488 protein-coding genes, 8 tRNA genes and 1 riboswitch (2 of these 497 running past the window's edge) are annotated in these 442361 nt (G+C 60.8%); of the genes, 193 read left to right on the top strand and 303 right to left on the bottom strand.

Going from position 1 to position 442361, the window contains the following annotated elements:
• From T8A63_RS07475 to T8A63_RS07465, 3 genes are all read right to left on the bottom strand, one after another.
• A protein-coding gene (locus tag T8A63_RS07475) for a hypothetical protein (protein WP_322345396.1) crosses the window boundary here: on the bottom strand, window positions 1-1763 show its 5' portion. Its footprint begins 376 nt before the window's first position; only the first 1763 of its 2139 coding nucleotides appear in the window; its start codon is at window positions 1761-1763; its stop codon lies beyond the left edge, outside the window.
• Between the two features lie 82 nt (window positions 1764-1845).
• Window positions 1846-2058: a hypothetical protein gene (locus T8A63_RS07470; protein WP_322345395.1), complete on the bottom strand. Its 213-nt coding sequence runs from the start codon at window positions 2056-2058 to the stop codon at window positions 1846-1848.
• Window positions 2058-3620, bottom strand: coding sequence for a hypothetical protein (locus tag T8A63_RS07465; RefSeq protein ID WP_322345394.1), 1563 nt, complete (start codon window positions 3618-3620; stop codon window positions 2058-2060). Before T8A63_RS07465 ends, T8A63_RS07470 begins: the two co-directional genes overlap by 1 nt.
• Window positions 3621-3670: 50 nt before the next feature.
• Here T8A63_RS07465 and T8A63_RS07460 point away from each other — a divergent pair, with 50 nt between their 5' ends.
• Complete coding sequence (locus T8A63_RS07460) at window positions 3671-5026, top strand: IS1380-like element IS1247 family transposase (RefSeq protein ID WP_006473457.1); 1356 nt, start codon at window positions 3671-3673, stop codon at window positions 5024-5026.
• Window positions 5027-5212: 186 nt separating this feature from the next.
• Here T8A63_RS07460 and T8A63_RS07455 read toward each other — a convergent pair whose 3' ends face one another.
• The 3 genes from T8A63_RS07455 to T8A63_RS07445 all read right to left on the bottom strand — a co-directional run bounded on the left by T8A63_RS07455 (window position 5213) and on the right by T8A63_RS07445 (window position 7639).
• Window positions 5213-6553, bottom strand: a complete 1341-nt coding sequence (locus T8A63_RS07455; RefSeq protein WP_322345393.1) for a hypothetical protein — start codon at window positions 6551-6553, stop codon at window positions 5213-5215.
• A complete protein-coding gene (locus T8A63_RS07450) occupies window positions 6550-6909 on the bottom strand; it encodes a hypothetical protein (protein ID WP_322345392.1) in 360 nt (119 codons plus the stop codon). The genes T8A63_RS07455 and T8A63_RS07450 overlap by 4 nt, the downstream gene beginning before the upstream one ends.
• Before the next feature lie 205 nt (window positions 6910-7114).
• Window positions 7115-7639, bottom strand: coding sequence for an HNH endonuclease (locus tag T8A63_RS07445; RefSeq protein WP_322345391.1), 525 nt, complete (start codon window positions 7637-7639; stop codon window positions 7115-7117).
• On the opposite strand from T8A63_RS07445, the gene T8A63_RS07440 reads away from it, so the two are divergent.
• Complete coding sequence (locus T8A63_RS07440) at window positions 7623-8714, top strand: IS630 family transposase (RefSeq protein ID WP_067931132.1); 1092 nt, start codon at window positions 7623-7625, stop codon at window positions 8712-8714. The two genes, T8A63_RS07445 and T8A63_RS07440, sit on opposite strands and share 17 nt — an antisense overlap.
• A gap of 331 nt (window positions 8715-9045) precedes the next feature.
• Here T8A63_RS07440 and T8A63_RS07435 read toward each other — a convergent pair whose 3' ends face one another.
• From T8A63_RS07435 to T8A63_RS22400, 7 genes are all read right to left on the bottom strand, one after another.
• Window positions 9046-9696, bottom strand: coding sequence for an HNH endonuclease signature motif containing protein (locus T8A63_RS07435; protein ID WP_322345390.1), 651 nt, complete (start codon window positions 9694-9696; stop codon window positions 9046-9048).
• Window positions 9693-9935 carry a hypothetical protein gene (locus tag T8A63_RS07430; RefSeq protein ID WP_322345389.1) on the bottom strand — a complete coding sequence of 81 codons (243 nt, stop codon included), beginning with the start codon at window positions 9933-9935 and terminating at the stop codon, window positions 9693-9695. The genes T8A63_RS07435 and T8A63_RS07430 overlap by 4 nt, the downstream gene beginning before the upstream one ends.
• A 183-nt stretch (window positions 9936-10118) precedes the next feature.
• Window positions 10119-10424, bottom strand: a complete 306-nt coding sequence (locus tag T8A63_RS07425; protein ID WP_322345388.1) for a hypothetical protein — start codon at window positions 10422-10424, stop codon at window positions 10119-10121.
• Window positions 10421-10660, bottom strand: coding sequence for a hypothetical protein (locus T8A63_RS07420; protein ID WP_322345387.1), 240 nt, complete (start codon window positions 10658-10660; stop codon window positions 10421-10423). Before T8A63_RS07420 ends, T8A63_RS07425 begins: the two co-directional genes overlap by 4 nt.
• Complete coding sequence (locus tag T8A63_RS07415; protein ID WP_322345386.1) at window positions 10657-11424, bottom strand: BRO family protein; 768 nt, start codon at window positions 11422-11424, stop codon at window positions 10657-10659. Before T8A63_RS07415 ends, T8A63_RS07420 begins: the two co-directional genes overlap by 4 nt.
• Entirely contained in the window at window positions 11424-11816 is a 393-nt protein-coding gene (locus T8A63_RS07410) for a hypothetical protein (RefSeq protein WP_322345385.1), read from the bottom strand. The genes T8A63_RS07415 and T8A63_RS07410 overlap by 1 nt, the downstream gene beginning before the upstream one ends.
• A gap of 79 nt (window positions 11817-11895) precedes the next feature.
• Window positions 11896-12072 carry an Arc family DNA-binding protein gene (locus T8A63_RS22400; protein ID WP_209218948.1) on the bottom strand — a complete coding sequence of 59 codons (177 nt, stop codon included), beginning with the start codon at window positions 12070-12072 and terminating at the stop codon, window positions 11896-11898.
• A gap of 96 nt (window positions 12073-12168) precedes the next feature.
• Between T8A63_RS22400 and T8A63_RS07405 the strand changes: the two genes are divergently transcribed.
• Together T8A63_RS07405 and T8A63_RS07400 are read left to right on the top strand one after the other, a co-directional pair.
• Complete coding sequence (locus tag T8A63_RS07405; protein WP_322345384.1) at window positions 12169-12591, top strand: Arc family DNA-binding protein; 423 nt, start codon at window positions 12169-12171, stop codon at window positions 12589-12591.
• Window positions 12592-12782: 191 nt separating this feature from the next.
• Complete coding sequence (locus tag T8A63_RS07400) at window positions 12783-13466, top strand: hypothetical protein (protein WP_322345383.1); 684 nt, start codon at window positions 12783-12785, stop codon at window positions 13464-13466.
• A gap of 129 nt (window positions 13467-13595) precedes the next feature.
• On the opposite strand, the gene T8A63_RS07395 is transcribed toward T8A63_RS07400, so the two are convergent.
• Window positions 13596-14600 (bottom strand): hypothetical protein, encoded by a 1005-nt coding sequence (locus T8A63_RS07395; protein ID WP_322345382.1) that lies wholly within the window; start codon window positions 14598-14600, stop codon window positions 13596-13598.
• A 132-nt stretch (window positions 14601-14732) separates the two neighbouring features.
• On the opposite strand from T8A63_RS07395, the gene T8A63_RS07390 reads away from it, so the two are divergent.
• The 3 genes from T8A63_RS07390 to T8A63_RS07380 all read left to right on the top strand — a co-directional run bounded on the left by T8A63_RS07390 (window position 14733) and on the right by T8A63_RS07380 (window position 16134).
• Window positions 14733-15125, top strand: coding sequence for a hypothetical protein (locus T8A63_RS07390; RefSeq protein WP_322345381.1), 393 nt, complete (start codon window positions 14733-14735; stop codon window positions 15123-15125).
• A 129-nt stretch (window positions 15126-15254) separates the two neighbouring features.
• The gene (locus T8A63_RS07385; protein ID WP_322345380.1) at window positions 15255-15725 is read left to right on the top strand and encodes a Panacea domain-containing protein; all 471 of its coding nucleotides are present in this window, start codon (window positions 15255-15257) and stop codon (window positions 15723-15725) included.
• Window positions 15718-16134: a hypothetical protein gene (locus tag T8A63_RS07380; protein WP_322345379.1), complete on the top strand. Its 417-nt coding sequence runs from the start codon at window positions 15718-15720 to the stop codon at window positions 16132-16134. Before T8A63_RS07385 ends, T8A63_RS07380 begins: the two co-directional genes overlap by 8 nt.
• Before the next feature lie 214 nt (window positions 16135-16348).
• On the opposite strand, the gene T8A63_RS07375 is transcribed toward T8A63_RS07380, so the two are convergent.
• From T8A63_RS07375 to T8A63_RS22395, 7 genes are all read right to left on the bottom strand, one after another.
• Window positions 16349-16618 carry a hypothetical protein gene (locus tag T8A63_RS07375; protein WP_322345378.1) on the bottom strand — a complete coding sequence of 90 codons (270 nt, stop codon included), beginning with the start codon at window positions 16616-16618 and terminating at the stop codon, window positions 16349-16351.
• Between the two features lie 224 nt (window positions 16619-16842).
• Window positions 16843-17340 carry a hypothetical protein gene (locus T8A63_RS07370; protein WP_322345377.1) on the bottom strand — a complete coding sequence of 166 codons (498 nt, stop codon included), beginning with the start codon at window positions 17338-17340 and terminating at the stop codon, window positions 16843-16845.
• A 182-nt stretch (window positions 17341-17522) separates the two neighbouring features.
• Window positions 17523-18278, bottom strand: a complete 756-nt coding sequence (locus T8A63_RS07365; RefSeq protein WP_322345376.1) for a hypothetical protein — start codon at window positions 18276-18278, stop codon at window positions 17523-17525.
• The gene (locus T8A63_RS07360; protein WP_322345375.1) at window positions 18278-18583 is read right to left on the bottom strand and encodes a hypothetical protein; all 306 of its coding nucleotides are present in this window, start codon (window positions 18581-18583) and stop codon (window positions 18278-18280) included. Before T8A63_RS07360 ends, T8A63_RS07365 begins: the two co-directional genes overlap by 1 nt.
• On the bottom strand, window positions 18580-19347 hold the full coding sequence (locus T8A63_RS07355; RefSeq protein WP_322345374.1) for a BRO family protein: 768 nt from the start codon (window positions 19345-19347) through the stop codon (window positions 18580-18582). The genes T8A63_RS07360 and T8A63_RS07355 overlap by 4 nt, the downstream gene beginning before the upstream one ends.
• On the bottom strand, window positions 19347-19739 hold the full coding sequence (locus T8A63_RS07350) for a hypothetical protein (RefSeq protein ID WP_322345373.1): 393 nt from the start codon (window positions 19737-19739) through the stop codon (window positions 19347-19349). The genes T8A63_RS07355 and T8A63_RS07350 overlap by 1 nt, the downstream gene beginning before the upstream one ends.
• A gap of 68 nt (window positions 19740-19807) precedes the next feature.
• Window positions 19808-19936 carry an Arc family DNA-binding protein gene (locus T8A63_RS22395; protein WP_416153245.1) on the bottom strand — a complete coding sequence of 43 codons (129 nt, stop codon included), beginning with the start codon at window positions 19934-19936 and terminating at the stop codon, window positions 19808-19810.
• 155 nt (window positions 19937-20091) lie between these two features.
• Between T8A63_RS22395 and T8A63_RS07345 the strand changes: the two genes are divergently transcribed.
• The gene (locus T8A63_RS07345; RefSeq protein ID WP_322345372.1) at window positions 20092-20481 is read left to right on the top strand and encodes an Arc family DNA-binding protein; all 390 of its coding nucleotides are present in this window, start codon (window positions 20092-20094) and stop codon (window positions 20479-20481) included.
• Window positions 20482-20803: 322 nt separating this feature from the next.
• On the opposite strand, the gene T8A63_RS07340 is transcribed toward T8A63_RS07345, so the two are convergent.
• The 41 genes from T8A63_RS07340 to T8A63_RS07140 form a co-directional block, all read right to left on the bottom strand.
• The gene (locus tag T8A63_RS07340; protein WP_322345371.1) at window positions 20804-22489 is read right to left on the bottom strand and encodes a hypothetical protein; all 1686 of its coding nucleotides are present in this window, start codon (window positions 22487-22489) and stop codon (window positions 20804-20806) included.
• Window positions 22489-24642 (bottom strand): hypothetical protein, encoded by a 2154-nt coding sequence (locus T8A63_RS07335; protein WP_322345370.1) that lies wholly within the window; start codon window positions 24640-24642, stop codon window positions 22489-22491. Before T8A63_RS07335 ends, T8A63_RS07340 begins: the two co-directional genes overlap by 1 nt.
• A 12-nt stretch (window positions 24643-24654) precedes the next feature.
• Window positions 24655-25218, bottom strand: coding sequence for a glycoside hydrolase family 73 protein (locus tag T8A63_RS07330; RefSeq protein WP_322345369.1), 564 nt, complete (start codon window positions 25216-25218; stop codon window positions 24655-24657).
• A gap of 329 nt (window positions 25219-25547) precedes the next feature.
• Window positions 25548-26507, bottom strand: coding sequence for a tail fiber domain-containing protein (locus T8A63_RS07325; protein WP_322345368.1), 960 nt, complete (start codon window positions 26505-26507; stop codon window positions 25548-25550).
• The gene (locus T8A63_RS07320) at window positions 26504-27001 is read right to left on the bottom strand and encodes a hypothetical protein (protein ID WP_322345367.1); all 498 of its coding nucleotides are present in this window, start codon (window positions 26999-27001) and stop codon (window positions 26504-26506) included. The genes T8A63_RS07325 and T8A63_RS07320 overlap by 4 nt, the downstream gene beginning before the upstream one ends.
• A 48-nt stretch (window positions 27002-27049) precedes the next feature.
• Window positions 27050-27454: a hypothetical protein gene (locus tag T8A63_RS07315; RefSeq protein ID WP_322345366.1), complete on the bottom strand. Its 405-nt coding sequence runs from the start codon at window positions 27452-27454 to the stop codon at window positions 27050-27052.
• Window positions 27455-27473: 19 nt separating this feature from the next.
• A complete protein-coding gene (locus T8A63_RS07310; protein WP_322345365.1) occupies window positions 27474-27887 on the bottom strand; it encodes a tail fiber assembly protein in 414 nt (137 codons plus the stop codon).
• Window positions 27884-29044: a hypothetical protein gene (locus T8A63_RS07305; RefSeq protein ID WP_322345364.1), complete on the bottom strand. Its 1161-nt coding sequence runs from the start codon at window positions 29042-29044 to the stop codon at window positions 27884-27886. The genes T8A63_RS07310 and T8A63_RS07305 overlap by 4 nt, the downstream gene beginning before the upstream one ends.
• Window positions 29044-31020, bottom strand: coding sequence for a hypothetical protein (locus T8A63_RS07300; protein WP_322345363.1), 1977 nt, complete (start codon window positions 31018-31020; stop codon window positions 29044-29046). Before T8A63_RS07300 ends, T8A63_RS07305 begins: the two co-directional genes overlap by 1 nt.
• A gap of 8 nt (window positions 31021-31028) precedes the next feature.
• The gene (locus tag T8A63_RS07295) at window positions 31029-31697 is read right to left on the bottom strand and encodes a hypothetical protein (protein WP_322345362.1); all 669 of its coding nucleotides are present in this window, start codon (window positions 31695-31697) and stop codon (window positions 31029-31031) included.
• Window positions 31698-31700: 3 nt separating this feature from the next.
• Window positions 31701-32396: a DUF6682 family protein gene (locus T8A63_RS07290; RefSeq protein ID WP_322345361.1), complete on the bottom strand. Its 696-nt coding sequence runs from the start codon at window positions 32394-32396 to the stop codon at window positions 31701-31703.
• 32 nt (window positions 32397-32428) lie between these two features.
• A complete protein-coding gene (locus T8A63_RS07285) occupies window positions 32429-32983 on the bottom strand; it encodes a hypothetical protein (protein WP_322345360.1) in 555 nt (184 codons plus the stop codon).
• 78 nt (window positions 32984-33061) lie between these two features.
• On the bottom strand, window positions 33062-33505 hold the full coding sequence (locus T8A63_RS07280; RefSeq protein ID WP_322345359.1) for a hypothetical protein: 444 nt from the start codon (window positions 33503-33505) through the stop codon (window positions 33062-33064).
• A gap of 63 nt (window positions 33506-33568) precedes the next feature.
• A complete protein-coding gene (locus tag T8A63_RS07275) occupies window positions 33569-34663 on the bottom strand; it encodes a N4-gp56 family major capsid protein (RefSeq protein WP_322345358.1) in 1095 nt (364 codons plus the stop codon).
• Window positions 34664-34756: 93 nt separating this feature from the next.
• Window positions 34757-34945, bottom strand: coding sequence for a hypothetical protein (locus tag T8A63_RS07270; RefSeq protein ID WP_209218164.1), 189 nt, complete (start codon window positions 34943-34945; stop codon window positions 34757-34759).
• A gap of 13 nt (window positions 34946-34958) precedes the next feature.
• Window positions 34959-35981, bottom strand: a complete 1023-nt coding sequence (locus T8A63_RS07265) for a hypothetical protein (protein ID WP_322345357.1) — start codon at window positions 35979-35981, stop codon at window positions 34959-34961.
• Between the two features lie 25 nt (window positions 35982-36006).
• Window positions 36007-36219, bottom strand: a complete 213-nt coding sequence (locus T8A63_RS07260; protein WP_322345356.1) for a hypothetical protein — start codon at window positions 36217-36219, stop codon at window positions 36007-36009.
• 1 nt (window position 36220) lies between these two features.
• The gene (locus tag T8A63_RS07255; protein WP_322345355.1) at window positions 36221-38701 is read right to left on the bottom strand and encodes a hypothetical protein; all 2481 of its coding nucleotides are present in this window, start codon (window positions 38699-38701) and stop codon (window positions 36221-36223) included.
• Between the two features lie 26 nt (window positions 38702-38727).
• Window positions 38728-39186, bottom strand: coding sequence for a hypothetical protein (locus tag T8A63_RS07250; protein WP_209218160.1), 459 nt, complete (start codon window positions 39184-39186; stop codon window positions 38728-38730).
• Window positions 39183-40595, bottom strand: coding sequence for a terminase large subunit domain-containing protein (locus T8A63_RS07245; RefSeq protein ID WP_322345354.1), 1413 nt, complete (start codon window positions 40593-40595; stop codon window positions 39183-39185). The genes T8A63_RS07250 and T8A63_RS07245 overlap by 4 nt, the downstream gene beginning before the upstream one ends.
• Window positions 40592-40951 (bottom strand): hypothetical protein, encoded by a 360-nt coding sequence (locus tag T8A63_RS07240; RefSeq protein WP_322345353.1) that lies wholly within the window; start codon window positions 40949-40951, stop codon window positions 40592-40594. Before T8A63_RS07240 ends, T8A63_RS07245 begins: the two co-directional genes overlap by 4 nt.
• Window positions 40938-41597, bottom strand: a complete 660-nt coding sequence (locus tag T8A63_RS07235; protein WP_322345352.1) for a GIY-YIG nuclease family protein — start codon at window positions 41595-41597, stop codon at window positions 40938-40940. Before T8A63_RS07235 ends, T8A63_RS07240 begins: the two co-directional genes overlap by 14 nt.
• 95 nt (window positions 41598-41692) lie before the next feature.
• On the bottom strand, window positions 41693-42085 hold the full coding sequence (locus T8A63_RS07230) for a hypothetical protein (RefSeq protein WP_322345351.1): 393 nt from the start codon (window positions 42083-42085) through the stop codon (window positions 41693-41695).
• A 207-nt stretch (window positions 42086-42292) separates the two neighbouring features.
• Window positions 42293-42367 (bottom strand) — tRNA-Met (locus T8A63_RS07225).
• 46 nt (window positions 42368-42413) lie between these two features.
• Entirely contained in the window at window positions 42414-42635 is a 222-nt protein-coding gene (locus T8A63_RS07220) for a hypothetical protein (protein ID WP_322345350.1), read from the bottom strand.
• Window positions 42632-42967, bottom strand: coding sequence for a hypothetical protein (locus T8A63_RS07215; RefSeq protein ID WP_322345349.1), 336 nt, complete (start codon window positions 42965-42967; stop codon window positions 42632-42634). The genes T8A63_RS07220 and T8A63_RS07215 overlap by 4 nt, the downstream gene beginning before the upstream one ends.
• Before the next feature lie 6 nt (window positions 42968-42973).
• Window positions 42974-43288: a hypothetical protein gene (locus T8A63_RS07210; RefSeq protein WP_322345348.1), complete on the bottom strand. Its 315-nt coding sequence runs from the start codon at window positions 43286-43288 to the stop codon at window positions 42974-42976.
• Window positions 43288-43635 carry a hypothetical protein gene (locus tag T8A63_RS07205; protein WP_322345347.1) on the bottom strand — a complete coding sequence of 116 codons (348 nt, stop codon included), beginning with the start codon at window positions 43633-43635 and terminating at the stop codon, window positions 43288-43290. The genes T8A63_RS07210 and T8A63_RS07205 overlap by 1 nt, the downstream gene beginning before the upstream one ends.
• Window positions 43632-43940 (bottom strand): helix-turn-helix domain-containing protein, encoded by a 309-nt coding sequence (locus T8A63_RS07200; RefSeq protein ID WP_322345346.1) that lies wholly within the window; start codon window positions 43938-43940, stop codon window positions 43632-43634. The genes T8A63_RS07205 and T8A63_RS07200 overlap by 4 nt, the downstream gene beginning before the upstream one ends.
• The gene (locus T8A63_RS07195; protein WP_322345345.1) at window positions 43937-44803 is read right to left on the bottom strand and encodes a DUF1376 domain-containing protein; all 867 of its coding nucleotides are present in this window, start codon (window positions 44801-44803) and stop codon (window positions 43937-43939) included. Before T8A63_RS07195 ends, T8A63_RS07200 begins: the two co-directional genes overlap by 4 nt.
• A complete protein-coding gene (locus T8A63_RS07190; protein WP_322345344.1) occupies window positions 44800-45162 on the bottom strand; it encodes a hypothetical protein in 363 nt (120 codons plus the stop codon). The genes T8A63_RS07195 and T8A63_RS07190 overlap by 4 nt, the downstream gene beginning before the upstream one ends.
• Window positions 45159-46844, bottom strand: a complete 1686-nt coding sequence (locus T8A63_RS07185; RefSeq protein WP_322345343.1) for a DEAD/DEAH box helicase — start codon at window positions 46842-46844, stop codon at window positions 45159-45161. Before T8A63_RS07185 ends, T8A63_RS07190 begins: the two co-directional genes overlap by 4 nt.
• A complete protein-coding gene (locus T8A63_RS07180) occupies window positions 46841-47206 on the bottom strand; it encodes a hypothetical protein (RefSeq protein ID WP_322345342.1) in 366 nt (121 codons plus the stop codon). Before T8A63_RS07180 ends, T8A63_RS07185 begins: the two co-directional genes overlap by 4 nt.
• On the bottom strand, window positions 47203-47910 hold the full coding sequence (locus tag T8A63_RS07175) for a hypothetical protein (RefSeq protein ID WP_322345341.1): 708 nt from the start codon (window positions 47908-47910) through the stop codon (window positions 47203-47205). The genes T8A63_RS07180 and T8A63_RS07175 overlap by 4 nt, the downstream gene beginning before the upstream one ends.
• A complete protein-coding gene (locus tag T8A63_RS07170) occupies window positions 47907-48302 on the bottom strand; it encodes a DUF1064 domain-containing protein (RefSeq protein ID WP_322345340.1) in 396 nt (131 codons plus the stop codon). The genes T8A63_RS07175 and T8A63_RS07170 overlap by 4 nt, the downstream gene beginning before the upstream one ends.
• Window positions 48299-48622 carry a hypothetical protein gene (locus T8A63_RS07165; RefSeq protein WP_209218141.1) on the bottom strand — a complete coding sequence of 108 codons (324 nt, stop codon included), beginning with the start codon at window positions 48620-48622 and terminating at the stop codon, window positions 48299-48301. The genes T8A63_RS07170 and T8A63_RS07165 overlap by 4 nt, the downstream gene beginning before the upstream one ends.
• A 2-nt stretch (window positions 48623-48624) precedes the next feature.
• Window positions 48625-48837, bottom strand: coding sequence for a hypothetical protein (locus T8A63_RS07160; RefSeq protein WP_322345339.1), 213 nt, complete (start codon window positions 48835-48837; stop codon window positions 48625-48627).
• Between the two features lie 3 nt (window positions 48838-48840).
• Window positions 48841-49041 (bottom strand): hypothetical protein, encoded by a 201-nt coding sequence (locus tag T8A63_RS07155; RefSeq protein WP_209218139.1) that lies wholly within the window; start codon window positions 49039-49041, stop codon window positions 48841-48843.
• Window positions 49038-49250, bottom strand: a complete 213-nt coding sequence (locus tag T8A63_RS07150; protein WP_209218138.1) for a hypothetical protein — start codon at window positions 49248-49250, stop codon at window positions 49038-49040. Before T8A63_RS07150 ends, T8A63_RS07155 begins: the two co-directional genes overlap by 4 nt.
• A complete protein-coding gene (locus T8A63_RS07145; protein ID WP_322345338.1) occupies window positions 49247-49486 on the bottom strand; it encodes a helix-turn-helix domain-containing protein in 240 nt (79 codons plus the stop codon). The genes T8A63_RS07150 and T8A63_RS07145 overlap by 4 nt, the downstream gene beginning before the upstream one ends.
• Window positions 49483-49755, bottom strand: coding sequence for a transposase family protein (locus tag T8A63_RS07140; protein ID WP_416153244.1), 273 nt, complete (start codon window positions 49753-49755; stop codon window positions 49483-49485). The genes T8A63_RS07145 and T8A63_RS07140 overlap by 4 nt, the downstream gene beginning before the upstream one ends.
• A gap of 17 nt (window positions 49756-49772) precedes the next feature.
• Here T8A63_RS07140 and T8A63_RS07135 point away from each other — a divergent pair, with 17 nt between their 5' ends.
• A complete protein-coding gene (locus T8A63_RS07135; protein ID WP_322345336.1) occupies window positions 49773-50096 on the top strand; it encodes a Rap1a/Tai family immunity protein in 324 nt (107 codons plus the stop codon).
• 11 nt (window positions 50097-50107) lie between these two features.
• On the opposite strand, the gene T8A63_RS07130 is transcribed toward T8A63_RS07135, so the two are convergent.
• Entirely contained in the window at window positions 50108-50314 is a 207-nt protein-coding gene (locus T8A63_RS07130) for a hypothetical protein (protein WP_322345335.1), read from the bottom strand.
• Between the two features lie 117 nt (window positions 50315-50431).
• Between T8A63_RS07130 and T8A63_RS07125 the strand changes: the two genes are divergently transcribed.
• The 19 genes from T8A63_RS07125 to T8A63_RS07035 all read left to right on the top strand — a co-directional run bounded on the left by T8A63_RS07125 (window position 50432) and on the right by T8A63_RS07035 (window position 59210).
• Window positions 50432-50761, top strand: a complete 330-nt coding sequence (locus tag T8A63_RS07125) for a helix-turn-helix transcriptional regulator (protein WP_322345334.1) — start codon at window positions 50432-50434, stop codon at window positions 50759-50761.
• A gap of 196 nt (window positions 50762-50957) precedes the next feature.
• A complete protein-coding gene (locus T8A63_RS07120; RefSeq protein ID WP_322345333.1) occupies window positions 50958-51143 on the top strand; it encodes a hypothetical protein in 186 nt (61 codons plus the stop codon).
• Window positions 51140-51469, top strand: a complete 330-nt coding sequence (locus T8A63_RS07115) for a hypothetical protein (protein WP_209218131.1) — start codon at window positions 51140-51142, stop codon at window positions 51467-51469. The genes T8A63_RS07120 and T8A63_RS07115 overlap by 4 nt, the downstream gene beginning before the upstream one ends.
• Window positions 51466-51699, top strand: a complete 234-nt coding sequence (locus tag T8A63_RS07110) for a hypothetical protein (RefSeq protein WP_322345332.1) — start codon at window positions 51466-51468, stop codon at window positions 51697-51699. The genes T8A63_RS07115 and T8A63_RS07110 overlap by 4 nt, the downstream gene beginning before the upstream one ends.
• Window positions 51699-51929 (top strand): hypothetical protein, encoded by a 231-nt coding sequence (locus T8A63_RS07105; RefSeq protein ID WP_322345331.1) that lies wholly within the window; start codon window positions 51699-51701, stop codon window positions 51927-51929. The genes T8A63_RS07110 and T8A63_RS07105 overlap by 1 nt, the downstream gene beginning before the upstream one ends.
• Window positions 51926-52480: an HNH endonuclease signature motif containing protein gene (locus tag T8A63_RS07100; RefSeq protein ID WP_322345330.1), complete on the top strand. Its 555-nt coding sequence runs from the start codon at window positions 51926-51928 to the stop codon at window positions 52478-52480. Before T8A63_RS07105 ends, T8A63_RS07100 begins: the two co-directional genes overlap by 4 nt.
• Window positions 52477-52872, top strand: coding sequence for a hypothetical protein (locus tag T8A63_RS07095; protein ID WP_322345329.1), 396 nt, complete (start codon window positions 52477-52479; stop codon window positions 52870-52872). Before T8A63_RS07100 ends, T8A63_RS07095 begins: the two co-directional genes overlap by 4 nt.
• Window positions 52865-53629 (top strand): hypothetical protein, encoded by a 765-nt coding sequence (locus T8A63_RS07090; RefSeq protein ID WP_322345328.1) that lies wholly within the window; start codon window positions 52865-52867, stop codon window positions 53627-53629. Before T8A63_RS07095 ends, T8A63_RS07090 begins: the two co-directional genes overlap by 8 nt.
• 1 nt (window position 53630) lies before the next feature.
• The gene (locus T8A63_RS07085; protein ID WP_322345327.1) at window positions 53631-54845 is read left to right on the top strand and encodes a recombinase RecT; all 1215 of its coding nucleotides are present in this window, start codon (window positions 53631-53633) and stop codon (window positions 54843-54845) included.
• 68 nt (window positions 54846-54913) lie between these two features.
• On the top strand, window positions 54914-55387 hold the full coding sequence (locus tag T8A63_RS07080; protein ID WP_322345326.1) for a hypothetical protein: 474 nt from the start codon (window positions 54914-54916) through the stop codon (window positions 55385-55387).
• Window positions 55384-55614, top strand: coding sequence for a hypothetical protein (locus T8A63_RS07075; protein ID WP_209218122.1), 231 nt, complete (start codon window positions 55384-55386; stop codon window positions 55612-55614). Before T8A63_RS07080 ends, T8A63_RS07075 begins: the two co-directional genes overlap by 4 nt.
• The gene (locus T8A63_RS07070; RefSeq protein ID WP_322345325.1) at window positions 55611-55988 is read left to right on the top strand and encodes an HNH endonuclease; all 378 of its coding nucleotides are present in this window, start codon (window positions 55611-55613) and stop codon (window positions 55986-55988) included. Before T8A63_RS07075 ends, T8A63_RS07070 begins: the two co-directional genes overlap by 4 nt.
• A gap of 160 nt (window positions 55989-56148) precedes the next feature.
• Window positions 56149-56343 (top strand): hypothetical protein, encoded by a 195-nt coding sequence (locus tag T8A63_RS07065; RefSeq protein ID WP_209218118.1) that lies wholly within the window; start codon window positions 56149-56151, stop codon window positions 56341-56343.
• The gene (locus tag T8A63_RS07060) at window positions 56340-56537 is read left to right on the top strand and encodes a hypothetical protein (RefSeq protein WP_322345324.1); all 198 of its coding nucleotides are present in this window, start codon (window positions 56340-56342) and stop codon (window positions 56535-56537) included. Before T8A63_RS07065 ends, T8A63_RS07060 begins: the two co-directional genes overlap by 4 nt.
• Window positions 56534-57016 carry a hypothetical protein gene (locus tag T8A63_RS07055; protein WP_322345323.1) on the top strand — a complete coding sequence of 161 codons (483 nt, stop codon included), beginning with the start codon at window positions 56534-56536 and terminating at the stop codon, window positions 57014-57016. The genes T8A63_RS07060 and T8A63_RS07055 overlap by 4 nt, the downstream gene beginning before the upstream one ends.
• Window positions 57009-57467: a hypothetical protein gene (locus T8A63_RS07050; protein WP_322345322.1), complete on the top strand. Its 459-nt coding sequence runs from the start codon at window positions 57009-57011 to the stop codon at window positions 57465-57467. The genes T8A63_RS07055 and T8A63_RS07050 overlap by 8 nt, the downstream gene beginning before the upstream one ends.
• Window positions 57464-57964 carry an HNH endonuclease gene (locus T8A63_RS07045; protein ID WP_322345321.1) on the top strand — a complete coding sequence of 167 codons (501 nt, stop codon included), beginning with the start codon at window positions 57464-57466 and terminating at the stop codon, window positions 57962-57964. The genes T8A63_RS07050 and T8A63_RS07045 overlap by 4 nt, the downstream gene beginning before the upstream one ends.
• On the top strand, window positions 57961-58170 hold the full coding sequence (locus T8A63_RS07040) for a helix-turn-helix domain-containing protein (protein WP_322345320.1): 210 nt from the start codon (window positions 57961-57963) through the stop codon (window positions 58168-58170). Before T8A63_RS07045 ends, T8A63_RS07040 begins: the two co-directional genes overlap by 4 nt.
• On the top strand, window positions 58167-59210 hold the full coding sequence (locus T8A63_RS07035) for a tyrosine-type recombinase/integrase (RefSeq protein ID WP_322345319.1): 1044 nt from the start codon (window positions 58167-58169) through the stop codon (window positions 59208-59210). The genes T8A63_RS07040 and T8A63_RS07035 overlap by 4 nt, the downstream gene beginning before the upstream one ends.
• A gap of 555 nt (window positions 59211-59765) precedes the next feature.
• Here the strand turns inward: T8A63_RS07035 and T8A63_RS07030 are convergent.
• Genes T8A63_RS07030 through T8A63_RS07020 form a run of 3 tightly spaced genes read right to left on the bottom strand, consistent with a single transcriptional unit; the run spans window position 59766 to window position 60559 of the window.
• Window positions 59766-59909: a hypothetical protein gene (locus tag T8A63_RS07030; protein WP_322345409.1), complete on the bottom strand. Its 144-nt coding sequence runs from the start codon at window positions 59907-59909 to the stop codon at window positions 59766-59768.
• A gap of 4 nt (window positions 59910-59913) precedes the next feature.
• Window positions 59914-60387, bottom strand: a complete 474-nt coding sequence (locus tag T8A63_RS07025; protein ID WP_322345408.1) for a hypothetical protein — start codon at window positions 60385-60387, stop codon at window positions 59914-59916.
• On the bottom strand, window positions 60380-60559 hold the full coding sequence (locus tag T8A63_RS07020) for a hypothetical protein (RefSeq protein WP_322345407.1): 180 nt from the start codon (window positions 60557-60559) through the stop codon (window positions 60380-60382). The genes T8A63_RS07025 and T8A63_RS07020 overlap by 8 nt, the downstream gene beginning before the upstream one ends.
• Window positions 60560-60670: 111 nt before the next feature.
• On the opposite strand from T8A63_RS07020, the gene T8A63_RS07015 reads away from it, so the two are divergent.
• The 4 genes from T8A63_RS07015 (at window position 60671) to T8A63_RS07000 (ending at window position 62305) form a co-directional block, all read left to right on the top strand.
• Complete coding sequence (locus tag T8A63_RS07015) at window positions 60671-60874, top strand: hypothetical protein (protein ID WP_322345406.1); 204 nt, start codon at window positions 60671-60673, stop codon at window positions 60872-60874.
• Window positions 60875-61213: 339 nt separating this feature from the next.
• Window positions 61214-61405 (top strand): hypothetical protein, encoded by a 192-nt coding sequence (locus T8A63_RS07010; protein ID WP_322345405.1) that lies wholly within the window; start codon window positions 61214-61216, stop codon window positions 61403-61405.
• A gap of 352 nt (window positions 61406-61757) precedes the next feature.
• The gene (locus T8A63_RS07005; RefSeq protein ID WP_322345404.1) at window positions 61758-62084 is read left to right on the top strand and encodes a hypothetical protein; all 327 of its coding nucleotides are present in this window, start codon (window positions 61758-61760) and stop codon (window positions 62082-62084) included.
• Between the two features lie 14 nt (window positions 62085-62098).
• Window positions 62099-62305, top strand: coding sequence for a hypothetical protein (locus T8A63_RS07000; protein WP_322345403.1), 207 nt, complete (start codon window positions 62099-62101; stop codon window positions 62303-62305).
• A 292-nt stretch (window positions 62306-62597) separates the two neighbouring features.
• Here T8A63_RS07000 and T8A63_RS06995 read toward each other — a convergent pair whose 3' ends face one another.
• The 9 genes from T8A63_RS06995 to T8A63_RS06955 form a co-directional block, all read right to left on the bottom strand.
• Entirely contained in the window at window positions 62598-62798 is a 201-nt protein-coding gene (locus T8A63_RS06995) for a hypothetical protein (protein WP_322345402.1), read from the bottom strand.
• Window positions 62799-62874: 76 nt separating this feature from the next.
• Window positions 62875-63045 carry a hypothetical protein gene (locus T8A63_RS06990; protein WP_322345401.1) on the bottom strand — a complete coding sequence of 57 codons (171 nt, stop codon included), beginning with the start codon at window positions 63043-63045 and terminating at the stop codon, window positions 62875-62877.
• Between the two features lie 4 nt (window positions 63046-63049).
• The gene (locus tag T8A63_RS06985) at window positions 63050-63391 is read right to left on the bottom strand and encodes a hypothetical protein (protein ID WP_322345400.1); all 342 of its coding nucleotides are present in this window, start codon (window positions 63389-63391) and stop codon (window positions 63050-63052) included.
• A gap of 64 nt (window positions 63392-63455) precedes the next feature.
• Window positions 63456-63989 (bottom strand): N-acetylmuramoyl-L-alanine amidase, encoded by a 534-nt coding sequence (locus tag T8A63_RS06980; protein ID WP_322345399.1) that lies wholly within the window; start codon window positions 63987-63989, stop codon window positions 63456-63458.
• A gap of 1 nt (window position 63990) precedes the next feature.
• A complete protein-coding gene (locus T8A63_RS06975) occupies window positions 63991-64398 on the bottom strand; it encodes a hypothetical protein (RefSeq protein WP_322345398.1) in 408 nt (135 codons plus the stop codon).
• Window positions 64399-64575: 177 nt separating this feature from the next.
• Entirely contained in the window at window positions 64576-64806 is a 231-nt protein-coding gene (locus tag T8A63_RS06970; protein ID WP_322345397.1) for a hypothetical protein, read from the bottom strand.
• A 221-nt stretch (window positions 64807-65027) separates the two neighbouring features.
• A complete protein-coding gene (locus T8A63_RS06965) occupies window positions 65028-67166 on the bottom strand; it encodes a hypothetical protein (RefSeq protein WP_322345396.1) in 2139 nt (712 codons plus the stop codon).
• 82 nt (window positions 67167-67248) lie between these two features.
• Window positions 67249-67461: a hypothetical protein gene (locus tag T8A63_RS06960; protein WP_322345395.1), complete on the bottom strand. Its 213-nt coding sequence runs from the start codon at window positions 67459-67461 to the stop codon at window positions 67249-67251.
• Window positions 67461-69023 (bottom strand): hypothetical protein, encoded by a 1563-nt coding sequence (locus T8A63_RS06955; protein WP_322345394.1) that lies wholly within the window; start codon window positions 69021-69023, stop codon window positions 67461-67463. The genes T8A63_RS06960 and T8A63_RS06955 overlap by 1 nt, the downstream gene beginning before the upstream one ends.
• Window positions 69024-69073: 50 nt before the next feature.
• Here T8A63_RS06955 and T8A63_RS06950 point away from each other — a divergent pair, with 50 nt between their 5' ends.
• Window positions 69074-70429 carry an IS1380-like element IS1247 family transposase gene (locus T8A63_RS06950; RefSeq protein WP_006473457.1) on the top strand — a complete coding sequence of 452 codons (1356 nt, stop codon included), beginning with the start codon at window positions 69074-69076 and terminating at the stop codon, window positions 70427-70429.
• Window positions 70430-70615: 186 nt separating this feature from the next.
• Here the strand turns inward: T8A63_RS06950 and T8A63_RS06945 are convergent, their stop codons facing one another.
• The 3 genes from T8A63_RS06945 to T8A63_RS06935 all read right to left on the bottom strand — a co-directional run bounded on the left by T8A63_RS06945 (window position 70616) and on the right by T8A63_RS06935 (window position 73042).
• Complete coding sequence (locus T8A63_RS06945) at window positions 70616-71956, bottom strand: hypothetical protein (RefSeq protein WP_322345393.1); 1341 nt, start codon at window positions 71954-71956, stop codon at window positions 70616-70618.
• The gene (locus T8A63_RS06940) at window positions 71953-72312 is read right to left on the bottom strand and encodes a hypothetical protein (RefSeq protein WP_322345392.1); all 360 of its coding nucleotides are present in this window, start codon (window positions 72310-72312) and stop codon (window positions 71953-71955) included. The genes T8A63_RS06945 and T8A63_RS06940 overlap by 4 nt, the downstream gene beginning before the upstream one ends.
• Before the next feature lie 205 nt (window positions 72313-72517).
• Window positions 72518-73042: an HNH endonuclease gene (locus T8A63_RS06935; RefSeq protein WP_322345391.1), complete on the bottom strand. Its 525-nt coding sequence runs from the start codon at window positions 73040-73042 to the stop codon at window positions 72518-72520.
• On the opposite strand from T8A63_RS06935, the gene T8A63_RS06930 reads away from it, so the two are divergent.
• A complete protein-coding gene (locus T8A63_RS06930) occupies window positions 73026-74117 on the top strand; it encodes an IS630 family transposase (protein WP_067931132.1) in 1092 nt (363 codons plus the stop codon). The genes T8A63_RS06935 and T8A63_RS06930 overlap by 17 nt on opposite strands.
• Window positions 74118-74448: 331 nt before the next feature.
• On the opposite strand, the gene T8A63_RS06925 is transcribed toward T8A63_RS06930, so the two are convergent.
• The 7 genes from T8A63_RS06925 to T8A63_RS22390 all read right to left on the bottom strand — a co-directional run bounded on the left by T8A63_RS06925 (window position 74449) and on the right by T8A63_RS22390 (window position 77475).
• On the bottom strand, window positions 74449-75099 hold the full coding sequence (locus tag T8A63_RS06925) for an HNH endonuclease signature motif containing protein (protein WP_322345390.1): 651 nt from the start codon (window positions 75097-75099) through the stop codon (window positions 74449-74451).
• Window positions 75096-75338, bottom strand: coding sequence for a hypothetical protein (locus tag T8A63_RS06920; protein ID WP_322345389.1), 243 nt, complete (start codon window positions 75336-75338; stop codon window positions 75096-75098). Before T8A63_RS06920 ends, T8A63_RS06925 begins: the two co-directional genes overlap by 4 nt.
• Window positions 75339-75521: 183 nt before the next feature.
• Window positions 75522-75827: a hypothetical protein gene (locus tag T8A63_RS06915; protein ID WP_322345388.1), complete on the bottom strand. Its 306-nt coding sequence runs from the start codon at window positions 75825-75827 to the stop codon at window positions 75522-75524.
• Window positions 75824-76063, bottom strand: a complete 240-nt coding sequence (locus T8A63_RS06910) for a hypothetical protein (protein WP_322345387.1) — start codon at window positions 76061-76063, stop codon at window positions 75824-75826. The genes T8A63_RS06915 and T8A63_RS06910 overlap by 4 nt, the downstream gene beginning before the upstream one ends.
• Window positions 76060-76827 carry a BRO family protein gene (locus tag T8A63_RS06905; protein WP_322345386.1) on the bottom strand — a complete coding sequence of 256 codons (768 nt, stop codon included), beginning with the start codon at window positions 76825-76827 and terminating at the stop codon, window positions 76060-76062. The genes T8A63_RS06910 and T8A63_RS06905 overlap by 4 nt, the downstream gene beginning before the upstream one ends.
• Window positions 76827-77219: a hypothetical protein gene (locus T8A63_RS06900; RefSeq protein ID WP_322345385.1), complete on the bottom strand. Its 393-nt coding sequence runs from the start codon at window positions 77217-77219 to the stop codon at window positions 76827-76829. Before T8A63_RS06900 ends, T8A63_RS06905 begins: the two co-directional genes overlap by 1 nt.
• Window positions 77220-77298: 79 nt before the next feature.
• Entirely contained in the window at window positions 77299-77475 is a 177-nt protein-coding gene (locus T8A63_RS22390) for an Arc family DNA-binding protein (RefSeq protein ID WP_209218948.1), read from the bottom strand.
• A gap of 96 nt (window positions 77476-77571) precedes the next feature.
• Here T8A63_RS22390 and T8A63_RS06895 point away from each other — a divergent pair, with 96 nt between their 5' ends.
• Window positions 77572-77994, top strand: a complete 423-nt coding sequence (locus T8A63_RS06895; RefSeq protein WP_322345384.1) for an Arc family DNA-binding protein — start codon at window positions 77572-77574, stop codon at window positions 77992-77994.
• A 191-nt stretch (window positions 77995-78185) separates the two neighbouring features.
• A complete protein-coding gene (locus T8A63_RS06890) occupies window positions 78186-78869 on the top strand; it encodes a hypothetical protein (protein WP_322345383.1) in 684 nt (227 codons plus the stop codon).
• A 129-nt stretch (window positions 78870-78998) separates the two neighbouring features.
• Here the strand turns inward: T8A63_RS06890 and T8A63_RS06885 are convergent, their stop codons facing one another.
• On the bottom strand, window positions 78999-80003 hold the full coding sequence (locus T8A63_RS06885; protein ID WP_322345382.1) for a hypothetical protein: 1005 nt from the start codon (window positions 80001-80003) through the stop codon (window positions 78999-79001).
• A gap of 132 nt (window positions 80004-80135) precedes the next feature.
• Here T8A63_RS06885 and T8A63_RS06880 point away from each other — a divergent pair, with 132 nt between their 5' ends.
• The 3 genes from T8A63_RS06880 (at window position 80136) to T8A63_RS06870 (ending at window position 81537) form a co-directional block, all read left to right on the top strand.
• Window positions 80136-80528: a hypothetical protein gene (locus T8A63_RS06880; RefSeq protein ID WP_322345381.1), complete on the top strand. Its 393-nt coding sequence runs from the start codon at window positions 80136-80138 to the stop codon at window positions 80526-80528.
• A gap of 129 nt (window positions 80529-80657) precedes the next feature.
• Entirely contained in the window at window positions 80658-81128 is a 471-nt protein-coding gene (locus tag T8A63_RS06875; protein WP_322345380.1) for a Panacea domain-containing protein, read from the top strand.
• A complete protein-coding gene (locus T8A63_RS06870; RefSeq protein ID WP_322345379.1) occupies window positions 81121-81537 on the top strand; it encodes a hypothetical protein in 417 nt (138 codons plus the stop codon). Before T8A63_RS06875 ends, T8A63_RS06870 begins: the two co-directional genes overlap by 8 nt.
• A 214-nt stretch (window positions 81538-81751) precedes the next feature.
• On the opposite strand, the gene T8A63_RS06865 is transcribed toward T8A63_RS06870, so the two are convergent.
• The 7 genes from T8A63_RS06865 to T8A63_RS22385 all read right to left on the bottom strand — a co-directional run bounded on the left by T8A63_RS06865 (window position 81752) and on the right by T8A63_RS22385 (window position 85339).
• Window positions 81752-82021, bottom strand: a complete 270-nt coding sequence (locus tag T8A63_RS06865) for a hypothetical protein (RefSeq protein WP_322345378.1) — start codon at window positions 82019-82021, stop codon at window positions 81752-81754.
• Between the two features lie 224 nt (window positions 82022-82245).
• Window positions 82246-82743 carry a hypothetical protein gene (locus T8A63_RS06860; protein ID WP_322345377.1) on the bottom strand — a complete coding sequence of 166 codons (498 nt, stop codon included), beginning with the start codon at window positions 82741-82743 and terminating at the stop codon, window positions 82246-82248.
• Between the two features lie 182 nt (window positions 82744-82925).
• A complete protein-coding gene (locus T8A63_RS06855; RefSeq protein WP_322345376.1) occupies window positions 82926-83681 on the bottom strand; it encodes a hypothetical protein in 756 nt (251 codons plus the stop codon).
• Window positions 83681-83986, bottom strand: coding sequence for a hypothetical protein (locus tag T8A63_RS06850; RefSeq protein ID WP_322345375.1), 306 nt, complete (start codon window positions 83984-83986; stop codon window positions 83681-83683). The genes T8A63_RS06855 and T8A63_RS06850 overlap by 1 nt, the downstream gene beginning before the upstream one ends.
• Window positions 83983-84750, bottom strand: coding sequence for a BRO family protein (locus tag T8A63_RS06845; RefSeq protein ID WP_322345374.1), 768 nt, complete (start codon window positions 84748-84750; stop codon window positions 83983-83985). Before T8A63_RS06845 ends, T8A63_RS06850 begins: the two co-directional genes overlap by 4 nt.
• Entirely contained in the window at window positions 84750-85142 is a 393-nt protein-coding gene (locus T8A63_RS06840) for a hypothetical protein (RefSeq protein ID WP_322345373.1), read from the bottom strand. The genes T8A63_RS06845 and T8A63_RS06840 overlap by 1 nt, the downstream gene beginning before the upstream one ends.
• 68 nt (window positions 85143-85210) lie before the next feature.
• Window positions 85211-85339, bottom strand: a complete 129-nt coding sequence (locus T8A63_RS22385; protein WP_416153245.1) for an Arc family DNA-binding protein — start codon at window positions 85337-85339, stop codon at window positions 85211-85213.
• 155 nt (window positions 85340-85494) lie between these two features.
• On the opposite strand from T8A63_RS22385, the gene T8A63_RS06835 reads away from it, so the two are divergent.
• The gene (locus tag T8A63_RS06835) at window positions 85495-85884 is read left to right on the top strand and encodes an Arc family DNA-binding protein (RefSeq protein ID WP_322345372.1); all 390 of its coding nucleotides are present in this window, start codon (window positions 85495-85497) and stop codon (window positions 85882-85884) included.
• Window positions 85885-86206: 322 nt separating this feature from the next.
• Here T8A63_RS06835 and T8A63_RS06830 read toward each other — a convergent pair whose 3' ends face one another.
• The 41 genes from T8A63_RS06830 to T8A63_RS06630 form a co-directional block, all read right to left on the bottom strand.
• Window positions 86207-87892 carry a hypothetical protein gene (locus tag T8A63_RS06830; RefSeq protein ID WP_322345371.1) on the bottom strand — a complete coding sequence of 562 codons (1686 nt, stop codon included), beginning with the start codon at window positions 87890-87892 and terminating at the stop codon, window positions 86207-86209.
• The gene (locus tag T8A63_RS06825; RefSeq protein ID WP_322345370.1) at window positions 87892-90045 is read right to left on the bottom strand and encodes a hypothetical protein; all 2154 of its coding nucleotides are present in this window, start codon (window positions 90043-90045) and stop codon (window positions 87892-87894) included. Before T8A63_RS06825 ends, T8A63_RS06830 begins: the two co-directional genes overlap by 1 nt.
• Window positions 90046-90057: 12 nt before the next feature.
• The gene (locus T8A63_RS06820; protein ID WP_322345369.1) at window positions 90058-90621 is read right to left on the bottom strand and encodes a glycoside hydrolase family 73 protein; all 564 of its coding nucleotides are present in this window, start codon (window positions 90619-90621) and stop codon (window positions 90058-90060) included.
• Window positions 90622-90950: 329 nt separating this feature from the next.
• A complete protein-coding gene (locus tag T8A63_RS06815) occupies window positions 90951-91910 on the bottom strand; it encodes a tail fiber domain-containing protein (RefSeq protein ID WP_322345368.1) in 960 nt (319 codons plus the stop codon).
• Window positions 91907-92404 (bottom strand): hypothetical protein, encoded by a 498-nt coding sequence (locus tag T8A63_RS06810; RefSeq protein ID WP_322345367.1) that lies wholly within the window; start codon window positions 92402-92404, stop codon window positions 91907-91909. Before T8A63_RS06810 ends, T8A63_RS06815 begins: the two co-directional genes overlap by 4 nt.
• A gap of 48 nt (window positions 92405-92452) precedes the next feature.
• Window positions 92453-92857, bottom strand: a complete 405-nt coding sequence (locus T8A63_RS06805) for a hypothetical protein (protein WP_322345366.1) — start codon at window positions 92855-92857, stop codon at window positions 92453-92455.
• Between the two features lie 19 nt (window positions 92858-92876).
• Window positions 92877-93290 carry a tail fiber assembly protein gene (locus T8A63_RS06800; protein WP_322345365.1) on the bottom strand — a complete coding sequence of 138 codons (414 nt, stop codon included), beginning with the start codon at window positions 93288-93290 and terminating at the stop codon, window positions 92877-92879.
• The gene (locus tag T8A63_RS06795; RefSeq protein ID WP_322345364.1) at window positions 93287-94447 is read right to left on the bottom strand and encodes a hypothetical protein; all 1161 of its coding nucleotides are present in this window, start codon (window positions 94445-94447) and stop codon (window positions 93287-93289) included. The genes T8A63_RS06800 and T8A63_RS06795 overlap by 4 nt, the downstream gene beginning before the upstream one ends.
• The gene (locus T8A63_RS06790; RefSeq protein ID WP_322345363.1) at window positions 94447-96423 is read right to left on the bottom strand and encodes a hypothetical protein; all 1977 of its coding nucleotides are present in this window, start codon (window positions 96421-96423) and stop codon (window positions 94447-94449) included. The genes T8A63_RS06795 and T8A63_RS06790 overlap by 1 nt, the downstream gene beginning before the upstream one ends.
• 8 nt (window positions 96424-96431) lie before the next feature.
• Entirely contained in the window at window positions 96432-97100 is a 669-nt protein-coding gene (locus T8A63_RS06785; RefSeq protein ID WP_322345362.1) for a hypothetical protein, read from the bottom strand.
• Between the two features lie 3 nt (window positions 97101-97103).
• The gene (locus T8A63_RS06780; protein WP_322345361.1) at window positions 97104-97799 is read right to left on the bottom strand and encodes a DUF6682 family protein; all 696 of its coding nucleotides are present in this window, start codon (window positions 97797-97799) and stop codon (window positions 97104-97106) included.
• Between the two features lie 32 nt (window positions 97800-97831).
• Complete coding sequence (locus T8A63_RS06775; RefSeq protein ID WP_322345360.1) at window positions 97832-98386, bottom strand: hypothetical protein; 555 nt, start codon at window positions 98384-98386, stop codon at window positions 97832-97834.
• A 78-nt stretch (window positions 98387-98464) separates the two neighbouring features.
• Entirely contained in the window at window positions 98465-98908 is a 444-nt protein-coding gene (locus T8A63_RS06770) for a hypothetical protein (RefSeq protein ID WP_322345359.1), read from the bottom strand.
• Window positions 98909-98971: 63 nt separating this feature from the next.
• Window positions 98972-100066 (bottom strand): N4-gp56 family major capsid protein, encoded by a 1095-nt coding sequence (locus T8A63_RS06765; protein WP_322345358.1) that lies wholly within the window; start codon window positions 100064-100066, stop codon window positions 98972-98974.
• A 93-nt stretch (window positions 100067-100159) separates the two neighbouring features.
• On the bottom strand, window positions 100160-100348 hold the full coding sequence (locus tag T8A63_RS06760) for a hypothetical protein (protein WP_209218164.1): 189 nt from the start codon (window positions 100346-100348) through the stop codon (window positions 100160-100162).
• Window positions 100349-100361: 13 nt separating this feature from the next.
• On the bottom strand, window positions 100362-101384 hold the full coding sequence (locus tag T8A63_RS06755; protein WP_322345357.1) for a hypothetical protein: 1023 nt from the start codon (window positions 101382-101384) through the stop codon (window positions 100362-100364).
• 25 nt (window positions 101385-101409) lie between these two features.
• Window positions 101410-101622, bottom strand: coding sequence for a hypothetical protein (locus tag T8A63_RS06750; RefSeq protein ID WP_322345356.1), 213 nt, complete (start codon window positions 101620-101622; stop codon window positions 101410-101412).
• Between the two features lies 1 nt (window position 101623).
• Window positions 101624-104104 carry a hypothetical protein gene (locus T8A63_RS06745; RefSeq protein WP_322345355.1) on the bottom strand — a complete coding sequence of 827 codons (2481 nt, stop codon included), beginning with the start codon at window positions 104102-104104 and terminating at the stop codon, window positions 101624-101626.
• A gap of 26 nt (window positions 104105-104130) precedes the next feature.
• A complete protein-coding gene (locus T8A63_RS06740; RefSeq protein ID WP_209218160.1) occupies window positions 104131-104589 on the bottom strand; it encodes a hypothetical protein in 459 nt (152 codons plus the stop codon).
• Window positions 104586-105998, bottom strand: coding sequence for a terminase large subunit domain-containing protein (locus tag T8A63_RS06735; RefSeq protein WP_322345354.1), 1413 nt, complete (start codon window positions 105996-105998; stop codon window positions 104586-104588). Before T8A63_RS06735 ends, T8A63_RS06740 begins: the two co-directional genes overlap by 4 nt.
• Window positions 105995-106354, bottom strand: a complete 360-nt coding sequence (locus T8A63_RS06730) for a hypothetical protein (protein ID WP_322345353.1) — start codon at window positions 106352-106354, stop codon at window positions 105995-105997. Before T8A63_RS06730 ends, T8A63_RS06735 begins: the two co-directional genes overlap by 4 nt.
• Complete coding sequence (locus T8A63_RS06725) at window positions 106341-107000, bottom strand: GIY-YIG nuclease family protein (protein WP_322345352.1); 660 nt, start codon at window positions 106998-107000, stop codon at window positions 106341-106343. The genes T8A63_RS06730 and T8A63_RS06725 overlap by 14 nt, the downstream gene beginning before the upstream one ends.
• Window positions 107001-107095: 95 nt before the next feature.
• The gene (locus T8A63_RS06720; protein WP_322345351.1) at window positions 107096-107488 is read right to left on the bottom strand and encodes a hypothetical protein; all 393 of its coding nucleotides are present in this window, start codon (window positions 107486-107488) and stop codon (window positions 107096-107098) included.
• A 207-nt stretch (window positions 107489-107695) separates the two neighbouring features.
• Window positions 107696-107770 (bottom strand) — tRNA-Met (locus T8A63_RS06715).
• A 46-nt stretch (window positions 107771-107816) separates the two neighbouring features.
• The gene (locus tag T8A63_RS06710) at window positions 107817-108038 is read right to left on the bottom strand and encodes a hypothetical protein (RefSeq protein ID WP_322345350.1); all 222 of its coding nucleotides are present in this window, start codon (window positions 108036-108038) and stop codon (window positions 107817-107819) included.
• Window positions 108035-108370: a hypothetical protein gene (locus T8A63_RS06705; RefSeq protein WP_322345349.1), complete on the bottom strand. Its 336-nt coding sequence runs from the start codon at window positions 108368-108370 to the stop codon at window positions 108035-108037. The genes T8A63_RS06710 and T8A63_RS06705 overlap by 4 nt, the downstream gene beginning before the upstream one ends.
• Before the next feature lie 6 nt (window positions 108371-108376).
• Window positions 108377-108691, bottom strand: coding sequence for a hypothetical protein (locus T8A63_RS06700; RefSeq protein WP_322345348.1), 315 nt, complete (start codon window positions 108689-108691; stop codon window positions 108377-108379).
• Window positions 108691-109038: a hypothetical protein gene (locus tag T8A63_RS06695; RefSeq protein WP_322345347.1), complete on the bottom strand. Its 348-nt coding sequence runs from the start codon at window positions 109036-109038 to the stop codon at window positions 108691-108693. Before T8A63_RS06695 ends, T8A63_RS06700 begins: the two co-directional genes overlap by 1 nt.
• Window positions 109035-109343 carry a helix-turn-helix domain-containing protein gene (locus T8A63_RS06690; protein WP_322345346.1) on the bottom strand — a complete coding sequence of 103 codons (309 nt, stop codon included), beginning with the start codon at window positions 109341-109343 and terminating at the stop codon, window positions 109035-109037. The genes T8A63_RS06695 and T8A63_RS06690 overlap by 4 nt, the downstream gene beginning before the upstream one ends.
• Window positions 109340-110206 carry a DUF1376 domain-containing protein gene (locus tag T8A63_RS06685; RefSeq protein WP_322345345.1) on the bottom strand — a complete coding sequence of 289 codons (867 nt, stop codon included), beginning with the start codon at window positions 110204-110206 and terminating at the stop codon, window positions 109340-109342. The genes T8A63_RS06690 and T8A63_RS06685 overlap by 4 nt, the downstream gene beginning before the upstream one ends.
• Complete coding sequence (locus T8A63_RS06680; protein WP_322345344.1) at window positions 110203-110565, bottom strand: hypothetical protein; 363 nt, start codon at window positions 110563-110565, stop codon at window positions 110203-110205. Before T8A63_RS06680 ends, T8A63_RS06685 begins: the two co-directional genes overlap by 4 nt.
• A complete protein-coding gene (locus T8A63_RS06675; RefSeq protein ID WP_322345343.1) occupies window positions 110562-112247 on the bottom strand; it encodes a DEAD/DEAH box helicase in 1686 nt (561 codons plus the stop codon). Before T8A63_RS06675 ends, T8A63_RS06680 begins: the two co-directional genes overlap by 4 nt.
• Window positions 112244-112609: a hypothetical protein gene (locus T8A63_RS06670; protein WP_322345342.1), complete on the bottom strand. Its 366-nt coding sequence runs from the start codon at window positions 112607-112609 to the stop codon at window positions 112244-112246. The genes T8A63_RS06675 and T8A63_RS06670 overlap by 4 nt, the downstream gene beginning before the upstream one ends.
• On the bottom strand, window positions 112606-113313 hold the full coding sequence (locus T8A63_RS06665; protein ID WP_322345341.1) for a hypothetical protein: 708 nt from the start codon (window positions 113311-113313) through the stop codon (window positions 112606-112608). The genes T8A63_RS06670 and T8A63_RS06665 overlap by 4 nt, the downstream gene beginning before the upstream one ends.
• Window positions 113310-113705 (bottom strand): DUF1064 domain-containing protein, encoded by a 396-nt coding sequence (locus T8A63_RS06660; protein WP_322345340.1) that lies wholly within the window; start codon window positions 113703-113705, stop codon window positions 113310-113312. Before T8A63_RS06660 ends, T8A63_RS06665 begins: the two co-directional genes overlap by 4 nt.
• The gene (locus tag T8A63_RS06655; RefSeq protein WP_209218141.1) at window positions 113702-114025 is read right to left on the bottom strand and encodes a hypothetical protein; all 324 of its coding nucleotides are present in this window, start codon (window positions 114023-114025) and stop codon (window positions 113702-113704) included. Before T8A63_RS06655 ends, T8A63_RS06660 begins: the two co-directional genes overlap by 4 nt.
• A gap of 2 nt (window positions 114026-114027) precedes the next feature.
• Window positions 114028-114240: a hypothetical protein gene (locus T8A63_RS06650; protein ID WP_322345339.1), complete on the bottom strand. Its 213-nt coding sequence runs from the start codon at window positions 114238-114240 to the stop codon at window positions 114028-114030.
• A 3-nt stretch (window positions 114241-114243) separates the two neighbouring features.
• The gene (locus T8A63_RS06645) at window positions 114244-114444 is read right to left on the bottom strand and encodes a hypothetical protein (RefSeq protein WP_209218139.1); all 201 of its coding nucleotides are present in this window, start codon (window positions 114442-114444) and stop codon (window positions 114244-114246) included.
• Window positions 114441-114653: a hypothetical protein gene (locus T8A63_RS06640; RefSeq protein ID WP_209218138.1), complete on the bottom strand. Its 213-nt coding sequence runs from the start codon at window positions 114651-114653 to the stop codon at window positions 114441-114443. The genes T8A63_RS06645 and T8A63_RS06640 overlap by 4 nt, the downstream gene beginning before the upstream one ends.
• Window positions 114650-114889 (bottom strand): helix-turn-helix domain-containing protein, encoded by a 240-nt coding sequence (locus T8A63_RS06635; protein WP_322345338.1) that lies wholly within the window; start codon window positions 114887-114889, stop codon window positions 114650-114652. Before T8A63_RS06635 ends, T8A63_RS06640 begins: the two co-directional genes overlap by 4 nt.
• Entirely contained in the window at window positions 114886-115158 is a 273-nt protein-coding gene (locus tag T8A63_RS06630; RefSeq protein ID WP_416153244.1) for a transposase family protein, read from the bottom strand. Before T8A63_RS06630 ends, T8A63_RS06635 begins: the two co-directional genes overlap by 4 nt.
• A 17-nt stretch (window positions 115159-115175) precedes the next feature.
• On the opposite strand from T8A63_RS06630, the gene T8A63_RS06625 reads away from it, so the two are divergent.
• A complete protein-coding gene (locus tag T8A63_RS06625; RefSeq protein WP_322345336.1) occupies window positions 115176-115499 on the top strand; it encodes a Rap1a/Tai family immunity protein in 324 nt (107 codons plus the stop codon).
• A gap of 11 nt (window positions 115500-115510) precedes the next feature.
• Here the strand turns inward: T8A63_RS06625 and T8A63_RS06620 are convergent, their stop codons facing one another.
• The gene (locus tag T8A63_RS06620) at window positions 115511-115717 is read right to left on the bottom strand and encodes a hypothetical protein (protein ID WP_322345335.1); all 207 of its coding nucleotides are present in this window, start codon (window positions 115715-115717) and stop codon (window positions 115511-115513) included.
• Between the two features lie 117 nt (window positions 115718-115834).
• Here T8A63_RS06620 and T8A63_RS06615 point away from each other — a divergent pair, with 117 nt between their 5' ends.
• From T8A63_RS06615 to T8A63_RS06525, 19 genes are all read left to right on the top strand, one after another.
• Entirely contained in the window at window positions 115835-116164 is a 330-nt protein-coding gene (locus tag T8A63_RS06615) for a helix-turn-helix transcriptional regulator (RefSeq protein ID WP_322345334.1), read from the top strand.
• Between the two features lie 196 nt (window positions 116165-116360).
• Window positions 116361-116546, top strand: coding sequence for a hypothetical protein (locus tag T8A63_RS06610; protein ID WP_322345333.1), 186 nt, complete (start codon window positions 116361-116363; stop codon window positions 116544-116546).
• Window positions 116543-116872: a hypothetical protein gene (locus T8A63_RS06605; RefSeq protein WP_209218131.1), complete on the top strand. Its 330-nt coding sequence runs from the start codon at window positions 116543-116545 to the stop codon at window positions 116870-116872. Before T8A63_RS06610 ends, T8A63_RS06605 begins: the two co-directional genes overlap by 4 nt.
• Window positions 116869-117102 carry a hypothetical protein gene (locus tag T8A63_RS06600; protein ID WP_322345332.1) on the top strand — a complete coding sequence of 78 codons (234 nt, stop codon included), beginning with the start codon at window positions 116869-116871 and terminating at the stop codon, window positions 117100-117102. Before T8A63_RS06605 ends, T8A63_RS06600 begins: the two co-directional genes overlap by 4 nt.
• The gene (locus T8A63_RS06595; protein WP_322345331.1) at window positions 117102-117332 is read left to right on the top strand and encodes a hypothetical protein; all 231 of its coding nucleotides are present in this window, start codon (window positions 117102-117104) and stop codon (window positions 117330-117332) included. The genes T8A63_RS06600 and T8A63_RS06595 overlap by 1 nt, the downstream gene beginning before the upstream one ends.
• A complete protein-coding gene (locus T8A63_RS06590; RefSeq protein WP_322345330.1) occupies window positions 117329-117883 on the top strand; it encodes an HNH endonuclease signature motif containing protein in 555 nt (184 codons plus the stop codon). The genes T8A63_RS06595 and T8A63_RS06590 overlap by 4 nt, the downstream gene beginning before the upstream one ends.
• Entirely contained in the window at window positions 117880-118275 is a 396-nt protein-coding gene (locus tag T8A63_RS06585; RefSeq protein ID WP_322345329.1) for a hypothetical protein, read from the top strand. The genes T8A63_RS06590 and T8A63_RS06585 overlap by 4 nt, the downstream gene beginning before the upstream one ends.
• On the top strand, window positions 118268-119032 hold the full coding sequence (locus T8A63_RS06580; RefSeq protein WP_322345328.1) for a hypothetical protein: 765 nt from the start codon (window positions 118268-118270) through the stop codon (window positions 119030-119032). Before T8A63_RS06585 ends, T8A63_RS06580 begins: the two co-directional genes overlap by 8 nt.
• Window position 119033: 1 nt before the next feature.
• On the top strand, window positions 119034-120248 hold the full coding sequence (locus T8A63_RS06575) for a recombinase RecT (RefSeq protein ID WP_322345327.1): 1215 nt from the start codon (window positions 119034-119036) through the stop codon (window positions 120246-120248).
• 68 nt (window positions 120249-120316) lie between these two features.
• Complete coding sequence (locus T8A63_RS06570; protein ID WP_322345326.1) at window positions 120317-120790, top strand: hypothetical protein; 474 nt, start codon at window positions 120317-120319, stop codon at window positions 120788-120790.
• Window positions 120787-121017 (top strand): hypothetical protein, encoded by a 231-nt coding sequence (locus tag T8A63_RS06565; protein ID WP_209218122.1) that lies wholly within the window; start codon window positions 120787-120789, stop codon window positions 121015-121017. The genes T8A63_RS06570 and T8A63_RS06565 overlap by 4 nt, the downstream gene beginning before the upstream one ends.
• Window positions 121014-121391 (top strand): HNH endonuclease, encoded by a 378-nt coding sequence (locus tag T8A63_RS06560; RefSeq protein ID WP_322345325.1) that lies wholly within the window; start codon window positions 121014-121016, stop codon window positions 121389-121391. Before T8A63_RS06565 ends, T8A63_RS06560 begins: the two co-directional genes overlap by 4 nt.
• A gap of 160 nt (window positions 121392-121551) precedes the next feature.
• Window positions 121552-121746, top strand: a complete 195-nt coding sequence (locus T8A63_RS06555) for a hypothetical protein (protein WP_209218118.1) — start codon at window positions 121552-121554, stop codon at window positions 121744-121746.
• Window positions 121743-121940 (top strand): hypothetical protein, encoded by a 198-nt coding sequence (locus T8A63_RS06550; protein ID WP_322345324.1) that lies wholly within the window; start codon window positions 121743-121745, stop codon window positions 121938-121940. The genes T8A63_RS06555 and T8A63_RS06550 overlap by 4 nt, the downstream gene beginning before the upstream one ends.
• A complete protein-coding gene (locus T8A63_RS06545) occupies window positions 121937-122419 on the top strand; it encodes a hypothetical protein (protein ID WP_322345323.1) in 483 nt (160 codons plus the stop codon). The genes T8A63_RS06550 and T8A63_RS06545 overlap by 4 nt, the downstream gene beginning before the upstream one ends.
• Window positions 122412-122870 (top strand): hypothetical protein, encoded by a 459-nt coding sequence (locus T8A63_RS06540; RefSeq protein WP_322345322.1) that lies wholly within the window; start codon window positions 122412-122414, stop codon window positions 122868-122870. The genes T8A63_RS06545 and T8A63_RS06540 overlap by 8 nt, the downstream gene beginning before the upstream one ends.
• Complete coding sequence (locus T8A63_RS06535) at window positions 122867-123367, top strand: HNH endonuclease (protein ID WP_322345321.1); 501 nt, start codon at window positions 122867-122869, stop codon at window positions 123365-123367. The genes T8A63_RS06540 and T8A63_RS06535 overlap by 4 nt, the downstream gene beginning before the upstream one ends.
• Window positions 123364-123573, top strand: a complete 210-nt coding sequence (locus tag T8A63_RS06530) for a helix-turn-helix domain-containing protein (RefSeq protein ID WP_322345320.1) — start codon at window positions 123364-123366, stop codon at window positions 123571-123573. Before T8A63_RS06535 ends, T8A63_RS06530 begins: the two co-directional genes overlap by 4 nt.
• Window positions 123570-124613, top strand: a complete 1044-nt coding sequence (locus T8A63_RS06525; RefSeq protein ID WP_322345319.1) for a tyrosine-type recombinase/integrase — start codon at window positions 123570-123572, stop codon at window positions 124611-124613. Before T8A63_RS06530 ends, T8A63_RS06525 begins: the two co-directional genes overlap by 4 nt.
• Window positions 124614-124716: 103 nt before the next feature.
• On the opposite strand, the gene T8A63_RS06520 is transcribed toward T8A63_RS06525, so the two are convergent.
• Window positions 124717-124800 (bottom strand) — tRNA-Leu (locus T8A63_RS06520).
• 127 nt (window positions 124801-124927) lie between these two features.
• Here T8A63_RS06520 and T8A63_RS06515 point away from each other — a divergent pair.
• The 4 genes from T8A63_RS06515 to T8A63_RS06500 all read left to right on the top strand — a co-directional run bounded on the left by T8A63_RS06515 (window position 124928) and on the right by T8A63_RS06500 (window position 128092).
• Complete coding sequence (locus tag T8A63_RS06515; protein ID WP_067941874.1) at window positions 124928-125506, top strand: YqaA family protein; 579 nt, start codon at window positions 124928-124930, stop codon at window positions 125504-125506.
• Window positions 125503-125970 (top strand): disulfide bond formation protein B, encoded by a 468-nt coding sequence (locus tag T8A63_RS06510; RefSeq protein WP_132444561.1) that lies wholly within the window; start codon window positions 125503-125505, stop codon window positions 125968-125970. Before T8A63_RS06515 ends, T8A63_RS06510 begins: the two co-directional genes overlap by 4 nt.
• Before the next feature lie 133 nt (window positions 125971-126103).
• Entirely contained in the window at window positions 126104-127027 is a 924-nt protein-coding gene (gene rocF, locus T8A63_RS06505) for an arginase (protein ID WP_067630351.1), read from the top strand.
• Between the two features lie 15 nt (window positions 127028-127042).
• Window positions 127043-128092: an ornithine cyclodeaminase gene (locus T8A63_RS06500; protein ID WP_269344919.1), complete on the top strand. Its 1050-nt coding sequence runs from the start codon at window positions 127043-127045 to the stop codon at window positions 128090-128092.
• 32 nt (window positions 128093-128124) lie between these two features.
• Here the strand turns inward: T8A63_RS06500 and T8A63_RS06495 are convergent, their stop codons facing one another.
• Window positions 128125-129291: an FAD-dependent monooxygenase gene (locus T8A63_RS06495; protein WP_322345318.1), complete on the bottom strand. Its 1167-nt coding sequence runs from the start codon at window positions 129289-129291 to the stop codon at window positions 128125-128127.
• A gap of 136 nt (window positions 129292-129427) precedes the next feature.
• Complete coding sequence (gene dksA / locus T8A63_RS06490) at window positions 129428-129850, bottom strand: RNA polymerase-binding protein DksA (protein ID WP_067941887.1); 423 nt, start codon at window positions 129848-129850, stop codon at window positions 129428-129430.
• A 168-nt stretch (window positions 129851-130018) separates the two neighbouring features.
• Here dksA and T8A63_RS06485 point away from each other — a divergent pair, with 168 nt between their 5' ends.
• The 6 genes from T8A63_RS06485 (at window position 130019) to T8A63_RS06460 (ending at window position 135088) form a co-directional block, all read left to right on the top strand.
• Window positions 130019-130858, top strand: coding sequence for a MoxR family ATPase (locus T8A63_RS06485; protein WP_322345317.1), 840 nt, complete (start codon window positions 130019-130021; stop codon window positions 130856-130858).
• A 208-nt stretch (window positions 130859-131066) separates the two neighbouring features.
• On the top strand, window positions 131067-132437 hold the full coding sequence (locus T8A63_RS06480; protein ID WP_322345316.1) for a DUF2927 domain-containing protein: 1371 nt from the start codon (window positions 131067-131069) through the stop codon (window positions 132435-132437).
• A 27-nt stretch (window positions 132438-132464) separates the two neighbouring features.
• Entirely contained in the window at window positions 132465-132635 is a 171-nt protein-coding gene (locus T8A63_RS06475) for an apolipoprotein acyltransferase (RefSeq protein WP_067630337.1), read from the top strand.
• Window positions 132635-133825 (top strand): VWA domain-containing protein, encoded by a 1191-nt coding sequence (locus T8A63_RS06470; protein WP_322345315.1) that lies wholly within the window; start codon window positions 132635-132637, stop codon window positions 133823-133825. The genes T8A63_RS06475 and T8A63_RS06470 overlap by 1 nt, the downstream gene beginning before the upstream one ends.
• A gap of 74 nt (window positions 133826-133899) precedes the next feature.
• Entirely contained in the window at window positions 133900-134331 is a 432-nt protein-coding gene (locus T8A63_RS06465; RefSeq protein WP_322345314.1) for an OsmC family protein, read from the top strand.
• A 73-nt stretch (window positions 134332-134404) separates the two neighbouring features.
• Window positions 134405-135088: a M48 family metalloprotease gene (locus tag T8A63_RS06460; RefSeq protein ID WP_322345313.1), complete on the top strand. Its 684-nt coding sequence runs from the start codon at window positions 134405-134407 to the stop codon at window positions 135086-135088.
• On the opposite strand, the gene T8A63_RS06455 is transcribed toward T8A63_RS06460, so the two are convergent.
• The 4 genes from T8A63_RS06455 to T8A63_RS06440 form a co-directional block, all read right to left on the bottom strand.
• The gene (locus tag T8A63_RS06455; protein ID WP_322345312.1) at window positions 135085-135636 is read right to left on the bottom strand and encodes an RSP_2648 family PIN domain-containing protein; all 552 of its coding nucleotides are present in this window, start codon (window positions 135634-135636) and stop codon (window positions 135085-135087) included. The two genes, T8A63_RS06460 and T8A63_RS06455, sit on opposite strands and share 4 nt — an antisense overlap.
• A complete protein-coding gene (locus T8A63_RS06450; protein WP_322345311.1) occupies window positions 135636-136862 on the bottom strand; it encodes an RSP_2647 family RNA methyltransferase in 1227 nt (408 codons plus the stop codon). The genes T8A63_RS06455 and T8A63_RS06450 overlap by 1 nt, the downstream gene beginning before the upstream one ends.
• A 62-nt stretch (window positions 136863-136924) precedes the next feature.
• The gene (locus T8A63_RS06445) at window positions 136925-137191 is read right to left on the bottom strand and encodes a hypothetical protein (protein WP_322345310.1); all 267 of its coding nucleotides are present in this window, start codon (window positions 137189-137191) and stop codon (window positions 136925-136927) included.
• A complete protein-coding gene (locus tag T8A63_RS06440; RefSeq protein WP_322345309.1) occupies window positions 137188-139989 on the bottom strand; it encodes a bifunctional [glutamine synthetase] adenylyltransferase/[glutamine synthetase]-adenylyl-L-tyrosine phosphorylase in 2802 nt (933 codons plus the stop codon). Before T8A63_RS06440 ends, T8A63_RS06445 begins: the two co-directional genes overlap by 4 nt.
• 115 nt (window positions 139990-140104) lie before the next feature.
• Between T8A63_RS06440 and T8A63_RS06435 the strand changes: the two genes are divergently transcribed.
• From T8A63_RS06435 to ilvN, 6 genes are all read left to right on the top strand, one after another.
• Window positions 140105-140587 carry a YbaK/EbsC family protein gene (locus T8A63_RS06435; protein ID WP_067630318.1) on the top strand — a complete coding sequence of 161 codons (483 nt, stop codon included), beginning with the start codon at window positions 140105-140107 and terminating at the stop codon, window positions 140585-140587.
• Between the two features lie 124 nt (window positions 140588-140711).
• Window positions 140712-141119 carry a DUF2852 domain-containing protein gene (locus T8A63_RS06430; protein WP_067630315.1) on the top strand — a complete coding sequence of 136 codons (408 nt, stop codon included), beginning with the start codon at window positions 140712-140714 and terminating at the stop codon, window positions 141117-141119.
• Window positions 141120-141177: 58 nt separating this feature from the next.
• Window positions 141178-141615 carry an RDD family protein gene (locus T8A63_RS06425; RefSeq protein ID WP_067942431.1) on the top strand — a complete coding sequence of 146 codons (438 nt, stop codon included), beginning with the start codon at window positions 141178-141180 and terminating at the stop codon, window positions 141613-141615.
• Window positions 141616-141687: 72 nt separating this feature from the next.
• Complete coding sequence (locus T8A63_RS06420) at window positions 141688-142506, top strand: arginyltransferase (protein WP_322345308.1); 819 nt, start codon at window positions 141688-141690, stop codon at window positions 142504-142506.
• 399 nt (window positions 142507-142905) lie between these two features.
• Window positions 142906-144660, top strand: a complete 1755-nt coding sequence (locus T8A63_RS06415; protein ID WP_322345307.1) for an acetolactate synthase 3 large subunit — start codon at window positions 142906-142908, stop codon at window positions 144658-144660.
• A 71-nt stretch (window positions 144661-144731) separates the two neighbouring features.
• On the top strand, window positions 144732-145292 hold the full coding sequence (gene ilvN / locus T8A63_RS06410) for an acetolactate synthase small subunit (RefSeq protein WP_067626213.1): 561 nt from the start codon (window positions 144732-144734) through the stop codon (window positions 145290-145292).
• Between the two features lie 12 nt (window positions 145293-145304).
• Here ilvN and T8A63_RS06405 read toward each other — a convergent pair whose 3' ends face one another.
• The gene (locus tag T8A63_RS06405) at window positions 145305-145661 is read right to left on the bottom strand and encodes a hypothetical protein (RefSeq protein ID WP_322345306.1); all 357 of its coding nucleotides are present in this window, start codon (window positions 145659-145661) and stop codon (window positions 145305-145307) included.
• Window positions 145662-145878: 217 nt separating this feature from the next.
• Between T8A63_RS06405 and T8A63_RS06400 the strand changes: the two genes are divergently transcribed.
• Window positions 145879-146676 (top strand): helix-turn-helix transcriptional regulator, encoded by a 798-nt coding sequence (locus tag T8A63_RS06400; RefSeq protein WP_322345305.1) that lies wholly within the window; start codon window positions 145879-145881, stop codon window positions 146674-146676.
• Window positions 146677-146682: 6 nt separating this feature from the next.
• Here T8A63_RS06400 and T8A63_RS06395 read toward each other — a convergent pair whose 3' ends face one another.
• The 5 genes from T8A63_RS06395 to T8A63_RS06375 form a co-directional block, all read right to left on the bottom strand.
• A complete protein-coding gene (locus T8A63_RS06395) occupies window positions 146683-148092 on the bottom strand; it encodes an amidase (RefSeq protein WP_322345304.1) in 1410 nt (469 codons plus the stop codon).
• Between the two features lie 50 nt (window positions 148093-148142).
• Window positions 148143-149267 (bottom strand): peptide chain release factor 2, encoded by a 1125-nt coding sequence (gene prfB / locus T8A63_RS06390; RefSeq protein WP_300051831.1) that lies wholly within the window; start codon window positions 149265-149267, stop codon window positions 148143-148145.
• A 120-nt stretch (window positions 149268-149387) separates the two neighbouring features.
• Window positions 149388-151952, bottom strand: a complete 2565-nt coding sequence (locus T8A63_RS06385) for a penicillin-binding protein 1A (RefSeq protein WP_322345303.1) — start codon at window positions 151950-151952, stop codon at window positions 149388-149390.
• A gap of 128 nt (window positions 151953-152080) precedes the next feature.
• A complete protein-coding gene (locus T8A63_RS06380; protein WP_300051834.1) occupies window positions 152081-153301 on the bottom strand; it encodes an N-acetylmuramoyl-L-alanine amidase in 1221 nt (406 codons plus the stop codon).
• 59 nt (window positions 153302-153360) lie between these two features.
• Window positions 153361-154503: a pyridoxal phosphate-dependent aminotransferase gene (locus T8A63_RS06375; protein WP_067626202.1), complete on the bottom strand. Its 1143-nt coding sequence runs from the start codon at window positions 154501-154503 to the stop codon at window positions 153361-153363.
• A 96-nt stretch (window positions 154504-154599) separates the two neighbouring features.
• Between T8A63_RS06375 and T8A63_RS06370 the strand changes: the two genes are divergently transcribed.
• The gene (locus T8A63_RS06370; RefSeq protein WP_067626227.1) at window positions 154600-155349 is read left to right on the top strand and encodes a DsbA family protein; all 750 of its coding nucleotides are present in this window, start codon (window positions 154600-154602) and stop codon (window positions 155347-155349) included.
• 2 nt (window positions 155350-155351) lie between these two features.
• A complete protein-coding gene (locus T8A63_RS06365; RefSeq protein WP_082849386.1) occupies window positions 155352-155870 on the top strand; it encodes a hypothetical protein in 519 nt (172 codons plus the stop codon).
• A gap of 129 nt (window positions 155871-155999) precedes the next feature.
• Here the strand turns inward: T8A63_RS06365 and ispG are convergent, their stop codons facing one another.
• The 3 genes from ispG to hemA form a co-directional block, all read right to left on the bottom strand.
• On the bottom strand, window positions 156000-157124 hold the full coding sequence (gene ispG / locus T8A63_RS06360) for a flavodoxin-dependent (E)-4-hydroxy-3-methylbut-2-enyl-diphosphate synthase (RefSeq protein WP_322345302.1): 1125 nt from the start codon (window positions 157122-157124) through the stop codon (window positions 156000-156002).
• Window positions 157125-157211: 87 nt separating this feature from the next.
• Window positions 157212-158501: a helix-turn-helix domain-containing protein gene (locus tag T8A63_RS06355; protein WP_067626198.1), complete on the bottom strand. Its 1290-nt coding sequence runs from the start codon at window positions 158499-158501 to the stop codon at window positions 157212-157214.
• Window positions 158502-158621: 120 nt separating this feature from the next.
• Window positions 158622-159845 carry a 5-aminolevulinate synthase gene (gene hemA / locus T8A63_RS06350; RefSeq protein ID WP_067626197.1) on the bottom strand — a complete coding sequence of 408 codons (1224 nt, stop codon included), beginning with the start codon at window positions 159843-159845 and terminating at the stop codon, window positions 158622-158624.
• A gap of 222 nt (window positions 159846-160067) precedes the next feature.
• Here hemA and T8A63_RS06345 point away from each other — a divergent pair, with 222 nt between their 5' ends.
• The gene (locus T8A63_RS06345; RefSeq protein WP_322345301.1) at window positions 160068-161144 is read left to right on the top strand and encodes a sensor histidine kinase; all 1077 of its coding nucleotides are present in this window, start codon (window positions 160068-160070) and stop codon (window positions 161142-161144) included.
• Window positions 161145-161225: 81 nt separating this feature from the next.
• On the top strand, window positions 161226-162596 hold the full coding sequence (locus T8A63_RS06340; protein WP_322345300.1) for a M20/M25/M40 family metallo-hydrolase: 1371 nt from the start codon (window positions 161226-161228) through the stop codon (window positions 162594-162596).
• Window positions 162597-162760: 164 nt separating this feature from the next.
• Here T8A63_RS06340 and T8A63_RS06335 read toward each other — a convergent pair.
• From T8A63_RS06335 to tgt, 9 genes are all read right to left on the bottom strand, one after another.
• Window positions 162761-162837 (bottom strand) — tRNA-Asp (locus T8A63_RS06335).
• A 149-nt stretch (window positions 162838-162986) separates the two neighbouring features.
• Window positions 162987-163063 (bottom strand) — tRNA-Asp (locus T8A63_RS06330).
• Window positions 163064-163527: 464 nt separating this feature from the next.
• Window positions 163528-163603, bottom strand: a tRNA-Val gene (locus tag T8A63_RS06325).
• Between the two features lie 41 nt (window positions 163604-163644).
• On the bottom strand, window positions 163645-164214 hold the full coding sequence (locus tag T8A63_RS06320) for a histidine phosphatase family protein (RefSeq protein WP_322345299.1): 570 nt from the start codon (window positions 164212-164214) through the stop codon (window positions 163645-163647).
• Complete coding sequence (locus tag T8A63_RS06315) at window positions 164211-164792, bottom strand: histidine phosphatase family protein (protein WP_322345298.1); 582 nt, start codon at window positions 164790-164792, stop codon at window positions 164211-164213. The genes T8A63_RS06320 and T8A63_RS06315 overlap by 4 nt, the downstream gene beginning before the upstream one ends.
• Window positions 164793-164950: 158 nt before the next feature.
• Window positions 164951-165025 (bottom strand) — tRNA-Val (locus T8A63_RS06310).
• Window positions 165026-165174: 149 nt separating this feature from the next.
• Window positions 165175-167586, bottom strand: coding sequence for an endopeptidase La (gene lon, locus T8A63_RS06305; RefSeq protein WP_322345297.1), 2412 nt, complete (start codon window positions 167584-167586; stop codon window positions 165175-165177).
• 244 nt (window positions 167587-167830) lie between these two features.
• Window positions 167831-168925, bottom strand: a complete 1095-nt coding sequence (locus tag T8A63_RS06300) for an alkene reductase (RefSeq protein WP_322345296.1) — start codon at window positions 168923-168925, stop codon at window positions 167831-167833.
• A 109-nt stretch (window positions 168926-169034) separates the two neighbouring features.
• Window positions 169035-170162, bottom strand: coding sequence for a tRNA guanosine(34) transglycosylase Tgt (gene tgt, locus T8A63_RS06295; protein WP_322345295.1), 1128 nt, complete (start codon window positions 170160-170162; stop codon window positions 169035-169037).
• Window positions 170163-170290: 128 nt separating this feature from the next.
• On the opposite strand from tgt, the gene T8A63_RS06290 reads away from it, so the two are divergent.
• From T8A63_RS06290 to tpiA, 10 genes are all read left to right on the top strand, one after another.
• Window positions 170291-171169, top strand: coding sequence for an SPFH domain-containing protein (locus T8A63_RS06290; RefSeq protein ID WP_132444573.1), 879 nt, complete (start codon window positions 170291-170293; stop codon window positions 171167-171169).
• Window positions 171169-171444 (top strand): NfeD family protein, encoded by a 276-nt coding sequence (locus T8A63_RS06285; protein ID WP_300051875.1) that lies wholly within the window; start codon window positions 171169-171171, stop codon window positions 171442-171444. The genes T8A63_RS06290 and T8A63_RS06285 overlap by 1 nt, the downstream gene beginning before the upstream one ends.
• 72 nt (window positions 171445-171516) lie before the next feature.
• A complete protein-coding gene (locus tag T8A63_RS06280) occupies window positions 171517-173208 on the top strand; it encodes a mechanosensitive ion channel family protein (RefSeq protein WP_300051878.1) in 1692 nt (563 codons plus the stop codon).
• 68 nt (window positions 173209-173276) lie between these two features.
• Entirely contained in the window at window positions 173277-174659 is a 1383-nt protein-coding gene (rimK, locus tag T8A63_RS06275; protein ID WP_322345294.1) for a 30S ribosomal protein S6--L-glutamate ligase, read from the top strand.
• A gap of 93 nt (window positions 174660-174752) precedes the next feature.
• Window positions 174753-175115 carry an SUF system Fe-S cluster assembly protein gene (locus tag T8A63_RS06270; protein ID WP_067626181.1) on the top strand — a complete coding sequence of 121 codons (363 nt, stop codon included), beginning with the start codon at window positions 174753-174755 and terminating at the stop codon, window positions 175113-175115.
• A gap of 188 nt (window positions 175116-175303) precedes the next feature.
• Window positions 175304-176515 carry a glycerophosphodiester phosphodiesterase family protein gene (locus tag T8A63_RS06265; protein ID WP_322345293.1) on the top strand — a complete coding sequence of 404 codons (1212 nt, stop codon included), beginning with the start codon at window positions 175304-175306 and terminating at the stop codon, window positions 176513-176515.
• 117 nt (window positions 176516-176632) lie between these two features.
• Window positions 176633-177235, top strand: coding sequence for a hypothetical protein (locus T8A63_RS06260; protein ID WP_322345292.1), 603 nt, complete (start codon window positions 176633-176635; stop codon window positions 177233-177235).
• A 128-nt stretch (window positions 177236-177363) separates the two neighbouring features.
• Window positions 177364-178077: a DUF3307 domain-containing protein gene (locus T8A63_RS06255; protein ID WP_067942002.1), complete on the top strand. Its 714-nt coding sequence runs from the start codon at window positions 177364-177366 to the stop codon at window positions 178075-178077.
• Between the two features lie 54 nt (window positions 178078-178131).
• Window positions 178132-178494: a HesB/IscA family protein gene (locus T8A63_RS06250; RefSeq protein ID WP_067265014.1), complete on the top strand. Its 363-nt coding sequence runs from the start codon at window positions 178132-178134 to the stop codon at window positions 178492-178494.
• Between the two features lie 85 nt (window positions 178495-178579).
• Window positions 178580-179329, top strand: a complete 750-nt coding sequence (gene tpiA / locus T8A63_RS06245; protein ID WP_132444533.1) for a triose-phosphate isomerase — start codon at window positions 178580-178582, stop codon at window positions 179327-179329.
• A 39-nt stretch (window positions 179330-179368) separates the two neighbouring features.
• Here tpiA and T8A63_RS06240 read toward each other — a convergent pair whose 3' ends face one another.
• On the bottom strand, window positions 179369-179830 hold the full coding sequence (locus T8A63_RS06240) for an Lrp/AsnC family transcriptional regulator (protein WP_067265010.1): 462 nt from the start codon (window positions 179828-179830) through the stop codon (window positions 179369-179371).
• A gap of 144 nt (window positions 179831-179974) precedes the next feature.
• Between T8A63_RS06240 and cysG the strand changes: the two genes are divergently transcribed.
• The 11 genes from cysG (at window position 179975) to T8A63_RS06185 (ending at window position 189463) form a co-directional block, all read left to right on the top strand.
• Window positions 179975-181369 (top strand): siroheme synthase CysG, encoded by a 1395-nt coding sequence (gene cysG, locus T8A63_RS06235; protein WP_322345291.1) that lies wholly within the window; start codon window positions 179975-179977, stop codon window positions 181367-181369.
• A 1-nt stretch (window position 181370) separates the two neighbouring features.
• Complete coding sequence (locus tag T8A63_RS06230) at window positions 181371-181667, top strand: DUF2849 domain-containing protein (protein ID WP_322345290.1); 297 nt, start codon at window positions 181371-181373, stop codon at window positions 181665-181667.
• Window positions 181667-183343: a nitrite/sulfite reductase gene (locus T8A63_RS06225; RefSeq protein WP_322345289.1), complete on the top strand. Its 1677-nt coding sequence runs from the start codon at window positions 181667-181669 to the stop codon at window positions 183341-183343. Before T8A63_RS06230 ends, T8A63_RS06225 begins: the two co-directional genes overlap by 1 nt.
• A complete protein-coding gene (locus T8A63_RS06220) occupies window positions 183333-184124 on the top strand; it encodes a phosphoadenylyl-sulfate reductase (protein ID WP_067626167.1) in 792 nt (263 codons plus the stop codon). Before T8A63_RS06225 ends, T8A63_RS06220 begins: the two co-directional genes overlap by 11 nt.
• Window positions 184121-184549 (top strand): DUF934 domain-containing protein, encoded by a 429-nt coding sequence (locus T8A63_RS06215; protein ID WP_067626165.1) that lies wholly within the window; start codon window positions 184121-184123, stop codon window positions 184547-184549. The genes T8A63_RS06220 and T8A63_RS06215 overlap by 4 nt, the downstream gene beginning before the upstream one ends.
• 68 nt (window positions 184550-184617) lie before the next feature.
• Entirely contained in the window at window positions 184618-185466 is an 849-nt protein-coding gene (locus T8A63_RS06210) for a ferredoxin--NADP reductase (protein WP_067626163.1), read from the top strand.
• 189 nt (window positions 185467-185655) lie between these two features.
• A complete protein-coding gene (locus T8A63_RS06205) occupies window positions 185656-185916 on the top strand; it encodes a pilus assembly protein PilZ (protein WP_067626161.1) in 261 nt (86 codons plus the stop codon).
• Between the two features lie 65 nt (window positions 185917-185981).
• Complete coding sequence (locus T8A63_RS06200; RefSeq protein ID WP_120351303.1) at window positions 185982-186635, top strand: SDR family NAD(P)-dependent oxidoreductase; 654 nt, start codon at window positions 185982-185984, stop codon at window positions 186633-186635.
• 72 nt (window positions 186636-186707) lie between these two features.
• Entirely contained in the window at window positions 186708-187493 is a 786-nt protein-coding gene (surE, locus tag T8A63_RS06195; protein WP_322345288.1) for a 5'/3'-nucleotidase SurE, read from the top strand.
• Complete coding sequence (locus tag T8A63_RS06190; RefSeq protein ID WP_007120302.1) at window positions 187490-188146, top strand: protein-L-isoaspartate(D-aspartate) O-methyltransferase; 657 nt, start codon at window positions 187490-187492, stop codon at window positions 188144-188146. The genes surE and T8A63_RS06190 overlap by 4 nt, the downstream gene beginning before the upstream one ends.
• A 60-nt stretch (window positions 188147-188206) precedes the next feature.
• A complete protein-coding gene (locus tag T8A63_RS06185) occupies window positions 188207-189463 on the top strand; it encodes a M23 family metallopeptidase (protein ID WP_067626154.1) in 1257 nt (418 codons plus the stop codon).
• 61 nt (window positions 189464-189524) lie between these two features.
• Here the strand turns inward: T8A63_RS06185 and T8A63_RS06180 are convergent, their stop codons facing one another.
• Genes T8A63_RS06180 through T8A63_RS06165 form a run of 4 tightly spaced genes read right to left on the bottom strand, consistent with a single transcriptional unit; the run spans window position 189525 to window position 192187 of the window.
• Complete coding sequence (locus T8A63_RS06180; RefSeq protein WP_322345287.1) at window positions 189525-190373, bottom strand: ATP-binding protein; 849 nt, start codon at window positions 190371-190373, stop codon at window positions 189525-189527.
• Entirely contained in the window at window positions 190370-191227 is an 858-nt protein-coding gene (gene tatC, locus T8A63_RS06175; protein ID WP_067626153.1) for a twin-arginine translocase subunit TatC, read from the bottom strand. Before tatC ends, T8A63_RS06180 begins: the two co-directional genes overlap by 4 nt.
• A gap of 5 nt (window positions 191228-191232) precedes the next feature.
• The gene (gene tatB / locus T8A63_RS06170; RefSeq protein ID WP_322345286.1) at window positions 191233-191913 is read right to left on the bottom strand and encodes a Sec-independent protein translocase protein TatB; all 681 of its coding nucleotides are present in this window, start codon (window positions 191911-191913) and stop codon (window positions 191233-191235) included.
• Between the two features lie 4 nt (window positions 191914-191917).
• Window positions 191918-192187 (bottom strand): twin-arginine translocase TatA/TatE family subunit, encoded by a 270-nt coding sequence (locus tag T8A63_RS06165; protein ID WP_067940504.1) that lies wholly within the window; start codon window positions 192185-192187, stop codon window positions 191918-191920.
• Window positions 192188-192370: 183 nt separating this feature from the next.
• On the opposite strand from T8A63_RS06165, the gene T8A63_RS06160 reads away from it, so the two are divergent.
• Entirely contained in the window at window positions 192371-193033 is a 663-nt protein-coding gene (locus tag T8A63_RS06160) for a helix-turn-helix transcriptional regulator (protein ID WP_322345285.1), read from the top strand.
• A gap of 64 nt (window positions 193034-193097) precedes the next feature.
• Here the strand turns inward: T8A63_RS06160 and T8A63_RS06155 are convergent, their stop codons facing one another.
• From T8A63_RS06155 to T8A63_RS06135, 5 genes are all read right to left on the bottom strand, one after another.
• Entirely contained in the window at window positions 193098-193454 is a 357-nt protein-coding gene (locus tag T8A63_RS06155) for a Lin0512 family protein (RefSeq protein ID WP_322345284.1), read from the bottom strand.
• On the bottom strand, window positions 193447-193797 hold the full coding sequence (locus T8A63_RS06150) for a Lin0512 family protein (protein ID WP_322345283.1): 351 nt from the start codon (window positions 193795-193797) through the stop codon (window positions 193447-193449). Before T8A63_RS06150 ends, T8A63_RS06155 begins: the two co-directional genes overlap by 8 nt.
• Complete coding sequence (locus T8A63_RS06145) at window positions 193794-194882, bottom strand: ABC transporter ATP-binding protein (protein WP_322345282.1); 1089 nt, start codon at window positions 194880-194882, stop codon at window positions 193794-193796. The genes T8A63_RS06150 and T8A63_RS06145 overlap by 4 nt, the downstream gene beginning before the upstream one ends.
• A gap of 42 nt (window positions 194883-194924) precedes the next feature.
• On the bottom strand, window positions 194925-196283 hold the full coding sequence (locus T8A63_RS06140; protein ID WP_322345281.1) for a sodium:proline symporter: 1359 nt from the start codon (window positions 196281-196283) through the stop codon (window positions 194925-194927).
• Window positions 196284-196425: 142 nt separating this feature from the next.
• Window positions 196426-197205 carry an SDR family oxidoreductase gene (locus T8A63_RS06135; protein ID WP_067941767.1) on the bottom strand — a complete coding sequence of 260 codons (780 nt, stop codon included), beginning with the start codon at window positions 197203-197205 and terminating at the stop codon, window positions 196426-196428.
• Between the two features lie 138 nt (window positions 197206-197343).
• Between T8A63_RS06135 and T8A63_RS06130 the strand changes: the two genes are divergently transcribed.
• Window positions 197344-198357: a Hint domain-containing protein gene (locus T8A63_RS06130; protein ID WP_322345280.1), complete on the top strand. Its 1014-nt coding sequence runs from the start codon at window positions 197344-197346 to the stop codon at window positions 198355-198357.
• Here the strand turns inward: T8A63_RS06130 and T8A63_RS06125 are convergent.
• The gene (locus tag T8A63_RS06125; protein ID WP_322345279.1) at window positions 198354-198737 is read right to left on the bottom strand and encodes a nuclear transport factor 2 family protein; all 384 of its coding nucleotides are present in this window, start codon (window positions 198735-198737) and stop codon (window positions 198354-198356) included. The genes T8A63_RS06130 and T8A63_RS06125 overlap by 4 nt on opposite strands.
• A 104-nt stretch (window positions 198738-198841) precedes the next feature.
• Here T8A63_RS06125 and T8A63_RS06120 point away from each other — a divergent pair, with 104 nt between their 5' ends.
• The 4 genes from T8A63_RS06120 to T8A63_RS06105 all read left to right on the top strand — a co-directional run bounded on the left by T8A63_RS06120 (window position 198842) and on the right by T8A63_RS06105 (window position 203970).
• Complete coding sequence (locus T8A63_RS06120) at window positions 198842-200461, top strand: peptide chain release factor 3 (protein ID WP_322345682.1); 1620 nt, start codon at window positions 198842-198844, stop codon at window positions 200459-200461.
• A gap of 78 nt (window positions 200462-200539) precedes the next feature.
• Entirely contained in the window at window positions 200540-201475 is a 936-nt protein-coding gene (locus T8A63_RS06115; RefSeq protein WP_322345278.1) for a glycosyltransferase family 2 protein, read from the top strand.
• Between the two features lie 149 nt (window positions 201476-201624).
• Window positions 201625-203208 carry a DEAD/DEAH box helicase gene (locus T8A63_RS06110; protein WP_322345277.1) on the top strand — a complete coding sequence of 528 codons (1584 nt, stop codon included), beginning with the start codon at window positions 201625-201627 and terminating at the stop codon, window positions 203206-203208.
• Between the two features lie 99 nt (window positions 203209-203307).
• On the top strand, window positions 203308-203970 hold the full coding sequence (locus T8A63_RS06105; protein ID WP_322345276.1) for a hypothetical protein: 663 nt from the start codon (window positions 203308-203310) through the stop codon (window positions 203968-203970).
• On the opposite strand, the gene T8A63_RS06100 is transcribed toward T8A63_RS06105, so the two are convergent.
• The 34 genes from T8A63_RS06100 to T8A63_RS05935 all read right to left on the bottom strand — a co-directional run bounded on the left by T8A63_RS06100 (window position 203954) and on the right by T8A63_RS05935 (window position 236224).
• A complete protein-coding gene (locus tag T8A63_RS06100) occupies window positions 203954-205621 on the bottom strand; it encodes a ribonuclease J (protein ID WP_322345275.1) in 1668 nt (555 codons plus the stop codon). The two genes, T8A63_RS06105 and T8A63_RS06100, sit on opposite strands and share 17 nt — an antisense overlap.
• 1 nt (window position 205622) lies before the next feature.
• Window positions 205623-206399 carry a type III pantothenate kinase gene (locus tag T8A63_RS06095; protein ID WP_322345274.1) on the bottom strand — a complete coding sequence of 259 codons (777 nt, stop codon included), beginning with the start codon at window positions 206397-206399 and terminating at the stop codon, window positions 205623-205625.
• A gap of 22 nt (window positions 206400-206421) precedes the next feature.
• A complete protein-coding gene (locus T8A63_RS06090; protein ID WP_067626622.1) occupies window positions 206422-207153 on the bottom strand; it encodes a biotin--[acetyl-CoA-carboxylase] ligase in 732 nt (243 codons plus the stop codon).
• Window positions 207154-207185: 32 nt separating this feature from the next.
• Window positions 207186-208631, bottom strand: a complete 1446-nt coding sequence (gene nuoN / locus T8A63_RS06085) for an NADH-quinone oxidoreductase subunit NuoN (protein ID WP_067626624.1) — start codon at window positions 208629-208631, stop codon at window positions 207186-207188.
• A gap of 14 nt (window positions 208632-208645) precedes the next feature.
• Entirely contained in the window at window positions 208646-210208 is a 1563-nt protein-coding gene (locus T8A63_RS06080; protein WP_322345273.1) for an NADH-quinone oxidoreductase subunit M, read from the bottom strand.
• A complete protein-coding gene (nuoL, locus tag T8A63_RS06075) occupies window positions 210208-212340 on the bottom strand; it encodes an NADH-quinone oxidoreductase subunit L (RefSeq protein WP_300051976.1) in 2133 nt (710 codons plus the stop codon). The genes T8A63_RS06080 and nuoL overlap by 1 nt, the downstream gene beginning before the upstream one ends.
• 4 nt (window positions 212341-212344) lie before the next feature.
• Window positions 212345-212650 (bottom strand): NADH-quinone oxidoreductase subunit NuoK, encoded by a 306-nt coding sequence (gene nuoK, locus T8A63_RS06070; protein ID WP_007119508.1) that lies wholly within the window; start codon window positions 212648-212650, stop codon window positions 212345-212347.
• 260 nt (window positions 212651-212910) lie between these two features.
• A complete protein-coding gene (locus T8A63_RS06065; protein WP_067630634.1) occupies window positions 212911-213513 on the bottom strand; it encodes an NADH-quinone oxidoreductase subunit J in 603 nt (200 codons plus the stop codon).
• Window positions 213510-213926 carry a carboxymuconolactone decarboxylase family protein gene (locus T8A63_RS06060; protein ID WP_093926559.1) on the bottom strand — a complete coding sequence of 139 codons (417 nt, stop codon included), beginning with the start codon at window positions 213924-213926 and terminating at the stop codon, window positions 213510-213512. Before T8A63_RS06060 ends, T8A63_RS06065 begins: the two co-directional genes overlap by 4 nt.
• Window positions 213923-214417, bottom strand: a complete 495-nt coding sequence (nuoI, locus tag T8A63_RS06055) for an NADH-quinone oxidoreductase subunit NuoI (RefSeq protein WP_269345070.1) — start codon at window positions 214415-214417, stop codon at window positions 213923-213925. Before nuoI ends, T8A63_RS06060 begins: the two co-directional genes overlap by 4 nt.
• 1 nt (window position 214418) lies before the next feature.
• On the bottom strand, window positions 214419-215459 hold the full coding sequence (gene nuoH, locus T8A63_RS06050) for an NADH-quinone oxidoreductase subunit NuoH (RefSeq protein WP_120351321.1): 1041 nt from the start codon (window positions 215457-215459) through the stop codon (window positions 214419-214421).
• A 6-nt stretch (window positions 215460-215465) separates the two neighbouring features.
• Window positions 215466-215837, bottom strand: a complete 372-nt coding sequence (locus tag T8A63_RS06045) for a hypothetical protein (RefSeq protein WP_007119502.1) — start codon at window positions 215835-215837, stop codon at window positions 215466-215468.
• Between the two features lie 8 nt (window positions 215838-215845).
• Window positions 215846-217861, bottom strand: a complete 2016-nt coding sequence (gene nuoG, locus T8A63_RS06040; protein WP_322345272.1) for an NADH-quinone oxidoreductase subunit NuoG — start codon at window positions 217859-217861, stop codon at window positions 215846-215848.
• Window positions 217862-217865: 4 nt separating this feature from the next.
• The gene (locus T8A63_RS06035) at window positions 217866-218276 is read right to left on the bottom strand and encodes a DUF5333 domain-containing protein (RefSeq protein WP_322345271.1); all 411 of its coding nucleotides are present in this window, start codon (window positions 218274-218276) and stop codon (window positions 217866-217868) included.
• 120 nt (window positions 218277-218396) lie between these two features.
• Window positions 218397-218723, bottom strand: a complete 327-nt coding sequence (locus T8A63_RS06030) for a hypothetical protein (RefSeq protein ID WP_067941788.1) — start codon at window positions 218721-218723, stop codon at window positions 218397-218399.
• A 139-nt stretch (window positions 218724-218862) separates the two neighbouring features.
• A complete protein-coding gene (nuoF, locus tag T8A63_RS06025) occupies window positions 218863-220158 on the bottom strand; it encodes an NADH-quinone oxidoreductase subunit NuoF (RefSeq protein ID WP_067941790.1) in 1296 nt (431 codons plus the stop codon).
• Between the two features lie 5 nt (window positions 220159-220163).
• Window positions 220164-220397 (bottom strand): DUF5337 domain-containing protein, encoded by a 234-nt coding sequence (locus tag T8A63_RS06020; RefSeq protein ID WP_067263425.1) that lies wholly within the window; start codon window positions 220395-220397, stop codon window positions 220164-220166.
• An 18-nt stretch (window positions 220398-220415) separates the two neighbouring features.
• Window positions 220416-221360 carry a hypothetical protein gene (locus tag T8A63_RS06015; RefSeq protein WP_322345270.1) on the bottom strand — a complete coding sequence of 315 codons (945 nt, stop codon included), beginning with the start codon at window positions 221358-221360 and terminating at the stop codon, window positions 220416-220418.
• A gap of 94 nt (window positions 221361-221454) precedes the next feature.
• Window positions 221455-222606: an NADH-quinone oxidoreductase subunit E gene (locus T8A63_RS06010; protein ID WP_322345269.1), complete on the bottom strand. Its 1152-nt coding sequence runs from the start codon at window positions 222604-222606 to the stop codon at window positions 221455-221457.
• Window positions 222607-222685: 79 nt separating this feature from the next.
• Window positions 222686-223930, bottom strand: a complete 1245-nt coding sequence (locus T8A63_RS06005) for an NADH-quinone oxidoreductase subunit D (RefSeq protein ID WP_300051993.1) — start codon at window positions 223928-223930, stop codon at window positions 222686-222688.
• The gene (locus T8A63_RS06000; protein WP_162931847.1) at window positions 223930-224103 is read right to left on the bottom strand and encodes a hypothetical protein; all 174 of its coding nucleotides are present in this window, start codon (window positions 224101-224103) and stop codon (window positions 223930-223932) included. The genes T8A63_RS06005 and T8A63_RS06000 overlap by 1 nt, the downstream gene beginning before the upstream one ends.
• A complete protein-coding gene (locus T8A63_RS05995; RefSeq protein WP_067625726.1) occupies window positions 224103-224732 on the bottom strand; it encodes an NADH-quinone oxidoreductase subunit C in 630 nt (209 codons plus the stop codon). Before T8A63_RS05995 ends, T8A63_RS06000 begins: the two co-directional genes overlap by 1 nt.
• A gap of 100 nt (window positions 224733-224832) precedes the next feature.
• The gene (locus tag T8A63_RS05990; RefSeq protein WP_236627345.1) at window positions 224833-225447 is read right to left on the bottom strand and encodes a NuoB/complex I 20 kDa subunit family protein; all 615 of its coding nucleotides are present in this window, start codon (window positions 225445-225447) and stop codon (window positions 224833-224835) included.
• A complete protein-coding gene (locus T8A63_RS05985; RefSeq protein ID WP_067263411.1) occupies window positions 225438-225803 on the bottom strand; it encodes an NADH-quinone oxidoreductase subunit A in 366 nt (121 codons plus the stop codon). Before T8A63_RS05985 ends, T8A63_RS05990 begins: the two co-directional genes overlap by 10 nt.
• Before the next feature lie 162 nt (window positions 225804-225965).
• On the bottom strand, window positions 225966-226748 hold the full coding sequence (locus tag T8A63_RS05980; protein ID WP_322345268.1) for a crotonase/enoyl-CoA hydratase family protein: 783 nt from the start codon (window positions 226746-226748) through the stop codon (window positions 225966-225968).
• A gap of 1 nt (window position 226749) precedes the next feature.
• Window positions 226750-227604, bottom strand: coding sequence for a hydroxymethylglutaryl-CoA lyase (locus T8A63_RS05975; protein ID WP_120351329.1), 855 nt, complete (start codon window positions 227602-227604; stop codon window positions 226750-226752).
• A gap of 31 nt (window positions 227605-227635) precedes the next feature.
• Window positions 227636-228304 (bottom strand): glutathione S-transferase family protein, encoded by a 669-nt coding sequence (locus T8A63_RS05970; RefSeq protein ID WP_132444510.1) that lies wholly within the window; start codon window positions 228302-228304, stop codon window positions 227636-227638.
• Window positions 228301-230241 (bottom strand): acetyl/propionyl/methylcrotonyl-CoA carboxylase subunit alpha, encoded by a 1941-nt coding sequence (locus T8A63_RS05965; protein ID WP_322345267.1) that lies wholly within the window; start codon window positions 230239-230241, stop codon window positions 228301-228303. The genes T8A63_RS05970 and T8A63_RS05965 overlap by 4 nt, the downstream gene beginning before the upstream one ends.
• A gap of 79 nt (window positions 230242-230320) precedes the next feature.
• Entirely contained in the window at window positions 230321-231925 is a 1605-nt protein-coding gene (locus tag T8A63_RS05960) for a carboxyl transferase domain-containing protein (protein WP_067625712.1), read from the bottom strand.
• Entirely contained in the window at window positions 231922-233424 is a 1503-nt protein-coding gene (locus T8A63_RS05955) for an AMP-binding protein (protein ID WP_322345266.1), read from the bottom strand. Before T8A63_RS05955 ends, T8A63_RS05960 begins: the two co-directional genes overlap by 4 nt.
• A 1-nt stretch (window position 233425) precedes the next feature.
• Window positions 233426-234142: a flavodoxin family protein gene (locus tag T8A63_RS05950; protein WP_322345265.1), complete on the bottom strand. Its 717-nt coding sequence runs from the start codon at window positions 234140-234142 to the stop codon at window positions 233426-233428.
• Window positions 234135-234536: a DUF1622 domain-containing protein gene (locus tag T8A63_RS05945; RefSeq protein WP_067625701.1), complete on the bottom strand. Its 402-nt coding sequence runs from the start codon at window positions 234534-234536 to the stop codon at window positions 234135-234137. The genes T8A63_RS05950 and T8A63_RS05945 overlap by 8 nt, the downstream gene beginning before the upstream one ends.
• Before the next feature lie 42 nt (window positions 234537-234578).
• Window positions 234579-235064, bottom strand: a complete 486-nt coding sequence (locus T8A63_RS05940; protein ID WP_067625694.1) for a lysozyme inhibitor LprI family protein — start codon at window positions 235062-235064, stop codon at window positions 234579-234581.
• Entirely contained in the window at window positions 235064-236224 is a 1161-nt protein-coding gene (locus T8A63_RS05935) for an isovaleryl-CoA dehydrogenase (RefSeq protein WP_067625692.1), read from the bottom strand. Before T8A63_RS05935 ends, T8A63_RS05940 begins: the two co-directional genes overlap by 1 nt.
• A 143-nt stretch (window positions 236225-236367) precedes the next feature.
• Here T8A63_RS05935 and T8A63_RS05930 point away from each other — a divergent pair, with 143 nt between their 5' ends.
• A complete protein-coding gene (locus tag T8A63_RS05930) occupies window positions 236368-236844 on the top strand; it encodes a pyridoxamine 5'-phosphate oxidase family protein (protein WP_322345264.1) in 477 nt (158 codons plus the stop codon).
• A 196-nt stretch (window positions 236845-237040) separates the two neighbouring features.
• Here the strand turns inward: T8A63_RS05930 and T8A63_RS05920 are convergent, their stop codons facing one another.
• Complete coding sequence (locus T8A63_RS05920; RefSeq protein WP_322345263.1) at window positions 237041-237715, bottom strand: HAD-IIIA family hydrolase; 675 nt, start codon at window positions 237713-237715, stop codon at window positions 237041-237043.
• Window positions 237716-237853: 138 nt separating this feature from the next.
• Here T8A63_RS05920 and glmU point away from each other — a divergent pair, with 138 nt between their 5' ends.
• From glmU to T8A63_RS05905, 3 genes are read left to right on the top strand one after another with little or no spacing between them, the layout of a single operon-like run.
• The gene (gene glmU, locus T8A63_RS05915) at window positions 237854-239206 is read left to right on the top strand and encodes a bifunctional UDP-N-acetylglucosamine diphosphorylase/glucosamine-1-phosphate N-acetyltransferase GlmU (protein WP_322345262.1); all 1353 of its coding nucleotides are present in this window, start codon (window positions 237854-237856) and stop codon (window positions 239204-239206) included.
• A 2-nt stretch (window positions 239207-239208) separates the two neighbouring features.
• Entirely contained in the window at window positions 239209-241029 is a 1821-nt protein-coding gene (gene glmS, locus T8A63_RS05910; protein WP_322345261.1) for a glutamine--fructose-6-phosphate transaminase (isomerizing), read from the top strand.
• A complete protein-coding gene (locus T8A63_RS05905; RefSeq protein WP_322345260.1) occupies window positions 241026-241724 on the top strand; it encodes a DNA alkylation repair protein in 699 nt (232 codons plus the stop codon). Before glmS ends, T8A63_RS05905 begins: the two co-directional genes overlap by 4 nt.
• Before the next feature lie 9 nt (window positions 241725-241733).
• Here T8A63_RS05905 and T8A63_RS05900 read toward each other — a convergent pair whose 3' ends face one another.
• The gene (locus T8A63_RS05900; RefSeq protein WP_322345259.1) at window positions 241734-242261 is read right to left on the bottom strand and encodes a hypothetical protein; all 528 of its coding nucleotides are present in this window, start codon (window positions 242259-242261) and stop codon (window positions 241734-241736) included.
• 85 nt (window positions 242262-242346) lie between these two features.
• Between T8A63_RS05900 and moaA the strand changes: the two genes are divergently transcribed.
• From moaA to T8A63_RS05885, 3 genes are read left to right on the top strand one after another with little or no spacing between them, the layout of a single operon-like run.
• Complete coding sequence (gene moaA / locus T8A63_RS05895) at window positions 242347-243354, top strand: GTP 3',8-cyclase MoaA (protein WP_322345258.1); 1008 nt, start codon at window positions 242347-242349, stop codon at window positions 243352-243354.
• 5 nt (window positions 243355-243359) lie between these two features.
• Window positions 243360-244655 carry a 3-deoxy-D-manno-octulosonic acid transferase gene (locus T8A63_RS05890; RefSeq protein ID WP_322345257.1) on the top strand — a complete coding sequence of 432 codons (1296 nt, stop codon included), beginning with the start codon at window positions 243360-243362 and terminating at the stop codon, window positions 244653-244655.
• Entirely contained in the window at window positions 244648-245691 is a 1044-nt protein-coding gene (locus tag T8A63_RS05885) for a glycosyltransferase family 4 protein (protein ID WP_322345256.1), read from the top strand. The genes T8A63_RS05890 and T8A63_RS05885 overlap by 8 nt, the downstream gene beginning before the upstream one ends.
• A 61-nt stretch (window positions 245692-245752) precedes the next feature.
• On the opposite strand, the gene T8A63_RS05880 is transcribed toward T8A63_RS05885, so the two are convergent.
• From T8A63_RS05880 to T8A63_RS05860, 5 genes are all read right to left on the bottom strand, one after another.
• Window positions 245753-246916 (bottom strand): M20 aminoacylase family protein, encoded by a 1164-nt coding sequence (locus tag T8A63_RS05880; protein ID WP_067625667.1) that lies wholly within the window; start codon window positions 246914-246916, stop codon window positions 245753-245755.
• A gap of 67 nt (window positions 246917-246983) precedes the next feature.
• A complete protein-coding gene (locus T8A63_RS05875) occupies window positions 246984-248150 on the bottom strand; it encodes a M20 aminoacylase family protein (protein ID WP_322345255.1) in 1167 nt (388 codons plus the stop codon).
• Window positions 248151-248176: 26 nt separating this feature from the next.
• Complete coding sequence (locus T8A63_RS05870; RefSeq protein ID WP_322345254.1) at window positions 248177-249523, bottom strand: FAD-dependent oxidoreductase; 1347 nt, start codon at window positions 249521-249523, stop codon at window positions 248177-248179.
• Window positions 249524-249619: 96 nt separating this feature from the next.
• On the bottom strand, window positions 249620-250783 hold the full coding sequence (gene argE, locus T8A63_RS05865; RefSeq protein ID WP_300052055.1) for an acetylornithine deacetylase: 1164 nt from the start codon (window positions 250781-250783) through the stop codon (window positions 249620-249622).
• A gap of 10 nt (window positions 250784-250793) precedes the next feature.
• Entirely contained in the window at window positions 250794-252626 is a 1833-nt protein-coding gene (locus T8A63_RS05860; protein ID WP_300052058.1) for an ABC transporter ATP-binding protein, read from the bottom strand.
• Window positions 252627-252942: 316 nt separating this feature from the next.
• Between T8A63_RS05860 and T8A63_RS05855 the strand changes: the two genes are divergently transcribed.
• From T8A63_RS05855 to T8A63_RS05840, 4 genes are all read left to right on the top strand, one after another.
• Entirely contained in the window at window positions 252943-254664 is a 1722-nt protein-coding gene (locus tag T8A63_RS05855; RefSeq protein ID WP_322345253.1) for a peptide ABC transporter substrate-binding protein, read from the top strand.
• 120 nt (window positions 254665-254784) lie between these two features.
• A complete protein-coding gene (locus T8A63_RS05850; RefSeq protein WP_067630270.1) occupies window positions 254785-255822 on the top strand; it encodes an ABC transporter permease in 1038 nt (345 codons plus the stop codon).
• On the top strand, window positions 255815-256813 hold the full coding sequence (locus T8A63_RS05845; protein WP_322345252.1) for an ABC transporter permease: 999 nt from the start codon (window positions 255815-255817) through the stop codon (window positions 256811-256813). Before T8A63_RS05850 ends, T8A63_RS05845 begins: the two co-directional genes overlap by 8 nt.
• Window positions 256814-257020: 207 nt before the next feature.
• Window positions 257021-258094 carry a YeeE/YedE family protein gene (locus T8A63_RS05840; RefSeq protein ID WP_067630273.1) on the top strand — a complete coding sequence of 358 codons (1074 nt, stop codon included), beginning with the start codon at window positions 257021-257023 and terminating at the stop codon, window positions 258092-258094.
• On the opposite strand, the gene T8A63_RS05835 is transcribed toward T8A63_RS05840, so the two are convergent.
• From T8A63_RS05835 to T8A63_RS05820, 4 genes are all read right to left on the bottom strand, one after another.
• Window positions 258030-259298, bottom strand: a complete 1269-nt coding sequence (locus T8A63_RS05835; RefSeq protein WP_322345251.1) for a DUF3422 domain-containing protein — start codon at window positions 259296-259298, stop codon at window positions 258030-258032. The genes T8A63_RS05840 and T8A63_RS05835 overlap by 65 nt on opposite strands.
• A 217-nt stretch (window positions 259299-259515) precedes the next feature.
• A complete protein-coding gene (locus T8A63_RS05830; RefSeq protein WP_322345250.1) occupies window positions 259516-260949 on the bottom strand; it encodes an NAD(P)(+) transhydrogenase (Re/Si-specific) subunit beta in 1434 nt (477 codons plus the stop codon).
• Window positions 260950-260962: 13 nt separating this feature from the next.
• A complete protein-coding gene (locus T8A63_RS05825; protein WP_067630280.1) occupies window positions 260963-262537 on the bottom strand; it encodes a Re/Si-specific NAD(P)(+) transhydrogenase subunit alpha in 1575 nt (524 codons plus the stop codon).
• A gap of 241 nt (window positions 262538-262778) precedes the next feature.
• Entirely contained in the window at window positions 262779-263495 is a 717-nt protein-coding gene (locus tag T8A63_RS05820) for a porin (RefSeq protein ID WP_067630283.1), read from the bottom strand.
• A gap of 233 nt (window positions 263496-263728) precedes the next feature.
• Between T8A63_RS05820 and T8A63_RS05815 the strand changes: the two genes are divergently transcribed.
• The gene (locus T8A63_RS05815; RefSeq protein ID WP_120351355.1) at window positions 263729-264481 is read left to right on the top strand and encodes an SDR family NAD(P)-dependent oxidoreductase; all 753 of its coding nucleotides are present in this window, start codon (window positions 263729-263731) and stop codon (window positions 264479-264481) included.
• Window positions 264482-264525: 44 nt separating this feature from the next.
• Window positions 264526-265110 (top strand): REP-associated tyrosine transposase, encoded by a 585-nt coding sequence (locus T8A63_RS05810; RefSeq protein WP_322345249.1) that lies wholly within the window; start codon window positions 264526-264528, stop codon window positions 265108-265110.
• 217 nt (window positions 265111-265327) lie between these two features.
• Here T8A63_RS05810 and T8A63_RS05805 read toward each other — a convergent pair whose 3' ends face one another.
• The 3 genes from T8A63_RS05805 to T8A63_RS05795 form a co-directional block, all read right to left on the bottom strand.
• A complete protein-coding gene (locus tag T8A63_RS05805) occupies window positions 265328-266110 on the bottom strand; it encodes a gamma-glutamyl-gamma-aminobutyrate hydrolase family protein (RefSeq protein ID WP_322345248.1) in 783 nt (260 codons plus the stop codon).
• A 52-nt stretch (window positions 266111-266162) separates the two neighbouring features.
• The gene (locus T8A63_RS05800) at window positions 266163-268328 is read right to left on the bottom strand and encodes a malate synthase G (RefSeq protein WP_322345247.1); all 2166 of its coding nucleotides are present in this window, start codon (window positions 268326-268328) and stop codon (window positions 266163-266165) included.
• Window positions 268329-268419: 91 nt separating this feature from the next.
• Entirely contained in the window at window positions 268420-268644 is a 225-nt protein-coding gene (locus tag T8A63_RS05795) for a hypothetical protein (RefSeq protein ID WP_259944974.1), read from the bottom strand.
• Between the two features lie 103 nt (window positions 268645-268747).
• Here T8A63_RS05795 and pepN point away from each other — a divergent pair, with 103 nt between their 5' ends.
• A complete protein-coding gene (pepN, locus tag T8A63_RS05790; RefSeq protein WP_322345246.1) occupies window positions 268748-271306 on the top strand; it encodes an aminopeptidase N in 2559 nt (852 codons plus the stop codon).
• Between the two features lie 22 nt (window positions 271307-271328).
• Window positions 271329-271760, top strand: coding sequence for a hypothetical protein (locus tag T8A63_RS05785; RefSeq protein WP_240791587.1), 432 nt, complete (start codon window positions 271329-271331; stop codon window positions 271758-271760).
• A gap of 1 nt (window position 271761) precedes the next feature.
• On the opposite strand, the gene T8A63_RS05780 is transcribed toward T8A63_RS05785, so the two are convergent.
• Window positions 271762-272502, bottom strand: coding sequence for a transglycosylase SLT domain-containing protein (locus tag T8A63_RS05780; protein WP_322345245.1), 741 nt, complete (start codon window positions 272500-272502; stop codon window positions 271762-271764).
• A 253-nt stretch (window positions 272503-272755) separates the two neighbouring features.
• Between T8A63_RS05780 and T8A63_RS05775 the strand changes: the two genes are divergently transcribed.
• From T8A63_RS05775 to T8A63_RS05760, 4 genes are all read left to right on the top strand, one after another.
• Window positions 272756-274030 (top strand): hypothetical protein, encoded by a 1275-nt coding sequence (locus tag T8A63_RS05775; RefSeq protein WP_322345244.1) that lies wholly within the window; start codon window positions 272756-272758, stop codon window positions 274028-274030.
• Between the two features lie 70 nt (window positions 274031-274100).
• A complete protein-coding gene (gene gatB / locus T8A63_RS05770) occupies window positions 274101-275615 on the top strand; it encodes an Asp-tRNA(Asn)/Glu-tRNA(Gln) amidotransferase subunit GatB (RefSeq protein ID WP_120351361.1) in 1515 nt (504 codons plus the stop codon).
• On the top strand, window positions 275612-276097 hold the full coding sequence (locus T8A63_RS05765; protein ID WP_067625484.1) for a thioesterase family protein: 486 nt from the start codon (window positions 275612-275614) through the stop codon (window positions 276095-276097). The genes gatB and T8A63_RS05765 overlap by 4 nt, the downstream gene beginning before the upstream one ends.
• Before the next feature lie 45 nt (window positions 276098-276142).
• Window positions 276143-276652, top strand: a complete 510-nt coding sequence (locus T8A63_RS05760; protein ID WP_067625487.1) for a DUF4177 domain-containing protein — start codon at window positions 276143-276145, stop codon at window positions 276650-276652.
• A 9-nt stretch (window positions 276653-276661) separates the two neighbouring features.
• On the opposite strand, the gene T8A63_RS05755 is transcribed toward T8A63_RS05760, so the two are convergent.
• Window positions 276662-276919, bottom strand: coding sequence for a BolA family protein (locus T8A63_RS05755; protein WP_067941362.1), 258 nt, complete (start codon window positions 276917-276919; stop codon window positions 276662-276664).
• Between the two features lie 77 nt (window positions 276920-276996).
• Here T8A63_RS05755 and T8A63_RS05750 point away from each other — a divergent pair, with 77 nt between their 5' ends.
• Together T8A63_RS05750 and cobS are read left to right on the top strand one after the other, a co-directional pair.
• Window positions 276997-277623 carry a J domain-containing protein gene (locus T8A63_RS05750; RefSeq protein WP_067625492.1) on the top strand — a complete coding sequence of 209 codons (627 nt, stop codon included), beginning with the start codon at window positions 276997-276999 and terminating at the stop codon, window positions 277621-277623.
• 130 nt (window positions 277624-277753) lie between these two features.
• The gene (gene cobS / locus T8A63_RS05745; protein WP_067625494.1) at window positions 277754-278740 is read left to right on the top strand and encodes a cobaltochelatase subunit CobS; all 987 of its coding nucleotides are present in this window, start codon (window positions 277754-277756) and stop codon (window positions 278738-278740) included.
• Between the two features lie 77 nt (window positions 278741-278817).
• On the opposite strand, the gene T8A63_RS05740 is transcribed toward cobS, so the two are convergent.
• Window positions 278818-279663, bottom strand: a complete 846-nt coding sequence (locus tag T8A63_RS05740; protein WP_322345243.1) for a PRC-barrel domain-containing protein — start codon at window positions 279661-279663, stop codon at window positions 278818-278820.
• 214 nt (window positions 279664-279877) lie between these two features.
• On the opposite strand from T8A63_RS05740, the gene cobT reads away from it, so the two are divergent.
• The 3 genes from cobT to T8A63_RS05725 are packed head-to-tail and all read left to right on the top strand — an operon-like array spanning window position 279878 to window position 283963.
• Window positions 279878-281752 carry a cobaltochelatase subunit CobT gene (cobT, locus tag T8A63_RS05735; protein ID WP_322345242.1) on the top strand — a complete coding sequence of 625 codons (1875 nt, stop codon included), beginning with the start codon at window positions 279878-279880 and terminating at the stop codon, window positions 281750-281752.
• A 42-nt stretch (window positions 281753-281794) separates the two neighbouring features.
• A complete protein-coding gene (locus T8A63_RS05730; protein WP_322345241.1) occupies window positions 281795-283585 on the top strand; it encodes an aminopeptidase P family protein in 1791 nt (596 codons plus the stop codon).
• Window positions 283586-283618: 33 nt separating this feature from the next.
• Complete coding sequence (locus T8A63_RS05725) at window positions 283619-283963, top strand: DUF427 domain-containing protein (RefSeq protein ID WP_259945013.1); 345 nt, start codon at window positions 283619-283621, stop codon at window positions 283961-283963.
• A gap of 7 nt (window positions 283964-283970) precedes the next feature.
• Here the strand turns inward: T8A63_RS05725 and T8A63_RS05720 are convergent, their stop codons facing one another.
• The 16 genes from T8A63_RS05720 to T8A63_RS05645 all read right to left on the bottom strand — a co-directional run bounded on the left by T8A63_RS05720 (window position 283971) and on the right by T8A63_RS05645 (window position 300876).
• On the bottom strand, window positions 283971-285656 hold the full coding sequence (locus T8A63_RS05720; protein ID WP_322345240.1) for a chloride channel protein: 1686 nt from the start codon (window positions 285654-285656) through the stop codon (window positions 283971-283973).
• A 62-nt stretch (window positions 285657-285718) separates the two neighbouring features.
• Window positions 285719-287389 (bottom strand): DNA repair protein RecN, encoded by a 1671-nt coding sequence (gene recN, locus T8A63_RS05715; RefSeq protein WP_322345239.1) that lies wholly within the window; start codon window positions 287387-287389, stop codon window positions 285719-285721.
• A 32-nt stretch (window positions 287390-287421) separates the two neighbouring features.
• Window positions 287422-288288, bottom strand: coding sequence for an outer membrane protein assembly factor BamD (locus T8A63_RS05710; RefSeq protein ID WP_120351369.1), 867 nt, complete (start codon window positions 288286-288288; stop codon window positions 287422-287424).
• A gap of 241 nt (window positions 288289-288529) precedes the next feature.
• Entirely contained in the window at window positions 288530-289453 is a 924-nt protein-coding gene (gene lpxC, locus T8A63_RS05705; protein ID WP_067626763.1) for a UDP-3-O-acyl-N-acetylglucosamine deacetylase, read from the bottom strand.
• 207 nt (window positions 289454-289660) lie between these two features.
• Window positions 289661-291262 (bottom strand): cell division protein FtsZ, encoded by a 1602-nt coding sequence (gene ftsZ / locus T8A63_RS05700; protein WP_067626765.1) that lies wholly within the window; start codon window positions 291260-291262, stop codon window positions 289661-289663.
• 173 nt (window positions 291263-291435) lie between these two features.
• Window positions 291436-292770: a cell division protein FtsA gene (gene ftsA, locus T8A63_RS05695; protein ID WP_067626767.1), complete on the bottom strand. Its 1335-nt coding sequence runs from the start codon at window positions 292768-292770 to the stop codon at window positions 291436-291438.
• A gap of 30 nt (window positions 292771-292800) precedes the next feature.
• Complete coding sequence (locus T8A63_RS05690) at window positions 292801-293682, bottom strand: cell division protein FtsQ/DivIB (RefSeq protein ID WP_322345238.1); 882 nt, start codon at window positions 293680-293682, stop codon at window positions 292801-292803.
• Window positions 293670-294551, bottom strand: a complete 882-nt coding sequence (locus tag T8A63_RS05685) for a D-alanine--D-alanine ligase (RefSeq protein WP_322345680.1) — start codon at window positions 294549-294551, stop codon at window positions 293670-293672. The genes T8A63_RS05690 and T8A63_RS05685 overlap by 13 nt, the downstream gene beginning before the upstream one ends.
• 126 nt (window positions 294552-294677) lie before the next feature.
• A complete protein-coding gene (gene murB, locus T8A63_RS05680; protein WP_416153235.1) occupies window positions 294678-295625 on the bottom strand; it encodes a UDP-N-acetylmuramate dehydrogenase in 948 nt (315 codons plus the stop codon).
• A gap of 39 nt (window positions 295626-295664) precedes the next feature.
• Window positions 295665-295964, bottom strand: coding sequence for a hypothetical protein (locus T8A63_RS05675; protein ID WP_067626773.1), 300 nt, complete (start codon window positions 295962-295964; stop codon window positions 295665-295667).
• A complete protein-coding gene (locus T8A63_RS05670) occupies window positions 295961-296227 on the bottom strand; it encodes a DUF2484 family protein (protein WP_067935497.1) in 267 nt (88 codons plus the stop codon). Before T8A63_RS05670 ends, T8A63_RS05675 begins: the two co-directional genes overlap by 4 nt.
• Complete coding sequence (locus T8A63_RS05665) at window positions 296224-296475, bottom strand: DUF2484 family protein (RefSeq protein ID WP_067935499.1); 252 nt, start codon at window positions 296473-296475, stop codon at window positions 296224-296226. Before T8A63_RS05665 ends, T8A63_RS05670 begins: the two co-directional genes overlap by 4 nt.
• Window positions 296472-297890, bottom strand: a complete 1419-nt coding sequence (gene murC, locus T8A63_RS05660; protein ID WP_322345237.1) for a UDP-N-acetylmuramate--L-alanine ligase — start codon at window positions 297888-297890, stop codon at window positions 296472-296474. The genes T8A63_RS05665 and murC overlap by 4 nt, the downstream gene beginning before the upstream one ends.
• Complete coding sequence (locus T8A63_RS05655; protein WP_322345236.1) at window positions 297887-299011, bottom strand: UDP-N-acetylglucosamine--N-acetylmuramyl-(pentapeptide) pyrophosphoryl-undecaprenol N-acetylglucosamine transferase; 1125 nt, start codon at window positions 299009-299011, stop codon at window positions 297887-297889. Before T8A63_RS05655 ends, murC begins: the two co-directional genes overlap by 4 nt.
• Window positions 299011-300177, bottom strand: coding sequence for a putative lipid II flippase FtsW (gene ftsW, locus T8A63_RS05650; protein ID WP_067626783.1), 1167 nt, complete (start codon window positions 300175-300177; stop codon window positions 299011-299013). Before ftsW ends, T8A63_RS05655 begins: the two co-directional genes overlap by 1 nt.
• Window positions 300178-300348: 171 nt before the next feature.
• The gene (locus T8A63_RS05645; RefSeq protein ID WP_067942066.1) at window positions 300349-300876 is read right to left on the bottom strand and encodes a peroxiredoxin-like family protein; all 528 of its coding nucleotides are present in this window, start codon (window positions 300874-300876) and stop codon (window positions 300349-300351) included.
• Between the two features lie 111 nt (window positions 300877-300987).
• On the opposite strand from T8A63_RS05645, the gene T8A63_RS05640 reads away from it, so the two are divergent.
• Complete coding sequence (locus tag T8A63_RS05640) at window positions 300988-302163, top strand: NAD(P)/FAD-dependent oxidoreductase (protein ID WP_322345235.1); 1176 nt, start codon at window positions 300988-300990, stop codon at window positions 302161-302163.
• Window positions 302164-302183: 20 nt separating this feature from the next.
• Here T8A63_RS05640 and T8A63_RS05635 read toward each other — a convergent pair whose 3' ends face one another.
• Complete coding sequence (locus tag T8A63_RS05635) at window positions 302184-303275, bottom strand: IS630 family transposase (protein WP_067931132.1); 1092 nt, start codon at window positions 303273-303275, stop codon at window positions 302184-302186.
• 69 nt (window positions 303276-303344) lie between these two features.
• On the bottom strand, window positions 303345-304745 hold the full coding sequence (gene murD, locus T8A63_RS05630) for a UDP-N-acetylmuramoyl-L-alanine--D-glutamate ligase (RefSeq protein ID WP_067626789.1): 1401 nt from the start codon (window positions 304743-304745) through the stop codon (window positions 303345-303347).
• 74 nt (window positions 304746-304819) lie between these two features.
• On the opposite strand from murD, the gene T8A63_RS05625 reads away from it, so the two are divergent.
• The gene (locus T8A63_RS05625) at window positions 304820-305746 is read left to right on the top strand and encodes a glutaminase (protein WP_322345234.1); all 927 of its coding nucleotides are present in this window, start codon (window positions 304820-304822) and stop codon (window positions 305744-305746) included.
• 4 nt (window positions 305747-305750) lie between these two features.
• On the opposite strand, the gene mraY is transcribed toward T8A63_RS05625, so the two are convergent.
• The 7 genes from mraY to mraZ are packed head-to-tail and all read right to left on the bottom strand — an operon-like array spanning window position 305751 to window position 313451.
• Window positions 305751-306833: a phospho-N-acetylmuramoyl-pentapeptide-transferase gene (gene mraY, locus T8A63_RS05620; protein ID WP_067626793.1), complete on the bottom strand. Its 1083-nt coding sequence runs from the start codon at window positions 306831-306833 to the stop codon at window positions 305751-305753.
• A gap of 40 nt (window positions 306834-306873) precedes the next feature.
• Complete coding sequence (locus T8A63_RS05615) at window positions 306874-308307, bottom strand: UDP-N-acetylmuramoyl-tripeptide--D-alanyl-D-alanine ligase (RefSeq protein ID WP_322345233.1); 1434 nt, start codon at window positions 308305-308307, stop codon at window positions 306874-306876.
• The gene (locus tag T8A63_RS05610) at window positions 308304-309785 is read right to left on the bottom strand and encodes a UDP-N-acetylmuramoyl-L-alanyl-D-glutamate--2,6-diaminopimelate ligase (RefSeq protein WP_322345232.1); all 1482 of its coding nucleotides are present in this window, start codon (window positions 309783-309785) and stop codon (window positions 308304-308306) included. Before T8A63_RS05610 ends, T8A63_RS05615 begins: the two co-directional genes overlap by 4 nt.
• A 12-nt stretch (window positions 309786-309797) precedes the next feature.
• The gene (locus tag T8A63_RS05605) at window positions 309798-311585 is read right to left on the bottom strand and encodes a penicillin-binding protein 2 (protein ID WP_322345231.1); all 1788 of its coding nucleotides are present in this window, start codon (window positions 311583-311585) and stop codon (window positions 309798-309800) included.
• Entirely contained in the window at window positions 311582-311968 is a 387-nt protein-coding gene (gene ftsL / locus T8A63_RS05600) for a cell division protein FtsL (protein WP_067626801.1), read from the bottom strand. The genes T8A63_RS05605 and ftsL overlap by 4 nt, the downstream gene beginning before the upstream one ends.
• A 3-nt stretch (window positions 311969-311971) precedes the next feature.
• Entirely contained in the window at window positions 311972-312955 is a 984-nt protein-coding gene (rsmH, locus tag T8A63_RS05595) for a 16S rRNA (cytosine(1402)-N(4))-methyltransferase RsmH (RefSeq protein WP_322345230.1), read from the bottom strand.
• Window positions 312956-312959: 4 nt separating this feature from the next.
• Window positions 312960-313451, bottom strand: coding sequence for a division/cell wall cluster transcriptional repressor MraZ (mraZ, locus tag T8A63_RS05590; protein WP_120351387.1), 492 nt, complete (start codon window positions 313449-313451; stop codon window positions 312960-312962).
• Between the two features lie 776 nt (window positions 313452-314227).
• Here mraZ and T8A63_RS05585 point away from each other — a divergent pair.
• The gene (locus T8A63_RS05585; RefSeq protein ID WP_322345229.1) at window positions 314228-314995 is read left to right on the top strand and encodes a hypothetical protein; all 768 of its coding nucleotides are present in this window, start codon (window positions 314228-314230) and stop codon (window positions 314993-314995) included.
• A 19-nt stretch (window positions 314996-315014) separates the two neighbouring features.
• Here T8A63_RS05585 and T8A63_RS05580 read toward each other — a convergent pair whose 3' ends face one another.
• Complete coding sequence (locus tag T8A63_RS05580; protein ID WP_067626811.1) at window positions 315015-316079, bottom strand: Mrp/NBP35 family ATP-binding protein; 1065 nt, start codon at window positions 316077-316079, stop codon at window positions 315015-315017.
• 602 nt (window positions 316080-316681) lie between these two features.
• On the opposite strand from T8A63_RS05580, the gene T8A63_RS05575 reads away from it, so the two are divergent.
• Entirely contained in the window at window positions 316682-316894 is a 213-nt protein-coding gene (locus tag T8A63_RS05575; protein ID WP_067262642.1) for a DUF1127 domain-containing protein, read from the top strand.
• Between the two features lie 245 nt (window positions 316895-317139).
• Here T8A63_RS05575 and T8A63_RS05570 read toward each other — a convergent pair whose 3' ends face one another.
• The gene (locus tag T8A63_RS05570) at window positions 317140-319557 is read right to left on the bottom strand and encodes an ATP-dependent helicase (RefSeq protein WP_322345228.1); all 2418 of its coding nucleotides are present in this window, start codon (window positions 319555-319557) and stop codon (window positions 317140-317142) included.
• 188 nt (window positions 319558-319745) lie between these two features.
• On the opposite strand from T8A63_RS05570, the gene T8A63_RS05565 reads away from it, so the two are divergent.
• The 5 genes from T8A63_RS05565 to T8A63_RS05545 all read left to right on the top strand — a co-directional run bounded on the left by T8A63_RS05565 (window position 319746) and on the right by T8A63_RS05545 (window position 326319).
• Entirely contained in the window at window positions 319746-320519 is a 774-nt protein-coding gene (locus tag T8A63_RS05565) for a hypothetical protein (protein WP_322345227.1), read from the top strand.
• Between the two features lie 122 nt (window positions 320520-320641).
• Entirely contained in the window at window positions 320642-321790 is a 1149-nt protein-coding gene (locus T8A63_RS05560) for an alpha-hydroxy acid oxidase (RefSeq protein ID WP_322345226.1), read from the top strand.
• A 101-nt stretch (window positions 321791-321891) separates the two neighbouring features.
• Window positions 321892-325332, top strand: a complete 3441-nt coding sequence (locus T8A63_RS05555) for a pyruvate carboxylase (RefSeq protein ID WP_322345225.1) — start codon at window positions 321892-321894, stop codon at window positions 325330-325332.
• A gap of 50 nt (window positions 325333-325382) precedes the next feature.
• Window positions 325383-325757 carry a VOC family protein gene (locus T8A63_RS05550; RefSeq protein WP_322345224.1) on the top strand — a complete coding sequence of 125 codons (375 nt, stop codon included), beginning with the start codon at window positions 325383-325385 and terminating at the stop codon, window positions 325755-325757.
• Between the two features lie 79 nt (window positions 325758-325836).
• A complete protein-coding gene (locus T8A63_RS05545) occupies window positions 325837-326319 on the top strand; it encodes a DUF2244 domain-containing protein (RefSeq protein ID WP_322345676.1) in 483 nt (160 codons plus the stop codon).
• Window positions 326320-326371: 52 nt separating this feature from the next.
• On the opposite strand, the gene T8A63_RS05540 is transcribed toward T8A63_RS05545, so the two are convergent.
• Window positions 326372-326830, bottom strand: coding sequence for a GatB/YqeY domain-containing protein (locus T8A63_RS05540; protein ID WP_067622724.1), 459 nt, complete (start codon window positions 326828-326830; stop codon window positions 326372-326374).
• A 194-nt stretch (window positions 326831-327024) separates the two neighbouring features.
• Here T8A63_RS05540 and carA point away from each other — a divergent pair, with 194 nt between their 5' ends.
• Together carA and T8A63_RS05530 are read left to right on the top strand one after the other, a co-directional pair.
• Complete coding sequence (gene carA, locus T8A63_RS05535; RefSeq protein ID WP_322345223.1) at window positions 327025-328185, top strand: glutamine-hydrolyzing carbamoyl-phosphate synthase small subunit; 1161 nt, start codon at window positions 327025-327027, stop codon at window positions 328183-328185.
• A gap of 93 nt (window positions 328186-328278) precedes the next feature.
• On the top strand, window positions 328279-330225 hold the full coding sequence (locus tag T8A63_RS05530; RefSeq protein ID WP_322345222.1) for a glycosyltransferase family 2 protein: 1947 nt from the start codon (window positions 328279-328281) through the stop codon (window positions 330223-330225).
• Here T8A63_RS05530 and T8A63_RS05525 read toward each other — a convergent pair.
• Window positions 330176-330829: a GntR family transcriptional regulator gene (locus T8A63_RS05525; protein WP_067622715.1), complete on the bottom strand. Its 654-nt coding sequence runs from the start codon at window positions 330827-330829 to the stop codon at window positions 330176-330178. The two genes, T8A63_RS05530 and T8A63_RS05525, sit on opposite strands and share 50 nt — an antisense overlap.
• A 101-nt stretch (window positions 330830-330930) precedes the next feature.
• Between T8A63_RS05525 and T8A63_RS05520 the strand changes: the two genes are divergently transcribed.
• Together T8A63_RS05520 and T8A63_RS05515 are read left to right on the top strand one after the other, a co-directional pair.
• Entirely contained in the window at window positions 330931-331578 is a 648-nt protein-coding gene (locus T8A63_RS05520) for a pyrimidine 5'-nucleotidase (RefSeq protein WP_322345673.1), read from the top strand.
• Window positions 331578-332777: a UbiH/UbiF family hydroxylase gene (locus tag T8A63_RS05515; RefSeq protein ID WP_322345221.1), complete on the top strand. Its 1200-nt coding sequence runs from the start codon at window positions 331578-331580 to the stop codon at window positions 332775-332777. The genes T8A63_RS05520 and T8A63_RS05515 overlap by 1 nt, the downstream gene beginning before the upstream one ends.
• Before the next feature lie 18 nt (window positions 332778-332795).
• Here the strand turns inward: T8A63_RS05515 and T8A63_RS05510 are convergent, their stop codons facing one another.
• The 3 genes from T8A63_RS05510 to T8A63_RS05500 all read right to left on the bottom strand — a co-directional run bounded on the left by T8A63_RS05510 (window position 332796) and on the right by T8A63_RS05500 (window position 334890).
• On the bottom strand, window positions 332796-333920 hold the full coding sequence (locus T8A63_RS05510) for an aminotransferase class V-fold PLP-dependent enzyme (RefSeq protein WP_067935641.1): 1125 nt from the start codon (window positions 333918-333920) through the stop codon (window positions 332796-332798).
• Between the two features lie 62 nt (window positions 333921-333982).
• Window positions 333983-334438, bottom strand: coding sequence for an Lrp/AsnC family transcriptional regulator (locus T8A63_RS05505; protein WP_067935639.1), 456 nt, complete (start codon window positions 334436-334438; stop codon window positions 333983-333985).
• Window positions 334435-334890: an Lrp/AsnC family transcriptional regulator gene (locus T8A63_RS05500; RefSeq protein ID WP_067935636.1), complete on the bottom strand. Its 456-nt coding sequence runs from the start codon at window positions 334888-334890 to the stop codon at window positions 334435-334437. The genes T8A63_RS05505 and T8A63_RS05500 overlap by 4 nt, the downstream gene beginning before the upstream one ends.
• A 134-nt stretch (window positions 334891-335024) precedes the next feature.
• On the opposite strand from T8A63_RS05500, the gene ilvC reads away from it, so the two are divergent.
• Both ilvC and T8A63_RS05490 read left to right on the top strand, forming a co-directional pair.
• Window positions 335025-336047, top strand: a complete 1023-nt coding sequence (ilvC, locus tag T8A63_RS05495) for a ketol-acid reductoisomerase (RefSeq protein WP_067622701.1) — start codon at window positions 335025-335027, stop codon at window positions 336045-336047.
• A gap of 76 nt (window positions 336048-336123) precedes the next feature.
• Entirely contained in the window at window positions 336124-337044 is a 921-nt protein-coding gene (locus T8A63_RS05490) for a DMT family transporter (protein WP_322345220.1), read from the top strand.
• 6 nt (window positions 337045-337050) lie between these two features.
• Here the strand turns inward: T8A63_RS05490 and glmM are convergent, their stop codons facing one another.
• The 9 genes from glmM to T8A63_RS05445 form a co-directional block, all read right to left on the bottom strand.
• A complete protein-coding gene (gene glmM / locus T8A63_RS05485; RefSeq protein WP_067916323.1) occupies window positions 337051-338397 on the bottom strand; it encodes a phosphoglucosamine mutase in 1347 nt (448 codons plus the stop codon).
• Window positions 338394-339407, bottom strand: a complete 1014-nt coding sequence (gene folP / locus T8A63_RS05480) for a dihydropteroate synthase (protein ID WP_322345219.1) — start codon at window positions 339405-339407, stop codon at window positions 338394-338396. The genes glmM and folP overlap by 4 nt, the downstream gene beginning before the upstream one ends.
• Window positions 339407-340336, bottom strand: a complete 930-nt coding sequence (locus T8A63_RS05475; RefSeq protein ID WP_322345218.1) for a dihydroneopterin aldolase — start codon at window positions 340334-340336, stop codon at window positions 339407-339409. The genes folP and T8A63_RS05475 overlap by 1 nt, the downstream gene beginning before the upstream one ends.
• 113 nt (window positions 340337-340449) lie before the next feature.
• Window positions 340450-341094, bottom strand: a complete 645-nt coding sequence (locus T8A63_RS05470) for a cell wall hydrolase (RefSeq protein WP_201722067.1) — start codon at window positions 341092-341094, stop codon at window positions 340450-340452.
• Window positions 341095-341220: 126 nt separating this feature from the next.
• The gene (locus tag T8A63_RS05465) at window positions 341221-343758 is read right to left on the bottom strand and encodes a putative PEP-binding protein (RefSeq protein ID WP_322345217.1); all 2538 of its coding nucleotides are present in this window, start codon (window positions 343756-343758) and stop codon (window positions 341221-341223) included.
• 74 nt (window positions 343759-343832) lie between these two features.
• A complete protein-coding gene (gene glyS / locus T8A63_RS05460) occupies window positions 343833-345956 on the bottom strand; it encodes a glycine--tRNA ligase subunit beta (RefSeq protein ID WP_322345216.1) in 2124 nt (707 codons plus the stop codon).
• Window positions 345957-346048: 92 nt separating this feature from the next.
• The gene (locus tag T8A63_RS05455; protein WP_322345215.1) at window positions 346049-346864 is read right to left on the bottom strand and encodes a DUF1206 domain-containing protein; all 816 of its coding nucleotides are present in this window, start codon (window positions 346862-346864) and stop codon (window positions 346049-346051) included.
• A gap of 81 nt (window positions 346865-346945) precedes the next feature.
• Window positions 346946-347461 (bottom strand): DUF6446 family protein, encoded by a 516-nt coding sequence (locus T8A63_RS05450; RefSeq protein ID WP_322345214.1) that lies wholly within the window; start codon window positions 347459-347461, stop codon window positions 346946-346948.
• Complete coding sequence (locus T8A63_RS05445) at window positions 347458-348405, bottom strand: glycine--tRNA ligase subunit alpha (protein WP_322345213.1); 948 nt, start codon at window positions 348403-348405, stop codon at window positions 347458-347460. Before T8A63_RS05445 ends, T8A63_RS05450 begins: the two co-directional genes overlap by 4 nt.
• 155 nt (window positions 348406-348560) lie before the next feature.
• Here T8A63_RS05445 and T8A63_RS05440 point away from each other — a divergent pair, with 155 nt between their 5' ends.
• The gene (locus T8A63_RS05440) at window positions 348561-350447 is read left to right on the top strand and encodes a serine protease (RefSeq protein WP_322345212.1); all 1887 of its coding nucleotides are present in this window, start codon (window positions 348561-348563) and stop codon (window positions 350445-350447) included.
• A 66-nt stretch (window positions 350448-350513) separates the two neighbouring features.
• On the opposite strand, the gene T8A63_RS05435 is transcribed toward T8A63_RS05440, so the two are convergent.
• The 6 genes from T8A63_RS05435 to T8A63_RS05410 form a co-directional block, all read right to left on the bottom strand.
• The gene (locus tag T8A63_RS05435; RefSeq protein WP_322345211.1) at window positions 350514-351962 is read right to left on the bottom strand and encodes a TrkH family potassium uptake protein; all 1449 of its coding nucleotides are present in this window, start codon (window positions 351960-351962) and stop codon (window positions 350514-350516) included.
• Window positions 351963-352043: 81 nt separating this feature from the next.
• Window positions 352044-352292 (bottom strand): hypothetical protein, encoded by a 249-nt coding sequence (locus T8A63_RS05430; protein ID WP_067626996.1) that lies wholly within the window; start codon window positions 352290-352292, stop codon window positions 352044-352046.
• Window positions 352293-352507: 215 nt separating this feature from the next.
• Window positions 352508-353599 carry a GTP cyclohydrolase FolE2 gene (gene folE2 / locus T8A63_RS05425; protein ID WP_322345210.1) on the bottom strand — a complete coding sequence of 364 codons (1092 nt, stop codon included), beginning with the start codon at window positions 353597-353599 and terminating at the stop codon, window positions 352508-352510.
• A gap of 77 nt (window positions 353600-353676) precedes the next feature.
• Entirely contained in the window at window positions 353677-354867 is a 1191-nt protein-coding gene (metZ, locus tag T8A63_RS05420; protein WP_322345209.1) for an O-succinylhomoserine sulfhydrylase, read from the bottom strand.
• Window positions 354868-354931: 64 nt separating this feature from the next.
• Window positions 354932-355008, bottom strand: a riboswitch (SAM riboswitch).
• 57 nt (window positions 355009-355065) lie between these two features.
• Window positions 355066-355671, bottom strand: a complete 606-nt coding sequence (locus T8A63_RS05415; RefSeq protein ID WP_322345208.1) for an inner membrane-spanning protein YciB — start codon at window positions 355669-355671, stop codon at window positions 355066-355068.
• Between the two features lie 10 nt (window positions 355672-355681).
• Window positions 355682-356584, bottom strand: a complete 903-nt coding sequence (locus tag T8A63_RS05410) for a DMT family transporter (RefSeq protein ID WP_322345207.1) — start codon at window positions 356582-356584, stop codon at window positions 355682-355684.
• 63 nt (window positions 356585-356647) lie between these two features.
• Here T8A63_RS05410 and T8A63_RS05405 point away from each other — a divergent pair, with 63 nt between their 5' ends.
• Window positions 356648-357133 carry an MgtC/SapB family protein gene (locus tag T8A63_RS05405; protein ID WP_067626987.1) on the top strand — a complete coding sequence of 162 codons (486 nt, stop codon included), beginning with the start codon at window positions 356648-356650 and terminating at the stop codon, window positions 357131-357133.
• A 33-nt stretch (window positions 357134-357166) separates the two neighbouring features.
• Here T8A63_RS05405 and ftsY read toward each other — a convergent pair whose 3' ends face one another.
• Together ftsY and T8A63_RS05395 are read right to left on the bottom strand one after the other, a co-directional pair.
• Window positions 357167-358567: a signal recognition particle-docking protein FtsY gene (ftsY, locus tag T8A63_RS05400; RefSeq protein ID WP_322345206.1), complete on the bottom strand. Its 1401-nt coding sequence runs from the start codon at window positions 358565-358567 to the stop codon at window positions 357167-357169.
• Window positions 358568-358663: 96 nt separating this feature from the next.
• The gene (locus T8A63_RS05395) at window positions 358664-360376 is read right to left on the bottom strand and encodes an NAD(P)H-dependent oxidoreductase subunit E (RefSeq protein WP_322345205.1); all 1713 of its coding nucleotides are present in this window, start codon (window positions 360374-360376) and stop codon (window positions 358664-358666) included.
• A gap of 144 nt (window positions 360377-360520) precedes the next feature.
• Between T8A63_RS05395 and T8A63_RS05390 the strand changes: the two genes are divergently transcribed.
• Window positions 360521-361540 (top strand): alkane 1-monooxygenase, encoded by a 1020-nt coding sequence (locus tag T8A63_RS05390; RefSeq protein ID WP_416153234.1) that lies wholly within the window; start codon window positions 360521-360523, stop codon window positions 361538-361540.
• Window positions 361541-361581: 41 nt separating this feature from the next.
• Entirely contained in the window at window positions 361582-361971 is a 390-nt protein-coding gene (locus T8A63_RS05385) for a hypothetical protein (RefSeq protein WP_322345204.1), read from the top strand.
• A 6-nt stretch (window positions 361972-361977) separates the two neighbouring features.
• Here the strand turns inward: T8A63_RS05385 and xseA are convergent, their stop codons facing one another.
• A complete protein-coding gene (gene xseA / locus T8A63_RS05380) occupies window positions 361978-363540 on the bottom strand; it encodes an exodeoxyribonuclease VII large subunit (RefSeq protein WP_322345203.1) in 1563 nt (520 codons plus the stop codon).
• 70 nt (window positions 363541-363610) lie between these two features.
• Here xseA and purD point away from each other — a divergent pair, with 70 nt between their 5' ends.
• On the top strand, window positions 363611-364876 hold the full coding sequence (purD, locus tag T8A63_RS05375; protein WP_322345202.1) for a phosphoribosylamine--glycine ligase: 1266 nt from the start codon (window positions 363611-363613) through the stop codon (window positions 364874-364876).
• A 30-nt stretch (window positions 364877-364906) separates the two neighbouring features.
• Here the strand turns inward: purD and T8A63_RS05370 are convergent, their stop codons facing one another.
• On the bottom strand, window positions 364907-365602 hold the full coding sequence (locus tag T8A63_RS05370; protein ID WP_322345201.1) for a VCBS repeat-containing protein: 696 nt from the start codon (window positions 365600-365602) through the stop codon (window positions 364907-364909).
• Window positions 365602-365925, bottom strand: a complete 324-nt coding sequence (locus T8A63_RS05365; protein WP_067625538.1) for a 2Fe-2S iron-sulfur cluster-binding protein — start codon at window positions 365923-365925, stop codon at window positions 365602-365604. Before T8A63_RS05365 ends, T8A63_RS05370 begins: the two co-directional genes overlap by 1 nt.
• Before the next feature lie 167 nt (window positions 365926-366092).
• On the opposite strand from T8A63_RS05365, the gene T8A63_RS05360 reads away from it, so the two are divergent.
• Window positions 366093-366644 (top strand): peptidoglycan-binding domain-containing protein, encoded by a 552-nt coding sequence (locus tag T8A63_RS05360; RefSeq protein WP_322345200.1) that lies wholly within the window; start codon window positions 366093-366095, stop codon window positions 366642-366644.
• Window positions 366645-366698: 54 nt separating this feature from the next.
• On the opposite strand, the gene T8A63_RS05355 is transcribed toward T8A63_RS05360, so the two are convergent.
• The 7 genes from T8A63_RS05355 to T8A63_RS05325 form a co-directional block, all read right to left on the bottom strand.
• Complete coding sequence (locus T8A63_RS05355) at window positions 366699-368126, bottom strand: DegQ family serine endoprotease (RefSeq protein WP_416153243.1); 1428 nt, start codon at window positions 368124-368126, stop codon at window positions 366699-366701.
• A gap of 254 nt (window positions 368127-368380) precedes the next feature.
• Window positions 368381-368575, bottom strand: a complete 195-nt coding sequence (locus tag T8A63_RS05350) for a DUF2065 domain-containing protein (RefSeq protein ID WP_322345198.1) — start codon at window positions 368573-368575, stop codon at window positions 368381-368383.
• Window positions 368572-369687, bottom strand: a complete 1116-nt coding sequence (locus T8A63_RS05345; RefSeq protein ID WP_322345197.1) for a protease modulator HflC — start codon at window positions 369685-369687, stop codon at window positions 368572-368574. The genes T8A63_RS05350 and T8A63_RS05345 overlap by 4 nt, the downstream gene beginning before the upstream one ends.
• A complete protein-coding gene (gene hflK / locus T8A63_RS05340; RefSeq protein ID WP_322345196.1) occupies window positions 369687-370919 on the bottom strand; it encodes an FtsH protease activity modulator HflK in 1233 nt (410 codons plus the stop codon). Before hflK ends, T8A63_RS05345 begins: the two co-directional genes overlap by 1 nt.
• Window positions 370920-370987: 68 nt before the next feature.
• Window positions 370988-372367, bottom strand: a complete 1380-nt coding sequence (gorA, locus tag T8A63_RS05335) for a glutathione-disulfide reductase (protein WP_322345195.1) — start codon at window positions 372365-372367, stop codon at window positions 370988-370990.
• A gap of 116 nt (window positions 372368-372483) precedes the next feature.
• Window positions 372484-373272, bottom strand: a complete 789-nt coding sequence (gene rpiA, locus T8A63_RS05330) for a ribose-5-phosphate isomerase RpiA (RefSeq protein ID WP_322345194.1) — start codon at window positions 373270-373272, stop codon at window positions 372484-372486.
• 13 nt (window positions 373273-373285) lie between these two features.
• Complete coding sequence (locus tag T8A63_RS05325) at window positions 373286-373522, bottom strand: hypothetical protein (protein WP_067624517.1); 237 nt, start codon at window positions 373520-373522, stop codon at window positions 373286-373288.
• A 3-nt stretch (window positions 373523-373525) separates the two neighbouring features.
• Between T8A63_RS05325 and T8A63_RS05320 the strand changes: the two genes are divergently transcribed.
• Entirely contained in the window at window positions 373526-374899 is a 1374-nt protein-coding gene (locus T8A63_RS05320; RefSeq protein ID WP_322345193.1) for an L-serine ammonia-lyase, read from the top strand.
• A gap of 94 nt (window positions 374900-374993) precedes the next feature.
• On the top strand, window positions 374994-375905 hold the full coding sequence (locus T8A63_RS05315; RefSeq protein ID WP_322345192.1) for a pirin family protein: 912 nt from the start codon (window positions 374994-374996) through the stop codon (window positions 375903-375905).
• 19 nt (window positions 375906-375924) lie between these two features.
• Here T8A63_RS05315 and T8A63_RS05310 read toward each other — a convergent pair whose 3' ends face one another.
• A complete protein-coding gene (locus T8A63_RS05310; protein ID WP_067624529.1) occupies window positions 375925-376509 on the bottom strand; it encodes a TetR/AcrR family transcriptional regulator in 585 nt (194 codons plus the stop codon).
• 75 nt (window positions 376510-376584) lie between these two features.
• Here T8A63_RS05310 and T8A63_RS05305 point away from each other — a divergent pair, with 75 nt between their 5' ends.
• The 15 genes from T8A63_RS05305 (at window position 376585) to T8A63_RS05235 (ending at window position 390944) form a co-directional block, all read left to right on the top strand.
• Entirely contained in the window at window positions 376585-376968 is a 384-nt protein-coding gene (locus tag T8A63_RS05305; RefSeq protein WP_067624540.1) for a hypothetical protein, read from the top strand.
• A 103-nt stretch (window positions 376969-377071) separates the two neighbouring features.
• A complete protein-coding gene (locus tag T8A63_RS05300; protein ID WP_322345191.1) occupies window positions 377072-378358 on the top strand; it encodes a homoserine dehydrogenase in 1287 nt (428 codons plus the stop codon).
• Window positions 378359-378832: 474 nt separating this feature from the next.
• The gene (glpX, locus tag T8A63_RS05295) at window positions 378833-379795 is read left to right on the top strand and encodes a class II fructose-bisphosphatase (protein WP_067624535.1); all 963 of its coding nucleotides are present in this window, start codon (window positions 378833-378835) and stop codon (window positions 379793-379795) included.
• A gap of 54 nt (window positions 379796-379849) precedes the next feature.
• Entirely contained in the window at window positions 379850-381589 is a 1740-nt protein-coding gene (gene recJ / locus T8A63_RS05290) for a single-stranded-DNA-specific exonuclease RecJ (RefSeq protein ID WP_322345190.1), read from the top strand.
• A gap of 117 nt (window positions 381590-381706) precedes the next feature.
• Window positions 381707-381781 (top strand) — tRNA-Glu (locus T8A63_RS05285).
• 95 nt (window positions 381782-381876) lie between these two features.
• Window positions 381877-382278 carry a prepilin peptidase gene (locus tag T8A63_RS05280; protein ID WP_300052315.1) on the top strand — a complete coding sequence of 134 codons (402 nt, stop codon included), beginning with the start codon at window positions 381877-381879 and terminating at the stop codon, window positions 382276-382278.
• A gap of 168 nt (window positions 382279-382446) precedes the next feature.
• On the top strand, window positions 382447-383514 hold the full coding sequence (locus T8A63_RS05275) for an ATP-binding protein (protein ID WP_322345189.1): 1068 nt from the start codon (window positions 382447-382449) through the stop codon (window positions 383512-383514).
• Between the two features lie 10 nt (window positions 383515-383524).
• Window positions 383525-384127 (top strand): patatin-like phospholipase family protein, encoded by a 603-nt coding sequence (locus T8A63_RS05270; protein WP_322345188.1) that lies wholly within the window; start codon window positions 383525-383527, stop codon window positions 384125-384127.
• 178 nt (window positions 384128-384305) lie between these two features.
• The gene (locus T8A63_RS05265) at window positions 384306-384692 is read left to right on the top strand and encodes a hypothetical protein (protein ID WP_322345187.1); all 387 of its coding nucleotides are present in this window, start codon (window positions 384306-384308) and stop codon (window positions 384690-384692) included.
• Between the two features lie 380 nt (window positions 384693-385072).
• Window positions 385073-385543 (top strand): hypothetical protein, encoded by a 471-nt coding sequence (locus T8A63_RS05260; protein ID WP_067622443.1) that lies wholly within the window; start codon window positions 385073-385075, stop codon window positions 385541-385543.
• Entirely contained in the window at window positions 385540-386364 is an 825-nt protein-coding gene (locus T8A63_RS05255) for an HTTM domain-containing protein (protein WP_067622440.1), read from the top strand. The genes T8A63_RS05260 and T8A63_RS05255 overlap by 4 nt, the downstream gene beginning before the upstream one ends.
• Window positions 386361-386693 carry a DCC1-like thiol-disulfide oxidoreductase family protein gene (locus T8A63_RS05250; protein ID WP_322345186.1) on the top strand — a complete coding sequence of 111 codons (333 nt, stop codon included), beginning with the start codon at window positions 386361-386363 and terminating at the stop codon, window positions 386691-386693. The genes T8A63_RS05255 and T8A63_RS05250 overlap by 4 nt, the downstream gene beginning before the upstream one ends.
• Window positions 386694-387840: 1147 nt before the next feature.
• Window positions 387841-388557, top strand: coding sequence for a sugar transferase (locus T8A63_RS05245; RefSeq protein WP_416153242.1), 717 nt, complete (start codon window positions 387841-387843; stop codon window positions 388555-388557).
• A 71-nt stretch (window positions 388558-388628) separates the two neighbouring features.
• Window positions 388629-389528 (top strand): CpsD/CapB family tyrosine-protein kinase, encoded by a 900-nt coding sequence (locus tag T8A63_RS05240; RefSeq protein WP_322345184.1) that lies wholly within the window; start codon window positions 388629-388631, stop codon window positions 389526-389528.
• 114 nt (window positions 389529-389642) lie between these two features.
• Window positions 389643-390944, top strand: a complete 1302-nt coding sequence (locus tag T8A63_RS05235) for a GumC family protein (protein WP_067936407.1) — start codon at window positions 389643-389645, stop codon at window positions 390942-390944.
• A 5-nt stretch (window positions 390945-390949) separates the two neighbouring features.
• On the opposite strand, the gene T8A63_RS05230 is transcribed toward T8A63_RS05235, so the two are convergent.
• The gene (locus tag T8A63_RS05230; protein ID WP_322345670.1) at window positions 390950-392260 is read right to left on the bottom strand and encodes an oligosaccharide flippase family protein; all 1311 of its coding nucleotides are present in this window, start codon (window positions 392258-392260) and stop codon (window positions 390950-390952) included.
• A gap of 159 nt (window positions 392261-392419) precedes the next feature.
• Here T8A63_RS05230 and T8A63_RS05225 point away from each other — a divergent pair, with 159 nt between their 5' ends.
• Window positions 392420-393625 (top strand): glycosyltransferase, encoded by a 1206-nt coding sequence (locus T8A63_RS05225; RefSeq protein WP_322345183.1) that lies wholly within the window; start codon window positions 392420-392422, stop codon window positions 393623-393625.
• Here the strand turns inward: T8A63_RS05225 and T8A63_RS05220 are convergent.
• The 8 genes from T8A63_RS05220 to T8A63_RS05185 all read right to left on the bottom strand — a co-directional run bounded on the left by T8A63_RS05220 (window position 393622) and on the right by T8A63_RS05185 (window position 412436).
• The gene (locus tag T8A63_RS05220; protein WP_322345182.1) at window positions 393622-394476 is read right to left on the bottom strand and encodes a glycosyltransferase family 2 protein; all 855 of its coding nucleotides are present in this window, start codon (window positions 394474-394476) and stop codon (window positions 393622-393624) included. The two genes, T8A63_RS05225 and T8A63_RS05220, sit on opposite strands and share 4 nt — an antisense overlap.
• Complete coding sequence (locus T8A63_RS05215) at window positions 394467-397109, bottom strand: hypothetical protein (protein WP_322345181.1); 2643 nt, start codon at window positions 397107-397109, stop codon at window positions 394467-394469. The genes T8A63_RS05220 and T8A63_RS05215 overlap by 10 nt, the downstream gene beginning before the upstream one ends.
• Window positions 397106-398050: a hypothetical protein gene (locus tag T8A63_RS05210; protein ID WP_322345180.1), complete on the bottom strand. Its 945-nt coding sequence runs from the start codon at window positions 398048-398050 to the stop codon at window positions 397106-397108. Before T8A63_RS05210 ends, T8A63_RS05215 begins: the two co-directional genes overlap by 4 nt.
• 4 nt (window positions 398051-398054) lie before the next feature.
• The gene (locus T8A63_RS05205) at window positions 398055-398735 is read right to left on the bottom strand and encodes a 4'-phosphopantetheinyl transferase family protein (RefSeq protein WP_322345179.1); all 681 of its coding nucleotides are present in this window, start codon (window positions 398733-398735) and stop codon (window positions 398055-398057) included.
• A 1-nt stretch (window position 398736) separates the two neighbouring features.
• Window positions 398737-403320 carry a MupA/Atu3671 family FMN-dependent luciferase-like monooxygenase gene (locus tag T8A63_RS05200; protein ID WP_322345178.1) on the bottom strand — a complete coding sequence of 1528 codons (4584 nt, stop codon included), beginning with the start codon at window positions 403318-403320 and terminating at the stop codon, window positions 398737-398739.
• Complete coding sequence (locus tag T8A63_RS05195; protein ID WP_322345177.1) at window positions 403320-404327, bottom strand: glycosyltransferase family 2 protein; 1008 nt, start codon at window positions 404325-404327, stop codon at window positions 403320-403322. The genes T8A63_RS05200 and T8A63_RS05195 overlap by 1 nt, the downstream gene beginning before the upstream one ends.
• Window positions 404327-410764: a polyketide synthase gene (locus tag T8A63_RS05190; protein ID WP_322345176.1), complete on the bottom strand. Its 6438-nt coding sequence runs from the start codon at window positions 410762-410764 to the stop codon at window positions 404327-404329. Before T8A63_RS05190 ends, T8A63_RS05195 begins: the two co-directional genes overlap by 1 nt.
• 169 nt (window positions 410765-410933) lie before the next feature.
• Window positions 410934-412436 (bottom strand): hypothetical protein, encoded by a 1503-nt coding sequence (locus T8A63_RS05185; RefSeq protein ID WP_322345175.1) that lies wholly within the window; start codon window positions 412434-412436, stop codon window positions 410934-410936.
• Between the two features lie 150 nt (window positions 412437-412586).
• On the opposite strand from T8A63_RS05185, the gene T8A63_RS05180 reads away from it, so the two are divergent.
• Window positions 412587-413333 carry a WecB/TagA/CpsF family glycosyltransferase gene (locus T8A63_RS05180; protein WP_322345174.1) on the top strand — a complete coding sequence of 249 codons (747 nt, stop codon included), beginning with the start codon at window positions 412587-412589 and terminating at the stop codon, window positions 413331-413333.
• A 3-nt stretch (window positions 413334-413336) separates the two neighbouring features.
• Here T8A63_RS05180 and T8A63_RS05175 read toward each other — a convergent pair whose 3' ends face one another.
• The 4 genes from T8A63_RS05175 to T8A63_RS05160 are packed head-to-tail and all read right to left on the bottom strand — an operon-like array spanning window position 413337 to window position 417007.
• Window positions 413337-414269: a glycosyltransferase family A protein gene (locus T8A63_RS05175; protein WP_322345173.1), complete on the bottom strand. Its 933-nt coding sequence runs from the start codon at window positions 414267-414269 to the stop codon at window positions 413337-413339.
• Window positions 414266-415516 (bottom strand): glycosyltransferase family 2 protein, encoded by a 1251-nt coding sequence (locus T8A63_RS05170; protein WP_322345172.1) that lies wholly within the window; start codon window positions 415514-415516, stop codon window positions 414266-414268. The genes T8A63_RS05175 and T8A63_RS05170 overlap by 4 nt, the downstream gene beginning before the upstream one ends.
• The gene (locus tag T8A63_RS05165; RefSeq protein WP_322345171.1) at window positions 415401-416426 is read right to left on the bottom strand and encodes a GGDEF domain-containing protein; all 1026 of its coding nucleotides are present in this window, start codon (window positions 416424-416426) and stop codon (window positions 415401-415403) included. Before T8A63_RS05165 ends, T8A63_RS05170 begins: the two co-directional genes overlap by 116 nt.
• The gene (locus tag T8A63_RS05160) at window positions 416423-417007 is read right to left on the bottom strand and encodes a heme NO-binding domain-containing protein (RefSeq protein ID WP_067626538.1); all 585 of its coding nucleotides are present in this window, start codon (window positions 417005-417007) and stop codon (window positions 416423-416425) included. The genes T8A63_RS05165 and T8A63_RS05160 overlap by 4 nt, the downstream gene beginning before the upstream one ends.
• 209 nt (window positions 417008-417216) lie before the next feature.
• Here T8A63_RS05160 and T8A63_RS05155 point away from each other — a divergent pair, with 209 nt between their 5' ends.
• Genes T8A63_RS05155 through T8A63_RS05145 form a run of 3 tightly spaced genes read left to right on the top strand, consistent with a single transcriptional unit; the run spans window position 417217 to window position 418586 of the window.
• Window positions 417217-417363 carry a hypothetical protein gene (locus T8A63_RS05155; RefSeq protein ID WP_161487393.1) on the top strand — a complete coding sequence of 49 codons (147 nt, stop codon included), beginning with the start codon at window positions 417217-417219 and terminating at the stop codon, window positions 417361-417363.
• Between the two features lie 54 nt (window positions 417364-417417).
• Entirely contained in the window at window positions 417418-418065 is a 648-nt protein-coding gene (locus T8A63_RS05150) for a DUF998 domain-containing protein (protein WP_416153233.1), read from the top strand.
• Window positions 418065-418586: a DUF421 domain-containing protein gene (locus T8A63_RS05145; RefSeq protein WP_300055617.1), complete on the top strand. Its 522-nt coding sequence runs from the start codon at window positions 418065-418067 to the stop codon at window positions 418584-418586. Before T8A63_RS05150 ends, T8A63_RS05145 begins: the two co-directional genes overlap by 1 nt.
• Before the next feature lie 7 nt (window positions 418587-418593).
• On the opposite strand, the gene T8A63_RS05140 is transcribed toward T8A63_RS05145, so the two are convergent.
• Both T8A63_RS05140 and T8A63_RS05135 read right to left on the bottom strand, forming a co-directional pair.
• A complete protein-coding gene (locus tag T8A63_RS05140) occupies window positions 418594-419289 on the bottom strand; it encodes an HAD family hydrolase (RefSeq protein WP_322345170.1) in 696 nt (231 codons plus the stop codon).
• On the bottom strand, window positions 419280-419564 hold the full coding sequence (locus tag T8A63_RS05135) for a DUF3572 domain-containing protein (protein ID WP_322345169.1): 285 nt from the start codon (window positions 419562-419564) through the stop codon (window positions 419280-419282). Before T8A63_RS05135 ends, T8A63_RS05140 begins: the two co-directional genes overlap by 10 nt.
• A gap of 97 nt (window positions 419565-419661) precedes the next feature.
• Between T8A63_RS05135 and T8A63_RS05130 the strand changes: the two genes are divergently transcribed.
• Window positions 419662-421068, top strand: coding sequence for a diguanylate cyclase (locus T8A63_RS05130; protein WP_322345168.1), 1407 nt, complete (start codon window positions 419662-419664; stop codon window positions 421066-421068).
• Window positions 421069-421467: 399 nt separating this feature from the next.
• Window positions 421468-422394, top strand: coding sequence for a DMT family transporter (locus tag T8A63_RS05125; protein ID WP_067940509.1), 927 nt, complete (start codon window positions 421468-421470; stop codon window positions 422392-422394).
• On the opposite strand, the gene T8A63_RS05120 is transcribed toward T8A63_RS05125, so the two are convergent.
• A complete protein-coding gene (locus tag T8A63_RS05120; protein ID WP_322345167.1) occupies window positions 422330-423025 on the bottom strand; it encodes a thiamine diphosphokinase in 696 nt (231 codons plus the stop codon). The genes T8A63_RS05125 and T8A63_RS05120 overlap by 65 nt on opposite strands.
• A 53-nt stretch (window positions 423026-423078) precedes the next feature.
• Between T8A63_RS05120 and T8A63_RS05115 the strand changes: the two genes are divergently transcribed.
• On the top strand, window positions 423079-425289 hold the full coding sequence (locus tag T8A63_RS05115; RefSeq protein ID WP_322345166.1) for a hypothetical protein: 2211 nt from the start codon (window positions 423079-423081) through the stop codon (window positions 425287-425289).
• A 59-nt stretch (window positions 425290-425348) separates the two neighbouring features.
• Here the strand turns inward: T8A63_RS05115 and T8A63_RS05110 are convergent, their stop codons facing one another.
• The 5 genes from T8A63_RS05110 to nthA all read right to left on the bottom strand — a co-directional run bounded on the left by T8A63_RS05110 (window position 425349) and on the right by nthA (window position 428568).
• Window positions 425349-425576, bottom strand: a complete 228-nt coding sequence (locus T8A63_RS05110; protein ID WP_067626583.1) for a DUF2842 domain-containing protein — start codon at window positions 425574-425576, stop codon at window positions 425349-425351.
• Between the two features lie 4 nt (window positions 425577-425580).
• Entirely contained in the window at window positions 425581-426876 is a 1296-nt protein-coding gene (locus T8A63_RS05105) for an adenylosuccinate synthase (protein ID WP_067938637.1), read from the bottom strand.
• 80 nt (window positions 426877-426956) lie between these two features.
• On the bottom strand, window positions 426957-427283 hold the full coding sequence (locus tag T8A63_RS05100; protein ID WP_300055637.1) for a nitrile hydratase accessory protein: 327 nt from the start codon (window positions 427281-427283) through the stop codon (window positions 426957-426959).
• Window positions 427280-427954 (bottom strand): nitrile hydratase subunit beta, encoded by a 675-nt coding sequence (gene nthB / locus T8A63_RS05095; protein ID WP_322345165.1) that lies wholly within the window; start codon window positions 427952-427954, stop codon window positions 427280-427282. The genes T8A63_RS05100 and nthB overlap by 4 nt, the downstream gene beginning before the upstream one ends.
• Window positions 427951-428568 carry a nitrile hydratase subunit alpha gene (nthA, locus tag T8A63_RS05090; RefSeq protein WP_322345669.1) on the bottom strand — a complete coding sequence of 206 codons (618 nt, stop codon included), beginning with the start codon at window positions 428566-428568 and terminating at the stop codon, window positions 427951-427953. Before nthA ends, nthB begins: the two co-directional genes overlap by 4 nt.
• Before the next feature lie 352 nt (window positions 428569-428920).
• On the opposite strand from nthA, the gene secG reads away from it, so the two are divergent.
• The 15 genes from secG to T8A63_RS05015 form a co-directional block, all read left to right on the top strand.
• Entirely contained in the window at window positions 428921-429286 is a 366-nt protein-coding gene (secG, locus tag T8A63_RS05085; protein WP_067627076.1) for a preprotein translocase subunit SecG, read from the top strand.
• A gap of 179 nt (window positions 429287-429465) precedes the next feature.
• Window positions 429466-431109: a CTP synthase gene (locus T8A63_RS05080; protein WP_067627074.1), complete on the top strand. Its 1644-nt coding sequence runs from the start codon at window positions 429466-429468 to the stop codon at window positions 431107-431109.
• Between the two features lie 217 nt (window positions 431110-431326).
• Window positions 431327-432118, top strand: a complete 792-nt coding sequence (locus T8A63_RS05075; protein ID WP_322345164.1) for a 23S rRNA (adenine(2030)-N(6))-methyltransferase RlmJ — start codon at window positions 431327-431329, stop codon at window positions 432116-432118.
• 3 nt (window positions 432119-432121) lie between these two features.
• Window positions 432122-432415 carry a DUF1330 domain-containing protein gene (locus tag T8A63_RS05070; RefSeq protein WP_322345163.1) on the top strand — a complete coding sequence of 98 codons (294 nt, stop codon included), beginning with the start codon at window positions 432122-432124 and terminating at the stop codon, window positions 432413-432415.
• Between the two features lie 85 nt (window positions 432416-432500).
• Window positions 432501-432938 (top strand): TerB family tellurite resistance protein, encoded by a 438-nt coding sequence (locus T8A63_RS05065; RefSeq protein WP_067627069.1) that lies wholly within the window; start codon window positions 432501-432503, stop codon window positions 432936-432938.
• A 64-nt stretch (window positions 432939-433002) separates the two neighbouring features.
• Complete coding sequence (locus tag T8A63_RS05060; RefSeq protein ID WP_067938626.1) at window positions 433003-433443, top strand: TerB family tellurite resistance protein; 441 nt, start codon at window positions 433003-433005, stop codon at window positions 433441-433443.
• A 111-nt stretch (window positions 433444-433554) separates the two neighbouring features.
• Window positions 433555-434331, top strand: a complete 777-nt coding sequence (locus T8A63_RS05055; protein ID WP_322345162.1) for an ABC transporter ATP-binding protein — start codon at window positions 433555-433557, stop codon at window positions 434329-434331.
• Between the two features lie 24 nt (window positions 434332-434355).
• Entirely contained in the window at window positions 434356-435093 is a 738-nt protein-coding gene (locus T8A63_RS05050; RefSeq protein WP_322345161.1) for a transporter substrate-binding domain-containing protein, read from the top strand.
• Window positions 435094-435173: 80 nt separating this feature from the next.
• The gene (locus T8A63_RS05045; protein WP_322345160.1) at window positions 435174-436058 is read left to right on the top strand and encodes an ABC transporter permease; all 885 of its coding nucleotides are present in this window, start codon (window positions 435174-435176) and stop codon (window positions 436056-436058) included.
• Window positions 436055-436861, top strand: a complete 807-nt coding sequence (locus T8A63_RS05040) for an ABC transporter permease (RefSeq protein WP_067627060.1) — start codon at window positions 436055-436057, stop codon at window positions 436859-436861. The genes T8A63_RS05045 and T8A63_RS05040 overlap by 4 nt, the downstream gene beginning before the upstream one ends.
• Before the next feature lie 100 nt (window positions 436862-436961).
• Window positions 436962-438296, top strand: a complete 1335-nt coding sequence (locus T8A63_RS05035; protein ID WP_322345159.1) for a glutamine synthetase family protein — start codon at window positions 436962-436964, stop codon at window positions 438294-438296.
• A gap of 10 nt (window positions 438297-438306) precedes the next feature.
• Entirely contained in the window at window positions 438307-438996 is a 690-nt protein-coding gene (locus T8A63_RS05030; RefSeq protein WP_322345158.1) for a type 1 glutamine amidotransferase, read from the top strand.
• A complete protein-coding gene (locus T8A63_RS05025) occupies window positions 438996-440357 on the top strand; it encodes a glutamine synthetase family protein (RefSeq protein ID WP_269347943.1) in 1362 nt (453 codons plus the stop codon). Before T8A63_RS05030 ends, T8A63_RS05025 begins: the two co-directional genes overlap by 1 nt.
• Before the next feature lie 14 nt (window positions 440358-440371).
• Complete coding sequence (locus T8A63_RS05020) at window positions 440372-441676, top strand: FAD-binding oxidoreductase (protein WP_322345157.1); 1305 nt, start codon at window positions 440372-440374, stop codon at window positions 441674-441676.
• Between the two features lie 215 nt (window positions 441677-441891).
• On the top strand, window positions 441892-442361 hold the 5' portion of the coding sequence (locus T8A63_RS05015) for a DegT/DnrJ/EryC1/StrS family aminotransferase (protein ID WP_322345156.1). The gene runs 709 nt beyond the window's last position; only the first 470 of its 1179 coding nucleotides appear in the window; its start codon is at window positions 441892-441894; its stop codon lies off the right edge, out of view.

The following is a 442361-nucleotide window of genomic DNA, read 5'->3' as shown; positions in this document are numbered from 1 at the left end:
GTGCCCCCTGACAGCCGCCGTGGGTCCATATCAACACCAGAGTTACCCAAGCCCGAAACATTGCATTTCGCAGCGGTCCCGGCTGCGTATGTCACTTCGGCTGCGAGAACGTCTGACCCTGATGCGTTTATGTTTCCGTTTGCTTCCAAGAAAAGCTGCTGCTCGTGGCCCGACGCTACGCCGATAAACGCATTTGTTAGGTCGGATGCATAGCATCCAGTCATATTCACAACGGCTCTTGGCGATCCCGTACCCTTTACCGGAGCCGTGGCAAAGTATTTAACTGCGCCCCCGACTACTTTGCAGTTCGACATACTAAATATAGCCGGGTTGCTCGTGTCCTCTCCTGCTGTTGTAAAGCTACAGATTTCAGATAGCTGCCCAGTGGGCTTGGGGACATTGTTGTAAACGGTAACGCCGTGCACCGTTGGGGAACCACTTTCGCGCGCTCTTGGAGTGCTGTAAAAGCTGACAACCGAACTGCCGGACCCCGCCGATCCGTCAGCAGTGAACGGCGACAACCCGCCTACCTCGTTATAGAATGCGTCAATATTCGCAACCGTCCCTGATCCCATTTGCAGATTGATGTCAGAAAACCCGTTATGGATTGATAGAACATTTTCACGGATAATCGTTTCATTGGAAACAAGGCCATGAGAAACCTGACCCTTAATTCCACGCCCCGCACAGTCCTTGTACTCGTTCCCGGTCGAGACAAATCGGGTCGGAATGAACGTAGTGTCTCCGTCCGCAACCTCGCCGGTGAAGTATTTCACGCCGTCACAGTCGGCACGGTCAGCCCCGGTGTCTTCTGTGTCGATGGTGTCGTATTGGTTGCACTTATGGATGAAAGACTTGGCAAACAGTGTGGAGCCTGTCGTAACGTCATGCCCCACGGCCAATCCTGTTGACCCTGCCGATCCCGGAATCCCTACCCCAGCTTCGCGCGAAACATTCTTAAACAGGTTGTCATCAGCCAAAACCTTTTCAAACCCGCCACGCACATAAACGGCGTCTGTACCGCCCTGCCCATCACGCGCTAGTTCTCGAAACACGTTCAGATGCTTGTTGTGCAAAAGCTGGATTTCTCCAGCAAAGCCTGACGTGTTGTCGATGCGGTAGAGTTGCGGAACTTTGTTGTCACCGTCCCATAGTAAACCTTCTATTGTTAGATCATATCCCGCTGTGTCGATATGCAGAAGGCGGCTCACCGCCCCCGCATTTGCCGCCATATATCCGCCGCCGTTTGCCGTGATGACTGTGTGTTGCGTCAGCGTAAGGTCTATTTTGCTGGTGAGTTCAATGATGTTTGAGCCAAGGTTTAGTTTTTTGAACCGGCCAATTGCAGGGGCCGAAAGAGCGGCGGCGGCTGTTGCGTTGTCATGATCATTCCCGAACTCCTTCTGAGAAATTTCGGCGTCCCGGTCCAGCACCCGCAGCTTCACCCCGCCCGCTCCGGTGTAGTCCAGCAGCCCCGGATCAGTAGCGCCATCGTCCGCTCGCTGGTAAACCCACCCGCCAGAAATGCAGCGGATATACTCGCCAACACTCAGCATCTCGGGAGTAACGCTTGCCAGCTCCGCAAACGTGTCCACCTTCGGCCCATCATACAGCGCTGCCTGTGCTGCGCTTGTGGCTGCTGCGGTGGCTTGGTCTGTCGCTTCTTGAATTGCGAGAGGCTTAAACCGATCGATGAGGCTGCGCATCGCATCCACGTCACCATCATCGGCGGTTACATTGATGTTGTACTCTTGAGCAGGCATAGGACGTTCCAACCGTTGCGCGGGTAAATACCGCTGTGATTGCCGCACGTCCTGCGCGTCTATGCTGTGATGTATAACCCGTTTACTCGCCTTTGGGAATATCGGGTGTGAGCCAGCGCCGCTCATAGCTTTGGCGCGGATGGTCTTGCTCGACCCACCACAGCCCCCACTTTAGGACGCGGTAGAGCCTGCGGTGCTTGTCACGACGCCACCACGCAAACGCGCAGAGCGTCATATCCCAGCCCGTCAGCCAGCGGCAGAGGCGGCGGCTGACGGCTTCGCAGAGGGGGAGCATTATGCTGACCTTATCGTCGCATAAATATGCCCCCTCGCTTGCGGGCCAGAGCAACGGACTGACAGTGTATCGTCACCGACCTTACCAACTACGGTAGATGCTCGACGCACCGTAGCTGAGATAGTCCCGCTAGACACATCGACTGCCGCCCCTGTGTCGTTTCGATGGTAAACAGTAACGGTATCCGTGGCCGTAACTTCACCCCACATGCGTGTGCCGCTCAGCGCGCTGTCTATGCTAACAGCCAGAACCTCGTCGCCAACCTCTGCCCCTAGAACGGTAACAGTGGTTGATTGTTGCGATCCGTCAGCGAGGCTTGCCCAATCGTGAACTTTGCCCCCAGAAACGGGGGCGCTGGCCTTGGAAATCGGCATCCGGTACGAGCCATTTGCCCCACTCACATAGAATGTGTCCAATACTGTAGAAAAGCCATCCAAAGACGTTTCTATTTTGAGATCGTCCGCGCCGCCTTTGTAGGTCACTGAAACGGCAACATCTACGACCTCTTGCCCGTGGCCGAAAAAATCAAGCTCATGAACAAGGTCGGAGCCGAAGGTTAGGATGCCGTAAGAGTGTGACCCGCTGTTCATGCAATTTGTATGCTCGGCACGGTCAACGGTTGGCGCAAACGACAATGTTGAAGCTGTTACACCTTTATACAGCACCGTCATATTCGGCAGATCATTGCACCATTCCCATGTGACTTGAGGATATGTAGCCGAGTTTGTCGGTGTACCCGCATAAGTAATCTGGTCAGGATCAGGTGCTTGGCGCAGCCCTTTGAAGAATAAACCAAAGTGTGAGTCTTTATTCCCCGTGGCAGATATTGCAATCGGGTGCAGCTTGATCTTGGCATCACTGTCCAGCATACCGCCGTCCCACTCGATACGCATCTTAGGTGTCATTTCGATCTGTGGATAATCAGTCGAGGTGTCGAACCCGAGCGAACTGGTGAACCCGCAGTCGCGAAACTTGATCAAGGCGCGGATGTACACCGTGTCCCCATACAATTTCACCAAGGACGACCGCGCGCCCCCCGCATAGGAATGCCCGTTATTCCAAGGCTCTCCCTTACACCCATCAAAAATATACGTCGAATTTGGCCCAAATAGGCCGTTTGCGCCATACAGTTTAAGCCAAGGCCCATCAATTACGATGTTGCAGACAATGAAACTTGTATTCCCTAGTCCCGCGCCATCAACGAGCGCATCAAGTTGGAAGAAAGAGCAATGTTCAAAGCTGTTGTTCACTGACTGACTGCTACGGCCATAGTAGAATGTACCTCCATAAAGGAAATCACACCGCTCTGCTCTTGTGGTGTCAAAGTTCACGGTCCCAATGTTATTAATAATTCTGTCGAAGCCATAAACAGCAACATTAACCAGCATGAGTTTCCTGCCGCCGCCATCGCCTGTCCCGGTGAAAAATGCGTTTTCCCACGTTGTCTTGTCACTGTCTTGGTACACATGAACCACAGTTAAGTCGCGAAACTCAAAGGAAATGAAAGTGTTACATGAACCCACATTTCCCAAGTAAGGCGCTGATTTCGCTGTCCTGACCATTATATTTCCTATATAAAACATGGTGTTGAAGGCTGCGAGGGGCGCGTTTCATGGATCACCCAGAGGGTGCGGGCTTGCAACGGGCAGATCGGGTGGATTTCGACCCTCGCGTGCGGCTGGAATTTCGCGGCACGCAGCTCAGTTCCGACGGCGGCCTTCTGGTGATGCGCGAGCTTGATGACGCGCTCGGGTTGTCCGATTTGGCGTCAGCGGCGCTGCGCGATACTCGCTCTGGCAAGAACACGGTCCATCGGCTCGACGGCCTGTTCCGGCAATCAGTCTTTGGGCGGCTGGCCGGATACGAGGATGTCAACGACGCCAACCGTCTCGCCTGCGATCCGGTCATGCGCCAAGTTGTCGGCGGCAGAGCGGTCGATGCACAAGCGGCCTCGGCATCGCAGATGGGACGGTTCGAGACCGAGACGCTGGCTCTGGCCGGGAACCGTGCCGCGCTGGCCGACCTGAACGGGCAATGGATCGACCGGTTCCATGACCGTAACGGGCTGAAGTACATCGTTCTGGACATGGACAGCTCGGTCAGCCCGACCCATGGCGACCAGGAAGGGTCCGCCTGGAATGGCCATTTCGACTGTAGCTGCTATCACCCCAACTTTCTGTTCAACCAGTTCGGGATGCTGGAACGCTGCGCCCTGCGCCATGGCAACGTCCACAGCGCCGATGGCTGGCGTGATGTTCTCGACCCCGTCATTGCGCGCTACGCGGAGCGCGACCTTGGTGGCAGGTTCTTCCGGGCCGATGCTGCCTACGCGATCCCGGCGATCTATGAGCGATTGGAAGAAGCGCGGTTCTTCTACGCCATCCGGCTGCCCGCAAACGCGGTCCTCAAGGACAAGATCGCGCATCGGCTAACGCGCCCTGTCGGGCGGCCGTCACTGACCAAGGTCAAGCGGTTCTTCGAGGAATTCGAGTATCAGGCGGCGTCCTGGGACAAGGAACGCCGGGTGATCGCCAAGATCGAATGGCATCCGGGCGAACTGTTCCCGCGTGTCGGCTTCATCGTCACCAACCTGCCGATGGAGCCGGACTGGGTGGTGCGGTTCTACAACCAGCGCGGCACCGCCGAGCAGCACATCAAAGAGGGCAAATACGCCTTTCGCTGGACGCGGCTGTCGTGCCGGAAGTTCCGCGACAATGAGGTGCGGCTGCAACTGCACGCCCTGGCGTACAACCTGGCCACCTTCTTGCGCTGCATCGAGCTGCCCGAAGCCATGGCCGACTGGTCGTTGACCAGCCTGCAACTGAAGCTGATCAAGATCGGGGCACGTGTGGTCCGTCACGCCCGCACCATCACCTTCCAGCTGGCCGAGGTCGCTGTCACCGGCACGATGGTACGCGCCATCCTCGCCGCTATCCGCCGATTGCGAGCGCCACCGCTATGCGCATGATCGCGATCCACGCTCAAACTGAACGAAAGCGGCTGGACAGATCTGTCCGCTGCGCTGAAAAACGCCGCCCCTGGGCAAGGAAACAGCGGCTTCGCGGTCTGATCCGTCCAGATCCAGCAGTCTGCGCGACCGCAGGTGCCGCTTGCGGCAGAAAATCCTTGTCTAGCGATCGGATACAGGCGATCTTCACCTCAAACGACACGCCACCTGGGGAATGCAGGATGAAATGAATGACCCGCTATCGCTGCTGTATTCGATAGTCGAAGCGAACTTTCCCTCTCCGACGAATGAAAATCCTATTGCCGACGAACCGAAAACCAACTCCCCCACGGAATACCGACCTTTGGGGATGAAAACCTGCGCATTTCCGTAGGCGGCAGAAGACGCAACATACCCTGTAAAGCCTGTCCGGTCAGACAACGCGGCGTCAATGGCAGCCTGGAATGCCGCCGTGTTCACCGCCTCACTTGCATATGGGTCGGCACCAAAACCGCGCACGTTGATATATCCATTATTAATATAGCGGCGCTGCTTTCCGGATGATGTGGTAAGGTTCCCGCCAGAAGACAACGCCTCGTAAGCCACATTTAGGCTCGGGATTTGGAGAAATGTACCGTCAGGCATGTCGCGCACGTCGGCGTCAAATTCGGCGTAACCTGCATAGACCGTTCGCTTGGATACCAGCCGCCCCGCGCCCATGCCTGCTGCATCCACAACAAGCGCCCCGTCAGCCGTGACCGTGCTGGCCGCGTCGTAAACGAACGTCTCAGGCTCGCCGTTGAAGCCATCCCATACGACGCACTGCTTGCCGTCTGTCAGCGCATCGTTTGCCGCCATGAGCGCGATTGTGTTGAACTTCGGCCCGTCATAAAGCGCCGCCTGTGCTGCGGACGCTGCTGCTGCGTCTGCGCTATCAGAGGACTCTAGCGCCCACACTTTAGAAGACTTCGTGCCTGGGTCGCCGGGTTCCGTGCCTTCTGCCCAATCTTGGGAAGACAATGCAGAATAAATAGCGATCTCAGCGGCAGTCCGAGAGGACATCGTATCAGGACCAGCTGGCTCAGAGGTTTTCTCGGCCCAGTCTCGCGATAGCTGGGCGCTACCATCTGCCTCGGTGGCCTTCGTTGTAGCAACACCGGCTTGTGTGGTTGCAATCCCTGCTTGCGCCGTTGCGGTCCCAGCAGCGCCTGTGGCAATACCAGCTTGCGTGGTTGCTGTGCTGGCGCTTCCGGCGGCTTCGCCAGCCCTTGTAGTGGCAATGCCTGCCTGCGTCGTCGCAACCCCCGCCTGAGTGGCCGCCGCACTGGCGCTGTTCGCAGCATTTAACTCATAGGTTTCCAGAGCCTCAGTGACGCTCGCTGTCTCGTATTCCACATCGTTGGTGAGCGTGACAGTCCAACGTCCCGTTACCTCGTCAAATACGATGCTTTTGATACCGATCCCGATGTCGCCCTTGGACCCGACGGGGCTCACATCAACGATCACATCGCCAGACTGTTCAACAAATACTTCTACCGAGCCTGTCATGGCGTTCCCTGCTTCGTTACTTGTCCTAGGATTGGATATTGGCCGCGCAAGGGGGTCTTAACCTCGCCGCTCGGATAGGTGAGCTGGATGTCATAGACATACACGTCGTTCACATCGGGGTTCTCGTATCCCCCGACCCGGAATACTCCCTCTACTGCATCAAGGATCTCGATACCGGCTGATGCGACCGAGGTGTTCTCTAAGATCGGGGCTTTCTTGGGGTGCTTCCGCACCTGCATCACGATCACGGCGTCGACCAATGAAATTGGTTCGCCTTTTTCGCGCAGCGTGAACTTCTGCCACGGCGCAGTGTCACCGGCATACTGTTCCGGCCAATCAAAGCACCCCGGGATCATGGCGATACCACGCTTGGCCGATATTTAAGGTCAGGAAGATAAGACATGCGACGTGTTCCAACCGTTTCGTGGGTAGAACCCACCTGATTGCCGCACGTCCTGCGCGTCTGTTGCCCTTGTAATTACACCATAAGCCCCGTCTTGACTAGATTAGTTGTAGACAGGCTGGGTCACTTCTGAACGCAGGCGCGCGTTGAGCTTGGGATTATCGACCCATGATTCCTGAGAACTCTTTGTGCAGCCTTTCAGAGGCATTCTTGTAGGCCAAAGCGGCCTCTTCCTTGGTCTCAAATAAGCCCAAGTAGTTTCTCTTATTGTTAAAGGAAATTTCAGCCGTCCATTTTTTAGCAACCTTGCTCCAAGTTACCCCCTTGAAGCCGCTCCGGTTGTTGGATCTCATGCATTGGTTGGCAGCATTCTCAGACCTCGTTGCTAGCCGGAGATTGCATATCCTGTTGTTCTGACGATCCCTGTCTATGTGATCGATCTCTGAATCTGGCCATTGGTCATGAACGATGGCCCAAATAACCCGGTGGGCAAGATGGTTTTTCATGAAGATGCGGCCATATCTGTAGCCCTTGTTTAGCGCGGTGAATGCTTCTTTTTGGGCATATCTTGTATTCCATCGCTTGCAGGTCTGATCAGCAGTCCACCTAGTGTTCTCCACCTGACAGGAGATTCCCATCGGCAACGTGATGTGCCATATTTGAGGCATGAGACGCCATGACATCTGCCTTTACCTTGGCCCCGCCGACCGTACTGAGCTTCAAGCCCTGATCAGCAACCGCAACACTGCGCGCAAGCTTGTCTGGCGGGCCGAGATCGTCCTGGCCACAGCGGACGGTCATGGCACGTTCGAGATTATGCGACGCGCGGGCACGTCGAAACCCACGGTCTGGCGCTGGCAGCAGCGGTATCTCGATGAGGGCGTGGCCGGTCTCAAGCGTGACAAGACGCGACCCTCGCGGGTGCCGCCTTTGCCCGTGGAAACAAGGCTGAAGGTGATCGCCAAGACGGTGCAGGAAACCCCGCCCAATGCAACGCACTGGAGCCGCGCGCTAATGGCCGAAGCCATGGGCATCTCGCCGTCGAGCGTCGGCCGCATCTGGGCAGAAGCTGGCTTGAAGCCGCATCTCACGAAGGGGTTCAAGGTCTCGAACGACCCAAAGTTCGAGGAGAAGGTCACCGATATCGTCGGGCTCTACCTCGACCCGCCAGACCGTGCCGTGGTGCTCTGCGTCGATGAGAAATCCCAGATCCAGGCGCTGGATCGCACCCAGCCCGGACTGCCGCTCAAGAAGGGCCGTGCCGCGACCGTAACGCACGATTACAAACGCCATGGCACGACCACGCTGTTTGCTGCGCTGGATGTGAAATCAGGCACCGTCATTGGCGATTGCATGCCACGCCATCGTGCGCAGGAGTTCCTGAAATTCCTCCGACAGATCGACAAGGCTGTGCCCACGCGGCGCGATGTGCATCTGGTGCTCGACAACTACGCCACCCACAAGACGCCTGAGGTAAAGGCCTGGCTCGAAAAGCATCCGCGCTTCAAGCTGCACTTCACGCCCACCAGCGCGTCATGGCTGAACCTGGTGGAGCGCTTCTTTGCCGAGATCACATCAAGGCGCATCCGGCGCGGCAGCTATTCCAGCGTCGATGATCTTGAGGCCGCGATCTACGACTATCTGGCCCACCACAACGAGAAGCCAAGGCCCTTCAAATGGACCAAAACCGCAGAGGATATCCTCACCCGGGAACGTCGCGCGCTGGACAAGCTCGATGAAACTCGCGGAAACAGGTAGGAAGTGTCAGACTCAGAGCACTAGTATCACCTCTGAAGAATGAAACCGGCCGGTATCTCCAAGTCAAAACTCCGGTGTCGGGGTCATAATTGAGTAGTTGACGGATTAACCCTGGGGGCGGTAGTTGGCACTCAGCCATAACATGATCCTCACACGATCTGTTGCGGTTAGGCTCATCTACTATTGGAGGCTGTAGATGGTCGTGGATTAATCGCCATGATGTTAAATACGGCTGTGCCGGCGCATGGATCGATCTGAGCGGACGCAATGCTATCAAGGGCCTCTCTCAAAGCCAGATTGATAATGCTTCGGGGTGTGAAGTGGGTTCTGGTCATGTCGAACCTCTCCCACTACCCCGCTTCGACGCTCTCCGCGCTGCGTGATCCAACTGCGCCAAAGCTAGAACCGTAGGGCGAACCTCCGGATCATACTGGTCATATGGCTTGTACCAACGCCCACCGCTCAGCCGCGGCAGCAGCGCTCGGGGGATCGGCTTCCAGTTCGCTGGGTCGGTGTTAGCCTTGTCGCCATCGATGCTTTTGAGCACATGGCCTTCCGGCACTGGGCCGTGCTTCTTTTCCCAAAGGTGGCGATGTTTCAGAACGTAGCGCCGCTCAAAGCCCGTATGCGGATTGGGTTCGTCCACGCTGATCTCGACGTAACCCTCTTTGCTCAAACGCTCATGTCCGAGGTATTTCGTGTTATGGGGCAGGTTCCCCTTCTTGAACCGGTGCTTTGCGCTATTCGCATTGAAGGGCATCTTCCTACCCTTGTTGTGTGGTGCCTGCCCCTTCACAAAATTCCCCGTCCGGCCTGTCATCCAGCCCTTGCGCTTGCAGAGCGAATTGAAGTTGGACAAAGACACGTCCTGACGATCAAAGCGGTCACAGAACTCGGAGTGAGCCTCTGGGCGTAATCGCTTGCTGTTGGCCTTGATCCACGCCAGTTCGGTTGCACTGTATGGAATAGTGCGGCCTTTCATTGTCTCGGTCCTCCAATCTGAGGAAGGTGCCCCAGTACCTTCTCGCCGTGCTCCGCAAAGAGCTTCGCAGCTTTTAGTTGCAAGTCGGCGTTGCTGGTGATTTTGTCGGCGACAGAAACCATTGCACTGGCGCGCTGAACCTCCTTGGCGATTGCTTTTTCATCCATGTCTTCATCTGACAGACGTTCAAGCTGCGCGAAAAGGTGATCGTTGAGGTCGGTGAGTTTATTCTTGGTCACGGGATATCCTTTGCTTACTTCCGGAGGTCAGACAGCTATGAGCGCGCGGCGGATCAAGGCCGCATTACTACCCTATGGCGGGGTAGTTACCGCTACTGCTATCGTTGCCGCTAATTCGAAGGGTGACGCGCCCTTGCTTGAGCGCGTCGATTGAAAGTTCCTCGTTCTTTTTTGCGACAGCCATCATCCTACCTCCACGAATTTGAGCTCTGAAACTTTCCACCCATCAAACATGTCGGGACGGAAGTTCGCTCGGTTGTGACCGGCCCGACCGCTTGCCCAAAAGCTATGCGCCCGCCCCTCACATACGAACCAGCACACGCCATCAATATCGATGCCTTCCGCGCCCTGCCCGATCAGGTCAGTGATAGCCTGCATATGGTGCTGAACCTGCTGACCCACGGTCAGATCCTCTGCCTGCGTGGCGTTGGCAGTGACTGGTAGTAGCGATGCGGCCGAGGTAGTGGCCATGAACTTACGGCGCTTCATGATACACCTCCCGACTTACTTGCAGACTTAACCTTGTGAAATGCTTCCCACCTCGCCTCATGGTTCAGCATGACCTTACGAAAGACATCCTTCATTTCGATTTCTGCATTTTGATAGTCGGTCAGCATTTCAATCAATTCGGTCCGCTCATCATCATTTAATATTTCAGAGATTAGGCCGAACAAAACATAATCATTCTGAGACATCTGCACTGTGCGTTTAGGTGTATTGCTCATGCAGCACCCCCGATCAGCAGATCACCCGGAATTTTTCCGCGAAAGAAATCCAGCCCCTTCGGCGTGATGTACGTTGTCGGACGGGCCTTATCTTCCACAATGACGGTCTTGACCTCGAATAGACCGCGCTGCGTGTACTGGACACGCGGCACCAAAGCCTGACCCTGATAGAACAAGTAGGTCTGTTTGAGCCATCGAATGAACAGGTTTGGCCGTGCCGAAAGTGCGCGGGCCGCATTCTGCAAGCCATACAGGCCGTCAGCTCTCATTAACTTGTCGTAACCCGCCGCCTTTGGCGTCAGTTCAAGCACCTTTGCCTTTGCTGTTTCAGCCTCCACCCTCAAATGCTCGATCATACCTAGCTGCAAAGCCGGGTCGTTATAGTCCACCTTAGCTGGCGAGCCGTACGATCCCGTCTTGCGGATCGTGGGTAGAATTTCCTCCATGACAAGTGTTTCGAACGGTTCCGCCTCTGGTCGATTTGACCGGATGATGAGGCGATACACGTCACCCTCTGGAATGATCTTAGTCTGAGGGTCCAGATCGGAGGGGGTAACGAAACGTGACCCCCCTACATCTAGGGGTCCCTGATTCAGGGACCCCACCGCTTGCGCTTTGCGGCAGTGGTCCTGTACGGCCTTCCGACTATTGGCGTAACCAAGAGCATCGGCCACGTCCTTAGCCACAAACCATGGGTCGCTGTCGATCTCAAGAACGCGAACCGGGTTGCCCTTAAACTCGAACGGCATAATCTGCATACCCATTATGCCACCCCCGCTTTGAGAGCGCCCAACAGGTTGTTGAACAGCTTGTTGTCCAAATCCTTCCAGACGTTGCCGGTCACGTACTCACCGAAGTTGTCCAGGGCATGTTCAAGCTGGGCCACTGCGCCAGCCATTGAGGCGGGCTTTGCCGTGCAGATCTTCTCTTCGAGTTCCTGCAGGGCCAGCAACTCAGTGTCGGGATCACCCTCTGTCTCGTTGATGTGGCCTCGAAGCGCTTTCCACTGCTCGCACCATTTAATGATGGGTTCATCATGAACGGGGGTTTGAACCACCTCAAGCGCGTGGGCTGCTGTAGCTGTGGCTGCAAGGGCCGGGATTGCCGCGAATAACGAACGGCGGTTGATTTTGGTGGTATGTGTGCGTATATTCATTGCTGAACATCCTTTCTAGCAAGTTTGGGTTCAAAGGCCGCTCACATGGGATTGCAGTCCCGAGCGGTCTTTTTCGTTTCTAGGCGGTGGCGGGCTTTTCCGCCGATAGAGATTGCTTCAGAGTCATAAGAATATGGGTATTCATGCTACGACCCATTTCATCCGCTTGCGCTTTAACCTCATCTCTAAGGTCAACGGGGAGACGCAAAGTCACGGGCACAACCCCCTGCCCTACTTTCCCTTGTATGTTTGCCATAATCGATCCTATGCAACTACCGTAGTAATGACACTACAGTAAATCATTTGACCGTCAACCCAAAAAAACACAGTAGTGTCAAAAAAGGAGTTGAAGATGGTGGCTGGCAGAATCGGTGATGGCGATACAGTGGGAACGATGGTCCGAATGCCCGCTGATCTGCGTGACCGTATCAAGAAATCTGCTGATGCGGAGGGGCGCAGCATGAACAGCGAAATCGTGTCCGCATTGCAAGAAAAGTACCCTGCGCTACCGACATTCTCAGAACTCGCAGAGTTGATTGAACAAACCGCCGACAGGTTAGCGGAAATGGAGCAGACTCAGGAGTGGTTTGAAACATCCCAAGCACTCGTATCTTTTATAAAGTCGTTGGAACAGAAAATCCCCCGGGAAGGTGATCCAGTTAGCCACCCCGATACTGCTTCGCCGTTCGAATATACCGTAAAAATACCTTCCCCCGACGCAGATACGCGGCCCAAAGGGGCCAAAGATCCCTCAGATACCCCGCCACGGAAGTAGTAGCCCGATTGTCAAAGACGATCCTCCGATCATATTCTCAAATGCATATTTGAGATCCGACATAACTATATTCTCTCTGAAAAACGCAGCCCCCATTAAAGGATAGTCAATTTGTACCAGATCGATAATATTAACACCTACCGCCCCCATGATGATCCTGATCTAGAGACTCCTGCTGCAGGAGCATCGAAATGAGCTTTTTTGACAGGCTGCCCAAAGACGCGGATTCGGCGTTCCAATTTACGTTGATTGAACTCCAGAACGCAGCAGACGCGTACCCAAACGGGGCCCTAAATGCCGAGACCAAAACTCAAGCCGTAATCTATATACGAGCGCTTCAGGCTATTAGTAGAAGGCTTCCGCAATCGGAAGACTATGAAGAACTACTAGAGCAAATTCACAGGCAAGCCATAAGCAATGGCGCAGCGACTGTGAAGAAATCGCTCGATCTCCTACAGCAACTCTATCTTTCAAACAGCCTCGATAACCACTTCATTGATGAAGAAGAGGAGGCCTTGTTCAATGAAGTGAAATGGAGTGGAGATGATAGGGCGTTGGTTCTTGACCACCTGTCGAACGCGCGCAGAGCGGTGACGGACTCATCCGGATTTGACGACCACCACAAGCGCCGCGTCCTATACTGGCTGGCGAGGGCTGAGAATGAAGCCCTAAAGGAAAAAGGCAGGTTCGCTACCTTTGTTGCAGCAACAAGTGAAGTGCTCTCATTAGCCGAAGAAGCTGGTGAAAAAGGCAAACCGCTCGCCAATCTTGTGCAGATGGTTCGCACCGCGACAAGACGCAACGTGACTGTGAATCAGATCGAAGCCGACGAAAAACCGAAACAGATAGCGCCACCAACTGATAAACAGGATTGAGTGGAAATTGATTTTGGTGGGGGTTGGACCGCACCATCGAACCAACCGATCCAACCCCCTAACCGGCCGCGCTGCCATCGCCGCCGGATTGCGTTGCCTACACCGATGGGTTCCCCCCCTACGGCGAGGTCAATCCTTCTTACCGATAGTGATCGCTCCACCTTGCTCTCGGAGTATCTTTCCGACCGCGCCATTCACTTGATCACGTGTTGTCAGTCGAGCACCATCGCCTGCGATGCCCTCTCCCATTAGGTCTGCGCGCTTCCGCGCTTTACTGACGAGCTCACGCCATTGGTCGCGTGAGAAAAGCCCGTATTCACTTCCCCAAATGCGTTGATCTCGCATGGCGTCGACGAGCTTATGCATGGGCAAGAGTGAACCCTCGTCACTCATTGTGGCCTTGTCGTCTGTCGATCGCCATTTGACCGGCTGCGTCGGCTTGGACATGTCAGCAGAGGCAATCCATTCCTTCAATGCGGCGACGTTCAACGTGGTAAAGGAACCTATGCGATCCGAACCCTTCCCGTCAGAAAACCCGTCTTCATAGATCTTCAGGGCTTCATCTTCGTCGAAAGCGCCCAGCACCAGCTTGTGCTCATCGAAGGCACCATCAGGAAGGTCGATTTGATTTACGATTACGACGATGTCGCTCTCAGGATGATCGCCCATATAAAAGTCCAGCGGATCACCGTCGGCGCCGGTGGTGAGCTTCACATCCCCATAATGCGCCGGCATTGTGACAGACCATTCTTTACCGTCTGGACCGATACCGCGGCGCTCGCCGCCTTTGGCCGTTTCGATAACCAAATCCAAACCGTTCCACTTGAATCGCCCCTTGCGGTAATTTCCGGCTTCAGCCTGAGCGGTGGAAGGATTGGCGTTGACTTGAGCTGCCGCTCCGTCAATCTCGCGCGCAAGGTTGCTCGCCTCCCCATACGATGACACATCCAAAGCGGCCAGCACCTTAGCTGCATGGCGCCGCGGGAAGATGAACCCATCAACCGTGGCATCCCATTTCAGCGCAACGCCATCAATATCAGGGGGCTCATCTTGGGGGAGACCTCTGAGGGCGGCGGCACTGCCCCGGATGTTCTCAATCGTCGGTATATCGGGCGTCATGATGTCCTTAGCCATAGCTTCCCTCTGGTTCTGGGGGTCTATGGCAGCCACATCCTGCGCCGCCTATCAGTCATTAAGTGTACCATTTTGTGGGACTTGAGCAAGGTGGGACAAAAGGCTTTAGTGCGGTGGTGTGGGAATCGCGACTTGGATGCTTTGACCTCCATATTGTTTGTTGATCCAAAGCATTTGAAGGTGAGTATTTTGGGCTGGGATATTGAGGATGCACTAGACGACGATCTGATTACTATCGTTCATCGTGACGACGACTTGGGTGTCTACGAATTTCGCGTGGGAGAGTTGCAAGCAATTGTCACGGTACAAGTGTCTCGCCTCCCGACCAGTGAGAGGGCGATATACTATCGCAGCCATGCGATACATACGCCTATCCAAGCAACGCCGTATCACCAGAGCCGATCGACCTGGGATGATGTGCCTTATGCGCTGCACCAAGCTATATCGAGCATTACCGATTACTACAGTGACGCTACCCGAGCGGGACATGCACCAGAGGAGGCTTGGCTCGTCAGACAAGTTTAGCACACTACGGGACTTAAATCTGTAGCAGTCGTTGTTGGAACGCTTTGCCCTTAACTGGCAAACATTGTGGTCCTTCTTGCATTAGCATTCCGTTGACTATGCCTATATATGATGAGCTAGGAGGTTGTTATGACTTATGACGCTCGCCAAATCGCAAACTGGTTTGTCACCCGCGCCCAGCGGGAGGGTAAAACTCTGTCCATCATGTCCCTACTCAAGCTAACCTATATCGCTCACGGCTGGCATCTGGAGACACAGGGAACGCCTTTGTTCTCAAATCGCATTGAAGCTTGGCAATACGGCCCCGTGATCCCTGAAGTGTACAGCGACTTCCGAAAACAAGGAGTGGCGGTTAAATCTCCCGTAACCACAGTTCCAAATTGTATGTTTCACCCAAATGATGAAGCTCTGCTTGACCAAATATGGGAGATATACGGAAAATTACCCGCCTTCCGACTATCTGACATGACTCATGTAGCTAATGGGCCTTGGGATGTCGCTAGTCGTATGGGCGGAAGCTACGCTAAGATCCCTGACGAGCTCATTCAGGGTCATTACGTCGAGCTACGAAAGAAGGCTGAAGCAGCTGCGCATGACTAAGATCCCACCCAACGCAGCGGATGTAGTACCTCCTTCAAATGGCCCCGAGAATGGCAGGCGAGAGGACTTTGAATTTGAGCTTCTTGAGGCGGAAAGAGCGCTACGGAAACTCCTTACCCGCGAGGCCGGGCAACGATATTGGTTGCGCTGGATTGCAGTCGGCGCAGGCTGTCTCGTTATTGTAGGTATGGCAAGCCTGCTTTGGCACCTTGCGCACATCGTGTTCTGGGGCCCATTTGTGTTAGTGGGACCGGCTTTTTCAGTTGCGATGCTTGTTACCCCTATTCTTTCAATAACTACGATCACTGTCGCACTTTTCGTTGGAGCGTTCCGAAAGTTCGAAGACAAAGATATTGATACAATGAGTAGTGGTATAGCTGGCGCTGCAAGCTTTATGCGCGGCAGCTAAACTCCCCCAAAGATTTTCTGACTGTTGCGCCTTTTTTCAGTCAGAAACCTTCGTCCTGCACTCTAGCCAAAACGCAAAAGCGTTGATTTCCCCGACGCGTGGGGTATCATAACACCTATGAGAGTAATGATACATGACGGAGCCGCGCTCCTCATCCCAGATACAGATGAGGAACAGCGGCGATTGGATACGCTGGATGGAACCTTGGTCGATATCACCAAGGCAAGTTCCGTTCCAACCACTCATTCACATCCGTCGGCCCCTGTCCGAAAAACGGCCTCGATAGGCTGATGATGTAGAGATTATCGTTTCCGTCGATGTGTTTCTTCAGGTGATTGAATACCTCCGATGGTGTCTTCGAAGTGCTGACGGCATAGGAGCTTTCAGAAAGCTTAGCCCAACCACCTAATCCTTTAATATCTTTCAATATATTTGGTCGTTTTGTTTCTTTGTTCAAGTCATACGTGACAATGTAGCAAGCCATAAATCGAATCCCTTTGTAATAGAATTCAAGCCTGCGCGACTTATGTGGGTTGAGTCAAAAGAACAGTTGATCATTTCAACCTTGCCAGAACGCCCCTGAGCGCCTTTATATACTCTCATGGATTATGACCCAAAGAACCCCCAGCACCCCCTCGACAAGTGGTGGGAACGAAACAAACGCAAGTTCGTCCTCCTACCATTCATCGCTGGCGCCGGGTTCATGTGCTAGGCTGCATCCCCCACGCTGCTTTCAATTTGGGCAACGACTTTTTCTACCGACGATAGATTGGTCCCACTATCCTCCATTACCCCTCGGTAGCGGTTGAGCCACGCCCGTAGCGCCTGAGCGCCCTGCCTGCGCAGTTCTTGCACCATAACCGGATCGTCGGGGTGGAACGGTTCATATCCGCCCCCAGACTTGCGACCCGATATTGGTGAAACCATCGCAGGATATTCCCGAACCCGAACGGTGACCGATTTACTTTCTGGCACCTGAACCTTGGAAATGATCCGCAATCCGCTTGCCATCTGTCTGGCCAAACCGATGCGGTATTCGCGCGCCGCCTCGGCGTCGTCTTTTGCAAAAAACCAAGGATAAGCTTCGTGGTTTGGATTAATCTCCAGCCAGTCAATAAACTCTGAGGGAACAAACATGTTTCTGCCGGTTGCCGCCAGATATTCATCAATGATGCGCTGCCGGTCCTTTGATGTGAACTGAGCCATTGCCTTCTCCTTTATGCTGAATGACGGGTGCGCCCTGCCCCAACAAACCGTAACTTGCCTCAACAAACCGTATCTCGACCGCCGAGCCCTGCCACGCCATGCCTTTCCACTACTCACCCCGCCACGCCATGACCGCCTTACCGTGTACGACTAATTTAGAGACCGCCGAACGTCTGTGTCGATCATCCTCTGCGAATAAGCCTTTCATCTTCGAGGACTTCCATCAGGTCCGCAGTGTCTTGATCTGCAAACTCAGGATCATCCAAAGCGGTTTGCTGAACGTCGCGGCCCTCTTGTGTAATTTCGTCCCATGCTTCCTGCCAGTCGCCCATGTCCTCGCCGGATACAGCGAACGTGCCGAACGAACCCTTGCCCTTTTCTTGGCGAAAGTCGCCGATCCCGCAGACAACGCCAGCGTTTGACAACAGCGACACGATAGAGTGAACGCTCAGCGTCGGCGTAACGAACGCGATATCTACTTCGGCGCACCAGCGTGGAAGGAAAGCCCGTGTCCTAACATCGGGCGTTTTGTTCATATCGGCGGATCGCACCACATCCATCTTCAGCAGAGGTTTGCCCCAGATACTAACTTTCTGTTGGGGCAGAAAAATCAGTCGCTGAACGCTCGTCTTTGTAACACCTGGCGTTTCCAGTGCCGCCGTCGCCATGGCCGCCTTGATGCCCGGAGCAGGAAAGCACAAAAGGGTATCTCCCGTTGGTTGGCGATAAACGCTGTCCCGAAACTCTTGTTCAGGATCGTGTTTTAATTGCTTCCGCTCGGCTGCGGTTTTCTTGCCCCCACCGATCAGTAGGGATCGCTTCGCCTTGGCGCTCATTGCGTTGAAGTAGAATGGCGTCGTGCCGATTAGCCTTAGAGTGACGCGCCCTTGCTTGAGCGCGTCGATTGAAAGTTCCTCGTTCTTTTTTGCGACAGCCATCAACCTGCCTCCACGAATTTGAGCTCTGTAACCTTCCACCCATCAAACATGTCGGGGCGGAAGTTCGCTCGGTTGTGACCGGAACGGCCGCTTGCCCAGAAGCTATGTGCTCGTCCCTCACATACGAACCAGCACACGCCATCAATCTCGATATCTTCCGCGCCCTGCCCGATCAGGTCAGTGATAGCCTGCATATGGTGCTGAACCTGCTGACCCACGGTCAGATCCTCTGCCTGCGTGGCGTTGGCAGTGACTGGTAGTAGCGATGCCGCAGAAGTCGCGGCCATGAACTTGCGGCGCTTCATGACGCACCCCCGATCAGCAAATCACCCGGAATATTCCCGCGGAAGAAGTCCAGCCCCTTCGGCGTGATGTACGTTGTCGGACGGGCCTTATCTTCCACAATGACGGTCTTAACTTCGAACAGACCGCGCTGCGTGTACTGGACGCGCGGGACCAAAGCCTGACCCTGATAGAACAAGTAGGTCTGTTTGAGCCATCGAATGAACAAGTTTGGCCGTGCCGAAAGTGCGCGGGCCGCATTCTGCAAGCCATACAGGCCGTCAGCGCTCATTAACTTGTCGTAACCCGCCGCCTTTGGCGTCAGTTCAAGCACCTTTGCCTTTGCTGTTTCAGCCTCCACCCTCAAATGCTCGATCATACCTAGCTGCAAAGCCGGGTCGTTATAGTCCACCTTAGCTGGCGAGCCGTACGATCCCGTCTTGCGGATCGTGGGTAGAATTTCCTCCATGACAAGTGTTTCGAACGGTTCCGCCTCTGGTCGATTTGACCGGATGATGAGGCGATACACGTCACCCTCTGGAATGATCTTAGTCTGAGGGTCCAGATCGGAGGGGGTAACGAAACGTGACCCCCCTACATCTAGGGGTCCCTGATTTAGGGACCCCACCGCTTGCGCTTTGCGGCAGTGGTCCTGTACGGCCTTCCGACTATTGGCGTAACCAAGAGCATCGGCCACGTCCTTAGCCACAAACCATGGGTCGCTGTCGATCTCAAGAACGCGAACCGGGTTGCCCTTAAACTCGAACGGCATAATCTGCATACCCATTATGCCACCCCCGCTTTAAGAGCGCCCAACAGGTTGTTGAACAACTGGTTGTCCAAATCCTTCCAGACATTGCCGGTCACGTACTCACCAAAGTTGTCCAAGGCGTGTTCAAGCTGCGCAACAGCACCTGCCATTGATGTGGGCTTTGCTGTGCAGATTTTCTCTTCAAGCTTTTGCAGGGCCAGCAACTCAGTGTCGGGATCACCCTCTGTCTCGTTGATTTGGCCTCGAAGCGCTTTCCACTGCTCGCACCATTCAATGATGGGTTCATCATGAACTGGGGCCTGAGCCACCTCAAGCGCGTGGGCTGCTGTGGCTGTGGCTGCAAGGGCTGGGATTGCCGCGAATAACGAACGGCGGTTGATTTTCTTCGTCTGTGATGCTATGTCCATTGCTGAACTCCAATTTTGATAGGTTGAGTTTTCATCGAAGGTCGCCGGAGTTCCCGCTCCAGCGGCCTTTATTTTTGAGAGGTGGCTTGATCGCCCTCCGCTCTCCGCTCATTCAAGCACATGATAATGTGCGTATTGAGTGAACGACCTTTCGTTCTTGCCTCATCACGTAGGAACTCCCGCAGGGATAGCGGCATCCTGATACTTGTCTGAACCACCCCCTCTCCTCCGCTTGCTGGCATTATCGTCTGCATCGCTTCGTCCTTTCATAAAGCATATAGCTATAAAGCATTATGCTACGCCTTGCGTCAAGAGAAAAATAAAGCATGTTGCTTGCGAGTAGGAGAATCGCATGGCCCGGCCACCAGCCTCTAAGCAAGTCCAGGTAAATTTCAGGATGCCTTCTGACCTTAAAGCGCGGATTGAGGCAGCAGCTGACGAAAGCAATCGATCAACAACTGCCGAAATCGTCGCGGCGCTTGAGGAGAAGTTTCCCCCTCCTCCTGTCGATGATTGGAGTTATATCTGGGAACGATCAAAGAAAATCTTGGATGAGATGGATGTACTAATCGCAGGGTACAAAGATCCCGAGGCTAATATTGACGACCTATCCAGTCGTTTTGCCGCGTTAAGCAAAAAACATAAGTTGCTGCTGGATTCCTTCAGTGAAGCCAGCGATCCCAGCCCCGATACTGTTGGTGACCGAAGCACCGTCGCCCACCGCATAAAACCGGAAAGGTAAGCAGCCCAGCACAAGATGGCCCTTGGCTACGATCAACAATCTTGATCTTTCGTCACACCAACCTTACCTTTCTAGGCGTAGTAAAAAGGATAAGTGTTGGACCCTATAGCATTTCCCGCCGCTATCGTAGCTGCATGGATCATCATCGTCATGTCGATGTGGGGTGTGAATCTGTATCGGAAAGAATGCGATAGTGGGGTGGAACCAAAGGGTTCCACTTGGTTCGCGGTGGTGTTTAGCAGCCTTTTTGGTCTCGGATACCTAGCTCAAGATTTTGGCTCACCATTCTTCTATAACCTTAGCCTTGATCTTGTCGGGGCACTTATTGGCCTCGGGACAGCCTACTTCGCGTCTCGGTTCCTAGTTCTTCTACGGCGGGGGCGGCACCAAACGCCAAAGCGGCGCCAGTAGAGTTCCTCGGTGCGATTCGAGGCATACCAGCTACGAAATCCTGAATTTCGTTTGCCCCACGTATCACGGACTTGTCCGCCGCTACCTTCGCGGCAGAACCCGCAACCATGAGCGGCACTGTAGCCCCGCTGCTGGCCACACCGCCGACGACATGTAGCGCCATCATCAACCCATTCCCAGAAGGGGATAGCTTGCCCAATAAACGCTTGGCGTTCTCCGCGTTATTCCCCCTGACAAAAGCGCGCATCATCTCGATCTCGCCTTGACTGAAGAACTTCGATTTACGCTCGTTGTTGATAATTGACGTGACTGCCTGACGATATTTGTTAACAATATTCCCGCCAGAACCGGATGCCGCCGTTTGATCTCGCGCTTTCGTAAATGCATCCTCCAAGAGCTGTGCTTTGGCATATTTCGCGTTTGCAGCGCGGGCGACTCCCATAAGATCGCTAGCGTTTCCCTTTTTGTCGATCACATGATCAATAGACGCAATAGCATCCAATATTTGCGGCTGATCTTTAGCGTTACTGTACCGCTTCCAAAGGTTCTTTCTGATACGATCAAGCTGCGTAAGCGTGGTATCTTTTCCCGACCTTCGACCAAGAAGTTCTAAGGTCGCCCTAAGAGCGCTGTCTGTCTCTTCAACGTAGTTATTTTCCTCAAACATCTTGCGGACGTGAATGGCAAGTTGCTCCATTGTCTCTCCATCAAATACCTCCCCAGCGTCGTCTGCCGCCTTATATGCCGCGTTTTTAGATGCTTTGAGAATATCGACTGTGGGTCGCTGTGCGCCTCGCACAAAGAGGTTCTTCACCCTTCCAGGTAGAGAGGCAGCGAGGTCGGTGACCTTTGGCGCAGCAGACCCGAACAACCCACCTAACATAGCACTTGTTGCTGCGCTTTTGGCGCGATCGTCACCCTCGCCCTCCATATATCCTATGGTGCCGCCAGCAGCAGCGCCGGCGATGCCCCCCGCGACAGTTCTGCCTGTGATGTTGCCCAGTTTCTTTACAGCACCAGCTGCCGCTAAGCCGGGGATGAAGGCCGGCGCGACGTCTGCGGCCAGCGACAGGCCGGGATGGTCCTCTTCAAGCTTCGATTCTTGGTCGCGATAGAACTTCGTTCTTTCGTCTCGATCACCACGCCCTATAGCAGCGTCAAAGGCTCCAGCCGCTTCGTCCCCAACGATTCCGAGCGTCAAACTCTCACCCGCTTTGTTCAACAGTGCAGCAGCCGTAGCGTCACGGTCTTGGCTTGCGTCAATTTGAGACTGAATTTGCGCCAAGTCAGGCTTCGGGATGCCAGGCGAAGCTATGCGATTCGCATGTTCTGCGCGCTGCAAACTTTCAGGTGAAGGTTCGAGCACCCCTGCTTTTGCAGCTTGCGCACGTTCGATCATTGCCTCACGTCTAGCGGCTGGAGGCTTCTCAACCACAGGGGCTTCCATCCAACGAGGCTTAGATGCCTCGGGCTTAGCCGCAGATACCTCTGCCCTTTCCACAATCGGCGCGCTCATCCAGCGAGGTTTCGGTTCGTCAGTCGGCTCAGCCGGCGGCATTGTGTTCTGAACCATTTCAGCGTCTTTCCAACCAGCCATTATGGCTTCCTCCGTGTTGACCCGTCCGGGCCGGTGAACATCGCACCTGATGGAAGGGCGTCATACTCTTCGTCGCTGTTGATGACAGCAGCTTCGGGTTCATTTTGCGTTGCTGGTTGTGTTTGCCCCCCACCCCCAGCACCACCATCTGCGACATCGGCATACAGACTTGCCTTCTCTGTCTCGGCGAGGCGATCGAGCATATCTCTCGTCATGCCAGACTCGAGAGCGATGATTGCCCGTTGGCGAGATTCTCTTTTTTGTCGCAGTAGCGCTTCACTGTCTCCCGGTTGTGGAAGATATGTTTTCCCGTAAAGTTCCTGCTCTTGTTCGGTAATCGCGGCGCCGGTGTCCTTGCGCAAAATGGCCTGCAGGAACTCATCACCGGCCTGCTTAGCCAGCTGGAAGTCTTCACTTTGAAACTCCCGGGCAAAGCCTGTCGGATCCAATTCAGCCAAACGTTCCCAGCGGTTAGAAAGTGCCTTGTCGTATTGATCAAGGGACTTGATTGCGCCCTTCGCTCTTGTCGCATAGACGAGGGTCTTGCTCTCGCCTTCGTTCAGCTTTTCCTGCTTACCTCCAACCCTGATGATTGAGCCATCTGGCGAGGTTACCGAAACGCCGTTGCCCTTTTTTGCCTGAGCATAATCAATCCGGCTAAGAGGTTCGCGACCGGCCTCCACCTCATCCCTAACGTAACGAGCATACTCATCGGGTGCAGGGTCAAGAACAGACGCCGCCTGCTCTTCTGTCAAGTGCCCAGCTTCCACATCGCGCGCCACCTTACCCTGCGTCGAGAGAGGCGCAGGCTTTCCGGCAACCATCTTCTCAACAGCCATACTGGGCGAAGCTAGCAGAGTGAGCTCCCGCATGATCTCATCGACGTCATCGAACCTTTTTTCGAACACGTTTCCGCCGCCATCGCTGTACACGGCTATACCGCCAATGGGGTTGCCTTGGGCATCGGTGATGAACCTCGTTGCCTCTTCATCCACGGTTAGGCTTGGGTCCATCGTCCCTGCCCGCTTCGCGGCTGAAAGCGAGTGTTTAATCACTCCATCAAAATCACCCAGGTGATAAGCGGCTGCGGCTCGGGCGTTGTCCAGAATAACTTCACGCCCGATCTGGCTATCCACGAACTCCACGTAGGCTTTGGCTTTTTCAGGCTCGCCTCGCTTCATGTAGAATTTCACGGCGTTTCGCGAAATCTCACGATAACGATCGACGTACTCGGTTTCCGCGCGTTTCATTTGCTTCGGGGTGTAGTTTTGCCCGGCTGGCAGGCCAAGGACGGCGCCAGACTTGTGAGCCAACTCTAGCGTTTGTTGCGCTTCGATTGTGGCGGCCCCGATAGCAGTGTCGCCTGCGAGATTATCGCTCCCCTCACCTCCGGCCAGCGGCTGAAGCGGTTCCTCTGGAATAGCCCCCATGGATGTTGAAGGAGAGCCGACGGTGCTTCCTGTCGGCTGTTGTGCAGCTTGCGGAGCAGCAATATTTCCGCCAGAGGGCGCGCTACCGGGCGCGGTGTTGCGTAGCACCTGATTAGTGCGTTCACGTGCCTCAGCAACGCGCGTTGCAAAGTCTGCATCGCTTTCGCCAGACGCGGTTGGCGGCACAGCATTGGCAGGTGCTGTGGGCTGTGGTGCAACTGATGGGGCAAGTGCACCGAGGCTCAATTCATGCCGCGCAGATACAGACGGATGGCGTTGGGACGGAGACCCATCAGCGCCACGCTCGACAACCCCGAGCGGGTAGGATCTTGGATCCACCCTAGGGTTAACCGCGCGCCCACCCTGAGCCGCGGCTGGATTAGGTGGAACAGCGCCTAGCTCTCTTGCCTGTTCAAGCATCTCGGCCTGACCCCGCAAGAACTCCCGTTCCTGAGCCTCCCGTGCGTCTTTCTCTGCGCGCTTTGCGGCCGCGTACTCATACTCATCCATCTGGTTGCCGTGAGTGGCGGAGGCACGAGCTTCTCGGCTGTTGCGCAGCCCAGACATCTGCTCATACTCAGCCATCTGCGCGCCGTGCTTTTCTTCGTTGAGGGCGTCTAAGCGCTCTTGGCGAGCGCGATCTAGTTCGCGATCTTCTTTCTCATCGCGCCAATCTCTGCCTTTGAAATATCCATCAACGAAGCCTGATACTATCGAAACCATGGGACAATCTCCTTACACCGGGCCGACGCCCATGGGGCGCAGCTTTGCGCCAAAACCTAATTTCTCGTTCCCTAAAAGCGCGTCCAATTGCGCGTCGGGAACACTTGCAAATTCTGGCCACTGTGCCCGCATGGCGGCTCGATCAGGTGCGGTGGCTTTGGGTGGTTCCGCTTGCCGCTGCGGCAACTCAATGGATCTCGCGATTAAGCCTACGCTACGCTCGTAATTTGGGTCTGTGGCGTATCCTGAGCGTCCCAGTGCGACCAACTGTCCATCCAAGTCCTTAGCGGCCAGCATAGGCTTGTATCGCGGATTTTCTTTCAGAAAAGAGCCGTATCCGTCGACACTCTCGCCCATGTTTTGATAGCCACGGAAGCTGTCATTGATACGCACGGTTTTTCCGTCGATAACCTCGTTCGTCGCCATGGTGTTACCGCCAGCCTTTCCGTGCGACTTGATACCGAAGTAGTTATTGCCCGGAGCAGACTTGCCCCAGCCAGTTTCCTGCGCCGCTTGCGCTATGATTAGGCGCGGGTCCAACCCTGTTTCTTCTGAGACGCGAAGAGCGTGGGGCATCATTGCTTCAATAAAGTCTTATTTCCCGACAGGACCGCCACCCGGGCGAGCCCCCAAAGACATTGGGCGGGAATTTGTGGATGCGCGCGCCAAGTTATCGTTACCAGCACCGCCCGCAAGCTCCTCGTCACCCATGGGGATGAACGGCGGTGTGCCTGTACCATCGTATCCGCTTCCCGAGGGAACCACGGGCGGTATTGCGCCCATACTTTGAAGCACGTCGAGGTATTTATCCTGACGCGCGTTTTCCTCCGAGCGCAGCTTGCTGTCCTCTTTCCGCGCCTTTGCCCGGTCGAAGCCTTGACTGAACCCTCCGAAGAACCCCCCGCTCATGCCGATTTACCTCCGGCCATCTTGGAGACCTTCTTATCAAGCTCCTGAACGGCGCCAAGTGTCACGCCCATCATGCTAATGGGGTCGATGGTCTTGCCATCCCCCTTGCCCGTGGCCTTGGCGAAGTCTTCCGCGTAGGGGCCGATATGCTCGCCGCTGTCGGCAACCCCGTCCTTGTACTTCCACTTCTCGACAGGCATCTTGCGGATCGCGCCCAAGCTGCCCTTGGCGGGCCGCTTGTCCTCTTTTACATCCTTCGAGGACATCATGGGCAGCGCGCCGACAACGGACCCAAGCGCGCTACCAAAACCGCCCATCATGTTCTGATCGGCGCTCCACGCCTGCATTTGCGCGTCGTGCTGCTTGCCCAGAATGCTTGCCTGCTGCCCATACCCGGACATAGCCCCACCAAACCCGGCCTGAGCAGCACCGTTCGAGATCCCCATAGCTGTGCCAGGGTTGACCGCCATGCCCTTACCCATGTTGATGGCATTGGCGCGCATACCGTCTGCTTTGGCTTCATCTTGCAGGATGGACTGTCGGCGGCCCATGTTGGCCGCACCGGCGGTGGCCAGTGCCTCGGCAGAGCCACGCGAAGATGCAAGGGCAGCATCGCGACCGGAATCGGGTCGAACGCCCATAGAGCGCAAGCGGCGGTTGTCCGCGTCCCGTTGCATGGAGAACTGCTGACGCACGTCGGCAACGGCCTCAGAGGCGCGTTGATCCGCGTTAAGCCCGATCTTTTCTTTGTCCTGGGCGGCCAGCGCGTCGGCGGCATATTCGGCCTCCAACGGCACAAAGTCCCGCTCATACCGCGCCCGATCATCGGCGGCCCACTTATTAGTGATCTCTGCCTGATCTTTCATGAAGGCCATCATTTCCTGGCCGGTTTCCGCTGACATCCGCGCCGCTTCGCCCATCTGCGGATCAGGTTTCGGTGCGCCACCCCCGCTCATGCCAAGTCCTCCTTGTACTGCTCAAGGGTTTCGTGGTGGGTGAAGAACTGACGGACATCCATGCTAACAGAGCGCATGTAGTCCCGCCCGCGCGTGAGGTAGATCACGAAGGCGATAAGCTCAGCGTACCAGTCGCGCAGGACATAGCTGAACACCTTGTCGTTCTCGCTACCCTGCTCAAGCTCGTTGGCATCGAGCCAAGCGTTGATGCCAGTAATCATCACCGCCGCAAGCTCGTTGCGGTAATTGGCAAAGAAGGGGTTGAGCGGCAATTCGGTCATAACTGCGAACAGGATGCGCGTCAGGTCGGCCTTTGTGACCTCCTTGTCGCCATCCCAAAGGTCGTCAATCACTTCGCAAAGGTCGAAGAATTGCAGCAGGAAGCCGACGGCTTGGTCATTGCCAACCCACTCGCGCAGTTTTCCGTCTCGGATGTCGCGCCATTCGGGTGTGTCGAACGCGGGGCGCGTGGGTATCGTGTCAGGCTGTGCCATCATAGTCTCCGTGGATAGACTTGGGCCGCACGTCCTGCGCGATATGACCTAATCGGCGGTCAATGATAGGACAATAGCATCTTCACCGCCTGTTACGCTAGGGCGTTTGCGATACTCGAAAGCGAAGCCCGCTTGGAGGCAAGCCACCTGACCGGCCACGTTGCGTTCGGGCAAGGTCGCATTGATCGCTTTCAGGTCCAGCATCTTCGGGTGAAAGGCGAGCTGCTTGTATCCGTCGATCACCTCGGGCCGCATTGGGGCGCCAATAGGGGCGAGATGCACCTCAGCCACGCCACCGGCGAAGTTTTGAAACACGGCAATGCACGAAACCTCGCCGCTGTCCTCCATTGCTCCGAACGCGATAGCATCTTTGTGCCATCCTGGTGTGCCCGTCAGGTTCATAGCGGCTTCCAGCATGGCGTCTTGGTTGGCTTTGGTCAGTTTCAAAGGCATGGCAGAGCCCCTTTTGATCTCAAGTTGGTGGTTGCGGCCAAACGATTTCCGCAAAGTCTTCAATGTTCTCGGGCAGATCGCGCAAGGCTTGTCGGTACGAGGCCCATGCTTGACGCTGCTCTGCTGTGTGTGGGCTGTCGGGAACCTGGGTCCAGTCTGATGTCGCTAAAAGGCGGTTCCGACGGCTCCTAACCTCACGCATGGCCGCAGCATAAGCCTGCGCCTCGATCACGCCCATAGGCTTTCGTATGATGCGGCCATCGGCAGAAACACGGTGCGTATCGGCGTTGAGGTCATTTGCCACATCATCTTCACGATGAATGCAGGAATGCCCCTCTGGAATAAGGCCTTGCGGCACTGCCCCAACGGGTGGCGCGGGTTTCATCACTGATTGGATTTCACCATCTTCAAGGCGGTATACGATCAGTATCATTTCCACCTCCCGATAAGGTTCATGGTGGTCTGAGCACCTAGTTCTACGGTGCTATCTTCACCGTTCCATAGAAGGGCAACGATCAAGGTAATCGCGTTGCTGGTAGTATTGTTGAATGATGCGATTGCACTGATGGTTGGATAGTCGTTGATCGCCTCCATATTGAAACGCTCAATGATCAATCCGTACTGTGTTTCAAGCCGAAAACCCCATGTTTTTGGCCCCGAGGTATAACCTTGCGCCAAGCTACAGACGACCACAACATCACCATAGGTGTTTGGTGGGATGTCAACGGCGCCAGAAATGGCTGGTCTTAGTGAACCGTTACCAGCCAAAGAGGTCGTTCGTTTGGTGTATGAAGCACCAGTTACCGCGTTGCCCGCAATTTTCAGGGTATCAACGGAAAGATCTTTGATCTTAGCCGTGTCAATCTGAGCATCACCAATGTTTGCGTTGGTGACATAAAGGTCTTGAGCATGGACACCGGCGGGGATGTATTCCCCCCCGACATATCGCCCGGTCGGGTAGACCGCGAAAGGTGTGAAGTTTCCCTGACCACTGCTGTTTACAATACGGAACGTAGCATCGTTGATGATGAAGTCGCTGACGGGCTGGCCGTTGATAAGGCGGGATAGCAGACCGAAGCCTGAGATGTGGCCGTTATTGTTGATCCTGATGCCATACTGCGCCTTCACACCATCCACGGAGACAATCAGCGATGATATGGCGGTGGAGTTGCCGTCTAGTTCAGTCTGGAAGGTGTCGAACTTCCCGTCTACTTCTGTGCCAAGCGTCTCAATGCCTTCCATGGCCTGATCGAACAGCTTGTTATAGTCCTTCAGCAGAGCCTTGGACTCGGTATCGATCGCTGCAAACTGTGCGGCGATCTGCTCTCCTACACTACCCGTTCGACCGCTTCCTGTGTCGCCATACTTCCCAACCCCAGCAACCTCCTTCGCGACCTCTCGTTTGAGGTTTTCGAGGTCTTTGAACCGCACGGCGTGTTCGGACTTGTCGCCGCGCAACCCCGCCAGCACCTCGGCTTGGTTGAGGGTGCGTTCATCCAATGGGCTGCGGCGCTCCACCGGAGGCTGTGTTGCCCGGGGCTGCTCAGGAACAAGGGCAACGCCCTGCCAAGGGTTGCTTTCATCAGCCATCAGTTCCCCACCAATTCGGCAATGTCGCTTGCAAGGCTAATGCCCGTTACCGCGGCATAGCCTTCGATCTCGATCTCCCACTTGTCCGCGGTAAACCCACTGGGCAGCCTCGTAGCAAAGTTGATGTCCGTAGTGGTGTGGACCAAATTGCCATCGGCATAGATACGGATGGTGCAGTCAGGATCGGTTGGGGTCGCCTTTGTGCCGGCCACGTCGTCTGTCTCGACAAAGATGGCACCGAAGTTGTCATATCCCGGCAGCACGATACGACGCCCACGCCATGACTGCTTCTCGATGGTGGCCCCATTGCGCGGGTCGAACTCTTTCACCACGGCATCGCCTTCGATGTAGTAGAGCGAGCCCGTGTCTGGATCGAAGTAAAGCAAGGTCGGTTCGATGTCGGCTTCGATGAAGAAAGGCTGCTCGCCGCTCAGATCGATGATGCCGAACTTGCGCGGCCCGTTCGCTACAGGCTGATAGGTAAAATGATACCGCCCGCCGCGCTGTGATGCCCGGATGCTCTGCGGCCGCATGGCGCGCCACTGTTCTTCCGTGAATAGACGGCGGCTCACCACCTCGGCCCCGCGCTGGCTGACCACCACAAGCCCCTCATAGGACGCATAGGCGACGGAGTAGCCCATATCCACGATACTCGCGTCATTAAGGCATGGCAGGGTGCTTTCCAGCTTCTCCATAATCATAAGCGAAGGGTCGGAACCCTGCACCATGAACGGCGTCCCTTTGGTCAGGACGGCCACGAATGTACCGAATGCGCCAAGGCCCACGATGTCGGTGTCTGTCGTCATGCGGTATTTGATCGGCCAGGCATGGGGCTTGTACGGTTCGCAAAACATAAGCTCGCGCCCACGGAATGCCGCCATAAGTCCATTGGGGAGAGGTATCAGGCCGCGCGCGTCGTCCTCGGGCGGGTTATAGTCCGTGCTGGGGATGGGCTCATTCAAGAGTTGGTTGAAGTCGTCCTCTTGAACGCTTCCAGCTTGCCCAACGGTCAATTCAGTGAGGAAATAGAAGTCTGTCGTGCCTGCAAGGCTGGTCTTGGACCGGTAGACCCTGATCCGGTCAATACCGCGCCCGCTTTGCCCCGGCGCCGATACGCTGAAGGTGGCGGCGTCGGTTTTGCCGATCTTCAAAAGGGCCGAGGCTGGGGCCGGTGCGCTTTCTTCATCGAACTCGGTCACATAGGTGTAGGTGTAGGTGACGACTTCCTCAGTCGCCGCATAGTCGCCATCCTCGAACGGTGCCTTACTGACATCAGGAAACACCGAGAAGAAGTCCGTGATAGACGCGCTGTTGAGGGGACCATGGGTGCCAGCAACGTAGTTTTGCTCAAGAAGCAAGCCGAAGCGCCCCGCTGCGCCCGATGGTCGGCTGCGGTCGAGGCGATAGACGCGGATCTTCAACGTGCCTTCCGGCAGGACCATGTTGCTCAGGACCACCCGCTCGCCGTCGACGCGCACGATGTCCGCTGAAGGTGAGGCGATGGTCTCGCCCTTCTCCGTGATGGCGCTGTATCGATAGTCGAACGTCTCGGGCGGTAGCTCCGGGTCTGGTGGGTTTACATAGACTGTGGCCAGCGATGGCGCGTTTCCAACGTCCTGCGTTACCCGTGTGACCGTGGCGGCCAAGCTGGGCGCATAGAGTGCCAGCGCGTAGTCTGTCCCGCCGACGCGCATCTTAGGCGCGCCGCCATCGCCCATGAAGTACAAGCGGTCCTGCGCCACGGGTCCGGGCGTTGCATATACGTCCTCCTGATCGAAGCTGACAAAGTTACCGTTCCACTTGAGGAAGGTGGCCGGGGCTGTTGCGAAGGTGTGGGCGGTGACAGGCGCTTTGATCGGGCCGATTGAGCCGTCTTCCAGCCGGGTGTTGCGCGCGATCTGCGCATAGTTGCCTGGCAACAGGCGCGGGTGCAGCCGTGGAATGGAGCCTTTCAGGTCGGCAGAGCGAATGAGCATGGCTTACCTCACATCCAGCGTGGCTTGACGCGCACGGGGGCGCGCTGCTGGCCGCGTAGGTTGGACCCGAAGTGCGTGTTGCAGGCGTCTTCAAAGGCCTGCCGGTGTACTGCGGCCATCTCCAAGTCGGTGAACGGCTGGTTGTTGGTCGACATGATGCGCCAGAGCGCGCCGTCGGCCAGCTTCTCGGCGTATTGCGTCACCATGAACTCAGGCAGGACGTTGTAGGCATCATCCAGCGGGTTATCTTCATCCAACCCTACCGCCTGACCATGGCGAGGCTTGAGGAAGCATGAGACGCGAAGTTTACCGCGCTCGAATGGATAAACGGACACGGTGCCAGGGCTGATCTGAGTGATGTATTTGGCCGGTCCCTCGTTTTCGCCCCCGGTAAGCTCGTCAGGCTCCACATCAGTGAACTGCGTCGGCGTCAGAAGGTTGCCGTCCAACGTGGCTTCCTCAAACTCATGGATGGTCGCGTTGAATGGGGCCAGCATACAGCCCTTGCTGCTGTTGAGGTTCGAGGTCAGCACCTGCCGCCAGCACCGGGTCCGCTCGCAAAACTCAATTGCGGCCAGCCGCGCCTGAAACTGCGCATAGGGCAGCGGTACGGTTGGCACCTTGGGCAAGATGTAGGGCATGAGCTCGTCAACGCTGGCAGTCATGGCAAAAGACATGGGTTATTCCCCCGAATTTGCGGCTGCCAGCGACATGCCGTTTTCAGATTGCGAGAAATTGGTCACGGAATCGCGGAACAGCGTGTAATGCGCGGCGGCGCGGGCCGCAGAGCCAGCAATACGGGCGTCTTTCGAGTAGGCGCGGTAGATCACATAATCGACAAGCGCGTTCATGTAGATGTCAGGCACGTCCACAGCATCGGCATAGCTGGCGATGTCGTCCGCATCCGCACCGGGCACAGGGCTTTTGGTGGGGTATGCGCCCACTACCGCCTCAATGATCCCTGTGCCGTCGTTTCCGGGGGCGACATAGAACTGGTTGGGGTCCGCGATGTCGTGGATCACATGCACCACCTTCTTGGCGAAGGGGATCACTGCTGGGTCTTGCCACCCTGGCATGTGGCTATCCATGATCGAACGCGAGTCGAGACGGCGGATCGCGCCGCCGCCCGTGTTGGCATCGACCATGTTGCGGGATACGCGGGAGAGAACCGTGTATTCAGCCGGGAGGGTTTGCAGAGTGCCTTCATCAAGCTCAAGGTTCACGGTCTTGGAAACAGCGTTTGGCTTGATGGTCACGATCTCGCGCAGACCGTCGTTCAGGTAGCCGTGAAGCTCTGTCACGGGCCACCTGATGTTGCTGGCGTCTTGTAGCGTGGTCGCTGCGCGCGCCATTACGTCTTTGGTCTGGAATGTCACCCGGTATCTCCGTCAGTAAAGGAGGCCGGGTTTTATGCGGCCCCGGCCTTGTCTTCGCGCGCGGCCTTGATCTGGGCGCGCATGGTGTCGTCTTTGGCTTGTGGGTGAGGCTTGCGGCCTACTTCGGTCTCGAATGCGGCGCGCAGCTGGTCGGTGTCCATGTCGTCAAGCGCGGTATCGCCTGCGGTCTTGGCGGGCTGCTGCGGCGCTGTGTCCTTCTCGGGCGCTTTCGGCTCGCTGTTGCCTGCTTCCGGCTCGGTCTGCTGTCCCTGTTCCTGCTGCGGTGCCTTGGCCTGCCCGTCACCCTTTTCGATCTTGAGGCCATCAACACTTGCGCTCTTGATCTCCGCGCCACCAGTGGCCCCCATGGGCGTAGCCGGTGCGGAGGCCGCGGTATCGCCACGCAGCAGCTTGTAGCCCTCGGGGATCTGCAAGAACCGCTCAATGTGGTCGGGGTTCACCACCGGCGCGACCTGACGGCCTTTGTCGTCGTCAATGAAGTGGTACTTGGCCCCGTCCAGCGTCACATGCGTACCGCCCTTGCGGTAGAGGATCGAATGGATGATTGCGGCTGTTTCGGTAGACATGGCAGGTGCCTTTCTGAGAGGGGTTACGATCAGCCCGCACTTATGGTGAGGCGCGGGCTAACCGGACAATGAGCGGCCTTACGAGGTCGCTTCGATCAGGACGTGCAGCTTCTTGGTTGCGCCTGCCGTGATCTCGGTCGCGGTCTTCACGCCGATGGAAACGGGTGTTTCACCGTTCTCAGCAAGCGCGGAGAGGGCGATCAGGCCGGTAGAGCCGCCGGTGTTGGCTGCTACGCCATCGATCAGCGCGTCGTCACTGGTGCGCGCGGCATCCAGCGAGCCGGGGTTGCCGGACATCAGGCCGATGTCGAGGGCGTTGGTGCCGATGTTCTCACCGATGAACTGGAAGCCGGTGATGCGGCCATAGGGGAACAGCGGGAACAGTTCGAGGATGTCGCCGGTGTCGAGGCCTTCGGTGAAGGTGTGAGTGAACATATACTTGATCACTTCACCTTTGCGGTGAGGGTGCGGCACCGGTGTGCGGGCGTTCCCTACGAAGTATTGCGATTGCTTGATAGCCATTGGACTGTCTCCGTTCTGGCGTTGAAAGGGTGAGAGGCGCCGCTAGGGCGCCCCATCAATGGCTCAGTTCGGGTTCTTACAGGCGGTGTCGAGCGCGCAGACACCGAAGTCGAGGTCGTTGAACCGCGTCTTCTTGATGCCCGCGATCAAGCCGCAGTAGATTTCGATCTGGTTGTCGGCGTCGGTCATTTTCTCGACCCACGACATCCGGGCACCGTTGCCACCGGAGCCGTATGCAACCACACCGGCCTGACGGCCCAGCAGGAGCGCGCGGCCCGCGTCAACATCACCACCAGCACCGTAGTCATTGAAGCGGCGAACCGATTCATGCTCATGCAGGACCATGTTGTTGATCATGCCCAAACCACCTTTGCAGATGGGCGAGTTGCGGCCTTCCGAGGTGGCGAGGGCTTGGCTGATCTTCGACCAAGAGAGATCACCGGTCTCCACGCGCATGTCGTAGGCTTGGAAGGGCGACATCAGCACCACGAACCGCTTGCCGCCTTCCACGTTGACCGGGCTCATGCGAACCACATTCGGGTTCACCGCGTTCATCATGGTTGGCTTCACGGCCACACGCTCAAGGAACGCGACGTTCATCTTGTCGTTGGCGGTGATGGTCGCCTTCGACGTGGCTGAACCGGCGTAGAGGATGTGATCCGCGTCAGGGGCTTTGATCGGGTTGCCGGCGAATGCCTTATCGAAAACGCCGTCTTGGTTGATCGCTTGGAAGCCAGCATCACCAGAGAGATAGACGAAATATCCTTCATCCATCCACTGAGCGACGTACTCAGAGGTACGGTCGCGGGCGATGCGGCGCAGGTTGTGCAGGGTGCGCTTGCGCGACATGCGACCGGCAGCCGATGCACCCTTACGGGCTTGGTCGATCTTCACCTCGTCGGTGTAGAAGGTCAGGCTTTCGGCGGAACCTTCGACGCGGTTATCACCCAGTGTCATGCCACCGCGCAGGCGCATGGACAGGTCGAACTGGATGGTGTCACCGGCTTCATCTTCGAGCTCAACCTTGCGCTCGATGATGTTGTTTTCACCTTTGCCGATGAATTTGGTCCAGTAGGACTGCTTTTCGGTATCTGTTGCGAGCGAAGTAGCCCAGCGACGGACTGCTTTCGGGTCGTTAACCCCAACCACAGTTTGCATTAGAACGTCTCCTTAGAGTCAAACTTGAGAATGACCCAGGCACGTCCTGCGCTTGGTATATGAACGGTGTTTACCACGCTTTAGGCGATCTTATCAACCTTCTTGGGCGGGGGTCTGAACGATGCTGCCCGCGCGCCTCACGATGGTCTTGTGACGGGGGGCATCGACCACGATGCTCAATACCCCCTCGCCCGACCGGACCATGCGGATGATCGTATCATCGCCTACGGCAATCTCATGCGGGATGTGATTGTCTTTGGCGGTCAGTTTGGTCTTCCACATGGTACTAGCCCCCTCAGACTTCTTCCAAGAAGCGTTCTTGCTGCTCGGGCGTCATGCTTGCGAATGCAGTCTCAGCCGCAATCGGGTCTTTCATGATCTGCCGATCGATGGCGGCGAAGCGGCTGTCTTCCACCTCGGCGCTGGTGTCGCTGTTGAAGTCGGCCAGCGTCTGCGGTGCCTTGGGCTTCTCGCCCTTCTTCACTTCCAGCTTTTCCTCGGGGCCCTTGTCCTCGGCCTTCGCCTCGCCTTTGGCCGCCGGTGGGGCGATCTCAAGCGGCGTACCGTTGCGGGCCTCGTATTCGGCAGCGTAGAGGCGGTGCGCCATCTTGATCTGGGCATCGCGGCTCATGTCGGCATAGGCCTGATTGCCTGTGACGGCGCGCAACTGGCGGTCCCAGCCTGCAAGGTGGTCGTCGCTCCAAAGCTCGGGCGCGGCTTCCTTGTAGGCTTCAAGACGGTTGAACCAGTGCTGTTGCTGCTGTTGAGCGGCGTTCTGCACCACGTTCTCGGCCTGTGCGATGGCCGCCTGAGCTTGCGCCTGTTCGGCCACGATAGCCTTCTGCTGCTCGCGGTATTCCTCTGAGGTCAGTTCCCCATCGTCATACTTCGACAGAAGTGCCTCAAGCGCCTGATCGGCCTCGGCCAGCTTCGCCTCTGCCTCGGTGGTGTCGGGGACTTGCGGCATCTGAGGGTCTTCAACCTCGGTAGGCTCGGCGGCCTTCTCCGCTGTTGCGGCATCATCAGCGGCCTTCTGGGCGTCCGCTGCGGCCTGTTGGGCTGCTGCGTCATCATCCCCGGTGGCTTGGTCCGCGATGTCGCCTTCCTCGGCGGGTGGTGCGCCCACGTCACCCTTGGCCGGGTCGTCGGCGGCGGCCTTGCCCGCCTCGGCGTCAGGGTCTTCGATGGTCACGATGGGATCGTCACCCTGAGACAAAAGCTCAATCTCGGCATCCTCGAAGCCCGCTTCCTTCAGGCTTTCCACGGTAAATTCTTCCGGGATGTGATCATGGTCGGTTTCGTTCACGCGAAAGGTCATGGCGTGTCTCCTTTGGTTGTGTGGTTCAGGCGTCGGTGCGCTGGTTGTCGTCGTCGTAGAAGACGGCTTTCACAGCGAACATGCTGGCCGTTTCGACGTGCGTGAGTGCGATACTCCGGCGGCGGCTTGCGGGTAGCTGATTGACCACCTCCGCAAGCTCATTCGCCTTCTGTTTGATTTGATCCACCAATTCATTGTTGGAGGGATTGAAGTCTTTCGCGGTCACATCGGTAGTCATGTCATGCGTCCTCTTGGTTTGCGGCGCCTGCCTGATCTTTCAGGCGTTTGGCGCGGTCGGTGATGTTGTTCATGTCGTCGGTTTGCTTGCGGGCCGCTTCTTCCGTCTCGGCCTTGTGGTTGGCGTTGATCTGGGCGATGGCGATCTTGGCTTGGGCTTCGATCTCAGCGATCTTGATGTCGCCTTCCTCTGCGATCCGGGCCTTCTCGATCTCCACGGCGCGGTACGCTGCATCGGCGCGGGCATCAGCTTCCGCGATCTTCTGCTCGTACTTGGCGGTTTGCTCCATGGCCTGCTCACGCAGCTTCATCAGCTCGCGCTCAAACGCCTGCTGCTGCTCCATGAACCGGCGCTCGATCTCTGCGCCCTGAGCGGCGTTCTCGCCCCCCTGCCCGGCGCCTTGAAGCTCTGCGAGGATCTTCTGAGCCTCTGCGCTCGCCTTCTCGGCCTCTGCCTTGGTCTTAGCGGCGTCGGCTTCCTTCTCGGAAAGCTCGGCCATGGCTGCGCGCTGCTGAAGCTCGTTCTGAGCCTGTTTGGCGGCCATACGCTCGGCTTCTTCCGGTGTCGGGTTATCGGGATCGGCGTCGGGATCCTCTTGGCCTGTCACCTCACGGATGCGCTTCACCAGTTCATCACGCTTCGGCACGTCGAGGGCTTCCACAATGAGGTCCATGATGCCCACAACCATCTGCGGCGCGGTCGAGGATAGGCGGCCAGCTAGTTCAAGTAGCTGCTCGGCCTGTGCCTGACGGGCTGTCGCGCGCCAGTCTTCCTCAGACACCACAAAGTCGGCTTTGAACTCTGCGATGCTGTTCTCGGGGTCGCCGTTGTTGATCGCCACAAAGTCCGGGTTGCCGCGGCTGTCCGTGATACGGAACTCGTCTTCCTCGGTGTAGTATTGCTCCACCATGATGAGGGACTTCTCGCCATGGATGGCCCGAGAGAGGCGCAGGTTGTCGAAGAATAGCGACGTGGTTAGCTGGCCTTGGTCCTGACGTGCCAGAATGGCCTTGCCGCTGGTGGCGTTGGTCTTGCGGCCAAGGTTCTCGTCGGTCACGCCGCTGACCTGCTGGATCATCTGGGCATCGCGCGACATCATGTCGACGTGGGCGGCAGCAATGTCCCGGTCTGCTTCGATCTTGGGCGCCTGCTTGCCCTGCTTGTACTGGATCACCGCGTCAGGGCGCGCGGCCTCGTTGCGCAGTTCTTCCAGATCATCCACCGCACCTTCTTCGACCGTCACACGGGTGGTCGAGAGGTGGTGCAGCGACTTGGCGGCGCGGCGGTTAAGGTCACGTTGAATGTCGCGCAGGCCCCGGATCATGCCGTAGGGCATCCCATCACGGGCGCGGCGATAGCCCCAGAGAGGGGTGAAGGGGAAGCGGTTGTGGCGGTATGGGCTGCGGCGCACGTCCAGCAGGCCGCTATCGGTCAACAGGGCGCAGTGAACCACCTGACGCGGGCGAGTGGAGAGGAAGGCGCGCCCCTCGTTGTACTCTGCGACATGGCCGGGGCTGTATGGGTCGAATAGCTCGCCGTGGAACTGGCCGCCCTTCATCACGGCTGCATCGGGCACCATTCGCTTGAACCAGCACTCAATGACGCGCACACGGTCGCGGTTGGCCACGGCGTTCTGACGGTTGCCGCCCGCATAGCTGTGGAAGTGCTCGATCTCCTGAAAATCCATGGCGTCGTCGCCGAGATCGTCAGACATGAACATGCCGCTGCCGGATTCATTGGCTGCGCGTTCGATCATCCCGGCCCGGTGGCGCCAGAGACCCATAGCGATGTCCACGTCCAGCCATTTGACGCGCATCTGATACCGGGCGTCCTCAAGGTCATAACGAACGGCGGTGCTGTCATAGAGCATGGAGCGCCAGTTCTCGGAGCGCATGATAACCTTGGCGTGGTCGTCGTCGCTGCCCTGACAGGCTTCCAGCCAGCCTACACCGGCCTTCACTGCGGATTGGAAGGCATCGGCGGTTGCGCTTTCAAAGTGAGAGGCGTCTGAGACGTGCTTGAGCAATTGCGTCTTGCGCTCTGCGGCCTGCACACCGCGCTCGTTACGCGCGAGGATGCGGTAATCCATGGTCGAGCGGCGTTGCGATCCGAGAACCCAGTTCACAGAGGTATGGATCATGTTGAAGACCAGCGGCGCTTGCCCGCGCTCGGCTAGGATCTCAAGTTCATCCTCGGTGAATTGGATGTGGTCGTAGAAGTCCTCGTCCATTGCCATCTGAACGCGGTTCTCTGCCTGCCGGTCGAGCTCACGGATGTAGTGGCCCATGAGGTTCGTGTGCAGGTTCCAGCCTTGCGGGCTGTCCAGCCATGCGGTCTTGCGCTTGAGATTGCGGTTCGGGTCCGGGGTATCATCCGGCAGGAACGTGTCACCCGGGGCCTTCTTGCGTCCGCCGTGATAGACCAAGCTGCCCGATACATCGTCACCGGATGGCCGGTTGCGCTTTTCATCAGGGTTAAACATTGGCGCGGCCCCCTGCTCGTTCAACATTACACATCGTTCGTGATCTCCGTCTCTTTAAGGGTCGACCCTGACAGACGGTCTTTGATGATAAGGTCGCCTATGGCCTCGGTTCCAAAGTTCGGCTTAGGCGGCATGTTGTAGAGGTCGCGCAGGCTATCGTTGATGGCGCTGAGGATGGGGATGAAGCCGTTGGGCAATAGGCCTTCTTCGATCCAGCCCACGATGGCGCGCTTGGCGTGTTGGCGGTCGCCAATAGTCTTGTCGTCGGACACGGCATAGCGCCAAGCCTCACGCATGGGGATTACCACCGGCACGGTGCGGCCTGCTGCGATGGGGCGGGATGCGTCCAGGAGGACAAGGCACGGCTCTGTGCGGCCCTTCTGGTCGTCGTGCGTCAGCCATGTGCCAATGCAAGTGATACCTTGGTGCGTCCGCTCAAAGTGGCGCTGTGCGAGATTGAGGGCGGGGCGAATAAGAGAGGTCATGCGGTCAATCCTGTTGCGCGGCGGCGCTGTTTCGATGTGGGTTTGTGGGCGTGACCGCGCACGATTTCCTCAAACACCTGCCCCCACTGTCGGAAGGCATCGGCATAGTTCGAGAACCGGTCGTGCATGGGCTGGTCGGTGAAGGCATCGAGGCGCGGGTTGTACGTTTTGCGGTAGTTATCCAGCGCGGCAACGCCATCGACGCACTCAACGTCGTCAATGTAGACGTTGCTGCCCATGGCAAGGCGCGTCTGATTGATGCCGGTTAGGACTTGCGGGGTGCGCGGCACGACTTGGAAAGAAAGGGCTGGCAGCAGCTCGCGCAAAATTTGGACCGCGCTCTTACCGGTCTGAAGGCTCTTGTTCTCAGCATCGTGCGGCAGATAGTGAACCCCGGACAGGTTGACACCGGCTGAGAGAAGGTACTGAGCGTAGTGTTCCAGTTTCTCGCCGCTGTTTTCGTAGCATTTGATGAAACGATGTTCGCCAGCGACGATCTGATGAAACCAGATCGCTGTGGTGTCATTCCAGCCCAAATCCCAGAAGGTATTGACCGGCGCTGATGAAACGTAGGGTACATGCCGAATGCGGCCCTCTGAGCGAAGGCGCTGCATCTCGTTGGTGTAATAAGCACCATGCACCTTGCCCTGACGCCAGAAGCCCTGAAGCAGCGCGTCACGTTCCTCTGGCGCAAGCTGAAGCAGTGCCTCACGGTAGCCTGTTGAGCTCAGATAGGTGTTCTCCGACAGGCGAGCCGGGATGAACCGCCGATACATGCTTGTGATCGTGCCAAGTTCTTCATCCACGATGTCAACGGGAACAAAGGTTTCTTCGCCGGTCTCCTGAATACCCCAACGCTCCATGACCCACTTCTGGCCTGGGCCATCCGGGTTCGTGGTCGCGCGGATGTAGCGAGGCAGCGTCTTGTCTGTCGATCGGCAGCGGGAGAACAGGTATAGATAGCAGACATCGGTGGTCCAAAGGGTCAGTTCGTCAAAGCCGATGTAGTTCCAAGCCCGGCCACGATACTTCAGGCGGTCGTTATCGTTGGCGAGATAGCCAAACTCTACCTTGGCCCCGCTTGAGAACGTCCAAACCTTGTCTGTCTGGTTGTACGTCGCGTCAGGGTCGATGTCGCGGTATAGCTCAAGGGAACGGCCAATGAGATCCCGCAACTCCACAAAGCTGCGACGGAATAGAACCGCTCTGTGGTTGCCGTTCTCCAAGCCGCCATGCTGGAGGCACAGGGCGTCTATCAGAAGGGCATCACTTTTACCGCCGCCAGCAGCGCCACCATAGAGAACCTCGAAGTCGTCAGACGCCAGAAACTCGGCCTGCTTCGGCGTAGGTTTCCAGACCACTTCCGTGTCCGGGTCGTCCAGCACCGTAGGGTCAACGTGCAGGCTCATTCGCCTTCACCCTTCGGTATCTTCTTCACCTCGACTACGGATTCATCCTTCGGGGGCACCATGACCACCTTGGCGCTTACCTTCATATCGTGGGAGATCGGCTTGCCGTCTTTACCTGTGACCTCGTGGGACTGCGAAGGCTTGCCATAGCCTCGGTCGAGGATGGCAGACGCAGCACTGACCCGTGCGGCCTCGCTCTTACCTCTGGTGGCAACCTGAACCAAAGCCTTGAGGGCTGCAGGCGCATGGTCCTTCGCAAGCTCTGATATTGTCTTGATCTGTTCCTTGGTCGCTGCGGAACGGCTGCCCTTTGGGCGGCCCGCTCCCTTGCGCGCGCCCCCTCTAGCAGCAGGCATTTTGATTTCCTTTGAAATTTTTCAATGCATTTGAATATTCGAACTCAAGCACCTGCGGGAACCTTGTCAGTTCCTCGATTTCTCCGCGCAACGTGTCGTAGAAGTCTCGCGGACTGCCGAACACCGTGCTTACAAGCTCTAGCGTCTCAGGCGATGCGTTGTTGAACCACACGTCGTATGACTTCAGGTGCGATAGGAGCTTGGCTGCGCGCGCCATACTTGATTGCCGCGATGTGACAACCCCTCCGGCTATGTTGGTCAAACCATGCTTGCGAAGCCGCTCAATTAGGTACCGCTCAACGCCAAAAGCCTCGTCCTCCGACAAGTTGCTCTTGTAGATGGCCTCGATCACCTTTCCGCCTGCGCGTTGGATTTCGATTATCCGGCAGTCTTTGACACCATTTTTTGATTTTGGGGCGCGGGCAGACTTGACGTGCTGATACACTCGTCCACCTGAACCCTTCCCTACGTAGAAGATAGCTTGATCGCGCGGATCAATCAGCAAGTAGACATAGAAGCCTTCAGGCTTAATACCTGACGACAAGACGTGGCTGATGTCGCCGTACCCTTCCGAACCTTCGTTCAGATACTGCTCAATGAACTCTCGTTCTTCGTCGTGGTTTGCGTGTGGGGTCTTCGGTGCCAAGAAACCGCATCCTGCTACATTGTGGCGCGGTGTAATGATACCCCACAGGATGTAGCGGGAAAAAGGCGCTTAACCCCCCTGAAATGGCGGGCTTGTTAAAGATGCGCTTCTAGGAAGTCGGCGGCGGCTCGCAGGCGTTTCACCACTTCTGATTTGGACCATTTTTCGCCGTCGAACATGACAAGCTGGCCCTTGTTCGTGCCGTCTACAGATACCACAGTGATCGGCATAACCTTTGGAGCTGAGCGCAAAGCTCCGACAAGTGATGTGTGGGCGGATTCAATGAAGGGCATAACGCCTTCCTGTTCCTGCTTTGGCTGGTGCTTGTGGAGGGGGCTACAGACGCAGGGCATACCGGCGCCGCAATCACACTCATGTGGCCATGCCTTGCCCGGGTGGTTCTCGCATACCCGCTCACGGCCATTGCAGACGGTGCAGGTGGCTTGGCGGGCAAATTCTTCGGCGGGTCGGTATCCAGTGGTGTTCATGGTGTTCCCCTTGTCCCTTGTGAAAAGTAGCCCGCGATCCTCTCGGTGCGGGCCAAGTTCAACAGGGAGGTAGTATCGAGCGGCGTTTTCTGTCCGACTCCCACGGACCAATCCAGCCACGGCCCCGCTGCAATCTACGATTAAGCCAATCGTCCCAACGGGCAGAACATATATGCGTCTTTCACCGGCTTCCCGGCGATCTGAATTTGGTTGCAAGGGGCGGACTTGAACCGCCGACCTTCTGGTTATGAGCCAGACGAGATACCGCTTCTCCACCCTGCCCGAGAATATTACCGCTGGCCGATTCGCGTGTCACCACGCTTAACCCCTATTCCGTCCGAACATTTGCCATCAGATGAATGTGCATACATTCCTCCGGGGTCAGCCCCTCGCCCGTGGCGGTTAGTATTTCGATCTTGTTCAGTAGGTCGGTAAGGTAGTCTATCTTCTCGGCAGCTTCGCGCAAAACTTCGGGGTAATCCCATATGGCTGAATGGGTATCGCTCTCAGCGTCCCGCGCCACATCACGCAATTTCTTGGGTGTCGTCATGTCTTCACCTCGTCCTTCGGCAATCCTGTTGCCATGGCTGCATCCCATCCATCGTTGTGGCCGAGGACATAGGCGCGATCCGACCTGTACCGCTCGATCTCCAACGCCTGTGCGTTGAGCTTGTTGCTTACTTGGTCGAGGATGTGGGCGTGTAGGCCCATGGCTGCGAGCCCCTCGCGCATCTTCCACAGTTCTTGGCACATGGCGCGCACTGCGGCGTCCTTCGGCACGTCCAGTTTCGCGGTGTCCGTCCCCTTTCGTCCAGGACGGCCAAGGGGGCCGCCATCGAAGCCCCCGGCGTTGTAAACGTCTTCGACCTGCTTGCTTGGCATGGTGGATTACCCCTTGTTCATCTTCAGAAGGTGCTTGGTGATGTCGCGCATGTCTTCGAGGTGCCTTCCCTGCGCGGTGTCGTCCTGTGCGCGAGAGGGGCGCAAGCCATACTCGTAGGCGGCATCCATGACGGCTTGCATGAACTCCACGGCTTCCGGGCCGTCAATGATCGGTTCCTTCGGCTCGTATTCCCCGTAAGCAGTATCGGTGAAGGTCATACCCGTGACAGTGCTGACACCGTGATCGTTGCCGATTTTGGCGAGGCTAAGCGCAGCCCCTCCGGTGAAGTAGCTCTGTTGAGCGTGTGCGCGCCAAACCATTAGACGTTCTCCTTCCGTGTGTCGTGGATGCCGTCCCAGATCGGACGGCCGCAGACGACGCAATCGGTGCCCAGTGTCTCGATCAGATTGGCCTTGAAGCGGTGTGGACCACATAGATCCCGCGAACGGGCGTAGTCCTTGTGCCGCTCTGCTACTTCACTGGCGCGGCGGTATTCCTCGATCTTCGCATCCACCACGCGGCGCTCATCCTCATGCGTCACCGGGTTAGCAAACCGCCCACAGGTGTCGCACTTCCAGTTGATGCGCCCGAGCCGGTCCCGGCAGACATAGCCGCCCGCGTGAAAGCGTTCGCACCACGCCCGCTTGATGCGGTCCCAGATGGTCATAGTCCCTTCCTCCGTTTAACTGCTTCAATTCCGTGCTGGACGGTCGTGTGGTCGCGCTTGAACAGCCGGGCGATCCGCGAAAGCGTGAAGCCCTGATCGCGAAGATCGGCCATGCACTCTTGACGCCGGTGGGCGACATCATGGGTCCGGGTCTTGCCGAAGAAGTCAGGCAGGCGGATGCCATGCCGGCGCGCGAAGTCCGCGGCGTATTCCTCCGGGTTACGGGCCTGGGCAAGCTCCGGGTGGCACTGAGCGGCCCAGAAATATGCCTGCTGCATTTCCTTTGCTGTGATGGGCTCGATCATGCAGCGATACCTCGCTCTTTCAGCTTTTCGGCTGTGACCAAGCCCTTGTCGACAAGGGCGCGCGCTATGTTGGGATTGACCGAACTGGGCGCGACAAACTTCGAGTTGTTGATCTTCTCGGCCCAGAAATTCAGGATCTCGGAATCCGATGCGCGTTCGGCCTTTGGCTTGGGAATGAACTCGCGCCACTTGCCTCGATCCGGGTCCAAAAAGTTATCCGACTGCTGCACCTTGGCTTCGGCGGACCAACCCTTGACGGTTTCTGCGTAGGCTGCGGCTGACGCGATGATCTGCTCTGGCTCCGCCCCTTCGGCCACAAGCTCCGAGAACAGGTTCTCCCCCGCATCAGTCCGAACAGGCTTGGGATGGGCTTTCAAAAATCTCTGATAATTTTCCGCCTCTTGAGTAGAAGTAGATTTATCTACTTCTATCTTCTCTTCTCTTCTCTTCTCTGCTTGGTTTTCGCTTGAAGCGGGCGCTTCATTTAAGTGACTGTTTTCCTTGGAGGCAGCCCTATTTTCCGCTGATTTTTTGCCGCCTTTTCTCCCGTTTTCTCGCGCGGTTTCACTCACGTTTTCCTTGGTTTTTGCTTCGGTTTTCGCCCGTTTTTGGTAGATTTGATCGCCATCGATGTAGAGTTTCTTGCGTTCCACAAGCGTTGCGATGGTCTTGCGAACGGATGCCGCACCCATGTCTTTGATCCAACCAGAGATCCAGCCGGGGTCATTATTCACCGATCCACCGTGCTGATAGATCAGGTCAAGCGTCACCGAATAGACGGCATGTTCCTTGGCCGTCATGCCTTGGACGCCGCCCAGATAGGCAATCGGCTCTCTCTTATACCAATCGCTCCCGTGTCTCATATGTGGTCCTCAAGCGTGATAACTTTGCCTCTGCGCAGGTCAGGGTGGCATCCGGCAACTTTGGTTGTGTCCAGCACCGTCACAGGGCAGTTCAGGGCGTGGTCGTAGACAATGAAGAAGGTGTAGGCACAGGGCCCGCCCCCTACCCGCCACAGGCGGCGCCCCTTCTTGTTCAGGCGGGCGATGAATGAGACGTAGAGGGTGTCGCCGCGCTCTATGGCGTCGATGATCCCGTCCCATATCACCTTGGCGTCTAAGCTGGGCTCTACGCGCTCTCCCAAGCGGCGTGAGAAGTGGCTAAAGCACTTCCGGCTCGGGTGTACCTGATGGGGCTTACGGCGGCGCTGGCGGCGGGTCATAGCAGCCGCTCCTTGACGGCTTCGGATCGATCGAGAACCGCCTTCGCCAATTGCTTGACCCGTGTTTCATCAACCGGAGTAGCCTCCGTATCTGCACCGTAAGGGTCAAGAATGCCGTGAGATTGGGATGCTTTCAGGCCAAGCACAGACATTATGACCGGATCAGACCCGCCGTCTGTCCAAAGGTAGTGGGATGTTACTGGATGCTTCTGACCGAAACGGCGCAAGCGTCCAGTTACCTGCGCATGGACTTGGGGAGACCAATCCATTTCACCGAAAATCATATGTCGGCAAACGCGCTGCAAACCATCGAGACCTGCACCTGACCGCAACGACATAAACATCAGCTTGGTGTCGCCTGCCATGAACGCCTTTACGGCACGTTGTTTCGCGGCTTGGGTTTCGCTACCGGTAAACATCACCGGATTCAGGTCAGCCAACGCCTCATTCCAGATGCGGTAAACCTCACGGTGCCAGCCAGCTATAACGACGGGCTCACCCGCTTCTACCAGTGTTCTCGCGTAGGCAGCCACAGCCCGGGCCTTGGCGATACCGGTGTCTTGGCGCAGAAGAAGATCGAGTTCGCGGGCAGCTTGGCCACGTTCGTGCCATCCACCTCCCAAAACCCGCATAGCCAACTTGCGCTGCAGCTCTTGGTTTGTCTCCGCGTCGCCCTCATTCCAATCAACTTCGAAGATTACTTTGGACGCCGGTGGTAGCGTTGCGGATACTTCTTCATCCTCATTGGTACGGCGCAGGGTCACGCCTTCACCTTGCAGGTATGCGCCAAGGGCAGATGGGTCTTTAACTACCCAATGCGCGCCATGGGACACGCACCAGTTGATGATGAACTCGCTCCAAGTGCCGAGAACTCCCGGAGCGATAAACTCGATCACGTTGAAGATTTCTGAGCCGTAATTGTAGATCGGCGTAGCCGTGAGACCTATCACAGCATCGGCAGCGTCTGCGAAAGCCTTAGCGCCGCGCCCCTTATCGGTACTGGTGCCATGTCTCAGTTCTTGGATCTCGTCCAAGATCACGGTCTTACAGCCTAGTGTCTCGGCGTAGTTGCCCCACGCTGCGATATTTGAATACCGGAATAGGTAGATGTCGGCAGGCTCAAGGTCGCGCACATTGCGATCCTTCACCATCACTGCCCGCAGGTTTGTGAAGCGATTGATGTAGTCAACTACCCACTGACGCTGCAAATGCGGCTGTACCACTACAGCAGCGGGCAACCCCCAACCATCAGATACCGCCGCCAGTGCCGAAACGGTCTTGCCGAGACCAACATCATCAAGCAGCAGCAAACCGCCATTTGCGCGGGCCATTTCAGCGGCCCGAAGCTGGTATTTGAAAGGTTTCTCGCCAGTTCTAAAGCCAGGATCAATCAGCGGCTGATAGTCTGGGCGCTTCAATGTCTCTAAACGCTGCCTTTGCGCGTTATAGGCTTCCACACCTTCCGCCAGACGCTTCGCCGCGCGGTCAGTAACTTCCAGCGGGTATCGCTGCATGAACCAATCAAGATCGGCTGCGCGGTCAAGGCGGTCCCGCAGAATAAACGGTGGCGTTTGACCTTCGGGTATTCCCTTGAACATCCCTTTGAACCGCATAGACACATGCGGCTTTAGGTCGATCAAAGCCCAGCTATTCCCGTCATAATCAAGTTTTCCAAGGTTCATAGCCAGCCCCTGCTCAATGATGCGATGTGCAGCCGCTTGCCGCTAAGATCGGTGATGGATTTTGGGAACGCGATTGCGGTGGCCAGAATGACTTCTGACACTCCATCAATCTTGGCGTACCGTTGTATCTGTCGAAGGATGTCCCGGCGCCGATGGCCAGTTTTCACTTCGATAGCGATAGTTCCGGCCATAAGGTCAACGCGATCTTTGGCCGATAGCCGGACCTCGCACGAAACATCTAGGCCGCTATCACGAAGTATGCGCGCGATAGCCTGATGGCTTGCGGCCTCGGTCGTGACATTGATCTTCGCGCCTTCAATCAAGCGTACAATGCGACGGGCGAGAAAAGCGTCTTGGCTCATAGCAGCCGCTCCTGCGTTGGTTCGCCGCCCTCACGGAACAAACGACGCAGGACGGTTTCCCCCTGCCAATCACGGTCCCAGACAAGCCAGCCATTGCGTTGGGGGGGTGATCCTCCCCCGCGGAAATCAATCTTCCAGCAGCAGACATACGCGCGGCTTACCGGGAACCGGGCGTGAAGCTCGTCCATCCCGTTGATGCGGGCTGCAATCCAGTCCCAGTTGAGCAGCATGGCGGCGTATCGGACGCCCAGCTTCTCGATGTGTTCCAGCCAGCGGCCATGCCCGTCGCGCGCCGATACCTCGTTATACGGCGGGTTGGTGATGATGATGTCCGCAGGTGGGCGGCCCATGTTCTCATAGGTGCCGTCCCAGCTATAGAACGGGCGTATGATGGTCCCGGGGTGGCCCCGGTCAACGATGTCGCTGCCAACCACGTCGAACCCATGCGCGGCAATCTCACGGGCCATGTGGCCGCCGCCCACGGCGTTCTCCCAGATCGGGCCGCCAATCTCGCGCAGGCGGTCCCCTTCGGCTGCTAGGAAAGCTGCCGTGGCATCCCGTGGGGTCGGATCATAGTCCAACGGATCGCGTATTGCGTCCGGCTTCCGCTGTTCAGGCAGCCCGCCGATAAGCATCTGTGCGGGGTGGATCTTGCGCTTCGCTTTGGTTGCGCGGAAAAGGGACTTTGTGGAAGGGGCGTTCATGTCTCAACCACCTCCACGCCCTGCGCGGCAAGGATCGCTTTTTTCATGATGAAGGTGTCGGTCGGGTGGCCTTTGCTGTCTTCGATCACCTCGGCATTGATACGCTTGTCGAAGTAGACGAAATCGGCCTTGTAGATCATGACCCGGCCCGTGGGCGTCAGAATGGGGCCATCCCTGCCTTGCAGTTCAAACGGGACTTGTAGGCGCAGGTCTTCGATGATCCCGGCGCGCTCAAGGTGGCGCAGTTCGCCAAAGCGTTTTGCCTCCCGCTGCGAATGGAACTTGATCCCCTGCACCACGACGGCCTTAGTCCCGCGAACCCGTCCCTTATCCGCCCCCTGCGAGGCGGCTTGCTCCTTGCGGTAATCTGCTGCGGTGATGCGCTCGGTCATGACGACAAGCCCCGCTCACGACGCATACGACGAACGCAGCGAACCATGATCTGACGGCGGTCTGCTTTAAGCTCTGACAACGCCGCTTGCTTTCGCTCGATCCGTGCCTGTAGGCGGGCAAGGCGGCGCAGTTCGAGATCGCTGGCGAAGGCCGTCCAAGGGGCACCGCACTGAAACGGTTTAACCACCTCGTTGACCTTGGGGCCGATTGCTTTGAACCAATCCATCGCGGTTGGTTTGCGAGGCGACTTGCTGGCGGTCTGTTCAACACCAACAGTTGAACACCGATTTTCCAGATCGTAGTCCATGGTATCCAGCATATTCACTCCCTGCGCGGCCAGTACGCCGCCTTGATGGTGGTTGGTTTCTCTCCGGTGCTGTGCGCCAGATCGGCGTCCATCACCTTGTTGGTTCGGGTGGTGATGCCGGAACCGGGAACCCCGAACCGTTCTTCCATCCCGCGAATGGTTGCTCCGGCGGCGCGGGCCCGGACCATTTCAAGAAGGCGCTGATCCTGAGCCCTGTTCGCCGCCATGCTTCACGCTCCGCTCATTGGGCGCTGCTTGATGAACATGGCGCGGCCCAACCCCTTCACGAAGGCAGTGCGCAGTTCAGCGGTGGCAATCGACTTGACGTGCTTGCACTGGCAGGGCTGTAGAGCCACGCGAAGTGCCTGCACCTCGTCTATCGGGATGGTGACGATGATGTTGTCACCGTCACGCCGAGCGGTTGTTTTCACAGCGCACCCCCGATCTTACGCAAGGCATTGGTGATGGCCGGAGGTGTGCAACCGATGATGCGGGCCGCCTCCTTGCGACTGATGCCGCTACCCAGAAGGGGGACGATCTTTTCCGCGACCCCTTTGGGGCGGGTAGCCTCGGCCTCTTGAGAACCCCAGAAACGGCGCGCGGCATCGTTCTCGCGCGCAGCGACTTGAGCAGGTGTCATAGCAATGCCCCTTGTTCTGGCGCCTTTTGGGGCGCGGATTTAATGAGAAACCAGCGTTTGAACCGCTTGCCGTTCTGCTTCACCCAGTCGTCACCGATGGTGTGACCGGCTTCCTTGAGATCGAGGATGCGGCGCGGAAGGTGCATCACGCCGAAGTTCTCGACGGCCTCCCAGAAGGTGATCGATCGACCCGCCTGCAAGTGTGCGAGGATCTTGGCGTTCTGCGTCTCAATCATATCTCGACCCCCAGTTCGCGGAGGGTTGGATGATGCCGCGCATTGGTGTGAAGGTGAGCATAGGCGTAGGGGTCTTGGTCCTGCCCCACATGATTGCACGACCATCCCCGGCGCTTCATGATCGCCCTGACCGCGCCAACCGATAGACCGACCTCGGCGGCGATGTCTTTCTGAGTGCAATCCCAGTTGACGGACGTGCCCGCCCGCCAGACCAAGAACTCATTAGCCCGGGCGCTCATGCGGCACCGCCTTGCGCAGAGCGCGGGAATCGAGTGTAGTCGATCCCATGAAAAAACTTGCTCTTATGCTGGCTCTTGCTGGCGGGCCTGCGGCGGCCCAGATGATAACCGCGAACGAACTCTACGACATCTGCGCCCAGACGACGGACGTTGAGGTTGCAGAGTGCTATGCCTATGCCACAGGCGCGCATGAAGCGTTCTCTGATGCTGGTCGTCTCGGCGGGTTGGACAAGTATTGCCCCCCGCCCGACGCCCCCAACGCAGAGATACCGCGGCTGTTCGGCCAATACCTGAGAGCGAACCAGAATACGGCTGATTGGGGCGCGTCCACGGTGATCTATCTCGCCCTGCTGGACGCCTACCCCTGCTGAAATAACGGGGGTCATTGCGCAACTCCCGCCATTTTGTCGCGGATCGCTTGGATCGTTGACCAGCGCAATTCACGGCCACCCTCAAGGTCGCGAAGCAGGTTGGGATCTTTGACGGCCCAAGCCCCGAATGCGGTCTTGGATACGCCATGCTCTTTGCGGTAGCGGTTAATTTCCGCAACCAGACTATCGATTTCAGGGTTTCTGGCTTGTACATTCATGCCGCTATATTAGGAAACTTCCTAACGACAAGCAACCATTTTTCCTAGGACACTTCCAATTAGACGGATAGCGCCTAAATAGGTTATGTCCTATTCATGGAAAGAGATCCGATAAACATGCTCGTTGCCAAGAACATCAAAGACTTGATGCAAGCCAGACATATGGACGCTGCAAAGCTGGCAAGAGCAGCCGAGATCAACCCGACAGGTATCTATGACATCCTGTCCGGCAAGAGCCAAAGCCCGAAGATCGTTACCCTTGCGAAAATTGCTAAAGGATTGAACGTTCCACTGGCTGCGCTGTTCGAGACAGCAACAGACTTAGAGCTTAAATCGGATATCATTGCTCTCTTTGAGAGGTTGCCGGCCCCTCAGAGGGAACTTCTTCTGAAAACTGCTCAGGCTTGGTCTGAAGCGCTCGAAGAACCTCAATCTTCAGCAAAATAAGCTGACCGCGCGTCATTGAGTTAACCTCGGTGGCGCTTTTTTGACGTAATATGTTCATGGTTCTCCCCCTAATGTTAACTTGGTTAGCATAAACTAAACGCGGCTGTATATTAGGAAGTTTCCGAAAAACTTCTTGACCATAGGAAGTTTCCTAATTACCTTCTTTCTGTAGCCAATCCCGGCACAGGAGGAAGAAATGATCTTGGCACACATAACTCCCGAAGGCTTGAAGCGCGGCCTTACGCCCGCTCGCCTTAACCGTCTGATCGAGGACATAGAGCGCGATGCGTTTGACGTTTTCGACCTGGACCCCATCGACTTCACCATCATCAAGGGCGGCAACTCTGGTGGTTGCCCACCGGCGCAGCAGGTGGCGTCATGACCCTGTTCACCGCCTTCCACCCATCTACCGGGTTCACCCCTGTAGGGGATTGCATCTGCGAAGAATGCGGCAAGAACGATCTCCTGCCCGAGCAGATGTCCGACAACCACCGTTTTGGTTATCCGATCTGCGCCGAATGCGCGGAAATGATCCTGAGCGGTTACGTCCACTGCAATGAATGCCGCGGCAAGCCTGCTGGTATCCGGCGCTATGACGCTGTTCGCGGCGAAAGCTACACCGACTGGTGCGTTCGCTGTGATGGCCGCCGTAAGGTGTTCGTCGGTGTCCTGCCCCATCTGCGCGAAGAAGCGAGGGCAGCCCAATGATCCCGCTCCGCAAAGAAGACATCATCACGCTGTCCCAGCCGTCCCGCGAGGTTCGCGCGCAGGATCGCAAACCGGTGCCCTACAAGCCCCTGCCCGTCCAGATGTTTATTGCTGGCCTCATGCTTTCCGTCGCTGCGCTGATTGGTGGTCACATCGTCAGCAAGGGCGTGGCGAACTTGGCGCACTTCAACGCAACGGAAATGCCGTTCACCATCCGGGGGGCATACTAATGGCCAAAGTAATCCCAATCACGCAGCGCGAGATCCACGTTTACACCTGCCTGACCCAACCGGATCGCAAGCCTATGGCCATCATCGACGGTTGCCCGTGGCTGTTCCACGCAGAGACACCCATGCGCGCCCGAAAGAAGGCCGACGATTGGCGCCGTGAAATGGTCCGTCAGGACAAGCTCATTCCGGCCAAGACAAAGGCTGAGTGGCTTGGAGAGGCGCAGGCATGATGCGTACAGTTTCCCCTCATATTCTTCGGGTTCTGCTTCGATATGAGGCTGAAACTGGAAAGTTGTACTGGCGTGAGCGCAAAGCGGACCTGTTCTCGGGGAAAAACCCGGAGAGAGCCAAAAACGTCTGGAATGCTCACCACGCGGGACAGGAAGCATTTCTTATCCGACACAAGCATGGGTACTTATGCGGTACCGTCTTCAAGAAACGCCTACTCGCCCACAGAGTGATTTGGGCGCTAGTTAACGGCGAATGGCCCGCAGACCAAATAGACCACATCAATGGGGTTCGGTCAGATAACCGTATTGTAAACCTACGTTCGGTTTCACGTTCCGAGAACATGAAAAACCAGAAGCGCCCATCGGACAATTCTAGTGGTCATACAGGGGTTTACTGGTTTGCTCAGACTAGCCGCTGGACCGCTCAAATAACCAAGAACAGGAAAACTATCTGTCTTGGGTATTTCAAAGACTTAGATCAGGCTGTGGCTGCGCGCAAGAAGGCCGAACAAGAGCTTGGCTTTCATGTGAACCACGGGAGGTCGGCATGAGAAAACCCTCCTCCTTCGCGGAACTGTATCGCTGGCACAACGCCGCAATGGCAGGTCTGAACCCGCCCATGCACGAGGGAGTGCCGGAAGCCGGTTACTACAAGCGCAAGCTAGTGCGCGGCGGCCCATGGGTGCCCGTGCGGATCTTCGTAGAGCGCGAGATTGACCCGGAGACGGGAGAGCTTGCCTCAGACGAGGTGCTTTGCATCGAGGTCAACGGAACCCGGCGCCGCGATCCTGCTGACCACTGGTCATATCTAAAGCCCATTTCCCGGCAGGAGTTCCAAGCCCTGACCGAAGAACACAAGACCAACGCGATCATGCAGGCCACCCATGCCCGCATTGATCTGAGTGAACACGCCATACTGCCAAGGAGAAAAGCATATGCTTGATGAAACCAACGACCGCGCGAAGATCGGCGGAAACAATCCGCCGCCCTTCGACGCTGAGGAAGTCGCGAAGCTGGACGCCGCGGGGGAGAAGTTCCTCGAAGCTGCCGCGCAATGGCTTGAGAATGGCGATCTGGAAACCGAGGAAGACGCCGCCCTTCTGAATGACTTCATGGATGGGGTCAAAAAACGCGCGAAGATCGCGGAGGAAGCCCGAAAGAAAGCCAAGAAGCCGCACGACGACGCGGGCAAAGCCGTCCAGGCCGCGTTCAAACCCGTCATTGAGAAGATGGAGAAGGCGAACACCAAGGTGCAGCCCCTTCTGACCGAATGGCTCAAGAAGGAGCAAGCCAAGAAGGACGCCGAGGCCGAGCGGCGGCGCGCAGAGGCACAGGCCGCGCAGGAAGAAGCCAACCGCAAGGCCGCCGCAGCAGCAGCCCGGAACGACATTTCCGGCGAAGTCGAAGCCGAAGCCGCTCAGAAGGAAGCGGAGAAGCAGGCAAAGGACGCCGAACGCTTTGCAAAGAAGTCCGCAAACGTAGGCAGCGCCACCGGAGGCGGCCGCACAGCGTCCTTGCGAACGGTCATTGAGGTGACTGTCACAAACCCGCGCCTGCTGTTCATGCGCTACCAGGAACGCCCCGAAGTGCTGGAATGTCTGCGCAACCTCGCAGCGCGCGAAGCCCGCCAAGCCTCCTTCAACATCGAAACAGACACAATCCCCGGTGCTGACATCACCGCAGACCAGAAAGCTGTATGATATGAGCCAAGTAGCAAAAATACCCCTTCGCCAAGTGGATAGCGTTCAAAAACTCCTATTGAACGACATGGCGCGCGAACAGCTAGGCACGGTCGCGGCCAATCATATGAGCCCCGAACGCCTTATGCGCGTCACAGCCAACGCGATCCGCACCACGCCCAAGCTGCAAGAGTGCAACCCGCTCTCTTTCCTTGGCGCTCTGATGCAATGCGCGGCCCTTGGCCTCGAGCCGAACACCGTGCTGGGCCATGCTTATCTGATCCCCTTCGACAACAACCGCAAGATTGATGGCCGTTGGGTGAAGGTGCCCGAGGTGCAGCTTATCATCGGCTATAAGGGTCTGATCGACCTCGCCCGCCGCTCTGGCCATATCACCAGCATTTCCGCCCACATCCATTACGATGATGATGAAGTCTGGGAGTACGAGGAAGGCACAGAGGCGCGCTTGCGTCATGTTCCGGGCCCCGAGGACGGCAAGCCCCTCCATGCCTACGCTATCGCCAAATTCGTGGAAGGTGGTCACGCCTATGTCGTGCTGCCTTGGGCCAAGGTTATGAAGATCCGCAACGGGTCGCAGGGCTGGCAGTCTGCCGTCAAGTTCGGGAAAACCGAGAAAAGCCCATGGCACACTCATGAAGACGCGATGGCGAAGAAGACCGCGATCCGCGCCTTGTCGAAGTACCTGCCCCTGTCCGTTGAGTTCCGCGATGCGGTGGCTGTCGATAATGACGGTGGCGCCCATGTCGACTACGCCAAGTTTGCGATGAACCCCAATGAAGGCGCGACCATCGACGGCGAGTATCAAGAAGGCGAGGCCGACGTACCAGAGCCCGAAAACCTGGACGGAACACCCCAAAGCGCCGGAGAAACCGTCGACCACGATCCGCAGACCGGCGAGGTCAAGGAAGAACCGAAGCAGGAAGATAAGCCTGCTGAGAAGAAGCCCGCGCCCAAGCAGGAAACAAAGCCTGTCGAAAAGCCCGCCGAGAAAGAGGCAGAGAAGCAGGAAAAGGCTCCTGTGGAACCTGAACCGGGCAAGTTCGACCAAGTTATGAGCGCCATCAAAGGCGACCTGATGGACGCAGGCGCGGGCTATGCCGATGAAGTGCTGGATTTCTACAAGACGCAGGTCGACCAAATCAAAGCTCAATCGCCCGAGCTCTATGATGAACTGCAATCCTTCATCGCGGAACTGCCGAAGGGCGACGAAGGCTAATGCGCGAGCAGGATCTCATTCGCGCGGTATGGACGGGGAAATCGCTTATCCCTGACGGAAACTATGCGATGGCACAGATTTGCGACCGCTTGGGCGAAGGTCAGGTTGTGAATATCGACTTGGACCCAGAGCGGTCAGCTAAAAGCCACAAGCACCAGTTTGCCTTCGTCCGTACCGCGTGGATGAACCTGCCCGAGCATCACCTTGGAACATCCTACGCAGTCTCTACGGAAGCGCTGCGCAAACACGCACTGATCGCCACCGGCTATTGCGACACAGACATGATTGCCGTGGGCGATGAACGCCGGGCCGAGCGCGTGGCGTCCTTCACCGAGCGTCTGGCCGTCAGGATGCACGGCTATGCGCTGACCAACATCGAGGGCACCGTCGTCTACTGCCACACGCCACACAGTCAAAGCATGAAGGCAATGGGCGGCGAGGCTTTCAAACGCAGCAAGCAAGACATGCTTGAGTATTTGGCCGACATGATCGGCGTCACCGCCGACGAACTGGCGAAGATGGGGAAGATGGGGGAGACATGAACTTCTTATTCGGAGCGGTAGTCGGTAGCGGCGCCATGCTGGGCCTCCTGATCTGGCTATTCCTGATCGGCCACAAGAGACGTGTGCGCCGCGCGCCTGCGAGCAATGAGCCGACACCCGGTCAGAAGCTCGAAAACGCGCGCCGCTATCTCCACCACATCGCCACGACAAGCTCAGTCGCGCAGGCCCAGAAGGTCGCGCGCAAAGCATTGAGGGAGACATCATGAGTAGAGAAGTTCCCGAGTGGGTCGGAAAGACCAACAACACCGCACTTCCGCCCCGCGTTAAAATTCGCATCTTCGACCGCTGCGGCGGCAAGTGCGCTGAGTGCGGGCGCAAGCTGGGTGTCGCCGGAGAAGACCCAGAGTTCGATCACATCGTCGCGCTTATCAACGGTGGCGAAAATCGCGAAACGAACTTCCAGTGCCTCTGCCGCGGCTGCCACCGCGCGAAGACCAACATCGACGTTGCCACCAAGTCCAAAGATCGCCGCGTCAAGGCAAAGCACCTCGGAATCGAGAAGAAGAAGCAGCGACTTCCGGGATCGAAGGGCACCAAGTGGAAGCGCAAGGTCGACGGCACCGTAGTGCCAAGGAATTGAGTTCCCCATCACGGGGATAACGCGGCCACGGCGACCCAGTGGCATACGACGACCGCGCATACACGCGGGCATTTTGTGAAGTCGGACCCCCAGACCGCCCCGCCGTTCGCGCCACCTCCACATGAGGGAGCGGCGGGGCAAACCGACACAGGGAGGGCATATGACTGCCAAATACATAGAAGACCGCGAGCTGATCGCGATGGCCCGGGAGATCGGGTGCAATGACGAAATGGTGCAGCGCCTTGCTGACCGCATCGAAGCCCTGCGCGGCGGCATGGCTGCGATCAAGATGAACCCCTCGCTGGCTTCCTGCCAGCTTATCGCCTCACAATCTCTGAAAGGTAGCGTAGCGTGAAATCCGATCTCCATGACATCGATGTGATCTTCCAACACGCCACGGATCGCGCCGTATGCGTCCGCGCCGACGAGGATGGCGAAGACCAGTGGATCCCGCTTGCTCTGTGCGAGGTCGAGGGCAACCGGGTACGCGGGGGCGTGGTCACGCTGACCGCACCTCAGCGCATCCTTGAGGAAAGGGGGCTGGTGTGACCGTGGATATTTCAAGCGAGGCGTTTGATTGGAAGGCCGCATGGTACGCGCTGGACGAGGAACACCGCGCCCAAGCCGAGCGGATCAAGGAGTTGGAAGACGACCTTGTAGGTATGCGGGCCGAGGGAAAGCGGATGCGACGAGAGGTGGGGATTGCCCGCAATGACGCGCTGCGGGAGGCGGCAGCACTTGTGCAGCGCATGGGCGATCAAGGCAAAGGCCACCCCTATATGGCCCCGAAACGCATTCTCGCCCTTATCGAAGTAGCCGAGGGGCAGCGATGTGACGCCATGACACCGCAGGAGGCGGCGAAGGTGCTGTGGGACATGCTGCAACTGTCGGATGGCATCCCGAAGATCGACCAAGACGCCGCGCAGGCGCTGTGGGATCGCGTACAAGGAGCGGGAGGTTTCTATCCAGTGAAGGAATTTCTAGCCGAGCTGGCCGGGATCGACACCGGGGAGGACAGCCATGAGTAACGCACTAGACGACCTGATCCAAGAGATGCGCGATACGGCCAACGCAATCGCGGAGACCCCACCGACACACGCGGCAAGCCGTGCAGAGATAGCGGAGTTGATGGCGGAATATGCCGACCGCCTCGACGCACTGCCGGGGCTGGTGAAGCCGCTTGTCTGGGAGGATCACCCGAAAGACGCGCCCGTAATATCTCAAGCGTTCGTACAAGGCGGCGGGTATTTCATCTGTGACGATACGGACGACTTCACCGGGGCTTATCTGGAGTTCGTGTCATGCGATAATGTCAAATGGTGGCAGCACGTTCGTTCAACATCTGTTGAATTGCAGGGGGGCTTCCATGACGAGGACGTAACGCCGCTCAAAGCCGTAGCCCAAGCCCACTACACGGCGCAGATCATGGCAGCGTTTGGGATCGACACCGCCGCAATGAGGGAGGGGAAGGACGCATGAGCCAGCTTTGCAAGATCGACGAAGTTGCGGAGGAACTGGGCGTTCCCAAAGCCAGCCTGCGCACCGCCGCTGAGAACCACGGATTCCTTGTGCGGATTGGCAGCGCTATTCGCCTCGAACGTGACCGCCTCCCGGAGTTGGCCGAGGCTGTTGAGGCGCATATCCAAAGCGAGAACCCCGTCAAAATTGAGACGAAATCATCGCGTGAGCGCGCCGAAAGAGCCGCGTTTTGGCTCAAAAATATCAAGAATCTGCCGCGCGACGCTCCGCCAAACCGTTACCTATCTGCCGCAAAGCGCAGAGAGATATTTGAGCGTGACGGGCCAACATGCGCCTATTTCAAAAACACCGAAGGCCCGTTCGCCATCGACCACATTTACCCCTTTTCCAAAGGCGGTGGTAATGAGGCACACAACCTTACTGTCGCTTGTCAGACGTGCAATTCGAGCAAGGGGAACAAGCTATTGAAGGATTGGAAGCCGGAGCTTTCGACATGAACGTCGAGGTACCCCGCCTTGCGGTCAAAGAAACCACCGCCGCGAAGATGCTGGACCTGCCCGCATCGGAGTTCCGGCGGTTGGTTGGTGCGGGTGCTCTGCCGCCCCCCTGTCGATTAGGCGGGCACGATCGATGGCGCGTAAGCGATATTGAAGCCATACTGAACGGCAGTGCCGCACAACCAGACGAGGACTTTGAGCTTTGAAGCCAGCCAAGCCCCAGATCAAAAAGAAACGGTTGGTCTGGAAGTGGGACCGGCACCGGGCGGCATGGATGCCGTACTACCGGGTGACACACACGGTTGCAGGCAAGCAGACTGAGAAGACTTGGCTCATAGATTGGCAAGGCGATGCGCGCACCCTCGATACGATCTATTGGGAACTTCACACCGGGCGCGACCAGCGCCAGAAGACGCCAGCCAAGCAGACATGGCGCGAGTGCATAGAGGCATGGCGCGCAGACATAACCGTTCAACAAGACCTCGCCGCATCGACCAAGACGAGTTATCGCCGCGACATGGATCGCATCCTTGAGAAGAACGGCGACAAAACGATGGCACGAACCACCCGCCCCGGCCTAAAGGCCGCGCTGGCGAAGATGGCCGACCAGCCGCGCAAAGCCAGCAAATATGCGCAAACCATCTCCATCCTTTGGAACTATGCGCTCAGTGAACTCGACTGGCCCCTCGGCGCAAACCCTGCGAAGAAGTTGGCATCATACAAGCCAAAGAGCCCTTACGAGCCTTGGCCCGCATGGATGATTGGGAAGCTCGATACAGCGCCGGACAACGTGCAGACTGCTGCACACTTGATCCTTGGCACCGGCCAACGCCCGAACGCCGCGATCTGCATGACGCACGATCAATTCAAAGGCGAAACGATGTTCGTCCTGGACGAAAAAGGCGGCGAACTGTTTGAAACCTTCTGTCCTAAGCGGCTCCGCGAATTTGTCGCAGGGCTACCCCGCCGAGGGGAATACCTACTGGCCAAGAACCTACGCGAGCCGGTTGGATACAGCGCCATCGAAAAAGCATTCAGAGCTTGGAGGGAAACGCTCGGACCCAATGCCAAGCCGTTCACACTTCATGGCCTGCGCAAGCTGGCAATCATCGAACTGGCAGAAGCCGGAGCGAGTGACGCTGAGATCCAAGCAGTGACAAACCAGAGCGCGGAAATGGTTGTTTATTATCGCAAGCGAGCGAACCGCTTGAAGCTATCGAAAGCCGCTCAGGAACGCCGTGAATAGGCCCGCAGGAATCGGAACGAACAGGGGGTGAACGAACCCAGAAACTGTGAGTGGCCACTGTGAGTGGAGCATATCAGGGGATGCGGAGCATGGCGTAAGCCATTGGTACCCAAGGCCGGACTCGAACCGGCACGCCTTGCGGCGGGGGATTTTGAATTCTTCGGAATTAAAATCTTATCAAGATGTTAACACCAGACTACTCACAGAGACATTGCGTGAACGACTCGTGAAACTGGGAGGGGTCGTATTTCGCTCCTATCTGGACTCGGCGCTGTCGAGAAAATCGACGTGCGCGCCCTTCTTCGTCACCACGCAATCCGAAGCCCGCGCGCGGCACGGTGGCCACCCCGCAGGCTCAACAAATTCGCCGGCCCCATCGGTTCCTGCACGCAGAACAACCCAGTCCTCACCTGTCGGCTTGTGATGGACCTCATCGCCTCGCTCAATCATACTGCACCTCCTGTTTAGACTTCATCATCGCCGGGCAGGTCTTTGACCTCACCAGCATCCCATAGCTTCTGCCAAGCGAAGTAAGCCGCCCGGCTGACCTTCACATCAGACAAAGGCTTGATCTTCCCAGATCGGCCCGAACTGGTCGTCAGAGACGCCGGAAGCGACCAAATGCGCTATCTGATCCTTGCGAGAAGGACGCCCCGGCGCGGCGAGGATGTAGCCCCACTTTATGGATTCACCGACCATCTTCTTAACACCCCTCGGCGTCGGGGGGTGTCTGATCACCTTCTTTCATCGGGCCATTTTGCCCCGCCAAGAACTGGCGAAGCGCGGCGACGATCACCGCAGACCGCGAAGGCGGCACGGGTTGCTGGGCGATCCATGCGTCCAAATCCGCAAGCAGATCGGGCGGTGGCGTGATTTGCTTAACGACCGGGGCGAGCGTCGTAACGTCGGGCCTATTGTCACGCGGGGAAACATTTACCAAGCCATCCATGCGGCTGATAAGGTTGGCCTCCAAAGCTTTCGCGGCGCTATCAGGCAAGCCTTTCGCCACAATCTCAACGTCGAAGCCTCCGGCATCCAGAACCAAGTCGCACCACTTTTGGGATCGACCAGATGCCTCATGCGGACGATTCCGCCGCCCCTTACCCACATAAAACGGAAGGCCGTTGTCCCGCCTTGAGTGGACGTAAACGCAAAAATCCTTTGCGACGTCATTCATTCCCGCCTGCCCTCCGCATTCGCTTAATCACCCGATCCTTGATGCGCTTAACCGTCACGCGCAGATTTTCCGCCGCGACATCTCGCATCCGCTCGGCGCGATCTAGTTCCTCGCGCTCATCGTCCCGCATGTGGGAACGCCATTCTGCTGGTTCTCGTGCCATGAAATCCATGTGCCATTCCTGAACCATCTGCACAACCATGTCAACCATTTTTTGGTTGACGAGTGCGCACACATCGGCTAGAAAGGGTGCAAATCCACCAATCCCCCGAAAGGAAAAGCGATGAAACGGGCACCAAACGCCTATACCTTATCCAGCCTTGCCAGAGCGGCGGATGGCAGCACCACAGTATGCGATGACGGGGAAAACTGGTATCCGGCCCGCCCCGAGGGGCTGCGCTCTTTCCGATCGCGACTACGGCTCGCTTGGGAAGTCTTCACAGGGCGCGCGGACGTGATCCGTTGGCCCGGCAACCAGTCCAGCTAACCCCAGAGGCCGAAATGATTTCAAATATCAGCGAGAAGATAGGGCCAGCGCGCAAGCCGCACCGCTGCGAAGAATGCGGGCGAACGATCCCGAAGGGCGAGGTTTACCTGCGCCAAGTCAACGCGGATGGATCGCAGGTTTGGACGTTTAAGGCTCATACAGATTGCGCCGCTTTGGGCGTTGCCTACCGGACAAAACACAGGCTGTGGGACGAATACGATTGGCTTCCGATGTATGAACTCGCAGACGGTGACCATCTCTTAGGCCAGTGGCGAGGACACTACCCTCACGCCGTTTGCCGCCTCGAATTTAACCAATCCTAAAACCCCCGGAGGCACCATGGCAGAGGAAACCTACAGCACAGACGGGCCAGAATGCCCCTACTGCGGCCACGAACACCAGCCGAGCGAAGACCCCGCCCACTATTACAACGAGGGTAATGACAGCAGCACATGCGAAAGCTGCGACAGGGACTTTAAAATGTCGGTCTATGTCTCTCACTCTTGGACATGCGAACCCTTTGACGACTGAATCCAGCAAACCCCCCGGAGGCCGAAATGATTTCAAATATCAGCGAGAAGATAGGGCCAGCACGAAAGCCGCATCGCTGCGAGGAATGCGGGCGCACGATCCCAAAGGGCGAGGTTTATCTGCGCCAAGTCAACGCGGACGGAGCGCAGGTTTGGACATTTAAGGCTCATACAGATTGCGCCGAGTTGGGCGTTGCCTACCGGACAAAGCATAGGCTGTGGGACGAATACGATTGGCTTCCGATGTATGAACTCGCGGACGACGACCACCTCTTAGGCCAGTGGCGAGGGCGCTATCCTCACGCCGTTTGTCGCCTCGAATTTAACAAGTCCTAAAAACCCCGGAGGCCGATATGAAACGCACCTATTCCCCCATGGACTTCCGCCTTGGCGCGGTCGTTTTTCATCGAGGCTTCGACGGCGACGAACGTCTAGGTCACGTGGAAGGCTTCGACCGCAATGCCACCGGCGAGCCGATCATCACCGTGAAGTGGGAAGGCGGCGAAGTCAGCAGTATACACCCGGAGAACATCACTCTCGATCCGGCTGGCTGGCCCGCTTCGTGGTCCGAGCGCAAGTGCCTGGATAAGCTGGCCGAGCGGGAACGTGCTCGCGAAGAAGCTGCGAAGAAGCCGAAGGCGTGGGGCCTTTTCGCCCGCATCCTCACCCCATCCACTTAATCCCGGAGGAACCAATGACCGTATTTGACGATGAAATGATGAAGGCTCTTGAGGCAGATGGTGAATATCTGCGCCAAATGACGGGCGAGGATCACGGGCCGTACTTCTTTGATGCCGCTGGCTGCATCGAGTGCGGCGCAGCGTTGCCCAGTCCGAGCGATGCCGTGTGCGGCGCTTGCCTGAATACAGCGGCGGAAGCCTCACGCCAAACCCAGTCCTAAAACCCCACTGGAGGCCGCATGGCTTGCCATCACGTCAAAGACCCTGAAACCGGACTATGGGCGCACATCCCTGAGTGCTACGGCGCAATCCATGATCCAGACGGATGCACATGCGAAGTGAGGGGGTCTGATTTGGAGCAAGCGGTACTTGAGAGAGATAGGGCGCAACGCCGCGCCGAATCCTACCTACAATCCGCTCAAAGCCTGCGAGAACAGAACGTGCGCATGTCGATCCGAAACCGCGAACTGCGGCGACGGATTACCGAACTGAAACAGCAAGCAAGCTAGCCCCTCACATCGTCAGCGGCTTCTTCTTTGGGAACTTGGTGACATAGGGCCAGCCAGTGCCGCAGCGGCAGGTCGCCCGCTTCTCAAAATCGTAATCTGTGATGCCCTCCGGCACGTCTTCCGGCTTGAGCGTGACGCTGTGACCGCAGGACCAGCATTTCACCTCGATATGCGTGACCCCGGCCCTGAATAGCTGATCGTCCAACGCCTGCGCTCCACCAGATATAGACGGGAGAGCGCATACATGACTGTCGGCTACATGCAAAGAAGGCAGGATGCCGCTACTGCGGGCCCAGCACCTCGGCAATCGCCCCGATCTTCGCGTTTGCAAGCTGTGCGCTGTTGAGATGTTCGGTGGCCAAGACCGCCAGATCGCGGTAGGTTTCCGCGCGCCGGTTAGAGATCGGCACCTGCACCAGCAGATCAGCCGGCACCTCCGGTTTCACGGGCACATACTCAATCTTCGGGTCGCACATCCCGGCGGCTAAGAAGATCGATAAGGGCAGGATCCAGCGGCGCATCGGCGCAATCTCCCAGTTTCATGGTTTGTATGGCCTCTATGGTTTTCGAGGCTTCGACATTCAGGCGGCGTTCTCGCTGCGCGTGGGCGGCGGCGACGGCGGCGGACTGGCGGGCTTGCTCGATCTGGCCGCGCATCACGTTGGCGTTGCGCGTGAGGCGCGCGTTTTCGTCCTCTAGGCGCTGTAGGTCGCCTGCCTGCCACCAGAGGGCGGCGGCGAGCCCCAGACAGGCCAGCAGAGCCGCGATAAGCGCGTATGACCCTAGACGGGAGATCACCGCAGCATCCACCACGTCAGAGCCATGACAGCCAAGGTTACGGCTATGAGAACCAGATCGTGCATCAGGCCCGGGCCCCGTCGTAGATGGCCTTAGCCAGCGCGGCCTTGCGCGCGTCTGCGGCTTCGCACTCCGCCTTGTTCGACCCGAAGTAGGGCTCGGTCAGGATTGCCGGGGCGCGACCGGCCCAGAGCGAACGCCCGCCGCGATCCCCCTTGCCGACGAAGCGAACCCCGCGATCCTTGTTCCCCAGAGCCGCAACACATGCTTTCTGCACATTTGCAGCCAAAGCGCGGGATCCGCTTGTCCCGCTGGACAGCATCAGGCACCCATTTGCCGCGGGGTTGGTCGAGCCGTTGAAATGGAGCTCAACGCTCACATCGGCGCCCCATGCGTCGACCTCGGCATACACCCGATCAATCTCGGTACTGTACCCGCCCCAGGGTTTGCGCCGGAATACCTTGATGTGGTCCGGATCGTGCGCCTCGATCATCTTGGCGAGGTCACTGTTCCAGTCGTACTCGGTGCGTCCGTCAGTGCAGCGGACAGCGCCCTGCGCGCCTGCGTTATGGCCGATCACAATCGCGATGCGTTTCATCCTACCATCTCCATACGATGCTGAAACGGCGCGGATAGAACGGCACGGTCAGCCAGTTATAGTGATCTCGCTCGGGTTGGGGAAGACTGCGGTGCAGCGCCCCCAGGGCGGCCAGTGCCGCGGCGATTGCCCAGATATTGAAGCCAGTGTTGATCGCCTGCCCCGAAAGTGTGAAAACTCCGGGCGGCAACCACCCCCAAGCCCCGGCCAGAGGGCGCAGCAGGGACCACCAGAGAAGGCGCACCCAGACCAAGCTGGATGTCAGCGCAACGAACGCGCTCATAAGGCTGTTAGCGTCGTGGTCCTTCAGCCGGAGCCGCAGGTGTGGGGCGAATCCGATAGTCACCAGTCCCATCAGCAGAAAGGCGATGATCGCCGTCACCACGTTTGCCCAAATCAAAATCGTCACTGTTCAATACCTCGTTTCGGTAAGACCCCTTCCACAAGGCCGTTAACTTCTCTTTTGCGATACTTGATTGCCCGTTCGAGACGCTGGCGGGCGGCCTCACTGACCTCCCGCGCCTGCACGGAATCCACTTCTTCACGGGATGGTGGCGTGGGTTTGCCCCTAAGCGTCTGCCAAAACTTAACCACGGCCACTCCCCTCAATGAACCGGAGGGCTTGGTCGAGTGTCTTGGTGTTCTCAGCCATCTGGCTTGAATGCTCTTTATGGTCCTTGAACCGCGCGTCGATCTGCTCGTTAAGCCGCTTCCATAGCGCGCGGATCGTCCACCCCAACGCAACGATCACCGCCACCAGAAGGGCGATGAAGGGGCCGTACTGCTCGGCCAGTTGTGGTATGTCGATGGGGTTCATCTGTGGACGCGCTTTCCAATCTGCCTATGAGCCGGAGCCCATCTTGATTGCCGCACGTCCTGCGCGTCGATATGTAGATATTTACCCTATATAGGGCGCTTTGCCTAGATCGCTTCTATAGCCCCGGTCACGACGCCACCACGCATAGGCGCATAGCGTCATGTCCCAGCCCGTCAGCCAGCGGCAGAGGCGGCGGCTAACGGACTCGCAGAGGGGGAGCATTAGCCAAAACACCCAACAAGAAAGTTGCGGGCCGACCCCAAGCGGTTTTTAATATGCAGGTTAAGCCCATCGTGCCAAACATTGATCTTGCCATCAGTGTCAGGGTTGGAGCCAGAGCCAAACGCGAAGGATGATGCTGCCCCTCCGGTTAGGTCTGCGTATCCACTTCCAGAAATGCCAAATACAGCCTGTGCATCGTGGGTATAATTCGCTGAGACCATGAAAAGGCCGTGACTGTTGTACCCCATAGCGCGGAAAGTATATGTTTCATCGTCGGCAAGGAAAGCGTTTTCAAAGCTGAAACCCGCTGTGGCGTCTGTACTATCATTTCGGGGGAAAATCGTATTGGTGCGAAGCGGTACAGTGCCGCCAATGGTGCCCCCTGACAGCCGCCGTGGGTCCATATCAACACCAGAGTTACCCAAGCCCGAAACATTGCATTTCGCAGCGGTCCCGGCTGCGTATGTCACTTCGGCTGCGAGAACGTCTGACCCTGATGCGTTTATGTTTCCGTTTGCTTCCAAGAAAAGCTGCTGCTCGTGGCCCGACGCTACGCCGATAAACGCATTTGTTAGGTCGGATGCATAGCATCCAGTCATATTCACAACGGCTCTTGGCGATCCCGTACCCTTTACCGGAGCCGTGGCAAAGTATTTAACTGCGCCCCCGACTACTTTGCAGTTCGACATACTAAATATAGCCGGGTTGCTCGTGTCCTCTCCTGCTGTTGTAAAGCTACAGATTTCAGATAGCTGCCCAGTGGGCTTGGGGACATTGTTGTAAACGGTAACGCCGTGCACCGTTGGGGAACCACTTTCGCGCGCTCTTGGAGTGCTGTAAAAGCTGACAACCGAACTGCCGGACCCCGCCGATCCGTCAGCAGTGAACGGCGACAACCCGCCTACCTCGTTATAGAATGCGTCAATATTCGCAACCGTCCCTGATCCCATTTGCAGATTGATGTCAGAAAACCCGTTATGGATTGATAGAACATTTTCACGGATAATCGTTTCATTGGAAACAAGGCCATGAGAAACCTGACCCTTAATTCCACGCCCCGCACAGTCCTTGTACTCGTTCCCGGTCGAGACAAATCGGGTCGGAATGAACGTAGTGTCTCCGTCCGCAACCTCGCCGGTGAAGTATTTCACGCCGTCACAGTCGGCACGGTCAGCCCCGGTGTCTTCTGTGTCGATGGTGTCGTATTGGTTGCACTTATGGATGAAAGACTTGGCAAACAGTGTGGAGCCTGTCGTAACGTCATGCCCCACGGCCAATCCTGTTGACCCTGCCGATCCCGGAATCCCTACCCCAGCTTCGCGCGAAACATTCTTAAACAGGTTGTCATCAGCCAAAACCTTTTCAAACCCGCCACGCACATAAACGGCGTCTGTACCGCCCTGCCCATCACGCGCTAGTTCTCGAAACACGTTCAGATGCTTGTTGTGCAAAAGCTGGATTTCTCCAGCAAAGCCTGACGTGTTGTCGATGCGGTAGAGTTGCGGAACTTTGTTGTCACCGTCCCATAGTAAACCTTCTATTGTTAGATCATATCCCGCTGTGTCGATATGCAGAAGGCGGCTCACCGCCCCCGCATTTGCCGCCATATATCCGCCGCCGTTTGCCGTGATGACTGTGTGTTGCGTCAGCGTAAGGTCTATTTTGCTGGTGAGTTCAATGATGTTTGAGCCAAGGTTTAGTTTTTTGAACCGGCCAATTGCAGGGGCCGAAAGAGCGGCGGCGGCTGTTGCGTTGTCATGATCATTCCCGAACTCCTTCTGAGAAATTTCGGCGTCCCGGTCCAGCACCCGCAGCTTCACCCCGCCCGCTCCGGTGTAGTCCAGCAGCCCCGGATCAGTAGCGCCATCGTCCGCTCGCTGGTAAACCCACCCGCCAGAAATGCAGCGGATATACTCGCCAACACTCAGCATCTCGGGAGTAACGCTTGCCAGCTCCGCAAACGTGTCCACCTTCGGCCCATCATACAGCGCTGCCTGTGCTGCGCTTGTGGCTGCTGCGGTGGCTTGGTCTGTCGCTTCTTGAATTGCGAGAGGCTTAAACCGATCGATGAGGCTGCGCATCGCATCCACGTCACCATCATCGGCGGTTACATTGATGTTGTACTCTTGAGCAGGCATAGGACGTTCCAACCGTTGCGCGGGTAAATACCGCTGTGATTGCCGCACGTCCTGCGCGTCTATGCTGTGATGTATAACCCGTTTACTCGCCTTTGGGAATATCGGGTGTGAGCCAGCGCCGCTCATAGCTTTGGCGCGGATGGTCTTGCTCGACCCACCACAGCCCCCACTTTAGGACGCGGTAGAGCCTGCGGTGCTTGTCACGACGCCACCACGCAAACGCGCAGAGCGTCATATCCCAGCCCGTCAGCCAGCGGCAGAGGCGGCGGCTGACGGCTTCGCAGAGGGGGAGCATTATGCTGACCTTATCGTCGCATAAATATGCCCCCTCGCTTGCGGGCCAGAGCAACGGACTGACAGTGTATCGTCACCGACCTTACCAACTACGGTAGATGCTCGACGCACCGTAGCTGAGATAGTCCCGCTAGACACATCGACTGCCGCCCCTGTGTCGTTTCGATGGTAAACAGTAACGGTATCCGTGGCCGTAACTTCACCCCACATGCGTGTGCCGCTCAGCGCGCTGTCTATGCTAACAGCCAGAACCTCGTCGCCAACCTCTGCCCCTAGAACGGTAACAGTGGTTGATTGTTGCGATCCGTCAGCGAGGCTTGCCCAATCGTGAACTTTGCCCCCAGAAACGGGGGCGCTGGCCTTGGAAATCGGCATCCGGTACGAGCCATTTGCCCCACTCACATAGAATGTGTCCAATACTGTAGAAAAGCCATCCAAAGACGTTTCTATTTTGAGATCGTCCGCGCCGCCTTTGTAGGTCACTGAAACGGCAACATCTACGACCTCTTGCCCGTGGCCGAAAAAATCAAGCTCATGAACAAGGTCGGAGCCGAAGGTTAGGATGCCGTAAGAGTGTGACCCGCTGTTCATGCAATTTGTATGCTCGGCACGGTCAACGGTTGGCGCAAACGACAATGTTGAAGCTGTTACACCTTTATACAGCACCGTCATATTCGGCAGATCATTGCACCATTCCCATGTGACTTGAGGATATGTAGCCGAGTTTGTCGGTGTACCCGCATAAGTAATCTGGTCAGGATCAGGTGCTTGGCGCAGCCCTTTGAAGAATAAACCAAAGTGTGAGTCTTTATTCCCCGTGGCAGATATTGCAATCGGGTGCAGCTTGATCTTGGCATCACTGTCCAGCATACCGCCGTCCCACTCGATACGCATCTTAGGTGTCATTTCGATCTGTGGATAATCAGTCGAGGTGTCGAACCCGAGCGAACTGGTGAACCCGCAGTCGCGAAACTTGATCAAGGCGCGGATGTACACCGTGTCCCCATACAATTTCACCAAGGACGACCGCGCGCCCCCCGCATAGGAATGCCCGTTATTCCAAGGCTCTCCCTTACACCCATCAAAAATATACGTCGAATTTGGCCCAAATAGGCCGTTTGCGCCATACAGTTTAAGCCAAGGCCCATCAATTACGATGTTGCAGACAATGAAACTTGTATTCCCTAGTCCCGCGCCATCAACGAGCGCATCAAGTTGGAAGAAAGAGCAATGTTCAAAGCTGTTGTTCACTGACTGACTGCTACGGCCATAGTAGAATGTACCTCCATAAAGGAAATCACACCGCTCTGCTCTTGTGGTGTCAAAGTTCACGGTCCCAATGTTATTAATAATTCTGTCGAAGCCATAAACAGCAACATTAACCAGCATGAGTTTCCTGCCGCCGCCATCGCCTGTCCCGGTGAAAAATGCGTTTTCCCACGTTGTCTTGTCACTGTCTTGGTACACATGAACCACAGTTAAGTCGCGAAACTCAAAGGAAATGAAAGTGTTACATGAACCCACATTTCCCAAGTAAGGCGCTGATTTCGCTGTCCTGACCATTATATTTCCTATATAAAACATGGTGTTGAAGGCTGCGAGGGGCGCGTTTCATGGATCACCCAGAGGGTGCGGGCTTGCAACGGGCAGATCGGGTGGATTTCGACCCTCGCGTGCGGCTGGAATTTCGCGGCACGCAGCTCAGTTCCGACGGCGGCCTTCTGGTGATGCGCGAGCTTGATGACGCGCTCGGGTTGTCCGATTTGGCGTCAGCGGCGCTGCGCGATACTCGCTCTGGCAAGAACACGGTCCATCGGCTCGACGGCCTGTTCCGGCAATCAGTCTTTGGGCGGCTGGCCGGATACGAGGATGTCAACGACGCCAACCGTCTCGCCTGCGATCCGGTCATGCGCCAAGTTGTCGGCGGCAGAGCGGTCGATGCACAAGCGGCCTCGGCATCGCAGATGGGACGGTTCGAGACCGAGACGCTGGCTCTGGCCGGGAACCGTGCCGCGCTGGCCGACCTGAACGGGCAATGGATCGACCGGTTCCATGACCGTAACGGGCTGAAGTACATCGTTCTGGACATGGACAGCTCGGTCAGCCCGACCCATGGCGACCAGGAAGGGTCCGCCTGGAATGGCCATTTCGACTGTAGCTGCTATCACCCCAACTTTCTGTTCAACCAGTTCGGGATGCTGGAACGCTGCGCCCTGCGCCATGGCAACGTCCACAGCGCCGATGGCTGGCGTGATGTTCTCGACCCCGTCATTGCGCGCTACGCGGAGCGCGACCTTGGTGGCAGGTTCTTCCGGGCCGATGCTGCCTACGCGATCCCGGCGATCTATGAGCGATTGGAAGAAGCGCGGTTCTTCTACGCCATCCGGCTGCCCGCAAACGCGGTCCTCAAGGACAAGATCGCGCATCGGCTAACGCGCCCTGTCGGGCGGCCGTCACTGACCAAGGTCAAGCGGTTCTTCGAGGAATTCGAGTATCAGGCGGCGTCCTGGGACAAGGAACGCCGGGTGATCGCCAAGATCGAATGGCATCCGGGCGAACTGTTCCCGCGTGTCGGCTTCATCGTCACCAACCTGCCGATGGAGCCGGACTGGGTGGTGCGGTTCTACAACCAGCGCGGCACCGCCGAGCAGCACATCAAAGAGGGCAAATACGCCTTTCGCTGGACGCGGCTGTCGTGCCGGAAGTTCCGCGACAATGAGGTGCGGCTGCAACTGCACGCCCTGGCGTACAACCTGGCCACCTTCTTGCGCTGCATCGAGCTGCCCGAAGCCATGGCCGACTGGTCGTTGACCAGCCTGCAACTGAAGCTGATCAAGATCGGGGCACGTGTGGTCCGTCACGCCCGCACCATCACCTTCCAGCTGGCCGAGGTCGCTGTCACCGGCACGATGGTACGCGCCATCCTCGCCGCTATCCGCCGATTGCGAGCGCCACCGCTATGCGCATGATCGCGATCCACGCTCAAACTGAACGAAAGCGGCTGGACAGATCTGTCCGCTGCGCTGAAAAACGCCGCCCCTGGGCAAGGAAACAGCGGCTTCGCGGTCTGATCCGTCCAGATCCAGCAGTCTGCGCGACCGCAGGTGCCGCTTGCGGCAGAAAATCCTTGTCTAGCGATCGGATACAGGCGATCTTCACCTCAAACGACACGCCACCTGGGGAATGCAGGATGAAATGAATGACCCGCTATCGCTGCTGTATTCGATAGTCGAAGCGAACTTTCCCTCTCCGACGAATGAAAATCCTATTGCCGACGAACCGAAAACCAACTCCCCCACGGAATACCGACCTTTGGGGATGAAAACCTGCGCATTTCCGTAGGCGGCAGAAGACGCAACATACCCTGTAAAGCCTGTCCGGTCAGACAACGCGGCGTCAATGGCAGCCTGGAATGCCGCCGTGTTCACCGCCTCACTTGCATATGGGTCGGCACCAAAACCGCGCACGTTGATATATCCATTATTAATATAGCGGCGCTGCTTTCCGGATGATGTGGTAAGGTTCCCGCCAGAAGACAACGCCTCGTAAGCCACATTTAGGCTCGGGATTTGGAGAAATGTACCGTCAGGCATGTCGCGCACGTCGGCGTCAAATTCGGCGTAACCTGCATAGACCGTTCGCTTGGATACCAGCCGCCCCGCGCCCATGCCTGCTGCATCCACAACAAGCGCCCCGTCAGCCGTGACCGTGCTGGCCGCGTCGTAAACGAACGTCTCAGGCTCGCCGTTGAAGCCATCCCATACGACGCACTGCTTGCCGTCTGTCAGCGCATCGTTTGCCGCCATGAGCGCGATTGTGTTGAACTTCGGCCCGTCATAAAGCGCCGCCTGTGCTGCGGACGCTGCTGCTGCGTCTGCGCTATCAGAGGACTCTAGCGCCCACACTTTAGAAGACTTCGTGCCTGGGTCGCCGGGTTCCGTGCCTTCTGCCCAATCTTGGGAAGACAATGCAGAATAAATAGCGATCTCAGCGGCAGTCCGAGAGGACATCGTATCAGGACCAGCTGGCTCAGAGGTTTTCTCGGCCCAGTCTCGCGATAGCTGGGCGCTACCATCTGCCTCGGTGGCCTTCGTTGTAGCAACACCGGCTTGTGTGGTTGCAATCCCTGCTTGCGCCGTTGCGGTCCCAGCAGCGCCTGTGGCAATACCAGCTTGCGTGGTTGCTGTGCTGGCGCTTCCGGCGGCTTCGCCAGCCCTTGTAGTGGCAATGCCTGCCTGCGTCGTCGCAACCCCCGCCTGAGTGGCCGCCGCACTGGCGCTGTTCGCAGCATTTAACTCATAGGTTTCCAGAGCCTCAGTGACGCTCGCTGTCTCGTATTCCACATCGTTGGTGAGCGTGACAGTCCAACGTCCCGTTACCTCGTCAAATACGATGCTTTTGATACCGATCCCGATGTCGCCCTTGGACCCGACGGGGCTCACATCAACGATCACATCGCCAGACTGTTCAACAAATACTTCTACCGAGCCTGTCATGGCGTTCCCTGCTTCGTTACTTGTCCTAGGATTGGATATTGGCCGCGCAAGGGGGTCTTAACCTCGCCGCTCGGATAGGTGAGCTGGATGTCATAGACATACACGTCGTTCACATCGGGGTTCTCGTATCCCCCGACCCGGAATACTCCCTCTACTGCATCAAGGATCTCGATACCGGCTGATGCGACCGAGGTGTTCTCTAAGATCGGGGCTTTCTTGGGGTGCTTCCGCACCTGCATCACGATCACGGCGTCGACCAATGAAATTGGTTCGCCTTTTTCGCGCAGCGTGAACTTCTGCCACGGCGCAGTGTCACCGGCATACTGTTCCGGCCAATCAAAGCACCCCGGGATCATGGCGATACCACGCTTGGCCGATATTTAAGGTCAGGAAGATAAGACATGCGACGTGTTCCAACCGTTTCGTGGGTAGAACCCACCTGATTGCCGCACGTCCTGCGCGTCTGTTGCCCTTGTAATTACACCATAAGCCCCGTCTTGACTAGATTAGTTGTAGACAGGCTGGGTCACTTCTGAACGCAGGCGCGCGTTGAGCTTGGGATTATCGACCCATGATTCCTGAGAACTCTTTGTGCAGCCTTTCAGAGGCATTCTTGTAGGCCAAAGCGGCCTCTTCCTTGGTCTCAAATAAGCCCAAGTAGTTTCTCTTATTGTTAAAGGAAATTTCAGCCGTCCATTTTTTAGCAACCTTGCTCCAAGTTACCCCCTTGAAGCCGCTCCGGTTGTTGGATCTCATGCATTGGTTGGCAGCATTCTCAGACCTCGTTGCTAGCCGGAGATTGCATATCCTGTTGTTCTGACGATCCCTGTCTATGTGATCGATCTCTGAATCTGGCCATTGGTCATGAACGATGGCCCAAATAACCCGGTGGGCAAGATGGTTTTTCATGAAGATGCGGCCATATCTGTAGCCCTTGTTTAGCGCGGTGAATGCTTCTTTTTGGGCATATCTTGTATTCCATCGCTTGCAGGTCTGATCAGCAGTCCACCTAGTGTTCTCCACCTGACAGGAGATTCCCATCGGCAACGTGATGTGCCATATTTGAGGCATGAGACGCCATGACATCTGCCTTTACCTTGGCCCCGCCGACCGTACTGAGCTTCAAGCCCTGATCAGCAACCGCAACACTGCGCGCAAGCTTGTCTGGCGGGCCGAGATCGTCCTGGCCACAGCGGACGGTCATGGCACGTTCGAGATTATGCGACGCGCGGGCACGTCGAAACCCACGGTCTGGCGCTGGCAGCAGCGGTATCTCGATGAGGGCGTGGCCGGTCTCAAGCGTGACAAGACGCGACCCTCGCGGGTGCCGCCTTTGCCCGTGGAAACAAGGCTGAAGGTGATCGCCAAGACGGTGCAGGAAACCCCGCCCAATGCAACGCACTGGAGCCGCGCGCTAATGGCCGAAGCCATGGGCATCTCGCCGTCGAGCGTCGGCCGCATCTGGGCAGAAGCTGGCTTGAAGCCGCATCTCACGAAGGGGTTCAAGGTCTCGAACGACCCAAAGTTCGAGGAGAAGGTCACCGATATCGTCGGGCTCTACCTCGACCCGCCAGACCGTGCCGTGGTGCTCTGCGTCGATGAGAAATCCCAGATCCAGGCGCTGGATCGCACCCAGCCCGGACTGCCGCTCAAGAAGGGCCGTGCCGCGACCGTAACGCACGATTACAAACGCCATGGCACGACCACGCTGTTTGCTGCGCTGGATGTGAAATCAGGCACCGTCATTGGCGATTGCATGCCACGCCATCGTGCGCAGGAGTTCCTGAAATTCCTCCGACAGATCGACAAGGCTGTGCCCACGCGGCGCGATGTGCATCTGGTGCTCGACAACTACGCCACCCACAAGACGCCTGAGGTAAAGGCCTGGCTCGAAAAGCATCCGCGCTTCAAGCTGCACTTCACGCCCACCAGCGCGTCATGGCTGAACCTGGTGGAGCGCTTCTTTGCCGAGATCACATCAAGGCGCATCCGGCGCGGCAGCTATTCCAGCGTCGATGATCTTGAGGCCGCGATCTACGACTATCTGGCCCACCACAACGAGAAGCCAAGGCCCTTCAAATGGACCAAAACCGCAGAGGATATCCTCACCCGGGAACGTCGCGCGCTGGACAAGCTCGATGAAACTCGCGGAAACAGGTAGGAAGTGTCAGACTCAGAGCACTAGTATCACCTCTGAAGAATGAAACCGGCCGGTATCTCCAAGTCAAAACTCCGGTGTCGGGGTCATAATTGAGTAGTTGACGGATTAACCCTGGGGGCGGTAGTTGGCACTCAGCCATAACATGATCCTCACACGATCTGTTGCGGTTAGGCTCATCTACTATTGGAGGCTGTAGATGGTCGTGGATTAATCGCCATGATGTTAAATACGGCTGTGCCGGCGCATGGATCGATCTGAGCGGACGCAATGCTATCAAGGGCCTCTCTCAAAGCCAGATTGATAATGCTTCGGGGTGTGAAGTGGGTTCTGGTCATGTCGAACCTCTCCCACTACCCCGCTTCGACGCTCTCCGCGCTGCGTGATCCAACTGCGCCAAAGCTAGAACCGTAGGGCGAACCTCCGGATCATACTGGTCATATGGCTTGTACCAACGCCCACCGCTCAGCCGCGGCAGCAGCGCTCGGGGGATCGGCTTCCAGTTCGCTGGGTCGGTGTTAGCCTTGTCGCCATCGATGCTTTTGAGCACATGGCCTTCCGGCACTGGGCCGTGCTTCTTTTCCCAAAGGTGGCGATGTTTCAGAACGTAGCGCCGCTCAAAGCCCGTATGCGGATTGGGTTCGTCCACGCTGATCTCGACGTAACCCTCTTTGCTCAAACGCTCATGTCCGAGGTATTTCGTGTTATGGGGCAGGTTCCCCTTCTTGAACCGGTGCTTTGCGCTATTCGCATTGAAGGGCATCTTCCTACCCTTGTTGTGTGGTGCCTGCCCCTTCACAAAATTCCCCGTCCGGCCTGTCATCCAGCCCTTGCGCTTGCAGAGCGAATTGAAGTTGGACAAAGACACGTCCTGACGATCAAAGCGGTCACAGAACTCGGAGTGAGCCTCTGGGCGTAATCGCTTGCTGTTGGCCTTGATCCACGCCAGTTCGGTTGCACTGTATGGAATAGTGCGGCCTTTCATTGTCTCGGTCCTCCAATCTGAGGAAGGTGCCCCAGTACCTTCTCGCCGTGCTCCGCAAAGAGCTTCGCAGCTTTTAGTTGCAAGTCGGCGTTGCTGGTGATTTTGTCGGCGACAGAAACCATTGCACTGGCGCGCTGAACCTCCTTGGCGATTGCTTTTTCATCCATGTCTTCATCTGACAGACGTTCAAGCTGCGCGAAAAGGTGATCGTTGAGGTCGGTGAGTTTATTCTTGGTCACGGGATATCCTTTGCTTACTTCCGGAGGTCAGACAGCTATGAGCGCGCGGCGGATCAAGGCCGCATTACTACCCTATGGCGGGGTAGTTACCGCTACTGCTATCGTTGCCGCTAATTCGAAGGGTGACGCGCCCTTGCTTGAGCGCGTCGATTGAAAGTTCCTCGTTCTTTTTTGCGACAGCCATCATCCTACCTCCACGAATTTGAGCTCTGAAACTTTCCACCCATCAAACATGTCGGGACGGAAGTTCGCTCGGTTGTGACCGGCCCGACCGCTTGCCCAAAAGCTATGCGCCCGCCCCTCACATACGAACCAGCACACGCCATCAATATCGATGCCTTCCGCGCCCTGCCCGATCAGGTCAGTGATAGCCTGCATATGGTGCTGAACCTGCTGACCCACGGTCAGATCCTCTGCCTGCGTGGCGTTGGCAGTGACTGGTAGTAGCGATGCGGCCGAGGTAGTGGCCATGAACTTACGGCGCTTCATGATACACCTCCCGACTTACTTGCAGACTTAACCTTGTGAAATGCTTCCCACCTCGCCTCATGGTTCAGCATGACCTTACGAAAGACATCCTTCATTTCGATTTCTGCATTTTGATAGTCGGTCAGCATTTCAATCAATTCGGTCCGCTCATCATCATTTAATATTTCAGAGATTAGGCCGAACAAAACATAATCATTCTGAGACATCTGCACTGTGCGTTTAGGTGTATTGCTCATGCAGCACCCCCGATCAGCAGATCACCCGGAATTTTTCCGCGAAAGAAATCCAGCCCCTTCGGCGTGATGTACGTTGTCGGACGGGCCTTATCTTCCACAATGACGGTCTTGACCTCGAATAGACCGCGCTGCGTGTACTGGACACGCGGCACCAAAGCCTGACCCTGATAGAACAAGTAGGTCTGTTTGAGCCATCGAATGAACAGGTTTGGCCGTGCCGAAAGTGCGCGGGCCGCATTCTGCAAGCCATACAGGCCGTCAGCTCTCATTAACTTGTCGTAACCCGCCGCCTTTGGCGTCAGTTCAAGCACCTTTGCCTTTGCTGTTTCAGCCTCCACCCTCAAATGCTCGATCATACCTAGCTGCAAAGCCGGGTCGTTATAGTCCACCTTAGCTGGCGAGCCGTACGATCCCGTCTTGCGGATCGTGGGTAGAATTTCCTCCATGACAAGTGTTTCGAACGGTTCCGCCTCTGGTCGATTTGACCGGATGATGAGGCGATACACGTCACCCTCTGGAATGATCTTAGTCTGAGGGTCCAGATCGGAGGGGGTAACGAAACGTGACCCCCCTACATCTAGGGGTCCCTGATTCAGGGACCCCACCGCTTGCGCTTTGCGGCAGTGGTCCTGTACGGCCTTCCGACTATTGGCGTAACCAAGAGCATCGGCCACGTCCTTAGCCACAAACCATGGGTCGCTGTCGATCTCAAGAACGCGAACCGGGTTGCCCTTAAACTCGAACGGCATAATCTGCATACCCATTATGCCACCCCCGCTTTGAGAGCGCCCAACAGGTTGTTGAACAGCTTGTTGTCCAAATCCTTCCAGACGTTGCCGGTCACGTACTCACCGAAGTTGTCCAGGGCATGTTCAAGCTGGGCCACTGCGCCAGCCATTGAGGCGGGCTTTGCCGTGCAGATCTTCTCTTCGAGTTCCTGCAGGGCCAGCAACTCAGTGTCGGGATCACCCTCTGTCTCGTTGATGTGGCCTCGAAGCGCTTTCCACTGCTCGCACCATTTAATGATGGGTTCATCATGAACGGGGGTTTGAACCACCTCAAGCGCGTGGGCTGCTGTAGCTGTGGCTGCAAGGGCCGGGATTGCCGCGAATAACGAACGGCGGTTGATTTTGGTGGTATGTGTGCGTATATTCATTGCTGAACATCCTTTCTAGCAAGTTTGGGTTCAAAGGCCGCTCACATGGGATTGCAGTCCCGAGCGGTCTTTTTCGTTTCTAGGCGGTGGCGGGCTTTTCCGCCGATAGAGATTGCTTCAGAGTCATAAGAATATGGGTATTCATGCTACGACCCATTTCATCCGCTTGCGCTTTAACCTCATCTCTAAGGTCAACGGGGAGACGCAAAGTCACGGGCACAACCCCCTGCCCTACTTTCCCTTGTATGTTTGCCATAATCGATCCTATGCAACTACCGTAGTAATGACACTACAGTAAATCATTTGACCGTCAACCCAAAAAAACACAGTAGTGTCAAAAAAGGAGTTGAAGATGGTGGCTGGCAGAATCGGTGATGGCGATACAGTGGGAACGATGGTCCGAATGCCCGCTGATCTGCGTGACCGTATCAAGAAATCTGCTGATGCGGAGGGGCGCAGCATGAACAGCGAAATCGTGTCCGCATTGCAAGAAAAGTACCCTGCGCTACCGACATTCTCAGAACTCGCAGAGTTGATTGAACAAACCGCCGACAGGTTAGCGGAAATGGAGCAGACTCAGGAGTGGTTTGAAACATCCCAAGCACTCGTATCTTTTATAAAGTCGTTGGAACAGAAAATCCCCCGGGAAGGTGATCCAGTTAGCCACCCCGATACTGCTTCGCCGTTCGAATATACCGTAAAAATACCTTCCCCCGACGCAGATACGCGGCCCAAAGGGGCCAAAGATCCCTCAGATACCCCGCCACGGAAGTAGTAGCCCGATTGTCAAAGACGATCCTCCGATCATATTCTCAAATGCATATTTGAGATCCGACATAACTATATTCTCTCTGAAAAACGCAGCCCCCATTAAAGGATAGTCAATTTGTACCAGATCGATAATATTAACACCTACCGCCCCCATGATGATCCTGATCTAGAGACTCCTGCTGCAGGAGCATCGAAATGAGCTTTTTTGACAGGCTGCCCAAAGACGCGGATTCGGCGTTCCAATTTACGTTGATTGAACTCCAGAACGCAGCAGACGCGTACCCAAACGGGGCCCTAAATGCCGAGACCAAAACTCAAGCCGTAATCTATATACGAGCGCTTCAGGCTATTAGTAGAAGGCTTCCGCAATCGGAAGACTATGAAGAACTACTAGAGCAAATTCACAGGCAAGCCATAAGCAATGGCGCAGCGACTGTGAAGAAATCGCTCGATCTCCTACAGCAACTCTATCTTTCAAACAGCCTCGATAACCACTTCATTGATGAAGAAGAGGAGGCCTTGTTCAATGAAGTGAAATGGAGTGGAGATGATAGGGCGTTGGTTCTTGACCACCTGTCGAACGCGCGCAGAGCGGTGACGGACTCATCCGGATTTGACGACCACCACAAGCGCCGCGTCCTATACTGGCTGGCGAGGGCTGAGAATGAAGCCCTAAAGGAAAAAGGCAGGTTCGCTACCTTTGTTGCAGCAACAAGTGAAGTGCTCTCATTAGCCGAAGAAGCTGGTGAAAAAGGCAAACCGCTCGCCAATCTTGTGCAGATGGTTCGCACCGCGACAAGACGCAACGTGACTGTGAATCAGATCGAAGCCGACGAAAAACCGAAACAGATAGCGCCACCAACTGATAAACAGGATTGAGTGGAAATTGATTTTGGTGGGGGTTGGACCGCACCATCGAACCAACCGATCCAACCCCCTAACCGGCCGCGCTGCCATCGCCGCCGGATTGCGTTGCCTACACCGATGGGTTCCCCCCCTACGGCGAGGTCAATCCTTCTTACCGATAGTGATCGCTCCACCTTGCTCTCGGAGTATCTTTCCGACCGCGCCATTCACTTGATCACGTGTTGTCAGTCGAGCACCATCGCCTGCGATGCCCTCTCCCATTAGGTCTGCGCGCTTCCGCGCTTTACTGACGAGCTCACGCCATTGGTCGCGTGAGAAAAGCCCGTATTCACTTCCCCAAATGCGTTGATCTCGCATGGCGTCGACGAGCTTATGCATGGGCAAGAGTGAACCCTCGTCACTCATTGTGGCCTTGTCGTCTGTCGATCGCCATTTGACCGGCTGCGTCGGCTTGGACATGTCAGCAGAGGCAATCCATTCCTTCAATGCGGCGACGTTCAACGTGGTAAAGGAACCTATGCGATCCGAACCCTTCCCGTCAGAAAACCCGTCTTCATAGATCTTCAGGGCTTCATCTTCGTCGAAAGCGCCCAGCACCAGCTTGTGCTCATCGAAGGCACCATCAGGAAGGTCGATTTGATTTACGATTACGACGATGTCGCTCTCAGGATGATCGCCCATATAAAAGTCCAGCGGATCACCGTCGGCGCCGGTGGTGAGCTTCACATCCCCATAATGCGCCGGCATTGTGACAGACCATTCTTTACCGTCTGGACCGATACCGCGGCGCTCGCCGCCTTTGGCCGTTTCGATAACCAAATCCAAACCGTTCCACTTGAATCGCCCCTTGCGGTAATTTCCGGCTTCAGCCTGAGCGGTGGAAGGATTGGCGTTGACTTGAGCTGCCGCTCCGTCAATCTCGCGCGCAAGGTTGCTCGCCTCCCCATACGATGACACATCCAAAGCGGCCAGCACCTTAGCTGCATGGCGCCGCGGGAAGATGAACCCATCAACCGTGGCATCCCATTTCAGCGCAACGCCATCAATATCAGGGGGCTCATCTTGGGGGAGACCTCTGAGGGCGGCGGCACTGCCCCGGATGTTCTCAATCGTCGGTATATCGGGCGTCATGATGTCCTTAGCCATAGCTTCCCTCTGGTTCTGGGGGTCTATGGCAGCCACATCCTGCGCCGCCTATCAGTCATTAAGTGTACCATTTTGTGGGACTTGAGCAAGGTGGGACAAAAGGCTTTAGTGCGGTGGTGTGGGAATCGCGACTTGGATGCTTTGACCTCCATATTGTTTGTTGATCCAAAGCATTTGAAGGTGAGTATTTTGGGCTGGGATATTGAGGATGCACTAGACGACGATCTGATTACTATCGTTCATCGTGACGACGACTTGGGTGTCTACGAATTTCGCGTGGGAGAGTTGCAAGCAATTGTCACGGTACAAGTGTCTCGCCTCCCGACCAGTGAGAGGGCGATATACTATCGCAGCCATGCGATACATACGCCTATCCAAGCAACGCCGTATCACCAGAGCCGATCGACCTGGGATGATGTGCCTTATGCGCTGCACCAAGCTATATCGAGCATTACCGATTACTACAGTGACGCTACCCGAGCGGGACATGCACCAGAGGAGGCTTGGCTCGTCAGACAAGTTTAGCACACTACGGGACTTAAATCTGTAGCAGTCGTTGTTGGAACGCTTTGCCCTTAACTGGCAAACATTGTGGTCCTTCTTGCATTAGCATTCCGTTGACTATGCCTATATATGATGAGCTAGGAGGTTGTTATGACTTATGACGCTCGCCAAATCGCAAACTGGTTTGTCACCCGCGCCCAGCGGGAGGGTAAAACTCTGTCCATCATGTCCCTACTCAAGCTAACCTATATCGCTCACGGCTGGCATCTGGAGACACAGGGAACGCCTTTGTTCTCAAATCGCATTGAAGCTTGGCAATACGGCCCCGTGATCCCTGAAGTGTACAGCGACTTCCGAAAACAAGGAGTGGCGGTTAAATCTCCCGTAACCACAGTTCCAAATTGTATGTTTCACCCAAATGATGAAGCTCTGCTTGACCAAATATGGGAGATATACGGAAAATTACCCGCCTTCCGACTATCTGACATGACTCATGTAGCTAATGGGCCTTGGGATGTCGCTAGTCGTATGGGCGGAAGCTACGCTAAGATCCCTGACGAGCTCATTCAGGGTCATTACGTCGAGCTACGAAAGAAGGCTGAAGCAGCTGCGCATGACTAAGATCCCACCCAACGCAGCGGATGTAGTACCTCCTTCAAATGGCCCCGAGAATGGCAGGCGAGAGGACTTTGAATTTGAGCTTCTTGAGGCGGAAAGAGCGCTACGGAAACTCCTTACCCGCGAGGCCGGGCAACGATATTGGTTGCGCTGGATTGCAGTCGGCGCAGGCTGTCTCGTTATTGTAGGTATGGCAAGCCTGCTTTGGCACCTTGCGCACATCGTGTTCTGGGGCCCATTTGTGTTAGTGGGACCGGCTTTTTCAGTTGCGATGCTTGTTACCCCTATTCTTTCAATAACTACGATCACTGTCGCACTTTTCGTTGGAGCGTTCCGAAAGTTCGAAGACAAAGATATTGATACAATGAGTAGTGGTATAGCTGGCGCTGCAAGCTTTATGCGCGGCAGCTAAACTCCCCCAAAGATTTTCTGACTGTTGCGCCTTTTTTCAGTCAGAAACCTTCGTCCTGCACTCTAGCCAAAACGCAAAAGCGTTGATTTCCCCGACGCGTGGGGTATCATAACACCTATGAGAGTAATGATACATGACGGAGCCGCGCTCCTCATCCCAGATACAGATGAGGAACAGCGGCGATTGGATACGCTGGATGGAACCTTGGTCGATATCACCAAGGCAAGTTCCGTTCCAACCACTCATTCACATCCGTCGGCCCCTGTCCGAAAAACGGCCTCGATAGGCTGATGATGTAGAGATTATCGTTTCCGTCGATGTGTTTCTTCAGGTGATTGAATACCTCCGATGGTGTCTTCGAAGTGCTGACGGCATAGGAGCTTTCAGAAAGCTTAGCCCAACCACCTAATCCTTTAATATCTTTCAATATATTTGGTCGTTTTGTTTCTTTGTTCAAGTCATACGTGACAATGTAGCAAGCCATAAATCGAATCCCTTTGTAATAGAATTCAAGCCTGCGCGACTTATGTGGGTTGAGTCAAAAGAACAGTTGATCATTTCAACCTTGCCAGAACGCCCCTGAGCGCCTTTATATACTCTCATGGATTATGACCCAAAGAACCCCCAGCACCCCCTCGACAAGTGGTGGGAACGAAACAAACGCAAGTTCGTCCTCCTACCATTCATCGCTGGCGCCGGGTTCATGTGCTAGGCTGCATCCCCCACGCTGCTTTCAATTTGGGCAACGACTTTTTCTACCGACGATAGATTGGTCCCACTATCCTCCATTACCCCTCGGTAGCGGTTGAGCCACGCCCGTAGCGCCTGAGCGCCCTGCCTGCGCAGTTCTTGCACCATAACCGGATCGTCGGGGTGGAACGGTTCATATCCGCCCCCAGACTTGCGACCCGATATTGGTGAAACCATCGCAGGATATTCCCGAACCCGAACGGTGACCGATTTACTTTCTGGCACCTGAACCTTGGAAATGATCCGCAATCCGCTTGCCATCTGTCTGGCCAAACCGATGCGGTATTCGCGCGCCGCCTCGGCGTCGTCTTTTGCAAAAAACCAAGGATAAGCTTCGTGGTTTGGATTAATCTCCAGCCAGTCAATAAACTCTGAGGGAACAAACATGTTTCTGCCGGTTGCCGCCAGATATTCATCAATGATGCGCTGCCGGTCCTTTGATGTGAACTGAGCCATTGCCTTCTCCTTTATGCTGAATGACGGGTGCGCCCTGCCCCAACAAACCGTAACTTGCCTCAACAAACCGTATCTCGACCGCCGAGCCCTGCCACGCCATGCCTTTCCACTACTCACCCCGCCACGCCATGACCGCCTTACCGTGTACGACTAATTTAGAGACCGCCGAACGTCTGTGTCGATCATCCTCTGCGAATAAGCCTTTCATCTTCGAGGACTTCCATCAGGTCCGCAGTGTCTTGATCTGCAAACTCAGGATCATCCAAAGCGGTTTGCTGAACGTCGCGGCCCTCTTGTGTAATTTCGTCCCATGCTTCCTGCCAGTCGCCCATGTCCTCGCCGGATACAGCGAACGTGCCGAACGAACCCTTGCCCTTTTCTTGGCGAAAGTCGCCGATCCCGCAGACAACGCCAGCGTTTGACAACAGCGACACGATAGAGTGAACGCTCAGCGTCGGCGTAACGAACGCGATATCTACTTCGGCGCACCAGCGTGGAAGGAAAGCCCGTGTCCTAACATCGGGCGTTTTGTTCATATCGGCGGATCGCACCACATCCATCTTCAGCAGAGGTTTGCCCCAGATACTAACTTTCTGTTGGGGCAGAAAAATCAGTCGCTGAACGCTCGTCTTTGTAACACCTGGCGTTTCCAGTGCCGCCGTCGCCATGGCCGCCTTGATGCCCGGAGCAGGAAAGCACAAAAGGGTATCTCCCGTTGGTTGGCGATAAACGCTGTCCCGAAACTCTTGTTCAGGATCGTGTTTTAATTGCTTCCGCTCGGCTGCGGTTTTCTTGCCCCCACCGATCAGTAGGGATCGCTTCGCCTTGGCGCTCATTGCGTTGAAGTAGAATGGCGTCGTGCCGATTAGCCTTAGAGTGACGCGCCCTTGCTTGAGCGCGTCGATTGAAAGTTCCTCGTTCTTTTTTGCGACAGCCATCAACCTGCCTCCACGAATTTGAGCTCTGTAACCTTCCACCCATCAAACATGTCGGGGCGGAAGTTCGCTCGGTTGTGACCGGAACGGCCGCTTGCCCAGAAGCTATGTGCTCGTCCCTCACATACGAACCAGCACACGCCATCAATCTCGATATCTTCCGCGCCCTGCCCGATCAGGTCAGTGATAGCCTGCATATGGTGCTGAACCTGCTGACCCACGGTCAGATCCTCTGCCTGCGTGGCGTTGGCAGTGACTGGTAGTAGCGATGCCGCAGAAGTCGCGGCCATGAACTTGCGGCGCTTCATGACGCACCCCCGATCAGCAAATCACCCGGAATATTCCCGCGGAAGAAGTCCAGCCCCTTCGGCGTGATGTACGTTGTCGGACGGGCCTTATCTTCCACAATGACGGTCTTAACTTCGAACAGACCGCGCTGCGTGTACTGGACGCGCGGGACCAAAGCCTGACCCTGATAGAACAAGTAGGTCTGTTTGAGCCATCGAATGAACAAGTTTGGCCGTGCCGAAAGTGCGCGGGCCGCATTCTGCAAGCCATACAGGCCGTCAGCGCTCATTAACTTGTCGTAACCCGCCGCCTTTGGCGTCAGTTCAAGCACCTTTGCCTTTGCTGTTTCAGCCTCCACCCTCAAATGCTCGATCATACCTAGCTGCAAAGCCGGGTCGTTATAGTCCACCTTAGCTGGCGAGCCGTACGATCCCGTCTTGCGGATCGTGGGTAGAATTTCCTCCATGACAAGTGTTTCGAACGGTTCCGCCTCTGGTCGATTTGACCGGATGATGAGGCGATACACGTCACCCTCTGGAATGATCTTAGTCTGAGGGTCCAGATCGGAGGGGGTAACGAAACGTGACCCCCCTACATCTAGGGGTCCCTGATTTAGGGACCCCACCGCTTGCGCTTTGCGGCAGTGGTCCTGTACGGCCTTCCGACTATTGGCGTAACCAAGAGCATCGGCCACGTCCTTAGCCACAAACCATGGGTCGCTGTCGATCTCAAGAACGCGAACCGGGTTGCCCTTAAACTCGAACGGCATAATCTGCATACCCATTATGCCACCCCCGCTTTAAGAGCGCCCAACAGGTTGTTGAACAACTGGTTGTCCAAATCCTTCCAGACATTGCCGGTCACGTACTCACCAAAGTTGTCCAAGGCGTGTTCAAGCTGCGCAACAGCACCTGCCATTGATGTGGGCTTTGCTGTGCAGATTTTCTCTTCAAGCTTTTGCAGGGCCAGCAACTCAGTGTCGGGATCACCCTCTGTCTCGTTGATTTGGCCTCGAAGCGCTTTCCACTGCTCGCACCATTCAATGATGGGTTCATCATGAACTGGGGCCTGAGCCACCTCAAGCGCGTGGGCTGCTGTGGCTGTGGCTGCAAGGGCTGGGATTGCCGCGAATAACGAACGGCGGTTGATTTTCTTCGTCTGTGATGCTATGTCCATTGCTGAACTCCAATTTTGATAGGTTGAGTTTTCATCGAAGGTCGCCGGAGTTCCCGCTCCAGCGGCCTTTATTTTTGAGAGGTGGCTTGATCGCCCTCCGCTCTCCGCTCATTCAAGCACATGATAATGTGCGTATTGAGTGAACGACCTTTCGTTCTTGCCTCATCACGTAGGAACTCCCGCAGGGATAGCGGCATCCTGATACTTGTCTGAACCACCCCCTCTCCTCCGCTTGCTGGCATTATCGTCTGCATCGCTTCGTCCTTTCATAAAGCATATAGCTATAAAGCATTATGCTACGCCTTGCGTCAAGAGAAAAATAAAGCATGTTGCTTGCGAGTAGGAGAATCGCATGGCCCGGCCACCAGCCTCTAAGCAAGTCCAGGTAAATTTCAGGATGCCTTCTGACCTTAAAGCGCGGATTGAGGCAGCAGCTGACGAAAGCAATCGATCAACAACTGCCGAAATCGTCGCGGCGCTTGAGGAGAAGTTTCCCCCTCCTCCTGTCGATGATTGGAGTTATATCTGGGAACGATCAAAGAAAATCTTGGATGAGATGGATGTACTAATCGCAGGGTACAAAGATCCCGAGGCTAATATTGACGACCTATCCAGTCGTTTTGCCGCGTTAAGCAAAAAACATAAGTTGCTGCTGGATTCCTTCAGTGAAGCCAGCGATCCCAGCCCCGATACTGTTGGTGACCGAAGCACCGTCGCCCACCGCATAAAACCGGAAAGGTAAGCAGCCCAGCACAAGATGGCCCTTGGCTACGATCAACAATCTTGATCTTTCGTCACACCAACCTTACCTTTCTAGGCGTAGTAAAAAGGATAAGTGTTGGACCCTATAGCATTTCCCGCCGCTATCGTAGCTGCATGGATCATCATCGTCATGTCGATGTGGGGTGTGAATCTGTATCGGAAAGAATGCGATAGTGGGGTGGAACCAAAGGGTTCCACTTGGTTCGCGGTGGTGTTTAGCAGCCTTTTTGGTCTCGGATACCTAGCTCAAGATTTTGGCTCACCATTCTTCTATAACCTTAGCCTTGATCTTGTCGGGGCACTTATTGGCCTCGGGACAGCCTACTTCGCGTCTCGGTTCCTAGTTCTTCTACGGCGGGGGCGGCACCAAACGCCAAAGCGGCGCCAGTAGAGTTCCTCGGTGCGATTCGAGGCATACCAGCTACGAAATCCTGAATTTCGTTTGCCCCACGTATCACGGACTTGTCCGCCGCTACCTTCGCGGCAGAACCCGCAACCATGAGCGGCACTGTAGCCCCGCTGCTGGCCACACCGCCGACGACATGTAGCGCCATCATCAACCCATTCCCAGAAGGGGATAGCTTGCCCAATAAACGCTTGGCGTTCTCCGCGTTATTCCCCCTGACAAAAGCGCGCATCATCTCGATCTCGCCTTGACTGAAGAACTTCGATTTACGCTCGTTGTTGATAATTGACGTGACTGCCTGACGATATTTGTTAACAATATTCCCGCCAGAACCGGATGCCGCCGTTTGATCTCGCGCTTTCGTAAATGCATCCTCCAAGAGCTGTGCTTTGGCATATTTCGCGTTTGCAGCGCGGGCGACTCCCATAAGATCGCTAGCGTTTCCCTTTTTGTCGATCACATGATCAATAGACGCAATAGCATCCAATATTTGCGGCTGATCTTTAGCGTTACTGTACCGCTTCCAAAGGTTCTTTCTGATACGATCAAGCTGCGTAAGCGTGGTATCTTTTCCCGACCTTCGACCAAGAAGTTCTAAGGTCGCCCTAAGAGCGCTGTCTGTCTCTTCAACGTAGTTATTTTCCTCAAACATCTTGCGGACGTGAATGGCAAGTTGCTCCATTGTCTCTCCATCAAATACCTCCCCAGCGTCGTCTGCCGCCTTATATGCCGCGTTTTTAGATGCTTTGAGAATATCGACTGTGGGTCGCTGTGCGCCTCGCACAAAGAGGTTCTTCACCCTTCCAGGTAGAGAGGCAGCGAGGTCGGTGACCTTTGGCGCAGCAGACCCGAACAACCCACCTAACATAGCACTTGTTGCTGCGCTTTTGGCGCGATCGTCACCCTCGCCCTCCATATATCCTATGGTGCCGCCAGCAGCAGCGCCGGCGATGCCCCCCGCGACAGTTCTGCCTGTGATGTTGCCCAGTTTCTTTACAGCACCAGCTGCCGCTAAGCCGGGGATGAAGGCCGGCGCGACGTCTGCGGCCAGCGACAGGCCGGGATGGTCCTCTTCAAGCTTCGATTCTTGGTCGCGATAGAACTTCGTTCTTTCGTCTCGATCACCACGCCCTATAGCAGCGTCAAAGGCTCCAGCCGCTTCGTCCCCAACGATTCCGAGCGTCAAACTCTCACCCGCTTTGTTCAACAGTGCAGCAGCCGTAGCGTCACGGTCTTGGCTTGCGTCAATTTGAGACTGAATTTGCGCCAAGTCAGGCTTCGGGATGCCAGGCGAAGCTATGCGATTCGCATGTTCTGCGCGCTGCAAACTTTCAGGTGAAGGTTCGAGCACCCCTGCTTTTGCAGCTTGCGCACGTTCGATCATTGCCTCACGTCTAGCGGCTGGAGGCTTCTCAACCACAGGGGCTTCCATCCAACGAGGCTTAGATGCCTCGGGCTTAGCCGCAGATACCTCTGCCCTTTCCACAATCGGCGCGCTCATCCAGCGAGGTTTCGGTTCGTCAGTCGGCTCAGCCGGCGGCATTGTGTTCTGAACCATTTCAGCGTCTTTCCAACCAGCCATTATGGCTTCCTCCGTGTTGACCCGTCCGGGCCGGTGAACATCGCACCTGATGGAAGGGCGTCATACTCTTCGTCGCTGTTGATGACAGCAGCTTCGGGTTCATTTTGCGTTGCTGGTTGTGTTTGCCCCCCACCCCCAGCACCACCATCTGCGACATCGGCATACAGACTTGCCTTCTCTGTCTCGGCGAGGCGATCGAGCATATCTCTCGTCATGCCAGACTCGAGAGCGATGATTGCCCGTTGGCGAGATTCTCTTTTTTGTCGCAGTAGCGCTTCACTGTCTCCCGGTTGTGGAAGATATGTTTTCCCGTAAAGTTCCTGCTCTTGTTCGGTAATCGCGGCGCCGGTGTCCTTGCGCAAAATGGCCTGCAGGAACTCATCACCGGCCTGCTTAGCCAGCTGGAAGTCTTCACTTTGAAACTCCCGGGCAAAGCCTGTCGGATCCAATTCAGCCAAACGTTCCCAGCGGTTAGAAAGTGCCTTGTCGTATTGATCAAGGGACTTGATTGCGCCCTTCGCTCTTGTCGCATAGACGAGGGTCTTGCTCTCGCCTTCGTTCAGCTTTTCCTGCTTACCTCCAACCCTGATGATTGAGCCATCTGGCGAGGTTACCGAAACGCCGTTGCCCTTTTTTGCCTGAGCATAATCAATCCGGCTAAGAGGTTCGCGACCGGCCTCCACCTCATCCCTAACGTAACGAGCATACTCATCGGGTGCAGGGTCAAGAACAGACGCCGCCTGCTCTTCTGTCAAGTGCCCAGCTTCCACATCGCGCGCCACCTTACCCTGCGTCGAGAGAGGCGCAGGCTTTCCGGCAACCATCTTCTCAACAGCCATACTGGGCGAAGCTAGCAGAGTGAGCTCCCGCATGATCTCATCGACGTCATCGAACCTTTTTTCGAACACGTTTCCGCCGCCATCGCTGTACACGGCTATACCGCCAATGGGGTTGCCTTGGGCATCGGTGATGAACCTCGTTGCCTCTTCATCCACGGTTAGGCTTGGGTCCATCGTCCCTGCCCGCTTCGCGGCTGAAAGCGAGTGTTTAATCACTCCATCAAAATCACCCAGGTGATAAGCGGCTGCGGCTCGGGCGTTGTCCAGAATAACTTCACGCCCGATCTGGCTATCCACGAACTCCACGTAGGCTTTGGCTTTTTCAGGCTCGCCTCGCTTCATGTAGAATTTCACGGCGTTTCGCGAAATCTCACGATAACGATCGACGTACTCGGTTTCCGCGCGTTTCATTTGCTTCGGGGTGTAGTTTTGCCCGGCTGGCAGGCCAAGGACGGCGCCAGACTTGTGAGCCAACTCTAGCGTTTGTTGCGCTTCGATTGTGGCGGCCCCGATAGCAGTGTCGCCTGCGAGATTATCGCTCCCCTCACCTCCGGCCAGCGGCTGAAGCGGTTCCTCTGGAATAGCCCCCATGGATGTTGAAGGAGAGCCGACGGTGCTTCCTGTCGGCTGTTGTGCAGCTTGCGGAGCAGCAATATTTCCGCCAGAGGGCGCGCTACCGGGCGCGGTGTTGCGTAGCACCTGATTAGTGCGTTCACGTGCCTCAGCAACGCGCGTTGCAAAGTCTGCATCGCTTTCGCCAGACGCGGTTGGCGGCACAGCATTGGCAGGTGCTGTGGGCTGTGGTGCAACTGATGGGGCAAGTGCACCGAGGCTCAATTCATGCCGCGCAGATACAGACGGATGGCGTTGGGACGGAGACCCATCAGCGCCACGCTCGACAACCCCGAGCGGGTAGGATCTTGGATCCACCCTAGGGTTAACCGCGCGCCCACCCTGAGCCGCGGCTGGATTAGGTGGAACAGCGCCTAGCTCTCTTGCCTGTTCAAGCATCTCGGCCTGACCCCGCAAGAACTCCCGTTCCTGAGCCTCCCGTGCGTCTTTCTCTGCGCGCTTTGCGGCCGCGTACTCATACTCATCCATCTGGTTGCCGTGAGTGGCGGAGGCACGAGCTTCTCGGCTGTTGCGCAGCCCAGACATCTGCTCATACTCAGCCATCTGCGCGCCGTGCTTTTCTTCGTTGAGGGCGTCTAAGCGCTCTTGGCGAGCGCGATCTAGTTCGCGATCTTCTTTCTCATCGCGCCAATCTCTGCCTTTGAAATATCCATCAACGAAGCCTGATACTATCGAAACCATGGGACAATCTCCTTACACCGGGCCGACGCCCATGGGGCGCAGCTTTGCGCCAAAACCTAATTTCTCGTTCCCTAAAAGCGCGTCCAATTGCGCGTCGGGAACACTTGCAAATTCTGGCCACTGTGCCCGCATGGCGGCTCGATCAGGTGCGGTGGCTTTGGGTGGTTCCGCTTGCCGCTGCGGCAACTCAATGGATCTCGCGATTAAGCCTACGCTACGCTCGTAATTTGGGTCTGTGGCGTATCCTGAGCGTCCCAGTGCGACCAACTGTCCATCCAAGTCCTTAGCGGCCAGCATAGGCTTGTATCGCGGATTTTCTTTCAGAAAAGAGCCGTATCCGTCGACACTCTCGCCCATGTTTTGATAGCCACGGAAGCTGTCATTGATACGCACGGTTTTTCCGTCGATAACCTCGTTCGTCGCCATGGTGTTACCGCCAGCCTTTCCGTGCGACTTGATACCGAAGTAGTTATTGCCCGGAGCAGACTTGCCCCAGCCAGTTTCCTGCGCCGCTTGCGCTATGATTAGGCGCGGGTCCAACCCTGTTTCTTCTGAGACGCGAAGAGCGTGGGGCATCATTGCTTCAATAAAGTCTTATTTCCCGACAGGACCGCCACCCGGGCGAGCCCCCAAAGACATTGGGCGGGAATTTGTGGATGCGCGCGCCAAGTTATCGTTACCAGCACCGCCCGCAAGCTCCTCGTCACCCATGGGGATGAACGGCGGTGTGCCTGTACCATCGTATCCGCTTCCCGAGGGAACCACGGGCGGTATTGCGCCCATACTTTGAAGCACGTCGAGGTATTTATCCTGACGCGCGTTTTCCTCCGAGCGCAGCTTGCTGTCCTCTTTCCGCGCCTTTGCCCGGTCGAAGCCTTGACTGAACCCTCCGAAGAACCCCCCGCTCATGCCGATTTACCTCCGGCCATCTTGGAGACCTTCTTATCAAGCTCCTGAACGGCGCCAAGTGTCACGCCCATCATGCTAATGGGGTCGATGGTCTTGCCATCCCCCTTGCCCGTGGCCTTGGCGAAGTCTTCCGCGTAGGGGCCGATATGCTCGCCGCTGTCGGCAACCCCGTCCTTGTACTTCCACTTCTCGACAGGCATCTTGCGGATCGCGCCCAAGCTGCCCTTGGCGGGCCGCTTGTCCTCTTTTACATCCTTCGAGGACATCATGGGCAGCGCGCCGACAACGGACCCAAGCGCGCTACCAAAACCGCCCATCATGTTCTGATCGGCGCTCCACGCCTGCATTTGCGCGTCGTGCTGCTTGCCCAGAATGCTTGCCTGCTGCCCATACCCGGACATAGCCCCACCAAACCCGGCCTGAGCAGCACCGTTCGAGATCCCCATAGCTGTGCCAGGGTTGACCGCCATGCCCTTACCCATGTTGATGGCATTGGCGCGCATACCGTCTGCTTTGGCTTCATCTTGCAGGATGGACTGTCGGCGGCCCATGTTGGCCGCACCGGCGGTGGCCAGTGCCTCGGCAGAGCCACGCGAAGATGCAAGGGCAGCATCGCGACCGGAATCGGGTCGAACGCCCATAGAGCGCAAGCGGCGGTTGTCCGCGTCCCGTTGCATGGAGAACTGCTGACGCACGTCGGCAACGGCCTCAGAGGCGCGTTGATCCGCGTTAAGCCCGATCTTTTCTTTGTCCTGGGCGGCCAGCGCGTCGGCGGCATATTCGGCCTCCAACGGCACAAAGTCCCGCTCATACCGCGCCCGATCATCGGCGGCCCACTTATTAGTGATCTCTGCCTGATCTTTCATGAAGGCCATCATTTCCTGGCCGGTTTCCGCTGACATCCGCGCCGCTTCGCCCATCTGCGGATCAGGTTTCGGTGCGCCACCCCCGCTCATGCCAAGTCCTCCTTGTACTGCTCAAGGGTTTCGTGGTGGGTGAAGAACTGACGGACATCCATGCTAACAGAGCGCATGTAGTCCCGCCCGCGCGTGAGGTAGATCACGAAGGCGATAAGCTCAGCGTACCAGTCGCGCAGGACATAGCTGAACACCTTGTCGTTCTCGCTACCCTGCTCAAGCTCGTTGGCATCGAGCCAAGCGTTGATGCCAGTAATCATCACCGCCGCAAGCTCGTTGCGGTAATTGGCAAAGAAGGGGTTGAGCGGCAATTCGGTCATAACTGCGAACAGGATGCGCGTCAGGTCGGCCTTTGTGACCTCCTTGTCGCCATCCCAAAGGTCGTCAATCACTTCGCAAAGGTCGAAGAATTGCAGCAGGAAGCCGACGGCTTGGTCATTGCCAACCCACTCGCGCAGTTTTCCGTCTCGGATGTCGCGCCATTCGGGTGTGTCGAACGCGGGGCGCGTGGGTATCGTGTCAGGCTGTGCCATCATAGTCTCCGTGGATAGACTTGGGCCGCACGTCCTGCGCGATATGACCTAATCGGCGGTCAATGATAGGACAATAGCATCTTCACCGCCTGTTACGCTAGGGCGTTTGCGATACTCGAAAGCGAAGCCCGCTTGGAGGCAAGCCACCTGACCGGCCACGTTGCGTTCGGGCAAGGTCGCATTGATCGCTTTCAGGTCCAGCATCTTCGGGTGAAAGGCGAGCTGCTTGTATCCGTCGATCACCTCGGGCCGCATTGGGGCGCCAATAGGGGCGAGATGCACCTCAGCCACGCCACCGGCGAAGTTTTGAAACACGGCAATGCACGAAACCTCGCCGCTGTCCTCCATTGCTCCGAACGCGATAGCATCTTTGTGCCATCCTGGTGTGCCCGTCAGGTTCATAGCGGCTTCCAGCATGGCGTCTTGGTTGGCTTTGGTCAGTTTCAAAGGCATGGCAGAGCCCCTTTTGATCTCAAGTTGGTGGTTGCGGCCAAACGATTTCCGCAAAGTCTTCAATGTTCTCGGGCAGATCGCGCAAGGCTTGTCGGTACGAGGCCCATGCTTGACGCTGCTCTGCTGTGTGTGGGCTGTCGGGAACCTGGGTCCAGTCTGATGTCGCTAAAAGGCGGTTCCGACGGCTCCTAACCTCACGCATGGCCGCAGCATAAGCCTGCGCCTCGATCACGCCCATAGGCTTTCGTATGATGCGGCCATCGGCAGAAACACGGTGCGTATCGGCGTTGAGGTCATTTGCCACATCATCTTCACGATGAATGCAGGAATGCCCCTCTGGAATAAGGCCTTGCGGCACTGCCCCAACGGGTGGCGCGGGTTTCATCACTGATTGGATTTCACCATCTTCAAGGCGGTATACGATCAGTATCATTTCCACCTCCCGATAAGGTTCATGGTGGTCTGAGCACCTAGTTCTACGGTGCTATCTTCACCGTTCCATAGAAGGGCAACGATCAAGGTAATCGCGTTGCTGGTAGTATTGTTGAATGATGCGATTGCACTGATGGTTGGATAGTCGTTGATCGCCTCCATATTGAAACGCTCAATGATCAATCCGTACTGTGTTTCAAGCCGAAAACCCCATGTTTTTGGCCCCGAGGTATAACCTTGCGCCAAGCTACAGACGACCACAACATCACCATAGGTGTTTGGTGGGATGTCAACGGCGCCAGAAATGGCTGGTCTTAGTGAACCGTTACCAGCCAAAGAGGTCGTTCGTTTGGTGTATGAAGCACCAGTTACCGCGTTGCCCGCAATTTTCAGGGTATCAACGGAAAGATCTTTGATCTTAGCCGTGTCAATCTGAGCATCACCAATGTTTGCGTTGGTGACATAAAGGTCTTGAGCATGGACACCGGCGGGGATGTATTCCCCCCCGACATATCGCCCGGTCGGGTAGACCGCGAAAGGTGTGAAGTTTCCCTGACCACTGCTGTTTACAATACGGAACGTAGCATCGTTGATGATGAAGTCGCTGACGGGCTGGCCGTTGATAAGGCGGGATAGCAGACCGAAGCCTGAGATGTGGCCGTTATTGTTGATCCTGATGCCATACTGCGCCTTCACACCATCCACGGAGACAATCAGCGATGATATGGCGGTGGAGTTGCCGTCTAGTTCAGTCTGGAAGGTGTCGAACTTCCCGTCTACTTCTGTGCCAAGCGTCTCAATGCCTTCCATGGCCTGATCGAACAGCTTGTTATAGTCCTTCAGCAGAGCCTTGGACTCGGTATCGATCGCTGCAAACTGTGCGGCGATCTGCTCTCCTACACTACCCGTTCGACCGCTTCCTGTGTCGCCATACTTCCCAACCCCAGCAACCTCCTTCGCGACCTCTCGTTTGAGGTTTTCGAGGTCTTTGAACCGCACGGCGTGTTCGGACTTGTCGCCGCGCAACCCCGCCAGCACCTCGGCTTGGTTGAGGGTGCGTTCATCCAATGGGCTGCGGCGCTCCACCGGAGGCTGTGTTGCCCGGGGCTGCTCAGGAACAAGGGCAACGCCCTGCCAAGGGTTGCTTTCATCAGCCATCAGTTCCCCACCAATTCGGCAATGTCGCTTGCAAGGCTAATGCCCGTTACCGCGGCATAGCCTTCGATCTCGATCTCCCACTTGTCCGCGGTAAACCCACTGGGCAGCCTCGTAGCAAAGTTGATGTCCGTAGTGGTGTGGACCAAATTGCCATCGGCATAGATACGGATGGTGCAGTCAGGATCGGTTGGGGTCGCCTTTGTGCCGGCCACGTCGTCTGTCTCGACAAAGATGGCACCGAAGTTGTCATATCCCGGCAGCACGATACGACGCCCACGCCATGACTGCTTCTCGATGGTGGCCCCATTGCGCGGGTCGAACTCTTTCACCACGGCATCGCCTTCGATGTAGTAGAGCGAGCCCGTGTCTGGATCGAAGTAAAGCAAGGTCGGTTCGATGTCGGCTTCGATGAAGAAAGGCTGCTCGCCGCTCAGATCGATGATGCCGAACTTGCGCGGCCCGTTCGCTACAGGCTGATAGGTAAAATGATACCGCCCGCCGCGCTGTGATGCCCGGATGCTCTGCGGCCGCATGGCGCGCCACTGTTCTTCCGTGAATAGACGGCGGCTCACCACCTCGGCCCCGCGCTGGCTGACCACCACAAGCCCCTCATAGGACGCATAGGCGACGGAGTAGCCCATATCCACGATACTCGCGTCATTAAGGCATGGCAGGGTGCTTTCCAGCTTCTCCATAATCATAAGCGAAGGGTCGGAACCCTGCACCATGAACGGCGTCCCTTTGGTCAGGACGGCCACGAATGTACCGAATGCGCCAAGGCCCACGATGTCGGTGTCTGTCGTCATGCGGTATTTGATCGGCCAGGCATGGGGCTTGTACGGTTCGCAAAACATAAGCTCGCGCCCACGGAATGCCGCCATAAGTCCATTGGGGAGAGGTATCAGGCCGCGCGCGTCGTCCTCGGGCGGGTTATAGTCCGTGCTGGGGATGGGCTCATTCAAGAGTTGGTTGAAGTCGTCCTCTTGAACGCTTCCAGCTTGCCCAACGGTCAATTCAGTGAGGAAATAGAAGTCTGTCGTGCCTGCAAGGCTGGTCTTGGACCGGTAGACCCTGATCCGGTCAATACCGCGCCCGCTTTGCCCCGGCGCCGATACGCTGAAGGTGGCGGCGTCGGTTTTGCCGATCTTCAAAAGGGCCGAGGCTGGGGCCGGTGCGCTTTCTTCATCGAACTCGGTCACATAGGTGTAGGTGTAGGTGACGACTTCCTCAGTCGCCGCATAGTCGCCATCCTCGAACGGTGCCTTACTGACATCAGGAAACACCGAGAAGAAGTCCGTGATAGACGCGCTGTTGAGGGGACCATGGGTGCCAGCAACGTAGTTTTGCTCAAGAAGCAAGCCGAAGCGCCCCGCTGCGCCCGATGGTCGGCTGCGGTCGAGGCGATAGACGCGGATCTTCAACGTGCCTTCCGGCAGGACCATGTTGCTCAGGACCACCCGCTCGCCGTCGACGCGCACGATGTCCGCTGAAGGTGAGGCGATGGTCTCGCCCTTCTCCGTGATGGCGCTGTATCGATAGTCGAACGTCTCGGGCGGTAGCTCCGGGTCTGGTGGGTTTACATAGACTGTGGCCAGCGATGGCGCGTTTCCAACGTCCTGCGTTACCCGTGTGACCGTGGCGGCCAAGCTGGGCGCATAGAGTGCCAGCGCGTAGTCTGTCCCGCCGACGCGCATCTTAGGCGCGCCGCCATCGCCCATGAAGTACAAGCGGTCCTGCGCCACGGGTCCGGGCGTTGCATATACGTCCTCCTGATCGAAGCTGACAAAGTTACCGTTCCACTTGAGGAAGGTGGCCGGGGCTGTTGCGAAGGTGTGGGCGGTGACAGGCGCTTTGATCGGGCCGATTGAGCCGTCTTCCAGCCGGGTGTTGCGCGCGATCTGCGCATAGTTGCCTGGCAACAGGCGCGGGTGCAGCCGTGGAATGGAGCCTTTCAGGTCGGCAGAGCGAATGAGCATGGCTTACCTCACATCCAGCGTGGCTTGACGCGCACGGGGGCGCGCTGCTGGCCGCGTAGGTTGGACCCGAAGTGCGTGTTGCAGGCGTCTTCAAAGGCCTGCCGGTGTACTGCGGCCATCTCCAAGTCGGTGAACGGCTGGTTGTTGGTCGACATGATGCGCCAGAGCGCGCCGTCGGCCAGCTTCTCGGCGTATTGCGTCACCATGAACTCAGGCAGGACGTTGTAGGCATCATCCAGCGGGTTATCTTCATCCAACCCTACCGCCTGACCATGGCGAGGCTTGAGGAAGCATGAGACGCGAAGTTTACCGCGCTCGAATGGATAAACGGACACGGTGCCAGGGCTGATCTGAGTGATGTATTTGGCCGGTCCCTCGTTTTCGCCCCCGGTAAGCTCGTCAGGCTCCACATCAGTGAACTGCGTCGGCGTCAGAAGGTTGCCGTCCAACGTGGCTTCCTCAAACTCATGGATGGTCGCGTTGAATGGGGCCAGCATACAGCCCTTGCTGCTGTTGAGGTTCGAGGTCAGCACCTGCCGCCAGCACCGGGTCCGCTCGCAAAACTCAATTGCGGCCAGCCGCGCCTGAAACTGCGCATAGGGCAGCGGTACGGTTGGCACCTTGGGCAAGATGTAGGGCATGAGCTCGTCAACGCTGGCAGTCATGGCAAAAGACATGGGTTATTCCCCCGAATTTGCGGCTGCCAGCGACATGCCGTTTTCAGATTGCGAGAAATTGGTCACGGAATCGCGGAACAGCGTGTAATGCGCGGCGGCGCGGGCCGCAGAGCCAGCAATACGGGCGTCTTTCGAGTAGGCGCGGTAGATCACATAATCGACAAGCGCGTTCATGTAGATGTCAGGCACGTCCACAGCATCGGCATAGCTGGCGATGTCGTCCGCATCCGCACCGGGCACAGGGCTTTTGGTGGGGTATGCGCCCACTACCGCCTCAATGATCCCTGTGCCGTCGTTTCCGGGGGCGACATAGAACTGGTTGGGGTCCGCGATGTCGTGGATCACATGCACCACCTTCTTGGCGAAGGGGATCACTGCTGGGTCTTGCCACCCTGGCATGTGGCTATCCATGATCGAACGCGAGTCGAGACGGCGGATCGCGCCGCCGCCCGTGTTGGCATCGACCATGTTGCGGGATACGCGGGAGAGAACCGTGTATTCAGCCGGGAGGGTTTGCAGAGTGCCTTCATCAAGCTCAAGGTTCACGGTCTTGGAAACAGCGTTTGGCTTGATGGTCACGATCTCGCGCAGACCGTCGTTCAGGTAGCCGTGAAGCTCTGTCACGGGCCACCTGATGTTGCTGGCGTCTTGTAGCGTGGTCGCTGCGCGCGCCATTACGTCTTTGGTCTGGAATGTCACCCGGTATCTCCGTCAGTAAAGGAGGCCGGGTTTTATGCGGCCCCGGCCTTGTCTTCGCGCGCGGCCTTGATCTGGGCGCGCATGGTGTCGTCTTTGGCTTGTGGGTGAGGCTTGCGGCCTACTTCGGTCTCGAATGCGGCGCGCAGCTGGTCGGTGTCCATGTCGTCAAGCGCGGTATCGCCTGCGGTCTTGGCGGGCTGCTGCGGCGCTGTGTCCTTCTCGGGCGCTTTCGGCTCGCTGTTGCCTGCTTCCGGCTCGGTCTGCTGTCCCTGTTCCTGCTGCGGTGCCTTGGCCTGCCCGTCACCCTTTTCGATCTTGAGGCCATCAACACTTGCGCTCTTGATCTCCGCGCCACCAGTGGCCCCCATGGGCGTAGCCGGTGCGGAGGCCGCGGTATCGCCACGCAGCAGCTTGTAGCCCTCGGGGATCTGCAAGAACCGCTCAATGTGGTCGGGGTTCACCACCGGCGCGACCTGACGGCCTTTGTCGTCGTCAATGAAGTGGTACTTGGCCCCGTCCAGCGTCACATGCGTACCGCCCTTGCGGTAGAGGATCGAATGGATGATTGCGGCTGTTTCGGTAGACATGGCAGGTGCCTTTCTGAGAGGGGTTACGATCAGCCCGCACTTATGGTGAGGCGCGGGCTAACCGGACAATGAGCGGCCTTACGAGGTCGCTTCGATCAGGACGTGCAGCTTCTTGGTTGCGCCTGCCGTGATCTCGGTCGCGGTCTTCACGCCGATGGAAACGGGTGTTTCACCGTTCTCAGCAAGCGCGGAGAGGGCGATCAGGCCGGTAGAGCCGCCGGTGTTGGCTGCTACGCCATCGATCAGCGCGTCGTCACTGGTGCGCGCGGCATCCAGCGAGCCGGGGTTGCCGGACATCAGGCCGATGTCGAGGGCGTTGGTGCCGATGTTCTCACCGATGAACTGGAAGCCGGTGATGCGGCCATAGGGGAACAGCGGGAACAGTTCGAGGATGTCGCCGGTGTCGAGGCCTTCGGTGAAGGTGTGAGTGAACATATACTTGATCACTTCACCTTTGCGGTGAGGGTGCGGCACCGGTGTGCGGGCGTTCCCTACGAAGTATTGCGATTGCTTGATAGCCATTGGACTGTCTCCGTTCTGGCGTTGAAAGGGTGAGAGGCGCCGCTAGGGCGCCCCATCAATGGCTCAGTTCGGGTTCTTACAGGCGGTGTCGAGCGCGCAGACACCGAAGTCGAGGTCGTTGAACCGCGTCTTCTTGATGCCCGCGATCAAGCCGCAGTAGATTTCGATCTGGTTGTCGGCGTCGGTCATTTTCTCGACCCACGACATCCGGGCACCGTTGCCACCGGAGCCGTATGCAACCACACCGGCCTGACGGCCCAGCAGGAGCGCGCGGCCCGCGTCAACATCACCACCAGCACCGTAGTCATTGAAGCGGCGAACCGATTCATGCTCATGCAGGACCATGTTGTTGATCATGCCCAAACCACCTTTGCAGATGGGCGAGTTGCGGCCTTCCGAGGTGGCGAGGGCTTGGCTGATCTTCGACCAAGAGAGATCACCGGTCTCCACGCGCATGTCGTAGGCTTGGAAGGGCGACATCAGCACCACGAACCGCTTGCCGCCTTCCACGTTGACCGGGCTCATGCGAACCACATTCGGGTTCACCGCGTTCATCATGGTTGGCTTCACGGCCACACGCTCAAGGAACGCGACGTTCATCTTGTCGTTGGCGGTGATGGTCGCCTTCGACGTGGCTGAACCGGCGTAGAGGATGTGATCCGCGTCAGGGGCTTTGATCGGGTTGCCGGCGAATGCCTTATCGAAAACGCCGTCTTGGTTGATCGCTTGGAAGCCAGCATCACCAGAGAGATAGACGAAATATCCTTCATCCATCCACTGAGCGACGTACTCAGAGGTACGGTCGCGGGCGATGCGGCGCAGGTTGTGCAGGGTGCGCTTGCGCGACATGCGACCGGCAGCCGATGCACCCTTACGGGCTTGGTCGATCTTCACCTCGTCGGTGTAGAAGGTCAGGCTTTCGGCGGAACCTTCGACGCGGTTATCACCCAGTGTCATGCCACCGCGCAGGCGCATGGACAGGTCGAACTGGATGGTGTCACCGGCTTCATCTTCGAGCTCAACCTTGCGCTCGATGATGTTGTTTTCACCTTTGCCGATGAATTTGGTCCAGTAGGACTGCTTTTCGGTATCTGTTGCGAGCGAAGTAGCCCAGCGACGGACTGCTTTCGGGTCGTTAACCCCAACCACAGTTTGCATTAGAACGTCTCCTTAGAGTCAAACTTGAGAATGACCCAGGCACGTCCTGCGCTTGGTATATGAACGGTGTTTACCACGCTTTAGGCGATCTTATCAACCTTCTTGGGCGGGGGTCTGAACGATGCTGCCCGCGCGCCTCACGATGGTCTTGTGACGGGGGGCATCGACCACGATGCTCAATACCCCCTCGCCCGACCGGACCATGCGGATGATCGTATCATCGCCTACGGCAATCTCATGCGGGATGTGATTGTCTTTGGCGGTCAGTTTGGTCTTCCACATGGTACTAGCCCCCTCAGACTTCTTCCAAGAAGCGTTCTTGCTGCTCGGGCGTCATGCTTGCGAATGCAGTCTCAGCCGCAATCGGGTCTTTCATGATCTGCCGATCGATGGCGGCGAAGCGGCTGTCTTCCACCTCGGCGCTGGTGTCGCTGTTGAAGTCGGCCAGCGTCTGCGGTGCCTTGGGCTTCTCGCCCTTCTTCACTTCCAGCTTTTCCTCGGGGCCCTTGTCCTCGGCCTTCGCCTCGCCTTTGGCCGCCGGTGGGGCGATCTCAAGCGGCGTACCGTTGCGGGCCTCGTATTCGGCAGCGTAGAGGCGGTGCGCCATCTTGATCTGGGCATCGCGGCTCATGTCGGCATAGGCCTGATTGCCTGTGACGGCGCGCAACTGGCGGTCCCAGCCTGCAAGGTGGTCGTCGCTCCAAAGCTCGGGCGCGGCTTCCTTGTAGGCTTCAAGACGGTTGAACCAGTGCTGTTGCTGCTGTTGAGCGGCGTTCTGCACCACGTTCTCGGCCTGTGCGATGGCCGCCTGAGCTTGCGCCTGTTCGGCCACGATAGCCTTCTGCTGCTCGCGGTATTCCTCTGAGGTCAGTTCCCCATCGTCATACTTCGACAGAAGTGCCTCAAGCGCCTGATCGGCCTCGGCCAGCTTCGCCTCTGCCTCGGTGGTGTCGGGGACTTGCGGCATCTGAGGGTCTTCAACCTCGGTAGGCTCGGCGGCCTTCTCCGCTGTTGCGGCATCATCAGCGGCCTTCTGGGCGTCCGCTGCGGCCTGTTGGGCTGCTGCGTCATCATCCCCGGTGGCTTGGTCCGCGATGTCGCCTTCCTCGGCGGGTGGTGCGCCCACGTCACCCTTGGCCGGGTCGTCGGCGGCGGCCTTGCCCGCCTCGGCGTCAGGGTCTTCGATGGTCACGATGGGATCGTCACCCTGAGACAAAAGCTCAATCTCGGCATCCTCGAAGCCCGCTTCCTTCAGGCTTTCCACGGTAAATTCTTCCGGGATGTGATCATGGTCGGTTTCGTTCACGCGAAAGGTCATGGCGTGTCTCCTTTGGTTGTGTGGTTCAGGCGTCGGTGCGCTGGTTGTCGTCGTCGTAGAAGACGGCTTTCACAGCGAACATGCTGGCCGTTTCGACGTGCGTGAGTGCGATACTCCGGCGGCGGCTTGCGGGTAGCTGATTGACCACCTCCGCAAGCTCATTCGCCTTCTGTTTGATTTGATCCACCAATTCATTGTTGGAGGGATTGAAGTCTTTCGCGGTCACATCGGTAGTCATGTCATGCGTCCTCTTGGTTTGCGGCGCCTGCCTGATCTTTCAGGCGTTTGGCGCGGTCGGTGATGTTGTTCATGTCGTCGGTTTGCTTGCGGGCCGCTTCTTCCGTCTCGGCCTTGTGGTTGGCGTTGATCTGGGCGATGGCGATCTTGGCTTGGGCTTCGATCTCAGCGATCTTGATGTCGCCTTCCTCTGCGATCCGGGCCTTCTCGATCTCCACGGCGCGGTACGCTGCATCGGCGCGGGCATCAGCTTCCGCGATCTTCTGCTCGTACTTGGCGGTTTGCTCCATGGCCTGCTCACGCAGCTTCATCAGCTCGCGCTCAAACGCCTGCTGCTGCTCCATGAACCGGCGCTCGATCTCTGCGCCCTGAGCGGCGTTCTCGCCCCCCTGCCCGGCGCCTTGAAGCTCTGCGAGGATCTTCTGAGCCTCTGCGCTCGCCTTCTCGGCCTCTGCCTTGGTCTTAGCGGCGTCGGCTTCCTTCTCGGAAAGCTCGGCCATGGCTGCGCGCTGCTGAAGCTCGTTCTGAGCCTGTTTGGCGGCCATACGCTCGGCTTCTTCCGGTGTCGGGTTATCGGGATCGGCGTCGGGATCCTCTTGGCCTGTCACCTCACGGATGCGCTTCACCAGTTCATCACGCTTCGGCACGTCGAGGGCTTCCACAATGAGGTCCATGATGCCCACAACCATCTGCGGCGCGGTCGAGGATAGGCGGCCAGCTAGTTCAAGTAGCTGCTCGGCCTGTGCCTGACGGGCTGTCGCGCGCCAGTCTTCCTCAGACACCACAAAGTCGGCTTTGAACTCTGCGATGCTGTTCTCGGGGTCGCCGTTGTTGATCGCCACAAAGTCCGGGTTGCCGCGGCTGTCCGTGATACGGAACTCGTCTTCCTCGGTGTAGTATTGCTCCACCATGATGAGGGACTTCTCGCCATGGATGGCCCGAGAGAGGCGCAGGTTGTCGAAGAATAGCGACGTGGTTAGCTGGCCTTGGTCCTGACGTGCCAGAATGGCCTTGCCGCTGGTGGCGTTGGTCTTGCGGCCAAGGTTCTCGTCGGTCACGCCGCTGACCTGCTGGATCATCTGGGCATCGCGCGACATCATGTCGACGTGGGCGGCAGCAATGTCCCGGTCTGCTTCGATCTTGGGCGCCTGCTTGCCCTGCTTGTACTGGATCACCGCGTCAGGGCGCGCGGCCTCGTTGCGCAGTTCTTCCAGATCATCCACCGCACCTTCTTCGACCGTCACACGGGTGGTCGAGAGGTGGTGCAGCGACTTGGCGGCGCGGCGGTTAAGGTCACGTTGAATGTCGCGCAGGCCCCGGATCATGCCGTAGGGCATCCCATCACGGGCGCGGCGATAGCCCCAGAGAGGGGTGAAGGGGAAGCGGTTGTGGCGGTATGGGCTGCGGCGCACGTCCAGCAGGCCGCTATCGGTCAACAGGGCGCAGTGAACCACCTGACGCGGGCGAGTGGAGAGGAAGGCGCGCCCCTCGTTGTACTCTGCGACATGGCCGGGGCTGTATGGGTCGAATAGCTCGCCGTGGAACTGGCCGCCCTTCATCACGGCTGCATCGGGCACCATTCGCTTGAACCAGCACTCAATGACGCGCACACGGTCGCGGTTGGCCACGGCGTTCTGACGGTTGCCGCCCGCATAGCTGTGGAAGTGCTCGATCTCCTGAAAATCCATGGCGTCGTCGCCGAGATCGTCAGACATGAACATGCCGCTGCCGGATTCATTGGCTGCGCGTTCGATCATCCCGGCCCGGTGGCGCCAGAGACCCATAGCGATGTCCACGTCCAGCCATTTGACGCGCATCTGATACCGGGCGTCCTCAAGGTCATAACGAACGGCGGTGCTGTCATAGAGCATGGAGCGCCAGTTCTCGGAGCGCATGATAACCTTGGCGTGGTCGTCGTCGCTGCCCTGACAGGCTTCCAGCCAGCCTACACCGGCCTTCACTGCGGATTGGAAGGCATCGGCGGTTGCGCTTTCAAAGTGAGAGGCGTCTGAGACGTGCTTGAGCAATTGCGTCTTGCGCTCTGCGGCCTGCACACCGCGCTCGTTACGCGCGAGGATGCGGTAATCCATGGTCGAGCGGCGTTGCGATCCGAGAACCCAGTTCACAGAGGTATGGATCATGTTGAAGACCAGCGGCGCTTGCCCGCGCTCGGCTAGGATCTCAAGTTCATCCTCGGTGAATTGGATGTGGTCGTAGAAGTCCTCGTCCATTGCCATCTGAACGCGGTTCTCTGCCTGCCGGTCGAGCTCACGGATGTAGTGGCCCATGAGGTTCGTGTGCAGGTTCCAGCCTTGCGGGCTGTCCAGCCATGCGGTCTTGCGCTTGAGATTGCGGTTCGGGTCCGGGGTATCATCCGGCAGGAACGTGTCACCCGGGGCCTTCTTGCGTCCGCCGTGATAGACCAAGCTGCCCGATACATCGTCACCGGATGGCCGGTTGCGCTTTTCATCAGGGTTAAACATTGGCGCGGCCCCCTGCTCGTTCAACATTACACATCGTTCGTGATCTCCGTCTCTTTAAGGGTCGACCCTGACAGACGGTCTTTGATGATAAGGTCGCCTATGGCCTCGGTTCCAAAGTTCGGCTTAGGCGGCATGTTGTAGAGGTCGCGCAGGCTATCGTTGATGGCGCTGAGGATGGGGATGAAGCCGTTGGGCAATAGGCCTTCTTCGATCCAGCCCACGATGGCGCGCTTGGCGTGTTGGCGGTCGCCAATAGTCTTGTCGTCGGACACGGCATAGCGCCAAGCCTCACGCATGGGGATTACCACCGGCACGGTGCGGCCTGCTGCGATGGGGCGGGATGCGTCCAGGAGGACAAGGCACGGCTCTGTGCGGCCCTTCTGGTCGTCGTGCGTCAGCCATGTGCCAATGCAAGTGATACCTTGGTGCGTCCGCTCAAAGTGGCGCTGTGCGAGATTGAGGGCGGGGCGAATAAGAGAGGTCATGCGGTCAATCCTGTTGCGCGGCGGCGCTGTTTCGATGTGGGTTTGTGGGCGTGACCGCGCACGATTTCCTCAAACACCTGCCCCCACTGTCGGAAGGCATCGGCATAGTTCGAGAACCGGTCGTGCATGGGCTGGTCGGTGAAGGCATCGAGGCGCGGGTTGTACGTTTTGCGGTAGTTATCCAGCGCGGCAACGCCATCGACGCACTCAACGTCGTCAATGTAGACGTTGCTGCCCATGGCAAGGCGCGTCTGATTGATGCCGGTTAGGACTTGCGGGGTGCGCGGCACGACTTGGAAAGAAAGGGCTGGCAGCAGCTCGCGCAAAATTTGGACCGCGCTCTTACCGGTCTGAAGGCTCTTGTTCTCAGCATCGTGCGGCAGATAGTGAACCCCGGACAGGTTGACACCGGCTGAGAGAAGGTACTGAGCGTAGTGTTCCAGTTTCTCGCCGCTGTTTTCGTAGCATTTGATGAAACGATGTTCGCCAGCGACGATCTGATGAAACCAGATCGCTGTGGTGTCATTCCAGCCCAAATCCCAGAAGGTATTGACCGGCGCTGATGAAACGTAGGGTACATGCCGAATGCGGCCCTCTGAGCGAAGGCGCTGCATCTCGTTGGTGTAATAAGCACCATGCACCTTGCCCTGACGCCAGAAGCCCTGAAGCAGCGCGTCACGTTCCTCTGGCGCAAGCTGAAGCAGTGCCTCACGGTAGCCTGTTGAGCTCAGATAGGTGTTCTCCGACAGGCGAGCCGGGATGAACCGCCGATACATGCTTGTGATCGTGCCAAGTTCTTCATCCACGATGTCAACGGGAACAAAGGTTTCTTCGCCGGTCTCCTGAATACCCCAACGCTCCATGACCCACTTCTGGCCTGGGCCATCCGGGTTCGTGGTCGCGCGGATGTAGCGAGGCAGCGTCTTGTCTGTCGATCGGCAGCGGGAGAACAGGTATAGATAGCAGACATCGGTGGTCCAAAGGGTCAGTTCGTCAAAGCCGATGTAGTTCCAAGCCCGGCCACGATACTTCAGGCGGTCGTTATCGTTGGCGAGATAGCCAAACTCTACCTTGGCCCCGCTTGAGAACGTCCAAACCTTGTCTGTCTGGTTGTACGTCGCGTCAGGGTCGATGTCGCGGTATAGCTCAAGGGAACGGCCAATGAGATCCCGCAACTCCACAAAGCTGCGACGGAATAGAACCGCTCTGTGGTTGCCGTTCTCCAAGCCGCCATGCTGGAGGCACAGGGCGTCTATCAGAAGGGCATCACTTTTACCGCCGCCAGCAGCGCCACCATAGAGAACCTCGAAGTCGTCAGACGCCAGAAACTCGGCCTGCTTCGGCGTAGGTTTCCAGACCACTTCCGTGTCCGGGTCGTCCAGCACCGTAGGGTCAACGTGCAGGCTCATTCGCCTTCACCCTTCGGTATCTTCTTCACCTCGACTACGGATTCATCCTTCGGGGGCACCATGACCACCTTGGCGCTTACCTTCATATCGTGGGAGATCGGCTTGCCGTCTTTACCTGTGACCTCGTGGGACTGCGAAGGCTTGCCATAGCCTCGGTCGAGGATGGCAGACGCAGCACTGACCCGTGCGGCCTCGCTCTTACCTCTGGTGGCAACCTGAACCAAAGCCTTGAGGGCTGCAGGCGCATGGTCCTTCGCAAGCTCTGATATTGTCTTGATCTGTTCCTTGGTCGCTGCGGAACGGCTGCCCTTTGGGCGGCCCGCTCCCTTGCGCGCGCCCCCTCTAGCAGCAGGCATTTTGATTTCCTTTGAAATTTTTCAATGCATTTGAATATTCGAACTCAAGCACCTGCGGGAACCTTGTCAGTTCCTCGATTTCTCCGCGCAACGTGTCGTAGAAGTCTCGCGGACTGCCGAACACCGTGCTTACAAGCTCTAGCGTCTCAGGCGATGCGTTGTTGAACCACACGTCGTATGACTTCAGGTGCGATAGGAGCTTGGCTGCGCGCGCCATACTTGATTGCCGCGATGTGACAACCCCTCCGGCTATGTTGGTCAAACCATGCTTGCGAAGCCGCTCAATTAGGTACCGCTCAACGCCAAAAGCCTCGTCCTCCGACAAGTTGCTCTTGTAGATGGCCTCGATCACCTTTCCGCCTGCGCGTTGGATTTCGATTATCCGGCAGTCTTTGACACCATTTTTTGATTTTGGGGCGCGGGCAGACTTGACGTGCTGATACACTCGTCCACCTGAACCCTTCCCTACGTAGAAGATAGCTTGATCGCGCGGATCAATCAGCAAGTAGACATAGAAGCCTTCAGGCTTAATACCTGACGACAAGACGTGGCTGATGTCGCCGTACCCTTCCGAACCTTCGTTCAGATACTGCTCAATGAACTCTCGTTCTTCGTCGTGGTTTGCGTGTGGGGTCTTCGGTGCCAAGAAACCGCATCCTGCTACATTGTGGCGCGGTGTAATGATACCCCACAGGATGTAGCGGGAAAAAGGCGCTTAACCCCCCTGAAATGGCGGGCTTGTTAAAGATGCGCTTCTAGGAAGTCGGCGGCGGCTCGCAGGCGTTTCACCACTTCTGATTTGGACCATTTTTCGCCGTCGAACATGACAAGCTGGCCCTTGTTCGTGCCGTCTACAGATACCACAGTGATCGGCATAACCTTTGGAGCTGAGCGCAAAGCTCCGACAAGTGATGTGTGGGCGGATTCAATGAAGGGCATAACGCCTTCCTGTTCCTGCTTTGGCTGGTGCTTGTGGAGGGGGCTACAGACGCAGGGCATACCGGCGCCGCAATCACACTCATGTGGCCATGCCTTGCCCGGGTGGTTCTCGCATACCCGCTCACGGCCATTGCAGACGGTGCAGGTGGCTTGGCGGGCAAATTCTTCGGCGGGTCGGTATCCAGTGGTGTTCATGGTGTTCCCCTTGTCCCTTGTGAAAAGTAGCCCGCGATCCTCTCGGTGCGGGCCAAGTTCAACAGGGAGGTAGTATCGAGCGGCGTTTTCTGTCCGACTCCCACGGACCAATCCAGCCACGGCCCCGCTGCAATCTACGATTAAGCCAATCGTCCCAACGGGCAGAACATATATGCGTCTTTCACCGGCTTCCCGGCGATCTGAATTTGGTTGCAAGGGGCGGACTTGAACCGCCGACCTTCTGGTTATGAGCCAGACGAGATACCGCTTCTCCACCCTGCCCGAGAATATTACCGCTGGCCGATTCGCGTGTCACCACGCTTAACCCCTATTCCGTCCGAACATTTGCCATCAGATGAATGTGCATACATTCCTCCGGGGTCAGCCCCTCGCCCGTGGCGGTTAGTATTTCGATCTTGTTCAGTAGGTCGGTAAGGTAGTCTATCTTCTCGGCAGCTTCGCGCAAAACTTCGGGGTAATCCCATATGGCTGAATGGGTATCGCTCTCAGCGTCCCGCGCCACATCACGCAATTTCTTGGGTGTCGTCATGTCTTCACCTCGTCCTTCGGCAATCCTGTTGCCATGGCTGCATCCCATCCATCGTTGTGGCCGAGGACATAGGCGCGATCCGACCTGTACCGCTCGATCTCCAACGCCTGTGCGTTGAGCTTGTTGCTTACTTGGTCGAGGATGTGGGCGTGTAGGCCCATGGCTGCGAGCCCCTCGCGCATCTTCCACAGTTCTTGGCACATGGCGCGCACTGCGGCGTCCTTCGGCACGTCCAGTTTCGCGGTGTCCGTCCCCTTTCGTCCAGGACGGCCAAGGGGGCCGCCATCGAAGCCCCCGGCGTTGTAAACGTCTTCGACCTGCTTGCTTGGCATGGTGGATTACCCCTTGTTCATCTTCAGAAGGTGCTTGGTGATGTCGCGCATGTCTTCGAGGTGCCTTCCCTGCGCGGTGTCGTCCTGTGCGCGAGAGGGGCGCAAGCCATACTCGTAGGCGGCATCCATGACGGCTTGCATGAACTCCACGGCTTCCGGGCCGTCAATGATCGGTTCCTTCGGCTCGTATTCCCCGTAAGCAGTATCGGTGAAGGTCATACCCGTGACAGTGCTGACACCGTGATCGTTGCCGATTTTGGCGAGGCTAAGCGCAGCCCCTCCGGTGAAGTAGCTCTGTTGAGCGTGTGCGCGCCAAACCATTAGACGTTCTCCTTCCGTGTGTCGTGGATGCCGTCCCAGATCGGACGGCCGCAGACGACGCAATCGGTGCCCAGTGTCTCGATCAGATTGGCCTTGAAGCGGTGTGGACCACATAGATCCCGCGAACGGGCGTAGTCCTTGTGCCGCTCTGCTACTTCACTGGCGCGGCGGTATTCCTCGATCTTCGCATCCACCACGCGGCGCTCATCCTCATGCGTCACCGGGTTAGCAAACCGCCCACAGGTGTCGCACTTCCAGTTGATGCGCCCGAGCCGGTCCCGGCAGACATAGCCGCCCGCGTGAAAGCGTTCGCACCACGCCCGCTTGATGCGGTCCCAGATGGTCATAGTCCCTTCCTCCGTTTAACTGCTTCAATTCCGTGCTGGACGGTCGTGTGGTCGCGCTTGAACAGCCGGGCGATCCGCGAAAGCGTGAAGCCCTGATCGCGAAGATCGGCCATGCACTCTTGACGCCGGTGGGCGACATCATGGGTCCGGGTCTTGCCGAAGAAGTCAGGCAGGCGGATGCCATGCCGGCGCGCGAAGTCCGCGGCGTATTCCTCCGGGTTACGGGCCTGGGCAAGCTCCGGGTGGCACTGAGCGGCCCAGAAATATGCCTGCTGCATTTCCTTTGCTGTGATGGGCTCGATCATGCAGCGATACCTCGCTCTTTCAGCTTTTCGGCTGTGACCAAGCCCTTGTCGACAAGGGCGCGCGCTATGTTGGGATTGACCGAACTGGGCGCGACAAACTTCGAGTTGTTGATCTTCTCGGCCCAGAAATTCAGGATCTCGGAATCCGATGCGCGTTCGGCCTTTGGCTTGGGAATGAACTCGCGCCACTTGCCTCGATCCGGGTCCAAAAAGTTATCCGACTGCTGCACCTTGGCTTCGGCGGACCAACCCTTGACGGTTTCTGCGTAGGCTGCGGCTGACGCGATGATCTGCTCTGGCTCCGCCCCTTCGGCCACAAGCTCCGAGAACAGGTTCTCCCCCGCATCAGTCCGAACAGGCTTGGGATGGGCTTTCAAAAATCTCTGATAATTTTCCGCCTCTTGAGTAGAAGTAGATTTATCTACTTCTATCTTCTCTTCTCTTCTCTTCTCTGCTTGGTTTTCGCTTGAAGCGGGCGCTTCATTTAAGTGACTGTTTTCCTTGGAGGCAGCCCTATTTTCCGCTGATTTTTTGCCGCCTTTTCTCCCGTTTTCTCGCGCGGTTTCACTCACGTTTTCCTTGGTTTTTGCTTCGGTTTTCGCCCGTTTTTGGTAGATTTGATCGCCATCGATGTAGAGTTTCTTGCGTTCCACAAGCGTTGCGATGGTCTTGCGAACGGATGCCGCACCCATGTCTTTGATCCAACCAGAGATCCAGCCGGGGTCATTATTCACCGATCCACCGTGCTGATAGATCAGGTCAAGCGTCACCGAATAGACGGCATGTTCCTTGGCCGTCATGCCTTGGACGCCGCCCAGATAGGCAATCGGCTCTCTCTTATACCAATCGCTCCCGTGTCTCATATGTGGTCCTCAAGCGTGATAACTTTGCCTCTGCGCAGGTCAGGGTGGCATCCGGCAACTTTGGTTGTGTCCAGCACCGTCACAGGGCAGTTCAGGGCGTGGTCGTAGACAATGAAGAAGGTGTAGGCACAGGGCCCGCCCCCTACCCGCCACAGGCGGCGCCCCTTCTTGTTCAGGCGGGCGATGAATGAGACGTAGAGGGTGTCGCCGCGCTCTATGGCGTCGATGATCCCGTCCCATATCACCTTGGCGTCTAAGCTGGGCTCTACGCGCTCTCCCAAGCGGCGTGAGAAGTGGCTAAAGCACTTCCGGCTCGGGTGTACCTGATGGGGCTTACGGCGGCGCTGGCGGCGGGTCATAGCAGCCGCTCCTTGACGGCTTCGGATCGATCGAGAACCGCCTTCGCCAATTGCTTGACCCGTGTTTCATCAACCGGAGTAGCCTCCGTATCTGCACCGTAAGGGTCAAGAATGCCGTGAGATTGGGATGCTTTCAGGCCAAGCACAGACATTATGACCGGATCAGACCCGCCGTCTGTCCAAAGGTAGTGGGATGTTACTGGATGCTTCTGACCGAAACGGCGCAAGCGTCCAGTTACCTGCGCATGGACTTGGGGAGACCAATCCATTTCACCGAAAATCATATGTCGGCAAACGCGCTGCAAACCATCGAGACCTGCACCTGACCGCAACGACATAAACATCAGCTTGGTGTCGCCTGCCATGAACGCCTTTACGGCACGTTGTTTCGCGGCTTGGGTTTCGCTACCGGTAAACATCACCGGATTCAGGTCAGCCAACGCCTCATTCCAGATGCGGTAAACCTCACGGTGCCAGCCAGCTATAACGACGGGCTCACCCGCTTCTACCAGTGTTCTCGCGTAGGCAGCCACAGCCCGGGCCTTGGCGATACCGGTGTCTTGGCGCAGAAGAAGATCGAGTTCGCGGGCAGCTTGGCCACGTTCGTGCCATCCACCTCCCAAAACCCGCATAGCCAACTTGCGCTGCAGCTCTTGGTTTGTCTCCGCGTCGCCCTCATTCCAATCAACTTCGAAGATTACTTTGGACGCCGGTGGTAGCGTTGCGGATACTTCTTCATCCTCATTGGTACGGCGCAGGGTCACGCCTTCACCTTGCAGGTATGCGCCAAGGGCAGATGGGTCTTTAACTACCCAATGCGCGCCATGGGACACGCACCAGTTGATGATGAACTCGCTCCAAGTGCCGAGAACTCCCGGAGCGATAAACTCGATCACGTTGAAGATTTCTGAGCCGTAATTGTAGATCGGCGTAGCCGTGAGACCTATCACAGCATCGGCAGCGTCTGCGAAAGCCTTAGCGCCGCGCCCCTTATCGGTACTGGTGCCATGTCTCAGTTCTTGGATCTCGTCCAAGATCACGGTCTTACAGCCTAGTGTCTCGGCGTAGTTGCCCCACGCTGCGATATTTGAATACCGGAATAGGTAGATGTCGGCAGGCTCAAGGTCGCGCACATTGCGATCCTTCACCATCACTGCCCGCAGGTTTGTGAAGCGATTGATGTAGTCAACTACCCACTGACGCTGCAAATGCGGCTGTACCACTACAGCAGCGGGCAACCCCCAACCATCAGATACCGCCGCCAGTGCCGAAACGGTCTTGCCGAGACCAACATCATCAAGCAGCAGCAAACCGCCATTTGCGCGGGCCATTTCAGCGGCCCGAAGCTGGTATTTGAAAGGTTTCTCGCCAGTTCTAAAGCCAGGATCAATCAGCGGCTGATAGTCTGGGCGCTTCAATGTCTCTAAACGCTGCCTTTGCGCGTTATAGGCTTCCACACCTTCCGCCAGACGCTTCGCCGCGCGGTCAGTAACTTCCAGCGGGTATCGCTGCATGAACCAATCAAGATCGGCTGCGCGGTCAAGGCGGTCCCGCAGAATAAACGGTGGCGTTTGACCTTCGGGTATTCCCTTGAACATCCCTTTGAACCGCATAGACACATGCGGCTTTAGGTCGATCAAAGCCCAGCTATTCCCGTCATAATCAAGTTTTCCAAGGTTCATAGCCAGCCCCTGCTCAATGATGCGATGTGCAGCCGCTTGCCGCTAAGATCGGTGATGGATTTTGGGAACGCGATTGCGGTGGCCAGAATGACTTCTGACACTCCATCAATCTTGGCGTACCGTTGTATCTGTCGAAGGATGTCCCGGCGCCGATGGCCAGTTTTCACTTCGATAGCGATAGTTCCGGCCATAAGGTCAACGCGATCTTTGGCCGATAGCCGGACCTCGCACGAAACATCTAGGCCGCTATCACGAAGTATGCGCGCGATAGCCTGATGGCTTGCGGCCTCGGTCGTGACATTGATCTTCGCGCCTTCAATCAAGCGTACAATGCGACGGGCGAGAAAAGCGTCTTGGCTCATAGCAGCCGCTCCTGCGTTGGTTCGCCGCCCTCACGGAACAAACGACGCAGGACGGTTTCCCCCTGCCAATCACGGTCCCAGACAAGCCAGCCATTGCGTTGGGGGGGTGATCCTCCCCCGCGGAAATCAATCTTCCAGCAGCAGACATACGCGCGGCTTACCGGGAACCGGGCGTGAAGCTCGTCCATCCCGTTGATGCGGGCTGCAATCCAGTCCCAGTTGAGCAGCATGGCGGCGTATCGGACGCCCAGCTTCTCGATGTGTTCCAGCCAGCGGCCATGCCCGTCGCGCGCCGATACCTCGTTATACGGCGGGTTGGTGATGATGATGTCCGCAGGTGGGCGGCCCATGTTCTCATAGGTGCCGTCCCAGCTATAGAACGGGCGTATGATGGTCCCGGGGTGGCCCCGGTCAACGATGTCGCTGCCAACCACGTCGAACCCATGCGCGGCAATCTCACGGGCCATGTGGCCGCCGCCCACGGCGTTCTCCCAGATCGGGCCGCCAATCTCGCGCAGGCGGTCCCCTTCGGCTGCTAGGAAAGCTGCCGTGGCATCCCGTGGGGTCGGATCATAGTCCAACGGATCGCGTATTGCGTCCGGCTTCCGCTGTTCAGGCAGCCCGCCGATAAGCATCTGTGCGGGGTGGATCTTGCGCTTCGCTTTGGTTGCGCGGAAAAGGGACTTTGTGGAAGGGGCGTTCATGTCTCAACCACCTCCACGCCCTGCGCGGCAAGGATCGCTTTTTTCATGATGAAGGTGTCGGTCGGGTGGCCTTTGCTGTCTTCGATCACCTCGGCATTGATACGCTTGTCGAAGTAGACGAAATCGGCCTTGTAGATCATGACCCGGCCCGTGGGCGTCAGAATGGGGCCATCCCTGCCTTGCAGTTCAAACGGGACTTGTAGGCGCAGGTCTTCGATGATCCCGGCGCGCTCAAGGTGGCGCAGTTCGCCAAAGCGTTTTGCCTCCCGCTGCGAATGGAACTTGATCCCCTGCACCACGACGGCCTTAGTCCCGCGAACCCGTCCCTTATCCGCCCCCTGCGAGGCGGCTTGCTCCTTGCGGTAATCTGCTGCGGTGATGCGCTCGGTCATGACGACAAGCCCCGCTCACGACGCATACGACGAACGCAGCGAACCATGATCTGACGGCGGTCTGCTTTAAGCTCTGACAACGCCGCTTGCTTTCGCTCGATCCGTGCCTGTAGGCGGGCAAGGCGGCGCAGTTCGAGATCGCTGGCGAAGGCCGTCCAAGGGGCACCGCACTGAAACGGTTTAACCACCTCGTTGACCTTGGGGCCGATTGCTTTGAACCAATCCATCGCGGTTGGTTTGCGAGGCGACTTGCTGGCGGTCTGTTCAACACCAACAGTTGAACACCGATTTTCCAGATCGTAGTCCATGGTATCCAGCATATTCACTCCCTGCGCGGCCAGTACGCCGCCTTGATGGTGGTTGGTTTCTCTCCGGTGCTGTGCGCCAGATCGGCGTCCATCACCTTGTTGGTTCGGGTGGTGATGCCGGAACCGGGAACCCCGAACCGTTCTTCCATCCCGCGAATGGTTGCTCCGGCGGCGCGGGCCCGGACCATTTCAAGAAGGCGCTGATCCTGAGCCCTGTTCGCCGCCATGCTTCACGCTCCGCTCATTGGGCGCTGCTTGATGAACATGGCGCGGCCCAACCCCTTCACGAAGGCAGTGCGCAGTTCAGCGGTGGCAATCGACTTGACGTGCTTGCACTGGCAGGGCTGTAGAGCCACGCGAAGTGCCTGCACCTCGTCTATCGGGATGGTGACGATGATGTTGTCACCGTCACGCCGAGCGGTTGTTTTCACAGCGCACCCCCGATCTTACGCAAGGCATTGGTGATGGCCGGAGGTGTGCAACCGATGATGCGGGCCGCCTCCTTGCGACTGATGCCGCTACCCAGAAGGGGGACGATCTTTTCCGCGACCCCTTTGGGGCGGGTAGCCTCGGCCTCTTGAGAACCCCAGAAACGGCGCGCGGCATCGTTCTCGCGCGCAGCGACTTGAGCAGGTGTCATAGCAATGCCCCTTGTTCTGGCGCCTTTTGGGGCGCGGATTTAATGAGAAACCAGCGTTTGAACCGCTTGCCGTTCTGCTTCACCCAGTCGTCACCGATGGTGTGACCGGCTTCCTTGAGATCGAGGATGCGGCGCGGAAGGTGCATCACGCCGAAGTTCTCGACGGCCTCCCAGAAGGTGATCGATCGACCCGCCTGCAAGTGTGCGAGGATCTTGGCGTTCTGCGTCTCAATCATATCTCGACCCCCAGTTCGCGGAGGGTTGGATGATGCCGCGCATTGGTGTGAAGGTGAGCATAGGCGTAGGGGTCTTGGTCCTGCCCCACATGATTGCACGACCATCCCCGGCGCTTCATGATCGCCCTGACCGCGCCAACCGATAGACCGACCTCGGCGGCGATGTCTTTCTGAGTGCAATCCCAGTTGACGGACGTGCCCGCCCGCCAGACCAAGAACTCATTAGCCCGGGCGCTCATGCGGCACCGCCTTGCGCAGAGCGCGGGAATCGAGTGTAGTCGATCCCATGAAAAAACTTGCTCTTATGCTGGCTCTTGCTGGCGGGCCTGCGGCGGCCCAGATGATAACCGCGAACGAACTCTACGACATCTGCGCCCAGACGACGGACGTTGAGGTTGCAGAGTGCTATGCCTATGCCACAGGCGCGCATGAAGCGTTCTCTGATGCTGGTCGTCTCGGCGGGTTGGACAAGTATTGCCCCCCGCCCGACGCCCCCAACGCAGAGATACCGCGGCTGTTCGGCCAATACCTGAGAGCGAACCAGAATACGGCTGATTGGGGCGCGTCCACGGTGATCTATCTCGCCCTGCTGGACGCCTACCCCTGCTGAAATAACGGGGGTCATTGCGCAACTCCCGCCATTTTGTCGCGGATCGCTTGGATCGTTGACCAGCGCAATTCACGGCCACCCTCAAGGTCGCGAAGCAGGTTGGGATCTTTGACGGCCCAAGCCCCGAATGCGGTCTTGGATACGCCATGCTCTTTGCGGTAGCGGTTAATTTCCGCAACCAGACTATCGATTTCAGGGTTTCTGGCTTGTACATTCATGCCGCTATATTAGGAAACTTCCTAACGACAAGCAACCATTTTTCCTAGGACACTTCCAATTAGACGGATAGCGCCTAAATAGGTTATGTCCTATTCATGGAAAGAGATCCGATAAACATGCTCGTTGCCAAGAACATCAAAGACTTGATGCAAGCCAGACATATGGACGCTGCAAAGCTGGCAAGAGCAGCCGAGATCAACCCGACAGGTATCTATGACATCCTGTCCGGCAAGAGCCAAAGCCCGAAGATCGTTACCCTTGCGAAAATTGCTAAAGGATTGAACGTTCCACTGGCTGCGCTGTTCGAGACAGCAACAGACTTAGAGCTTAAATCGGATATCATTGCTCTCTTTGAGAGGTTGCCGGCCCCTCAGAGGGAACTTCTTCTGAAAACTGCTCAGGCTTGGTCTGAAGCGCTCGAAGAACCTCAATCTTCAGCAAAATAAGCTGACCGCGCGTCATTGAGTTAACCTCGGTGGCGCTTTTTTGACGTAATATGTTCATGGTTCTCCCCCTAATGTTAACTTGGTTAGCATAAACTAAACGCGGCTGTATATTAGGAAGTTTCCGAAAAACTTCTTGACCATAGGAAGTTTCCTAATTACCTTCTTTCTGTAGCCAATCCCGGCACAGGAGGAAGAAATGATCTTGGCACACATAACTCCCGAAGGCTTGAAGCGCGGCCTTACGCCCGCTCGCCTTAACCGTCTGATCGAGGACATAGAGCGCGATGCGTTTGACGTTTTCGACCTGGACCCCATCGACTTCACCATCATCAAGGGCGGCAACTCTGGTGGTTGCCCACCGGCGCAGCAGGTGGCGTCATGACCCTGTTCACCGCCTTCCACCCATCTACCGGGTTCACCCCTGTAGGGGATTGCATCTGCGAAGAATGCGGCAAGAACGATCTCCTGCCCGAGCAGATGTCCGACAACCACCGTTTTGGTTATCCGATCTGCGCCGAATGCGCGGAAATGATCCTGAGCGGTTACGTCCACTGCAATGAATGCCGCGGCAAGCCTGCTGGTATCCGGCGCTATGACGCTGTTCGCGGCGAAAGCTACACCGACTGGTGCGTTCGCTGTGATGGCCGCCGTAAGGTGTTCGTCGGTGTCCTGCCCCATCTGCGCGAAGAAGCGAGGGCAGCCCAATGATCCCGCTCCGCAAAGAAGACATCATCACGCTGTCCCAGCCGTCCCGCGAGGTTCGCGCGCAGGATCGCAAACCGGTGCCCTACAAGCCCCTGCCCGTCCAGATGTTTATTGCTGGCCTCATGCTTTCCGTCGCTGCGCTGATTGGTGGTCACATCGTCAGCAAGGGCGTGGCGAACTTGGCGCACTTCAACGCAACGGAAATGCCGTTCACCATCCGGGGGGCATACTAATGGCCAAAGTAATCCCAATCACGCAGCGCGAGATCCACGTTTACACCTGCCTGACCCAACCGGATCGCAAGCCTATGGCCATCATCGACGGTTGCCCGTGGCTGTTCCACGCAGAGACACCCATGCGCGCCCGAAAGAAGGCCGACGATTGGCGCCGTGAAATGGTCCGTCAGGACAAGCTCATTCCGGCCAAGACAAAGGCTGAGTGGCTTGGAGAGGCGCAGGCATGATGCGTACAGTTTCCCCTCATATTCTTCGGGTTCTGCTTCGATATGAGGCTGAAACTGGAAAGTTGTACTGGCGTGAGCGCAAAGCGGACCTGTTCTCGGGGAAAAACCCGGAGAGAGCCAAAAACGTCTGGAATGCTCACCACGCGGGACAGGAAGCATTTCTTATCCGACACAAGCATGGGTACTTATGCGGTACCGTCTTCAAGAAACGCCTACTCGCCCACAGAGTGATTTGGGCGCTAGTTAACGGCGAATGGCCCGCAGACCAAATAGACCACATCAATGGGGTTCGGTCAGATAACCGTATTGTAAACCTACGTTCGGTTTCACGTTCCGAGAACATGAAAAACCAGAAGCGCCCATCGGACAATTCTAGTGGTCATACAGGGGTTTACTGGTTTGCTCAGACTAGCCGCTGGACCGCTCAAATAACCAAGAACAGGAAAACTATCTGTCTTGGGTATTTCAAAGACTTAGATCAGGCTGTGGCTGCGCGCAAGAAGGCCGAACAAGAGCTTGGCTTTCATGTGAACCACGGGAGGTCGGCATGAGAAAACCCTCCTCCTTCGCGGAACTGTATCGCTGGCACAACGCCGCAATGGCAGGTCTGAACCCGCCCATGCACGAGGGAGTGCCGGAAGCCGGTTACTACAAGCGCAAGCTAGTGCGCGGCGGCCCATGGGTGCCCGTGCGGATCTTCGTAGAGCGCGAGATTGACCCGGAGACGGGAGAGCTTGCCTCAGACGAGGTGCTTTGCATCGAGGTCAACGGAACCCGGCGCCGCGATCCTGCTGACCACTGGTCATATCTAAAGCCCATTTCCCGGCAGGAGTTCCAAGCCCTGACCGAAGAACACAAGACCAACGCGATCATGCAGGCCACCCATGCCCGCATTGATCTGAGTGAACACGCCATACTGCCAAGGAGAAAAGCATATGCTTGATGAAACCAACGACCGCGCGAAGATCGGCGGAAACAATCCGCCGCCCTTCGACGCTGAGGAAGTCGCGAAGCTGGACGCCGCGGGGGAGAAGTTCCTCGAAGCTGCCGCGCAATGGCTTGAGAATGGCGATCTGGAAACCGAGGAAGACGCCGCCCTTCTGAATGACTTCATGGATGGGGTCAAAAAACGCGCGAAGATCGCGGAGGAAGCCCGAAAGAAAGCCAAGAAGCCGCACGACGACGCGGGCAAAGCCGTCCAGGCCGCGTTCAAACCCGTCATTGAGAAGATGGAGAAGGCGAACACCAAGGTGCAGCCCCTTCTGACCGAATGGCTCAAGAAGGAGCAAGCCAAGAAGGACGCCGAGGCCGAGCGGCGGCGCGCAGAGGCACAGGCCGCGCAGGAAGAAGCCAACCGCAAGGCCGCCGCAGCAGCAGCCCGGAACGACATTTCCGGCGAAGTCGAAGCCGAAGCCGCTCAGAAGGAAGCGGAGAAGCAGGCAAAGGACGCCGAACGCTTTGCAAAGAAGTCCGCAAACGTAGGCAGCGCCACCGGAGGCGGCCGCACAGCGTCCTTGCGAACGGTCATTGAGGTGACTGTCACAAACCCGCGCCTGCTGTTCATGCGCTACCAGGAACGCCCCGAAGTGCTGGAATGTCTGCGCAACCTCGCAGCGCGCGAAGCCCGCCAAGCCTCCTTCAACATCGAAACAGACACAATCCCCGGTGCTGACATCACCGCAGACCAGAAAGCTGTATGATATGAGCCAAGTAGCAAAAATACCCCTTCGCCAAGTGGATAGCGTTCAAAAACTCCTATTGAACGACATGGCGCGCGAACAGCTAGGCACGGTCGCGGCCAATCATATGAGCCCCGAACGCCTTATGCGCGTCACAGCCAACGCGATCCGCACCACGCCCAAGCTGCAAGAGTGCAACCCGCTCTCTTTCCTTGGCGCTCTGATGCAATGCGCGGCCCTTGGCCTCGAGCCGAACACCGTGCTGGGCCATGCTTATCTGATCCCCTTCGACAACAACCGCAAGATTGATGGCCGTTGGGTGAAGGTGCCCGAGGTGCAGCTTATCATCGGCTATAAGGGTCTGATCGACCTCGCCCGCCGCTCTGGCCATATCACCAGCATTTCCGCCCACATCCATTACGATGATGATGAAGTCTGGGAGTACGAGGAAGGCACAGAGGCGCGCTTGCGTCATGTTCCGGGCCCCGAGGACGGCAAGCCCCTCCATGCCTACGCTATCGCCAAATTCGTGGAAGGTGGTCACGCCTATGTCGTGCTGCCTTGGGCCAAGGTTATGAAGATCCGCAACGGGTCGCAGGGCTGGCAGTCTGCCGTCAAGTTCGGGAAAACCGAGAAAAGCCCATGGCACACTCATGAAGACGCGATGGCGAAGAAGACCGCGATCCGCGCCTTGTCGAAGTACCTGCCCCTGTCCGTTGAGTTCCGCGATGCGGTGGCTGTCGATAATGACGGTGGCGCCCATGTCGACTACGCCAAGTTTGCGATGAACCCCAATGAAGGCGCGACCATCGACGGCGAGTATCAAGAAGGCGAGGCCGACGTACCAGAGCCCGAAAACCTGGACGGAACACCCCAAAGCGCCGGAGAAACCGTCGACCACGATCCGCAGACCGGCGAGGTCAAGGAAGAACCGAAGCAGGAAGATAAGCCTGCTGAGAAGAAGCCCGCGCCCAAGCAGGAAACAAAGCCTGTCGAAAAGCCCGCCGAGAAAGAGGCAGAGAAGCAGGAAAAGGCTCCTGTGGAACCTGAACCGGGCAAGTTCGACCAAGTTATGAGCGCCATCAAAGGCGACCTGATGGACGCAGGCGCGGGCTATGCCGATGAAGTGCTGGATTTCTACAAGACGCAGGTCGACCAAATCAAAGCTCAATCGCCCGAGCTCTATGATGAACTGCAATCCTTCATCGCGGAACTGCCGAAGGGCGACGAAGGCTAATGCGCGAGCAGGATCTCATTCGCGCGGTATGGACGGGGAAATCGCTTATCCCTGACGGAAACTATGCGATGGCACAGATTTGCGACCGCTTGGGCGAAGGTCAGGTTGTGAATATCGACTTGGACCCAGAGCGGTCAGCTAAAAGCCACAAGCACCAGTTTGCCTTCGTCCGTACCGCGTGGATGAACCTGCCCGAGCATCACCTTGGAACATCCTACGCAGTCTCTACGGAAGCGCTGCGCAAACACGCACTGATCGCCACCGGCTATTGCGACACAGACATGATTGCCGTGGGCGATGAACGCCGGGCCGAGCGCGTGGCGTCCTTCACCGAGCGTCTGGCCGTCAGGATGCACGGCTATGCGCTGACCAACATCGAGGGCACCGTCGTCTACTGCCACACGCCACACAGTCAAAGCATGAAGGCAATGGGCGGCGAGGCTTTCAAACGCAGCAAGCAAGACATGCTTGAGTATTTGGCCGACATGATCGGCGTCACCGCCGACGAACTGGCGAAGATGGGGAAGATGGGGGAGACATGAACTTCTTATTCGGAGCGGTAGTCGGTAGCGGCGCCATGCTGGGCCTCCTGATCTGGCTATTCCTGATCGGCCACAAGAGACGTGTGCGCCGCGCGCCTGCGAGCAATGAGCCGACACCCGGTCAGAAGCTCGAAAACGCGCGCCGCTATCTCCACCACATCGCCACGACAAGCTCAGTCGCGCAGGCCCAGAAGGTCGCGCGCAAAGCATTGAGGGAGACATCATGAGTAGAGAAGTTCCCGAGTGGGTCGGAAAGACCAACAACACCGCACTTCCGCCCCGCGTTAAAATTCGCATCTTCGACCGCTGCGGCGGCAAGTGCGCTGAGTGCGGGCGCAAGCTGGGTGTCGCCGGAGAAGACCCAGAGTTCGATCACATCGTCGCGCTTATCAACGGTGGCGAAAATCGCGAAACGAACTTCCAGTGCCTCTGCCGCGGCTGCCACCGCGCGAAGACCAACATCGACGTTGCCACCAAGTCCAAAGATCGCCGCGTCAAGGCAAAGCACCTCGGAATCGAGAAGAAGAAGCAGCGACTTCCGGGATCGAAGGGCACCAAGTGGAAGCGCAAGGTCGACGGCACCGTAGTGCCAAGGAATTGAGTTCCCCATCACGGGGATAACGCGGCCACGGCGACCCAGTGGCATACGACGACCGCGCATACACGCGGGCATTTTGTGAAGTCGGACCCCCAGACCGCCCCGCCGTTCGCGCCACCTCCACATGAGGGAGCGGCGGGGCAAACCGACACAGGGAGGGCATATGACTGCCAAATACATAGAAGACCGCGAGCTGATCGCGATGGCCCGGGAGATCGGGTGCAATGACGAAATGGTGCAGCGCCTTGCTGACCGCATCGAAGCCCTGCGCGGCGGCATGGCTGCGATCAAGATGAACCCCTCGCTGGCTTCCTGCCAGCTTATCGCCTCACAATCTCTGAAAGGTAGCGTAGCGTGAAATCCGATCTCCATGACATCGATGTGATCTTCCAACACGCCACGGATCGCGCCGTATGCGTCCGCGCCGACGAGGATGGCGAAGACCAGTGGATCCCGCTTGCTCTGTGCGAGGTCGAGGGCAACCGGGTACGCGGGGGCGTGGTCACGCTGACCGCACCTCAGCGCATCCTTGAGGAAAGGGGGCTGGTGTGACCGTGGATATTTCAAGCGAGGCGTTTGATTGGAAGGCCGCATGGTACGCGCTGGACGAGGAACACCGCGCCCAAGCCGAGCGGATCAAGGAGTTGGAAGACGACCTTGTAGGTATGCGGGCCGAGGGAAAGCGGATGCGACGAGAGGTGGGGATTGCCCGCAATGACGCGCTGCGGGAGGCGGCAGCACTTGTGCAGCGCATGGGCGATCAAGGCAAAGGCCACCCCTATATGGCCCCGAAACGCATTCTCGCCCTTATCGAAGTAGCCGAGGGGCAGCGATGTGACGCCATGACACCGCAGGAGGCGGCGAAGGTGCTGTGGGACATGCTGCAACTGTCGGATGGCATCCCGAAGATCGACCAAGACGCCGCGCAGGCGCTGTGGGATCGCGTACAAGGAGCGGGAGGTTTCTATCCAGTGAAGGAATTTCTAGCCGAGCTGGCCGGGATCGACACCGGGGAGGACAGCCATGAGTAACGCACTAGACGACCTGATCCAAGAGATGCGCGATACGGCCAACGCAATCGCGGAGACCCCACCGACACACGCGGCAAGCCGTGCAGAGATAGCGGAGTTGATGGCGGAATATGCCGACCGCCTCGACGCACTGCCGGGGCTGGTGAAGCCGCTTGTCTGGGAGGATCACCCGAAAGACGCGCCCGTAATATCTCAAGCGTTCGTACAAGGCGGCGGGTATTTCATCTGTGACGATACGGACGACTTCACCGGGGCTTATCTGGAGTTCGTGTCATGCGATAATGTCAAATGGTGGCAGCACGTTCGTTCAACATCTGTTGAATTGCAGGGGGGCTTCCATGACGAGGACGTAACGCCGCTCAAAGCCGTAGCCCAAGCCCACTACACGGCGCAGATCATGGCAGCGTTTGGGATCGACACCGCCGCAATGAGGGAGGGGAAGGACGCATGAGCCAGCTTTGCAAGATCGACGAAGTTGCGGAGGAACTGGGCGTTCCCAAAGCCAGCCTGCGCACCGCCGCTGAGAACCACGGATTCCTTGTGCGGATTGGCAGCGCTATTCGCCTCGAACGTGACCGCCTCCCGGAGTTGGCCGAGGCTGTTGAGGCGCATATCCAAAGCGAGAACCCCGTCAAAATTGAGACGAAATCATCGCGTGAGCGCGCCGAAAGAGCCGCGTTTTGGCTCAAAAATATCAAGAATCTGCCGCGCGACGCTCCGCCAAACCGTTACCTATCTGCCGCAAAGCGCAGAGAGATATTTGAGCGTGACGGGCCAACATGCGCCTATTTCAAAAACACCGAAGGCCCGTTCGCCATCGACCACATTTACCCCTTTTCCAAAGGCGGTGGTAATGAGGCACACAACCTTACTGTCGCTTGTCAGACGTGCAATTCGAGCAAGGGGAACAAGCTATTGAAGGATTGGAAGCCGGAGCTTTCGACATGAACGTCGAGGTACCCCGCCTTGCGGTCAAAGAAACCACCGCCGCGAAGATGCTGGACCTGCCCGCATCGGAGTTCCGGCGGTTGGTTGGTGCGGGTGCTCTGCCGCCCCCCTGTCGATTAGGCGGGCACGATCGATGGCGCGTAAGCGATATTGAAGCCATACTGAACGGCAGTGCCGCACAACCAGACGAGGACTTTGAGCTTTGAAGCCAGCCAAGCCCCAGATCAAAAAGAAACGGTTGGTCTGGAAGTGGGACCGGCACCGGGCGGCATGGATGCCGTACTACCGGGTGACACACACGGTTGCAGGCAAGCAGACTGAGAAGACTTGGCTCATAGATTGGCAAGGCGATGCGCGCACCCTCGATACGATCTATTGGGAACTTCACACCGGGCGCGACCAGCGCCAGAAGACGCCAGCCAAGCAGACATGGCGCGAGTGCATAGAGGCATGGCGCGCAGACATAACCGTTCAACAAGACCTCGCCGCATCGACCAAGACGAGTTATCGCCGCGACATGGATCGCATCCTTGAGAAGAACGGCGACAAAACGATGGCACGAACCACCCGCCCCGGCCTAAAGGCCGCGCTGGCGAAGATGGCCGACCAGCCGCGCAAAGCCAGCAAATATGCGCAAACCATCTCCATCCTTTGGAACTATGCGCTCAGTGAACTCGACTGGCCCCTCGGCGCAAACCCTGCGAAGAAGTTGGCATCATACAAGCCAAAGAGCCCTTACGAGCCTTGGCCCGCATGGATGATTGGGAAGCTCGATACAGCGCCGGACAACGTGCAGACTGCTGCACACTTGATCCTTGGCACCGGCCAACGCCCGAACGCCGCGATCTGCATGACGCACGATCAATTCAAAGGCGAAACGATGTTCGTCCTGGACGAAAAAGGCGGCGAACTGTTTGAAACCTTCTGTCCTAAGCGGCTCCGCGAATTTGTCGCAGGGCTACCCCGCCGAGGGGAATACCTACTGGCCAAGAACCTACGCGAGCCGGTTGGATACAGCGCCATCGAAAAAGCATTCAGAGCTTGGAGGGAAACGCTCGGACCCAATGCCAAGCCGTTCACACTTCATGGCCTGCGCAAGCTGGCAATCATCGAACTGGCAGAAGCCGGAGCGAGTGACGCTGAGATCCAAGCAGTGACAAACCAGAGCGCGGAAATGGTTGTTTATTATCGCAAGCGAGCGAACCGCTTGAAGCTATCGAAAGCCGCTCAGGAACGCCGTGAATAGGCCCGCAGGAATCGGAACGAACAGGGGGTGAACGAACCCAGAAACTGTGAGTGGCCACTGTGAGTGGAGCATATCAGGGGATGCGGAGCATGGCGTAAGCCATTGGTACCCAAGGCCGGACTCGAACCGGCACGCCTTGCGGCGGGGGATTTTGAATCCCCTGCGTCTACCATTCCGCCACTTGGGCACGTGGGGCGATGTAGCCTGCAAAAGCGCGTGGGGCAAGTGGATTTTCACCCTGTTTCTGCACAGCGTTGCGCTTGACCTTGGTCGCGCGACATGGTGAGGCATATAAAACAGCCGGAGCCCCCTAAATGATCCGCCGCCTTTATGACTGGACCCTGGGCTTGGCCCAACATCGCCATGCCCTCTGGGCGCTTGCCGTTGTCGCTTTTGTCGAAAGTTCTTTCTTTCCGATCCCCCCTGATATCTTGATGATTCCGATGATTATCGCGCGGCCCAACCGCGCGTGGCTGATCGCGGGGGTGGCGCTACTGGCCTCCGTTCTGGGCGGGCTTTTGGGCTATGCCATTGGCGGGCTGGCCTTTGAGAGCCTTGGACAGCCGATCCTTGCGAGTCTGGGCAAGTCCGACGCGATGGCAGAATTTTCCACCCGCTTCAACGACATGGGCTTTTGGGCGGTGCTGGTCGCCGGGGTCACCCCCTTCCCGTACAAAGTCATCACGATCATGTCGGGCTGGACCGGGATGCCGCTGGGCACCTTTATCATGACCTCAATCCTTGCGCGTGGGCTGCGGTTCTTCGTGGTGGCGGGGCTGCTGTGGCGCTTTGGCGCACCGATCCGAGATTTCATTGAACGGCGCTTGGGTTTGATGTTCACATTGGCCGTCGCCCTGCTGATTGGCGGCTTCATGGTGGTAAAGGTTCTATGACAGGTAAGACTTTGACTTCGCTGGCAACACTCGGCTCAGCCGCGCTGTTGCTGGGTGCTTTTGGTTTCCAGCATCTGGGCGGCTACGCGCCTTGCCAGATGTGCCTTTGGCAGCGGTGGCCCCATGCGGCGGCAGTGCTGATTGGGGCGATCGTGCTCTTTGGCGGGCCGCGCGTGCTGGCGTGGCTGGGGGCCTTGGCGGCGGCGGTGACGGCGCTGATCGGCGTTTATCACGCAGGCGTCGAATGGGGCTGGTGGCCGGGGCCGAGTTCCTGCACCGGCGGTGGCATGGACTTGGGCAGCCTTGACGGCGGGTCGCTTCTCTCCACCGAAGGCCCGAGCGGTCTAGTCATGTGCGATGAGATCGTCTGGCAGTTTCTGGGCCTTTCGATGGCGGGTTGGAACGCGATCTTCTCTTTCGTCTTGGTCGGTCTTTGGGTCGCCGCGGCGCGCAAAGCGGCCTAACCAGCAAAAAAACTGACAAACTGGAAGAACTTTCTTTCAGTTTGTCAAAAACGCCCCCGAAACGGTCAGTTTGACGGCTTGTCGTTAGACAGATGCGCGGATTATCTGAGTTCAAACAGCTCAGGAGTCCCCCATGTCGAACCAACAAAACTGTATCTTGCTGGGCGTCCCGCTGGACAGCGGCAAGCGCCGTCGCGGCTGCCTGATGGGGCCGGATGCCTATCGCACTGCGGGGCTCGAACGTGCCCTGCGCGATCTTGGCCACAGCGTCACCGATCGCGGCAATGTCGCCCCCGCGCCCTTCCAAGCGAAAGAGCACGAGAAACTGCACGCGCTGGAAGAAACCATCGCATGGACAGAGAGCCTCGCCGCTGCCGCCGATGCGGCGATGGACGACGGCTTGCCGATCTTCATGGGCGGCGACCACGCGCTGGCGCTTGGCACTGTCTTGGGCGCAATGCGCCATGCCGAAAAGGCAGGCCGCCCGCTTTTCGTGCTCTGGCTTGACGCGCATACGGATTTCCACACGCCGCAGACCAGCGACAGCGGCAACCTGCACGGCACGCCCTTGGGCTATGTCACCGGGCGCGAGGGGTTCGACGGCTTTCCAAAGATCGACACGCCCCTGCCCCATGACAATATCGCCATGATCGGGCTGCGCTCTGTCGATGCGCTTGAGCGCGCCGCCTTGCAGGAGACCACCGTCACTTACGTCGACATGCGCGAGATCGACGAGAGCGGTATCGCCAAACCCTTACAGCGCTTCCTTGATAAGGTCGAAGCGGCGGGCGGCATGCTCCATGTTTCGCTGGATGTGGATTTCCTCGACCCCTCCGTTGCCCCTGCCGTGGGCACCACCGTGCCGGGCGGCGCCACGGTACGCGAAGGCCATCTGGTGATGGAGATGCTGTCGGACAGCGGCTTGATGACCTCGCTCGATCTGGTTGAACTGAACCCCTTCCTCGATGAGCGGGGCCGCACCGCGCAACTGATGGTGGACCTCACCGCCTCGGCCTTTGGCCGCCGCGTGTTCGACCGCCCCACCCGTGCCTATTGATAGAAAGACCTGAATATGACCAATCTGAACCCCTCCGACAAGGCACTGGTGCCCTTCGTTTCCGTCGATCAGATGATGAAATTGATCCACCATATCGGCGTCGAAGACATGCTGCGCGGGCTGGCCGACTATATCGAAGCCGACTTCAAACGCTGGGAGCTTTTCGACAAGACCCCCCGCGTGGCGAGCCATTCTGAGAAGGGCGTGATCGAACTGATGCCCACCTCGGACGGCGATGTCTACGGCTTCAAATACGTCAACGGCCACCCCGACAACACCAAAGACGGCTTTCAGACCGTGACCGCCTTTGGCCTGTTGGCCAATGTGGCCAACGGCTACCCGGTGTTGCTGACCGAGATGACGATCCTGACGGCCCTGCGCACGGCGGCGACTTCTGCCGTGGTGGCCCGGTTGCTGGCGCCCAAGGGCAGCCATGTCATGGCGATGATCGGCAATGGCGCGCAGTCCGAGTTTCAGAGCCTTGCGATGAAGGCGATCTGCGGCGTGGATGAGGTGCGGCTCTACGATATCGACCGCGCGGCGACCGCCAAATGCGCAGGCAATCTGGCGGGCCATGGCATCAAGGTGGTGGAATGCGACACCGCCGAAGAGGCGATTATGGGCGCGCAGATCATCACCACCTGCACCGCGGACAAGCAATATGCCACAATCCTGACCGACAATATGGTCGGCTCTGGCGTGCACATCAACGCGATCGGCGGCGACTGTCCGGGTAAGACGGAACTCGCGCCCGCGATCCTGCACCGTTCGGGCATCTTCGTGGAATACCCCGAGCAGACCCGCATCGAGGGTGAGATCCAGCAGCTTGAGGCCGACCACCCGGTGACCGAGATCTGGCAGGTGCTGACCGGGCAGGCCGAAGGCCGCCGCGATGCGCAGCAGATCACGCTGTTTGACTCCGTGGGCTTCGCGATCGAGGATTTCTCGGCCCTGCGCTATGTCCGTGATCAAATCGCCGAGACGGGGCTGTTCCAGCCGCTCGACCTGCTGGCCGATCCGGATGATCCGCGTGATCTTTTCGGGATGCTGCAACGGGCGGGCTGACCAATTGGGCCTCCGGCTAAGCTCGGTGGCCTTTACGCTTTGGTAACGTCATGGGCGTAGAGCCAATCAAACGCGCCCAGCATCGCGCCGGGCGCGATTTTGGAGGCGACGCGCAGCCCGGTATGGGCCGCAAACCGGACCGGGCCGGACCGCAGGTGATAGCGTGCCGCGTTGCCTTCCGAGGTTTTGACTATGCGCCGCGCGCGGTCGATGCGGGCGGCTTGATAAGCGCCAAGTGCTGCGTCGCGGGGCTGGCGGGTCAGGCAGTCGGCCAAGACCCAAGCATCCTCTAGCGCCATATTTGCGCCCTGCGCCAGAAAGGGCAGCGTTGGATGGGCCGCATCGCCCAACAGCGCCACGCCTTCTGCCTGCCAATTGGCGGCGACGGGATGGTAATGCAGCCCCCAGAGGGTCACCTCCTGCAACGCGCCCAGCATCTGCGCCGCCTCTCCGCCGAAACCTGCGAAGGCTTGGCGTAGATTGGCGGGATCGTCATGGTGATGCCAGCCTTCGGCGGCCCAATCGGCGCGCTCTTCCACGGCGACGAGGTTGACCAATCGCCCCTCGCGCAGCGGATAGCTGACCAGATGCCGCCCCGGCCCCATGGTGACCCGCGCCTCTGGGCCGTGGTCTATGTCGTTGGGTATCAGCGCACGCCATGCCACCTGCCCCGAGAACCGCGCCTTATCCGCCCCGTTCAACTGCACCCGCCCCACCGAGTGGATGCCATCGGCGGCCACGACCAACTCCGCCCGCCGCCGTCCGCCACGGGCCATCTGCACCTGCGGCAAGGCACCGGGATGGATCGAGGCGACCTGCGCGTCGGTCTCGAAACTCACGTTTGCGCGCTGCGCGGCTTCACGCAGCAGATCAATCAGGTCGGCACGGTGGAGGAAATAGTAACGCTGATCATTGGCCAAGCGGGTCAGATCAAGCCGGGCCACCTGCGCGCCTTTCGCGTAGTCGCAAAGGCGCACCGCCTGCCCCCGCACGGCACCGCGGGCCTTCAGCCCATGTTCCAACCCAAACGCGCGCAGCACGGCAAGGCCGTTGGGGCTGATCTGTAGCCCCGCGCCGATCTCGGAAAACCGCGCGGCCTGTTCAAGCAGGGTCACGGCCACGCCCTTGCGGGCCAGTGCCGTGGCCAAGGCCAGCCCGCCGATCCCGCCGCCCACGACAATTGCATTGGAAGGTTTCATGTATGTCCCAGATCGCAGGCCCCAGATCTTAGGCAAGCTGGTAGACCCCAGCTCACAAGCTTCGGATCGTGCTGGCCCCGCGCCCAAATCACAAACGCCGAAGCATGAGCCTCGGCGTGTGATGTTTCAGGTGATGTCAGTCGTCGCGGTGGACTTTCTCGCGCCGCTCGTGACGCTCTTGCGCCTCCAGCGTCATCGTGGCGATGGGCCGTGCGTCCAGCCGCTTGAGCGAGATCGGGTCGCCGGTGACCATGCAGTAACCGAACTCTCCCTCGTCGATCCGCCGCAGCGCCGCGTCGATCTTGCCGACCAATTTGCGGGCCCGGTCACGGGTCCGCAGTTCCAGCGCGCGGTCGGTCTCTTCCGAGGCGCGGTCGGTCACATCCGGAATGTTCCGGGTGCCGTCCTGCAGTGCTTCAATGGTGTCACGGCTGCCTGCCAACAGTTCCGATTTCCAGTGGATCAGCTTGCGACGAAAGTACTCAAGCTGACGGTCATTCATGAATGGTTCGTCCTCGGCCGGACGATAATCGTCCGGCAGGAAAACTTCCTGCTTCATTTGTTTTTCCCCGGCGGTTTTCAACTCAGACATTAAAAAGGCCTGTCTCCCGACATCTTCCCTGCCGCAGCGTCTATCTGAGCGGGTAACAATTGTCACTACACAATCCCTTTGATTTTTGGTTAAAGGCCAAGGATCAAACGCCCGTCACACGAGGTTGAAAACAAGATGAAATTTCAAGGCACCAAAGACTACGTCGCTACCGATGACCTGAAAATTGCCGTTAACGCGGCGGTTACATTGGAGCGTCCGCTTCTTGTGAAAGGCGAGCCGGGCACCGGCAAAACCGAATTGGCGCGGCAGGTCAGCGATGCCTTGGGTCTGCGCATGATCGAGTGGAACATCAAATCGACCACACGCGCGCAACAGGGGCTTTACGAATACGACGCCGTGAACCGCCTGCGCGACAGCCAATTGGGCGATGAGCGCGTGCATGACGTCAAGAACTACATCCGCAAGGGCAAGCTTTGGCAGGCGTTTGATGCCGATGAAAAAGTCGTGCTGCTGATCGACGAGATCGACAAAGCCGATATCGAATTCCCCAACGACCTGTTGCAGGAACTCGATAAGATGGAGTTCTTTGTCTATGAGACGGGCGAGACGATCCGGGCGCGCCAACGCCCCATCGTCATCATCACCTCCAACAATGAAAAAGAACTGCCCGACGCTTTCCTGCGCCGCTGTTTCTTTCACTACATCCGTTTTCCAGAGATGGAGACGCTCAAGCAAATCGTCGAAGTGCACCATCCGGGCATCAAGCAGCAGTTGCTGACCATGGCGCTAACGCAGTTCTACGAAATCCGTGAGCAACAGGGGCTAAAGAAAAAACCCTCGACCTCCGAGGTGCTGGACTGGCTGAAACTGCTGCTGGCCGAGGATATGGACGCCGAGGATCTGGCCAAGGATGGCCCCAACGCCCTGCCCAAATTGCATGGTGCGCTGCTGAAAAACGAGCAGGATGTGCATCTGTTTGAGCGGCTGGCCTTTATGGCGCGCCGCCAGCGGTAGAGCGGCAACACCCATGCGACTTTACGTCAAAAGCGGGTATTTTCCTCGCTTTTGAATTTTCGCCTGCCTAGGCTGAGGTCAATCACGGGCACCAAGACCCGGGTTTAAACGACCGATGGGGCAGGCAAATGCAAGGACAGACAGCGGCAGCGCCATGCGCAGTTTGCGATAGATCACAGCGGAATAGGTCGCGCAAAGGCCCAAGCGCATGAGGCGCGGGGTAAAGGCGCGGCTGATCCTGCCGCTGATGATGTTGCTGAACGCCTGCGTGCCGGCCTCTCACTCCGAGGTCGCGACCCGCGCGGTGATCGCCGACAGCACCCTGCCCCCGATGAAGCAGTTCGCCCAAGCCCGCCCGACTGCGCCGCATGTGTCGAATACTGCCTTGGCCGAAGATTTCCTTGATCTGTCCTTCCGGATGGAAAGCGGCCGCGCCCTGCCCGTGCTGACCCGTTTTGAGGGGCCGATTACCCTGCGCGTTCTGGGGCAACCGCCCGCGACCTTAGGGCCGGACCTTGCGCGGCTGCTGGCACGCCTGCGCCGGGAAGCCGGGATGGAACTGCGTGAGGTCACGGGCGGAGAGGCGAGCATCACCATTCAAGCGGTGAACCGCAGCCAGATCCGGCGGCTCTTGCCGCAGGCGGCCTGTTTCGTGGTGCCAAATGTCAGCACAGTTGAAGAGTACCGCCGCACGAGGCGCTCCGCCGCCACCGATTGGACCCGCCTGACCGAGCGGCGCAAACTGGCGATTTTCCTGCCCAACGACGTAAGCCCGCAAGAAAGCCGCGACTGCCTGCATGAGGAATTGGCCCAAGCGCTTGGACCGCTGAACGATCTATACCGCTTGCCGGACTCGGTCTTTAACGACGACAACGTGCATACGGTGCTGACCGGTTTCGACATGCTGGTGCTGCGCATCTACAATGACCCGGCGCTGCGCTCTGGCATGACCCGCGACGAAGTCGCCGCGCGCCTGCCGGGCATTTTGGCGCGGCTGAACCCCGGCGGCGGCACCGTTGCCCCCCGCCCCGCGCGCGCCACGCCGCAGGTCTGGAGCCGCGCCATCCAGACGGCCCTTGGCCGCGACGTGGGCCGCAACGCCCGGATGTCTGCAGCCCAAGACGCACTGCGCATCGCCCAAGCGCAGGGTTGGCAGGACAATCGCCACGCCTTTTCGCATTACGCCATGGGCCGCGTCACCCAGATGACCGACCCGGCCGCCGCGCAGACACATTACCAGATGGCAGACACCCTCTATTCCCGCACCCCCGGCACCACGCTGCACCGCGCCTATGTCGCCACACAGCGCGCGGGCTATGCGGTGACCATCGGCGATGGGGCCGGCGCACTTGCCTTGATCGAGCCGCATCTTCCCATCGCCGAGGTCAGCGAAAACGCCGCCCTTCTGGCCACGCTCATGCTGCTCAAGGCCGAAGCGCTGGAGATCGAAGGCCGCGGCATTGAGGCGCGCCGCGTCAGGCTGGACAGCATCGGCTGGGCGCGATACGGCTTTGGCCCTGACTGGGCCGTGCGGGCCAAGCTGCGCGAGATCGCGTCCCTGAACCCGCGCAATGGATAGGCCCGCAAAATAGACGGGCAATAGGTTATGATAGCACTCGGATTGGCATTGATCGGCGCGGTAATCGGCGGGCTGACGGCCCGCAAACGTGGCGGCAACCGCAAAGACATCGCGCAATATGCAACGGGCTACGGCTTTGCCTTCCTGATCGTCGGCATGATCGCCACGGTTCTTCTGGACCGCGCGCTGAGCCTCTGATGTTTCTGCCGTTCTTCGATCAGCTCCGCCGCCACGGTGTTCCGGTCTCGCTGCGCGAGTTTCTGGCATTTCTCGAAGGCATGAAGGCGGGGCTGGCCACCTATGACGTGGAGGCGTTTTACTACCTCGCCCGCGTGTCGATGGTCAAAGACGAGCGTAACATCGACAAGTTCGACCGCGCCTTTGCAGCGGCCTTTAAGGGGCTGGAGAACATCAGCCTTGATGATGTTCTCGAGGCCGTGGACCTACCCGAAGACTGGCTGCGCAAGATGGCCGAAAAGCACTTGAGCGAAGAAGAAAAGGCCGAGATCGAAGCCATGGGCGGGTTCGACAAGCTGATGGAAACGCTGAAAAAGCGGCTCGAAGAGCAAAAGGGTCGGCATCAGGGCGGCTCGAAATGGGTCGGCACGGCGGGCACTTCGCCTTTCGGCGCTTATGGCTACAACCCCGAAGGTGTGCGGATCGGCCAAAAGGAAAGCCGCCACCAGCGCGCGGTCAAGGTCTGGGACAAGCGCGAGTTCCGCAATCTGGATGACAACGTCGAGATCGGCACACGCAACATCAAACTTGCGCTGAAGCGCTTGCGCCGTTGGGCACGCGACGGGGCGGCGGAAGAGTTCGACCTGAACGGCACCATCCGCGCCACGGCAGAGCATGGCTATCTGGATGTGAAAACCCGGCCAGAGCGGCGCAATGCCGTGAAAGTGCTGCTGTTTCTCGACATCGGCGGCTCCATGGATCCGCATGTGAAGGTCGTTGAAGAGTTGTTCAGCGCGGCGCGGGGCGAGTTCAAACATCTTGAGCATTTCTATTTCCACAACTGCCTCTACGAAGGCGTCTGGCGCGACAACCGCCGCCGCTGGGACGCGCAGATCCCCACCCATGAGGTGCTGCGCAGCTACGGCTCTGATTATAAATGCATCTTCGTCGGTGACGCCTCCATGTCGCCCTATGAGATCGCCTATCCCGGCGGCGCGAATGAGCATTGGAACGCGGAGGCCGGTGCCACATGGCTCGCCCGGGCGCGGGATCAATGGCCCAACCATCTGTGGATCAACCCGGTGCCGGAACGGCAATGGGGCTACACCCAGTCGATCGCGATGATCCAAGAGATTTTCGGCCCCGGGGCCATGGTGCCGATGACCCTCGAAGGGCTGAGCCGGGGCATCAAGACCATGACGCGATCTTGAACGCTCGGCCTTGAAACCTTTCCGCCCTGCGCCAGTTGAGGGGACGAACGCAAGCTCAGTGAAAGGATATTCCAATGGCTTCGATCGTAAAAACCGGCAGCGCAAAATGGGAAGGCTCGCTCAAAGAGGGCAAGGGCCATGTCTCAACCCAAAGTGGTGTGCTGTCTGACCAGCCCTATGGCTTCAACACCCGTTTCGAAGGCAAGGAAGGCACCAACCCAGAAGAGCTGATCGGTGCTGCCCACGCGTCTTGTTTCTCCATGGCGCTGTCGATGATCCTTGGGCAAAGCGACCTGACGCCCGACAGCATCGAGACAAAGGCAGAAGTGCATCTGGAAGAAAAAGACGGCGGCTTCCACGTGCCCAAAGTGCATCTGACGGTCGAAGCAAAAATTCCCGGCGCGAGCCAAGAGGACTTCGAGAAAGCCGCAAAGACCGCCAAGGAGAACTGCCCGATCTCCAAGCTGCTGACCGCCGAGATCACGATGGACGCAAAACTCGTCTGATCGCATGACATGAAACCGGGGGCGCGGCCTTGTGCCGCTTGCCCCCGGCTCTCGGCCTGCCCATATTGCGGGCATGATCCGCTTTCTCCCCATTCTGCTTGCCATCCTTTACGCGCTGGCCATGTATCGTTTTTCCGCTTGGCGCACGGCGCGCGAGTTGGACGCGAAATCGACCCCCTTGGTGGACCCCAAACTCAACGACATGAGCGCAAAGATGGCCAAGGCGTTGGACCTGCCGCGCATCAAGGTGCATCTTTATGAGATCGAACCGGTCAACGGGCTGGCAGCCCCCGATGGGCGCATTTTCATCACCCGCGGATTTTACAACAAGTTCCGTCAAGGCGCTGTAACGGCGGAGGAATTGGCGAGCGTCATCGCGCATGAGTTGGGCCATGTGGCGCTTGGCCATTCGCGGCGGCGGATGATCGATTTCTCGGGTCAAAACGCCCTGCGCACGGCGCTGGCGATGGTGCTGGGGCGGATCATTCCCGGGATCGGTGTGCTAATCGCAAACGGGCTGACCAGCCTGCTGGCTGCCCGCCTCTCACGCGGGGATGAGTATGAGGCCGACGCCTATGCCGCCGCCTTGCTGACCAAAGCGGGCATCGGCATCGGCCCACAGATTTCCCTGTTCGAGAAGTTGGACGCGCTAAGCCAGAACGGCGCGGGACGCCCGCCCGCTTGGCTGCTGAGCCACCCCAAGACAGACGAACGTGTCGCCGCGTTGCGCAAGCTGCAACTGCGGTGGGAGGGCTAGGCCAGAGCCTTTGCCAGCCGCGGCAGCCGTGCCTTTTTCAGCAGAGCGCGCATCTCCCATTGCTCGCCCGACAGCCGCCGCGCCTCTTGCAAGACGGCGTCGGCCACGGGGGCGACCAATTCCGGTGTCGCTTGCCAAATCCCATGCAGATAGCTGTCAGGATCGGCCCGGCTCAGGCCCTCTTCAGCGAGGATCTGGCGGGGGAAATCCTTTGCGTTGAGCGTCAGGATTATATCGGCGCTGCTGGCCACGGCGACGGCCAGCACATGAATGTCATTCTCATCCGGCAGCCAAAGCCGCGCCTGTAGGCTGGGGGAGGCCGCGCGTTCGGCCCCCGGCCAGTTGCCGCGCAGCAGTGCGATCTCGGCCCGCGCTTGTGCTTCGCCCGTGGGCCCAAGCTTGATCGCCGCGCGGGCCCATTCTTCTAAGATACGCGCCGACCAGACCGGCTCGAACGCGCCCCTTGCTGCCACACCCAACACCATTTCGCGCATCACCGTGGGGTAGAGCACGCAGGTGTCGATCAGCACGCGGGGGCGCGTTTCCATCACAGGCGGAAGAACAGCGACTTGAGGTAGCCGCTTTCCGCCAACTGCGGCAGTTGCGGGTGGTCCGCCCCGGCAAAGCCGGTGTGCAGCAGCATGGCGCGACGCCCGGCCCGGCCAATGCCGCGCACGGAGGCGGTGCGGAACTGGTTCAGGTCGGCGGCATGCGAGCAAGAGCAGAGGCCCAGAATCCCGTTCTCCGCCACCAGCTGCGCCGAAAGACGTGCGACACGCTCATAGGCACGCAGCCCCGCGTCGACCGCTTGGCGCGAGGGGGCAAAGGCGGGCGGATCGCAGATCACCACGTCAAAGGTCTCGCCCTCATCGCGCAGGGCGGTCAGCACGTCAAAGGCATCGCCTTGGCGGGTCGCGAAACGGTCTTGCATGTTCATTGCGGCGGCCCCGGCTTCGGCCAGTTCCAACGCGGGGGCGGAGCCGTCGACGGCCAGTGCCGATGACGCGCCATTCGCCAGAGCGGCGAGGGAGAAGCCGCCGACATGGGCAAAGACATCCAGCACCCGTGCCCCATTGCGCGCCAGATTGGCGGCAAAGGCGTGGTTCGGGCGTTGGTCATAGAACAGGCCGGTTTTCTGCCCGCCGGTAAGGTCGGCCATATAGGTCGCGCCGTTCATCGGCACCGGCAGCGGGCCTTCGGGCGTGGTGCCGGCGACCGTGACCGAGGCATCGTCCAACCCTTCGAGCTTGCGTGTGCGGCCAGAGGCGTTCTTCAGCACATTGGTCACGCCGGTCACCGATTGCAGCGCAGCCACGAGCGGCTCAAGCAGCGTATCGGCCCAAGCGGCGTTGGGCTGGATCACGCAGGTATCGCCAAAGCGGTCAATGATGACGCCCGGCAGGCCATCGGCCTCGGCGTGGATCAGGCGGTAATAGGGTTGATCGTAAAGCTGGCTGCGCAGGGCAAGGGCGCGACTAACGCGCGCCTCGAACCACGCCTGATCCACCTGCGCCTCTGCGTCTTGGTCGATCATCCGGGCGATGATTTTGGAGGTCGGATTGACCGCGACCAGCCCCATGGGCTTGCGGTCGGCGTCTTCCAGCAGCGCCAGCGTGCCGGGGGCAAGCCCCCGCGTGCGGCGGTCGGTGACCAGTTCATTGGCATAGACCCAAGGAAAGCCGTGGCGGATGGCGCGGGCATTGGCCTTGGGCAAAAGGCGCACCACGGGAAGCGTGGCAGGCTGCGGGGCGGAGGGGGTTTGGCGCGTTGTCATAGCGCCCCTCGTACTGCGTTCGCGCGGCTGGGGAAAGAGGTTTCGCAGGCCCAGATCGGCGGTCAGTTGCGCGCCCTGCCCCGCCAGCCGCCGCGGCGGCGCGGGGTGGTGAGCGTGGTCTGCCCCTCGCGCAGCACTTGGGTCATCGGGTGATCCGCGGCGCCGGCACCGTAGCGTTCCAGCAAACGGGTGATGGCGGCTGCGTTGTCGTGGCCTTCCGGCAGGCTCAACGCCCAGTCGAGAAAGATGCTGCGGCATTCGGCAGAGCCAATCCCCTCCATCCGGTAGGATTCGCGGATCAATCCCTTTGGGTCATCTGGATCGCTCATGCCCCCTCTTGCCCCGGCTCGGGCAGCGCCGCGTCGATGATCTGAGCCGCGGTGGCGTAATCTCCCTGCATCTTGGCCTCCATTGCCGCAAGATCGCCACAAGCTAACACACGACAGAGAAAGCTCGCCCCCGCCTGCCCCATTGTCCGCGCATCAATCGGATTGGCAGACAGCAGACGCGCAGCGCAATTCAGGGTCCATGCGTTGGTATAGGCCGACGAAAGCGCGGCTTCCGCCTGCCCATCAATCACGTTTTCGCCGCGCGCGGCGGCAAGGCCCGCGTCGATCTCACGCGCGCCAGTGCCGCCGATAAGCGCGCCTGCCTGCGCGAACAGTTCGATATCCTGCAAGCGGCCCGCGCCCGTCTTGGCGTCGAGCGGCCCTGCAGGGCTGCGGGCGGCGGCGATGCGCTGGCGCATCTTCGCGACCTCGCCCAGCACCTTGTCGCGCGGGGCGGCGCGGCTGAGGATTTCAGCCCGAAGCGCTTCGACATCGCGGCCCAGATCCTCTGCCCCCGCGATCACCCGTGCGCGGGTAAGGGCCAGATGCTCCCAGACCCAAGCCTGCTCTTTCTGGTAGCTCTCAAAGCTGGCGAGGCTGGTCGCCACTGGCCCCTGATTGCCCGAAGGGCGCAGGCGCATGTCGATGTCGTAAAGCTTGCCTTGGGCCATCGGCGCGGTCATCGCGGTGATCATCGCTTGGGTAAGCCGGGCATAATAGCTGCGCGTGGCGAGGGGTTTGGGGCCGTCGGAACTGTCCACCCCATCGGCATCATAAATCACCAGCATATCGAGGTCGGAGGTCGGCGTTAGCCGCCCAGCCCCAAGCGAGCCCATGCCAAGGATCACCGCCCCGCGTCCCGGCGGCGGGCCATGCCGGGTGGCGAATTGATCGACGACCACGGGCCAGAGCGCCTGCAAGACCGCTTGGGCCAACTCGGCATATTGGCGCCCGGCGGTGGCCGCGTCGATCAGCCCGCGCAGCAGATGCACGCCGATCCGAAAATGCCATTCGCGCGCCCAACGGCGGGTGCCATCAAGACGCAACTCGTAATCGGCCTCTGCCGCGAGATGCTGTTGCAACATTTCGGTCAGCTTGGTCTGCCCCGGCCAGTCCGAAAAGAAATCACCCCCAATCACCGCATCGAAGACGCCCGAGTTGCGCGACAGATGCGCAGCCAACGCAGGCGATGTGGCGACGATATCCACCAAAAGATCGCCCAGTTGCGGATTGGCCCGCAGGAGCGAGAAAAGCTGCACCCCGGCGGGCAGGCCAGCGAGGAAACCGTCAAAGGCCAAAAGCCCTTCGTCCGGTTTGGCAGATTGCGCCAAACGGTCCAGCAGCAGTGGCTTCAGCCGCCCGAAAATATCCGCCCCCCGTTCCGAGCGCAGCGCGGGATAGCTGGGCCAGCGGTCCAGCACAGAGGTGTCGAATTGATGCGCCGGGCGGGCGGCTTCGGGCTCCTCCCGCGTGGCGGCGAAAAAGCTTTCGATCAGGTCGTGCACGGCTTGCAGCCGTTCGTGAAGATCGGCGCGCAAGTCTTCGACATCCATGTCCATCATGGCGGCCAGCCGGTCGAAATCGGCATCATTGCGGGGCAGCGTGTGGGTCTGAGCGTCTTGCACCATCTGCAACCGGTGCTCGACCGTGCGATGCGCGCGGTAGTGATCGCCGAGCGTTTCGGCGACCTCTTTTGGCACCCAGTTCTTCTCGGCCAGCACCTGCAACCCTGCCAGTGTCCCACGGGGCCGCAACTCCGCATCGCGGCCCCCGGCGATGAGCTGTCGGGTCTGGGTGAAAAACTCAATCTCGCGGATGCCGCCCCGCCCCAGTTTCATGTCATGCCCCGGCAGGGTGATCGGGCCGCCCAAGCCCTTGTGCTCGCGGATCGCCAGCCGCATGTCATGCGCATCTTGGATGGCGGCGAAATCCAGATGGCGGCGCCAGACGAAGGGGCGCAATGATTGCAAAAACGCCTTTCCCGCCGCGATATCACCCACCGCCGGACGGGCCTTGATATAGGCCGCGCGCTCCCATGTGCGGCCAAGGCTTTCGTAGTAGCGCTCGGCTGCCTCCATCGCGATGCAAACGGGGGTGACCGCCGGGTCGGGGCGCAGGCGCAGATCGGTGCGAAAGACGTAGCCCTGCGCGGTGATGTCGTTCAATGTGCCCGACATCGCCCGCGTCGCCTTGACGAAGGCGCTGCGGGCGGCGTGGAAATCATCAGGCGCGAAGCGGCTTTCGTCAAAGACGCAAATGAGGTCGATGTCTGAGGAATAATTCAGTTCCCGCGCGCCCATTTTACCCATGGCAAAGACAACCATGCCCGCGCAGTCGGCCAGATCGTCCATCGTCATCCCCGGCAGTTTGCCGCGTTTGATCTGTGCCGCCAGCCCCGCACGCAGGGCCGCCCCGCAAGCGGCATCGGCGTAATCGGTCAGCGCGCCGGTCACCTCTTCCAGCGACCATGCCCCGCCCAGATCGGCCAGCGCGGTCAGAAGCGCCATGCGCCGTTTGCCCTGCCGTAGCCCATCGGCCAGCCGGTCGGGCGCAAATTCTGCCGCCGCGGCGCAATTGGCGGCCAGAGCGGCCTCGGGGTTTTCCACGGCCTCGCCAAGCCAAGCCGCTTCCTTTTCCAACAGCGCCATTAGATAGGGCGCGGTAGAGGCGGCAGCCGAGATCATCTCGCGCAGGTCCGGCGCAAGATCGGGCAAGAGCGCCGCCGCATCCTGCGCGCGTTCGCGGTGATAGATGCGGGGAGAGCGGGTGATCCGGGCGGCAAGCGATGGGTCTGTCATGGGGCCAGCTTTGCGGGCTGATCCAAGCGGCGTCAATGGGGGTTGCGGCACGGCGCGGCCTTGCTACGACTTTGGCGCGCGCCCCAGGGTGGCGCCATGCAGCAAGGGGCAGAGAATGAGCAAGAGTTTGAAACGGGTCCGCGCCACGCTTGAGGCCGCCGGGGTGACGCCAGAAATACGTGAGACGACCCTAGCACGCACGGCGGTCGATGCGGCCACCGCACTTGGCTGTGCGGTCGATCAGATTGCCAAATCCATCGTCCTTCGCGGCGAAAACAGCGGCGCGGCGCTGCTTTTCATCACCGCGGGCGCGCAGCAAGTCGATCTGGACCGCGCAGCAGCACTGGCCGGGGAACCATTGGGCAAGGCAGATGCCGCGCTGATCCGGGCGCAGACCGGCTTTGCCATCGGCGGCGTGGCACCGCTGGGCCATATCACGCCACCCCGCGCTTGGTTTGACCGAAATCTGCTGCAATTCCCGCTGGTCTGGGCCGCTGCAGGCACGCCGCACCACGTTTTCTGCCTTGAGCCGCAGAAAATGGCGCAGCTTTCCGGCGCGCAGGTTACTGATTTTACTGTCGTTTCCCAAGCAATGTAAAAAACATTCACATAGCCCCTTGCGAAAGGGCCCCGGCGTGCCGATCTATTCAATGTGAAAGACATTCACATCATCCGAAACGCCCGGGCCGGCGACAGGCCCGTCACGACTGAAAGGCTCAACAATGACGACAGTGACCACCGACCCGACCTATGCCCCCCGCAGCAGCTGGCTGGCACGGGCCGAAAGCTGGATGGACGCACGCGGCAAAGGCGCATGGATCGCCGCCATGGTGCTCGGATTCATCTTCTTCTGGCCCCTTGGCCTCGCCCTTCTTGCCTATATGACTTGGAGCAAACGCATGTTCTCTTCAAAATCCTGCAGCCGCAAATCCAGCCGCGCGATGATGTCGCGCAACACCGGCAACAGCGCCTTTGACGCCTATAAGGCCGACACGCTGCGCCGTTTGGAAGAGGAACAGGGCAATTTTGAGGCTTTCCTTGAGCGTCTGCGCGAAGCCAAGGACAAGGCCGAGTTCGACCAGTTCATGGACGAGCGCGCCAAGCGGGATGAGACGCCCACAAGCGCCTGACCCCACCCTGACCCCGCCTCCCGGCCCGCGCGCCGGGGGGCCTTTCGCAGGAAGTGACATGACCCAGACCCCCGACCCTGATCTACACCCGCAATTCTATGACGGCATCGCTGGCAAGCGGCTGATGGCTTGGATCGTCGATGTGACGCTTGTCATCGTCTTTTGCCTGCTGATCCTGCCCTTCACCGCCTTTACCGGGCTGTTCTTTTTCCCCTTTCTGACGCTTGTGGTGGGTTTTGCCTACCGCGTGGCGACGCTGACCAGCGGGTCGGCCACATGGGGCATGCGCCTGATGGCGATGGAGCTGCGCGACCACCGCGACCGGCCCTTTGATTTCATGACCGCGCTTTTGCACACCATCGGCTATTCGCTGTCGATGACGGTCACGATCATTCAGGTCGTCTCGGTCGTGTTGATCTGCACCACGGCCCGCCGTCAAAGCCTCACGGATATGGCGCTTGGCACCGTGCCGGTAAATCGCCGCCTCAGCCGTTAAGACATCACGCAAATTTGCCCTTGGCGCAGCGGGGGGGGGTTGATAGCATCCTCCGATAAATGCTGGAAACCCATGCGACATACACTGCCTTTGACACCGCAATTCTATGTCACAGCGCCGCAGCCCTGCCCCTATCTGGAGGGCCGGATGGAGCGCAAGCTGTTCACCGCCCTTCAGGGCGACAATGCCGCACGCCTGAATGACAGCCTATCAAGCCAAGGTTTCCGCCGCTCTCAAAATGTTCTGTACCGCCCGTCTTGCGCCGATTGCGCCGCCTGCCTGTCGGCGCGGATCGACGTGGCGGCCTTTCGCCCCAGCAAAAGCCAGCGCCGCATTCTGAACCGCAACGCGGGGCTTGAGCGGCGCGCCACCTCTCCTTGGGCTACGGAAGAGCAATATGACCTCTTCCGCAGCTACCTCGACAGCCGCCATGCGGATGGCGGCATGGCGGATATGGATGTCTTTGAATTCGCCGCAATGATCGAGGAAACCCCGATCCGCAGTCGGGTCATCGAATATACCGACCCCGAGGCCGATAACGCGCTGGTCGGCGTCTGCCTGACGGATGTCTTGGGCGACGGGGTGAGCATGGTCTATTCCTTCTACACCTCCGACCGGCCCCGCAACGGGCTGGGCAATTACATCATCCTCGACCACATCGAAATCGCCCGCGCGGCGGGTTTGCCCTATGTCTACCTTGGCTACTGGGTGCCGGGCAGTCAAAAGATGGGGTACAAGGCCAAGTTCTCGGGACTTGAGGTTTATATGGGCGGGCAGTGGCAAAAGATGCGCGACCCTGAGGGTTTCGTGCCTGACCAGCATCCGCTCAGCAATGATCCCATTGCCGAGCAGGTGGCCAATATCACCCTGCCGGATGTCAGCCCGCGCTAAGGCGCTGAGCCAGCCTACAGATTTTGCGCGCAACCGGAGCGGACCATTGGGCTGCCCCATTGAATCACGTGTATAAACACACCCCGTAATTCAATAAAATTCGCCTGAGGGCAGATTTCTTTGCGAAAAGAACCCAAAATAGCACCTCGGCGAAATAAAAGAGCAATTAATCCCCACCCAAGCACAAGATTTTCGGCATTTCGCTGTTGACGCCCCTCTTTCCCCCTCATAATCTCACGCCACGCTAAGAGGACCCCTGAGATGATCGACCTAGTCATTATTGTAGGACACACGCGCATGGGCCGGTAACGGTTAACCATAATCCTTCCCATGCGCCCCCGTCAGACCGGGGGTTTTTTTATGCCAAACGCCAATAACCTGCCTTACGGAGCACCTAAGATGAAACGCCAGATGACCGGAGCGAAAATGATCGTCCAAGCCCTGATTGACCAGGGTGTGGACACCGTCTTTGGATATCCCGGTGGCGCGGTGCTACCGATCTACGACGAGGTCTTTCAGCAGAACTCGATCAAACACGTTCTGGTGCGCCACGAGCAGGGCGCGGTGCATGCCGCCGAAGGCTATGCCCGCTCGACCGGCAAACCCGGCGTGGTGCTGGTGACTTCCGGCCCCGGTGCCACCAACGCGGTCACCGGCCTGACGGATGCGCTGCTCGACTCGATTCCGCTGGTGGTGCTGACCGGCCAGGTGCCGACCTTTATGATCGGCTCTGACGCCTTTCAGGAAGCAGACACCGTAGGCATCACCCGCCCCTGCACCAAGCACAACTGGCTGGTGAAAGAGACCGACAATCTGGGTGCCACCCTGCACGAGGCTTTTCACGTCGCCACCCATGGTCGCCCCGGCCCGGTCCTGATCGACATTCCTAAAGACGTGCAATTTGCGACCGGCAGCTACGAGTCCCCCAAACCCTCAACCTCGCGCTATCAGCCGCAGGTCAAAGGCAGTATGGAAGAGATCACAGAACTGGTCGCCGCGATGGAGACGGCCAAGCGCCCGATCTTCTACACGGGCGGCGGGGTCATCAACTCCGGCCCGGCGGCAAGCCAGTTGCTGCGCGAATTGGTCGATGCCACGGGTTTCCCGATCACGTCGACGTTGATGGGTCTCGGCGCCTACCCTGCGTCGGGTGACAAATGGCTGGGCATGTTGGGGATGCACGGGCTGTATGAAGCCAATATGGCGATGCATGACTGCGATCTGATGATCAACATCGGCGCGCGGTTCGACGACCGGATCACCGGGGTCATCGACAGTTTCAGCCCCAAGTCCACCAAAGCGCATATCGACATCGACCCGTCATCGATCAACAAGGTGATCCGCATCGACATTCCAATCGTCGGTGACGTGGGCCATGTGCTCGAAGACCTGCTGAAGGTCTGGAAGTCGCGCGGCCGCAAGACTAACAGTGAAGGGCTCGCCAAATGGTGGTCCAAGATTGAGGAATGGCGCGCGAAGGACTGTCTGAAGTTCACCCAATCAGGCAAGGTGATTAAACCCCAGCACGCGCTGTCGCGGCTCGAAGCGCTGACCAAGGGTCATGACCGTTATATCACCACCGAAGTGGGCCAGCACCAGATGTGGGCCGCGCAATACCTCGGCTTTGAAGAACCGAACCGCTGGATGACGAGCGGTGGCCTCGGGACCATGGGCTATGGTTTCCCGGCCTCCATCGGGGTGCAGATGGCCCATCCTGACGCCCTCGTGATCAATGTGGCGGGCGAAGCCTCGTGGCTGATGAACATGCAAGAGATGGGCACGGCGATGCAATTCGGCCTGCCGGTCAAACAGTTCATACTCAACAACGAACGCCTTGGCATGGTCCGCCAGTGGCAGGAACTGCTGCACGGCGAGCGCTATTCGCAAAGCTGGTCCGAAGCCCTGCCCGATTTCGTCAAACTGGCCGAAGCCTTTGGCGCCAAGGGAATTATCTGCCACGACCCCGACGATCTGGATGACGCGATCATGGAGATGATCAACTACGACGGGCCTGTGATCTTTGACTGTCTGGTTGAGAAGCACGAAAACTGCTTCCCGATGATCCCAAGCGGCAAGGCGCATAACGAAATGTTGCTGCCGGGGGATCATGAAACCCAAGGTGTGATCGACGCAAAAGGCTCAGTGCTGGTGTGACCCGTTTTCTTTCAAAGAAAACGACCGGGAATTTTTAAAAAATTCCCGCAGCTAGATAAAAGGACAAAGACATGGCAGCTCTGAAAATCAAAAAAGGCGCGACCTCGCATTCCGCCTATAACCTACGGCCCAATTTCTCGGATGTGGTCGAAAAACACACGCTTGCAGTGCTGGTCGAGAACGAACCCGGCGCGCTGGCGCGGGTGATTGGCCTGTTCTCGGGTCGGGGCTATAACATCGACAGCCTCACTGTGGCCGAGGTCGATCACACCGGGCATCTGTCACGCATCACCATTGTTACCAGCGGCACCCCGCAGGTGATCGAGCAGATCAAGGCGCAGGTCGGTCGGATCGTGCCCGTGCATGAGGTGCATGACCTCACCGTCGAAGGCCCGAGCGTTGAGCGTGAACTGGCGATCTTCAAGGTTGTCGGCAAGGGCGACCACCGGGTCGAAGCGCTGCGGCTTGCGGATATCTTCCGCGCCAATGTGGTCGACAGCACGCTGGAAAGCTTTGTTTTCGAAATCACCGGCGCGCCGGACAAAATTGACGCTTTTGCCGAATTGATGCGCCCGCTTGGGCTGGCTGATGTTGCCCGCACGGGCGTTGCCGCCCTGGCCCGCGGGGTCTGATCGGGTTGGGAGTCAGGCTTTAAGCTGGGCCGCGCCGCATCGGCGCGGTCCGGGTTTGGTCGTAAAGGGTATGATCTGAGCGCCCCCGCGCAGTTTTGCCGCCTGCGGCTCTTGCACCGCGGGACTATCGTGGCGCAGGGCGTCGGGCAGATGTGAGGCCGCATCTTCCAGAACCACCCGAGGGTTGTCGGCGATACGGAGTTTGCGATGCACTGTGATGCCGAACTGTACCATGTCGCCCGGGTCGAACCCCGAACCGTGCCCCATACAGATCGCAGGCTCTTCGTAATAGGCAAGATCGCCTTGATCTTCGCACCAGAACACTGCTTTGCCAGCGGCATTATCGCTCCACAGAACTACACCAATCATAGTACCCCCCGCTTCTGATAATTGACCTTCATTCTGCGACAATCCAAAAAGGTGTAACATAGGTTAAAATGCAACGCCCGCTTGCATTTTGTGTCGGTTCCAGTAGGGTCAACCACAAATCAGCGTCACCTCTGATGCGCCTTCGCGTCAGCAGGTCAATCCTCTGGCCATAACAGCCTGTATTCTTCGGCTGCGTCGCAAATCAGAACGAGGCCGCATGTCCGCTTCCAACCGCTCCCCCTCGGAACTTCGCAGCATGTTCGGCGCCAATCTGCGCCAGTTGGCGGCGGAATATACGTCGATCTCCGATCTTGCCCGGCAACTTGGGATCAACCGTACGCAGTTCAACCGCTACCTTTCGGGCGAAAGCTTCCCTCGGGCTGACGTGCTGGCCCGGATCTGCCGCTTTTTTGAAATCGATGCGCGGGTGTTGTTGGAGCCGGTCACCGAGATTTCGCTCAACCAAGATCCGATCAACAACAGTTTCCTGCGGGACTTCCTTGGGACCGGGGTTCAGAACGTGCCCGAGGCGGATTTTCCCAGCGGCTTTTACCGCTTCGCACGGCGGTCGTTTCTGGATCACGACAGGTTCGTGACCGGGGTCGTCTACATTAAGCGCGACGGCAGCAGCACCTTCCTGCGGGGTTATGAGAGCGCGCATTCCCTGCGCCAGCAAGGGCTGCCCACCAGCCCCACGGCGCGCGAATATCGCGGCATCGTCTCGCAGCAAGAGAATGGCGTTTCCATCGTCGTATCGCGGCGTCGTACACTGACCGGGTCGTTCAACTACCTCAACCGTGTCGCCTCTTTCGAGAATAACTTTTGGGTGGGATATGTCACCCGCACCGCGCCCGAAAGTGCCGCGGGCGCGCGGGTGACGCGGCTGACCTACGAATACATTGGCAAGGATCCCAAAACGGTGCTGCCCGCAGCGCGGCAGGCGGGATTTATCGACATCGACGCCCTGATGCCCTATCACCGCCGCCTGCTTCAGCCCGACGCGCCGTTCAACTGAGGCCCGCTACAGCCGGGGTGGCTGCGCCTGCGGATAGCCTGTCGCCCGATGCCAGCCCTGCGCCAGTTGCAACAAGCGCGCGTCGCTGCCGCGTTTGCCAATCAGTTGCAGCCCCAAAGGCAGGCCGCGACTGTCAAAACCTGCAGGAATATTCACCACCGGCAGACCGATCAGGCTTGCGGGCACCACAACCTGCATCCAACGGTGATAGCTGTCCATCGGCTGGCCATTGATTTCGGTCGGGTGCACCATTTCGACGTCGAAAGGCCAGACCTGCGCGGAAGGCAGCACCAGAACGTCGACCTCTTCAAACAGAGCATGTGCCGCGCGGAACCAATCGGATCGGATGCCGCTGGCGCGCTGGATATCAGAGGAAGAGAACCCCTGCCCGCGCGCGACCTCCCATTGCGCAGCGGGTTTCAACCCGTCCCGCCGCGCCGGATCGTCGTAGATCGAGCCCAACGACGCCGCCACGGCAAAGGACCGCAACGTGATCCAGCTTTCCCACATCGCATCAGCATCAAAGGGCGCGGCGATGGGTGTGACCTCATGCCCCAGCCCGGCCAAACGGTTCAAGGCGGCTTCGCTCAGGTTAATTATCCCCGGCTCGCAGGGGAAGGCACCGCCCCAATCGCCCAGCCAGCCCACACGCTGCGCGGGCAGGCCCGCGTCGATATCCGGGGCCGTATCCGGGCCGGAGCGGGTCAGAGGTTGGCGCGGGTCGGCGCCGCTCATCACATCAAGAAGGGCGGCGAGGTCACGGGGGCTGCGCGCCATCGGCCCCAAGGTCGAAAGCTGGTGCAGAAACAGATCGCCGCCATCGTCCGACGGCACCCTGCCCCATGTCGGCCGCATCCCGTAGACGTTGTTCCAGCCCGCCGGATTGCGCAGGGATCCCATCATATCGGACCCATCGGCGACGGCGACCATCCGCGCCGCCAGTGCCGCTGCCGCCCCGCCCGAGGAACCGCCAGCCGAGCGGCCTAGGTCATAAGGGTTGCACGTCGCGCCATGGACCGTATTGAACGTATGACTGCCGAGGCCAAACTCCGGCGTGTTGGTTTTGCCGATGATGATTGCCCCTGCCGCGCGAAGCCGCGCAACAGCGGGATGATCCCGCTCGGCCGGCTGGGCACCGAAAAGCGGGGACCCTTGAGACGTTGGCAGCCCCTCTGCGTCAGCCAAATCCTTGATCGCCATGGGGATACCGTGCAGCCAACCCTTGCGCGGGCTGGCGTCGGACGCCTCTGCCTCGGCCAGCAATGTGTCACGGTCGCGGAGGGAGATGACGGCATTCACCTTGCCGTTCACCGCCTCGATCCGCGCAAGTGACGCCTGCATCAGTTCAACCGCAGAAATCCTGCGCGCGACCAGCGCCTCGGACAGGTCCGAAGCGTCCCAATCTAGCAAATCCATCATGTCCCCCTATTGCCACATATTATTCCAAGAAGGGGGACAGCACCGGCTCAGTCGCCCTGCGCCTCGGCCCGGCTTTTGCCCGAGACCGCCAGCGCCAGCGTTGCCCCCATCAGCCCATCCAGATCACCGTCGAGCACACCTTTGGTGTCCGATGTTTCGTAATTAGTGCGGAGGTCTTTCACCATTTGATAAGGCTGCAAAACATAGGACCGGATCTGGTTGCCCCAGCCCGCATCGCCCGCGTTCTCATGCGCTTCGTTGACCAGCGCCGAACGCTTGTCCAACTCCATCTGATAAAGCCGCGATTTAAGCGCTTTCATGGCGATGTCGCGGTTCTGGTGCTGCGACTTTTCCGAAGAGGTCACGACGATGCCCGTGGGATGGTGGGTGATCCGCACCGCCGAGTCGGTGGTGTTGACGTGCTGGCCGCCTGCGCCGGACGACCGGTAGGTGTCGATGCGGATGTCCGAAGGGTTCACTTCGATCTCGATATTGTCGTCGACCACGGGGTAGACTTTTACGGAGGTGAAAGAGGTGTGCCGCTTGGCCGCAGAGTCGAAGGGCGAGATGCGCACCAAGCGGTGCACGCCGCTTTCGGACTTCAGCCAGCCGTAGGCGTTGTGCCCTTCAATCTTATAGGTCGCGGATTTGATGCCCGCCTCGTCGCCCGCGCTTTCGGCCTGAAGATCGACTTTATAGCCTTTCTTCTCGGCCCAACGGACATACATACGCGCCAGCATGCTGGCCCAGTCGCAGCTTTCCGTACCGCCCGCGCCTGCGTTGATCTCTAGGAAGGTGTCGTTGCTGTCAGCCTCACCATTCAGCAGCGCTTCGAGTTCCTTTTGGGCGGCCTTTTCCGCCAGCGCCTTCAGCGCGGCCTCGGCGTCGGAGATGACCTCCTCGTCCTCTTCCATCTCGCCCAACCCGATCAGTTCGACGTTGTCGGCCAGTTCCTGTTTGATGCCCTCATAGGTGTCGATGGCATCCACCAGCGACTGGCGCTCACGCATCAGCTTTTGCGCGGCATCAGGGTTGTCCCAAAGGTTCGGATCTTCGACGCGGGCGTTGAATTCTTCCAGCCGGTAGGGCGCGGTCTCCACATCCAGTCGCTGGGCCAGCAATTCCAGCGATTTGCTGATCTGGTCCGCGGTATTCTGTGCCTCTGCGCGCATGTGTGCCTGCCTTTGATAAGTAATGCGGCCCCGAAAACCGGAGCCGCACGAGAGATAGACCAGCCCGCCAGCGGCGGCAAGTGGGGGGAGGCAAAGCGCGCCTTCGCCCCGCCGACCTGATTAGTAAAGGCCGCCCGAGCTCAGCGTGCCAAAGCTTGCCTTGGGGCCGACGGTGGCCTTTTTGCCCGTCGATGTTGTGACCCGACGCGAAGACGATGCAGCCGAGCCGCCCAGTTCCTCGACCAATGGCAGGTCCGTCCCCATGGCAAAGCCGCCATCGAAGGAGATGCCAAACAGCGGCTCTTCGCCATCGCGGAAACATTCCGACACCACATTTCCACCCGAGGCGTTATCGCTCAGCCGCGCGCCGCTGAAACGGTCGATCTTGATAAAGCGGCACTGTTCGGGGACCGCAAAGTCACCGCCGCCGTATTTCTTGATCGCCTCAGACATGAAGCGCTGGAAGACCGGCGCGCAAAGCCGCCCGCCGCCCGCGCCCCGACCCATCGGGCGCGGCGTGTCGAAACCGATGTAGCAGCCTGCCACCACGTTGGACGAAAAGCCGACGAACCATGCGTCTTTCTCATCGTTGGTGGTGCCGGTCTTGCCCGCGATCGGCACCGGCAGATTGATGGCATTGCGGGCCGTGCCGCGCTCTACCACGCCGCGCATCATTGAGGTCAGCTGATAGGCCGTCACCGGGTCCATCACCCGCTCGCGGTTGGAAATGATCCGCGGCGCTTCGCCGGGCGCGAGGTTGATCTGCTCACAGTCGTAGCACTTGCGTTCGTCATGTTTGTAGACGGTGCGGCCATAGCGGTCCTGCACCCGGTCAACCAACGTGGGCTGCACCCGCTCCCCGCCGTTGGCGAACATCGCATAGGCCGATACCATTTGATAAAGCGTGGTTTCCTGACTGCCGAGCGCGTTTGACAGCAACGGCGCCAGATCGTCATAAACGCCGAACCGCTCCGCATAACTGCCGACCACATCCATCCCGACTTCTTGCGCCAGACGGATGGTCATCAGGTTGCGCGACTGTTCGATCCCGGTGCGCAGGGGTGTGGGGCCATAGAATTTATGCGAGGCGTTCTGGGGCCGCCAGACGCCCTGCGGCGTGTTGATCTCAATAGGTGCGTCTACCACGATGGTCGCCGGGCTATAGCCACTGTCGAGCGCGGAGGCATAGACGAAGGGCTTAAAGCTCGACCCCGGCTGCCGTTTGGCTTGGGTCGCGCGGTTGAACACGCTCGCCTGATAAGAGAACCCGCCCTGCATCGCGATCACCCGGCCCGTGTGCACGTCCATGGCGACGAAACCGCCCTGCACTTCGGGCACCTGCCGCAGCGTCCAGCGGATGAAGGAACCGTCACTATCGGAGGTCATGCGGCGCACCAACACCACTTCGCCAACCTCAAGCAGATCGCCCGCCACCTGAGCCTTGGAGGCCAGTTTGCCGTCGTCCAAGCGCTTGCGCGCCCATTGCACATCATCGGCAGGGATCCAGTGACCATCTTCGTCTTCGTCGACCCCTTCGATGCCGATCCGCGCATCGCTATTGCCGACCTCCAGCACCACGGCGGGATACCACTGGTTCTCCAGATCGATGTCGCGCGGCACCCGCAGGTCCGCGAGGGCGGCACGCCATTTCTCTTCGCTGGTCAACTGATCGGCGGGGATTTCGAACCGTGTGCCGCGCCAGATGCCCTGCCCGCGATCATATTGCTCCAACTGACGGCGCAGCGCATTGGCGGCGATGGGCTGCATTTCATTGTCGATGGTCGCGCGCACGGTCAAACCGCCGGTAAAGAACTCACCCTCGCCGAAGTTCTCGCTGAGCTGACGGCGAATTTCATCGGTGAAGTAATCACGCGGCGGCAGCTCGGCCTTGAAGCTTTCAAAATCACCGTTCTGGACCGAGCGCAGCGGCAGCGCCACTTCCGTCTCATAAGCCGCTTCCGAAATATAGCCGTTCTCTTTCATCTCGCGCAGCACGAAGTTCCGACGGGCCAGCAAGCGGTCCTTGCGGCGCACCGGGTGGTAATCCGACGGCGCCTTGGGCAGCGACGCGAGGAAGGCCGCCTCATGCGGGGCCAGTTCGCTCAGCGTTTTGTTGAAATAGGTCTGGCTGGCCGCGGCCACGCCATAGGAGTTCTGCCCGAGGAAAATCTCGTTCAGGTAAAGCTCAAGGATCTTCTCTTTGCTCAGCGTCTCTTCGATGCGGGTGGCGAGGATGATCTCTTTGATCTTGCGCTCGGCCCGGCGGTCACCGGACAGCAGGAAGTTCTTCATCACCTGTTGGGTGATGGTCGAGGCACCGCGCACATCGCGGCCACGGGATTTGACCGCATCCACCGCCGCCGCACCGATGCCGCGCAGGTCATAGCCTTCGTGGGTGTAAAAGTTCTTGTCTTCCGCCGAGATGAACGCCTGTTTCACCAGATCCGGGATGGTGTTGGCGGGCGCAAAAAGACGGCGCTCTTTGGCGAATTCATCGATCAAACGGCCTTGGCCCGAGTAAATCCGGCTGATCGTCGGCGGCGTATATTGCGCCAGCGACTCATGGCTGGGCAAATCCCGACCATACATCCAGAACACCGCCCCGATGGTCAAAGCCACCATGCCGACGCTCAGGGTCAGGGTGGTAAAAATCCCCCCGAAAAAGGACAGAACAAATCGAAACACGCGCGCGGACCACCATTGGCTAGGGACAGTTCCGAGCCTATACAGGATGCACTGGCTCGGGTCAAAACACATGGCCGCCAGCGAGGGCGAATGTTCGCCCATCGCCAAACCGGCCATATCATTCTATTTTACTTTCTGATCAAGGGCTTGAGCGCCGCATCCTGATCACGCCAGGCAACGATCGCATCCGCCATGGCGCTCACCATCGACGCGCGCCACACCGGATCGCGCAGATTGGTCAGATCCCGTTTCGAACTGAGGAACCCCACTTCGACCAGAACCGATGGAATATCCGCAGATTTCAAGACTGAAAACCCGGCCCGCCGCAGCGGTCGGCTGTTCATCGGCCCGCCCGCCGCACGCATGCCTTCGACCAAAGTCGCGGCCAAAGCATCCGAACGCGGCTCGGTCTCTTGGCGGGCAAGATCAAGCAAGATACCCGCCACCTGATCATCCGAGCCGGTCAAATCCGCACCCGCGATGATGTCGGACCGGTCATGACGCGCGGCAAGATGTTCGGTCGCCACGTCGCTGGCATCATCCGAAAGCGTATAGACCGTGGCCCCGCTTGCCCCGCCCTGCGACAAGCTGTCGGCGTGGAGTGAAATGAAAAGGTCCGCCTCGGCCTGATGGGCGATGGCCACCCGGTGCTCCAGCGCTACAAAGATATCATCGTCACGGGTCAGCAGCACATCCACGCCCTTGCGCCGCAGCGCATCGCGCAGATCGCGGGCGAAGTTCAGCATCAGGTCTTTTTCATCCAGCCCCTCGCGCTGCGCGCCGGGGTCAATGCCGCCGTGACCGGGGTCCAACACGATGGTAAAGCTGTCCTTATCCACCGCCGCTGGCTTTGGCGGGGCGGTGAGCGCGGTGGTCCAATCGGGATCCACGGGCACGCCCGCGGCCTTGGCAAAGACCTCCGCCGTGACGGTTTCCAACGTAATTTCAAGCCGCGCCTTACCGCTGCTTGCATCCACCGGCATGCCGATTTCTGCAGGGATCATCGGTTCGGCCAAATCCGCCACCAACCGCGACCACCCCGGCTGAAACGCGCCAAAGCGCAGGGCAGAGATGCGGCCCGGTTTCTTCAGCAGGTCGCCGCGTGCCACCTCAGACCAATCGGCCTCACGGAAATCGACGATCAGCCGGGCAGGATCATCCAACAGGAAAACCCGGAAAGGCACCCCTTGGCTCAGCGCCACGGTCAGGTCGGTTTTCCCAAACCAACCGTCTTTCACCGCGCTCTCCACCGGATCGACCCGCGCCAGCGCGGTCAACTCCTGCGCGGCTCCGGCCACCGGCACCGCACAAGCCAGCACCACTGCCAGTCCCTTAAGAATTGCCCGCATGATTGATCACCCTGCCCGTTTTCGCCCTTCTACCACCTGCCGCGCGTGCAAACCAGCGCTCAGCGTGTGGCCATAAAGGCTTTGAGCCGGGCGATGCCCTCTTCCATATCCGCGGTGCTGCGCGCATAGGAAAAGCGCAGAGTCTTATGTCCCCGCGCCGGGTCGAAATCGAGACCGGGGGTCACGGCGACGCCCGCCTTCTCCAGAATCTCAGCGGCGAAAGCCCGGCTGTCCTCGGTAAAGCGGGAGACATCTGCATATACATAAAACGCCCCATCGGGCGGCGCGATGTCGGTGAACCCAGCCTCTTTCAAACCGGTGATCATCAGGTCGCGGTTGCGGCGATAGACCGCCAGATTGGCCTGCAATTCATCATCGCAGTCCATCGCCGCCAGCGCCGCGATCTGGCTGGCATGGGGAGCGCAGATGAACATGTTCTGCGCGATCCGCTCAACCACGCGCACCTGATCTTCGGGGACCACCATCCAACCTACGCGCCAGCCGGTCATCGAGAAATACTTGGAGAAAGAATTGATCACATAGCAGTCGTCGGTGACCTCCAGCGCGGTCACGGCCTTCTTGTCATATTCAATGCCATGGTAAATCTCATCCGAGATGAAGGACATGTCATTGGCCACACAGGCATCCGTCAGCGCCGACAACGCGGGCCGATCCAGCATCGTGCCCGAGGGGTTGGCAGGTGAGGCCACCAGCAAGCCGCGCAGGTCTTGCCCCGCGAAATCCGCCGCCACGGGCTGGTAGCGGTTCTCCGGCGCGGCGGGCAGATCGACCGGCTGCATCCCCAAGGCGCGCAGGATCTGGCGGTAGCTGGGATAGCCCGGCGCGCCGATGCCCACTCTGTCACCGGAATCAAACAGCGCGGTAAAGGCCAGCAGAAACCCGCCTGAGGATCCGGGCGTGATCACCACCCGCGCCGGGTCCAGATCCACGTTGTACCATTCCCCATACATCTGTGCGATCCGTGCGCGCAGCGCGGGCAAGCCAAGCGCCACGGTATAGCCAAGCGCGCCTTCCCCCATGGCTTTTGTCAACGCCTCGGCCGCCCCTTTGGGTGCGCCTGTGCCGGGCTGGCCGACCTCCATATGAATGATGTGACGGCCGGCTTCTTCGGCGGCGCTGGCGGCCTGCATCACGTCCATCACGATAAAGGGATCAACGGCGGACCTGGTTGAATTGCGCATGGGCTTGCTCCTACTCTCGGCATATGCTTTCACCGCGCCTGATGCCGGGCGTCAACCCTTGGCCCCTATTTCGCAGACCTACCGAAAGGACCGCCCATGTTCGCCCGCCTCATCGCCCCTGCCTTTGCCAGCGCACTGGCTCTTGCCGCCCCCGCCGGGGCCATGGACCTGACAGAGCTGACCGACGCCGAGCGCGCACAGTTCCGCGCCGAAGTCCGCGCCTATCTGATGGAAAACCCCGAGGTGATCCTGCAAGCGGTTGAGCAGATGCAAAACCGTCAGGCCGAAGCGCAGATGCAGGCCGATTTTGATCTGGTCACCGCCAACGCAGATGAAATTTTCGACGACGGTTATTCCTGGGTCGGTGGCAACCCGGATGGCGACATCACGCTGGTCGAATTCCTCGACTACCGCTGCGGCTATTGCAAACGCGCCCATGGCGAAGTGGCCAAGCTACTGGAAACTGACGGTAATATCAAATTGATCGTCAAAGAATTCCCAATCCTTGGCGATCAATCCATGCTGGCCTCGCGCTTTGCCGTGGCGACCAAACAGGTCGCGGGCGGCGATGCCTACAAGCAATTGAACGACGCTCTGATGGCCTTCAACGGTGAGGTCTCCCTGCCCGCGCTGCGCCGCTTGGGCGAAAGCTTTGATCTAGATGTCCCGGCGATTGAAGCCAAGATGGACAGCGATGAAGTCATACAGGAAATCACCCAGACCCGCGCGTTGGCGCAAAAGCTGCAGATCACCGGCACCCCCACCTTTGTCATGCAAGATGAAATGCTACGCGGCTACCTGCCCTACGATCAGATGATGGCGCTGGTGGACGAAAAACGCGGCTAAAAATGCGCGCCCCGGCAGCCATAGCAGCTCTTGCGCTGGCCCTGCCTGCCGGGGCGGGTGATCTTCAAACGCTCGACCCCACCGCGCGTGCCGCCTTTGACAGTGAATTGCGCGCGGCGATTTTGGCGAATGGCGATGTCATCGCCAAAGCCTTGGCAGCGCCACAGCCCGCGCAATCCGAAATGCGGCAATATATTCAAGACGACCTAACCCTGCTCGAACGCCTCGCCCCCGAGCTTCTGGCAGGCCACGCCGTGGCGCTCTTCACCGCGCAAGACTGCGATACCTGCAATACCGCCGTCAAAGAATTAACCGAAATTACAAAGCGCTACGGGCTGACATTCATTCAACACGAACTGCACATGCCCCAGGCCGCCCGCTGGGCCGCCGCCCTAGGGCTCGACGCCGCCCCCTTCTACGTACTGCCTGAGATGGTGCTCAACGGCCACATGCCGCCCGTGGTCCTAGAGAAATACCTCACCCCCAACCACATTAACCTTCACCACCAACCTGCTGATTAAGAACAGCTTCCAAACAGCCAAAAAGCACGCGCCCCTCCCGGTTCACGCGCCCCCCATCATCTTCATCCTTTTAAAAATACCGCAGCGCACCCTGTCCGCCGCCACCCGGCCAGCGGCCCAGCCACTACCCTATTCCGCCGCTTTCACCGCTTCAGCCTCAATCTGCGCCGCGCGTTCCTCGACCTGCTCGACGATATGCTCGATCATGCCCTCATTCCCAAGCTTATGGCTCTGCTTCCCCGCGAGATAGACCATGCCAGACCCGGCCCCACCGCCGGTGAAACCCACATCGGTCATCAGCGCCTCACCGGGGCCATTCACCACACAGCCAATGATGCTGAGGCTCATTGGCGTCTTGATATGCTCCAGCCGTTTTTCCAAAGCCTCGACAGTCTTGATCACGTCAAACCCTTGCCGCGCGCAGGAGGGGCAAGAGATGATGTTCACACCGCGATGCCGCAGGCCAAGGGACTTGAGAATTTCGTAGCCGACTTTCACCTCTTCGACAGGATCGGCAGAGAGCGAAACGCGGATGGTGTCGCCGATGCCGCTCCACAGCAGATTGCCCAGACCGATGGCCGATTTGATCGTTCCTGACATCAAGCCGCCCGCCTCGGTAATGCCAAGGTGGATGGGGGCGTCGGTAGCATCAGCAAGCTGTTGGTACGCGGCAGCAGCCATAAAAACATCGGACGCTTTGCAGGAAATCTTGAACTCGTGGAAATCGTTGTCCTGCAAAATTTTGATATGATCCAACCCGCTTTCCACCATCGCATCGGGGCAAGGTTCGCCGTATTTCTCCAGCAAATGCCGCTCCAGCGAGCCTGCATTCACGCCGATCCGAATGGAGCAATTATGGTCCCGCGCGGCCTTGATGACCTCGCGCACGCGCTTTTCGTCACCGATGTTGCCGGGGTTGATGCGCAGGCAGGCGGCACCGGCCTCGGCGGCCTCGATCCCGCGTTTGTAATGGAAATGAATGTCCGCCACGATGGGCACAGACACCTCGCGCACGATCTCATGCAGCGCCTTGGAGGACGCCTCATCCGGAACCGAGACACGCACGATATCCGCGCCCGCATCGGCGGCGGCCTGCACCTGTTGGATGGTAGCGGCCACATCAGTGGTCAGCGTATTCGTCATGGTCTGCACGGTGATCGGTGCATCACCGCCCACTGGCACATTCCCCACCATGATCTGCCGGGACTTGCGACGCGGAATATCGCGCCAAGGGCGAATGGAATGAAGCGACATGAAGACACCTTTCGCGGGATCAGGGGCTATGGCCCCTACCTATTCAGCCGGGGCATCATGTGCAATGGGAAGCGACGGCCCGCGCGCTTAGCTGCCCTGACAGGGCATCGCCGCCAGCGCGGAAGGGTCAAGCGAGCCTTCCAGATCGGCGAACATCCGGCTCAGCGATTGCTCTGCCTTTGGGTCAACTGGCTGATAAAGTTCGGCCAGCGCCTGCGCGTGGAGCGGCACATTCGAAGTGACAGCACCACGCGGCCCGACAGGGCCGAAACATCCGTCTGCCATCGCGAAATAAAGCGCACCGGATTCTCCCGTCCGCAGGGAGGGCGGCTCTTCGGTGACAGGGACATCCCATGTGTCGCCCTTGTTCATCACGCCTTCGAAAATCACCGTGCCATCGGCGGCGCGCACCCGCACCCATGAGGGATAGGCCGCGACCATGCGCACCTTGTCGCCTAAAGGCTCAACCACCTGCGGTTTGGGCAGATCGGTCTCGGCATTGGCAAGCATCAGGGCTTCGTCGATGGCAGCGTCGATCGTGCCATTCTCGGCCACGGCGGTGCTTGGCTCTGCCGTGGCGGGGCGGTCGGGGGTCGGGAAATTGCTGACGGAGCGCGGATCAATGGAGGCAATGGGCGCATCACGCGCCACCAACACCGGCACATCCAAAGCCTGCGGGCGATAAAGCCGGTCGAGCGCATCAGCGCGCGGGCTTTCCACGCTTTGGGGCGCAGCGGAATCGTCTTCCGCGTCTGGTGCGCGGGCCAGTGCCCCGTCCAGCGGATCAAGGTCGGACAGCACAATCGGGGTCTGATCCACCGGCGCCACCTGCACGCGCTGCACCTCTTTCAGGACGGTCCAGCCGCCAAAGCCGATAGCAGAGATCAGCGCGATCAGCACCAGCGAAGAGCCGACAGCACCCGGCTCAATCCGGCTGAGCAGCCCATCACCCGTGGGCACGAAAGGCGTATTGGGGCGGGCGAAAAGATCGTCTTCTTTCGGGGTCTTACGTCGTTCTTCGAAACTGGGCTTTTTAACCACCGAGGCCTCGGCGGACATGCCATGCGCCACAGCGAAACCAGATTCCTTGCAGAATGCGGCAAAGGCCTGATCGGGGTCCATGTTGAGGTAGCGTGCGTAGGAGCGCACGTAGCCCGCGATGAAACCGGGCGTGTCGAATGCACCCGGGTCGCAATTCTCAATCGCCGCGATATAGGAGGCTTTGATGCGCAATTCGCGCTGCACGTCGAGCAGGGATTTACCGAGCGTGGCGCGTTCACCGCGCATGACATCCCCCAACCGCAATTCGAATGCATCGAACCCTTTGGGTTCGACTGTTTCGTCCTCAGCGGTTCTGGAGGCCCATCGCCCGATCATCAATATGCCCTGTCCCTGTTAGCCTGTAGCTTTGATCCAAACACGCCCCAACGATTCGGATGTAGCCTTTTCTTGACAAAAGGCTACCACAAGACAACGCAAAACACGAATAGCGCTGCGTTAGCCCGCAGCTTCGGCACGATTCAGCGCACAATGAGACCAGAGCGTGTCCATCCCGCGAACAAGCGCGTCCATTTCCTTGGGCCCATGCACCGGCGACGGCGTGAAGCGCAGCCGCTCTGTACCGCGTGGCACGGTGGGGAAGTTGATGGGCTGGACATAGATGCCGTGATCTTCAAGCAGCATGTCCGACAGCAGCTTGGTATGGACCGGGTTGCCCACCATGACGGGCACGATATGGCTGCCGTGGTCGATGATCGGCAATCCCAGTCCCTTGAGCCGCAGTTTCAGCGCCTTGGCCTGCTGCTGGTGCTTTTCGCGCAGTTCGGGCGCGCGTTTGAGATAGGCAACCGAAGCCGCCGCCCCCGCCGCCACGGCGGGCGGCAGCGAAGTGGTAAAGATGAAGCCCGGCGCATAGGAGCGGATCGCGTCGCACATCTTGGCCGAGGCCGCGATATAGCCGCCCATCACGCCGTAGGCCTTGGCCAGCGTGCCGTTGATGATGTCGAGCCGGTGCATCAGGCGGTCACGCTCTGCCACCCCTGCCCCGCGCGGGCCGTACATGCCCACGGCGTGCACTTCGTCGATATAGGTCAGCGCGCCGAACTCATCGGCCAGATCGCAAATTTCTTCGATGGGGCCGAAATCACCGTCCATGGAATAGATCGATTCAAATGCAATAAGCTTGGGCGCGGCGGGGTCATCGGCCTCCATCAACTCGCGCAGATGGCCCAGATCGTTATGGCGGAAGATACGCTTGGCCCCGCCATTGCGGCGCACCCCTTCGATCATGGAGGCATGGTTCAGCGCGTCGGAATAGATGATCAGCCCCGGAAACAGCTTGGGCAGCGTGGAAAGCGTGGCATCGTTGGCGATATAGGCCGAGGTGAACAGCAGCGCCGCTTCCTTGCCATGCAGATCGGCCAGTTCGGCCTCAAGCTGTTTGTGGTAAACCGTTGTGCCAGAAATATTGCGCGTGCCGCCAGAGCCTGCCCCGGTCGCGCGCAGGGCCTCTTCCATTGCTTCGATCACAACGGGGTTTTGCCCCATGCCAAGGTAGTCGTTGCCGCACCAAACGGTGATATCTTGCTGCGATCCGTCGGGCTTGGTCCAGACCGCATGGGGGAACTGGCCGTTGCGACGCTCGATGTCGATGAAGGTCCGGTAGCGGCCTTCGTCATGCAGGCGCGCAATCGCCGCGTCGAGCTTCTCGTTATAGTCCATTGCGCGTCTCCATCTTTTGGCGCGAACAGGAAGGGCCCCTTCCATATTCAGCTTTTAGAATGATTACAGATGCAAGGCCGAAGCTTCAATCTCTTATCCAGAACCCGTTGCGGGACGAACTGTCGCAGGTAGGAGCGCGCATTTAGGCACAGTTTCGATTGTCTGCTTGTGTTTTCGGGCGCTTTCCTGTCTTCAACAGGAAACCCAGAAAGGGGCCTTAATTTGCGCGCCGTTCCTCACCCCCAGCAGGACCAACGCCTGCGGACACTCTATAATTATGAGATCCTCGACACCCCGCGCGAGGCGGAGTTCGACGAAATCGTCGAGCTGGCAGCCGAGATCTGTGAGGCGCCCATTTCGGTGATCAACCTGATCGACAAGGACCGCCAGTGGTTCAAAGCCGAGGTTGGGCTGAACGCGCGCGAGACGCCGCTTGAGACCTCGCTGTGCTCTCATGCGATTCTGGAAGACCCTTTCGTTGAGATTCCCGACACGCTCAAAGACCCGCGGATGGCGGACAACCCGCTGTGCACCGCGGGTGACGGGCTGCGCTTTTACGCGGGCGCCCTGCTGGTGGCGTCGGACGGGATGCCGCTTGGCACGCTGTGCATCCTTGATAACAAACCGCGACAGCTGACCGCGCTGCAACGCAAGGCCATGTCCGTGCTGTCCCGTCAGGTGATGAAACAGCTAGATCTTCGCATTGCCCTGCGCCAGCAAGAAGTGCTGATGAGCGAGGCCGACCACCGGGTGAAGAACTCGCTCCAGACTCTTTCGGCCATGGTCCGGCTGCACAGCCGCCACTTGGACGACGAGACCACGGTCGATGTGCTTGACGGTATCCAACGCCGCGTCAACGCCATGGCAACGCTGCACGGTGAACTGCAATCCGTGCGCGGCCGCGATGAGGTCGATGCACATAAATACCTCGACAAGGTCGTGGGGCTTCTGCGCGAAACCGCGCCGGGCCATGTGAAAATCGACTACAGATCAGACCCCGTCACCCTGCGCTCGACCGCGGCGTCTTCCATGGCGCTGATCATAAGCGAGTTCGCGGCCAATTCGATCAAACACGCCTTCCCCGACGCCACGCCCGGCAACATCGAGATTGACCTGAGCCTGCGCGACGGGCATTTTATTCTGTCTTGCAAAGATGACGGCATCGGCGCGGAAAACGTAGGCAAGCGGCGGGCCGACAGCATCGGGCAAACCTTGATGGCGGCGGCGGCCTCGCAGTTGAATGCGCAGGTGGATCACCGTCTCACGCCCGAGGGCAGCCGCCTCTCGCTCACGTTCTGAACACTGGCCCAGCGGCCACTGGACACGCCCTGCCCGCCTGATACCTTCGCGCCAAACTCACAAGCGCAAGGAATTTAAGCCATGTCCCTCGACGATGTTCTCGCCCGGATCGACGACGATCTGCCCGCCGCCACTGACCGTCTGCTAGAACTGCTGCGCATCCCGTCGATCTCAACCGATCCGGCCTATAAGGCCGATTGCGACCGCGCCGCCGATTGGCTGGTGGCTGACCTTAAATCGATGGGAGTAGAGGCCGAAAAGCGCGCCACGCCGGGCCATCCGATGGTTGTGGGCCATGTAGGCGAAGGCAAGCCGCATCTGCTGTTCTACGGCCACTATGATGTGCAGCCGGTCGACCCGCTGAACCTTTGGGACCGCGACCCCTTCGATCCGGCGGTAGAGGACACCGACAAGGGTCGCGTGATCCGGGGCCGTGGGGCCGCTGACGACAAGGGCCAGTTGATGACCATCATCGAGGCCTTGCGCGCATGGAAAGAAGTGAAAGGCGACTGGCCGTGTCGCATCACCTTCTTCCTCGAAGGCGAAGAGGAATCCGGCTCGCCGTCGCTTGTCCCCTTCATGGAGGAAAACGCCGAGGAGTTGAAAGCCGATGTCGCGATGATCTGCGACACCGGGCTGTTTGAGAGCAAGACCCCCGCCATCGTCACCATGCTGCGTGGGCTTCTGGGCGAAGAGCTGACCGTCACCGCCCCCTCCAAAGACCTGCATTCGGGCATGTACGGCGGCATTTCGATGAACCCGATCCGTGCGCTCAGCAAAGTGATCGCGTCGCTGCATGACGACGAAGGCCGCATCACCATCCCCGGCTTCTATGACGGCGTGCCGGACCTGCCCGAGGATCTGGAAGCGCAGTGGCAGGGGCTGGCCTTTGACCATGCCGCCTTCCTCGGCGACGTGGGTCTCAGCAAACCCGCAGGCGAACAGGACCGCACCCCGCTTGAGATGATCTGGTCGCGCCCGACTTGTGAGGTTAATGGCATCTGGGGCGGCTATACTGGCGATGGATTCAAAACGGTCCTACCGTCCGAGGCGCACGCCAAGATCAGCTTACGTCTTGTCGGCACGCAAGACCCGCTCGCCATTCGCGAGAACTTCCGCAAGATGGTCACAGAGATGCTGCCCGAGGATTGCACCGTCGACTTCTCAGGCCACGGCGCCAGCCAAGCATCAGGTGTAGAAATTGGCCATCCGATGTTCGAACCCGCCCGCCAAGCGCTCAGCGATGAGTGGCAGGTGCCTGCGGCCTATATCGGCTGTGGCGGCTCAATCCCGATTGCGGGGCATTTTCAAAAGATCCTAGGGACAGAGCCGATGCTGGTCGGGTTTGGCAAAGACGACGATCAAATCCACTCACCGAATGAAAAGTACGACATGGAAAGCTTTCACAAAGGCATCCGGTCTTGGGCCCGCATCCTTGATGCGCTGACCTAAGCCATCTGGCGATCGGGTCTGCCCGGTCGCCAATTGCACCCCACTTGCGATCGGGCCTGCCCGGTCGCCAATATGCCGCCTTGGGCGATGCGAACCTACGGCGCGCGCCATCCGTGCGACCGCTTTGGCCGCAGTGTATGTCTACTATAACGAAGGGGATAAAGTGGCGCGGTTGACGGGGCTCGAACCCGCGACCCCCGGCGTGACAGGCCGGTACTCTAACCAACTGAGCTACAACCGCGCGATGTGGGCGGAATAGGCCAAGGGGCGCGGGCCGTCAAGCGCATTCGCCCGAGAAAATGCGCTTTGGGAAAAGAAGTTTCGCGCGGTATTTTATGGGGCTGGAAACGAAAAAAGGGACCTCGAAGAGGTCCCCTTTTCAGGCAGCGGTGGCGCGGTTGACGGGGCTCGAACCCGCGACCCCCGGCGTGACAGGCCGGTACTCTAACCAACTGAGCTACAACCGCCCGCTGCACTCTCCAGGTCGCCCCGGAGCGTTTGGGTGTTCTATGGTGAGGGCGCTCTGCCGTCAAGCGCGGTTTGTGCGAAAATATGAAAATTTCGCAAGTTGTTCTTGGGGCGTTTGGGGGGCCGGTTTCGCGGCTTCAGAACCCGCGATGTTCGCCGAGGGTTCGGGGCGCTTTGATCGGATTGGTCGCTGGTGTTCAGAGGGTCGGGCAGCGGAATGGCATAGCTTTCTTAGCCAGCCATCTGAGGCTCACAAGGGCTGGGCATGCGGGCCGGACCAAGACGCTGCGCAAGCTGCACAGGCAATTCTTCTTGGTGGCCGATAGGACATCGCTTAACGGGAGGGGAGTGTTGGGCCGTAAAAGCCTCGAACTCCCGACCCAGACTGACCGCGGAGCGGACGGGCGTCGGTCGGGCCTACCACTGCGGCAGTCGATCACAACAAACAAATACGTGGGGGAGGTGGTGGGTCGTGAGAGGCTCGAACTCCCGACATCTTCGGTGTAAACGAAGCGCTCTACCAACTGAGCTAACGACCCGACTTGGACCTCATAGCGCAAGGTGGGGGCGGGCTTCAAGCCTATAATGTCAGCCTTTTTTGCTCACCATCCTCAAGCCGAAACACCACCCCCTGCCCGCCTTGCATATCCCGCAGCACGCTTGGCGCGTGGTCCAGTAAAATAAGGCGTAGCATGCGCGATGTGATGCCATGTGTCACCAGCACATGAGGCCCGGTCAGACTGTCGAGAAAGCTGCGGCAGCGCTCATAAAGCGCCGCGAATCCCTCGCCATCGGGGGCATGTTCGTAAAGATCATAGGAATCACGCGCGTCTGGGGTTTGCCGCAACAATGTATCGCGCGACTTGCCTGCCCATGCGCCGATGCCGATCTCACCCAGTCGCGGGTCCGTCGCGACCGTCATTCCCAGCCCCGCCAGCGCAAGTTCCGCCGTTGCCACCGCCCGCCCCTGCGGACTGCTGAGCGCAGAAAATCCCGCCAGATCGCAGCGCTTGAGAATCGCATTCTGTGCGGCGGCCTGCGCACGGCCCGTGTCGGTCAGCGGAGAATCGAAATGCCCTTGCAGCCGGTTGGCGAGGTTCCATTCCGTCTCACCATGACGCAGGATATAGAGTGTCGGGTAGCGGCTCATGCAGGGGATTCCAGAACGCTTTCCATCCCGTTCTCCAGCAGATAGACGCAGCCCTGCCTGTTACTCAGCCCCCCCGCTGCGGCCAGATCAAGGCCGCGCACCTCCGCCCGGAGCACCTGCCCCCAGAGCCCATGGGCAACCAGCACCGTGGGCGCGGTCAGGCTATCGAGCAGCGCGCGAATCCGCCCGCGAAACGCCGGCAGCCCCTCCCCGCCCGGCGCGGCGGCGTAGATGTCCAGCGGCGCTGGACGACGCGCGGCGAGATCGGGGTTGGCGGCAAGAATCTCATCGCGAGTGAGCCCCTGCCACCCGCCTGCATGGATCTCCATCAGACGCGCATCTGTTTGAAAAGACGCCCCATCCAGTGCAATCTGCGCAGTCTGCTGCGCACGGCCAAGCGGAGAGACGAGGATATCGGGCTTTTGCGCAAGCACCTCCGGCATCACCTGCGCCTGCTGCGCGGCCTCGGCGATGCCCTGATCGGTCAGCGGTGAATCGAGATGCCCCTGCAATCGAAACGCGCGATTCCACTCGGTCTGCCCGTGTCGCAGGAACCAGATTTTGGGATGTGCCGACATGCTCTCTCCGCCGTGTTGTCCGTGGTATGGCCATTGATTGGATAAGGACCACCGCAGGACGGGGAAGGCAAGCCTGCCCGGTGGCTGGGATCATGCGCAGATGAGCCAGAGTGCCGTCTCGCGGGCAACCGATTGGATTCATTGAAAACGTAGGAAAATGGTGGGTGATAAGAGATTTGAACTCCTGACATCTTCGATGTGAACGAAGCGCTCTACCACTGAGCTAATCACCCTTGCGGGGCAAGTAGCCAATTGCGGCGGAGCTTGCAAGAGGGTTTGGCGCAAAAATCGGCAGCGGTTTCGGGGAGGCCTGCACCCTTCCCCAATGAAAAACGCGCGCCTCGAAAGGCGCGCGTTGAGGTCTTAGTCCTCGGTCGCAGTATTAATGCGTGGTGGTCGCGTCCACGCCAGCGGAGCGGGCTTTCATCGCGGCAGCTTCGGCGGCTTCTTGAGCGGCCTCGTCCCAGTCAATTGCCTTCGGCTTGCTGACCAGCGCATGTTCCAACACTTCGGAGACATGGTTCACCGGAATGATGGTCAGCCCTTCTTTGACGTTGCCCGGAATATCCGGCAGGTCTTTCTCATTCTCCTGCGGGATCAGCACGGTGGTGATACCGCCGCGCAGGGCCGCGAGGAGCTTTTCCTTCAGGCCGCCGATTGGCATCGCGTTACCACGCAGAGAGACCTCGCCTGTCATGGCGATGTCGCGCCGCACGGGGATCTGCGTCAGCACCGACACGATCGAAGTCACCATCGCCAGCCCGGCCGAGGGGCCGTCTTTGGGCGTGGCACCGTCGGGGACGTGCACGTGAATATCCAGCGTGTCGAACTTCGGCGGCTTGATCCCGATCTGCGGAGAGATCGAACGGACGTAAGAGCTCGCCGCGTCGATGCTTTCCTTCATCACATCGCCAAGCTTGCCGGTGGTCTTCATCCGGCCCTTGCCCGGCAAACGCAGAGCTTCGATCTGCAACAACTCACCGCCCACGGAAGTATAGGCCAGCCCGGTGACGACACCGATCTGGTCTTTCTCTTCGGCCAAACCGAAGCGATGCTTGCGCACGCCAAGGAAGTCTTCGAGGTTGTCGCCGGTCACGGTGACGCTCTCAGCTTCCTTTTTCACGATCTTGGTCAACGACTTACGTGCCACCTTGGCGATCTCGCGCTCAAGGTTCCGCACGCCAGCCTCGCGGGTGTAGTAGCGGATCATGCCAGTCAGAGCGGAGTCCTCGATCTCGAACTCCTTCTTCTTCAGACCGTGGTTCTTAACCTGTTTGGCCACCAGATGCTGCTTGGCGATCTCGCGCTTCTCGTCCTCGGTGTAGCCGGAAAGCGGGATGATCTCCATCCGGTCCAGAAGCGGCCCGGGCATGTTGTAGCTGTTCGATGTGGTCAGGAACATCACGTTCGAGAGGTCATATTCCACCTCCAAGTAGTGGTCGACGAAGGTGCCGTTCTGTTCCGGATCAAGCACTTCGAGCATGGCCGACGCCGGATCGCCACGGAAGTCCTGCCCCATCTTGTCGATTTCATCGAGCAGGATGAGCGGGTTCGTGGTTTTCGCTTTTTTCAGCGCCTGAATGATCTTGCCGGGCATGGAGCCGATGTAGGTCCGACGGTGGCCGCGGATCTCGGACTCGTCACGCACACCACCCAGCGAGATGCGAATGAATTCGCGCCCCGTGGCCTTGGCGACCGACTTACCCAAAGATGTCTTGCCGACGCCCGGAGGGCCGACGAGGCACATGATCGGGCCTTTCATTTTGGACGAACGCTGCTGCACGGCAAGGTATTCGACGATGCGTTCCTTGACCTTATCCAGGCCATAGTGATCGTCATCCAGCACCTTTTGCGCACGGCTGAGGTCTTTCTTGACGCGCGATTTCACGCCCCATGGGATCGACAGCATCCAATCAAGATAGTTGCGCACCACGGTGGCTTCGGCAGACATCGGGCTCATGTTCTTGAGCTTTTTGATCTCGGCATCGGCCTTTTCGCGGGCTTCCTTGCTCAGCTTGGTCTCGGCCACGCGGGCTTCGAGTTCGGCCACTTCGTTCTTGCCGTCTTCGCCATCGCCGAGTTCCTGCTGAATGGCCTTCATTTGCTCATTCAGATAGTACTCGCGCTGCGTGCGCTCCATCTGGGATTTGACGCGGGTCTTGATCTTTTTCTCGACCTGCAGCACGGACATTTCGCCCTGCATCAGCCCGTAAACTTTCTCAAGCCGCTCAGAAATGCTCAGCGTTTCCAGCAGGTCCTGCTTTTGCTCGACTTCGATGCCGAGGTGCCCGGCCACGAGGTCGGCCAGACGTGCAGGTTCGGCGCTTTCGCCAACGGCGGCGAGCGCTTCTTCGGGGACGTTCTTCTTGACCTTGGCGTAGCGCTCGAACTCATCCGCCACAGTGCGCAGCAGCGCCTGTGTGGTGGCCGCATCGCCCGGCATCTCTGTCAGATACTCGGCGCGGGCCTCGAAGAAATTGTCGTTTTCAAGGTATTCGGTGATGCGCACCCGCGCTTGACCTTCGACCAGCACTTTGACGGTGCCATCGGGCAGTTTCAGCAGTTGCAGCACATTGGCCAACACACCGGCCTTGTAGATGCCAGCAGTGTCGGGATCATCCTCGGCGGGGTCGATCTGGCTCGACAGCAGGATTTGTTTGTCGTCTGCCATCACCTCTTCAAGGGCGCGGACGGATTTTTCGCGGCCAACGAAAAGCGGCACGATCATGTGGGGAAACACGACGATGTCGCGCAGCGGAAGCACCGGGTAGGATGCGTTCAGTGGCTCTAACATGCTCAATTCCTTATCTTAGCAAGACATCCGGGCCCCTGTCATAGGCGGCCTCTGACATCCCCTTTTCTGGACAGGACATGTGTGCATCCCATCCGCCTGTTTCAATCCCTTGCGGGGTATTAGGCCGCCATCATCGCGCTTCGGCGGGGTGGAGGCAAGCGCGCGTTGGGTTGATTTCGCCCCAATTCCGCGCGCCGTGGCCCGGGGCGCCGCATGGGCGCCCCGTAATTGATCCCGTAATTGATCAGGCGTCGGCCTGTTCCAGTGTCGGATAATCGGTAAAGCCTTCGCGCCCGCCCCCGTAGTAGGTATCGGTATCGCCCTCGTTCAGCGGCCCGTTCATCTGCCAACGGCGCGGCAGATCGGGGTTGGCGATGAAGGGGCGGCCCACGGCGATCAGATCGGCCTTGTCATTGCCCACGGCCTCAATCGCCATCTCACGGTCATAACCGTTGTTGGCCATATAGGGCCCCTCAAAGAGCGCGCGCAGGGCGGCGATGCTTTCGCCTTCGTCAAGCTCACGCGAGCCGCCCGTCGCACCTTCGACGAGGTGCAGATAAGAGAGGTTGTAGCGGTTCAGCCCTTTGACGACATATTCAAACGTCTCCTGCGGGTTGGCGTCTTCGATCCCATTGGCGGGCGAGAAGGGCGAGAGCCGCAGGCCGACACGTTCACCGCCCCAGACCTTTGTCACAGCATCCAGCACTTCGAACAGCAACCGCGCGCGGTTTTCCAGACTGCCGCCATAGGCGTCATCGCGTTTGTTGCTTCCGGTTTTCAGGAATTGGTCCAGCAGATAGCCATTGGCCCCATGCACCTCGACCCCGTCGAAACCGGCCTTTTTGGCCATTTCGGCGGCATGGGCGTAGTCCGCGACCAGACGCGGCATCTCATCCAAATCCAGCGCGCGCGGCTCTGAAGTATCCTCAAACCCGTTGGCGGTAAAGGTTTTTACCCCCGCCGCGATGGCCGAGGGTGCGACAGGCTTGCCGCCCTCGGGCTGCAGGGAGGTATGGCTGATCCGGCCCACGTGCCACAGTTGGATCACGATGCGCCCACCTTCGGAATGCACCGCATCGGTCACTTTGCGCCATGCGGCGACTTGGCCTTCGGTATGGATGCCGGGGGTTTGGAAGTACCCTTTGCCCTCGGGGCTGATCTGTGTGGCTTCGGTGATGATGATGCCCGCTCCCGCGCGCTGGCGGTAATACTCGACATGCATGTCCGAGACTTCGCCAGTCTCGTTATCTGCACGGTTGCGGGTCAGCGGGGCCATCACCAGACGGTTGTCGGCCACAATCTCACCGGCGGTGAAGGGGGTAAATAGCTTCTCGGTCATATTCGGGCCTTTCCTTGCAATAGACTGTGCAAGGGCACCTAAGACCCTGCCGCAATGCAGCAAGGACCGTCAGCACAATTTCGCGTGAGAATACGCCGCCGCCCTGCCCTTAAAGCGGGTCGATATCGCCCTGCTCGCGCCCTGCGTGGAAGTCTGCCTGCCACTGGGTAAACCGCCCCGCCGCGATGGCCTCGCGCATGCCCGCCATGATGTCTTGGTAGTATTGCAGGTTGTGCCATGTCAGCAGCATCGACGAGATGATCTCTTGGCTGCGGAAAACATGGTGCAGATAGGCGCGAGAGTAGTTCTGACAGGCCGGACAGCTGCAATTTTCATCGAGAGGGCGCGGATCGTCCATGTGCCGCGCGTTCTTGATGTTGAGCACGCCCATCCGGGTGAACACCTGCCCCGTCCGGCCCGACCGGCTGGGCAACACGCAGTCCATCATATCAATGCCCCGCGCCACGGCGCCCACGATATCGTCAGGCTTGCCCACGCCCATCAGGTAACGCGGTTTGTCTTCGGGCAGCATGTCGGTGGCGAAATCGAGCGTAGAGAACATCGCCTGCTGCCCCTCCCCCACGGCCAGACCGCCGACGGCATAGCCGTCAAAACCGATCTCGCGCAGCGCCTCGGCGCTCTCTTGGCGAAAGTCTTGCTCAAGCCCGCCCTGCTGGATGCCGAAAAGCATGTGATCGGGCCGATCTCCAAAAGCCTCCCGGCTGCGCTTGGCCCAACGCATCGACAGGCGCATGCTTTCGGCAATGCGGTCGCGGTCGGCGGGCAGCGCGGGGCATTCGTCGAAACACATGACGATGTCGGAGCCAAGCAGTTCCTGAATCTCCATCGAACGTTCCGGCGTGATTTCATGTTTTGAGCCGTCGATATGGCTTTTGAAGGTCACGCCACGCTCGGTCAGCTTGCGCAGCCCGGCAAGGCTCATCACTTGAAAGCCGCCACTGTCCGTCAGGATCGGCCTGTCCCAGTTCATGAATTTATGCAGCCCGCCCAAGGCGGCCACACGTTCCGCCGTGGGGCGCAGCATCAGATGGTAGGTGTTGCCCAGCAGGATATCTGCGCCCGTCGAGGCCACGCTTTCGGGCATCATCGCCTTGACCGTCGCCGCCGTGCCCACGGGCATGAAGGCGGGCGTGCGGATCTCGCCGCGCGGGGTCTGGATCACGCCGCTGCGTGCCTTGCCGTCCTGCGCGTGTTTGGTAAATCCGGTGCTGGTCATACTCTGGCCCTCTCTGGCTGCGACTGGCGCGATAAACCAGTGGCGAGAAACATGCAATAAAGGTAAAATAGCGAGGATTGCGTAAAAATGATATCATTCAAAGGATTACGGCCTTGCCCCTCGAAGACATGCTGATCGGCCTTTTGGAGAATAACCTCGCTTGGCTTTTGCTTGCCCTGCTGGTCGTGATCCTTATCCTGAAATCGGTCAAGATCGTCCCGCAATCCGAACAGCATGTGATTGAACGCTTTGGCCGTCTGCGTGCGGTCTTGGGGCCGGGGATCAATATGATCGTGCCGTTTATCGATCATGTGGCGCATAAAATCTCGATCCTAGAGCGGCAGTTGCCTACCGCCAGCCAAGACGCCATCACCCGCGACAACGTGCTGGTGCAGGTCGATACCTCGGTGTTTTACCGCATCACCGAGCCGGAAAAGACCGTTTACCGCATCCGCAACGTGGACAGCGCAATCTCAACCACCGTGGCGGGGATCGTCCGGGCCGAGATCGGCAAGATGGACCTCGACGAGGTGCAAGCCAACCGCAGCCAGTTGATCACCACGATAAAAGCCAGCGTCGAAGATGCCGTGGACAGTTGGGGCATCGAAGTGACCCGAGCCGAAATACTGGACGTGAACCTAGATGCCGCCACCCGCGCCGCCATGATGCAACAGCTCAACGCCGAACGCGCCCGCCGCGCACAGGTGACAGAGGCCGAGGGCAAGAAACGCGCCGTGGAACTGGCCGCCGAGGCCGAGCTTTACGCATCTGAGCAGACCGCCAAGGCGCGGCGCATTCTGGCCGATGCCGAAGCCTATGCCACCCAAGTCGTCGCCACGGCGATCAACGAAAACGGGCTCGACGCCGCGCATTACCAAATCGCGCTGAAACAGGTCGATGCGCTGAATGCCATGGGCAAGGGCGCGGGCAGTCAGACCATCCTTGTCCCCGCGCAGGCGTTAGAGGCCTTTGGCGATGCTTTCAAACTGCTCAGAGGGAAAGGCTGATGGCGGCTTGGCTGGCACTCTGGTGGGTCTGGGTCTGCGCGGCCTTGGCCCTTGGGGTGATTGAGCTTTTGCTGCCCGGTTCGATCTTCCTTGGCTTCGCGCTCGGCGCGCTTGGCATGGCGGTGGTGGTTGCATTTTGGGCACCGGCCAATGTGGCCTTGATGCTGGCAATCTTTGCGGTTCTGTCGCTCATCGCTTGGCTGGTTCTGCGGGCGGTTTTCAAACGGCAGTCCAGCGGCGCGCGGATCGTCACCCGTGACATCAACGAAAACTAAACGCCCGCAAATGGCATGAACAAGCGTGGCGCAGCCTTGAATTGCCCGAACCCCCGCTACATTGCGCTATCCATGCAGCGGCTTGCCCTACTCTCACGCGCTTTCGCGTCTGTAATTCCTCGTTTTCTGGGGGCCTTTGTGCTGGCGCTGGCAATGCTCGCTGCCGCCGCCTCCGGACAGGCGCAAGAGGCATGGTTTGAAACGACCGAGCTGAACCCCGGCCTGCCGCCCCCGCCCGAGACACTGGACCGGGGCACGCCGATGGCCGCGCTGGAAAGCTTCATTTACCTGACGGACAATGGCCACTACTCCGACGCGGCGCATATCCTTGACTTGTCGGACCTGCCCCAAGCCGATCAGGCCGTCATCGGGACTGAACGCGCCTTTCAGCTTTCGGTCTTGATGGAGCGCAAGGTCGTCGTGCCATGGCGCAAACTGGCGGACCGGCCCGACGGTTGGCTCTCTGGCTCGGCCGAGGATAACGACACCGGGCGCGTGCGCCGCTCGCTGCTGATCGACCGGTTAGAGCTGGGCGGCCATGATGTGCCTTTGCGGCTCAACCGGATCAAACCCGGAGAGGACGCCGAGCCCGTCTGGGTCTTCTCGCGCCAGAGCATTGACAACATTCCCCATCTTCACGCGCAATACGGGCCGACGGAGCTTGAGACGATGTTGCCCGACTGGCTGCGCATCCGCGCCTTTTGGGGCATGTATCTTTGGGAAGTGCTGTTTTTGCCCCTGCTCGTGGTGGGGGCCCTGATGGCTGGCTGGTTCGCCTTTGGCATCATGCGCCGTCTGGGCGAAGTGGCCAAACGGCGCTGGATGCGCTTTATGCTGCGGTCCTTCCGCTGGCCTGCTGCCATCGTGCTTTGCGCCGCGATCATCGGCACGGCCACCAGCCGCGTGCTGGTGGTATCCGGCTTCATCGACGCGGTGCTCAGTCCGATCTTGCTGATCGCCTATGTGACCGCAGGCACCCTCGCCATCGTCTTTACCTTTGACGAGATTTTCGACCGGATCAGCCCCAACAACGCCTATGAGCTTGCCGACCCGATGAACGCGCATATGCGGTCCATTGCCACCACAATCGCCGCTGCCCGCAAAGGGGTGATCGTGATCGCGGTGCTGGTGGCCTCTGGCGTGATCTTGGTCTCAAGCAATGCGGACAACACTCTTGGCCTGTCGCTGCTAGCCTCTGCCGGTGCGGTGACCATCGTACTGGGTTTCGCCGCGCGTGAGGTTCTGGGCAATATCCTTGCCTCCATCCAGATCGCGCTGAACCGTTCCGCCCGGATTGGCGACCAGCTGATCTTTGAGGGGCATTTTTGCACGGTAGAGCGGATCCACTTCACCTACGTGCAACTTTTGAACTGGAACGGTACCCGTCTGATCGTTCCGGTCAGCTATTTCGTCTCTGATGCGTTTGAGAATTGGTCGATCGAGGACCACGCCATGGTACGCCCCATCATCCTGACCCTGTCGCAGAATGCCGATGTGGCGGCGCTGCGCCGGGTGTTCTTTAATCTTTTGGCCCAAGAAGACCCCAATGACGTCAAACCGATGGACAAGGCCAAGGTCCATGTGCTTGAGCAAGACGCATTCGGCATCAAAGTTCGCTTTGAACTGCCCACCGACAATGCGGCGACCTTTTGGGACATCGAATGCCGGGTGCGCGAAGAACTCCTCGCCGCCGCGGCGCGGATGGAGAAAGAAGACGACGTCCGCATGTTGCCCCCCGCCCCCGCGGATATGGGCAAACCGTAACACAGCATCGCTTGAAGCGATCCCTGCCGCAGGTTAGGCAGGCAGACCAATCACCCAAGGAGCAGGCAATGGATAAACTGACATTCGGCTGGGAAGAATGGGTGGCCCTGCCCGATCTTGGCCTTCCCGCGATCAAGGCCAAGGTTGACACCGGCGCGCGCACCTCAGCGCTGCATGCCCACGATATTGAGGTTTTCGGCCCCGCCTCCAAGCCCAAGGTCCGTTTTAACGTGCATCCGATCTCGGGGCGCGATGATATTTCCATCACCTGCTCTGCGCCGCTCATTGACCGGCGCGAGGTCACCTCCTCCAACGGCGAATCCGAGCATCGTTTCGTGATCGCGACCACGATTGAAGTGAACGGCCAAAGCTGGCCCATCGACGTGACCCTGACCAACCGCGCGAGCATGACCAGCCGCATGTTGCTGGGCCGTCAGGCGCTGACCGAGCACATCAACATCTCGGCGACAGAGCGGCGTTTGCAGCCGGACCTGAACTATGACGTTTACCACACCGCCAGCCTGCGCCACACCGCACCACAGCGTGCCCTGCGCATCGCGGTGCTCAGCCGCGAAGACAATTACTCGACCCGCCGTCTGGTCGAGGTCGGAGAGGCCCGCGGCCATGTGGTTGAGGTGATCGATACCACGCGCTGCTATATGGCGATCAACCAACTGGCCCCCGAAGTGCATTACGACGGCAAGCGCCTGCCCCGCTATGACGCCGTGATCCCGCGCATCGGCGCGTCGATCACCCCCTATGGCACCGCCGTGATCCGCCAGTTCGAGACGATTGGCACCTATTGCGTCAACGGCTCTGCCGGGATCACCGCCAGCCGCGACAAACTGCACGCGCATCAGGTTTTGGCGGCGAAAAAGATCGGCATGCCGACCACGGCTTTTGCCGCCTCGCCCAAGGATACCTCAAACCTGATGGCATTGGTGGGCACTGCGCCGCTGATCGTGAAACTACTGGAATCGACCCAAGGCAAGGGCGTCGTGCTGGCCGAAACCAAGAAAGCTGCCGAGAGCGTCATCGACGCCTTCCGCGGCCTGCGCGCCAACTTTCTCGTGCAGGATTTCGTCAAGGAAGCCGCCGGCGAAGATATCCGTTGCCTCGTGGTGGCGGGCAAGGTTGTCGCCTCCATGAAACGCACCGGGGCGGAGGGCGACTTCCGCTCGAACCTGCACCGGGGCGGTTCGGCCAAGGTCGTCCGCATCTCGAAAGAGGAACGCGACACCGCCGTGCGCGCCGCGCGGGCCTTTGGCCTTGGCATCGCCGGGGTCGATCTGCTGCGTTCGGAAAGCGGCCCAAAGGTGCTTGAGGTCAACTCCTCCCCCGGGTTCGAAGGGATCGAGAACGCCACCAAGAAAGACATCGTCGGCAAGGTCTATGATGAGATCGAAGCCCGCGTGAAGCCGCAACCTGCGCGGCGTCGCAGGGGGGGCTGACCGGGGCGGCCCTTCGCCCTCAGGGCGTCGGGCCACTTTACGCCCCGCCCCGCAATCCCTATATAAAACGTCGAGAATGATGCGAGGCAAGAGATGACCGAACAGACCCAACCGCTCGAAGGGACACCGCTGATTGCGCCCTCTTCCACCGACCACCCGCTTTATGAGCAGGTCGTCGAGGCGTGTCGCACGGTCTATGACCCTGAAATCCCTGTGAATATCTATGAACTGGGGTTGATCTACACGATCGACATCAACGCCGAAAACGAAGTGGACATCAAGATGTCGCTGACCGCGCCCGGTTGCCCCGTCGCGGGTGAAATGCCCGGATGGGTCGCCGATGCGGTCGAACCGATTGCGGGGGTCAAGCAGGTCGATGTGGCGCTGGTTTGGGAACCGCCTTGGGGCATGGACATGATGTCTGATGAAGCCCGGCTTGAACTGGGCTTCATGTAAGTCACAGTTTCGCAGAGCGAACAATAAACGCCGTCGATGCAGGTCATCGGCGGTGTTTTTCTTTGGCCGCGTTCCACGGAATGGGGGCGCGCCGGATTGTTCATTCGACTGACATGATCCGGTCGTGAAACCGTTACACAGCCCCCCCATAGAAGCGCCCAGAACTTCATTCACGAACGGATAACATTATGCGAACCCTTGTTTCTCTCGCCGCTCTGGCCCTCGCGCCCGGCATGGCGTTGGCCGATGCTCATTCTGCAGCGACACCGGTCGAATACGGCCCCCGCCCCGCCTATCTGGTGGATAAGCTGCCCGAGGGCGACCTGAAGGACAAGCTGGCCTCTTGCATGGGTCAAGACGCCGCCAAGTCCGATTTCTCCATCGGGCACCGGGGCGCGCCGCTGATGTTTCCCGAACACACCGTGCAATCCAATGTCGCCGCCGCGCGCATGGGTGCAGGCATTCTGGAATGCGACGTAACCTTCACTGCCGATCATGAATTGGTCTGCCGCCACGCGCAGAACGATCTGCACACCACCACGAACATCCTCGTCTCTGATCTGGCCGAGAAATGCACCACCGGCTTTACCGCTGCGTCGGGCGACACGCCAGCCAGCGCCGAATGCCGTACCTCCGACATCACCTTGGCAGAGTTCCGCACCCTGACGCCCAAGATGGACAGTGCCGACACGACCGCCACCACCGCCGAAGATTATCAGGGCGGCGTCGCGAATTGGCGCACCGAGCTTTACAGCGACAAAGCCGATCTGATGACCCATGCGGAATCGATCGAACTGTTCAAATCCTTGGGCGCCAAATTCACGCCTGAGCTGAAATCCCCTTCTGTCGAGATGCCCCATGACGGTTTCTCTCAGGAAGACTACGCGCAGAAACTGGTTGATGAATATGTCGCTGCGGGCATCCCGGCCTCTGACGTTTGGCCGCAGTCCTTCAACCTTGACGATGTGCTCTACTGGGTTGAGAACACACCCGAATTCGGAAAACAGGCTGTTTATCTGGTACAATGGTCCGACGGTTTCGATGAGCAGAACCCCGAGACATGGGCCGAAAACTTCGCTGATCTGAAAGCCAAGGGCGTGAACTACCTCGCCCCCTCGCTCAACATGATGCTGACCAACAAAGAGGGCGAAATTGCTGGCTCCGATTACGCCATGGCCGCGAAAGAAGCAGGCCTGACCCTGATCGCTTGGACACTGGAGCGTTCCGGCCCGCTGGCCACCGGTGGCGGTTGGTACTTCCAGTCGGTCAACGATGTTGTGAAAGACGACAGCGACTATCTGGTGGCGCTGGATGTGCTGGCCCAAGACGTGGGCGTGGCCGGTGTCTTCTCCGATTGGCCCGCGACCGTGACCTATTACGCGAACTGCATGGGCCTCTGATCCGCGCCGCGCATTGGATCACCCTCAGGGCCGCCCCATCTCGGGCGGCCCTTTTCGTTGGCCGGGCTTGCATGGATTTCGCCTTCCTGCGACATTGCGGGAAACAAGGGGCAAGCCATGGAAACTTGGGCAATTTTTACCGGAGATATCGTGAAATCCTCCGCGATGAGCCGGGCGGAGTTGGATGCTGTTTTCGCGCGTCTCGAAGACGCCGCCGAGGCCCTGACGACATGGCAAGGCCAGCCCGCCCGCATGACCCGCTTTCGCGGTGACGGCTGGCAAATGGCCGTGGTGCCAAAGTTCACCCTCCGCGCGGCCCTCGTTCTACGCGCCGCCGTGCGCCGCTGCGGCAAGACCGCAGACACCCGCTTTGGCATCGGAATAGGCGAGGCGCATTTCGCAGGCGACGATCTCTCTCGCGCCGATGGCGCGGCGCTGGTTCGTTCCGGTCACGCCCTCGACGCCATGCCCCGCGCGCGGCGCATGAATGCCCCGGATGCCCCGCTTGCGTTGCGTGCAGCCCTCCCCCTCGCCGACCGGATCGCAACCGGTTGGACCAAGCGCCAAGCCGATGTCGCCTACTACATGCTGGCCCCTGAGCCGCCCGTGCAAGCAGATCTCGCGCAGCGGTTTGAGCTGACGCAGCAGAGTGTCCAGGGCCATGTAGACGCGGCGGGGATAGATGAGTTGCGAGAGGTTTGCGACGTGCTAGAGGAGTAAAAACAACCTAATAGAGCTGTTATTAACTATTACAGCCAAATATGCCTGTATTTATTCTTGAGAAAAACCCTTGCCACAGCCCGCTGCGGCTTTTCAAATAACAACCACCCCCAACAGCCGGACCCCTCATGACCGAACAGGCCATCGCCACCGCCCTCGCTTGCCTGCTTGCCCATCTAATGGCGGATTTCGTGTTTCAGACCAACGCGATGGTCGCCGCCAAACGCAAACCCCACATACTTCTACTGCACGGTGTCATTGTCTTTGCCGCGACTGCGATGGCCCTCGGCGGCAGTCTCCTCCCAGTTGGCCTTCTCGCCCTCGCCCATGTCGGGATTGATGCAGTCAAAACCTACGCCGTTCCCGAGCAGCATCGCGAGCGGCTCTGGCCCTACCTCAGCGATCAAGCCGCCCATCTTGCGACCATCGCGGTCTTCACCCTTTATACTCCAGATGCTTTTGCCAGTGGCCTCTGGGCTGCTCAGAGCACAACGCTTATTCCGCCTGCCCTCTTCCTTGCGGGGCTGATCACCGCCACCCTTGCAGGCGGGCCTGCGGTAGGCGGCTTGATGTTGCCCCACAAAGCGCAGGCTCAGCCCGACGGCTTGGAGAACGCAGGCAGGGTCATTGGTCTGCTGGAACGCGCGCTTATCTTTCTGATGGTCATGATCGGCGAGCCTACGGGCATCGGATTTCTCATCGCGGCAAAGTCGATCCTGCGCTTTGACACAGTGAAAAAGAACCAGAAAATAAGCGAATACGTCATCATCGGGACGCTGGCTTCTTTCGGTTGGGCGCTCATCGTGGCCTTTGCTACGCTGGCGGCAATGAATTCCCTTTGACGGCTTGAGATCACCGCCCCGCATCCCTATCTTGGCCGCATAGGAGAATTTGACATGTTTGGCATTCCCGGCAAGCAAGCCGTCACCATGACCCCCAAAGCCGCTGGCCAGATTGCAAAACTGATGCAATCGGCGGGCCACGCAGGGCTGCGCATTGGCGTCAAAAAAGGCGGCTGTGCGGGGATGGAATACACCATGGAATACGTCGAAGCGACCGACCCCAACGATGAGGTGGTTGAGCAAGACGGCGCGCGGGTGATGATCGCACCGATGGCGCAGATGTTCCTCTTTGGCACCGAAATCGACTATGAGACAACGCTGCTCGAGTCCGGTTTCAAGTTCCGCAATCCCAATGTGACCGAAGCCTGCGGCTGCGGGGAATCCATCAAGTTCGACGAGAGCTTGGGCGCGAAGTAAGCGCGCCCGTCAGGCTCACGGTCTTGACGAAAGGCAGCGGGCCTGCGAACTGATCTAGCAATATCAACAGATCAGGACGGATCCGATGCGCCCCAAAATCGCCGCCGGCAACTGGAAGATGAACGGCACCGCCGCCTCTTTGGCAGAGCTTCACAGCCTTGCCACCGGCCTGCCCGAAAACCCGCCGCAGGTCGTGATCTGCCCGCCCAGCACATTGCTGTTCCGCGCCACTGACGCCACCCACGGCAGCCCGATCCAAATCGGTGCGCAGGATTGCCATACCGAAGGCGCAGGCGCCTATACGGGTGACATCTCCGCCACGATGGTCGCCGACAGCGGCGCCACCCATGTGATCCTCGGCCATTCAGAGCGCCGCGATGCCCACCGGGAAACCGACGCCGACGTCCAGGCCAAGACCTGTGCCGCCTGGGCCGCGGGTCTCACCGCCATCGTCTGCATTGGCGAGAGCGAGGCCGAGCGGGACGCTGATCAAACGCTCGACGTCATCGGCGGGCAACTCGACGGCTCCCTCCCCGATGCGGTTGATGCGGAAAATACCGTGATCGCCTATGAGCCCATCTGGGCCATTGGCACCGGTAAAGTGCCCAGCATCGCACAGATCAAAGAAGTACATGACTTCATCCGCACGCGCCTGATCGATCGTTTCGGTGCAGAGATCGGCAATGCGCTTCCCCTGCTCTACGGCGGCTCGGTCAAGGCCGCGAATGCTGTCGAGATTTTCGCGGTGGAAAACGTCGACGGCGCGCTTGTGGGTGGGGCCAGCCTCAAGGCCGAAGACTTCGCGCCCATCGTGGCAGCACTCGCGCAGTCCTGAAGACAACCGGGGCGGGCTGTGATGCCCCGCCCCGCGTTCTTAAAGCGGCAGCATCGTCGTTGATTTGATCTCTTCCATCGACAAAAGCGCCGTGACGTTATGCACCTTCACCTCTGAGATCAGTGCCTGATAGAACACGTCATAGGCCCGCGCGTTCTTGACCCGCACTTTCAGGATATAATCGATATCCCCTGCCAAACGGTGCGCTTCCTGCACCTCGGGCCGGTCTTTCAACGCCTGCAAAAACGCCGCCTGCCACGCCGCCTCATGCTCTGACGTGCGGATCAGAACGAAAAAGCACGCCTCGAATCCAAGTGCCTCTGAATCAAGCACAACCGTCTGCTGGCCAATCACCCCGGCCTCGCGCAATTTGCGGATCCGATTCCACACGGGCGTCTTCGAAGAGCCTACTTCGCGGGCGATATCGTCCAGCGATTGGCTCGCATCCCGTTGCAGCTGCGCCAAAATCTTCCGGTCGGTCTCATCAATTCGGACAGTCATTCTCTTCTCTCTCGTCCCGGCAGGACGTTCATACTCCACCTACGGCCATAGCGAACACATGTTCTTATCTGCGCCAGCAACTAGCCAATTATCGGGAATATTTCCTATATAAGAGGTCACGTCAAACAGAATACAGGGCGCATCATGGATCACTTTCCCATCTTCCTCGCCACGAGCGAGCAAAAGATCCTCCTTTCCGGCGGCGGCGAAGCGGCGCTGGCCAAGTTGCGCCTGCTGATGAAGACCAAAGCTGCGCTGCATATCTTTGCGCCCGACCCCGCGCCAGAGCTTGTCGAATGGCAGGCGGCGGGCAAGCTGACCCTGCACCGCCGCGCCCTCACTGCCACCGACCTGCCCGGTGCACTATTGTTCTACGCAGCCGATGAAGATGACGCGCTGGATGCCGAGAATGCAGCCCTTGCCCGCGCGGCGGGCGTATTGATGAACATCGTCGACAACCTGCATGATAGCCAGTTCATCACCCCCGCCATCGTCGACCGTGACCCGGTGACCGTGGCCATCGGCACCGAAGGCGCCGCCCCGGTGCTGGCCCGCGCCATCAAAGCCGACTTGGAAGAGCGTCTGCCCGTCACCCTTGGCCCGCTCGCGCGGATCGGCAAAGGCTTTCGCAAGCTGGCCGACGCCCTGCCCATGGGCCGGGCGCGCCGCGATTTCTGGCGTGAGTATTACTTCGCCACTGGCCCCCGCGCCATGGCCGAAGGCAAGGATAGCGTGCGCCCGGCGTTGAAAGACCTGTTGCAGACCCACCTCGCCCGCGAAGCCCGCGACGGTCATGTGGCTTTCGTTGGCGGCGGCCCCGGCGATCCGGAACTGCTGACGCTCAAAGCTCGCCGCGCGCTGGATGAGGCCGACGTGGTGATCTACGACCGCCTGATCAGCCCCGAAATCCTCGAACTCGCCCGCCGCGAAGCGCTGATGATCGACGTGGGCAAAGAGGGCTTTGGCCCCTCCACGGCCCAAGAGCACATCAACGCCCTGCTGGTCGAGCACGCCCAAAGCGGCGCACAGGTCGTGCGGCTGAAATCCGGCGATGCCACCGTCTTTGGCCGCCTTGACGAAGAGATCGACGCGGTCGACGCCCATGGCATCGGCTGGCACATCGTGCCCGGCATCACCGCCGCCTCCGCCGCTGTGGCGGGCATCGGTCAAAGCCTGACCAAACGGGGCCGCAATGCCTCGGTCCGCTTCCTGACCGGGCACGACATGAAAGGCTTCGCCGATCACGACTGGGCCGCGCTCGCCCGCCCGAATGAGGTCGCCGCGATCTATATGGGTAAGAAATCCGCCCGCTTTGTCCAAGGCCGCCTGCTGATGCACGGCGCCGACCGCGCCACGCCCGTCACCGTGATCGAAAACGCCTCGCGCGCCGATCAGCGGGTGGTGTCCACCACGCTCAACGATCTGCCGCGCGATCTGGCCGATGCTGAAATGACCGGCCCCGCGCTTACCTTCTACGGCCTCGCCCCGCGCGCCGCCGTCCAAGCTGCCACCCAAACCCCGCTAGAGGAGCTGGCCTGATATGCCCAAGCCTTTCACCCCCAAGGTCATCACCGCCAATGCGCTGCTCGAAGGCGATGTCATCTATCAAACCGCCACAGGCTGGACCCGCAGCCTTTCCGAAGCCGAAGTGCTGACCGATGAGGCCGACGCCGATCTGCGCCTGATCGATGCGCTGAGCCAGCAGGATTTGGTTGTCGGCGTCTACCTCGCCGATGTGGCCCCCAAGGCCAGCGGCCCCAAACCCACACACTTTCGCGAAGAGTTCCGCGCCAAAGGCCCGTCGAACTACGCCCACGGCAAACAGGAGACCCTGTGATGTACAGCTATACCGAATTCGACGACAAATTCCTCGCCGAGCGCAACGCCCAGTTCCGCGCCCAAGTCGAGCGCCGCATCGACGGCTCGCTTACTGAGGATGAGTTCAAACCCCTGCGCCTGATGAACGGGCTCTACTTGCAACTGCACGCCTATATGCTGCGGGTGGCGATCCCCTATGGCACGCTGAGCAGCGCGCAAATGGACCAACTCGCCTATATCGCCGAGAAGTGGGACAAAGGCTACGGCCATTTTACCACGCGCCAGAACATCCAGTACAACTGGCCCGAGCTGCGCGACGTGCCCGACATGCTCGACGCGCTGGCCAAGGTAAACCTGCACGCCATCCAAACCTCCGGCAACACGATCCGCAACGTGACGGCGGACCATTTCGCCGGGGCCGCCGCCGATGAGGTCGCAGACCCACGCCCCGTGGCCGAACTGATCCGCCAGTGGTCCACCGACCACCCGGAATTCCAGTTCCTGCCGCGCAAGTTCAAGGTCGCCGTCACCGGTGCCGAGGCTGACCGCGCGGTGATCAAGGCCCATGACATCGGCCTGCGCATCGTTGAGCGTGACGGCCAACAAGGTTTCGAGGTGATCGTCGGCGGTGGCCTTGGCCGCACCCCGATGATCGGCAAGGTGCTCTATGAATTTGTCAGCGCCGACAATCTGCTGCCCACGCTCGAAGCCATCGTCAGCGTCTACAACGTGCTCGGTCGCCGCGACAACAAGTACAAGGCGCGCATCAAGATCACCGTGCATGAAAACGGCATCGAAGACATCCGCGCCCGCGTTGACGCGCAATACGCGCTGATCCGCAGCCAATTCACCGGCGTGGATCAACAAGTGCTGTCGCGCATTGAATCCGATTTCGCAGCACCCCAGTTCAAAACCGCCTCCCTCGCGGCCTACGAGTCTGCTTATACCAACGATCCGGTCTTCCGCGCATGGGCCGATACCAACCTCGCCGAGCACCGCGCGCCGGGCTATGCCATCGTGTCGATCAGCCTCAAGGCCCACGGCGCCACACCGGGTGATGCCACAGCCGACCAGATGCGCGTGATGGCAGACCTCGCCCGCCGATTTGGCGATGACGAGCTGCGCATCAGCCACGAGCAGAACGTGATCCTGCCCCACGTGCACCGCAGCGACCTGCCCGAACTGCATGCCGCCCTGAAAGAGGCCAAGCTGGCCACCGCCAACATCGGCCTGATCTCGGACATCATCGCTTGCCCCGGCATGGACTATTGCGCGCTGGCCACCGCCCGCTCGATCCCCATCGCCCAAGAAATCGCCACCCGTTTCGACGAGCTGAAGCTGGAGCATGACGTGGGCCCGCTCAAGATCAAGATCTCAGGCTGCATTAACGCTTGCGGCCATCACCACGTGGGCCACATCGGGATCCTCGGCCTCGACCGCGCGGGCGTGGAGAACTACCAGATCACCCTCGGCGGCGATGGCACCGAGGACGCGAGCCTTGGCACCCGCACCGGTCCCGGCTTCTCAGCCGAGGAGATCATTCCGGCCATCGAACGCCTTGTTTTGGGCTATCTCGACCTGCGCAACGATCCTGCAGAGACCTTCTTGCAAGCCTACCGCCGCCTCGGCCTCGCGCCTTTCAAAGCGGTGCTCTACCCCGAGACGGCCAATAAGGACCGGGCCAATGCCGCTTGACACCCCTGAACTTCATCCTTTCTCAAATACCGATGCGCCGCCCCCCGAGGGGCTGCGCGCGGTCGAGGAAAAAGTCGTACGGCTCAACGCGGACCTGCGCCACCACGGGGCGACGGATGTCATCCGCCGCGCCTATGCCGAGATCGAGAACCTCACCCTCGTCTCAAGCTTTGGCGCGGAATCGGTGGCGCTCTTGCACCTTGCCTCAATGGTGTCGCGGGATATCCCGGTGCTCTTTATCGACACCGAGATGCTCTTTGCCGAAACGCTCGTCTACCAGCAAGAACTGAGCGAGCGGCTGGGCCTGCGCAAGGTCACCACCCTGCGCAGCGAAGAGATCGCAGCACAGGATCCCGATGGCACGCTGCACCAGTATGACACCGACGCCTGCTGCGCATTGCGCAAAACGCGGCCCTTGCAAAACGCGCTGGCGGGCTATGACGGCTGGATCACCGGGCGCAAACGCTTTCAATCCGGCAGCCGCGCGGCCTTGGAGTTCTTTGAGGTCGAGATCCCCGACGATGGCGCTGCCCCGCGCATCAAGGTGAACCCGCTGGCCTATTGGGCAACCTCGGATGTGGCCGATTACATCACCGAGAACCGCCTGCCCCGGCATCCGCTGGTGGCCAAGGGCTATCCCTCGATCGGCTGCGCACCCTGCACCTCGCCCGTGGCACCCGGCGAAGACCCGCGTGCCGGGCGCTGGCGCGATCAGAACAAAGAAGAATGCGGCATCCACTTTGTGAACGGCAAAGTGGTCCGAACAGGAGACAAATCATGAGCGTACTCGTCACCGACACAGGTTTCACCGCCGACGACTGGACCCAAGGCTATTGCGAAGATGGCGCCGCGAACGATTGCCGCGCCGTCGATCTGGCCTCTGACGCCGATGCACATGCCCTCACGCTGACCCCGGCGCTTGAGATGATCCGCGTCGACTTCCCCTCTTTCGCGGATGGGCGCGGTTTTACCATCGCGCGCGTTTTGCGCCTCCGCGGCTACACGGGCCGTCTGCGCGCCCGCGGGCATGTGCTGGCCGATCAATACGCCATGGCCCGCCGCGCGGGTTTTGATGAGGTTGAGATCGACGATGATCTGGCCGCGCGTCAACCTGAGGACCAATGGCTGGCCCGCGCCGATTGGCAGGCCCATGACTATCAGTCCCGCCTTCGCGGAGCCTCCCCACAGGCAGCGGCGGCCAAATAGGCCGCTTCATTGCCCTCCCCCCTTCCTTGCCATAAGTAGAGGCCGCAAACCGATTTGCGGAAACCATGATGACCGAGCAGAGCACAGTGAACCAAACCGCCGCCAAGCCCGTCCCGACGTTGCCCGACGCCCAGACCGTGACCTCTGTCACCCACTGGACGGATCAGCTTTTCTCGTTCCGGGTATCGCGGCCCGCGTCCTTGCGCTTCCGCTCGGGCGAGTTTGTCATGATCGGCCTGATGGGCGATCCGCACCCCGAGACGGGCAAACAAAAACCCCTGCTGCGCGCCTATTCCATCGCCTCCCCCGCGTGGGACGATGAGCTGGAGTTCTATTCGATCAAAGTGCAGGACGGCCCGCTGACCTCGAAACTGCAGCACATCCAGCCCGGCGATCAGATCATCCTGCGGCCCAAACCCGTAGGCACGCTGGTGCATGACGCGCTGCTGCCGGGCGACCGGTTGTGGATGTTCGCCACAGGTACGGGCTTTGCCCCCTTTGCCAGCCTGCTGCGCGAGCCTGAGACCTATGAGAAATTCGATGAGGTCATCGTCACCCACACCTGCCGCGATGTGGCGGAACTGGAATATGGCCGCCAGTTGATCGAAGGGCTGAAGGCCGACGAACTGATGCAAGAGCTGATCGGCCCCGAAAACCTCGCCAAGATCCGCTATTACCCGACCACCACCCGCGAAGAGAGCCCCAAGATGGGCCGGATCACGAACCTTTTGCAGGATGGCACGGTGTTCAAAGATCTCGGCGTGCCTCAGATCAACGCCGCCCACGACCGCGCCATGGTCTGCGGCAGCTTGGGCTTCAACAAGGATATCATGGAGATCCTCGAAGGTTTTGGCCTCACCGAGGGCGCCAATTCCGACCCCCAGCATTTCGTCGTCGAAAAGGCCTTCGTGGGCTAACTCAGGTTAAGCCTTACGAAAGGTCGCAGCGTTACAAGTGAGTCGTCGGCGCTGCTTTGCCGACCCTCTGGCAGAACCCTGCGCATCCCCAAAACGCCCCCTTCCGCTGCATTGCGGCAGGGGTTAGCTGACGCCTTGCGAGCGCGGGGGACTGCCGCGCAAAACGCAATCACAGGCGAAAGGCACATCATGACGAGCACTGGGACCCCGACCCCAAAGAAAGTCTCCGATCTGGCAACTGAAAAGGCCGATCTGTCCAGCACAGCGCTGATTGGTATTTTCGGCAGCGACGCTACGCCCGGCGCGCTGATCCGCGAAGGCGGCGGCAAAATCTCCCGCGTTGAAGTGGGCGACCAAGTCGCTGGCGGCGTTGTTGCGGCCATTGGGCAAGGCACATTGGTGCTTTCCAGCCGCCGCGGCAACAAAGTGCTGCGCCTGCCGCAGGGCTGAGCGGCTCAAGGAGGCGCGACACCTCGCCTCTTGACCTGCCGCCCGGGGCAGTGCACATCGCGGGCATGAGCAAGACAGCATTAATCACCGGCGCGTCGCGCGGCCTTGGGGCCGCTCTGGCAGAGGCTTTGGCCCCCACCCACCACATCATCGCCGTCGGTCGCACGACCGGCGCGTTGGAAGAGCTAGATGACCGTATCCAAGCCGAGGGTGGCAGCGCCACACTGGCCCCGATGGACATCACCAACGCCGATGCGATGGCGGTGCTTTGCCGGGGCATCCACGACCGTTGGGGCGGGCTTGACCTCTGGCTGCACTGCGCCGTGCACGCAGCCCCACTAACGCCCACCGATCACATTGACGCCAAGGATATGGAGAAATCCATCGCGGGCAATGTCACCGCCACGGCGCGGCTGATCACCTTTGTCTCCCCGCTTTTGGGGGCAGAGGGGACGGCGGTCTTTTTTGATGATCCGCGTGCTGGCACGAAATTCTTCGGCAGCTACGGGTCGACCAAGGCCGCGCAGATCGCGCTGGCGACCTCTTGGCAGGTTGAAACCGCGCAGATCGGCCCGCGCGTGCATATCCTCACCCCCGACCCGATGCCCACTGCCACCCGCGCGCGTTTCTTTCCCGGTGAAGACCGCGCAGCGCTCAGTGACACCGCCACGCAGGCCGCTGCGGTATTGGCGCAACTGTCGGAAAACTCCGCCTTGTGAACCGCGCGGCACCGGCGCGCTGCGCTTGCCGCCGGTCCGCCCCTCGCCTATCAAGGCAAAAAGGGGCCTTTCATGCGTATTTTGATTACAAACGATGACGGCATCAACGCGCCCGGTCTGGCCGTGCTGCGCGCCATTGCCGAGGAATTGGCCGGGCCCAAGGGCGAGGTCTGGACCGTCGCACCCGCGTTTGAGCAATCCGGCGTCGGCCATTGCATCAGCTACACCAAACCGATGATGATTTCGCAATTGGACGACCGCGTCTTTGCCACCGAAGGCTCTCCCGCTGACTGCGTTCTTGCCGCGATCCACGACACGATGACCGCCGCGCCACCCGATCTGGTGCTTTCGGGCGTGAACCGGGGCAACAACGCGGCTGAGAACGCGCTTTATTCCGGCACGCTCGGCGGCGCGATCGAGGCGGCCTTGCAGGGTCTGCCCGCCATCGCCCTGTCGCAATACTACGGCCCCGCCAACCGCGATCTGGCTGATCCGTTTGAGGCCGCAGCCCAGCATGGCGTCGAGACCTGTCGCCGCATTCTGGAGCATAGCCCCAGCGAAGATGCCGCCTACGGCCTGTTTTATAACGTAAACTTCCCCCCCGTCGCGGGCGCCGATGTGCGCGGCATCCGGCTGGCCCCTCAGGGCCGTCGCCCCGGCACCGGGTTTTCCACCGAAGCGCATCTGTCGCCCTCGGGCCGCCGCTTTTTGTGGATCAAGGGTGGCGATCAGCGCGTGCAAACAGCGCCCGGCAGTGACGCCTGTGTGAACCTTGATGGCTATGTCTCGGTCACGCCAATGCGCTGCGACCTGACCGACCACGCAGCGCTTGAAACATTGTCGGGCATCAACGGATGAACGAAGAGCCGATCTCTGAGGCGGAACGCAAAATGCAGTTCCTCTATGCGCTGCGCTCCAAGGGCGTGACCGATGCGCGCGTGCTGACAGCGATGGAAGCGATCGACCGCGGCCCTTTCATTCGCGGCCTCTTTGCCAGCCGCGCCTATGAGGATATGCCCCTGCCCATCGCCTGCGGTCAGACCATTAGCCAGCCTTCTGTGGTGGGGTTGATGAGTCAAGCCTTGCAGGTGTCCTCGCGCGATAAGGTGCTCGAAATCGGCACCGGCTCGGGCTATCAGGCCGCGATCCTCAGCAAGCTCGCGCGGCGGGTCTATACGATCGACCGGCACCGGCGCTTGGTGCAAGAGGCGCGGGGCGTGTTTGAGGCGATGGATCTTAACAACATCACCGCGATCACCGCCGACGGCAGCTTTGGCCTTGCCGAACAAGCACCCTTTGACCGGATCATCGTGACCGCCGCCGCCGAAGACCCGCCCGGCCCCCTGCTGGCCCAGCTCAAGGAAGGCGGCATCATGGTGTTGCCCGTCGGCCAATCCGACACCGTCCAACACCTCATCCGCGTGCGAAAGACCGCTGATGGGCTGGAATACGACGAATTGCGCGCCGTGCGTTTTGTCCCCCTGCTGGAAGGCTTGGGCAAGGACGGCTAATAGGTTAGAGAGACACGGACAACGCCCCTTACCGTCTGGGGCGAAGATGAGGACTTGCAGATGCGCCAAACACGCTTGCGCCGCCCCATGCGGCTGACCCTAATGGCCGGGACCAGTGCGATACTGCTGGCAGGTTGCGAAAATCAGCCACTGGATTACGATATGCGCAGCACCTTTGGCGATGGGTTTTCCACCGCCGAAGCGGCACGCGGCCCCTTGGCGGACCGCCCCAAGCCCGACGCCCGGGGCGTGATCGCTTACCCCAATTATCAAGTCGCCGTCGCCCGCCGTGGCGATACGCTGAAAGACGTGGCCGCGCGTGTGGGGGCCGACAGCGGCGAACTCGCACGCTACAACGGCATTGATCCGGGCGTCCCGCTTCGCCAAGGAGAGATCATCGCCCTGCCCCGACGGGTCGCCGAACCTGCCCCCGGCACCAATGGCGCCGTCGATATCACCACCCTTGCGGGCAGCGCCATCGACCGCGCCCCGGCGACCCCAAGCGTGCAAACCCAAAGCCTGCCCCCTGCAAGCACCGGCACCACCGCGCCGCAGCCCACAGCGCCTCAGCCTAGCGCGCCGCAATCGGCGAAAGAGCCGGTGCGCCACCGGGTCGAGCGTGGCGAGACCGCCTATACCGTTGCGCGCCTCTATAACGTGCCGGTCAAAGCGCTGGCGGAGTGGAACGGCCTCGGCCCCGATTTCGCGATCCGCGAGGGGCAATTCCTGCTGATCCCGGTAGAGAAACAAGCGCCCCCACGTCAGGCGACCAACACCGCATCCAGTGCCGCCGCCTCGCGCCCCGTGCAACCTGTCACCAGCGCGCCCGGCGCGGGCAGCCCCACGCCGACGCCCCCCTCGGCGGCCAAACCGCTGCCGCAGGATGAGACGGCCAAACCATTGCCTCCCAAAGTCGAGCCGAAAGAGCCTGTGGCCGATGTCGGCAAGCCCACCGCCCCAGCAAAAACGACAAAGATGACGCCGCCGGTTCAAGGCTCCATCATCCGCGCCTATTCCAAGGGCAAGAACGAGGGCATCAACATCAAGGGCAACCCCGGCGGGCCGGTGAAGGCCGCCGAAGGAGGCACCGTGGCCGCGATCACCAAAAGCGCCGAGGGCATCCCGATTGTCGTGGTGCGCCACCCGGACAACCTGCTCACGGTCTATGCCAATGTGGACGGCGTGAATGTCGCCAAGGGCGATACCGTCAGCCGGGGCCAGCAGATCGCCAAACTGCGCGGCGGATCGGAATCGCATGTGCATTTCGAGGTCCGCAAGGGCTTTGAGAGCGTCGATCCGACGCCCTACATCCAGTAATCAAACAAAAAAAGGCCCGCAGAACTTGCGGGCCTCTTTGCTGAAGACCAGACAGGCGCGGTCACCCTCCCGAAACGGGAACGCCCTTTCGGCCAGCCAAATCCACGAAATACTGCCATGCCACCCGGCCCGACCGCGCCCCGCGAGTGGCCTGCCATTCGACAGCCTCTGCGCGCAGGGTGTTGTCGTCGATCTCTACGCCGAAGGCATCGCAATAGCCGCGGATCATCGCCAAATATTGGTCTTGATCGCAGGGATGGAACCCAAGCCAAAGCCCAAAACGGTCGGAGAGAGAGACCTTTTCTTCGACCGCCTCCGAAGGGTTGATCGCACTGCCCCGCTCATTTTCGATCATGTCGCGCGGCATCAGATGACGGCGGTTCGAGGTGGCGTAGAGCACCACGTTATCGGGCCGCCCCTCAATGCCGCCATCCAGTACCGCCTTCAGCGACTTGTAATGCGCGTCGTCATGGCCGAAACTGAGGTCATCGCAAAACAGGATAAACCGCTGCGACGCCCCGCGCAGCAGGGTCAGTAGCCGCCCGACCGAGGGCAGGTCTTCGCGCTGCAGTTCCACGATGCGCAACACTTCATGTGATGCCTGAACATCTGCGTGTATCGCTTTGACAAGACTGGATTTCCCCATGCCACGCGCACCCCAGAGCAGCGCGTTGTTCGCAGGCAAACCTGCCGCGAATTGCCGGGTGTTGGCCAGAAGGGTATCCCGCGCCCGGTCGACGCCAATCAACAGTGACAGGTCAATCCGCGCCACCTGCGGCACCGGCACCAGTCGGTCAGGATCGGTGTGCCAAACAAACGCCGTCGCCGCGTCAAAGTTGGGGGCGGACAGCGGCGCCGGAGACATGCGCTCCAGCGCCGCCGCAATACGGTCCATCGGATCGTCGATCACAGCAGGTCTTCCTCGTCTTCGTCGTCAAAGTAGCCCTCTTCGCGCAGCTTCTCGTCGCGCTTTTTCTCCACCCGGCGCACGAGGAAGATCGAGATTTCATAAAGGCCATAGACCACAACAAACAAGATCACCTGCGTGATCACATCTGGCGGCGTGACAAGGGCTGCCAGCACTAGGATCGCCACCACGGCATATTTGCGCACGTTGCCCAGACCTTCGGAACTGACCAGCCCTGCCTTGCCCATCAGGGTCAGCAGCACGGGAAGCTGGAAGCACAGGCCAAAGGCCACGATGAACTTGATCGTAAGCGAGAGGTATTCCTGCGCCGAGCCTTGGAATGCGATGGCCGCGATGCCGTTCTCACCCTCTGGCCCCTCACCGACGAGCGTGCCCGCCTGCTGGAACCCAAGGAAGAAATCGAAGGCCAGCGGCGTGACGACGTAAAAGGCAAAGGCCGCACCAAGGAAGAACATCACCGGCGAGGAGATCAAGAAGGGCAGAAAAGCGCCCTTTTCGTTCTTGTAGAGACCCGGTGCCACGAAACGCCACAGCTGGTAGCTGATGAAGGGAAAGCCCAGCACCAGACCACCCAAGAGCGAGATCGAGATCGCGACAAAGAAACCTTCTTGCAGTTTGATCAGGATCAGCCCGCAATCCTCTTGGCCCCGTTCCGCCATGGCCGAGCACAGCGGTTCGGTCAGGAAGTTAAAGATCGGGTTCCAGACGGTAAAACAGATCACCATACCGATGATGAAGGCGATGACCGAATGGATGAGCCGCGTGCGCAGTTCGGCCAGATGTTCGATCAACGGGGCCGAGCTATCGTCGATCTCATAGTCGTCGGAGGCGCTCATTTAACTTACTCTTTTTTCGCAGCGGGTTTGGCTGCCGCTGGCTTTTTGGCGGCAGGCTTTTTCGCAGCGGGTTTCTTGGCAGCAGGCTTTTTCGGCGCTGCTTTGGCCGGTGCTTTGGCCGCTGTTTTGACCGGCGCCGCTTTGGTCGAGGCCGCTTTAGCAGGCGCCGCCTTGGCTGGTGCCGCGTCTTTCTCGATCACGGGCCGTGCCGGTGCAGCTTTCGCAGCTTCGTCCCGGGCCGGGGTCGCGTCAGACAACTTCGCCTCTGCCGCCTCGGCCTGAGACATGGCTTCTGCCGCTTCGCGTTGCTTGCGCTCGGCTGCGGCGCGGGCGGTGCTGGCTTGGATCTTCTTCACATCCTCGGCCTTTTGCGCCGCCAATTTGCCGGTCTCGCTCTCGGGGTCAAAGTTGGTCAGTGAGCGGGTCGCGTCCTTCACCTCATCCATGGCGCTGCCCAGCGGGTTGGTCGCGGTTTTCAGCGACTTGTTCAGCGACGACGACATCTCGCGCATACCGCTTTCGTCGGCGGCGTCATTCATGGCCTGACTGAATTCACGCGCCATGCCCTTGGCCTTGCCCACGAATTGCCCGACGCGCCGAAACAGCACGGGCAGATCCTTGGGGCCGACCACGATCAGGGCCACCACGCCGATGACTAAAAGTTCTGTCCAACCCAGATCGAACATCGGGTTACACCCGGTCCTTGTCGGCCTTCAGGTCGGTCTTGGGATGCGTGCCTTGATCGGCATGCTCGGGCAGGTCGGCATGGTGCACTTCGTCGACATGTTTGATGTCGTCGCTGCGCTTGGTCTCTTCTTCGCCTTCGCTGATGCCCTTTTTGAAGCTGGTGATGCCTTTGCCAACTTCACCCATAAGCGAGGAAATCTTGCCGCGGCCGAAAAGCACCAGCACGACAACCGCGATCAGCAGCAGGCCCGGCAGTCCGATATTGTTCAACATGTCTGTTCTCCCATCATGTTTGGCGCAAGTCATGCAGCGCCGTCCTGCCTGTGATAGCGGGCGGCGGCAGGACCATGAAGGGGCAAAGCGGCGGATGGGCGGTGCTGCGGGCGAAGGACTGCCGATTTTCGGGCGTGCAATTCCCCTTATGACATGTTTTTGTCAGGAGCGTGAGGAGGTGTCATGGTGTCAACGAAAACCGAAGATCGGCTCGTGCGGTTGATCGACAGGCTGCGGGATGGGCGGCTGCACCGGGCCGAGGATTTGGCCCGGCGGCTTGGCGTCTCCCCTCGCACGATCTACCGCGATATGGGCAAGCTCAGCGCGGCGGGCCTGTCCATCGTCGGGACGCGGGGCGAAGGCTATCGGATCACCCCGGCGATCACCCTGCCCCCGCTGACCCTAACCCCGTCTGAATTGGAGGCGCTGAACCTCGGCCTTGCCGTTGCGGCAGAGGTTGGAGACCCCGCCTTGCAGGGCGCGGCAGAAACATTGGCCGCCAAGTTCGACGCAGTTTTGCCGACCGAGACCATCGTAGAGGGGGCCGCTTGGTCGCAGGCGCTGGCGGCACAGGGCAATGCCACACGGGTTTTTGCCCATCTGCCGGTGCTGCGCGCCGCCGTGCTGGCGCGTCAGAAGCTGCGGATCGGGGTCGCGGGGAAAGAGACCCGCGTGCTACGGCCACTGAAGGTTGAGAATTGGGGGCGGTTTTGGATGCTGACCGCCTGGTGCGAAGATGAAAAGGGATTTGCTACCTACGCGATCGATCAGATCGAGAGCGCCGAGGCCTTGCCAGAGCTGTTCGTCGACGAGCCGGGCAAAACGCTGGCTGACTACCACCCCTAGCCCGGAATCAAGGGCGCAGGTGCGCCGGGCTGACCCAGACCGCCCGGACGGTCTGCCCCCCGGCTCAGTCATTCAGTTGCCAACCGGTCTGCAGCGGCAAGAACGCCTCGACACTCGCCTGCGCGATCACGATGGTATCCTGCCCCGTCGGCACGTTCAGCCCGCCCTTCACGGCACGTACCTCGGCCCGGCCACGCGGCAGATTGGCCACCAGCGCGTCGACATCCACCTTTTCAGGCTCTTGCACCGCCACGGTAACCTGCACGCGCATTTGGTCCGGGGTCACGTCAAGCGCGCCGAAAAGCGGCAGAGAGGAATGGCGCAGGGCATCCTCGATCGCGCGGGCGGCGGCTTTGGTATAGTCCATCCCGTGCAGATCGTTGCCCATGCCCATCTCGATGATGATCCGCTGCTCAGTCATCGGCAGGCTCCATGTCGAAACCGACGGAAAGGGCCACATTCGCCATGACGGTTGGGTTCCCCTCTCCTTCGGGGCGCGGCACATCCAACCCGCCGTGATGCAGGTTCACCGTCACCTCGCCATAGGGAAAGACCGCGCGCAGCGCTTCGGGGTCGACCAGATCGGGCCGTTGCACGCCCACGTCGAGGATGATCCGCATGGCGGACCTATCGAAACCAAAAAGCTCTGCCAGATTGATCGAGTTATGCCACAGCGCATCCTGCACCGCGCGTGTCGCGGCCTGCGTATAGTCGGCCCGGCGCAGGGACGACCCCATGCCGAATTCTACCATCAGGGGCGTCATGCCATCACCGGAAAGACGAAGCAGCGGTCGCGGCGCACGGTCAGCCACATGACGGCGCCGGGTTGCGGCAAAAAGACATTCGGCACCGTGGCCTTGAGCCGCGATCCGTCCTCTTCCAACACAAATTCAACAAGGCTTTCGTTCCCCATAAAGCGCGCGCGTTCCACCACGGCCCGGGCCGGGGTGCCATCGGTCGCCGTGGGGCGTGGGCCTTTGCCCGCCCGGTCAAAGTCGATGCGCAGGTGTTGCGGGCGAAAGACAATATTTACCGGCGTGCCATCGGGCACCCCCGGGGCAAGGAATTGGCCAAAGACGGTATCGGCCAGCGCCCCGGTCACCGTGGCCTCAAGCACATTGGCATCGCTGAAAAATGCGACAGAGGCGCGATCGACGGGCCGCGTATAGACGTTATAGGGCGCGCCCTGCTGGACGATCTTGCCGTCGCGCATCAGCGCGATCTCATCGGCCATGCGCATCGCCTCATCCGGCTCATGGGTGACCAGCAGAACAGCAGTGTCCTCTTCTTTCAGGATGCTCAGGGTCTCATCGCGGATGCCGTCGCGCAAACGGTTGTCGAGGCCTGAAAACGGCTCATCCATCAGCATGATGCGCGGCTGCGGTGCCAACGCACGGGCCAGCGCCACGCGCTGCTGCTCCCCGCCCGAAAGCTGGTGCGGATAGCCGTCGATATAGCGCAGAAGGTCCACCCGTTCGAGCAATTCCTCAATCCGCTTGCGCTTCTCGGCCTTGGTGCCCTTCTTGAGGCCAAAGCCCACGTTGTCGGCCACGCTCAGATGCGGGAACAGGGCGAAATCCTGAAACATCAGCCCAATCTCGCGCCGCTCTGGGGGGACGCGGAACATGGTGTCGCAGATCAGCTTGCCATCGACGTGGATCGTGCCGCTGTCTTGCATCTCAACGCCCGCGATCATGCGCAGCGTGGTGGATTTGCCGCAGCCCGAGGGGCCGAGCAGGCAGGTCACCTGCCCCGGCATGATCTGCAAAGACACGTCATCGACAACCTGCCGCCCGCCATAGGCGCGGCGCAAATTGCGGATTTCCAGTCGGGGGGTGGGGTCACTCATGGAAACTGCGGTATCCGATCAAATCACTCGGAAACCCAGCTATCAGCCCCGCCGCGCCCCCGCAAGCACCGCTGCGAACCCGGCCAGCAGCACGATCACGCAAACCACCAACAATTGCTCGTATTTATGCCCCTCGGGCAGGAGGGTCGCCACCGGCGCCCAGCCCCGCGCGAAATAGGCCGCAGCCCCCAGCATCGCGGCGGCAAAGGCGGCGAGGTAACTCCAGACCGCGATGCGGCGCCCCGCCACCAGCCCCACCAGCAGCACCGGGGTAAGGAACATCGACGCGGTCCCGCTGACCGCCACGGCATCGAAAAGCGTGGCATTGCCCCAGAGCGTCAACAGCGCACCAAGCGCCATGAACCCCGCCATCACCAGCCGCCCGCCCCTCAGGCTGCGCGGCGCGATGCGCCATTCTTCGACCATCAGCCGCGCGGCCGAGGCCAATGCGGAATCGAGCGTCGACAGCGCCGAGACGAGCAGCGACAGCATCAGCGCCACGAAAATCCAGCCCGGAAACATCTGCCCCCATGTGCCGATCAATTCGCCTTCATAGGCCGCACCGGTCAGGCTGGCTTGGATGCCGAAAAAGCCAAAGCCGATGATGCAGAGTGTCGAAATCCAAAAGGCGTGCAGGAAAGAGGCCCGCGTGGTTGCCTCATCGGCCAGAAAGCCGCGGTCCATCATCACCGGGTCATGGGCGGGGTAGGAAAAGACCTGCAACAGGGCGACCGCCAAAAGCACCCAACCGTTGTAGGACCCCGAGACGCCCGGCGCACTCAGCACCGCGCCAAGCTCGAACCCCGGGCTCAGCAGCAGCGCGCCAAGCGCAAGGCCGAAAACAACAAGAAAGACCAGCATCTGCACCACATCCGTGCGCAGCGCGGCGGAAAGCCCGCCCCATGCCGAATAGCCAAAGCCCAAAGCTGCAACGATCAGCACCGCCAGCGTGCCAGACCCGGGCCAGACAGCCTCGAAAATCAGCGCGACGACCAGCAGATTGGCAAAGACCTCGGACAGCAGCCGCAGCCCGATCACGAGGTTATAGGCCGTCGTGCCCGCGCTCCCGAACTGCCCGCCCAGCCAGTCCTGCACCGAGCGCGCCCCGCCGCGGCGCAGGTGGCCGACGATATAGCCGCCCGTAAGGAATGAGCCATAATAGGCCGCATAGGCCAGTGTGCCTGCGATGCCGTAGAAATAGCCTAAGATCGCGGCGTTCATCAGGCTGCGGGCGAAAATCCATGTGGTGACTTGGCTTAGCACCAGCACCCAAAGCCCCGGTGCACGGCCCGCCGCGTTGGCCCCGCCAAAGAAGCCTTCGACCGTTGCGCGGCGCGGGGCCACCAGCAGGCTGGCAAGGATTATGGCCGCGAAAAGAAGGACAAGAACGGTGGTTTGCATGCGGACGGACCTTTTGCGAAAAGCTGACCCTCAAGGGTTAGCCGCCGCCCTCAATCCCCGCCAGCGCTGAAACCGCTGCTGTCAGGAATGTGATCCGATGCGAAGCGCAATGGCCGGGACGCGCGTCCCGGCCAAGCTTTGCTTACATGGTGAGATTGGTGCCGCCGCCATCCAGCAGCAGGTTCTGACCCACGATGAAGCCCGCGTGCTGCGAACAAAGGAACGCACAGGTCGCGCCGAATTCATCACGGGTGCCGTAGCGGCCTGCGGGAATGCCCGCCTGCCGCTCGGCGCGGGCCTCGTCCAGCGTGATACCCTTCGCCTTGACCACACCCGCATCCAGCGAATCCGCGCGGTCGGTGGCATGGATGCCCGGCAGCAGGTTGTTGATCGTGACCCCCTTGCCCGCGACCTGACGCGCGGTGCCCGCGACATAGCCCGTAAGCCCGGTCCGTGCCGAGTTACTCAGCCCTAAGACAGCAATCGGCGCGCGCACCGACTGGCTGGTGATGTTCACGACCCGACCCCAGCCGCGCTCCATCATGCCGGGCACCAGCGCTTTGATCAACGCGATGGGGGCCAACATATTCGCGTCGAGCGCCTTGATGAAATCTTCGCGGTCCCAGTCATGCCACATCCCCGGAGGCGGGCCACCCGCGTTGTTGACGAGAATGTCACAGCCCTCAGCGGCCTTGATGACCAGCGCCTGCCCCTCTTCGGTGGCCACATCCGCCGCCACGGTGACGACCTCGACGCCATAGTCCTGACGGATACGTTCTGCCGACGCCTCAAGCGCCTCTGCGCCGCGTGCGTTCATCACAAGGTTGACCCCTGCCGCCGCCAGCGCTTCGGCGCAGCCAAGGCCAAGCCCTTTGGATGAGGCACAGACCAGCGCCTTCTTCCCCTTGATTCCCAAATCCATTTTGCGATTCCTCCTATGCATTTGCATATGCCTACCACGCCCTGCGGCCAATGCCAGCAAATCACCCGAGCCTTGACCCATGCGGGCCACAATTCTACCTTATCTCGCTGGCGAAAGCCCCTGAACCAAAGGCCCGTCATGTCCCGCACCCGCACCGCCCCTGCCCAGACCATTGCCGTCTACCGTGCCGCACAACTCCGCGCGAGCGACGGGGCGAATATGGGCGATGCGCTGAGTTTTGCCGCCGAATTGGTGTTGGATGATGTCTATGAGTTGGACCGCGCGGCGGAGCCACAGCGCCTGTCTCTGCTGACCCTGCCGGGGGATCAATTGCAGCTTGCCGAGGATACCGGCGTGGGCACCCCCGGCGCTGACCTGCATCTCGACAGCCTGCTCACACTGATGTCGCCCGACGGCCAGACCCAAGAGGCGCTCCTGCTGGTCGAGGTCGATGGCCAAGGGCGCGCCGCTGAGGTTTACCTCTTGCCTCTGGGGCCGCTGACCCCACAAACGGGCTACCGCATTGTTGGGATTGATACCCAAACCGCGCAGCAGAAATTCGGCCAACTGGCCTGCGTGTCCTTCACACGCGGCACCCATATCTCGCTCAGCACCGGCGAGCTACGCCGCATCGAAGACCTCCATATCGGTGACCGCATCCTGACCCGCGACGATGGCATTCAAACCCTACGCTGGATCGGTCAAAGCACCCTGCGCGCGGTGGGCGAATTCGCCCCGATCCGCATTCAGGCAGGCACGCTGAACAACGAACATGACCTGATCGTCAGCCCCGACCACCGGCTTTTCATCTATCAACGCAGCGATGAGATGGGTGCGGGCCGGTCCGAATTGCTGGTGAAGGCGCGGCATCTGGTGAACGGTGACAGCGTGACGGTGCAGGACGGCGGCTTTGTCGACTACTTCCAACTGCTGTTTGACAGTCATCAGATCATCTATGCCGAGGGGATCGCCGCCGAATCCATGCTGGTCGACAGCCGAACCCGCTCTGTCCTACCGCCGGAAATGGCCGCGGCCTTGGGCGAGGTGATCCCCGGCCATTCCGACCTGCCCCACGCCGGGCTCGATCTGGCCGAGGCGTTGCTCAACCGCCCCGATGCGGCGGCGCTGCTGCGCAAAGCCTCAACCCGTTAGGGGGCCTCAACGGCGTAGTGAAACTCTTCCCGGACGATTTTGCCGTCTTTCACGTGGTAAACGCCGATCTCTTCCATCTGAAAGCGGTCGCCGCTTTGCTTGTCGGTGGCGTCGACCTTGAAGATTGCGCTGAACTGCTCATCGCCGAAATAAAACGGGCCAGAGACTTCAGTCGCGTGCTCTTCCATGGCGTTTTCCCACCAGTCGTGTTTGCCGTGGATCGCCTTGATCCCATGGGTCTCACGCCCCTGCCCGCCCATATCCGCGGCCTCTACCGAAACGGCATCTTCGGCATATAATTTATCTAGGTTCTCGCGCACCTTGGCGGCACCGGCCCGGCAGCCGTTTACCAACTCTTGAGCAATCTCTTTCAGTTCCATCGCAAATCCCTCCATGTACCACTTATGTTCTCATGCTAGGCCCAGAGCCGATTCGCAGCAATGGCCAGATTGCGCCCGGTCGCGGCGCAGCCTATATGGGGCGGATGTTGGACACGCCGCAAAACCGCCCCGCCCTGCCCGCCGAGATCGCGCGCCGTCGCACCTTTGCGATCATCAGCCACCCTGACGCGGGCAAGACCACGCTGACTGAAAAGTTCCTCCTGTTCGGCGGGGCCATTCAGATGGCTGGCCAAGTGCGCGCCAAGGGCGAAGCGCGGCGCACGCGGTCTGACTTTATGGCGATGGAAAAGGACCGGGGGATTTCGGTCTCGGCCTCGGCCATGTCGTTCGATTTCCACAGCGGTGACACCAACTACCGGTTCAACCTCGTCGACACACCCGGCCACTCGGATTTTTCGGAAGATACCTACCGCACGCTGACGGCGGTGGATGCCGCCGTGATGGTGATCGACGGCGCCAAAGGTGTGGAAAGCCAGACGCAAAAGCTGTTCGAAGTCTGTCGGATGCGCGATCTGCCGATCCTGACCTTCTGTAACAAGATGGACCGCGAGAGCCGCGACACCTTTGAGATCATTGACGAAATCCAAGAGAACCTCGCCATCGACGTGACGCCCGCAAGCTGGCCCATCGGTGTGGGCCGCGATTTCGTGGGCTGCTATGACATGCTGCGCGACCGTCTGGAACTGATGGACCGCGCCGACCGGAACCGTGTGGCTGACAGCATCAAGATCGAAGGGCTGGACGATCCCAAACTTGAACAGCACGTCCCCGCCGCCCTGCTGGAAAAGCTGCGCGAAGATTTGGAGATGGCGCGTGAGTTGCTGCCGCCTCTGGACCTCAAGGCCATGCACGAAGGGACGCTGACGCCGATTTGGTTTGGCTCTGCCATCAACTCTTTCGGCGTGCGCGAATTGATGGAAGGCATCGCCAAATACGGGCCAGAGCCGCAAATCCAAGCCGCCACGCCACGTCAGATTTTGCCCGAAGAAACCAAGGTCGCGGGCTTTGTCTTCAAAGTGCAGGCGAACATGGACCCGAAACACCGCGACCGCGTGGCCTTTGTCCGCCTCGCCTCGGGTCATTTCGAGCGGGGCATGAAAATGACCCATGTGCGCACGAAAAAACCGATGACAATCTCCAACCCGGTGATGTTCTTGGCCTCAGACCGCGAATTGGCCGAAGAGGCTTGGGCCGGTGACATCATCGGCATCCCCAACCACGGGCAGCTGCGCATCGGTGACACGCTGACCCAAGGCGAAGCCCTGCGCGTCAGCGGTATCCCCTCCTTCGCGCCCGAATTGCTACAATCGGTCCGCGCGGGCGATCCGCTGAAAGCGAAACACCTTGAGAAAGCGCTGATGCAATTTGCCGAAGAAGGTGCCGCGAAAGTGTTCAAACCCTCCATCGGCTCGGGTTTTGTTGTGGGCGTTGTTGGCCAGTTGCAATTCGAAGTGCTCGCCAGCCGGATCGAGCTGGAATACGGGCTGCCGGTGCGGTTTGAGCCCTCGCAATTCACTTCGGCCCGCTGGGTGAACGGCATGAAACAAGCCGTTGATAAGTTTACCGAAAGCAACAAACAGCACATCGCTCATGACCACGACGGCGACATCGTTTACCTTACCCGCCTGCAATGGGACATCGACCGGGTTGAGCGTGATTACCCGGATGTGAAACTTACCGCGACCAAGGAAATGATGGTCTGAATTAGCCTCTCCGGTATGGGTCGTAAGCCTTGATTTCGTGCGCAATCATGGCATTCTGGACCCAACCGGGGAGACGCGATGACGACGACGACGAAATGGGGGCTGGTTGCCACAATTTTGGCCCCCGCTGACGAGATTAGACGCTTTGCCGCCTACCACCTTGAGGCAGGCGCGCATCGGTTCTATCTATTTCTCGACGCTGAGAACCCAGAGGCTTTCGACAGTTTGAAAGCCCACCCCAAGATCCGCGTCGTCACCTGCGATGATGCCTATTGGCAAAAGCTCTGTGGCAAACGCCCGCAAAAGCATCAGGTCCGCCAAAGCCAGAACGCCACCCGCGCCTATAACCGCGCGGATGATGTGGATTGGCTCATCCATATGGATGTGGACGAATTCCTTGTTGCCGAGCACCCTGTGGGAGAGGTGCTCGCCGCCCTGCCCGCGGCGCAAAAGATCGCCCGCATCCGCCCGATGGAGGCTTTGGCAGGCGATGCGACAGCCTTCAAATCCTTCATTCCAAACGGCCCGCAGAGGGCGCAGATCGTGTCGGAGCTTTATCCAACCTATGGCGAATACGTCAAAGGGGGATTCTTGAGCCATTTGGCCGGAAAGGTCTTTGTCCGCACCGGGATGGCCGACGTTCGCCTTCAAATACACAACGCTTTTCAGAATGACGCGATGATTGAGGGGCCAGAGCAGCAGCCCGGCATTGATCTGGCGCATCTGCACGCGAAAAGCTGGCCCGACTGGCTGGCCGCCTATCGCTACCGGCTGGAAAAAGGCTCTTACCGTTCCGATCTCGCCCCCAACCGACCCCGTGATCGCGGCGGGCTGTCGATGCATGAGCTTTTTTCCATGATCGAAGCCGAAGGGGGCGAGGCGGGATTACGCGCCTTTTTCAATGAGGTCTGCGCCGACACCCCCGAGTTGCGCGCAACCCTAAAGGCGAAGGGTTTGCTGCGCCTTGCCGATCTCGACCTTGATGCAAAGGCGTCGCGCCAATTCGCAAGTTAAGCGCCTGAGAGGCCAAGTGTTTGACGGCTGGGCTGCAACTTGCTATGCGCTTTCGCAACATGCCGCGGCATATGCCGCCCCTTGGGCCATTCGGGCCGGCTTGTATTGCTGCCGCGGGCCAAGTCAGTGTCCGCTCAACCCGGACGCACATGACAAAATTTACCGATCTAAACCTGAATGCCAAGGTCCTCAAAGCTGTTGTAGAGGCTGGCTACGAATCGCCCACACCCATCCAAGCGGGCGCCATTCCCCCCGCTCTCGAAGGCCGCGACGTGTTGGGCATCGCCCAGACCGGCACCGGCAAGACCGCCAGCTTCACGCTGCCGATGCTGTCGCTGCTCGCCCGTGGCCGCGCTCGTGCGCGGATGCCGCGCAGCCTCGTGCTCTGCCCCACGCGGGAATTGGCCGCACAGGTGGCCGAGAACTTTGACACCTATTCCAAGCACCTCAAGCTTACCAAAGCGCTGCTGATCGGCGGCGTGAGCTTTAAAGAGCAAGACAAGCTGATCGACAAAGGCGTCGACGTGCTGATCGCCACACCGGGCCGCCTGCTGGATCATTTCGAGCGGGGCAAGCTGATCCTCTCGGACGTGAAAGTCATGGTCGTGGACGAAGCCGACCGGATGCTCGACATGGGGTTCATCCCCGATATCGAACGGATCTTCGGCCTCACGCCCTTCACCCGTCAGACGCTGTTCTTCTCGGCCACCATGGCGCCCGAGATTGAGCGGATCACCAACACTTTTCTCAGCAATCCTAAGCGGATCGAAGTGGCACGTCAGGCCACCACGAGCGAGACCATCGAACAGGGCGTTGTCATGTTCAAAGCCTCGCGCAAGGACCGTGAAGCCACCGAGAAGCGCAAGTTGCTGCGTCTGCTGATCGACGCCGAAGGCGAGAAATGCACCAATGCGATCATCTTCTGCAACCGCAAGATGGACGTGGATACCGTTGCCAAGTCTTTGAAGAAATACGGCTATGACGCCGCCCCGATCCACGGCGATCTGGACCAAAGCCAGCGGACCAAAACGCTCGAAGGGTTCCGCGCTGGCGAGCTACGTTTCCTCGTGGCCTCAGACGTTGCCGCGCGTGGGCTTGATGTGCCAAGCGTGAGCCATGTCTTCAACTTCGACGTGCCCAGCCACGCCGAGGATTACGTTCACCGCATTGGCCGCACCGGCCGTGCGGGCCGCGACGGCAAGGCGATCATGATCTGCCAGCCCCGCGACGACAAGAACTTTGAAGACGTCGAGCGTCTGGTGCAAAAGGAAATTCCGCGCATCGAGAACCCGCTTGGCAATGCCAAACCGGCAGAAGAGGCGTCTGACGCCCCGGCCAAAACCGATGACAAGCCCAAACGCACCCGGTCGCGCAGCCGTAAGTCGGACAGGCCACAGGCCGATAAGCCACAGGCTGAGCAACCGCAGGCGGACGAGCGCCAAACGGATAAGCACCAGACGGATAGGCCTCAGACGGACAAACCCGTTGAGACCTCCAATGAGGCCAAGCAACCGCAGGCCGAGGCACCGAAAGAGGCCAAAGCCGATGTGACCCCAGAGCGCGAAGCCGAAGGCACGCAGGGCGGGCGCAAATCGCAGCGCGGCGGCAACAATGACAAACCTTCGCGTGGTCGGGGCCGGAATGACAAACGCGGTGGCAACGACAACCGCGTTGTCGGGCTGGGCGATCACACCCCGGACTTCATCGGCCTAAGCTTCCGCGAGCGCATCTAAGACAGCCCCCGCGGGCATGAATTCGCCGCTGATCCCTGCCGGGATTGGCGGCTTTTCCGTCTGTGCTATGTGAGGGGAAACCTCTCAGATAGGACCATTATGCTGCGCCCTGCTCTCTTCGCCCTCACCCTTGCCCTGACCGCCCTTATCTCTGCCCCCGCCAGCGCCGAGCGCTGCCGGGCCGAGGTCAACGGCGCCGAAGTTGTCGTAGAGGCCGAGAATTTCGCCAATTTCGCCGAGGAAGTCGGCGCCCGCGAACGGCTGATAAATTGGCCCGCGCGGAAATGGAGCAGCCTTTGGGGCGCCCCACCCGCCTGTGACAGCGGGGTGCTGTTCGACTACCTTGCCACCACCGTGCCGCTCGACCAGATCGACGGCTACTGCCTGACCGCCACACCCGAGGATGGGCATTTCCTGATCCCCGGCGCGCGGAATTATCGCGGCTATTGCAAAAAGACCTTTTGCGAACGGGTGAACACCACCAAGGAAGAGACCGTCGAGATCAGCAAGAACATCGCACGATCCGCGGTCGACACCATCAGCCAGCCGGACAACCTACGCGCCGTGGCGCATAAATCCGGGGCCTTCATTTTGACGGGAGGGGCATCCGCACTGAGCGCCAATCTGGCGACTACAGGCACGACGCTGGCCACCGCGCTATCGACCCCCGCCGCCCTTGCGGCCACGGGGGTGAGCGTGGTCGCAGTGGGCGGCGCGGTCTATATGTGCAGCGGTGGGGAGGAGATCAGCTCAGACGGCTGACCACCACGGTGACTTCGGGCTTCTTGCCGATTTCGTCGTAAGACGACTGACGTGCGACCTTTTTCAGACCGTCGTTCAGCTTGTCGTCATCCCGCAGGGTGGCGGCTTTCTGACGGTTCAGCCATTGGCTAAGGTCTTGCTCTAGCACATCCACAAGCGGTGCTTTGGACCGACCTGTTTCCGGCAGACCCATCAGATCAACCCAAGGCTCGCCCAAGGGCTCATCATCCGCATCCAAAATCATGGTCACGGTGGCATGACCGTTCAGCGCCATGCGGATACGGTCGCGGATCACACCATCCAGCGCGCCGACCTGAACCGACCCGTCCAGATACATGCGGCCCGTGTCGACATGTTCGACCACCTTGGGCTTGTTGCCCGACAGGTCGATCATCATTCCGTTCACGGCCAGCACGCCGGTGATGCCCTTGGCATTGGCAATCTTCACATGCTCGCGCAGGTGACGGTGCTCGCCGTGCATCGGGATCAGAACCTGCGGTTTGACGATGGCATGCAGCGTCTCAAGGTCCGGGCGGTTCGCGTGGCCCGACACGTGATAGAGCCCCGAGGAATCATCCACCACATCCACACCCTTTTCAGAGAACTGGTTGATGATCCCGATCACGCCGCGCTCATTGCCCGGGATGGTCTTCGAGGAAAAGAGGAACAGATCGCCCTCTTTCAACTCGATGCCCTGATACTTCCCCCGTGCCAGCTGCGCAGAGGCCGCGCGGCGTTCACCTTGGCTGCCAGTGACCAGCAGCATCAGGTTCTCGCGCGGGATGGCGCGGGCATTTTCGGGAGAGATAACAGGCGGGAAGTCTGTCATCACACCGGTCTGGATCGAGGCTTCGACCATGCGGTTCATTGCACGGCCCAGCAGAACGATCGACCGTCCTGCCCGCGCGCCCGCTTCTGCCAGCGTTTTGACCCGCGCCACGTTGGAGGCAAAGGTCGTGGCGACGACCATGCCCTCGGCACTGCTGACCAGTTTTTCGATCTCCGGCCCAATGGTCGCTTCCGAGCGGCCGGGATGAGCGGAGAAAACATTGGTGCTGTCGCAGATCAGCGCATTGACGCCATCCTTGCAGACCTCGGCCCAAAGTGCGTCGTCAAAGGCTTCGCCGACGCCTGGGGTCCGGTCGATCTTGAAGTCGCCGGAGTGGATCGTGCGCCCCTCTGGCGTGTCGATGACCATGGCCGAGGATTCAGGGATCGAATGCGAGATCGGCAGGAAGCCCACTTTGAAGGGGCCTGCGGTGATCTGCTCTGGCCATGCGCTTACCGTGGTGACCGCGTCTTCGGGGTGGCCGTGTTCAGACATCTTCCGGCGAGCGATATTGGCGGTAAAGGCGCGCGCATAGATCGGCGCCTTCAGCACCTCATAGGAATGCGCGATGGCGCCAATGTGGTCTTCGTGGGCGTGGGTGATAAAGATCGCTTCGATCTGATCGCGACGTTTCTTCAGCCAAGAGATGTCGGGCAGGATCAGGTCCACGCCCGGCGTGCTGTCCATGTCCGGAAAGGCCACACCGATGTCGACGACGATCAGCCGTTCTTTCCCGGGTTTGCCGTAACCGTAGACATAGGCGTTCATGCCAATTTCACCCGCCCCACCGAGGGGCAGATAGATAAATCGTTCGCTGCTCATATTATTCAGCTTTGTCCTTATTATAATCGTGGATCACGGTCAGGCCGTGCATCGTGAGTTCATCTTGATAATCATCGAACAGGTCGACTGCCTGCTGAAACAGCGGTGCCAGACCCCCCGTGGCGATAACGCGCATGGGTCTTGCACGTTCCGCCCTTATGCGCTCACATATCTCACGAACCAGTCCGACATAACCCCAAAAGACACCGGACTGCATACAGGCGACGGTATTGGTGCCAATGACGTTCTGAGGTTTGGAAATATCGACATGCGGCAGGGCCGCGGCGGCGCTATGCAGCGCCTCTAGGCTGAGGTTCACCCCCGGCGCAATCACCCCCCCAATATAGGCGCCATCATCAGCGACCACGTCAAAGGTCGTGGCGGTGCCGAAGTCCACCACGATCAGGTCACCGGCATAGAGGTCATAGCCTGCCACTGTGTTCACCAAACGGTCGGGCCCGACCTGCGTGCCTGCATCCACGCGCACGTCAATGGGCAGCGCACACCCGGGTTTGCCCACCACGAAAGGGCGCGTGTGAAAGTAGCGGTCCGCCAAAACGCGCAGGTTGAACACCACCCGTGGCACGGTTGAGCTGATGATCATATCGGTGATGTCAGCGTCAATATTCTGCAGCCGCATCAGCGTGTTAAGCCAGACGTAATATTGATCCGCCGTGCGTTTCCATTCGGTCGAGGTGCGCCAAGTGGCGATAAACTCTTCCCCGTCCCAGATCGAGAACACGGTATTCGTGTTGCCGCAATCAATTGCCAGAAGCATGGTGCCTCCCCTCCCCCAGATTTTAGAAAAACACATCCGCTGCGGTGATGGGCACCGCGCCGTCGCGGGTGCGCAGGATCAGATTGCCTGCGCCGTCTACATCTTCGAAAACGCCGGTGATCTCATCGCGCATGGTGCGGGCAGTGATGACCTCTCCGAGCCGCGCGGCATGGGCGAGCCATGCGCTGCGGATCGTGACGAAACCATAGGTGGTGAATTGATCTTCCAGACCGGCATATTCTTGCGCAAGGATGTTAAGGAAATCTTCGGCGCTCACATTCGCCCCCGCTTCGCGGAGGGTCACCGCAGGCAGGGCGCGGGCTTCCAGCGTGCTCGCCTCTGGTCCATGGGCAAGGTTCACGCCGATGCCGATGGCCAGATGATCGCCCACACTTTCAAGCAGGATACCCGCAACCTTGCCGCCTCGCAGGAGCACATCGTTCGGCCATTTTAGGGCAAAGGCATCCTCGCGCCCGGTCACCCCGACGAAAGAGCGGTAAAGCGCCAGCGATGTCACGAAGGACCGCAGCGCGGCGACGCCCGGCGGTTCTTTGCGCGGCATCATCAGTGTGGCCGCGAAATTGCCGCGCGGCGTGGTCCAACTGCGGCCCCGGCGGCCCCGCGCGGCGGTCTGCTCCAGTGCGAGGATCCAAGTCGGCGCGGTCAGCTCTTGCTGTAACCGCGCCGCCTCTGAGAGGGTGGAATCGAGCGTGTCATAGACGCGCCGGCCATAGCCTTCCGGCCAGTGGCTCATGCGCTGATCCGGCCGATCGTCCGCCGCACCGCTCAGTTCACCAGCGACGCCGCAGCCGAGGCGGCCATGCCTTCGACACCGAACATGTTTGCGATCCCGACGATCATAATCACCGCCGACGCCATCAGCACCACGGTCAACACGCCACCGTTCTGGTGATCCAGCGTGTCAGAGCGTTCTTCGCCAAAGTACATGTAAAAGACGATCCGCAAGTAGTAGTAGGCACCGATCACACTGGCGATCACGCCCGCCACAGCGAGCCATGCCATATTGGCATCATAGGCTGCGCGCAGCACATAGAACTTGCCAAAGAAGCCCAGCATCGGCGGCACACCCGCAAGGCTGAAGAGCAGCACCAGCATCGCCAGCGCCCGGCCCGGATTGCTTTTGGCATACATGTTGAGCAGCGTGATATCAGTCACCGGCGCGCCGTCTTTCTGCATCAGCAAGATGAACGCAAAGGTGCCGAGGTTCATCGTCACATAGATCGCCATATAGACCAGCATCGCCTGCACGCCGAAGGCCGTGCCCGCAGCCAAACCCATCAGCGCATAGCCCATGTGGGCAATTGATGAAAAGGCCATCAGACGCTTGATGTTGGTCTGACCAATCGCGGCGACAGAGCCGAAGAACATCGACAGCACCGACAGCAGCGCCACGATCTGGCTCCAATCGTTGACGATCTGGCCGAAGGCGTCATGCATGACCCGCGCGAACAGGCCCATGGCGGCGACTTTTGGCGCTGTGGCAAAGAAAGCCGCGATCGGGGTGGGCGCACCTTCGTATACGTCCGGTGTCCACATGTGGAACGGCACGGCGGAAACTTTGAAGGCAAGGCCCGAAATCAGGAAGACCAGACCAAAGAGCAGCCCAAGCGACGTGCCGCCGGTTTGCGCCGTGGTGATGATGCCCGCGAAAAGCGTGGTCCCGGCGTAGCCATAAACGAGCGACGCACCATAGAGCAGCAGGCCCGAGCTAAGTGCGCCGAGCACGAAATACTTGAGGCCCGCCTCTGTGGATTTGACCGAGTCGCGGCGCAGCGAGGCCACGACATAGAGCGCTAGCGATTGCAGCTCCAACCCCATGTAGAGCGCCATCAGGTCGCCTGCACTGACCATCATCATCATGCCGACAACAGCCAAGGCCACCAGCATCGGATATTCAAACCGCAGCAAACCGCGCAGTTTCATATAGCTTTCGGACATGACCAAGACAGCCGCCGCCGAGAGCAGGATCGCCACTTTCGCAAAGCGCGCAAAGCTGTCGTCGATGAACATGCCGTGGAAGGCGATGTTGGTGGTGCCGTCGCCGGACATGGCCACCCAAGCAGCCAGCAGCACCATCACCACCGCGGTCACCCAGACGAGCACCCCGGCGGCCTTGTCTTTCGACGTATAGACCGCGCCAAGAAGGCCAAGCAGGGCAAACCCCGCAAGCACAATCTCGGGCAGAATGATGTTCAGATCAGCGGAAATCATGCGCCAAGTCCTTCTTAATGCGAGGCATCGGCGGTCTGCACAGCGGCCTCAGCCGCCTCCAGCGCCATGTCGTAATTGTCAACGAGAGCAGCCACCGACGGCCCGATCATATCCAGCACCAGCGCCGGATAGACGCCCAAGATCAGGGTCATCGCCACCAGCGGCGCAATGATCCATTTCTCACGCGCGGTCATATCGGTGATCGCCTTGAGGCTTTCTTTGATCAGGTCGCCCATCACCACGCGGCGATAGAGCCAGAGTGCGTAGGCCGCCGAAAAGATCACGCCCGTGGTCGCCACTGCCGCCACCCAAGTGTTCACTTGGAAGGTCGCCATCAGCGTCAGGAATTCCCCCACGAAACCGGATGTGCCCGGCAGGCCCACGTTCGCCATGGTGAAGAACATAAAGACCAGTGCATAGGCCGGCATCCGGTTCACCAGACCGCCATAGGCGTCTATGTCACGGGTGTGCATCCGGTCATAGATCACGCCAACGCTGAGGAAGAGCGCGCCAGAGATGAAGCCGTGGCTGATCATCTGGAAAATCGCGCCATCAATCCCCTGCTGGTTCGCCGCAAAGATCCCCATGGTCACGAAACCCATGTGTGCGACCGAGGAATAGGCGATCAGCTTTTTCATGTCCTGCTGCACCAGCGCCACCAGCGAGGTATAGACGATGGCAATGGCCGACATCCACAGGATCAGCGGCGTCATCACCTCGGACCCGACGGGGAACATCGGCAAGCTGAAGCGCAGGAAGCCGTAGCCGCCCATTTTCAGCAGGATCGCCGCCAGCACCACAGAACCCGCCGTCGGGGCCTGAACGTGCGCGTCGGGCAGCCATGTGTGCACTGGCCACATCGGCATTTTGACCGCGAAGCTGGCAAAGAAGGCGAGGAACATCAGTGTCTGCATGCCGCCGACGATCTGAATCCCCAGCAGCTCAAAGCTCTCGGAGCCGAAGTTGTGGGTCAGCAGGCTGATCTCGCAGCCGCCGATGCAGGTCGTGCCCGCCTCAGTGAACATCGCGACCATCGCCACCAGCATCAGCACCGAACCGAGGAAAGTGTAGAGGAAGAACTTGAAGCTCGCGTAGATACGCTCTTTCCCGCCCCAGATGCCGATGATCAGGAACATCGGGATCAGACCCGCCTCAAAGAAGAGGTAAAAGAGCACCAGATCCAGCGCCATGAACACGCCGAGCATCAGCGTTTCCAAGAGCAGGAAGGCGATCATGTATTCCTTGACGCGGTGCTCGACGTTCCAGCTTGCCGCGATAACCAGCGGCATCATGAAGGTGGTCAGCATCACGAAAAGGATCGAGATGCCGTCGACGCCGAGGCGGTATTTCAGACCCAGCAGCCAGTCGGCTTCATCCACGAACTGGAAATCGGTGTTCGACGGATCGAACTCGAACAGCACGAAGAGCGAGATCAGGAAGGTGACCGTCGTGGTGATGAAGGCCAGCCATTTCGCGTTGCGCCCGGCGGCGGCATCGTCGCCCCGCAAAAATACCGCGAGGATCAGCGCTGCGAAGGCCGGAATGAATGTGATGATTGAAAGCAGATGCGTATCCATCAGTTCGCTCCTCCGCTCATCGTCATCCATGTTACCAGAACGGCGATGCCGATCACCATCGCGAAGGCATAGGTGAAGATATAGCCCGTCTGTGCCTTACCCGCGAGGCGGGTGAAGAAGGGGATGATACCCATGGCGACGCCATTGAGCGTGCCGTCGATCACAGTGCCATCGCCGCGTTTCCACAGGAACCGGCCGATCGTTTTGGCGGGACGCACGAAAATCACGTCGTAAACCTCATCAAAGTACCATTTGTTTTTCAGGAACAGGTAAAGCGGGCGTTGGTTTGCCGCCAAACGTCCCGGGACGGTCGGGCTCCAGATATAGAACCACAGGGCCATGACCAGACCGGCCAGCATCGCGATAAAGGGCGAGACCTTAACCCAAGTCGGGGCGGCGTGCGCGTCATCCAGCACGTGGTTGTCGGGCGCAAAGTAAAGCGCCCCCTCACCCGGTGCACCGCCAAAGGCTTCGTGCTGCGCGCCCGCGTCCTGCTGGCCTTCGACCAAAGCGTCGGCACCGTGATCGCCGTCGACCGGGCCGGTGGCACCGTGGTCATCCTCGGCCCCTTCGACATGGGCGTCGCCGCCTTCGGCCATTTCAGCCATCGGGATGCCGTAGAATTTGCCAACCTGATCTGCATGGCCAAAGAAGCTGCCGTACCAAACCATCCCAGCAAAGACCGAGCCGAGCGCCAGAACGCCAAGGGGGATCAGCATGACCATCGGGCTCTCGTGGGCGTGCTCATGCGTGTGCTTGTTGCCACGCGGTTTGCCGAAAAACGTGAGGAAAATCAGACGCCAGCTGTAGAAGCTCGTCATCGCCGCGGCGATCACCAGCATCCAGAAACCATACATCGACCCACCGCCCCAAGCGCTTTCGATGATCGCGTCTTTCGACAGGAAGCCCGCGAAACCGATATACGTCAGCGGGATGCCAACACCGGTGATCGCCAACGTGCCGATCATCATCGCCCAGAAGGTATAGGGGATTTTCTTACGCAGGCCGCCGTAGTTGGTCATGTCCTGCTCATGGTGCATCGCGTGAATGACCGAGCCCGCGCCCAAGAACAGCATCGCCTTAAAGAAGGCGTGGGTGAACAGGTGGAACATCGCCGCCGAGTACATGCCGACGCCAGCCGCCACGAACATATAGCCAAGCTGTGACATGGTCGAATAGGCGATCACACGTTTGATGTCGGTTTGCACAAGGCCGATGGTCGCCGCGACAAAGGCGGTTGTCGCACCGATGACTGTGACAAAGGCCATCGCTTCGGGCGCAAATTCCATCACCGGCGACATGCGGCAGACGAGGAAAACACCTGCCGTCACCATGGTCGCCGCGTGGATCAGCGCCGACACAGGTGTCGGACCTTCCATTGCGTCGGGCAGCCAAGTGTGCAGGAACAATTGCGCCGACTTACCCATCGCGCCGAGGAAGAGCAGGAAGGCGATCAGGTTCGCCGCATTCCAATCGTTCCACAGGAAAGTCACCGTCTGCTCAGCCAAGTCGGGCGCTGCGGCAAAGATATCATCAAAGCGGATCGAGTCCGTCAGCATATAGAGGCCGAAGATGCCCAGCAGGAAAGCAAAGTCCCCCACCCGGTTGACGACAAAGGCTTTCATCGCGGCGGCATTGGCCGACGGCTTGCGGAAGTAGAAACCGATCAGCAGGTAGGAGGCGACGCCGACGCCCTCCCAACCAAAGAACATCTGCACGAGGTTGTCGGCTGTGACCAGCATCAACATCGCGAAGGTAAAGAACGACAGATAGGCGAAGAACCGGGGGCGATAGCTCTCGTTATCGCGGAAGTTCTCATCGTGGGCCATGTAGCCGAAGGAGTAGAGGTGAACGAGGCTTGAGACCGTGGTGATGACGATCAGCATCAGCGCGGTCAAACGGTCCATGCGGATCGCCCAATCGGTGCTCAGCGTGCCGCTTTCGATAAAGCGCAGGATCTGAATTTGCTCGGTCGGGCCGTCTAGCGTCAGGAACACCACCCAAGAGAGGAAGGCGGCAAGGAACAGCAGCCCCGTGGCGGTCCACTGAGCGGCCTTCTCACCGATGATCTTCCAGCCGAAACCGCAGAGGATGGCACCCACAAGCGGGGCGAATAGGATCGTGGTTTCCATTGCCTCAGCCCTTCATCACGTTGACATCTTCCACCGCGATCGAGCCACGGTTGCGGAAGAAACAGACCAGAATGGCGAGGCCGATGGCAGCCTCCGCCGCAGCGACGGTGAGCACGAAGAGTGTGAACACCTGCCCCGTCAAATCACCAAGGAAACTGGAGAAGGCAACGAGGTTGATGTTCACCGCGAGCAGCATCAATTCGATGCTCATCAGCAGAATGATCACGTTCTTGCGGTTCAGGAATAGCCCGAAGATGCCGATGACAAACAGCGTCGCCGCCACTGTCAGGTAATGCTCAAGTCCGATCATGTCGTCCCTTACGTTCCCGCCCCTTGATGGGCTTTGGTCGCGCCCCATTTGATGGGGCTTTTAGTATCACTTTGCCCCGGCTGCCACCGGGATTGATCGGGTTTTAGCCGATAAAGCTGTAGCCGCCGAAAAACACGACGATCAACACCACGACCAGTACCACGATTGTTGTTCTCGACATTTCGACGTCCCTTTTCTCTCTTGGTTGAGCCGTTTTCTTTCAAAGAAAACGGCCACGGAATTTTTTAAAATTCCGGTGTTTACAGGCCCTGCCCAGACTTCACGTCGCGCAGTTCCATCGCCTTGGCCGGGTCACGCATCATCTGGGCAACCACGTCTTGGCGCTTCACATCCTTACGGTGACGCAGTGTCAGCACGATCGCCCCGATCATCGCCACCAGCAGGATCAGACCCGCCAGTTGGAAGAGTAGGAAGTAGCGATCATACAGCAGCAGCCCAAGCGCTTCGGTATTGAACCGCGCCGGATCGATTGCATTGGCCCGCAGGCTCTCGGCCGCCGCACTCTGCTCCCATGCGCCAAAGGCCATGACGAATTGCATCAAGATCACCAGAGCGATCAACAGCGCCAGCGGCATATACCGCGCCATCTCGGCCTTAAGCTCGGCAAAATCTACGTCGAGCATCATGACCACGAAGAGGAACAGCACCGCCACCGCGCCGACATAGACGATGACCAGCAGCATCGCCACGAACTCCGCGCCGAGCAGCACGAAAAGCCCCGCCGCCGAGAGGAAGGACAGGATCAGCCAAAGCACCGAATGCACCGGGTTGCGGCTGATCACCGTGAACAGCCCGCCGGTAATGACGCTGATCGCGAAGAGGTAAAATGAAAAGACCGTCATGCGCCGTCTTCCTTCTTGGTATCTTTTTCTTCGTCTAAGACCGATTGCGCCAGTTCCAACGCCCGGGTCATCGCCGGCAGCCCGGCAAAGACAGACATCTGGCTGATCGTCTCGACGATATGTTGTTTGGTGGCCCCGGCCTCGCGCGCGTGGCGCACGGTTTGGCGGAGGGCCATATCATTCTGCGCGCCCTGCATGGTCAGCCCCGCAAGCGTCAGAAGCAGCCGCGTCCGCGCGTCCAGCCCGCCCTTATTCACCGTGTCGCCGAACCAGAAATCCATCATTTCCTTCGGCATGGTGCCCATCATCGCCTCGAACCCTTTGGGCGAAAAAGCATCCATCGCTGGAAAGGCTTTCGCCATTTCCTGCGCCTGCTTCATCATCGCATCAAAAGGGTTCTTGGGATCACTCATCGGTATGGTGCGTCCATTTCGAGGTTGCGGGCAATTTCGGCTTCCCAGCGTTCGCCGTTGTCCAGCAGTTTCGCCTTGTCGTAGTAAAGCTCTTCGCGGGTCTCGGTCGAGAATTCGAAGTTCGGCCCTTCGACAATCGCGTCCACTGGGCAGGCTTCTTGGCAGAAACCGCAGTAGATGCATTTGGTCATGTCGATGTCATAGCGCGTGGTGCGGCGGCTGCCGTCCTCGCGTGCTTCGGCGTCGATGGTGATCGCCTGCGCGGGGCAGATCGCCTCGCAGAGTTTGCACGCGATGCAACGCTCTTCGCCATTGGGATAACGGCGCAGCGCGTGTTCGCCGCGGAAACGGGGCGACAGAGGCCCCTTTTCATGCGGGTAGTTCAGCGTGGTTTTCGGCGCAAAGAAATAGCGCATCCCCAACATGAACGCCTTGGCGTAGTCTGCCAGCAGGAAGTATTTCGCGGCGCGGGTGTAATCCATCTGTGCCATATCAGCCCCCTACGGTCCAACGGGCGTAGATGCCCCAGAACCAATCGAATTTTGCAGCGAATGCCACGAAGACCACCCAGAACAGCGAGAACGGCAGGAAGACTTTCCAACCCAGCCGCATCAGCTGGTCATAGCGGTAGCGCGGCGTGATTGCCTTGACCATGGAGAACATGAAGAAGACCATCAGCATCTTGATGAACATCCAGAAGAAGCCATCGGGCAGGAACGGCACCGGCGACAGCCAGCCGCCGAAGAACATCAGCGACACCAGCGCGCACATCAGCACCACGGCCACCAATTCGCCGATCATGAAGAGCAGGAAGGGCGTGGAGGAATATTCCACCTGATAGCCCGCCACCAGTTCCGATTCCGCTTCCGGCAGGTCGAACGGTGGGCGGTTGGTTTCCGCCAGCGCCGAGATGAAGAACAAGATCAACATCGGGAAGTGCGGCAGGAAGTACCAGTTGAACAGACCCCAGTCGCCATCCTGCGCCGCCACGATGGACGTGAAGTTCATCGAACCGGTCGAGAGGATCACGCCGATGATGATCAGGCCGATCGACACTTCGTAGGAAATCATCTGCGCGGCAGAGCGCAGCGAACCAAGGAAGGGGTATTTCGAGTTCGACGCCCAACCGCCCATGATCACGCCGTAAACCTCAAGCGAGGAGACGGCGAAGACATAGAGGATGGCCACGTTGATGTCCGACAGGATCCAGCCTTCGTTAAAGGGGATCACCGCCCAAGCGATCATCGCCATGACAAAGGAAATCATCGGCGCAAGGAAGAAGACCCCCTTGTCAGCGCCCGCCGGGACCACCACTTCTTTAACGATATATTTAAGAAAGTCGGCAAAACTCTGCAGCAGGCCGAAGACGCCCACGACGTTGGGGCCGCGGCGCATCATCACGGCGGCCCAGATCTTGCGGTCGGCATACATGAGGAAGGCCAGCGCCAGCAAAAGCGGTACAACCAGCAGCAAAACCTGCCCAACCGTCAGCAGGGCAATGCCCAGCCCGGTGTTGTAAAAGAAATCAGCCATAAGTCCTCACACCGTCGGAATGCCGCGTTCCGCGCATTGAAACGCGGTCACTTCGGCATCAATTGTCTTCAAGCCTTTCGGCAGGCTCGGCGAGATTGTGTAAACAGCATCTGCCCGCCATATGCCACCCTCTTCGGTGACATTTGTCCGCACATGTCGCGCAAAACCGTAGCCCCGGATCAGCGTATACTGCGCTGCAGCACATTCGGCGTAATCCGACACGTCTTGGTTCGATAACGCCTTGGTCATCGCCACGTTGAACTGCACCAAATCACCGTCCAAAAGCTGGGTTTCCACCCCCTTGTAGTCGGGGATGAAATCCTCGGCCACCGGCACCTGCGGTTCGCAGGCGGCCAGCAGCATCAAGGGGGCCAGCATCATGGCTCTCACTCCGCCGCCATCGGCTCGGCCCGGCGCGCGGCAGCCAGTGCCGAAAGCTCCGCCATCAACTGGCTGGCCCGTGCGATCGGATTGGAGAGATAGAAGTCGCGCACCGTCGGCGCGAAAGAGGCATCGCCCAGCTTACCGGCAGGCAGCGCGGCCCATTCGTTTTCCGGCACCTCATCGACATTCGCCAGATGCGGCACGGCCTCGGTCAGCTTGCGGCGCAGCTGCGCGATGGAATCATAGCCCAATTGCGCGCCCAACTCAGCCGAGAGCGCCCGGAGAATCGCCCAGTTTTCTTTGGCCTGACCCGGCGCAAACCCGGCACGCTGCGCCAATTGCGGACGGCCTTCGGTGTTGACGAACAGACCCGGCTCTTCGGTATAGGCGGCACCCGGCAGGATGATGTCGGCACGGTGCGCGCCGCGATCGCCATGGCTGCCTTGATAGATCACGAAGGGCCCAGCACCGATTTCAACCTCATCCGCGCCGAGGTTATAGATCACCTCTGCCGCGTTCACGTCATCCATGCCGTTTTCAGCCGTAGCACCGATATCCATCGCCCCCACACGCGCGGCGGCGGTGTGCAGGATCATCAGCTTGCTCTTGGTCTTTTCGGCCAGCTCCATCGCCTTCGCCAGCACGGCTTCGCCATCGGCTTCGCGCAGCGCGCCTTGGCCGACAACGATCACCGAGGGCTGTTCCAGCACTTCGTCGAAATCACTGCCCATCAGCTTGTCGAGGGTCGCGCGGTCGTTGCCCAGATGGTGATGCGGGTAGGTCAGATCAGCGGCTTCGCCGATTAGGCCAATCTCTGCCCCATTGCTCCACGCCTTGCGGACACGCGCGTTCAGCACTGGCGCTTCAACCGCTGGGTTACAGCCGATCAGTTGGATCATCTTGGCGCCGTCCAGATCTTCGATCCGCGCGTTGCCGACATAGCCGAAGCGATTGCCTGCAGGCAGCTTTGCCCCATCGGTGCGGCACTCGACGACTCCGCCCTGCCCTTCGATCAACTGCTTTAGCGCAAACGCCGCTTCGACCGACGCCAGATCACCAACGAGACCGGCAAGCTTCTTGCCCTTCATCGCGGCAGCGGCGGCATTCAGCGCCTCGGGCCAGCTTGCTTTGCGCAGCTTGCCATTCTCGCGGATGTAGGGTGTATCCAGACGCTGACGGCGCAGGCCGTCCCAAACAAAGCGCGTCTTGTCGGAAATCCACTCTTCGTTCACACCGTCATGGTTGCGCGGCAAAAAGCGCATGACTTCGCGGCCCTTGGTATCCACGCGGATGTTGGAGCCAAGCGCATCCATCACATCGATGCTCTCGGTCTTGCTGAGTTCCCACGGGCGGGCAGTAAAGGCGTAGGGCTTGCTGACCAGCGCGCCGACGGGGCAAAGATCAATGATATTGCCAGACAGGTTGCTGTCGATCAACGAGCCGAGATAGGTCGTGATCTCTGCATCCTCGCCCCGGCCCGTCTGGCCCATGACGTGCTGGCCTGCGACTTCGGTGGTGAAGCGCACGCAGCGGGTGCAGGAGATGCAGCGGGTCATATGGGTCTCGACCAGCGGGCCCAGATCAAGGTCTTCGGTCGCCCGCTTCGGCTCGCGGTAGCGCGAGAAATCGACGCCGTAGGCCATCGCCTGATCCTGAAGATCACACTCACCGCCCTGATCGCAAATCGGGCAATCCAGCGGGTGGTTGATGAGAAGGAACTCCATCACCCCTTCGCGGGCCTTTTTGACCATGGGCGAGTTGGTTTTCACGACCGGCGGCTGGCCCTCAGGACCGGGGCGCAGGTCGCGCACCTGCATGGCGCAGGAGGCGGCGGGCTTGGGCGGCCCGCCGACGACTTCAACAAGACACATCCGACAGTTGCCAGCGATCGACAGACGTTCGTGGTAACAGAAGCGCGGCACCTCGATGCCAACCTGCTCGCAGGCCTGAATGAGCGTCATCGCCCCTTCGACTTCGACTTCCTTACCGTCGATGATGATCTTGCGGATATCGCTCATAAGCTCACTTTGCCTTCAGTAACGAACCGATCCGGCTCGATTTTTGAATCTCTTCGCGTCCAAGCGCACAATAGCTTTGCGGGTCCGAAGTATCGACCCCCTTCGCCTTGAAAAACGCGGCGCCCCGCGCTCTCATGCGCGCTTTTTCAGCGTCACTATCAATATAGGCGTCGATCTCGGCGTCGGAGTAGCCCAGATCGCCTGCCTTGCCCTTCAAGTCCCATGCCATCTTGACCGCGCGCAGCATCCGCGCGCTGATGTCGGGGCAGTTTTTCCGGATGATGTCGGCAACGCCCATATCCAAGAGCGCGTCGTCGATGGCAGCCACTTCGCGCAGCGGCGGTTTGGCGGCTGCCGGTGTCACGGTGGCAGCGGTCAGGCTCAGGCCCATCACGGCGAACATCAGGGTGCGCATATCAATTCTCCTTCATGCAGCGGGCCGGAACGGCCCGTCTGACAGATGGAGATTGGGGGCTATGATATTCAATATCACCGCCCCTTTGGGCCGCAGCCCCGCGATATGTCGCCGATGCGATCACTGGGGGCAGCGCCCCTGAAAGGTCAGCGCCCCGCCATCGAACCGCAGCGCGCTTGCCGGGGCATCGGGGCCAAAGGTCCAGTCGATCTTAGAGTTGCCGTAGTTGCCGACGCAGTATTTCACCGCCTCATAGCGCGCCGCTGCGCGTGCACCGTCGATGGATTTGCCAGCATCCTTGACCGTCACCTGAAATACGTCGCGCTGGCCATCCACCTTGCGCAGCTTGGTGCTGAAATACTGCCCGTCAAAGGCAACACGCTCACCATCATTGGCACAGCCTGCCAGCAGAGCGCTGACCGTCAAAACCGTCAAAGCATATTTCATAGACCTACTCCGCTGCGCCATGGGCCCGGCTTTGCCGACCGCCCCCGCGCCTATTGTGGACGGACGCGCCTGACACGCGCCCGCTATCGCCGCTCCTGCGCCAAGCGTCAAGCCATCGGGCCTGCCGCCGCGCAGGGTTTCACTCTGCCGCGACCGCGCTGACACGGCCCGTGCGCTTGTATTTGATCCTGTCTTCGATCTCATCCCGGAAGTGGCGGATCAGACCCTGGATCGGCCAAGCCGCCGCATCGCCAAGCGCGCAGATCGTGTGGCCTTCGACCTGTTTGGTCACGTCGAGCAGCATGTCGATCTCTTCGGGCTCTGCATCGCCGGAAACCAGACGGTCCATCACGCGCATCATCCAGCCGGTGCCTTCGCGGCAGGGCGTGCACTGGCCGCAGCTTTCGTGTTTGTAGAACTTCGACAGACGCCAGATCGCTTTGATCACGTCGGTCGAGTTGTCCATCACGATCACCGCTGCCGTGCCGAGGCCGGAGCGCTGTTCGCGCAGATAATCAAAATCCATGATCGCGTCGCGCATGTCTTTGCCGGGGATCAGCGGCACCGAAGAGCCGCCGGGGATAACGGCCTTTAGGTTGTCCCAACCGCCGCGAATGCCGCCGCAATGTTTTTCGATCAGCTCTTCAAAACCGATGCTCATCGCCTCTTCGACAACGCAGGGGTTGTTGACGTGGCCCGAGATCGCAAACAGCTTGGTGCCCGCGTTGTTGGCGCGGCCAAAGCCCGCGAACCATTCCGGCCCACGGCGCAGGATGGTCGGCACCACGGCGATGGATTCGACGTTGTTCACTGTGGTCGGGCAGCCATAAAGACCCGCCCCCGCCGGGAACGGCGGCTTCATGCGGGGCATGCCCTTTTTGCCTTCAAGACTTTCCAGAAGTGCTGTCTCTTCGCCGCAAATGTAAGCCCCTGCCCCGTGGTGCAGATAGATATCGAAGTCCCAGCCGGATTTGGAGGCGTTCTTGCCCACCAGACCAGCCTCATAGGCTTCATCAATCGCAGTCTGCAACGCTTCGCGTTCGCGGATATATTCGCCGCGCAGGTAGATATAGCAGGCGTGGGCATTCATCGCGAAAGAGGCGATCAGGCAGCCTTCGATCAGCGTATGCGGGTCGTGCCGCATGATCTCGCGGTCTTTGCAGGTGCCGGGCTCGGATTCGTCGGCATTAACCACCAGATAGGACGGGCGGCCATCGCTTTCCTTGGGCATGAAGGACCATTTCAGCCCCGTTGGGAAGCCCGCCCCGCCCCGGCCCCGCAGGCCAGAGGCTTTCATCTGGTCCACGATCCAATCGCGGCCTTTCTGGATGATTCCGGCAGTGCCATCCCAATGGCCGCGCGACTGCGCGCCTTTTAGGGTGCGGTCATGCATGCCGTAGATATTGGTAAAAATGCGGTCTTTGTCCTGAAGCATGATGCCTACCTTTGGTTCTCACGGCTGGCCCGGCGGGCCTGCCACATTTGATATATCACGACCATCGCCCAGAAAAGCGCGGCCAGTGCAGCAAAGTCGAAGAGCAGCGCATAGCGCCCCGGCAGGCCAAGCGCCGGGCCAGCCCATTGCATGGCCAGCCACAAACACATGGTCACGGCAATGACCAGCCCTGCGGTGCGGCCCTTGCGGGCAAGCGCTCTGTCTTCGGCTTCGCTCATGTCTCTCTCTTACCCCGATCAGCCCTCGGTCTTGCCGTCATTGGCAAAGGCTTTGGCTTGACCGATCCAATCGTCGCGCCGGATACGGCCCTTGAAACGCAGGCGGGAATCGACCCAGTCGATCTCATCCCCCTGAAGGGCTGCGATCTGATCGAAATGGAAGATGCCCAGTTCATTCAGGGTCTGTTCCAACTTCGGCCCGATGCCGCCAATCCGCTTGAGGTCATCTACCCCGCCCGCACGCGGCGCGTCGAGCAGCGCGGGTTTGCCATCGGTAGAATGGCTATCGGTCGCGGGCACTGGTGCAGGCTCGGCCTTCGCAGGTTCGGCGGGCGCTTCGACGACCTCTTGCGGGGTCTTCACAACAGCGGGCGCCTCTTCGGCCTCGATGACCTGTTCTGGTGCCGCTTCGACGGCAGCGGTATCGGCCACGGGCGCTGTCGGCTCCTGAAGCGGTGTTTCCTTAGAAGGCGCGGAAGGGGTTTCGACGGCCTCCTTCGGGGGCGTCACTACAGCAACTGCTTCTTCCGCCTTGGCGACCTGTTCCGGTGCCGCCTCAACGGCAGCAGTATCGGCCACGGGCGCTGTCGGCTCCTGTGGCGGTGTTTCTTCAGCGGGTTCAACCGGCGCGCTTGCCTTGCGCGCCGCCCCGATCCCGGCGTCCCCCGCGGGGACTGAACCCACAGCAGAAGAAACGCTTCCCGATGCCGTTGAAGCCCCTGCGACCGATGCAGCCGCCGCGCTGCGCGTGCTGTCTTGGGGGGCAGCGGCGGGCACGTCTTTGCACAGCAGGGTCAGCGCCAGATAGCCCACGATCACCGCCACCAGCACACCGGCCACGATCGACATCAACAGCCCCCAGATGCCGAAGGCCAGCAATAGGAATGCCACCAGCAAACCGGCACCGGCACCCAGCCACCAACAGCGCTTGGTGCAGGCCTCTCGTTCCGAAATATCCGTCATGACTGTCCTTCTCTCCCTTAATGCGGGCGATGCGGCTTATGGCTTTGCGGGGTGGTAATGGTGCCATCCTTGGCCCGTTGTGAAATCTCCGTCTTTAGTCTTTGGCGAGGCGCGCGGCCTGCTCTGCCCAATTGTCGCGGCTGACGCGACCTTTGAATCCTTCGAGGTTCTGATCAACCCAAGCGACCTCTTCTGGGCCCCACTGGGCGATCTGGTCAAAGTGGTAAAAGCCCATGCCGTTCAGCATCTGCTCCAGCTTCGGGCCGACGCCTTTGATCTTTTTCAGGTCGTCCGCACCGCCCTCACGCGGGGCGTCCAACTGGGCGGGCTTTTGGCCAGGCGTCGCGGGGGCGCTGGTCTCGGCCTTTGCCGCATCGGGACTCTCGCCCTTGGGGTCGCGTTTGGAGCGTGGTTTGCTCTTTGACGTGGCTTCGGCTTCTTGTTCGGTGACGCCGGTTTTGTCGGTGGCCTCGCCCTCGGCGGGACGCGGCTCTTCGGCTTCGACCTCTTCCACCGTTTCAGGCTGCGGCGCCTCGGGCTGGTTTTGCCACGGGGTCAGCAGCGGCACTTCGGTGCCGTCGATGCGCTTGACGGTATCACCGATGTCCACCGCAGCCTGCGCGCTGGCATTGTATTGCGTGCGCCCGCTTTCGTGGTCCGTGAGGCTGGTCAACCCGCCCAAAGGCTCTGACGCATAGCGCCCGTTCTGCGGGCCGGGCACCGGCACGCGCCCATCGCTCAACTCATCAAGGATTTCATTGAGCCGCGCGGTGGTCAGGTCTTCGTAATAGTCTTTGCCGATCTGTGCCATGGGCGCATTGGAACAGGCGCCAAGGCATTCGACCTCTTCCCACGAAAAACGCCCATCCGCTGACAGCTCATGGGGTTTGTTGGCGATGCGCTCTTTGCAAACAGCGACCAAATCCTCGGCCCCACAGATCATGCAGGATGTGGTGCCGCAAACTTGGATATGTGCCACAGAACCAACGGGTTGCAGCTGGAACATAAAGTAGAAAGTCGCCACTTCCAGCCCGCGGATATAGGCCATGCCCAGCATTTCCGAGACATGCTCGATCGCCGGACGGGTCAGCCAGCCCTCTTGTTCCTGCGCGCGCCACAGCAGTGGAATGATCGCGCTGGCCTGACGGCCTTCGGGGTATTTGGTGATCTGCGCTTCGGCCCATTCTTGGTTGGCGGGCGTGAAGGCAAAACTGTCGGGCTGGTCAGGGTGTAGACGGCGGAGCATTAGTTCGAACCTATGGTCAGGCGGAGGCCAATCGTGCCCCCGGCGTAAATTTCTTCAAAACGGGGTGACGCAAGCAGCATCACCGGTCGATCTCTCCAAAGACGACGTCCATGGTGCCGATGATCGCGGCCACATCGGCAAGCTGGTGGCCGCTGGCCACATGATCCATCGCTTGCAGGTGCAAGAACCCCGGCGCGCGGATTTTGGCGCGGTAGGGTTTGTTCGAGCCATCTGCCACGAGGTAGACGCCAAATTCACCCTTCGGCGCTTCGACGGCGCAGTAAACCTCGCCCTCGGGCACGTGGAAACCTTCGGTGTAAAGCTTGAAGTGGTGGATCAGGCTTTCCATATCGGTCTTCATCGCGGTGCGCGATGGCGGGGTGATCTTGCCACGGGCAAGGATGTCGCCCTGCCCTTCGGGGGCGCGCAGTTTTTCGATCGCCTGCTGGATGATGTGGGTCGACTGGCGCATCTCTTCCATGCGGCAGAGGTAACGGTCAAAGCAGTCGCCGTTCTTGCCCACGGGGATTTGGAAGTCGAATTCGTCATAGCATTCATAGGGTTGCGAACGCCGCAGATCCCACGCCAGCCCCGAGCCGCGCACCATGACGCCGCTAAAGCCGTAATCGAGAATTTCCTGCTCGGAGACGATGCCGATGTCGACGTTCCGCTGTTTAAAGATCCGGTTCTCGGTCAGCAGCTCGTCGATATCGACCATGAATTTGGTCAGGAATTGCGCGCACCATGTTTCGATATCGTCGAGCAGCGCTGGCGGCAGGTCTTGGTGGACACCACCGGGACGGAAGTAGGCCGCGTGCAAACGCGCGCCACAGGCCCGCTCGTAAAAGATCATCAGGCTTTCGCGCTCTTCAAAACCCCAGAGCGGCGGCGTCAGCGCGCCCACGTCGAGCGCCTGCGTGGTGATGTTGAGAAGGTGGTTCAGGATGCGGCCAATCTCGCAGAACAGCACCCGGATCAGCGAGGCGCGGCGCGGCACCACGGTGCCGGTCAGCTTTTCGATGGCCAGACACCAAGCGTGCTCTTGGTTCATCGGGGCCACGTAATCAAGCCGGTCGAAATACGGCAGGTTTTGCAGATAGGTGCGGCTCTCCATCAGCTTTTCGGTGCCACGGTGCAGCAGACCGATATGCGGATCGCACCGCTCTACAACCTCGCCGTCAAGCTCAAGCACCAGACGCAGAACACCGTGTGCGGCAGGGTGTTGCGGGCCGAAGTTGATGTTGAAGTTACGGATCTTCTGTTCGCCGGACTCAAAGTCGGTCGACCCGTCGTCAAAGGCTTTTGTGCGAATGTCGCCGTCCATTACCGTTTCTCCAGTTCTTGCAGCTTCATGCCCATCCACCACAGCAAGGCGATCGTGCCCAGCGGGATCAGACAGGCCGCCGCCCAGTATTTATTAATGCCAAAGAACGGCAGCAGCTTGACCATTGGAATGGCCGTCAGCGCCGAGAGGATCAGCCAGCCCAGCCCGCCCATTACTTCGCGTCCTTGCTCACATTGCCATCGGGCGCGGACCTGTCATCGCCGGGCAGAATGTAATCGGCCCCTTCCCAAGGCGACATGAAATCGAACTGGCGGTATTCCTGCACAAGGCTCACCGGTTCATAGACCACGCGCTTGGCGGCTTCGTCATAGCGCACTTCGGTATAGCCCGTCGTCGGGAAGTCCTTGCGCAGCGGGTGGCCGCGAAAGCCATAGTCGGTCAGGATGCGGCGCAGGTCCGGGTGACCGGAAAACAGGATGCCGAACATGTCGAAGACTTCACGCTCGAACCAATCGGCACTGGGGTGAACGCCGGTGATCGAGGGCACCATATCCTTTTCACGCGCGGTGGCACGCAGGCGGATGCGGTGGTTTTGGTACATCGACAGGAAGTGATACACCACGTCGAACCGTTTCGCACGGCCCGGATAATCCACCGCCGTGATATCGACCAAAGTCGAGAAACGGCAGGTCGGGTCGCCTTTGAGGAACTCAACAAGGCCCGCGATATTTGCCAGTGCCACGGACATGTTCAACTCACCCTTGGTGACATCCCATCCCAGCACACAATCGGGCCGCTTGGCTTCGATATAGGCCCCAAGTTCCTGCAGTTGTTCGCTCATCGCAAATCTTCCTTCCACGCGCCGATCAACGCCATCTCACTGTCCCGCGCCTTTGGCGCATCGTCCTTTTGCCTGCCCCGATCCGGCGCAGGCCCTTGTCTTAGCGCACAATTGTCCCGGTGCGGCGGATTTTACGCTGCAACTGGAGGATACCATAGAGCAGCGCCTCTGCCGTGGGCGGGCAACCAGGCACATAGACATCAACCGGCACGATCCGGTCACAGCCGCGCACGACCGAGTAGCTGTAGTGGTAGTAGCCGCCACCATTGGCACAGGAGCCCATCGAGATCACATAGCGCGGCTCTGGCATCTGGTCGTAGACCTTGCGCAGCGCCGGGGCCATCTTGTTGGTCAGCGTCCCCGCGACGATCATCAGGTCCGACTGGCGCGGAGAGGCGCGCGGTGCGGTGCCGAAACGCTCAAGGTCATAGCGCGGCATGGAGCTGTGCATCATCTCAACCGCGCAGCAGGCCAGACCAAAGGTCATCCAGTGCAAGCTGCCGGTACGCGCCCAGTTGATGATGTCTTCGGTAGAGGTCAGCAGGAAACCCTTGTCCTGCAACTCGGCATTCAGGCTCTGGGTCGCGAATTCAGGATCAGGCCCCGCACCGTATTGACCGTAGGCTGCTGGCGCAGAAGCACCGGATTTCACCCGCGGGCTTTGGTGGCCATCGCCCATCACCGGGGTGACCAGCGCGTCATCATTTACTGCCATTCCAGCGCTCCCTTCTTCCATTCATAGGCGAAGCCAGCCGTCAGCACGCCCAAGAACACCATCATCGACCAAAAGCCCACCATGCTCACCTCTTTAAAGGCCACGGCCCAAGGGAAGAGGAAGGCGATTTCGAGATCGAAGATGATGAAGAGGATCGACACCAGATAGAAACGCACGTCAAACTTCATCCGCGCGTCGTCAAAAGCGTTGAACCCGCACTCATAGGCCGAGACCTTTTCCGGGTCAGGATTGCGCACGGCCACGACCACGGCGGCGAGGATCAGCACAAGGCCAAGGCCAATCGCCACGGCCAGAAAAACGAGGATGGGCAGGTATTCCCGCAGCATGTCGTCCAAGGGGATGCTCCTTTCGCGGTGCGCGGCATGAGGCAAAGGCCAAAAGCCCGCGCAGACAAACTTGGAACGGGTTTAACTCTGCCCGTGGGTAGGGTCAACGGGCCAAGCCCGGTTAATGCCGCCCACGGGCCCGCAATAGAGCCATTTCGCCAAAGCCTTGAGCTAGACCACCCAGGCGGCTTTGCGCTTGTCGAAGAAGGCAGCGATTCCCTCGGCGGCTTCTTCGGTTTCCCAGCGTGCCGCGAGCGCGTCGATCGACATTTTCACCGCCTCTGGTGTGGCGATTCCACCCAAGTCCTGCGCCAGCTTCTTGGCCGCCGCAACGGCACCCGGCGCGCAGGAGAGATAGGGCACGACTTCGGCCTCAATCGCCGCGTCGAGCTCGTCGGCCGGAACGGCGCGGGCGAGCAGCCCCAGATCGACCGCCTCCGCCGCGCCAAAAAGCCGCGCCGACATGAAGACGCGGCGCGCGCGCCCCTCGCCCATCCGCGCCAAAACGTATGGCCCGATCGTCGCCGGGATGATGCCCAGCCGGGCTTCGGTGAACCCCATCTTGAGCGTATCGACCCCCACGGCCACGTCACAAACCGAAGCCATGCCGACCCCGCCGCCAAAGGCATTGCCCTGCAACTTCCCGATCACCGGCTTCGGCAGCGCATTGAGCGCGCCCAGCATCGTCGCCAGCTTGCCCGCCTCGACCGAGCGTGTCACGCCATCCATATCCGCCTGATCGCGCATCCAGCCCAGATCGCCGCCCGCGCAAAAGGATTTGCCCGCCCCGGTCAGCACCACCACACGCACCGCATCGTCGGCGGCCAGTTTACCCGCCGCATCCGTCAGGTCCGCCAGCATCTGCGCGGACATCGCATTGTGCTTTTCAGGACGGTTCAGGGTGAGCGTCGTCACCCCGCGCGCGTCGGTTTCGATCGTCAAAGTCTCGTACATGTCAGCCTCGCATTGCCCGCGCCATTTCAGCGGCTTCCAGCACCACCGCCTGATCGACGCCGGTGTCATAGCCAAGCGCCGTCAGATGTTCGTTCACCGCCTCGGTGGCGACATTGCCCGCCGCGCCGGGCGCATAGGGGCAACCGCCCAAGCCGCCCACTGCCGCGTCAAAAACCCGCAGCCCCATCGACAGCGAGGCGTCGATATTGGCCATCGCCCGCCCGTGCGTGTCATGGTAGTGCCCCGCCAGCCGCCCTGCCGGCACCACGTCCCGCACCGAAAGCAGCATCCGCGCGATGCTGTCGGGCGTGCCCGCGCCGATGGTGTCGCCCAAGGAAATCTCGTAACAGCCCATCGCAAAGAGCCTGTCGGCCACCCGCGCCACCGCGCCGGGGTCGACCTTACCGTCATAGGGGCATTCCACCACGCAGGAGACATAGCCCCGCACCGGCATGTCCACATGCCGCGCCTCTTCAAGGATCGGGGCAAACCGCTCAAACGCCTCTTCGATGCTGGCGTTGATGTTCTTCTGGCTAAAGCCTTCCGAGGCCGAGGCGAAGATGGCGATCTCATCCGCCTTTGCGGCCAGCGCATCCTCATAGCCGCGCATGTTCGGCGTCAGTGCGGCATAGCGCACGCCCTCGGCCCGTGTGATTCCCGCCAGTACCTCGCCCGACCCGGCCATTTGCGGCACCCATTTCGGGCTGACGAAACTGGCGCATTCGATGCGGGCAAAGCCTGCGGCGCTCAGCTTGTCCACCAGCGCGACCTTTTCGGCCACGGGAATCTCGCGTTTTTCGTTCTGCAGACCGTCCCGCGGGCCGACCTCGAAAATCTCACATGGTCCAAGGCTCATTGGCCGCTCTCCTTCCCTGAATGGGCCACGGTCACTCAATCGGCCATGGCGCGTAGAAATCCTCCTCGTAAAGCTTTGCCCCATCGGGCAAGGCCTGTGCGAAGCTGTCACGTTCCGTGATCCGTTCATACCACGCCGCGACCGAGGGGTGGTCATCCAATTTCACGAAATGCCGCGCCATATAGACCGCTTGGCCCACCGAGATATCGGCGGCCGAAAAGCCAGAGGTCAACAAGTAGTCGCGGTTCTCCAGCGGTGTCGAGAGCCGCGCCTCCAGCGCATCATAGCATTTCCCGATCCGCGCGGCTTCGAGCTTCATCACGATGGGGCTGCGCATGGAATCGTCGCGCAGGGCGATGTGCTGCTGGGTCAGCGCCGCGGTGTGCTGGCTGACGGTTTCCGCAAAATGCACCCAGACCAGCCAAGCCATCCGGTCGGGGCTACCCACAGAGCGGCCCATGCGGTCGGGGCTGTAGCGTTCGCAAAGATACTGCGTGATCGCGCCAGTCTCGAACATGCGCTCTCCATCGATTTCCAGCGCCGGAACCCGCCCCGCGGGCGAGAGGATTAGATATTCCGGGTCGCGCAGGCTTCGGTCGAAGGCATGAACCTTGACCTGAAACTCCACATCGTCGAGTTCGTGCAGCAGCCAGAGTGTGCGCATCGAGCGGGTCTGGGGGCAGTGGTGCAGCGTAATCATGCGTCTTCCTCGGCTTCCAGCCGCACCAACGCGGCACCGGCTTCGACCTGATCACCGGGCTGTGCCAGCACCTCGGCCACCACGCCGTCGCGTGCGGCGAGCAACGAATGCTCCATCTTCATCGCCTCTAGCACCGCCAGACGGTCGCCTTTGGCAACGCTTTGGCCAACCTCGGCGTCGATGGCACGGACCAGACCGGGCATCGGGGCCTCAACGATGTTGCCATCGCCGTGGGCTGCGGCGGCCCGCGCCAGCGGATCGATCACATCAAAGGCGATGCCATAGGCGTCAAAGACCGTGACCACGTCGCCAGCAACCGAGACCGCCGGCGCGACATGGCCGTCGATCTTCCAGCGTCCGCCAATGCGCTCGGCGCGCAGCTCGTGATCGGCCACGGTCCAAAGCTGCATGTCCTCGGACAGCACACGCACCTTCAGCAAATGCTCTTCGCCATCATGACCCAGCATCACCTGCCGCCGCAGAGGTCGCCAGAGGTTGAACCCGGCCTCTGCCTGCGGCTGATCCAACCCGAGCGCCGCCATCCCCGCCAGCGCGAAATGCCGCCCCGGCACCTCTGGCTGCGCGGTCAGCGCGTCGATATCCCGCGCGATCAGCCCGGTATCCACGTCGCCCTTGGCAAAGCCTTCATGCCCCGCCAGTGCGCCGAGGAAGGCGAGGTTGGTGACCGTGCCGCCCACCTCGCAGCCCTTGAGTGCCGCGCGCAGGCGCGACAGTGCCACGTCGCGTGTAGGCCCGTGCACGATGACCTTGGCGATCATCGGGTCATAAAAGGGGCTGATCGTGTCGCCCGCCCGCACACCGCTGTCCGCGCGGGTCTGGGGCGTGAAGGACAGATGCGTCAGCGTGCCGGTGGCGGGCAGAAACCCCTTCGGCACATCCTCGGCATAGAGCCGCGCCTCAAAGGCGTGGCCGCTGATGCTGAGGTCTTCCTGCGCCCTTGGCAGGGCCTCGCCCGCTGCCACGCGCAGCTGCCATTCCACCAGATCGATCCCGGTCACCAGTTCGGTCACCGGATGCTCCACCTGCAGGCGCGTGTTCATCTCCATGAAGAAGAACCCGTCGGTCGAGAGCCCACCGGAGCCGTCGACGATGAATTCCACCGTCCCTGCCCCGGCATAGCCGATCGCTTCGGCTGCGCGCACCGCCGCTTGGCCCATGGCCGCGCGCATATCTTCTGTCATGCCCGGCGCGGGCGCCTCCTCGATCACCTTTTGGTGGCGGCGCTGCAGCGAACAGTCTCGTTCGAACAGATGCACCGCTCGGGTGCCGTCGCCAAAGACCTGCACCTCGATATGGCGCGGCTTAGTCACGAACTTCTCGACCAATACATCCGGGTTGCCAAAGGCGGTCTTGGCCTCCGAGCGTGCCGAGTCGAGCGCCGCCTGAAAGCCCTTGGGCTCCTCGACCAGTCGCATGCCTTTGCCACCGCCGCCCGCGACGGCCTTGATCAACACCGGGTAGCCGATCTTCTCGGCTTCCTCGGCCAAAAGCGCATCGTCCTGATCCGCCCCGTGGTAGCCCGGCACGACGGGCACGCCCGCCTCGACCATCAGCGCCTTGGCGGCGTCCTTGAGGCCCATGGCCCGGATCGCCTTGGCCGACGGCCCGATGAAGGTGAGCCCCGCGGCCGCGACCGCCTCCACGAAATCGGGGTTCTCGCTCAGAAACCCGTAGCCCGGATGGATCGCCTGCGCGCCGGTATCCAGCGCGGCTTGAATGATCACATCGCCCTTCAGATAACTCTCAGCCGGGGCCGAGCCGCCAATATGCACGGCGGCATCCGCCATCGCCACGTGTTTCGCGCCCGCATCGGCATCCGAGTACACCGCCACGCAGCGCACCCCCATGGCTTGTGCGGTTTCCATCACCCGGCAAGCAATCTCACCCCGGTTCGCAATCAGGATCGTGTCAAACATGCCCTACCCTTTTCATCTCTTTCTGACTCCGAATATGTTGTGGGATCGCGGAGGGGTGCCCCCCCGCTTCGCGCCACAATCACATCCGGAACAAACCAAATTTCGTCGGCTCAATCGGCGCGTTTAGGCTGGCCGAAAGGCTCAGGTAAAGCACATCGCGGCTCTTGCGCGGATCGATGATCCCGTCGTCCCACAGCCTTGCAGAGGCATAGAGCGGATGGCTCTGTTTCTCGAACATATCGATCGTCGGCTGTTTGAAGGCGGTCTCTTCCTCCTCGGTCCAGGTGTCGCCCGCCCGCTCAATCGCGTCGCGTTTGACGGTGGCCAACACGCCCGCCGCCTGAGCGCCCCCCATGACCGAGATGCGGCTGTTGGGCCAAGACCACAGGAACCGCGGACGGTATGCCCGGCCCGACATGCCGTAGTTGCCCGCCCCGAAGGAGCCGCCGACCAGCATGGTGATCTTGGGCACATTGGTGGTGGCCACCGCCGTCACCATCTTAGCGCCGTGGCGCGCGATGCCCTCGTTTTCGTATTTGCGGCCGACCATGAAGCCGGTGATGTTCTGTAGGAAGACCAGCGGGATGTTACGCTGGCTGCAAAGCTCCACGAAATGCGCGCCCTTCTGGGCGGCTTCGGAAAACAGCACGCCGTTGTTGGCGATGATGCCGATGGGGCAGCCTTTGACATGGGCAAAGCCGCAGACCAGCGTCTCGCCAAAGCGGGATTTGAACTCGTCAAAGCGGCTGCCGTCGACGAGCCGCATGATGACCTCGCGGATGTCATAGGGCGTGCGCAGATCGGCTGGCACGACGCCCAGCATCTCGGCGGGGTCGTAGGCAGGCTCTTCGGGGCTGGCCCAATCGACGGTTGTCGGTTTGGTCTTGTTGAGCTGGCCCACCGCGCGGCGGGCCAGCGCCAAAGCATGCGCGTCGTCTTCGGCCAGATAGTCTGCCACGCCCGACAACCGCGTGTGCACGTCGCCACCACCGAGGTCTTCGGCGCTGACCACCTCGCCCGTCGCCGCCTTCACCAGCGGCGGACCAGCGAGGAAGATCGTGCCCTGCTCCTTCACGATGATGGTCACATCCGACATCGCGGGCACGTAGGCGCCGCCAGCGGTGCAAGAGCCCATCACCACGGCGATCTGGGCGATCCCCTTGGCGCTCATCCGCGCCTGATTGTAGAAAATCGCGCCGAAATGGTCGCGGTCGGGAAAGACTTCATCCTGGTTCGGCAGATTGGCCCCGCCAGAGTCCACCAGATAGATGCAGGGCAGATGGTTCGCCTCGGCGATCTCTTGCGCGCGGAGGTGTTTTTTCACCGTCATCGGGTAATAGGTGCCGCCCTTCACGGTGGCATCGTTGCAGACCACCATGACCTCATGGCCCTGCACCCGACCGATGCCCGCGATCACACCGGCGGCAGGGGCCGCACCGTCGTAAAGCCCATGTGCCGCTGTGGCCCCGATTTCCAGAAACGGGCTGCCGGGGTCGAGCAGGTTCGCCACCCGCTCTCTGGGGAGCATCTTGCCCCGGCTCTCATGCCGTGCACGGGATTTCTCGCCACCGCCGAGGGCCGCAGCCTCCGCCGCGTCACGCACTTCGCTCAGCGCCTTGAGATGGGCCATCTCATTAGCCTTATAGGCATCCGAGGATGGCAGGGCTTGGGATGTCAGTTTCATGTTACGTCCTCATTCTCTCGCGCCGCCAGACGCTTTAGTTCTTTGCGGATTACCTTGCCGGTGACGGTCATCGGCAGGTCCTCCACGAATGCGATCTCGCGCGGGTAGGAATAGCTTGCGAGCCGGTCCTTGACCCAATCTTGCAACTCCTTCGCCTCCACCTCAGCACCGGGTTTCAGCACCACATAGGCCTTCACGATCTCGGTCCTAAGCGCATCGGGTTTGCCGACCACGCCGCAGGTCGCGACAGCGCTATGGGTCAGCAGGCAATCCTCAATCTCCGCCGGGCCAATGCGGTAACCGGCGGAGGTGATCACGTCATCCTCGCGGCCCACAAAGCGCAGGTAGTCGCCCTCCCAGATGCCCCGGTCGCCGGTCAGCAGCCAGTCGCCGTGGAATTTGGCCGCCGTCTCCTCGGGCCGGTGCCAGTAGCGCAGCATCATTGAGGGCGCGCCTTTGCGCACCGCCACATCGCCTTCGGCATCGGTGGGGTGGCCGCCCTCATCCAGCACGGCGATCTCGAAACCGGGCACCGGCTTGCCGATGCAGCCCGGCTGCGCCGGGAAGTCACCCCCGCAGCTTGAGGCCACCATGTTGCATTCGGTCTGGCCGTAAAACTCGTTGATCTCCAGCCCGAAGGCTTTGCGACCCCATGCCAGCATCTCGGCGCCCAGAGGCTCGCCGCCACTGGCGACTGAACGCAGGCCGGGCAAGGATACATCCGCGGCTTTCAGCATGCGAAGCGCCGTGGGCGGGAAGAAGACGTTGCGCACCTCACCGCGCGAAATCACATCGGCGCAGCCTTCGACGGTGAACTTGGGCATCCGTGCGGCCACCACCGGCACGCCAAGTACCAGCGCAGGCATCGCTACGTCGAAGAGCCCGCCGATCCATGCCCAATCCGCGGGCGTCCAAAGGCAATCGCCGTCTTTCCCCAGATGATCATGACTGACCGAAACGCCCGGCAAATGGCCCGAGAGCACCCGATGCCCGTGCAGCGCGCCCTTGGGCGTGCCGGTGGTGCCGGAGGTGTAGATCAGCACGGCGGGGTCTTCGGGGCCGACATCGGCAAAGTCGACCGGGCCGCCTGCCGTGCCCACATCAGCCGCCATCCACGGGGAGGCCAGATCACCCAGCAGGTCCGCGCCTTCGGCATCGGTCAGCACAATCGCACAGCCTGCATCGCCAATCCGGCTGGCCAGCGCGTCACGTTTGAAAAGCTTGAACAGCGGCACAGAGATCGCGCCGATCTTCCAGATCGCCAGATGCGCCGCCGCGCACCATGGCGATTGACTAAGCAAGACACCCACGCGGTCACCGGGGGCCACTTCGGCCTTCAGCGCGCGGGCCAGCCCATCGACCATCTCATGCAGCGCGCCATAGCTCACGTCGCGGCGGGCCGCGCCGGTCAGATCAATGATCGCCAAGGCGTCATCGGGCCGCGCCAAACATTGCGCGGCCATGTTGCCCTGCCAGATCGGCCAATCGTCCTGTGTCATATCAGCTTCGATACTCCGGGTTTTCGAAATCAAACCGCGCGCCCGCGTCCCAAGCGTTGCGGTCATTGCCTTTTTGGGGATAGCCGCCGGCCGCTTTCAGCATGCGCGCCAAATGCATCGTGTTCCAAGTCATGATCGTGGTGTTGCGCTGCGTGAATTCGTTGTCGAACCCCGCGCGCTTGCCGTCCACATCATCGCCATAAGACGGCCCCGGCCCCGCCTCGCCAATCCAGCCGCAATCGGCCTGCGGCGGGATGGTGTAGCCAAGGTGGTTCATCGCAAAACCGGTAGTCATGGCGACATGTTTGATGCCGTCCTCATTGCCCGTCACCACCGAGCCGCCGACCTTGCCGTAAAAGACCGACTGACCCTTGTCGTTCAACTTGCCCGACATGGCATAAAGCCGCTCGATCAACACCCGACAGACACTGCTTTCCTCACCCAGCCAGAGCGGCGTGCCGATGATCAGGATGTCGGCGGCCAGCACTTTCTCCCAGAGCGCGGGCCAATCGTCCCGGTCCCAGCCGTGCTCGGTCATGTCCGGATAGACGCCCGGCGGCACTTGGTGGTCCAGCAGGTATAGGTGCTCGACGCTCACCCCCTGCGCCTCCATGATGCCCGCGCTGGCGTTCATCAGAAGTTGGGTATGGCTGTCGCCCGGTGTCTTTTTGAGCGAGCAGTTCACATAGAGTGCTTTGAGGTCGGAAAAGTCAGTCATCGCCAAGTTCCTTTTTCAATTGCTCCAACTCCCGGTCGAGGAAGAAAGAGGTGATGGAGCGGATAATGACCAGCATCAGCAGGAAGAGCAGGTCCGCAAACCGCAGGCTGATCGCGGTGTGGATCACGTCCGACACGATAAAAAGCTCCAACCCCGCAAGGATGTAGCGCCCCAGTTCGATGCGCTCGCGGTTGGTGCGGCGCACCCGCTCCGCGCCCTTTTTGGCGATCTCGGCAATCGTCACCCCGGTCAGGAAACGCGCCGCGCCGATCAGCAGCAGAATGATGGCCGCGATGTCGATGACCGCCGCGAGGATCTCGAACCCCTCAATCAGCCACGGCAGAAAATCGTGCATCACACCGCCTTCTGTCTCCAGTTCTATCAGGTTCTCCATCCTGATCCCTCCGTCCTGTCAGGCCGACACTTCGTGACGCGGTTAATAGGCCGCCCCCAGACGCAGAGCCTGTTCGGCCGTCATCTGCATCAGGCAGGCCAAGGTTGCAGGCCCGCCGCCCGTGCCACCGCCCCATTGGCTGCGTTCATAATCGCAGGCGGCATCGCGAAAGGTAATCCACGCGCGCTGCATGTCACGCAGGGCCTCGGCCTGAGAGGGCAATTCCGGCTGGTAGAGCGCCGCATCCTCATCGGCAGATTTGGACTGCACCATCCGCGCGCGGTAGTTCTCGTTCAGCAAGCCGTCCCAGAAGGTCAGCTCCGCGTCCAGACAGCCGCCCATGCCATAGGTCGAATAGCCGCCCGGCGCTTCCATGCAGAGGTTTGACGACAAGCCGATACAGGCGCGCTGGTCGGTGAACTCTTGCGCCCCGGCCAGACATTCTGCGGTGGCAGCGTCGGAATAGGTGATCTCTTGCGCGGCCACCGGCCCCGCAAGAAGCGCACAGGCCAGCAGCGCGGCGCGCATCACATGGCCCCCATCATCTCACGGCCCACCAACATGCGGCGGATTTCCGAGGTGCCCGCGCCGATCTCCATCAGCTTGGCATCGCGGAAGATGCGGCCCACGGGATTGTCGCTGAGATAGCCCGCGCCGCCCATCGCCTGCACCGCCTGATGCGCCTGCACCATCGCTTGTTCCGAGGCATAGAGGCAGCAAGCCGCCGCGTCCTGACGGGTCACATCGCCCCGGTCACAAGCCTGCGCCACGCTGTAGACATAGGCCCGGGCCGAGTTCATCGCGGTGTACATATCCGCCATCTTGCCCTGCATCAGTTGGAAATCCCCGATGCGCTGGCCGAACTGCTTGCGCTCGGCCATATAGGGCATGATCTCATCCAGACAGGCGGCCATGATGCCAAGGCCGATGCCCGCGAGCACGACGCGCTCGTAGTCGAGGCCCGACATCAGCACGCGCACGCCCTTGCCCTCTTCGCCGAGGATGTTCTCGAAGGGCACTTCGCAATCTTCAAAAATCAATTCGGCGGTGTTCGAGCCGCGCATGCCCAGCTTGTCGAAATGGTTCGAGGTGGTGAAGCCCTTCATCGACTTTTCAATCAGGAAGGCGGTGATCCCCTTCGAGCCCGCCTCGGGGTTGGTCTTGGCGTAAACCACCAGCGTCTCGGCATCGGGGCCATTGGTGATCCAGTATTTGTTGCCGTTCAGGCGGAAGTGATCGTTCCGCTTTTCGGCATTCAGCTTCATGCTCACCACGTCACTGCCCGCGCCCACTTCGGACATGGCCAACGCACCGACATGCTCGCCCGAGCAGAGTTTCGGCAAGAACTGCGCCTTTTGCTCTGGCGTGCCGTTCAGCTTGATCTGGTTCACGCAGAGGTTGGAATGCGCCCCGTAGGAAAGCGAGACCGAGGCCGAGGCGCGGGCGATCTCTTCGACCGCGACAGTGTGGGCGACGTAGCCAAGACCAGAGCCGCCGAACTCTTCTTCGACGGTCATGCCCAAGAGGCCCAGTTCGCCCATCTCGGTCCAAAGTTCAGGCGGGAATTCGTTCTTCGTGTCGATCTCGGCCGCCATCGGCTTGACGCGCTCCTGCGCCCAGCGGTGCACCATCTCACGCATGGCCGCGACGTCTTCTCCCAGATCAAACTGCATACTTGCGTTGAACACGGCTTCTCCCCCGATTTATTGAACGCTTGTTCATTACCTACCGCCCCGCCCGCTTTGCGTCAAGCGGCGCGATGTGGAACCGCGCTGCGCCGCGGCGGGTTGGCCCTGCGACCAAGGGAACACTACAACAAAGCGAGATGCAAATGAGCGATGATCTGAAAAAAGAGTTCTGGGACCGTCTGGACGACACCCGCGCCGGGATGCTGGCAACCAAGACCGCCCGTGCGATCCCGATGACCCACTACATCGACGAAGACGACCGTTCCGCCGTGCTCTGGTTTATCACCGCCAAAGGCACCGATTTGGCGAAGTCTGCCGAGGGCCGTGCCGCTGCGGAATATCTGATCGCCAGCAAGAACGAATCTCTTTGGGCACGGATCGACGGTCATGTCTCTGCCGTGACCAACCCGACTGAGTTGGACAAGATCTGGAACGCCATTGCGGGCGCGTGGTTCGAGGACGGCAAACAAGACCCCGATGTGCAACTGATCCGCTTCGACCTGACCGAAGCCGAGGTCTGGGCCACCGATGGCGGGTTCAAATTTCTCTATGAGATCGGCAAAGCCCAACTGACCGGCGAGAAACCCGATATGGGCAAACACGGCATGATCCGCTTCTAAACCTAGCCGCCCGAGGCCACGGTGAGGCAGGAATTCGCTCCCATTGACGTGGCGAATTCCTGTTCCAGTAAGGCCACCTCGGCGGGGGTCGTCCTGTACCGGTGCAACCGCCCGTGCCGTTTCACCTCCGACGCCTTCATCGCGCCTTCAGAGATCGGCTCGCGCTGCGCGAGACTGCCGGTGAAACGTTCTTCTGTCAGGCGGCCTTGCCGATCAACCGCTCGATGACCTCCGGCAGGTCGGCAAAATCGTCCAACAGGGCTTCGGGCTCCAGCGCTGCCATGTCCTCGCCCGAGGGGCCAAAAGTTACCAACACACAGGGCACCCCGGCGGCTTTAGCGGTTTTGCGGTCGGTGTCGCTGTCCCCGATCAACACGCATTGTGCCGGATCGCCGCCGGCACGCCGGGCGGTTTCGAACAGATGCTCGGGGTCGGGTTTACGCACGTCCAGACTATCAGCCCCCAGCATCCCGCCGAATGCATCCCGCACGCCAAGCCGGGTCAACAGCAACTCTGCCAAAGCCTCGGGTTTGTTGGTGCAGATCGCCACGCGGTAGCCTGCGGCCTTGAGCGCGGCCACTGCCTCCATCGCGCCGGGGTACATGATGGTATGGGTGTCGATGTCGCGCCCATAGGCTTCGAGCAGCATGGGATAGTATCGGTCGATCATCGCCGCATCATCGGCACGGCCCAGCTTTTGCATTCCGAGCGTCAGCATGGCTCGCCCGCCACGCAGCGCGGTGCCCGCATCCTCGGCATGAACCAGCACATCGCCCTCGCCCATGTCACGGAAACAGGCGTTGGCGGCGGCGATCAAATCGCCTGAGGTATCGGCCAAAGTGCCGTCGAGATCGAAAACGACTGTCTTCACTGGGTACTCCTTGGGCGGAACCCCGCCTTGCAAAATGGCATCGTGTTGCAGACCGCAATCTAGTTTGATGGGCCACAACCTTGCGCCTTTGTGCGAAGCGCGTAAAGAGAATGCAAGCTGAAGGACAAAGAGATTTACATGGAAACTGCACTGATCATCCTCGCCGCGGGCAAGGGGACACGGATGAACTCGGACCTGCCAAAGGTGCTGCACCGCGTCGCCTCCGCTCCCATGCTCGAACACGCCATGGCCGCAGGCGCCATGCTTGGCCCCCGCCATACGGTTGTGGTGGCGGGCCACGGGGCGGATCAGGTACGCGCGGCCGCGACCCACTTTGACGAGGATGCGCAGGTGGTCGAACAGACCGAACAGCTGGGCACGGCCCATGCGGTGGCACAGGCCCGCCCGGCGTTGGAAGGTTTCGACGGTATGGCGCTGGTGCTTTACGGCGACACGCCCTTCGTGCAGCCCGAGACATTGGAAAAGATGCAAGAAGCTTTGGCCACCCATGATGTGGTGGTGCTGGGGTTCGAAGCCGCCGACCCCGCCCGTTATGGCCGTCTGGTGGTGCAGGGCGACACCTTGAAGCGTATCGTTGAGTTCAAGGACGCCTCGCCCGAGGAACGCACCATTACCCTGTGCAATTCCGGCGTGGTGGCTTGCAAAGCCGAGCTTCTGTTCGATCTGATCGACAAAGTGGGCAACGACAACGCTTCCGAAGAATACTACCTCACCGACATCATCGGCCTTGCCCGCGCCGAAGGGCGCAGCGCCACCGTGGTCACCTGTACCGAGGCCGAGACGATGGGCGTGAACTCTCGCGGCGACCTCGCCCGGGCCGAGGCTGCGTTCCAAGCCCGCGCCCGCGCGCTGCTGATGGAAGACGGCGTAACCTTGGTCGCCCCCGAAACGGTCTTTCTATCCCGCGACACCTATATTGGCCGCGACACGGTGGTAGAACCCAACGTCGTCTTCGGCCCGAATGTGACCGTGGAATCCGGCAGCACGATCCGCGCCTTCTCGCATCTCGAAGGGTGCCATGTCTCACGCGGCGGCGTGGTCGGCCCCTACGCCCGCCTGCGCCCCGGCGCGGAATTGGCCGAAGATGTGCGCATCGGCAATTTCGTCGAAGTGAAGAACGCGCAGATCGCCGAAGGGGCCAAGGTCAACCACCTGAGCTATATCGGCGATGCCACCGTCGGCGCGCGGAGCAACATCGGGGCGGGCACGATCACCTGCAATTATGACGGTGTGATGAAACATCACACCACCATCGGCGCGGGCGCTTTCATCGGGTCGAACACCATGCTGGTGGCCCCGGTGACAATCGGCGAAGGCGCGATGACCGGCTCGGGTTCGGTCATCACTTCGGACGTGGAGCCAGAGGCGCTGGCCCTATCGCGCGCGCCGCAAATCGAAAAACCGGGCATGGCCCGCAAAATGTTCGAAATTTTAAAGGCCAAGAAGGCGAAAATGCAGAGGGGCAGCTAAACATGTGTGGAATTGTGGGGGTGCTTGGCACCCATGAAGTCGCTCCCATTCTGGTAGAGTCGTTGAAACGGCTGGAATATCGCGGCTATGACAGTGCTGGCATTGCCACGCTGAACAACGGCAAACTCGACCGTCGTCGCGCCTTGGGCAAGCTGGTGAACCTCTCGGACGCGCTGGTGCATGAGCCGCTGGCGGGCAAGTCCGGCATCGGTCACACCCGCTGGGCCACCCATGGCGCGCCGAGCGTGACCAACGCCCACCCGCATCAGGCCGGGCCGGTAGCCGTGGTGCACAACGGGATCATCGAAAACTTCCGCGAACTGCGGGCAGAACTGGCCGAACATGGCGCGCATTTCGTGACCGAGACCGATACCGAAACCGTCGCCCTGCTGACCCAGCATCATATGGCGCAGGGCGCAGGCCCGGTGGAGGCCGCCAAACAGACCCTCGCCCGCCTCGAAGGCGCCTTTGCGCTGGCATTCCTTTTTGACGGGCACGAAGACCTGATGATCGCGGCGCGCAAGGGGTCCCCCTTGGCCATCGGCTATGGTGAGGGTGAGATGTATGTGGGCAGCGATGCCATCGCGCTGGCCCCGCTGACCAACCGAATTGCCTATCTCGAAGAGGGGGATTGCGCCGTCCTCACCCGCACGTCGGTAGAGATCACCGACCGCAACGGGGCGCTGGCCAACCGCGCAATCAAATCCGTGCAGATTGACAGCACCCGCATCGACAAGGCCGGGCACAAGCACTTCATGGCCAAAGAGATCGCCGAGCAACCCGGCGTGATCGGTGCGGCCATCGGCCACTACCTGACCCCCGAAGGCGAGATCAACATCAGCGCGCAAGATATTGATTTTACGCAGTTTGACCGGATCGTCATGGTGGCCTGCGGCACTGCGTCCTATGCCTGTTTCACCGCGAAATACTGGTTTGAAAAGATCGCCCGTCTGCCGGTCGAAGTCGATGTCGCCTCGGAATTCCGCTACCGTGAGCCGCCGATCCCGCCGCGTACGCTGGCGGTTTTCGTCAGCCAATCAGGGGAAACCGCAGATACGCTGGCCGCCCTGCGCTATTGCGAGGGCAAAGCCGCGCGTATCCTTTCCGTCGTCAACGTGCCCGAAAGCTCCATCGCCCGCGAAAGCGATCTGGCCTTGCCGATCCATGCCGGTGTCGAGGTTGGCGTCGCCTCAACCAAAGCCTTCACCTGCCAATTGGTCGTGCTTTTTGCGCTGGTTCTCAAGGCCGCACGGGACCGCGACGCGATCAGCGCCGAGACATTCGCCGATCACATCTCAAGCCTGCGGGGGCTGCCCGCGATCATCAGCACGGCGCTTGAACAGAACGACACAATGCAAGAGGCCGCGCTCAAGCTCTCCCATGCCCGTGACGTGCTGTTCCTTGGCCGAGGTCAGATGTATCCCCTCGCTCTCGAAGGCGCCTTAAAACTAAAGGAAATCAGCTACATACACGCCGAAGCTTATGCATCAGGTGAACTGAAGCACGGCCCCATCGCACTGGTGGATGAGCATGTGCCGGTGGTCGTTATGGCGCCGCGCGACGCGCTCTTCGACAAGACCGTCAGCAACATGCAAGAGGTCATGGCGCGCAAGGGCAAGGTGATCCTGATTTCCGACTCCAAAGGTCAGGCCGAAGCCAATGAAGGCGTCTGGTTCAGCATCGAAATGCCCCCCGTCCCGGATGCACTGGCCCCGATCCTCTATGCGGTTCCGGCGCAGTTGCTGGCCTATCACACCGCCGTTGCCAAAGGCACGGATGTGGACCAGCCGCGCAATCTGGCGAAATCGGTGACGGTGGAATGAATTTGGAAACCGCCCTTGAGGACCTCGAAGCGCAGGCCAACCCGGCCCGCGCCGAAGAGATGCGCGCCTATCACAAAGCCGACCGGCGCTACCTTGGCCTCACCAATCCGCAGATTGCAGAGCTTGCCCAGAACTGGCGCGACGCACTCGATGTTGAGGGCCGTGTCGCCCTTGCCGACGGCCTGTGGCAGTCGGATATTTTCGAGGCCCGCGTCGCGGCAGCAAAGCTGCTGACCCAAGCGCGACTGCGCCCCGACGATCAAGCCGCATGGGCGTTGATCGCAAGCTGGACCGCGGATTTCGACAGTTGGGCGATTGCCGACCATGCCAGCATGGCCGCGCAGAAACGTCTGGTGGCCGATCCGACACGTCTGGACGAAGTGGAAGGCTGGGTCGCCTCCGATCATCTCTGGACGCGGCGGGCCGCGCTGGTGTCGACCCTACCGTGGACCAAGCAGAACAATCCTAAACCAGAAGAGCTTGCCGCGCGGGACCGCATCCTAGGCTGGGCCGCGACGATGGTGCCGGATCACCGTTGGTTCATCCAAAAGGCGATCGGTTGGTGGCTGCGCGACCTGTCGAAACACGATCCCGAGCGCACCCGCGCCTTTGTCGCCACCCATGGGGAGGCGATGAAACCTTTCGCGGTGAAAGAAGCGCTACGCCTGCTGAAAAAGTCAGACGGCGCAGGCTGACCCCGCGCCTTACCCTTCGGTCGAGACTTCGACCGTGGTGAGATCTGTCAGGGAAGCGCCAATCAAACGCAAAGCGGGCAGCGACATGCGGCTGCCTGCGGTTGCAGGCCCCTCCAGCGGGATCAGGGTCACGGCGGCCGATTTGCCCGTTGCGGGATTTGTCACCCGGCCCGGCTGTTCGGCGTCGACGAGAGGTGTTTTCAACCACAAGCCCGGCTCTGTCGCGCTGCCCAGACTGACCACTGTCGTCCCCAAGGCGGCACCGATGCTGGCGGGCGCACGGCTGGCTGCTTCGCGCTCGGCGGCGGTGGTTGTATCAAGCGCCTCGGCACTGCTGCCCCCGGTCGTGATCGGAGATGCGGCGGGCGGCGTCGCAGCGGCCGGCGCGGTCGCGGTTGCGGCCTCTGCCGGGGCTTTGGTCGGGGCAGATGCGGCCGCAGGCTCGGACTGGGAGGCATCCATGCCGAAACGGTCCGACAGGGTGCTGCAGCCTGCCGTGGCGGCGACGATGAAAAGCGGTAAGATAATACGTGTCATCCGCGCAGCCTATCCGCGCCCTGCCCCCTTAACAATCGTCCAAATGCCGCTTGCCCCGCAGTGGGCGGGGCATTACCTATGAGGCATGACAGCACCCCTTATCGACCCTTTCATGCGCGCAATCACCTACCTGCGCGTCTCCGTCACTGACCGCTGCGATTTTCGCTGCGTCTATTGCATGTCGGAAAACATGACCTTCCTGCCCAAGAAGGAATTGCTAACGCTTGAGGAGCTGGACCGCCTGTGCAGCAACTTCATCAACCTCGGCGTCGAAAAGCTGCGCATCACCGGTGGCGAGCCACTGGTCCGGCGCGGCATCATGACCTTCTTCGACGGCATGAAGCGGCACCTCGACAGCGGCAAGCTGAAGGAGCTGACGCTGACCACCAATGGCAGCCAGCTTGAACGCTTTGCCGATGATCTCTATGCTGCGGGCGTGCGGCGGGTGAATGTCTCTCTCGACACGCTGAACGAGCAGAAATTCGCGGACATCACCCGCTGGGGGCGCCTGCCGCAGGTGCTGCGCGGGATCGACGCGGCGCAGCGCGCGGGCCTGAAGATCAAGATCAACGCTGTGGCGCTTAAAGGTTTTAACGAACCCGAACTGCCGCGCATCACCGAGTGGTGCGCCGAGCGTGGGATTGACCTGACATGGATCGAAGTCATGCCGATGGGCGATCTGGGCAACGAAGACCGATTTGGTCAGTTCTGGTCCCTCAAAGACGTGCGCGCGCGCTATGCCGAACATTATACCGTTACCGATCTGGCTGAGCGGACCGGCGGCCCGGCCCGCTATGTGCGGCTCGAAGAGACAGGCCAGAAAATCGGCTTCATCACCCCGCTGAGCCATAATTTCTGCGAAAGCTGCAACCGCGTGCGGGTCACCTGCACCGGTGAGATTTTCATGTGTCTGGGCCAAGAAGACGTGGCCGATCTGCGCGCCCCACTGCGCGATCACCCCGATACGGATGTCCCGCTGCAAGAGGCGATCCGCGCGGCGATCGACCGCAAGCCCAAGGGGCATGATTTCGACTATTCCCGCCAGCGCGTCGACGGGCAGATGCCGCGCCACATGAGCCACACGGGCGGCTGAGCCCGATGACCACGCCGTTCCTCTACCGGGCATGGGTCGCGGCAAGCACTTTGATGCTGCCCATCGCCGGACGGCAATCCATGGCCAAGCTGCGCCGGGCCGAGGTTGAGCCGAAACGCGTGCGCGAAAAGCTTGGCCACGCCAGCCAGCCGCGCCCCGAGGGGCCGCTGATCTGGTTTCACGCCGCCTCTGTCGGGGAAAGCCTGTCGGTTTTGGCGCTGATTGACCGGATGGGCCGCGCGCTGCCCCAGGCGCATTTCCTCATCACCTCCGGCACCGCGACCTCGGCCCGGCTGGTGGACCGACGCCTGCCGCCGCGCAGCCGGCATCAATTCGCCCCGCTCGACGCCCCCGGCCCGCTAAAGCGGTTCCTCAACCATTGGCGACCCGACGCGGCGCTTTTCGTCGAGAGCGAGCTTTGGCCGCAGATGCTGCAGCGGACCCATGCGCGTGGCACGCCAATGGCGCTGATCAACGCGCGCCTCTCGCAACGCTCTATCGAACGCTGGCAGAAACAGCCCGCGCTGGCGGGGTTTCTCTTTGGTGTGTTTGACCTGATCCTGACGCAGAATGACGCAATGGCGCGGGCCATGACCACCATCAACGCGCCCGCCGATCGGGTCGCTCCGGGGATCAACCTCAAGTCTATGGCAGGCCCCCTGCCGCAGGACGATGACACCATCGCGCAGGCCCGTGCGGCCTTGGGCGAGCGCCCGGTCTGGATCGCCTCCTCCACCCATCCGGGCGAGGAGAAAGCGGTATTAGAGGCGCATCGGCAACTGCTCGAACAGGTCCCCGACCTATGTCTGATCCTTGTCCCCCGCCATCCGGAACGCGGGGACGAGGTGGCCGGTCTCATCGCCAGCGTCGGATTGACCCATGGCCGCCGGACGCGGGGCGACATGCCGCGCGAGCAGGTCTATCTGGCCGACACATTGGGCGAGCTGGGCACCTGGTACGCGCTGTCCGACATCGTCTTTCTGGGCGGATCGCTACACCCGATCGGGGGGCATAACCCCTATGAGGTTGCGCAGGCCGGGGCGATGGTGCTTTCGGGCACCCATGTCGCCAATTTCGCCGAGACCTTTGCCGAGATGGAGGCTGCGGGCGCTGCGCGTCTGGTGGCGGGCACGCAGGATTTGGCGGACCGTGTGGCGGATCTTTTGCGCAACGATATTGCCCGCGCCAGCGGTGTGGCCGCGTCGAAAACCTATGCCGCAGCGCAGACCGATAAACTCGACAGTATTGCCGAGCGGCTGATCACGGCCCTGCGCCTGCGAGAGGACAGCGCCGATGCCTGAGCTTTTCGTCACCAACTACAACCGCAATTTCACCGGCGTCTCGGCAACGGCAGCCAATGTGCTGCGCCAACAGGTCAATCGGCACGAGTTGGTGTTGGTGGGCCAACCCCTGCCCGGCTGCCCGGTACCGCTGACCCGTGCCGCCGCAGGGCGGATCACCCGAAAACATCCCCCCCAAGACCGCCCCTTCGCCATCTGGCACGTCCGCCGCAACCCCGAGATGCGTAGCGCGCTTTGGCTGCGCGATGTGCGCGGGGCGAATATGCGGATCGTCTTCACCTCTGCCGCGCAGCGCCTGCATTCAGCCTATCCACGCTGGCTGATCCGGCAAATGGACGCGGTCATCGCCACGACCGAACGCGCGGCGGAGTTCGTGCCCCATGTCCGCGCCGTGGTGCCGCATGGGGTGGATACCGATGTCTTCTCTCCCGCCACCAACCGGGGCGCCGCGTGGGAGCAATTGGGCTTTGGTGGCACCCATGGCATCGCCACCGTGGGGCGCATTCGGCCCGAGAAAGGCACCGACCTTTTCGTGGAGGCGATGCTGCGCCTGCTGCCCGAACGCCCCGGCGCGGTGGCGCTGGTGATTGGCCGCGCGGGCGGCAAGCATGAGGCGTTTCTGACCAAGCTCAAGGCGCAGGTCGAGGCGGCGGGCCTCGCGGAGCGGCTGCTTTTTGTGGGCGAATACCCGGCCGCCGACCTGCCCAAACTGATGCGCGCGCTGTCGCTGGTGGTACAACTGCCGCGCTACGAGGGCTATGGCATGGTCCCGCTCGAAGCGCTGGCCTCGGGCGTGCCCTTCGTGGGCAGCGATGCGGGATATTACGGCGCCTTTTCGAATGGTGGCCGTGTGGGCAAGGTCGTGCCGCTTGGCGCGGCGGAGGCTGCGGCCCAGGCCGCGCTCTCCCTGCTTGAGCGAGAGGACCAAACCGCGCTGTCAGAGGCCGCACGCCACTGGGCCGAACACCGCTTTAGCGCGCGGGCCGAGGCCGATGGGATCGAAGCCGTCTATAACGCGCTTTGGGAACGCGGCTAACCCCGCCAAAGAAAAACGCGCCCCCGAGGGAGGCGCGCTTTCAACATTAGCAATTGTGGGATCAGGCCGCGGGCATCCGCTGCTCGACGATACCCGCCCACCAGCTACAGCCTGCCGGGATCGCCTCATCGTTAAAGTTATACTCCGGATGGTGCACCGCCGCCGTGTCGCCGTTGCCGACGAGGATATAGGCACCGGGGCGTTCTTCGAGCATGAAGGCGAAGTCTTCCCCCCCCATGACCAACGGCGCCTCGACGCAATCGCCCGAGATTGAGCGTGCCACATCGGCGGCGAACTCAGTCTGCTCTTCGTGGTTCACCATGACCGGGTAGCCGCGATGGTAGGTCACATCCGCTGTGCCGCCAAAGGTGCCCGCGATGCCGTTGCAAATCTCGTTGATCCGCTTTTCGGCAAGGCTGCGCATATCCGCCGACATCGTGCGCACGGTGCCTTTCATCTGCACCCGCTGCGGGATCACGTTGAAGGCTTTGGAAGATGTCTCAAAGGCGGTGACCGAGACGACGATCTGCTCCACCGGGTCGGCATTGCGCGATGTGATGGTTTGCAGCGCGAGCACGGCCTGCGCGGCCATCACGGTTGTGTCGACGGTCTCATGCGGCTTGGCGGCATGGCCGCCGCGGCCCTCAAAGGTGATGTCGAACTGGTCCGTGGCAGCAAAGAAAGACCCCGGGCGGATGCCGAAAGAGCCCGTGGGCATGCCCGGCCAGTTGTGCATCCCATAGACTTCTTGGATGCCAAAACGGTCCATCATACCGTCTTCGCACATCTCGCGACCGCCACCGCCGCCCTCTTCGGCGGGCTGGAAAATCACCACGACGGTGCCGTCGAAATTGCGGGTCTCGGCCAGATATTGCGCCGCCCCCAGCAGCATTGCGGTGTGGCCGTCATGGCCGCAGGCATGCATCGCGCCGTCGGTCTTGGAGGCATAGTCAAGCCCGGTCTGTTCGTGGATCGGTAGCGCGTCCATGTCGGCGCGCAGCCCGATGACCTTGCCCGATCCGGTTTCCTTGCCCTTGATCACGCCGACGACGCCGGTGCGGCCAATGCCCTCGACGACCTCATCGCAGCCGAAGCTGCGCAGTTTCTCGGCCACGGTGGCCGAGGTGCGGTGGGTCTCAAACAGGATCTCGGGGTTCTCATGCAGGTCGCGGCGCCATGCGGTGATGTCGTCATGCAGCTCGGCAAATCGGTTCTTAACGGGCATTTGGGAAGTATCCTCCGGAGTTGGGTTGGCGCTGATTTTCATGCAGTCGCATTTATCTGCCACATGCTTACGCCCTTGCTAGCCGGTCCTCAACCACCTGCGCGAACCATGAGCAACCCGCCGGGATTGCGGCATCGTCAAAGTCATATGCCGGGTGATGCACCGTCGCCCCATCGCCGTTGCCGATCATGATATAGGCGCCCGGTCGCGCGTTGAGCATATAGGAAAAATCTTCGCCTGCCATGATGGGCGGGGTGTCGCGGTCGGTGCCGGGGGTGATCTTGTCGGCAGCCTCCGCGGCATAGCGAGTGTGGTCGCTGTGGTTGCGCGTGACGGGATAGCCGCGCTGATAGTCGATCTCTGCTTTGCATTGATGCGCTTCCGCCGTGAGGCGGGTGAGGTCGTGCAGGCGCTGCTCGGCCAAATCCTGCACCGCGGGGTCAAGTGTGCGCACCGTGCCGCGCAGAAGCACCTGATGCGGCAGGACGTTGTGGCTGTCGGTGTCGCTGCGCAGGGTGCAGACCGAGACGACGACCTGTTTCAGCGGGTCGGTGTTGCGGCTGGCGATGGATTGCAGCGCGATCAACACATGGGCGGCAGCGAGGTTGGTGTCGATAGCCTCATGCGGGGCCGCGGCATGGCCGCCCTGCCCCGTCAGCGTGATGTTGAACTCATCCGCCGCAGCCAGCAGCGCGCCCTCGCGGATTGCGAAATGCCCGGTGGGATGGCCGGGCATATTATGCATGCCATAAACCTCATCGATATCCCAGCGGTCCATCAGCCCCTCTTGCACCATGACACTGCCACCGCCGCCGCCCTCTTCAGCAGGCTGGAAGATCAGCACCACGCGGCCATCGAAATTGCGCGTCTCTGCAAGGTATTGCGCAGCACCCAGCAGCATCGCCGTATGACCGTCATGGCCGCAGGCATGCATTTTGCCGGGGGTCTTGGAGGCATAGGGCAGCCCCGTCGCTTCCATGATCGGCAGCGCATCCATATCGGCGCGCAGCCCGATGGTGCGGCCTGATGTGTTGCTCTGCCCCTCGATCACCGCGACCACGCCGGTTTGAGCGATGCCGGTGGTGATGTCGGTGATGCCAAAGCCGCGCAGCTTGTCTTCGACGAATTTCGAGGTTTCGGGCAGGTCGAACATCAGTTCAGGGTGCTGATGCAGGTGGCGGCGCCATGCGGTGATCTCGGCGTGGGTCTCTGCGAAACGGTTCTTGATCGGCATGGGCTATGTCCTTTGAAACAATAGGGTTAAAGCGCCGGACCGGGGCGGATGGGCGTGCCATCACTGAACCGGTCGGCGCGAAATCTGCTCAGATCATGCCCCGGCGCATCGCCCATGACCAGTGCGGCCAGCACCCGCCCCATGCCCGGCCCGATGCCAAAGCCGTGGCCCGACATGCCGGTGCCAATGACAAGGCCCGGAATTTGGGCGCAACTGTCCACCACCGGCACGATATCGGGCATTGTGTCGATCATGCCCGCCCATGAATTGCGCGCCGTGATGGGTGGCAGTTTGGGATAAAGTGCTGCGAACTGCTTGATCGTGCGGCGCAACCGGCGGTGATCGGGGGCAGGATCAAGGATGCGCATCGCTTCAAAGGGGCTGACGCTGTCCGCGGCCCATTGGCGCGGGGTGCGCCATGCGTCAGGAAAGCCCTTAGGCGCGGACATCCGCAGCCGCTGGCCAAAGGGGGTGGCGCGCAACTGTGGGAGGTAGTGACGCAGGGCGCGGAAGGCATCTGGCCCGACATAGAGGTCGGGCGCCGCCCCCGGAGCCAGCGTATACCCCCCATCAGCGCGGCGGCGAAAGGCCAGCCCCGCCTCGGCCACGGCACCGGCGTGCACCTCGGGCAGCACGTTGGTCGCCACCACGCTTTCGCGTACGGATAGCTGCGGCAGGGTGACGCCATGCGCGCGCAGGAAAAGCGCCGACCATGCCCCGCCCGCCAGCACCACCGATGTCGTGCGGATCGCCCCCGCTTCGGTGCTCACCCCCGCCACGCGGCCCGCGGCGAGGTCAAGCTTGCGCACCGCGCAGTTCTCGATGATGCGCACGCCCTCTTTGACGGCCAAGGCGGCCAGCGCTGGCACCGCGACCCAAGGTTCGGCCCGCATGTCGGAGGGGGTGATCAATGCTCCGGTGTAGCCTTTGCTCAGCCCCGGAAAAGCCGCCGCCACCTCGCCTGCGTCCATTAACCGGCTGTCGATCCCATTGGCTTTGGCGTGGGGCAGCCAGTCCGCGTAGCTTTGCATCTTGGCGTCCGAGCTTGCCAGATAGGTCACGCCGGTCTGTTTCAGCCCGATGTCGCGGTCAAGCTCTGGGGCCAGTTCGCGCCAAAGCCGCGCGGCTTCGACCATGATCGGCAGTTCATCCGGGTCGCGCCCTTGTTGGCGGATCCAGCCCCAGTTGCGGCTGGATTGTTCGGCGGCAATGCGGCCCTTTTCCAGCAGCGTCACCTGTTTGCCGGCGCGCGCCAGAAACAGGGCGGTGCAGACGCCGATCACGCCACCGCCGATGACCACCACCTCGCTGTCACGCGGCGGGGTGCGGGGGTAGCTGGCAGGGGTGGCAAGGGTGATAGGAAAAACGGACATGCGAACCCCGGAGGCTGGGACCGCGCGGCTGCACCGGGCGGCCGTGGAAAGGACAGGCCCCTGCGGGGGGCCTGCCCTAGGTCTGTCAGGGATGGCTCAGCCCTGCAAGCGGGTCAGCAGCCGGCGCATAAAGTCGTGACCGGCCTCGAATTGCGCCACGTCGATGAATTCATTGGGCTGGTGCGCCTGCGCGATGTCGCCCGGCCCACAGATCACGGCGGAATACCCTGCCTCTTGGAACTGCCCGGCTTCGGTGCCGTAGCTCACTTTGTGGCTGGCATTGTCGCCGGTGATCTGGCGCACGATCTGCTCGGCCTCGCCGTCCTTTTCGGGCTGCAGCGCGGGCACGTCGAAACGGGTCGAGGTCTCGATATAGGTTTCGGGCACCACGTCCTGCATCTGCTTTTCGACCTCACGGACCTTCTTGAGGTAGGCGGTGCCCCATTTGTCTTTGTCTTCACCCGGCACCACGCGGAAATCCATGGCGAATTTGCAGTCCTTGGCGGTGATGTTGTGGGCCGTGCCGCCTTCGATCACACCGACATGGGCGGTGGTGAAGGGCGGGTCGAACATCGCCGCCGTCTCGGTCGGCTTGGCGGCCATATTGTCGCTGTTCACGTCGTTGGCCCATTCGATGAGCTTGGCGCCCGCCATGATCGCGTTGACCCCGGTGTGCAGCAGCGAGGAATGCACCTCAAAGCCCACGAGGTGCGTGTTAAAGCCAATGCCGCCCTTGTGGCCAGTCACCGCCTGCATGGTCGAAGGCTCGCCCACGATCACCGCCGAGCCCTTGGGCACCACGCCCTGCATCGCCTGAATCATCGGCGGAGCGCCGGTACAACCAATCTCTTCGTCGAAGCTGAGCGCGATCTGTAGGGGGCGTTTGACGTCTGCATAATGCGCCTCGACCAAAGCCCAGATCGCCAGCGCGTCGAAGCCCTTCATGTCGCAGGCGCCGCGCCCGTAATAGCGGCCGTCTTTCTCGGTCACGGTGAAAGGGTCGGTGTCCCATGCCTGACCGTCGACCGGCACCACATCGGTATGGCCCGACAGGACGACGGCCCCCTCCTCCCACGGGCCCGCATGGGCGAAAAGCGCATGTTTGGGCTGGTCGGGATCGACGTAGCGGTGGCTTTCGATCCCGTGGGAGGCGAGGTACTCGGCCACCCAGTCGATCAGCGGGATGTTGGTGTCCCGCGACACGGTGGGAAAGCTAATGAGTTTGGTCATCAACTCAAGCGGGGTCAGGCGTTCGGTCATGGGTCTTCTTTCAATAGCCACTGTCGGTGGTCAGCACATGGTGCCCCGGCTCCACTTCGCGGTAGACCGAAGGCTCGGCCCGATAGCTGACAGGGTGGATCGGCGAGGGAATCGGTTTGAAGTTCAAGTCCTTCTCGGACTTGCGGCGCCGCGGATCGGCGATCGGAACGGCCTTCATCAGCGCTTGGGTATAGGGGTGCTGCGGGTTCTCAAACACCCGCTGGCGCGAGCCCATCTCGACGATGCGCCCCAGATACATGACGCCGACGTAATGGCTCACCCGCTCCACCACCGCCATGTCGTGGCTGATGAAGAGGAACGACAGCTCCATCTCGGCCTGAAGCTCCATCATCAGGTTGAGCACCTGCGCCTGCACAGACACATCGAGAGCCGAGACCGCTTCATCCGCGATGATCAGCTTGGGGTTCAGCGCAAGCGCGCGGGCGATGGCGACCCGTTGGCGTTGGCCACCCGACAGCTCATGCGGGAAGCGGCGCATGAAGCTGCGCGGCAATTCCACCCGGTCGAAGAGCATCTCGATCCGCTTGGTAATTTCGGCCCCCTTGAGGGTCGCGAAATTGTGGATCGGCTCGGCCACCTGATCGGCCAGCTGCATCTGCGGGTTGAGCGAGGCGAAGGGATCCTGAAAGATCATCTGCATGTCGAGCCGCGCGGTGCGCAGGGCCGATTGGTCCAGCGACATGATGTCGACACCGTCAAGGTTCACCTCCCCCGACATCGGCTCCACCAGCCGCAGGATCGACCGTCCGGCGGTGGATTTGCCACAGCCCGATTCGCCAACGAGGCTCAGCGTCTGACCTTTGTTGAGCGTAAAGGACAGGTCTTCGACCGCATGCACATTGGCCACGGTGCGGCGCAGGAAACCGCCCTGCACCGGAAAGCGCGTGGTCAGGTTCTTGACTGACAAGAGCACCTCTTCGCGGCCCTTGATCGGAACGATTTCCTTGTCGTCACTGCCCAAAAGCTTCATCGGCTCAGGGTATGGCTTGCCCGTCATCTCGCCCAATTTCGGCACGGCGGCCAAGAGCGCTTTGGTATAGGGATGCTGCGGGTTCTCAAAGATCTCCTCGACGGTGCCTTCCTCGACCTTCTTGCCGCGGAACATGACGACAACCCGGTCAGCCATCTGCGCCACCACGGCCATGTCATGGGTGATGAACATCACCGCCGTGCCGGTTTCGCGCTTTAGCCGGTCCATCAGGGCGAGGATTTCGGCCTGAATCGTCACGTCGAGCGCGGTGGTGGGCTCATCCGCGATCAACAGGCGCGGCTCGCAGGCCAGCGCCATGGCGATCACCACGCGCTGGCGCATACCGCCCGAAAGCTCATGCGGGTACTGCTTCAACCGGCGCTCAGGCTCAGGGATGCGGACCTGCTGCATCAATTCCAACGCACGTTCCTCGGCCTCTTGCCGGGACATGTTCAGATGCAGGCGCAGGCCCTCGGTCATCTGCTTGCCGATGGTAAAAACGGGGTTCAGCGCGGTCATCGGCTCTTGGAAGATCATGCCGATTTCATTGCCGCGAATCTTGCGCATGAGGCTGCCGCTGCTGGCCGCCAGATCGACCTGCCCCTTTTCACCACGCTCAAAAAGAAGGCGCCCGCCTGCAATTTCACCGCCGCCGTATTCGACCAGCCGCATCAGCGACAGCGAAGACACCGATTTGCCCGATCCCGATTCCCCGACGACGCAAACCGTCTCACCGGGGTTGATGTCGAAACTGACATCTTCGACGCCGACAACGGGGCCATCTTTGGTTTGAAATTCGACGCGCAGGCCCTGAATTTGGGCGATTGGCGCCCCGTTTGCGTGATCCAGCATCTGTTTCCCTGTTGTTTTTATTGGCGCAGATTTTGCCCGACGCTACGGCGAATGTCACGAGACTGTCAAACCTGACGCGGGCAGTTCGCGCTTTGTCATATTTGCGCCATGTCCGCCCTTGCAATTTTTGGGAAACCTGTTTCGATATGGCCCATGCGGTTTGGAAAGAACGCTTCGATCATAGGTTGAATATTGCTTTTTTTGTTATGTTTAGCTGGTGAAGCTCATGTTCTTTCTGGGGCGACAACAACAACAAGGCGGGGGCAATCCCGTCGACAAAAAGCGGCACGCCCACGTGTCCAACATGGAGTAAGATATGAAATTGAAGACCCTATTGATGGGGGCTGTCGCATCGACTGCGTTTGCCCCTATGGCCTTTGCAGAAGCCCATGAGGGCGAGCGTGGCCGCGACGGCGAAGTCAAAATCATTTATTGGCAGGCGCCTTCGATCCTGAACCCCTATCTGTCGAGCGGCACGAAGGACGTCGAAGCGTCCTCGCTGATCCTCGAACCCCTTGGTCGCTATGACGAAACCGGCGCGCTGGTCCCCTATCTGGCGAACGAAATTCCGACGCTGGAAAACGGCGGCGTGAGCGAAGACCTCAAGACCATCACATGGAAGCTGAAAGATGGGCTGATGTGGTCCGACGGCACCCCCGTCACCGCCAATGACGTCAAATTCACCGCTGATTACTGCATGAACCCCGAAGGCGGCTGTGCGCAGCTGGCCAAATTCGAAGGCGTTTCCTCGGTTGATGTGGTCGACGACCAGACGGTCAAGGTTACCTTCTCCGAGCCGATGCCGAACCCCTACGGCCCCTTCATGGGCGGCCAGTCCCCGATCATTCAGGCGGCGCAGTTTGCCGATTGTACCGGCGCCAAGGCGCCCGAGTGTACCGAAGCGAACTTTAACCCCATCGGCACCGGCCCCTTCACCGTCACTGAGTTCCGCCCGAACGACGTGATCACCATGGCCGCGAACGAAAATTACCGCGACCCGAGCAAGCCTGCATTCGCCACGCTGACCTTCAAAGGCGGCGGTGACGCGACAGCGGCGGGCCGTGCCGTGATGGAAACCGGCGAATTCGACTACGCCTGGAACCTGCAATTGGCCCCCGATGTCATCGCCAAGATGGCCGAAGGCGGCAAGGGCAAGCCGATGTCGGCTTTCGGCACGCTGGTTGAGCGTCTGGAACTGAACATGACAGACCCCTCCCCGGACCTGCCGGAAGGTGAGCGCGCCACAGCCAAGCACCCGCATCCGTTCCTCACCGATGAGAGCGTCCGCCGGGCACTGTCGATGGCGATTGACCGCGAACTGCTGGTCGAAGTCGGCTACGGCCAAGCGGGCCGCGCCACCTGTAACATGGTGCCCGCGCCAGAGCTTTACGCCTCCGACAACACCGACTGCCTGACCCAAGACATCGAAGGCGCCAAGGCGCTCTTGGACGAAGCGGGCTGGGTTGACAGCGATGGCGACGGCATCCGCGAAAAAGACGGCGTGAAGCTGGAAATCCTTTACCAGACCTCGACCAACGCCGTGCGTCAGGACTTCCAAGCGCTGATCAAGGATTGGTGGAGCCAGATCGGTGTTGAAACCGAATTGCGCAACATCGACGCTTCGGTCTTCTTTGGGGGTGATCCCGGTTCGACCGACACGTTCCAGCGTTTCTATGCAGACGTTGAAATGTACGCCAACAACTTCGACGGCACCGACCCGCAAAGCTATCTGGCTCAGCGGACCTGCGCCAAATTCCCAAGCCCGGAATCGCAGTGGCAGGGTGAGAACATCAACCGTTTCTGCGAAGAAGAGTATGACGCGATGGTGGCCGAGCTGGGCCGTACCGGCGAAATGGAAAAGCGTGGCGAACTGGCCAAAAAGCTGAACGACATGCTGACCAAAGACAGCTACTCGATCCTGCCGCTGGTTGACCGTGGTCGCGTTTCTGCTGCAGCCAACACCCTTGGTGGCGTTGTTCTGAACACATGGGACTCCGAGCTGTGGAATGCCGCCGATTGGTACCGCATGGAAGAGTGATCTAGGACGGAGGCGCGGCATGCTGCGCCTCTCTTCACCGACCTTTGGGGGGTGTGCGCCATCCGCACGCCCCCCTCTCGCCCCCACCCCCTCACAGACTGACCTACAAAGGCGACGCCCATGTTGACCTTCACCATCCGACGACTTCTTTTGTCGATCCCGACGCTTTTGTTTATCAGCCTGGTGATTTTCCTGCTGCTGCAACTCGCCCCCGGCGATCCAATGGCCCAGGTGCCGCTGACGGTCCCGCCCGAGGTGAAAGAGAAAATGCGCGAGGCGCTCGGCCTCGGCCAGCCGATCTATATCCAATATTGGAAATGGCTCGTGCAGGTCTTTTGGATCGAGCCGCAGGTCTTCATCGACTATCTCACCAACCGTTCTGCCCTGTTTAGCTGGCTGCCCGACACCAACCTTTCGGACGGCAAGCTGCGCGTGATCTCTTGGCAGACCCGTTCGCCTGTAATGGACATCGTGATCCAGCGCATGCCGCAGACCCTCTGGGTCGTGGGGCTGGCCTATATCGTGGGCATCGTTATCGCCATTCCGATCGGCATCTATTCGGCCTACCGTCACTATTCGGTCTTCGATCAGGCCGGGACGTTCATCACCATGATCGGCTTCTCGATCCCGCCCTTCTTTACCGGGCCTCTGCTGATCGTAATCTTCTCGGTCTCGCTGGGGTGGCTGCCGTCGATCTATGATACGACGCATGTCGTGAACGACTGGGAAAGCTTCAAGGTGCAGTTCTTTCAAATGATCATGCCGGTGATGGTGCTGGCGCTCCAAACCACGGCGCAGATCAGCCGCTACATGCGCGGTGCCATGCTCGACAACCTCAACCAAGACTACGTGCGCACCGCCCGCGCCAAGGGGCTGAAGGAAAGCGTTGTCGTCATGGTCCATGTGCTGCGCAACTCGATGATCCCGGTGGTCACCATCATCGCGCTTGGCATGCCCGCCATCTTTGGCGGCGCCATCATCACCGAGAACGTCTTCAAGGTGAATGGCATCGGCCAGCTTTTGTTGACCGCGCTGCGTGCCAACGATCTGCCCATGGTGATGACCCTAACCTTTATCTTTGCGGTGTTGATCGTGCTGTTCAACCTGATCGCAGATATCCTCTACGGCCTGCTTGACCCAAGGATCCGTTATGACTGAGCAACCCATTCCCGCCAGCCCGGTCGAAGCCGACCTCGAATTCATGAAAGCCCTGCAAGACAAGGGCCCGCAGAAGCCCCCGCGCAGCCAATGGCGCGATGTCTGGGACCAGTTCCGCAAGCACAAGGGCGCGCTTTTCGGCGGCGGTTTCCTGATCTTTATCACGCTCGCGGTGATCTTTGGCCCCTATCTGTGGGACATCGACGCCAAGAAGCTCGACATTCGCAACAAGAATTGGCGGCCGATCTATACGCTGCTGTGGGACGGCAATGCCAAGGCGGGGTGGAGCCATCCCTTTGGCACCGATCAGCTGGGCCGCGACATCCTTGCGCAGATGCTTTTTGGCGGGCGCGTCTCGATGGCCGTGGGCTGGATGGCCATGGCGCTGGCGCTGATCATCGGCACGGCCGTCGGCGTGCTGTCGGGCTTTTTCAAGCGGATGGACTTCTGGCTCATGCGCTTTACCGATCTGATCCTCAGCCTCCCGATCCTGCCGCTGGTGCTTTTGGCGGTGACACTCTTCGGGCAACCGCTGCGCTCGCAGTTCGGGCCTGAGGGGGGCATGTTCATTCTCATCGTCTCGGTCATCAGCCTGACCTCTTGGATGCAAACGGCGCGGATCGTGCGGGGCGATATTCTGGCGCTGAAGGAACGTGAGTTCATCCTTGCCGCCCGCTCTATCGGCACCACGCCGGGCAAGATCATCCGCCGTCACCTGCTGCCTAACGTGATCTCGCCCATCATGGTCTCGGCCACCCTTGGTCTGGCCACGGCGATCATCACCGAAAGCGCGCTGAGCTTTCTGGGCGTCGGCTTTCCGTCGGACTTCCCCACATGGGGCAAGCAACTGGCCGACGCAGTGGACCGCATGCAGGAATTTCCCGAGCGCGTGATGCTGCCCGGCATCGCCATCTCGCTGACCGTGCTGGCGGTGAACTACCTTGGCGATGGTCTGCGCGACGCGCTTGATCCGCGCATTCGCGGACGCTGAGCCAAATAAGGACCGACCGGCCCCCGCCCCGCGCGACGGGGGCCGGTTGTTTCGCGGCCCCTGACGCAGGGTGAACAGCGTCGCCCATTCTTCCATCAAAACAGAAATAATTTCGCTGACGCCGGAGGCCCCCACGTCAGCTTTCACTTGATTGTGACCCCCAGCCCCTCCAAATGGGAAATAATTCCGTTTTCGAGGGTTTTCGCGATGTTTGAGTCTTTCGGCTTTGAAGAGACGACAGCAAAAGAGGCGTCCGTTCTGCTGGCGGCGCTCATCGGGCTGGCGTTTGGCGTCTTGGCACAGCGCACGCGCTTTTGCTTTCGCCGCAGCCTCGTGGGCGAAGACCGGCGTCAAGCGCTCGGGGTCTGGCTCACCGCGCTGGCGCTGGCGGTGATCGGCACGCAGGCCGCCGTGGCCGCGGGTTGGATCAGTTTCGACGCGCATCGCTTTATGGCGTCTGAAGTGCCGTTTCTGGCGATTGCCATCGGCGGGTTGCTTTTCGGCGCGGGCATGGTCCTGACACGCGGCTGCATCTCGCGGCTGACGGTGCTAACCGGCGGCGGGAACCTCCGTGCTGCGTTGGTGGTGCTGGTCTTTGCCGTGGTGGCCCATGCGACGCTGAAAGGGGTGTTGGCACCGCTGCGCGTGGCGCTTGGGTCCGTGACCGTCGACATGGGCGACAGCGTGAGCCTTGCTGCCCTGCCCGGCGGTGCGCTGGTTTGGGGCGGTCTGATCGCCGTGGCGGCGCTGGCCTATGCGCTGCGCTCGGGCAACCGTCCGGGGCAACTGGTAATGGCCGGTTTGATCGGGCTTTTGGTGCCTGCCGCATGGGTCGGCACCGGGTATATCCTGCTGGATGAGTTCGATCCGATCGCGATGGAAAGCCTCAGTTTCACCTCACCTTCCGCCGACACCCTGTTTTGGACCATCGCCAGCAGTTCGATCCCCGCGGGCTTTGGCACCGGGCTTTTGGGCGGCGTGTTTGTCGGCGCGCTGGTCGCCAGCCTGATCGCGCGAGAGTTTCAGTGGCAGAGTTTTGACGCCCCGCGCCAAACCGGACGCTACCTGACCGGGGCGGCCATGATGGGCGTGGGCGGTGTGCTGGCCGGCGGCTGCACCTTGGGCGCAGGTCTGTCGGGTGTCCCCACGCTTTCCGTCGCGGCCATCGAGGCCATCGTGATGATCGCCTTGGGCGGGCTGGCCATGCAGGCGTTACTCAGCCGACCTTCCGCCGCAGGTGGCGCAGCGTCCACCACACGCCAAGCACAACCGGCACGGTGACCACGGCGGTCAGCAGCCCCTTGCTGACCTCCAGCGGCTCTGCCAGCGGGTAGAGCAGATAGCTGACCAGCGACACTGCGTAGTAGCTGATTGCCACCACAGACAGCCCCTCGACCGTATGCTGTAGCCTCAATTGCAAGTCGGCGCGGCGGTCCATGCTGGCAAGGATCGCTTGGTTCTGGGCCGAGCGTTCCACATCCACCCGCGTGCGCAAAAGGTCTGCGGCCCTCAGCGCGCGGGCTGCGATGGTCTGCAGCCGCGTCTCGGTAGATTTGACCGTGCGCATGGCGGGCGCATAGCGGCGCATCATGAATTCCCCAAACCCCTGCCGCCCCATGAAACGCGCCTCGCGCAGGGCAGAGATACGCTCATAGACAATCGCCTCATACGCGCCCGTTGCGGCAAAGCGATAGGCTGTCTCGGCGGTCAGCGCCTCAAGCGCCACCGATACGTCCAAGAGCGCGTGCAAAGTCTCCTCCGCCGCCGTGCCCGCCCCGCTGCGCATGGCCTCCATGAGGGTCGAGAGTTGCCCATCCAGATCATTCAGCGCCGTTGCCATTTCTCGCGCCTGCATGAAGCCCAGCATCGACATCGCCTTATAGGTCTCAATCTCGCACAGCCGCTGCACGATCCGCCCAATCCGCCGCTGCCCGGTCGCCGCATCGGTAAAGAGTGCCAGCCGCAGATGGCCAGCGGGATCAATCCGAAAATCGCTGGCAACCACCGCTGCCCCGTCGAGCACCTCTGCCACGGCGAGGCTCTCGGGCACGAACCAATCTTGCAGGTGACCCGCGATCTCTTCGTCCTCCTCCGGCTTCGGCAGGACCGCAAGCAGAGCCGAGGTGATCCGCTCCCCTTTTATGTCGGCCAGCCAATCCCCGGGAAAGGCGGCGAAATCCGCAGCAGCGAAAGGCAGGCTTCGGCCAGTGGGGGCGATCACCGTATAGGTAACGAATTCGGTATGCTGCTCCCATTTCAGCGTGAAGCGGCCCATCTCGCCATAGTAATGCGTAGCCGAAGCATCGGCGCGCGGCGCGCCGTAATGGGCCAGCAGCGCGTTCAACTCGGCCTGCGGTACGGCATCCGGCGACGGCTTCACCGCAAGAAAGGCGACCCGCGAGGGCGCGGCGAGCTGCGGAAACGGACGTGCGTGCATTTCGCCGGTGAGGGCAAGGCGCTGCGGGTGGTCTTTGATCGGGGCCATGAGGGGTTCCGCTGCTGGAGAGAGTATCTTCCTCCAAGAATAGCGCCATCGCCGCCGATGAACAGAAGAAAAATACGCATTTTCAGACACTTACTGCATACCGACGTATACCGCCCCTAGAAACGGCAAACGCCCCACCGTTTCCGGCGGGGCGTTTAAGATGTATAGGTCGGGAATTTTTTAAAAATTCCCGGTCGTTTTCTTTTAAAGAAAACGATCAGTCGATCAGCGGCAGCAGCTTGTCGAGGCTGGCTTTCGCATCACCGTAGAACATCCGCGTATTCTCTTTGAAGAACAGCGGGTTCTCGATGCCCGAATACCCAGTACCCTGCCCACGCTTGGAGACGAAGACGGTTTTCGCCTTCCAGCATTCCAGCACCGGCATGCCAGCGATGGGGCTGTTGGGGTCGTCTTGCGCCGCGGGGTTTACGATGTCGTTGGAGCCAATGACGATCGCGACGTCGGTCTCGGGGAAATCGTCGTTGATCTCGTCCATCTCCATCACAATGTCATAGGGCACTTTGGCCTCGGCCAGCAGCACGTTCATGTGACCGGGCAGACGGCCCGCCACCGGGTGGATGGCAAAGCGGACGTTCTTGCCGCGGGCGCGCAGCTTCTTGACCAGATCGCTGACCGCGCCTTGAGCTTGAGCCACCGCCATGCCGTAGCCGGGGATGATGATGACGCTGTCGGCCTCGTTGAGCGCCTGTGCGACACCGTCGGCCTCAATCGCCACCTGCTCGCCTTCGACCTCCATCGCCGGCCCAGATGTCCCGCCAAAGCCGCCCAATATCACGCTGACGAACGAACGGTTCATCGCTTTACACATGATGTAGCTCAGGATCGCACCCGAAGAACCGACCAAGGCGCCAACCACGATCAACAGATCGTTGCCAAGCGAGAAGCCAATCGCCGCCGCGGCCCAGCCGGAGTAGCTGTTCAGCATCGACACAACCACCGGCATGTCAGCACCACCGATGCCCATGATCAGGTGATACCCGATAAATAGCGCCGCCAGCGTCATGATGAACAGCGGCAAGAAGCCCCCAGTGTTGAAGTACCAGATCAGGCAGAGCAGCGAGAGTGCTGCCGCAGCGGCGTTGAGCATGTGACCGCCCGGCAGTTTCGTCGCCGCCGAGCTGACGCGGCCCGCCAGTTTGCCATAGGCAATGACAGAGCCGGTAAAGGTCACGGCACCGATGAAGATGCCGAGCACGAGTTCGACCCGCAGGATTGCGATCTCGACACCGTCCTTCTTGGCTAGCAGCGCCGCGAAACCTTCGGTCGACGCGCGCGCCACCTCGTCCATCGCCATTACGTTGCCCAGTTCGATATGGGCGTTATAGCCCACGAAGACCGCCGCGAGCCCCACAAGGCTGTGCATCGCCGCGACCAGTTCCGGCATCTGCGTCATCTGCACGCGGGTGGCCAATTGGTAGCCGATCGCGCCACCGGCGGCGATCAGGATCAGCGAAAGGAGCCAGAACCCCGCCCCCGGCCCGATCAGCGTGGCGACAACCGCCAGCGCCATACCGGCGATACCGTACCATACCGCGCGCTTGGCGCTTTCCTGACCTGACAGACCGCCCAAGCTAAGGATGAAGAGAACCGCTGCAACCACATAGGCCGCTGTCGTAAATCCGTATTCCATGATGCTCGCTCCTTCAGGATTTCTGGAACATGGCGAGCATGCGCCGTGTCACGAGGAAGCCGCCGAAAATGTTGATCCCACACATGAAGACCGACAGGGCAGCAAGAAGGATCACCAGCCACGAGCCAGAGCCGATCTGCATCAGCGCGCCCAAAATGATGATCGAGGAGATCGCGTTGGTCACTGCCATCAGTGGCGTGTGCAGGCTGTGCGCCACGCCCCAGATGACTTGGAAACCGACAAAGACCGCCAGAACGAAGACGATGAAGTGCTGCATGAAGCTGGCGGGTGCGACGAGGCCGACACCGAGCAGCAGCGCCGCGCCTACGGCCAAGAGCGTGACTTGGTTCTTGGTCTGCGCTTTGAAAGCAGCCAATTCGTCAGCACGCTTCTCTTCCGGGGTCTTTTCTTTAACCTTTTCCTTCTTCGGCGCGGCCGCGATGGCTGCGACCTTGGGCGGTGGCGGTGGGAAGGTCACTTCTTTTTCGTGGGTGATGGTCGCGCCCCGGATCACGTCATCTTCCATATCGTGGTTGATGACACCGTCTTTCTCGGGCGTCAGATCCGTCATCAGGTGGCGGATGTTGGTGGCGTAAAGTGTCGAAGCCTGCGTCGCCATGCGCGAGGGGAAATCGGTATAACCGATGATCGTGACACCGTTGTCGGTGACGATCTTCTCGTCCATCTTGGTGAGCTTGCAGTTGCCGCCCTTCTCTGCCGCGAGATCGACGATCACGGAGCCGGGCTTCATCGCCTGCACCATGTCCTCGGTCCAAAGCTCGGGTGCTTCGCGGTTGGGGATCAGCGCCGTGGTGATGACGATGTCCACATCAGGCGCCAATTCGCGGAACTTGGCCAATTGCGCTTCGCGGAATTCGGGCGAGGAAACAGAGGCATAACCGCCCGAAGCCGACCCATCGGCCTGTTCTTCTTCAAAGTCGAGATAGACAAACTCAGCGCCCATCGATTCGACCTGTTCGGCCACTTCGGGGCGCACGTCGAACGCGAGCGTGATGGCACCCAGCGAGGTCGATGTGCCGATGGCGGCAAGACCCGCAACACCCGCGCCGACGACCAGAACCTTCGCAGGGGGCACCTTGCCCGCCGCCGTGATCTGCCCGGTGAAGAAACGGCCAAAGTTGTTGCCCGCCTCAATGACCGCACGGTAGCCCGCGATATTGGCCATGGAGGACAGCGCGTCCATCTTCTGGGCACGGCTGATGCGCGGCACCATGTCCATCGCCATGACGGTCGCGCCTTTGGCGGCGGCGGCCTCCATCAGCTCTTTGTTGCCCGCAGGGTTGAACATGGAAATGAGCGTCTGGCCCGCGCGCAGGCGCTTGACCTCGGCGTCAGACGGCGGGCGCACCTTGGCAACCACATCGGCGGCCTTGTAGAGAGCAGCGGCGGTATTCACCACCTCGACGCCTGCGCCCTCATATGCGGCATCGTCAAAGCCCGCAGCCGCACCGGCGCCGGTTTCGATGACGCATGTATGCCCAAGCTTTTGCAGTTGCAGCGCGCTGTCCGGCGTCATTGCGACCCGGTTCTCGCCCTCAAATATTTCTTTTGGTGTCCCGATCTTCAAACCAAGAGTCCCCCTTTGCTGGCCCGTCACGCCGCTTTGGCGCAACTTTGTTAGTCAGAGCGATAGCGCGCGCGCAGCAATAGTACAAGCAAACCGCTACGTGAAACGAAGCAAAATTGCTGCACTGCGACACCGAGAGAACGGTTTGCTGTTTTCGGTGCGGAGATAGAACAGCCGTTCTACACCGCGCCAATGGCATGGCCCGAAGGCCATACCAAATCGCCGACCCAATGCGTGGGTATCAGAGACCGGGGATCAGCCGGGCCAACCCGCGCTGGTCAAAGGTGGTCCCACGATCTGCACCAAAGGCGATCTCGCCGCCCAAACCGACGAAGGGTTCAGAGACGTTCACGCCACCCGCTTCGGCCTTGGCCGAGCCGACCTCAAGGAACAGATTGGTGTTAACCGATACGTCGCGGTCAAGACGGATTGCGAACCGGGACAGATCGCCGGTGTCATCGTCGGCCATGTCATAAGAGCCTGTCAGGCCAAAGCCTTCCTGCATCTCATAGCGGGCTTTGATCCCGCCAAGCGTGGCATCGCCCAGATCGGTGTCGACATTGGCGATATAGCCCTCGAACTCCCATTCGCGGACTTCATAGCCAGCCTCGATCCCAAAGATATCGGCCTCATCGCCTTCGACGTCTTCAAAGGTGTAGAAAGCGCCGAAAGAGGTCGCGTCGTTCAGGTGATAGATGCCGTGCAGACCCAGCAGCGTGCTGTCGATATCGGTAAAGCCAAAATCATGATAGGCGGCATCGATTTGCAGGCTGAAATCGCGGCTGAACCCCAGTTCCATCGCGCCTTCGAGACCCCAGTGGTTAAAATCGGTGTCTTCGGCGAAGGCCGAATAAGACAGCCCGACCGACCCGCCGGTGACTTCGACGGCGCCTGCCGTTGTCGCGCCCAATGCAAAGGACGCGGCCAGCGCCAAAGAGGAAATTTGCGAAAAATTCATGATACTGCTCCAATACAAAACAAGGCCCTGTGATCAGGTTACCTGCTGCAACCTGTGAGGGAATGTTCGCGCGGTTGCAAGGGTGGCTGTGCCCGCCCAAGATAATTGTGTCTGCGCCGCCACTACCCTGCGCCACTCGCCTGTGCTGCCCTTCAAATAACGCCCCGTCATCCGAAGCTGCCTCTTGTCCTGTCGCCGCCAGCGCGCCACCATGCCCGCAAAGGGGAGGCATTATGACATTGCAAGACAAACACGCATTCATCACCGGCGGTGGCACCGGCATCGGGCTCGCCATCGCGCAGGATCTGGCGGCCAAGGGGGCGCGGGTCACCATCACCGGGCGGCGGCAGGAGGTGCTTGACGCAGTGTCGGGCAATGGCATCACCGGCATGGCGATGGATGTCCGCGACGAGGCGCAGGTCATCGACACGATCGCCCGCGCGGTAGAGGCCAACGGGCCGGTGCAAATCTGCGTGGCAAACGCAGGCGTGGCCGAGGGGCGATCGCTGCATAAAACCGACCTCGATTTCTGGCGCGACATGATGGCGACCAATCTCGATGGTGCTTTTCTCACCATCCGCGAGAGCCTGAAATCCATGCGCCAGACCGATTGGGGCCGGGTGATCGCAGTGTCCTCCATGGCGGGCCTGCGCGGGCTGCCGGGGGCGGCCTGCTACTCGGCCTCAAAACACGGGATGATCGGGCTGATCCGCTCGCTCAGTGAGGATTACATGGGCCAGCCCTTTACCTTCAACGCCCTCTGCCCCGGCTATGTCGATACCGAAATCATCGCGCGCAACACGCAAGCGATCTCCAAACGCGCCGGGCTGTCCGAGGAAAAGGCCCGTGATGTCATGGTCAACGCCAACCGCCACAAACGCCTGATCGCCCCGTCTGAAGTGGCGGCGGCAGCGGCTTGGCTGGTTGGCGAAGGCTCGGAAAGCGTCAACGGCCAGTCGATCGAGATTGCGGGCGGGCAGATGTAGCAGCGTTAAGGGGAGTTTAACCAAGCTGCGCCAAACATGGGGCCATGAGAGACCGCGTTTCACCCTATGGCCCGAATTGCTATTTCTTTACCCTGCGCCTGGCGAAGCGGGACGATGACGCGCTGTTGCGGCATATCACGGCCCTGCGCCAAGCGATGCGTGAGACTTTGGCGCGCAGGCCGTTTCGGATTGATGCCATCGCGGTCCTACCGGATGTGATCCACACGGTTTGGACCCTGCCCCCGAATGATAATGACTACGGCAACCGCATCGGCATGTGGAAGGGGCGCTTTTCCAGACACCTCCCCCCAGCCCCGCATCGCAGTTTGCAGCAGATCAAACGGGGGGAGAAAGGGATATGGCAGCGGCGTTTTTGGGAGCATCGGATACGCGATCATGCGGATTTCGAGCGGCACTGCGATCTGGTGCACTTCAGCCCGGTGCATGCAGGATATTGTCAGCGACCAGAGGGGTGGCCCAACAGTTCCTATTCCCGCGCCTTTTCTCGTGAGGTCCCGCCGCAGGATCGGAGGGCGGACCATCCGGCGGAGGAGGCGGTCTTGGACGATGATGTAACGCCGCTCAGTCACATGATGACACCCGCGCCCCCGAACCGCCTGCACAGTTGACTTGCTTGGCGGCAGATCACAGTGGCAGCCGGTAGCGTGGCCCCATTTAAAATGGCCCGTTTTCAACAGGGGATTGGGGTCGTATCCTTGCCCGAAGCTCCGAGCGGCACCCCCACAAGAGAGCCTTCAACCCGGCAGCGCCCGCTATATGCGCGACCCGCGCTCACAGGGTGAGGGCCGCGCGCGCCGTGAAAACCCCGCGGCCAGCCGCCCCGCTCTATTGCGCGGCAGTCATCACCGGCAGGGCCGAGCCATCCGCGGCCCAAGCCCGCACCGCGGCACCGAAATGTTCGAACAACGGGCGCGAGACCGGGTCACTGGCCGCGTTCCACTCAGGATGCCATTGCACCGCGAGGGTAAAGCCCGGCGCGTCTTTGATGTAGATCGCCTCGGGCGTGCCGTCATCCGCGTGGCCGTCGATCACCACGCGCGGGCCGGGTTCCTTGATCCCCTGCCCGTGCAGCGTGTTGGTCAGCACCTTCGATGCCCCCATCACACGGTGGAACACGCCGCCTTCGGTAAAGCTCACGTCATGGCGCAGCTCGAATTTCTCTTCCATGGTGCCATCGGGGGGCATCCGGTGGTTCATCCGCCCGGGCAGCTCGCGAATCTCAGGGTAGAGCGAGCCCCCCATGGCCACGTTCACTTCCTGAAAGCCGCGGCACAGCCCGAGGAACGGTTGGCCGCGCGCCACACAGGCGCGCACCAGCGCCAGCGCCACGGCATCGCGGGCGCGGTCAAAAGCACCATGGGCCTCTGTTTCGGGCTCACCATATTCTTCGGGATGCACATTGGGGCGCCCGCCGGTCAACAGAAAGCCGTCGCAGACCTCCAGCAACTCCTCGACCGAGACAAAGCGCGGATCGCTCGGCACGATCAGCGGCAGGCAGCCCGACACCTCGGCAATCGCTTCGGTGTTCATCTGCCCGCCCGCGTGGACGGGGTATTGATCGTTCAGCAGGTAGGAATTGCCAATGATACCAACGACGGGTCGGGCCATGAGTTACCTCTTTTTCACCATGGCCCGAACATAGGCGCTTCGCACCGCGGCCTCAACCTCGGCTCTGCGCCTTCAACTCCAAGCGCCGCGCGTGCAGCACCGGTTCGGTATAGCCCGAGGGCTGTTCGCGCCCCTTCAGCACCAGATCGCAAGCGGCCTGAAAGGCCACCCCGTCAAAGCCGGGCGCCATGGGACGATAGCTGGGATCGCCCTCGTTTTGACGGTCCACCACGGCTGCCATTTTTTTAAGCGCAGCCCCGGCTTCTTCGCGGCTGATGACGCCGTGATGCAGCCAATTCGCCAGCGCTTGGGCCGAGATGCGGCAGGTGGCGCGATCTTCCATCAGGCCCACGTCGTTGATGTCGGGCACTTTGGAGCAGCCGACCCCCTGATCGATCCAGCGGACGACATACCCCAAAATACCCTGCGCGTTGTTCTCGATCTCGCGGGTGATTTCTTCGGTGCTGAGGTTGCGGCCTTCCATCACCGGGATGGTCAACAGCGCGTCGAGCGTGCCGCGCGCGCCGCCCTCTTTGATTTCTTCTTGCCGCGCCAACACGTCAACCTTGTGGTAATGTGTGGCATGTAGCGTGGCCGCCGTGGGCGATGGCACCCATGCGCAGTTGGCCCCGGATTGGGGGTGCCCAATCTTGGCCTCCAGCATCTCGGCCATGCGGTCGGGCATGGCCCACATGCCCTTGCCGATCTGCGCCCGCCCCTGCAATCCGCAGGCAAGGCCTATGTCGACGTTGCGGTCTTCATAGGCGGCGATCCAAGCGCTGTTCTTCATCTCGCCCTTGGGCACCATCGGCCCGGCTTCCATGCTGGTGTGGATCTCATCCCCAGTCCGGTCAAGAAAACCGGTGTTGATAAAGGCCACACGATGTTTCGCGGCCCGGATACATTCGGCGAGGTTCGCGCTGGTGCGGCGCTCTTCGTCCATGATGCCCAGCTTCACGGTATATTGCGGCAGGCCGAGCGTCTTTTCCACATGGGTGAAAATCTCATCGGCAAAGGCCACTTCCTCGGGTCCATGCATCTTGGGTTTCACCACATAGACGCTGCCGGTGACCGAATTGCCGCCTTCGCGCTTAAGGTCGTGGATCGCGATCAATGTGGTGATCATGGCATCCATCAGCCCTTCGCCGATCTCATGCCCCGCGCGGTCGAGCACGGCGGGGTTGGTCATCAGATGACCGACATTGCGAACCAGCATCAAAGAGCGGCCCTTCAGCGTCACTTCACCGCCATCCGGCGCGGTATAGCTGCGATCATCGGCCATGCGGCGGGTGACGGTCTGGCCACCCTTTTCAAAGGTTTCTGCAAGATCGCCCTTCATCAGCCCCAGCCAATTGCCATAGGCCAGCACCTTGTCCTCGGCGTCCACCGCTGCGACGCTGTCTTCGCAGTCCATGATGGTCGACAGCGCGGATTCGATGACCACATCGGCGACGCTGGCGGGATCGTCTTTGCCAATCGCATGGTCCGGATCAATTTTGATCTCAATATGCAGCCCGTTGTTGCGCAGCAGCACCACGTCAGGCGCCTCGGCCGCGCCCCGGTAGCCTGCAAATTGTGCCGGCTCGGCCAAGCCGCAAGGCGCTGCATCTTGCGACATCACGCCTTCGAGACGCCCATCCACCACGCGGTAACCCGCCAAATCTGCGTGGTTGCCCGCAGAGAGCGGCACCGCGTCATCCAAGAAGGCCTTTGCCCGCGCCACCACCCGCGCACCACGTTCGGCGTCATAGCCCTTCCCCGTCGGCAAATCACCCAGCGCATCGGTGCCGTAGAACGCATCATAAAGGCTCCCCCAGCGCGCATTGGCGGCGTTGAGCGCGAAACGAGCATTGGTGATCGGCACCACAAGCTGCGGCCCGGGCACCTGCGCGATCTCGGGGTCTACGTTCTGCGTCTCAATTTGAAAATCCGGCCCTTCGGGCAAGAGGTAACCAATCTCGCGTAGGAAGGCGGTATAGCTTTCCGCGTCATGCGGCTGACCCGCGCGGGTGCGGTGCCGGTCGTCGATCTTGGCCTGAATCTCGGCACGCCTCTCCAGCAGCGCGCGGTTCTTAGGCCCAAGATCATGCACGAGGTCCGACAGGCCCGCCCAAAAAACATCCGCTTCTACATCGGTGCCCGGCAGAGCCGATCCCTCAATGAACTCAACCAGTTCGGGGTCTACCTGCAAACCGTTTTTGTCAATTCTACCCGTCATTCTCTGCCCTCTCCCGCGCTGAATACCTTTGCGAAATGTCTAGCAGAAAGGCAAAGCGGCGCAAGCGCGTGAAGGACGGCGAGGCGCGGCGTTATTTTACCGTCGGTTCTGGGGTGGCGATCACAGGCTCGGCGTCCGCCGGGCCGTCCACGGGCTGCACCTCTCCTTCTGGCGAAGGGTCCGTGGCCTGCAACACCGCGTAAACGATGCCAGCAATCATCAATAGCGCGCCTGCGATGATAGCGGTTTTGATACCGATCAAAGCGGGGCGATGACGTTTCTTCTGCGTTTCGGTATCGGTGTCGGGGGCGGACATGGATACACCTCATTGCTCGAAGTTGGGGCGGCTCGGCTTGCAGGCCGCCTTCTAGAGACATAACCTTTCCCAGACCAATTACGTTCCCCCGACTGGAGGCCCAATGCGCGACGCCCCCCCCCAAACAATCTATCTCAGCGACTATCAGCCGTTCGGCTTCCTTGTGGATGAGGTGGCACTGACCTTTGAGCTTGATCCCCACAAGACGCGGGTCAAAAGCCGCATCGCCTTTCGCCCAAATCCTGCGGCGCAGACGGCGGAATTCTTCCTTCACGGAGAAGAACTCTCGCTGATTTCCGCGCAGATTGACGGCAACCCCGTCTCCCCGAAGGTTGCGGAGCGGGGTTTGACCTGCGATGTGCCAGACGGCCCCTTTATCTGGGAAGCCGAGGTTGAGATTGATCCCAAGGGCAACACCGCCCTTGAAGGGCTTTATATGTCGGGCGGCATGTATTGCACCCAATGCGAGGCCGAAGGCTTTCGCAAGATCACCTATTATCCCGACCGTCCCGATGTGATGAGTGTCTTTACCGTCACCATCAACGGGCCACATCCTGTCTTGCTGTCCAACGGCAACCCGGTGGCACAAGGGCAGAACCACGCCGAATGGCACGACCCATGGCCCAAACCTGCGTATCTTTTCGCGCTGGTGGCGGGCGATTTGGTCGCCCATTCCGATCGTTTCACCACCATGTCGGGCCGCGAAGTCGATCTGAACCTCTATGTCCGTCCCGGCGATGAGGGCAAATGCGCCTTTGGGATGGAGGCGCTGAAGGCGTCGATGAAATGGGACGAGGAGGTCTATGGCCGCGAATATGACCTCGATATCTTCAACATCGTCGCGGTGGATGATTTCAACATGGGCGCGATGGAGAACAAGGGGCTGAACATTTTCAACTCCGCCGCCGTGCTCGCCTCGCCCGAGACCTCTACGGATGACAATTTCGAGCGGATCGAGGCGATCATCGCCCATGAGTATTTCCACAATTGGACCGGCAACCGCATCACCTGCCGCGATTGGTTCCAGCTTTGCCTCAAGGAAGGGCTGACCGTCTACCGTGACAGCCAGTTCACCTCCGACATGCGGTCCCCAGCGGTGAAACGCATCAGCGATGTGATCGACTTGCGCGGGCGCCAGTTCGCCGAAGATCAAGGCCCGCTAGCCCATCCGGTACGGCCCGAAAGCTTTCAGGAAATCAACAACTTCTACACCGCCACCGTCTATGAGAAAGGCGCCGAGGTGATCGGCATGCTCAAGACCTTGGTGGGCGATGATGCCTATGCCAAGGCGCAGGACCTCTATTTCGAACGTCACGACGGCGATGCGGCAACGATCGAAGATTGGCTAAAGGTGTTCGAAGACACCACAGGCCGCGATCTGACCCAGTTCAAACGCTGGTATGCGCAGGCGGGCACGCCGCGTCTGTCGGTGACAGAGGCATGGGACGCGGGCAAAGGCATTTTCACGCTGACCTTCACCCAACACACCCCGCCCAGCGCTGCCACGCCTGAGCCCAAGCCGCAGGTTCTGCCCATCACCGTGGGTTTGATCGGCGCGGACGGGGCCGAAGTGGCCCCCTCTCGCGTGCTGGAAATGACCGAAGCGGAGCAAAGCTTTGCCTTCGACGGGTTGGATGCGCGCCCGGTGGCCTCGGTGCTGCGGGGCTTCTCCGCTCCGGTGGTGCTGGATCAAGACCTCTCTAAAGAAGAGCGCCTGCTGCTGCTTGCCCATGACAACGATCCGTTCAACCGGTGGGAGGCCGGGCGCACCTTGGCGCGGCAATCCTTGCTGGCCACGATCACCGAAGACAGCGCGCCGGATGACGAATGGCTCGCAGCATTGCGGGCGGTGCTGGAGGATGAGGCGCTGGAGCCTGCCTACCGCGCGCTGATGCTGGGCCTGCCCAGCCATGCCGATTTGGCCAGCACCCTTCATGACGCGGGCAAGACCCCGGATCCGGCGGCGATCCATCAAGCGGTGGAAGCCACGCGCGATGCCATGGCCGAGCGTTTTGCCCCGCTGCTGAGCGAGCTTTACGATCGGCATAAGGTCGACGCTCCCTATCAACCCAATGCCGCGCAATCGGGCAAACGCGCACTGACCAATGCCGCCCTTGCCTTGCTGACCCGCGTGCAGGGGCCAGGGCGCGCACAGGCGCAGTACGATCAGGCCGACAACATGACCCAGCAACTCAGCGCGCTGGCGGCCCTGCTGCGCGCGGGCCATGGCGACAAGGCGCTGGCTGAGTTTGAAGAGCAGTGGCGCGATGACCGTTTGGTGATGGACAAATGGTTCGGGCTGCAAGTCAGCCAAGCCGCGCCGGAAGAGGCCGCCGAGGTGGCGCGCAAACTCACCCAGCACGCGGATTTCAACTGGAAGAACCCCAACCGCTTCCGCGCGGTCTTTGGCAGCCTTGCGATGCATCATGCGGGCTTCCACCACGGGAGCGGCAAGGGCTACGCGCTGCTGGCCGATTGGCTGATCAAACTCGACCCGGTGAACCCGCAGACCACGGCGCGGATGTGTTCGGCCTTTCAAACATGGCGGCGCTACGACGCGACGCGGCAAGGGATGATTGAGACGCAACTGGACCGCATCCTCGCCAGCCCCGACCTCAGCCGGGACACGTCAGAGATGCTTAGCCGCATTCGCGGTGCCTGACGCGGCACCCCAGACAGAAAGCATGGCGGCCTATACCTACCGCCGCCATGCCCGCAGCCGGACGGCCCTGCTGGTGTTGCCCGCGATCTGGGCGGCCCTCGGCGCGGGGTGGCTCTGGCTTGATGCTTCGGGCTGGCTTGTGGGGCTGCTGGGGCTCTTCACCCTGCCAGCGCTTTGGGAACTTTTCACCAATCCGAGCAGCGGCTTGACGCTAGACACCGACAATCTGTCATGGGTCACCGGCAAGCGTGACGCGAAAATTGCACTGGCGCAGATCGACCGCGTGCGGCTTGATACTCGGCTTGATATGTCGGTCCGCGCCACAGTCATTCTAAAGACGGGCCGCAAGATCAAACTGCCCTTCGAGGCCACCCCACCGCACCGCGCACTGGAAACCGCGCTACATGCGCGCGGCATCACCACAGAGCGGCACCACTTCACGCTGATCCAATGATTTACGGACGGCTGCGGGGCCGTGTCGCGTTCAACGGTTTGCAATAGGACTGCTGCCGAAGCCAGCGAGACATATCCGCCCGTTTGGACGCACTGCGCATCGGCCCCCAATCGGCCCCGACACCGCGCTTGCCATTTCCGGCAATCACCCCGTCCCGCGGCACCGTCGTCGCCATGATCCGCACGGCACAGCTGAGATTCGCCGCCCCGTTTTTAAGCGCATCACCGCTGCCAACGTTACACTTATAGCCGCGCGCCGTGCCCGGCAGGATCTGCAACAGCCCATACCACCGACCGCCCCCACCCACGGCCCAAGACCGATAGGTGCTTTCATGTTTCGCCAGCGTCGACATAAAGCCGACCCAAAAGGCGCGCCGCTGGCTCTCGGATGCGTTCGGATAGGCGGGGCACCATTCCTGCACATCCGCAGGCACCATATCCACCAAGGGCTTGCCATGCGACTTGAGCGCCGAAATAGCGGCCCGCGTCCAAAGCGAATGCCCCCGCATATGTTGCCAGCGCGTGCGCGGCAGATTGCCCGGGCGCGCAGGCGGGCGCAGCGTTGTGGTGAACGGCGCGGTTTCAAGCGCGGGCGGTTCCTCGTCAGCCTCTACCGCATCGGGGAAAGACAAAGAGGTCGCGGCGGTCTGCACCACGTTATCCACCTCCACCACAGGGGCGGGCTGTTTGGGAAGCTCGGCCCAAAGCAATGTGGGGCTTGTGCAGAGCAGCAGGGCAATCATGGCAGGTCTCATGACGCGCATAAGACCGCCCCAAAACCCAGTTGGCAAGCATGACGGCCTTGCAAGATCGGCAGATTTCCTCTGATCGGGAAACAGCGCCCCGCCCAGATGCCAGATTGTGGCCTATGGTTACGCTTTCATGCCCGCCCCCGCTGCAGAATTTTCCCGAAAGCTCCGCACCCCGGACACGGTTCCGCCCCATTGCCCGGTCAAACCTAAATCATCGATAAATAGCAGGCAGGACCGGCCCCAGATGAAGAAACTCTCGCATATGATCCCGTCGGCCTTGCAGGGATTTTTTGGCAAACCCGCGCCCCAAGCGCCCGAGCTTGAACCGCTGGAAATGCCGCTGCTGCGCCGCCGTGCGCCGCGCGATGCCCTGCTGCGCATTTCCTGCCCCGACCCAACCGCCGAAGAGATGCAGCGCGACCGCCACCAATACCGCGCGCAATGGCTGGTGCGCCAAGAACGCTGGGATGAGATGGCAACCTTGCTGCATGACGCCGATATGCGCCGCGAAATGACACCGGGTGCCATGCCGGTGGCCGAACTGATGGCCTTTGGCGCGCGGGCGGATGTGATTCTCGCCGCGGAACACGCGCTTTACGACGGCAAACCGGCCAGCGACGCGCCGCTGATGGCCGGGATCGAAGCCTTGGAACATGTGCTGGCCGACCATGCCGAAAGCCCGGTGATCGCGGCCATCGTGGCCCAAGCGCATACGGACATCGGCTGGGCCTGGCGCGGCACGGGCTGGGACAGCGACGTGCCCGCCCGCAACCACGCGGCCTTTGTGGCGCATTTTGAACGCGCGGAGCAAATCCTCGCGCCATTCGACAAGGACACAGCCGCCTCGCCCCTGCTCGCGGCGACGCACTGTGCCCTACTGGGGGGAACCGGCGGTGACGCCCGCGCCGTGGCCGACCGCTACGCCCGGCTCATCGACCTGAACCCCGAAAACCCGCGCCCCATGCGGGCCATGGGCAACCACCTTCTGCCGCGGTGGCATGGCTCATATGACCAATTGGAACTCGAGGCCCGTCGCACTGCCGCGCGGACCGAAGAGACATGGGGCGCGGGCGGCTATACATGGGTGCAATTCGACGCGATCAGCTGCGATGCGCGGGCCTGTGCCAATCTTGATGTGCCGTTTTTCATCGAAGGGCTGCGCGATATCCTCGCGCGTCGCCCCGATCCGCATACCGCCAACCTGTTGGCCGCCTATTGTGCCAGCGCCATCGGTCAGGCCACCCCGTCCGAGAATGCCACAGGGGCCGTGCGCGCCGAGATCGCCGATTGCGCCCGCTGGATTGTACGGGACCATATGACGGAACTGCACCCGCTGCTCTGGGCTCATGCTGCACGCGGCTTCGACAACAACCTGCGCGTCCGCTCCGCCCGGCGCTTTGCCGCCTCGGGCCGGGATGAGGCGATGCGCATCATCACCGGCCTGTTCCAAGGCGAGATCGAAGCGGGCAAACGGGTCATTTTCACCGAAGGCCGCCGCCAGATTGCCATGCCGGGCTAGCCTGCCTCTTGAAGCGCGTGGTGCGCTCCAGTATGACCGGCCAAGTTCCAATTGACCGAAGGCGGCCGCGATGCTTGATCTGAGTTACGACACCCCGAAACCGCGCGTGATTGCCGGTGCCAAACATGACTGGGAACTGGTCATCGGGATGGAGGTGCACGCGCAGGTCGCGTCGAACGCCAAGCTGTTTTCAGGCGCCTCGACCAAATTCGGCGCGGAGCCCAACAGCAACGTGGCCTTCGTCGATGCCGCGATGCCCGGCATGCTGCCGGTGATCAACGAATACTGCGTCGAACAGGCGGTGCGCACCGGGCTGGGTCTCAAGGCAGAGATCAACCTGAAGTCCGCCTTCGACCGCAAGAACTACTTCTACCCCGACTTGCCGCAGGGCTATCAGATCAGCCAGCTTTATGAACCCATCGTGGGCGAAGGTGAAGTGCTGGTCGAGATTGGCGACGGCACCGCCCGTCTGGTGCGGATCGAGCGCATCCATATGGAACAGGACGCGGGCAAATCGATCCACGACATGGACCCGAATATGTCTTTCGTCGACCTGAACCGTACCGGCGTCTGTCTGATGGAAATCGTCTCGCGCCCCGACATTCGCGGGCCTGAAGAGGCCGCCGCCTACCTTGGCAAACTGCGCCAAATCCTGCGCTATCTCGGCACCTGCAACGGCGACATGCAGTCCGGCGCGATGCGTGCTGACGTGAACGTGTCGATCTGCCGCGTGGGCCAGTACGAGAAGTACCAAGAGACACAGGATTTCAGCCATCTGGGCACCCGCTGCGAGATCAAGAACATGAACTCCATGCGCTTTATCCAGCAGGCCATCGAAGTCGAAGCCAAACGCCAGATCGCGATTGTCGAAGCCGGTGGCGAAGTGGTGCAGGAAACGCGCCTTTTCGACCCAGACAAGCAAGAAACCCGCTCCATGCGCTCCAAAGAAGAGGCGCATGACTACCGCTATTTCCCCGACCCCGATCTGCTGCCGCTTGAGATTGAGCAGGCATGGGTGGACGAGATTGCCGCAAACCTGCCGGAACTGCCGGACCAAAAGAAAGCGCGTTTCATCGGTGACTTTGGCCTGAGCGACTATGACGCTTCCGTGCTGACCGCCGATCTCGACAGCGCGGGCTACTTTGAGGCCGTGGCGCAGGGGCGCGATGGCAAGATGGCGGCGAACTGGGTGATCAACGAACTCTTCGGGCGTCTCAAGAAAGACGACAAGGGCATCACCGAAAGCCCGGTCACCCCGGCGCAGCTTGGCAGCATCGTCGATCTAATCGCGTCAGATGCGATTTCCGGCAAGATCGCCAAGGAAGTCTTTGAAATTACCTACACAACTGGCCGCGACCCGGCAGAGATCGTGGAGACTGAGGGCCTCAAGCAGGTCACAGACACCGGGGCGATTGAAACGGCAGTGGATGAAATCATCGCCGCCAACCCCGATCAGGTCGCCAAGGCGCAGCAGAACCCGAAACTTGCGGGTTGGTTCGTCGGTCAGGTGATGAAAGCCACGGGCGGCAAGGCCAACCCCAAGGCCGTCAACGAAATCGTGTCGCGCAAGCTCGCCCAGCAATGAGCGAGACCCCGGCCCCCTTCCGTTCGAGCGAGATGAAGGTTCTCCCCGAATGGATTGATTTCAATGGTCATTTGAACATGGCCTATTACAACGTCCTGTTCGATCAGGGCGTTGACCAAGCCTATGGCGACATTGGGCTGGGGCCGGAGTATCAACGCACGGGCTGCACCACCTATGTGGCCGAATTCCACGTCTGCTACCTGCGCGAATTGCATGAGGGTGACCGCGTCTACACCACCTTCCAATTGCTCGACCATGACGAGAAACGGTTTCACAGCTTTCAAGAGCTGTGGCACGTCGACGGTTGGCTCGCCGCCACCGCCGAAGGGTTAACGCTGCATGTGGACCAATCCGGCCCGCGTGTCGCCCCGATGCCGCAGCATATCCTGACACGTCTTGACGCGATGCGCCGCAGCCATGCCAAATTGCCCACACCGGCGCAGGCCGGTCGCAGCATCGGCATCCGCCGCAAATCCGCCTGAAACTCACCTGACGCGGCTCATGTCGCCAACCCAGCCGAGGCCCCTATGCGCTACGAATACAAGATCCTTCCCGCCCCCACCAAAGGGCAGAAAGCCAAAGGTCTGAAAGCCCCCGAAGCGCGCTTTGCCAATACGTTGGAAGAGTGCCTGAACGAACAGGCCGCCGAGGGCTGGGAGTACCAGCGGGCCGAGACATTGCCCTCGCAAGAACGCTCTGGCCTGACCTCGACCACCACCGAGTGGCGCAATGTGCTGGTGTTCCGCCGCTTGGCCAGCGCGAACAGCCAACCTGAGGACGGCGATCTGTTGCCCCCCGCCGCTGCAACGCCTGCATTGTCCGCCACGATTGAGGGCGACGAGACGGCGCTTCAGGCCGATGCGCCCGCCTCCATCACGCCCGACGATGACGCCCCTACCAAGGTGGAGCCCGCCAAAGAGGAACCCGCCAAGCTGGCAACGCCACCTGCGTTCCTCTCCGGCACCGCGACAGAGCAAGCGCCGGACGTTTCTTCGCCGGATAAATCCGACGAAGACGACGACAAGTCAAAGCCCTAAACGGGGGCCTTATTCGTCCAGATCCAGCGCCAGCGCATGAATGCGCCCCATCAGATCCGGCCCCAAGGCACTGTGCACCGCCCGGTGCCGCGCCAGCCGGTTCTGACCCTTGAAACGCTCTGAGCGGATGCGCACGTTGAAGTGGCTTTCGCCCCCCTCTTGAAACCCGGCATGACCGCGATGGCTTTCGCTGTCATCCACCACATCCAACTCTCGCGGCGCAAATTCGGCCTCCAGTCGGTCTGAAATCTCTTGTGTTGTCGACATGTTTTTTACCTCGGCCCCCTTCAATCCTGCGACGCAGGGTATATGGTGACCGGCCTGAGTCGGAAAGGTCTATCCACATGCCAAAAGCTGATCCCTTCGGATTCGACATGTCCGTGTCGTCCTCCAAAAAGAAAAACCCCCGCGGCCGCCGCGGCATGTCCGGTGCGTCGGAAACCTCGACCCGGATTTGCGACCATGAGGGCTGCGACGAGCCGGGCAAGTTCCGCGCGCCCAAGGCCCCCGATGTGCTGGATGATTACTTCTGGTTCTGCCAGCAACACGTTCGCGAATACAACGCGAAGTGGAGCTTCTTTGACGGCACCACCGAGGCGGAGTTGAACGCTCAGATGTCCAAGGACAAGGTCTGGGAACGCGCCACCAAGCCGCTCGGCGACCCCGAGCAGCGTGCATGGGCACGCCTTGGCATCGAAGACCCGCATCAGGTTTTGGGCAAGAACGCGACCCAGAACCCTGGCAAGGGCCAGCAAGCGGGCCGCCGCCTGCCCCCGACCGAGCGCCGCGCAATCGAGATTCTCGAAGCCAAGGACACATGGACCAAACCCGAGGTCCGCAAGGCCTACAAAGCGCTGATCAAAGTGCTGCACCCCGATATGAACGGCGGTGACCGCAGTCAGGAAGAGCAGTTGCAGCTTGTCGTCTGGGCATGGGACCAGATCAAGGGCAGCCGCAACTTCAAGGACTGATCCCACAACCGGACCAGCGGCCGGGTGCGGATAATGCCAGTTGCCCCTTCCCCTTGCGGATATGCACGATATGTTGCACCAGATACGCGCGCGGCCCCGACCGCGCGCCTAACGAAAAGGATGACGAGCGATGGCCGACGGTGCACTGGAACATGACATGAAACCCACCGAAGAACTCTCGGTGCGCGATGTCTTTGGCATCGACACCGATATGGTCGTCAAAGGATTCCCGCAGCGCACCAGCCGCGTGCCGGACATCGACAGCACCTATAAGTTTGATCCTGACACCACGTTGGCGATCCTCGCAGGGTTCACCCACAACCGCCGCGTCATGATCCAAGGCTACCACGGCACCGGCAAATCGACCCATATCGAACAGGTCGCCGCGCTGCTGAACTGGCCCACTGTGCGCGTCAACCTCGACAGCCACATCAGCCGGATCGACCTGATTGGCAAGGACGCGATCAAACTGCGCGACGGCAAGCAGGTCACCGAATTCCACGAAGGCATCCTGCCTTGGGCGCTGCGCAACCCGACCGCCATCGTCTTTGATGAATATGACGCAGGCCGCGCCGATGTGATGTTCGTGATCCAGCGCGTGCTGGAGCATGACGGCAAGCTGACCCTGATGGATCAGAACGAGATCATCACCCCGCACCCCTATTTCCGCCTCTTTGCCACGGCCAACACCGTGGGATTGGGCGATACCACCGGGCTTTATCACGGCACTCAGCAGATCAACCAAGCGCAGATGGACCGTTGGTCGCTCGTCGCCACGCTGAACTACCTCAGCATCGACGCCGAGACCGCGATCGTGCTGGCCAAAAACCCGCATTACAACACCGAAAAGGGCCGCAAGACCCTCAAGCAGATGGTCACCGTGGCGGACCTCACGCGGACCGCCTTCATGAACGGCGAACTGTCCACCGTGATGTCGCCCCGTACCGTGATCGCATGGGCCCAGAACGCTGAAATTTTCCGCAATGTCGGCTATGCTTTCCGGCTGTCATTCCTCAACAAATGCGATGAGTTGGAGCGCCAGACCGTGGCCGAGTTCTACCAGCGTCTGTTTGACGAGGAACTGCCCGAAAGCGCGGCCAGCCTCAGCTTGGGCTAAGCCGTTTACACCACCAACCAAGAATAAAGGGGCGCTGATATCAGCGCCCCTTTATCGTTCAGGCTGTGGCCCCGTACTTAGTTGACAGGTGCGGGCTCAGTGGTGACCGCGTTGGGGTCTTGCGGGGCAGCATTTTCAAGCGCCTGCTGCTCGGCTTCCATATCCTGCGCGGTTTTAAAGGCCTCTGCGGCTTCAAGGTCGGTCTTGGTGGCCGAGGATACCAGACGCAGCGTGCCGCTTTCGTCAGTCATGGTCGACAGGCTGTCCATTTTCACGGCAACCCATTTTTCACCCATGCCGAGGAAACCACCAACACCGATCACGACACCTTCGACGGTGCCATCAAGATTGACGATCAGGTCATCTACATCGCCGATCTTTTCACCTGCGTCGGAATAGACGTTGCTGCCAATCAAATCGTCGGCGAGGATCGTGTTCTCGCTTTGCATGGTGATCTGACCTTCAACCGGCTTTGCAGGCTCTTCTGCCGGCGCCTCGGCGGTTGTGTCAGCGGGGGCGACGGTGTCGCCCAACGGCTCCGTTGCCGGGGCCTCTGCCGTGTCTTCGGTCATCGGCTCGGTCGTGGCCGGTGCTTCGGCAGTGTCGGTGGCGGCGTCCGTGTCGGGTGCCTCTGCGGTATCAGCCTCCATCTCGGCGTCAGCTTCAGGTGCTTCCGCCGTGTCGGCTTCCAATTCCGCATCGCCTTCGGGCGCTTCGGCAGTGTCGGCTTCGGTGTCGGCCTCTACCGCATCATCCCTGGCCGTGGCCTCGCTGCTCTGTGTCGCCTCATCGGTCTGAGGCGCTTCGGCAGTGGCCTCGTCTGAGGCGGGTTTTGTCGCGTCCTGTGCGGTGGCGGCCAAAGGCGCGGCCCCCAAGACAGCGATCATGGCCAGACGGCTCGCATGTTGCATGAAATTGGTCATTTCCTTACTCCTACTTGCTGAGACGCGTTGCTGCCAGGGTTCAGAGAGGCACCGGTGCGTCGACTGCTGGGGAAATGCCGATCTGCGGGTGGGGGTTCCCGCTCAGCGGGTGCTATGGGCGGAAACTGGCGTATTGATTGCACGGGCCTGCCCCTTTGACCCTTCCGTGAAAACCTGCCAAACCTCATGTCGAAGCTGACAGAGGCATGGGCTCATGAAGAAATCCGACAACCCCGCTGACGCATTCAAAAAGGCCCTCGCAGAGGCCACCAAAGTGATGGCCGATGATGCCGAGCTGAACGTCAGCTACTCCGTTGATCCGTCAGGGCTTTCTGGTGACGCGATGCGCCTGCCGCAGGTCAGCCGCCGGATGACCCGAGATGAGGTTCTGCTGGCCCGTGGCACCGCCGACGCCCTGGCGTTGAACCGCCGCTACCATGATGCCGCTACCCACGCCCGCTATGCCCCGCAAGGCGACATGGCGCGCGAACTCTATGAGGCGATGGAGACCGCCCGTTGCGAGGCCATGGGCGCGCGCGACATGCCCGGCACCGCGGGCAATATCGACGTCAAGATCAAGCACGAGGCCCTGCGCCGCGGCTACGATCAGGCGAAACAGGCCAGCGACGTGCCGCTTTCGGTCGCGGCGGGCTATATGGTGCGTCATATGGCGACGGGGCGCCCCCTGCCCGCAGGGGCCGAGAACGCCATGGAACTCTGGCGCGGCTTTATCGAAGATCAGGCGGGCGGCACCCTTGAGGGGATCGACGGCAGCCTTGCCGATCAGGCCGATTTCGCGCGGCTGGCGCGCAAGATGATCTCGGACCTTGGCTATGGCGATCAATTGGGTGACGACCCCGACAGCCAAGACGACGAGCAGGAGGATCAGGCCGAAGAGGGCTCCGAAGAGGAGCAAGACCCCGACAGCACTGGCCAAGACGATCAGGACGAGGAAGAGGCCGAAGGCACGCCCGAAAACTCTCAAGAGCAGCAGCAGGACGAAAGTCAGGCGCAGGTCTCGATGGATGACGAGGCGGATCAAGAATTGGGCGATGAGGCGGATATGCCCGAGGGCGACGCACCCATGGACCCGCCGCCCCCGCCCCCTGTCTCTGATGCCGATCCTGAGTACCGCGTCTATCTCGGCGAGCATGACGAGGTGATCGGGGCCGAGGAATTGGCCGAACCGATCGAATTGGAACGTCTGCGCGCCTATCTGGATCAGCAACTTGAGCCGCTGAAAGGCGCTGTGGGCCGTTTGGCCAACAAGTTACAACGCCGACTGCAAGCGCAGCAGAACCGTTCGTGGGAGTTCGACCTAGAAGAAGGCACGCTGGACGCGGGCCGTCTGGCGCGGGTCGTGGCCAACCCCACCACGCCGCTCAGCTTCAAAGTTGAGAAGGACACCGAATTCCGCGACACGGTGGTGACGCTGCTGCTGGACAACTCCGGCTCTATGCGCGGGCGGCCCATCTCCATCGCCGCGATCTGTGCGGATGTGTTGGCACGGACCTTGGAGCGGTGCAACGTCAAGGTCGAGATCCTCGGCTTTACCACCCGCGCGTGGAAGGGCGGTCAGGCGCGCGAGGCGTGGCTGAATGACGGACGTCCTGCCCAGCCGGGACGCCTAAACGACCTGCGCCACATCATCTATAAATCCGCTGACGCCCCTTGGCGGCGGACCCGCGACCACTTGGGTTTGATGATGAAAGAGGGTCTGCTGAAAGAGAACATCGACGGCGAAGCGCTGGAATGGGCGCACCGGCGGATGCTGGCCCGCCATGAGGCGCGCAAGATCCTCATGGTGATTTCCGATGGGGCACCGGTGGATGACAGCACGCTTTCGGTGAACCCGGCCAACTATCTGGAAAAGCACCTGCGGGACGTGATCGCGATGGTCGAAAAGCGCCGCGCGGTGGAGCTTTTGGCGATCGGCATTGGCCATGATGTGACGCGCTATTACGACCGCGCCGTGACGATCACGGATGTGGATCAGTTGGCCGGGGCGATGACCGAACAGCTTGCCGCGCTCTTTGACAGCGACCCGCGGAAACGGGCGCGTGTCATGGGCATGCGTCGCGTGGGCTGAAGCTGCAGGATCGGTATTTGAAAAAGGATGAAGGAGGGGCGTGTGTTCCAGAGTTTCGAGGTCACCGCGCGTCCTGAGCAGGGGCCGCCACGGCTGGAAGCGCTGCGCGGGGAGTTGGCGCGGGCAGAGTTGGATGGATTTTTGGTGCCGCGCGCCGATGCGCATCAGGGGGAATATGTCGCGCTACGCGATGATCGTTTGGCGTGGCTGACGGGGTTTACCGGATCGGCTGGCTTTTGTGCGGCACTGCGGGATGTGGCGGGGGTCTTTATCGACGGGCGCTACCGCACGCAGGTCAAGGCGCAGGTGGCGGAGGTCTTTACGCCTGTGCCTTGGCCCGAGGTGTCTTTGGCCGATTGGCTGAAGGACCAATTGCCTGAGGGCGGTGTGGTTGGCTTTGACCCGATATTGCATACGCCGGGGCAGATGGACCTTTTGGTGGAAGCGCTGGCGGGCTCTCGCATTGAGCTGCGACGCAGCGAGAATATGGTGGACCGGGTTTGGGAGAACCAACCTGCGGCACCGATGGGCAAAGTGGCGGCCCACCCTGAGCGCTTTGCCGGGGAAAGCCATGCCGCCAAGCGGCAACGTTTGGCGGCAGACCTGCGCGCGGCGGGGCAGAAGGCGGCGGTGATCACCCTTCCCGACAGCCACAACTGGTTGTTAAACATTCGCGGGCAGGACATTCCGCGCAATCCCGTGGCCCATGGCTTTGCCGTGCTGCATGACGACGCGCGGGTTGATCTGTTTATGGCGGCCGAGAAACTGGCGGATGTGGCGGACCATTTGGGGCCGGAGGTGGTGCAGCATGACCCCGCTGGCCTGCCTGATACCCTGCGCGCGTTGGAAGGGCCGGTGCGGCTTGATCGGCAGTCGGCGCCGGTGTTGTTCGCGGACCTGCTGGGGGACCGCGCGCAGGCGGGGGATGACCCCTGTGCCCTGCCCAAAGCCTGCAAGAATGACGCCGAGATTGCCGGCGCGGCGGAGGCGCACCTGCGCGATGGCGCGGCAATGGCGGAGCTGCTCGCCTGGCTGGATGCGCAGCCTTCCGGCACGATCACAGAAACACAGGTGGTGCGGCAGTTGGAAGGTCTGCGGCGCCGGGATCCGTCCTTACGTGACATCAGCTTTGAGACGATCTCGGGCAGCGGGCCGCATGGGGCGATCATCCATTACCGGGTGAATGAGGAAACCGACAGCCTGCTGCAGGACGGACATCTTTTGGTGCTCGACAGTGGCGGTCAGTACCTTGACGGGACCACAGATATCACCCGCACCATTGCCATCGGCTGCACCGATCAGGATGCCCGCAGCGCCTTTACGCGGGTGTTGTCGGGCATGATCGCCATGAGCCGTCTACGGTGGCCGCGCGGGCTGGCTGGGCGGGATATTGAAATGCTCGGGCGTCTGCCGCTTTGGATGGCGGGGCAGGATTTCGATCATGGCCTGGGGCATGGCGTTGGCGCTTACCTGTCGGTGCATGAGGGGCCGCAGCGGCTGAGCCGGATGAGCCATGTGCCGTTGCAACCGGGTATGATCCTGAGCAACGAGCCGGGCTATTACCGCGAGGGGGCGTTCGGCATTCGCATTGAGAACCTTCTGGTGGTGCAGGAGGCCCCCGCCTTGCCCGGCGGTGACGCGCATCGCAAGATGCTCGATTGGCGCACCCTGACGCTCGTGCCGATTGACCGGCGATTGATCGATGTGGAGGCGCTTAGCCCCGAGGCGCGCGAATGGCTGAACGTTTATCACCGCGACGTTGCGGAAAAGATCGGGCCGCGGGTATCACCTGTTACAAAACTGTGGTTGGATGCGGCAACGGCGCCCCTATGAGCGTCCGATTTCAGTAAGCTAGGGGGGTACGGCATGTCCGACCATATTACGATTACTCCGGCCCAAGGCACATGGGTTGTTCGCGCTGGCGGGGCCGTGCTGGGCGAGACCACAGGCGCGCTGGAGCTGCGCGAAGGGGACCACGCGCCGGTCATCTATTTCCCGCGCGGCGACATCGCGATGGCCTTCCTTGATGGCTCAGACAAGACCAGCCATTGCCCCTACAAGGGCGACGCCAGCTATTTTTCGGTCGTGACCAAGAGCCGTACCTTGCAAGATGCCGTCTGGTCTTATGAAGACCCGAAAGCGGATGTAGCCGAGATCAAAGGGTATCTGGCTTTCACGCCGATGGACGAAATCGCCATCGAACGTATCTGAGCGCGGCTCAGGAATGCTCCTCTGCCGCGGTGGCGGCGAGGGCGCGATTATAGGCCTTCAGCGCATCGACGTGGAACAGCGCGCCCAGCAGTTCGGGCGGCGCATCGGCGCTGAGGGTGACCACCGGGATAAAATTGGAATGGGTCTGGTCGAACAACGGCAAGGCGGCCTCTAGCGTGGCGCTGCCGTCAATATAGGTGCCCTTGTCGATCAAATCCCAACAGGCCTCCTCCGAAGCCGCGTCTTCGTCATCGGGGCGGCGCATGATCCGGCCCACCATGAACATCGATAGCAGATAGGCCTGCGGGCCTGCGGCCAGATGAATGCCGCGCCGCTCCATCTGGGTGAGGAAGAACGACCGGTCGACCAAACGGGAGGCCAGCGCCGTCGACATGCTGACGGCAACCATCACCGCCAGACCGGTTTGCCAGTCGCCCGTCATCTCGAAAACGATCAGCGTGGTGGAGATCGGCGCGCCCAGCACGGCGGCGGCCACCGCGCCCATCCCCGCCAGCGCATAGAGCGAGGAAGAGCCGGAGATCTCAGGGAAAACGCCGGTGGCGATCAAACCAAAGGCCAGCCCTGTGAGCGCGCCCACCATCAGCGAGGGCGAAAAGACACCGCCGCCCATCCGCCCCCCCAGAGTGATCGCGACGGCGGCGACTTTGAGAACCGCGAAGATGATCACCTCATGCAGTACCAGCTCGCCCACCAGCGCGCGGGAGGTCGTCTCATAGCCGACACCGATGATATGCGGGAACCAGAGAGCGATGATGCCAAGGATCGCCCCCGCCACCGCCGGGCGCAGCCAACGCGCCAGCCCGGTCCGGGCTTGCAGGTAGTTGCCAAAATCCTCGGCCCAAAAGATTGACCGCATCAGCACGACAGAGACCAGACCGCAGGTCAGCCCCAGCAACAGGAAGGCGGGCAGTTCGACGTAAAATTGCACATCCCCAAGGCTGGGCAAGACGAACTCGGTCAAGCCGCCGAACTCCAGCCGGTTGATCACCGTGCCCGCAGCCGAAGCGATGACGATAGGGGCGAAAGCATGGACCGCGAAATGCCGCAGCACGACTTCGAGCGCGAAAAGCGCGCCCGCGATGGGGGCGTTGAAGCTCGCGGAAACCGCCGCCGCCACCGCGCAGCCCAGAAGGTCACGCCCGGTGATCCCATCGGCCTTGATAAAGCGGTTGACCTTGGTCGAGATCACGGCGGCCAGATGCACCACCGGCCCTTCGCGGCCTGATGAGCCGCCCGTCGAGAGAGTGATAAGCGAGGCCAATCCCGAGGCCACCCCGGCGCGAGTTTCGACCCGACCGTCGTGCAGGGCGGCCCCGAGGATCACATCGCCCACGCTGCGGGCACGCCCGTCGCGGGTAAAGCGGTGCAGGATCAGCCCAACAAGTAGCCCGCCCAACGTGGGGATCAGCACCACCCAATACCATGGCAACCCGGCGAGAAAGCTGTGCAGAAATTGCACGTCGTCCGTGCCGTAAAGCGTGGCCTGTAACCAGTTGATCCCTTTGCGAAAGAACAAGGCCGCGAAGCCCGCCGCAATGCCCACCAACAACGCGATGAACCAAAAGGTGATCTTGCCCGGCCCCCGGGTGCGCAGCACCGTCCAGCCCTGCTTGCAGCCGCAGAGCGCCTGATGCAATTGTTGGGAAAAGAATGCGTTATCTTGCGGAGGCATGGGACTTGGACCAGTTGGACCCTTTCTGTCTAGGGCAAGCTGACCTTGGGTAAAACCGCCATTTAAGAAGTCGTCGCGCCCTGTTGCCCGTTAAGCAATGCCTCGGCTGCCGCGCGGGCGGCATCGGTGATGGTATCGCCCGCGAGCATCCGCGCGACTTCGTCCACCCGTTCTTCGGGGGCGAGTGCCGTGACCGTTGAGGTGGTCATGCCCTTGGCAACCGATTTGGCCACGCGCCAGTGATGCGCGCCCAATGCCGCGACCTGCGGCGAGTGGGTGACGACCAGCACTTGCCCTTCAGCCGCCAGCGCTTTCAGGCGGCGGCCGACGGCGTCTGCGGTGGCGCCCCCTACCCCGCGGTCGATCTCATCAAAGATCAGGGTCAGGCCCGATTGGCTTTGTGTCAGGCAGACTTTCAGCGCCAAGAGGAACCGGCTGAGTTCCCCGCCCGAGGCGATCTTGCCCAAAGGCCCGGCAGGCGCGCCGGGGTTGGTCGCCACGGTGAAGGACACCGCATCGCGCCCCTCAGGGCCTGCGGGCTCGTCGGTCAATTGGGTCTGGAACACCGCGCGCTCCATCTTGAGCGGGGCAAGCTCCGCCGCCACCGCCTTGTCGAGTTTGACCGCGGCCTTGCGGCGTTTCGTCGTCAGTGCTTCGGCGCGCTCGTCGTAAAGCGCCTGTGCGTCGCGCACGGTTTTCTCTAATCCCACCTGCGCGGCCTCACCCGCATCGAGCGCATCGAGCTTGGCGCGCAGCGTGTCGGCGAAACCGGCCAATTCATCGGGCTGCACATCATGCTTGCGCGCCAAGCCGCGGATCGCAAAGAGCCGCTCTTCGCAGGCTTCCAGCTCATAGGGGTCGAACGACATGCCGTCGATCGCATCGGCCACGCCGGACATTGCTTCGTCCAGTTCCACCATAGCGCGGTTCAGCGCGGCAAGCGGACCTTCCAACGCGCCTTCGGCCTTGTCGGCGACGCCATCAAGCCAGCGCAGCGCGTCGCCCATGGCCGTCTCTGCCCCGCCTTGGCCCAACAACTCATAAGCGTTGACCACATCGCGGCGGATTTTTTCGGCGCCCTGCATCTGGCGGCGGCGGGTGTCGAGGGTGGCTTCCTCGCCCGCTTCGGGGGCGAGCTTGTCCAGTTCCGCCACCGCATGGCGCAGGAACTCTTCTTCGGCGGCGATGGCCTCGCGCTCGGCGGCAGCAGCGGCGGCCGCTTTGCGCGCCGCACCAAGGGCCGTCCAAGCCTCCCGCACCGCTGCAATCGCGCGGTCATTCCCGGCGTAATCGTCAAGGATGGCGCGGTGGCCGCGCGGGTTCAGCAAACCGCGATCGTCATGTTGGCCGTGCAGTTCCACCAATGTTTCAGACAGGCGCCGCAGCACCTCGCCCGAGCAGCGGCGGTCATTGACCCAAGCGGTCTTGCGCCCTTCGGAGGTGTTGATGCGGCGCAGGATCAATTCGTCCCCGGCAGGCAGACCCGCGTCTTCGAGCACCGCATGGGCCGGGTGGCCGGGCGGCAGGTCGAACCAAGCGGTCACTTCCCCCTGTGCTGCCCCCTGGCGTACCAGATCGGCGCGACCGCGCCAGCCCAGAACAAACCCAAGTGAATCCAACAAGATAGACTTGCCCGCGCCGGTCTCACCGGTGAGGACATTCAGACCCGGCTGGAAGCCAAGCTCCAGCCGGTCGATGATCAGCATGTCCGAAATATCAAGTCCGCGCAGCATCTAGAACCGTCGGATGGGCAACCCCACCCCCCTTAAAGCCACTCGCCCTTGATGGTCTGGCGATAGGCTGCACCCAGCCAGTTGTCCTTGTAGAAGGCCGGCGCAAGGCCGCGCCCGGTCAGCAGTTTGTAGCTGTCCTCATACCACTCAGAGCCACGGTAGTTGTGGCCAAGGATGGCCCCCGCCGTCTGCGCCTCGTGGTTCAAGCCCAGCGACAGGTAGGCTTCGACCAAACGGTGCAGGGCTTCGGCGGTATGGGTCGTGGTCTGGAAATCCTCGACCACCACGCGGAAGCGATTGATCGCGGCAGTATGGTGATCGCGGCGCAGATAGTAGCGGCCAATCTCCATTTCCTTGCCCGCCAGATGGTCAAACGCGAGGTCGAATTTCAGGATCGCAGAGCGGGCATATTCGCTGTCGGGATAGCCTTCGATCACGGCGCGCAGGGATTGCAGCGCTTGGAAGGTCAGTCCTTGATCGCGGCCCACTTCGTCGATCTGGTCATAATAGCTCAGCGCCAAGAGATACTGCGCATAGGCGGCATCATCTTCGGCGGGATAGAAATCAATAAACCGCTGCGCGGCGGAGCGGCTGTTGGGGTAGTCCTGATCCTTGTGATAGGCGAAAGCCTGCATGATCAGCGCGCGTTTGGCCCACTCGGAATAGGGATAAAGGCGCTCGATCTCGGCGAAATAAAACGCCGCCTCACCGGGGTTGTTGTTGGTCAACTCATATTCGCCGCGCTCAAAGATCTGCTCGGCTGAATAGGTCTCAAGCGGGATTTCCTGCGGGTTGAAAAAGCTGCCGTCCGATCGTCCGTCACCACCGCCGCAGGCTGCCAATGTCGCGACCAGAAGCACCGCACTGATCGTCCGCTTGCGCGATCCTGCTACCGTCATGCCCGCACCCCTTGCATCGTCCAACCCATGGTCTTTGACCCTCTTGCGCATGTGACTAGCACAATAATCTGCGTTGCAAAACGCCCATTCCACCCCCGCCCGCAGCCGGGTACGCGGTGGCGCATCGCTGGGTCAGGCATGTCACTTCGGCTTAGTGAATACAAGGCATTGGCAGGGCGTTCAATGGCACTTCGCCGCCTAAGCGCCCTGCGGTTCGCGGTGTTTTCGACCTGCTGCCAGATCAAGCAACCTGCGGGATTTCGCCCCAGATCAGCCCGGAGCCCGGCAACCGTGCCGTTTGCGCCGCGTCACAGGCCACCAGACGCACGGCATCCGGTGTGGCAAAGAGCGCGCGCAGCAGCGTGTTGGTCAGCGAATGGCCCGCACGTTTGCCTTCGTAGTGGCCCAAAAGCGGCGCGCCCGCCAGCGCCAGATCACCAAGCGCGTCGAGCATTTTGTGGCGCACAGGCTCATCCGCGTGGCGCAGGCCGCCGGGGCTGACCACCGCATCGCCGTCGAAAACCACTGCGTTCTCACCCGCCTCACCGCCAAGCGCCAGACCATTGGCCTGCATCGCTTCGACATCGGCCTGACGGCAGAAGGTGCGGCTGTCGCAAAGTTCGCGGGCAAAAGAGCCGTTGTTCATGATCAGCGACTTGTGCTGTTGACCGATGGCCGCATCGGCGAAATCAATCTCAAAGTCGATCTGCAGCGTGTCCGCCGGAGAGATCGTGGCCGTTGCATCACCGTCTTGCACGCTCACGGTTTTGAGCACTTCAAACGCCATCACAGGGGCCGCAAGCTGACGCAAACCGCGCTGCATGATGCCGCGCACGAAAGGCAGGGAGGAGCCATCAAGGATCGGCACTTCGGGGCCGTCGATCTCAATCAAAAGGTTATGGATGCCACAGCCAGCAATGGCCGCCATCAGATGCTCAACGGTAGAGATCGACAGGCCAGTGGGGTTTTCCAACTTGGTGCAGAGCGGCGAGCGGTTCACCGCGTCCCAGCGGGCGGGGACCAGTCGGTCGCCCACGGCCACATCGCTGCGCGAGAACCAGATGCCATGGTGGGCGGAGGCCGGGCGCAGAGTCACCGTCGCAGGCTGACCGGAGTGCAGGCCTGTGCCAGAAAAACTTACTGCTGATTTGATCGTTGTCTGCACCGGGTCATCCTCAAGCTTCGAACATCTTCTTGTGTGTTGAACTCTGGATTAAGGCGCTGGTTCGTTTTGCTCAACTCAATCTTTGCAACGGTCTGAAACATGCCCGTAACATTTGGGCGCTAGCGTGCCGACCTTATTACAAAACCTTGTTATAAAACGAAAAAGGGCCGCCCCAAGGCGACCCTTTCGTCATCTATCGTGATCGGATCAGTTGGCCTGACGGCGCAGGAACGCGGGGATTTCAATGCGCTCTTGATCGGGATCGTTGCTTTCTTGCGGCTGCGGAGCGGCTGCAGAAGCGCGAGTCTGAACCGGCGGTTGCTGGCGCGCAGGGCGGGCCTGTGCTTCGCCTTCGGCGTGGCCGGTCATCCGGTTGATTAGAGAGTTGATGCCAAAGCGACCTTTGTCGCCCTGCTCACCCTGCTGCTGCTGGGCCTGACGGTGCTGTTCGGGCGCTGCTTTTTGGGCGGCGGCGCGCAGGCGGGCCAGTGCTTCGGGGGACGGCGTGCCGGGTGTCGGGGCGCGCGGTGCAACGAAGGCTTCGGGCTCGGCCTCAATGGCTTCTTCCTGACGCGGCTCGAATGCGGCCACCTCGGGCTGATAGGCCGGAGCGGGCAGGCCGTCGTCATCTTCGACAACGTTCTCTTCTTCATACTGGTCCTGGACCGGCTGAAGGTCTTGGAACAGGGCGGCTTGCTCAACTTCTTGCTTCATTTCGGCAGCAACCGGCGCGGCGGCAGGCGCTTGCGCGGCAGAGACCGGCGCCACATCGTCAACCGACACGTTCTGGCGCAGCGGCTGGCTCATGGAGCGGCGCGGAACCGGCATTTCGGTGTTCACATCGGTGGCGTCGATCCCTGTAGCGACAACGCTGACGCGCATCAGGCCACCAAGGCTTTCGTCCAGTGTGGAGCCGACGATGATGTTCGCCTCGGGGTCCACTTCTTCGCGGATGCGGTTCGCCGCTTCGTCGAGTTCGAACAGCGTGAGGTCGTGACCGCCGGTGATGTTGATGAGAACGCCCTTGGCACCGCGCAGGCTGATTTCGTCCAGCAGCGGGTTGGCGATGGCTTTCTCGGCGGCTTGGATGGCGCGATCTTCGCCCTCGGCCTCGCCTGTGCCCATCATCGCTTTGCCCATCTCGTCCATCACGGCGCGCACGTCGGCAAAGTCGAGGTTGATCAGGCCCGGACGAACCATCAGGTCGGTCACGCCCTTCACACCTTGGTACAGCACGTCATCGGCAAGCGAGAAGGCTTCGGTGAAGGTGGTCTTTTCGTTGGCCAGACGGAACAGGTTCTGGTTGGGAATGATGATCAGCGTGTCGACGACCTTTTGCAGCGTCTCAACACCGTCTTCGGCCTGACGCATCCGCTTGGCACCCTCAAACTGGAAGGGCTTGGTCACCACGCCAACAGTCAGAACGCCCAGTTCACGCGCGGCCTGCGCGATGATCGGTGCCGCACCCGTACCGGTGCCGCCGCCCATGCCTGCGGTGATAAAGCACATATGCGCGCCGGCAAGGTGGTCGACGATCTGCTCAATGCTTTCTTCGGCAGCGGCGGCGCCAACGCTGGCACGGGCGCCCGCCCCCAAACCTTCGGTAACCTTGATGCCCAGTTGGACGCGGTTTTCGGCCTGTGCCTGCTGCAGCGCCTGAGCGTCGGTGTTCGCAACGACGAAATCAACACCATCAAGCTGCTTCTCGATCATGTTGTTGACCGCGTTGCCGCCTGCCCCACCAACACCAAAGACGGTGATACGGGGTTTCAGATCATCTTGTCCTGGCATTGAAAGGTTGAGTGTCATGTGCTGTCCGCCTGTCCAGTTATCCGCGTTCTGCGGGAGTTTTTCGACCAAATTTACCCGACCCTACCGGGCTAGGGCCGGATCGTCACCTAAAAAACATCGTTTTGACGCTAAATATGGGCAGAAACTTGCCAGTTTCCGCCTTATCTCGGGTGTCTCACCCGATATTGCGGTCACCAGTTGTCTCTAAACCATTTGACGGCGCGTTTGAGAGAGCGGGACGGATAGCGGTCGGCGGGGATGTCGAAATCCCACCATTCGTCTTGCGGATGCGCCGCAAAGAGCGCGAGGCCCACCGAGCTGGCAAAGCCCGGCCCTGTTGCGGCCTGCGGCAGCCCATGCACGCGCAGCGGACGGCCCAGACGGACCTGCTGGCCGAGTATCTTGCTGGCCAGCCCATCAAGCCCCGGTATCTGGCTGCCTGCGCCGGTAAGTACAATCTGTTGGCTTGGCAGGTGGTCAAAACCGGCAGCATCCAGCCGAACGCGAACTTCTTCGAGGATCTCTTCGACGCGCGGACGCATGATGCCGATCAGTTCGGCCCGGCTGGCGGTGCGGCGATCGTGCTCATAGTCGCCCGTTTCGCCGCCGATCTCGATCATGTCACGGTCGTCCATGCCGGTCGCATGCACGCCGCCGTAGAAGGTCTTGATCCGTTCGGCATTGGCCATCGGCACCTGCAGGCCCATGGAGATGTCAGAGGTGACGTGATCCCCGCCCATTCGCACGGTGTCGGCATAGATCATGTGTTTCTTGATAAAGATCGACACGCCGGTTGTGCCGCCGCCAAAGTCGATACAGGCTGCGCCGAGTTCCTGCTCGTCCTCAACCAGCGCCGAAATACCCGAGGCATAGGAGGATGAGGCGATCCCGGCCAGTTCCAGATCACAGCGTTTGATGCAATGCGCGAGGTGTTGGACCGTATCGGCATCGACGGTGAGCATGTGCATGTCCACCGACAGGCTGTTGCCCAACTGCCCACGCGGATCGGCCAGACCGGAACGGTGGTCGAGCGCAAAGTTCACCGGCTGGGCGTGCAGCACTTCGCGGCCCTCGCCGTACTCCGGCACGTCACAGCCCGCCAGCACGCGCGCCACGTCTTGCTCCGAGACCGACTGCCCCTCCAGCTCCACCGAAGCGTCGAGGCCATAGCTGCGCGGCTCCCCGCCCGAGAAACAGGCGATAACGTGATCAACCCGGATGCCAGCCATCTTCTGCGCGGCCTGAAGTGCGGTGCGGATCGCGCGCTCGGTCTCGCCCATGGCGCAGATCTCACCAAAGCGGACCCCGCGCGAGCGGGTGGTCGCCGCCCCGATGACCCGGAACCCCGATTGCCCGGCCAGCGAGCCGATGTCGCCATTCTCTCCGTCATGGGTAATGCCGTCAAACCGCAGCACCAGACAGGCGATCTTGGAACTGCCCACGTCCAAAATGGCCACCACCCCGCGCTGGATCGCCAATTTGCGCATGTGCCGCATCGAACGCTGACTGTCGTATAGGTCCATCATTTCGTTACTGTCCCGATTCCAATGGCCATCTTACTGGCCGGAAAGCTGCCTGATGTGCCACCATTCGCGGGTGGCATCTTCGTTCATTCTGAGGGTTGGTCTTGCCGCCAACCGCATGTCCACACGCGCCACGTCTCGCGTGAGGACTTCTTGTGCGCCTTCCAGCGCGATCACCCGTTCCAGCGCTTGCAGCGCATTTTCTTCGGGCAACATGATCGTCTGTTCGCGGTCCAGCACCACGTCCCAGCGGCGCCCACCGACGCGGACCAAGCCGCGCAGACGGTCACCCAGTACGTTCGCCGCTGCGATTAGCTTGAGCGCCTCCGGCACCGCCTTGGCGGCCCCTGCCCCGGCGATCAGGGGCAGATCGGCATGGTCGCGCCGCGCTTCGATCCGTGCCACATTCGCGCCGGTGTTGTCCACCAGCGCCAGCCCGGTCTCACTGCGCCAGACGGCCACAGGCACGCGCGGGGTCACGTCGATTTGCAGCACGCCACCGGGGCGGATGCGGACATTGGCCTGTCTGACCCCATCGATATCGGTGATCTTTTCGCGGATCTGCGGCAGGTCGAGGTCGAAGGAGGACAGCGGGAATTCCAGCGGCAGCGCGGTGCGAATTTCAGACGACAGCAGGTCGCTTGCGCCGTCGATGGCCATGAGCTTGACCATGAACTCCGGCCGCTCTTCAATGCTGGCGCGGACATCGGCGATGGCCTGCACCACGGTGCCGCGGCGCTCTTCGTCGGCCATATAGATCGTGCCTGCCAGCAGGCTCAGCGTGAAGGGCAGCCCGACGCGCAGGGCAAAGCGAAAGCCCGGTGTCAGCATCAACCGCTGCATACGCCATGACCACCGCGAGGGGGCGGGATCGGCCTTGCCAGCCTCCGGGCGGCGGCGGATCAGCGATCGCATGAAGCATCCTCCACCATCCAAGCGCAGAGCTCAGGGAACGAGATGCCGCAGGCCGCAGCCTGCTCGGGCGAGAGCGAGGTGGCGGTCATCCCGGGCTGGGTGTTGGTCTCAAGCAGGATCAGCCCCGCAGGTCCACGCGCCTCGTCCCAGCGGAAATCGGTGCGGCTGATGCCCTTGCAGCCAAGCGCCACATGGGCGCGGCAGGCATAGTCGAAACACAGATCGGTGATCTCTTGCGGCAGATCGGCGGGCACCACATGGCGCGAGCCGCCGGGCTTGTATTTCGCGTCGTAATCATACCAGCCGGTGGTGATGATATCCGTCACGGCCAACGCCCGGTCGCCCATCACGGTGGTCGTCAACTCACGCCCCGGCGCGAAGGTCTCGACCATCACCTCTGCGGGCATGTCTTCAGACAGTTGCGGGGGGCCGTTGTTTTCCTCGGCCACAAGGTAGACCCCGACCGAGGAGCCTTCGTTGTTGGGTTTGACCACATAGGGAGGCGCCATGACATGAGAGGCCATCACATCGGCCTTGGGCGCGATGACGCTTTCCAGCACCGGCAGCCCCGCATGGCGGAACACATCTTTGGACCGCTGCTTGTCCATCGCGAGGGCCGAGGCGAGCACGCCGGAATGCGTGTAAGGCAGTTTGAGCCACTCAAGCAGACCCTGCACACAGCCATCTTCGCCCCAACGGCCATGAAGGCAATTCAATACAGCATAGGGGCTGAGATCGGCCAGAACGGCTGGAAGATCGCGGTCAGCTTCGACCTCGATCACGCTATATCCGCCATGTTCCCGCAAGGCAGCGGCGCATGCACGCCCACTGGACAGGGACACCTCACGCTCGGCCGAGGGGCCACCCATCAATACCGCCACTGTCGGGGTTTGTCCGCTCGACTTACCCACCAAAGTGCCTCTTCGCCTCGGACCGTTTGCGGCCCCTATCATTGTTTTCTTTGCTTTGCCGTGACTTAGCTGATGCCCGACGGCTTAGCTTTGCGACACCGGATCACCCAATTTTTCACCGACGCGCTTAATTTCCCATTCTAGCCTTATACCGCTTGAAGCGTAAACCTTTTTTCGCACCTCTTCGCCCAATGACTCTAGATCATGGGCCGTGGCACTGCCGGTGTTGATGAGGAAATTGGAGTGTTTCGGGCTCATCTGTGCGCCCCCCACGGTGGCCCCACGCATCCCGGCGTCGTCGATCACCTTCCACGCCTTCAGGTCGTGCACATCGTCCGCCTTCCCGGTTGAGGAAAACCCCGCCGGATTGCGAAAGGTCGACCCGGCGCTGCGGTCCTTGGTCGGCTGGCTTTCGTCGCGTTTGGCAAGCTGCTGTTCCATCCGGGCGTGCAACTCCTCAGGCTCCCCTTTGGGCGGCGCAAAGGTTGCCCCGATCAGCACCGCACCGGGCGACAGATCGCTTTGACGGTAGCGGAAGTTGAGGTCATCTGCGGTCAGTGTCACCACCTCGCCCGCGCGGGTCACAGCCTTGGCCGAGACGAAATGATCCGCCGTGTAGCTGCCATAACAGCCCGCGTTCATGCGCAAAGCCCCGCCGATGCTGCCGGGAATGGTGCGCAGAAAGGTCAGATCAAGCCCCGCATCCGCCGCCTTGCGCGCCACATGGGCATCCAGCGCCGCCGCGCCCGCAGTCACCTGATCCCCGTCGATCTCAATCCCGTTGAAACCACGACCCAGCCGGATCACCACCGCCCGCAAGCCTCCGTCGCGCACGATCAGGTTGCTGCCCACGCCCATGGGGAAAACCGTGATGCCCTGCGGCAAGCGGCGCATGAAAAGGCACAGGTCCTCCACATCCGCGGGTTGGAACAGATAATCCGCAGGGCCGCCAACGCGGAGCCATGTCAGGTCGCTCAGGGCGCGATTTGGGGTCAGCCTGCCGCGCAGGTCGGGGATATTCAGCGTCATCATGGCGCCGGACTTAGCGCATTTAACAGGCGGGGCAAACCATCAAGACGACGGCGGGTCGACGCGGCTCTCACGCCAGCGTTTCGCCACCCGCCCGGCGAGCCAGCCCAGGCCGAAACCACCCACCGCGTAGAACAGCACCGAAAGCTGTGCCAATAGCGCATGCGGCTCAAACACCCGCGCATCCAGCCCGAAGACCATCCACGATGCGTTAAGCCCAAGGCCGACCGCCAGCACGATAAAGAACCACAGCACACGGCCGCGATAACCGGTCCAGAGACAGGCGATCATCCAGATTGCGAAGACGGTCAGCAGCGCGGCAAGGGTCGGCGTCAGGGTCATTCCGCCGGGCCTTTGATCCGCCCTGCCCCTCGGCGCAGCCAGCGAATGAAATAGACCACCGGCCAGCGCAGCACCGAACAGCCCCCCGCCAGCACCAGCATGCCCAGCCATGGGCCGTGCTGCGCGGTGACGAAACCGACGATGGGGATGCCCACGGCGATCAGCAGATAGGCGCTGCGCCAGTGGAAATCCTTGCTGGGGGTCATGGCCAGAATATTGGCGATCACAAACCAAAAACAGGCGAGAACGAGAGACAGGCTCATTTCGGCAGCTCCGGTTTTTTGCCCCGCAGCCGCGCCCAGAGGTAACGCAGTGGATTGCGGAACATCGACAGGAAAGCCATCAAGGCCAATAGCGCAAAGGCCCATGAATGCGTCACGCCGATGGCGATGATCAGCACCGGTGCGGCGATCAGCAAAACCACCCCCGGCAGATATTGAGAGCGCAGCGGCAGCATGGCCACTGTCACGGCGGCGAAGACCCAAAGGATCGACAGCCACACGAGGGTCACGCAGCGGCCTCCTTGGCCGCGCGCAGCGCCTCGGGCAGGTCATTGGCCCAGCCGCTGATCGTACCCGCCCCCAGGCAGACCACCATATCGCCCGGTCGCGCCTCGCGCCGGACCAATTGCGTCAGCGCCTCGGCATCCTCGACCGCATAGGCGTGGCGATGCCCGTGCTGGATCAGCCCGGCGACCAGCCCGTCGCGGTCGGCACCGGGAATCGGCTCTTCGCCCGCGGCATAGACATCGGCGATGCCCACCACATCGGCATCGTTGAAACAGGCGCAGAATTCGTCGAAGTGATGGCTCAGGCGCGAGTAGCGGTGCGGCTGGTGCACGGCGATCACCCGCCCCTTGCTGGCCTGCCGCGCGGCTTTGAGAACAGCGGTAATCTCAACCGGGTGGTGGCCATAGTCGTCGATGATGGTGACCCCGTCCACTTCGCCCACGCGGGTAAAGCGGCGGTTCACCCCGCCAAAGCTGCCCAAGGCCGCGCGGATCTCTTCCAGCTTCATCCCTAGGTGCCGCGCCACGGTCACCGCCGCCAGCGCGTTCGAGACGTTGTGATCGCCCGGCATTGGCAGGGCGCAGTTTTCGATGACCATATCTTCGGTTTGTAGATGCACGTCGAAATGCGCCACGCCGTCCTTGTAATGCAGCCCCACGGCGCGCACATCGGCCTGCGCGTTGAACCCGTAGGTCATAACGCGACGGTCCGTCAGCTTGCCCACCAGCGACTGCACCTCAGGGTGATCGGTGCAGCAGACCGCCAGCCCGTAGAACGGGATATTGGAGACGAAATTCAAAAAGCCCTGCCGCAGCGTATCGAAGTCGCCCCAATGCTCCATATGCTCGGGGTCGATGTTGGTGACGATGGCGATGGTTGCGGGCAGCCGGTTGAAGGTGCCGTCGCTCTCATCGGCTTCGACCACCATCCATTCGCCCTGCCCCATCCGCGCGTTGGAGCCATAGGCGTGGATGATGCCGCCGTTCACGACGGTCGGGTCGATGCCGCCCGCGACCAGCAGTTCGGCCACCAAGGTGGTGGTGGTGGTTTTGCCATGTGTTCCCGCCACGGCAATGTTGGACTTAAGCCGCATAAGCTCGGCCAGCATCTCGGCCCGGCGCACGACGGGCAGACCCCGGCGGCGGGCCTCGTCCAATTCTGCATTGCCTGGTTTGATCGCCGAAGAGATCACGACCACGGCCGCCCCTTCGACATTTTCAGCCGCTTGGCCTTCGAAGATGCGCCCGCCTAGCTCGGCCAGCCGCACGGTGATCTTGGTGGTCTTCAGGTCCGATCCCTGCACCTTGTAGCCGTGGTTCAGCAGAACTTCTGCGATGCCAGACATGCCGATGCCGCCGATGCCGACGAAATGGATCGGGCCGACATCGGTCGGCAGTTTGGTGGCGGCGGCGTTCATTGGGGGTTTTCCTCTTCTGCGGGGGCCAGCGTGCCTTGGGCGGCAAGCTGTTCGACCATATCTGCCAATGTCTCGGCCGCGTCGGGTTTGCCGACCGACAACGCGGCCCGCGCCATCTGTAACGCCCCATCGGGCATCTCAAGCACCGCGAGGATTTGCTCGGTCATGATTTCGGGGTTTGCCTTGCGTTCGGGCACCATGATCGCGGCCCCGGCATTGACCAGACCGCGGGCATTGGCGCTTTGATGGTCACCTGCCGCAGCGGCAAAGGGGATCAGGATCGAAGGCCGCCCTATCACTGACAAATCCGCCACGCTGGAAGCGCCAGAGCGGCTGATCACCAGTTGCGCTTCGGACATGCGGCGCGGCACATCGTCAAAGAAGGGGCGCACATCGGCGCTGATGCCAGACTCGGCATAGTAATCCGCCACCCGCTGGCCGTCTTCGTCGCGGGCCTGATGGCTGACGCGGATGTTGCGGATCATGTTCATCGGCAGCGCGGCCAGCGCGGGCGGCACCACGTCGGACAGGATGCGCGCGCCTTGGCTGCCGCCCATCACCAAAACTTCCATCGGGTAGTCACCGGGAGGGATATAGGCGGCCCCTGCGCGGTCAAGCACAGCCGCACGCACGGGATTGCCCACATGCCAGCCCTGCACGCCCTCGGGCAGTTTCGTGGGCCAGATGCCGCAGGCCACGGCGTGCACCCGCTTGGCAAAGATTTCGTTCACCCGGCCCAGAACGCCGTTTTGCTCGTGGATCATGCGCGGCATCCGCAGCGCCCATGCAGCGCCAAGCGCGGGGATCGACGGATATCCGCCAAAACCCACCACGACCGAAGGCCGGTCGCGCAGCATATTCAGCCCCGAGCGGACCACACCAGCCGCAATGCGGAACGGCACCAGCGCCTTGGCCACCACGCCGCCCCGGGCGAAAGTGGCGCTGCTGATCTGGCTGATCTCAACCGCTTCGGGAAAGCCACCGGTATAGCGCGCGCCGCGAGCATCGGTGCTAAGCTTCACCCGCCAGCCGCGTTTCAGCATTACCTCGGCCAAAGCCTGCGCGGGAAACATATGCCCACCGGTCCCCCCGGCGGCGATGATCAGCAGTGGGGCGGCCATCAGCGGCGGCCCCGGCCCAGAATGTCGCTGATCTCACCCTGCGGGCGCGAGCGGGTAAAGGCAAGGAGCATGCCCACGGCAATGCCGCTGGCGATCACCGAAGAGCCACCATAGCTCACGAAGGGCAGGGTCATGCCCTTGGCGGGCAAAAGCCGCACTGCCACACCCATGTTAATCATCGCCTGTACTCCGAATGTGCAGGCCAGCCCGGTTCCGGCCAGCCGGATGAAGGGGTCACGCTCGCGCACCAACCGCAACAGCGAACGGACGACCACAACAGTATATAGGGCGATGATGCAGACGACCATGATAAGGCCGTATTCCTCGGCAGCGACGGCGATGATAAAATCGGTATGCGCGTCGGGCAGCGACCATTTCACCTCGCCCTCGCCCACGCCCACACCAAACAGCCCGCCTTCGCGGATGGCATTGGTGGCATAGCCAAGCTGGGTTGTCGGATCGACATCAACGCTGAGAAAGCCGTCGATACGCCGCGCGAAGTGTTCGGAGTTGGAGTAGGCAAAGGTCCCCGCCAGAACGACAAGCCCCGCCATGCCGACCAGCAGCACCATCGGCGCGCCGGCGACGAAATACATCACGCCCCAGCCAAAGAGCACAAGACAGGCCTGCCCGAAGTCGGGCTGCATCGCCAGCATGAGCACGATGGAGATACACAGCGCAAAAGACCAAGACTTACCCGGAGGGCCGTTGATCTCGGTTGCGGCGGCCATCATCCATGCGGCGGCCACCATGAAACCGGGTTTCAGAAATTCCGATGGCTGGAACGAGGCGAACCCCAGCGAATACCAGCGAGTCGCCCCCTTGCCAAAGTCGGTGCCGAAAAAGGGCAGCAGCGCCAACGCCACGAATGAAAGAACAAACCCCAGCACCGCCAAACGCCGCACCAGCGTCGGCGACATCATCGAGGTCAGCAGCATCGCCACCAGCGCCAATCCGCCAAAGAACGCCTGCCGCTGCACATAGTGAAAGGCATCAAAGCCGTTTTTCGCCGCCAAGGGCGGTGAGGCGGCGAGCCCCAAAAGCATGCCGACAGCAAACAAAATCAACACGCAGGACAAAGCCCAGCGGTCGACCGTACGCCACCATTTTGGAAGGATCGGTTCACCATCCCGTACCGGGACCGCGCCATAGACCATCTCTGTCATGGGTATCTGCCTTAACTGCCTCAACGGCCCCTTTGCGGGGTCTCATCCGGGAAGAATAGCCCGAATTTCGACATGAAGCTAGTGCATTTCACCCCAGGGCAGTGGCTGGGGTCGGCGGGGCCGTGCGGGGCCCCGCCGCTAGGCGATCAGATCACCGTATCAGGCTGCTCATCAGGCCGCCTTGTGGGTGCCGCGCACCGGGTAGCCTTTGTCGCGAACGAACTTGAGGCCGTTCAACAGCCCCTCCAACTCGGGCCGCGCGAAGGGCGCGTTAGAGATGTCGACGATCTGCAGCTTGCCTTCGTCGTTGATGACAAAGGTGGCTGGTTCGGCGAAGGGCCGGTCGGTCTCCTGCGGGCTGCGCGGGTCGGAGATATAGAGGCCAAGCTCGGCCATTTGTTCGAGGCTCAGATCATAGCCGATGGGCAGGGTCAGGTTGTCTTCTTCGGCCATGGATTTGGCCTTTTCCTCGGGGTCGCCCGAAACGGCGATCACATCCACACCGATCTCATGGAACTGGCTTTGCAGCTTCTCAAGCTGCGCAAGGTACTTTTTGCAGATCGGGCAGTGCAGCCCGCGGTAGACCACCACCAATTGCCAGTCGCGCCCCTCTTGCGGTTGGCCCAAGGTCAGCGTGCCCCCGCCGAGTTTGGCCACATCCATCTTCGGGAAATCTTGTTCTGCGGTCAATTTGGTCATCCTCTGCTCCTGTTACATTTGCGTCTGCTCCCCAACTATGACGCATCAGTGATCGGGCAACCGCTGTCACGTCTTCTTGACCGGGCCTGCGCATTCGGGCAGAGCGCGCCCATGCAAGTCGATACAGCCATCATCGGAGCCGGTGCCGCAGGCATGATGTGCGCCGCCCACGCGGGCGGGCGCGTGTTGGTGGTGGACCATGCCAAAGCGCCGGGCGAAAAAATTCGCATCTCGGGCGGTGGGCGGTGCAATTTCACCAATATGTATTGCGAGCCGCAGGCGTTTCTCAGCCAGAACCCGCATTTCGCCAAATCCGCGCTGGCGCGTTATACCCAGTGGGATTTCATCGAACTTGTCGATCGCCACGGCATCGCGTGGCATGAGAAAACGCTGGGCCAACTCTTCTGCGATACCAGCGCGAAGGAGATCATCGCCATGCTGCGCGGGCTAATGCAAAAGGCCGGAGTCGATCTGCAATTGCAGAGCAGCGCCAGCAATTTTGCAAAGGCCGATGGCCACTTCACCTTCGACCTGCAAACGCCTGATCGGACTGTAAAAGTCACCGCGTGCAACCTTGTGATCGCCACCGGTGGCAAGTCGATCCCCAAGATGGGCGCGACGGGCATCGCCTATGACATCGCGCGTCAGTTCGGCCTGAAGGTGACCGATACACGCGCCGGTCTGGTGCCTTTTACCTTTGCCGAAGGACGCTTTGCGCCGCTGGCCGGTGTGGCGACCCCTGCGCGCATCACTGCCGGGGCCACTGGCTTTGGCGAGGCGCTGCTCTTCACCCACCGTGGCCTCTCTGGCCCCGCGGTTTTGCAGGCGTCGTCCTATTGGCAAGAGGGCGAAGCGATCACGGTGAACCTTGCCCCCGAGGGCACTCTGTTGGACGCCCTGCGCGAGCAGAGGCAACTTGCGGGGCGGCGGAACTTTACCACCATCCTCGCGCAGCACCTGCCCTCGCGGTTGGTGGACTTTTTAGGCCAAGAGTTTGACCTCTCGGGCAACTTGGCGGATTGGTCCGACGCGCGGCTCATCGCCTTTGTGGAGGCGTTGCAGAACTGGCAATTGCACCCCGGCGGCACCGAAGGCTACCGCACGGCGGAAGTGACCCTAGGCGGTGTGGATACCGATGCGCTCTCGTCCAAGACCATGGCGGCGAAGGACGTGCCCGGCCTCTATTTCATCGGCGAAGCGGTGGACGTGACCGGCTGGCTCGGCGGGTATAATTTCCAGTGGGCGTGGTCGTCGGGCATGGCGGCGGCGCGGGCGATTGGCAGCTAGTGCTCTGAGTCTGACACTTCCTACCTGTTTCCGCGAGTTTCATCGAGCTTGTCCAGCGCGCGACGTTCCCGGGTGAGGATATCCTCTGCGGTTTTGGTCCATTTGAAGGGCCTTGGCTTCTCGTTGTGGTGGGCCAGATAGTCGTAGATCGCGGCCTCAAGATCATCGACGCTGGAATAGCTGCCGCGCCGGATGCGCCTTGATGTGATCTCGGCAAAGAAGCGCTCCACCAGGTTCAGCCATGACGCGCTGGTGGGCGTGAAGTGCAGCTTGAAGCGCGGATGCTTTTCGAGCCAGGCCTTTACCTCAGGCGTCTTGTGGGTGGCGTAGTTGTCGAGCACCAGATGCACATCGCGCCGCGTGGGCACAGCCTTGTCGATCTGTCGGAGGAATTTCAGGAACTCCTGCGCACGATGGCGTGGCATGCAATCGCCAATGACGGTGCCTGATTTCACATCCAGCGCAGCAAACAGCGTGGTCGTGCCATGGCGTTTGTAATCGTGCGTTACGGTCGCGGCACGGCCCTTCTTGAGCGGCAGTCCGGGCTGGGTGCGATCCAGCGCCTGGATCTGGGATTTCTCATCGACGCAGAGCACCACGGCACGGTCTGGCGGGTCGAGGTAGAGCCCGACGATATCGGTGACCTTCTCCTCGAACTTTGGGTCGTTCGAGACCTTGAACCCCTTCGTGAGATGCGGCTTCAAGCCAGCTTCTGCCCAGATGCGGCCGACGCTCGACGGCGAGATGCCCATGGCTTCGGCCATTAGCGCGCGGCTCCAGTGCGTTGCATTGGGCGGGGTTTCCTGCACCGTCTTGGCGATCACCTTCAGCCTTGTTTCCACGGGCAAAGGCGGCACCCGCGAGGGTCGCGTCTTGTCACGCTTGAGACCGGCCACGCCCTCATCGAGATACCGCTGCTGCCAGCGCCAGACCGTGGGTTTCGACGTGCCCGCGCGTCGCATAATCTCGAACGTGCCATGACCGTCCGCTGTGGCCAGGACGATCTCGGCCCGCCAGACAAGCTTGCGCGCAGTGTTGCGGTTGCTGATCAGGGCTTGAAGCTCAGTACGGTCGGCGGGGCCAAGGTAAAGGCAGATGTCATGGCGTCTCATGCCTCAAATATGGCACATCACGTTGCCGATGGGAATCTCCTGTCAGGTGGAGAACACTAGGCGCGCGGATTACTCCGAGAGTGCCTTTTGCACCTGCGCCACGAAATCCTCACCACGCCGTTCGAAATTGTCATATTGATCGAAACTCGCCGCAGCCGGGGCGAGCAGGACGACATCGCCCTCCTCCGCCTCTGCCGCCGCCCGCGCCACGGCTTTTTCCATCGTGCCGCAAACTTCGGCTTCGGTCGTCAATTGCATGGCGAAATGCGCGGCCTCGCGGCCAATGACATAGGCCTTGCGTACCGCGCCTTGGGCCTCTGCCAACCCTTTCAGCCCGCCCTCTTTCTCCAACCCGCCGCAGATCCAGCGAATGTTGCGGAAAGCGGCCAGCGCCTTGGCTGCGCTGTCGACGTTGGTGGCTTTGCTGTCGTTGACATAGCGCACGCCATGCGCCTCGGCCACGGTCTGGCTGCGATGGGGCAAGCCGCCGAAACTGTGAAACGCCGCCTCGATCACCCGCGGGGCAAGGCCAAGCGCACGGCAGGCGGCATAGGCCGCACAGGCGTTTTGATGGTTATGCGAACCCGGCAGCCCCTGAATGCTGCGCAGATCGATCGAGCCGACCTGTTTGCCACGGCGGTATTCGCTCAAGAACCCCTTTTTGGCAAAGACCTGCCAGCCGGGGCCAGAGAGTTTGGTCTCCGCACTGATGCGGATCACCCGGTCATCGCTTGGTCCCTCGCTCATTTGCCCGGCGAGGAAACGGCCCTCGGCCTCGTCCACTCCGATCACCGCGCGGTCTGGCCCGCCTTCTGAGAACAGCCGACGTTTCGCCGCGTAGTAGCCGCCCATGCCCGCGTGGCGGTCCAGATGATCGGGGCTGAGATTGGTAAAGACCGCCACATCCGGCGTTAGCGCGCGGGCAAGTTCGGTCTGGTAGCTGCTGAGTTCCAGCACCACGACCTCGCCATCAACCGCAGGGTCGAGGTCCAAGACCCCGCGCCCGATGTTGCCCGCCAGTTGGCAGGGGCGCCCAACATGCTCCAGAATATGATGGATCAACGCCGAAGTGGTGGATTTGCCGTTCGAGCCGGTCACCGCCACGACGCGCGGTGCGACATCGTAGTGATCCCATGCCAGTGTCGCAAAACTTTGGAAAAACAGGCCGATGTCATTGTCCACCGGCACGCCTGCGTCGAGGGCAGCGGCGACCACCGGGTTCGGCGCGGGGTAGAGGTGCGGAATGCCGGGGCTGACGATCAGCCGGGTGATCTTGTCGAGCGCGCCGGGGCTGTTGAGGTCAACACAAGCAAACCCCTCCCGCTCAGCCCGTGCGCGTGCTGCCGGATCATCGTCCCAGCAACTGACCTTCGCCCCGCCTGCCTGCAATGCGCGTGCCGCGCTCAGGCCAGAGCGGCCCAATCCCAGCACTGCAACCCGCGCGCCTTCCAAGCCCTGTACTGGAATCATCTGCAATCCCCTGCTACCCGTTGACCCCAGAATGGGGGCATGATGCGCCTATCACAAGCCAGAGGCCGCCCTAGATGTCCAGCCCCGCCAAACCAGACCTTTCCGATGTGTTGCCGCGTCTCAATGACATGATGCGCGAAGACGATCATTGGGGAGATGTGGCGGCTTATATTCCGCAACTCGCGAAGGTGGACCCGGCACAGTTCGGCATCGCGGTGGTGACGGCGGATGGCCAGTGCCATGTGGCGGGCGATACACAGGTGCCCTTTTCAGTACAGTCGATCACCAAGGTGTTCACACTTGCCATCGCCCTTGGCCGGTCGGGCGATCAACTTTGGCACCGCGTGGGGCGCGAGCCTTCGGGGCGGGCGTTCAATTCCATCGTGCAGTTGGAGCAAGAACAGGGCCGCCCGCGTAATCCCTTCATCAACGCTGGCGCGATCGTCACCACGGATGAAGTCTTGGGCAACCGCGAACCGCGCGAAGCACTGGCCGAGATCATGCGCTTCGTGCGCGAGGCTGCGGGCACGGACGACATTCACATCAACGACACCGTCGCCGCATCAGAGACCGATTTCGGCCACCGCAATTTCGCGCTGGCGCATTTTCTAAAATCCTACGGCAACCTCATCAACGCGCCGGAGCGGACGCTTGGCACCTACTTCCACCACTGCGCAATGGAGATGACGGTACAGCAACTTGCCATGGCGGGCCGCTTTCTGATCGAAGCGCCGGACGTGCCGCGCTTGGTCGCGCCAAGCCGCATCCGGCGGCTCAACGCGCTGATGCTGACCTGCGGGCATTACGATGGGTCGGGCGATTTTGCCTACCGCGTGGGTCTGCCGGGCAAATCCGGCGTGGGCGGCGGCATTCTGGCCATCGTCCCGGGGCGGGCCAGCATCGCGGTCTGGTCACCGGGGTTGAACCGTTATGGCAACAGCCAAAAGGGCACCGAAGCACTGGCCCTTTTGGCGCGTCACATGGATTGGTCGATCTTCTAAGCGCTTAGCGCACCTTGAGCGTCGCCAGCCCCAAGAGGGCGAGGATCAGCGAGATGATCCAGAAGCGGATCACGATCTGCGGCTCGGCCCAGCCCTTTTTCTCATAGTGGTGGTGGATCGGTGCCATCAGGAAAACCCGTTTGCCGGTGCGTTTGAAGTAAAGCACCTGCACGATGACCGAGAGCGCCTCGACCACGAAAAGCCCGCCGACGATCGCCAGCACCAACTCGTGTTTCGTGGCCACGGCAATCGCACCCAAAGCGCCGCCGAGTGCCAGCGAGCCGGTGTCGCCCATGAAGACGGCGGCAGGCGGCGCGTTGTACCACAGGAACCCGAGGCCGCCGCCGAAGAGACCGGCGGTGAAGATCAGGATTTCCCCGGTGCCCGGCACGTAATGCACATCAAGGTAATCGGTAAAATCGACCCGGCCCACGGCATAGGCAATGACGCCAAGCGCGCCTGCGGCAATCATCACCGGCATGATGGCCAAGCCATCCAGCCCGTCGGTAAGGTTCACCGCATTGGCCGAGCCGACGATGACGATGATCGCGAAGGGCACAAACAGCACGCCGAGGTTGATCAGCGTGTCTTTTAAGACCGGCAGCGCAAGTTGGTATTGCAACTCTGCCGGATGGTATTGCGCGGCCCAGTATCCGGCGATGCCCGCAATAAGAAAGCCCAGCAAAAGCCGCACCTTACCCGGCACCCCATCGGTGTTTTGCTTGCTGACCTTGGCGTGATCGTCGGCATAGCCGATGGCGGCAAAGCTCATCGTGACGAACAGCACCAGCCAGACGAAAGGATTGTCGAGCCGCGCCCAAAGCAGGGTCGAGGTCAACAAGGCCCCCACGATCAGCAGCCCGCCCATGGTGGGCGTACCGGCCTTGGCAAAATGCCCCTCGGGGCCGTCATTGCGGATCGGCTGGCCCTTGCCCTGCCGTTTGCGCAGCACTTCGATCAACGGTTTGCCGAAGAGGAAACCAAATACCAATGCCGTCAAAAACGCCCCGCCCGCGCGGAAAGTGATATAGCGAAACAGGTTAAAAAAATCGCCGCCATCCGACAGCAGCGTCAACCAATAGAGCATATATCGCGTCCTAACTCATCATGTTGGGGTTATTCGCCGATCAGGCGGTCGGGACCGGATGGCCCATTTTGCGGATGGCGTCAACAATACCGCCCAGCTTCATCGAAAGCGACCCTTTGATCAGCACGACGTCGCCGGAATCGAGACGTGCGCGGAGTCCTTGCAACATCTCTTCGGCGGTTTCCGTCCAATCGCCACGCTGGTGTTCGGGCAGGTTGTCGTAGAAGGCTTTCATCAACGGGCCGACGCAATGCACCACGTCAAGCGCGCGGGTAGCCTCCAGATCGGCCAGCCCCGCATGCAGCGCCAACGCCTCGGGGCCGAGTTCTTTCATATCGCCGACAAAAGCGATCCGCCGCCCCTTGCTGACGCGCCCGATGTCATGGGTCACTTCCGAGGCCGCCAGCACTTCAAGTGCCGCGGCCATGGAGGTCGGGTTAGCGTTATAGCTGTCGTCGATCAGCTCCAGCGCCAAATGGGTATCCACGGGGTCCAGTTGGATGCGCTCGCGCACCCCGCGTCCCGCATAGGGCGACCAGCGGCCCAGCGATTGCACCGCCAGCGCCCGATCCGCGCCAAGCGCTTCGGCCACCGCCAGCGCGCCAAGCCCGTTCATCGCAAAATGCCGCCCCGGTGTGTCAATCTTGAAGATCAGCGGCGCGCCTTCGACCTCGGCTTGGGCCACGGTGGCATCGCCCTGCACTTTGACCTCGCCCAGCTTGTAGTGGTGGCCCGCTTGGCCAAAGGTGGTTTCGCGCAGGCCCCGTTCCAGTGCCTTGTCGAGCACGATATCGCTATGTTCATGGTCGGCGTTAATCACCGCCACGCCGCCTGGTTCCATGCCATCAAAAATGCTGGCCTTTTCCACCGCGATGGCGGCGACATCCTTGAAGGCTTCGAGGTGGACGGCAGCGACATTCGTGACCATCGCCGCATCGGGCCGCGCCTGTTTGGCGAGGGGTGCAATCTCTCCGGGGTGGTTCATGCCAATTTCGATCACCGCGTAATCGGTATCGCGCGGCATCCGTGCCAGCGTCAGCGGCACGCCCCAGTGGTTATTGTAGCTGTCGACGCTGGCATGCGCCCGGCCCTGATCGCCGAAGATCGCCAGCAGCATTTCCTTGGTCGAGGTTTTGCCGACGCTGCCCGTCACCGCCGCGACCTTGGCCTGCGGACCCAGACGCCCACGCCCTGCCCGGCCCAACGCCTCAAGCGCGGTCTGTACGTCTTCGACGATCAGCAGCGGCGCATCCTCGGCGACGCCTTCGGGCAGATGGGTCACAAGCGCGGCAGCCGCCCCTTTGTCGAGCGCTTGGGCCACGAACTCATGCCCGTCCCGCGCGGCCTTGAGGGCCACGAAGAGATCGCCGGGCTGCAAGGTCCGCGTGTCGATCGACACACCGTTGCAGGCCCAATCGCCCTGCGCGCGGCCCCCCGTGGCTTCCGCCGCTTCTGTCGCTGTCCAAAGGCTCATGCCAATCTCCCGTCCAGTGCCGCCACGGCCACGCTGGCCTGTTCTACATCGTCAAAGGGCAGCACGTCGTCACCAACGGTCTGCCCGGTTTCATGGCCCTTGCCCGCGATCAACAGCGCGTCGCCTGGCTCCAAAGCATCGACGCCGCGCAGGATTGCCTCGGCGCGGTCGCCGACCTCCATCGCATCGGGCGCGCCGTCCAGTACAGCGGCGCGGATGCTGGCCGGGTCTTCGCTGCGCGGGTTGTCGTCAGTCACGATGACCATATCCGCATTTTCTGCCGCTGCCTGCCCCATCAAGGGGCGCTTGGCCCGGTCCCGGTCCCCACCCGCGCCGACGATGGCAACGAGCCGTCCCATCACATGCGGGCGCATGGCCGAGAGGGCAGTGGCCACGGCATCGGGCGTATGGGCGTAATCGACAAAAACCGCCGCGCCATTGTCGCGCGTGGCGGCAAGCTGCATCCGGCCTCGGACAGTGGTGAGATGCGGCAGCGTGTCGAAAACCTCTTGCGCATCAGCACCGCAGGCGATCACCAACCCGGCGGCCAGCAACACGTTATCGCCCTGAAAACCACCGATCAGATTAAGCCGCTTTTGATAGGTCTTGCCGCGCCATGTGAAGCGCAGGTCTTGCCCGGTTGCGTCGAAACGCTGGCCCTGCAAATGCAGATCGCCCCCGTCCCGGCCCACGGTGATTACCTCACAGCCGCGCGCGCGGGCGATTGCGGCGATGTCGACGCCTTTTTCGTCGTCAATATTGACCACTGCGGTGCCGTCTTCGGACAAAACGCGGGCGAAAAGCGCGGCCTTTGCGGCGAAATAGGCCTCGAATGTTTCGTGATAATCAAGGTGGTCTTGGGTGAAGTTGGTGAACCCCGCCGCCTTGAGCGTCACCCCGTCCAAACGGCGCTGGTCAAGCCCGTGGCTTGATGCCTCCATCGCCGCATGGGTGATGCCGTTCTGTGCGGCCTCGGCCAGCGTGCGGTGCAGGGTGATCGGCTCGGGCGTGGTATGCGCCAGCGGTGCGGCCCATGCGCCCTCGACCCCGGTGGTGCCAAGGTTCACGGCAGGCAATCCCATCTCAACCCAAATCTGGCGCACAAAGGTCGAGACCGAGGTTTTTCCGTTGGTGCCAGTCACGGCAATCATCGTGGCGGGCTGGCCGCCGAACCACAGAGCCGCCGTCCGCGCCAGCGCTTCGCGCGGGGAGTCGGAGACCACCAGCGCCGCGTCAGAGCCCGCCAATTCCTCGGCGGCGAGTTTGGCCCCTGCTGCGTCGGTCAGCACCGCCGCCGCGCCCATCCGCAGGGCGTATTGAATGAACTCTGCCCCATGCACACGGCTGCCCGGCATGGCGGCGAAGAGCGTGCCTTCGCGGACCTCACGGCTGTCCACGGCGATCCCGGTGATCATGGGGTTGGCCCCCGCCCGCGCTGTCAGCCCGAGGGAGGAAAGGGGTACGGCCCGGTCGGTCATAGAGATGTCTTTTCAGTTGCTGCTGGTCAGCGTTAGCACAGCGTCGTTCACCGGTTCAACAGCGGGGCGCAGGCCCAGCAAAGGCGCGATGCGGCGGACCATCTCGGCGGCCACGGGCACGGCTGTCCAACCCGCCGTGCGGCGTGGTTTCGGCCCAGAGGTTTCCACCGGTTCGTCCAAGGTGACGATCAGCACATATTTGGGATTATCAATCGGGAAGATGCTGGCGAATGTGTTGATCACCTTGTCATCGTAATAGCCCCCGGTGGGCTTTGGTTTGTCCGCCGTGCCAGTCTTGCCCGCGATCTGATAGCCGGGCACCTCGGCAAAGCTCGCCGTGCCATCGGTGACGACCTTGCGCAGTATATTGCGGGCCTGTGCTGCAGTCTCTTCCGACATGACGCGGGGGCCGAGCTGGGGGGCGGATTGTTTCAGCAGCGTGGGCTTCACCACGCGCCCGCCGTTGGCGATGGCTGCATAGCCTGCGGCAAGGTGCATCGGCGTGCTCGACAGGCCGTGTCCATAGGAGATTGTCACGCTCGACAATTCGGTCCAGCGGCTTGGCAACAACGGCTTCCCGCCCGAGGCTTCGACGATCTCAAAGGGGGTTGGTTCAAAGAAACCAAGGCTTTTGAGGAACTCTTGCTGCCGCTCGATGCCGATTTCCAGCGCCATCCGGCCTGTGCCCCGGTTCGAGGAATGCACGATGATATCGGCGACGCTCAGCTTGCCGTAGTTCTTGTTGCGGAATTCACCGATGCGGAAACCGCCAACCTTCATCGGGCCAGAGGTGTCGATGATCGTGTCGGCGTTGAACAGGCCCAACTCCACCGCCTGAGCTGCCGCAAAGATTTTGAAGGTCGAGCCGAGCTCGTAAACCCCCTGCACCGACCGGTTAAACAGCGGGCTGTCAGACGCATCGCCTTGGGTCAGCGGACGGGGGCGGTTGTTGGGATCGAAATCAGGCAGCGACGCGACAGAGATCACTTCGCCGGTGTGGACATCCATTAGAATGCTCGTGGCACCCTTGGCGTTCATCAGCTTCATGCCGCCATAGAGCACCCGCTCAGATGCCGCTTGCACGGTCAGGTCGAGCGACAGCTCCAACGGTTTCGCGCCATTGGCCGGGTCGCGCAGGTAGTCGTCGAAATATTTCTCGGCCCCCGCGACGCCGATCACCTCGGCGGCGTGGACGCCTTCCTTGCCATAGCTCGCCCCGCCGAGCACATGTGCGGCCAGCGAACCGTTTGGATAAAGGCGCATGTCGCGCGGTGCGAACAGCAGCCCCGGATCGCCGATGTCATGCACGGCCTGCATTTGCTCAGGGCTAATTTTCTTTTTGATCCACAGGAACTTACGCTTGCCCGTGAAATCCTTGATCAGACGCTCTTCATTGAGGTCTGGAAAGATTTTGACCAACTTTTTGGCCGCCACTTCGGGGTCGATCAGATGGCGCGGCTGCGCGTAGAGCGCGTGGGTCTCAAAGTTCGTCGCCAGCAGGTTGCCGTTGCGGTCTGTGATGTCGGCGCGCGAGGCCGAGATCACGGCCCCCGGCGCGTGGCCGCGCGGCTCGGACGGCTCAGACATCGCCAAAAGACCCATGCGCCCGCCGATGACGGTGAAAGCACAAAGGAAACAGACGCCCAGCACCAAAAGCCGTCCCTCGGCACGCATCCGGGCCTTGTCGCGCATCTGCTCATGGCGGATGCGTTTGTTCTCACGCTCAATCGCGTCGGGGTTTTCGCCCTTTTCGCGGGCGTCGAGGATACGGGCCAGTGGGCGCAGCGGGGTGCGGATCATTCAAAGTCCTCCTCGGACTCATCCGCGCCGGTAAGCGCGTCGTAATTCATGGTCGAGACATCCACAGGATCGGTGATCGGCAGCAGTTCAGACGGCGGCTGCGGATAGGCGACCTGATCGACCTGACCGAACTGGCCGGGATGCAGTGGCAACAGGCCGAGGCGGTCAAAGTTCAGGTCGGCCAGATCGCGCAACCGGTCGGGGCGGTTTTGGAACGCCCATTCGGCGCGCAGGACGGCCAGACGGGCATGGGTGGCGCGGATATTGGCATGCAGCCTGTCGGCATCGCTCAGCGCCTGCTGGGTCGCGTAATTCTCGCGGTAGGCCCAGAAGGCCAGTCCAACCACGGCAATAGTGGTGAGGATATACATCACCGTGCGCATCTCTCAGATCCCCCTGACCATCGGCATGCCGATGGATTTCGCGTCAATCTCGCCACTGGGCGCATCGGTGCGCGTGGCGACCCGTAGTTTGGCCGAACGGCTGCGCGGGTTTTCGTCCAATTCCTGCGCATCAGGCCCGATTGCCTTGCGGGATTTGAGTGTAAACTGCGGCGGCGCCTGTTCAAGCGCCGGGGCAAAACGGTTAGCATTGCCCCCGGCCCCTGCCCGCGCGGTGAGGAAGCGTTTGACCATGCGGTCCTCGACCGAATGAAAGGTCACCACGGCCAGTTTCCCGCCCGGCTTTAGCGCGCGCTCTGCAGCCATAAGCCCTTGGAACAGCTCGCCATATTCATTGTTCACCGCGATGCGCAGCGCTTGGAAGCTGCGCGTGGCGGGATGGCTTTGACCCGGCTTGGAGCGTGGCAGGCAGCCTTCGACCAGTTTGGCCAATTCCAATGTGGTGGTGATCGGCGCGTCTTCTCGGGCGCGGACAATCGCCTTGGCGATCCGGCGGGAGGCGCGTTCTTCGCCGTATTGGAACAGGATATTGGCGATGATCTCTTCTTCGGCCTCATTGACCAGATCGGCTGCCGAGGGGCCATCTTGGCTCATCCGCATGTCGAGCGGGCCATCCTTCATAAAGGAGAACCCACGCTCGGCCTGATCAAGCTGCATCGAAGAAACGCCGAGGTCCAGCACCACCCCATCAAGATCTTGGGCATATTCATCCATGCGCGAGAAGACGCCCTGCTGCATGGTGATGCGGTCGCCATAGTCGCCCGCCCATTCCGCTGCCATCTCGAACGCCAGAGGGTCACGGTCCACCGCGATCACACGCGCGGCGCCGGCTTCTAGAAAACCACGGGTGTAGCCGCCCGCGCCAAAGGTACCATCAAGCCAGACCCCTTCCACGGGCGCCACGGCGCTCAGGATAGGACGCAGCAGAACGGGGGTGTGAGGGGCGGAAGGGTTAGAGGCAGCAACCATTCCGTCAGACCTCCATATCACCATCAAGGAACGAGAGCGGGTCGACATCGTCGGGCAGCTCTTGCTGCCAGGATTCTTCCTCGGTCTCGTAGGTTTCGGGCTTCCAAATCTGGAAGGTGTCACCGGCAGCGATAAAGAACGCCTCGCCGTTGAGTTCAATTTTGTTGCGCAGCTTGGCAGGCAGCACCAAACGGCCTGTCTCATCTACCGTGGTCGGGAAAGACTGGCCGTGGAACAGACGCTGCAGCGCCTTACGCTGCATGGAGCCACGGGGCATGCGGTCGATCTTGGCGTCGACCTCTTCGATGGCTTCCATGGTATAGCATTCAAGGTAGTTGCGGCGCTGGTCGCCATAAACAATGACCAATTCGGGATTGTCGCCGTTTTTCCAGTTCGGGTCGCCAGCCTCCAACACACGCCGAAAAGAGGCTGGGATAGACACCCGCCCCTTCGTATCGACCTTGTGGTGGCTTTCGCCTCTGAACCTGCGGCTCACGTTCTGTCCCTGCCTCTTGCGCCTTTGCGCTTAATTCGTTTTTTCGTCTTTCTGCCCTGCCCCGGAAATGGAAACGGCGGGTTGATCCGCTGCCACTGATCAACCCGCCGCCCACGTCCCGCAGCTTGGCGGGGGAAGTCCGACTGCGCGCGCCACCTGGGGGGATGTCTGCTCGCTCGCGCGCCGGATCTCTTTGGTCTGATGAAAGCGAGGTGCCTGTATGAAACCTGCTAGGTTTTGATTGTTTTTGGGGTCGTTTGCTGCCCCGTGTCCCGCTCTCATCCGATGCACTAGGGATGCCATGGGAATTGATGGGCGTCTACATATTTTTTGGAAATATGCCCAATATTTTGTTTTGCACAGGCTGTGGGAACAACATCTGGTATAACTTTTTGAGCGGAAAATGGCTTAATTTGAGATCCTTTGGACCTCAAACACAATATCTTGTTAATGAATTGCGGGCTGCACAATATCCCACAGTTTCCCACTAAAATTTGCGCACATAGTTATCCACAGAGCGTGTTCGTTGCCTGTTCCGCAGAACGCCAACCGAACCCCAAGAATGCACGCCAAGTCCCATGCCCGCGAATCGGCAGAACCCGCCAATAGCACAAGGGGTGCCCATAATTTCCCAGACTTCCCATGCATTCCCGCGACTTTTCCCATGACGTCCCAACCGCCCACGCTTTCCCAGCCCGAAGCTCCCCTCGACCGACTGCATCTTGCCCTTTCGTCCTACCCACCCCATGTAGTGCCGCAAAATGAGGGAGTGCATCATGATCCAAGCTACGGCTCTATTCACCCACGCGCTGAACATGCTGTTTCACGCGCCCTCCACCACGCTGCGGGTGATCCTGCCCGCGGTGCTTTGGGTGATGGGTGCTGCCGCCGTGGCGGGTGTGCTGGCCGGAGATGCGCTTGGAGCGATGGATCAGGTGATCGACAACGCCGCGCCGCCCCCCACGGATCAACTCTTGATCCTGATTGCCTGCGGGCTGGCCGGCATACTTGGCTATGCGCTGATGGCCATTCTCTGGCACCGCTATGTATTGCTTGGCCATGGCGGGACCGACCTGCGCCCCGGCGCGCGTCTGTTCGGGGCCTATGTCTGGCGGGCCATCGTTCTGGGCTTCGTCCAGTTTCTTGCGGCCCTTCCCATAGGCCTCGCCATGCTGCTTTTGGGCGGGCTGACCGGGTCGAGCCCGGCGGCGCTGCTCTTGATCGGCCTGGTGGCGGGCGTGGCCTTCCTATGGCTGGCGCTGCGGCTCAGCCTGGTATTGCCCGCCGCCGCCTTGGGGCACGTTATGTCAGTGCGCGAAAGCTGGCGCGCGACGGAACCGCTGGCAAGCACGCTCTGGGCACTGGCCGTATTACTGGCAGTGGTGAATACGTTGTTGGGCGTGATCGCAAGCATACTGCCGCCCGCCGAACCCGGCCTGCGCCTGATGCTGGATTCAGCGATCTACCTTATAGAGGGGCTGGTTTTCGTCTCGATGCTGACGACACTCTATGGTCATCTGGTCGAAGGGCGCGAGCTGGGGTAGCCGCCCGCGCCACCCCGTTTCAGGCCATTCCGCCGTCGATCAGACCCCGCGCAAGACGCGCATAGGCGTCGGCCATCGGCCCTTCGCCCGCGGCGATCGGCGTGCCGTGGTCCCCCGCCAGACGGGTGTCCAGATCAATCGGCAGGCTGCCCAGCAGCGGCACCCCCATCTTGTCGGCCTCTGCCGCCACACCGCCATGGCCAAAGATCTCATGCTGAGAACCGCAATCGGGGCAGACGAATGTCGACATATTCTCGATCAGGCCCAGCACGGGGGTCTTCAGCGTCGCGAACATGTCCAGCGCCTTGCGCGCGTCGATCAGGGCCACATCCTGCGGTGTGCTGACCACGATCGCGCCCGACAGCTCGGACTTGGTGCAGAGCGTCAACTGCACGTCACCCGTACCGGGCGGCAGATCGACAAGCAGCACGTCCAGCTCGCCCCACTCCACTTGCCCCAGCATCTGCTGCAGCGCGCCCATCAGCATCGGCCCGCGCCAGACCACGGCCTTGCCCTCTTCCAACATAAAACCAATCGACATCATGGTCACGCCATGGGCCTGCAGCGGAATGATCGTTTTGCCGTCGGGGCTGGCAGGGCGTTTATTCACCCCCATCATGCGCGGCTGGCTGGGACCGTATATATCTGCGTCAAGCAGACCCACCTTGCGCCCCGCCCGCGCCAGCGCCACCGCGAGGTTGGAACTGACGGTTGATTTCCCGACCCCACCCTTGCCCGAGCCGATGGCAAGGATGCGCTTCACGCCACTGGGCTTCATCGGCCCCTCTTGCGGTTTGGGGTGCCCACCAATCTTGAGACTGGGCGCTTTCGGGGCGGGGCCATGGGCGGTCAGGGCAACCGATACATCACCTACCCCGGGCAAATCGCGCACCACCTGCTCTGCGGCGTCACGCAGGGGGGCCATCTGGCGCGCGACATCGGCGTTGGGCGCTTCGATGACGAATCGCACTTTATCGCCTTCGACGACCAGCGCGCGGACCAGATCATGGGACAGCAGGCTTTTCCCGTCGGGCAGTTGCACCCGCGCCAGCGCCGCTTCGACTTCTGCTTTGGTCACAGACATGCGCAAATTCTCCTCTATTACTGCTTCTGAAATGGCAGGTTCTGCGCCAAGCGCAAGGGGACGGCCATTTTTGCATAGGGATGAGGCGGAATGCCCAAGGATTACGCAGGGGTACCATGTTTTCGCCGCATAGCAGCATTGCAAAAAGAAATATTGTGCACTCGCAGCAATTAGCGCTAACTTAGGTTCATAGGCAGGGCCAAGCGCCCCGCTTTCGGAAAGACCAGACACATTCATCCTCCTCCCGAATGTGTCTGATTTGACCAAGACTTGGATGCATCCCTCCTCCTCCCGGATGCAGCTGAGTTTGGAAAGACCAGACGCTTCCATCCTCCTCCCGGATGTGTCTGTAATTGGCGGCGACATCTACCTCCTCCCAGATGTCGTCGCCCCCTTTTCCCACTCCACCCCCATATGACAGTTTTATGACGTTGCGCCGTTTCGCCGCAGGATCAAAACCGTTTCTAATCAATAAGTTGCGCCAATCCAAACCTATGCGATTTCTGCATAGCGGCATTGACTTTATGCCCGTTGTGCAAATGCAGAAAGAGCGTAAATAGCACGCAACGAGATGATTAACCGATGAAAAAAGAGGCGCCGAAATGGCTTACATGAACACAACAACCGCAAACACAACTTCCGTCTTCGCCCGTATCGGCGGCGCATTCGAAGCACTGGCAACCCGCTACAAACAGCACCGTCTGTACCGTGAAACTTTCGACGGTCTGAGCGCGTTGAGCAACCGGGAACTGGCCGACCTTGGCCTGAGCCGTTCCGAACTGCGCCGCGTCGCATGGGAATCTTCCCGCGGCTAAGCAGAGATAGAGATCGGACGTCAGAACCCCTCCCTGTTCTGCCGTCTGAAAGTCGGGGTGCGCGTCACCTTCCTCCTCCCTGAATGAGGCGGACCCCGCAAGGAGACCCGAAGCCGACCCTCCCTCGACGCTTCGGGCCGACATAGAAACGGCGGCACCTTCCTCCCAAGGTGTCGTCGTTTTTGTTTTTAAGGCCTTGTTTAGACGGGCTTTTGACAGCCTCGCCATAGCGGTACAACGGCGCTTTAGAACGGCACGTCGTTACCACCGGTCAGAAAACGCGACACGACCTTCTTGGTCCCGGCCTTTTCAAATGCGACTTCCATCTTGTCGCCCTCCATACCAATCACCTCGCCATAGCCGAATTTATCGTGGAAAACGCGCTCACCCATTTCAAAGGCAGCGATCGCCTGCATGTCGATCGTGACATTTCGGCTTTCGCGCGGCTGGCTGGTGCCCCGCGCCCCGCTGCGCGATTGCAGGCGTTTCCAGCCCGGAGAGTTATAGACATTCGCGCTTGCCGCGCGGTCATGCAGGTCGGATTGCGGCATCGCGGCGCCGAACCCACCACCGTAAAGCCCCGGCGGGGTCAGCACATCCACATGTTCTTCGGGCAGCTCATCAATGAAACGCGACGGCATCGCGTTTTGCCACTGGCCGAAGACCCGGCGATTGGCAGCGAAAGAGATCGTACAAATCTGCTCGGCGCGGGTGATGCCGACATAGGCCAGCCGCCGCTCCTCTTCGAGCCCTTTTAACCCGCTTTCATCCATCGAGCGCTGCGAGGGGAACAATCCATCTTCCCAACCCGGCAGGAAAACCATAGGGAATTCCAATCCCTTGGCCGCATGAAGCGTCATGATCGAGACCTTCTCGCCATCGCCCTCCTGTTCATTGTCCATGATCAGGCTGACATGTTCGAGGAAGCCTTGCAGGTTCTCGAACCCCTCCAAGGCTTTGACGAGTTCCTTGAGGTTTTCCAGCCGTCCCGGCGCTTCGGGCGTTTTGTCATTCTGCCACATGCCGGTATAGCCGCTTTCGTCGAGAATCATTTCGGCCAGTTCAACATGAGAGACCTCGGGCGGGCCGTAGTCGACCCGCAGCGGCGCCGCGCCATCATCAAGTACCGAGTCGTCTTCGCTGATCTCGATCCGCGGGCCTTGCAGCATTGCTGCCCAACGGTCGATCCCGTCAATCAACAGCCGCAGTTGTGCTGCCCCTTTGCCGCTGATCCCCCCGTGTGCCAAGAGAATTCGCGCCCCTTCGACAAGGTTCACCCCATGTTCGCGCGCGGTGCGCTGGATTTTCTGCTGCGCCTTTTCACCCAAACCGCGCTTTGGCGTGTTCACGATCCGCTCAAAGGCCAGATCATCGTCGGGGCTGGTGACTACGCGGAAATAGGCCATGGCATCGCGGATTTCCAAACGCTCATAGAATCGGGGGCCACCGATCACCTTGTAGGGCAAGCCGATGGTCAAAAACCGGTCCTCAAAGGCGCGCATCTGATGGCTTGCCCGGACCAGAATCGCCATATCGTCCAGCGAGAACGGGCTGAGCCCCCTTGTGCCGCGCTGTGCGGATTCGATCTCATCCCCGATCCAGCGCGCCTCTTCCTCACCATCCCAATGGCCGATCAGGCGCACCTTTTCGCCCTCGGTCTCTTCGGTCCACAGGGTCTTGCCCAACCGCCCCTCATTGCCCGCGATCACGCCTGACGCGGCGGCCAAAATATGCGGGGTCGAGCGGTAATTCTGCTCGAGCTTCACCACATGGGCGCCGGGGAAATCCGTCTCAAACCGCAGGATGTTGCCCACCTCGGCCCCGCGCCAACCATAGATCGACTGGTCGTCGTCACCGACGCAACAAATATTCTTGTGCCCCTGCGCTAGCAGCCGCAGCCACAGGTATTGGGCCACGTTGGTATCCTGATATTCGTCGACGAGGATATATTTGAACCAGCGCTGATACTGGGCCAGCACATCCGGGTGCGCCTGAAAAATCGTCACCATATGCAGCAGCAGATCACCGAAGTCGGTGGCGTTCAGTTCAACCAGACGGCGTTGATATTGCGCGTAAATCTCCGGCCCACGGTGGTTATAGGCCCCGGCATCCGCACTTGGAACCTTATCGGGGGTCAGGGCGCGGTTCTTCCAGCCGTCGATGATCCCCGCCAGCATCCGCGCGGGCCAGCGTTTGTCGTCGATCCCCTCTGCGGCGACCAACTGCTTAAGCAAACGCAGCTGGTCATCCGTATCGAGGATCGTGAAATTGCTTTTCAGCCCCACCAATTCCGCATGGCGCCGCAGCAGCTTGACGCAGATCGCGTGGAACGTGCCCAGCCACGGCATCCCCTCCACCTGCTGGCCTAGCATCTGACCCACGCGGTTCTTCATCTCCCGCGCGGCTTTGTTGGTGAAGGTGACCGCCAACACCTCATGCGGCCGTGCGCGCCCGGTGTTGAGCAGATGCACGATTCGCGCCGTCAGCGCCCGCGTTTTACCAGTGCCCGCCCCGGCAAGCATCAACACAGGGCCGTCCAATGTCTCGACCGCCGCACGCTGGGCGGGATTCAACCCCTCCAGATAAGGCTGCGGGCGCGCAGCCATGGCGCGGGCGGACAGGGAAGCGCCCTCAAAGGCGTCCATTTCGTCAAAATCACTCATGCCCACAATCTAGCGCGTCCGCGATACGAGATAAAGAGACGTTCCGCAAATGTTCCTTCGAAAGACTATTAGGCGTCATGGGGCGGGAGCGCAATGACCGGGAATTTCAAATGCAGGGCAAATCTTTACCCGTTGATAATGCTTTGGGGCCAATGTGATGACACAACGACAAACGAGAGGAACCGCTCATGTTCAGAAATGATGATACTTCGGTACTGCGCCGAGAGATTGACCGGTTCAAGCTGCCGATGTTCATTGCGGAATTGAACGCCGACAGCGGGCACTTCGAACTTCTTGCCCTAAACACCGCCCATGAAGCGCACAGCGGCATGGTGATGGATGAGGTGATAAACCGCCCCCTGCACAGTTTAATGCCCTATGAAGAGGCTGAGGCGGTCAATGAACGCTATGCGCGCTGCGTCTCAAACGCAGGTCAAATCCGCTACCGTGAGATGCTGCATATGCCGCGTGGGCCGCTGATCTGGGACACCACGCTGCATTATATCCAGTCTTACCGCGGCATTGATCGGGTTGTGGGCAGCGCCATTGTCGTTGAACGGGTGCAACGGGATAACCGCGATACCCTCGCTTTTGAGGATGTGCGCTATTTCGCGGCGACCTCTTCGTTCAAACTCGAACAAATTTCGACGGTGCTGGATGCCGCTGAGAAAGGGTTGATCGACCCGGCGAAACTCACCGGATCGGCGGGAATGCTGGCCGGGCTTTGCCGCGCCATCGACAGCACCATGCAAGAGCTCCGGTCGATCGCGCAGGAACGTCTGGATGCCGAGGCGTCCCCGACCCTGCATTTGATCGATATGGATGGGGGGACCAACGGCGACAGCGATGAAATCGAAGCGGCCATCGCAGCACTTGTGGATATGGCCGGCAATCTACCCACCGCACCGAACCGTAAGATCAGCGAAGCAGCACCGCTCGCCCGGTCAGTTTTCCGCCAGTAAGCCGGCGGGCGGCAAACCACGCCGCCCGCGCGGCGCCCTTACGCCGACGGCGGGGCGCCGGCTCGATCTCCGCGCTTCTTCTCTATCTGGACAATCCGTAACCCTTTGGCGCAAATGCCGCCATGGACCTACATGCAACCTATCCCGCCCTATCGGACCTGCGCAGCCGCGCGCAATCGCGCCTGCCTAAATTCGTTTGGGAATACCTTGATTCCGCGACCGGGACCGAGGCCACCAAACACCGCAACCGCGCGGCCTTGGACCGTGTCGGGCTCATGCCATCGGTGTTGCACGGTGAATTCTCCCCCGATCTCAGCGTTGAGTTGATGGGGCAAAAGCTGCCCCTGCCCTTCGGAATGTCCCCTTTGGGCATGTCCGGCCTGATCTGGCCCGATGCCGAAGCACACCTTGCCCGCGCGGCGGATCGGGCGGGCATTCCCTTTGGCCTTTCCACTGTGGCCGCCACAAGCCCCGAAGATGTTGCACCCCATCTGGGCGCGCATGGTTGGTTCCAACTCTACCCCCCGCGCGACCCCGAGATTCGCACCGACATGCTGGCCCGCGCCAAGGCCGCGGGTTTTACCACACTGGTCCTCACCGTCGATGTTCCAGTGGCCTCGCGCCGTGAGCGGCAGACCCGCTCTGGCCTGACCAGCCCGCCCAAGCTTACCCCCCGCCTGATGGCACAGGTGGCGATGCGGCCCGCGTGGGCCATGGGCATGGCGCGGCGTGGCCTGCCCCATATGAAGATGCTCGATAAATATACGGAAGGCACGGCCAGCGCGAACCTACCGCCAACCGCCCATGTCGGCTATCTGCTGCGCACCGCGCCCGATTGGGACTATCTGCACTGGCTGCGCGCCCATTGGGATGGCCCGCTGGTGATCAAAGGTGTCTTGCGCCCAGAAGATGCGACCGCCCTAGAGAAAGCCGGCGCGGATGCGATCTGGGTCTCGAACCACGCGGGCCGTCAGTTCGACGCAGCCCCGGCCAGCGCCGAGGCGCTGCCCGCCATTCGTGCGGCCACGAAACTGCCGGTGATCTTTGACAGCGGCGTGGAATCGGGTCTCGACATTCTGCGCGCCTTCGCGCTCGGCGCGGATTTCGTCATGCTGGGCCGGGCTTTCCACTTTGCCCTCGCCGCACTCGGGCCCCGCGGGGTTGATCACCTGATCGATCTGCTCGCGCGCGATCTTACTGCCAATATGGGGCAGTTGGGCGCAGGCAACCTGCGCGACCTGCCCGCCCCCTTCGATCTCTCGCCGCTCTGATCGGAAAGCTTGCAGAAATGTGACAAAGACGGCCACAGCCCCCTTGCGCTGCACCGCAGCATCCCTAAGCTGCCGTTAAATCCAGCAGGGGAGACCAACGAGTGACCGATTTCAAAAAGATCCTGATCGCCAACCGCGGAGAGATTGCGATCCGCATCATGCGCGCCGCCAATGAGATGGGCAAGAAAACGGTCGCGGTCTACGCCGAAGAAGACAAGCTAGGCCTGCATCGGTTCAAGGCGGATGAGGCCTACCGCATCGGCGAGGGCCTCGGCCCCGTCGCCGCCTATCTCAGCATCGACGAGATGATCCGCGTGGCCAAGGCCGCAGGCGCTGACGCGATCCACCCCGGCTACGGTCTGCTTTCAGAGAACCCCGAGTTCGTCGATGCCTGCGAGCAGAACGGCATCACCTTCATCGGCCCCCGCGCCGAAACCATGCGCGCTTTGGGCGACAAAGCCTCCGCCCGCCGCGTTGCCATGGAAGCGGGCGTGCCGGTCATTCCTGCGACCGAAGTGCTGGGTGACGACATGGACGCAATCCGCGCTGAGGCGAAGGAAGTCGGCTATCCCCTGATGCTCAAAGCCTCATGGGGCGGGGGCGGTCGTGGCATGCGCCCGATCATGTCGGAAAAGGAACTCGAAGAAAAAGTCCGCGAAGGCCGTCGCGAGGCCGAAGCCGCCTTTGGCAATGGCGAGGGTTATTTGGAGAAGATGATCCTGCGCGCGCGCCACGTCGAAGTGCAAATTCTCGGCGACAAACAGGGGGATATCTACCACCTCTATGAGCGCGACTGCTCTGTCCAGCGCCGCAACCAGAAGGTGGTCGAGCGCGCCCCCGCGCCATACCTTTCCGAAGACCAACGCGCCGAGATTTGCGAGCTTGGCCGAAAAATCTGTGCCCATGTGAACTATGAATGCGCCGGCACCGTCGAATTCCTGATGGATATGGACGACGGCAAATTCTACTTCATCGAAGTAAACCCGCGCGTGCAGGTCGAACATACCGTCACTGAAGAGGTCACCGGCATCGACATCGTCCGCGCCCAAATCCTCATCGCCGAGGGCAAATCGCTCGCCGAAGCCACGGGCAAGACACGGCAGGAGGACATCACCCTCACCGGTCACGCCCTTCAAACCCGCGTGACCACCGAAGACCCGCAGAATAACTTTATCCCCGACTATGGCCGCATCACCGCCTACCGCTCGGCCACCGGCATGGGCATCCGCCTTGATGGTGGCACGGCATACGCGGGCGGGGTGATCACGCGCTACTACGACAGTCTGCTGACCAAGGTCACGGCCAAGGCACCCACGCCCGAGATGGCGATTGCGCGGATGGACCGCGCCTTGCGCGAATTCCGCGTGCGCGGCGTGTCAACCAACATCGCCTTTGTCGAAAACTTGCTGAAGCACCCGACGTTTTTGAACAATGAATACACCACCAAGTTCATCGACGAGACGCCGGAGCTTTTCAACTTCAAGCAGCGCCGCGACCGTGCCACCAAGGTGCTGACCTATATCGCCGACATCACCGTCAACGGTCATCCCGAGACCAAGGGCCACGCCCTGCCTGCTGCCCATGTTCGCGATCCCAAACCGCCCGTGCTGCGTGGCGAGCCGCAGATGGGCACACGCAACCTGCTGGAGCAAAAAGGCCCGCAGGCCGTGGCCGATTGGATGGGGCAACAACGTCAGTTGCTGATCACCGACACCACCATGCGCGACGCGCATCAGTCGCTTCTGGCGACCCGGATGCGCAGCTTGGATATGATCAAGGTGGCCCCCGCCTATGCCGCCAATCTGCCGCAGCTTTTCTCTGTCGAATGCTGGGGCGGCGCTACCTTTGATGTGGCCTACCGCTTTTTGCAGGAATGCCCGTGGCAACGCCTGCGCGATCTGCGCGCGGCCCTGCCCAATGTGATGACCCAGATGCTGCTGCGCGCCTCCAACGGCGTGGGCTATACCAACTATCCCGACAACGTTGTGCAGAAATTCGTCGCGACAGCGGCGAATACCGGCGTCGATGTCTTCCGCGTTTTCGACAGCCTGAACTGGGTTGAGAACATGCGCGTGGCGATGGATGCGGTGATCTCCTCCGGCAAGGTCTGCGAAGGCACGATCTGCTACACTGGCGACATTTTCGATCCGGATCGCGCGAAATACGACCTTCAGTATTACGTCAACATGGGCAAGGATTTGAAAGCCGCCGGCGCGCATGTGCTGGGGCTGAAAGACATGGCCGGTCTGCTGAAACCCGCCCAAGCCCGCGCATTGGTCAAAGCGCTGAAATCCGAGGTTGGTCTGCCGATCCACTTCCACACCCATGACACCGCAGGCAGCGCCACCGCCACGATCCTCGCGGCCTCTGAGGCGGGGGTAGACGCTGTCGATTGCGCGATGGATGCGCTTTCTGGCAACACCTCGCAGGCGACGCTCGGCACCGTGGTTTCGGCTCTGCAACACACAGACCGCGACACCGGAATCGACATGAAGGCCGTGCGCGAAATCTCTGATTACTGGGAAGAAGTCCGCGGTCACTACGCGGCATTCGAAACCGGCATGCAGGCGCCCTCCTCCGAGGTCTATTTGCACGAAATGCCCGGCGGTCAGTTCACGAACCTCAAGGCGCAGGCCGCCTCCATGGGGTTGGAGGACCGCTGGCCCGAGGTGGCGCGGACCTACGCGGATGTGAACCAGATGTTCGGCGATATCGTCAAAGTCACGCCCTCGTCCAAGGTTGTGGGCGACATGGCCTTGATGATGGTTTCCCAAGGGCTGACCCGGGCGCAGGTCGAAGACCCGAACGTCGATGTGTCCTTCCCCGACAGCGTGATCGACATGATGCGCGGCAATCTGGGCCAGCCGCCCAACGGTTTTCCGGCAGGCATCGTCAAGAAAGTGCTGAAAGGTGAGACACCAAACACCGAACGCCCCGGCAAACATCTGGAGCCCGTCGATCTTGAGGCCCTGCGCAAGGAACTGTCCGAGCAATTGGACGGCATGCAGATCGATGATGAGGATCTCTGCGGCTACCTCATGTATCCTAAGGTTTTCCTCGACTACATGGGCCGCCACCGCGTCTATGGTCCGGTCCGCACCCTGCCCACGCATACGTTCTTCTATGGCATGGAGCCGGGCGCTGAAATCTCGGCCGAGATCGACCCCGGCAAGACGTTGGAGATCCGCCTGCAGGCCGAATCCGAGGCCGGTGAAGATGGCGAAGTGAAGGTCTTCTTTGAGTTGAACGGCCAGCCGCGGGTGATCCGTGTGGCGAACCGTCTGGTCAAGGACGCCACCGTGCAGCGGCCCAAGGCTGAGCCCGGCAACGCCAACCACATCGGTGCGCCAATGCCGGGAGTCGTGGCCTCTGTCGGGGTTAAGGAAGGACAAAAGATCAAGGCGGGCGACCTGATTTTGACCATTGAAGCGATGAAGATGGAAACGGGCCTGCATGCAGAGCGTGATGCAGTGGTAAAGGCCGTGCATGTTCAGGCCGGTGGTCAGATCGACGCCAAGGACCTGCTTGTTGAACTAGAGTAAACCACCTGCGGGCGCGGCCTTCTCCCGCGCCCGCCGCTTGGAGCGAGACGATGCATCTCTCTGCGATAACCTTGATCGTTCCTGACTATGACGCGGGAATCGATTTCTACTGTGGCGTCATGGGGTTCGACCTCACCGAAGACGTTGATCAGGGCCGCAAACGCTGGGTGCGCGTCACCCCGCCCGGCGCGCAGACGGGGTTCATTCTGGCCCGAGCCGATGACGACCAGCAAAAGGCCGCGATTGGCAAACAGGGCGCGGGGCGCGTTTGGCTGTTCTTGAAAGTAGATGATTTCACAGCAGAATTCGACCGTTTGTCAGCTGCTGGTGTCATATTTGAAGAAGCACCGCGGCACGAGCCCTATGGCAAAGTTGCCGTCTTCCGCGATCCTTTCGGCAACCGTTGGGATCTGCTGGGCGACTGACCGCATCCGCGTCCCCGCGCCGCATTCCCAACGCCCGCCGCACCGCTATCTTGCCGGGCGAGTGAGCTTGAGCGATCCCATGCCCTACGAATGGACAACCCCGCCCCGCGCAAATCCGCAGCAGATGCGCCTTTGGCCGCATCAATCCCTGCCCGCGCGCGGCTTTGCGGCTTTCATGCTGGCGACTTTCACGCTGGCGATGATCCCGCTTTTCGCCATGCTCGGCACCGCCCTGCTCTGGGGGCTGCTGCCCTTCGTGCTCTTGGCCTTGGGCGCGGTTTACTGGGCCTTGCAGCACAACCATCGCGCCCGGCAAATCGAAGAGGTGCTGACCCTCGACGAGACCACGGCGCGGCTGGTGCATACCACCGCCAAGGGCGAGGTGAAGGATTGGAACTGCAACCGCTATTGGGCCCGAGTGAAGAAATACGACGATGACGGCCCGGTGCCGCATTACGTGACCCTGCGCGGCGAGGGCCGCGAGGTAGAGATCGGGGCCTTTCTCAGCGAAGATGAGAGGATCGCGCTTTACGATGATCTGTCACATCACCTGCACACCTAAAAAAGGGCCGGACCCGACGGCCCAGCCCTTCATCTCAAACCCTGATCGTGGCTCAGCTCAGACGGTCTTTGATAACCGGACCCACCGCGCCAAAATCCATCTGGCCGGTATAGCGCTCTTTCAACAGCCCCATGACCTTGCCCATATCGCGGATTGAGGTCGCGCCGACGTCGGCCACAGCCTTATCCACCGCGGCAGAGGTTTCGGTGACGCTGAGCTGCCGTGGCAGGAACTCTTCGATCACCTCGACTTCTTCGCGCTCCCGCTCCGCAAGGTCCAGACGCCCGCCCTCTTCATAGGCGCGCGCCGATTCCTGACGCTGCTTGGCCATCTTGCTGAGAATGCCCAGCACCTCGGCATCCGACACGCCCTCATCCGTGCCGTTGGCCCGGGCGGCGATGTCCTTGTCCTTGATCGCGGCATTGATAAGCCGCAGCGTCGAAAGCCGGTCCGCCGCCTTGTCTTTCATGGCCTGTTTCAAAGCATCCGAGATGCGCATCCGCAATGACATGGTGGTTTCCTGTGTTTCGCTAAATCCAAGTGTCGCAGCTTACCTGCTCTCTCCGCGCGGAGCAATGGGGGGCGACGGAAGGTAACCCACTGTTATAAAACGATATCTCATTTCTCTCCGGCTATTGACCCCGCGCCCGCACGGGATTAGGTTGCCACCCGTTTACCCGCCCATTTCTGCCCGGAGACTGCCCCATGTCCGCGCCCGCTCGCCCACGCCCAACCGCCTGCCTTGCCCTCGCGGATGGATCGATTTTCTACGGCATGGGGTTTGGCGCCACCGGCCAGACCGTGGCGGAGTTGTGTTTCAACACCGCGATGACCGGCTACCAAGAGATCATGACCGACCCCTCCTATGCGGGCCAGATCGTGACATTCACCTTCCCGCATATCGGCAATGTCGGCACCAACCCCGAAGATGACGAGACCGGCGATCCGGTCGCCGCCGGGATGGTCGTCAAATGGATGCCCACCACGCCCAGCAGCTGGCGCAACATCCAGCCGCTGTCGGATTGGCTCGCCGCACGTGGCCGCATCGCCATCGGTGGTATCGACACCCGCCGCCTAACCCGCGCGATCCGCCAGCAGGGCGCGCCGCACGCTGCCCTCGCCCATGACCCGGACGGCAACTTTGACATCGAAGCGCTGGTCGCCGCCGCCCGCAGTTTTGCCGGTCTCGAAGGCATGGATCTGGCCAAGGATGTCACCTGCGCCCAGACTTACCGTTGGAACGAGATGCGGTGGGCATGGCCCGACGGCTACGCGCCCCAGACCGAGGCCAAACACAAGGTCGTGGCCGTAGACTACGGCGCGAAACGCAACATCCTGCGCTGCCTCGCCTCTGCGGGCTGCGACGTGACCGTGTTGCCCGCCACCGCGACCTATGACGATATCATGGCGCATAAGCCGGACGGCGTGTTCCTCTCCAACGGTCCGGGCGATCCGGCAGCGACCGGTGCCTATGCCGTGCCGATGATCCGCGACGTGCTGGATAAAACCGATCTGCCGGTCTTTGGCATCTGCCTTGGTCACCAGATGTTGGCGCTGGCGCTTGGTGCGACCACGGTTAAGATGAGCCACGGCCACCACGGGGCGAACCACCCGGTCAAAGACTATGACACCGGCAAGGTCGAGATCACCTCGATGAACCACGGTTTCGCAGTCGATGGCCAATCCCTGCCCGAGGGCGTGCGCGAGACGCATGTGTCGCTCTTTGACGGGTCGAACTGCGGCATCCGCGTCGATGGCCGCCCGGTCTGGTCGGTGCAGCACCATCCCGAATCCAGCCCCGGCCCGCAGGACAGCTATTACCTGTTTGAGCGTTTCAGCGAAGCCATGGCCGCGCGTAGCGCCTAAAATTCTCCACATGCATTGATTGCATAGGCGGCTGTTAATTCTCAATTAACGGTCGCCTGCCAGTCTCATTCCGGAACCTCGACGGGGCACGGAATGAGCAACCTCCGCCTTAAACTCTCAGCGCCGCGTATGGCCGCCGCGCCCGCCCGCCGGATGCGGTTGGGTCAGCATCTGATTGCGGCGGGGGTCATCGGGCCAAGCGATCTGCTCCACGGGCTCGACCTACAGCGCCGGATCGACGCCCCCTTGGGCGAGGTCCTCGCGACCGAAGGGCTGGTCACGCCTGATGACATCGTCAGGGCGCTCGCCCGGCAGTACGGTGCGCAGCCTGTCGATCTTACGCGCAGCCCCTCCGATCCGCGCCTCTCTGCTCGGATACCCGCGCGCCTCTGTCTGAAATTTGGCGCGGTGCCTTGGCTAGAACTGGGCGACCGGCTTTTCGTGGCCAGCAGCCGTCCCGCCGAATTTTCACAGCTTTGCAGTGCCTTGGGCGAAAGGGGGGAGTCCTTGGTGCTGGTCATCGCCGACCCCCAGCAGGTGCAGACCCAGATCGGCCGTCTTTACGCGACAGAGCTCGCGCATCATGCCGTCACCCGTGTGGCGGACGCCGAAAGCTGTCGAAACTGGGGGGTGCGCAGCCGAAAACGGCGGTTTGCGTTGCAGGGCATTCTGCTGTCCCTCGTTGCCCTGCTGGTATTCTTTCCCTCGGCAGTCCTCGCCGTGGCGCTTCTCTGGGGGGCCTTTACGCTGCTTTTGACCAGTGGCCTCAAGGCAGCGGCGCTTTGGGCGTCTCTCATGCGGCCCGCCTCACCGCAGGCACCGCCAGAAGCCAGTGATATGAAAGGGTTCCGCCTGCCCCGCGTCTCTGTCCTCGTGCCGTTGCTGCATGAGGAAGAGATCGCGCAGGCGCTTATCGCGCGGCTGTCTTGGCTGACCTACCCCAAATCACTGCTGGAGGTGGTCTTGGTCCTCGAAGCAAGCGACAGCCTCACCCGAAAGACCATCGCCCGCACCCCTTTACCGCCGTGGATCAGCGTGATCGAAGTGCCCGACGCCGGGGCGCTCAAGACCAAGCCCCGCGCGCTGAACTACGCGCTCGACTTCTGCCGGGGCAGTATCATCGGCGTGTGGGACGCCGAGGATGCGCCAGAGCCGGACCAGATCGAACAGATCGTAACCCGTTTTCAAAACGCGCCTGAGAATGTCGCCTGTTTGCAGGGGGTTCTGGATTTTTACAACAGCCGCAGCAATTGGATGGCCCGCTGTTTCGCCATCGAATATGCAACGTGGTGGCGGGTAATCCTACCCGGTGTCGCCCGACTGGGGCTGGTTGTCCCTCTAGGTGGGACAACCCTGTTTTTCCGCCGTGATATCCTTGAACGGCTCGGCGCTTGGGACGCTCATAACGTGACAGAGGATGCCGATCTGGGTCTTCGACTGGCGCGGCGCGGTTATGTGACCGAACTAATACCCACCACCACTTTTGAGGAGGCCAACTGCCGCCCTTGGCCTTGGGTGCGGCAACGATCGCGGTGGCTGAAAGGCTATCTCATCACATGGGCCGTCCATATGCAGAGGCCGCGTGCCCTGCTGCAAGACCTCGGGCTGCGGCGGTTCATCGGCGCGCAGGCGATCTTCCTCTCGACGGTCTCGCAATTTGCCCTTGCCCCGCTGCTCTGGTCGCTCTGGCTGACCTTCTTTGGCCTGTACCACCCGGTCACTGACTGGCTTGCCCCACCCACCATGACGGCGATATTCGCACTGTTCATCCTGTCCGAATTGCTGAACCTCTGCGCCTCTGTGACTGCGGTCTCAAACCGTGGGCAGCGCCACCTGCTGCCTTGGGTTATCACCTTCCCGCTCTATTTTGCCCTGGGGGCCGTAGCCGCTGCCAAGGCACTTTGTGAGCTCTATCGCAGCCCCCACTTTTGGGACAAAACCGCCCATGGTTGTACGTTGCCCTACTACGTAAGGCCGCAGAAAAAGACGCCTAAAAATCTTCCTCGCGCCGGGCCGCTTCCTGCTTCAATCGGGTCATGAAGGCGACAGAAATATGCGTGCGCAGCGCCTCATCCGCGCCATCCTCATCGCGCGCTTCGATCATTTCCACGATGCGGTTATGTTCGGCCTGCGCGATCTCCCCACGCCCCTCCACCGCAAGCGAAGAGGTCGCCATCAAGGCCATGGAGCGGTGCACAAGGTCAAGCTGTTGCACCAGATAGCGGTTGTGCGACGCCAGATGGATCTGCTTGTGAAACCGCTTATTCGCCCGCGCCAGCGCATTGGGATTGCCCGCCAGCGCGTTGTCGGCATCCACCATCTCGCGCAGCACGCGCACTTCCTCAGCCGTGGCATGGCGCGCGGCCAGACGCGCGGCCAGCCCTTCCAACTCCCCCCGCACGACGTAAAGCTCGGCCATCTGGTTGTGATCCAGCGAGGCCACGATCAGGCTGCGCCCGTCACGCATCAAAAGAGATTGGGTCTCAAGCCGTTGTAAAGCTTCACGGATCGGGGTGCGCGACACGCCGAAGCGCTCGGCCAACTCGCTTTCTACCAGCCGGTCACCGGGGCGATAGGTGCCGATGTCGATGGCCTCTAGTATCATCGAATAGGCGTCGGTCGGGCCGGTTTTGGCGTCGGGCATTGGGTACAAGTCCTTGAAAGTTGCGCCACCTTACCCACCGCGACCATATGCGCAACCCGGGAGGGCTTGCGCGGCTGCCCATCTCGGCCTACCTCTGCGCCATGCCGCGCGATGCTTTCTCTCATGTCACCACTTGGGTCTTCGACCTTGATCAGACGCTCTACCCCCCCGAGGCGCGGCTTTTCGATCTGATCGAAGCGCGTATGGTCGATTGGGTGATGCGCGCCATCAAGGTCGACCGGGCCGAGGCCAACCACCTGCGCCAGCACTATTGGCAGACCTATGGCACCACGCTGGCGGGGCTGATGCGCGAACATGGCGTCGATCCCGGCCCCTACCTCACGGATGTGCATGACATCCCGATGGACCGGCTGACCCCCGACCCGCTGCTGGCCCAAGCGATCCGCGTCCTGCCGGGGCGGCGCATCGTCTACACCAATGGCTGCGCGCCCTACGCCGAGCGGGTGCTTGAGGCGCGCGGCCTTTCAGGGCTATTCGATGCGGTCTACGGCGTCGAACACGCTGATTTCCTGCCCAAACCCGAAGCCGCGGCCTATGACAAGGTCTTTGCCATCGACGGTTTCCAAACCGCAGCCGCCGCGATGTTTGAGGATGATCCACGCAACCTTGCGGCCCCGCACGCCTTGGGGATGCGCACAGTGCATGTGGCGCCTACACGTGGCGAAGGCGATCACATCCACTACCATACGCAAGACCTCTGCGATTTTCTGACACGGGTGGCGGGCTGATGACCTTTGATTGCGATATTCTGATTTCCGGTGGCGGCATCGCCGGATTGACTGCCGCGGCCGCTTTTGGCGCGGCGGGTTTCGACGTGATCTGCGTCGACCCCACACCACCCGTCACCGACGGCGCGGCCGAGGGCGCCGACATGCGCTCCACCGCGCTGCTGCAACCATCCCGTCTGCTCTTGGAAGACGCCGGACTATGGGACCGCCTCGCCCCACATGCCGCCCCTTTGCAGATCATGCGGATCGTCGATGCGGGGGGCGATGACCCGAGCCCCCGCGTCACCCGCGAGTTCGACGCCGCCGATATCTCAGATGCCCCCTTCGGCTGGAACTTCCCAAATTGGCTGCTGCGCCGCGAGATTTTGGCCCGCCTGAACGCGCTGCCCAATGTCGATTTTCGCCCCGGCACTGGCACCACCACGCTCTTCACCCGCAGCTCCGAGGCCCGTGTCGGTCTCAGCGATGGCAGCCGCATCAAAACGCGACTGGTGATCGCCGCCGATGGGCGAAACAGCCCAATGCGCGATGCCGCCGGGATCGAAGTCACCACCCGCCGCTACGGCCAAAAGGCGCTGGCCTTTTGCGTGACACACCCCATCCCGCATGAGAATGTTTCGACCGAAGTGCACCGCTCCGGCGGCCCCTTCACCCTCGTCCCCCTGCCCGACCGCGACGGCATGCCCTGCTCCGCCGTGGTTTGGATGGACGACGGTCCCGCGACCCAAGCCCGCGCCACGCTGGATACCGCCGCATTTGAGGCCGAGGCAACGGCACGCTCAGCCAACCTCTTCGGGCCGCTGACCCTCACCAGCCACCGCGCGCTTTGGCCGATCATCAGCCAAGAGGCCAAGCGCCTCTCCGCCGAACGGGTGGCATTGGTGGCTGAGGCCGCCCATGTGCTGCCCCCCATCGGCGCGCAGGGGCTGAACATGTCGCTAACCGATCTGGCGACGTTGTTGGATCTGGCCCGCAAATCGCCCGGATCGCTCGGCGATGCCGAGATGCTAGAAGCCTACCACAAAGCCCGCCACGCAGACATCAGCCTGCGCGTCCGGGGCATTGACCTGCTGAACCGGGCCAGCCAAGCCAGCAGCCCACTGGCCCGCGATGCGCGGGCGGCAGCGCTTAATGCGCTCTACGCCCTGCCCCAAGTGCGCAAGATGCTGATGCAAATGGGGCTGGGCCTGCGCCGCTAACGCGCGGCGCAGCCTGTTTTACAAAACCTCGTCGAGCACAGCCGTCAACCGTGCCACGGTGGCGTCAACGTCATAAAGCTTATCCAGCCCGAACAGCCCAAGACGGAAGGTGCGGAAATCATCCGGCTCTCCCACCTGCAACGGCACGCCCGCTGCAATCTGCATGCCATGAGCGGCAAAGGCCTTGCCGTTTTGCACATCCGGATCGGCGGTGTAGCCGACCACCACGCCCGGCGCGGCAAACCCGTCAGCAGAAACCGAAATCACCCCCCGTGCGGCCAGCGCCTGCCGCACCGCTTCCCCTAAACGCCACTGCGCTTCTTTCAACCGGTCGAACCCATAATCGCGGGTCTCTTTCACTGTATCACGGAACAGCCGCAGCGCATCCGTCGGCATGGTCGCGTGATAGGCATGCCCCCCCGCCTCATAGGCTTTCATGATGTCGCGCCACTTGCGCAGATCGATGGCGAAACTGTCCGACGTGGTCTCATTCAACCGCGCTTCTGCCCGCGCGGACATCATCACCAGCCCAGCGGAAGGCGACGCGCTCCACCCCTTTTGGGGGGCCGAGATCAGCACATCGACCCCAAGCGCCTTCATATCCACCCAGACACAGCCCGAGGCGATGCAATCAAGCACCATCAACGCGCCGACCTCATGCGCCGCCGCGGCCATTTCTTTGATGTAGTCATCCGGCAAGATCATGCCCGAGCTGGTCTCCACATGCGGGGCAAACACGACCTGCGGTTTCCCTTCGCGAATAGCCGCAGTGACCTCTTCAATCGGCGCGGGCGCAAAGGGCGCGGGGCTGGTGTTGCCCTGCATCCGGGCCTTCATCACCTCGGCACTCTTGGTCAGATCGGCGCTCTCAATGATCTGGCTCCAACGGTAGGAAAACCACCCGTTACGCACCACCAACACGTCTTGACCCCGCGCGAATTGCCGCGCCACGGCCTCCATCGCATAGGTACCGCCGCCGGGCACCAGAGCCACAGCGTCGGCGTTGTACACTTCGCCCAGCCAGCCCGAGAGGTCGCGCATGACCTGCTGAAATTCCGCTGACATGTGGTTGAGCGAACGGTCGGTAAAGACCACGCTGAATTCATCAAGCCCCGTGGGGTCTACCGTGTCGAGCAATGCCATCGTTCTTCCTCCATCTTTCGATCAAAGGCATATGTCCCGCCGCCGCAAAAGGCAATTCACGGCTAAAGCGGCCCTGGCAGACGCTCCTCGCTCAAAAGCACATTGGCCTCCACCTCCCCCGCGCCGGGCAGTGTCATGATCCGCCGCCTCAGCACACGCTCGAAGTCAGGCAGGTCCCGCGCCACGACCCGCAGACGGTAGTCGAAAAGTCCCAAGACATGCTCCACCGTCTGCACCTCGGGAATGGCCGAAACCGCCCGCTCGAAATCCTCCAAACTCACCCGCCCCCGCGTAGCCAGTTTGATGCCCAGAAAAACGGTCACGCCAAAACCCAACGCCTCGGCATTCAACCGCAACCGCCGCCCGGCAATCGCGCCGCCCTCTTCTAACCGCCTGATCCGCCGCCATGTCGCAGGCTGCGATAGACCAAACCGCCGTCCCAAGGCACTCGCACTCTGCGTCGCATCCCGTGCCAAGGCACGCAGCAACGATCGGTCAATCTCATCAAGTTCAATCACAGCGGCAGCCCCTCTTGCGTCTTGATCCGCGCCACATGCATCAACGCTTCGATCTCGGCGATATGCGGCAGGGTCAGAATGCGGCTGCGGTAAATCTGCTGATAATGCCCCATGTCCCGCGCAATAATCGACAGCCGCAGATCGACCCGGCCCAAAAACGTCTGAAGCTCGATCACCTCAGGCACCTGCCGCGCCTCTGCCATAAAGATGTCGAAGGCATTGGCCTGCGTCTTGTCCAGCGTCACCCGCAAAGACACCTCCAACGCATAGCCCAGTGCGGCCCAATCGATCACCACACCGCTGCCCTGCACGATCCCCTGATCCTGCAGCCGCGCAATCCGTCGCGCCGCTTTGCCGGAGGTGATATTGCACCGCTCCGCCAGCTCCCCGGGGCTGAGACTCGGCTCCGCCTGCCAATAGCGCAAAATACGGCGATCCAGATCATCAAGCATGAATTTTCCGTTTTCCAGTGAAACGACGAATAACTATCTTCATCCTTTCACAAATACCTCTGCGATGACAATGGCTCCTAGACGCAAGATCGCTATGGTGAACCCCAGATAGAGATCAACAAAAGGACAAGATCATGCGCGTTTATTATGACCGTGACTGCGATGTGAACCTCATCAAGGACAAGAAGGTGGCGATCCTCGGCTACGGTTCCCAAGGCCACGCCCACGCCCTGAATCTGCGCGATTCCGGTGCCAAGAACCTCGTCGTCGCCCTGCGCGAAGGCTCTGCCTCCGCCGCCAAGGCCGAAGGCGAAGGCCTCAAGGTCATGGGCATCGCCGAAGCGGCTGCTTGGGCCGACCTGATCATGTTTACAATGCCCGATGAACTTCAGGCAGAAACATACAAGAAATACGTGCATGACAACATCCGTGAGGGTGCCGCCATTGCCTTCGCCCACGGCCTAAACGTCCACTTCGGCCTGATCGAGCCGAAAGAAGGCGTCGACGTGATCATGATGGCGCCCAAGGGCCCCGGCCACACGGTGCGCGGCGAATACACCAAAGGCGGCGGCGTGCCCTGCCTCGTGGCCGTCGACAAAGACGCATCTGGCAAAGCGCTGGAAATCGGTCTGTCCTATTGCTCTGCCATCGGTGGCGGCCGTTCGGGCATCATTGAGACCAACTTCCGTGAAGAATGCGAAACCGACCTCTTTGGCGAACAGGCCGTGCTCTGCGGTGGTCTGGTCGAACTGATCCGCATGGGCTTTGAGACGCTGGTCGAGGCGGGCTACGCCCCCGAGATGGCCTATTTCGAATGCCTGCACGAAGTGAAGCTGATCGTCGACCTGATCTATGAAGGCGGCATCGCCAACATGAACTACTCGATCTCGAACACGGCGGAATACGGCGAATATGTCTCCGGCCCGCGCATCCTGCCCTACGACGAGACCAAGAAGCGCATGAAAGACGTGCTGACGGACATCCAGAACGGCAAGTTCGTGCGTGACTTCATGCAGGAAAACGCAGTCGGCCAGCCTTCGTTCAAAGCCACACGTCGCATCAATGACGAGCACCGCATCGAACAGGTCGGCGCGAAACTGCGTGAGATGATGCCGTGGATTTCCGCAGGCAAGATGGTGGACAAGGCCAAGAACTGAGCCATCTCCCCCTCAAGATAAGACGGCATCGACCCCGGCCTTGCGCCGGGGTCTTTGCCTTTACGCCGGAGCCCCGATGAACACCACGCCTCAGATCACCCGCACCAGCTGGCTGCTGATCGCCATTCTGGGCTTTGTCTGGGGCGGCACCTTTCTGGCCATCGAAATTGCGCTTACGGGCATTACGCCCTTTTGGCTCGCCGCCTCTCGGATCGGGTTTGCGTCAGTGGTGATGCTGGCGCTATGGGCCTGGCGCGGTTTCGCGCTATTCGCCGACCGCCCAACGCGGGGCGTGATCGCGACACTGACCACCATCGGCATTATCAGCTCGGCCCTGCCGTTTTCACTGCTGGCATGGGGGCAGCAATATGTGACCTCTGGCTTTGCCGGGGTGACCATGGCCTCGGTCGCGCTGATCGTCCTGCCCTTGGCGCATTTCCTACTGCCGGGAGAGCGTATGACCCCGCGCAAGGTTGGCGGTTTTGTCATTGGCTTTATCGGCGTGGTGGTATTGATCGGTGGGCAGGCATTTGAAAGCACGGGTGCCGCGATGGAAACTGCGGGGCGGATCGCCTGCGTCGGCGCGGCATCGTGCTATGCCATCAGCTCGATCCTCATGCGCCGCTTGCCGTCGGTAGACCCGATCGGCCTGGCCACGATCCTTATGCTGATCGGTGCAGGCATCATGCTGCCCGCCGCTTTTATCAGCGAAGGCCCGCCGCCCCTGCCCAGCCCCAAGATCGGGGCCGTCTTGGCCTTTCTGGGTCTGATTCCCACCGCAGGCGCGGCCTTTTTGCGGGTCTATGTGGTGCGCACTGCCGGGCCGGTCTTTATGTCCTTGGTCAATTACCAAGTGCCGGTCTGGTCGGTCCTCTTGGGCGCGCTGGTTCTGTCAGAGCCGCTGCCGATGTCGCTGCTCTATGCCATGGTGCTGATCCTTGCGGGGGTCGGGCTCAGCCAATACGGCGCGCTGAAACGGCTGTTCCAGCGCGGATAGGACAGCCTAGCCGCCCACCGCCGCATTCACCGCGTCAACCACGCTGTCCACGGCACGTTCCATCAGTGCCGCGTCTTCATGTTCGGCCATGACACGGACCAGCGGCTCGGTGCCCGATTTGCGGATCAACAACCGCCCGCCTTGCGCCAGATCGGCCTCGGCCTGCGCGATTGCGGCTTTGACCTGCGCCTCTTCCAACGGGGTTTGCCCGGCAGAGAACCGGACGTTTTTCAGCAGTTGCGGCACCGGGTCGAATTGGTACAGCAGCTCCGAGGCAGGTTTGCCCGAGCGGACCATCTCAGCCAGAAACTGCATCCCGGCCATAAGTCCGTCGCCCGTGGTCGCGTGGTCGGTCATCACGATATGACCCGACTGCTCCCCGCCGAGGTTGAACCCCCCTTCGCGCATCCGTTCCACCACATAGCGGTCGCCCACGCTCGTGCGCTCCAACCGCAGACCGCGGTCGTCGAGGAAACGCTCCAGCCCAAGGTTGCTCATCACCGTGGCCACAAGCGCCTTCCCCGCAAGCCGCTCTTCCTCGGCCCAACGGGCGGCCATCAGCGCCATGAACTGGTCGCCGTCCCCGATACGGCCATTCTGATCGATCAAGATCACCCGGTCTGCATCGCCATCAAGGCAGATGCCCACATCGGCGCCATTCGCCACCACGGCCTCTGCCGCGGATTGCGGCTGGGTCGAACCGCAGCCATCGTTGATGTTGAACCCATTGGGGGCCACGCCCACGGGGATCACCGTCGCACCCAATTCCCACAGCGCCATGGGCGCCACGTGGTAGGCCGCGCCATGGGCGCAGTCGATCACCACTTTCAGCCCATCAAGACGCATCTGCCGCGGGAAAGAGGATTTGACCCGTTCGATATAGCGATAGCGGCTGTCGTCGATCCGCTTGGCCCGGCCAATCTGGTCCGGCTCCGAAGGCGCGACCCCTTCCGCGACCAGCGCTTCGATTTCCTGTTCGACCTGATCGGAGAGTTTGAAGCCATCCGGGCCAAAGAATTTGATACCATTGTCGCTGGCCGGGTTGTGACTGGCCGAGATCATGACCCCCAGATCGGCGCGCATCGACCGCGTCAGCAGCCCGACCGCAGGCGTCGGCACCGGCCCCAACAGCAGGACGTTCATTCCCGTGCTGGTGAGGCCCGCCGTCAGCGCGTTTTCGAACATATAGCCCGACAGCCGCGTGTCCTTGCCGATGACCACGCGGTGCACGGTGTCTTTCTCACGCCGGAAATAGCGCCCCACGGCAGCACCGATGCGCAGCGCCATTTCGGCGGTCATGGGGTGAATATTGGCGGTGCCGCGCACGCCATCAGTACCAAAGAGTTTTGTCATAGCTGTTTTCCTGTCAGTGCCGCGCGGTAAAGTGAAATAGATTGGATGGTCTGCGCCACGTCGTGGACGCGCAAGACTTGGACACCGTGGCTCAGCGCCGCCAGCGCGACCGCGATGGACCCCGGTGCGCGATCTTCCCCAGCCGCGCCGCCCCCTATGGTGCCGATGAAGCGTTTGCGCGATGCGCCTAGCAAGATCGGCACGCCGAGGCTGTGGAACAGGCTGAGATTTGCAAGCAGCGTGAGGTTGTGCTCAAGCGTCTTGCCAAAGCCGATGCCCGGATCGGCGATGATGTTGTGCCGCGCGATGCCCTCGGCCTCCAACGCGGTGATCCGCCCCGCCAGATAGTCATAGACGTCGAGCAGGACGTTTTCATACTGCGGGTCACGTTGCATCGTGGCCGGGTCGCCTTGGGCATGCATCACGCAGACCGGCAGGTTCCGCGCCGCGCAAAAGGGCGCGAGCGCCGGGTCAAAGGTCAGCCCGGCCACGTCATTGACCAAATCCGCCCCCGCCGCGACCGCGGCTTCGGCCACGGCGGCCTTGCGGGTGTCGATGCTGATCGCTCCGGGTCCAGCAGCGCGCAGCCCTTCGATTACGGGCCGAACGCGCGCGATCTCTTCGTCCTCGGGCACCGTTTCGGCCCCCGGACGGGTCGATTCGCCGCCAATATCGAGCATGTCGACCCCCGCCGCCCGCATCGCCGCCCCCGCAGCGACCGCGATCTGCGGATCGGCATGACGACCGCCATCTGAGAAACTGTCCGGCGTGGCATTGAGAATCCCCATCACGCGGGGGCGGTCGAAAGTCAGCCCTGCGATGGCCGGGCGTGGCGCGGTCAACGCCGCCCGCGCCGTAGCGGGGAGCGCGTCTGCCGTGATCACATGCGGCGCCTGCCCCCGCGACAACACCTCAACATGGGTAAACCAGCCCCAGCCGCCCGCGAGCGTCAGCGCGCCTTCGGGCCGCGCGGGACCGACCTGAACCAGGGGACGGTGGTAAGAGGTCATCAGGCAATCTCCGCAGTGTCGACATCAAGCACCCGCACCGGAAGTGCCGCGCCCTCGAGCCGGTCTGCGCCGATCAACACCAACTCGCTGGCGGCAGAGCTCTCTGCGAACCACGCAGCCAAGGCCGGTGCCGCGCTTGGCGGGGCGGCGGGGCCGTCCACCGCATCGAGCACGATACGCGCGGGCGCCCAAATGCTGATCTGGCCGTTCTTCATGGCCCAGTCCAACTCTGTCCGGCTGCCCACCACTGCGCAGCGGGGATCGCGCGCCCAGAGCACCCAAGCGTTCTGTTCGATCGCCAAAAGGTCGATGTGGCGTTGCGCCTTCTCATCTCCGGCCCGTGGGGCCGCGATGTCTGCAGGACCAACGCAAAGGATCACGGGCTGGGCGGAGGCTGCCAATTGGTCGAGCCATCCGGTCAAGCGGTCAGAGGCAATGGCGGCATTTGACAGGTAAATCACGCGCGGCTGCGGTGCCTCTTGGGCGGCGTCCAGCGCTTTGGCACCGCCCTCCCGCGCCCGCACGATCTCAACCCCAAGCGCACCGGGGCCACGGTCAAGCTTTTCGATCCGCACGAAAACCCGCATCGCCTGCGGTTCGATCAAGATACGGTCCGCCACCCGTTCGGCCAGCGTTTCCAAGAGGTTGAGCCGCTCGGCGGCAAGCTCGGCGGCGATGGCCTCGGTCACGCGGTCATAGGACAGGATGCGGTCCACATCGTCATCCACCACGCCCGTCAGGGGCGCCACCTCGACCACCACGTTGAAACAGACCCGTTGCGTGACATCCCGCTCGGCCTGAAAGGCGCCGATCTCTACCTCAACGATATGATCGCGCAGGGAAATACGGTCGCGCGGCTCAGGGCCGGCCATCGTCTCTGCCCGCTCAGAAGGGTGGGCAAAGGCAAGTCGAATTTCGTCGTCGGACATCGGCAGCGCCTATCGGATCAGGGTATCGGGCCCCGTCGGGGGCGCTTCGATGCACATTTAGCAGGCCCACCGACGGCAGGCCAGCACCCGAAGGCACATCCGAACCCGAACTCTTAGTTCGAGGCGGTTTTCCACGTGTGGCGGTAAAAGAGATGCTGACCGATCCGCGCGGTCTTGGTATAGACCCGTGCCCAGTTGGGGTTCACGGCGGTCGTGTGGTAGTGGGTCGCGCCATCCGTCAGCTTGGGCGCGGAGCCGTCGATGATCGCACGCGCCACTTTAGAGACCCGGGCAAAGGCACGCGGCTCATTGATGACTTCTTTGTAGCCATCGCAGGTATAGGTGAACTGGCACTGATACTTGCGCCCCGTCCCCTGATTGATCACGCCGCAAAGCGTACCCGGAAAGCGGGCCGATTTCACACGGTTCATGATCACTTCGGCCACGGCAAACTGGCCTTTGACCGTCTCACCGCGGGCCTCGAAATAAAGCGCTTCGGCAAGGCACTGCAACTCGGCGTTGCCTTCGGCTTTGGGCTGGCTGTCGACCCAAGCGGTCGAGAATTTCACATCTGTCTCGCTGGCCGACACGGGCTGCGCGACCATCTCCTGAAGCCGCGCCGCACCGGCGGATTTCAGACCTTGAATTTCAATCTGCGCAAGATCGCTCGCGCTTTCGGAGCTTGCTTGAACAGCCAGCGGGCTGCTGCACAGAGCCATGGAAAGAGCAAAAGAGATCGACCGGATAAAACGCATCATGCGCCTCGCATCATTGTTAGGGCTGCGGGGCGGATAGCCAAAAGGTTCCGGGCGGTAAACCCAACCGCGCATTATGTGCAGAAACTTGCCGAATTATGGTATAAGTTGGGCTGGAGCCCGCTGCCCCTACCCGATCTTGTGGGCAATGGCGAGCTGGGCCGCAGCCAAACGTGCAACCGGTACGCGAAACGGCGAACAGGAAACATAATCAAAGCCCGATTCGCGGCAAAAAGCGATGGATTCGGGGTTCCCGCCATGCTCCCCACAGATGGAAAGGGTGATTCCGGGCTGGGCTCTGCGCCCCCTTTCCGCCCCAAGTTGCAGCAATTCGCCGACCCCATCGGTGTCGAGCACATGGAAGGGATCCTCTGGGTAGACCCCTTGTTGGACGTAATTCGACATGAAGCGCCCCGCGTCGTCGCGCGAGAGGCCATAGGTCATCTGCGTCAGATCGTTGGTCCCGAAACTGAGAAAGGCACAATGCGGCGCGATATCATCAGCACGCAGACAGGCGCGCGGGGTCTCTACCATCACGCCGAGACGGTAGGTGAAGCTCGCATCACGCTCACTGCGCACGGCGGCGGCCACGGCGTCGACGCTGGCTTTGACCAATTCCACCTCGCGCCGGGCGCTGACCAGTGGGATCATGATCTCAGGCACTACCGGCTCGCCATCGCGGCTGGCTTCGATTGTGGCCTCAAAGATCGCGCGGGCCTGCATTTCGTAGATTTCGGGCACCGTCACCCCGAGCCGCACGCCGCGCAGGCCCAGCATCGGGTTATACTCCGTCATCGCCGCCACGCGCCGCGTCACGTCAGACATCTGAAGGCCAAGCGCCTCGGCCAATTCGCGCTGCCCGGCTTTGTCTGAGGGCAAGAATTCATGCAGCGGCGGATCAAACAAGCGGATGCACACTGGCTGCCCCTGCATGATGCGGAACAACTGGGTAAAATCCTCGCGCTGCATGGGCAGCAGGCGTTCCAGCACGGCGCGGCGGTCTTCGCCGCTTTCGGCAAAGATCATTTCGCGCATCACGGTCAGGCGACCGGGCTCAAAGAACATATGCTCAGTCCGGCACAAGCCAATGCCATGAGCGTTGAAATTGCGCGCGGTCTGCGCATCGGCTGGGGTGTCGGCATTGGCGCGAATGCCGATATCGGCTACATCCTCGGCCCAGCCCATCAGCCGGGTGAAGGTATCATCCAGCGCGGCCTCTTGCATCTTGGCCGCTCCGGCCAAGACTTGCCCGGTCGAACCGTCAACGGTGATCTGATCCCCTTCGACAAAGACCCGCCCATCGGGGGCGATGATCTGCCGCTGGGTCACGACAAAGCGCATGTTCGACGCACCGACGACGCAGGGCAACCCCATGCCGCGCCCGATCACCGCCGCGTGGCTGGTGATGCCGCCGCGTTCGGTCAGCACGGCGGCGGCGGCATGCATGCCGCGAATATCTTCGGGCGACGTCTCGCGCCGGACAAGGATGCAAGGCTCCCCCCGCGCGGCGCTGGCCTGCGCGTCGCTGGCCGAAAAGACGATCCGCCCCGTCGCCGCACCCGGACTGGCGGCGATGCCGCGCCCGATCACGTCACGTTTGGCGCTTGGGTCGACCTGACGGTGGAGCAGTTCCGACAGCGTGCGCGGTTGCACCCGCATGAGCGCCTCCTCGCGGCTGATGATCCCCTCATCGGCCAGCGCCACGGCGATCCGTACCGACGCGCGAGAGGAGCGTGCGACCTTCACCCCATCCAGAATATGCAGCTTGCCTTGATCGATCACGAACTCGACCTGCATCTCGGCCCGGAGCCGTTTGCGCATCAGCGCCGCGTGGTCTTTCAACTCGGCAAAGGCATCGGGCACCAGCTCTTCCAACGACGGCCCACGCGGATCGCGGGTGAGATACATCGCCGCCGCATCGCCTTCGAGCGCATCACGGCCTTGGCTTTGGCTGAGGTAACGCCCGGTGATTTGCGGCAGGCCAGTATCGCTATCGACCAGTTGCAACACGCCCGAACCGCACTGCCCCTGCCCCACGCCAAAGGCCATTTCCTGAACCACCAGCCCCAGCCCCGCATCCGCAGGCGCGCCCTTAGCCTGCCGGAGCAGCCGCGCCGAGGTGCCATTCCACGCCCGCGCCATGGAGCGGAGCACAGCGGCAAGCTGGGTCGCTGGGTCTTGGGGGAAACGCTCCTCCGTCTCGGCCTCATAAGCGCGCAAGGACGCCATCAGCGCCGCGCGGCCATCGCCGTTCACATCGTCGAACATATCCGGATCCAGCCGCGCGACATTGACCGCATAGGACTGCACGAACCGCGAATAAAGCGCCGCTGCCGGGCCTTCGCCGATGGTCGTGGCGTAATATTCAAACAGCTTGTCGTTGATGCCAATGTTCAGCACCGCCCCCGGCCCGCCCCAATCAGGGTCTTGGCTAGAGGGGCGCACACAAAGCAGCGCGCCTTTGGGGAATTGATCGACCACAGCTTGGATATCAGGCAACTGCCCGCGCGCGATCTGTTGCACCGCGTCAAAGGACAGCGCAATGGTCCGTGGCACCGGCAACTCAAGCCGCACAAGACGCTGCAAGCATTTCGCCCGCCCGCCGTGGGTGTCATTGGCAATTGGCGCGGTGGGGGTCACCAGCGTGGTATGGGGATCGTTCTGCACTGCGGCACCTTAATCGTTCCGGTGCAGCATAGGGGTTGAGGCAGAAGGGGCAAGGGATCTTGCCCCCTCAGCGGTCAGCCATCCAGTTTGGTCAAGTCCGCCACGGCGCTACAGATCGTGCGAATACGGCTCAGGAGGTTAAGCCGGTTGCGCCGCACGGTGGGGTTGTCGGCATTGACCTGAACCGCTTCGAAAAACGCATCGATCGGCCCGCGCAAGTCGGCCATCGCCGCCATCGCCGTCGAGAAATCCTGCGCCGCCATCGCCGGGGTGATCTTGGCTTCGGCCTTGTCGAGCGCGGCAAAGAGGTCTTTCTCGGCTTCGGTTTCCGCAAACTTCGGATCAGCGCCGAAGGAGTATTCCACGCCGTCGGCCTCTTCGGCTTGGCTGAGGATGTTGTTGGCGCGCTTGAAGCCTTGGATCAGGTTCTCGCCATCGTCGGTTTTGAGCGTTTCCGACAGGGCGCGGGCGCGTTTGACCAAGAGGGTCAGATCGTCGCTGCCGTCCATCGCGATGCAGGCGTCGATGATATCGTGACGGATGCCTTGGTCGCGCAGGTAGACTTTGAGGCGGTCGTGGATGAAGGAGAGGAGGTTGTCGATCTGATCGTCCTGCCAACCTTCCTGCAACTTTAGGATATCCATAGCACGCGCGACGTTTACCGCATGGGCATTGAAACCCTCATTAAGAGTGAGCCGTGTCTGAACAGAAAGGTCATTCTCAACCAAAATCCGAATAACCCCCAAAGCCGCGCGGCGCAGCGCAAAAGGATCCTTACTCCCGGTTGGCTTCTCATCAATCGCCCAGAAGCCGGTCAGCTTGTCGATCTTCTCAGCCAAAGCCACGGCAATCGAAACAGGCTCAGTCGGCACATCATCGGACGGCCCCAGCGGCGCGTAGTGATCTTTCGCCGCATCGGCCACGGCATCCGACATCCCGGCCTTGCGCGCGTAGTAGCTGCCCATCAGGCCTTGCAACTCGGGGAACTCATAGACCATCTCGGAGCTGAGGTCGGCCTTGGCCACCCGCGCGGCCTGCTCGGCCTCATCGGCGTCGGCGCCGACCAGCGGGGCAAGCTCACGCGAGAGGGTCGCCATGCGGTCGATCAACTCGGCCTGGGTGCCGAGCTTGTTATGGAAGGTCACGTTTTCCAGCGCCTTGACCCAAGTCTCCATCCCCGCGCCCGAGGTCACGGTGCGCAGGTCGTTGTCCCAGAAGAATTTCGCATCCGACAGCCGTGCGCCGAGCACTTTTTCGTTGCCCGCAAGGATCGTGGCACCCTCATCGGCGGTGGTGCGGTTGGCAACGGTGACGAAACGCTCGATCTGACCCGACTTCGGATTGCGGACGGAAAAGAACTTTTGGTGTTCTTTCATCGAGGTTTGCAGCACTTCAGGCGGCAGGCCGAGGAAATCCGCGCCGATGCGGCCCATCAGCACGACGGGGTATTCAACCAGCCCGGCAACTTCGGCCAGAAGCCCTGGGTCTTCAACCACCTCCAACCCGGCGGCGAAGGCCATGTTGGTGGCGTCATGCCAAATCGTGTCCGCCCGCGCGGCAGGGCCGAGCACGACGAAGGCGCGCGCGAGTTTGTCTTGATAATCCTCGAACCCCGAGACTTCGATCTCAGCCGGTGCAAGGAAACGGTGCCCGCGCGTGGTATTGCCAGCGGCGATGCCGTCGATGGTCAGCGGCACCACCTCGGCCCCCGCCTCATCGCTGATGACGCAAAGGATCGAATGCAGCGGGCGGACCCATTTGAGGCTCCCCGTGCCCCACCGCATCGACTTGGGCCACGGGAAATTGCGGATGGTCTGTTCCAGCACCTCGGCCACGATCTCAGCCGCAGGGCGGCCTGGCTTTTCGATCTTAGCAAAGAAAACTTTGCCTTTGGGCGTGTCGCGTTCTTCCAATTGATCACGGGTCAACTCAGCACCGCGCAAAAACCCTTCGATGGCTTTCTCAGGCGCGTCGGCTTTCGGGCCTTTACGTTCTTCGACCTGCCGCGGGCTGGCGGCAAGCATATCGTCAAGCGCCAGCGTCAGACGGCGCGGGGTGGTGAAAACGGCGGCGGAGCCATAGGTCAGACCGGCTTCGACCAGACCGTTGGTCACCAGCTTTTGCAGGTCTTCGCCCGCGCGTTTCTGCATCCGCGCAGGGATTTCTTCGGAGAAAAGTTCAATCAGCAGATCTGGCACGGGCGGCCCCCAATTCTTGCCGCGATGGCGGCGTCTCATCGGGGGCTTGGATAACGAGTGCTAGGCGGAGGGTCTAGCCCCCCGCCCTGCGTTTAATCCAACAAGGTGCGGATATCGGGGTCGGAGAATTTCGGCACCACCCGGTAGCCCGCTTCGACGAAGTTATAGACCGCAAAGCCAATCAGCCCCAGCCCGGCTCCGCCCAATAGGAAACGCCCAAAGGCCATGCCGCGCAGGCTTTGCAGCGCCTCGCCCAGACCGCCGGCCTGTGAGGGGTTCGCGGTCAGCGCCGCATAGCCCAGTGAAAAGGCAACCAACCCCAAGATACCGCCATAGATAAGCAGGCCAACCTTCACGATGGGGTCGATGCTTTCGGTGAACTGGGTGCGCGCCAGATGGCCCTTATATTTCCCACTCCAACCTTTGTATGCATAGTAGATGCCTGCGCCCAACAAGATCAGCGCGCCTGCGGCCACGATATAGCGCCCGGCGGGCATCGCCATCAGCTTTTGCGTCCAGTCCTGCGCGGAACTGCCGCCGGAATTTTTTCCGCTCATCGCCAAGGCCAGAACGGAAACGCCGATACCGCCGTGGATCAGCCCAGTAGTGACTTGCCCCAACCGCGCGATCAGCCCCTTGGCGTCGGTCCCGTGATCTTCGACATCCTTCACGCCCGCAGCCACGCGCCAGACCAGATAGGCAAGTAGCCCGATGCCGATCGCGATGAGTGCCGGAATACCGTATGGCTCATCCCGCAGCGCCGCGAGGGCGTCTTTCGTGCCCGAGGCTTGGGTGCTTTTGACGGCGGCCAATAGGGCCAGCCCCCCGATGATCGTGTAGATCACCCCGCGCGCGCCGTAGCCCGCGCGCATCACCCATTTCAGCCCCTCATGTGTTTTTTCCGACATTTTCGCCCCCGTTCTATGTGGGGACAAGCGTTCGGCAGCGCCAAAAGGTTCCGCGCAAACAGGCCGCGCTTGCGTTTAAGATCAGTCGGCGGGACGCTCGGGGCAAGCCTCTCCTACCACGGTGCCGTCATAGGACTTCTCGCCGCAGTCGTTCAGCTCATGCCAGATGTAGCCACGCCCGTCATCGGTCAGCGCCACGATCCGGTCGACGCCGTAGTGCACGTTCTTGCCGCCAAGGAAGGTCAGCGCGGTGCCGGCCTCAATCTCGGCCCCGATGGCGGGGGCGTCGAAACAATCGAACCAGCCCGGCGCGTTGCGCGGATCGGTGGGGTCGGTCATCTCATAGGTCTCGGTCGCCATGGCGAGGCTCATGTCATGCTCAAAGCAGGCACGGAACCGGATCGGAGAACTGTCGGCATCGATGGCCCGCAGGTTGGTCGTGGCAATCTCTTCCGGCTCTTGCGAAGTAAGCGACACCAGTTCGACCTTAGCCTCAGGCACATCGTCGTAAAATCCATAGATCTGCAGATAATAGAGTGCAGCCCCGGCGATCAGTGCGGATACAAGGATCACAATACCGACGACCTTGCCGCTCATGCCACGCTATCCGCCTCAGGCGTCCAGCCGCCCGCGCGGGTCTGCACGAAGGCATCGGCACATTGTTTGGCCAAGGCCCGCACGCGCCCGATATAGGCCTGACGCTCGGTCACCGAGATCACGCCGCGCGCGTCGAGCAGGTTGAAGATGTGGCTCGCCTTGATGCATTGGTCATAGGCCGGATGCGCCATGACGATGCGTTTCCCGGTTTTGGGATCTTCGGCGGGCTGTTCGAGGATGAACTGACAATGCGCCTCAGCCTCGTTGAACTGATCCAGCAGCACCTCTGTATTGGCGGTGTCAAAGTTCCAGCGCGCGAATTCTTCTTCGGTCTGTTTGAACACATCGCCATAGGTCAGCGGGATCGGCGCATCGGGGCTGTTGAAGGGCATGTCCATCACGTGATCAACGCCCAGTACATACATCGCCAAACGCTCCAACCCATAGGTCAGCTCACCCGAGACGGGGTGGCAGTCATGGCCGCCAACCTGTTGGAAGTAGGTGAACTGGGACACTTCCATTCCGTCGCACCAGACTTCCCAGCCCAGACCCCACGCGCCCAGCGTCGGGCTTTCCCAGTCGTCTTCGACAAAGCGAATGTCATGCAGCGCCATGTCGATGCCAATGGCTTCGAGCGAACCAAGGTACAGTTCTTGCAGATTGGGCGGGCTGGGTTTGATCAGCACTTGGTATTGGTAATAATGCTGCAAGCGGTTGGGGTTCTCACCATAGCGCCCGTCAGTGGGGCGGCGCGAGGGCTGAACATAGGCCGCGGCCCATGGCTGCGTGCCGAGACTACGCAGCGTGGTGGCCGGGTGAAAGGTGCCCGCGCCCACTTCCATGTCATAGGGTTGCAAGATTGCGCAGCCCTGCCGCGCCCAATAGCTCTGCAATGCAAGGATGATCTCTTGAAAAGAGCGTGGTTTCTGCGCCGCGTCAGACATTGTGATTGCCCCTTAATGATGCGCGCCTTTCCTACGTCTGCAATCCATGGGGGTCAATCGCAGCTTTGTGAGAAATTCGCCCCCTTTGCCATGGCATTTGCGCCGCTTTCCGGCGTAATCTGGCTCGGATTTGGTTTTGCGAGAGTTGAGTAACGATGAAGCGAATTCTACGTGCCCCGGTGGCGATCTTCTTGGCCCTGAGCCTGTCTTGGGCCAGCCTTGCGCGGGCGCAATCGGCGGAGGATATCGTTTGGGTTCAGATTGAGGCGCAGCCCTCGTTAGCCGAAGCCACCGACCGTGCGCGCGCCTATGAGACCCTGTTGGATGACGTGAATGGCTTTTCCCTTGGCGGCGGTTGGTACGGCATCGCTGTGGGCCCCTACCGGCGCGAAGATGCGGAACTGGTGCTGCGCAGCTATGTGCGCGATGGTCTGGTGCCGCGTGACAGCTTCATCCAGCAGTCCAGCCGTTTCCAGCAGCAGTTCTGGCCTGTGGGCGACAACGTTCTCGAAACCGGCGTGATCGACGCCCCCGCAGGCGTAGATGGCGTTGAGCCAGAGGAAGCCGCAGCGGGCAGCACCACCCCTGACGTCACCACAACCCCGCTCGACGCGACAACGACCGAAGGCGAGATTGAAGGCGAGACTGAGGGCGAGATTGAAGTCGCTGATGCAGAAACAGAGGCCGAAACCGCTCCGGCCCCCACCCCGCCAGAGCCGGATGAAACCCCGGCAGAGGCGCGCCGTTCGGAACGCGCCCTCTCGGCGCAAGAGCGCAAAGACCTGCAAATCGCCCTGCAATGGGCCGGTTTTTACGACGCCGCGATTGATGGTGCCTTTGGCCGGGGCACCCGCGCCTCTATGGGGGCGTGGCAGGCGGCGAACGGATATGACCAGACTGGCGTGCTGACCACCCGACAGCGTGCCGCGCTGATTGCGCAGTATAATGCCGTGCTCGATGGGCTGGGCCTGCAAATGGTGCGCGATGAGAAAGCCGGGATCGAGGTTATGATGCCCACGGCTGAGGTCGAATTCGCCCGCTACGAGCCGCCCTTCGCCCATTACGACACCAGCGGCAACATCGGCGCAAGGGTGCTGTTGATCAGCCAGCCGGGCAACCAAGATACGCTCTACGGTCTCTATGACATCATGCAAACGCTTGAGATCGTCCCCTTGGATGGCCCGCGCGAACGCAAGCGCAACTCCTTTGAGTTGATCGGCGAGAACGGCAGCATCATCAGCCAGACGCAGGTCTCGCTGGAAAACGGTCAAATCAAAGGGTTCACCCTGATCTGGCCCGCCGGGGACGAAGACCGCCGCCGCCGCGTGGTGGCTGAGATGTCCAAAAGCCTGACCCGCCTGCCCGGCGTGTTGGACGCCGCCGCAGGCAACAGCGACGCGCAGGCGATTGATCTGGTCGCGGGTCTGCAAATCCGCCAGCCCAAGATCGCCCGCAGCGGCTTTTTCATCGACGGCAATGGCGCGGTTGTCACCACAAGCGAGGTTGTCGCCTCCTGCTCCCGGGTAACGCTGGACGCGGATACCGATGCCACTGTGATCGCCACCGATGACGCACGCGGGCTTGCGCTGCTCAAACCCGAAAGCCGTCTCGCCCCGCTGGCCGTGGCCGAATTCAGCAACGCGGCCCCGCGCCTGCAATCGGAAATCTCTGTCGCGGGCTACTCCTACGAAGGGGTGCTGAGCGCCGCGACCCTGACCTTTGGCGCGCTGTCGGACCTCAAGGGGCTGAACGGGGATGAAAACCTCAAACGCCTATCGGTCAACGCCCAGCCCGGTGATGCCGGGGGGCCGGTCTTTGACGAGAATGGCCATGTGGTGGGCATGTTGCTTCCCCAGACCGAGGCGGACCGCAAACTGCCCGAAGACGTGAGCTTTGCCCTTGATGGAAGTGTGATCCTTAAGGCGGCGCAAGACGCAGGCTTGGGCAGCAAACAGGCGCAAGGGGCCACGGGCCCGATCGCGCCGCGCGATCTGACGCTGCGCGCGCAGGGGATGACCGTCTTGGTAAGCTGCTGGGAGTAACGCGGGGGGCTCAGCCCCAAGCGACAAAGACAAAGGGCGGTGCCATCGGCGCCGCCCTTTCGCGTTTCAAGCGCGCCAGAACTTGGCGGTGAACATGACGTAGACCGCAAGCAATTCCAGTCGCCCGATCCACATGGCGATGATCAGAATCCATTTCGCCGTGTCGTTGAGACTGCTGAAATTCCCCGCAGGGCCGATGATCTCTCCCAGTCCCGGGCCGATGTTTGCCAGTGCCGCCGCTGCGCCCGAGACGGAGGTGACGAAATCCAACCCCGTCAGGCTCAGCGCGACCGAGATCAGGCCGAGCGATACGACGAAGAACATGAAGAACGACATCACCGAGCTCAGCACGTCCGCCCCCACCGGGCGGCCATCATAGCGCGGGGTAAAGACGCCATGGGGCGAGCGGATCCGCCGCAACTGCGCGCGGATCGAGGCAAAGAGCAATTGATAACGGAAGATCTTGATCGAACAGGTGGTCGAGCCCGCGCAGCCGCCGATCAAGCCAATGAAAAAGAACAGCGCCACGGCGAAGCTGCCCCATTTCATATAATCCGCCGACGCATAGCCGGTGCCCGAGATGATGGAGGTGATGTTAAAGATCGCTTCCCGCAAGATCCGCTCGGACTCGTAGGTCGTGCCGCTGCGCAGGACGAAAAAGACAATCACCACCAGAAAGATCAAGGTCATGAAAAAGCCGCGCACCTGCGGGTCGCGGTGCAGGGCTACGGGGTTGCCGTTGATAAGCTGCACGTAGCGCACGAAAGGCAGGGCCGCGAGGATCATAAAGATCGCCGCGACATATTCGGCGGGGCCAGAGAAGGTGCTGAACGAGGCATCGTAGTTGGAAAATCCCCCAGTCGATACAGTGGTCAGTGCATGAACCGTCGCGTCAAATGTGCTCATCCCGAGGGCAAGATAGCTCAGCATACAAGCCAGCGTCAGCCAAAGGTAGATCACCGAAATCTGAGTCGCGATTTGCCCCGCGCGGGGCAGGATTTTTCCAAAGGTGTCAAAGGATTCAGATTTGAAAATCTGCATACCACCGACCCGCAACTCGGGCAGGAACACCATGGCGACCACGACGATACCGATGCCGCCCAGCCATTGCAGAATACCGCGCCAGATCAGCAGGCCCTTGGGCAGGTCTTCCAATCCGGTCAGCACCGTGGCCCCGGTGGTCGTCAGCCCCGACATCGCCTCGAACATCGCGTCGGTGACGCTGGCATCGGTCGCGCCCAGCACGAAGGGCAAGGCCCCGAACAGCGGCAGCATCAGCCAGACGCCGGTGGTGAGCATAAATGTCTGTTGGATGGTGAGCCCTTCGCGGACCCCATTGGCGCTGGCAAGGGCGATCATACCGCCGCCCAACGTGGTGATCAGCGCGCTTTCGACGAAGACCCACCATTGGCCCCGGCCCTCGGCCAGATCGACCAAGATCGGGATGATCATGGCAAGGCCAAGCACGGCCACCAAAAGGCCCACGACATATCCGACAGGTCGTATATCCAACATGGGCGCAGCGTTGGCTTGGCCGCTCGTCGCTGTCAAGCCGAGACGGGACCGGGGTGCGATTTGGCCCCGGTCCGTGTCGTCTTAGATGTAGTAGAGGTCTTTGAAAACGTGGTGAACGATGTCGTCACGCTTGATGCCCATGGCGGCCAGTTCTTCGTCGCTTTTCGCTTGCAGGCCTTGGACCTGCTCAAAACGGCGGTGGGCGGTGGAGCCCATCATGATGCCATGGCCGATCCCCGCAAAAAAGCGACGCAGACCGGCGCCGGCGCGCCGCAGCCCTTCAAAGGGAGAGACGGAGTGGGCGGGATGAGCAGTGCTCTGGTAGGTCATCTGATTGCCTTTGCAATTTCCAGTATTTCGATGACCGTTAGATAGGCAATGCTGCGCCGCAGCAGAACCGACGTTTTCGCATAGCCGCTGGTCGGGACTTGCAGGGCTGACGGGGCGACAATCGCCATATCTGCGCTAAGTCACCCGGAATGCCCCGCAAAGGGGCGCTGCGCGTGGTGCGGACAACCATCGCGCGACCACTGCGCCGCGCCGGGTCAGCCGACGTGAAAGAGCGTGTTGAAAAGCTTGGGGTCGATGCTTTGCGCCGCGAAGGTCTCACCTTGGGTCAGCACGCTGATCGCATCGTGGCTGTGCAGGCTTTCTTGATGGCTGGCGACAATGCGGAAATCCCCCACCCGGCCATCGGCCAAGAGTTGCTCGCAAAACAGCCGCGCGGCATCCTCAACAAAGATCGGATTCGCGGCGTTGAGTTCGGCGAACGCCTGTTCGTCCTCGCGCTTGACCATGACCTGCGTCTCGGTCGGCACGGCGCGGCGGCAAATCTCGATCAGGTCTTCGAACCACAGGCAATCGCCCTCGTCCTGCGTCTCAACCGAAATGCGCGCCACGGAACGCTGCGAATGCGGCGTGGCCAATTGCCCGCGCGTTTCCCGCGCGTGTTCGCTGAGTTCCAGCGAACAGGGGCAGGTGCTGGAATAGACGTAATCAAGATGCACGATCTTTTTGCGCTCTCCGTCCTGCTCAACCAGTTCCAGCGCGATGTCATAATATTGATAGCCCGTCAGCCCCGAGCGCAAACTGCCGATCTTCATTGGAAAAGAGAATCGCATCTGAATCCGCGCGTCCAAGCTTTCGAGATCGGTCTTATAATCATCCAGCGCCGCTTCGATCACCTCAAAGCTAAAGGTCGCCTCGGCGTGGCGGTAAAAGCTGCGCATGATGCGGGACATGTTGATGCCCTTCTTTTCCGCATCAAGCGACACCGAACCGGTCACAGATGTTTCCAGCCGCATATCCCCGCCCTCACGGCTGCGGTAACGGATCGGTAGGCGAAAGTTCGAGATGCCGACATGCTGGATCAACTGCTGCGCCCCGCGGATCAGGCTGGAGGGGCCGTTTTGCAGATCCGGCAGGCTGGCGCGGTAGTTGTCGCCCGCGGTGAAGTCCTCGGGGTAGGCACGGCTCAGTGCCGGGTAGTCGGCGGGCGCGAGCATCCGCGCCATGGCCGGGTCAAGGGCTGCGATCTCTGCAGGGGTGGCCGTTTCGGCCCAAGCGCGCAGGGTGGCGAGCGCAGCCTCCGCCGCGCTTCGATCCGATGTTTCGGACATCTCAGTCACGATGTTCATTGCGCGGCCCTCCGGTCTGTCGTCCTCAATGTATGATGCGCGGGGCAAAAATGCCACCGCGCCTGCGACACATCAGGTCAGGCTTGCGCCGCCGCGTCCAAAGCTTGCAACAGATCGGCCTTGAGATCGCCGGTATATTCCAGCCCCACGCTGATCCGAACGAGGCCCGGCGTAATGCCTAAAAGGTCTTTGGTTTCCTGCGGCAAACGCTGGTGCGTCGTGGTGGCCGGATGGGTCACGATGGTCTTTGCATCGCCGAGGTTGTTGGAGATCACCCCGACCTGCAATGCATTCAGGAAGGCGAAGGCCGCCGCTTTGCCGCCCTTGAGGTCAATGGAGAGTACCGTGCCCCCTGCCCCCATCTGCTGCATCGCCAGCGCGTTTTGCGGATGCGCGGAGAGGCCGGGGTAAAGCACCCGCGCCAGTTCGGCGTGGCCCTCCAGCGCTTCTGCCAATTCCTGTGCGCTGGCCGCCTGTGCCCGCACCCGCAGGTCGATGGTTTCCAACCCTTTGAGCATGATCCACGCTGTAAAAGGGCTCATCGAGCCGCCGGTGTGTTTCATATAGGGCTCAAGCGTGCCGCGAATGAAATCGCGGCTGCCCAGCACCACACCGCCAAGCGCGCGGCCCTGCCCGTCGATATGTTTGGTCGCCGAATAGACCACCACATCCGCCCCCTGCGAAATCGCGCGCGAAAAGACTGGAGTCGCAAACACGTTATCGACCACCACCAGCGCGCCCTTGGCATGGGCCAGTTTGGCGACGGCTTCGATGTCGATCACTTCAAGCGTGGGGTTGGCGACGGATTCAAAGAACACGGCGCGGGTGTCCTCGCGGATCGCGGCCTCCCATGCGCCCAGATCGCTGCCGTCGACGAAAGTGACCTCAACCCCATAGCGGCCAAGGATTTCTTCGAGCACATAGATACAAGACCCGAATAGCGCCCGGGCCGACACCACATGATCGCCCGCCTTCAGCATTGAGATCAGCGCGCCCGACACCGCCGCCATGCCGCTGGCCGTGGCGAATGCGTCTTCGGCCCCTTCCAGCGTGGCGATACGGTCTTCGAACATCGCGACCGTCGGGTTGCCGTAGCGGGCATAGATGAACTCATCCGGGCCAGTTTCCTCGAACCGGGCCTCGGCCTGTTCGGCACTGTCATAGACGAACCCTTGGGTGAGGTAGATCGCCTCGCTCACCTCGCCATATTGGCTGCGGCGGGTACCTGCGTGGATCGCTTGGGTGCGCGCGTGACGGTCGTTGCTCATCTATCTCATCCTTCTGGCCCGACCTTGCGGGCATAAAAAAACCCCAGACGCGGCCAAGCGAAAGGGGTCTTTCATCCTGACCTTTTAGCGGCATGTTTAACGTGGCCCACAATCCGGTAACAAATCGCCACGCGGGGTGGATTACGCCGCGCGACGCTGCAGGTCAACAGTTTCGCGCGGGCATGGTTTAAATTCGGGTCAGCTTTGATCTTTCTTCTCGCCGTAGGCTTCGAACAGCTTGCCCTGCGCCATGAAGAAAACGAAAATCGCCGCCGTCAGGCCGAAGGTTTTGAAATAGACCCATGTGTCGGTCGAAAGGAACCGCCAGATTAGCTCATTCGCCAGCGCGAGGCCAAAGAAGAAAAACATCAGCCGCTTGGTCAGCAGCATCCAGCCCTCATCGCGCAGCGGCATCATCTCTTCCATGACGTATTTCAGGTAGGATTGCCCGCGCAGCAGGCCAACCGCCAAAAGGCCGCCAAAGAGCACATAGATCAGCGTCGGTTTCATCTTGAAAAAGCGGTCGTCGTTCAGCCAGACCGACAGCCCGCCAAAGATCACCACCAGCACCACGGTGGCGACCTGCATCCGGCTCAGCTTGCCCGTCAGCGCCCAGAGCGCGCCGGTCGACAGCACCAGCAAAGGCACGAACATCGCGGTGACGACGATGAAGCCATCGTATTCGGTCCCGCCAATGGTATAGGTGTTATCCTTCAGCCACAGATAAGCGACGAGGAAGGCCAGCACAGGGCCATATTCCAGCGCCGCGCGCAGCATTGGGTTGATCTCTCTTGGTTCTGACATGCCTGTTCCTTCAGCCGCCCATTTCAACAATCACCGCCCCGGCCGCGATCAGCGCCATCAGCGCGATGCGGCGCGGGCCGACGGTTTCTTTCAGCACCAGCACGCCGATCAGCGCGGCAAAGACGGTCGAGGTCTCGCGCAGCACTGCCGCCTCGCCCACCTTATCAAGCCGCGTGGCCAGCATGACCGACCCAAAGCTCGCAAAAGCGATGAACCCGCCGATCACGCCGCGCAGCATCAGCGGCGCCACCTCGGGTGGGTTCTCCATCCGGTGCCAGCGCCGCCATGCAATCACCGGCATCACCAACCCGTCGATCATGAAAAACCACGCGAGAAAGGTGAACGGGTCCGCCGTGGCGCGAATACCGTATGCGTCATATGTGGTGTAAAGCGCCACGAACAAGCCCGTCAGCACCGCAAGCCCCAAGGCCGCGTGCAACGTATCGCGCGCGGCGACGAGATTGCGCAGATTATAAACCGCCAGCCCGAAAATACCGCTCAGCAGCACGGCCACGCCGAGCCACTGCACCGCGTTGAAGCGCTCGCCAAAGATCAGATAGGCGCCGACCACGGCAAACAGCGGCCCCGTGCCGCGCACCACCGGGTAGACCACCGTATAAGCGCCCTTGGTATAGGCCCAGGCTTGCAACAGCTTGTAGATCACATGGATCACGAAGGCGCCGAGGAAGATCACCCACATATGCGGCTCGGGCCATGGCACGACGAACAGCGCAAAGGGCGCGGCCATCACACCATAGGAGACATCAATCGCCCCGCGTGTCAGCCACGGATCATGCCGCCCCTTTTGCAACGCGCCAAAGACGGCATGTAAAAAGGCCGCCGACAGCGCCAACCAAAGCGCCGCGGTATGGCCCGCGGGCGTGCCTTCGATCGACAGGATCCATTCGGTCATCGCGGAACCACCACAGCGGCGAGAGGTTTATTCCTCAAAACCTTTATCACCAACGGAAATTTCATGTTTGAAAGCCTGCTCGCCGATCTGACCAACAGTTTTTCCAAAGTGCCCGTCACTGTCGCTGCCGCGCGGCTGCTGATGGCCGCGTTTCTGGCGGGCGTTGTGGGGTTTGAGCGCGAGCGGCGGGACAAGCCTGCGGGGCTGCGCACCCATATCATGGTGGCCATCGCGGCCTGCCTGTTCATCATCATCGGGCAAGAGCTGGGCAGTCTGGAGTTCGGAGAGGGCGACCAGATGCGCTTTGATCCGCTGCGTTTGATTGAAGCGGTCACAGCGGGCGTCGCCTTCCTTGCCGCGGGGATCATTTTCACCTCCAACGGCGAAGTGCGCAACATCACCACCGGCGCGTCGATGTGGTTGGCCGGTGCCATTGGTCTTGCTTGCGGCGCGGGGCAGATTTTGCTCGCCTGTCTTACGGCAGGGATTGTGGTCAGCGTTCTGACGGTATTGCGCTGGATTGAGCGAAAGCTCGGCACCCACGAGTAATCAGAGCCGCCGCGCAAGGCGACCAAGGCGTCGCTAGGCATCCGTACCAACCAATGCGGCGGCAAATTCATCGGGATCAAACGGGGACAGATCGTCAATCTGCTCGCCCACACCCACCGCATGGATCGGCAGACCGAAACGATCCGCCAGCGCCACCAGAACGCCCCCCTTTGCGGTGCCGTCGAGTTTGGTCATAACCAGACCGCTGACGTCGGAAATCTCTTGAAAAACCTTCACTTGGTTCAGTGCGTTCTGCCCGGTCGTCGCGTCCAGCACCAATAGGGTGTTATGCGGCGCGGTCTCATCCTTCTTGCGGATGACGCGGACGATCTTGGCCAATTCCTCCATCAGGTCGCCCCGGTTTTGCAAACGGCCTGCGGTGTCGATCAGCAGCAGGTCGGCGCCTTCCTCCTGCGCGCGGCCCATGGCGTCGAAGGCAAGGCTGGCGGGGTCGCTGCCCTGCGCTGCAGTCAGCACAGGCACGCCTGCGCGTTCACCCCAGACCTGCAATTGCTCCACCGCGGCGGCGCGGAAGGTGTCGCCTGCGGCGATCACGACCTTCTTACCCGCCGCACGGAATTGCGAGGCCAGCTTGCCGATGGTTGTCGTCTTGCCAGAGCCGTTCACGCCGACCACTAGCACCACCTGAGGCGTCTTGGAATAGATCGGCAGGGGCCGCGCCACAGGCTCCATGATGCGGCTGACTTCGCTGGCGAGCAGTTGTTTGATCTCTGCCACCGACAGTTTCTTGCCAAAGCGCCCTTCGGCCATGTTGGCGGTGACCCGTAGCGCGGTGTCAACGCCCATGTCGGCGCTGATCAACAACTCTTCGAGCTGTTCGAGCATCTCGTCATCCAGCGCGCGGCGCAGAACGGGCTGCGCTGCGCTGCGGCCCATCAGACGGCCTAGAAGGCCCGGCTTCGCAGGGGCGGCCTCTGCTTCGTCAAGCGCAGGCGCGACCGGGGTCATGGCTTGGCGCAGGTCCACGGCGGGCGGCACTTCGTCGGGGGCCGGAGCGGGGTCGGGGGCCGGAGCGGGGTCGGGGGCCGGAGCGGGGACTGGATCGACCGCTGGCGGCACCTGCTCGGGTTCGGGCGTGGGCTCCGGGTCTGCGGGCTCAGATGGCACCGCTGGCGCGGGCTGAGGGGTGGGCTCGGGAATGGTGACGGGCTCGGGCGTCGGCTCGGGCGTTGATTCTGGCATTGGAGCGGGTTCGGGGGTTTCCTCCTCCTGCTCAGCTGCCAACATCGGGCCGCTGTCGTCCTGCCCATCGGGCATCACATCCGACGCCGCGCCGGGCTGGTCCATCACCGCATCCACGGGGGCCGCTTCGGCCTCCGTTTCGCCGCCATCGCTGACTATCGCCTCTAGCCCCTCGTCGATCTTGGACGAGGATTTGAACAAGCGGTCCTTGAGCTTCGTGAAGAAGGCCATCGGCGTCTCCCATGCAGTTTCGTCTTGATCTATAGGCTTGCCCGCGCAGATGGAAGGGCGCCTAAGGCAGATCAAGGCAACCGAGAGGGGCCGCGGTTAGATTTCGTCGGGAAAATGCTTCATCACCAGCCGGATCGGGTTCGGCGCCGCCTGCCCCAACCCACAGATCGAGGCATCGACCATCGCGGTCGACAACTCCTCCAACAACCCTTGATCCCAGCGGTCCTCTTGCATCAGCTTGACCGCCTTTTCGCAGCCCACCCGACAAGGCGTGCATTGGCCACAGCTTTCATCCTCGAAAAACCGCAGCATATTGAGCGCGGCCGCGCGGGCGCTGTCATGTTCAGAGAGAACAACCACCGCCGCCGAGCCAATAAACGACCCATGCGGTTGCAGCGTGTCGAAATCGAGCAGCACGTCATCCATCGAAGCAGGCAACAGGCCAGAGGACGGCCCGCCCGGCTGGTACGCCTTCAGCACATGCCCCTCTGCCATGCCCCCCGCTGCCGCGATGATGTCGGTGATGGTCGACCCCGCGGGCAGCAGATACATCCCCGGCTGCGTCACCCGCCCCGAGACCGAGTAGCTGCGCAGCCCCTTGCGGCCATTCTTTTCGGTGGCGTTTAGCACCTGTGGCCCTTCGCGGCAGATGCGGGCGATCCAATGCAGGGTTTCCACGTTATGCACCAATGTCGGACGGCCAAAGACCCCCACCTGCGCCACGTAAGGCGGGCGGTGACGCGGCAACCCGCGCTTGCCTTCGATGCTTTCGATCATCGCGCTTTCTTCGCCGCAGATATAGGCGCCCGCCCCGCGGCGCAGATCGACATAGCCGGGGGTGATGACGCCGGCATCCTCCAACGCCGCAATCTCACGCCGCAGAATTTCCAGCACCGCCGGGTATTCGTCGCGCATGTAGAGGAAGACTTTTTCGGCCTCCACCGCCCAAGCGGCAATCAACATGCCTTCGAGGAAAAAATGTGGTCTGCGCTCAAGATACCAGCGGTCCTTAAATGTACCCGGCTCGCCTTCGTCACCATTGACCGCCAGATAGCGCGGGCCGGCGTTGCCACGCACGAAGCCCCATTTCTTGCCCGAAGGGAAGCCCGCCCCGCCCAGCCCGCGCAGACCAGCCTCCAGCAGTTGTTCTTGCACCGCCTCCCAGTCGCCATCCGCACGTAGGTTCAACAGCGCCTCGTAACCACCTGAATTCGCGTAGGTTTGGTAATCCTCATAGTCCGGCAGTTGGACATGCGTGTCCTGTACTGCAATCGCCGCCTGAACCTTTTCCGGCGTCGCATGGTCGATGTGATTGTGTCCCAGTTCCAGCACCGGCGCGGTGTCGCAGCGCCCCATGCAGGGCGCGCGCAGCACGCGGACCTGAGTGGGGTCCAGCCCCTCCTCCAACGCCGATTTCAACGCCTGCGCCCCGGCCAGTTCACAAGACAGCGAATCGCAGACGCGGATGGTCAGCGCGGGCGGCGGGGTCTCGCCCTCTTTCACCACGTCGAAATGCGCGTAGAAACTTGCGACCTCATAAACCTCGGCCATCGACAGGCGCATTTCTTCTGCCAAGGCACGCAGATGCGCGGCTGAGAGGTGTCCATAGCGGTCTTGGATCAGATGCAAGAACTCGATCAGCAGATCGCGGCGGCGCGGGCGGTCGCCCAACAGCACGCGAACGTCCTCCCAAGCCGCGTCCTGCACCTGCCGCCCCTTAGGGTGATGCCGCCCCTTGCCCTTGCCGGATTTCCAGACGCCCTTTTGCGGTTCCTGTCCCGTCGCTTTGCCGTGATCATCCAGCGCCATGTCTTTCCCCCTCGGCATCGCTTTCAACAGTCGTAGCAAATCAAGGCGCAGCCCGGCGATCAAAAAGCGACAATCGCGCGGGTGTTTGCGTTGTGCGCAGACCCTGCGGCGGGCAGAATGGGCGGATGCGCCGCGAGGCAGGTCATGAGTAAGGGAAAACACGTGCTGTGGTATGTGATCGCCAGTTTGACGCCAGCGGTGCTGATCGCCGCCGCCGCCCTCTTGGGCGGGGTCTGGCCTGTGCTGGCGCTTTTGTCGATCACGGTCCATGTGGCCTTCATGGACCGGTTGGGCCGCGCGCTGAGCCTTTCCGACAGTTCCGGTCGGGGGCTGACGCTGACGTTGGCTGCCGTGCATTTCATGCTGCTGCCGCTCGGGGTTTGGGCGATTGGCGGCGCGCCGCATCTTCAGGGGCTGGACCGCGTTCTGATCTTCGCCGCCCTCGGTCTGTTTCTAGGCCAGATCAGCAATTCCAACGCGCATGAATTGATCCACGCATCCCGCCGCCTGCCCCGGCGGATCGGCACGGCGGTCTATATCTCGTTGCTGCACGGGCATCACGTCTCGGCCCATCTGCGGGTGCATCATCCCGCCGCAGCCACCCCGGCTGATCCCAACTCTGCGCCCAAGGGCATGGGGTTCTGGCGGTTTCTGCTAAACGCAAGCTGGGGGGAGTTTCGCGCCGGGTGGCAGGCCGACAACGCGCAGCGGGCGCGCAAAACGGGGGCGAAGGGGCTTCACCCCTATGCGATCTACCTCGGCGGTGCCGCAGTGGCCCTGTTCACCGCGCTGCTTTTGAGCGACATTTCCGGGCTGTTCGCCTATCTTGGCCTTGCCGCCTATGCGCAGATGCAACTGCTGCTGTCGGACTATGTGCAGCATTATGGCTTGCGGCGGCAGCAACGCCCCGATGGCCGGTTCGAGCCGATCGGCCCGCAGCACAGTTGGAACGCCCCGAAATGGTATTCCGCGGCCATGATGCTGAACGCGCCGCGCCATTCCGACCACCACATGCGCCCCGCCCGCGCCTTTCCGGCGTTGGAAGTGACCGAAGAGATGCCGAAACTGCCCTATTCCCTGCCCATCATGGCGGTGATCGCCCTTGTGCCACCGCTCTGGCGTCGGGTGATGGACCGCCGCGTGGCGCGGTGGCGCCGCGGCTGATCCCACTGGCGCGGGGCGCGGGCTTCTGGCAGGCTGTTGGGATGAGACATACCCTCGCCCTGATCTGCGCCCTCCTGCCCCTGCCCGCCTTGGCCGAGATGTCAGCGGCGGAGTTCGAGGCCTATACGCAGGGCAAAACGCTCTACTACGGCCAGTCCGGCGAGCCCTATGGGGCCGAGGTCTATCACGAGGATCGCCGCGTGCAGTGGTCCTTTCTTGATGGCCGCTGCAAGGAGGGGCGTTGGTATGAGGCCGAGGGGCTGATCTGTTTCGTCTACGAAGACGACCCCACCCCGCAATGCTGGAGCTTCACCGAAAGCCCATCCGGGCTGGTCGCCCGGTTCGAGAATGACCCAACCCAAACCGAGCTTTACGAGGCGCAGGAGCAGAATGACCCTCTACTCTGTCTCGGGCCCGAAGTCGGGGTCTGACCGGCCTTAGCTTTCGCCTTTGACAGCCAGCCGACCATCCGCAAATTCGATCTCCAACCGGGCGGCGTTCTTTGCGGCCTCGGCGCTGGTCACCACATCGCCATCGCCACGCACCACGGCGAAACCGCGGGCGAGCGTTTCGCGGTAGCCAAGCGTGCCAAGGGTGCGGCCCAAAGCGTCGATCTGGCGGCGACGGCGGTCTTGATCCGCGCGGCCTGCGCGCGCCAACCGGGCGAGCACCTCATTCAATCGCTGGTCTTGGCGGGAAAGGTCGCGGAGCAGCACCTCTGGGCGGAAAGTCTGCGTACGGTCGAGCAGCCGTTCACGACGACGCAGGATCTGCCGCTGCAACACCTCGGGGTGAAACCGGTCGATCCTTGTCCCGAGCCGTTCACGCTGCCCTGCCAAGTTGCGTTGCCATGCGGGGTCGAGCCTTGCCGATAGCTGGGCCAGCCGCTGACGATCAGCCTCCAACTGGCGGCGCAGGGTGCCGGGACGCAGGGCACCGGACATATCGGCCAGTTTCACGCGGCGGCCTTGGACGCCTGCGATCAGCGCGGGTCCTAGTTTTTCGCTTGCGCGGTCGAACCGCTGCCACGCACCTTCAGTCAAAGTCTCGGCCCTTGGCAGGGCCCGCGCCAGATCCCGCATCCGCTGGCCGCGCCGGGTCAGCCCTTGGCTCAGCGCCTGACGCATCCTCGCGCCCTGCCCTTCGAGCCATGCTGCCAGTTCATGCCGCACGGGCACCGCCAATTCCGCCGCTGCGGTCGGCGTCGGCGCGCGTTTGTCAGAAACGAAGTCGATCAGCGTCGTGTCTGTCTCATGCCCCACGGCAGAGATCAGCGGGATCTCCGAGGCTGCCGCCGCACGCGCGACGCTTTCCTCGTTAAAGCCCCAGAGGTCTTCGACCGAGCCGCCGCCACGGGCCACGATGATCAACTCGGGCCGGGGCAATGCGCCACCGGGGGTCAGCCGGTTGAACCCTTCAATGGCGCGCACGACTTCGGGCGCGCATTTCGCGCCCTGTACGGCGACGGGCCAGACCAGCACTTTGCGCGGGAAACGGTCGCGCAGCCGGTGTAGGATATCACGGATCACAGCCCCCGAGGGCGAGGTCACGACGCCGATGATCTCAGGCAGGTAGGGCAGCGGGCGTTTGCGTTCGGGGGCAAAGAGCCCCTCCGCCGCCAGTGCCGCCTTGCGTTTCTCCAATAGCGCCATCAGCGCGCCCATGCCCGCCGGTTTGATATCCTCGATGACGATCTGGTATTTCGATTGGCCGCCAAAGGTGGTGATGCGCCCGGTGGCGATCACCTCCATCCCCTCTTCGGGCTGGGTTTCAAGCCGGGCGGTCACGCCTTTCCAGATCACGCCCGAGATCACCGAGCGGTCGTCCTTGAGATCAAGATAAACATGCCCCGAACGCGGGCGGCTGACGCGGCCCACTTCACCGCGAATCCGGACATGGGCAAACTCACCCTCAATCACCCGCTTGATCGCACCAGAAAGCTCGGTGACGGTAAATTCCGGGCTGTTTGCACCGGGGGCGGGGTCGTCGAACAGATCCATCTGGGCACCTTGTGTCTGTGGGCACCCCAGCTTAGAACGCGGAGCAACGAAGTCCAAGGGAGTGCGCGGCATGAATATCCTGATCCTCGGCAGCGGTGGCCGCGAACATTCACTTGCTTGGGCGGTGATGCAGAACCCCAAATGCGACAAGCTGATCGTAGCACCGGGCAATGCGGGCATCGCGGCCATTGCGCAATGCGCTAAGCTCGACATCATGGATGGCGCGGCGGTGGTGGCTTTCTGCGAAGGCAACAACATCGACTTCGTCATCATCGGCCCCGAAGCGCCCTTGGCGGCAGGCGTGGGCGATGACCTGCGCACGGCAGGATTTGACGTTTTCGGCCCCTCCAAAGCGGCGGCGGCGCTGGAGGCTTCCAAAGCCTTTACCAAGGAAGTCTGCGACGCCTGCGATGCGCCCACGGCGGCCTATGGCCATTTCACCGATGCGGCCAGCGCCCGCGCCTATGTGGAAAAGCAAGGCGCGCCGATCGTCATCAAGGCCGACGGTCTGGCGGCGGGCAAAGGTGTCATCATCGCCATGACCGACGCCGAAGCCCTCGCCGCCGTAGATGAGATGTTCGACGGTGCCTTTGGCGACGCGGGCGCCGAGGTCGTGATCGAAGAGTTCATGGAAGGCGAAGAGGCGTCTTTCTTCGTGCTTTGTGACGGGGAAACCGTGCTGCCCATCGGCACGGCCCAAGACCACAAGCGCGTCGGCGACGGCGACAGCGGCCCCAATACTGGCGGCATGGGCGCCTATTCCCCCGCCCCGGTGCTGAGCGACGAGATCGCCGAACGCGCGTTGGATGAGATCATCCGCCCCTGCATGGCCGAGATGGCGAAACGTGGGATGCCCTATCACGGCGTACTTTATGCCGGGTTGATGATCAAAGACGGCCAGCCGCGTCTGGTGGAATACAACGTGCGCTTTGGCGATCCTGAATGCCAAGTGCTGATGATGCGCCTTGGTGCGCAGGCCTTTGATCTGATGCAGGCCACGGCCAAGGGGTCTTTGGCCGAGATGCAGGTCAACTGGGCCGAAGACCACGCGCTGACCGTGGTGATGGCGGCGAATGGCTATCCCGGCGCCTATAAAAAGGGCAGTGAGATCAAGGGGCTGAAAGACCTGCCCGAAGACAGCGCCAATATGGTGTTCCACGGGGGCACCGTGGCGCAAGACGGGGCGATCTTGGCAAACGGCGGCCGCGTGCTGAACGTCACCGCGCGCGGGGATACATTGGCCGAGGCGCAGGAGCGTGCCTATGCGATGGTCGACGGGATCAATTGGCCAGAAGGCTTCTGCCGCCGCGACATCGGCTGGCGCGCGCTGAGCTAACAAGCGGCGGCTTAGGCCGCCCCAGCACTCTCACTCACAGGCAAGTGCCGCAGCAAAGCTGTCGGCCCCCGCGAAGGGGCCGATGTCGCGACGCGCAAGCTGCCCGTCCTTCAGGGTCACCCCGACCACGCGCTGCCAATCGGCATCCGCCAGCACCATCTCTGGCCCGGCACCGCAATCGCGCAGACCGCCCGAGATGAAGGACTCTCCGATTCGATGGTTGGTCAGCCCCGGCATCTGAGCCACCTCGCTCAGGTCCCCATCCGCAAAACGCCAGACCCGCAGCACCCGCGCCAGATGAGGGCGGTCGACATAGGCGATCTCAACCGCGCCGTCACCGTCGAGATCAGCGGCGCCTATGGGGGCAAGCCAGCGGTTGCTTTGGCCGATATGCGGGGTCTCAGCAATCTTGCCCTCGGGGCCGTAGATCGCCAACGCCGCACCGCGGTTCACGTCGGTCTCAATCACAAGCACTTCGGGCGCGCCATCGCCGGTTACATCGACCAGCCGGGGGGCGATATCTTCGAAAACATGGTCACGGGGTAGAGTGAAGCGTCGCGCGTTTCCGTCTGCCAAAGAGACCTGTAGCCCACCCCATTCCAGCGCATCGCCCAGAATGCCGTGGGCGTAGCGCCCGGTGGGCGAGATATAGCGCGCGGCGGTGATCGTCTCCGCCGCGGCGCTGGTCGCAATCAGCGCAAGCAGAACTGTGCCGACCGCCCGCATCAAATCTGCTTTTCCGGCATCTGCACGCGCAGACCGTCCAGCGCATCGGTGACCTTGATCTGGCAGGTCAGGCGCGACCGCGCAGGGTCAGGCTCGAACGCGAAGTCGAGCATGTCTTCTTCCATGTCGTCCATCGGCGTCAGCTTCTCTGTCCACGCGGGATCGACATAGACGTGGCAGGTGGAGCAAGCGCAGGCCCCGCCACAGTCGGCTTCGATGCCGGGAATGTTATTGTCCCGCGCGCCTTCCATGACCGTGAGACCATTGGCCACCTCGACCACATGTTCGGTGCCGGAATGTTCGACATAGGTGATTTTGGCCATGATGATGCCCTTTCGTCCTAAAAGCTCGGCCTTGTTTAGCGGGCTATGGCAGCCGGTTCCAGCCCCCTTTTCATGAGGTCACGCAGTGCGTGACATTGCGGTGGGCAAGGTCCGCGCATCCCGCTAGTCTGCACCGCAAACGACAGGCAAGCCCCGAGAGAACCGGCATGAAACAGCCCATCACACTCCGATCCGCCACCCTACGCGGGGCGCTGCTCTTGGCAGTGGCCGGGATTGCGGGGTGTGATAGCACGACCCCGGCCACGCCGCGCCCGGAGCCGGGGGTGCTGGAAGCCACCCGCAACGGCCCCGCAGGCGCGGCTGAGGGCAGTTGTTGGGGCCGCACGGTCAGCCCCGCGGTAATAGAGACGGTGACCGAACAGGTCGAAGTCACCCCCGCCAAAATGAACGCCGATGGCAGCATCGCCAAACCACCGGTTTACAAGACAGAGACCCGCCAAGAGATCGTGCGCGCACGGGTCGACAACTGGTTCGAGACCCCCTGCCCGGATGTGCTAACGTCAGAGTTCAACAGCACCCTGCAACGGGCGCTGCAGGCACGCGGTTTTTACGCCGGGCCGATCACCGGTGAGATGGACAGAGCGACACGGCTCGCCGTACGGCGCTATCAGGCCAAACAGGGGCCGAACAGCGAGGTGCTGTCGCTCACCACGGCCCGCGCGCTTGGGCTTGTCGCGGTGCCCCGGCAAGGCGGCTGATCCCCCAACGAAAAAGGGCGCCCGGAGGCGCCCTTTCCAAACCACGGTAGCGGATCACTCTGCCAGCGACAGCGCGACAAATCGCGGGTCGCCGCCACGGCGCACCAGCAGCAGCAGAGACTTGCGGCCAGCCTCTTTCGCTGCGGCGATCCGCGCTTCCAGATCAGCGATGCTTGTCACCTGCTCCTGACCCGCTTCGGTGATGATGTCCCCCATGCGCAGGCCCTTCTCAAAGGCCTCCGACGTTTGATCCACATCCGTCACGGCAAGACCGCTCATATCGCCATCGGCCCCCAGTTCGGCGCGCAGATCATCCGTAAGCGGCATCAGGGTCAGGCCCATCAGCATGGTCGACTGCGGCTCTGCCTCGGTGCCGTCATCGGCGTTTTCGTCCATTGCCGCAGGAACCGCGCCATCCGCATCTTCGCGGCGGCCCAGCACAACTTTGATGGTCTGGGTCTTGCCATCGCGCAGCACGGTCACGCGGACCGTCGCGCCCACGGGGCTATTGCCCACCTGACGCACCAGACCGCGGGTATCGACGACTTCGACGCCATCGAAGGATTTGATCACGTCACCGGTCTTGAGCCCTGCTTCCCGCGCCGGGCCTTCCGGCACGTCGGTGATCAAGGCCCCAACGGCTTTCTTAAGGCCCATGGCGTCGGCCACATCATCAGTCACGTCCTGAATGCGCACACCCAGCCAGCCACGGCGGGTCTCACCGAATTCCTGCAACTGGTCGATCACGCGGGTGACCACGTTCGAGGCCATCGAAAAGCCGATCCCGATGGAGCCGCCATTGGGCGACAGGATCGCGGTGTTCACGCCGATCACCTCGCCATCCATGTTGAACAGCGGCCCGCCCGAGTTGCCCCGGTTGATCGCAGCATCAGTCTGAATGTAGTCGTCATAGGTGCCCGACAGCGCCCGGTTGCGGGCTGATACGATGCCCGCAGAGACTGAAAAGCCCTGCCCCAGCGGGTTGCCCATGGCAATCACCCAGTCCCCCACACGCGCGGCGTTGCTGTCGCCGAAAGAGACGAAGGGCAACGGCTGGCTGGCTTCGACCTTCAGCAGCGCAATGTCGGTCTTGGGGTCGGTGCCGATCACCTTGGCGACCAGTTCCTCGCCCGAAAAAAATTCGATCGTAATCTCATCGGCGCTTTCGATCACGTGATTGTTGGTCACCACATAGCCATCTTCGGAAATCACAAAGCCTGAGCCAAGCGCCGAGGAACGGCGCGGGCGGTTGCCCTCGCCGTCGTTGTTGCGGTCCTGAAACTCGCGGAAAAAGTCTTCGAAAGGCGAGCCTTCGGGAACGATGCCCTGCGGCCCGGTGCGGCCCTCAACCGTGGTCGATGTGGTGATATTCACCACCGAGGGGCTGATCTTTTCCGCAAGCGGGGCAAGGCTTTCAGGTTTGGCCAGCGCCATGCTGGCTTGCAGGATCAAGAGGGTCAGCGCCATCACCCCCATTGCCATCGCTCGCATCCATTGGGTGTGTTGTGCTGTTTTGGACAGGGAAACCGCCTTGGCCTGCATTCATCGTCTCCTGATTGTTCCTGTTGTTGCCAACGTGGGCAGAGTGCATTCCGAAAGGACGCGCTGCAATAGCAAAGATGGGGCCGATCACGGGCATTTCAACGGGCACGCGGCTGATGATTTATCGCTCGGGCCTCTGTGCCTTGGCAGAATGCGCGGCGAAACCGAACGTCCTTCGGCCCCTGATCCGGCCTTTAGACGCCCAATTGAAACGCCAGCCAGACAAATATCAATCCGGCGACCACCACCAGTGCGCCGAGTTGGCGCAGCGCCGCCTCAGGGATGCGGCGGAGCATTTCCAGCATCTGCTCCAAAAACGAAGGGGCCAGTGCGTACACCAGCCCCTCGAATATCAGCACCGACCCTAGAGCCAGTAGAGCAAGGCTCATTCGTCGAGCGCGCCTGGCTGGTCGGCCTCCGCGTCCGGCGCGACAGGTGCAGGCGCTACTGGCTCAGGCGTGGTGGGGGCCGCAGGGGCGGCCTCCTCCTGCGTGTCGTCGGCAGCAGCGCTATCGTCCGCTGGCGCAGGTTCCGCCGCCGGCGCATCGGTTTGCGGTGCCTCGGCTGGCGTCTGGACCTGTGCCTCGGCCGCTGTCTGCGGCGGTGCGTTCGCATCGACAGTGGTCGAAGGATTGCGGTCCGAGCGCAGGTAGTTGAAGAACTCGCTGTCCGGCGACATCACCATGGTCGAGTTCTCGCCCCGCAGGGCCTGCTCATAGGCGGTCAACGACCGGTAGAATTCAAAGAACTCCTGATCCTGACCATAAGACTGCGCGAAGATTTTGTTTCGCTGAGCGTCCGCCTCACCTTCGATAATCCGTGCGTCCCGACGCGCCTCCGACAAGATCTCTTCATAGGTCCGGTCAGCAAGGGCGATCACACGCTGCGCGGCCTCGCGGCCACGGGCGCGTTCATCGGTGGCTTCACGCTCACGCTCGGCGATCATCCGCTGCAGGGTCGCATCAAAGTTCTGCTCTGGCAGGTTGGTCTGACGCAGACGCACATCAACGACCTTGAGGCCAAGCGCCTGTGCACGGGCATCTGCGCGGACACGAATTTGCTCCATCAGGTCCGACCGCTCGGGCGACAGGATCGTGTTGGAGGTCACGCCTTGCGAACCCAAAACGGCACGGATCTGGCTTTCCATGATGCCGCCCATTTCGCTTTCGGCCTGACGTTCACCGCCCGCACCCAAAGCTTGGCGGTACTGGACCATGTCGTCGATCCGGTAGAGCACGAAGGCATCGATTTCCAGACGACGGTCATCGGCGGGGGTGACTTCGATCACCGGGGTTTCCAGCGACAAGATCCGGTCTTCGTAGCGCACGACCTCATCCAAGAAGGGCACCTTGAAGCCGATGCCCGGCTCATTGCGGACCTGTTTGATCTGGCCGAAGCGCAGCACCAGCGCTTTTTCGCGCTCGTCCACGACGAAGACAGCCGAGAGAACACCCACGATGGCGATCACCAAGATGGGAATGATAAGACTTGTTTTCCGCATCAGTTCGACCCTCCGCCGCGCCGCAATTCATTGAGTGGCAGATAGGGAACGACGCCCTGCCCGCCTTGGCCGCTGCCGTTTTCGAGGATGATTTTATCCACGTCGCCCAGCACCTTTTCCATGGTCTCAAGATACAGACGCTTGCGCGTCACGTCGGGCGCGTTGCGGTATTCTTCCAAGACGGCCTCAAACCGGCTGGCTTCACCTACAGCGTCGTTCACCACACGGGCGCGATAGCCTTCGGAGGCTTCCAAAAGCTGCGCGGATTCACCGCGGGCTTCGGCGGTGCGGCGGTTGGCATAGGCATCGGCCTGACGCTCTACCCGGTCACGCTCCTGTTCGGCCGCTTGCACGTCGCGGAAAGCGTCGACGACCGACTGTGTGGTCGTGTTGCCATTGGCATCGGTGACCTGCACGGTCTGGCTGGGCGGGTCGACCTTGTTCACGTTGACACGCAGCACGTTGATGCCGGTTTTGCGGTTATCAAGCGTGGTTTGGATCAACTCTTTCACCCGATCTGCAACGGCACCACGGTCCCGGTTGAGGATCGGCGCGAGTTCGGACTGGGCGATAACTTCGCGCATCGCGGATTCGGAAATCGCACGCACGGAGGCTTCGGGATCGCGCAGCGAGAATTTGAAATCGCGCGCGTTCTTGATGTTCCAGACCACCTGAAAGTCGATGTCGACGATGTTTTCATCGGTGGTCAGCATCAGGCCTTCGTTGCCGCCCGTGCCGCGCCGCACACCAAGTTCTTCGGTGCGGTTGGTGGTGACGTCAAAAACCTCTGCCGTGACCAGCGGCCATGGGGCAAAGTTCAAACCCTCGGTGCCAATGCCGGAAAATTCGCCCAAGAACAGTTCGATCGACTGCTGTTCGGGCCGCACGGTATAAAAGCTGGCAAAACCCCAAAGCGCCACGCCGGCCAAAAGGGCAATACCAATTGTCGAGCGGGTCACGCCCGGCCCGCCAGAGCCGCGGCCACCGCCGCCGGTGCCATTGCCCCGGTCGCCACCACGGCCGCCCATCAGGACACGCAGCTGCTCTTGGCCCTTGCGCACCAGATCGTCGATCTCGGGCATCTGGGGGCGGTCACCGCCCTGCCCGCGTGGACCCTGCGGCCCGTCGTTGCGTCCCTCGTTGCCGCGGCCACCATTGGTGCCCCGGTCTCCGCCGTTGCCCCGGTTGCCGCCTCCGCCGCCCCCCCAGGGGCCTTGCGAATTTCCTGCCATTGATATGTTCCCCTCTCGGCCGCCCATGCGGCCTATCGTTCCAAAAATTGTACGCTTTCGCGCGATATTCAAGCCGTGCGGGTCGGATTACGCATCGTCACCAGCTCTTCGGACATGGTTGGGTGTACCGCGCAGGTGGCGTCAAACTGCTCTTTCGTGGCCCCCATCTTGACCGCGATGCCTACCATCTGGATCAACTCGCCCGCATTTGGTGCGACGATATGACAGCCCAGCACGACCCGCGTATCGGCGCAGACGATGAGCTTCATCAGCACCCGGTCGGCCTTGCCCGCAAAGGCCCCCTGCATCGGTTTGAAGGAAGTCGCATAGACCTCGATCGGCCCTTTGTCGCGGGCGTCTTCCTCGCTCAGCCCCACGGTGCCCATTTCGGGCTGCGTGAAGATCGCCGAGGGCACCAGATCATGATCGACCGGCGTCGGATTACCGCCAAAGACGGTTTCGACAAAGGCCATGCCTTCGCGGATCGCCACCGGCGTAAGGTTGATCCGGTTGGTCACGTCGCCGATGGCATAGACCGAGGGCACGGCGGTCTGGCTGTACTCATCCACTTCGATCGCACCGCTGCGGCCCAGTTTCACGCCCAGTTCTTCCAGCCCCATGTCGTCGCTGTTGGGGCGGCGGCCAGTGGCAAAGAGCACTTGGTCGAACATCTTTTCGGTGCCGTTGGTCGGCTTGACCTTCATTGGGCCGCTGCCGTCTTCGTGGCTGGGCGTCATTTCCAGAATGTTGGTGCCAAGATGCAGGTCGATCCCCTTTTCCTGCATCATCTCGGCCACCATGCCGCGGGCTTCGTCGTCAAAGCCGCGCAGGATCTGCGCACCGCGGTAGTATTGCGTCACCTCGACACCCAAGCCGTTGAGGATACAGGCGAATTCACAGGCGATATAGCCGCCGCCGATAATCAGGATCGACTTGGGCAGCTTCTCAAGGTGGAACAGATCGTCGGAGACCAGACCCAGTTCCGCATTCTCGATCTCGGGGCGCACGGGGCGACCGCCGCTGGCGATGAGGATATGTTTGGCGGTCTTCTCGGTCCCGTCGGAAAGGGCGACGGTATGGGCGTCTTTGATCCGCGCGCGGGCGTCGAAAGTATCGACGCCAGAGTTCTTCAAGAGCTTGCGATAAACGTCTTCAAGGCGGTCCAACTCTGTGTTCAGGCGGCTTTTGAAGTCATGCCAATCGAAGGCCCCGGCCTTGAGATCCCAGCCAAAGCATTTCGCCTCATCCACCACATCGGCATAGCCCGAGGCAAAGACCATCAGCTTTTTGGGCACACAGCCCCGGATCACACAGGTGCCGCCATAGCGGTCTTCTTCGGCCAGTCCGACCTTGGCGTCATGCTCGCCCGCCGCGACACGCGCCGCCCGCACACCGCCCGAGCCGCCACCGATGACAAACAGGTCGTAGTCGAATTCATTCTTGGCCATTTGGCGCCTCTCTTAGTCGTTTTTGGTGTTGCGCGGGATCGCGCATATTCTGGTGTTGCGCGGGATCGCGCATATTCTGGTGTTGCGCGGGATCGCGCGTGTCTCGCTCTTGGGCGTTAATCGCTGAGGTCGGAAAACAGGTTGTCGGTCTCGACGAATTCCAGCCGGTCGGTCGCCACGGTGCCTTCATTTATGTCGCGCACCTCAACCCTGCCATCCCCGTAGCCGATCACAACCGCGTCACAGATATCTATGAACAGGCCGTTTTCCACCACGCCGGGCATCTGGTTCAGCACCAGCGCTAGTTGCCGCGCGTTGCCGATGCGCCCCAGCCGCAGGTCTAGAATATAGTTCCCCTCGTCGGTGATGAAAGGCACCTCGCCGTTCATCCGCAGGGTCGAGCTTTGGCCCAGCACATCCATAGAGATCAGCGTCTCTTCGACCAGCGCCTGCGTGGTCTGCCAGCCAAAGGGAATCACCTCGATCGGCAGGGGGAATGCCCCCAGATGATGCACCTCTTTGCCGATATCGGCGATCACCACCATCTGGTCACTGGCCGTCGCTACGATCTTTTCTTGCAGCAACGCGCCGCCGCCGCCTTTGACGAGGTTCAGCTCTGCGTCGAACTCATCCGCGCCGTCAATCGTCAGGTCGAGCCATTTCGCCTCATCAAGCGAGATCACCTCGATCCCCACCTCCCGCGCCAGTTGCGCCGTGCGCGAGGAGGTCGGCACGCCTTTGATCCGCAGCCCATCTTCGCGCACCAACTCGCCCAGACAGCGCACAAGCCACGCCGCCGTCGATCCGGTGCCAAGGCCCACGCGCATCCCATCTTCCACGAACTCACAGGCCCGTTTCGCGGCCACGAATTTGGCCTTGTCGATCGGTGATAGGTCTCCGGACATCGGGTGCTCCCTCTCAGGCGTTTGCCGCGTTATAGGGCGAATTGGCATAGGGTGCGAGGGGCAAGTCAGCGGTTTTTGGACGCACGGCGATGCGACAAGACGGCCAGAGCGCGCCTTCAGTCGCTTTCAGCGCGCCAAGCGGCGGCAGGAAATGGTTGGATCGGCCCACACCACTTGCAATGCGCCAAAGGTCTGGGCGATACCCGTTCCACCGCGCCCCGACACCCGCAACCATAAAAGGGTCCGCCACCTGATGTTTCTTTCCGTCTTCGACATGTTCAAAGTGGGTATCGGCCCTTCGTCTTCGCATACCATGGGGCCGATGGTGGCGGCGGGGCGTTTCCTGGACCAGATGCGCGCATCGCCTTTCCAATTTGCCGGGCTGCGCGCCTCGTTGCATGGCAGTCTCGCCTTTACCGGGGTGGGCCATGCCACCGACCGCGCGACGATCCTCGGCCTCGCCGGATTCACGCCCGAGGACTATGATGCCGAAGCCGCCGAGAAGGTGTTGGAAGAGATCAAGCAGACCCGGCGCATCAGCGTCGAGGGGCTGCCCGAACTGCGCTTCGACCCCGAGCACGACATGATCTTCGACTACGACACCAAGCTTGCAGGCCATGCCAACGGCATGATGCTGATGGCCACCGACGCCCAAGGCGACGTTGCCTTGCGCGAAACCTATTATTCCATCGGCGGCGGCTTCGTGATGACCGAAAAGGAACTGGCCGCAGGCAAGGACACGGATGAAGGCGCGCCGGTGCCCTTCCCATTCAAGTCCGCCGCGGAAATGCTTGAGATGTCGGCCAAATCCGGCAAGACCATCGCAGGTATGAAACGCGCCAATGAGGAGGCGCGCGGCGGGGCCGAGAACCTGCGCGAAGGCAGCAAACGGCTGTGGCAGGTGATGCGCGATTGCATTGACCGGGGGCTAACGACAGACGGTATCCTGCCCGGCGGGCTCAAGGTGAAACGCCGCGCTAAGGGCATCTACGACGCGTTGATGGCCGAGCGCGGACAGAACCAATCCGCGCCGCATACGATCAACGATTGGATGAGCGTCTATGCCATGGCGGTGAACGAGGAAAACGCGGCGGGCGGTCAGGTCGTCACCGCCCCCACCAACGGGGCTGCGGGCGTGATGCCCGCGACCTTACGCTATTACCTCGACCACGTGCCCGGCGCGTCAGAGGCGCATATCGAAGACTTCCTGCTCACCGCCGCCGCCATCGGCGGGCTGGTGAAATACAACGCCTCGATTTCGGGGGCCGAAGCGGGCTGTCAGGCCGAAGTCGGCAGCGCCGCCGCCATGTCCGCCGCCGGGCTCTGCGCCGTGATGGGCGGCACGCCGCAGCAGATTGAAAACGCCGCCGAAATCGCGCTGGAGCATCACCTCGGCATGACCTGCGACCCCGTCAATGGGCTGGTTCAGGTACCTTGTATTGAGCGTAACGGGCTGGGCGCGATCAAGGCGGTTTCGGCGGCCTCATTGGCGCTGCGCGGCGACGGCACGCATCTGGTGCCGCTGGACGCCTGTATTGAGACCATGCGCCAAACCGGCGCGGACATGAGCGAGAAGTACAAGGAAACCTCGCTCGGCGGGCTGGCAGTGAACGTGCCAAATTGTTGAAGCTGCGCAAATTTGCACAGCCTCCGTTCGCCGGGGCCAATTGTTGAGGACACCGCCACCGCCTATCTTCTAAGCAACCGCAAAGGAGAGCATCATGTCCCTCAGACCCACATTGGAAACCCGCTGCGCCACGCCCACAATGGAAGGCGCAGGCGTCAAATTGCACCGCGCCTTCGGCTTCCACGATCCGTCGGAGCTGGACCCCTTCCTGCTGTTTGACGACTTCCGCAACGACCGGCCCGAAGACTTTGAAAAGGGCTTCCCTTGGCACCCCCACCGCGGGATCGAGACGATCACCTATGTGCTCGAAGGCACCGTGGAACACGCGGATTCGCTGGGTAACACCGGCGATCTGAACGCGGGCGACGTGCAATGGATGACCGCAGGCTCGGGCATCTTGCACCAAGAAATGCCGCGCGGGAATGCCGCCGGGCAGATGCATGGCTTCCAGCTTTGGGGGAACCTGCCGTCAACCCAGAAGATGACCGCGCCGCGTTATCAGGATATGAAATCCGCCGACATTCCTGTGGTGACAGATGACGACGGCACGCGGGTCAAGATCATCACCGGCGAGTTCTGGGGCAAACGGGGCCCCGTCGATGGCATCGCCGCCGATCCGCAGTATTTGGATGTGTTCGTGCCAGCGGGGGTCAGAAAGACCTTTAAGATCGACACTTACCGCCGGGCCTTCGCCTATGTTTTCCAAGGCACGGGTGCGTTCGCGGATGCCTCCGCCCCCTCGGGTGTGCTGCTGGAAAAAGAAGTCGGCGGCGAAGAGGTCAACATCCGCGATATGTCGGGCGACCGGACGCTGATCCGTTTCGGCACCGGGGATGAGGTGACGGTTCAGGCTGGCGAGGAAGGTGTGCGCTTTCTTCTCATCTCTGGCGCGCCGATTGAAGAGCCCGTCGCGTGGCATGGGCCAATCGTGATGAACACCCGCGCCGAATTGCAGCAGGCGATGCGCGATCTGAACAACGGGACTTTCATCCGCCCGGCGCATTGAACCGAAGGGCCGTGGCCGCTCAGGCGGTCACGGCCTTGCGCACCATATCCCAATATTGCGCGACAACCTCGTCCAGCGACAGCCGCCCGCCCGCGCGGTACCATGTGTTCACGCCCGTCAGCATCGCGATGATCGCCAGCGTCACGATCTTGGTGTCGGCGACGGAGAAATCGCCGCTGGCAACTCCGGCGCGGAGGATCGCTTCCAACCGGTCCTCATAGTCGCGGCGCAGACGCTCGATCACGGCGAAATTCTCCTCCGTCAGATTGCGCAGTTCCATATAAGCGATGAAAACCTCATCAGGCCGATCCGCGTGAAAGCGGATGTGGAAGGCCACGAAGTCCTGCAACTGCTGCAGTGCAGAGCGGTCTGCATTGTTGGGCGTTTCGGCCAGCAGGTCGGTCATATGTGCCCGCATCAGGTCGAACAGAAGGCTTTGTTTATCGGGCGTGTAGTTATAAAGCGCCCCGGCCTGAACGCCGACCTCAGCAGCAATCGCGCGCATCGACACGGCGGCATAGCCGCCCCGTGCAAAAAGCCGCAGTGCAGCTGCGCGCACGCGCGGGCCAGTGATATCGGAGTGTGAGCCTGTGGTTCTTGCCATGGCGGCAATTTAATGAACAAGCGTTCAAAAGCAAACCCCGCTTGCGCGAGGATCACGGCTGGGGCAGAACGAGGCATGACCCTCATGCGCACGCCCCGTCCTTTTTCGATTGCCGCCTTGCTTCTAGGCGTGACGCTATTCGCGGGTTGCGCGCAATTCCCCGAACTTGATCGCACGATCACCCCCGAACTCGAAGCCGCGCCCTACCCCGACATTGTGCCGATCGCCCCCCTTTTGGCCCAAGCCACGGCCGGGCGGATTGACCCAGTGCAGACCGAAGCAGAGCTTAGCGGACGTGCAGCACAACTAGAGGCACGCGCCGGACGGGTATCCAGCAATAGCACTGATACCACCACCGCCGCACGGGTGGCACGGCTGCGCGCACGGGCCGAACGTTTGCGCCAACAGCGGATCACCTCTGACGAACGTGAACGTCTGGCGCAGACACCAGCACTCTGAAGCGCGTTTGGCGCGTTGCACGCAGGCGCTGAACCAGCTACATCGCGGCAATGCCCGGCCAAGCCTGCCGGGCCTCTCAGATCAGACCAAAAGGACCACCACCATGTCTAAACCGCTTCGCCTCGGGATTGCTGGATTGGGAACTGTGGGTGTGGGCGTGCTGCGCATTCTGCGCCAGCAAGCCGCCCTGTTAGAGGCCCGCACCGGCTGCGCGATGACGGTTTCTGCGGTCTCTGCCCGCACCCGCAACAAGGATCGCGGGCTGTCGCTTGCGTCTTATGACTGGGAAGACGATCCCGTCAAACTGGCGACCCGCGATGATGTCGATGTTTTCGTCGAACTGATGGGCGGCGCGGACGGCCCTGCCAAGGCCGCGACCGAAGCCGCCCTGGCAGCGGGCAAGCATGTGGTCACGGCGAACAAAGCCATGCTGGCGATACACGGCCAAGCGCTGGCCGAACAGGCCGAAGGCGCAGGCGTGGCGCTGCGCTATGAGGCCGCCGTGGCGGGCGGCATCCCGGTCATCAAGACGCTGATGGAAGGGCTTGCTGGCAATGAGATCACCCGCATCATGGGGGTGATGAACGGCTCGTGCAATTACATCCTCACCCGGATGGAGGATTCGGGCAAAACCTATCAAGAGATTTTCGCCGAAGCCGATGGGCTGGGCTATCTCGAAGCCGATCCGCAATTGGATGTCGGCGGCATCGACGCGGCGCATAAGCTGGCGATCCTGTCTTCCATCGCATTCGGCACCAAAATCGACTTTGATGGCATCCAGCTTGAGGGGATCGAGCGGGTCGCCATCGAAGACATCCGCGCCGCCGCCGACATGGGCTACAAGATCAAACTGCTGGGCGTCACCCAGAAAACCGGCCGCGGGCTGGAGCAGCGGATGATGCCCTGCCTCGTGCCGCAGACCTCGCCTTTGGGGCAGCTTGATGGCGGCACCAACATGGTGGTGATCGAAGGCGATGCCGTGGGCCAGATCGTGCTGCGCGGTGCCGGGGCAGGTGAAGGGCCGACGGCCAGCGCCGTGATGGCCGATATCTGCGATATTGCGCGCGGGTTGCGCGGGCCGGTCTTTGGCCAGCCCGCCGAGACGTTAGAGCAAACCACCCCCGCCAGCAGCCAGCGCCCTGCCCCCTATTATCTGCGCATGGCGCTCGTCGACAAACCCGGTGCACTGGCGAAAATCGCCACCGTGCTGGGCGAAGCGGGCGTGAGCATCTACCGGATGCGCCAGTATGAACATTCCGACACTTCTGCCCCGGTTCTGATTGTGACGCATAAGACCAGCCGCAATGCGCTGGTTGAGGCGCTGGCGAATATGGACAAGACCGGCGTGCTGGCGGGTGAGCCGGTCGCGTTGCGGATCGAAGAGGTCTGAAGGTTTGCGTTGAGGGCCATCGCCTGCCCGCGGGTCGGCGATCTGACCGCGAATATTGCCACTTTATGGTGCAGCCAAGATGTACCTTCGCAAAGTAGCACCCAGCCCCACCAAATCGCCTACCCGTCTGGGCGGGCAGGCGATGGCCCGGCGCCTGCGGCTTGATTCCGGGCTTAGGTGGCATTTGGAGCCAAGCTCCGGCGTTTGCCAGCGGATCGGCAAACTGAAGGCAGCGACATGCCACTTTATGGCGCAGCCGTGATGTGCGCTCCGCGAGGGTGCACCCAACCTCATCAAATCGCCCACCCGGTCGCGCCAAAGGTGCGCCCTTATAATACGGCACGCCTTTCGCGTGACGGCCCGGCGCCTGCGGCTTGCTTCCCGGCCAAGTGCTACCTGCGCCCAACCCAAAACTTGCCCCGAGGCCCGCGCGAGGGTACAGGACAGAAAACACATTGCACCCAAGGACACCTCATGACCGCTTCTGCCGAATTCCAAGACCGCATGCTCTCACTGGGCCTCGCCCGTGTTTCCGAAGCCGCCGCGCTGGCCTCGGCCAAGCTAATCGGCAAGGGTGACGAGAAGGCCGCCGACCAAGCCGCCGTCAACGCCATGCGCGAACAGCTCAACATGCTCGATATCGCGGGCGTCGTGGTCATCGGCGAAGGCGAGCGTGACGAAGCCCCCATGCTTTATATCGGCGAAGAGGTCGGCACCGGCAATGGCCCCGGCGTGGACATCGCGCTTGACCCGCTTGAAGGCACCACGCTGACCGCCAAAGACATGCCCAACGCGCTGACCGTGATCGCAATGGGGCCGCGCGGCTCCATGCTGCACGCGCCCGACACCTATATGGACAAACTCGCCATCGGTCCGGGTTTCGAGACCGATGTCGTCACCCTCGACATGACCCCCGGTGAGCGCGTCGAAGCGCTGGCCCGCGCCAAAGGCTGTGCAGCTTCCGACATCACCGTTTGCATCCTCGAACGTCCCCGCCATGCGGATATGATCGCCGAGGTTCGCGCCACCGGTGCTGCCATCCGCCTCATCACCGACGGCGATGTGGCAGGTGTGATGCACTGCGCCGACCCCGAGACCGGCATCGACATGTATATGGGCCAAGGTGGCGCACCCGAAGGCGTGCTGGCCGCTGCCGCACTGAAATGCATGGGCGGGCAGATGTATGGCCGCCTGCTGTTCCGCAACGACGACGAAAAAGGCCGCGCTGCCAAGGCCGGGATCACTGAATTTGACCGCATCTATTCGCGCGACGAGATGGTCACCCAAGACGTGATCTTTGCCGCCACGGGCGTCACCGGCGGCAACATCCTTCCGGGCGTGAAACGTGAGCCGGGCTGGCTGACCACCGAGACGCTGATCATGCGCTCGCGCACCGGTTCGGTCCGTCGCATCAACTACCGCACCCCGGCAGAGTGAGGGCCAGATCGGCCCTTACCCCACCCCCTTCCATAACGGCCAAATGAGGTCCGCATGAGCTTTCTCGGTGTCGAAACATCTTTGACCGGGCGGCGCTGGATCGGCCCTGACCTGGAACTGACCCGCGCGGCGGAACTGCTGGTTCAGCGCGCGGGCCTGCCCGACCCGGTGTGCCAAGTGCTGGCCCGCCGCGGCGTGCTCGACACCGAGGCGGCGGGCTTTCTGGCCCCCGCCCTGCGCGACCTGCTGCCCGACCCGCGCTCCTTGCGCGATATGGAGGCAGCGGCGACGCGGTTCCTTTCGGCCCTCGAAAAACGTGAACGCATCGCGATTTTCGCTGACTACGACGTGGATGGCGGGTCTTCCGCTGCGTTGTTGCTCGTCTGGCTGCGCGACATGGGCCACCGCGCGACGCTCTATATCCCTGACCGTATCGACGAAGGCTATGGCCCCAATGACGAGGCCATGTCGGCACTGGCCGCCGACCATGACCTGATCATCTGCGTCGACTGCGGTACGCTGTCTCATGGCCCCATCGCCGCTGCCAAGGGCGCGGATGTCATCGTGCTCGATCACCACTTGGGCGGAGAGACGCTGCCGGATGCGCTCGCTGTGGTGAACCCCAACAGACAGGACGAGGACGGCACGCTGGCGCATCTCTGCGCCGCTGCGGTGGTGTTTCTGATGCTCGTCGAAGCAGGCCGCCAGCTGCGTGAAGCGGGCCAGAAGGGGCCGGACCTCATGGGGATGCTAGACCTCGTGGGGCTGGCCACCGTGGCCGATGTGGCCCCGCTGATCGGCGTCAACCGCGCCTTTGTGCGTCAGGGTCTCAAAGTCATGGCCCGCCGCGCCCGCCCCGGTCTGGCCGCCCTTGCCGATGTGGCGCGGATGGACACGGCCCCCACGGCCTATCACCTCGGCTTTCTGCTTGGCCCCCGCATTAACGCAGGCGGGCGCATTGGCCAAGCCGACCTTGGCGCACGGCTTTTGGCCACCGCCGACCCGCATGAGGCCGCCGCATTGGCCGAGCGACTGGACCAGCTCAACACCGACCGCCGCGAGGTCGAAGCCGCCGTGCGCGCCAGCGCCATGGCACAGGCCGAAGAGCGCGGCTTTGACGGGCCGCTGGCATGGGCCGCTGGCCCCGGCTGGCACCCCGGCGTGGTGGGCATCGTCGCCTCGCGCCTGAAAGAAGCCGCCAACCGCCCCTCCATCGTCATCGGCGTCGAAGACGGCATTGGCAAAGGCTCTGGCCGCTCGATCAGTGGCATCGACCTTGGCGCGCCGATCCAGCGCCTTGCTGCCGAAGGGCTGCTGATCAAGGGCGGCGGTCACAAGATGGCAGCGGGCCTGACGGTGGCAGAAGACAAGATCGACGCGGCGATGGAACGGCTTGGCGAATTGCTCACCAAACAAGGCGCACATCTGGCCGGACCAGCTGATCTGAACCTCTGCGGCATGATGATGCCCGGCGCGGCCACGGTGGAACTCGCCGAAATGGTCGACCAGGCCGGCCCCTTCGGCGCAGGCGCCCCTGCCCCGCGCTATGCCTTCGCCGATATGCAAATCCGCTTTGCCAAACGCGTAGGCGAGAACCACCTCAAGGTTAGCTTTGGCGACGGTCTGGGCGCGAACCTCGAAGCGATTGCGTTCGGCGCCTACGACGGCCCCCTTGGCCCCGCGCTTGAAAACCACGGCGGCGCGCGCTTCCACCTTGCCGGGCGTCTCGACATCAATAATTTCCGCGGTCGGCGCACAGTTCAACTGCGTTTGGAGGACGCCGCACGGGCCTGAAAACTTTTTCTAGAAAAAGTTCATTTTTCTGCTTGCAGCCCCCCGCCGGATTACTTAAACGTCCGCTCACAGACAGAGCAGCAACACACGAAACGCTGCACTGACCTGACAAAGAGTGGCCCGTTCGTCTATCGGTTAGGACGCCAGGTTTTCAACCTGGAAAGAGGGGTTCGATTCCCCTACGGGCTGCCACTTATCCAACTTCTCCATAAAGAGCAACCGGCTAGAGACCCTCTGCACGGCTGAATCACAACGTAACCCACAACGGAACGCCTTCGAACGCGGATATGTCGCCTGCCCTATTCATTGCGAGCACGGCCATTCTGGCCGTGTTGCTGGGTCTGCTGGTACGGATCGACCTGCGCGAGAAGCGCCTGCCGGACCGGTATACCTTGCCGCTTATCGTTCTGGGGCTTTCGCTAAATGCCTATGCTGGCGGCACATTACCGGTGGGCGAGATCTGGGGGGCGATTGTCGGCTATGTGACCTTCTGGGCGCTCGGCAGTTTGTTTTTCAGACTGAGAGGGCAAGAAGGGCTTGGGCTCGGCGATGCGAAGCTTCTGGCCGCCGCTGGGCGTGGCTGGGGATTAGCGCCTTGCCAATGGTCGCCCTGTGGATGCGCGAGGGTTTCGCACGCTACCTGGTCAGGGGCGAACTGGCACGGTTCGACGAGCTCGCAACGTCCTTGACTGAGCGTGGGCAGAACGGCTGGGCCGAGTTTGATGAAGACCCGCAACTGTGGGCTGCTTTTGTACATGCACATGCCTCGCCCAAGCCGGTCCCCAAAATTTCCACCTGAAGCCCCACCCCCACCAAGGCCAGACAACCCACCGCCGTTTACATTAGGCGATGACAATATGAGGCTGGAGAAACGTATCGTGCTGCTTGACCGCGATGGCATTCAGATCGCGGGCCATATTGAACGGTCGGCGCTATTTGAGCGGCGCCCCGTATGCGCGAACAACACCTGCGCGGGCGCAAACCTTCTTGGCTATATCGGATTAAACGCGCCGATGGAGCAGCGAGATGCGAGCGACACATTCTTTCTGCGCGGGCAGTATGCGTCTCTTGCTCTTGCAGCGCTGATCGCCATCGCCCTCTCGGCTGCGGCTGCGTTTATCATCGCGCGCCAGTTGCTTGAGCCCATTCGGCGGTTGGAGGCCGGAGCGAAAACGATGGCTGCGGGCAATTACACGGCCCGGATCAAACAGGACCGAAGTGACGAATTGGGGCAGTTGATCGGCCCCTACAACACCTTGGCGGCTACACTTGAACAAACCGCCAAGGCCGAGCGTGAATGGATTTCCAACACCAGCCACGAACTGCAGACGCCGCTTGCGGTGCTACGCGCCCAGATTGAGGCGCTACAGGACGGGATCCGCCAGCCCGACGACAAAACGCTGACCGAAATGCATGCAGCGCTCATGCGACTGTCGCGTCTCGTACAGGACCTCAAAACACTGTCCTATGGCCGCGAAGCCGAGCTGACATCGTCAATTGAACAAGAAGACCTCCCGTCCCTTGTGAAGCAGGCGGCTGAAACGATGCGTTCAAAGCTCAGCGCTAAAGGGATAGAGTTGGAGCTTAATCTGCCGATGCAGATGTGGGTTCCCTGCGACCGAGGGCAGATTGGCCAAGTCATGGATAACCTGCTTGAGAACGCTTTTCGATATACCGATGGGCCCGGCCAGATACGCGTTAATCTGCAAGACGGCGAGGGTTTCGCGCAGCTGACTGTAGAGGACACGCCGCCAGCCGCGCCCGAAGACGATGTGGACAAGCTGTTTGACTGTTTCTACCGCGTGGAGGCATCGCGGTCTCGCGCGCATGGGGGGTCTGGGCTGGGGCATCACGGCGCCCGACCACGAAAACCATCGGGCTCAATCACAGCTTACCGAGCACGGCCAATCGCTCGGTGCCCCTGAGGGAATTAAGATGATTTGCACGAAACCAAACAAGGGCATTGTGGGCCGCCGTTCGTTTCTCATGGGCCTTGGGGCCACCGCCCTTTCAGCCTGCACAGGCCCCGTTCAGACGCCTTTGGCGACGCGCGTCGAAACGGACAATGACCCGCTGTCGCGGTTTCGTCTCTTTGCGGATGATGGGCCGGATGAATGGCGCAAACACCTGCATCCCCCGTCATCCTTACCGGACCCCTCTGCCGGGCCGAACGTGCTGGCCCTATCCGGCGGTGGTGAAAACGGTGCTTTTGGTGCGGGCGCGCTTGTGGGCTGGTCCAAGCGCGGCGACAGGCCCAATTTCGACTTGGTGACCGGCATTTCAACCAGTGCCCTCATCGCTCCGTTTGCGTTTATGGGACCGGATTACGATAATGTTCTGACGCGCGTTTTCGCCGAAAGTGACGCAGGTGACATCATGCGGATGCGGCCATTTCAGGCGGTCTTCAGCCACGCACTATATGACACCGCGCCGCTGGCTGCGTTGATCACCAAGCACACCCCACCCTCGTTCCTTCGTGCCATCGCGCAAAAAGCACAGAGCGGGAAAGAGCCTGCTCATTGTCACCTCGGAACTTGATAGTGCGCGGGCCTCGGTCTGGGACATGGGCGCCATCGCCGCCGCAGGGTAATACGAGCGGTTTCGCAGCATCCTACGTGCCTCTGCCGCCCTGCCGGGGCTCTTTCCGCCGGTAAATCTGCGATACACTGCCGGGGGTAAAACCTATGCGGAAACGCATGTCGACGAAGGCGTACACATGCAGTTTCTGGCGGTCCCCAACTTCGCGTTCACGCCCCCTGACCACAGGCTGAAAGGCGGGCATATTTACGTCCTGATCAACAACACGCTTAATCCGGCTTCTGAAACAGTAGGAAGGTCTGCGTTAAGCATTTCGCAACAGGCACTCACGACCACAGGCCAAGCCAACGCATTGCTGCAGGTCAACGCGACCCAGCTTTACGCACGCGAACGGGGGCTACGCTTTTCGGTAACTTCAATCGATCCGAAATCTGGGATCGTCTATGATCCGTCGGATCGGTTTTCATCGACCTATATGAACGCTCTTTATCAACACGGCGTAGAGCGGGCGCAGAGCGGTACACTTTGGACGAACGCAAAGGAGGAGTGGCCGCCACAGCAGTAGCACCGAGAAAATCGAGTGCGCCCCGAAATTAACGGATTGAACATGCAGGCCCAATCAGAAAGGTGCTTGCACCCTCATCGGTTCGTTATTTTCTGCGTTCGCTGATGGGTGTTTTTATTCAAAATGGGCAGATTGCAGTTGTTCCCTGCAGGTGCCGAAGATCGGGGCAGATAGGAGCGAAGGAAGTAAAATCACCCCTGCCGTTGAGCAATGTGAACTGCGGGGTTTCAGTCACTTATCAAGCACCCAACCGCCCAAACCCGATGCAATTTCTATGTTTCCCAACCATGGCTCGCATTTCGCCCAATTTTCGTCCCGATTTCTTAACATGGTTGTGTGAAAACTAGATACTGGCGCAAGCAGTGAAAGAGGCAGCAGCAATGACCGATGTACCCACACCAGAAGCCGTGTCACGCCCGCAGAGCGGAAATTTTTCGATGTTAGCGCGCCACATTGCTTTCGGTTTGTTTGCGGTATTGATCTATCTAGGCCCGGCTCCTGGACAGATCTTCGGCTCCCATTCGCCATGGCTGCGCGAGTGGGTCATGTTCTCTGGGGTGGGTGTGGGCATTCCCAATGGCCGCTTTGTCGTGCGACATGAGGATGGTGCCGAGACAATGCACACCCCATTGGAAGCGGCAGATATCGAGCAATATCCGTTGATTTTGCACTACCTTTTCGAGAATCGCATTTTCGCGACAGAGCATTTCGCCCATTTTGCCGCGCCCCTATGCGCAACGGCACCTGAAACAAGTTCGGTTCGTTTCGAAGGGGCGGTTGGAACCCGTCAGGGCTGGCAAGCCTTGAAGATCGAAAATATCTGCGCCTCCAGCGAAGGAGAGCAACCATGAACGCTGGGGTGATGTTGCGCGACTTCGTCGCTTGGGGCCCTGACGCCACTGGTCCAACGCGGGCAGTTGCGCTTTTGCGAATTGGGCTGGCAACCATGGCAATTGTCCGCTTCGGTGCCGAAGTCGCACCCTTCGCGGCGGAAACATTCAGCGAACTTCTGCTGGGATTGGTCTTCTTTATCTTTGCAATCGCAGCCCTGCTGGGCGTCCGCGCCAGACTGTCAATCGGCCTGCTTGGGCTGACAATATTTCTTCTATACGGGATGAGACAAGCAGGCCTTGGTACCGCGGGTTGGAATCATCACCATGTCTATCTTCTTGGTATATCGTGTATTTTCCTCATGTTTACGGATTGCGGCCGGTCTTATTCCTTTGACCGATGGACGGCCATCCAAAGCGGAAATCGGGTTCTACCTGAACATGGCATCTTGTGGGGGCAGCGCCTGATCGCCCTGCAAATGTCGGCACTCTATTTCTGGACCGCGGTGGACAAATCAGACCAAGCCTTCATTTCAGGACAAAGGCTCGAACAGATTTTCGTTTGGAGCTATTCAGGTCGCACGCTTGAGATACTTCTCGCCTCTCCCATGCTCCTTGCGTTGATGTCCTGCGCCGTCTTAGTCGTAGAATATTTCCTCGCCTATGCGATCCTTACCCGGCGCCATCGCGCAACGGCCATTTTCATCGGGTTAAGCATGCATTCGACGTTCTACCTGTTGCTCCCCGTCAGCACCTATTCTGCGACGATGATGCTGCTATACGTTGCGTTGTTGGACCCGCAATCCGTCCAAAAGTTCACAAAAAGGATGCAAGAGCCATGACGCCTCTGCGGATCGTCTACGATGGTGAATGTCCGTTTTGCGCAAACTATGTCGCGCTCCTTCAACTTCGGGAAGGCCATGCCGTTGAGCTGATCAATGCGCGCACCGATCGAACCAGGGCCAATTGTTATGGTCTGGATCTCAACGATGGGATGATCGTCGATCTTGACGGTGAGGTTTTCCATGGCGCGAAAGCTGTCGCCCTGCTCTCGCGTCTGTCGCGGCGGCGAGGGGTTTTAAGCTCGGACCGAGTGGCGAAGGCGGTCTACCCGGTGATGCGTTTTGGTCGGGCGGTAACACTCAAGGTTTTGGGCCGAAAACCTCTCTGACCCGCGCCGAGCTAGAACGGTGACACTGCTTTGCCCATAGGCGACGCCGTTAGCGCCCACGCGCAACCCTAAGCCAAAAATTGACGCCGACAGTGCAGGTCTACAGTTCACGTGCATTCAGCAACAGGTCAACGCAGCGGCAAAGATCGCGGAGGCTACTAGGCCATCGACCAGCACAGTATCCGTCAGATCCGCCAGCCTATGGCGAAGCCCGACATACCGGCGCGGCAGAAACACTCGATGCGCTCGGCCGGATGGGCTGGAAAGGCTATGCAGGCACCTTCGACGATTTCGACCTGCCGACGCCCTTGGCCGAGGACGTGCAGCGTTCCGGCAAAAAACATGTCGTGAACGGCAATAGCTGAAACGGAGAATAGACCTCGGCTGGGTTGTGTGACGCAACCGGCGACAAATCGTCGGTGGTAATGAGGGGCTGCTGTACTGGTGGGTGGCGGGGCACGCTCATCTTGACCCAGGGTGTCCTTTCCTCTCGTTTGAACACAGCAATTTTTGGGTCTTCAGTATTTGCCTTGGTCCGCACCAAGCCAAGCCTCCAACCAACCGAAGAATCCTCTGAAATCTTGCTGCCATGCAGGACGAATTTGCTTTCACACATCCACTACCTGCGCCCAACTGTCGCCCATTTATCGCCCTGACATTTTTGTGAGAGCTCCGCGAGAGGTGACCGCAGGCGTGCCGATATCTCATCCCTCCACAAGTGCCTTAGTGTAGGAGATGCAAGCAGCCGATACACGGAGCGCATCGCGGCACAGCCATGAAATAGATGATATTCCACAACAATATCAAGCCCTTGATACACGCTTTCCCGCCCATCCGCACCCCTCTTTTCGCGGCATGCCAGCAGGGTCCACGCCCGAGCACCCCCTGCCTAACCCCTACAGTTCCCTCGCTAATTTCTGCCAAGCCCCTCTCCTGCGAAACAGTCTGTTTCTGAGAAAATGGATCGAATAAGGCGAAAAGGTGGTAACAAATGATACATATCCTACCTGAACGTATAGGCCGCCTAGGCCGTTGAGACAAAGCGGGGCGAAGGCGCCGTGGGCCGGACAGGTCCGTTTGAATGCGAATGAACCCTGGGGGGTTTGGAATGAAGTACTTTGACGCCCACAGCCATACCTATGGCTCAATGGAAGCCCTCGCCGGCCCGATGTTGAGCCGCACGCAGCCTGCTGCTGCGGGTGCCGCCGCGCTGCCCGCGCCGCGCGCTGTGGCGGCCTTTCGTCTGCGTCCTACCGGCCTTTATGGGCGCTATGCGAAACCGATTATCGACCGGCTGCTGATCCTTGCCTCCCTGCCCATCGCGCTGCCGATCATCGCCCTTTGCGCGCTGGCGCTTTGGATTGAAAGCGGGCAGCCCTTCTATACCCAGCAGCGTCTTGGGCGGGGGGGCAAACGCTTCTCTATCCTGAAACTGCGCACCATGGTCCGCGATGCCGATGCCGTGCTGGAAAGCTACCTTGCCGCGAACCCGGCGATGCGGGCCGAATGGGACGAGATGCAAAAGCTGAAGGACGATCCGCGCATCACTCGGGTTGGCGCCTTCCTGCGGGCAACTTCGCTGGATGAGCTGCCGCAGCTTTGGAACGTCTTGAAAGGCGACATGAGCCTGATCGGCCCACGTCCGATGATGCCCGACCAGCTTGAGATGTACGGCGATGCAAAAGCCTATTTCGCCCTGCGTCCCGGCATCACCGGGTTGTGGCAGGTCTCGGCGCGCAACAACAGCCGCTTTACCTACCGCAATGAGGTCGACGCCGCCTATCGCCGCAATCTGTCGCTGCCGATGGACCTGACCATTCTGTTCAAAACCGTCGGCGTCGTCTTGCGCCGGACCGGGTGCTGAGCGATGCTTGCCGCGCCCGGCAACAACGAGAAAATTAGCGCCTCATGTTCAGAAAATCGAAAGGGAAGACGATGAAAGATCTCTACGCATCCGACGCCCTTGGCGCGGACAACAGCGATGTGTCGGCGCAGTTCGGCGGCCCGGGGATGCGGCACAGCATCCGCCCACGCCGCACCGTGATCGATCACGAGGATGAGTTTGACGGCGATCTTGCGTCTGAAGAGACGCTGCCCACCGCCGCTCCGGCCGTGTCGCGCTATATCGGCGACGACCGCGCGCCGCGTTGGCAAGACCTGCCCATCGCCACCCCCGGCCCCGGGGGGGACATGCCGCTGGTCGACGATCACCGCAACAGCGCCGCCGCGCGGGCCTTTGACCTGCTGCGCACGCGCCTGCGTCAAACCACTCTAGAGCACCGCTGGGTCAATATCGCCGTCACCGCCCCCACCTCGGGCTGCGGCAACAGCTTTTCGGCGACCAATCTGGCGCTGAGCCTGTCGCGTGTGCCGGGATCGCGCACCGTGTTGATGGACATGAACATGCGCAGCCCCGGTCTGGCCCGCGCTTTTGACATGCAAGCCCCCGGTGCGATGAGCGACCTGCTCAGCGGGCAGGCCGATCTTGGCAAAGGGATGCTGCGGGTCAGTGACACGCTGGCCCTCGGCCTAAATGACCAGCCCGAGGTGAACGCCGCCGAAATCCTCCAAGACAGCGCCACCGCCGAAACACTGCTGCGCCTGCGCGCCTCACTGCAGCCAGAAATCGTTCTCTACGATATGCCGCCGATGTTGGAGCATGACGATCTGTCGGCGTTCCTGCCGCAACTTGACGGTGTGTTGCTGATCTCGGACGGGACGCAAACCATGGCGCGTCATCTGCGCGAATGCGAACGCATGCTCGAAGGTCAGGTGCCGCTCTTGGGCATCGTGCTGAACCGTGCGCGCGCGTCCAGCCTGCCGAAATATGCCTGACACCCCCTGTCGCTGCCCCCTCTAGCGCCCTATTATCGCCCAAGTCTTCTGGTCTAGGCAGGGAAACTCCGCCGGGCAACGGTCGGGGGCTTTAGGCAGGTTGGAAAGAGGCACATGGGACCGATCTATACATTCGATGACATCATCGACATGCTCCGCCGTCGGGCGGGCGTTATCATTCTGATCACGCTTCTGGGCTGCATCGCCTCGGTCTACTGGGCGTTGTCGACGCCGCATGTCTACCAATCCTCCGAAGTCATCCAGATCGAGCAGCCCAAGATCGCCAATGATCTGGCCCCTTCCACCGTAGAGGGGTCATCGGCGCGTCGTCTGCAGTTGATCGAACAGCAACTGATGGCCCGCGGCACCCTAGTGGACATCATCCAACGCTTTGATCTCTATGACGATCTTACCGCGCTGCGGATGTCGGAAAAGGTCGATCTGCTGCGCCGTTCGGTTACCATCACCGGGGTCGCTGCCCCGCGCGAGGGCTTTGGCGATGACGGCACCATCTCTGTCATGACCTTCACCGCCGAGATGGACAACCCCGCAGATGCGCAGGCCGTGGCGCGCGAATTCGCCGACCGCACCCGCCAGATGTCGGCGGCCCAACGCCAAAGCCAGACCCAAGAGACCTTGGAGTTCTTTCAGCGCCAAGAACAGAACCTGATCCGCGACATCTCTGAACTTGAGGCGGAACTGGCCGATTACCGGGCCGAGAATGACCTGTCTCTCGAAGGCAGTCTTCAGTTTCGCCGCGGCGAAATCAGCAGCCTGAACGACGCCCTCCTTGAGCTTGACCGCGAGATCATCGCCACGCGGCTGGCCCGCGACCGGGTCAACCCCGACGCCCGCGCCGCCACCATCGCCCGCGAACAGGCCGAACTGGACGCCACGTTGGAAAGCCTCACCACGCAGCGCGATTTGCTGCAAGAGCAGCGCGAAACGCTGACCGCCAGCCTGCAAACCTCGCCTGAGGTTGAGCGTGAACTGGCCCGGTTTGATCGTCGCCTGACCCAGTTGCAGGACCAGTTGGAGGTGATCACCGCCCGCCGCAACGAAGCGGAGGTGGGGTTCTCACTCGAATCCGATCAACGGGGTGAGAAACTGATCACGCTGGAGCAGGCCGAACTGCCGGATTACCCCGTCTCTCTCAGCCGCAAAAAGCGGGCGGCGATAGGTGGCATGGGCAGCTTCGCGCTTGCCCTGATCGTGGCCTTCTTGCTGGAACTGCGCCGTCCGGTGATCCGCTCTTCCCGGCAAATGACGCGCGAGACGGGGCTCATCCCCGTCGTGTCGATCCCCGACCTCAGCCCCCGCGAAAAGCGCCGCACCTTGGGCAAAGTATGGCAAGAACGCTTAAAGGCAGGTAAAGAGGGCCGCGCCGCACGTATGGCACGCAAGCAAAAGAGCTGATCCGCTCAGACCGTGGCGCTGAGCCCCAGTACCCGGTCCCAATGCAGCCAAAGCGCCAGTGCGCCGAGCACGATCCCCAGCAGTGCAAAGATCAGATCGTGGCGCGCGTCCCAGACGCCATGCGCCCGGGCGAGCCAGATCAGCACCAGATGCGACAGGGCCATCGCCGCGCCTAGGCCAATCAACGCACCGGGCAGCCCGGCGGCGATCACCCCCGCCAACAGAAACCCAATCTGCAAGCTGGCCCGCGAGGCCGAGGAGATAAAAAACCGCCGTGAATCCCCCGCCGCAAGCGCCGCTTGGTCATAGGTCATCCCGATCACCTGCGGCATCAGCGCCAGCGCCAGCATCACCAGAATTGCACCGCTTTGCAGATAACGCGGATCATAGAGCACCGAGACCAGCCACGGCCCTGCCAGCGCCATTGCGGCCAAAAGCATCAGCAGCCCCCCGCTCAGCCCATAGCGCATCCGCCGCAGCTTGGGATGATCGCCGCCCCCGGCCTCGCGGTAGATCGGGATCATCACCCGCCCGGTGACGTTCTGCCCCAAAAGCAGCGGAAAACTGGCGAGGAAATAACCGATATTGTAGATCCCCAAGCCTTCGAGTGAGAGGAACTTGCCCAAGATCGCCTTGTCCCCTTGGCTGGCAAAGAACCAAAACATGGTCGACAGGAAAATCCATTTCCCGAAATGCACCAACTCCTGCACCGCAGGCCGTTCCCAGCGAAAGCGGTTCCCCGGCCCCGGCAGGAACGCATGGGTAAGCGCCAGTTTTGCCAGCGCCCCCACCACGCCACCGACCACCAGCGCCGCCACGGATTGATAAAGCACCGCGCCCACGATCATCACCACGATGCCAATCACCTGTGACGCCAGATCCAGCAGTGTCAGCCGCCCCATTTGCAGATGCCGGTGCGCCGTCTCGATCCGCGTGGGATTGAACCCGGCGACCACAAGGCTCAGCGCCGCGATGGGCAGATAGGTCAGCAGCGAAGGCTCATCGTAAAACGCCGTCACTGGCCACGTCAGCGCACAGGCCGCCAGCCAGAGGCACAGCCCCCGGATCGCTTGAATCGTCCAGGCGGTGTCCAGAAAGTCGCGATCATCGCCGCGTTTGCTCTGTGCGATGGAGGGCGCGATGCCTACGTCCGAAAACAGCGTCAGCCCGACGATCACCACCTGTATCAGCGCCATCAGGCCAAAGGCTTCGGGGAAAAGCAGCCGCGTCAGGATTAGGTTCGATGCCAGCCGGATCGCCTGCGACCCGCCATAGCCCAAGACGATCCATGATGTTGAGCGCAGCGCCCGTGCCATCAGGCGATTGCCCGTCACCGCTTGGGAAACCTGTGAAAACACCCGTTGCTGCGCCTTTGCCAATTCTTTGCGAGAGACTAAAGGCTTGCCCGCCCTTGTGCCAGTGGCAAGCGGGCGGGTAACAAGGTTTATCAGCCCCAAGCCAAGGCCGCGCCCCCCGTGAAAATCGCCTATATCCTCAACACCTACCCACAGCCCTCGCATTCCTTCATTCGCCGCGAGATCGCAGCGTTGGAGGCGGCAGGCCATGAGGTGCTGCGCTTTGCCATGCGCGGCCCCGATGTGCCGCTGGTCGATGGGCAGGACAAGGCCGAAGAGGCGCGCAGCCACTATGTTCTGGCCGCTGGCGGGGCCGCCCTCGCCCATGCCAGCCTGCGCAGTGTCCTGCGTTCGCCCCGCCGGTTCGGCAAAGCGCTGCGCGAAGTCTGGCACGCCGCACGCCGGGCCGAGACGGGGATGGCCCGCCATCTGATCTATCTGGCCGAGGCTTGCTATCTGCAGGCGCAGCTTGACGGCAGCGGCACAGAGCACCTGCACGCTCATTTCGGCACCAACGCCACGATGGTCGCGATGCTTTGCCACCTGCTTGGCGGGCCGCGCTATAGTTTCACCACCCATGGGCCTGAGGAATTCGACAGCCCCCGCGCGCTGTCACTCAGCGCGAAAATCCATCATTCGGCGTTTGCCGTGGCGATCAGCCAGTTCGGGCGCAGTCAACTGTGCCGATGGGCTGACCCAGCCGATTGGCCGCGCATCAAAGTTGTGCATTGCGGCATTGAGCCCGCTAAATTCCCTGCCCCCGCCGCCCTGCCGGATGGCCCGCGGCGCCTCGTCTCCATTGGGCGTTTTGTGGAGCAGAAAGGCCAGCTTGCCCTGATCGACGCCATGGCCCGGCTGCGCGACAGCCACCTCGATCTGCATCTGACGCTAATTGGCGACGGCCCTTTGCGCCGCGCGATTGAAACGGAAATCGCCCGCCATACCCTGCAAAATCGCATCACCCTGACCGGCTGGGTCGACGAGGCGCGAGTTACCTCCGAACTCAGCGCTGCCCATGCGCTCGTCATGCCCAGTTTCGCCGAAGGTTTGCCCATGGTGGTGATGGAGGCCATGGCCGCCGCCCGCCCGGTGATCGCCACCTATATCGCAGGCACGCCGGAACTGGTGCAGCCCGGCCAGACCGGCTGGCTGGTGCCCGCAGGCGATGTGGCGGCCTTGGCCGAGGCGATGACCGCCCTGCATGACGCGCCGCTCTCGACGCTGGAAGAGATGGGAAGGAACGCCCGCGCGCGGGTCTTCGCGCGCCATGATGTGTCCCGCGAGGCGGCAAAGCTCGCGGACCACATGCAAGACGCCGCCCGCTAGCGCCCCCGCACCCAGCGGTTTGCACTGCGAAAGACCGGTGCGCAAATCGTCAGCCGCACGGCGACAAAGACCAGCGCCCCCAAAGGGTCCGCCAGCGCGCGTCGCCAAAAGGGCCGCATCTGGTCATGCGCGTCATCATTGCGCATCAGGTCGGGGAAAAGCTGCTCGACCTCGGCCACGCCAATGTCTTGCCGCCGCCGCACCCGCACCAGCGGCGCAAAGCCTTCGATCATGGGCCAAGCATAGGGGGCAGGCACCGCGATGCGTTCCTCGGGGCGGAAATTCAGCCGCGCGAAAGTGTCGTCCGAGATGATGTCCGGCCAATCCCCCCAACGCCCCCGCCCGGTGCGGTTCATGGCAAAGACACCAAACCCCGGCACACCATGGGTCATGAAGCCGGTGGTCTGCCAAAACCGCGTGTAATGGCGCGTCACCCAATCGCCTGATGTCGTCACCTGCGGCATCCCGCTGGCATAGCGCGGCGCGTCCTCGGCCAGTGCCTCGGCCAGTTGCGCCAGCAGGGGCGGTGAGACCAGCACATCGGCGTCGAGATAGACCAAGACCGCACCCCGCGCCGCAGCCTCGCCCGCATTCAACGCACCGAGTTTGCTGCCTTGAGCCAGTTCCAGCACCCGCAGCGCCCAGCCTCGCGCCTCGAACGCGGGGGCCTTTCTGCGGGCCAGTTCTGCGGTGTCGTCCGTGCAGCCATTGGCCACGACGATCACCTCCACGGGCCCCGCCACCGGGTCAGTGGCGCAGAGCGCGTCGAGGCAGGCGGGCAGCCAGTCGGCCTCATTATGGGCGGGGATCAATACGCTCGCCCCTTGGAACGCGCCTGTTGCTACTTCCATGCGTTCAAAGCGTCCCAACGTGGATTTTCATCCGCCAGATAGCGCAGCGCGCCCCAAGACCCCCATTTCGTCGGGGCATAGACATCCGAATAATGAGTGAACAATTGCCCGCCGACAGCCAGCCACCCTGCCATCAGATCGGTATAGAGCGCACCCATTTGAGGCGCGTAATTGAGATGGTAAAAGAAGGCGGTCAGACTTTCGTCATTCACCTGTGCCCCAAGGCCAACCACATGGCTGCCGCCTTCGTACATCACCAGATCTAGGTCATGCGCCCGCGCCACGGCGGCATGATAAGGCCAGACACGGCCAATAAGGTCGGCAAGCGTGTCGTTTTCAAGCCCGCTGATGCCACCGTTGCGCAGGTCTTTCGCCGCACGGGCGGTGGCCGCGTCAAAGCGGTGGGTCTGAATATAATCGTCCAGAGCACTGCCGCTCAACCCTTCCGCTTCCCCCTCGGCGCGGGCCAATTCCAGGCTTTCCGACAGCCAATCCTTGACCAATTCGGCGTTGTCTTCCAGCCCCAGCACCCCACCAAAATAGCCGGTGATCGCATAGGCATCAAAGGCGGTGGCGGGCGCGCGGTTTCTTGCGTTTTCAGCTTGGTAAAGCGGGGCTTCCAAAGCCTCACGCTCAAGCCCCAGCCAACCGGTCTGGCTCGCGATCACATTGCGCAACCGCGTTTCAGCCTCACCGCCAAAGACATCCGTCCAGATGCGCGCCACTTCGGCGGCGCGTAGGCCATAGAACTGCATCCCCTTCTCGGCCTCATTCCAGCGGGCCTGCGCCATCTCATCCGCCCATTGGGTCTGGGCGAATTGCCAATTCCACACCTCGTTGGAGAATTCCACATAGGCTTTTCGGTCCTCGTTCAGCGCCTCTTCGACATAGGACGCGAACGCGGTCACATAGCCATCATCCGCCAGATGCGGCATGTTGAACCACGGGTCGATCCCCAACTCATTGGCCAAGGCGACCATGACTTCTACCGGGACACCGCGCAGGGCATAGGTCACATCCTCGGGGCGCGGGCGGTCCTCCCATGCGGCGATGAGGCTGTCGTTGGTGCCCATCCAATCCATGAAGCGCAGCACCTTCATCCCGGTCAGATGCTGCGTCCAATCGGGGTTGAACCGCGCGCCAGCGTCGAAATCGGCGGCGCGGTCTTCGCGCACGACGGTGATATTGCGCGGCGGATCGCTGCGGTGCATGCGCTGAATGCGAATGTCGACACTGCCCGGCCCCGGCGCATAGTCGAACCGCACCTCGTTCTTGCCATAGCGCACATTCTCGGCCCGGCCCGTGACCTCGATCACGCCCTGCCCCTCAAAGCGAAGCAGATAGCGGCCCTTGAGCGTGGTCGCCTGCGGCGGCATGTCGGTCAGGATCAATGTGCCGATGCTGCCCAAGGCGCGGGGCATCTTCACCGGCCAGCCTTCGGAATCGAGGTTGCCACCCTCAACCAGTTGCGCATATTCCATCCCGCCAAAGCGCCCGGCCAGATGCCCAAGCCACGGGCGGGCGGTTTTCATCAGGTCGAGGAAGGGAGCCTGCACGCTCCAATCGGCGATGGCGGCAAGGCCGATGCCCATGTCGCGGGTGCCTGCGACGGCGTCCTGCGGCGGTGTGATCTTGAACGGGGCGTTCGCAATCGGCGTGACCGGCACTTCGGGCTCATCTGGGGCCGGCGCTGGCTCATCAGGAGCGGACGCAGGTTCATCACGGGCAAGCGTAGGCTCAGGCACCGTGGGCGGGCCGGTGGGCGAAATCGGGGCGGTCTGTGCATTGTTTGCGGCGGCAGGGCGCGTGGCAGGCGGCACCGGCACCACAGCGCTACCCTGATACTCTCGCACCGCATCCCACGCCACACGCTGAAGCTCCCGCGCGAGGTCGGGGGTGGGCGTGTCGAACGCCTTGCCCCAACGGTCATTGAAATCCGTCGGCAGGCCCAAGGGATCTTTGCCCGTCAGCGTGGCATATTGCACCATGGCGACAAAGTAGTGACCCAGCTCGTTCAGGTGGATGTCATCGGCAAAAAGCGCGTCGATCTCATTCAGCCCCGGCACACGTTCGGCGGCGATTTCATCGTAAAGCCGCGCCATCGCTTGCCCGGCGGGGATCACCTCAATCGTCGCAGTGTCAGAGCTGCGCCCATCGCTCACCGCCGCCGCGATCCCCTCCCATGCGGGCAGATCATTCTGCAACCGTTCGCGCCAAGGGATATGGACGTGGTCGTCATAGGCCACTGCCTCTCCGCTGCCGCTTTTCAGCGAATGCCATGTCTCTTGCAGATAGACCTTCACCGTCGGATTGGCCGCCGCAGCAAGGCCAAAGAACGCCTGCGCATAAACTTCGGTATCCGACCAGCGGGTGTGATTGGCCAGCGGGATCGCCTCGGTCAGGATCAGATGGGTGGTCTGCCCTTCGGGCAAGACCGTGCGGGCATCCACGCCCTCGGCCCGGTCAGATTCGTCCCAATTATAACGCAGGGGCGCGCCGTTGATGATCTGCGCGCGCACCTCGCCCTGCCCCACCCCGGCCCGCAGCGCCTCTTGCAACATATCCGGCCCGTCCGCCCCAAAAAGGCTGTGGCCCACCATCAAGACCGAGAACAGCCCGCCCAGACCGCTCATGCCGCGACACCGCTGTCGGGATGGGCACGGACCACGTCCCAGACCACCCGCTGCATCAGCGCTGCGGCCTCTGCACTTGGTGTGTCAGCCGGAGTGCCATCCGCACGGGTCAACTGATGCGACAGCCCCGCCGGGTCGCGGTGATAGAGCGTTGCGTAATGGGTCAGCGCCACAAGATAGGCCCCCTGATCGTTGAAGTGAATCGTATCGCGGCGGCCCTGCTCATCGCGCGAAAAGAGGTTCTGCAGGCTGATGATGCCGCCCACCCCTCCGGCCGCATCGATCGCGCGGGTAAAGGCTGCCATGACCTGCCCGGCGGGGATCAGATGAATGGGCCGGTCCGATTGCTGCAAAGCGGGGTAGATCACCTGCTGCCGCCAATATTGATCGAGGTCACGGTCGATCCGGTTCAGCCACCCCTTGCTATCGTCGGTGTGATGCCATGTCTCATAAAGATAGACGCGCGTGTCGGGCCGGGCCGCCTGCGCCAGATCGGCCCAGCGGGCAAGGTAGTCGGGGCTGTCGTGGTAGCGGATGGCGTCGGCAATCTCGACCATCTCGGTCAAAACCACGGCGTCATAATCGCCCGAGCCGATCGCCGCCCGGGCGGGCCGGTGCTGCGCATGGTCATTAGAGCGCTCAAACCCGTTCACCGGCACATCCGGCTCCCAGTGGTCGCGCAGCGAACTGCCCCAGCCGGTTTGACTGTGATAGCTGTGCCCGGCCCCCGCCATCTGCGCCAGCATTGCGGGCATGTCTTGGCCCACCAGCGAATGCCCCAGATGGTAGACCTGCATCGGCCCCGTCGGCGGGGTCAGCGGCGTGGCATGGAGTTGTTCCGCACGGTCCTGCACCTGCGCCCGGCGAAAGACCCAAGACCCGCCGCCGAGGCTGGCAAGAGCGGCGCCCCCCAGAAAGGCACGGCGAGAGAGTGCGACCATGAGATCAAGCTCCTTTGCGATCAATCTGCCCAATCGCCACCCCGCTGACAAGGTGGCCCGCCACCGAAACGACCCGCCCCGGCAGCTTCTCGCCGCGCTTAAAGCATTCCGTATCTTGGGTAAATTGCGCATCAAAAGCGGGGTTTTCTGCAGATAGGGTGACGTCCAGCCGATCAAAGCCAAAGAGCGTTTTGGTGAGCGGATATTGCGCCTTATAGGCCGCCTCCTTGGCGCAGAAGATGCGTTTGGCGGCGGCGAGATCAGCGCCCCCGAGCCGGGTGATTTCGGACGGAAGACAGATTTCAGCAAGCAGGTCTTTGGGCAGCGGGCTGTCTTTTTCGATGTCGACGCCCAGTGCCATCACATCAGAGCACCGCGCCAGCACGGCGATGCACCATACGTCGGAATGGCTGATCGAACCGGTCAGGCCCTGCGGCCAAATCGGCGCGCGGTCCGGGCTGGCCAGCACCGGTGCAGGCGGGTGGCCAAGGGCCTGCATCGCTTCGCGTGCGGCGTGGCGTCCGGCGGTGAATTCGGCGACCCGCTTGGGCCGTGCACGTGCGATGACGGCGGCTTCGTCCCCCAGCAATGGCGGATGTGGCCTGTCGATCTGGGTTACAGCAACGGCGACTGGCAGATCGAACAGACTGCGGACTGCGGTCTTGATCTCGGCCTCTGCCGTCACCTCAACCCCGCCCGCGGGCGCGCTCGGCCCGCATGAGGCGACGTTTCGACATGGTTTCGGTCCGGGCAGGCGTTTCGGCGGCTGGGGGCGCCTTGGGCGGTTCGGCTTTCTGGCCGTCCAATCCATCAATATGCGCTGCCAATCCCGCAAGGGTTGGGAAACGGAAGATATCGGTGATCGACAGCGCGCTGGCGCCCAAGGCCGCCTTGATATCGCGATGCGCCTGCACCGCCAGCAGCGAATGGCCCCCAAGAGCAAAGAAGTTATCGCCGCCGCGAATGTCCCCGATGCCCAAAAGCGCGCCCCAGACCTGCGCGATGGCGGCTTGGCTGTTGCCGTCTTGCGTGGCCGGCTGTGGCGCGGCGGCAGGTGCAGCACTGCGTTTGACCGGGGCGGGCAAGGCCTTGCGGTCAATTTTCTTGTTGGGCGTCAAGGGCATGGCGGGCAACGTTACGATGGCCTGCGGCACCATGATATCGGGCAGATGGGCGGCCAGTTGCCGCCGCGCTGCGTCGCTGTCGACCGTCGCATCGGCGACCACATAGCCGACCAGTTGCGCGCCACCCGGCCCCGCATCATCGCGCAGCAGGGCCACGGCCTGACGCACCCCCGGCAGATCGGCCAGCCGCGCTTCGACCTCCCCAAGCTCAATCCTATGGCCGCGTATCTTGACCTGCGCATCGGCGCGGCCTTCGAAATGCAGCACGCCTTTGGCGGTCATGTGCACCAGATCGCCCGTGCCATAGAGACGACCGTGGCCCGCGAAGGGATCGTCGATGAAACGCGCGGCGGTCATCTCGGCCCGTTGCCAATAGCCCTGTGTCACGCCAGCGCCCCCGATCCAAAGTTCACCCGCCGCACCGATCGGCAGCACCTGCCGCGCGGCGTCAAGGACATGGATCTGCGTGTTGGCAATCGGTGTGCCGATGGGGGCCGTGGTGCTGTGGGTGTCTTGCAGCACATGGGTGGTCGACCAGATCGTGGTCTCTGTCGGGCCGTACATGTTCTGGATCTGCGCCAGCGTCGCCGCACGCAAAGCGCGGGACAACGTGCCGGGCAACGCCTCCCCCCCGACCATCAGCGCCTTTACCCGCGCCAAAGCGCCACGTGCCTCATCGTTCATCACCATCATCTGCGCCATCGAGGGCGTGCATTGCAGATGGGTCACGCCATGGCGAACGATCTGCGCGGCGATTGAGTGATCGTCCTCTGCCGGTTGCCCACCCGCATTGGCGCGGCGCAGCACATCGGCCAGCGGCTTCAGCCCCGCCATCACCTTGTCGGTGGGAATGCCATAGTCGATCAGGCAGGCGATCTCATCCACACCGATCCGCTTGAGCTGCTCGGCCCGCGCTAGCCCATCTGCCACGGTGCCAAACATGCCGCTGTCGTTGAAATAGCGTTGAAAGGCGAACTCTAGGATCGCATCCATTTCTTCGGCCGAGAGCCCTTCGAGGTCGATCTCAAACGGGTTCGTCGTGCCGGCCGGTTTCTTGAAGGCCGGAAAGGCCCAAGCGTATTGTTTGATCAGCCCCGCCGCCGAGCGCAGGTAGTCCTTCATTGGCGCGCGGGCGATTTCCTCGGCCTCGGCGCGGGTCTCGGCAAGATAGCTGTGCAGCATGACGGTGACCCTGTGATCCGCCGGGTCATGGCCTGCACCGCGCAGGGCGTCGTGGTAGATCTTGATCTTGTCCGCCACCTCTTCCACCGATTGGCCGAGCAGGTGGGTCAGCACATTGGCCCCGATCTCTCCCGCTTCTTTCCACGTTTGTGGATTGCCCGCCGTGGTGACCCAGATCGGCAGCCTGTTCGAGACGGGGCGCGGCTGCGTTACCACCGCGTGGGGCGTGCCATCGGCACGGGGGAATTCCACCGGCTCCCCGGCCCAGAGTTTGCGCAACTGGTCGATGGCGTCATACATCGCGGGCTTGTTCTGCGGCGGCGTGTTCTCCGGGCGCAGCACGAAGTCATCGGGCTGCCACCCGCTGGCGATGGCCAGTCCCACGCGCCCGTTTGTCAGGTTGTCGATCACCGCCCATTCCTCGGCGATCCGCGCGGGGTGATGCAGCGGGGCCACGCAAGATCCGGCCCGCACGTCAAGGTTCTGCGTCACCGCGGCCACGGCAGCGCCTGTGACAGATGGGTTCGGATAGGGGCCGCCGAAGGCATGGAAATGCCGCTCGGGCGTCCAGACCGCGTTGAAGCCATTGGCATCGGCGAATCGCGCGCCTTCCAGCAGCAGCTCGTATTTCTTGGGGCCGACCCCGTCGTCATTGCCCCAGTAAAACAGGTTAAAGTCGATCTTGCGGTCGCTGGTGGCAATCGGCCCGTTCGACATCAGCCCCCGGCTATCGTCGCCTGCCAGCACCAGTTTGAACCCCCGTGCGAGGGTCCAGAACAGTTCCAGCACCGAGATATCGAAACTGAGGCTGGTGACAGCGAGCCAGACAGCGCCCGCCTCATGATCGATCCGGTCGTCCATCCCGGCAAAGAAATTCGCCACATTGCCGTGGCTGACCATCACGCCCTTGGGCGTCCCGGTCGAGCCGGAGGTATAGATCAGATAGGCAAGGTCATCCGGCCCGGCGTTGGCGGCAGGGTTCACGTCCGAAGCCGTGGCAAGGCGCGGGTCGCGGTCCATCTCCAGCACCTGCGCGTCTTGCGAGGGCAGGCTGGGAGAAAGGGCCGATTGCGTGACCACGACCGCAGCGCCACTGTCTGAAAGGTAATGTGCCAGACGGTCCGCTGGATAGGCCGGATCAAGCGGCACATAGGCGGCGCCAGCTTTCAGGATGCCAAGCGTGCCCACCAGCAGGTCCACCCCCCGTGCAACGCAAAGCGCCACCGGCATCCCCGGCCCGGCCCCCATGTCCCCCAGCACATGCGCCAATTGGTTGGCGCGGGCATTCAGCGCGGCATAGCTAAGCGTATCTCCCTCGAACACCAGCGCGGGGGCCTCGGGTGTGCGCGCCACCTGCGCCTCAAAAGCGGCATGGATGGTGAGGGGATCATAGTCGCGCGTCGTCGCGTTGACGCGGGTCAGGAGCTGCGCCTCGGTCTCTGGAAGGGCCCAGAGGGTGCCGCAATCTGCAGCCTCGGAGATGTTGGCGAAAGCCGCCTCTAACCGCGCGGCGAGGAGGTCGATCGCGGCATCGGCCAGCCTCGTGCTGTCGGCAAAGAGCCGCGCGCCCCCCGCCCCGAGGCAGAGGGTCAACGCCGCGCCCGCGAGCGGTTCACTGTTAAAGGAGATCGCAAAATCCGGGGGGCCAAGCGTTTCAATCGCCGGGTCGCGCAGCGGCAGATCACGCGCAAAACCTGCCGTGCCTTTAGCGCGGGCAAGTTGTGGTTCCACCTGTGCCAGCAGTTCCGCCACGGGCAAGCCCGCCTCTGCCGCGATGGTAATCGGCAGCCAATCGCCGATCAGCGGCGCGGGTTCCCCTTCGCGGCTGAGGGCGATGCCGCCTTCTGTTGCTCCGGCGCTGCGCAGCGCGACGAGGGCTGCGGCTGCGGCCTGCTGCGAAAGGTCACTCCCCTGCGGCAGCGCGATCTCTCGCTCTGCCCATGTCGTTGCCCTTTCAGATGCGGTGGCCAAGGGGACCGGCAGCGCGTCAAACCCGGTCAAAGCGCGCCGCCAATGTGCCTCCTCAGCCGAAGCCGGAGCGCTGCCCGCCGTGTGGGGCACTTTATCACCGGGGGCAAAAAACTGGACCGGAGCAATACTCTCACCCGCCATATCGCGCAGATCATAGAGGGCGATATGGGCATCGCGCGCCGCCACGACCACCCGCGTGCTGTCGACATCGACAACCTCGCCGGGGGTGCCGCCTTGGCCCGCCAGCACCTCGACGCGGGAAACGGCCAGCACCGCGCCTACCGCGCCTGCGAGTTTTGCCGTGGTCAAGGGGTTCCAATAGGCCCCGAAATCCAAGCCACGGACCAGCGCGCTGATCTCTCCTGCGGACTTGGTAAAGTCGATCAGCCCGCCGTTCTCTGGCCGTTTGTCCTTCGCGAAATAGCTGCGCTGGCTGAGATCTTGGGCGGTGCTTTGCAGCTTGCCGCTTTCCAACTGGGCCAGCACTGCGCCAAAGCTTTCCATCCCGGCGGCGTAGCATTTAGAGTTGAGGCTAAAGGCCGTCTCATCGGGCGCGATCTCTACCTCCCGCTGCGCCAGCAGGTCACCGGTATCAACGCCCGCTTCGATCAAATGCCAACTGACCCCATGCTGCGCCTCACCGTTGATGATTGCCCAAGCGGGTGTGTTCAGCCCAGCATAGCGCGGCAGGGGCCCATCGTGGAAATTGACCGCGCCACGTGTGGGCAGGGCCAAAACCGTCTGAGGGATCAGCCGCAGGTTGGCGATGCTCAAAAGCCAGTCGACGGCCAGACCCATGGGCAGCAGATCTTCCGCATCGCGGCAGAGGACCAGCCCCTGCCCTTCGGCCCAAGCGCGCACTGCGTCATCTCGGGTGATTACGGCGGCGATCCGATGACCGCCCGCCAGCAGCATGTCGCCGCAGGCAATGGTCAGAGATTCGTCGCCCATCAAGAGCGCGGAAAACGGTTCTGTCTCGAAGCTGGCGGTCATCAACGGTCCTCCGTGGCGGGGCTACGGCTTGGGTCTTGGACGGCGGGGGCCGCGCGCCTCGCGGTGAGCGCATGGGCCGCGAGGTCACGGTAAAAACCGGGGGCGTCTTCTGGCTGGCGTCCGGTCAGCAGGCAGCGCAGGCGGTGCAATCCGCCCCCGGCAAGCCGAGCACAGGTGGCCAAAGCGGCATAGGCGCGGCCATGGTTCTTGGCGAAATAGCGGTGGCGACTGTCGAACCAATAGCGCGGCATCCGGCGCCATTCCTTCATCCCGGTCGAGACCGAGCCAACGTGAACGCAGCGCGCCTGAGGCACATACCAGCAGTCCCACCCAGTCCGCGCGGCACGCAGGCAAAGGTCAGTTTCCTCATAATAAAGGAAATACGCTTCGTCGAAGAGACCGATCTCAGCCAGCATATCCCACCGCATCATGACACTGGCACCTGCCACCCAATCGACCTCTGTGGCCTCTTCCGGCAAGGATGGGGCCACCACGGCAGAGGACAGTAGTCGCGTTAGGGGCCCCAACCGCGCGGCAGCTTCCAACTCACCCGCGGCAGAGGGGAACCGGAAGGCCGTGGCATGGGGCAGATCATCCTCGCCGCGCACATGGCTTCCGGCCATCCCGGCGCGGGGGTGGTTCTGCAGGTGGTCCAACAGCGTCCCGATACAGCCCCGATCAAGGAAGGCATCCGAGTTCACCACATGCACGAAATCCGGCGCTGCCCCGTCGGACATCCCCGCCCGCATGGCAAGGTTGTTGCCCGCCCCGAAACCACCATTGCGGGGCGATGCGATCAGCCGCACGCGATTGCCCGCACCCCAGCCCCGCGCGGCAATCTCCTGTGCCAAGAGCGCGGCAGAACCGTCGCCGCTGTCGTTGTCAACGATCACCAGTTCGGCATGGGTCTGGGGCATATCGGCCAAAGCGGCCTCAGCCGCGCGCAGGGTCATCTCTGCGGTGCGGTAGTTAAGAATAATGACCAAAAGACGGGGCGGCTGTTGCATCATTCCGCCGCCGTGGCTTGGGTGCGGTCGTGGCCTGCGCCTTCGGGCAGGGCCGCCGCGATCACCTCGGCCAGTTCCTGCGCGAGCACGGTCACATTGGGCGCCAGAACCATGCTCACATGGTCGCCCGGCACTTCGATCACCTGCAAGCGCGGCGCATACTGCCGCCACTGGTTGTCCTCATAGACATATTCTTTTTCCGCGGTGACATATTGCCCGGCAGATACAGCCCAATGCCGATCCAGCGGGGGCCGGAACAGGGTCATCGGGCCGTCCCACTGGGGCGTTTCATAGCGCTCCATTGCGCGCAGGAATGCCGCCTGAATGCGCAGACTGTTAAAGGAAGCACCCCCCTCGCCATCGCCGACCGCCTCCTGAGGCCCCCGGCGGCGCGCGCGCTCCCACGCCCAGCGGTTGCGCGCCCATTCAAGCAGATAGGCCGGGCCCTTCCGCCGCAGCTCTGCCAATTTGATATGCGCCTTGTCGATCTTGCTGAGCGTCGGGCGGACGGGCAGCGGCGTGTCGAGCATCGCTAGAACGGCCACCTCTTGCCCTGCCGCCTGCAACTGCTGCGCCATCTCATAGGCCGTGATCCCGCCGCCGGAGTATCCGGCCAACAGATAGGGCCCTTGGGGCTGCAGCGCACGGATCTCGGCGATGTAGTCAGCCGCGGCGGCCTGCACCTCTTCGTGGGGGGCGGCGTCACCGATCAACCCACGGGCCTGCACACCATAGACCGCGCGTTCGCCGCTAAAGGGCAAGGCAAGGTGGCGCAGGTTCAGCACATTGCCGAACATCCCCGCCACCACGAAAAGCGGCGTCGCATCCTGCGGCGATTGATTGAGCGGTACGAGGTGGTCAAAGCGCTGCTGCGGGGCCGCCGCTGCCGTATCAGCCACCTCCGTCTGGGCCAAATCTCCGCGCTCCGCCGCGATGAGCGCTGCGCATTTGGCGATCGTAGGAGCCTCGAACAGAACGGAGATCGGGAATTCCACCTTGAACTCGCGCTTGACCGCCGCAAACAGACGGACAGCGATCAGGGAATGCCCGCCGAGGTCAAAGAAACTATCCTCGACCCCCACCGGGCTAACGCCCAAGAGGTTCGACCAAATCTCGGCCAGTTTCTCTTCGATCCCGTTGCGTGGGGCGACGAAAGAACCGTCGAGATCGGGCCGCTCAAAGCTTTGCCCTTGGGCGGAGGCATCGGTCAGCGGCGCGTCGGCTTGGGCGATCAACGTCTGCAAGGGCAGTGAGGACACCATGACCTGTGGCGCATCCAGCGCCAGCGCACGGCGCAGGGCCTCTGGCCCTTCCTGCGCGCGGATACCTTGGCGCACCAGACGGGCCAAACGCTCTTCGGCGGGGCTGAGACTGTCGGCGTTTTGAGCATCCTCAAAGACCACTTCGCGGGCGTCGGGCGGCGGCACCTCGGTAAAGGCCCCTTCGAGCCGTTTCATCGCGAAATCGTGCACATCGACAAGGACCGCTCCCTGCGCATCGGTGATCGTCACATTGAACCGGGCCAAGCCCTCCGCCGCCGATCCTTCGGCAAGCCGGACATGCGAGCGGACCTCGGCAGGCAGCGGCGCGTGAAGCGTGATCTCACCATAAGACAGCGGCACCCAAAGGTGACGCGCGGCATAGCCGGGGATCAGCGCCATGGCCCAACCGGTGGCGATGTCCATCAGACCAGGGTGCAGCACATAGCCATCGGTTAGATCACCCTGCGCGGCCTCGGGCAGCCGTAGCGCGGCGAGCCCCTCTCCCTGTCCCAGAGCGGTGCGTTGCAGCACATGCCAGCGCGGACCGAATTTCAGATGCGCCTCTTGAACGGCGGGCAGATGGCCCCCGGGCGCGGCTTCGGCCACGTCCTCGCAACGGGCCGCGAGGGCAGCAAGATCCAGAGGGCTGGCCGTGCGCCCCGTGGGGGTCAAACGCGCTTGAACATGCAACTGCCACGCGGGCCTGCCATTGACCACACAGGCGCTGCGCAACTCGGCGGCGAAACCCGCGCCCTCGGGGGTCAGGGTGATCTTGATCTTGCGCCGCGCCCCATCGGCCAGCGGCAGGGGACGCAGAAAATAGAGGTCTTGCAGCGTGAACCCCTGCAGCCCTTGAGCCTGCGCCGCCTCGGCCAAAAGCTCAATATAGCCTGTCCCCGGCATGATCGCGCGACCATCCAAGGTGCGGTGTTGGTCGAGCAGCCAGTGCGAGGTGGCGATCTCGGTAGTAAATTCCGGTGCGCCACTGTCACCCGACCCTGCGGTTTCAAGCAGCGCCGCATTGATCGCGCGGGCAGGCAGCGCCACGGCACCGCCCCCCGCAAGGGTGTCAGCGGCCATGCCTACATCAGCCCAAACGCCCCAGTTCACCGCCACCACGCGGGTCTTCGCGCCGCGCCGTGATTGCGCAAAGGCATTAAGCCAGGCATTCGCCGCCACATAGTCCACCTGGCCCGCCGCGCGACTGGCGGTAGAGGTCGAGGAAAAGAGCACCATCAGGTCAAGCGCGCCATCGGGCAACAGTTGGTCCAAGACCCGCAGCCCCTGCACTTTGGGGGCCAGCACCGCGTCGATGCCCGCGTCGGATTTGGCCAAGAGCGGCGCATCGTCCAGCACCCCGGCGGCATGGATCACCCCTGTCAGCCCCCCGTGGCGGGCGGTCAGATCGTCGATCACCCGGCGCATCTGCGCAAGGTTGGTGACATCCGCGCGGGCTACTTCGACCGCCCCGCCCGACTGCGCCGCCTGCGCCTCAAGTCGCAGAACGGCACGCAGGCGGCGGGCCGTGGCATCGGCGGGGCCGTGACTGGCAAGGTAGCTGTCCCATTCGTGGCGCATCGGAAGCGCGGCGCGGCTCAGCAGGATGACACGGGTGCCCGGCGTCTCAAGAATGTCTGCCGCAAGGGTCAGCCCGATGCCCCCGAAACCGCCGGTGATGAGGTAATGTCCCTCCGGCTTCCACCCCGGCAAATCGCTTGGCGGCAGGCTGGCTGCGCGGTAGCCCAGTTCGTAGCGGCGGCCAGCACGATGGGCGACCTGAAGGTTGGCCGGGCTGGCCAAAAGCTCTTCGATCAGGTCACCGGGATCAGTCACAGGCGCAGGGTCGACTGGCTTCGCGAACCATCTTGCCGGTGCCACGGGTGCTGCGACGGGCAGGTCAATCTGGCTCGCCGTCAGCCCCGGCACCTCTCGTGCCATGACGCCCACGGGGCCAGAGATCAGCGCCTTTTCGGGATAGCCCAACCCCTCTTCCGCGATCTGCGCCCCACCGGTGGTGAAGACGTTGAGGTGCAGCGGCGCGTCAATCTCGGACTCGGCCAAGGACTGCGCAAGCCATGTCAGGCTCCAGAACCCCTGTTCGATATTGCGGTCAAATCTGCTGGAACCGGGGCGCGGGGCGACCTGATCATCGGTCAGCCAGAAATGCGCGATCCGGTCGGGCATTTGCCCTTCGGCCTGAAGCGCCGCGATCAACTGGTCATAGCCCGACCGGCCCTGTTCGGGGGCCAGCGTGAAATGATCCGTGGTGACGCGGGCAAAGGCATCCCCCGCCGTGACCTGCACCACGCGATGCCCTTTGGCCCGCAACTGCGCGGCGACCTCGGCCCCCAGCCCCGCCGTATCGGCGAAGACAAGCCAGTTCACCGGGCCGGAGAGCGCCATATCCCCTTCGGCGTAGCGCGGTTGCCAATGCGGCAGCGCGCCCCAATCGCTGATGTCATCCAGCCGTTGCACCGGTTGCTCTGCGGGGCGGGTCGCGGCCTCTCCCGGTTCGATGAAATAACGCGCACGTTGGAATTGATAGGTCGGCAGCACCACGCGGTTGCGCCGTGCCTCGCCCCAAATCTGCGCCCAGTCAGCTTCGACCCCCGAGGCCCAAAGCCGCCCGATCACGCTGAGGAAATAGGCATCATCCGCGATTTCTTGCTCGGGGTGGCGCAGCGAAGACATCACCTGCCCCGGCGCCACATCCGCGTTCATCTGCGCCAAGGCGGAAAGCGCCTTGCCCGGTCCGACCTCAAGGAAGACCCGCCGCGCGTCGGCGCTCAACGTGCAGATACAATCGGCGAAATTCACCGTGTTGCGCAGCTGTTCGACCCAATAATCGGGGTCCGTCGCCATCTGCGCCGTGATCATCTTGCCTGTTCGGTTGGACAAAAAGGGCATCTGCGGCGCGCGCAGGTCAAGCGTGGCAAGGAAAGCGCGGTATCGGTCAAGGATCGGGTCCAGCATCCGCGAGTGGGCTGCGATGTCGATGGCGATGCGCTGGTGGTCGAGACCGGCTGCATCCAACCGCGCTTGCAGCGTCTTTAGCGCGTCGTCCGGGCCAGAGACCGCAATCAGTTCCGGGCCGTTGACGCTGGCGATATCAAGCCCTTCTCCCAGAAGTGGCGTGATCTGATCCAGCGGAGCGGAGATGCTGATCATCCCGCCTGCTGGCACCTCATCAAAGAGCCGCCCGCGCAGCAGGACAAGGTCGATGCAGTCCTCAAAGCGCATCACCCCGGCAAGACAGGCGGCGACATTTTCGCCCATGGAGTGCCCCACCATCGCCACGGGTTTCACCCCCCAAGAGAGCCAAAGCTGCGCCAGCGCGTATTCAACGATCATGATCAACGGCAATTGCACCGAAGGCTGTTTCAGCTTGGCTTCTGCCGCCGCGCGGTCTTCGGGTTCCGGCAGCCAGATCGCGCGGATGTCGTAATCCAACTGCGGTGCCAGATGGTCGAGCCCCCGGTCCATCCATTCGGCAAAGACCGGCTCGGTTTCATAAAGGTCGCGGGCCATATCGGCATATTGCGCGCCGCCGCCGGGGAACATGAAAACGACCTTAGCCTCGGGGCCAAGGTGGTCATGGGTAAAGACACGGCGGCTGTCGCCGCCTTCCAACAGGGTCGCGGCCTCTTCATGGGTTTCGGCGACCAAGACGCGGCGTTTGTCGAAACCCCGGCGGCCCTCTTTCAGGGTGAAGGACACATCGGCCAAGGGCTGTTCGGGATGCGCGCGCAGATGCGCCGCGAGGGCGGCGCTGTTGGCGTCCAACGCCGCCTTGTTCCGGCCCGAGAGGCAGAGCACATGGAAAGGGAAATCGCTTTCTTCCGACGCCGCGCGGGCGGGCGCCTCTTCCAAGATCATATGCGCATTGGTCCCGCCAACGCCAAGCGCATTGACCGCGGCACGCCGGGGCGTGGCTTGGTCGGGCCAGTCATAGAGCCGGTCGTTCACGCGGAAGGGCGAGCCTTCGAAGGGGATCGCCGGGTTCGGCGCTTCATAGCCCAGCGAGGGGGGGATTTGCTGGTGGTGCAACGCCAGCGCCGCCTTGGCCAGCCCCGCCACGCCCGCCGCAGTGTCGAGATGGCCGATGTTGGTCTTGACCGACCCGATGCGGCAGAAATCTTCGGCCTGCGTCTCGGCCCGGTAGGCTTGGGTCAGGGCGGCGACCTCAATCGGATCGCCTAGATAGGTGCCGGTGCCGTGGCATTCGACCATGCCGATGCTCTGCGCCGCCACGCCCGCATGGTCAAGCGCGCGGGCAATGGCCGCCGTCTGCCCATCAACGGAAGGGGCCAGATAGCCCGCCTTGGCCGCGCCGTCGTTGTTGACCGCCGAGCCTTTGATGACCGCCCAAATAGGATCGCCATCCGCAATGGCATCTTCCAACCGCCGCAGCGCCACTGCCCCTGCGCCAGAGCCGAAAACGGTGCCCTGCGCGCGGTGGTCGAAGGCGTGGCATTCACCATCGGGGGAGAGAATTTCGTTCTCTTTGAACTCATAGCCCCTGCCCTGCGGCAGTTCGATCGTCACCCCGCCCGCCAGCGCCATGTCGATTTCACCCGCCCGCAGCGCCTGCGCGGCATAGTGAATTGCCACCAGCGAGGTCGAACAGGCGGTTTGCAGGTTGATCGACGGGCCTTTGAGGTCAAGCACATGGCTGACCCGGGTCGAGAGGAAATCTTTGTCATTGCCGGTATGCCGAAGCAGGAACATGCCGACATCATCGACCAGATCGGGGTTCGAGCAGATGTTGAAATAGAAATAGCTGCCCATGCCACAGCCCGCATAGACGCCGACGGGGCCAGAGAGGCTTTCGGGCATATGCCCCGCCTGCTCCATCGCCTCCCAAGCGACCTCAAGAAATTTGCGGTGCTGCGGGTCGAGAATGGCGGCGTCTTTTGGGGAAAAGCCGAAGAACTCGGCGTCGAACATGTCGTAACCGGGCATCTCGGCGGTGACGGGCACGTAGTTTGGCCGGGCCATACGTTCGGCGCTCTCTCCGGCGGCGCGCAGCTCGGCCGCGTCGCGCCGCTTGAGCGCGCTCACGCCATCGCGGAGGTTCGCCCAATAGGCGTCGACTCCTTCGGCCCCCGGCACGTTCACCGACATGCCGACAATCGCGATATCATCGCGTGCAAGAGTTTTGTCTGTGCTATTCATTGCGACACATGTCCCATCGCCCGTTCGACTACAGTGATGAGCCTTCAAGGTTCAATTTAAGCTTCGGGTGCAGCATACAACAGGCAAATCTGTCGAAAATGAGCCAAGAGCGTGCCCTTGGGTCTATTCTGGACAAAATCGCTTCACGGAACGGTGAGCAGATGCCAGTTCAGAAAACCGTCCGCTTTGCCTGCAACGCGGGATTTGCGCTGGCATCAAGTACGGTCTGCCCCCTGCGCGCTGCCGCCAGCCCCTCAGCATGACCGAGGATCGCCCCGGCCGTAAGCCAAGTAAGCGGCGTCAGCGTGGCGTTAAGCAACATGTCCATCATGGTAATGCCAAGAATCAAAAGCAGCGGCGCGATCCAAGGGGATAGGCCCGCATCCCCCTGTCGGTAGAGGTGTAGCCCCATAAGAAAGATCGGCAGCGCCAAAAGACCCATCTCACAAAGATAGCCAACCCAGCCGAAAGTGCCGAAAACAATGATCCAGCGGCCGTCTGGGACCGATAGGATATTGCCGTTGGTCGCATCCCGGATCAGGTTGCGCCCCCATCCGCCCCAGCCGAACCACGGCTTTTCAGCAGCCCGCGCCAGCAGCCGTTCTTCGTTCATGAACCGGTAGCCAAGCGATTGCGCACGGTCCGCGCTGATCGCCTCGGCCTGCGCAAGAATGGCATCGAGCGGCACCAGCCCGGCGTTGCGGAGCATTGGATAAATCACCGCCACGACGGCAAAGACCACCGCCAGACGGATCTGCCAGCGCGCCGGGGTCAGCAGCACCATCGGCACCAGCAGCAGCGCGTAGGCCTGCGAGGCAAGGCTTTTGCACAGCAGCAAAACCACACCCAAATAGGCCGCCAGCAGCAGCACCTTCCATCGGTCGATCACCGGGGTTTGCCGCGCCAGCGCCACCGCCGACAACAACGCGATACACATGAAAATCGCCAGCCACAGCGCGTGCGGCAGAAACACGATGGGCCGGAAGCCACCATTGCGCATCATCTGCTCAAAGGAGTGCTGAAAGAACCCGTAAATCCATGTGTTAAGCTGCGGAGAGAAGCGAATTTCGAAGAGTGCGGGCACGGAATAGATCAGCCCACCAATCACGAAGGCCAGCAACAGCTCGCGCAGGCCCTCTTCGTCCGCAAGGAACTGTCGCGCCAGCAAGAAAGGCACCAGCATCAGCATCTGGCCGATCAGGACCGACCCGATGTCACGGATCGACAGCCCCGGCAGGGCGTCCACCGGAAAGAGGATCGGCTCGAACCCTCGGATCGCCTGAAAAAGGATCGGGTCGCCATTGGTCAGCACCGTGGGCATGGCCGAAAAGACCAGCCCCACCACCAAGAACCCCGCCAAACGAGAGGCGGGCCAAAGCTGCAGTTTCTCCTGCGTGCCCAGCCAGATGATCAGCAAAACGCTCAGGTTCGGGATCGACACTTTGTCGAGGCCCGGCACCAGCGGCAGGTTGAATTCGGCCAGCGGCGGCAGGAAAAGATAGCCCCCCAAGATCGACCAGATCAACGCCCGCTGCAGCGGCAGGTTGCGAAACAGCCCCAGACAGACGAAGGGCCAGATCAGCAGCATCAGATAGGCGACGGGGTTTGGCATGATGTCCTTCGCGAAAGCCGGACGAATGCGCGGCAGGATGGGGCGGGGCGAAAATACCATCTGGCCCCGGCCCTGTCATCCCGCTAGTTTTGCGGCAGGTTCAATCTGGCACGGGCGTGGTTGATAGATGGCATGTGAAATCAATTACATGAAGCGTGCGCCTTCCCCCCTTGCGCCTGCCTGTGGCAGCCCAAAGGCGGGGCGCGCGGTATGAAGTATGGCAAGGGCGATGCCGCGGTGGTGGTTAATGTGGCAACTAGCGCCGCATTGTTTCAGGCCCTGCGCGCGCGCTTTGCCAAGGGCCAAGGATTCGCGCTTGCCACGCTCAACCTCGACCATCTGACCAAACTGCCCCGCAATGCGGGTTTTGCCGCTGCCTATCATGCGCAGGATCTGATCGTGGCCGATGGCCGCCCCGTTGTCTGGCTGTCGCAACTGGCCAAACAGCCGGTTGCCTTGATGCCCGGCTCTGATCTGATCATCCCGCTTTGTGAATTGGCCGCCGAGCAATCGTTGCCCATCGCGTTCTTCGGCAGTGATGAGGAGGCCCTTCACGGGGCCGCAGCAGCCCTGCGGGCCCGTGTGTCGGGGCTGGAGATTTGCCACATCGCCGCCCCGCCGATGGGCTTTGACCCCGAAAGCGCCGAGGCGGATACCGCCCTGCGCGACATCGCCAAAAGCGGGGCGCGTCTGTGTTTTCTGGCGCTTGGTGCGCCCAAACAAGAGGTCCTCGCCGCGCGCGGGCGTGAGATCGCGCCGGGGGTGGGGTTCGCCTCTGTCGGGGCGGGATTGGATTTTTTGGCCGGGCGGCAGCGCCGTGCGCCGAAATGGATGCGGATGCTGGCTCTGGAATGGTTTTGGCGTGCCCTGCAGAGCCCGGCGCGGATGGTGCCGCGCTATGCGCGCTGTTTCGCGATCCTCCCGCGCTTGACGCTTGAGGCTTGGCGGGCGCGCTAGGCGTCAGCGGTATTCGATGATCCGCCCATCGCGGCGTATGTGGTACTTCAGCACACCTAAGGCTTCGGGGAACTTGCCCAGCAGGGTAAAAAAGCCCCAAGCCGCCCCGCCGCGCCGAATCAACCGCAAGAGTTGCAGTGGGTAGAGCAGCATCAGCCCGACTGCGGCCCATGGCAGCAACAGCGCCAGCAGCAAAATCACCGCAGGCAAAAGCGCACCCCAAAGCAAGGCGCGGCGCGTTTCGGCCACCCAATGGCGATCGGGACCAGCGCCATGCAGCGCGGCCCCTTCGGCAAAGGCGTGACCAGCACGCAGGCTGCGCCGCCACCACTGGCTGAACCGGGTGATCTGCGCGTCATGCCATGTCATCTCGGCCTCGAGCCGCCATATCTGCCAACCCGCCCGGCGCAGCCGCTGGCACAGCTCCGGCTCTTCTCCGGCGATCATCTCTGCCCGGTAGCCACCCACGGCGCGCAGCGCCTCAAGCCGCATCAGTGCATCGCCACCACAGGCGCGCGCCTCGCCCGGCGGCGTGTCCCATTCAGCGTCGACCAGACTGTTGTAAATCGAGGTTTCGGGATGTTCCTCGCGCCGTCTGCCGCAGACCACGGCGAGTTGAGGATGCGCGTTCAGATGGGCCTCAGCCGCCGCCAGCCAACCGTCCCGCAGGATGCAATCGCCATCAAGGAATTGCACCAGCGTGATCTCCTCGCTCAATGCCGCCACGCCCGCATTGCGGGCCCGCGCGGCGGTGAAGGGGTGCTTCATGTCCAACTCGACCACTTCCGCGCCCAGCCCCCGCGCCGCAGCGACGGACCCATCGGTCGAGCCGCTGTCGACATAGACGATCTGTGCCACCTGCCCCGCTAAAGCCTGCAAGGACCGCTCCAGCCGGGCGCCTTCGTTGCGTCCGATGACAACGGCGCCGATGCTCATGCGGCATGCTCATCACGCCAAGCGGCGACATGGGCGCTGTAGCTGTCGGAGGGCACCAGAAAGCCCGCGCGATACAGAAGTTCGACCCGGTTCCAGCGCCGCGCGTCCAGCGAAAAGAGCGAAACATCGGGGTTCTGCCCGATCACCGCCATGCGGCGCGCGTCTTCTCCATGCGCCAGATTGCCCGCGCCCAGCGTCTCGGCATCCCGCGCGGCGGCGTCATTGGCGAACTTGTAGTGTTTGATCACCGCCGTCATATCCGCCACGCGCAGCCCGCAGGACAGATGCGGATGCGGCGCCGGTGTGACCTCTGGCCCGTTGAAGATCAGCGGATGTTTTGTCAGGCAACAGTTCTCTCCAAAGACCTTGCCGCGCACGCCGCCAAAGGCGAACTTCACCGCATCATTGGAGAGATCATTATCGGCAAGCAGCGCGGAGAACGGAATCTCCGGACTGTGGTAGTCGGTTTTGCGCACCGCGCTGATGTCATAATAAAGGAAGGATTGCAGCGCTTGTTTATAGGGCACCCCCGCCGCGGCAGCGAGGCTGGTTTTGGGGAACATCTCAAGCATCTGCGCCATTAAGGCGGTATAGCCCTGCTGTTCGAGATAGGCGGTCAGCCCCTTGATGCCAATCTGGCTGCGCCCTTCGAAATCGAAAATCTCATCCATATCGACATAGAGACACCAGCGATTTCTGCTATAGGTCTGCGCGGGATGCTGGCGGATCAGGTCTTCGTATTCGGCCAGCGGCAGGATGCAGCGATCGATCACCGTGCCTTTTTGCGCTTTGATCCGGGTGATGGTGTCATCGCGCGAGCCGTTGTCGATGAAAACGAAATGCTGCACGCCCATCGCGCGGTAATGGCGAAAGAAGGCGTCGAGGTAATAGCTGCCGTCGCGCACCAAGGCGATCAGCACCACCTCCCCCGGGGCCACGTCCAGTTTGCTCGGCCCGTGCAGATGCTGCAAGGAAGCGGCAAAGCGCGCCCGGCGGCGGGCGTCGTGCAGGCGTTGGCGCAGGCGGCGGAGCAGATGCAGGGGCGATTTCATGCCGTTGTGATACGACAGGCAATCTGCGCGGTCCACTGCCGCCATGGCTTTCTGATCCGCGTGACTGTGCCCCGAGCGATTAGCTGCCACCGTTTTGACCGGGCGCGGCAGCAGGCCCGGCCACCACTCGCAGGGCGGGGTCAAAGAACGTGTGGCGCCCACGGCCAGCATGTTTCGAGGCATAGAGCGCGGCATCTGCATTGGCCAGAACCACCTCACGCGGTTGCCGGTCGCCGCGCTGGATCCAGACCGTGCCGATGCTGGCGGAAACCTTGCAAACTTCCCCCTTGTAGCGGATTGGCTCTTCCAACCGGTCGATGATCCGCTGGCCAATCCGCCGGAGTATGCCCTCGCCCCGGACATCGGGCAGAACCACGGTGAACTCATCCCCGCCCAACCGCACCACCATGTCAGAGCTTCGGGTCTCTTGTTGCATGATCCGGGCGACGACTTGCAGCACATGATCGCCCGCGGCATGGCCCAGACTGTCATTCACCGCCTTGAAGTAGTCGAGATCGACATGCATCACCGCGAACCCCTCTCCTGCAGTGATCAACCGCTCTAGCACCGCGTTCAGCGCGCGGCGGTTTTTCAGCCCCGTCAGCGTATCGGTAAAGGCCTGTTCCTCTGCAGTTATCCGCGCCTCTTGCAGGCGCAGGTTCAGGCGGCGGGAGGCCTCCATCGCGGCTGATTTCGCCTCCATCAGATAGAGCATCTCGATCGCCAGATCGGTGGCGGCGAAATCCGCATTGGTCAATGCATAGTCCTGCACCCCGTCGAAAATCGAAATCCCGAAAGAGAGGTTCACGATCAGCCGCCGATCCCCCAAGGGCACCAGCAGCCCCTTCAGCTCGGTCCGGGGGGAATCGCGAAAAGCGAGGTGCAGCTTTACCCCCGTGGCCCGGTGCAGGTCTTTCATCCCGTCAATCCCGCGGGGCCGCTTAACGGTGACGGTTTCCAGAAAATGCCGCCCCGCCAACGGGGACTGCGGGCGCAGCTTTTGGATCGTCGGCCCGGCGTGGCGGATCTCGCCATTCGCGGACAACAGCAGATGCATCGGACATAGTTTGTCCAGAACCGCCGGATCATGGCACCCTACGCTCATGCCCGCGCCCCAAGCTCAAACCGGCGCCCTTCCGAGAATTCGGCCTCGACCAAAATGATCTTCAGCACCTCGATGCCATCCGATCGCCCACAGTGTTCCAACAGCACCAGCGCGCCATAGTCATCGGCCATGGCCCGCAAGACCCCCATCATAAGGTAGCCATAGCCAACGAGCGGGGCTTCGCAGATCAGGGAATACTGGCCATCGGGGTCTTCGCGCAGTTCGACCCAAGGCAAATGCAGTTCGGATAGGGCAAGGCGCGTCCGGTCCGGCAAATCGTCGAGCGATTGCAAAAAGTCACTGAAGCTCACCCCGCCAAAGCGCAGCAAACGCCGCACAGCCTCATAGCCCGGTTGCGCCACAAGAAAGGTGCCGACGTCTTCCATCACCTCGGCCCGGGGCCGGTCCAGCACGTCGCAGACCGCCTCAAGGACAGCCGGGGTGACGTGATCCGAATAGGTCAGCATCGCCTCAAATTCGGTAAAGTCCAACCCGGCCCGAGAGGCCACCTCGACCCAAAGTCTCTGCCCGTAGTTGGCACAAAAGTAGTTCTGAATGCTGCGGTTGATAAGCCCGTGCATGACTGCCTCATTCCCATTTTTCCCGAGAGCAGATTGCCGTTGCAGTGGTTAAGATTGGCCTGATGAATACAGTTGTCAGGAAATTGCGTCGCCCACCCGGCCACGCCAAGCCCGGAATCGCACCCGGAACCGCCGCCACATTCCGCGCGTTCGGTAATGGAGAGAAGAGGCGACGCCCCGCCTCTCCCCCGCCAGTGAGGAGCATATCCATGAGCGATGATCCCAAACACCCGAAAGACGAAGACAAGACACCGCCCAAGAAACCTCAAAAAGACCTGCACCGCCCCGAGGCCACATTGGACGAAGCCCCCGCAGGAAGCCCCAACGCCGAAGAACGCTCGCGGCTATCGGACTGAGGGTCTGGGTCTGACCTTGGTGTCAGACCTCAAGTAAAAAAAGGGTGTCGAAATATGAGCAATGACGTCACAGCCCCCCGGCAGCACAGCGCGCCGGGGTTTATGATTTGTCTGGGCTGGGTCGCCATCCTTGGCTGTGTGATATTCGCCGTCTCGATCCTGATCGCGGATTTTGTGGTGCCGAATCATGACTGGATTGCCGACACGATCAGCGATTTGGGTGCGGGGCGGTATGAATTTATCGTCGACATCGGCATCTATGCCTTCTCCGCCGCGCTAATTGCCTGTGCCCTGCTTTGTGCCCATGTGCATTTCGGCGATCGGTGGTGGAGCATCGCCACCATTGGCCTTGCCCTTCTGGGGCTCATCGTTTTTCTGGTCGGCGCAAGAAACGAATACGGGGACCGCGATTCCGATGGCGTGGTGATCCATATTTATCTGGTCTACGCGCTCGGGCTGATTATGCTCGCCGTGCCTTGGCTGCTGTCGAAAGGTTTCGCTGATATCTCTGCGTTCCTTGCCAAGGCGCTCAAGGTCATCTCGCTTATGTGGCTGGTCTCTGCCCCGCCGTTCTTCTTCCTGCCCACCGGGATCGACGGCATCTATGAGCGCTATCTGGGGCTGATTGCCATGGCGATGGTGGTGCTTTTGGGGCGGTTCTTTATCCAGCGGGGCAAGGCATTGAACGGGGGGCACGGGTGATGTTCTTCGACCACGTTCCGCTCGATATCCTCGCCCGTGCGCTTTTGCTTTCTGCCATTGCGCTGACTTGGGTGGTCTTTGTGGTCCGCGTGATCGGGCTGCGCACTTTTTCAAAGATGACGGCTTTTGACTTCGTCGCCACGGTCGCCACGGGCTCGCTGCTTGCCGGGGCCTGTCAGGCCACCACTTGGCCAGAGTTTGCGCAGCCGACCTTAGCCATTTCCGCCCTGCTTGGTGCGCAATTCGTCATCGCGCGGATACGGCAAGCCTCTGACCAATTCGAAAAAGTCGTGCAGAACGAGCCTGTGATCCTGATGCGGGAAGGTGAAATTTTCGACGCCGCCCTAAGCGAAACTCGCGTCGCGCGTGCCGACCTGATAGCCAAGCTGCGAGAGGCCAATGCGCTGCGCTTTTTAGACGTGCGTGCCGTTGTGTTGGAGACGACGGGCGATATCTCGGTCCTGCACGGCGATACCCTCGAACAGGAAATTCTCGAGGGTGCGCGGGTGATTAAGGACTAAGCCGACCTTAAATCAAGCGCCCCGGCAAATGGCCGATATCCGGCAAGACCAGATCGGCGTGCGGGGCAAGCTCTTCCGCTGTGGCCGGTCCGGTCAACACCGCGATCCGCCCCATGCCCGCCACGCGCGCGGCTTCCAGATCATGAATGCTATCGCCGACCATCGCGAGGGAGGAGGCCGGCAGGCCCACATGCGCCGCAAAGGCGTGCAATTGCCCCGGCGAGGGCTTGCCCCCGTGCCCACTGTCGAACCCTGCGATGAAGTCGAACATATCAACCACCCCCGCCGCCAGCAGATGTGCCCGCGCAGGGTGTTCCGCATCGTTCGTCGCCACGCCGAGCCGAAGACCCCGGTCGCGGAGCCCTTGCAAAAACGGTCTGAGCGGCACCGCCTCGCGCTGCGGCGCGCGGGCCGCTTCAGCATTGATTAATTCTAGAAGGTCCGAAGGCGGCCGTTCAGGGAAATGCGGGGCCAAGGCATCGACCACCTGCTGCGGCGTGCCAGCGATGGCGATACTGTCCGGGGCAAAGCGGCGGGTGGCAAGGTCAAAGCCAATGTCTGCGCCGACTCGCGCGGCCATTTCACGCTCCCCATCACAGACCCGCAGCAAGAAGGCTTCGGCCCAAGGTTCCCAAGTCGCGGCAAAGTCAAAAAGGGTGCCGTCCTTGTCAAAGAGCAGACCCTTAACGTTTCTTAAGTCCAATGCACCTGCTCCCCACCGGGCAGCGCCGCGCGGGCTTGCATGATCCGTTCATAGGGTATCGACAGATGGTCGCAAAACCCGATGACCCAGGCATCATCCATCATCAGAAAATCCAGCACAGCGCCTAGGAAAATAGGGTCACTGGCCTGTTTCGTTAGGTCCGCTTCGGACGCGCCCGTACTGCCCAGAAACACCGGCAATAGATCATCATTCGCCGCGAGCCAGGCCAGCACCTGAAGCGCCAAGGTTTCGGCGGAGTCTTGGGTATAGGACATTGAAAACCGTCTTTTGCTGAAGGTTGGAAACCCTTTGTTAACCATTAAGGGGCAAAGACAGTCTCATCAAACTGATTTGTACGGTGAAGGAGCTGTCGTGCAAGGGACCATCCTTATTGCAGATGCGATTGCAACCAATCGGATCGCCCTCAAGGTCAAGCTCTGTGCGGCATACTATCACGTCGTGCAGGCAGAGAATATGGAAGAGGCTTTGACCTGCGTGCGGGACAACCCGCCGGATCTGGTGATCTGTGCCCTGACCCTGCCGGGTGGCGGGGCGGCGGACCTATGCCGCGCGCTTAAAGCCTCCGGCGATAGCGCGCAGCTTCCGGTGCTGGCCATCGGCAACGCCGATCAGGCGGTGGATAGGTTCGCCGCGCTCGAAGCGGGGGCGAACGACGTGTTGCTCAAACCGCTTGATTGCACGCTATTGCTGGGCCGGGCGCGCAGCCTCATCCGTGCCCGCAATGCGGCTGACGAATGGGAAATGCGCGATGATACGTCACGCGCGCTTGGGTTGGCGGAACCCGCGGCTCAATTTACGGCGGAATTCACAGCCCGCAGCCACTGTGTGATCATCCATTCCGACAGCGCGATGAGCGTGAATTGGGCCAAACACCTCCGCCCCCAACTGCGCGCGCGCCTCACCCTCGCCAACCCGGAGGAGGCCATTCGCGCCGCCGCCGCAAACGGGCCGCCAGACGCCTTTGTATTGGTCCTGCCTCAAGATCCCGTGCCTGCCACGGCGGCTCTGCGCCTGATCTCGACGCTACGCGCCAATGCGCAAACCCGCCATACCGGGCTGCTGGTGGTGCAACTGGCCCCGGATGCGGCGCTTGCTGCCACTGCCCTAGATCTGGGGGCAGACGATCTGATGACCGAAGGCTTCAACCCCGCGGAAATGGCCCTGCGTCTTCATGCGATCTTGCGGCGCAAACGGATGACGGACCAACTTCGCGATACGGTACGCACAGGGCTGAAGGCTGCCGTTTTCGACCCTCTGACGGGGCTGCACAATCGCCGCTATGCCCTGCCCCATCTGGATCACATCGCGGAACATGCCCTTGAAACCGCCCGCCCTTTTTCGGTGATGGTCGCCGATCTGGATCATTTCAAAGGCATCAATGACCGCTATGGCCATGCCGCGGGGGATTCGGTGCTGGTGCAAACGGCGGAACGGCTGCGCAACAATCTGCGCGGCATGGACCTTGTCGCGCGGATTGGCGGGGAGGAATTCCTTATCGTCATGCCGGGGACCAACCTTGCGGATGCCGAAAAAACGGCGGCGGCGATCTGTGCCGATATCGGCAATCGCGGCTTCGTCGTTCCCGGCACTCCCCTACCGATCCATGTGACCATCAGCATCGGTCTCTCCGTCGGCCCGATGGAAGAAGAGGGCCGCCCGCTATCCTCGGAAGCGTTGATGGCTCAGGCGGATCAGGCCCTCTACGCTGCGAAAACCCACGGTCGAAACCGGGTGAACCTGAGCCGCCCCGCGGCTTGAACCTGAGGCCCAGAACGAAACCAGGACCAAAGGCGCCGGACGCCCTTCTGTCGGGCAAGTGTCAGTCGCATTCGCGGCGCCGGTTGCGTTTAGGACAAGACGAAAGTCCTTTTGGGAGTACTAGGATTGCATAGTGCACTGACCACCGCCGGGTCTTCGTAAGCAGGCAATCGCAATCAACGTCCCCTTCGATGCCGTTCCTTTGCCAACCTTCCACCCGCATCCGACCTCTGCCTCTGCCTCTGCCTCTGCCTCTGCCTCTGCCTCTGCCTCTGCCTCTGCCTCTGCCTCTGCCTCTGCCTCTGCCTCTGCCTCTGCCTCTGCGAAAAGGACGCGATACAAATGAGCCAGCCTCAACCAAAGATTGCATTAAACACAAACCTTCCTTAGCGTAACGCAATGCAACAGGATCGGCCCCTTATCGGAATAGCCCTGATGATGGGCTTCTGCATCGTAGCGCCCGTGGGCGATGCGGTGGCCAAGCTACTGGGCGCTTCGGTCCCCTTGGGACAGGTGGTGCTGCTCCGCTTCGCCCTTCAGGCACTGATCCTGATTCCGATCGTATGGTACTCTGGCCGCGTCTGGCACATGCGCGGGCGGGTGTTTCGGCTGACCCTTCTGCGCACCCTGCTGCATATGGCGGGCATCGCCGCCATGTTCACCGCGTTGAAATACCTGCCCCTCGCCGATGCCGTTGCCATTGCTTTCGTCATGCCATTTTTCATGTTGCTGCTCGGCAAACTCATCTTAAAGGAAGAGGTCGGCCCAAGACGTTTGGGCGCGAGCATCGTTGGGTTTCTCGGTACGCTTCTCATCGTGCAGCCGAGTTTCGTGAACGTCGGCTGGCCCGCGCTGCTGCCGATCGTCGTGGCGGTCGTCTTTTCTTTCTTCATGCTGGTCACCCGTCAGATCGCCAAGGAGACGGACCCGATCAGCCTGCAAGCGGTGAGCGGGGTGATGGCTGTCGTGATGATCCTGCCGTTGCTGGCGCTCGGCGCCATCACGGAGTTCGCGCCTTTGCAGATCATACAACCCGATGCCTTCGACTGGACCCTGCTGCTCGGCATCGGGGTTCTCGGTACGATCGCGCATCTGCTGATGACATGGTCCTTGCGCTTTGCCCCATCGGCCACATTGGCGCCGATGCAATATCTTGAAATCCCCTTCGCCACGCTGCTTGGTTTGCTCATCTTCTCCGACCTGCCCAATCCGCTCGCAGGTTTGGGCATTCTGATCAGCGTCAGCGCGGGTCTTTACGTGATCATGCGCGAGCGGGCCACGGCGCGTGATCTGGCCGCAGCAGTTGCGCCGCCAATGGCGCCATAAGACGACGCGGCAGGATCAGCAGCATATCGGGGCCGTCCATCTCAAGCGCGACGGGCCCTAGGGCGCGGTTCGACGTGCCAACCCGGCCACCGGGCGCAAAATCCAGCCCGTCAATCGGCCATTCCAATCCACGGCTGCGCCCCATCACCGGCGCCAATGGCATGAGAGAGACCACATCCCCCGCCTCCGTCGGTAGGGTGATGCGCGGCGGCGCGAGCAGCACGATCTCATGCGCGCCCAACAAGATGCAGGGCCGATCCGGATAGGTGGCGAGCGTATTGAAAGCCGCAAGCTGATGATCCAGCCGCGCCCCGGTAAAACCAACCCCCAGCACCAGCGGCGCGTCGATCCGGGTCAGCGCCTTGTCGAAATCCGTGCTCTCTTGCTCGGCGATCCGGTGACACCGCTCTGATGGGATCCGTGCCAACACCTCTGCCGGGGCGGAATCGAAATCGCCGATGACCGCCGCCAATTCCACCCCCGCCGCCAGAGCCAGCGCGGCGCCGCTGTCGGCCGCAACGCAGGTGGGTGCCAGCGTCAGTGCAGCGCCGATGTCTCCTCCAAAGACCTCTCCGCCGCCAAGCAGCGTGACTGGTTTGTGGTCCCGCACGATATGGTCTGAAGTGGTCAATTAGTGCCCCTTTTGGAAATCTGCCTTAATCTTGCCTTGAAATCATACGTTGAATGGCACAGATTCGAGCCGCTTTGGTCTTGGACATCGTGGTAAACGATACCTGCAACACCGCAGAGGACGAGCATCCGATGATGAACAGCAACAAAATCTTGACGGTCTCCTATGGCACTTTTTCGTGCACGCTGGAAGGCTTCGACGATTCCTTCGGCACCATGAAGGCCATTGCCGAGTATTTCCGCGATCTGGCCTCGGATGACCGTTACTTCGGTGCCGAGCCACCACAACCGGATGCTGAGATGCTCACCCGGATCGCGCAGCGCGAAGTCTCCCGCCGGGTGCAAGCCCGTGAGCAGGAAGGCAAGATCGTGCTGAGTGCGCTGGAGAACCAAAGCGCCGAGGCTCCGGCCCAAGCGCCCCCGGCAGCAGCAGCCCCCGCCGCAGCCGCAGCCGCTCCGGCTCAGGCCGAAACCGCAGCGCCGCAAGCACCCGCCGCGGCAGAGCCTGCGCCTGTGCAAGAAGAAACGCCAGCCCCCCTTAAGGCTGAGATCGCCGACACCGCCGCCGTGGAAGCCACAGCAGCAGCCGAACCTCAGATCGCTGAAGCCGTCGAAAAGGCGGAGCCCGCCCCTGCCGCCGAGTCTGCACCGGCAGCCGAAGCAGAGGAAGAAGACACCAGCGACGCCGAGGCGTTCTTTGCCGCCAGCCCGCAGCCGCAGTCCCACTACGAGGATGAAGCGCAGGCCGCCAGCGTCGAAGAGATCCCCGCCGCAAGCGCCGCCCCCGCCGACAGCATCGCCGCCAAATTGCAGCGCATCCGCGCCGTGGTCGCCCAGCAGGACGAGGATGAGGCCGCAAGCTACGACGAGGAAGAAGCAGCCGCGCCCCAAGTGGCCCGTGCCACCGCCGAAACGCAGGTCGAATCCGAAGAGAGCCAAGCCGCCATCGACGCCGCACGTCGCGACATCGAAGATGCGCTGGACGCCGATGAAGCCACAGAGATGGCGCAAGACGAAGCGGAAGAGGACGACGACGATCTCGCTGACATCCTCAACCGTCTTGAGGCCGAAGAAGAATACGAAGCAGAAGTCGCCGAGACGGATGAGAGCCTGTTCGACGCAGAGGACGAAGAGGAACCTAAAGCCGAAGCCGCACCGGAGATCGACGCCGCCGACCTGCCCCGCAAAGGGCGCGTGATCAAGGTCAAACGCGCAGATCTCGAAGCAGCCGTGGCCCGGGGCGATCTGGAAGAAGTCTCTGACCCGGCACCGCAAGAGGCACCCGCCGCGCAAGCCGAGGAAGCGCGCAGCTCTTCGCTGTCGCCCGAGGATGAAGACGAACTGGCCCGCGAATTGGCCGCGTTGGAGGCCGAACTTGGCGCGTCCACCCCGGCAGAGGCCGAGGAAAGGCCCGCCCCCGCGGTCGAGATGACCGAGCCGGAAGCCGCGCCTGTTGAAGACGAACCCGCAGGCGAAGAGCCCGAAGAGGTTAAAGCCGCAGAGCCAGAACCAGCAGAGGTTGAAGCCGCAGCGGAACAGATCGAAGAGCAAGCCGAGCCTGCGCAAGCGGCCCGTCACAGCCTGCCCACCATCGACGATGAGACCGGCCCCGACATGTCGCGTCTGATGGCGGAAACCGACAGCAAGATGGACGAGGCCGAAAGCACCACGCGCCGCGATGCCTTTGCCCATCTTCGCGCCGCCGTCGCCGCGAAGAAAGCCGATGAGGCGATGGGTGGCCGCGCCACCACCGCGACCTCGGATGACGCCTACCGCGAAGACTTGGCCGATGTGGTCCGTCCGCGCCGCCCCGTGAGCCGTTCGGCCCGGACCGAGCGGCCAAAGGCCGACGCCCGTTCTGCTCCGCTGAAACTGGTAGCCGAGCAGCGCATCGACGTCGACAAGCTGCGCAGCGCGGGCCCCGTGCGTCCGCGCCGTGTGGCGGCCGTGGTCGAGCCGGTCAAAACCAACCCCGATGCCGAAAGCTTTGCCGATTTCGCCGCTGACATGGGCGCCACCAAACTGCCCGAACTGCTTGAAGCGGCAGCGTCTTACATGTCCTTTGTCGAGGGGCGCGACCAATTCTCGCGCCCGCAGTTGATGGGCAAGGTCCGCTCGATCGGACTGCCGGACTTCACCCGCGAAGACGGACTACGCTCCTTCGGTCAACTGCTGCGCGCAGGCAAGATCGAGAAAATCAAAGGCGGCCGGTTCACCGTTTCGGATGAGATTGGCTACCGCCCCGATCACCGCGCCGTGGGTTAAACCCCCGACCAAAGTGCAGATACGAAAAAGCGCCCCGCGGGGCGCTTTTTTATTGCGTGTTACTGGTCGTCGTCCGCGTCCGGGTCCGCCTGTCCGATGCCTTTAAAGACAAATTTGAACGGCAGCGCCCAGACGATGCCAAGGGCAACATAGATGCCAAGCTCAAGCAGCACCGGCGGGCGGTCGAATTGGGCCACCGTCCAGACCGCCACCGCGATATAGCTTGGCAGCCCGATCAGCAGGATCACCAGCGCCCAACGGCGACGTGCTTTGTAGCTCAGCGCCATCAGATCAGTCCGCGAAAGGGTCGGTCACCAGAATGGTGTCCTCCCGCTCTGGCGAGGTGGAGACGAGTGCGACGGGGCATTGGATCAACTCTTCGACCCGGCGCACATATTTGATCGCATTGGCGGGCAGATCGGCCCAACTGCGCGCGCCTTCGGTCGATTCGGACCAGCCCGGCAGTTCTTCGTAGACGGGCACACAACGCGCCTGCTGTTCGGCGGCGGTCGGCAGATAGTCGAGCCGCTCACCGTCCAGATCATAGCCGACGCAGACCTTCAGCGTCTCGAACCCATCAAGCACGTCAAGCTTGGTCAGGCAGATGCCGGTGATGCCCGAGGTGGCGCAGGTCTGGCGCAGCAGGGCCGCGTCGAACCAGCCGCAGCGGCGCTTGCGCCCGGTGGTGGTGCCGAACTCATGGCCCCGCTCACCCAAACGTTGGCCGTCTGCGTCTTCCAACTCTGTCGGGAACGGGCCTTCGCCGACGCGGGTGGTATAGGCTTTGACGATGCCCAGCACATAGTCGATGGCGGTGGGGCCAAGGCCCACGCCGGTCGCCGCCTGCCCTGCGATCACGTTCGACGACGTGACAAAGGGATAGGTGCCAAAGTCGATGTCGAGCAGCGCGCCCTGCGCCCCTTCGAAGAGGATGCGCTTGCCCGCTTTGCGCTTTTCGGCCAGCACTTTCCAAACGGGTGCGGCGAAAGGCAGAATTTTCGGAGCGATTTCTTGCAGTTGTGCAATCAGCGCGTCGCGGTCGATGGCTTCAACGCCCAAGCCCTTGCGCAGCGGATCGTGGTGCTGCAGCGCCCGGTCGACGCGGGCCTCCAGCGTGGCAGGATCAGCCAGATCGGCCACGCGGATGGCGCGGCGGCCCACTTTGTCCTCGTAGCACGGCCCGATGCCGCGGCCAGTGGTGCCGATCTTGGTGCCCTTGCTGGCCGCTTCTTCGCGGGCGCGGTCAAGTTCGCCGTGGAACGGCAGGATCAGCGGCGTGTTTTCCGCGATCATCAGGTTCTCGGGGTTGATCTCAACACCCTGCCCTTCGATCGTCTCAATTTCTTTCAGCAGATGCCACGGGTCCAGCACCACGCCATTGCCGATGACAGACAGCTTGCCACCGCGCACCACGCCCGAAGGCAGCGCATGCAGCTTGTAGACCTTGCCGTCGATGACCAGAGTGTGGCCCGCGTTATGCCCGCCTTGAAAGCGCGCGATCACATCGGCGCGTTCGCTGAGCCAGTCAACGATCTTGCCTTTTCCCTCGTCACCCCATTGGGCGCCGACAACGACGACATTGGCCATGATATATTCCTTTGCGATGTCCCGCGCCCGTATAGCGACAGTGGCAGGCGTGTGAAACTCGAAAAAACGCGGGAGGGGATTTAGACGCTCGGCCCCGCCTTCAGATGCACCGGCGCGCCGTGTGGCGTGCTGAGATAGGCGGCCTCCCACCCGTCGCGCAGACTGCGCAGATCACCGGGGCGGGCATGGCCTGCGTCGATCAGCAGGGTTTCGAGGGTTTCCAGCCAAGCGTTGAAGTAGTCCTCTCCGCCGTTCAACTCTCGCCTTAGCCCATGCCGTGCCAAAGTCGCGCCAAAGCGGTCGGCCCAAAAGGGCCAATCGAAAAGACCACTCTCGTTCAGATGCACCGTCAGCGCGAAGAGATGCGCGTGCCATGGCGCCTCAAAGACGGGTTCCGGGGCGCTCATGGGGCCTCCAGATAGCTTTGCCACAGGTCGAGCACGACCTCATCGCGGGGGTGTTCGGGATGCGCCCAAAGCTCAGAGGCCGGAAAGGCTACGGCATAAAGCGGCTCAGGGGCTTCGCCCAGATCATGGGCGTTGCTGTCGGGCAAGACATGCGTGCCATGCAGCCGCAGCACCCGGCCCTTCGCGCCCGCGGCATAGGCGGGCAGCCGGGTGTGGCCGCCCGGAACAATTGTGTTTTCAGGCTGCTTGCGGGTGACGACCGCATCGCCGGGCGCAAAGATCGCCGCGATGTCAGAGGGGCGATCCGCCGGGCCGCCACGGGCCAGCACCCCAGCCACCTGCGGCGCCTTTAGCGCTTTTTCCGCCAGCGGGCTGGGCGCAGGATCGGCCTTGCCCGCCAGTTCCTCACGGCTGACCACCCCGCGGGCGACCAACATATCGGCCACCCCGGCGATCCACTTCTCATAATAGCTGAACCGCATGTAATCGGTGGGGGCGAGACATTCGCGGGCATGGCGCGACACGTCGATGTTCCATTTGCCTAAGGTGCCGGTGGCCAAGGTCAGCGCCAGCGCGCGGCGGTGCCACTCGGCGTGAAAGATCACGTCTTCGGCCTCGGGCGTGACCGGGCCATCGCCGAAACGCCCGCCCATATCATGCACGCGGGTCATTGCGCTTTGGCCAATCCGGTGCCGATCATACTGTCGCGGGTGACAAGGTCGGCCAACGCCGCGACATCCATGCCCTCGCTCCCCGACGGGCGCTGCGGGATCACCAGATAGCGCACCTCTGCCGTTGAATCCCAGACCCGTACGGCTGTCCCCTCGGGCAGTTCGACGCCGAATTCATCCAGCACCTTGCGCGGTTCGCGCACCACGCGGGCGCGGTAGGCATCGGATTTATACCAGCCCGGTGGGATGCCCAAAAGCGGCCATGGGTAGCAGGAGCACAGAGTGCAGACGACGATATTATGCACCTTATCCGTATTTTCGACCGCGACCATATGCTCGCCCTGCCGCCCGAAGAACCCCATCTCGGCCACTACGGCGGTCGCATCCTTGAGCAGCGCCGCGCGGAAATCACGATCGCTCCACGCGCGGGCGACGACCTCAGCCCCGTTGCGCGGGCCGATGCGGTTCTCATAGGTGTCGATGATCTCATCCAATGCGGCGGGGTCAATCAGCCCCTTGGCGGTCAGCAGCGTTTCCAGCGCCTTGACCCTAAGCGCAGGGTCAGGCGGCAGCAGGGCATGGGAGTGGTCGTGGTCTGAATGATCATGAGGCATGGCGGCAGACTGCCCCAGAGGGGATCGGCTGTCCATCGCCGATCAGGGCAATCCCTTCATTTCTCTGCAAAGAAAATGGGCGAATTTGACCGCATTTCATGCTATAGTATTCCTACGAAGCGAGTCTGCACCACCTTAATTCCAGGATAACCCTCTTACATATTGTGGTTGAGTACTGCTTCAAAAGACCGTCGCCCCCATGCGGCGGTCTTTGCTCGTGCCGCGCGTCCGACTGGCGCCCCCTCCCCGCTTTTCACCCCGGTCCGATCGCTGCTCGGCGGCAATCCACCCTTGCCCCCATGGGCAAAGACGAATAGATACCCGCCAACCAAAACCGAAAGCTGTCGTACCCATGGAAAATGTCGTTCTGATCATTCACCTGATTCTGGCCCTCGGCCTGATCGCCGTGGTACTGCTGCAACGGTCTGAGGGCGGTGGCCTTGGCATGGGTGGTGGCGGCGGCGGTGCCGTTTCGGGCCGCTCTGCCGCGACGGCACTGGGCAAGGTGACATGGATCCTTGCCGCTGGTTTCATCGCCACCTCGATCACGCTGACCATCATCGCGGCGGAAAAATCCGCAGGCTCGTCGGTCATCGACCGGCTGAGCGCGACACCGCCCGCCCAGAACCAAGATGGCAGCCCTGCTCTGCCTGCGGGCGACGATCTGCTGCCGCCTTCCGCGGATGGCAACTCACCGCTGGTCCCTGCGGCCGATTAAGCTAACGAACACAAAACCTTGAGGCACGGCCTTGTTCCGCAACTGCATGTTGCGGCAGGCCTTGCCTCACACGCACGAATCCTGTAAGGCTTAAATCCCGTGGTGCTGCGGTTTTCCGCAGCGCGTTTGGCTGGTTTTTGCCTGCAACAAACTTTGATTTCACGGGGGTCTCCGATCACATGGCACGCTATATCTTCATCACAGGCGGTGTGGTCTCGTCGCTGGGCAAGGGTCTGGCCTCGGCGGCCTTGGGCGCCTTGCTTCAGGCACGCGGTTTTTCGGTTCGTCTGCGCAAGCTGGACCCCTACCTGAACGTCGACCCCGGCACGATGTCGCCATTTGAACATGGCGAAGTCTTCGTCACCGATGATGGCGCGGAAACCGATCTTGATCTTGGGCACTATGAGCGCTTCACGGGCGTGGCCGCGCGGAAAACCGACAGCATTAGTTCGGGCCGGGTCTATTCCACCGTGCTGGAGAAAGAACGCCGCGGCGACTATCTGGGAAAGACCATTCAGGTTATCCCCCACGTCACCAATGAAATCAAAGACTTCATCGATATCGGCGATGATGAGGTCGATTTCATGCTCTGCGAAATCGGCGGCACCGTGGGCGATATCGAAGGTCTGCCCTTCTTTGAAGCGATCCGCCAGTTCAGCCAAGACAAGCCGCGCGGGCAGTGTATTTTCATGCACCTCACGCTGCTGCCCTACGTCAAAGCCAGCGGCGAATTGAAGACCAAGCCGACGCAGCACTCGGTCAAAGAGCTGCGCTCCATCGGCATCGCGCCTGACATTCTGGTCTGCCGGTCCGAGGGCCCGATCCCCGCGAAAGAACGCGAGAAACTGGCGCTCTTCTGCAACGTGCGCCCGGATTCGGTGATCGCCGCGCAAGACCTTAAATCGATCTACGAAGCGCCCTTGGCCTACCACCGCGAGGGGCTGGATCAGGCGGTTCTGGATGCCTTCCAGATCACCCCTGCCCCCAAGCCGAACCTGCGCCGTTGGGAAGACGTGGCCGACCGCATCTACAACCCCGAAGGCGAAGTCAAAGTCGCCATCGTCGGCAAATACACCCAGCTTGAAGACGCCTATAAATCCATCGCCGAGGCGCTGACCCATGGCGGCATGGCCAACCGGGTCAAGGTTAACGTGGAATGGGTCGACGCCGAGATTTTCGACAGCGAAGACCCCGCGCCGCATCTTGAAGGTTTCCACGCGATCCTCGTCCCCGGCGGCTTTGGCGAGCGTGGCACCGAAGGTAAGATCAAGGCCGCGCAATATGCCCGTGAGCATAAGGTCCCCTACCTCGGTATCTGCCTTGGCATGCAGATGGCGGTGATCGAAGCCGCGCGAAACGTGGCCGGACTGAAATCTGCGGGGTCAGAAGAGTTTGACCATGAGGCAGGCAAAAAGCGTTTCGAGCCGGTGGTTTATCACCTGAAAGAATGGGTGCAGGGCAACCACAAGGTGGCGCGGAAGGTCGATGACGACAAAGGCGGCACCATGCGTTTGGGCGCCTATGACGCGACGCTGGCCGAAGGCTCGCGCGTGGCCGAAGCCTATGGCACCACCACGATCGATGAACGTCACCGTCACCGTTATGAGGTCGACATCGCCTATAAGGAACAGCTTGAGAAGGCAGGGCTGAAATTCTCGGGCATGTCGCCGGATGGCAAGCTGCCAGAGATCGTGGAATGGTCGGATCACCCGTGGTTCATCGGGGTGCAGTTCCACCCCGAGCTGAAGTCAAAGCCGTTTGATCCGCATCCCCTTTTCAAGGATTTCGTGCGCGCCGCGAAGGATGTGTCGCGGTTGGTATAAGATTGAAGGCCCGAGCGTTAAACGCCGGGCCTTTTTTCTGTCTGGCAGCCATCACAAGGCCCGGAATCAAGCCGCAGGCGCCGGGCCATCGTTTGCCCGCCCGCCACGCCGTAGGCGTGCCATCATGCATCCCGCGCACCTGCGGTGCGACGGGTAGGCAATGGCACTCTCCGCTCTTTCGCGTTGCACCCGCCGACCACTCCGCTACAGCTAGACCATGCTGAGCTATCAACACATCTATCACGCCGGAAACCTAGCAGACGTGCAGAAACACGCGCTTTTGGCGTGGATGCTGTCGTATCTCACCCGCAAGGACAAACCGCTCACCTATCTGGAAACCCACGCAGGCCGGGCGCTCTATGACCTGTCGGATGCGGCGGCCGAAAAGACCGGCGAAGCGCGGCAGGGCATCGACAAGGTGGCCGGTTGGTTCGCCCCCGATCACCCCTATTCCCAAGTCTTGCAAGACCTGCGCGAGACCCACGGCCCCCGCGCCTATCCCGGCTCACCTCTGCTGGCTGCGAAACTGCTGCGCCCCGATGACCGCATCCATCTGGCCGAGTTGCACCCGCAAGAGCACAGCGCGCTTGATCTGGCGATGTCGCCCTACCCGGTGAAATGCCACCTCAGCGACGGGTTCGAGATGGCCTTTGCTCTCACCCCACCGACGCCGCGCCGGGGGATGCTGCTGATTGATCCCTCCTATGAGATCAAGACCGATTACGAAACCATTCCGCGCCAGATCGCCAAGCTTAACCGCGCGTGGAACGTCGGGATCATCGCCCTGTGGTATCCGATCCTGACCAACCGCGCGCATGTACCCATGCTCGACACGCTCACCGCCAACCACTCCGATGCGCTGCGCCACGAAGTGCGCTTCCCGCCTGCGCGCCCCGGTCACGGCATGGTCGGCTCGGGCATGTTCGTGATCAATCCCCCCTACGGGCTGGAAACTGAGGCGCAGAACCTCACCGCCCGTTTCGCCACTTTGACCCAACAGGAGAGATAACAGATGCCAAAGGGCTATTGGATCGCCACAATGGATATCCACGACACTGCGATTTATGATAAATACCGCGCCGCCAATGCCAAACCTTTTGCGGATTATGGCGCGCGTTTCCTCGTCCGCGGCGGCACTCAGCAAGTCCGCGAAGGCCAGATGCGCGCCCGCACTGTTGTCTTGGAATTCGACAGCTATGCCGACGCGGTCGCCTGCTATGAAAGCCCCGGCTACCAGCGTGCCAAAGACATCCGCCTGAACGTGGCCAATGGGTCTTTGGTGATCGTCGAAGGCTATGACAACTAAATCCATGCGGACCATTGCAGGAACCAGCGCGCCCCACGCGCAGTTTCCTCTATGGCGACCCTGTTTCCTGCGATAAGTGAGCCCCATGCTGAACCGACTGTTCCCCCGCCGTAAGGCACAGCCGAAACCTTTGCCGCAGCCCAATGCCCAACTGGCACTGGGCGCGCTTTTGGTGCGTGTGGCCTTTGCGGATCGTAACTACCGCGCCTCTGAGATCGGCCAGATCGACCAGATTCTGGCGCGGACCTTTGGATTGAAACCGATTGAGGCCGCCAAGCTGCGCGCCACGTGCGAGGCGCTGGAACGTGACGCCCCCGGCACGCCTGAGTTCACACGCATCCTGCGCGAAGAGGTCGACTATGCCGACCGCAAAGCACTGGGTGAGGCGATGTGGCAGGTGGCCCTGTCGGATGGCGCGCGCAATGATGATGAGGAAATCCAACTTGTCGCCATCGAAACCGCGCTTGGCCTATCGGATGAGGATATGGCCGCAGCCCGCGCCAACGCCTTGAATACGCTCTGACAATCCCTTTCACACCGGGGAGAGGCTTGCCGGCTTCTTTCCGCAGCAGGATGATAACGCACATATGTTTGGTGACTTTCTCAAACGGCTGACCCAGCCCGAACCCGACCCATTGGCCGACAATGATGCCCGTCTCGCGCTGACCGCGCTTTTGGTCCGCATCGCCCGGTCCGACAATGACTACGCGATGAGCGAACGGCGCTTGATCGACCGGATCGCGGCTGAACGCTACGGCCTGAATGAGGCTGACGCCACCGCCCTGCGCGAAGAAGCCGAGGCGCTTGAGGCGCAAGCCCCCGACACTGTGCGCTTTACCCGCGCGATCAAAGACGCGGTGCCCTATGAGCGTCGGCTAGAGGTGATCGAGGCGCTTTGGCAGGTGGTTTTGGCCGACGGCAGCCGCTCTGACGAAGAAGACGCGCTGCTGCGGTTGGTGTCGAACCTATTGGGCGTCACCGATACCGACAGCGCCATGGCGCGCCAGCGTGTTGCCAAGGAAAGCTGACCTAGCGTCAGCACCGGTGCTGCGGTGCAACGCGGGCCAAACTCTGCGTTGCAATTTCTGTCGATTCGTCGCTTTATAGCGCACTGAAATGACAGATTGGCGACAGTTTCCGTGACGACAGATACCCCGGTTATCCAGATCAAGAACCTTCACAAAGCCTATGGCTCACTGGAGGTTCTCAAAGGGGTCGATCTGACCGCCCCGCGTGGCCATGTGATCTCGCTGATCGGCTCATCGGGTTCTGGCAAATCCACCCTTTTGCGCTGCTGCAACCTGTTGGAGGACAGCCAACAGGGCGAAGTGATTTTCAAAGGCGAACCGGTGCGCTGGAAAGGCAACGGCCACCAGCGCTGCCCGGCGGATGCCAAACAGGTGCTGCGCATTCGTACCAACCTGTCGATGGTGTTCCAGCAGTTCAACCTCTGGGCGCATATGTCGATCCTGCAAAACGTGATGGAAGCGCCGCTTACCGTGCTGGGCCGCGACCGTGCCGAGGTGGAGCGCGCCGCGCGCGGCTATCTCGAAAAGGTCGGGATCGGCGACAAATGCGATGTCTACCCCGCCCAACTGTCCGGCGGCCAGCAACAGCGTGCCGCCATCGCCCGTGCACTCTGCATGGAGCCCGAGGCGCTGCTGTTTGACGAACCGACCAGCGCGCTCGACCCCGAGCTTGAGCAGGAAGTTGTTAAAGTTATCAAAGATCTCGCCGCAGAGGGGCGCACGATGGTGATCGTGACCCATGACATGAAACTGGCCGCTGATGTCAGCGGCCATGTCGTGTTCCTGCACCAAGGTCTGATCGAAGAACAAGGGACGCCCGAAGAAGTCTTCGGCGCGCCCAAATCGGAACGTCTGCGTGGGTTCCTTTCGGCAACCCAGCCTGCGTAAACAAAAACCAAAGGGAGTTACCAAATGAAAAAGATCCTACTGGCAAGCGCCGCGCTCAGCATGACTGCTGGTTTCGCGATGGCCGAAGCCCATGGCAAAACCATCCGCATGGGCACCGAGGGCGCCTACCCCCCCTACAACTTCATCAACGACGCCGGCGAAGTTGACGGTTTCGAGCGTGAGCTGGGCGACGAGCTTTGCAAACGCGCCGAGTTGACCTGTGAATGGGTGAAAAACGACTGGGACAGCATCATCCCCAACCTCGTGTCGGGCAACTACGACAACATCATGGCCGGGATGAGCATCACCGACGAGCGGAAGGAAGTCATTTCCTTCACGCAGAACTACTATCCGCCGACCGCTTCCGCTTATGTTGCGGCCTCTGAGGGTGCGGACATCAAAGGCGGCGTTGTTGCAGGTCAGACAGCGACCATCCAAGCCGGCCACGTTGCCGAAAGCGGTGCCACGCTGATCGAATTCGCGACCCCCGAAGAAACCGTCGCGGCCGTGCGTAACGGCGAAGCCGACGCGGTATTCGCTGACAAAGATTACCTCGTTCCGATCGTCGAGGAATCCGGCGGTGAGCTGATGTTCGTGGGCGACGATGTCCCGCTTGGCGACGGCATCGGCATGGGTCTGCGCCAGTCCGACACCGAACTGCGTGACACATTCGACGCTGTCATCACCGAGATGAAAGAAGACGGCTCGCTGAACGAGATGCTTAAAAAGTGGTTCGGCGAAGACACCACCACCTACGAGTGATCCAACCTCAGGCGCGCCCCTCGCGGCGCGCCTGACCTTCCCTGCGCGGCACCCTCGCGCGGATTAGCCCATGGGGGCCCATGTTTTCTTTCTGTACTGACCCATCGATCCTGGACGACTGGTTCTGGACCGCCTGTTACCTGACAACCGGCGTCCATATGTCGTTCTACATGTCCTTCCTCAAGGTCTTGATGCTGCTTGCCGTGACCGCGCCCGTGGCGCTGGCCTTCGGCTTTGGCGGGGCCATGATGGCACGTGCGCGTTTCGCGCCGCTGAGTTGGGTCGGCAAGGGTTATATCGCGCTGGTGCGCGGTGTGCCGGATATCGCCTTCTTTCTGTTTTTCGTCATCGCCTTGGATCAGGGCATCGAATACCTGCGTCACAAGGCGCTCTGTTCCGATTGGGACATGCCGGTCCGCCAAGGCAGTGATTTCGTGGTCTGTCAGGCCGCCAAGATGCCTTTGGGCAATGCCGCGCAATGGGTGCATGAGACCTATGGTTTTGGGCTTGCGGTCTTCACCTTTGCCATCGTCTTCGGCGCTTTTGCGGCCAACGTCCTGTTTGGTGCCATGCGCGCCGTGCCCCGGGCGCAGCTTGAAACCGCCGAGGCTTACGGCATGAACCACCGCCAGACCTTCTGGCGGGTGCTGGTGCCGCAGATGTGGGTCTATGCCCTGCCCGGTCTCAGCAACCTGTGGATGGTGCTGATCAAGGCCACGCCGCTGCTGTTTCTCCTGGGCGTCGAGGATATCGTCTATTGGGCGCGCGAACTGGGCGGCACCAAGACGCCGCGCTTTACCGACTATCCGCACCCCGACTGGCGCATGTGGTACTTCCTCGGACTGCTGGTGTTCTACCTGCTCTTTACCCGGATTTCCGAGATTTCGTTGGACCGCCTGATGAAACGACTGACACGCGGCCAAGCCACCACCGGCGGCGAAGCCCAGCGGAGGGCCGGCGCATGAGCTGTCTGCAAACGATTCAGGACTACGGTCTGCGGTCCCTTGGCTATGGCGAGCGACTGCTGCCTCGCGAAGGTTTCACGCTCTGCGAACAGTTCACGCTGATCGGCTCCGGCATGCTCTGGAACATCTACTTTGGCGTTATCGCCCTGCTGACTGGCTTCTTCTTTGCCACAGCGCTTGGCGTCGGCAAGGCCAGTCCGAACCCGTGGTTTCGCAAACCGGCGGAATGGTTCATCTTCATCTTCCGTGGCTCGCCGCTCTTTATCCAGTTCTTCTTTGGTTACTTCCTGTTTCTGTCGCTGAAGTCCGAATACGCTTTCTTCGCCCCCTTCACCGCGGCATGGCTTGGGGCGCTGATCGTGCTCTTTCTCAACACTGCCGCATATTCGGGCGAAATTTTTTACGGTGCGCTGCAATCCATCCCCAAGGGCGACGTGGAGGCCGCAGATGCCTATGGTCTGTCCGGTTGGTCGCGCTTTCGTCGGGTGATCTGGCCCACCTCGCTACGCCTTGCCTGGCCCGCCTATACGAATGAGGCGATTTTCCTGTTTCACGCCACGACACTGGTGTTTTTCAGCGGTTTCCCGGCATGGCAACAGCGCGGTGATGCGCTCTACTACGCCAGCTATTTCGCCGACAAAACCTTCAATCCCTTCATCCCCTATCCCATTCTTGCCGGTTATTTCATCCTTCTGACGCTCTGCATCATCGGCGTCTTCGGTTTGATCAATTCCCGCCTCAACCGCCACCTGCCCCAAGCGCAACGCCGTAAAATTCGCTTGCGTCCTAATTTGATCCGGTAGTATCCATTATTTGATCAAATTACGCGGCGCGTGGGCGCCAACCGCTTTTGCCCTCGGGCGAACCGCTTTGTGACATGCCCACCGCCTTTGCAGGTGACGTATGAACAACTGGCTTCGTAAAAACCCCCAAGTCCGCACCATCCGTGTGGCCGCCGCCGACCTCAATGGCCAAGCGCGGGGCAAGCGCATTCCGTCGCGTTTTGCCGATAAGGTGACAACCGAAGGCACCCGCTTTCCGGTGTCGGTGCTGAACCTCGACATCTGGGGCGAGGATATCGACGACAGCCCGCTGGTGTTTGAGAGCGGCGATGCGGATGGCGTGCTGAAACCAACCGAGCGGGGCTTCATGCCAATGCCATGGCTCGACGCGCCCTCGGCCCTTCTGCCGATCTGGATGTTCCGCGAAGATGGCCGCCCCTACCCCGGCGATCCGCGCCATGCGCTGCGCGCGGTACTGGACCGTTACAAGGCGCGCGGGCTGACACCCGTCTGCGCGGTGGAGTTGGAATTCTTCCTGATTGACGACTCGGGCCGCAACCTTCAGGTGCCGATCTCGCCCCGCTCGGGCAAACGGCGCAAGGCGGCCGAGACCATGTCGATCCGCGCGCTTGACCAGTTCGATCTGTTCTTCACCGATCTCTATGACGCCTGCGAAGAGATGGACATCCCCGCCGACACCGCCATTTCCGAGGCGGGTCTGGGCCAGTTCGAAATCAACCTGATGCATTGCGACGACGCCCTGCGCGCCGCCGACGACGCATGGCTGTTCAAAATGCTGGTCAAAGGGCTGGCGCGGCGGCACGGCTTTGCCGCAAGCTTTATGGCGAAACCCTATGAGGATTACTCCGGCTCTGGCCTGCACACGCATTTCTCGGTGCTGGATGAAAATGGCGACAACATCTTTGACGATGGCGGGCCCAAGGGGACCGACACGTTGCGCCACGCCGTGGCGGGCTGCATGAACGCGATGCGGGGCTCGGCGCTGGTCTTCTGTCCGCACGCCAACAGCTTTGACCGGATGGTGCCCGAATCCCATGCGCCCACCGGGGTATGCTGGGCCTATGAAAACCGCACCGCCGCGATCCGCATCCCTTCAGGCAGCCACAAGGCGCGGCGGATCGAACATCGGGTCTCTGGCGGCGACGTGAACCCCTATCTGATGCTGGCCGCCGTTCTGGGCGCGGCGCTTAACGGGATCGAAGATGGAGCAGAGCCGCCCGCCCCGATCACCGGCAACGCCTATGCCGCCGATTTGCCGCGCATGCCCAGCGATTGGAAAACCGCGATCGATCTGTTCGAGGGCTGCCCCCATGTCGCGCGTATTTTTGCGCCTGAAATGATCCGCAACTTCGTGCTGACGAAACGCCAAGAATTGCATTACATGCAGGAATTGACCCCAGAGGAACAGGTCGAGATCTATCTCGACACTGTGTAACAGGTGACACATGAAAATCGGCATTCTTCAAACCGGCCATTCTCCCGACGACTTCCGCGAACAGCTGGGCGATTATGGCGAAATGTTCACCACGCTGCTGGACGGTCATGAGTTTGACTTTCAAATCTGGTCGGTCGTCGATGGGGTCTTGCCCGAAGGGGTGAATGAGGCCGATGGCTGGCTCATCACCGGGTCCAAACACGGCGCTTACGAGGATCACGACTGGATCCCGCTGCTGGAAGACTTCATCCGCGAAACCTATGCCGATGGCCGCCCGATGATTGGCGTCTGTTTTGGCCATCAGGTCATTGCCCAAGCACTGGGTGGCAAAGTTGAAAAGTTCACCGGCGGCTGGTCCATTGGCCGCACGGAATACGACATGGACGGAGACAAGCTGGCGCTCAACGCATGGCATCAGGATCAGGTCGTGGAACTGCCCGAGGGTGCCAAGGTCGTCGCCTCGTCTGATTTCTGCCCCTATGCGGCGCTGGCCTATGACAACCGCATCTGGACGGTTCAGCCACATCCCGAATTCGGCCATGATTTCATCGACGGGCTGATCAAAACCCGTGGCAAGGGCGTGGTGCCAGACCACCAGCTTGAACAGGCGACCGCCGCGCTTGGTGGCCCCATTGATAACCAAAAAATCGCGGACCAAATGGCCGCATTCTTTAAAGACAACAGGAAAGAGAGGGCCTGATGGCCGAGGATTGGACAGAAGCACTACCCGAAGCGGCGCGCGCCTATCTTGAGGGCCGGCGTCTGGACGAAGTGGAATGTATCATCCCCGACCTGCCCGGCATCGCCCGCGGCAAGGCTGTCCCGGCGTCGAAATTCGCGCGGCAGGATTACTTTCACCTGCCCGACAGCATCTTTTACCAGACCATCACCGGTGAATGGGGCGAAGCGGCAGGCGACGATGGGTTCATTGAAAAAGACATGATCCTGCGCCCGGATATGGACACGGCCACCGCCGCCCCATGGACCGGGGACTGGACGCTTCAGGTCATCCACGACGCCTATGACCGCAACAATGAGCCGGTGGCCTATTCGCCGCGCAATGTGCTTAAACGGGTGGTGCAACTGTACCGCGACAAGGGATGGGAGCCTGTGGTGGCCCCTGAGATGGAATTCTTCCTTGTGGCGCGCAACATCGACCCGGCCAAGGAAATTCAGCCGATGATGGGCCGCTCGGGCCGCCCCGCTGCGGCGCGGCAGGCCTATTCGATGACCGCCGTGGATGAATTCGGCCCCGTCATCGACGACATCTATGACTTCGCCGAGGCGCAGGGTTTTGAGATCGACGGCATCACCCAAGAAGGCGGCGCTGGCCAGCTTGAGATCAACCTGCAGCACGGCGATCCGGTACGGCTCGCCGACGAAGTGTTTTACTTCAAACGCCTGATCCGCGAAGCGGCGATGCGGCACGAGTGCTACGCCACCTTCATGGCCAAGCCGATTGCCGATGAGCCGGGCAGCGCGATGCATATCCACCACTCGGTGCTCGACGTGAAAACCGGCGAAAACATCTTTGTCGATGCGGATGGGGAAGAGACTGCGCCCTTTCAGCATTTCATTGCCGGGCTGCAAAACCACATGCCTTCGGCGTTGGCCGTGATCGCGCCCTACGTCAACTCCTATCGCCGCTACGTCAAAGATCATGCCGCGCCGATCAACCTTGAGTGGGGCCGCGACAACCGGACCACAGGCATCCGCGTGCCGCTCTCGGGGCCAAAATCGCGCCGGGTTGAGAACCGTCTGGCGGGGATGGATTGCAACCCCTACCTCGGCATCGCCGCCAGCCTCGCCTGCGGCTATCTGGGATTGATCCAGCAGAAAGACCCGCTGCCCGAATTTAAAGGCGACGCCTATGTCGGCGAAGGGGACATCCCCCAAGTTCTGGGCCAAGCGCTTGATCTGTTTGAGGAAGCCACAGAGTTGCACGAGGCTTTGGGTCCGGAGTTCGCCCGCGTCTATTCCATCGTGAAACGGGCGGAATATGAGGAGTTCCTTCAGGTCATCTCGCCTTGGGAACGTGAACATCTGCTGATGAACGTCTAACGCCCGGAGGCCCGATGAACCTGCTATACGCCAACGACACGCCCGGCCAGTACCCCACCAGCTGGTACGCCGCCACCGCCACGAAGCACACGGCCTACCCGCCGCTTCAGGGGGATACCAAAGCCGATGTCTGTGTCGTTGGCGGGGGCTATACCGGCCTTTCAGCCGCGCTGCATCTGGCCGAGGCGGGCTATGACGTGGTGCTTTTGGACGCGCAGCGCGTGGGCTTTGGCGCGTCGGGCCGCAACGGCGGGCAGTTGGGGTCGGGCCAGCGGGTTGAGCAGGACGGTCTGGAGAAAATGCTGGGCCAAGAGCATGCCACCAAGCTCTGGGAGATGGGGCAAGAGGCCAAGGCGCTGGTCAAATCGCTGATCGAAAAGCATGAGATCGACTGCCAACTGAAACCCGGCGTGGCATGGACCGGGTCAACCGCCTCTGACGTGCGGCATCTGCACGACTATGCAGAGCATCTGCAAAAGAACTACGGCTATGATGAGATCGAGGTGCTGGACCACGCCGCGCTGCAATCGGTTTGCCCCTCGCCCGACTACAAAGGCGGTGTGCTGGATATGGGTGCGGCGCATCTGCATCCGCTGAACTATGCGCTTGGCCTTGCAAGCGCCGCCGCCGCCGCGGGGGTGCGCATTCATGAGACAAGTCCCGCCGAGAACATCGTCGAAGGCAGCAAGGCACTGGTGCAGACCGCCACCGGCAGCGTCACCGCCGACCATGTGGTGTTGGCCTGCAACGGCTATCTGGGTAAGTTGAACGGCGACGTGGCCGCGCGGGTCATGCCGATCAACAACTTCATTGCCGCCACCGAACCCTTGGGCGACCGCGTAAACGATGTGCTGCCCCGCGACGTGGCGGTGGCTGACAGCCGGTTCGTGGTGAATTACTTCCGGCTGTCGCACGACGGGCGGTTGCTTTTCGGGGGGGGTGAAAGCTATGGCTACCGGTTCCCGCAGGACATCGCCGCCAAGGTGCGCAAACCGATGTCGCAGGTCTTTCCGCAGTTGAAGGATGTAAAGATCGACTATGCTTGGGGCGGCACCTTGGGCATCACGATGAAGCGCCTGCCCTATGTCGCGCGGCTGGCGCCGAACATCTTATCGGCTTCCGGCTATTCTGGCCACGGGGTCGGCACCGCGACCCATGCGGGCTATCTGATGGCCAAGGCGATCGAGGGCGATGCTGCTGGGTTCGACACGATGGCCGCGATCCCGACGCAGGCATTTCCGGGTGGCGCCTCTCTGCGCAGCCCGCTGCTGGTGCTGGCCATGCTCTGGTATGCGACGCGGGATCGGCTGGGTCTTTGACTTCGGCGGCGTGAGCGGCAATGGCGGGGGGGTCGTTTTGGGCGGGCCTGTAAAAAGAGGGGGCGCTGCCCCCATCGCGCCGGGGGCGCGATTCCCCCGCGGGTATTTAAGAAAGAATGAAGGAAGAACTGCGGTGCAGGCTGCGCTGGTCTTCTCTTGGCCTGAGCGGCGCGTTGTTTTACAATTCTGGAAATCATTATTCAGGATTTTGAAATATGGCTTTGCCCGACATGCACCGCGCCGAACCTATCCCCGCTGAAGCCGAGGCTGCCATTGCGGCGCTTTTGCAAAGCGGCGATCTTTTTCGCTACACCGCGGCAAAGGACGCGCCTGTTTCCTTGCTGGAGGTCGAATTTGCGCAGATGATGGGCAGCGAATATGCGCTGGCCGTTTCTTCATGCTCTGCCGCGCTGTTTCTGTCCTTGCTCGCCTTGGACCTGCCGAAAGAGGCGTCGGTGTTGATCCCCGGGTTCACTTTCGCCGCCGTGCCCTCTGCGGTGATCCACGCTGGCTGCAAGCCGGTGCTTTGCGAGGTAGGCGAGAATTACCGTGTCGATCTTGAGGATTTCGCCGCCAAATTGCCCGGTGTTCAGGCCGTGATTATCAGCCATATGCGCGGGCATACGTCGGATATGGATGCGATCATGACACTTTGTGAGACCGCCGATGTGGCGGTGATCGAAGA

Source organism: Sulfitobacter sp. OXR-159 (assembly GCF_034377145.1).
In the GTDB taxonomy this organism is placed as follows: Bacteria; Pseudomonadota; Alphaproteobacteria; order Rhodobacterales; family Rhodobacteraceae; genus Sulfitobacter.
The sequence above is the reverse complement of the archived record's forward strand: the minus strand, read 5'-3'. Positions and strand labels throughout refer to the sequence as shown.

Bases quoted from the DNA above. Each gene is read 5' to 3' on its own strand.
- T8A63_RS05440 (WP_322345212.1), top strand. From the start codon at position 348,561: ATGAAGCGAATTCTACGTGCCCCGGTGGCGATCTTCTTGGCCCTGAGC.
- T8A63_RS05105 (WP_067938637.1), bottom strand. From the start codon at position 426,876: ATGGCCAATGTCGTCGTTGTCGGCGCCCAATGGGGTGACGAGGGAAAA.
- T8A63_RS06420 (WP_322345308.1), top strand. From the start codon at position 141,688: ATGCGACATACACTGCCTTTGACACCGCAATTCTATGTCACAGCGCCG.
- T8A63_RS07395 (WP_322345382.1), bottom strand. From the start codon at position 14,600: ATGGCTAAGGACATCATGACGCCCGATATACCGACGATTGAGAACATC.
- T8A63_RS05450 (WP_322345214.1), bottom strand. From the start codon at position 347,461: ATGAGCGGCAAGGTCGTCGGTATTGTGATCCTTGTATCCGCACTGATC.
- T8A63_RS06315 (WP_322345298.1), bottom strand. From the start codon at position 164,792: ATGTCGGCACATCCCAAAATCTGGTTCCTGCGACACGGGCAGACCGAG.
- T8A63_RS05955 (WP_322345266.1), bottom strand. From the start codon at position 233,424: ATGACACAGGACGATTGGCCGATCTGGCAGGGCAACATGGCCGCGCAA.
- xseA (WP_322345203.1), bottom strand. From the start codon at position 363,540: ATGGATCTGTTCGACGACCCCGCCCCCGGTGCAAACAGCCCGGAATTT.
- T8A63_RS06910 (WP_322345387.1), bottom strand. From the start codon at position 76,063: ATGAGCAATACACCTAAACGCACAGTGCAGATGTCTCAGAATGATTAT.
- T8A63_RS06685 (WP_322345345.1), bottom strand. From the start codon at position 110,206: ATGAGACACGGGAGCGATTGGTATAAGAGAGAGCCGATTGCCTATCTG.
- T8A63_RS05890 (WP_322345257.1), top strand. From the start codon at position 243,360: ATGACCACGCCGTTCCTCTACCGGGCATGGGTCGCGGCAAGCACTTTG.
- T8A63_RS05530 (WP_322345222.1), top strand. From the start codon at position 328,279: ATGAGCAACCTCCGCCTTAAACTCTCAGCGCCGCGTATGGCCGCCGCG.
- T8A63_RS06870 (WP_322345379.1), top strand. From the start codon at position 81,121: ATGACTAAGATCCCACCCAACGCAGCGGATGTAGTACCTCCTTCAAAT.
- T8A63_RS06425 (WP_067942431.1), top strand. From the start codon at position 141,178: ATGACCCAGACCCCCGACCCTGATCTACACCCGCAATTCTATGACGGC.
- T8A63_RS07045 (WP_322345321.1), top strand. From the start codon at position 57,464: ATGAGCCAGCTTTGCAAGATCGACGAAGTTGCGGAGGAACTGGGCGTT.
- T8A63_RS07115 (WP_209218131.1), top strand. From the start codon at position 51,140: ATGACCCTGTTCACCGCCTTCCACCCATCTACCGGGTTCACCCCTGTA.
- T8A63_RS05075 (WP_322345164.1), top strand. From the start codon at position 431,327: ATGCTGAGCTATCAACACATCTATCACGCCGGAAACCTAGCAGACGTG.
- T8A63_RS05575 (WP_067262642.1), top strand. From the start codon at position 316,682: ATGGCTTACATGAACACAACAACCGCAAACACAACTTCCGTCTTCGCC.
- rpiA (WP_322345194.1), bottom strand. From the start codon at position 373,272: ATGTCCGGAGACCTATCACCGATCGACAAGGCCAAATTCGTGGCCGCG.
- T8A63_RS05020 (WP_322345157.1), top strand. From the start codon at position 440,372: ATGAACCTGCTATACGCCAACGACACGCCCGGCCAGTACCCCACCAGC.
- T8A63_RS05585 (WP_322345229.1), top strand. From the start codon at position 314,228: ATGATCCAAGCTACGGCTCTATTCACCCACGCGCTGAACATGCTGTTT.
- T8A63_RS05625 (WP_322345234.1), top strand. From the start codon at position 304,820: ATGTCCAGCCCCGCCAAACCAGACCTTTCCGATGTGTTGCCGCGTCTC.
- gorA (WP_322345195.1), bottom strand. From the start codon at position 372,367: ATGGCCAAGAATGAATTCGACTACGACCTGTTTGTCATCGGTGGCGGC.
- nuoL (WP_300051976.1), bottom strand. From the start codon at position 212,340: ATGGAAACCACGATCCTATTCGCCCCGCTTGTGGGTGCCATCCTCTGC.
- T8A63_RS06185 (WP_067626154.1), top strand. From the start codon at position 188,207: ATGCGCCAAACACGCTTGCGCCGCCCCATGCGGCTGACCCTAATGGCC.
- T8A63_RS07415 (WP_322345386.1), bottom strand. From the start codon at position 11,424: ATGGGTATGCAGATTATGCCGTTCGAGTTTAAGGGCAACCCGGTTCGC.
- T8A63_RS05930 (WP_322345264.1), top strand. From the start codon at position 236,368: ATGAGCGATGATCTGAAAAAAGAGTTCTGGGACCGTCTGGACGACACC.
- T8A63_RS06115 (WP_322345278.1), top strand. From the start codon at position 200,540: ATGACGACGACGACGAAATGGGGGCTGGTTGCCACAATTTTGGCCCCC.
- T8A63_RS05740 (WP_322345243.1), bottom strand. From the start codon at position 279,663: ATGACCAATTTCATGCAACATGCGAGCCGTCTGGCCATGATCGCTGTC.
- T8A63_RS06035 (WP_322345271.1), bottom strand. From the start codon at position 218,276: ATGCGCACCCTGATGTTCGCCGTGATGGGCCTGAGCCTGACCGCTGCC.
- T8A63_RS05850 (WP_067630270.1), top strand. From the start codon at position 254,785: ATGTTGACCTTCACCATCCGACGACTTCTTTTGTCGATCCCGACGCTT.
- T8A63_RS07205 (WP_322345347.1), bottom strand. From the start codon at position 43,635: ATGACCATCTGGGACCGCATCAAGCGGGCGTGGTGCGAACGCTTTCAC.
- T8A63_RS05995 (WP_067625726.1), bottom strand. From the start codon at position 224,732: ATGAGCGAACAACTGCAGGAACTTGGGGCCTATATCGAAGCCAAGCGG.
- T8A63_RS06595 (WP_322345331.1), top strand. From the start codon at position 117,102: ATGGCCAAAGTAATCCCAATCACGCAGCGCGAGATCCACGTTTACACC.
- hemA (WP_067626197.1), bottom strand. From the start codon at position 159,845: ATGGACTATAACGAGAAGCTCGACGCGGCGATTGCGCGCCTGCATGAC.
- T8A63_RS05050 (WP_322345161.1), top strand. From the start codon at position 434,356: ATGAAAAAGATCCTACTGGCAAGCGCCGCGCTCAGCATGACTGCTGGT.
- T8A63_RS05245 (WP_416153242.1), top strand. From the start codon at position 387,841: ATGGAAGCCCTCGCCGGCCCGATGTTGAGCCGCACGCAGCCTGCTGCT.
- T8A63_RS06225 (WP_322345289.1), top strand. From the start codon at position 181,667: ATGTACAGCTATACCGAATTCGACGACAAATTCCTCGCCGAGCGCAAC.
- T8A63_RS06940 (WP_322345392.1), bottom strand. From the start codon at position 72,312: ATGATCCCGGGGTGCTTTGATTGGCCGGAACAGTATGCCGGTGACACT.
- T8A63_RS07015 (WP_322345406.1), top strand. From the start codon at position 60,671: ATGAAACGGGCACCAAACGCCTATACCTTATCCAGCCTTGCCAGAGCG.
- T8A63_RS06415 (WP_322345307.1), top strand. From the start codon at position 142,906: ATGAAACGCCAGATGACCGGAGCGAAAATGATCGTCCAAGCCCTGATT.
- T8A63_RS06835 (WP_322345372.1), top strand. From the start codon at position 85,495: ATGGCCCGGCCACCAGCCTCTAAGCAAGTCCAGGTAAATTTCAGGATG.
- T8A63_RS06375 (WP_067626202.1), bottom strand. From the start codon at position 154,503: ATGCGCAATTCAACCAGGTCCGCCGTTGATCCCTTTATCGTGATGGAC.
- T8A63_RS06540 (WP_322345322.1), top strand. From the start codon at position 122,412: ATGAGTAACGCACTAGACGACCTGATCCAAGAGATGCGCGATACGGCC.
- T8A63_RS07270 (WP_209218164.1), bottom strand. From the start codon at position 34,945: ATGTGGAAGACCAAACTGACCGCCAAAGACAATCACATCCCGCATGAG.
- T8A63_RS05320 (WP_322345193.1), top strand. From the start codon at position 373,526: ATGTTTCTTTCCGTCTTCGACATGTTCAAAGTGGGTATCGGCCCTTCG.
- T8A63_RS05550 (WP_322345224.1), top strand. From the start codon at position 325,383: ATGCATCTCTCTGCGATAACCTTGATCGTTCCTGACTATGACGCGGGA.
- T8A63_RS05370 (WP_322345201.1), bottom strand. From the start codon at position 365,602: ATGCGGGCGGTCGGCACAGTTCTGCTTGCGCTGATTGCGACCAGCGCC.
- T8A63_RS05415 (WP_322345208.1), bottom strand. From the start codon at position 355,671: ATGTCAGAACCAAGAGAGATCAACCCAATGCTGCGCGCGGCGCTGGAA.
- T8A63_RS06560 (WP_322345325.1), top strand. From the start codon at position 121,014: ATGAGTAGAGAAGTTCCCGAGTGGGTCGGAAAGACCAACAACACCGCA.
- T8A63_RS05190 (WP_322345176.1), bottom strand. From the start codon at position 410,764: ATGAATAGCACAGACAAAACTCTTGCACGCGATGATATCGCGATTGTC.
- T8A63_RS07405 (WP_322345384.1), top strand. From the start codon at position 12,169: ATGGTGGCTGGCAGAATCGGTGATGGCGATACAGTGGGAACGATGGTC.
- T8A63_RS06140 (WP_322345281.1), bottom strand. From the start codon at position 196,283: ATGCAAACCACCGTTCTTGTCCTTCTTTTCGCGGCCATAATCCTTGCC.
- T8A63_RS06670 (WP_322345342.1), bottom strand. From the start codon at position 112,609: ATGAGCCAAGACGCTTTTCTCGCCCGTCGCATTGTACGCTTGATTGAA.
- T8A63_RS06760 (WP_209218164.1), bottom strand. From the start codon at position 100,348: ATGTGGAAGACCAAACTGACCGCCAAAGACAATCACATCCCGCATGAG.
- T8A63_RS05345 (WP_322345197.1), bottom strand. From the start codon at position 369,687: ATGCGGAAAACAAGTCTTATCATTCCCATCTTGGTGATCGCCATCGTG.
- T8A63_RS07295 (WP_322345362.1), bottom strand. From the start codon at position 31,697: ATGTCTTTTGCCATGACTGCCAGCGTTGACGAGCTCATGCCCTACATC.
- T8A63_RS06120 (WP_322345682.1), top strand. From the start codon at position 198,842: ATGTTGGACACGCCGCAAAACCGCCCCGCCCTGCCCGCCGAGATCGCG.
- T8A63_RS05520 (WP_322345673.1), top strand. From the start codon at position 330,931: ATGCCGCGCGATGCTTTCTCTCATGTCACCACTTGGGTCTTCGACCTT.
- T8A63_RS06165 (WP_067940504.1), bottom strand. From the start codon at position 192,187: ATGTTGAACAATATCGGACTGCCGGGCCTGCTGCTGATCGCGGTTGTC.
- T8A63_RS06705 (WP_322345349.1), bottom strand. From the start codon at position 108,370: ATGCCAAGCAAGCAGGTCGAAGACGTTTACAACGCCGGGGGCTTCGAT.
- T8A63_RS05235 (WP_067936407.1), top strand. From the start codon at position 389,643: ATGGGACCGATCTATACATTCGATGACATCATCGACATGCTCCGCCGT.
- T8A63_RS07020 (WP_322345407.1), bottom strand. From the start codon at position 60,559: ATGGATTTCATGGCACGAGAACCAGCAGAATGGCGTTCCCACATGCGG.
- T8A63_RS07445 (WP_322345391.1), bottom strand. From the start codon at position 7,639: ATGTCATGGCGTCTCATGCCTCAAATATGGCACATCACGTTGCCGATG.
- T8A63_RS06865 (WP_322345378.1), bottom strand. From the start codon at position 82,021: ATGGCTTGCTACATTGTCACGTATGACTTGAACAAAGAAACAAAACGA.
- T8A63_RS07080 (WP_322345326.1), top strand. From the start codon at position 54,914: ATGGCACAGATTTGCGACCGCTTGGGCGAAGGTCAGGTTGTGAATATC.
- T8A63_RS07185 (WP_322345343.1), bottom strand. From the start codon at position 46,844: ATGAACCTTGGAAAACTTGATTATGACGGGAATAGCTGGGCTTTGATC.
- T8A63_RS05355 (WP_416153243.1), bottom strand. From the start codon at position 368,126: ATGGCAATGGGGGTGATGGCGCTGACCCTCTTGATCCTGCAAGCCAGC.
- T8A63_RS05750 (WP_067625492.1), top strand. From the start codon at position 276,997: ATGCCAAAAGCTGATCCCTTCGGATTCGACATGTCCGTGTCGTCCTCC.
- T8A63_RS05960 (WP_067625712.1), bottom strand. From the start codon at position 231,925: ATGAAACTGACATCCCAAGCCCTGCCATCCTCGGATGCCTATAAGGCT.
- T8A63_RS06250 (WP_067265014.1), top strand. From the start codon at position 178,132: ATGTTTGGCATTCCCGGCAAGCAAGCCGTCACCATGACCCCCAAAGCC.
- T8A63_RS05080 (WP_067627074.1), top strand. From the start codon at position 429,466: ATGGCACGCTATATCTTCATCACAGGCGGTGTGGTCTCGTCGCTGGGC.
- T8A63_RS07200 (WP_322345346.1), bottom strand. From the start codon at position 43,940: ATGATCGAGCCCATCACAGCAAAGGAAATGCAGCAGGCATATTTCTGG.
- T8A63_RS06720 (WP_322345351.1), bottom strand. From the start codon at position 107,488: ATGAACACCACTGGATACCGACCCGCCGAAGAATTTGCCCGCCAAGCC.
- T8A63_RS05255 (WP_067622440.1), top strand. From the start codon at position 385,540: ATGAACGCTGGGGTGATGTTGCGCGACTTCGTCGCTTGGGGCCCTGAC.
- T8A63_RS07090 (WP_322345328.1), top strand. From the start codon at position 52,865: ATGCTTGATGAAACCAACGACCGCGCGAAGATCGGCGGAAACAATCCG.
- T8A63_RS06255 (WP_067942002.1), top strand. From the start codon at position 177,364: ATGACCGAACAGGCCATCGCCACCGCCCTCGCTTGCCTGCTTGCCCAT.
- T8A63_RS06130 (WP_322345280.1), top strand. From the start codon at position 197,344: ATGTCCCGCACCCGCACCGCCCCTGCCCAGACCATTGCCGTCTACCGT.
- T8A63_RS06805 (WP_322345366.1), bottom strand. From the start codon at position 92,857: ATGCCTTTGAAACTGACCAAAGCCAACCAAGACGCCATGCTGGAAGCC.
- T8A63_RS06125 (WP_322345279.1), bottom strand. From the start codon at position 198,737: ATGGAACTGAAAGAGATTGCTCAAGAGTTGGTAAACGGCTGCCGGGCC.
- T8A63_RS06270 (WP_067626181.1), top strand. From the start codon at position 174,753: ATGACCGAACAGACCCAACCGCTCGAAGGGACACCGCTGATTGCGCCC.
- T8A63_RS06190 (WP_007120302.1), top strand. From the start codon at position 187,490: ATGAACGAAGAGCCGATCTCTGAGGCGGAACGCAAAATGCAGTTCCTC.
- T8A63_RS05470 (WP_201722067.1), bottom strand. From the start codon at position 341,094: ATGATGCGTTTTATCCGGTCGATCTCTTTTGCTCTTTCCATGGCTCTG.
- tatC (WP_067626153.1), bottom strand. From the start codon at position 191,227: ATGAGCGCCTCCGACGACTATGAGATCGACGATAGCTCGGCCCCGTTG.
- T8A63_RS05280 (WP_300052315.1), top strand. From the start codon at position 381,877: ATGTCGCCTGCCCTATTCATTGCGAGCACGGCCATTCTGGCCGTGTTG.
- T8A63_RS07345 (WP_322345372.1), top strand. From the start codon at position 20,092: ATGGCCCGGCCACCAGCCTCTAAGCAAGTCCAGGTAAATTTCAGGATG.
- T8A63_RS07440 (WP_067931132.1), top strand. From the start codon at position 7,623: ATGAGACGCCATGACATCTGCCTTTACCTTGGCCCCGCCGACCGTACT.
- glmS (WP_322345261.1), top strand. From the start codon at position 239,209: ATGTGTGGAATTGTGGGGGTGCTTGGCACCCATGAAGTCGCTCCCATT.
- folP (WP_322345219.1), bottom strand. From the start codon at position 339,407: ATGACCTCTTACCACCGTCCCCTGGTTCAGGTCGGTCCCGCGCGGCCC.
- T8A63_RS05655 (WP_322345236.1), bottom strand. From the start codon at position 299,011: ATGGCCGCCCCACTGCTGATCATCGCCGCCGGGGGGACCGGTGGGCAT.
- T8A63_RS06465 (WP_322345314.1), top strand. From the start codon at position 133,900: ATGGCTTCGATCGTAAAAACCGGCAGCGCAAAATGGGAAGGCTCGCTC.
- T8A63_RS07470 (WP_322345395.1), bottom strand. From the start codon at position 2,058: ATGCTCCCCCTCTGCGAAGCCGTCAGCCGCCGCCTCTGCCGCTGGCTG.
- T8A63_RS22400 (WP_209218948.1), bottom strand. From the start codon at position 12,072: ATGGCAAACATACAAGGGAAAGTAGGGCAGGGGGTTGTGCCCGTGACT.
- T8A63_RS05230 (WP_322345670.1), bottom strand. From the start codon at position 392,260: ATGGCACGGGCGCTGCGCTCAACATCATGGATCGTCTTGGGCTATGGC.
- T8A63_RS07070 (WP_322345325.1), top strand. From the start codon at position 55,611: ATGAGTAGAGAAGTTCCCGAGTGGGTCGGAAAGACCAACAACACCGCA.
- T8A63_RS06200 (WP_120351303.1), top strand. From the start codon at position 185,982: ATGAGCAAGACAGCATTAATCACCGGCGCGTCGCGCGGCCTTGGGGCC.
- T8A63_RS07360 (WP_322345375.1), bottom strand. From the start codon at position 18,583: ATGAAGCGCCGCAAGTTCATGGCCGCGACTTCTGCGGCATCGCTACTA.
- T8A63_RS06590 (WP_322345330.1), top strand. From the start codon at position 117,329: ATGATGCGTACAGTTTCCCCTCATATTCTTCGGGTTCTGCTTCGATAT.
- T8A63_RS06845 (WP_322345374.1), bottom strand. From the start codon at position 84,750: ATGGGTATGCAGATTATGCCGTTCGAGTTTAAGGGCAACCCGGTTCGC.
- T8A63_RS05045 (WP_322345160.1), top strand. From the start codon at position 435,174: ATGTTTTCTTTCTGTACTGACCCATCGATCCTGGACGACTGGTTCTGG.
- T8A63_RS06485 (WP_322345317.1), top strand. From the start codon at position 130,019: ATGAAATTTCAAGGCACCAAAGACTACGTCGCTACCGATGACCTGAAA.
- T8A63_RS07320 (WP_322345367.1), bottom strand. From the start codon at position 27,001: ATGGCACAGCCTGACACGATACCCACGCGCCCCGCGTTCGACACACCC.
- T8A63_RS07455 (WP_322345393.1), bottom strand. From the start codon at position 6,553: ATGACAGGCTCGGTAGAAGTATTTGTTGAACAGTCTGGCGATGTGATC.
- T8A63_RS06770 (WP_322345359.1), bottom strand. From the start codon at position 98,908: ATGGCTATCAAGCAATCGCAATACTTCGTAGGGAACGCCCGCACACCG.
- T8A63_RS06820 (WP_322345369.1), bottom strand. From the start codon at position 90,621: ATGCCCCACGCTCTTCGCGTCTCAGAAGAAACAGGGTTGGACCCGCGC.
- T8A63_RS05805 (WP_322345248.1), bottom strand. From the start codon at position 266,110: ATGGCCCGACCCGTCGTTGGTATCATTGGCAATTCCTACCTGCTGAAC.
- T8A63_RS05755 (WP_067941362.1), bottom strand. From the start codon at position 276,919: ATGTCGACAACACAAGAGATTTCAGACCGACTGGAGGCCGAATTTGCG.
- T8A63_RS06355 (WP_067626198.1), bottom strand. From the start codon at position 158,501: ATGATCGGGCGATGGGCCTCCAGAACCGCTGAGGACGAAACAGTCGAA.
- T8A63_RS07330 (WP_322345369.1), bottom strand. From the start codon at position 25,218: ATGCCCCACGCTCTTCGCGTCTCAGAAGAAACAGGGTTGGACCCGCGC.
- T8A63_RS07000 (WP_322345403.1), top strand. From the start codon at position 62,099: ATGACCGTATTTGACGATGAAATGATGAAGGCTCTTGAGGCAGATGGT.
- T8A63_RS06150 (WP_322345283.1), bottom strand. From the start codon at position 193,797: ATGACGCCCCTGATGGTAGAATTCGGCATGGGGTCGTCCCTGCGCCGG.
- T8A63_RS05765 (WP_067625484.1), top strand. From the start codon at position 275,612: ATGAGCGAGACCCCGGCCCCCTTCCGTTCGAGCGAGATGAAGGTTCTC.
- T8A63_RS06830 (WP_322345371.1), bottom strand. From the start codon at position 87,892: ATGGCTGGTTGGAAAGACGCTGAAATGGTTCAGAACACAATGCCGCCG.
- T8A63_RS06695 (WP_322345347.1), bottom strand. From the start codon at position 109,038: ATGACCATCTGGGACCGCATCAAGCGGGCGTGGTGCGAACGCTTTCAC.
- nthB (WP_322345165.1), bottom strand. From the start codon at position 427,954: ATGACCCGCGTGCATGATATGGGCGGGCGTTTCGGCGATGGCCCGGTC.
- T8A63_RS07050 (WP_322345322.1), top strand. From the start codon at position 57,009: ATGAGTAACGCACTAGACGACCTGATCCAAGAGATGCGCGATACGGCC.
- T8A63_RS06900 (WP_322345385.1), bottom strand. From the start codon at position 77,219: ATGAATATACGCACACATACCACCAAAATCAACCGCCGTTCGTTATTC.
- T8A63_RS06100 (WP_322345275.1), bottom strand. From the start codon at position 205,621: ATGAGCAGCGAACGATTTATCTATCTGCCCCTCGGTGGGGCGGGTGAA.
- T8A63_RS05980 (WP_322345268.1), bottom strand. From the start codon at position 226,748: ATGTACGAGACTTTGACGATCGAAACCGACGCGCGCGGGGTGACGACG.
- T8A63_RS06155 (WP_322345284.1), bottom strand. From the start codon at position 193,454: ATGACTGAGCAGCGGATCATCATCGAGATGGGCATGGGCAACGATCTG.
- T8A63_RS07130 (WP_322345335.1), bottom strand. From the start codon at position 50,314: ATGAATGTACAAGCCAGAAACCCTGAAATCGATAGTCTGGTTGCGGAA.
- T8A63_RS22385 (WP_416153245.1), bottom strand. From the start codon at position 85,339: ATGCCGCTATCCCTGCGGGAGTTCCTACGTGATGAGGCAAGAACGAAA.
- T8A63_RS05510 (WP_067935641.1), bottom strand. From the start codon at position 333,920: ATGGCATTGCTCGACACGGTAGACCCCACGGGGCTTGATGAATTCAGC.
- T8A63_RS06340 (WP_322345300.1), top strand. From the start codon at position 161,226: ATGTCCCTCGACGATGTTCTCGCCCGGATCGACGACGATCTGCCCGCC.
- T8A63_RS06575 (WP_322345327.1), top strand. From the start codon at position 119,034: ATGAGCCAAGTAGCAAAAATACCCCTTCGCCAAGTGGATAGCGTTCAA.
- T8A63_RS06605 (WP_209218131.1), top strand. From the start codon at position 116,543: ATGACCCTGTTCACCGCCTTCCACCCATCTACCGGGTTCACCCCTGTA.
- T8A63_RS07150 (WP_209218138.1), bottom strand. From the start codon at position 49,250: ATGACACCTGCTCAAGTCGCTGCGCGCGAGAACGATGCCGCGCGCCGT.
- T8A63_RS06110 (WP_322345277.1), top strand. From the start codon at position 201,625: ATGACAAAATTTACCGATCTAAACCTGAATGCCAAGGTCCTCAAAGCT.
- T8A63_RS06020 (WP_067263425.1), bottom strand. From the start codon at position 220,397: ATGAGCGAAGCCGAAGACAGAGCGCTTGCCCGCAAGGGCCGCACCGCA.
- T8A63_RS06430 (WP_067630315.1), top strand. From the start codon at position 140,712: ATGACGACAGTGACCACCGACCCGACCTATGCCCCCCGCAGCAGCTGG.
- T8A63_RS07265 (WP_322345357.1), bottom strand. From the start codon at position 35,981: ATGACCTTTCGCGTGAACGAAACCGACCATGATCACATCCCGGAAGAA.
- T8A63_RS06855 (WP_322345376.1), bottom strand. From the start codon at position 83,681: ATGGCTGTCGCAAAAAAGAACGAGGAACTTTCAATCGACGCGCTCAAG.
- T8A63_RS06450 (WP_322345311.1), bottom strand. From the start codon at position 136,862: ATGACAACGCGCCAAACCCCCTCCGCCCCGCAGCCTGCCACGCTTCCC.
- T8A63_RS07120 (WP_322345333.1), top strand. From the start codon at position 50,958: ATGATCTTGGCACACATAACTCCCGAAGGCTTGAAGCGCGGCCTTACG.
- glmU (WP_322345262.1), top strand. From the start codon at position 237,854: ATGGAAACTGCACTGATCATCCTCGCCGCGGGCAAGGGGACACGGATG.
- T8A63_RS06095 (WP_322345274.1), bottom strand. From the start codon at position 206,399: ATGCTTCTGGCAATTGATTGCGGCAACACGAATACCGTGTTCTCGATC.
- T8A63_RS06475 (WP_067630337.1), top strand. From the start codon at position 132,465: ATGATAGCACTCGGATTGGCATTGATCGGCGCGGTAATCGGCGGGCTG.
- T8A63_RS06090 (WP_067626622.1), bottom strand. From the start codon at position 207,153: ATGAGCCACTGGCCGGAAGGCTATGGCCGGCGCGTCTATGACACGCTC.
- T8A63_RS05870 (WP_322345254.1), bottom strand. From the start codon at position 249,523: ATGTCCGTTTTTCCTATCACCCTTGCCACCCCTGCCAGCTACCCCCGC.
- T8A63_RS06480 (WP_322345316.1), top strand. From the start codon at position 131,067: ATGAGGCGCGGGGTAAAGGCGCGGCTGATCCTGCCGCTGATGATGTTG.
- T8A63_RS06445 (WP_322345310.1), bottom strand. From the start codon at position 137,191: ATGAGCGATCCAGATGACCCAAAGGGATTGATCCGCGAATCCTACCGG.
- T8A63_RS06010 (WP_322345269.1), bottom strand. From the start codon at position 222,606: ATGCTCCGCCGTCTACACCCTGACCAGCCCGACAGTTTTGCCTTCACG.
- T8A63_RS05965 (WP_322345267.1), bottom strand. From the start codon at position 230,241: ATGTTTGACACGATCCTGATTGCGAACCGGGGTGAGATTGCTTGCCGG.
- T8A63_RS06145 (WP_322345282.1), bottom strand. From the start codon at position 194,882: ATGAGTGACCCCACCCCCCGACTGGAAATCCGCAATTTGCGCCGCGCC.
- hflK (WP_322345196.1), bottom strand. From the start codon at position 370,919: ATGGCAGGAAATTCGCAAGGCCCCTGGGGGGGCGGCGGAGGCGGCAAC.
- T8A63_RS05475 (WP_322345218.1), bottom strand. From the start codon at position 340,336: ATGTCCGACGACGAAATTCGACTTGCCTTTGCCCACCCTTCTGAGCGG.
- T8A63_RS06240 (WP_067265010.1), bottom strand. From the start codon at position 179,830: ATGACTGTCCGAATTGATGAGACCGACCGGAAGATTTTGGCGCAGCTG.
- T8A63_RS06610 (WP_322345333.1), top strand. From the start codon at position 116,361: ATGATCTTGGCACACATAACTCCCGAAGGCTTGAAGCGCGGCCTTACG.
- T8A63_RS06905 (WP_322345386.1), bottom strand. From the start codon at position 76,827: ATGGGTATGCAGATTATGCCGTTCGAGTTTAAGGGCAACCCGGTTCGC.
- T8A63_RS06530 (WP_322345320.1), top strand. From the start codon at position 123,364: ATGAACGTCGAGGTACCCCGCCTTGCGGTCAAAGAAACCACCGCCGCG.
- T8A63_RS06395 (WP_322345304.1), bottom strand. From the start codon at position 148,092: ATGGATTTGCTAGATTGGGACGCTTCGGACCTGTCCGAGGCGCTGGTC.
- T8A63_RS06710 (WP_322345350.1), bottom strand. From the start codon at position 108,038: ATGACGACACCCAAGAAATTGCGTGATGTGGCGCGGGACGCTGAGAGC.
- T8A63_RS06365 (WP_082849386.1), top strand. From the start codon at position 155,352: ATGCGCGCCCCGGCAGCCATAGCAGCTCTTGCGCTGGCCCTGCCTGCC.
- cobT (WP_322345242.1), top strand. From the start codon at position 279,878: ATGAAGAAATCCGACAACCCCGCTGACGCATTCAAAAAGGCCCTCGCA.
- ftsY (WP_322345206.1), bottom strand. From the start codon at position 358,567: ATGGCCTTCTTCACGAAGCTCAAGGACCGCTTGTTCAAATCCTCGTCC.
- T8A63_RS05435 (WP_322345211.1), bottom strand. From the start codon at position 351,962: ATGTTGGATATACGACCTGTCGGATATGTCGTGGGCCTTTTGGTGGCC.
- T8A63_RS06005 (WP_300051993.1), bottom strand. From the start codon at position 223,930: ATGGACGGCGACATTCGCACAAAAGCCTTTGACGACGGGTCGACCGAC.
- T8A63_RS06875 (WP_322345380.1), top strand. From the start codon at position 80,658: ATGACTTATGACGCTCGCCAAATCGCAAACTGGTTTGTCACCCGCGCC.
- T8A63_RS05945 (WP_067625701.1), bottom strand. From the start codon at position 234,536: ATGGAGAACCTGATAGAACTGGAGACAGAAGGCGGTGTGATGCACGAT.
- T8A63_RS05775 (WP_322345244.1), top strand. From the start codon at position 272,756: ATGAAGAAACTCTCGCATATGATCCCGTCGGCCTTGCAGGGATTTTTT.
- T8A63_RS06285 (WP_300051875.1), top strand. From the start codon at position 171,169: ATGGCGGCTTGGCTGGCACTCTGGTGGGTCTGGGTCTGCGCGGCCTTG.
- T8A63_RS05610 (WP_322345232.1), bottom strand. From the start codon at position 309,785: ATGACCGACCGGGCCGTACCCCTTTCCTCCCTCGGGCTGACAGCGCGG.
- murD (WP_067626789.1), bottom strand. From the start codon at position 304,745: ATGATTCCAGTACAGGGCTTGGAAGGCGCGCGGGTTGCAGTGCTGGGA.
- T8A63_RS06510 (WP_132444561.1), top strand. From the start codon at position 125,503: ATGACAGGTAAGACTTTGACTTCGCTGGCAACACTCGGCTCAGCCGCG.
- T8A63_RS07305 (WP_322345364.1), bottom strand. From the start codon at position 29,044: ATGGCTGATGAAAGCAACCCTTGGCAGGGCGTTGCCCTTGTTCCTGAG.
- nuoG (WP_322345272.1), bottom strand. From the start codon at position 217,861: ATGAGCGATATCCGCAAGATCATCATCGACGGTAAGGAAGTCGAAGTC.
- T8A63_RS05885 (WP_322345256.1), top strand. From the start codon at position 244,648: ATGCCTGAGCTTTTCGTCACCAACTACAACCGCAATTTCACCGGCGTC.
- T8A63_RS05815 (WP_120351355.1), top strand. From the start codon at position 263,729: ATGACATTGCAAGACAAACACGCATTCATCACCGGCGGTGGCACCGGC.
- T8A63_RS06890 (WP_322345383.1), top strand. From the start codon at position 78,186: ATGAGCTTTTTTGACAGGCTGCCCAAAGACGCGGATTCGGCGTTCCAA.
- T8A63_RS07465 (WP_322345394.1), bottom strand. From the start codon at position 3,620: ATGGTCAGGACAGCGAAATCAGCGCCTTACTTGGGAAATGTGGGTTCA.
- T8A63_RS06655 (WP_209218141.1), bottom strand. From the start codon at position 114,025: ATGCTGGATACCATGGACTACGATCTGGAAAATCGGTGTTCAACTGTT.
- T8A63_RS06650 (WP_322345339.1), bottom strand. From the start codon at position 114,240: ATGGCGGCGAACAGGGCTCAGGATCAGCGCCTTCTTGAAATGGTCCGG.
- T8A63_RS07260 (WP_322345356.1), bottom strand. From the start codon at position 36,219: ATGACTACCGATGTGACCGCGAAAGACTTCAATCCCTCCAACAATGAA.
- rocF (WP_067630351.1), top strand. From the start codon at position 126,104: ATGTCGAACCAACAAAACTGTATCTTGCTGGGCGTCCCGCTGGACAGC.
- lon (WP_322345297.1), bottom strand. From the start codon at position 167,586: ATGTTAGAGCCACTGAACGCATCCTACCCGGTGCTTCCGCTGCGCGAC.
- T8A63_RS05405 (WP_067626987.1), top strand. From the start codon at position 356,648: ATGTTTGAAAGCCTGCTCGCCGATCTGACCAACAGTTTTTCCAAAGTG.
- T8A63_RS07380 (WP_322345379.1), top strand. From the start codon at position 15,718: ATGACTAAGATCCCACCCAACGCAGCGGATGTAGTACCTCCTTCAAAT.
- T8A63_RS05580 (WP_067626811.1), bottom strand. From the start codon at position 316,079: ATGTCTGTGACCAAAGCAGAAGTCGAAGCGGCGCTGGCGCGGGTGCAA.
- purD (WP_322345202.1), top strand. From the start codon at position 363,611: ATGAATATCCTGATCCTCGGCAGCGGTGGCCGCGAACATTCACTTGCT.
- T8A63_RS06495 (WP_322345318.1), bottom strand. From the start codon at position 129,291: ATGAAACCTTCCAATGCAATTGTCGTGGGCGGCGGGATCGGCGGGCTG.
- T8A63_RS06300 (WP_322345296.1), bottom strand. From the start codon at position 168,925: ATGACCGAGAAGCTATTTACCCCCTTCACCGCCGGTGAGATTGTGGCC.
- T8A63_RS05390 (WP_416153234.1), top strand. From the start codon at position 360,521: ATGAGTAAGGGAAAACACGTGCTGTGGTATGTGATCGCCAGTTTGACG.
- T8A63_RS07370 (WP_322345377.1), bottom strand. From the start codon at position 17,340: ATGGCTCAGTTCACATCAAAGGACCGGCAGCGCATCATTGATGAATAT.
- ilvN (WP_067626213.1), top strand. From the start codon at position 144,732: ATGGCAGCTCTGAAAATCAAAAAAGGCGCGACCTCGCATTCCGCCTAT.
- ftsZ (WP_067626765.1), bottom strand. From the start codon at position 291,262: ATGACACTCAACCTTTCAATGCCAGGACAAGATGATCTGAAACCCCGT.
- T8A63_RS06925 (WP_322345390.1), bottom strand. From the start codon at position 75,099: ATGAAAGGCCGCACTATTCCATACAGTGCAACCGAACTGGCGTGGATC.
- T8A63_RS07210 (WP_322345348.1), bottom strand. From the start codon at position 43,288: ATGGTTTGGCGCGCACACGCTCAACAGAGCTACTTCACCGGAGGGGCT.
- folE2 (WP_322345210.1), bottom strand. From the start codon at position 353,599: ATGAACATCGTGACTGAGATGTCCGAAACATCGGATCGAAGCGCGGCG.
- T8A63_RS05395 (WP_322345205.1), bottom strand. From the start codon at position 360,376: ATGGCGCTGGATGATCACGGCAAAGCGACGGGACAGGAACCGCAAAAG.
- T8A63_RS06440 (WP_322345309.1), bottom strand. From the start codon at position 139,989: ATGACAGACCCATCGCTTGCCGCCCGGATCACCCGCTCTCCCCGCATC.
- tatB (WP_322345286.1), bottom strand. From the start codon at position 191,913: ATGTTCGATCTGGGTTGGACAGAACTTTTAGTCATCGGCGTGGTGGCC.
- mraY (WP_067626793.1), bottom strand. From the start codon at position 306,833: ATGCTCTATTGGTTGACGCTGCTGTCGGATGGCGGCGATTTTTTTAAC.
- T8A63_RS07420 (WP_322345387.1), bottom strand. From the start codon at position 10,660: ATGAGCAATACACCTAAACGCACAGTGCAGATGTCTCAGAATGATTAT.
- T8A63_RS06570 (WP_322345326.1), top strand. From the start codon at position 120,317: ATGGCACAGATTTGCGACCGCTTGGGCGAAGGTCAGGTTGTGAATATC.
- T8A63_RS07075 (WP_209218122.1), top strand. From the start codon at position 55,384: ATGAACTTCTTATTCGGAGCGGTAGTCGGTAGCGGCGCCATGCTGGGC.
- carA (WP_322345223.1), top strand. From the start codon at position 327,025: ATGTCCGCGCCCGCTCGCCCACGCCCAACCGCCTGCCTTGCCCTCGCG.
- T8A63_RS05185 (WP_322345175.1), bottom strand. From the start codon at position 412,436: ATGGTATTTTCGCCCCGCCCCATCCTGCCGCGCATTCGTCCGGCTTTC.
- T8A63_RS06815 (WP_322345368.1), bottom strand. From the start codon at position 91,910: ATGAGCGGGGGTGGCGCACCGAAACCTGATCCGCAGATGGGCGAAGCG.
- T8A63_RS05350 (WP_322345198.1), bottom strand. From the start codon at position 368,575: ATGAGCCTTGCTCTACTGGCTCTAGGGTCGGTGCTGATATTCGAGGGG.
- T8A63_RS06730 (WP_322345353.1), bottom strand. From the start codon at position 106,354: ATGCCTGCTGCTAGAGGGGGCGCGCGCAAGGGAGCGGGCCGCCCAAAG.
- T8A63_RS07100 (WP_322345330.1), top strand. From the start codon at position 51,926: ATGATGCGTACAGTTTCCCCTCATATTCTTCGGGTTCTGCTTCGATAT.
- ftsA (WP_067626767.1), bottom strand. From the start codon at position 292,770: ATGATGGACCTATACGACAGTCAGCGTTCGATGCGGCACATGCGCAAA.
- T8A63_RS05300 (WP_322345191.1), top strand. From the start codon at position 377,072: ATGTCTAAACCGCTTCGCCTCGGGATTGCTGGATTGGGAACTGTGGGT.
- T8A63_RS06080 (WP_322345273.1), bottom strand. From the start codon at position 210,208: ATGGATACGCATCTGCTTTCAATCATCACATTCATTCCGGCCTTCGCA.
- T8A63_RS05305 (WP_067624540.1), top strand. From the start codon at position 376,585: ATGACCCTCATGCGCACGCCCCGTCCTTTTTCGATTGCCGCCTTGCTT.
- T8A63_RS05635 (WP_067931132.1), bottom strand. From the start codon at position 303,275: ATGAGACGCCATGACATCTGCCTTTACCTTGGCCCCGCCGACCGTACT.
- T8A63_RS05125 (WP_067940509.1), top strand. From the start codon at position 421,468: ATGCAACAGGATCGGCCCCTTATCGGAATAGCCCTGATGATGGGCTTC.
- T8A63_RS05210 (WP_322345180.1), bottom strand. From the start codon at position 398,050: ATGGTCGCACTCTCTCGCCGTGCCTTTCTGGGGGGCGCCGCTCTTGCC.
- T8A63_RS06435 (WP_067630318.1), top strand. From the start codon at position 140,105: ATGAGCAAGAGTTTGAAACGGGTCCGCGCCACGCTTGAGGCCGCCGGG.
- T8A63_RS05795 (WP_259944974.1), bottom strand. From the start codon at position 268,644: ATGTCCGCCCCCGACACCGATACCGAAACGCAGAAGAAACGTCATCGC.
- T8A63_RS05725 (WP_259945013.1), top strand. From the start codon at position 283,619: ATGTCCGACCATATTACGATTACTCCGGCCCAAGGCACATGGGTTGTT.
- T8A63_RS05690 (WP_322345238.1), bottom strand. From the start codon at position 293,682: ATGCGATCGCTGATCCGCCGCCGCCCGGAGGCTGGCAAGGCCGATCCC.
- T8A63_RS07450 (WP_322345392.1), bottom strand. From the start codon at position 6,909: ATGATCCCGGGGTGCTTTGATTGGCCGGAACAGTATGCCGGTGACACT.
- T8A63_RS07190 (WP_322345344.1), bottom strand. From the start codon at position 45,162: ATGACCCGCCGCCAGCGCCGCCGTAAGCCCCATCAGGTACACCCGAGC.
- argE (WP_300052055.1), bottom strand. From the start codon at position 250,783: ATGACCGAACGCCTGACCCCGCTTGAGTTGATGACCAAACTCATTAGC.
- T8A63_RS05455 (WP_322345215.1), bottom strand. From the start codon at position 346,864: ATGTCGGAAAAAACACATGAGGGGCTGAAATGGGTGATGCGCGCGGGC.
- T8A63_RS06215 (WP_067626165.1), top strand. From the start codon at position 184,121: ATGAGCGTACTCGTCACCGACACAGGTTTCACCGCCGACGACTGGACC.
- T8A63_RS07285 (WP_322345360.1), bottom strand. From the start codon at position 32,983: ATGTCTACCGAAACAGCCGCAATCATCCATTCGATCCTCTACCGCAAG.
- T8A63_RS05615 (WP_322345233.1), bottom strand. From the start codon at position 308,307: ATGAGCCTTTGGACAGCGACAGAAGCGGCGGAAGCCACGGGGGGCCGC.
- surE (WP_322345288.1), top strand. From the start codon at position 186,708: ATGCGTATTTTGATTACAAACGATGACGGCATCAACGCGCCCGGTCTG.
- recJ (WP_322345190.1), top strand. From the start codon at position 379,850: ATGAGCTTTCTCGGTGTCGAAACATCTTTGACCGGGCGGCGCTGGATC.
- T8A63_RS05315 (WP_322345192.1), top strand. From the start codon at position 374,994: ATGTCCCTCAGACCCACATTGGAAACCCGCTGCGCCACGCCCACAATG.
- nthA (WP_322345669.1), bottom strand. From the start codon at position 428,568: ATGCCTCATGATCATTCAGACCACGACCACTCCCATGCCCTGCTGCCG.
- T8A63_RS22390 (WP_209218948.1), bottom strand. From the start codon at position 77,475: ATGGCAAACATACAAGGGAAAGTAGGGCAGGGGGTTGTGCCCGTGACT.
- T8A63_RS05540 (WP_067622724.1), bottom strand. From the start codon at position 326,830: ATGTCATTGCGGATGCGCATCTCGGATGCTTTGAAACAGGCCATGAAA.
- T8A63_RS05160 (WP_067626538.1), bottom strand. From the start codon at position 417,007: ATGCACGGGCTTATCAACCGCAGCATTCAGAACTACTTTTGTGCCAAC.
- T8A63_RS07245 (WP_322345354.1), bottom strand. From the start codon at position 40,595: ATGAGCCTGCACGTTGACCCTACGGTGCTGGACGACCCGGACACGGAA.
- gatB (WP_120351361.1), top strand. From the start codon at position 274,101: ATGCTTGATCTGAGTTACGACACCCCGAAACCGCGCGTGATTGCCGGT.
- T8A63_RS06600 (WP_322345332.1), top strand. From the start codon at position 116,869: ATGATCCCGCTCCGCAAAGAAGACATCATCACGCTGTCCCAGCCGTCC.
- T8A63_RS05565 (WP_322345227.1), top strand. From the start codon at position 319,746: ATGTTCAGAAATGATGATACTTCGGTACTGCGCCGAGAGATTGACCGG.
- T8A63_RS07125 (WP_322345334.1), top strand. From the start codon at position 50,432: ATGCTCGTTGCCAAGAACATCAAAGACTTGATGCAAGCCAGACATATG.
- T8A63_RS07170 (WP_322345340.1), bottom strand. From the start codon at position 48,302: ATGACCGAGCGCATCACCGCAGCAGATTACCGCAAGGAGCAAGCCGCC.
- T8A63_RS07255 (WP_322345355.1), bottom strand. From the start codon at position 38,701: ATGTTTAACCCTGATGAAAAGCGCAACCGGCCATCCGGTGACGATGTA.
- T8A63_RS05490 (WP_322345220.1), top strand. From the start codon at position 336,124: ATGAACACCACGCCTCAGATCACCCGCACCAGCTGGCTGCTGATCGCC.
- T8A63_RS05250 (WP_322345186.1), top strand. From the start codon at position 386,361: ATGACGCCTCTGCGGATCGTCTACGATGGTGAATGTCCGTTTTGCGCA.
- T8A63_RS07240 (WP_322345353.1), bottom strand. From the start codon at position 40,951: ATGCCTGCTGCTAGAGGGGGCGCGCGCAAGGGAGCGGGCCGCCCAAAG.
- T8A63_RS05645 (WP_067942066.1), bottom strand. From the start codon at position 300,876: ATGACCAAATTGACCGCAGAACAAGATTTCCCGAAGATGGATGTGGCC.
- T8A63_RS05845 (WP_322345252.1), top strand. From the start codon at position 255,815: ATGACTGAGCAACCCATTCCCGCCAGCCCGGTCGAAGCCGACCTCGAA.
- T8A63_RS07160 (WP_322345339.1), bottom strand. From the start codon at position 48,837: ATGGCGGCGAACAGGGCTCAGGATCAGCGCCTTCTTGAAATGGTCCGG.
- T8A63_RS06885 (WP_322345382.1), bottom strand. From the start codon at position 80,003: ATGGCTAAGGACATCATGACGCCCGATATACCGACGATTGAGAACATC.
- T8A63_RS06460 (WP_322345313.1), top strand. From the start codon at position 134,405: ATGATCCGCTTTCTCCCCATTCTGCTTGCCATCCTTTACGCGCTGGCC.
- T8A63_RS06400 (WP_322345305.1), top strand. From the start codon at position 145,879: ATGTCCGCTTCCAACCGCTCCCCCTCGGAACTTCGCAGCATGTTCGGC.
- T8A63_RS06690 (WP_322345346.1), bottom strand. From the start codon at position 109,343: ATGATCGAGCCCATCACAGCAAAGGAAATGCAGCAGGCATATTTCTGG.
- T8A63_RS05180 (WP_322345174.1), top strand. From the start codon at position 412,587: ATGAAGTATGGCAAGGGCGATGCCGCGGTGGTGGTTAATGTGGCAACT.
- T8A63_RS06825 (WP_322345370.1), bottom strand. From the start codon at position 90,045: ATGGTTTCGATAGTATCAGGCTTCGTTGATGGATATTTCAAAGGCAGA.
- T8A63_RS05840 (WP_067630273.1), top strand. From the start codon at position 257,021: ATGTTTGAGTCTTTCGGCTTTGAAGAGACGACAGCAAAAGAGGCGTCC.
- tpiA (WP_132444533.1), top strand. From the start codon at position 178,580: ATGCGCCCCAAAATCGCCGCCGGCAACTGGAAGATGAACGGCACCGCC.
- T8A63_RS06030 (WP_067941788.1), bottom strand. From the start codon at position 218,723: ATGAAATATGCTTTGACGGTTTTGACGGTCAGCGCTCTGCTGGCAGGC.
- T8A63_RS05545 (WP_322345676.1), top strand. From the start codon at position 325,837: ATGCCCTACGAATGGACAACCCCGCCCCGCGCAAATCCGCAGCAGATG.
- nuoI (WP_269345070.1), bottom strand. From the start codon at position 214,417: ATGGCACAGATGGATTACACCCGCGCCGCGAAATACTTCCTGCTGGCA.
- T8A63_RS06555 (WP_209218118.1), top strand. From the start codon at position 121,552: ATGACTGCCAAATACATAGAAGACCGCGAGCTGATCGCGATGGCCCGG.
- T8A63_RS05525 (WP_067622715.1), bottom strand. From the start codon at position 330,829: ATGCCCGACGCCAAAACCGGCCCGACCGACGCCTATTCGATGATACTA.
- T8A63_RS07460 (WP_006473457.1), top strand. From the start codon at position 3,671: ATGGATCACCCAGAGGGTGCGGGCTTGCAACGGGCAGATCGGGTGGAT.
- T8A63_RS06735 (WP_322345354.1), bottom strand. From the start codon at position 105,998: ATGAGCCTGCACGTTGACCCTACGGTGCTGGACGACCCGGACACGGAA.
- T8A63_RS06515 (WP_067941874.1), top strand. From the start codon at position 124,928: ATGATCCGCCGCCTTTATGACTGGACCCTGGGCTTGGCCCAACATCGC.
- T8A63_RS06965 (WP_322345396.1), bottom strand. From the start codon at position 67,166: ATGCCTGCTCAAGAGTACAACATCAATGTAACCGCCGATGATGGTGAC.
- T8A63_RS07280 (WP_322345359.1), bottom strand. From the start codon at position 33,505: ATGGCTATCAAGCAATCGCAATACTTCGTAGGGAACGCCCGCACACCG.
- T8A63_RS05855 (WP_322345253.1), top strand. From the start codon at position 252,943: ATGAAATTGAAGACCCTATTGATGGGGGCTGTCGCATCGACTGCGTTT.
- rsmH (WP_322345230.1), bottom strand. From the start codon at position 312,955: ATGGTTGCTGCCTCTAACCCTTCCGCCCCTCACACCCCCGTTCTGCTG.
- T8A63_RS06960 (WP_322345395.1), bottom strand. From the start codon at position 67,461: ATGCTCCCCCTCTGCGAAGCCGTCAGCCGCCGCCTCTGCCGCTGGCTG.
- murB (WP_416153235.1), bottom strand. From the start codon at position 295,625: ATGATGACGCTGAATATCCCCGACCTGCGCGGCAGGCTGACCCCAAAT.
- T8A63_RS05365 (WP_067625538.1), bottom strand. From the start codon at position 365,925: ATGGCCAAAATCACCTATGTCGAACATTCCGGCACCGAACATGTGGTC.
- T8A63_RS06370 (WP_067626227.1), top strand. From the start codon at position 154,600: ATGTTCGCCCGCCTCATCGCCCCTGCCTTTGCCAGCGCACTGGCTCTT.
- T8A63_RS06320 (WP_322345299.1), bottom strand. From the start codon at position 164,214: ATGAGCCGCTACCCGACACTCTATATCCTGCGTCATGGTGAGACGGAA.
- metZ (WP_322345209.1), bottom strand. From the start codon at position 354,867: ATGAGCAACGACCGTCACGCGCGCACCCAAGCGATCCACGCAGGTACC.
- T8A63_RS06745 (WP_322345355.1), bottom strand. From the start codon at position 104,104: ATGTTTAACCCTGATGAAAAGCGCAACCGGCCATCCGGTGACGATGTA.
- T8A63_RS07425 (WP_322345388.1), bottom strand. From the start codon at position 10,424: ATGAAGCGCCGTAAGTTCATGGCCACTACCTCGGCCGCATCGCTACTA.
- T8A63_RS07340 (WP_322345371.1), bottom strand. From the start codon at position 22,489: ATGGCTGGTTGGAAAGACGCTGAAATGGTTCAGAACACAATGCCGCCG.
- T8A63_RS05875 (WP_322345255.1), bottom strand. From the start codon at position 248,150: ATGCCGATCAAGAACCGTTTCGCAGAGACCCACGCCGAGATCACCGCA.
- rimK (WP_322345294.1), top strand. From the start codon at position 173,277: ATGGATAAACTGACATTCGGCTGGGAAGAATGGGTGGCCCTGCCCGAT.
- T8A63_RS05430 (WP_067626996.1), bottom strand. From the start codon at position 352,292: ATGACCTACCAGAGCACTGCTCATCCCGCCCACTCCGTCTCTCCCTTT.
- T8A63_RS07105 (WP_322345331.1), top strand. From the start codon at position 51,699: ATGGCCAAAGTAATCCCAATCACGCAGCGCGAGATCCACGTTTACACC.
- T8A63_RS06535 (WP_322345321.1), top strand. From the start codon at position 122,867: ATGAGCCAGCTTTGCAAGATCGACGAAGTTGCGGAGGAACTGGGCGTT.
- T8A63_RS07030 (WP_322345409.1), bottom strand. From the start codon at position 59,909: ATGGTCGGTGAATCCATAAAGTGGGGCTACATCCTCGCCGCGCCGGGG.
- T8A63_RS06955 (WP_322345394.1), bottom strand. From the start codon at position 69,023: ATGGTCAGGACAGCGAAATCAGCGCCTTACTTGGGAAATGTGGGTTCA.
- T8A63_RS05165 (WP_322345171.1), bottom strand. From the start codon at position 416,426: ATGAGCGTAGGGTGCCATGATCCGGCGGTTCTGGACAAACTATGTCCG.
- T8A63_RS07165 (WP_209218141.1), bottom strand. From the start codon at position 48,622: ATGCTGGATACCATGGACTACGATCTGGAAAATCGGTGTTCAACTGTT.
- T8A63_RS05360 (WP_322345200.1), top strand. From the start codon at position 366,093: ATGAAACAGCCCATCACACTCCGATCCGCCACCCTACGCGGGGCGCTG.
- pepN (WP_322345246.1), top strand. From the start codon at position 268,748: ATGCGCGACGCCCCCCCCCAAACAATCTATCTCAGCGACTATCAGCCG.
- T8A63_RS05155 (WP_161487393.1), top strand. From the start codon at position 417,217: ATGAGCGATGATCCCAAACACCCGAAAGACGAAGACAAGACACCGCCC.
- glpX (WP_067624535.1), top strand. From the start codon at position 378,833: ATGACCGCTTCTGCCGAATTCCAAGACCGCATGCTCTCACTGGGCCTC.
- T8A63_RS07250 (WP_209218160.1), bottom strand. From the start codon at position 39,186: ATGACCTCTCTTATTCGCCCCGCCCTCAATCTCGCACAGCGCCACTTT.
- T8A63_RS05215 (WP_322345181.1), bottom strand. From the start codon at position 397,109: ATGAGCGGTCTGGGCGGGCTGTTCTCGGTCTTGATGGTGGGCCACAGC.
- nuoF (WP_067941790.1), bottom strand. From the start codon at position 220,158: ATGCTTCAGGACAAAGACCGCATTTTTACCAATATCTACGGCATGCAT.
- T8A63_RS06265 (WP_322345293.1), top strand. From the start codon at position 175,304: ATGCGAACCCTTGTTTCTCTCGCCGCTCTGGCCCTCGCGCCCGGCATG.
- T8A63_RS06230 (WP_322345290.1), top strand. From the start codon at position 181,371: ATGCCCAAGCCTTTCACCCCCAAGGTCATCACCGCCAATGCGCTGCTC.
- T8A63_RS06260 (WP_322345292.1), top strand. From the start codon at position 176,633: ATGGAAACTTGGGCAATTTTTACCGGAGATATCGTGAAATCCTCCGCG.
- T8A63_RS07350 (WP_322345373.1), bottom strand. From the start codon at position 19,739: ATGGACATAGCATCACAGACGAAGAAAATCAACCGCCGTTCGTTATTC.
- T8A63_RS06935 (WP_322345391.1), bottom strand. From the start codon at position 73,042: ATGTCATGGCGTCTCATGCCTCAAATATGGCACATCACGTTGCCGATG.
- T8A63_RS07400 (WP_322345383.1), top strand. From the start codon at position 12,783: ATGAGCTTTTTTGACAGGCTGCCCAAAGACGCGGATTCGGCGTTCCAA.
- T8A63_RS06625 (WP_322345336.1), top strand. From the start codon at position 115,176: ATGAAAAAACTTGCTCTTATGCTGGCTCTTGCTGGCGGGCCTGCGGCG.
- T8A63_RS06620 (WP_322345335.1), bottom strand. From the start codon at position 115,717: ATGAATGTACAAGCCAGAAACCCTGAAATCGATAGTCTGGTTGCGGAA.
- recN (WP_322345239.1), bottom strand. From the start codon at position 287,389: ATGCTGCGCGGACTTGATATTTCGGACATGCTGATCATCGACCGGCTG.
- T8A63_RS07110 (WP_322345332.1), top strand. From the start codon at position 51,466: ATGATCCCGCTCCGCAAAGAAGACATCATCACGCTGTCCCAGCCGTCC.
- ispG (WP_322345302.1), bottom strand. From the start codon at position 157,124: ATGTCGCTTCATTCCATTCGCCCTTGGCGCGATATTCCGCGTCGCAAG.
- T8A63_RS05500 (WP_067935636.1), bottom strand. From the start codon at position 334,890: ATGCTTGATGATCTGGATCGCCGTATTTTGCGCTATTGGCAGGCGGAG.
- T8A63_RS05035 (WP_322345159.1), top strand. From the start codon at position 436,962: ATGAACAACTGGCTTCGTAAAAACCCCCAAGTCCGCACCATCCGTGTG.
- T8A63_RS06775 (WP_322345360.1), bottom strand. From the start codon at position 98,386: ATGTCTACCGAAACAGCCGCAATCATCCATTCGATCCTCTACCGCAAG.
- T8A63_RS05780 (WP_322345245.1), bottom strand. From the start codon at position 272,502: ATGATTGCCCTGCTGCTCTGCACAAGCCCCACATTGCTTTGGGCCGAG.
- T8A63_RS05065 (WP_067627069.1), top strand. From the start codon at position 432,501: ATGCTGAACCGACTGTTCCCCCGCCGTAAGGCACAGCCGAAACCTTTG.
- T8A63_RS06700 (WP_322345348.1), bottom strand. From the start codon at position 108,691: ATGGTTTGGCGCGCACACGCTCAACAGAGCTACTTCACCGGAGGGGCT.
- T8A63_RS05410 (WP_322345207.1), bottom strand. From the start codon at position 356,584: ATGACCGAATGGATCCTGTCGATCGAAGGCACGCCCGCGGGCCATACC.
- T8A63_RS05710 (WP_120351369.1), bottom strand. From the start codon at position 288,288: ATGACGGTAGCAGGATCGCGCAAGCGGACGATCAGTGCGGTGCTTCTG.
- T8A63_RS05060 (WP_067938626.1), top strand. From the start codon at position 433,003: ATGTTTGGTGACTTTCTCAAACGGCTGACCCAGCCCGAACCCGACCCA.
- T8A63_RS05240 (WP_322345184.1), top strand. From the start codon at position 388,629: ATGAAAGATCTCTACGCATCCGACGCCCTTGGCGCGGACAACAGCGAT.
- T8A63_RS06405 (WP_322345306.1), bottom strand. From the start codon at position 145,661: ATGATTGGTGTAGTTCTGTGGAGCGATAATGCCGCTGGCAAAGCAGTG.
- T8A63_RS06290 (WP_132444573.1), top strand. From the start codon at position 170,291: ATGCTGATCGGCCTTTTGGAGAATAACCTCGCTTGGCTTTTGCTTGCC.
- T8A63_RS07195 (WP_322345345.1), bottom strand. From the start codon at position 44,803: ATGAGACACGGGAGCGATTGGTATAAGAGAGAGCCGATTGCCTATCTG.
- T8A63_RS06455 (WP_322345312.1), bottom strand. From the start codon at position 135,636: ATGGAAACGCGCCCCCGCGTGCTGATCGACACCTGCGTGCTCTACCCC.
- T8A63_RS06000 (WP_162931847.1), bottom strand. From the start codon at position 224,103: ATGGGCGGGCTGGGCTGGCTGATCCTCTCGGCGCTGACGGCCATTCCA.
- T8A63_RS05975 (WP_120351329.1), bottom strand. From the start codon at position 227,604: ATGAGCCTTGGACCATGTGAGATTTTCGAGGTCGGCCCGCGGGACGGT.
- T8A63_RS05950 (WP_322345265.1), bottom strand. From the start codon at position 234,142: ATGACTGACTTTTCCGACCTCAAAGCACTCTATGTGAACTGCTCGCTC.
- T8A63_RS07325 (WP_322345368.1), bottom strand. From the start codon at position 26,507: ATGAGCGGGGGTGGCGCACCGAAACCTGATCCGCAGATGGGCGAAGCG.
- prfB (WP_300051831.1), bottom strand. From the start codon at position 149,267: ATGCGCGCAGAGGCACAGAATACCGCGGACCAGATCAGCAAATCGCTG.
- T8A63_RS06750 (WP_322345356.1), bottom strand. From the start codon at position 101,622: ATGACTACCGATGTGACCGCGAAAGACTTCAATCCCTCCAACAATGAA.
- T8A63_RS05040 (WP_067627060.1), top strand. From the start codon at position 436,055: ATGAGCTGTCTGCAAACGATTCAGGACTACGGTCTGCGGTCCCTTGGC.
- T8A63_RS06860 (WP_322345377.1), bottom strand. From the start codon at position 82,743: ATGGCTCAGTTCACATCAAAGGACCGGCAGCGCATCATTGATGAATAT.
- T8A63_RS06665 (WP_322345341.1), bottom strand. From the start codon at position 113,313: ATGAACGCCCCTTCCACAAAGTCCCTTTTCCGCGCAACCAAAGCGAAG.
- T8A63_RS07040 (WP_322345320.1), top strand. From the start codon at position 57,961: ATGAACGTCGAGGTACCCCGCCTTGCGGTCAAAGAAACCACCGCCGCG.
- T8A63_RS07410 (WP_322345385.1), bottom strand. From the start codon at position 11,816: ATGAATATACGCACACATACCACCAAAATCAACCGCCGTTCGTTATTC.
- T8A63_RS07375 (WP_322345378.1), bottom strand. From the start codon at position 16,618: ATGGCTTGCTACATTGTCACGTATGACTTGAACAAAGAAACAAAACGA.
- T8A63_RS06785 (WP_322345362.1), bottom strand. From the start codon at position 97,100: ATGTCTTTTGCCATGACTGCCAGCGTTGACGAGCTCATGCCCTACATC.
- T8A63_RS05685 (WP_322345680.1), bottom strand. From the start codon at position 294,551: ATGGGTGGCCCCTCGGCCGAGCGTGAGGTGTCCCTGTCCAGTGGGCGT.
- T8A63_RS06895 (WP_322345384.1), top strand. From the start codon at position 77,572: ATGGTGGCTGGCAGAATCGGTGATGGCGATACAGTGGGAACGATGGTC.
- ftsW (WP_067626783.1), bottom strand. From the start codon at position 300,177: ATGACAGAGATGGTCTATGGCGCGGTCCCGGTACGGGATGGTGAACCG.
- T8A63_RS06105 (WP_322345276.1), top strand. From the start codon at position 203,308: ATGCTGCGCCCTGCTCTCTTCGCCCTCACCCTTGCCCTGACCGCCCTT.
- T8A63_RS06580 (WP_322345328.1), top strand. From the start codon at position 118,268: ATGCTTGATGAAACCAACGACCGCGCGAAGATCGGCGGAAACAATCCG.
- T8A63_RS06160 (WP_322345285.1), top strand. From the start codon at position 192,371: ATGGTGTCAACGAAAACCGAAGATCGGCTCGTGCGGTTGATCGACAGG.
- T8A63_RS07315 (WP_322345366.1), bottom strand. From the start codon at position 27,454: ATGCCTTTGAAACTGACCAAAGCCAACCAAGACGCCATGCTGGAAGCC.
- T8A63_RS07135 (WP_322345336.1), top strand. From the start codon at position 49,773: ATGAAAAAACTTGCTCTTATGCTGGCTCTTGCTGGCGGGCCTGCGGCG.
- T8A63_RS05990 (WP_236627345.1), bottom strand. From the start codon at position 225,447: ATGGCAGTAAATGATGACGCGCTGGTCACCCCGGTGATGGGCGATGGC.
- T8A63_RS06740 (WP_209218160.1), bottom strand. From the start codon at position 104,589: ATGACCTCTCTTATTCGCCCCGCCCTCAATCTCGCACAGCGCCACTTT.
- T8A63_RS05675 (WP_067626773.1), bottom strand. From the start codon at position 295,964: ATGACCCTGACGCCGACCCTTGCCGCGCTGCTGACCGTCTTCGCAATC.
- T8A63_RS07025 (WP_322345408.1), bottom strand. From the start codon at position 60,387: ATGAATGACGTCGCAAAGGATTTTTGCGTTTACGTCCACTCAAGGCGG.
- T8A63_RS06470 (WP_322345315.1), top strand. From the start codon at position 132,635: ATGTTTCTGCCGTTCTTCGATCAGCTCCGCCGCCACGGTGTTCCGGTC.
- T8A63_RS06565 (WP_209218122.1), top strand. From the start codon at position 120,787: ATGAACTTCTTATTCGGAGCGGTAGTCGGTAGCGGCGCCATGCTGGGC.
- T8A63_RS06060 (WP_093926559.1), bottom strand. From the start codon at position 213,926: ATGAGTGATCCCAAGAACCCTTTTGATGCGATGATGAAGCAGGCGCAG.
- T8A63_RS07435 (WP_322345390.1), bottom strand. From the start codon at position 9,696: ATGAAAGGCCGCACTATTCCATACAGTGCAACCGAACTGGCGTGGATC.
- T8A63_RS06680 (WP_322345344.1), bottom strand. From the start codon at position 110,565: ATGACCCGCCGCCAGCGCCGCCGTAAGCCCCATCAGGTACACCCGAGC.
- T8A63_RS07335 (WP_322345370.1), bottom strand. From the start codon at position 24,642: ATGGTTTCGATAGTATCAGGCTTCGTTGATGGATATTTCAAAGGCAGA.
- T8A63_RS07180 (WP_322345342.1), bottom strand. From the start codon at position 47,206: ATGAGCCAAGACGCTTTTCTCGCCCGTCGCATTGTACGCTTGATTGAA.
- T8A63_RS06065 (WP_067630634.1), bottom strand. From the start codon at position 213,513: ATGACGGTCTTTTCATTTTACCTCTTCGCGATCAGCGTCATTACCGGC.
- T8A63_RS05270 (WP_322345188.1), top strand. From the start codon at position 383,525: ATGATTTGCACGAAACCAAACAAGGGCATTGTGGGCCGCCGTTCGTTT.
- T8A63_RS06915 (WP_322345388.1), bottom strand. From the start codon at position 75,827: ATGAAGCGCCGTAAGTTCATGGCCACTACCTCGGCCGCATCGCTACTA.
- T8A63_RS06945 (WP_322345393.1), bottom strand. From the start codon at position 71,956: ATGACAGGCTCGGTAGAAGTATTTGTTGAACAGTCTGGCGATGTGATC.
- dksA (WP_067941887.1), bottom strand. From the start codon at position 129,850: ATGAAGCAGGAAGTTTTCCTGCCGGACGATTATCGTCCGGCCGAGGAC.
- T8A63_RS07095 (WP_322345329.1), top strand. From the start codon at position 52,477: ATGAGAAAACCCTCCTCCTTCGCGGAACTGTATCGCTGGCACAACGCC.
- T8A63_RS06220 (WP_067626167.1), top strand. From the start codon at position 183,333: ATGCCGCTTGACACCCCTGAACTTCATCCTTTCTCAAATACCGATGCG.
- T8A63_RS05835 (WP_322345251.1), bottom strand. From the start codon at position 259,298: ATGGCCCCGATCAAAGACCACCCGCAGCGCCTTGCCCTCACCGGCGAA.
- T8A63_RS05670 (WP_067935497.1), bottom strand. From the start codon at position 296,227: ATGAGCCTGTCTCTCGTTCTCGCCTGTTTTTGGTTTGTGATCGCCAAT.
- T8A63_RS05025 (WP_269347943.1), top strand. From the start codon at position 438,996: ATGGCCGAGGATTGGACAGAAGCACTACCCGAAGCGGCGCGCGCCTAT.
- T8A63_RS05275 (WP_322345189.1), top strand. From the start codon at position 382,447: ATGAGGCTGGAGAAACGTATCGTGCTGCTTGACCGCGATGGCATTCAG.
- T8A63_RS06970 (WP_322345397.1), bottom strand. From the start codon at position 64,806: ATGAACCCCATCGACATACCACAACTGGCCGAGCAGTACGGCCCCTTC.
- T8A63_RS06280 (WP_300051878.1), top strand. From the start codon at position 171,517: ATGCAGCGGCTTGCCCTACTCTCACGCGCTTTCGCGTCTGTAATTCCT.
- tgt (WP_322345295.1), bottom strand. From the start codon at position 170,162: ATGACCAGCACCGGATTTACCAAACACGCGCAGGACGGCAAGGCACGC.
- T8A63_RS06205 (WP_067626161.1), top strand. From the start codon at position 185,656: ATGACGAGCACTGGGACCCCGACCCCAAAGAAAGTCTCCGATCTGGCA.
- T8A63_RS06675 (WP_322345343.1), bottom strand. From the start codon at position 112,247: ATGAACCTTGGAAAACTTGATTATGACGGGAATAGCTGGGCTTTGATC.
- T8A63_RS05810 (WP_322345249.1), top strand. From the start codon at position 264,526: ATGAGAGACCGCGTTTCACCCTATGGCCCGAATTGCTATTTCTTTACC.
- T8A63_RS06840 (WP_322345373.1), bottom strand. From the start codon at position 85,142: ATGGACATAGCATCACAGACGAAGAAAATCAACCGCCGTTCGTTATTC.
- T8A63_RS05800 (WP_322345247.1), bottom strand. From the start codon at position 268,328: ATGACGGGTAGAATTGACAAAAACGGTTTGCAGGTAGACCCCGAACTG.
- T8A63_RS07220 (WP_322345350.1), bottom strand. From the start codon at position 42,635: ATGACGACACCCAAGAAATTGCGTGATGTGGCGCGGGACGCTGAGAGC.
- T8A63_RS06800 (WP_322345365.1), bottom strand. From the start codon at position 93,290: ATGATACTGATCGTATACCGCCTTGAAGATGGTGAAATCCAATCAGTG.
- T8A63_RS05570 (WP_322345228.1), bottom strand. From the start codon at position 319,557: ATGAGTGATTTTGACGAAATGGACGCCTTTGAGGGCGCTTCCCTGTCC.
- T8A63_RS07230 (WP_322345351.1), bottom strand. From the start codon at position 42,085: ATGAACACCACTGGATACCGACCCGCCGAAGAATTTGCCCGCCAAGCC.
- T8A63_RS05175 (WP_322345173.1), bottom strand. From the start codon at position 414,269: ATGAGCATCGGCGCCGTTGTCATCGGACGCAACGAAGGCGCCCGGCTG.
- T8A63_RS07065 (WP_209218118.1), top strand. From the start codon at position 56,149: ATGACTGCCAAATACATAGAAGACCGCGAGCTGATCGCGATGGCCCGG.
- T8A63_RS07215 (WP_322345349.1), bottom strand. From the start codon at position 42,967: ATGCCAAGCAAGCAGGTCGAAGACGTTTACAACGCCGGGGGCTTCGAT.
- T8A63_RS07175 (WP_322345341.1), bottom strand. From the start codon at position 47,910: ATGAACGCCCCTTCCACAAAGTCCCTTTTCCGCGCAACCAAAGCGAAG.
- T8A63_RS07365 (WP_322345376.1), bottom strand. From the start codon at position 18,278: ATGGCTGTCGCAAAAAAGAACGAGGAACTTTCAATCGACGCGCTCAAG.
- T8A63_RS06045 (WP_007119502.1), bottom strand. From the start codon at position 215,837: ATGCTGGCCCCCTTGATGCTGCTGGCCGCCTGCGAACCGCAGGTGCCG.
- T8A63_RS06950 (WP_006473457.1), top strand. From the start codon at position 69,074: ATGGATCACCCAGAGGGTGCGGGCTTGCAACGGGCAGATCGGGTGGAT.
- T8A63_RS05260 (WP_067622443.1), top strand. From the start codon at position 385,073: ATGACCGATGTACCCACACCAGAAGCCGTGTCACGCCCGCAGAGCGGA.
- T8A63_RS05145 (WP_300055617.1), top strand. From the start codon at position 418,065: ATGTTCTTCGACCACGTTCCGCTCGATATCCTCGCCCGTGCGCTTTTG.
- nuoN (WP_067626624.1), bottom strand. From the start codon at position 208,631: ATGATTTCCGCTGATCTGAACATCATTCTGCCCGAGATTGTGCTTGCG.
- T8A63_RS05830 (WP_322345250.1), bottom strand. From the start codon at position 260,949: ATGGAATACGGATTTACGACAGCGGCCTATGTGGTTGCAGCGGTTCTC.
- T8A63_RS05135 (WP_322345169.1), bottom strand. From the start codon at position 419,564: ATGTCCTATACCCAAGACTCCGCCGAAACCTTGGCGCTTCAGGTGCTG.
- T8A63_RS07310 (WP_322345365.1), bottom strand. From the start codon at position 27,887: ATGATACTGATCGTATACCGCCTTGAAGATGGTGAAATCCAATCAGTG.
- ftsL (WP_067626801.1), bottom strand. From the start codon at position 311,968: ATGCGCACGGTGATGTATATCCTCACCACTATTGCCGTGGTTGGACTG.
- T8A63_RS05265 (WP_322345187.1), top strand. From the start codon at position 384,306: ATGCAGTTTCTGGCGGTCCCCAACTTCGCGTTCACGCCCCCTGACCAC.
- cysG (WP_322345291.1), top strand. From the start codon at position 179,975: ATGGATCACTTTCCCATCTTCCTCGCCACGAGCGAGCAAAAGATCCTC.
- T8A63_RS06635 (WP_322345338.1), bottom strand. From the start codon at position 114,889: ATGATTGAGACGCAGAACGCCAAGATCCTCGCACACTTGCAGGCGGGT.
- T8A63_RS06640 (WP_209218138.1), bottom strand. From the start codon at position 114,653: ATGACACCTGCTCAAGTCGCTGCGCGCGAGAACGATGCCGCGCGCCGT.
- T8A63_RS06585 (WP_322345329.1), top strand. From the start codon at position 117,880: ATGAGAAAACCCTCCTCCTTCGCGGAACTGTATCGCTGGCACAACGCC.
- T8A63_RS07275 (WP_322345358.1), bottom strand. From the start codon at position 34,663: ATGCAAACTGTGGTTGGGGTTAACGACCCGAAAGCAGTCCGTCGCTGG.
- T8A63_RS05100 (WP_300055637.1), bottom strand. From the start codon at position 427,283: ATGAGCGCCCCGGAACCCGTCTTTGAGGCGCCATGGCACGCGCATCTC.
- T8A63_RS05220 (WP_322345182.1), bottom strand. From the start codon at position 394,476: ATGGAAGTAGCAACAGGCGCGTTCCAAGGGGCGAGCGTATTGATCCCC.
- T8A63_RS05785 (WP_240791587.1), top strand. From the start codon at position 271,329: ATGGCGGCCTATACCTACCGCCGCCATGCCCGCAGCCGGACGGCCCTG.
- T8A63_RS05720 (WP_322345240.1), bottom strand. From the start codon at position 285,656: ATGCCTCCGCAAGATAACGCATTCTTTTCCCAACAATTGCATCAGGCG.
- nuoK (WP_007119508.1), bottom strand. From the start codon at position 212,650: ATGATCGGACTTGAGCATTACCTGACAGTGGCGGCGACGCTGTTTGTC.
- nuoH (WP_120351321.1), bottom strand. From the start codon at position 215,459: ATGGCTGATTTCTTTTACAACACCGGGCTGGGCATTGCCCTGCTGACG.
- T8A63_RS05820 (WP_067630283.1), bottom strand. From the start codon at position 263,495: ATGAATTTTTCGCAAATTTCCTCTTTGGCGCTGGCCGCGTCCTTTGCA.
- T8A63_RS07385 (WP_322345380.1), top strand. From the start codon at position 15,255: ATGACTTATGACGCTCGCCAAATCGCAAACTGGTTTGTCACCCGCGCC.
- T8A63_RS05170 (WP_322345172.1), bottom strand. From the start codon at position 415,516: ATGCCGCGCTCTATGCCTCGAAACATGCTGGCCGTGGGCGCCACACGT.
- T8A63_RS06210 (WP_067626163.1), top strand. From the start codon at position 184,618: ATGACCGAGCAGAGCACAGTGAACCAAACCGCCGCCAAGCCCGTCCCG.
- T8A63_RS05900 (WP_322345259.1), bottom strand. From the start codon at position 242,261: ATGACACGTATTATCTTACCGCTTTTCATCGTCGCCGCCACGGCAGGC.
- T8A63_RS05110 (WP_067626583.1), bottom strand. From the start codon at position 425,576: ATGGCGCTGAGCTACAAAGCACGTCGCCGTTGGGCGCTGGTGATCCTG.
- T8A63_RS05445 (WP_322345213.1), bottom strand. From the start codon at position 348,405: ATGTCTGACGCGGCGCAGAAACCACGCTCTTTTCAAGAGATCATCCTT.
- T8A63_RS22395 (WP_416153245.1), bottom strand. From the start codon at position 19,936: ATGCCGCTATCCCTGCGGGAGTTCCTACGTGATGAGGCAAGAACGAAA.
- T8A63_RS06615 (WP_322345334.1), top strand. From the start codon at position 115,835: ATGCTCGTTGCCAAGAACATCAAAGACTTGATGCAAGCCAGACATATG.
- T8A63_RS05070 (WP_322345163.1), top strand. From the start codon at position 432,122: ATGCCAAAGGGCTATTGGATCGCCACAATGGATATCCACGACACTGCG.
- T8A63_RS05150 (WP_416153233.1), top strand. From the start codon at position 417,418: ATGAGCAATGACGTCACAGCCCCCCGGCAGCACAGCGCGCCGGGGTTT.
- secG (WP_067627076.1), top strand. From the start codon at position 428,921: ATGGAAAATGTCGTTCTGATCATTCACCTGATTCTGGCCCTCGGCCTG.
- T8A63_RS06380 (WP_300051834.1), bottom strand. From the start codon at position 153,301: ATGCGGGCAATTCTTAAGGGACTGGCAGTGGTGCTGGCTTGTGCGGTG.
- T8A63_RS07145 (WP_322345338.1), bottom strand. From the start codon at position 49,486: ATGATTGAGACGCAGAACGCCAAGATCCTCGCACACTTGCAGGCGGGT.
- T8A63_RS06755 (WP_322345357.1), bottom strand. From the start codon at position 101,384: ATGACCTTTCGCGTGAACGAAACCGACCATGATCACATCCCGGAAGAA.
- T8A63_RS06015 (WP_322345270.1), bottom strand. From the start codon at position 221,360: ATGACGGATATTTCGGAACGAGAGGCCTGCACCAAGCGCTGTTGGTGG.
- T8A63_RS06930 (WP_067931132.1), top strand. From the start codon at position 73,026: ATGAGACGCCATGACATCTGCCTTTACCTTGGCCCCGCCGACCGTACT.
- T8A63_RS06980 (WP_322345399.1), bottom strand. From the start codon at position 63,989: ATGAAACGCATCGCGATTGTGATCGGCCATAACGCAGGCGCGCAGGGC.
- T8A63_RS05310 (WP_067624529.1), bottom strand. From the start codon at position 376,509: ATGGCAAGAACCACAGGCTCACACTCCGATATCACTGGCCCGCGCGTG.
- T8A63_RS05605 (WP_322345231.1), bottom strand. From the start codon at position 311,585: ATGATCCGCACCCCGCTGCGCCCACTGGCCCGTATCCTCGACGCCCGC.
- murC (WP_322345237.1), bottom strand. From the start codon at position 297,890: ATGAACGCCGCCGCCACCAAACTGCCGACCGATGTCGGCCCGATCCAT.
- T8A63_RS05560 (WP_322345226.1), top strand. From the start codon at position 320,642: ATGGACCTACATGCAACCTATCCCGCCCTATCGGACCTGCGCAGCCGC.
- T8A63_RS06660 (WP_322345340.1), bottom strand. From the start codon at position 113,705: ATGACCGAGCGCATCACCGCAGCAGATTACCGCAAGGAGCAAGCCGCC.
- T8A63_RS05970 (WP_132444510.1), bottom strand. From the start codon at position 228,304: ATGATTACGCTGCACCACTGCCCCCAGACCCGCTCGATGCGCACACTC.
- T8A63_RS07355 (WP_322345374.1), bottom strand. From the start codon at position 19,347: ATGGGTATGCAGATTATGCCGTTCGAGTTTAAGGGCAACCCGGTTCGC.
- T8A63_RS05195 (WP_322345177.1), bottom strand. From the start codon at position 404,327: ATGCAACAGCCGCCCCGTCTTTTGGTCATTATTCTTAACTACCGCACC.
- T8A63_RS05115 (WP_322345166.1), top strand. From the start codon at position 423,079: ATGGCACAGATTCGAGCCGCTTTGGTCTTGGACATCGTGGTAAACGAT.
- T8A63_RS05640 (WP_322345235.1), top strand. From the start codon at position 300,988: ATGCAAGTCGATACAGCCATCATCGGAGCCGGTGCCGCAGGCATGATG.
- T8A63_RS06500 (WP_269344919.1), top strand. From the start codon at position 127,043: ATGACCAATCTGAACCCCTCCGACAAGGCACTGGTGCCCTTCGTTTCC.
- T8A63_RS06810 (WP_322345367.1), bottom strand. From the start codon at position 92,404: ATGGCACAGCCTGACACGATACCCACGCGCCCCGCGTTCGACACACCC.
- T8A63_RS05030 (WP_322345158.1), top strand. From the start codon at position 438,307: ATGAAAATCGGCATTCTTCAAACCGGCCATTCTCCCGACGACTTCCGC.
- T8A63_RS05385 (WP_322345204.1), top strand. From the start codon at position 361,582: ATGAGACATACCCTCGCCCTGATCTGCGCCCTCCTGCCCCTGCCCGCC.
- T8A63_RS07300 (WP_322345363.1), bottom strand. From the start codon at position 31,020: ATGCTCATTCGCTCTGCCGACCTGAAAGGCTCCATTCCACGGCTGCAC.
- T8A63_RS05905 (WP_322345260.1), top strand. From the start codon at position 241,026: ATGAATTTGGAAACCGCCCTTGAGGACCTCGAAGCGCAGGCCAACCCG.
- T8A63_RS05515 (WP_322345221.1), top strand. From the start codon at position 331,578: ATGACCTTTGATTGCGATATTCTGATTTCCGGTGGCGGCATCGCCGGA.
- ilvC (WP_067622701.1), top strand. From the start codon at position 335,025: ATGCGCGTTTATTATGACCGTGACTGCGATGTGAACCTCATCAAGGAC.
- T8A63_RS06795 (WP_322345364.1), bottom strand. From the start codon at position 94,447: ATGGCTGATGAAAGCAACCCTTGGCAGGGCGTTGCCCTTGTTCCTGAG.
- T8A63_RS07005 (WP_322345404.1), top strand. From the start codon at position 61,758: ATGAAACGCACCTATTCCCCCATGGACTTCCGCCTTGGCGCGGTCGTT.
- T8A63_RS07085 (WP_322345327.1), top strand. From the start codon at position 53,631: ATGAGCCAAGTAGCAAAAATACCCCTTCGCCAAGTGGATAGCGTTCAA.
- T8A63_RS05940 (WP_067625694.1), bottom strand. From the start codon at position 235,064: ATGCGCGCCGCGCTGCTGGCCTGTGCGCTTCTTGCGGGGCCGGTGGCC.
- T8A63_RS06850 (WP_322345375.1), bottom strand. From the start codon at position 83,986: ATGAAGCGCCGCAAGTTCATGGCCGCGACTTCTGCGGCATCGCTACTA.
- moaA (WP_322345258.1), top strand. From the start codon at position 242,347: ATGACAGCACCCCTTATCGACCCTTTCATGCGCGCAATCACCTACCTG.
- cobS (WP_067625494.1), top strand. From the start codon at position 277,754: ATGGCCGACGGTGCACTGGAACATGACATGAAACCCACCGAAGAACTC.
- T8A63_RS05860 (WP_300052058.1), bottom strand. From the start codon at position 252,626: ATGCTGGATCACGCAAACGGGGCGCCAATCGCCCAAATTCAGGGCCTG.
- T8A63_RS07010 (WP_322345405.1), top strand. From the start codon at position 61,214: ATGGCAGAGGAAACCTACAGCACAGACGGGCCAGAATGCCCCTACTGC.
- T8A63_RS05760 (WP_067625487.1), top strand. From the start codon at position 276,143: ATGCGCTACGAATACAAGATCCTTCCCGCCCCCACCAAAGGGCAGAAA.
- T8A63_RS05880 (WP_067625667.1), bottom strand. From the start codon at position 246,916: ATGCCCGTTAAGAACCGATTTGCCGAGCTGCATGACGACATCACCGCA.
- T8A63_RS05200 (WP_322345178.1), bottom strand. From the start codon at position 403,320: ATGACCGCCAGCTTCGAGACAGAACCGTTTTCCGCGCTCTTGATGGGC.
- T8A63_RS06790 (WP_322345363.1), bottom strand. From the start codon at position 96,423: ATGCTCATTCGCTCTGCCGACCTGAAAGGCTCCATTCCACGGCTGCAC.
- T8A63_RS06765 (WP_322345358.1), bottom strand. From the start codon at position 100,066: ATGCAAACTGTGGTTGGGGTTAACGACCCGAAAGCAGTCCGTCGCTGG.
- T8A63_RS06135 (WP_067941767.1), bottom strand. From the start codon at position 197,205: ATGGATTTGGGAATCAAGGGGAAGAAGGCGCTGGTCTGTGCCTCATCC.
- glmM (WP_067916323.1), bottom strand. From the start codon at position 338,397: ATGACAAAACTCTTTGGTACTGATGGCGTGCGCGGCACCGCCAATATT.